The 390,000-nt window shown below is 43.2% G+C and carries 338 protein-coding genes, 1 tRNA gene and 4 pseudogenes (1 of these 343 only partly in view); 143 read left to right on the top strand and 200 right to left on the bottom strand.

Going from position 1 to position 390,000, the window contains the following annotated elements:
- Positions 1-77 precede the first annotated feature (77 nt).
- From rplQ to CWC29_RS15355, 18 genes are all read right to left on the bottom strand, one after another.
- Entirely contained in the window at positions 78-476 is a 399-nt protein-coding gene (gene rplQ / locus CWC29_RS15270; RefSeq protein ID WP_128725676.1) for a 50S ribosomal protein L17, read from the bottom strand.
- A gap of 39 nt (positions 477-515) precedes the next feature.
- The gene (locus CWC29_RS15275; RefSeq protein ID WP_010378288.1) at positions 516-1,502 is read right to left on the bottom strand and encodes a DNA-directed RNA polymerase subunit alpha; all 987 of its coding nucleotides are present in this window, start codon (positions 1,500-1,502) and stop codon (positions 516-518) included.
- A 24-nt stretch (positions 1,503-1,526) separates the two neighbouring features.
- Positions 1,527-2,147, bottom strand: a complete 621-nt coding sequence (gene rpsD / locus CWC29_RS15280) for a 30S ribosomal protein S4 (protein ID WP_017218390.1) — start codon at positions 2,145-2,147, stop codon at positions 1,527-1,529.
- 21 nt (positions 2,148-2,168) lie between these two features.
- Positions 2,169-2,555 (bottom strand): 30S ribosomal protein S11, encoded by a 387-nt coding sequence (gene rpsK, locus CWC29_RS15285; RefSeq protein ID WP_010378285.1) that lies wholly within the window; start codon positions 2,553-2,555, stop codon positions 2,169-2,171.
- A 13-nt stretch (positions 2,556-2,568) separates the two neighbouring features.
- The gene (rpsM, locus tag CWC29_RS15290) at positions 2,569-2,925 is read right to left on the bottom strand and encodes a 30S ribosomal protein S13 (RefSeq protein WP_010378282.1); all 357 of its coding nucleotides are present in this window, start codon (positions 2,923-2,925) and stop codon (positions 2,569-2,571) included.
- Positions 2,926-3,056: 131 nt separating this feature from the next.
- On the bottom strand, positions 3,057-3,170 hold the full coding sequence (gene rpmJ / locus CWC29_RS15295) for a 50S ribosomal protein L36 (protein WP_002959476.1): 114 nt from the start codon (positions 3,168-3,170) through the stop codon (positions 3,057-3,059).
- 22 nt (positions 3,171-3,192) lie between these two features.
- Complete coding sequence (gene secY / locus CWC29_RS15300; protein WP_010606805.1) at positions 3,193-4,521, bottom strand: preprotein translocase subunit SecY; 1,329 nt, start codon at positions 4,519-4,521, stop codon at positions 3,193-3,195.
- Positions 4,522-4,532: 11 nt separating this feature from the next.
- Positions 4,533-4,967, bottom strand: coding sequence for a 50S ribosomal protein L15 (gene rplO, locus CWC29_RS15305; RefSeq protein ID WP_128725677.1), 435 nt, complete (start codon positions 4,965-4,967; stop codon positions 4,533-4,535).
- 4 nt (positions 4,968-4,971) lie between these two features.
- Complete coding sequence (gene rpmD / locus CWC29_RS15310; RefSeq protein WP_010378276.1) at positions 4,972-5,151, bottom strand: 50S ribosomal protein L30; 180 nt, start codon at positions 5,149-5,151, stop codon at positions 4,972-4,974.
- A gap of 6 nt (positions 5,152-5,157) precedes the next feature.
- Positions 5,158-5,664, bottom strand: a complete 507-nt coding sequence (gene rpsE / locus CWC29_RS15315; protein ID WP_010606806.1) for a 30S ribosomal protein S5 — start codon at positions 5,662-5,664, stop codon at positions 5,158-5,160.
- A 9-nt stretch (positions 5,665-5,673) separates the two neighbouring features.
- Positions 5,674-6,024 carry a 50S ribosomal protein L18 gene (gene rplR, locus CWC29_RS15320; protein ID WP_010378271.1) on the bottom strand — a complete coding sequence of 117 codons (351 nt, stop codon included), beginning with the start codon at positions 6,022-6,024 and terminating at the stop codon, positions 5,674-5,676.
- Between the two features lie 9 nt (positions 6,025-6,033).
- Positions 6,034-6,564 (bottom strand): 50S ribosomal protein L6, encoded by a 531-nt coding sequence (gene rplF, locus CWC29_RS15325; RefSeq protein ID WP_102057674.1) that lies wholly within the window; start codon positions 6,562-6,564, stop codon positions 6,034-6,036.
- A gap of 13 nt (positions 6,565-6,577) precedes the next feature.
- The gene (gene rpsH / locus CWC29_RS15330) at positions 6,578-6,970 is read right to left on the bottom strand and encodes a 30S ribosomal protein S8 (RefSeq protein WP_010378266.1); all 393 of its coding nucleotides are present in this window, start codon (positions 6,968-6,970) and stop codon (positions 6,578-6,580) included.
- Positions 6,971-6,990: 20 nt separating this feature from the next.
- A complete protein-coding gene (gene rpsN / locus CWC29_RS15335) occupies positions 6,991-7,296 on the bottom strand; it encodes a 30S ribosomal protein S14 (RefSeq protein ID WP_095728862.1) in 306 nt (101 codons plus the stop codon).
- 10 nt (positions 7,297-7,306) lie between these two features.
- On the bottom strand, positions 7,307-7,846 hold the full coding sequence (gene rplE, locus CWC29_RS15340; protein WP_010378262.1) for a 50S ribosomal protein L5: 540 nt from the start codon (positions 7,844-7,846) through the stop codon (positions 7,307-7,309).
- Between the two features lie 15 nt (positions 7,847-7,861).
- A complete protein-coding gene (gene rplX / locus CWC29_RS15345) occupies positions 7,862-8,176 on the bottom strand; it encodes a 50S ribosomal protein L24 (protein WP_010378260.1) in 315 nt (104 codons plus the stop codon).
- Positions 8,177-8,186: 10 nt separating this feature from the next.
- Positions 8,187-8,555, bottom strand: a complete 369-nt coding sequence (gene rplN, locus CWC29_RS15350) for a 50S ribosomal protein L14 (RefSeq protein ID WP_010378257.1) — start codon at positions 8,553-8,555, stop codon at positions 8,187-8,189.
- A gap of 382 nt (positions 8,556-8,937) precedes the next feature.
- Complete coding sequence (locus tag CWC29_RS15355; protein WP_128725678.1) at positions 8,938-9,777, bottom strand: polysaccharide deacetylase family protein; 840 nt, start codon at positions 9,775-9,777, stop codon at positions 8,938-8,940.
- A gap of 167 nt (positions 9,778-9,944) precedes the next feature.
- Between CWC29_RS15355 and CWC29_RS15360 the strand changes: the two genes are divergently transcribed.
- On the top strand, positions 9,945-12,497 hold the full coding sequence (locus CWC29_RS15360; protein ID WP_138522824.1) for a protein kinase domain-containing protein: 2,553 nt from the start codon (positions 9,945-9,947) through the stop codon (positions 12,495-12,497).
- A 4-nt stretch (positions 12,498-12,501) separates the two neighbouring features.
- Here CWC29_RS15360 and CWC29_RS15365 read toward each other — a convergent pair whose 3' ends face one another.
- The gene (locus CWC29_RS15365) at positions 12,502-13,023 is read right to left on the bottom strand and encodes a hypothetical protein (protein ID WP_128725680.1); all 522 of its coding nucleotides are present in this window, start codon (positions 13,021-13,023) and stop codon (positions 12,502-12,504) included.
- Between the two features lie 252 nt (positions 13,024-13,275).
- Between CWC29_RS15365 and CWC29_RS23770 the strand changes: the two are divergent.
- Positions 13,276-13,566, top strand: a pseudogene (locus tag CWC29_RS23770) (tetratricopeptide repeat protein); the annotation flags it as partial.
- Positions 13,567-13,775: 209 nt separating this feature from the next.
- Here the strand turns inward: CWC29_RS23770 and CWC29_RS15375 are convergent.
- Together CWC29_RS15375 and CWC29_RS15380 are read right to left on the bottom strand one after the other, a co-directional pair.
- Positions 13,776-14,237 (bottom strand): hypothetical protein, encoded by a 462-nt coding sequence (locus CWC29_RS15375; RefSeq protein WP_128725681.1) that lies wholly within the window; start codon positions 14,235-14,237, stop codon positions 13,776-13,778.
- A gap of 229 nt (positions 14,238-14,466) precedes the next feature.
- Positions 14,467-16,410, bottom strand: coding sequence for an AsmA family protein (locus CWC29_RS15380; RefSeq protein ID WP_128725682.1), 1,944 nt, complete (start codon positions 16,408-16,410; stop codon positions 14,467-14,469).
- A gap of 199 nt (positions 16,411-16,609) precedes the next feature.
- Here CWC29_RS15380 and CWC29_RS15385 point away from each other — a divergent pair, with 199 nt between their 5' ends.
- Together CWC29_RS15385 and CWC29_RS15390 are read left to right on the top strand one after the other, a co-directional pair.
- A complete protein-coding gene (locus tag CWC29_RS15385) occupies positions 16,610-17,776 on the top strand; it encodes a hypothetical protein (RefSeq protein ID WP_162847780.1) in 1,167 nt (388 codons plus the stop codon).
- A 269-nt stretch (positions 17,777-18,045) separates the two neighbouring features.
- Positions 18,046-18,717, top strand: a complete 672-nt coding sequence (locus tag CWC29_RS15390; protein ID WP_128725683.1) for a TorF family putative porin — start codon at positions 18,046-18,048, stop codon at positions 18,715-18,717.
- A 140-nt stretch (positions 18,718-18,857) separates the two neighbouring features.
- Here the strand turns inward: CWC29_RS15390 and CWC29_RS15395 are convergent, their stop codons facing one another.
- The 3 genes from CWC29_RS15395 to CWC29_RS15405 form a co-directional block, all read right to left on the bottom strand.
- Positions 18,858-19,751 carry an aldo/keto reductase gene (locus CWC29_RS15395; protein WP_128725684.1) on the bottom strand — a complete coding sequence of 298 codons (894 nt, stop codon included), beginning with the start codon at positions 19,749-19,751 and terminating at the stop codon, positions 18,858-18,860.
- Positions 19,748-20,935: a formate-dependent phosphoribosylglycinamide formyltransferase gene (purT, locus tag CWC29_RS15400; RefSeq protein WP_128725685.1), complete on the bottom strand. Its 1,188-nt coding sequence runs from the start codon at positions 20,933-20,935 to the stop codon at positions 19,748-19,750. The genes CWC29_RS15395 and purT overlap by 4 nt, the downstream gene beginning before the upstream one ends.
- Positions 20,936-21,082: 147 nt before the next feature.
- Positions 21,083-21,745, bottom strand: coding sequence for a fumarylacetoacetate hydrolase family protein (locus CWC29_RS15405; RefSeq protein WP_128725686.1), 663 nt, complete (start codon positions 21,743-21,745; stop codon positions 21,083-21,085).
- Positions 21,746-21,908: 163 nt separating this feature from the next.
- On the opposite strand from CWC29_RS15405, the gene CWC29_RS15410 reads away from it, so the two are divergent.
- On the top strand, positions 21,909-22,586 hold the full coding sequence (locus CWC29_RS15410; protein ID WP_128725687.1) for a nitroreductase family protein: 678 nt from the start codon (positions 21,909-21,911) through the stop codon (positions 22,584-22,586).
- Positions 22,587-22,603: 17 nt separating this feature from the next.
- Here the strand turns inward: CWC29_RS15410 and CWC29_RS15415 are convergent, their stop codons facing one another.
- Genes CWC29_RS15415 through CWC29_RS15425 form a run of 3 tightly spaced genes read right to left on the bottom strand, consistent with a single transcriptional unit; the run spans position 22,604 to position 27,266 of the window.
- A complete protein-coding gene (locus CWC29_RS15415; RefSeq protein ID WP_128725688.1) occupies positions 22,604-23,650 on the bottom strand; it encodes an efflux RND transporter periplasmic adaptor subunit in 1,047 nt (348 codons plus the stop codon).
- Positions 23,640-26,945, bottom strand: coding sequence for an efflux RND transporter permease subunit (locus CWC29_RS15420; RefSeq protein WP_138522826.1), 3,306 nt, complete (start codon positions 26,943-26,945; stop codon positions 23,640-23,642). Before CWC29_RS15420 ends, CWC29_RS15415 begins: the two co-directional genes overlap by 11 nt.
- A 15-nt stretch (positions 26,946-26,960) precedes the next feature.
- Positions 26,961-27,266 (bottom strand): ArsR/SmtB family transcription factor, encoded by a 306-nt coding sequence (locus tag CWC29_RS15425; RefSeq protein WP_128725690.1) that lies wholly within the window; start codon positions 27,264-27,266, stop codon positions 26,961-26,963.
- A 95-nt stretch (positions 27,267-27,361) separates the two neighbouring features.
- Between CWC29_RS15425 and CWC29_RS15430 the strand changes: the two genes are divergently transcribed.
- Together CWC29_RS15430 and CWC29_RS15435 are read left to right on the top strand one after the other, a co-directional pair.
- Positions 27,362-27,553: a YgaP family membrane protein gene (locus CWC29_RS15430; RefSeq protein WP_045987806.1), complete on the top strand. Its 192-nt coding sequence runs from the start codon at positions 27,362-27,364 to the stop codon at positions 27,551-27,553.
- A 37-nt stretch (positions 27,554-27,590) separates the two neighbouring features.
- The gene (locus CWC29_RS15435; protein ID WP_128725691.1) at positions 27,591-27,935 is read left to right on the top strand and encodes a rhodanese-like domain-containing protein; all 345 of its coding nucleotides are present in this window, start codon (positions 27,591-27,593) and stop codon (positions 27,933-27,935) included.
- A 35-nt stretch (positions 27,936-27,970) separates the two neighbouring features.
- On the opposite strand, the gene CWC29_RS15440 is transcribed toward CWC29_RS15435, so the two are convergent.
- Both CWC29_RS15440 and CWC29_RS15445 read right to left on the bottom strand, forming a co-directional pair.
- Positions 27,971-28,597, bottom strand: coding sequence for an OmpA family protein (locus tag CWC29_RS15440; protein ID WP_088532029.1), 627 nt, complete (start codon positions 28,595-28,597; stop codon positions 27,971-27,973).
- 82 nt (positions 28,598-28,679) lie between these two features.
- Complete coding sequence (locus CWC29_RS15445; RefSeq protein ID WP_235956585.1) at positions 28,680-29,471, bottom strand: substrate-binding periplasmic protein; 792 nt, start codon at positions 29,469-29,471, stop codon at positions 28,680-28,682.
- 102 nt (positions 29,472-29,573) lie between these two features.
- Here CWC29_RS15445 and chrA point away from each other — a divergent pair, with 102 nt between their 5' ends.
- The gene (gene chrA / locus CWC29_RS15450) at positions 29,574-30,704 is read left to right on the top strand and encodes a chromate efflux transporter (protein WP_138522828.1); all 1,131 of its coding nucleotides are present in this window, start codon (positions 29,574-29,576) and stop codon (positions 30,702-30,704) included.
- Positions 30,705-30,728: 24 nt separating this feature from the next.
- Here chrA and CWC29_RS15455 read toward each other — a convergent pair whose 3' ends face one another.
- The 4 genes from CWC29_RS15455 to speA all read right to left on the bottom strand — a co-directional run bounded on the left by CWC29_RS15455 (position 30,729) and on the right by speA (position 35,757).
- A complete protein-coding gene (locus tag CWC29_RS15455; RefSeq protein WP_128725694.1) occupies positions 30,729-31,958 on the bottom strand; it encodes a mechanosensitive ion channel family protein in 1,230 nt (409 codons plus the stop codon).
- Positions 31,955-32,875: an acetyltransferase gene (locus tag CWC29_RS15460; RefSeq protein ID WP_138522830.1), complete on the bottom strand. Its 921-nt coding sequence runs from the start codon at positions 32,873-32,875 to the stop codon at positions 31,955-31,957. Before CWC29_RS15460 ends, CWC29_RS15455 begins: the two co-directional genes overlap by 4 nt.
- Positions 32,876-32,890: 15 nt before the next feature.
- Positions 32,891-33,766 (bottom strand): acyltransferase, encoded by an 876-nt coding sequence (locus CWC29_RS15465; protein WP_138522832.1) that lies wholly within the window; start codon positions 33,764-33,766, stop codon positions 32,891-32,893.
- A gap of 110 nt (positions 33,767-33,876) precedes the next feature.
- Positions 33,877-35,757, bottom strand: coding sequence for a biosynthetic arginine decarboxylase (gene speA / locus CWC29_RS15470; protein WP_017218363.1), 1,881 nt, complete (start codon positions 35,755-35,757; stop codon positions 33,877-33,879).
- 220 nt (positions 35,758-35,977) lie between these two features.
- Here speA and speE point away from each other — a divergent pair, with 220 nt between their 5' ends.
- The gene (gene speE / locus CWC29_RS15475) at positions 35,978-36,838 is read left to right on the top strand and encodes a polyamine aminopropyltransferase (protein WP_138522834.1); all 861 of its coding nucleotides are present in this window, start codon (positions 35,978-35,980) and stop codon (positions 36,836-36,838) included.
- Between the two features lie 301 nt (positions 36,839-37,139).
- Here the strand turns inward: speE and CWC29_RS15480 are convergent, their stop codons facing one another.
- The 10 genes and pseudogenes from CWC29_RS15480 to CWC29_RS15525 form a co-directional block, all read right to left on the bottom strand.
- The gene (locus CWC29_RS15480) at positions 37,140-37,838 is read right to left on the bottom strand and encodes a hypothetical protein (protein ID WP_138522836.1); all 699 of its coding nucleotides are present in this window, start codon (positions 37,836-37,838) and stop codon (positions 37,140-37,142) included.
- A gap of 119 nt (positions 37,839-37,957) precedes the next feature.
- Positions 37,958-38,362, bottom strand: a complete 405-nt coding sequence (locus CWC29_RS15485; protein ID WP_138522838.1) for a molecular chaperone DnaJ — start codon at positions 38,360-38,362, stop codon at positions 37,958-37,960.
- Positions 38,363-38,474: 112 nt separating this feature from the next.
- Complete coding sequence (locus CWC29_RS15490) at positions 38,475-38,846, bottom strand: hypothetical protein (RefSeq protein WP_138522840.1); 372 nt, start codon at positions 38,844-38,846, stop codon at positions 38,475-38,477.
- A 117-nt stretch (positions 38,847-38,963) separates the two neighbouring features.
- On the bottom strand, positions 38,964-39,440 hold the full coding sequence (locus CWC29_RS15495) for a YfbM family protein (protein WP_138522842.1): 477 nt from the start codon (positions 39,438-39,440) through the stop codon (positions 38,964-38,966).
- 135 nt (positions 39,441-39,575) lie between these two features.
- Positions 39,576-40,166 carry a hypothetical protein gene (locus CWC29_RS15500; protein ID WP_138522844.1) on the bottom strand — a complete coding sequence of 197 codons (591 nt, stop codon included), beginning with the start codon at positions 40,164-40,166 and terminating at the stop codon, positions 39,576-39,578.
- 321 nt (positions 40,167-40,487) lie between these two features.
- Positions 40,488-42,026, bottom strand: a pseudogene (locus tag CWC29_RS24235) (transposase).
- Positions 42,027-42,265: 239 nt separating this feature from the next.
- Entirely contained in the window at positions 42,266-42,727 is a 462-nt protein-coding gene (locus tag CWC29_RS15510; RefSeq protein WP_138522846.1) for a hypothetical protein, read from the bottom strand.
- Positions 42,724-43,149, bottom strand: coding sequence for a hypothetical protein (locus tag CWC29_RS15515; RefSeq protein ID WP_138522848.1), 426 nt, complete (start codon positions 43,147-43,149; stop codon positions 42,724-42,726). The genes CWC29_RS15510 and CWC29_RS15515 overlap by 4 nt, the downstream gene beginning before the upstream one ends.
- Before the next feature lie 152 nt (positions 43,150-43,301).
- Entirely contained in the window at positions 43,302-43,619 is a 318-nt protein-coding gene (locus CWC29_RS15520) for a HigA family addiction module antitoxin (RefSeq protein WP_138522850.1), read from the bottom strand.
- A 10-nt stretch (positions 43,620-43,629) separates the two neighbouring features.
- Positions 43,630-43,827, bottom strand: coding sequence for a type II toxin-antitoxin system RelE/ParE family toxin (locus CWC29_RS15525; RefSeq protein ID WP_235956670.1), 198 nt, complete (start codon positions 43,825-43,827; stop codon positions 43,630-43,632).
- A gap of 842 nt (positions 43,828-44,669) precedes the next feature.
- Here CWC29_RS15525 and CWC29_RS15530 point away from each other — a divergent pair.
- Positions 44,670-45,748, top strand: a protein-coding gene (locus CWC29_RS15530) for an IS3 family transposase (protein ID WP_138524894.1) whose coding sequence is annotated in 2 segments (ribosomal slippage) — positions 44,670-44,922 and positions 44,922-45,748 — 1,080 coding nt in all. Because the reading frame shifts where the segments join, the coding sequence is not laid out codon by codon here.
- A 4-nt stretch (positions 45,749-45,752) separates the two neighbouring features.
- Here the strand turns inward: CWC29_RS15530 and CWC29_RS15535 are convergent.
- Together CWC29_RS15535 and CWC29_RS15540 are read right to left on the bottom strand one after the other, a co-directional pair.
- Positions 45,753-45,995, bottom strand: a complete 243-nt coding sequence (locus CWC29_RS15535) for a hypothetical protein (RefSeq protein WP_138521485.1) — start codon at positions 45,993-45,995, stop codon at positions 45,753-45,755.
- 147 nt (positions 45,996-46,142) lie between these two features.
- The gene (locus tag CWC29_RS15540; RefSeq protein WP_138521483.1) at positions 46,143-47,186 is read right to left on the bottom strand and encodes a lysozyme inhibitor LprI family protein; all 1,044 of its coding nucleotides are present in this window, start codon (positions 47,184-47,186) and stop codon (positions 46,143-46,145) included.
- 584 nt (positions 47,187-47,770) lie between these two features.
- Between CWC29_RS15540 and CWC29_RS15545 the strand changes: the two genes are divergently transcribed.
- On the top strand, positions 47,771-48,061 hold the full coding sequence (locus CWC29_RS15545) for a phage integrase N-terminal SAM-like domain-containing protein (RefSeq protein ID WP_128725702.1): 291 nt from the start codon (positions 47,771-47,773) through the stop codon (positions 48,059-48,061).
- 271 nt (positions 48,062-48,332) lie between these two features.
- Positions 48,333-48,908 (top strand): hypothetical protein, encoded by a 576-nt coding sequence (locus CWC29_RS15550; RefSeq protein ID WP_128725703.1) that lies wholly within the window; start codon positions 48,333-48,335, stop codon positions 48,906-48,908.
- 8 nt (positions 48,909-48,916) lie between these two features.
- Here the strand turns inward: CWC29_RS15550 and CWC29_RS15555 are convergent, their stop codons facing one another.
- Positions 48,917-49,531 (bottom strand): DUF2057 family protein, encoded by a 615-nt coding sequence (locus tag CWC29_RS15555; protein ID WP_128725704.1) that lies wholly within the window; start codon positions 49,529-49,531, stop codon positions 48,917-48,919.
- Positions 49,532-49,704: 173 nt separating this feature from the next.
- Here CWC29_RS15555 and CWC29_RS15560 point away from each other — a divergent pair, with 173 nt between their 5' ends.
- The 5 genes from CWC29_RS15560 to CWC29_RS15580 all read left to right on the top strand — a co-directional run bounded on the left by CWC29_RS15560 (position 49,705) and on the right by CWC29_RS15580 (position 60,291).
- On the top strand, positions 49,705-50,076 hold the full coding sequence (locus CWC29_RS15560) for a histidine triad nucleotide-binding protein (RefSeq protein ID WP_128725705.1): 372 nt from the start codon (positions 49,705-49,707) through the stop codon (positions 50,074-50,076).
- Positions 50,077-50,303: 227 nt separating this feature from the next.
- Complete coding sequence (locus tag CWC29_RS15565) at positions 50,304-50,960, top strand: helix-turn-helix transcriptional regulator (protein WP_128725706.1); 657 nt, start codon at positions 50,304-50,306, stop codon at positions 50,958-50,960.
- A gap of 149 nt (positions 50,961-51,109) precedes the next feature.
- Complete coding sequence (locus CWC29_RS15570; protein ID WP_128725707.1) at positions 51,110-53,269, top strand: ATP-binding protein; 2,160 nt, start codon at positions 51,110-51,112, stop codon at positions 53,267-53,269.
- A 169-nt stretch (positions 53,270-53,438) separates the two neighbouring features.
- Positions 53,439-56,777, top strand: coding sequence for an amidohydrolase family protein (locus CWC29_RS15575; protein ID WP_138521481.1), 3,339 nt, complete (start codon positions 53,439-53,441; stop codon positions 56,775-56,777).
- A 211-nt stretch (positions 56,778-56,988) separates the two neighbouring features.
- Positions 56,989-60,291: a methyl-accepting chemotaxis protein gene (locus CWC29_RS15580; protein ID WP_138521479.1), complete on the top strand. Its 3,303-nt coding sequence runs from the start codon at positions 56,989-56,991 to the stop codon at positions 60,289-60,291.
- A 76-nt stretch (positions 60,292-60,367) separates the two neighbouring features.
- On the opposite strand, the gene CWC29_RS15585 is transcribed toward CWC29_RS15580, so the two are convergent.
- Entirely contained in the window at positions 60,368-61,138 is a 771-nt protein-coding gene (locus CWC29_RS15585) for an amidohydrolase (protein WP_138521477.1), read from the bottom strand.
- Positions 61,126-62,265, bottom strand: coding sequence for a methionine aminotransferase (locus CWC29_RS15590; protein WP_128725711.1), 1,140 nt, complete (start codon positions 62,263-62,265; stop codon positions 61,126-61,128). The genes CWC29_RS15585 and CWC29_RS15590 overlap by 13 nt, the downstream gene beginning before the upstream one ends.
- Before the next feature lie 102 nt (positions 62,266-62,367).
- Here CWC29_RS15590 and CWC29_RS15595 point away from each other — a divergent pair, with 102 nt between their 5' ends.
- Genes CWC29_RS15595 through CWC29_RS15605 form a run of 3 tightly spaced genes read left to right on the top strand, consistent with a single transcriptional unit; the run spans position 62,368 to position 64,204 of the window.
- The gene (locus CWC29_RS15595) at positions 62,368-62,982 is read left to right on the top strand and encodes a methylthioribulose 1-phosphate dehydratase (RefSeq protein ID WP_138521475.1); all 615 of its coding nucleotides are present in this window, start codon (positions 62,368-62,370) and stop codon (positions 62,980-62,982) included.
- Complete coding sequence (gene mtnC / locus CWC29_RS15600) at positions 62,979-63,665, top strand: acireductone synthase (protein WP_138521473.1); 687 nt, start codon at positions 62,979-62,981, stop codon at positions 63,663-63,665. Before CWC29_RS15595 ends, mtnC begins: the two co-directional genes overlap by 4 nt.
- On the top strand, positions 63,662-64,204 hold the full coding sequence (locus tag CWC29_RS15605) for a 1,2-dihydroxy-3-keto-5-methylthiopentene dioxygenase (RefSeq protein ID WP_128725713.1): 543 nt from the start codon (positions 63,662-63,664) through the stop codon (positions 64,202-64,204). Before mtnC ends, CWC29_RS15605 begins: the two co-directional genes overlap by 4 nt.
- A gap of 75 nt (positions 64,205-64,279) precedes the next feature.
- On the opposite strand, the gene mtnA is transcribed toward CWC29_RS15605, so the two are convergent.
- Entirely contained in the window at positions 64,280-65,302 is a 1,023-nt protein-coding gene (gene mtnA, locus CWC29_RS15610) for an S-methyl-5-thioribose-1-phosphate isomerase (protein WP_138521471.1), read from the bottom strand.
- Positions 65,303-65,423: 121 nt separating this feature from the next.
- Between mtnA and mtnK the strand changes: the two genes are divergently transcribed.
- Positions 65,424-66,626: an S-methyl-5-thioribose kinase gene (gene mtnK / locus CWC29_RS15615; RefSeq protein ID WP_138521469.1), complete on the top strand. Its 1,203-nt coding sequence runs from the start codon at positions 65,424-65,426 to the stop codon at positions 66,624-66,626.
- A gap of 69 nt (positions 66,627-66,695) precedes the next feature.
- Here mtnK and CWC29_RS15620 read toward each other — a convergent pair whose 3' ends face one another.
- On the bottom strand, positions 66,696-68,477 hold the full coding sequence (locus tag CWC29_RS15620; protein ID WP_128725716.1) for a DUF885 domain-containing protein: 1,782 nt from the start codon (positions 68,475-68,477) through the stop codon (positions 66,696-66,698).
- Between the two features lie 384 nt (positions 68,478-68,861).
- On the opposite strand from CWC29_RS15620, the gene CWC29_RS15625 reads away from it, so the two are divergent.
- The 11 genes from CWC29_RS15625 (at position 68,862) to hemB (ending at position 78,574) form a co-directional block, all read left to right on the top strand.
- Entirely contained in the window at positions 68,862-69,863 is a 1,002-nt protein-coding gene (locus CWC29_RS15625) for a GGDEF domain-containing protein (RefSeq protein ID WP_138521467.1), read from the top strand.
- Between the two features lie 118 nt (positions 69,864-69,981).
- Positions 69,982-70,737: a bifunctional demethylmenaquinone methyltransferase/2-methoxy-6-polyprenyl-1,4-benzoquinol methylase UbiE gene (ubiE, locus tag CWC29_RS15630; protein WP_128725718.1), complete on the top strand. Its 756-nt coding sequence runs from the start codon at positions 69,982-69,984 to the stop codon at positions 70,735-70,737.
- A gap of 8 nt (positions 70,738-70,745) precedes the next feature.
- Positions 70,746-71,360, top strand: coding sequence for a ubiquinone biosynthesis accessory factor UbiJ (locus CWC29_RS15635; RefSeq protein ID WP_128725719.1), 615 nt, complete (start codon positions 70,746-70,748; stop codon positions 71,358-71,360).
- Between the two features lies 1 nt (position 71,361).
- On the top strand, positions 71,362-72,966 hold the full coding sequence (ubiB, locus tag CWC29_RS15640) for a ubiquinone biosynthesis regulatory protein kinase UbiB (RefSeq protein ID WP_138521465.1): 1,605 nt from the start codon (positions 71,362-71,364) through the stop codon (positions 72,964-72,966).
- A 60-nt stretch (positions 72,967-73,026) separates the two neighbouring features.
- Positions 73,027-73,263 (top strand): Sec-independent protein translocase subunit TatA, encoded by a 237-nt coding sequence (gene tatA, locus CWC29_RS15645; protein ID WP_128725721.1) that lies wholly within the window; start codon positions 73,027-73,029, stop codon positions 73,261-73,263.
- A gap of 6 nt (positions 73,264-73,269) precedes the next feature.
- Positions 73,270-73,581, top strand: a complete 312-nt coding sequence (gene tatB, locus CWC29_RS15650; protein ID WP_128725722.1) for a Sec-independent protein translocase protein TatB — start codon at positions 73,270-73,272, stop codon at positions 73,579-73,581.
- A 110-nt stretch (positions 73,582-73,691) separates the two neighbouring features.
- On the top strand, positions 73,692-74,435 hold the full coding sequence (gene tatC / locus CWC29_RS15655) for a twin-arginine translocase subunit TatC (protein WP_128725723.1): 744 nt from the start codon (positions 73,692-73,694) through the stop codon (positions 74,433-74,435).
- Entirely contained in the window at positions 74,432-74,941 is a 510-nt protein-coding gene (locus CWC29_RS15660; RefSeq protein WP_138521463.1) for a hypothetical protein, read from the top strand. Before tatC ends, CWC29_RS15660 begins: the two co-directional genes overlap by 4 nt.
- Positions 74,941-75,717 (top strand): TatD family hydrolase, encoded by a 777-nt coding sequence (locus CWC29_RS15665; RefSeq protein WP_128725725.1) that lies wholly within the window; start codon positions 74,941-74,943, stop codon positions 75,715-75,717. Before CWC29_RS15660 ends, CWC29_RS15665 begins: the two co-directional genes overlap by 1 nt.
- Positions 75,718-75,723: 6 nt before the next feature.
- The gene (locus CWC29_RS15670; RefSeq protein ID WP_128725726.1) at positions 75,724-77,562 is read left to right on the top strand and encodes a sensor domain-containing diguanylate cyclase; all 1,839 of its coding nucleotides are present in this window, start codon (positions 75,724-75,726) and stop codon (positions 77,560-77,562) included.
- Between the two features lies 1 nt (position 77,563).
- Positions 77,564-78,574 (top strand): porphobilinogen synthase, encoded by a 1,011-nt coding sequence (hemB, locus tag CWC29_RS15675; RefSeq protein WP_128725727.1) that lies wholly within the window; start codon positions 77,564-77,566, stop codon positions 78,572-78,574.
- Positions 78,575-78,622: 48 nt separating this feature from the next.
- Here hemB and CWC29_RS15680 read toward each other — a convergent pair whose 3' ends face one another.
- From CWC29_RS15680 to agaR, 7 genes are all read right to left on the bottom strand, one after another.
- Entirely contained in the window at positions 78,623-79,012 is a 390-nt protein-coding gene (locus CWC29_RS15680; RefSeq protein WP_128725728.1) for a hypothetical protein, read from the bottom strand.
- A 247-nt stretch (positions 79,013-79,259) separates the two neighbouring features.
- Entirely contained in the window at positions 79,260-81,347 is a 2,088-nt protein-coding gene (fusA, locus tag CWC29_RS15685) for an elongation factor G (protein ID WP_128725729.1), read from the bottom strand.
- Positions 81,348-81,571: 224 nt separating this feature from the next.
- A complete protein-coding gene (gene nagA, locus CWC29_RS15690; RefSeq protein WP_128725730.1) occupies positions 81,572-82,723 on the bottom strand; it encodes an N-acetylglucosamine-6-phosphate deacetylase in 1,152 nt (383 codons plus the stop codon).
- Positions 82,716-83,624 carry an ROK family protein gene (locus CWC29_RS15695; protein WP_138521461.1) on the bottom strand — a complete coding sequence of 303 codons (909 nt, stop codon included), beginning with the start codon at positions 83,622-83,624 and terminating at the stop codon, positions 82,716-82,718. The genes nagA and CWC29_RS15695 overlap by 8 nt, the downstream gene beginning before the upstream one ends.
- Positions 83,621-84,739, bottom strand: a complete 1,119-nt coding sequence (locus tag CWC29_RS15700) for an SIS domain-containing protein (protein ID WP_138521459.1) — start codon at positions 84,737-84,739, stop codon at positions 83,621-83,623. The genes CWC29_RS15695 and CWC29_RS15700 overlap by 4 nt, the downstream gene beginning before the upstream one ends.
- Positions 84,736-86,022, bottom strand: a complete 1,287-nt coding sequence (locus CWC29_RS15705) for a D-tagatose-bisphosphate aldolase, class II, non-catalytic subunit (RefSeq protein ID WP_138521457.1) — start codon at positions 86,020-86,022, stop codon at positions 84,736-84,738. The genes CWC29_RS15700 and CWC29_RS15705 overlap by 4 nt, the downstream gene beginning before the upstream one ends.
- An 11-nt stretch (positions 86,023-86,033) precedes the next feature.
- On the bottom strand, positions 86,034-86,804 hold the full coding sequence (gene agaR / locus CWC29_RS15710; RefSeq protein WP_017218322.1) for a transcriptional repressor AgaR: 771 nt from the start codon (positions 86,802-86,804) through the stop codon (positions 86,034-86,036).
- 254 nt (positions 86,805-87,058) lie between these two features.
- Between agaR and CWC29_RS15715 the strand changes: the two genes are divergently transcribed.
- The 4 genes from CWC29_RS15715 to CWC29_RS15735 all read left to right on the top strand — a co-directional run bounded on the left by CWC29_RS15715 (position 87,059) and on the right by CWC29_RS15735 (position 95,377).
- On the top strand, positions 87,059-88,429 hold the full coding sequence (locus CWC29_RS15715) for a Gfo/Idh/MocA family oxidoreductase (protein ID WP_138521455.1): 1,371 nt from the start codon (positions 87,059-87,061) through the stop codon (positions 88,427-88,429).
- 103 nt (positions 88,430-88,532) lie between these two features.
- Positions 88,533-91,382 (top strand): TonB-dependent receptor, encoded by a 2,850-nt coding sequence (locus CWC29_RS15720; RefSeq protein WP_128725736.1) that lies wholly within the window; start codon positions 88,533-88,535, stop codon positions 91,380-91,382.
- A 39-nt stretch (positions 91,383-91,421) separates the two neighbouring features.
- Complete coding sequence (locus CWC29_RS15725) at positions 91,422-92,711, top strand: DUF3472 domain-containing protein (RefSeq protein WP_138521453.1); 1,290 nt, start codon at positions 91,422-91,424, stop codon at positions 92,709-92,711.
- 1,256 nt (positions 92,712-93,967) lie between these two features.
- Positions 93,968-95,377 (top strand): sensor domain-containing diguanylate cyclase, encoded by a 1,410-nt coding sequence (locus CWC29_RS15735; RefSeq protein WP_138524071.1) that lies wholly within the window; start codon positions 93,968-93,970, stop codon positions 95,375-95,377.
- On the opposite strand, the gene ylqF is transcribed toward CWC29_RS15735, so the two are convergent.
- Positions 95,374-96,318: a ribosome biogenesis GTPase YlqF gene (gene ylqF / locus CWC29_RS15740; RefSeq protein ID WP_138524073.1), complete on the bottom strand. Its 945-nt coding sequence runs from the start codon at positions 96,316-96,318 to the stop codon at positions 95,374-95,376. The genes CWC29_RS15735 and ylqF overlap by 4 nt on opposite strands.
- 1,896 nt (positions 96,319-98,214) lie before the next feature.
- On the opposite strand from ylqF, the gene CWC29_RS23785 reads away from it, so the two are divergent.
- From CWC29_RS23785 to CWC29_RS15790, 9 genes are all read left to right on the top strand, one after another.
- Positions 98,215-101,889 (top strand): polymorphic toxin type 15 domain-containing protein, encoded by a 3,675-nt coding sequence (locus tag CWC29_RS23785; RefSeq protein WP_235956588.1) that lies wholly within the window; start codon positions 98,215-98,217, stop codon positions 101,887-101,889.
- Positions 101,890-101,896: 7 nt separating this feature from the next.
- Positions 101,897-102,577 carry a GAD-like domain-containing protein gene (locus CWC29_RS15755; protein WP_128725181.1) on the top strand — a complete coding sequence of 227 codons (681 nt, stop codon included), beginning with the start codon at positions 101,897-101,899 and terminating at the stop codon, positions 102,575-102,577.
- Between the two features lie 500 nt (positions 102,578-103,077).
- Positions 103,078-103,764 carry a hypothetical protein gene (locus CWC29_RS15760; protein ID WP_235956589.1) on the top strand — a complete coding sequence of 229 codons (687 nt, stop codon included), beginning with the start codon at positions 103,078-103,080 and terminating at the stop codon, positions 103,762-103,764.
- 12 nt (positions 103,765-103,776) lie between these two features.
- Positions 103,777-104,526, top strand: a complete 750-nt coding sequence (locus CWC29_RS15765) for a PoNe immunity protein domain-containing protein (protein WP_167815441.1) — start codon at positions 103,777-103,779, stop codon at positions 104,524-104,526.
- Positions 104,527-104,535: 9 nt separating this feature from the next.
- Positions 104,536-105,327: a PoNe immunity protein domain-containing protein gene (locus CWC29_RS15770; RefSeq protein WP_128725176.1), complete on the top strand. Its 792-nt coding sequence runs from the start codon at positions 104,536-104,538 to the stop codon at positions 105,325-105,327.
- 114 nt (positions 105,328-105,441) lie between these two features.
- A complete protein-coding gene (locus tag CWC29_RS15775; RefSeq protein WP_167815442.1) occupies positions 105,442-106,128 on the top strand; it encodes a GAD-like domain-containing protein in 687 nt (228 codons plus the stop codon).
- 91 nt (positions 106,129-106,219) lie between these two features.
- Entirely contained in the window at positions 106,220-106,702 is a 483-nt protein-coding gene (locus CWC29_RS15780) for an SMI1/KNR4 family protein (RefSeq protein ID WP_128725178.1), read from the top strand.
- A 299-nt stretch (positions 106,703-107,001) separates the two neighbouring features.
- Positions 107,002-107,427: a tetratricopeptide repeat protein gene (locus CWC29_RS15785; RefSeq protein ID WP_128725179.1), complete on the top strand. Its 426-nt coding sequence runs from the start codon at positions 107,002-107,004 to the stop codon at positions 107,425-107,427.
- Complete coding sequence (locus CWC29_RS15790) at positions 107,424-107,726, top strand: tetratricopeptide repeat protein (protein WP_235956590.1); 303 nt, start codon at positions 107,424-107,426, stop codon at positions 107,724-107,726. The genes CWC29_RS15785 and CWC29_RS15790 overlap by 4 nt, the downstream gene beginning before the upstream one ends.
- A gap of 188 nt (positions 107,727-107,914) precedes the next feature.
- Here the strand turns inward: CWC29_RS15790 and CWC29_RS15795 are convergent.
- A protein-coding gene (locus CWC29_RS15795; protein ID WP_408004171.1) for an IS3 family transposase occupies positions 107,915-108,993 on the bottom strand; the annotation gives its coding sequence in 2 pieces (ribosomal slippage) (positions 107,915-108,741 and positions 108,741-108,993; 1,080 coding nt in all).
- Positions 108,994-109,277: 284 nt separating this feature from the next.
- On the opposite strand from CWC29_RS15795, the gene CWC29_RS23790 reads away from it, so the two are divergent.
- The 5 genes from CWC29_RS23790 to CWC29_RS15815 all read left to right on the top strand — a co-directional run bounded on the left by CWC29_RS23790 (position 109,278) and on the right by CWC29_RS15815 (position 111,531).
- Positions 109,278-109,478, top strand: coding sequence for a PoNe immunity protein domain-containing protein (locus CWC29_RS23790; RefSeq protein WP_235956591.1), 201 nt, complete (start codon positions 109,278-109,280; stop codon positions 109,476-109,478).
- On the top strand, positions 109,426-109,716 hold the full coding sequence (locus CWC29_RS24115) for a PoNe immunity protein domain-containing protein (RefSeq protein ID WP_239965809.1): 291 nt from the start codon (positions 109,426-109,428) through the stop codon (positions 109,714-109,716). Before CWC29_RS23790 ends, CWC29_RS24115 begins: the two co-directional genes overlap by 53 nt.
- Positions 109,717-109,852: 136 nt before the next feature.
- Complete coding sequence (locus CWC29_RS15805; protein WP_138525026.1) at positions 109,853-110,371, top strand: SMI1/KNR4 family protein; 519 nt, start codon at positions 109,853-109,855, stop codon at positions 110,369-110,371.
- A 43-nt stretch (positions 110,372-110,414) separates the two neighbouring features.
- Positions 110,415-110,735: an immunity protein YezG family protein gene (locus tag CWC29_RS15810; RefSeq protein WP_128727321.1), complete on the top strand. Its 321-nt coding sequence runs from the start codon at positions 110,415-110,417 to the stop codon at positions 110,733-110,735.
- Between the two features lie 106 nt (positions 110,736-110,841).
- The gene (locus CWC29_RS15815; RefSeq protein ID WP_128727320.1) at positions 110,842-111,531 is read left to right on the top strand and encodes a GAD-like domain-containing protein; all 690 of its coding nucleotides are present in this window, start codon (positions 110,842-110,844) and stop codon (positions 111,529-111,531) included.
- A 352-nt stretch (positions 111,532-111,883) separates the two neighbouring features.
- On the opposite strand, the gene CWC29_RS15820 is transcribed toward CWC29_RS15815, so the two are convergent.
- A complete protein-coding gene (locus tag CWC29_RS15820; protein WP_128727319.1) occupies positions 111,884-112,996 on the bottom strand; it encodes an alpha/beta hydrolase in 1,113 nt (370 codons plus the stop codon).
- A gap of 153 nt (positions 112,997-113,149) precedes the next feature.
- On the opposite strand from CWC29_RS15820, the gene CWC29_RS15825 reads away from it, so the two are divergent.
- Positions 113,150-113,845: a response regulator gene (locus CWC29_RS15825; RefSeq protein WP_128727318.1), complete on the top strand. Its 696-nt coding sequence runs from the start codon at positions 113,150-113,152 to the stop codon at positions 113,843-113,845.
- A 41-nt stretch (positions 113,846-113,886) separates the two neighbouring features.
- The gene (locus CWC29_RS15830; RefSeq protein ID WP_138522560.1) at positions 113,887-115,185 is read left to right on the top strand and encodes a sensor histidine kinase; all 1,299 of its coding nucleotides are present in this window, start codon (positions 113,887-113,889) and stop codon (positions 115,183-115,185) included.
- 221 nt (positions 115,186-115,406) lie between these two features.
- Here CWC29_RS15830 and CWC29_RS15835 read toward each other — a convergent pair whose 3' ends face one another.
- From CWC29_RS15835 to CWC29_RS15855, 5 genes are all read right to left on the bottom strand, one after another.
- A complete protein-coding gene (locus CWC29_RS15835) occupies positions 115,407-116,999 on the bottom strand; it encodes a hypothetical protein (protein ID WP_138522558.1) in 1,593 nt (530 codons plus the stop codon).
- Positions 117,000-117,145: 146 nt separating this feature from the next.
- Positions 117,146-118,372, bottom strand: coding sequence for a sensor histidine kinase (locus CWC29_RS15840; protein ID WP_167815443.1), 1,227 nt, complete (start codon positions 118,370-118,372; stop codon positions 117,146-117,148).
- On the bottom strand, positions 118,359-119,057 hold the full coding sequence (locus CWC29_RS15845; RefSeq protein ID WP_138522554.1) for a response regulator transcription factor: 699 nt from the start codon (positions 119,055-119,057) through the stop codon (positions 118,359-118,361). Before CWC29_RS15845 ends, CWC29_RS15840 begins: the two co-directional genes overlap by 14 nt.
- Complete coding sequence (locus CWC29_RS15850; RefSeq protein ID WP_138522552.1) at positions 119,036-120,436, bottom strand: ArnT family glycosyltransferase; 1,401 nt, start codon at positions 120,434-120,436, stop codon at positions 119,036-119,038. The genes CWC29_RS15845 and CWC29_RS15850 overlap by 22 nt, the downstream gene beginning before the upstream one ends.
- A complete protein-coding gene (locus tag CWC29_RS15855) occupies positions 120,426-121,457 on the bottom strand; it encodes a glycosyltransferase family 2 protein (RefSeq protein WP_235956592.1) in 1,032 nt (343 codons plus the stop codon). Before CWC29_RS15855 ends, CWC29_RS15850 begins: the two co-directional genes overlap by 11 nt.
- A 125-nt stretch (positions 121,458-121,582) precedes the next feature.
- Here CWC29_RS15855 and CWC29_RS15860 point away from each other — a divergent pair, with 125 nt between their 5' ends.
- The gene (locus CWC29_RS15860) at positions 121,583-121,948 is read left to right on the top strand and encodes a GtrA family protein (RefSeq protein ID WP_161568689.1); all 366 of its coding nucleotides are present in this window, start codon (positions 121,583-121,585) and stop codon (positions 121,946-121,948) included.
- Positions 121,949-121,960: 12 nt separating this feature from the next.
- Here the strand turns inward: CWC29_RS15860 and CWC29_RS15865 are convergent, their stop codons facing one another.
- On the bottom strand, positions 121,961-123,844 hold the full coding sequence (locus tag CWC29_RS15865; protein WP_138522550.1) for a methyl-accepting chemotaxis protein: 1,884 nt from the start codon (positions 123,842-123,844) through the stop codon (positions 121,961-121,963).
- Between the two features lie 84 nt (positions 123,845-123,928).
- Between CWC29_RS15865 and CWC29_RS15870 the strand changes: the two genes are divergently transcribed.
- Positions 123,929-125,089 carry a porin gene (locus CWC29_RS15870; RefSeq protein ID WP_138522548.1) on the top strand — a complete coding sequence of 387 codons (1,161 nt, stop codon included), beginning with the start codon at positions 123,929-123,931 and terminating at the stop codon, positions 125,087-125,089.
- A 120-nt stretch (positions 125,090-125,209) separates the two neighbouring features.
- Entirely contained in the window at positions 125,210-125,851 is a 642-nt protein-coding gene (locus tag CWC29_RS15875) for an alpha/beta fold hydrolase (RefSeq protein WP_128727308.1), read from the top strand.
- Here the strand turns inward: CWC29_RS15875 and CWC29_RS15880 are convergent.
- A complete protein-coding gene (locus tag CWC29_RS15880; RefSeq protein ID WP_128727307.1) occupies positions 125,848-126,057 on the bottom strand; it encodes a hypothetical protein in 210 nt (69 codons plus the stop codon). The genes CWC29_RS15875 and CWC29_RS15880 overlap by 4 nt on opposite strands.
- A 404-nt stretch (positions 126,058-126,461) precedes the next feature.
- Here CWC29_RS15880 and CWC29_RS15885 point away from each other — a divergent pair, with 404 nt between their 5' ends.
- Positions 126,462-126,935, top strand: coding sequence for a Dps family protein (locus tag CWC29_RS15885; protein ID WP_010376518.1), 474 nt, complete (start codon positions 126,462-126,464; stop codon positions 126,933-126,935).
- Positions 126,936-127,373: 438 nt separating this feature from the next.
- On the opposite strand, the gene CWC29_RS15890 is transcribed toward CWC29_RS15885, so the two are convergent.
- The 7 genes from CWC29_RS15890 to CWC29_RS15920 form a co-directional block, all read right to left on the bottom strand.
- On the bottom strand, positions 127,374-129,437 hold the full coding sequence (locus tag CWC29_RS15890) for a S9 family peptidase (RefSeq protein WP_138522436.1): 2,064 nt from the start codon (positions 129,435-129,437) through the stop codon (positions 127,374-127,376).
- A gap of 130 nt (positions 129,438-129,567) precedes the next feature.
- Positions 129,568-132,720 (bottom strand): efflux RND transporter permease subunit, encoded by a 3,153-nt coding sequence (locus tag CWC29_RS15895; RefSeq protein ID WP_138522438.1) that lies wholly within the window; start codon positions 132,718-132,720, stop codon positions 129,568-129,570.
- Positions 132,721-132,735: 15 nt separating this feature from the next.
- Positions 132,736-133,902: an efflux RND transporter periplasmic adaptor subunit gene (locus tag CWC29_RS15900; protein WP_128727304.1), complete on the bottom strand. Its 1,167-nt coding sequence runs from the start codon at positions 133,900-133,902 to the stop codon at positions 132,736-132,738.
- 242 nt (positions 133,903-134,144) lie between these two features.
- Positions 134,145-136,520, bottom strand: a complete 2,376-nt coding sequence (locus CWC29_RS15905) for an ABC transporter permease (protein ID WP_235956593.1) — start codon at positions 136,518-136,520, stop codon at positions 134,145-134,147.
- A 5-nt stretch (positions 136,521-136,525) separates the two neighbouring features.
- Positions 136,526-138,907, bottom strand: a complete 2,382-nt coding sequence (locus CWC29_RS15910; RefSeq protein ID WP_138522440.1) for an ABC transporter permease — start codon at positions 138,905-138,907, stop codon at positions 136,526-136,528.
- Between the two features lie 10 nt (positions 138,908-138,917).
- Positions 138,918-139,622, bottom strand: a complete 705-nt coding sequence (locus CWC29_RS15915; protein ID WP_128727302.1) for an ABC transporter ATP-binding protein — start codon at positions 139,620-139,622, stop codon at positions 138,918-138,920.
- Between the two features lie 10 nt (positions 139,623-139,632).
- Positions 139,633-140,874 carry an efflux RND transporter periplasmic adaptor subunit gene (locus tag CWC29_RS15920; protein WP_128727301.1) on the bottom strand — a complete coding sequence of 414 codons (1,242 nt, stop codon included), beginning with the start codon at positions 140,872-140,874 and terminating at the stop codon, positions 139,633-139,635.
- 319 nt (positions 140,875-141,193) lie between these two features.
- Here CWC29_RS15920 and CWC29_RS15925 point away from each other — a divergent pair.
- A pseudogene (locus CWC29_RS15925) lies at positions 141,194-141,495 on the top strand (hypothetical protein); the annotation flags it as partial.
- Between the two features lie 88 nt (positions 141,496-141,583).
- On the opposite strand, the gene CWC29_RS15930 reads toward CWC29_RS15925, so the two are convergent.
- Positions 141,584-142,198 carry a PQ-loop repeat-containing protein gene (locus CWC29_RS15930; protein WP_128727300.1) on the bottom strand — a complete coding sequence of 205 codons (615 nt, stop codon included), beginning with the start codon at positions 142,196-142,198 and terminating at the stop codon, positions 141,584-141,586.
- Positions 142,199-142,643: 445 nt separating this feature from the next.
- Between CWC29_RS15930 and CWC29_RS15935 the strand changes: the two genes are divergently transcribed.
- Positions 142,644-144,446: a PKD domain-containing protein gene (locus CWC29_RS15935; RefSeq protein WP_138522442.1), complete on the top strand. Its 1,803-nt coding sequence runs from the start codon at positions 142,644-142,646 to the stop codon at positions 144,444-144,446.
- Positions 144,447-144,524: 78 nt separating this feature from the next.
- On the opposite strand, the gene CWC29_RS15940 is transcribed toward CWC29_RS15935, so the two are convergent.
- The 6 genes from CWC29_RS15940 to CWC29_RS15965 form a co-directional block, all read right to left on the bottom strand.
- Complete coding sequence (locus CWC29_RS15940; protein WP_138522444.1) at positions 144,525-147,338, bottom strand: TolB-like translocation protein; 2,814 nt, start codon at positions 147,336-147,338, stop codon at positions 144,525-144,527.
- Positions 147,339-147,490: 152 nt separating this feature from the next.
- On the bottom strand, positions 147,491-147,727 hold the full coding sequence (locus tag CWC29_RS15945; RefSeq protein ID WP_128727297.1) for a hypothetical protein: 237 nt from the start codon (positions 147,725-147,727) through the stop codon (positions 147,491-147,493).
- A 58-nt stretch (positions 147,728-147,785) separates the two neighbouring features.
- Positions 147,786-149,057 (bottom strand): sensor histidine kinase, encoded by a 1,272-nt coding sequence (locus tag CWC29_RS15950; RefSeq protein WP_138522446.1) that lies wholly within the window; start codon positions 149,055-149,057, stop codon positions 147,786-147,788.
- Positions 149,035-150,384 (bottom strand): sigma-54-dependent transcriptional regulator, encoded by a 1,350-nt coding sequence (locus CWC29_RS15955; RefSeq protein ID WP_138522448.1) that lies wholly within the window; start codon positions 150,382-150,384, stop codon positions 149,035-149,037. The genes CWC29_RS15950 and CWC29_RS15955 overlap by 23 nt, the downstream gene beginning before the upstream one ends.
- 61 nt (positions 150,385-150,445) lie before the next feature.
- Positions 150,446-151,297, bottom strand: coding sequence for a D-hexose-6-phosphate mutarotase (locus CWC29_RS15960; protein WP_138522450.1), 852 nt, complete (start codon positions 151,295-151,297; stop codon positions 150,446-150,448).
- Between the two features lie 158 nt (positions 151,298-151,455).
- Positions 151,456-153,414, bottom strand: coding sequence for a methyl-accepting chemotaxis protein (locus CWC29_RS15965; protein ID WP_128727293.1), 1,959 nt, complete (start codon positions 153,412-153,414; stop codon positions 151,456-151,458).
- A gap of 268 nt (positions 153,415-153,682) precedes the next feature.
- On the opposite strand from CWC29_RS15965, the gene CWC29_RS15970 reads away from it, so the two are divergent.
- Complete coding sequence (locus CWC29_RS15970) at positions 153,683-154,978, top strand: porin (protein WP_138522452.1); 1,296 nt, start codon at positions 153,683-153,685, stop codon at positions 154,976-154,978.
- 101 nt (positions 154,979-155,079) lie between these two features.
- Here the strand turns inward: CWC29_RS15970 and asnB are convergent, their stop codons facing one another.
- From asnB to CWC29_RS15995, 5 genes are all read right to left on the bottom strand, one after another.
- Positions 155,080-157,095 (bottom strand): asparagine synthase (glutamine-hydrolyzing), encoded by a 2,016-nt coding sequence (asnB, locus tag CWC29_RS15975; RefSeq protein ID WP_138522454.1) that lies wholly within the window; start codon positions 157,093-157,095, stop codon positions 155,080-155,082.
- Between the two features lie 9 nt (positions 157,096-157,104).
- On the bottom strand, positions 157,105-158,175 hold the full coding sequence (locus CWC29_RS15980; RefSeq protein WP_138522456.1) for an aspartate/ornithine carbamoyltransferase family protein: 1,071 nt from the start codon (positions 158,173-158,175) through the stop codon (positions 157,105-157,107).
- Positions 158,176-158,284: 109 nt separating this feature from the next.
- The gene (locus tag CWC29_RS15985; RefSeq protein WP_138522458.1) at positions 158,285-159,706 is read right to left on the bottom strand and encodes a sodium:solute symporter family protein; all 1,422 of its coding nucleotides are present in this window, start codon (positions 159,704-159,706) and stop codon (positions 158,285-158,287) included.
- Positions 159,703-160,134 carry a hypothetical protein gene (locus CWC29_RS15990; protein ID WP_138522460.1) on the bottom strand — a complete coding sequence of 144 codons (432 nt, stop codon included), beginning with the start codon at positions 160,132-160,134 and terminating at the stop codon, positions 159,703-159,705. Before CWC29_RS15990 ends, CWC29_RS15985 begins: the two co-directional genes overlap by 4 nt.
- Before the next feature lie 142 nt (positions 160,135-160,276).
- Positions 160,277-161,524 (bottom strand): Zn-dependent hydrolase, encoded by a 1,248-nt coding sequence (locus CWC29_RS15995; RefSeq protein ID WP_128727287.1) that lies wholly within the window; start codon positions 161,522-161,524, stop codon positions 160,277-160,279.
- Between the two features lie 233 nt (positions 161,525-161,757).
- Between CWC29_RS15995 and CWC29_RS16000 the strand changes: the two genes are divergently transcribed.
- The 10 genes from CWC29_RS16000 to CWC29_RS16045 all read left to right on the top strand — a co-directional run bounded on the left by CWC29_RS16000 (position 161,758) and on the right by CWC29_RS16045 (position 173,347).
- On the top strand, positions 161,758-162,156 hold the full coding sequence (locus CWC29_RS16000; protein ID WP_128727286.1) for a YbaN family protein: 399 nt from the start codon (positions 161,758-161,760) through the stop codon (positions 162,154-162,156).
- 124 nt (positions 162,157-162,280) lie between these two features.
- Positions 162,281-164,077 carry a S8 family serine peptidase gene (locus tag CWC29_RS16005; RefSeq protein ID WP_138522462.1) on the top strand — a complete coding sequence of 599 codons (1,797 nt, stop codon included), beginning with the start codon at positions 162,281-162,283 and terminating at the stop codon, positions 164,075-164,077.
- An 11-nt stretch (positions 164,078-164,088) separates the two neighbouring features.
- Complete coding sequence (locus CWC29_RS16010; RefSeq protein ID WP_128727284.1) at positions 164,089-164,511, top strand: hypothetical protein; 423 nt, start codon at positions 164,089-164,091, stop codon at positions 164,509-164,511.
- Between the two features lie 185 nt (positions 164,512-164,696).
- Entirely contained in the window at positions 164,697-166,826 is a 2,130-nt protein-coding gene (locus CWC29_RS16015; protein ID WP_128727283.1) for a TonB-dependent siderophore receptor, read from the top strand.
- 273 nt (positions 166,827-167,099) lie between these two features.
- Positions 167,100-167,930: a nicotianamine synthase family protein gene (locus CWC29_RS16020; RefSeq protein ID WP_128727282.1), complete on the top strand. Its 831-nt coding sequence runs from the start codon at positions 167,100-167,102 to the stop codon at positions 167,928-167,930.
- Between the two features lie 5 nt (positions 167,931-167,935).
- On the top strand, positions 167,936-169,204 hold the full coding sequence (locus tag CWC29_RS16025; RefSeq protein WP_235956594.1) for an MDR family MFS transporter: 1,269 nt from the start codon (positions 167,936-167,938) through the stop codon (positions 169,202-169,204).
- Positions 169,201-169,653: a hypothetical protein gene (locus CWC29_RS16030; RefSeq protein ID WP_128727281.1), complete on the top strand. Its 453-nt coding sequence runs from the start codon at positions 169,201-169,203 to the stop codon at positions 169,651-169,653. The genes CWC29_RS16025 and CWC29_RS16030 overlap by 4 nt, the downstream gene beginning before the upstream one ends.
- Before the next feature lie 130 nt (positions 169,654-169,783).
- Complete coding sequence (locus CWC29_RS16035; RefSeq protein ID WP_128727280.1) at positions 169,784-170,506, top strand: ABC transporter ATP-binding protein; 723 nt, start codon at positions 169,784-169,786, stop codon at positions 170,504-170,506.
- A gap of 53 nt (positions 170,507-170,559) precedes the next feature.
- Positions 170,560-172,002, top strand: coding sequence for a DUF3526 domain-containing protein (locus CWC29_RS16040; protein WP_128727279.1), 1,443 nt, complete (start codon positions 170,560-170,562; stop codon positions 172,000-172,002).
- The gene (locus CWC29_RS16045) at positions 171,989-173,347 is read left to right on the top strand and encodes a DUF3526 domain-containing protein (RefSeq protein WP_138522464.1); all 1,359 of its coding nucleotides are present in this window, start codon (positions 171,989-171,991) and stop codon (positions 173,345-173,347) included. The genes CWC29_RS16040 and CWC29_RS16045 overlap by 14 nt, the downstream gene beginning before the upstream one ends.
- A gap of 106 nt (positions 173,348-173,453) precedes the next feature.
- On the opposite strand, the gene CWC29_RS16050 is transcribed toward CWC29_RS16045, so the two are convergent.
- From CWC29_RS16050 to prs, 6 genes are all read right to left on the bottom strand, one after another.
- Positions 173,454-173,993 carry a carboxymuconolactone decarboxylase family protein gene (locus tag CWC29_RS16050; RefSeq protein WP_138522466.1) on the bottom strand — a complete coding sequence of 180 codons (540 nt, stop codon included), beginning with the start codon at positions 173,991-173,993 and terminating at the stop codon, positions 173,454-173,456.
- Between the two features lie 202 nt (positions 173,994-174,195).
- Positions 174,196-175,071 (bottom strand): retropepsin-like aspartic protease, encoded by an 876-nt coding sequence (locus tag CWC29_RS16055; protein ID WP_128727276.1) that lies wholly within the window; start codon positions 175,069-175,071, stop codon positions 174,196-174,198.
- A 66-nt stretch (positions 175,072-175,137) separates the two neighbouring features.
- Positions 175,138-176,517: a sensor histidine kinase gene (locus tag CWC29_RS16060; protein ID WP_138522468.1), complete on the bottom strand. Its 1,380-nt coding sequence runs from the start codon at positions 176,515-176,517 to the stop codon at positions 175,138-175,140.
- Positions 176,514-177,209 (bottom strand): response regulator transcription factor, encoded by a 696-nt coding sequence (locus tag CWC29_RS16065; RefSeq protein ID WP_128727274.1) that lies wholly within the window; start codon positions 177,207-177,209, stop codon positions 176,514-176,516. The genes CWC29_RS16060 and CWC29_RS16065 overlap by 4 nt, the downstream gene beginning before the upstream one ends.
- A 113-nt stretch (positions 177,210-177,322) precedes the next feature.
- Positions 177,323-178,918 carry a nicotinate phosphoribosyltransferase gene (locus tag CWC29_RS16070; RefSeq protein WP_138522470.1) on the bottom strand — a complete coding sequence of 532 codons (1,596 nt, stop codon included), beginning with the start codon at positions 178,916-178,918 and terminating at the stop codon, positions 177,323-177,325.
- Between the two features lie 11 nt (positions 178,919-178,929).
- Positions 178,930-179,784, bottom strand: coding sequence for a ribose-phosphate diphosphokinase (gene prs / locus CWC29_RS16075; protein ID WP_138522472.1), 855 nt, complete (start codon positions 179,782-179,784; stop codon positions 178,930-178,932).
- Between the two features lie 178 nt (positions 179,785-179,962).
- On the opposite strand from prs, the gene CWC29_RS16080 reads away from it, so the two are divergent.
- Complete coding sequence (locus CWC29_RS16080) at positions 179,963-180,664, top strand: NUDIX hydrolase (RefSeq protein ID WP_010376576.1); 702 nt, start codon at positions 179,963-179,965, stop codon at positions 180,662-180,664.
- A gap of 21 nt (positions 180,665-180,685) precedes the next feature.
- Here CWC29_RS16080 and CWC29_RS16085 read toward each other — a convergent pair whose 3' ends face one another.
- The gene (locus CWC29_RS16085) at positions 180,686-181,543 is read right to left on the bottom strand and encodes a LysR family transcriptional regulator (RefSeq protein ID WP_138522474.1); all 858 of its coding nucleotides are present in this window, start codon (positions 181,541-181,543) and stop codon (positions 180,686-180,688) included.
- An 89-nt stretch (positions 181,544-181,632) separates the two neighbouring features.
- On the opposite strand from CWC29_RS16085, the gene CWC29_RS16090 reads away from it, so the two are divergent.
- Both CWC29_RS16090 and CWC29_RS16095 read left to right on the top strand, forming a co-directional pair.
- On the top strand, positions 181,633-181,863 hold the full coding sequence (locus CWC29_RS16090; protein WP_138522476.1) for a DUF2798 domain-containing protein: 231 nt from the start codon (positions 181,633-181,635) through the stop codon (positions 181,861-181,863).
- Entirely contained in the window at positions 181,844-182,143 is a 300-nt protein-coding gene (locus CWC29_RS16095; RefSeq protein WP_128727269.1) for a putative quinol monooxygenase, read from the top strand. Before CWC29_RS16090 ends, CWC29_RS16095 begins: the two co-directional genes overlap by 20 nt.
- Positions 182,144-182,200: 57 nt before the next feature.
- On the opposite strand, the gene rtcR is transcribed toward CWC29_RS16095, so the two are convergent.
- Positions 182,201-183,796 carry an RNA repair transcriptional activator RtcR gene (gene rtcR, locus CWC29_RS16100; protein ID WP_209319058.1) on the bottom strand — a complete coding sequence of 532 codons (1,596 nt, stop codon included), beginning with the start codon at positions 183,794-183,796 and terminating at the stop codon, positions 182,201-182,203.
- A 255-nt stretch (positions 183,797-184,051) separates the two neighbouring features.
- Here rtcR and CWC29_RS16105 point away from each other — a divergent pair.
- The 5 genes from CWC29_RS16105 (at position 184,052) to CWC29_RS16125 (ending at position 188,630) form a co-directional block, all read left to right on the top strand.
- Positions 184,052-184,122, top strand: a tRNA-Arg gene (locus CWC29_RS16105).
- 242 nt (positions 184,123-184,364) lie between these two features.
- Positions 184,365-185,519, top strand: coding sequence for a slipin family protein (locus CWC29_RS16110; protein WP_138522480.1), 1,155 nt, complete (start codon positions 184,365-184,367; stop codon positions 185,517-185,519).
- A 32-nt stretch (positions 185,520-185,551) separates the two neighbouring features.
- Complete coding sequence (locus CWC29_RS16115) at positions 185,552-186,778, top strand: RtcB family protein (protein WP_138522482.1); 1,227 nt, start codon at positions 185,552-185,554, stop codon at positions 186,776-186,778.
- Positions 186,763-187,824, top strand: a complete 1,062-nt coding sequence (gene rtcA, locus CWC29_RS16120) for an RNA 3'-terminal phosphate cyclase (protein ID WP_138522484.1) — start codon at positions 186,763-186,765, stop codon at positions 187,822-187,824. The genes CWC29_RS16115 and rtcA overlap by 16 nt, the downstream gene beginning before the upstream one ends.
- Positions 187,824-188,630 carry a nucleotidyltransferase domain-containing protein gene (locus CWC29_RS16125; RefSeq protein WP_209319059.1) on the top strand — a complete coding sequence of 269 codons (807 nt, stop codon included), beginning with the start codon at positions 187,824-187,826 and terminating at the stop codon, positions 188,628-188,630. The genes rtcA and CWC29_RS16125 overlap by 1 nt, the downstream gene beginning before the upstream one ends.
- A 160-nt stretch (positions 188,631-188,790) precedes the next feature.
- Here the strand turns inward: CWC29_RS16125 and CWC29_RS16130 are convergent, their stop codons facing one another.
- The 3 genes from CWC29_RS16130 to CWC29_RS16140 are packed head-to-tail and all read right to left on the bottom strand — an operon-like array spanning position 188,791 to position 190,923.
- Positions 188,791-189,120 carry a low molecular weight protein tyrosine phosphatase family protein gene (locus CWC29_RS16130; RefSeq protein WP_138522486.1) on the bottom strand — a complete coding sequence of 110 codons (330 nt, stop codon included), beginning with the start codon at positions 189,118-189,120 and terminating at the stop codon, positions 188,791-188,793.
- A complete protein-coding gene (gene prfH, locus CWC29_RS16135) occupies positions 189,110-189,754 on the bottom strand; it encodes a peptide chain release factor H (RefSeq protein ID WP_128727263.1) in 645 nt (214 codons plus the stop codon). Before prfH ends, CWC29_RS16130 begins: the two co-directional genes overlap by 11 nt.
- Positions 189,751-190,923, bottom strand: a complete 1,173-nt coding sequence (locus tag CWC29_RS16140; protein ID WP_128727262.1) for an RNA ligase RtcB family protein — start codon at positions 190,921-190,923, stop codon at positions 189,751-189,753. Before CWC29_RS16140 ends, prfH begins: the two co-directional genes overlap by 4 nt.
- A gap of 362 nt (positions 190,924-191,285) precedes the next feature.
- Between CWC29_RS16140 and CWC29_RS16145 the strand changes: the two genes are divergently transcribed.
- The gene (locus tag CWC29_RS16145; RefSeq protein ID WP_045989257.1) at positions 191,286-191,579 is read left to right on the top strand and encodes a PAAR domain-containing protein; all 294 of its coding nucleotides are present in this window, start codon (positions 191,286-191,288) and stop codon (positions 191,577-191,579) included.
- Positions 191,580-191,640: 61 nt separating this feature from the next.
- Here the strand turns inward: CWC29_RS16145 and CWC29_RS16150 are convergent, their stop codons facing one another.
- The 19 genes from CWC29_RS16150 to CWC29_RS16240 form a co-directional block, all read right to left on the bottom strand.
- Positions 191,641-192,876, bottom strand: a complete 1,236-nt coding sequence (locus CWC29_RS16150; protein ID WP_138522488.1) for an anthrax toxin-like adenylyl cyclase domain-containing protein — start codon at positions 192,874-192,876, stop codon at positions 191,641-191,643.
- 118 nt (positions 192,877-192,994) lie between these two features.
- Entirely contained in the window at positions 192,995-195,304 is a 2,310-nt protein-coding gene (locus tag CWC29_RS16155; RefSeq protein WP_128727260.1) for a hypothetical protein, read from the bottom strand.
- Positions 195,305-195,320: 16 nt separating this feature from the next.
- On the bottom strand, positions 195,321-195,821 hold the full coding sequence (locus CWC29_RS16160) for a DUF6931 family protein (RefSeq protein WP_128727259.1): 501 nt from the start codon (positions 195,819-195,821) through the stop codon (positions 195,321-195,323).
- A gap of 8 nt (positions 195,822-195,829) precedes the next feature.
- Positions 195,830-197,842, bottom strand: a complete 2,013-nt coding sequence (locus CWC29_RS16165; RefSeq protein WP_128727258.1) for a type VI secretion system Vgr family protein — start codon at positions 197,840-197,842, stop codon at positions 195,830-195,832.
- A 26-nt stretch (positions 197,843-197,868) separates the two neighbouring features.
- Positions 197,869-201,231: a type VI secretion protein IcmF/TssM N-terminal domain-containing protein gene (locus CWC29_RS16170; protein WP_138522490.1), complete on the bottom strand. Its 3,363-nt coding sequence runs from the start codon at positions 201,229-201,231 to the stop codon at positions 197,869-197,871.
- Positions 201,228-202,385 carry a DotU family type IV/VI secretion system protein gene (locus CWC29_RS16175; protein WP_138522493.1) on the bottom strand — a complete coding sequence of 386 codons (1,158 nt, stop codon included), beginning with the start codon at positions 202,383-202,385 and terminating at the stop codon, positions 201,228-201,230. Before CWC29_RS16175 ends, CWC29_RS16170 begins: the two co-directional genes overlap by 4 nt.
- A 2-nt stretch (positions 202,386-202,387) precedes the next feature.
- On the bottom strand, positions 202,388-203,707 hold the full coding sequence (tssK, locus tag CWC29_RS16180; RefSeq protein WP_138522495.1) for a type VI secretion system baseplate subunit TssK: 1,320 nt from the start codon (positions 203,705-203,707) through the stop codon (positions 202,388-202,390).
- Between the two features lie 2 nt (positions 203,708-203,709).
- Positions 203,710-204,222 (bottom strand): type VI secretion system lipoprotein TssJ, encoded by a 513-nt coding sequence (gene tssJ / locus CWC29_RS16185; RefSeq protein WP_045989250.1) that lies wholly within the window; start codon positions 204,220-204,222, stop codon positions 203,710-203,712.
- Positions 204,207-205,019 carry an FHA domain-containing protein gene (locus CWC29_RS16190; RefSeq protein ID WP_128727254.1) on the bottom strand — a complete coding sequence of 271 codons (813 nt, stop codon included), beginning with the start codon at positions 205,017-205,019 and terminating at the stop codon, positions 204,207-204,209. Before CWC29_RS16190 ends, tssJ begins: the two co-directional genes overlap by 16 nt.
- Positions 205,020-205,709 (bottom strand): type 2 periplasmic-binding domain-containing protein, encoded by a 690-nt coding sequence (locus CWC29_RS16195; protein ID WP_235956595.1) that lies wholly within the window; start codon positions 205,707-205,709, stop codon positions 205,020-205,022.
- Between the two features lie 37 nt (positions 205,710-205,746).
- Positions 205,747-208,317 (bottom strand): type VI secretion system ATPase TssH, encoded by a 2,571-nt coding sequence (tssH, locus tag CWC29_RS16200; RefSeq protein ID WP_138522497.1) that lies wholly within the window; start codon positions 208,315-208,317, stop codon positions 205,747-205,749.
- Between the two features lie 14 nt (positions 208,318-208,331).
- The gene (locus CWC29_RS16205; protein ID WP_138522499.1) at positions 208,332-209,252 is read right to left on the bottom strand and encodes a type VI secretion system baseplate subunit TssG; all 921 of its coding nucleotides are present in this window, start codon (positions 209,250-209,252) and stop codon (positions 208,332-208,334) included.
- Positions 209,243-211,060: a type VI secretion system baseplate subunit TssF gene (locus CWC29_RS16210; RefSeq protein ID WP_128727251.1), complete on the bottom strand. Its 1,818-nt coding sequence runs from the start codon at positions 211,058-211,060 to the stop codon at positions 209,243-209,245. The genes CWC29_RS16205 and CWC29_RS16210 overlap by 10 nt, the downstream gene beginning before the upstream one ends.
- Positions 211,053-211,496, bottom strand: coding sequence for a type VI secretion system baseplate subunit TssE (gene tssE, locus CWC29_RS16215; RefSeq protein WP_128727250.1), 444 nt, complete (start codon positions 211,494-211,496; stop codon positions 211,053-211,055). The genes CWC29_RS16210 and tssE overlap by 8 nt, the downstream gene beginning before the upstream one ends.
- The gene (locus CWC29_RS16220; protein WP_138522501.1) at positions 211,493-212,770 is read right to left on the bottom strand and encodes a type VI secretion system contractile sheath domain-containing protein; all 1,278 of its coding nucleotides are present in this window, start codon (positions 212,768-212,770) and stop codon (positions 211,493-211,495) included. Before CWC29_RS16220 ends, tssE begins: the two co-directional genes overlap by 4 nt.
- Positions 212,771-212,878: 108 nt before the next feature.
- Positions 212,879-214,351 (bottom strand): type VI secretion system contractile sheath large subunit, encoded by a 1,473-nt coding sequence (gene tssC, locus CWC29_RS16225; RefSeq protein WP_128727248.1) that lies wholly within the window; start codon positions 214,349-214,351, stop codon positions 212,879-212,881.
- Positions 214,351-214,848 carry a type VI secretion system contractile sheath small subunit gene (gene tssB / locus CWC29_RS16230; RefSeq protein WP_045989242.1) on the bottom strand — a complete coding sequence of 166 codons (498 nt, stop codon included), beginning with the start codon at positions 214,846-214,848 and terminating at the stop codon, positions 214,351-214,353. The genes tssC and tssB overlap by 1 nt, the downstream gene beginning before the upstream one ends.
- A gap of 11 nt (positions 214,849-214,859) precedes the next feature.
- Entirely contained in the window at positions 214,860-215,390 is a 531-nt protein-coding gene (locus CWC29_RS16235; RefSeq protein ID WP_045989241.1) for an Hcp family type VI secretion system effector, read from the bottom strand.
- Between the two features lie 65 nt (positions 215,391-215,455).
- Complete coding sequence (locus tag CWC29_RS16240) at positions 215,456-216,760, bottom strand: type VI secretion system protein TssA (protein WP_138522503.1); 1,305 nt, start codon at positions 216,758-216,760, stop codon at positions 215,456-215,458.
- Between the two features lie 345 nt (positions 216,761-217,105).
- On the opposite strand from CWC29_RS16240, the gene CWC29_RS16245 reads away from it, so the two are divergent.
- Complete coding sequence (locus CWC29_RS16245) at positions 217,106-218,563, top strand: hypothetical protein (protein WP_128727246.1); 1,458 nt, start codon at positions 217,106-217,108, stop codon at positions 218,561-218,563.
- A gap of 182 nt (positions 218,564-218,745) precedes the next feature.
- Here the strand turns inward: CWC29_RS16245 and CWC29_RS16250 are convergent, their stop codons facing one another.
- Positions 218,746-219,132, bottom strand: coding sequence for a hypothetical protein (locus tag CWC29_RS16250; RefSeq protein WP_128727245.1), 387 nt, complete (start codon positions 219,130-219,132; stop codon positions 218,746-218,748).
- A gap of 313 nt (positions 219,133-219,445) precedes the next feature.
- Here CWC29_RS16250 and CWC29_RS16255 point away from each other — a divergent pair, with 313 nt between their 5' ends.
- Positions 219,446-220,351 carry a hypothetical protein gene (locus CWC29_RS16255; protein WP_138522505.1) on the top strand — a complete coding sequence of 302 codons (906 nt, stop codon included), beginning with the start codon at positions 219,446-219,448 and terminating at the stop codon, positions 220,349-220,351.
- Between the two features lie 136 nt (positions 220,352-220,487).
- On the top strand, positions 220,488-221,519 hold the full coding sequence (locus tag CWC29_RS16260) for an IS110 family RNA-guided transposase (RefSeq protein ID WP_138524990.1): 1,032 nt from the start codon (positions 220,488-220,490) through the stop codon (positions 221,517-221,519).
- A gap of 485 nt (positions 221,520-222,004) precedes the next feature.
- Here the strand turns inward: CWC29_RS16260 and CWC29_RS16265 are convergent, their stop codons facing one another.
- The gene (locus CWC29_RS16265; protein ID WP_138524962.1) at positions 222,005-223,696 is read right to left on the bottom strand and encodes a serine hydrolase domain-containing protein; all 1,692 of its coding nucleotides are present in this window, start codon (positions 223,694-223,696) and stop codon (positions 222,005-222,007) included.
- A gap of 75 nt (positions 223,697-223,771) precedes the next feature.
- Here CWC29_RS16265 and CWC29_RS16270 point away from each other — a divergent pair, with 75 nt between their 5' ends.
- The gene (locus tag CWC29_RS16270) at positions 223,772-225,397 is read left to right on the top strand and encodes a LytR/AlgR family response regulator transcription factor (protein ID WP_138524964.1); all 1,626 of its coding nucleotides are present in this window, start codon (positions 223,772-223,774) and stop codon (positions 225,395-225,397) included.
- 371 nt (positions 225,398-225,768) lie between these two features.
- Here the strand turns inward: CWC29_RS16270 and CWC29_RS16275 are convergent, their stop codons facing one another.
- The 13 genes and pseudogenes from CWC29_RS16275 to CWC29_RS16330 form a co-directional block, all read right to left on the bottom strand.
- On the bottom strand, positions 225,769-226,716 hold the full coding sequence (locus CWC29_RS16275) for a phospholipase D family protein (protein ID WP_138524966.1): 948 nt from the start codon (positions 226,714-226,716) through the stop codon (positions 225,769-225,771).
- 153 nt (positions 226,717-226,869) lie between these two features.
- Positions 226,870-227,364 (bottom strand): hypothetical protein, encoded by a 495-nt coding sequence (locus tag CWC29_RS16280; protein ID WP_138524968.1) that lies wholly within the window; start codon positions 227,362-227,364, stop codon positions 226,870-226,872.
- 409 nt (positions 227,365-227,773) lie between these two features.
- Positions 227,774-228,852 (bottom strand): IS3 family transposase gene (locus CWC29_RS16285; RefSeq protein WP_408004171.1). Its coding sequence is split into 2 segments (ribosomal slippage): positions 227,774-228,600 and positions 228,600-228,852, totalling 1,080 coding nucleotides; the frame shifts between segments, so codons are not numbered across the junction.
- A gap of 415 nt (positions 228,853-229,267) precedes the next feature.
- Positions 229,268-230,863 carry an N-6 DNA methylase gene (locus tag CWC29_RS16290; RefSeq protein ID WP_138524988.1) on the bottom strand — a complete coding sequence of 532 codons (1,596 nt, stop codon included), beginning with the start codon at positions 230,861-230,863 and terminating at the stop codon, positions 229,268-229,270.
- A 156-nt stretch (positions 230,864-231,019) separates the two neighbouring features.
- Complete coding sequence (locus CWC29_RS16295; protein WP_167815444.1) at positions 231,020-231,604, bottom strand: HNH endonuclease; 585 nt, start codon at positions 231,602-231,604, stop codon at positions 231,020-231,022.
- A gap of 20 nt (positions 231,605-231,624) precedes the next feature.
- A complete protein-coding gene (locus CWC29_RS16300; protein ID WP_138524984.1) occupies positions 231,625-232,269 on the bottom strand; it encodes a hypothetical protein in 645 nt (214 codons plus the stop codon).
- A gap of 8 nt (positions 232,270-232,277) precedes the next feature.
- Positions 232,278-234,809 (bottom strand): sensor histidine kinase, encoded by a 2,532-nt coding sequence (locus tag CWC29_RS16305; protein ID WP_138524982.1) that lies wholly within the window; start codon positions 234,807-234,809, stop codon positions 232,278-232,280.
- A gap of 136 nt (positions 234,810-234,945) precedes the next feature.
- Positions 234,946-235,344 (bottom strand): annotated as a pseudogene (locus CWC29_RS23800) (Tn7-like element transposition protein TnsE); the annotation flags it as partial.
- 15 nt (positions 235,345-235,359) lie between these two features.
- Positions 235,360-236,562: a transposase gene (locus CWC29_RS16310; protein ID WP_235956597.1), complete on the bottom strand. Its 1,203-nt coding sequence runs from the start codon at positions 236,560-236,562 to the stop codon at positions 235,360-235,362.
- On the bottom strand, positions 236,549-237,115 hold the full coding sequence (locus CWC29_RS16315) for a TnsD family Tn7-like transposition protein (RefSeq protein ID WP_235956598.1): 567 nt from the start codon (positions 237,113-237,115) through the stop codon (positions 236,549-236,551). Before CWC29_RS16315 ends, CWC29_RS16310 begins: the two co-directional genes overlap by 14 nt.
- Complete coding sequence (locus CWC29_RS16320; RefSeq protein WP_235956599.1) at positions 237,084-237,233, bottom strand: hypothetical protein; 150 nt, start codon at positions 237,231-237,233, stop codon at positions 237,084-237,086. The genes CWC29_RS16315 and CWC29_RS16320 overlap by 32 nt, the downstream gene beginning before the upstream one ends.
- An 818-nt stretch (positions 237,234-238,051) precedes the next feature.
- Positions 238,052-239,872 carry a glutamine--fructose-6-phosphate transaminase (isomerizing) gene (gene glmS, locus CWC29_RS16325; RefSeq protein WP_138523899.1) on the bottom strand — a complete coding sequence of 607 codons (1,821 nt, stop codon included), beginning with the start codon at positions 239,870-239,872 and terminating at the stop codon, positions 238,052-238,054.
- Between the two features lie 12 nt (positions 239,873-239,884).
- Complete coding sequence (locus CWC29_RS16330) at positions 239,885-240,667, bottom strand: DeoR/GlpR family DNA-binding transcription regulator (RefSeq protein ID WP_128727237.1); 783 nt, start codon at positions 240,665-240,667, stop codon at positions 239,885-239,887.
- A gap of 149 nt (positions 240,668-240,816) precedes the next feature.
- On the opposite strand from CWC29_RS16330, the gene CWC29_RS16335 reads away from it, so the two are divergent.
- A complete protein-coding gene (locus CWC29_RS16335; RefSeq protein WP_138523897.1) occupies positions 240,817-242,439 on the top strand; it encodes a PKD domain-containing protein in 1,623 nt (540 codons plus the stop codon).
- Between the two features lie 364 nt (positions 242,440-242,803).
- On the opposite strand, the gene CWC29_RS16345 is transcribed toward CWC29_RS16335, so the two are convergent.
- Positions 242,804-243,103 (bottom strand): DUF6482 family protein, encoded by a 300-nt coding sequence (locus CWC29_RS16345; protein WP_128727234.1) that lies wholly within the window; start codon positions 243,101-243,103, stop codon positions 242,804-242,806.
- Between the two features lie 787 nt (positions 243,104-243,890).
- Between CWC29_RS16345 and CWC29_RS16350 the strand changes: the two genes are divergently transcribed.
- Positions 243,891-244,337, top strand: a complete 447-nt coding sequence (locus tag CWC29_RS16350; protein WP_138524509.1) for an REP-associated tyrosine transposase — start codon at positions 243,891-243,893, stop codon at positions 244,335-244,337.
- On the opposite strand, the gene CWC29_RS16355 is transcribed toward CWC29_RS16350, so the two are convergent.
- The 7 genes from CWC29_RS16355 to CWC29_RS16385 form a co-directional block, all read right to left on the bottom strand.
- Complete coding sequence (locus CWC29_RS16355) at positions 244,323-245,447, bottom strand: glycosyltransferase (protein WP_138524511.1); 1,125 nt, start codon at positions 245,445-245,447, stop codon at positions 244,323-244,325. The genes CWC29_RS16350 and CWC29_RS16355 overlap by 15 nt on opposite strands.
- Positions 245,444-246,472 carry a glycosyltransferase family 9 protein gene (locus tag CWC29_RS16360; RefSeq protein WP_138524513.1) on the bottom strand — a complete coding sequence of 343 codons (1,029 nt, stop codon included), beginning with the start codon at positions 246,470-246,472 and terminating at the stop codon, positions 245,444-245,446. Before CWC29_RS16360 ends, CWC29_RS16355 begins: the two co-directional genes overlap by 4 nt.
- Positions 246,473-246,474: 2 nt before the next feature.
- Positions 246,475-247,821, bottom strand: coding sequence for a 3-deoxy-D-manno-octulosonic acid transferase (locus tag CWC29_RS16365; RefSeq protein WP_138524515.1), 1,347 nt, complete (start codon positions 247,819-247,821; stop codon positions 246,475-246,477).
- Between the two features lie 106 nt (positions 247,822-247,927).
- The gene (locus tag CWC29_RS16370) at positions 247,928-250,315 is read right to left on the bottom strand and encodes an ABC transporter permease (RefSeq protein WP_138524517.1); all 2,388 of its coding nucleotides are present in this window, start codon (positions 250,313-250,315) and stop codon (positions 247,928-247,930) included.
- 52 nt (positions 250,316-250,367) lie between these two features.
- The gene (locus CWC29_RS16375; RefSeq protein WP_138524519.1) at positions 250,368-252,761 is read right to left on the bottom strand and encodes an ABC transporter permease; all 2,394 of its coding nucleotides are present in this window, start codon (positions 252,759-252,761) and stop codon (positions 250,368-250,370) included.
- Positions 252,761-253,468, bottom strand: coding sequence for an ABC transporter ATP-binding protein (locus CWC29_RS16380; protein ID WP_138524521.1), 708 nt, complete (start codon positions 253,466-253,468; stop codon positions 252,761-252,763). The genes CWC29_RS16375 and CWC29_RS16380 overlap by 1 nt, the downstream gene beginning before the upstream one ends.
- A gap of 10 nt (positions 253,469-253,478) precedes the next feature.
- Positions 253,479-254,732 carry an efflux RND transporter periplasmic adaptor subunit gene (locus tag CWC29_RS16385; RefSeq protein WP_138524523.1) on the bottom strand — a complete coding sequence of 418 codons (1,254 nt, stop codon included), beginning with the start codon at positions 254,730-254,732 and terminating at the stop codon, positions 253,479-253,481.
- 249 nt (positions 254,733-254,981) lie between these two features.
- Between CWC29_RS16385 and CWC29_RS16390 the strand changes: the two genes are divergently transcribed.
- The 7 genes from CWC29_RS16390 (at position 254,982) to CWC29_RS16420 (ending at position 264,070) form a co-directional block, all read left to right on the top strand.
- Positions 254,982-256,394: a sigma-54-dependent transcriptional regulator gene (locus tag CWC29_RS16390; protein ID WP_138524525.1), complete on the top strand. Its 1,413-nt coding sequence runs from the start codon at positions 254,982-254,984 to the stop codon at positions 256,392-256,394.
- A gap of 11 nt (positions 256,395-256,405) precedes the next feature.
- Positions 256,406-257,731, top strand: coding sequence for a sensor histidine kinase (locus CWC29_RS16395; RefSeq protein ID WP_138524527.1), 1,326 nt, complete (start codon positions 256,406-256,408; stop codon positions 257,729-257,731).
- 135 nt (positions 257,732-257,866) lie between these two features.
- Complete coding sequence (locus CWC29_RS24125; RefSeq protein ID WP_128727224.1) at positions 257,867-258,643, top strand: LytR/AlgR family response regulator transcription factor; 777 nt, start codon at positions 257,867-257,869, stop codon at positions 258,641-258,643.
- Positions 258,644-258,782: 139 nt separating this feature from the next.
- Entirely contained in the window at positions 258,783-260,750 is a 1,968-nt protein-coding gene (locus CWC29_RS16405; RefSeq protein ID WP_138524529.1) for a TonB-dependent receptor, read from the top strand.
- A 646-nt stretch (positions 260,751-261,396) separates the two neighbouring features.
- Positions 261,397-262,683, top strand: coding sequence for a LysM peptidoglycan-binding domain-containing protein (locus CWC29_RS16410; RefSeq protein ID WP_128727222.1), 1,287 nt, complete (start codon positions 261,397-261,399; stop codon positions 262,681-262,683).
- Between the two features lie 23 nt (positions 262,684-262,706).
- Positions 262,707-263,453, top strand: a complete 747-nt coding sequence (locus CWC29_RS16415) for a hypothetical protein (protein WP_128727221.1) — start codon at positions 262,707-262,709, stop codon at positions 263,451-263,453.
- A gap of 11 nt (positions 263,454-263,464) precedes the next feature.
- Positions 263,465-264,070 carry a lysozyme family protein gene (locus CWC29_RS16420; RefSeq protein WP_128727220.1) on the top strand — a complete coding sequence of 202 codons (606 nt, stop codon included), beginning with the start codon at positions 263,465-263,467 and terminating at the stop codon, positions 264,068-264,070.
- A 3-nt stretch (positions 264,071-264,073) separates the two neighbouring features.
- On the opposite strand, the gene thpR is transcribed toward CWC29_RS16420, so the two are convergent.
- From thpR to CWC29_RS16435, 3 genes are all read right to left on the bottom strand, one after another.
- Positions 264,074-264,592: an RNA 2',3'-cyclic phosphodiesterase gene (gene thpR, locus CWC29_RS16425; RefSeq protein WP_128727219.1), complete on the bottom strand. Its 519-nt coding sequence runs from the start codon at positions 264,590-264,592 to the stop codon at positions 264,074-264,076.
- Positions 264,593-264,621: 29 nt separating this feature from the next.
- Positions 264,622-265,344, bottom strand: a complete 723-nt coding sequence (locus CWC29_RS16430; RefSeq protein WP_138524531.1) for a helix-turn-helix domain-containing protein — start codon at positions 265,342-265,344, stop codon at positions 264,622-264,624.
- A gap of 171 nt (positions 265,345-265,515) precedes the next feature.
- Positions 265,516-266,382 (bottom strand): helix-turn-helix domain-containing protein, encoded by an 867-nt coding sequence (locus CWC29_RS16435; protein WP_128727217.1) that lies wholly within the window; start codon positions 266,380-266,382, stop codon positions 265,516-265,518.
- 284 nt (positions 266,383-266,666) lie between these two features.
- On the opposite strand from CWC29_RS16435, the gene CWC29_RS16440 reads away from it, so the two are divergent.
- The 6 genes from CWC29_RS16440 (at position 266,667) to CWC29_RS16465 (ending at position 276,038) form a co-directional block, all read left to right on the top strand.
- Positions 266,667-269,321, top strand: a complete 2,655-nt coding sequence (locus CWC29_RS16440; protein ID WP_138524533.1) for a TonB-dependent receptor — start codon at positions 266,667-266,669, stop codon at positions 269,319-269,321.
- Positions 269,322-269,361: 40 nt separating this feature from the next.
- Positions 269,362-270,849 carry a tryptophan halogenase family protein gene (locus CWC29_RS16445; RefSeq protein WP_138524535.1) on the top strand — a complete coding sequence of 496 codons (1,488 nt, stop codon included), beginning with the start codon at positions 269,362-269,364 and terminating at the stop codon, positions 270,847-270,849.
- Between the two features lie 106 nt (positions 270,850-270,955).
- Positions 270,956-272,221 (top strand): MFS transporter, encoded by a 1,266-nt coding sequence (locus CWC29_RS16450; protein ID WP_138524537.1) that lies wholly within the window; start codon positions 270,956-270,958, stop codon positions 272,219-272,221.
- Between the two features lie 6 nt (positions 272,222-272,227).
- Entirely contained in the window at positions 272,228-273,103 is an 876-nt protein-coding gene (locus CWC29_RS16455; RefSeq protein WP_138524539.1) for an ROK family protein, read from the top strand.
- Positions 273,093-275,639: a family 20 glycosylhydrolase gene (locus CWC29_RS16460; protein ID WP_138524540.1), complete on the top strand. Its 2,547-nt coding sequence runs from the start codon at positions 273,093-273,095 to the stop codon at positions 275,637-275,639. Before CWC29_RS16455 ends, CWC29_RS16460 begins: the two co-directional genes overlap by 11 nt.
- 225 nt (positions 275,640-275,864) lie before the next feature.
- Positions 275,865-276,038, top strand: coding sequence for a hypothetical protein (locus tag CWC29_RS16465; RefSeq protein WP_162847788.1), 174 nt, complete (start codon positions 275,865-275,867; stop codon positions 276,036-276,038).
- A gap of 49 nt (positions 276,039-276,087) precedes the next feature.
- Here the strand turns inward: CWC29_RS16465 and CWC29_RS16470 are convergent, their stop codons facing one another.
- The 3 genes from CWC29_RS16470 to CWC29_RS16480 form a co-directional block, all read right to left on the bottom strand.
- On the bottom strand, positions 276,088-276,603 hold the full coding sequence (locus CWC29_RS16470) for a hypothetical protein (RefSeq protein WP_128727211.1): 516 nt from the start codon (positions 276,601-276,603) through the stop codon (positions 276,088-276,090).
- 145 nt (positions 276,604-276,748) lie between these two features.
- Positions 276,749-279,877, bottom strand: a complete 3,129-nt coding sequence (locus CWC29_RS16475; protein ID WP_138524542.1) for a lantibiotic dehydratase — start codon at positions 279,875-279,877, stop codon at positions 276,749-276,751.
- 8 nt (positions 279,878-279,885) lie between these two features.
- A complete protein-coding gene (locus CWC29_RS16480) occupies positions 279,886-281,091 on the bottom strand; it encodes a lanthionine synthetase C family protein (RefSeq protein WP_128727209.1) in 1,206 nt (401 codons plus the stop codon).
- 284 nt (positions 281,092-281,375) lie between these two features.
- On the opposite strand from CWC29_RS16480, the gene CWC29_RS16485 reads away from it, so the two are divergent.
- On the top strand, positions 281,376-281,573 hold the full coding sequence (locus CWC29_RS16485; protein ID WP_128727208.1) for a hypothetical protein: 198 nt from the start codon (positions 281,376-281,378) through the stop codon (positions 281,571-281,573).
- Positions 281,574-281,779: 206 nt separating this feature from the next.
- Here the strand turns inward: CWC29_RS16485 and CWC29_RS16490 are convergent, their stop codons facing one another.
- From CWC29_RS16490 to glmU, 10 genes are all read right to left on the bottom strand, one after another.
- Entirely contained in the window at positions 281,780-282,541 is a 762-nt protein-coding gene (locus tag CWC29_RS16490) for an outer membrane lipoprotein-sorting protein (RefSeq protein WP_138524543.1), read from the bottom strand.
- On the bottom strand, positions 282,534-283,751 hold the full coding sequence (locus CWC29_RS16495) for an ABC transporter permease (protein ID WP_138524545.1): 1,218 nt from the start codon (positions 283,749-283,751) through the stop codon (positions 282,534-282,536). The genes CWC29_RS16490 and CWC29_RS16495 overlap by 8 nt, the downstream gene beginning before the upstream one ends.
- Positions 283,751-284,446: an ABC transporter ATP-binding protein gene (locus CWC29_RS16500; protein ID WP_128727205.1), complete on the bottom strand. Its 696-nt coding sequence runs from the start codon at positions 284,444-284,446 to the stop codon at positions 283,751-283,753. Before CWC29_RS16500 ends, CWC29_RS16495 begins: the two co-directional genes overlap by 1 nt.
- Before the next feature lie 16 nt (positions 284,447-284,462).
- Positions 284,463-285,047 carry a hypothetical protein gene (locus CWC29_RS16505; RefSeq protein WP_138524547.1) on the bottom strand — a complete coding sequence of 195 codons (585 nt, stop codon included), beginning with the start codon at positions 285,045-285,047 and terminating at the stop codon, positions 284,463-284,465.
- A 238-nt stretch (positions 285,048-285,285) separates the two neighbouring features.
- Complete coding sequence (locus CWC29_RS16510) at positions 285,286-286,074, bottom strand: LytR/AlgR family response regulator transcription factor (RefSeq protein WP_138524549.1); 789 nt, start codon at positions 286,072-286,074, stop codon at positions 285,286-285,288.
- Positions 286,043-287,110 (bottom strand): sensor histidine kinase, encoded by a 1,068-nt coding sequence (locus tag CWC29_RS16515; protein WP_128727202.1) that lies wholly within the window; start codon positions 287,108-287,110, stop codon positions 286,043-286,045. Before CWC29_RS16515 ends, CWC29_RS16510 begins: the two co-directional genes overlap by 32 nt.
- 1 nt (position 287,111) lies before the next feature.
- The gene (locus CWC29_RS16520; RefSeq protein ID WP_138524551.1) at positions 287,112-288,302 is read right to left on the bottom strand and encodes a hypothetical protein; all 1,191 of its coding nucleotides are present in this window, start codon (positions 288,300-288,302) and stop codon (positions 287,112-287,114) included.
- A 155-nt stretch (positions 288,303-288,457) separates the two neighbouring features.
- Entirely contained in the window at positions 288,458-290,596 is a 2,139-nt protein-coding gene (locus tag CWC29_RS16525) for a peptidase domain-containing ABC transporter (protein ID WP_128727200.1), read from the bottom strand.
- Positions 290,597-290,613: 17 nt separating this feature from the next.
- Positions 290,614-291,858, bottom strand: a complete 1,245-nt coding sequence (locus CWC29_RS16530) for an HlyD family secretion protein (RefSeq protein ID WP_128727199.1) — start codon at positions 291,856-291,858, stop codon at positions 290,614-290,616.
- A gap of 159 nt (positions 291,859-292,017) precedes the next feature.
- Positions 292,018-293,379, bottom strand: a complete 1,362-nt coding sequence (gene glmU, locus CWC29_RS16535; RefSeq protein ID WP_138524553.1) for a bifunctional UDP-N-acetylglucosamine diphosphorylase/glucosamine-1-phosphate N-acetyltransferase GlmU — start codon at positions 293,377-293,379, stop codon at positions 292,018-292,020.
- Between the two features lie 615 nt (positions 293,380-293,994).
- Here glmU and CWC29_RS16540 point away from each other — a divergent pair.
- The 5 genes from CWC29_RS16540 (at position 293,995) to CWC29_RS24140 (ending at position 298,146) form a co-directional block, all read left to right on the top strand.
- On the top strand, positions 293,995-294,156 hold the full coding sequence (locus CWC29_RS16540) for a hypothetical protein (RefSeq protein WP_161568687.1): 162 nt from the start codon (positions 293,995-293,997) through the stop codon (positions 294,154-294,156).
- Positions 294,157-294,211: 55 nt separating this feature from the next.
- Entirely contained in the window at positions 294,212-294,373 is a 162-nt protein-coding gene (locus CWC29_RS16545; protein WP_161568686.1) for a hypothetical protein, read from the top strand.
- A 273-nt stretch (positions 294,374-294,646) separates the two neighbouring features.
- Positions 294,647-295,318, top strand: a complete 672-nt coding sequence (locus CWC29_RS24135) for a helix-turn-helix transcriptional regulator (RefSeq protein ID WP_128727197.1) — start codon at positions 294,647-294,649, stop codon at positions 295,316-295,318.
- Between the two features lie 17 nt (positions 295,319-295,335).
- On the top strand, positions 295,336-296,448 hold the full coding sequence (locus tag CWC29_RS16555; protein ID WP_138524555.1) for an MBL fold metallo-hydrolase: 1,113 nt from the start codon (positions 295,336-295,338) through the stop codon (positions 296,446-296,448).
- A gap of 1,044 nt (positions 296,449-297,492) precedes the next feature.
- The gene (locus CWC29_RS24140; RefSeq protein ID WP_275660212.1) at positions 297,493-298,146 is read left to right on the top strand and encodes a helix-turn-helix transcriptional regulator; all 654 of its coding nucleotides are present in this window, start codon (positions 297,493-297,495) and stop codon (positions 298,144-298,146) included.
- Between the two features lie 256 nt (positions 298,147-298,402).
- Here the strand turns inward: CWC29_RS24140 and CWC29_RS16565 are convergent, their stop codons facing one another.
- The 11 genes from CWC29_RS16565 to CWC29_RS23590 form a co-directional block, all read right to left on the bottom strand.
- Positions 298,403-298,576, bottom strand: coding sequence for a DUF1173 domain-containing protein (locus CWC29_RS16565; RefSeq protein WP_138524557.1), 174 nt, complete (start codon positions 298,574-298,576; stop codon positions 298,403-298,405).
- 522 nt (positions 298,577-299,098) lie between these two features.
- Positions 299,099-300,688 (bottom strand): ATP-binding cassette domain-containing protein, encoded by a 1,590-nt coding sequence (locus tag CWC29_RS16570; RefSeq protein WP_138524559.1) that lies wholly within the window; start codon positions 300,686-300,688, stop codon positions 299,099-299,101.
- Positions 300,689-300,731: 43 nt separating this feature from the next.
- A complete protein-coding gene (gene lanKC, locus CWC29_RS16575) occupies positions 300,732-303,401 on the bottom strand; it encodes a class III lanthionine synthetase LanKC (RefSeq protein WP_138524561.1) in 2,670 nt (889 codons plus the stop codon).
- Positions 303,402-303,529: 128 nt separating this feature from the next.
- Positions 303,530-303,652, bottom strand: a complete 123-nt coding sequence (locus CWC29_RS23560; protein WP_193554547.1) for a class III lanthipeptide — start codon at positions 303,650-303,652, stop codon at positions 303,530-303,532.
- Between the two features lie 32 nt (positions 303,653-303,684).
- Complete coding sequence (locus tag CWC29_RS23565) at positions 303,685-303,807, bottom strand: class III lanthipeptide (RefSeq protein WP_193554547.1); 123 nt, start codon at positions 303,805-303,807, stop codon at positions 303,685-303,687.
- A gap of 12 nt (positions 303,808-303,819) precedes the next feature.
- Complete coding sequence (locus CWC29_RS16580; RefSeq protein ID WP_167815446.1) at positions 303,820-303,963, bottom strand: hypothetical protein; 144 nt, start codon at positions 303,961-303,963, stop codon at positions 303,820-303,822.
- A gap of 32 nt (positions 303,964-303,995) precedes the next feature.
- Positions 303,996-304,118 carry a class III lanthipeptide gene (locus CWC29_RS23570; RefSeq protein WP_193554547.1) on the bottom strand — a complete coding sequence of 41 codons (123 nt, stop codon included), beginning with the start codon at positions 304,116-304,118 and terminating at the stop codon, positions 303,996-303,998.
- 32 nt (positions 304,119-304,150) lie between these two features.
- Positions 304,151-304,273: a class III lanthipeptide gene (locus tag CWC29_RS23575; RefSeq protein WP_193554547.1), complete on the bottom strand. Its 123-nt coding sequence runs from the start codon at positions 304,271-304,273 to the stop codon at positions 304,151-304,153.
- A gap of 32 nt (positions 304,274-304,305) precedes the next feature.
- The gene (locus CWC29_RS23580) at positions 304,306-304,428 is read right to left on the bottom strand and encodes a class III lanthipeptide (protein WP_209319060.1); all 123 of its coding nucleotides are present in this window, start codon (positions 304,426-304,428) and stop codon (positions 304,306-304,308) included.
- A 32-nt stretch (positions 304,429-304,460) separates the two neighbouring features.
- Positions 304,461-304,583, bottom strand: a complete 123-nt coding sequence (locus tag CWC29_RS23585; protein WP_193554547.1) for a class III lanthipeptide — start codon at positions 304,581-304,583, stop codon at positions 304,461-304,463.
- Between the two features lie 33 nt (positions 304,584-304,616).
- Entirely contained in the window at positions 304,617-304,739 is a 123-nt protein-coding gene (locus CWC29_RS23590) for a class III lanthipeptide (RefSeq protein WP_193554547.1), read from the bottom strand.
- Between the two features lie 399 nt (positions 304,740-305,138).
- On the opposite strand from CWC29_RS23590, the gene CWC29_RS16585 reads away from it, so the two are divergent.
- From CWC29_RS16585 to CWC29_RS16600, 4 genes are all read left to right on the top strand, one after another.
- Entirely contained in the window at positions 305,139-307,805 is a 2,667-nt protein-coding gene (locus CWC29_RS16585; protein ID WP_138522605.1) for a M16 family metallopeptidase, read from the top strand.
- A 125-nt stretch (positions 307,806-307,930) separates the two neighbouring features.
- A complete protein-coding gene (locus CWC29_RS16590; RefSeq protein ID WP_138522607.1) occupies positions 307,931-309,184 on the top strand; it encodes an efflux RND transporter periplasmic adaptor subunit in 1,254 nt (417 codons plus the stop codon).
- A 17-nt stretch (positions 309,185-309,201) separates the two neighbouring features.
- Positions 309,202-309,900 carry an ABC transporter ATP-binding protein gene (locus CWC29_RS16595; RefSeq protein WP_128727190.1) on the top strand — a complete coding sequence of 233 codons (699 nt, stop codon included), beginning with the start codon at positions 309,202-309,204 and terminating at the stop codon, positions 309,898-309,900.
- Complete coding sequence (locus CWC29_RS16600) at positions 309,893-312,310, top strand: ABC transporter permease (RefSeq protein WP_161568685.1); 2,418 nt, start codon at positions 309,893-309,895, stop codon at positions 312,308-312,310. The genes CWC29_RS16595 and CWC29_RS16600 overlap by 8 nt, the downstream gene beginning before the upstream one ends.
- Positions 312,311-312,355: 45 nt before the next feature.
- Here the strand turns inward: CWC29_RS16600 and CWC29_RS16605 are convergent, their stop codons facing one another.
- The 16 genes from CWC29_RS16605 to CWC29_RS16680 all read right to left on the bottom strand — a co-directional run bounded on the left by CWC29_RS16605 (position 312,356) and on the right by CWC29_RS16680 (position 328,517).
- On the bottom strand, positions 312,356-314,536 hold the full coding sequence (locus CWC29_RS16605) for a winged helix-turn-helix domain-containing protein (RefSeq protein ID WP_128727188.1): 2,181 nt from the start codon (positions 314,534-314,536) through the stop codon (positions 312,356-312,358).
- Positions 314,537-314,929: 393 nt separating this feature from the next.
- Complete coding sequence (locus tag CWC29_RS16610) at positions 314,930-315,346, bottom strand: F0F1 ATP synthase subunit epsilon (protein ID WP_125253641.1); 417 nt, start codon at positions 315,344-315,346, stop codon at positions 314,930-314,932.
- A gap of 13 nt (positions 315,347-315,359) precedes the next feature.
- Positions 315,360-316,745 (bottom strand): F0F1 ATP synthase subunit beta, encoded by a 1,386-nt coding sequence (atpD, locus tag CWC29_RS16615; RefSeq protein WP_128732332.1) that lies wholly within the window; start codon positions 316,743-316,745, stop codon positions 315,360-315,362.
- 32 nt (positions 316,746-316,777) lie between these two features.
- Positions 316,778-317,638 (bottom strand): F0F1 ATP synthase subunit gamma, encoded by an 861-nt coding sequence (gene atpG / locus CWC29_RS16620; RefSeq protein WP_125253643.1) that lies wholly within the window; start codon positions 317,636-317,638, stop codon positions 316,778-316,780.
- A gap of 52 nt (positions 317,639-317,690) precedes the next feature.
- Positions 317,691-319,232 (bottom strand): F0F1 ATP synthase subunit alpha, encoded by a 1,542-nt coding sequence (gene atpA / locus CWC29_RS16625; protein WP_128727187.1) that lies wholly within the window; start codon positions 319,230-319,232, stop codon positions 317,691-317,693.
- Between the two features lie 14 nt (positions 319,233-319,246).
- Entirely contained in the window at positions 319,247-319,780 is a 534-nt protein-coding gene (atpH, locus tag CWC29_RS16630) for a F0F1 ATP synthase subunit delta (RefSeq protein ID WP_125253645.1), read from the bottom strand.
- A 15-nt stretch (positions 319,781-319,795) separates the two neighbouring features.
- Positions 319,796-320,266, bottom strand: a complete 471-nt coding sequence (atpF, locus tag CWC29_RS16635) for a F0F1 ATP synthase subunit B (RefSeq protein WP_010376882.1) — start codon at positions 320,264-320,266, stop codon at positions 319,796-319,798.
- A gap of 49 nt (positions 320,267-320,315) precedes the next feature.
- Positions 320,316-320,549 (bottom strand): F0F1 ATP synthase subunit C, encoded by a 234-nt coding sequence (atpE, locus tag CWC29_RS16640; RefSeq protein WP_010376881.1) that lies wholly within the window; start codon positions 320,547-320,549, stop codon positions 320,316-320,318.
- Between the two features lie 78 nt (positions 320,550-320,627).
- Positions 320,628-321,485: a F0F1 ATP synthase subunit A gene (atpB, locus tag CWC29_RS16645; RefSeq protein WP_010376880.1), complete on the bottom strand. Its 858-nt coding sequence runs from the start codon at positions 321,483-321,485 to the stop codon at positions 320,628-320,630.
- A 15-nt stretch (positions 321,486-321,500) separates the two neighbouring features.
- Positions 321,501-321,881: an ATP synthase subunit I gene (locus tag CWC29_RS16650; protein WP_138522609.1), complete on the bottom strand. Its 381-nt coding sequence runs from the start codon at positions 321,879-321,881 to the stop codon at positions 321,501-321,503.
- Positions 321,882-322,170: 289 nt separating this feature from the next.
- Positions 322,171-323,109, bottom strand: coding sequence for a ParB/RepB/Spo0J family partition protein (locus CWC29_RS16655; RefSeq protein ID WP_128727185.1), 939 nt, complete (start codon positions 323,107-323,109; stop codon positions 322,171-322,173).
- 15 nt (positions 323,110-323,124) lie between these two features.
- Entirely contained in the window at positions 323,125-323,910 is a 786-nt protein-coding gene (locus CWC29_RS16660) for a ParA family protein (RefSeq protein ID WP_010376876.1), read from the bottom strand.
- Positions 323,911-323,924: 14 nt separating this feature from the next.
- The gene (rsmG, locus tag CWC29_RS16665; protein WP_128727184.1) at positions 323,925-324,545 is read right to left on the bottom strand and encodes a 16S rRNA (guanine(527)-N(7))-methyltransferase RsmG; all 621 of its coding nucleotides are present in this window, start codon (positions 324,543-324,545) and stop codon (positions 323,925-323,927) included.
- A gap of 15 nt (positions 324,546-324,560) precedes the next feature.
- Positions 324,561-326,450 carry a tRNA uridine-5-carboxymethylaminomethyl(34) synthesis enzyme MnmG gene (mnmG, locus tag CWC29_RS16670; RefSeq protein ID WP_138522611.1) on the bottom strand — a complete coding sequence of 630 codons (1,890 nt, stop codon included), beginning with the start codon at positions 326,448-326,450 and terminating at the stop codon, positions 324,561-324,563.
- Positions 326,451-326,872: 422 nt separating this feature from the next.
- Positions 326,873-327,310, bottom strand: a complete 438-nt coding sequence (mioC, locus tag CWC29_RS16675) for an FMN-binding protein MioC (protein ID WP_128727182.1) — start codon at positions 327,308-327,310, stop codon at positions 326,873-326,875.
- Positions 327,311-327,719: 409 nt separating this feature from the next.
- Entirely contained in the window at positions 327,720-328,517 is a 798-nt protein-coding gene (locus tag CWC29_RS16680) for an isocitrate lyase/PEP mutase family protein (protein WP_138522613.1), read from the bottom strand.
- 441 nt (positions 328,518-328,958) lie between these two features.
- On the opposite strand from CWC29_RS16680, the gene CWC29_RS16685 reads away from it, so the two are divergent.
- The 3 genes from CWC29_RS16685 (at position 328,959) to CWC29_RS16695 (ending at position 333,345) form a co-directional block, all read left to right on the top strand.
- Positions 328,959-329,159, top strand: a complete 201-nt coding sequence (locus CWC29_RS16685; protein WP_125253654.1) for a hypothetical protein — start codon at positions 328,959-328,961, stop codon at positions 329,157-329,159.
- 166 nt (positions 329,160-329,325) lie between these two features.
- On the top strand, positions 329,326-329,631 hold the full coding sequence (locus tag CWC29_RS16690) for a hypothetical protein (RefSeq protein ID WP_128727180.1): 306 nt from the start codon (positions 329,326-329,328) through the stop codon (positions 329,629-329,631).
- Positions 329,632-329,757: 126 nt separating this feature from the next.
- On the top strand, positions 329,758-333,345 hold the full coding sequence (locus CWC29_RS16695) for a hypothetical protein (RefSeq protein WP_138522615.1): 3,588 nt from the start codon (positions 329,758-329,760) through the stop codon (positions 333,343-333,345).
- A 71-nt stretch (positions 333,346-333,416) separates the two neighbouring features.
- On the opposite strand, the gene mnmE is transcribed toward CWC29_RS16695, so the two are convergent.
- The gene (gene mnmE / locus CWC29_RS16700; RefSeq protein WP_138522617.1) at positions 333,417-334,781 is read right to left on the bottom strand and encodes a tRNA uridine-5-carboxymethylaminomethyl(34) synthesis GTPase MnmE; all 1,365 of its coding nucleotides are present in this window, start codon (positions 334,779-334,781) and stop codon (positions 333,417-333,419) included.
- Positions 334,782-335,153: 372 nt separating this feature from the next.
- Here mnmE and CWC29_RS16705 point away from each other — a divergent pair, with 372 nt between their 5' ends.
- The 12 genes from CWC29_RS16705 to CWC29_RS16760 all read left to right on the top strand — a co-directional run bounded on the left by CWC29_RS16705 (position 335,154) and on the right by CWC29_RS16760 (position 350,156).
- Complete coding sequence (locus CWC29_RS16705) at positions 335,154-337,493, top strand: winged helix-turn-helix domain-containing protein (protein ID WP_128727177.1); 2,340 nt, start codon at positions 335,154-335,156, stop codon at positions 337,491-337,493.
- A gap of 1,015 nt (positions 337,494-338,508) precedes the next feature.
- Positions 338,509-340,008 (top strand): AMP-binding protein, encoded by a 1,500-nt coding sequence (locus tag CWC29_RS16710; RefSeq protein WP_161568684.1) that lies wholly within the window; start codon positions 338,509-338,511, stop codon positions 340,006-340,008.
- Between the two features lies 1 nt (position 340,009).
- Positions 340,010-341,437: an anthranilate synthase component I family protein gene (locus tag CWC29_RS16715; RefSeq protein WP_128727175.1), complete on the top strand. Its 1,428-nt coding sequence runs from the start codon at positions 340,010-340,012 to the stop codon at positions 341,435-341,437.
- Entirely contained in the window at positions 341,431-342,054 is a 624-nt protein-coding gene (locus CWC29_RS16720; protein ID WP_128727174.1) for an anthranilate synthase component II, read from the top strand. Before CWC29_RS16715 ends, CWC29_RS16720 begins: the two co-directional genes overlap by 7 nt.
- Before the next feature lie 12 nt (positions 342,055-342,066).
- Positions 342,067-343,659 (top strand): class I adenylate-forming enzyme family protein, encoded by a 1,593-nt coding sequence (locus CWC29_RS16725; protein WP_128727173.1) that lies wholly within the window; start codon positions 342,067-342,069, stop codon positions 343,657-343,659.
- Positions 343,660-343,673: 14 nt separating this feature from the next.
- Positions 343,674-344,375 carry a glutathione S-transferase family protein gene (locus CWC29_RS16730; protein WP_128727172.1) on the top strand — a complete coding sequence of 234 codons (702 nt, stop codon included), beginning with the start codon at positions 343,674-343,676 and terminating at the stop codon, positions 344,373-344,375.
- A complete protein-coding gene (locus tag CWC29_RS16735; RefSeq protein WP_128727171.1) occupies positions 344,372-345,172 on the top strand; it encodes a hypothetical protein in 801 nt (266 codons plus the stop codon). Before CWC29_RS16730 ends, CWC29_RS16735 begins: the two co-directional genes overlap by 4 nt.
- Positions 345,173-345,181: 9 nt before the next feature.
- Complete coding sequence (locus CWC29_RS16740) at positions 345,182-346,228, top strand: 3-oxoacyl-ACP synthase III family protein (protein WP_128727170.1); 1,047 nt, start codon at positions 345,182-345,184, stop codon at positions 346,226-346,228.
- Positions 346,229-346,246: 18 nt separating this feature from the next.
- A complete protein-coding gene (locus CWC29_RS16745; protein WP_128727169.1) occupies positions 346,247-347,251 on the top strand; it encodes a 3-oxoacyl-ACP synthase III family protein in 1,005 nt (334 codons plus the stop codon).
- 11 nt (positions 347,252-347,262) lie between these two features.
- On the top strand, positions 347,263-348,189 hold the full coding sequence (locus tag CWC29_RS16750) for an MBL fold metallo-hydrolase (protein ID WP_161568683.1): 927 nt from the start codon (positions 347,263-347,265) through the stop codon (positions 348,187-348,189).
- A 17-nt stretch (positions 348,190-348,206) separates the two neighbouring features.
- Positions 348,207-348,932, top strand: coding sequence for an SDR family NAD(P)-dependent oxidoreductase (locus CWC29_RS16755; protein WP_138522619.1), 726 nt, complete (start codon positions 348,207-348,209; stop codon positions 348,930-348,932).
- A 27-nt stretch (positions 348,933-348,959) separates the two neighbouring features.
- Positions 348,960-350,156, top strand: a complete 1,197-nt coding sequence (locus CWC29_RS16760) for an iron-containing redox enzyme family protein (RefSeq protein WP_128727166.1) — start codon at positions 348,960-348,962, stop codon at positions 350,154-350,156.
- Between the two features lie 478 nt (positions 350,157-350,634).
- Here CWC29_RS16760 and CWC29_RS16765 read toward each other — a convergent pair whose 3' ends face one another.
- From CWC29_RS16765 to rpmH, 7 genes are all read right to left on the bottom strand, one after another.
- Complete coding sequence (locus tag CWC29_RS16765) at positions 350,635-351,420, bottom strand: TlpA family protein disulfide reductase (protein WP_138522621.1); 786 nt, start codon at positions 351,418-351,420, stop codon at positions 350,635-350,637.
- A 13-nt stretch (positions 351,421-351,433) separates the two neighbouring features.
- Positions 351,434-351,898, bottom strand: coding sequence for a TlpA family protein disulfide reductase (locus tag CWC29_RS16770; protein WP_138522623.1), 465 nt, complete (start codon positions 351,896-351,898; stop codon positions 351,434-351,436).
- Positions 351,899-351,915: 17 nt separating this feature from the next.
- The gene (locus CWC29_RS16775) at positions 351,916-352,599 is read right to left on the bottom strand and encodes a cytochrome c biogenesis protein CcdA (protein WP_128727163.1); all 684 of its coding nucleotides are present in this window, start codon (positions 352,597-352,599) and stop codon (positions 351,916-351,918) included.
- Between the two features lie 535 nt (positions 352,600-353,134).
- Complete coding sequence (gene yidC, locus CWC29_RS16780; RefSeq protein WP_138522625.1) at positions 353,135-354,769, bottom strand: membrane protein insertase YidC; 1,635 nt, start codon at positions 354,767-354,769, stop codon at positions 353,135-353,137.
- A gap of 8 nt (positions 354,770-354,777) precedes the next feature.
- Complete coding sequence (yidD, locus tag CWC29_RS16785; RefSeq protein WP_010604158.1) at positions 354,778-355,080, bottom strand: membrane protein insertion efficiency factor YidD; 303 nt, start codon at positions 355,078-355,080, stop codon at positions 354,778-354,780.
- A 173-nt stretch (positions 355,081-355,253) separates the two neighbouring features.
- Complete coding sequence (gene rnpA / locus CWC29_RS16790; protein WP_010376847.1) at positions 355,254-355,688, bottom strand: ribonuclease P protein component; 435 nt, start codon at positions 355,686-355,688, stop codon at positions 355,254-355,256.
- Positions 355,689-355,694: 6 nt separating this feature from the next.
- Complete coding sequence (gene rpmH, locus CWC29_RS16795) at positions 355,695-355,829, bottom strand: 50S ribosomal protein L34 (RefSeq protein ID WP_010376846.1); 135 nt, start codon at positions 355,827-355,829, stop codon at positions 355,695-355,697.
- A 608-nt stretch (positions 355,830-356,437) separates the two neighbouring features.
- On the opposite strand from rpmH, the gene dnaA reads away from it, so the two are divergent.
- The 7 genes from dnaA to CWC29_RS16830 all read left to right on the top strand — a co-directional run bounded on the left by dnaA (position 356,438) and on the right by CWC29_RS16830 (position 366,141).
- A complete protein-coding gene (gene dnaA / locus CWC29_RS16800; protein ID WP_138522627.1) occupies positions 356,438-357,838 on the top strand; it encodes a chromosomal replication initiator protein DnaA in 1,401 nt (466 codons plus the stop codon).
- A 10-nt stretch (positions 357,839-357,848) separates the two neighbouring features.
- Complete coding sequence (dnaN, locus tag CWC29_RS16805) at positions 357,849-358,952, top strand: DNA polymerase III subunit beta (protein ID WP_138522629.1); 1,104 nt, start codon at positions 357,849-357,851, stop codon at positions 358,950-358,952.
- Positions 358,953-358,956: 4 nt separating this feature from the next.
- Positions 358,957-360,045: a DNA replication/repair protein RecF gene (gene recF, locus CWC29_RS16810; protein ID WP_010604162.1), complete on the top strand. Its 1,089-nt coding sequence runs from the start codon at positions 358,957-358,959 to the stop codon at positions 360,043-360,045.
- 12 nt (positions 360,046-360,057) lie between these two features.
- Complete coding sequence (gene gyrB, locus CWC29_RS16815; protein WP_128727160.1) at positions 360,058-362,475, top strand: DNA topoisomerase (ATP-hydrolyzing) subunit B; 2,418 nt, start codon at positions 360,058-360,060, stop codon at positions 362,473-362,475.
- A gap of 176 nt (positions 362,476-362,651) precedes the next feature.
- Entirely contained in the window at positions 362,652-363,554 is a 903-nt protein-coding gene (gene glyQ / locus CWC29_RS16820; RefSeq protein WP_010376835.1) for a glycine--tRNA ligase subunit alpha, read from the top strand.
- Positions 363,554-365,623, top strand: a complete 2,070-nt coding sequence (gene glyS, locus CWC29_RS16825) for a glycine--tRNA ligase subunit beta (RefSeq protein ID WP_138522631.1) — start codon at positions 363,554-363,556, stop codon at positions 365,621-365,623. Before glyQ ends, glyS begins: the two co-directional genes overlap by 1 nt.
- Positions 365,624-365,694: 71 nt before the next feature.
- Positions 365,695-366,141, top strand: a complete 447-nt coding sequence (locus CWC29_RS16830; protein ID WP_010376831.1) for a hypothetical protein — start codon at positions 365,695-365,697, stop codon at positions 366,139-366,141.
- Between the two features lie 72 nt (positions 366,142-366,213).
- Here CWC29_RS16830 and tusA read toward each other — a convergent pair whose 3' ends face one another.
- From tusA to fadB, 3 genes are all read right to left on the bottom strand, one after another.
- Positions 366,214-366,453 carry a sulfurtransferase TusA gene (tusA, locus tag CWC29_RS16835; protein WP_010376829.1) on the bottom strand — a complete coding sequence of 80 codons (240 nt, stop codon included), beginning with the start codon at positions 366,451-366,453 and terminating at the stop codon, positions 366,214-366,216.
- A 221-nt stretch (positions 366,454-366,674) separates the two neighbouring features.
- Positions 366,675-367,844: an acetyl-CoA C-acyltransferase FadA gene (gene fadA / locus CWC29_RS16840; protein ID WP_128727158.1), complete on the bottom strand. Its 1,170-nt coding sequence runs from the start codon at positions 367,842-367,844 to the stop codon at positions 366,675-366,677.
- Between the two features lies 1 nt (position 367,845).
- Positions 367,846-370,008: a fatty acid oxidation complex subunit alpha FadB gene (gene fadB / locus CWC29_RS16845; protein ID WP_138522633.1), complete on the bottom strand. Its 2,163-nt coding sequence runs from the start codon at positions 370,006-370,008 to the stop codon at positions 367,846-367,848.
- A gap of 281 nt (positions 370,009-370,289) precedes the next feature.
- Here fadB and CWC29_RS16850 point away from each other — a divergent pair, with 281 nt between their 5' ends.
- The 6 genes from CWC29_RS16850 to CWC29_RS16875 all read left to right on the top strand — a co-directional run bounded on the left by CWC29_RS16850 (position 370,290) and on the right by CWC29_RS16875 (position 377,290).
- Positions 370,290-372,179, top strand: a complete 1,890-nt coding sequence (locus tag CWC29_RS16850) for a transglycosylase SLT domain-containing protein (protein ID WP_128727156.1) — start codon at positions 370,290-370,292, stop codon at positions 372,177-372,179.
- Between the two features lie 94 nt (positions 372,180-372,273).
- Entirely contained in the window at positions 372,274-373,596 is a 1,323-nt protein-coding gene (gene pepQ, locus CWC29_RS16855; RefSeq protein ID WP_128727155.1) for a Xaa-Pro dipeptidase, read from the top strand.
- Positions 373,597-373,663: 67 nt separating this feature from the next.
- Positions 373,664-374,281 carry a YigZ family protein gene (locus CWC29_RS16860; RefSeq protein WP_128727154.1) on the top strand — a complete coding sequence of 206 codons (618 nt, stop codon included), beginning with the start codon at positions 373,664-373,666 and terminating at the stop codon, positions 374,279-374,281.
- Between the two features lie 63 nt (positions 374,282-374,344).
- Positions 374,345-375,796 carry a TrkH family potassium uptake protein gene (locus CWC29_RS16865; RefSeq protein ID WP_128727153.1) on the top strand — a complete coding sequence of 484 codons (1,452 nt, stop codon included), beginning with the start codon at positions 374,345-374,347 and terminating at the stop codon, positions 375,794-375,796.
- Between the two features lie 147 nt (positions 375,797-375,943).
- A complete protein-coding gene (locus tag CWC29_RS16870) occupies positions 375,944-376,480 on the top strand; it encodes a hypothetical protein (RefSeq protein WP_328820793.1) in 537 nt (178 codons plus the stop codon).
- Positions 376,481-376,606: 126 nt separating this feature from the next.
- Positions 376,607-377,290 carry a flagellar brake domain-containing protein gene (locus CWC29_RS16875; protein ID WP_138522635.1) on the top strand — a complete coding sequence of 228 codons (684 nt, stop codon included), beginning with the start codon at positions 376,607-376,609 and terminating at the stop codon, positions 377,288-377,290.
- Between the two features lie 13 nt (positions 377,291-377,303).
- Here CWC29_RS16875 and trkA read toward each other — a convergent pair whose 3' ends face one another.
- The 4 genes from trkA to def are packed head-to-tail and all read right to left on the bottom strand — an operon-like array spanning position 377,304 to position 381,476.
- A complete protein-coding gene (gene trkA / locus CWC29_RS16880; RefSeq protein ID WP_010604175.1) occupies positions 377,304-378,680 on the bottom strand; it encodes a Trk system potassium transporter TrkA in 1,377 nt (458 codons plus the stop codon).
- A 22-nt stretch (positions 378,681-378,702) separates the two neighbouring features.
- Complete coding sequence (gene rsmB, locus CWC29_RS16885; RefSeq protein WP_138522637.1) at positions 378,703-379,986, bottom strand: 16S rRNA (cytosine(967)-C(5))-methyltransferase RsmB; 1,284 nt, start codon at positions 379,984-379,986, stop codon at positions 378,703-378,705.
- Positions 379,983-380,930, bottom strand: coding sequence for a methionyl-tRNA formyltransferase (fmt, locus tag CWC29_RS16890; RefSeq protein WP_138522639.1), 948 nt, complete (start codon positions 380,928-380,930; stop codon positions 379,983-379,985). The genes rsmB and fmt overlap by 4 nt, the downstream gene beginning before the upstream one ends.
- A gap of 33 nt (positions 380,931-380,963) precedes the next feature.
- Positions 380,964-381,476 (bottom strand): peptide deformylase, encoded by a 513-nt coding sequence (def, locus tag CWC29_RS16895; RefSeq protein WP_128727149.1) that lies wholly within the window; start codon positions 381,474-381,476, stop codon positions 380,964-380,966.
- 127 nt (positions 381,477-381,603) lie between these two features.
- On the opposite strand from def, the gene CWC29_RS16900 reads away from it, so the two are divergent.
- The 6 genes from CWC29_RS16900 (at position 381,604) to hemF (ending at position 386,612) form a co-directional block, all read left to right on the top strand.
- Positions 381,604-382,743 carry a LysM peptidoglycan-binding domain-containing protein gene (locus CWC29_RS16900; protein ID WP_138522641.1) on the top strand — a complete coding sequence of 380 codons (1,140 nt, stop codon included), beginning with the start codon at positions 381,604-381,606 and terminating at the stop codon, positions 382,741-382,743.
- Positions 382,744-382,790: 47 nt separating this feature from the next.
- Entirely contained in the window at positions 382,791-383,873 is a 1,083-nt protein-coding gene (gene dprA, locus CWC29_RS16905) for a DNA-processing protein DprA (protein WP_128727147.1), read from the top strand.
- Between the two features lie 4 nt (positions 383,874-383,877).
- Positions 383,878-384,351, top strand: a complete 474-nt coding sequence (locus CWC29_RS16910) for a DUF494 family protein (RefSeq protein WP_010376797.1) — start codon at positions 383,878-383,880, stop codon at positions 384,349-384,351.
- A gap of 199 nt (positions 384,352-384,550) precedes the next feature.
- Positions 384,551-385,117 carry a DNA topoisomerase family protein gene (locus CWC29_RS16915; RefSeq protein WP_138522643.1) on the top strand — a complete coding sequence of 189 codons (567 nt, stop codon included), beginning with the start codon at positions 384,551-384,553 and terminating at the stop codon, positions 385,115-385,117.
- On the top strand, positions 385,114-385,692 hold the full coding sequence (locus CWC29_RS16920; RefSeq protein ID WP_138522647.1) for an L-threonylcarbamoyladenylate synthase: 579 nt from the start codon (positions 385,114-385,116) through the stop codon (positions 385,690-385,692). The genes CWC29_RS16915 and CWC29_RS16920 overlap by 4 nt, the downstream gene beginning before the upstream one ends.
- Before the next feature lie 8 nt (positions 385,693-385,700).
- Positions 385,701-386,612, top strand: a complete 912-nt coding sequence (gene hemF, locus CWC29_RS16925; protein ID WP_128727145.1) for an oxygen-dependent coproporphyrinogen oxidase — start codon at positions 385,701-385,703, stop codon at positions 386,610-386,612.
- A gap of 48 nt (positions 386,613-386,660) precedes the next feature.
- Here hemF and CWC29_RS16930 read toward each other — a convergent pair whose 3' ends face one another.
- Together CWC29_RS16930 and CWC29_RS16935 are read right to left on the bottom strand one after the other, a co-directional pair.
- Entirely contained in the window at positions 386,661-388,268 is a 1,608-nt protein-coding gene (locus CWC29_RS16930) for a methyl-accepting chemotaxis protein (protein ID WP_128727144.1), read from the bottom strand.
- A gap of 105 nt (positions 388,269-388,373) precedes the next feature.
- Complete coding sequence (locus CWC29_RS16935) at positions 388,374-388,823, bottom strand: group II truncated hemoglobin (protein WP_010379482.1); 450 nt, start codon at positions 388,821-388,823, stop codon at positions 388,374-388,376.
- A 29-nt stretch (positions 388,824-388,852) separates the two neighbouring features.
- Here CWC29_RS16935 and aroE point away from each other — a divergent pair, with 29 nt between their 5' ends.
- On the top strand, positions 388,853-389,671 hold the full coding sequence (gene aroE, locus CWC29_RS16940; protein WP_128727143.1) for a shikimate dehydrogenase: 819 nt from the start codon (positions 388,853-388,855) through the stop codon (positions 389,669-389,671).
- The gene (locus tag CWC29_RS16945) at positions 389,668-389,901 is read left to right on the top strand and encodes a DUF1488 family protein (protein ID WP_128727142.1); all 234 of its coding nucleotides are present in this window, start codon (positions 389,668-389,670) and stop codon (positions 389,899-389,901) included. Before aroE ends, CWC29_RS16945 begins: the two co-directional genes overlap by 4 nt.
- On the opposite strand, the gene CWC29_RS16950 is transcribed toward CWC29_RS16945, so the two are convergent.
- On the bottom strand, positions 389,887-390,000 hold the 3' portion of the coding sequence (locus tag CWC29_RS16950) for a gamma carbonic anhydrase family protein (RefSeq protein ID WP_128727141.1). Its footprint extends 432 nt past the window's final position; the window shows 114 of its 546 coding nt (coding positions 433-546); its start codon lies beyond the right edge, outside the window; the stop codon is at positions 389,887-389,889. The two genes, CWC29_RS16945 and CWC29_RS16950, sit on opposite strands and share 15 nt — an antisense overlap.

Here is a 390,000-nt window from a genome sequence, read left to right on the forward strand (position 1 = left end):
GAGATTGTACTGTGCGGGTTATGAAAAAGAAAAAGCCGAGCTGTGCTCGGCTTTTTTTGTGTCTTTAATAAGACTAATTACTCTGCAGACTGTGCGTCTTCTTGAACTTCTTCAGCCGCTGGGCGATCTAGTAGTTCAATGTAAGCCATTGGTGCATTATCACCTGTACGGAAGCCACACTTAAGAATACGAGTGTAACCACCTGGACGATCCGCGAAACGTGGACCAATCTCAGTGAACAATTTACCAACTACTTCTTTATCACGCGTGCGAGCAAACGCTAAACGACGGTTTGCTACGCTGTCAGTCTTAGCCAGTGTGATTAAAGGTTCAATTACACGGCGCAGCTCTTTTGCTTTAGGCAAAGTAGTTTTGATGATTTCGTGCTTCACCAAAGAACCAGCCATGTTGCTAAACATCGCTTTGCGATGGCTGCTGTTACGGTTTAATTGACGACCACTCTTACGATGGCGCATGACCCTATCCTTCTAACTAAACTAATATAGTAACTTAGATTACTCAGCCAGACTTGCAGGTGGCCAGTTTTCCAGGCGCATGCCCAGAGAAAGACCACGTGAAGCTAGCACGTCTTTAATTTCAGTTAGAGACTTCTTACCAAGGTTTGGTGTTTTCAGAAGCTCAACTTCAGTACGCTGTACTAAGTCACCGATATATTGAATTTGCTCGGCTTTCAGACAGTTTGCAGAACGTACAGTTAGTTCTAAGTCATCAACTGGACGAAGTAGAATCGGATCGAACTCCGGCTTCTCTTCTTTCTCTTCTGGCTCAGAAACATCACGTAGGTCTACGAATGCATCTAATTGCTCAGCAAGGATTGTTGACGCACGGCGGATCGCTTCTTCAGGATCTAAAGTGCCGTTCGTTTCCATATCGATGATTAGTTTATCTAAGTCTGTACGCTGCTCAACACGAGCTGACTCAACCGAGTACGCAATACGCTCAACCGGGCTGAATGATGCATCTAGCAACAAACGGCCGATTGGGCGCTCATCGTCATCAGAGGATAAACGACTAGACGCCGGTACATAACCGCGACCACGCTCAACACGGATGCGCATGCTGATTTCGCTATTGTCAGCAGTTAAGTGACAAATAACATGCTCAGGGTTGGCGATAGTCACATCTCCGTCGTGCTGGATATCAGCCGCAGTCACAGGGCCTACACCAGACTTAGTCAGGGTAAGGAAAACTTCATCTTTACCTTCTAGAGATACCGCTAGACCTTTAAGGTTTAACAGAATTTCAATGATGTCTTCTTGTACGCCTTCTTTCGCGCTGTACTCGTGCAATACGCCGTCAATTTCAACTTCTGTCACAGCACAACCAGGCATAGATGAAAGAAGTATACGACGTAGAGCGTTACCTAGTGTGTGGCCGAAACCACGCTCTAGAGGCTCTAAAACTACTTTAGAACGCGTTGAGCTTACAGCGTCGATATCGACTAATCTTGGTTTTAGGAATTCGGTTACAGAACCCTGCATTTTATCCTCTCTTAACTCTTAACTTTACTTCGAGTAAAGTTCGACGATTAGTTGTTCGTTAATGTCCGCAGACAGATCAGAACGCTCTGGTAGACGCTTGAAAGTGCCTTCCATTTTCTTACCGTCAACTTCAATCCAAGTTGGCTTTTCACGTTGCTCAGCCAACTCTAGAGCAGCGATGATACGCGCTTGCTTTTTAGACTTCTCGCGAATTACTACTACATCTTCAGGAGTAACTACGAAAGAAGGGATATTAACAACACGACCATTAACCATAATCGCTTTGTGGCTTACTAGCTGACGCGCTTCAGCACGTGTGCTTGCAAAACCCATGCGATATACAACATTGTCTAGACGTTGCTCTAGAAGCTGTAACAAGTTTTCACCTGTGTTACCTTTAAGGCGAGCAGCTTCTTTGTAGTAGTTACGGAATTGCTTCTCTAGTACACCGTAGATACGACGAACTTTTTGCTTTTCACGTAGCTGTAAACCGTAATCAGATAGACGACCTTTACGTGCGCCGTGCTGACCAGGTGCTGTTTCTAGTTTACACTTAGAGTCAATTGCTCTTACGCCGCTTTTAAGGAACAGGTCAGTACCTTCACGACGACTCAGCTTGAGCTTAGGGCCCAAATATCTTGCCATGTTCTTTCTCCTAACCTATTGTTATACGCGACGTTTCTTCGGTGGACGACAACCATTGTGTGGAATTGGCGTCACGTCAGTGATGTTAGTGATACGGTAACCAGCAGCATTCAATGCACGAACAGCAGACTCACGGCCTGGACCTGGACCTTTGATGAATACTTCTAGGTTCTTAAGACCGTACTCTTGTGCAGCAACACCTGCACGCTCCGCAGCAACCTGTGCAGCGAATGGAGTAGACTTACGAGAACCACGGAAACCTGAACCACCTGCAGTCGCCCAAGAAAGAGCATTGCCTTGACGGTCAGTGATGGTCACAATCGTGTTGTTGAAAGATGCATGAACGTGAGCCATGCCGTCAACAACCTGCTTTTTGACCTTTTTACGACGAATTGGTGCTTTTGCCATAACTTACCCCACCTTATTTCTTGATAGGCTTGCGAGGACCCTTACGAGTACGCGCGTTAGTCTTAGTACGCTGACCACGTAGTGGTAGCGAACGACGGTGACGTAAGCCACGGAAACAACCAAGGTCCATAAGACGCTTGATGTTTAGTGTAACTTCACGACGAAGATCACCTTCAACAGTGTACTTGCCAACTTCTTCACGAAGGATGTCAAGTGTTTCGTCATTTAGCTCGCCGATTTTAGTAGTTTCAGCGATACCTGTCGCAGCTAAGATCGCCTTAGCGCGAGTTTTACCTACACCATAGATGCTTGTTAAACCGATAACAGCATGCTTATGATCAGGAACGTTAATGCCTGCGATACGGGCCACTAACATATCTCCTATAAATAAACTTGATTATCATCTTGCTGGAAAGCCCGTATAGGATACCCAACCGACATTCAAGTTTTACCAAAGAAACAGGCTAAGTAAAGTTACTCAGCCTGCACGACTTAATTTGCTTAGCCTTGCCTTTGCTTGTGCTTTGGCTCACTGCAGATCACACGTACAACACCTGCACGCTTGATTACTTTGCAGTTACGGCAAATTTTCTTAACGGAAGCACGTACTTTCATTACTCAACTCCGTAAACTGACCTTAACGGCCGTAGCCTTTAAGGTTCGCTTTTTTCAGCACAGAATCATATTGATGTGACATCATATGAGTCTGTACTTGTGCCATAAAGTCCATGATGACAACAACGATAATCAGAATCGATGTACCGCCGAAGTAGAATGGCGTTTGCCATGCCATAGTCATAAACTCGGGCACCAGACAGATAAAGGTTATATACAAAGCACCTGCCAATGTCAGGCGTGTCATCACTTTATCAATGTATTTAGATGTCTGCTCACCTGGACGAATGCCTGGAATAAAAGCGCCAGATTTTTTCAGGTTATCTGCTGTCTCACGCGGGTTAAATACCAACGCAGTATAGAAGAAGCAGAAGAAGATAATAGCCGCAGCTAATACCATCGCATACAGTGGTTGACCTGGAGTCAATACTGCTGAGATAGCTTGTAGCACATCAGCGACCGGACCTTCACCTTGGCCAAACCAGCTTGCTATTGTACCAGGGAACAAAATGATACTGCTAGCAAAGATTGGTGGAATAACACCCGCCATGTTAACTTTTAGTGGTAAGTGCGTGCTTTGAGCAGCAAATACCTGACGACCTTGTTGACGCTTCGCATAGTTTACAACGATACGACGTTGACCACGTTCGAAGAACACAACTAGGTAAGTTACAGCGAATACGATTACCGCAATCAATAACAATGCTAAAATATGCAGATCACCTTGGCGCGCCATTTCTGCTGTCGAACCAATTGCAGACGGCAGGTTAGCTACAATACCAACAAATATTAGAACTGAGATACCGTTACCGATACCACGCTCAGTGATTTGTTCGCCCAACCACATAAGGAACATCGTTCCCGTGACTAAGCTCACTACAGCTGTGAAATAGAAGCCGAAGCCTGGATTCACAACTAGGCCTTCCATCATATTAGGTAGACCAGTAGCGATACCTATCGATTGGAATGTAGCAAGCACAAGCGTACCATAACGCGTATACTGGCTGATTTTCTTACGCCCTTGCTCACCTTCTTTCTTAAGCTCTATCATCGCAGGATGTATGTGCGTTAATAGCTGCATAATAATCGAAGCCGAGATGTACGGCATAATACCTAGCGCCAATACCGATGCACGCTCAAGCGCACCACCGCTGAACATGTTGAACATCTCAACAATGGTGCCCTTTTGTTGCTCGAAGAATTCGGCAAGTACAGCGGCGTCAATCCCAGGGATTGGCACAAAAGAGCCCAGACGGTAAATAATGATAGCACCCAATACGAATAGTAATCGGCGCTTCAGTTCCGCAAGCCCACTTTGTGCACTTTGCATATCTTGACCTGGTTTAGCCATAGCGTACTTCCTTAGTCTTCTACCTTGCCTCCGGCAGCTTCGATAGCTTCGCGTGCACCTTTAGACACTTTCATGCCTTTAACAGTAACAGCGCGTGAAACTTCGCCAGATTTTACAACTTTTACGAACTGGATGTTCTTTTTAACGATACCAGCTGCCTGTAACGCGTTTAGATCTACCACATCGCCTTCAACTTTAACGATTTCGAATAGATTCACTTCTTTAGACACAAGAGACTTGCGTGAAGTGAAACCAAACTTAGGTAGACGACGTTGCATAGGCATTTGACCGCCTTCGAAACCAACGCGTACTTTACCGCCAGAGCGTGATTTTTGACCTTTGTGACCACGGCCACCAGTCTTACCAAGACCAGAACCGATACCACGGCCAACACGCTTACCAGCTGTTTTTGAACCTGCAGCAGGTGAAAGTGTATTCAAGTTCATCGAATTACCCCTCAACCTTAACCATGTAAGAAACTTGGTTGATCATACCGCGAACTGCTGGCGTATCTTCTAGCTCAACAGTGTGATTGATACGACGTAAACCAAGGCCACGTAATGTAGCTTTATGCTTCGGTAAACGACCGATTGAGCTACGTACTTGAGTTACTTTTACTGTGTTTGCCATGGTGTCTTACCCCAAGATTTCGTCAACGCTAAGACCACGCTTCGCAGCAATACCTTCTGGAGAATTCATATTCTCTAGCGCTGCGATAGTTGCGCGAACGATGTTGATCGGGTTAGTTGAACCGTATGCTTTAGATAGTACGTTCTGTACACCAGTTACTTCTAGTACTGCACGCATCGCACCACCTGCGATGATACCTGTACCTTCAGATGCTGGCTGCATGTATACTTTAGAACCCGCGTGGCGACCCTTGATTGGGTGCTGTAGCGTGTTACCTTTTAGTTCAACAGTGATCATGTTGCGACGTGCTTTTTCCATTGCTTTTTGAATAGCAGCAGGAACTTCACGTGCTTTACCATAACCAAAACCTACTTTACCAGCGCCATCACCAACTACTGTTAGTGCAGTGAAGCTAAAGATACGACCACCTTTAACCACTTTAGACACACGGTTTACCGCGATTAGCTTTTCAGCCAATTCAGGCTGTTGTGCTTTTGCTTCTACGTTAGCCATTGTCTACTCCTAGAATTGCAGACCGGCTTCGCGCGCAGCATCAGCTAGCGCCTTCACACGGCCGTGATATTTAAAGCCACTGCGATCAAAAGCGATTTTTTCAACGCCTTTGTCAGCTACGCGCTCAGCGATTGCTTTACCAACTGCTTGAGCCGCTTCGATGTTGCCTGTGCCTTTAACTGTTTCAACAATTGCTTTTTCAACAGTAGAAGCAGCAGCCAGTACATTACCCTCAGCATTGATTACTTGAGCGTAAATGTGACGTGGCGTGCGGTGGATAACAAGACGTGTTGTGCCTTGTTCGATAATATTTCTACGAGTGCGCTTAGCACGACGTAGACGAGCTGTTTTCTTATCCATCGTCTTACCTTACTTCTTCTTAGCCTCTTTACGACGCACGTGCTCATCAGCATAACGTACACCTTTACCTTTATAAGGCTCTGGTTCACGGTATGAGCGGATGTTAGCAGCTGTTTGACCAACTAACTGCTTGTCTGCGCCTTTAACAACAATTTCAGTCTGGCTTGGAGCTTCGATAGTGATACCTGTTGGGATCTCGAAGTTCACTGGGTGAGAAAAGCCAAGGGTTAAATCTAATGTATTACCCTTAACTGCCGCACGGTAACCAACACCTACTAGCTGTAGTTTCTTCTCATAACCATCGTTAACACCAACAATCATGTTGTTGATTAGCGCGCGTGCAGTACCAGCTTGAGCCCAAGCATTAGCAACTTCACGAGGAGCTGTAGTGATAACGTTGTCGTTTAGTGAAACTTCAACCGCATCGTTGATTGTGCGAGTTAATTCACCGTTCTTGCCTTTAACTTTGATGTCCTGGCCGTTAATTGTAACTTCAACACCGGCAGGAACATTGATTGGAGCCTTCGCTATACGAGACATAGTTCCCCTCCGATTAAGCTACAAAGCCAATGATTTCACCACCAACGCCAGCGGTACGCGCAGCGCGGTCTGTCATCAGGCCTTTAGAAGTTGATACGATAGCGATACCTAGACCACCCATTACCTTAGGTAATTCGTCACGTCTCTTATAGATACGTAGACCAGGGCGGCTAACACGCTGGATGTTTTCGATTACAGCTTTGCCTTCGAAGTACTTAAGTTCGATAGTCAATTCTGCTTTTACGTCACCAGATACTGCGAAGTCAGTGATATAACCTTCGTCTTTAAGTACCTTAGCTACAGCTACTTTCAGCTTTGAAGTTGGCATTGAAACAGATACCTTCTTCGCAGACTGACCGTTACGGATACGTGTGAACAAATCCGCAATTGGATCTTGCAAGCTCATGTCTTACTCCCGTGATTCTATTACCAGCTAGCCTTTTTAAGGCCAGGAATTTCACCGCGCATCGCTGCTTCGCGAACTTTGATACGGCTTAAGCCGAACTTGCGAAGATAACCATGAGGGCGGCCCGTGATGTTACAACGATTACGTTGACGTGAAGGGCTAGAATCGCGTGGTAAAGACTGTAGCTTTAACACTGCATCCCAACGCTCATCATCAGATGCATTAACATCGCTGATGATAGCTTTTAACGCAGCACGCTTTTCAGCATACTGAGCAACTAATTTAGCACGTTTTACGTCACGTGCTTTCATTGAATTCTTTGCCATAACCCTACCCTTACTTTTTGAATGGGAAGTTGAACGCTTCTAACAACGCACGGCCTTCGTCATCTGTTTTCGCAGAAGTAGTGATTGTGATATCCATACCGCGAACGCGGTCTACTTTATCATAATCAATTTCTGGGAAGATGATTTGTTCACGTACGCCCATAGAGTAGTTACCGCGACCGTCAAAAGACTTTGCGCTAACACCGCGGAAGTCACGAATACGTGGCATCGCGATAGAGACTAAACGCTCTAGGAAATCCCACATACGCTCGCCGCGTAGGGTTACTTTACAGCCAATTGGGTAACCTTCACGGATCTTAAAGCCAGCAACTGATTTGCGTGCTTTAGTCACTAGAGGCTTCTGACCAGAGATTGATTCTAGGTCTGCTACTGCGTTTTCTAGAATTTTCTTGTCAGCTAGGGCTTCGCCCACACCCATGTTAAGTGTGATCTTTTCGATCTGAGGGACTTGCATGACAGAGCTGTAACCGAACTTCTCTTGAAGCTCTTTTACCACTTTGTCTTTGTACACTTCATGCAGTTTCGCCATCGTCTACTCCAACTATTAAATAGTTTTACCGGTAGACTTGAAGAAACGGACTTTTTTACCGTCTTCAAATCTAAAACCTACACGATCCGCTTTGCCAGTTTCGGCATTGAAAATCGCTACGTTTGATACGTCGACTGACGCTTCTTTCTCAACAACACCGCCAGCTTGCTGTAGTTGTGGTACAGGCTTCTGGTGTTTCTTGATGATGTTAACGCCTTCAACAAATACTCGGCCAGTTTCAGTAACAACTGAAAGCACTTTACCGCGCTTACCTTTGTCTTTACCGGCTAGTACGATTACTTCGTCATCACGACGGATTTTTGCTGCCATGATCGACTCCTTATAGTACTTCTGGTGCTAGTGAAACGATCTTCATGAACTTTTCAGTACGAAGTTCACGAGTCACAGGGCCGAAGATACGAGTACCAATAGGCTGTAAGTTATCATTTAAGATAACAGCCGCATTGCTATCGAAACGGATTAAAGAGCCGTCTGGACGACGTACGCCTTTTTTAGTACGCACTACTACTGCGTTTTTAACATCACCTTTCTTCACTTTGCCGCGAGGAATCGCTTCTTTAACAGAAACTTTAATGATGTCGCCAACCGCTGCGTAGCGACGGTGCGAACCACCAAGGACTTTTATACACTGCACTTTGCGAGCGCCGCTGTTATCAGCAACGTCCAGCTGAGTTTGCATTTGGATCATCTTAATGACCTCCGGTGTAGTTACAACTCGCCTAGATTTCGTTCAAAATCAAGGCATTTAGGTTAAATTCCACTCAAAAAACTGTGATTATGTCTTTCAAGGGCGGGCAATTGTACCAGCAATGTCGCATCAAAGATAGTTCAATTTTTAATTAATTTAACGCGTTAACATGACGTACCAATTACAGTTTGGGGATATGGCGGCAAGTAATCGACAATTCAACCACTTGCGCATATATTGAACAAATTTAACAGCGGAAATTTTGTTTCGATTATTATTTACTCAGATGCTTTGAGTAAAAACATCTCGAATTTTATATCTGAGAAACTCAAAATTTAATCAAAAACGATATTTAAAGAAAATAGTCGAGATAAATCTCGACCTACGGCTCTCTTTTGCTTTTGATGTAATCACCCACATTGCTTACGGTGTCTAGCCAATAACCATTTTTAGGGTCCTGTAAATAAGGAATAAGCTGGTCTAACATTTTGGTATCGACGGTGTACATGCCTTTTTCACCCACTTCATGTCCAGCAAGGATGATCCAACTGTTATTTGCCCTAAGATGCTCCAGCAGCCCTTTTAGTTCTTCAAAGCTAACGCCGTCCATCCTGATTCCGGTGAGTTGCGCAAAGTCAGTATAAGTTGGGTGGTTAGCGGTTTCATCTAACCACGTACGGCCACTGTCAAAGTGCTTCGCAATCACCGGTACATAACTTTTTACTTCAGCGCCGCGACCAACAAAGGTATTACCACAAGGGTATGCAAAGCTTCTGGGGGTTACGCCCAAATGCTTTTCAATATATTTTGTGGTGCTTACTACATCGCGTTCCATGTAGGCCAAATCAACTTGTTCCAGCCCTTTGTCCTTTTCCCTTAGCCAGGCAAAGTTACCCGTACATAAGTGTTCACTGGTGTGATTACCTATTTCATGCCCCTGCTTCACCGCGGCTTGCCACAATCCGAGCTTTTCCTCCACCTGTGATGGCATAACATAAAATGTGCCTTTCACCTTATGGCGATTAAGTAACGGCACTCCCACCTCAACTTGACTTGGCCTTGCATCATCAAACGTAAGGCTTATTGCGTTACGAGCATTATTAGGATAATTAAAGGTTTGGTTGCTATCAGCCGCTATACTAGAAGTATTTACGAGCAGAGCGCTTGCCATCATGGCAGCCAAACTGAAGTGAGAAACTAAGTTAGAAGATAACTTTGCCATTTGTTTGTCCTTATTGTTATTTATCCTTATAACCTATATGAGGCTGTGAGTATGACAAAGTGTTAAATTTTCAACTTGTTATTTGCGACTAAGGCCAACGCAAATGGTACTAATTTAGTATTTTTAGCGATACACTAATCCCAATAATAAAAGAGAAAGACAGCGCTGTGTTGAAGTTAGAAGAATACTATCAGGACGTGATCTTGCTCGCCGAAGGCGGAATGAGCAAAGTGTACCTTGCTACCGACAAAAAATTAGGCCGCCGAGTAGCGGTAAAGGTGATATCACTAACTCAGCACACGCAATCAGATGCACTCAACGAAGCCCGCCTGTTAGCGCGTTTTAACCATCCAAACATAGTACAAATTTATGATGTATTTGAAAGCGCTGGCCAAATGGCTTTGGAAATGGAATATGTGCAAGGTGCAACTTTACAGCACTACACAAAAACACACGTATTAACTACCGAGCAAAAAGTCGAGCTGCTAAGTCATATAGCCGATGGGCTGGCCTCAGCTCATGGCCAGAACATTCTTCATTTAGACTTAAAACCTGGCAATATACTGGTTAATGAACAGAGCGTAGCCAAAATTGCCGACTTTGGTATTTCACAATTAGAAGACAACCAAGCCTCTCGTCCACATACCAGTTACGGTAGTCTCACAGCAATGTCACCAGAGCAGCTTCGTGATGAAACGCTAGACAGTCGCAGTGACTTATTCTCATTTGGACTAATAGCCTATCAACTGTTAGCTGGACATCATCCTTATTTCGAACAAGCTGACGATGGCAGTGACAAATCTATTGCTGAACAGATCAAGTTCCAGCCGTTAAAAGCCAGTGCTAAACGTATTTTAGATATTCCCCCTGCACTGGCACAGCTCATTGATCGCCTATTGCAATATGACAAAAGCGCTCGTCCAAGCAGCGCGAATGAAGTCAGTCAGCAGCTAAAGCAAATTTTACAAACCTTTAGCTACGATAACAGCGAAGCGACACTGTCACTTGAACAAATAGAGCTACGAGATCGAGCCAAAGAGAAAGCCAAATCACGTAAAAAGCAACTAGGTATTACAGCACTTTTCACCTTTTTAGTTTGCTTAGCCGTTGGTGGATACTGGTACTGGCAGGAAACCAAGCCAAAGATCTATATTGCAGCGCTACCGATAGAATTTATTGGACAAGGTGATATACCAAATTCACACAAGCAGATAGTAAAGCAAACAGTTGAAGACGCCATCTATCAGTTTCTCATTACAAGTAAAGACTATGAGCCAGTTTCAAAGAAAGAAGTAGAACAAACGCTTGCATCTTTAGGTCCAACCGCGAAGCCTTCAGATATTTCTCATTCTTTACAAATAGATAAGTTATTCATTCCGACAGGTGAATGTAATAACTACAGCTGTACCATCCAGCTAGAATTGATAGGTAAATCAGGGAAAGTAGTTGAGTTTTCAGAGCGGATCACTGTGATAAATACGCAAATTTCTGCAACTTTTATTTCCATCTCTCAAGCATTATCCAAAGCACTGGATATCACTGATACTTCAGAGCAATTGATGGACGACAATTTTAATAATGCATATTCAACCCTGATAGAACAATTACACCAAGAAAACACTGTCAATATCAATTTAATTAATCAACTTAGGGAATTCATTAGGACATACCCTAAGCACTTTTCCCTCTACACGACTTATACCAAAGGTAGCCTCAGGCTATATAATCGAACTTTAGAGATGAAGATCATAAACGATTTACAAGAAGTATTGGATTCAAGCCCTCGAGAATATAAAGAGACTTTGGACTACCTAGCAAATAGGACCTCGCTACTTCTGTTGCTAAACAAGAAAGACGATATTGAGAAACTGCTGAGCGGTTACAAAGGTGACAACAGTAACTCATACGAATTGCTAAACCTAAAAGGTAGCATATATCAAAAATTAGGCCGCTATGACCAAGCGAAAGCAGCATTTAATAAAGCATATCAGCTCAAACCTACCTTGGTTGTGCTAAGGAATCTAGTGAAAATACATGCAATATCTGGGAGCTTCTCTGAAGCGCTTCATTTCGCAGATAAAGCATTATCAATAACTCAAAAAGATCATCAGCTCATCAAAATTACCGCGGATATTTCACTAATCACAGGTAATCTTAATAGGTCAATTAAACTCTACGAGACGCTAGTAAAATCTGATAGTAATAACGCAAACTATTTAACAAACTTAAGCACGGCCTTGAGTTTAATAAAGGAACAAGACTTATCCCTAGATTACGCAACTAAGGCATATAAGATAAATGAGCAAAGAGCTGATATTGTACTCAACTATGCTGATGCCTTAGCTCTAGCTAACAAAAATGCAGATCTCACCTACATGAAGGTGATAGAACTTTTAGACACCCCAAATAAACCAATTGATAAGTTAATAAAAGCCCAGGCTCTAGCGCATCTCGGTTATAATATTGAGGCGCTAAAATTGATTCAACTCGTAAAATCAGAAGCTCCAGAGTTATATGAGCTGCCTTTTGTAAGCGCCCTTATCATGACCTTAATAGGGGATGAGAGTTCAGCAATTATACAAATAGAAGCTAGCTTGGATTCAGGCTGGGCAGTACAGTTTTTTAATTTGAAGTGGTTTGATCCGTTGTGCGGAATAGTTGAGTTTCAGAATCTGCTGGAGAAGCACAACTATTCAGAGCGCTGTCGCGCTCTGAATTAGAGCTTTAGTTTGGCTCTGTATCTTCGATAACAATCGTTGGATCTTGAGAGAAATAGCGCATTTGTGAATCATTCTTATGCTTTGCTATGAGTCGATAAGCAACCTTAAAGTTATTGTTAGACTGCAAAGGGATTGCAAACCCAGAGTCTAGGTGACCCGCCATTTCCTGAGCAGCACCCTCTAGAATCGTTTTAGACGATTCAATGCTACTGATACTTACAATCATACTACGACCATCGTTAGCAACAATGCTGCTCACTTGATAGTTAAAGTTGTCTTGTGCATTAACAAATAGCGTACCGTTATCACCGAATTGCCAACCGCTATCAAAGCTTCCAGAGTCAAGTTCATAATATAAGTTAACCGACTTTCCTGATAACTCAGAAATGTCTATAACAACTTCTTCTACATCCTCGTGTTGAAGGTTAGTGATTTTCCAAGGGGCAGTTTTCGCCGCCTCTTCAGAGTGTTCTACAGGTGGTAAAAAACCAGGAGTAACTATATAACTGAGCGACTGTTGTGTCATCTTTAATATCCTTCGTTTGTTTGCAGAGCTATTCGCACTTAATATAAGCACATCAGCTGCACCAATACCATTACAATAGGTTACAGCAAGCGAAGCGACTACAGTGATTCACCAAAACCGAAACCATAATCAGCAGGCTCAACTCGATGAGAAGTACTATAAAGTCATCCGCAATGCAGCCTCGCTCAATATGAAGCAAACAAACTCTACTAAGCTCTAGTTAAGCGCTCATATACAAGTACGGCTAACTCTAATAATTATGCCATTGTATTGATGCTCTTAGGTGATTTAGAACGGGCACTAGAGTTTGCTGAACGAGCCTCTCAGTTGGCGCCCAGCAATGTAGAAATCTTACTTAACTACGCAGACATTTACTCACAAATGGGTGAGAAGGTGAAAGCCAGTGAAGTGTATCAGCAAATTTTAGCCAGTGCTCCAGCAAGCCAAGTTGAAGTCGTACGCATTCAAACTTTGGCACACCTAGGTCGGAACCAAGAGGCATTAATAGCAATTGATGAATATTTGGCTGAGTATCTCGATTAAGCTGAAGCTTTTTACGTAAAATCGTTAATTCAAACACTGATAGAAGAAAAGTATTCCGCGATGGCTTCACTGAAAAAAAGCATTGATTTAGGCTGGAGCCCGACTTTTTATCGCCTGTCATGGTTCAGGACATTATGCCACTCGCCATCACTTGAATTAAGAATTGGCATAGAACATTTTACCTATCTGTGCCAAGTGCAAATTACGAATTAGGCTGGAATATCTGGGTTGTCAATTATCACCCTTGGATCTTGAGAAAAATAGCGCACGGCACCATTTGCAGAATTATTTTGAGCAACAAGTCTGAACTCAATATTTGAGCTGTTATTCCTCACTAGTGTAACAACCCTCGCGCCGGGGTTAGCTGAAAGCCCTTTGAGATCATTTTCACTTAGCGTATTCGCAACATTCAATGCCTCAATCTTCACCTCAACTGTTAACTCATCTTTTAATGTGCTTGTAAGGTTATAATTGAAGTTATCTTGCGCCTCGATAAAGTAAGTACCGTTTTCAGCAAAGCTCCAGCCAGCTTCATCGGTAACGAGCTTATAGGTTAGAACAGCGCTTTCACCCTGAGCTAATTTAAGTTTAACTGGCTTATCATCATATATCCAGTTGCCCTCAGCTTTTGGGGTCACCGTGTATTCGAGCAAATAAGTAGGTGTACTCATTATTTTATCCTTCCTTTGTTTGTAGAGCTATCCGCATCCATTTAAGCACATGAATAGCAGTAATACTATTGCTGTAGATTACAGCTTATAGGCATAAGCTCACTATAACTGCATATAGATAATTAACTCGCGATGAATATAGAACAAGGGCTACCATCGGCAAGCCCTTGTTAAGCTGAAATTGATTTAAAACAAGCAGATGAGCTGTTTATTGAAGCGTCATAAAGATCTATCCACCAAACAAACCTTTAAGTTTGTCTTTTACCTTATCCTTAACCTTGTCTTTGGCTTTGTCTTTTGCCGCTTCTTTTAGGTCTAGGCTAGTTTCAACTTTGTGGAATGGGCCTTTGATACGCACCGGAATTTTAAAACCGGTACTGTCATCGCTACTGGCTTGCCCTTCAATGGTATCAACAATTCCAGTCACCACACGGTAATCAACTAAAGTTTGTGGTAAATTAACGGTGCCCTTGCCTGTCACTCGTAGTAACGGGCTTGCCAACGAGAAGTCATCGTTTTGACCTACGCCTTTGGTAAAGACAAAGGTGCCAGTCATGGCTGAGAAGTCGGTTTTTTGATCCGGGTCGAAATTAGCATTGAGTCCTTGCGATACCGAAGAGAAATCGCCTTTGAGCATCTCTTTGCCCTTACGGATCATCTCAGCAAGGTTTGCGCCTTTTACGCCACCATCTTTGAACTCAAAACCTAATTTACCATCAAGAGCATTCACAAATTGCTTTTGACTGACACCTTGTGTGTTTAACGCCCAATTAAGACTACCTTTACCCAATACTTTGTCAAAACCAATGGCATCGGTCAGTAGTGGCTCAGCGTTAATTGCCGTTAATGCAAAGTCAGTACTGATGGCATAAGGTTTTGCTGCTGCATTTACAACGACCTTACCTTTACCCTGGCCTTCATAGGCTTGGAACTTATCTAGGCTCAGTGTCGCCTTACCTGAGTTAAGTACTAAGCTGATTTGGTTTTCGCCAAGCTTAATTTCTCTCGCACGTAGCCCTGTTGAGGTGATCTTCACATTCGCATTGAGGCTATTAAGTGCTGACAAATCAATTGCAGTGTCATCCCACACGATAGGCTGTGCTGGTGCGTCTTCTGGCTCAGGTTGCGTTTGTGGCTTTTCCACAGGCTCTGGCAAATAAGGGTTAAGATCTAACATGCCAAGGTCAACGCTCGCGGTAATATCAGGCTTACCTGAGAGGGTGACTTTACTTTGACCTTTTATTACCAATTCGTCCAAGGTTGCCTCTAAGGCATTGAGAGTAAAGACTTGCCCTTGCATCGTCATTTTAGCGTTTAGGCCAAAGTCGTTGAACGCATTTTCTTTGGCTTTTAGGTCAACACCCTGCCACTTAGCTAGCGCTTTTACCGAGTCGCCAGTCAAGGCTAATTGACCGCGAATGGTTTTACCTTGCTCTGCAATTTCACCTTTATAGTCAAGGTTGAACAGCGCTGATTTTACTTGTTGTTCAACATTAAAGGTTTCACCTTCGATCGCCTTTGCGGGGTTATCGAGTGTAGTAACTAGGTTAAAAGTTTGACCTTGAAAAGTCAGCTTACCGTCGACTTCTAATGGTTGGTACAGTGACGATAGCATCACGCTAATGTCTAAATCAGTTACCTGATATTCAGCGCCTGTCACACCATCAAGATAAGTCACCGAGCCACCATAAATCGCCACTTCGCCAAGGCTAACATCTAAGCCCTCCGGTAACTGCATATTACCTTTTGAGCTGGTTTGCGCCGTTGGCGTGTTTTCTGCACTGGTGGGTAGCAACTGCCAATTAGCATTACCTTGTTTGTCAGTTTCTAGGATAATTTTAGGATTATTGATCACAAAGCGCTCAAGCTTAGCTTCACCAGACAACGCACTTAACCACGGAATATGCACAGCAAGTTGCTCCATGGCGAACATATCTGGGCGACTGCCCGTTGCCATGTTGGCAAATCGCACTTGGTTTAGCTCAATGTGCAGCGTTGGGAAAATACCGATGTCAGAGTCGCCATCAATCGACAGTTTTCTACCTGTCACTGACTCAACCTGTGACGTGACTTGGTCAATAATTGCCTGCTTAGGGATTAAAAAAGGGGCTGCGATAACAAGAATAATAATAAGCGCGACAATGGCGCCTACGATTTTAACTAGCCGGTTCATTGCTTTTCCTTCGTAAGGCTTGGTTCTCTTTATGATAACGGCTGTAATCGAATATACCATGAATAAAGGCAAATAATTTGTACCGAGCGATTGCAACCTTTTGACTAATCGGTATGATCCTCGCCCTTGCCAGTTTTTAGCGTCATTAGCTATATTTTACTGGTTGGTTTATTAATCAAACTTGGAGTATCTAACCCGCATGAAGAAACTGCTCATATCACCGTCAAACATGGCCTTGGGCGAACAAGAAAGTCAGATTTATCAAAATATCCTCAAACAGGCCACGGAGATCAGCCTTAATCTGATGGCGGTTAAGGTGGAAAATCACCCTGAAGATTTTCTTGGTTGGTGTTATGAACTGCTTGATGTGGCGAAAAATCGTATCAATTTTGATTTACTGGATGACCATCAATTACCCACAGTGAAAAAGCTACAAGATCTGCTCATCGCAGCGATTAGCTATTTACAACTCAAGACGTTGCGCATTGCGCCTTGGCCTATGGTGACTGCATTTATTACCAGTCACAAAGAAGTGATTGCACTAGATGAGCAATTAAAACTGATTGAATACCTTAAACCAATGCGCAGCACTCCACTTAAAGACATGATCAAAGAAGATCGTCTCGCCTTTAGCGGTAAGCATGCTGCAAATTTAGATACCAGCGTGTATCAGTTTGACGTGGAGTGGTTTGCCTCCACCAAAAGTGCAAAAGGCTTTCACCAGTTATTAGACGACCTTCCGGGTGCTTTTGATGAAGCGCTAGCCGCAATCCCGGCAGAAGGTGACGTAACGCTCGAACATTACCAGTCATTTATGGTGGGGTATTTAAGTGCCTTTTCTGGCAGCGAGGAAAAGCCAACGCTTGCACCAGCCACTCGCCTATTAGCAATGCGTCGCCCAGATGTGTTCACACCAATAACCTCGAGCAAGCTTGACGCTTTATGCCAAGCGCTTGGTGTTGCTAAGCTAAACAATCGCGATTTTGAGCGTTACTGGACCGATGTCGTCAGCACCATTAAAGCAATGCCATGGTATACGATGGCTGCACCTGTTGATGAATTTGAAACACAACTTGCTGAAATTAAAGCGCTGCTACCATGCCTTTTTTATTACGCGGATAAAGACACCGCCACTAACTCCAATTACTTTAAGCTACTGCATAAGCCTAAGCGCACCGGCACCAGTGGTGGCAAAAAGACCGTACGCCGCGGTAAAGAATCTGCAGAAGTGTTAGTCGACCGAGCCCTTGCGGATGAGTCTATTCCAGAGCATATTCGCGCCAAACGTGACTCTATAGTCGCTGAAGTAGAAAAAGGCCGCAGTGTTGATGAAACCATCAGCCTAATGCGCACCATCTTTGGATAACTAACCTAAACTTCAATAACGGCTAGCGCAATCCATAGCTTGCATTAATACTGTGCAAGCTATGGTACTTTGCACCAGCCATGTGCAACATTTATGCAAATCACTCTGCCCTACTTTCGAAACACAGAAATTAAATTCCAATATTTTTAATAACATAAAATAAATTCTCCGCCATTTCCTGACATTGGCCTCCCCCTTGCACTTACTCTTTGCAAAAAATGCAATGACAACAACTGAATAATAACTCTGCGTTCAATGGGGAAAACAGAATGAAAAACAAACCTTTACTTATGCTGCTCAGCGGCCTGACTGCGTGCTTTTGTGTCTCTGTTCAGGCGGAAGTGACAGCGAATATTGCGGCAAGCTCAAATTATTACTGGCGTGGTATCACCCAGACTGATGATGGCGCAGCAGTGTCTGGCGGCTTGGATTATAGCAATGAGTCGGGGTTTTATGCGGGCACTTGGGTCTCTAACATCGACTTTGGCGACTCAGCCAGTTACGAAATGGATCTGTATGCGGGTTACGCTGGCGAAATCAAGGGCATGAGTTTTGATTTCGGTTATATCCACTACGCCTATCCCGATGCCAGTGGAGATATTGATTTTGGCGAGATTTACGCCGCGCTTGGCTGGCAATACTTTACTTTTAAACTCAGCCACCTAGCCACAGCACAAAGCGACTCAAGCACAGAAGAAGACATGCTATATGCCGAAGTGTCGGCCAGCTTCCCCATTTTTAAAGACAGTGAATTAACTCTACATATTGGTCGCTCCAGCGGAGACACAGTGCTTGAGTGGACAGGAGAAGACGACGCTTATATGGATTACGGCATGAGCTTATCTACGCAAGGCTTTACCTTTGGATTAGTAAAAACCGACCTAGACAGTAGCGACGATATAAAAGCATACGTAAGTTATGGATTAGATTTTAATCTGTGATGACCAAAGGTGAGCGGTCCTGTGACAGCCGCATCACCTTATTTTTTACTTGCTGCAACACGTAGGGCCGAAAGGCCCTTTTTTGTGGCTAAATCTGTAAGACTGTGCGTAAATTGGCTCCAATCCAAACACATACTGCTTTATGGTACGCTATGCCCAGTAGACGCCGTCCAAATGCGATACCACTGCTCGCGACTCATGCTAAGTGACTGTGAAGTAAACGCGCTGGCAACTCGGGTGATATTTCCCGTTCCAAGCACAGTGGCGGGTTTTGATGGATGCATGGCAAGCCATGCGTATACCACTTGATCAATTTCAGTGCTACCAATCTCTTCACCCACTTGCTGTAGCACCGCTCGCAGGCGTTTGGCTTTTTCGTCTTCGCTAGAGAATATTCTGCCACCCGCCAGCGGCGACCATAGCATAGGGTTCATGCCTAGTTGTTGGCACTGATCAAGCGTGCCATCGTCAAGCGCTTTCATCTCATAAGGTGAAAACTCAATTTGGTTGGTCACTAAAGCGAAATCGAGCCTCGATTGCAATAAGGCAAGCTGGCTGGGTGTAAAGTTCGAGACCCCAAAATGCAGCACATCACCGTTTTGTTTAAGGGTATTAAACGCATCGGCAACTTCATCAGCATCCATCAGATAATCTGGGCGATGGATCAACAGCACATCTAGCCTATCTGTGCCGAAATGCTTTAGTGACTGCTGCGCTTGGGCAATGATATGCGTCTTACTCGAATCATAGTGGTTCGCCTTTCCCGCTAATCCCAAGCTCGGAAATGCAGGCTTAATGCCACATTTAGTGATGATCCGAATGTGCTCTCGAATACTAGGCTCAAGCGCTAAGGCTTTACCAAACTCCGCCTCACACTGATACTCACCGTAAATATCAGCATGATCAGTATCGCGTATTCCAAGCTCAATCGCTTGCTTTAAAAAGCGTAAATTTTCTTGCGGCGTAATTTGCCAGTCTAAAAGCCGCCAAAACCCCAATACTAATGGGTCAAGCACGCGGGTGTTTGAGTTCATAACGTACTTCCTACTTTTGCAACCACTTGCATGGCTTTCTCGACAGCACTTTCAGCCGAGTCTGAGCGTGCTAACGCCACACCCATTCTGCGCTTGCCACTCACCTCTGGTTTACCAAACAAACGAATATCCGTTAGTGGCTCTGCAAGCGCTTGTGCAAGATTGTTGAACTGTAATTGTGTTGACTGACCTTCGACAAGGATCACGCTAGATGCCGATGGTCCATAGAAGTGAATGGTGGGGATAGGCAAGCCTAAAATCGCGCGTGCATGCAGTGCAAACTCACTTAAGTCTTGCGAGATAAGCGTAACCATGCCGGTATCATGCGGCCTTGGTGACACTTCGCTGAAGTACACTTCATCACCCTTAATAAAAAGTTCAACGCCAAACAGACCCCGACCACCAAGTGCTTCCGTGACTTTTTCAGCCATGGCTTTACTGCGCTCTAGTGCCAACTCAGACATCTGCTGCGGCTGCCAACTTTGCTGGTAATCACCGTCTTGTTGCACATGTCCAATTGGCTCACAAAAACTCGTGCCATCGATATGGCGTACGGTTAGCAGCGTAATTTCGTAGTCAAAATCAACAAAACCTTCCACAATCACTCTGCCCTGACCTGCACGCCCACCTTCTTGAGCATAGTGCCAAGCCGCTTCGATATCCGCGGCACTTTTAATCAAACTTTGCCCTTTACCTGACGAGCTCATAATAGGCTTAACCACACACGGCATGCCGATACGCGCAACAGCAGCATTAAAGTCTGCCAAGGTGTCAACGAATTGATAGGGTGAAGTGGCAAGCCCTAGCGTTTCAGCGGCAAGACGGCGGATCCCTTCACGGTTCATAGTCAGTTGAGTCGCTTTGGCGGTTGGCACCACTGTGTAACCTTCAGCCTCTAATTCCACCAGCTTATCCGTCGCAATGGCTTCGATTTCCGGCACGATATAATCAGGTTGTTCTTGTTCAATAATCGCTTTGAGTTTTTCACCATCCAACATAGACAAGGTATAGCTGCGATCTGCCACTTGCATCGCTGGCGCATTGTCGTAGCGATCTAAGACAATTACTTCAGCACCTAAGCGCTTAAATTCGATAACGACTTCCTTCCCTAACTCGCCACCACCGCAGAGTAATACTTTGCAAGCAGTGGCCGAAAACGGCGTGCCCAGAGGTTTGATTTTCATGATGATTCCTTGGTTGGTTTGATGCCCCATGGTAGCGACTTTTTGTCATATGCAAAAGCTGAGAAGACGGCAATTCAACTAAAAGCCCAAATCCCTTTACAAGCTTTTACCACTCAGCTCTATCAACAAACCAGTGCCTGCAGCTACTTATTTTAAGATAACCTCACTATACCAAGCAGGATGCTGATCCAATTGTAATTTCAATTTATCACCTTGAGCCAGACTGCCAACTCCTTTAGGTGTGCCTGTCAGCACAATATCTCCGGGCTGAAGCGTAAAGTAACGAGAAACTTCTTTTAGCAGCTCAGTTATTGGAAAAATCATTAGGCTAGAATCGCCATGCTGTTTCAGCTCACCATTTTGCCAAAAACGATATTCAATACTCTTAGCAAAAGTGTTTTCATCGCATGGAACAAAAGGCGTTATTGGGCAGCTATTATCATAGGCTTTGGCCCGCTCCCAAGGGTGTCCTTGGGCTTTTAGCTCACTTTGTAAATCTCGTAGCGTAAGGTCGAGTGCCAATCCAACACCTGCAATATGCATTAATGGTTCTGAGGTATCTGCATCAATTTTCGTGCCGATCAATAGCGCAAGTTCGGCCTCATAATGATGCTCACCAAGCGCAGCATTTAATGTCACTTCGTTGCCAAATGGTACCAAGCTAGTCGCAGGTTTGATAAACAACAGCGGGCTACTCGGAATGGGATTATCTAATTCTTTGGCGTGTTCTACATAGTTCCTACCAATACAAACCACTTTTCCCATTGGTAGATCGATACATTGCTCGCTTTGCCACTGATGCATATACATTATTTCCTCTGAAACTCCATAATCTGAACAACTTATAATATCAGCTGTAAAGAAAATTACCCATAGCTGCAGCGGTAACATGATATTGTCAATTGCAAATAAAACTAAACACTGAAAGACTAACTATTACAACGATAATGAACAACAGGTAAGGAATTCTAACATGCAAGATCACGCCAACCACCCACTGACGGATTTCATTGAATATCCTCATGAAGAAATGCTAAGTCGTGCGGAAGCATTCTTGGAAAACAGTAAGAGACGCCATAGCATTCGTGCTTTTAGCGACCGCCCAGTGCCGCAAAAAATCATCGAAACTTGTATCAAAGCAGCAGGCACTGCCCCTAGTGGTGCGAACCATCAGCCATGGCATTTCGTGGCGATTGGCAGCGCAGAAAAGAAAAAACAGATCCGAGCTGCAGCCGAAGACCTCGAGCGCTCGTTTTACCAAGGCCGTGCGGGAGATGAGTGGTTGGACGCGTTAAAACCTTTGGGCACAGATGCACAAAAACCCTACTTAGAACATGCACCTTGGCTTATCGCTATTTTTAGTCAGAAAAAAGGGGGGATCCACGCAGAAGACAAGAATACCAACTACTATGTCCATGAATCGGTTGGGATAGCTACAGGGTTTCTTATCCAAGCTCTGCATAATGCAGGACTTGCCACACTGACCCATACACCTAAACCTATGAGCTTTTTAACCGAGTTGTGCGGTAGAGATAAAGATAACGAACGCCCTTATATGTTACTGATTGCGGGTTATCCAAGTGATGATGCAAGTATTCCAGAGCACGCAACAGTGAAAAAGTCACTCGCCGAAATCGCTTCGTTTATTTAAAAGTTCGGATCAGCTAACTATTGCTGTACAGCTAGCTGATCGCCTTCGTTTAGGCCACTGATAACAATCGTTTTATTACCAGTCTCTTCGCCCAACCTGAGGTAGCGTTTGTGAAGCTGGCCACTTTCTATTACTTCAACCATCGCCAATTGACCATACTTGCTGATCATATTCGTTGGAATTTGGATAATCGCCTGCTCGCCAAGCACAAGCTCAACCAGCGCGTACATGCCAGGCACCACATTTTGCAGCAAAGGCATATCCAATTTAATAATAAAGCTGCGCGCTTGGCTGTCGGCAATTGGCACCATTTCCGACACACGCGCGGTTTGGCTTATGTCTAGCGCAGGTATGCGCACCTTAATCTCGCTTCCTAACTGAATATGCTTAACTTGGCTCTCGCGAATTGGCGCTTCAATCTGCAATTGTAACGGATTGAATAGCGAAATAATGGCACCACCGGGGCTAACCATACTGCCCGGCTCTTGTAAGCGCGCTACCACTTTACCCGAAATAGGGGCTGTGATTTGCGTGTAACCCAGCGCGACTTCAGCGCTACGATACGCTTCTTGTAATGCCTTATCTTGCGCTTGTAACTCGTTCACTGTGGCTTGCCACTCATCCACTTGGTTAATCGCGATAAGCCCTTTTTCATTAAGAGATTTATTGCGTACTAATTGCTTAGTCGCTTGCTCTAGTTTGGCTGAATTCGCCGCTTGCTGCGCCGCCACTCTTTGCAGCTCTGCTTTAAGCTCGGCATCATCGAGTGTTGCTATCAGCTGTCCCGCAGTGACTTTATCACCGGCTCTGACGTTAAGCGTTTTAAGCTCCGCCAATAATCGACTGGACACTAACGTATTTTCTTTTGCGACCACACTCGCAGGCACTTGTTCAATCATCGCAATCAACGACTTTTGCACGGTATAACGTGCTCCTTGATAGGCGGGAAGTTCGGACTTATTGCCCGGAGCTAGCTTATTTTGGAATCCACCAGCAAGCCATACGACCATCAATAATAGGCAAAAAATAGCAAGAACAGGAATAGCGATTTTATTACGAGACATGAGAAGACTCCTGAACTGATAAGGCATTAAGAGATTGATTAGGTGTCGATGATGATTTGAATACTAAGTAGTAAACGATAGGCACGACCAACAATGAAAATAACGTTGAAGCAATGATCCCGAAGATAATAGCAAGGGCGAGGCCACTAAAAACAGGATCTAAGATAATCACCAAGTTGCCTAATAACGTCGTGCCTGCAGTAAGTAATACCGGTCGCATTCTTACACTTCCCGCCGCAATCAATGCGTCGATAAGTGCCATACCAGCCGCGCGAGACTGATTAATAAACTCCACCAAAATCAGGGAATTTCTCACCACGATTCCGGCCAGCGCTATCATCCCTATCATCGCGGTCGCTGTAAATAACACAGGCTCTGGCGCACCTGCAACCACACGCTCACCAAATTGATTGAGTAACCAAAAGCCCGGCATAATCCCTATCATGGTGAGGGGAATTGCCGACATAATGATAAGTGATAAGCTACTAGATGCCGTTTGTATCCGCAGGATGATAAATATCGCCACCAATGCAAATGCAAATGCGATCCCCATATCTCTAAACACATCAATGGTAATACGCCACTCACCTTCACCTTTAAAGGTATAATGAGTTCCTTCTAACATTGACCAAGTGACTCCTCCGCCACTGTGTAAAAAGGTGCGAGATGCCCAATTGCTTGGTGTTATCTGTTGGTTTTCATCCGCAACCACATCGGCAATCACCTCAGCTGGGGTGCGGCCATTTAGCTCCGCAAACACATAAATCACTTCTTGTAGGTCTTTTCGAAGGATCACGGGAGCCGTAGGGATGGATGTTAATTCGCCCAGTTCACCAATCGCCACAAGGGGCCTCGCAGCCTGCTCTAAGCCATATTCTTGAGTGGTTTTAGCCAACTCCTGACGACCACGAACTTGCATCGCCAATACGTTTTGCCATTGATTACGCTGCGCGTAACTCACACCCAACTCGATGGGCACCGTTGCGACCTCACCTTGAGTATATAAAAAGCCTGCTGACATGCCGCTGCTTGCAACCACTAAAGATTGATTAATATCCTCTGTGGCCACACCTGATAACGCGGCCTTTTGTTTATCAACCACAAACCGCTTTAACCATGTTGGCGAAGCCATTGAGGTGTCAACCTCAACCACATGTGGCTCCTGCCTTAAACGATGCGCTAACCTTTGGGCTGCTTGCTCTTGCGTTTCACGAGCAACAAACGGATCTGCATAAACCTCAGCAACGAGTGTACTTAATACCGGAGGTCCCGGCGGCACTTCCACCACTTTTACTTGCGTCAAAGTTTGGTTAAAAGGCTGAAGCTTTTCACGCAGTCGCATGACGATGGCGTGAGATTGATGTTCGCGTTCACGCTTATCCACCAGTAAAACTCTAAGTTCGGCAAGATGCGTACCACTACGACGATAATAGCCTCGCACCATACCATTAAAATCCATACTGGAAGGCTTACCGACAAAAGCGGCGATGTCGGTCACTTCAGCTTCTGACCAAACGATTTGCTGTACTTGCCTCGTCATTGCGGCCGTTTGCTCAAGGCTGGTTCCCTCGGGCATATCTATCAATACTTGGATTTCACTTTTATTGTCAAACGGCAGCAATTTCAGTGGTACGGCTCTAAAAATAGGAAGGCTCACACTCGCAACAAATAACCCTAACACACCCCATAATAACCACTTGGCTTTACGTGGGTTTTGTAAAATTGGCAGCATGATTTTGCTGTAGTACGAGTCTTGAGGCGCGACTTCACTTGTTTTTGCATCCGCTTTGAGTAACTTTTTAGACAGCCAAGGCGTCACTAAAAAAGCCACTAACGTCGAGGCAATGACACTAATGGGGACGTTAAATGCCATAGGTGCCATATATGGGCCCATCATGCCAGTAATAAACGCCAATGGAATAAACGCCATGATGATAGTTAACGTTGACATCAAAAGCGCAGATTTGATCTCGACCATAGCAGCGACAATGTTGTGATCTGTGTCAGCTGCCGCGCCGCGATGAATAAAGCGGCTAATATTATCAATCCCAGTGATTGGGTCATCGACCAACAATCCCAGCGACAAAATAAGCGCAAACAAGGTGACCCGATTAATGGTGTAACCAAACGCAAAGTCCAACCCAAGTGTAATGCCATAGCAAATTGGCACTGCAAGACCAACAACGATGGCAGGCCGCCAACCTAAAAATACACCGACAAATATCACAACGGTAAATACCGCAAAGGCCAAGCTAGAGGTAAGATTATTGACTTTGTCATTGGCCGTCTCACCATAGTTTCTTAGTACTTTTACCGATACCTCAGCGGGAAGGATCTCCTGTTGTAGCTGGGTTACAAGCGCTAAACTTTGCTCTGCAACCGTTACCGCATTACTTCCCTTTTGCTTCGCCACGCCAATCGTCACTAATGGTGCATCAGCCTGACTGTCGCTGCTTGCTAACCACTGATAGCTATCGGGTTCACTAGGACCATCAATAACCTGAGCAACTTCTTTTAAAACAATGGCACGGCCATTGATTACGTTCACCGTGAGACCTTCAAGTGCCGACTTATTACGAAGGACATCACCAGACTCAAAGGCAATCGTGTTACTGCCTGCCGTCACTTGCCCGACTCGTGTCACTAGATTACTACTTTGGATAGCACCTAAAACATCCATTGGTGTTGTTTGATGTGCAGCAAGCGCAGCTAAGTTCAACTCAACCCTAAGTACTCTCGTGCGCCCGGTAATAACTGAAACCTCGCTGGTGTCTGCGATGCTCTGTAACTGGATAGCTAGCTCTTGTGCAAAGCGCGTTAGCGCGTAGTCATCATATAGTTGCGGCTTGGAACTTGTCAGTCCAAGCATCAAAATTGGAACGTCATCGACTTCTATTGGACGGATCTGCCACTGAGTGACAATTCCCGGCATAGTATGCTGATTGGCATACAGCTTAGTGTAGGTGTTGAGAATGGCTTTCTCTCTGTCTTCACCCACATGAAATCTTAAAGTAACAACCGTGCCGCCGGTTTGGGTCGTAGAATAGACGTGCTCAACGCCTGGAATTTGCAGCAGTAACTTTTCAAGTGGAGTGGTGACCAATCGTGCCACTTCTGGTGAGGCAGTATTTGGTACCGACACATGAATATCCAGCATAGGCACCACTATTTGTGGTTCTTCCTCTCGTGGTGTCATTTGCAATGCAAATAATCCAAGTACCACAGCGCACAAGAAGATAATCGTTGGCAAGCTGCCTTGTAGAGCATACCGAATGACACCATCTAACTTTTGCATCTCAGTCGTTCCTAGTTACTCTGCACTTGAGGCGCAGAACAGCTGATATAAACTCTCGAGTAGTACAGCGACTCGGCTATCTTTAACCTGATAATAAATCGTCGCCCCCTCACGCCTAGTCGCTACGATTTGTGCCTTTCTCATGCTGGCTAAATGTTGTGATAGGGCAGACTGCGCTAATGGCACCATTTCATTAAGCTGGCTAACACTGAGCTCTTGCTTTTGCAATGCACACAAAATCATCAAGCGATTTTTATTCGCCATAAGCTTTAACAAGGCTTCTGCCTGTTCGGCATTTTGCGCCATTTGCTGCAGTTCCATGTTGACTCCCAAAAAATAAATGTACTTAAAGTATAGACACAAACATTAGCAATGTCTAATATTAGAAATATCTAATATTAAAGGTGACACTCATTATGACCTTACATCCTCTACTTAGATTAATCGCTGGTGTTATGTTTGCCATTTCTTTACTGCTCACACATTTTGTCAACCCACATTGGGTTTGGTTTAGTGTGTTTATTTGTGTCAATTTAGTGCAGTCTGCTTTTACTAACTGGTGCCCTATGATCGTTATATTGAAGAAACTTGGCATTCAGGAAAGGTGAGTCATAATAAAACCGATAACCCAATAAGGAGCTATATATGCTGATATCTGCCCAAGATGTATTAAAGACAGTAAAGCCTAATCAACGCTGCATTGACGCGGTACAAGCAAAATCGGAGATTGCACAAAACAATGGTCTGGTTATCGACGTGAGAGAGCCGGCTGAACATAGTCAAAAGGCAGCCAACGGCGCGGTAAATATCCCAAGAGGATTGCTAGAATTTAAGCTTCCTGAGCTGGAAAAAGACGCAGACAGGCCAATTTATTTACACTGTGCTGCCGGTAGCCGTGCTATTTTTGCCGCAGAGCAACTAACACGTATCGGTTACACCAATGTCAGCGTAATTACCTGCAAAGCCGAAGTGGTGTGTGACACCTTATAAAAAAGGAGTGCTGTGCAGCACTCCTTGCACTTTTCTTATGCGCGGTTTGGAATAATTTTTATTTCTACTCGGCGGTTTTGTGCCTTACCTTGCTCAGTATCGTTGCTCGCGATTGGCTGAGACTCACCCATACCCTCTGCGTATAAACGCGCAGGAAGTACCTGCTGCGATAACAGGTATTGCTTTACGCTATTGGCACGTTGTTCAGATAAAGTCTGATTGAAGCTTGCTGAACCAGTAGAGTCCGTATGCCCAACAATCGTTAAAAAGGTTTTATCGTATTGCTGCATCACGCGTGCGATGCCTTGAAGTGTATTGTAAAAACTAGGACTGATGGCTGACTTACCTGTTGCGAAGGTGATGTTTGATGGTAACACTAAGCGCATTTGATCGCCTTCGCGTACAACCTCAACACCCGTTCCTGCGAGCTCTTGATTAAAAGCGGCTTCCTGCTTGTCCATATAGTTACCAATTGCGGCACCTGCAATTGCACCAACCGCAGCACCAATAGCAAGACGTTTATCTTTGTGGTTACCTGTCGCTTTACCTAACACCGCACCGGTTGCAGCACCAATCGCCGCACCTTTACCTGTGTTATTCATTTCACATCCAGACAAAGCAACCACAACAGCTGCACCAATTAACATATTTCTTGCAATCATCTTCCCACCTGAGTTCGTTTCAACTTGATTGTCTATATTGTTGCAATAAACAATTAACTCTGGCTGAAGCCTTACTGGTTTTTTAAGGATGAACAGGCACTAAGTCACTTATGTGATCTGAGACTGGTGGAAGTTTATATTTTGCAACCACAGCATCAAGTTGTTTTTTTTCAGCTAATTCTCTCATAGTTAAGCGAACTTTTTCTGCAAGCTGAGTACCGCTGAAGTCTTTACTCATCGCCATATGACCATAAATTGGCTGGGCGTGATGGTAGGAGACCTTTTTTAACTTTTCAATAGGCTGACCAAGCACTTCCATCGCTATCTCTGCGGTGTCTTCCACTGCGATAACTAGATCCACGCGTCCTTTAAGCAATAGGTCAAACGCCACTTGCTCACTAAAAACAGGGACCTTATTAAGTTGGCGATCTTCATCAAAACGAGGATAAAAAACGCCCCCGCGCATCACTGCAATTCGCTTGGTATAAAGATCCGTATATTGTTCCACCTGAATATCGCTGTCTTGCTTAGCATAGAATACAAAAGACGACGTCAGAGCCATATAGGCAGGCTCCACAAAATCGATTAATTTTTCTCGTTGAGGTGTACGGATCAAGCCACCCATGACGTCTACCTCGCCTTGCGCTAGCATCCGTATGCAGCGTGAAAAAGGACAGGGAACGGCGTTTATTTGATAATTAACACCAGCCTGAGCCTGTACCGTTGCTAATATATCTAAGATTAAGCCTTGCACTTCACCATTGTCTTCAATAATGCTATATGGTGGCGCGTGATCTACCGCAACATTTATTTGCTGAGCAAAACTAGAGAAACATGCAAACAAAAAAAGTAAACACGGCGATAAACAAGTCATTCGCATAATACTTATCCAACTGTGGTGCACCAGCACCAAAAGTCATAAATATGTCATATAAAATTGTAAAGATATGGGGTTAACAATATCACAAGGTACACTATGTTTCTGAAAATATTTTATCAGTTTTTGTTATTAGGATGTACGAGCTTTGGGGGACCCGCGGCCCACCTTGGGTTCTTTAAAAAACACTTTGTCGATAACTTAAAATGGCTGAGTAACGAGCGCTACGCCAGTATGATCAGTCTGTCACAAATACTACCAGGACCTGGCTCTAGCCAAGTTGGATTCGCGATTGGTTTAGAAAAAGCAGGTATTTTAGGAGGGATCGCCGCCTTCTTAGGATTTACACTGCCGTCATTTTTGCTCATGATCATGCTGGCATTAACGGCTGAGCAGCTCTCAGGCACTGCGTTGAATGTCATTGATGGGTTGAAGTTGTTTGCTGTAGTTATCGTTGCCGATGCGGTACTGAGCATGGCGAAAAGCTTTTGTAAAACCACGGCACTCAAATTCGTCGCATTTTTCGCCACATTCACACTGTTGATGCTACCTAACTTGAGCGCACAATTGGGTGTGCTTATGGTGCTTGTCGTTGCTGGTTACTTTTACTCATTCAGCAATGCGCCAAGTAAACCGAGTCAATCAAAAAGCCAAATCAACTGGTTTGTATTTGCGCTATTTATTGGCCTCTTTGCGTTAACCTTTGCCGCGCTACCAAATCAACTATTTGCCGAGTTTTATCAAGCAGGTGCTTTGGTTTTTGGTGGCGGTCACGTCGTGCTTCCGCTACTACAAACCAGTGTTGAGGGAGTCGCGCAAGAAACCTTCTTAACAGCTTATGCTGCCGCGCAAGCCATTCCTGGTCCGATGTTTACCATCGCAAGCTTTTTAGGCGCCGTTGTCGACAATACGCATCCCATTTTGGGCGCGGCGATTGCAACGCTCGCTATTTTCTTGCCGGGCCTACTGTTAATGTGGGCGTTTAACCAGCAGTGGCAATCACTTATTTCGTTGCCAAGGTTTGCAAGCATTAGCGCGACCTTAAATGCCGGTGTTGTGGGGATTCTAGCCGCTGCGTTTTATCAACCAATTTGGCTTTCTGCGGTGCATAGTTTGCTCGATATCACCGCGGTGATATTAGGCTTTATAGCACTAAAATGGCTAAAGCCCGCAATATGGCAGTTGCTTATTGCCTTTATGGTGTTTGGGGTTATCGCTGGAAGTGTGTAGGCCACACTTGAGTGGCCTTGATGATTATTCTGAAGTTGCATCAGGTTTGCTACCGGCGCGCACTTTCACGCGGTGTGCGCCAAAGTAATCACTCACGCTTTGGTATGGACGTAGCCCAAATGCAGGCATTACACTTAGCATATAGTCCAAAATATCGGCTTGTAAGTGCTCGTAAAACACCCAGCGTTTATCGCGACTAAAACAGTAAAACTCTAGAGGCAAGCCATGTTGCGTGGGCGCAAGTTCCCTTACCATGCATAAACAATCTTGATTGATGGCATCATGCTGCTTCAAGTAGGCCTCTGCATAGCGTCTAAATAAGCCTAAATTGGTGATATCGCTCGGTACATCGTCAAGCTTTTCCAGTAGTGGATATTGCTCGGTGAGTGACGCTCGCTTTTGCTCAGCCAACGGCTCAATGCTAGTAAAATCAATATGGATGGCGCGTTTGATGCGACGTCCTGCTGACTCTTGCATGGCACGCCAGTTTTTAAATGAATCAGAGATCAACATATAGGTTGGTATGGTGGTGACGGTGTTATCCCAGTTACGTACCCTAACGGTATTTAAACCAAGATCAATCACCTCGCCGTCGGCACCAAATGCGTCAACTTGGATCCAGTCGCCAGTGGTTACCAGTCGATTGGCTGCTATTTGAATACTCGCAACCAATCCCAAAATTGTATCTTTAAATACCAAAATAATGACTGCCGCGATAGCACCAAAACCGGAAAGAATATAAGTTGGTGATTTATCCACCAAGATACTCACCACCAATATAGAGCAAACTATAAATATCAGTAGCTTAATTACTTGAATAATCCCTTGGATCGGCACTTCTTTGGCGAACGGAAAGAGGTTATAAACGCCATTACCTAAATTGACTAAACTGCTAAATAAAAACCCTGACGCCACCACCAACATGACATACACCAGTGTCTCCATCACTACAAATACCCAAGCAGGTGCGACGAAGAGGCGCTCATGGTAGGCGGAAAAGACCAGTAAACACAATACAAAGGCAAAGCGACCGCTAAATTTACTTAACTGAGGGGCAAGGTGACCAATTTTACGCGGTGAAATATGGCGCGCGAGGTTTTCTACATTGGGTAGCACTAAACGGCGGATCACCCAATATAAAAACAATAGCCCAACAACCGCGACACCGTTGGTGAATAACGCACTGATCACAGTGCCTTGCGGTAACTCTTTTAACCACGGTTGAACGACATCATGAAGGTGATCAAACTTCATAGCTGTTTTAGCTCCTCATTGAGCGCATCACTTGGCTCAGTCGAATTCAATCGATGCGCTTCGAGTTGGCAATCTTTGCGTTGCCAGACTTCATTCATAAAAGACTGAAACTCTACACGATAAGCTTTATCAGCTTGATAGTTACCAAGAGGCACTTTTTCCATCGCAATGTAGTCTATTTTTACATCAATTGCATCCAAGCGTCCAAGCGTAAATGCACGGCAAATATGCTCACCCTCTAACTCATAAGCCAAAGTCGCATTGAGCATGCCGTCAAGTTGCTCTGATAGCACTTCTAGAGCGAACGCTACACCACCCGCCTTTGGTTTGAGCAGGTACTTGAACGGGCTATTTTGATGCGCATGTTTAGCTTTAGTATGACGAGTACCTTCCACAAAATTAATTACCGTTGTGGGGTGATCTCGAAAGTTGCGACAACTGGCTTTGGTACGTTCTACATCCATCCCTTTAAGCTTAGGGTTTTTGGCGATCTGCGCTTTACTCGCACGTTTCATAAATGGCATGCCCATTGCCCATGCACCGGTGCCAATGAAAGGCACGTATTTTAATTCATCTTTTAAGAAAAATTTAGGTGCAGGTAGTACCTCCATGGCACTAAGCACAACGATATCAAGCCAGCTAAGATGATTGGAAATTAACAAATACCACCCTTGAGCGTGTAATTCTTTTGGCAAGCTCACTTGTATTTTGTCGCACGCGATGCGCAAACCTAGATAGTTGCCTTTACACCACATACCGTAAAAGAAGTGCAGTGCTGTAGAGATAAACTTAACTGGCACAAGCAATTTTATGATGCCAAACAATAGCACCAATAAACCACATACAAAGGTATTCACCAGCAGCCACACACTGGCCGATAGCCCGAGAAACCACTTAGGTAGTATTTGTTTTAACATCACCACATCCTTCTACTACTTTTTATCGGCAAGCTCCACAAGTTGTGCGTCTTTGGCTTGCCACAAGGCGTTTAATTCGGATTGGAAACGCACTCTAAATTCGGGATCATTCATGTAGTCGCCGACCAAGTTTGCACTGACCGGCATTACTTCCACCTGAACATCTACTGACTTCACTTTACCAGCGATAAAGTCTGCGAAAGTTGGTACACCATCGGGATAATGGATGGTGACATTCACCACTTTGCTGATTTGCTCACCCATGGCTTGCATCACAAATGCGATGCCTCCCGCTTTTGGTTTAAGCAGATGCGTAAATGGGCTTTTTTGCTTACTATGCTTGGATTCGGTGTAACGCGTACCCTCAACGAAGTTTACAATACTCACTGGCATTGTTTTAAACTTTTCGCATGCTTTTCGCGTCGTTTCTATGTCTTTACCACGCAATTTAGGGTTTTTCTTTAATTGCGACTTGCTGGTTCGCGTCATAAAAGGAAAGTCGAGCGCCCACCAAGCAAGACCTAGCACAGGTACGTAAAGCAGCTCTTTTTTCAAAAAGAAATTCAAAAACGGGATTTTGCCATGAAGCACTCGCTGCAACACTAAAATATCCACCCAACTTTGGTGATTGGCGATAACCAAGTACCAGTCTTTACGTTTTAGCTCATCCAATCCGCTAACATTAAGCATATACGGCGCAATGAGGTTTTGGCTCACTGAATTACACGCGACCCATTTACTTGCGCACGCCTTAGCAATATAGCTCATGGCTTTTTGCAATGGTGGGATGGGCAGTAGCTTAATCAAGCCACAAATAAAGATCGGTATAAACCAAAATATAGTGTTAACGGCGTACAGCAAGATGCTGATCACTTTACGAATAAACGACATTCATTCCCTCATCGTGTTTTACGGCAGAGCTGTATCATACCTTGAAAATCACACACAATTAAGCCGACCAGTTGGTCGGCTATAATTTATTCCATTTCACTATCTAAAAATCAATCTTCGAAGTAAGTATAACCTTCAAGTCCAGCGTTTAACTCTTGTAAATACTGAGCTTTAATTGACTCCGGCAACGACAAGGCCGCAACCTGTTGTGCATAATTCTCAGATAGCACCGCTTTGTCATAATGAACAAAGCGCAGTACATCTTCAACACTGTCGCCCTTGATTGCATTGGTGAGTTTATAACCCTCATCACAAAGCTCAACGTGTACTGAGTCTGTGTCACCAAATAAGTTATGGAGATCACCCAATATTTCTTGATAGGCCCCTACCAAGAACATTGCAACGTGATATTGCTCTCCCGGCACATACTCAGGAATGGGTAGACTTGACTCAATACCTGCGCCCTCTACATAACTGTTGATTTGACCGTCCGAATCACAAGTAATGTCCTGAATAATCGCTCTTTGCGTCAACGGCTGATTGAGCTTGTCGATAGGCATCACCGGAAATAGCTGGTCAATACCCCAAATATCCGGCAGTGATTGGAACAACGAGAAGTTTACAAACAGTTTATCAGCTAGCTTTTCATTGAGGTCGTCTAGTACTTCTCGGTGTGCTCTCGCATTCTCATTTAAGCACTCACGCACTTTATGAAGTGTCGTGAAGTAAAGCTGTTCAAGTTGCGCCCACTCTTGCATGCTAATCAAACCATGTACGTATTGGTCGTGTGCGTCGCTGAACAAGTGCATAGCGTCGTGGTAGGTTTCTAAGGCCATGCGAGGAGTCAGTTGTGACAACGAATGCCATAACTCTTGTAATACCAGTGGACTGGTATCTTGTGGTTGCACCGGTTCGACTTGATTTGGTGCTTTTTCTACGTCGATCACATCCGTGATCAGCATCGCGTGATGGGCAGTTAATGCTCGGCCAGATTCAGTAATAATATCCGGATGCGGAATGTTATTGAGCTCCGCAATATCATGAAAAGCATGCACCACATTTTTCGCGTATTCCGCCACCGTATAATTCATTGAACATGAACTACGAGAACCTGAGCCTTCATAATCCACTCCGAGGCCACCGCCAACATCAACGATACGCAGCGGAACTCCTAGTTGATATAGCTCAGCATAGTGGCGCGCACACTCTTTAAGCGCACGTTGAATATCGCGAATATTGGCAACTTGCGAGCCGATATGGAAGTGTACCAACTGCATTAAGTGCAAACGATTATGCGACTTAAGTAACTCAACCGCTTGCAGAACTTGACTGGCAGTAAGACCAAACTTACCTTTTTCACCACCGGTATTCTGCCACTTGCCTTTACCAACAGAATTAAGACGAATACGAATACCAATCGACGGTTCAATGCCTAAATCGTCGATTTCTTGTAATAAAGTATCCAGTTCAGAGAGCTTTTCAACGACTATATTTACTTGGTGACCCATCGCTTGACCGATGCAAGCTAAGCGCAAGAACTCACTGTCTTTGTAGCCGTTACAGACAATGGTAATAGGTTGATGTGCCACACCCAAAATTGCCATCAGCTCAGGCTTAGAACCGGCTTCAAGACCAACAAGACCGCTTGGGTGAGCCAATAACTTACTGACAACCGAGCGCTGCTGATTCACTTTTATTGGATAAACACAGGTGTACTGGCCTTGGTAATCACGTTGAGTTCGTGCAGCAGTAAAGGCTTGAGTCAAGGTATCGACACGATGTTTTAAAATATCGGTAAAACGTACCAAAACTGGCAAAGTTAGCCCCTGCGCTTTAAATTGCTCAGTTAACTCTGGAAGAAGAATTGGTGGCTTAGTGCGATCACCATCAGGAAACGCCACTAACTGGCCCTGTTCATTGATATCAAAATAGCCGTCACTCCAGTGGGTAACGTTATAGATAGAACGTGCTGTTTGCAGACCCCAAGTCATTGCTGCTCTCAATTAATTCTTTATAAAGCTTCATTCTAATACGCGAGGCAAGTCAATGCGACCTAAAGTTGCGTTTTCATTAGCTTACAAACCTTATAAATAGCCCATGCTTGATTAGGGCTAATATGAGGCAAAGTACAAAATGTTGACTAAAATTGATTGAGCAAAGACGCAAGCACTGGCAAAATTGCCTCAATTTTTATCAAGTGTGAACACAATCATGGCAAACTTAGAAGCAAACCGTTGGTTTACAGAAATTAGCGACCGCGATGGCAGCGCTTTTTCACTTAGAGTCAACAAAAAATTAGACGAAATCCAATCACCATTTCAAAAAGTAGAAATGTTTGAAACAACGGATTTTGGTAACCTGATGATCATTGACGGTTGCACTATGGTGAGCACGCGTGAAAACTTTTTCTATCACGAAATGATGAGTCACCCGGCGCTATTTTCGCACCCTGCACCTAAAAATGTTGTGATCATTGGCGGCGGCGACTGTGGCACATTGCGTGAAGTATTAAAGCATCCTGGCGTTGAAAAAGTAACTCAGATTGATATCGACGAAGTTGTGACGCAAATGTCTTTGAAATACTTCCCTGAGCTTTGTGAGTCTAATAACGATCCTCGCGCAACTGTAATGTTTGATGATGGCATCAAATTTATGCGTGAAGCCGAAGCAGAGTCTATCGACGTTATCATCGTTGATGGCACCGATCCTGTTGGCCCAGGTGAAGGTTTATTCAATCACGCATTCTACAAGAGCTGTTTAGCAGCGCTTCGTACTGGTGGTATCATGATCCAGCAAAGTGAATCACCACTGATGCACATGCCGTTGCTACTAGAAATGCGCGATGCAATGTTGGAAGTGGGCTTTGTTGACCTGCAAACCCTGCCTTTCCCACAGCCAATCTACCCAAGCGGCCTGTGGTCAGCAACAATGGCACGTAAAGATCAAAAGTTTGCCGGATTCCGCGAGCAAGACGTTGATAACGCAACATTTGATACTGAGTACTACAACACAGGTATTCATAAGGGTGCATTAGCAACACCTAACTTTATGAAGCGTGCTTTCGAAAAGTAGGCCGAATCAGAACATAAACTCAATTGTTAAAGTGTAGTGACTCATATATGACTCTACAGCCTTGATGATTGGGTTAATACTTCACCTGGCCTGAAGTTATGAGCGAACAACAGATGTTCGCTCTAGCTCGTTTTTGGACAAAACGTTTTAGGTCGGCGGCTATATTCGACTAGTTTCGCATAAAAATTTCTATGGGCTAACGCCGCAAATAAACGGCGGAAAATAGCAGGCTAAACTAAGCGAAGAATGAGCGCAAGCCTGCTGTTTTGCGTCCACTGTTTAATTAATTTGTTATACCCCGTTACGGTAAATCATTTCTTTTTGAATAGCAGCAATCACCATCTAGAAGCCTAAAAACATCATCTTCAAGCTCAACATAGAGCTTCTCAGATAGTTTAGCCTTGTCAGTAATAGTGGGAGTAGCCTTATTTTTTGGTAAGTAGATTGGTCTCATTGAATTTACAGAGCTTACATGTCTAGACTGTATATGCTGTAAAGTTTGAGCATTAAGAAGATGAAGTTGAACGTTAGAGTCAAGTGCATATTCTAAATCAGAGTAACCAACTTCAACGCTTACCATACAACGTTCTAAATCATATAACCAAGGTAAGAGAATATAATCAACTTGGTTTGATTCAAGCAAGCTCTCAATATACTTGCGACCATCCTTAGTAAGAGTAATTGAATGATCCCACTCTTTACGCTCAAAATAACTTGAGATCTTATGGGCAGGTAATTTGCCTAGGGATACTGGTATATTCCCCGACTTTGTGATGCCCTTACCCACAGATGCGTTAAAACTGTTAGAAAAGTTAGGGCTAAGTTCCTCACGTGCTGACTCATTATTGAAAACTGTCACGCCTTTGTAGAGGTAGCAGAATTGATTATTGTGCGATTCAGGTGTTAACACACCAATTCTTTTAGAAGTTAATTTTTCATTTTGTGTACTTGCACATCCCGATAAAATAACAATTAGAGAAACTAATATAGTGCGTAACATCTAAACTCCTTTAGGGGTATAACGCCCGCATAAATTGCGGATAACAGTTGACTAGAATAAGCGAAGAATGAGCGCCAGCCAACCGTTAGACGTCCATTTTTATGCGATTGTTATACGCACTATTGCATAGACAGTCTGACTTTATCGTTTAGCGCTACAAATTGCTGAACTAGTTTGTCACAAACATCTTTTGTTGCTCCACATTTTGCTGTCATATTAATATGGATAGAGCCATCTTTTTCGACAATTTCTCGTTTTACAATCGATGGATAAGCTGGATGAGATTCAGGTGTAAATGAATAAATTGATTTTTCTTGTTCATTATCAACATTGATAATTGTCCAGCCATTTTGAGTTCGAAAAACAGCAGAAGGATTACTTTTTAGAGACTCTAATACCTGCAAAGCATTTGGTGATTTTGGGGATGACTTTTTATTGCCTTGGTATCCAAGCTCATCATTATTAGTATTAGAAGCGCAACCAACTAAAAACGCGATAAAAATTATAGATGTTAAATTTTTCACCGAAACTCCCTTTGTGTATAACGCTTGCCGTAAACGGCACAAAATAGCAGGCTAAAATTGGCGACGAAGGAGCACAAGCCTGCTGTTTTGTGTCCTTTGTTTGACGGTCTTGTTAGGAGCCGTAAGTTTCAAGTAATTTAATTAAGTGTGGTTTTGTATACTTTTCAATTGGGCATGTACCATCTGAATCTCCCGAATGCTGATATTCACCTGCATCAAATGCATCATAAATATCAATGGCAGGACTTGGAATAAAATTACCACTGAAATTCATAAAGATATCATCCGTCATGAAACCAAAAATATAATTCATCGCACCATCAGCCAACTCAAACTCAATTTCACTTTTCATATAAAGTTTTGCAATATTAAGTGAAAATAAATTGACTAAGTCAATCAAACCTCCCTCTTCGCTAAGACAAGCAAAGTCTTCAAATGAAATAGTATATTCATCTGCTTGTTTAATTAGCTCAAGAGTTTCCAATTTCTTAAAGGCTCCTAACGCTTGCCGTAAACGGCACAAAATAGCAGGCTAAAATTGGCGACAAAGGAGCACAAGCCTGCTGTTTTGTGTCCTTTGGTTTAGGCACTTGTTGTCTAATTAGCACATATAGCTAATTAGACAACTATCAGCTTTTGCAAGCTCAGCTAAAAACTCTTTTAAATGAATAAAGTTCTGGGTGATATACTTTCTATCTTCCTCTATGTCTTCAAAGCCTGGGTAAATTTCAGCTTCATCAACCAGATTAAGAAAATTCTCTAACAATTGATTTTCAGATATTTTCGATAATTCGGACGAAATTTCTTTAGTTTGTTCAGTCGAGAAATATCTAGCTGGGCCATAACCAACATCTTCATCAGAAATAGGTATTCCCCCTAAAAATACAGAACCGCCCAGAGAAGTAGCTTCCCAAACACTTTTATTTAGTAAGAAATGAATTGCATGCCACGCTTTATCGACGTCACACGCTTTGCCACTGTCGTCTTCATATAAATACGATACTAGCTTTGACGGCTCTGCCAATATCTCGTTAAGCCGTTCTTCACTCACGCTTTTTAATGACGCTATCATTGACATATTGTGAACTCCTTGATTAAGAAAACATAACGCTTGCCGTGAACGGCACAAAATAGCAGGCTAAAATTGGCGACAAAGGAGCGCAAGCCTGCTGTTTTGCGTCCCTTGGTTTAGGCCCTTGTTAGGCTTAAAGTTCTACTTAACCTCGAATTTCTGTGCGGAAGTCCAAAGCCCATACTTCATTGGGCTTTTATCTTCACCGACCGTTAAAATTTCATTTTTATAAGTGATATTTCCTGAGTATCTGTCACCTAATCCAATGTGACCTATTGAATGTAAGAGCACTCTTTCTCTTTTAGTAAAACCTTGAGAGTAACCATCTAAGGCATTGTCTGCTCGCAAAGATAAAAGCATCAAAGTTTTGAAGACACCTGAACCACTCCCATGATCTATACATAGAATTATATTTACTCCGGAAGGCGAAGTTCCTATGTACTGATAAAAAAAAGAACCTTCACCTTTTTCTCTGGTGTAACCGACTAATTCTTTTCCATCCACTTTCCGGTGCTCTATATCAACAAAAAACCTATTACTTTTATTTGCTGATACTAAGTCAATTGAGGACGTTGTTGCTGAGGAGTCACTAATCCAACCTAGAAGCTCTTCAATAACCCTAGGGTTTATGTATTCCTCTCTAACAAAAGAGAAATTTAAATGCTTCCAGTACTGGCCAATATTATCGCTCGTATCACCAACCTTATAAATAATTTGCTTAGGTGGCTCCATATTTTTATTAACGTAAGCCGTTCCGAGAATGCCTACTATGGTTCCTACAATTAGACAGATGCCACCAATGAGTGAACTTTGATTACCATCTTTTTCATACCATTACTGAGTCAAGATTAAACCTTATGTTTAAAGAAGCCTAACGAGCCTGTAGAATAACTCGTTTCAAATTTGTTTTTGTAATCAACAAACGATAACTGAGTTCCTATTTTGATTCAATCGTTTAGTTGGGTGTGAGTTGTTATTTTAGGGCGTTTTTTTAAGCTGGTTTGTTGTGGTTTGAGAGGCGTTTCGGAGCTGTTAGGTCAGGTTGTTCTTAGCTTACGACACCCTTTCTCGTAACTTTTCGATATTGTGAACAAGGCAGTATAGCTGCCATTGAGCATTGACTTTTACTTGGCCGCGTAATGTGAGCTTATTCGTCCCTTTATTCACCGTGATGTTGCCGAATAGTGGTTCGATACATCCAAGTCGTTCGCTGTATTGTCGTCGTCCTATTGGGCTGTCTATTTTTACTTTCATTTTGTCGATGTAACTGATTTTTTTGCGAGACTCATCACTCTTAAACTGTACTTGCCGGCCTGTTTTTATCGGTGGCTTTCGCATGCACTGCTGTTGTAGTGGGCATACTTTGCAATCTTTTAAGTAACCACAGAATCGCGTGTATTCTTGGTTGTAGCTTTTTACATTGATACCGCTTCGCCACATCTCGTTCCCTGCGGGGCAGTGGCAGGTTTGTGTTGCTTCATCATAATGGAAGTCGTCTGAGGTAAATAAGCGTGGCTTGCCTTTACTGCGTTTTAATCGGCGCTTTTCTTGCTCTGTTTCGTAGGTTTCGCTCTCTTTAAACAGTGGGTTGCGTTTTCTAAATTGGTTATCAGCTATGTAAGTATCAAAGCCACTTTGCGCCATGAATTCAAGGTTCGCTTCACTATTAAATCCACTGTCTGCGGTAAATTTAATGGCCTGTTTGTGAGAGAATTTATCACTGTTCAGTTTTTCAAGTTGTCGTTTTAATTGCTCAACGGCTGGCTGCAGTGTTTGTTGCTCGCCCACCGAGCCCCATGCCTGTGCTTGTAGTATAATTTGATGTTTCTCATCGTTTATCGCTATCCCGTTATAGCCTTGAATTGTGCCTTTTGACGTGGTCATTTTCGCGCTGTCTGGGTCGGTAATATTACTTTTAACCGGCTTACCTTTACTGCCTGTTTTCTCTTCGTGAGTAGCTAAGAACTCGGTGATTTTATCTGCACTTTTATCTAGCTTTTCTTTTTACTTTAAGTCTTGAGTGACCAGCTCTTCACTTAAGCCATCTTGCGCTTGATGGCGCTCAATTATGCGTTTGCTTGCGCGTTCTAATTTGGCTTTTTTACGGCCTAGCTCATCGAATGTACCGCTCCACTCTTTACTTGCGTTGGACTTCAATTTGCACCCATCAATGGCAAACATGTTGCGTCCTATCAAGCCTTCTTCATCACATATCATCAGCACTTGCGTAAATAGCGGTTCAATCTGTTCGTGCATTTTAGCCACAAAACCCGCTATTGATGTGTAATGCGGCTGAATATCACCCGACACACTCATAAATAAAATGTTTGTTTCACACGCTTTAGCAATTCGCCGACTACTGATTAAACCATGTGCATAGCCCAGTAAAATAACCTTTAACATCACCGCGGGCGGATACGCCGCAGCGCCTGTTTTGTCGTTGTTATACCAAGCGTCAAAGCCCAACAAGTCAAGCTTATTTTCGACAATATAACAAAGCGCATATTCAAAGGTTCCCGGCAAAATTTGCTCAGCGAAATTGATTGGAATAAATTTATTTTGGCGGGATAAGTCTGGCTTATAGTTGGCCATAACAGATTACCGTGGGTGAATAATAGCTATTAGATCACAGTAACCAACTCGATTCAAGGTTAAGAAATAGTCAATCCAAAACCAACAATCCAGTACCTGGAAAGAGTAATTCTACAGCCTCAACGCCGCGTTAAGTAGTGAGCAACGCCACCACGAAACCTAACCATACCACCGTAAACACAAAACCCAACGGTAGAATGAAAAATGCCAAGCGTTGGGAATCTGTCTTAAACGCTTTGTTATGCCTTTAGTGTGCGGTATAGCCTTTTGTATTCCGATATCACATGAGGCATATTTATTGGAGATGTAAAGGTCCCACCATGACCAATTGCATTGCGTTCTTTATAATAATCTGCAACGATATTGAAGTCGGATTGCCCTTTAGGCGTCAATAAAGCCAACCGATTTTTGAAGTTCATTTCTGCACTCGCATTTGAGGGCAAAATATCCCACGCAGCTTTGTTTTTCCATGAAATAGTCGAAGCTTTCTTTTTAACTATTTTTTTTGCTGACTCTTGGCGAACTCTGTCTTCTAAACGAGTAAACATAAACAAAAAATATGCTTGGTCATTTAGCTCACGTTTTCTAGCATATTTTTGCGCTTTTTTATTCCAACCTTTTGAAATTGCATCAAATTCGATAAAGGAGTAATCATTGTCGATTTCGAAATATTGTTTTTCAAGTTCATCAAAAATAGTCATAGTTTAGTAGCTAACTCCAAAAGAAGCTCTGGTGTAAAATTTTCACCTTGTCTTCTTTGTGTCGGTGAAAACAATTTCCATTTAGATTCCTTGTCTCCAAACTCTGAAAAGTCAACTAGAATGTATGCACCTTTTTTAGTCATTATGTCTAATCGACCATTTCCACCAATTATCCATAAACCCACTGGTTTGATTGACATTAGAAGTTTAGTTTTTCTATAAATATTCAGCTTTGGAATTGACGTAGAAGGTACATTGAACTTAACCATTAACTCTTCGTTCATCGACACACTGTCATTACTCTCTACAGAAAAATCATCTTCTGAAGCCAATCTACTTTCAACCGAATGGTAAAGTTTAGCAACCCTTTCTTTCCAGTCACTGACTCTCAACTCAATATGTTTTTGATCTATTTCAGCCATGTATACACTCCGTTTTAAACGCTATTCTAGCACCTTTGTATTGAGAGTGAACTCTGCTAGAGACATAACGCCGTGTTAAGGCGTGGAATAACGTTTGCACACTTGAGCGAAGCGAAATCGGCACACGTTATGGAATCGCTCTTAAACGCTTGTTATGTACGTAGTTCGATATCTTGCGTTGAAAACAAAGGTTTTACTTGCTTGGCTTCATCTTGATAACGATTTCGTGTATCCCACAAGTCCACAGCATGTTGAATGTTAAGCCAAAACTCAGGTGTATTCCCAAATGCAGCCGCTAACTTGATTGCAAGTGGAGCAGTCAGAGTACCACCATTAATTAAGTTACTGATGGTGTTCCTATGTACACCCATAGCTTCAGCTAATGTTTTTGATGTAATCTCCATTGGCTCCAAGAATTCAACTTTGAGCATTTCTCCTACACCAACTGGACGACGTTTAGTTATGCGCATTATCCTGACCTCAGTATTTATGAGGGTCTAAATAGGTGTCTTCTGCTACACCGTCAACCCACTTAAAAATCAAACGATACTGTTTATTCACCCGTATCGAACACCAACCTTTCAGATTACCTTCAAGATGTTCAAACCGATTACCCGGTGGAACTCTTAGATCTGATTCAGCTTTTGCTGCATCTAGGATTTCAAGCTTCCGATACAGCGCATTCTATATAATTTTAGGAATCAAGCAATGACGCTTATCTTCCTCATAAAATGCTTCAAGCCAATCATCTTTAAAATTTACTGACATATCCTCGCACTGTCTTACTGTGCATCAATAGTGAAATACTATCGCACAAAAGAGATGTGCACAAGTTGTGCAGGACAAGAAAGTACATAACGCCGCAATTAAACAGCAAAAATTAGTTGGTTAAAATTTGTGAGGCACTAACAAAGCCAACTGATTTTTGTCAGTACTTATTAATGTGCTTTGTTAGGTGCACTATTGCATACAGATAACTTGGTCTGATTGATAAGAGCCATTAGCTTGCTTAAAGTACATTTCGAACTCATGTCCGCAGACATTGTTACCAATAAACCGCTTACAGTAAAACAGGTCTCCATCTTGATTTTTATACCAAGAATCGATATCAGCTTTATATTTCGAGCTTAAAACTTTGGGAATGCTGCTTGTTTTCTCCCAGTGATTTAAGTCGAAAGTACACCCATTTATCGGTTTAGCCGAACAACCTGATAGAAGCATCAATATTATAATCACACGCCACATTCTAAATGAGCACCTAACGCCGCAAATAAACGGCAAAAATTAGTTGGCTAAACTTGTGAGGAACGAACAAAGCCAACTGGTTTTTGTCCACCCTTTTTGATTTGCCTTGTTATATGCCTATGGCCCCCAATAATCGAACTTAAAAACCACACCCTTGGGAATAACAAATCTAATGGAAGATCCACAGTGAATAATATGCTCACCATGTAACTCCCCCAAAAAATGAAACAGTTTATAAGTAGAATTTTCCATTAACTAAAATAGGAAAATTTACGATGAGAAAAAGCAAGTTCACCGAAACCCAAATTGTCAGCATGATCAAAGAAGCTGAGTCAGGTATTCCTGTACCAGAAATCTGCCGTAAACATGGCATCGGCCAAAGTACATTTTACAAATGGCGCTCAAAATATGGCGGTATGGAAGCGTCTGATATTAAACGCCTCAAAGAGCTTGAAGAAGAAAACCGTAAGCTAAAAGATATGTTTGCAACGCTTAGCCTAAAGCACTCGATGCTTGAGGATATCATCGCAAAAAAGCTGTAAAAACAAGTAGGCGCAGAGCTTGGGTAGAGCATTTAAGAGCTCAATTTAACGTCAGCGTCGCATTTGCTTGTGAAGTGGCAGGGCTAAGCCGCTCAGTTTTTTATTACAAACATAAACGGCCGTTAGATGATGAAGTTATCGACGCATTACTTGCGCTGGTAGAGCGCCATCCTAGGTGGGGGCTGCCTAAGCTATTCAAAAGGCTTCGCAATAAAGGTAAGCCGTGGAATAAAAAGCGTGTTGAACGCGTTTACAACATGCTAAAACTAAACTTGAGACGTAAGGGGAAGCGCCGTGTTCCAACAAGAACACCTGAACCATTAAGTGCACCGACACAACATAATGAATCGTGGTCAATGGACTTTATGAGTGACGCATTAAGCTATGGACATCGCTTTAGAACACTGAATGTGCTGGATGATTTCAACCGACAAGCACTGGCGATTGAGGTCGATACAAGCTTAACTTCTGAACGCGTTATTAGAACGCTACAACAAATTATTGCTTGGCGAGGAAAACCAAAGCAGATTAGAGCGGACAATGGCCCAGAATTTACTTCAACGGCACTCGAAGATTGGGCAATGAAAAATGACATCAAGTTGGAATTTATAGAGCCTGGCAGTCCTTACCAAAATGGTTTTGTTGAAAGGTTTAATCGGAGTTACCGTGAAGAAGTGCTAGATTTATACTTGTTTGAGTCACTTCAAGAAGTACGTGAAATCACTGATGAGTGGTTAGATATTTACAATTATGAGCGACCACATGATTCACTTGGCGATATGACACCAATTGGTTACCTTGAGGCTGCATAAAATTCTATGAAATAGCTGTACTAAATTGGGTGGAGTTACAACCAGACTCTATTTCTGATACTTCACCGAGAGGTAACTCCCAAGCTTTACCATCTAATAGTAACGGCCCACAATTTCCACCATTATTATCAATTACACCAAAGTATGTGTTACCGTCTTGCGATGGTTCTACTTCACCTCTAAGGTATCCATCACCCTTGCATGCAATAAGAGCAAAAATTAGTGAAACTATGAATAAATACTTCATGATTTCCTTGGCATATAACGCCGCGCGCACCGGCGCACAAGGCGTAGTTTGTTTTGTGTTAGAATAGAGCGCAGCGGAATGACACAAAACAAACGTAGCTTTTTGCGTCCTGTTGCCGCGCTTTGTTATACGCAACCTCTTATTTTATTAGTATGTTTTAGATGAGTTGCCAGCGCAAAGTCCCATGGAATAACTACCTTGTGCATATATGCAGCCATCAAATTTAAAGCCCTTATTGTTTTTAAACGCTCGATAACTCTCGGTGACAGCTTGTCTTCTTTCAAAAGGAATATCGCCACCTATACATGCTAGTTGCAACACTAATCGAGGATTGTGTGATTTTTTTGATATCAGTCGTGCTTGTTTCCAAGGGCTGTCTTCCCGAGTAAGTTTTCTCGACTCTAAGAACGATGTTGTATCAAGGTCTCCGGCCTCAGAGCACATAGCGAGCTCTTTAACTATTTCAGATTCACCGTAGAATGTTAAATCTGGGTTAGCCTTCTTACCTAGAAGGTAATATTTATATGCTAAGCTAGGCTTCTTATCTAATTTAAAATCATCATCCACACTATAATAGTGTGTGTCGATTAACCACTTAACAGCTTTAGCACTTCCATTTTCTGCTGCGAAATATACTTTATCGTTTTTGCCGATAGCATACTTATTAGCCAGTACAAAAACCGCATCCATGTCACCTTTTGATGCTTCTTCTTTAAGGACTGGAATTATGTCATTTCTTTTTTTGTGGAATAGTAACGCAAGTCCATATAGAGCTCTTTTATCATTTTTTTCTGCAGCTCTTAGAAGAAGTTCTTCACCCAGACTATAGCCTAAAGAATTTTTTAGTTTTTCAGCTGACTTATAAATATCATCTCCAGCACTGATAAAATCAAGCATGGAAACTCTTTCCTTATATACCTTCTCTAGGCATGAGGTTGTTTTACATTTATTTCTTGTGTTTTTAAGCCAATCACGTTGCCCTTGCTTAAGCGAGGTTGAAGAAAGCTTATTTGCAGCTTTATAGGCGCTGCTTAAATCTCGGTCGAGCCTAGAGATATTGTCTTCTGAACAGATCATCTTCTCTACGTGAGTTCGGGCTTTCCCGCAATCAAAGCTTGCAGAATTCACATTGAGACTGACCGCAACTAGAGAGATTGCACTTAGGTAACGAAGACTACATATTCCTTTCATGGGAAATCCTAAAATTTATTTTCATGGCATGATCTACCAAACTGCATAACAACGCCGCAAATAAACGGCAAAAATTAGTTGGCTAAAATTTGTGAGGCACGAACAAAGCCAACTGGTTTTTGTCCGCACTTTTAATTTGCTTTGTTATATGTACAGTAGCTCTAGTTCCGCATCATTGGGCCCAAATATCTCTAGCTAAATAGTGACTCCATTTTTGTCACTGCACTCGATATAAAAATCGTCACCGTAAACTTCAACGATTGTTCCTTCGTCTCCAACTTGAGGAGCCCTAGAACCAAAGCTTTGGTCCGAATGTTTAAATTCTGTATATAGAGATTTAATTTTTACAACGGAATATTGCTTCACTCAGCTTCCAAGTACATATAACAATTTATATCGACCCAATGGGTCATTATTCTCATTGTACCAGCTTTATCACAATAACTAACTTGTTGCTACAGATATATTTTTAATCATTCTAGAAACTATGAAAAGGATAAAAACGACCCAGTGAGTCGTTTTCTTGACTATAGGAGAAACACAACAATGCTGTATATAAATACAGATCATTTAGGACTAGCTCAATGAGAACTCGTTCACCATTTCTAAACCACATCGCCGAGTTTATGCTGACTAAGCAATATTCGCTCAGAACCGTTGATACATATCTTAAGTGGATTTCTTCCTATATTCATTTTCATGATAAGCGTCACCCAGCTTCAATGGGCGATAACGAGGTTGTCGAATATCTCGACTACCTTGTACTTAAACGTAATGTGTCGCCTAAAACACAAGCGACAGCGTTTAATGCATTATCTTTTCTGTATAAGCAAATAATTAAACAGGATTTGTGTCCTAATCTTGTAAATCGCTGACATCCACCACTAATTTGCAATGGAAGTGCTTTCATACTTTTTTACTTCATCTCCTCAGCTGTGGTGTTAATAGCGATAGGTATCACTTGATTTTCTTGTTTTCATCACTACAACACAAGTATTCATAAGGGGGCATTAGCGACACCTAACTTTATGAAGCGTGCTTTCGAAAAGTAACGCACTGCCGAGGAGCATATTTTGCTCCTCAGTAATTTTATTTCCTTGCTCCGCAAAGCTATATTTATCTTCTAATTTAAAAAGGAGATTTAATATGCAGATAGGACTAAGAACATTCATATTTTCGTTTGCCTTGATCACGCCAGCCGCTCACAGCAAACCTCAAGTGGAAAGCCCAGCGCCAACCAAAGAAGAGCTCATATTCAATTCAGGCCATATAACTTCAGTGGATCAGATGAGCCCTAATCACGCCAAAATCACATATAAATTAGCAAAGCAACTCATCGCCAATCCAAACATTTCTAAAACTGAGGAACTGATTAGGCTCTCTGAAAAAGTCTCATTGACTGAGAAAAAGATAGCAGAAGAATTCATCAAGATATGTCAAGACCTCATCGACTATGACATTTCCGACACGCGCGCTGCAGTTTATGCGTTTTTCTCCAAATTCGAGCGCTTAGAAGCGTTTAAAAGTCGTATGTACATCGAAGCCCTGCGAGATGAGAGCGCAGCCGTTCTTAACATGGTAGAAAGCTCCCACCACAAAGAGTTTGTTATATTAACTCCCGAAATAATCTTAGATGATTCACCCACGTCATGGTTGCTTGACCATAAGAACCTTTGCCGCAGTAAAATTATAACGATGAAACAAAACCTAACAACGCATTGATAAAGGGCTTAATTGCCCTTTATTTTTTCCAAAAACAACTGCTTTTGTTCAGGGGTTGCTTGCTGCCACCAATAGTCCAACATGCCAACCACATCTGGATGTGCTGATTTTGGCGCTGCAGGTGCTGGCGTAGTGGCTCGTGTGGTAGTGCTTGGCGTTGAATAACGAGATGCGGTGGATGTTGAAGGCTCACTTGCTATCGCTGTCGCTACTCTTGGTCTTTCTTGTGTCACCACCAATGTTGTCGCTAACGATTCGTTGGGTGCTTGCAACATAATCAACGGCTGATCTGCAAATGCCTTTGCCGCAACCACATTGTCAGGTCGGTTAAATTCAACCTGATACTCACCGTCTTGATCGATACTTATTTTTGCCCAAAATGGCTTCGACTCTATGGTTTCGTGGTCGTCATAGCCCACTTCATACAAATCGGTGTAACGCATTTTGACCGCATACTCTCCTTTTGCTAAGTCCAACTCTCGCACTTTGGAGAAGAATGAGTGCTCAATGGTTTTATCATCAACTTGCAAGGGAATAATTTCTTCAGGAAAACTTAGCAACGCAGCCTGTGAAAGCGGTGACAACAGTAAAACAGCGGTCGCAAGCGTATTTTTTAAGCGCATCTATTCACTCCTTCGTGAGTACCAAATCATTATACCTTGATGAGATTACTGCATACCTGCGTATATCTCTACCCTTTTAATTAGTGCACTTTAGAATAAGACACCAAATCTATTGAGTCTCCTTGAGAGTTAGCTATGCTAGAGCAATTCAATATGCCAAATAAGGAAGGGCCATGAGTTCAGAAACTATTTTTACCAAAATTATTAATAGAGAGATCCCAGCAGATATTGTTTACGAAGATGAACAAGCGCTCGCGTTTAGAGACATTAATCCACAAGCACCATTTCATGTCTTAGTTATTCCTAAAACAGCAATTGCGACTATCAATGACGTGACTGCAGAAAATGCTCATCTTGTCGGTCATTTATATGTTGTTGCAGCCAAATTAGCGAAAGAGCACGGCTTTGCGGAAGATGGTTATCGTGTAGTGATGAACTGTAACGATCATGGTGGTCAAACTGTCTATCACCTTCACCTACATGTATTAGCTGGAAAAGAAATGGGTTGGCCGCCTTACAGTAATACGAAAAAAGTACCAGTCTAGATTATTCTCTGTTAAGCAATGTAAATAAGTAAGTTATTAACTGAAATTGTTAAAATCTTACTTATTTCAATAAATTACATTTCAATACATATTCTGTACATAATTCCGATTTATTATTTCACTTTGTTATATAGCGGGTTTATCTATCTTGTGCTAAAAATTCTAATACAAAAGGTCTGAATCCCGTGTTAGCATTGAGAAATCGGAAAAAATAGAGTGTGTCCAAAATGAGCAGTAGTGCTTTTTTGTTATTAGATAAAGAACCAGTTAACACCATTGGTATCAATGTGTTACAACCTTTGTTGAAAACCCAAGGGTTGGATGTGACAACTGGAACTGATATCTCAGATGTGCCTGAAGGTACTCGATTACTTTTCATCGAAACCGCGGTAAATGATTCTTGGGGTAAATTAAAAGAACAACTTGTCAACCTCAAAGTAAAATGCGATATCGTGCTGTTCAACTTAGATGAAAATCCAGAGCTTGCTAATCGTGCGCTACTCAGCGGCATTCGTGGTGTATTCTACACGACAGACAATGCCGACGTGCTAATGAAAGGGATCCGCATGTTACTTGAAGATCAACTTTGGTATCGCCGTGACGTAATGTGTAACGTGTTAAATCGCATGCTGCAATTTAATAAAGATGCATTACATAAACTAACCGAAGGTGATATCGAACCTGTGAAACTCACTAAGCGAGAAAAAGCAATTATCGCGCTAATGAGTAAAGGGGCGAAAAACAAAGAGATCGCTGAAGAGCTAAACATCAGTCCACACACGGTAAAAACGCATCTATATAGTGCATTTCGCAAAACCAAATGTCGTAACCGTATCGAACTTCTTTCGTGGGCCCAACAGAATATTCCTGACGAAATTCGCTAAACTATATATTGAACCGACTGACGAAAGTCGACAGAGAAAAGGTAGCGCTGACATGATGATCTCAGCGCTTCTCTCAGTTATAAACTTTACTGCCTTAGCGAATACCTCTATGCTAAGCTTTTATCGCAACTGAAAGCAATTTTAGGTAAATGCTCGACCCAAAAACCCTCTACCTAACCAGTCTCGTCATGACTGCAATGATGGCACTTCTTACCTTTTTAACTTGGCGAGCAAATAAAAGCACACCTGGAACACTACTCTATATTTTTTACCCATTAGTTTTGCTCTGCGCGATTTCTTCTTTTGCGTTACATGGCTATTTTAACAACTGGGAAACCATTCCCATTGCTAACACCTTGTTATTCGCCGCTTCCATTATTCATTGCATGGCGATACGGCAGTTTTTAGGGATCAGAGGCCCTTCTTTTAAGCTATTTCTCGGTGTAACCGCTGGGCTTTTCATATTACTGATTTACAGCAGTATTATTGCCCCCAATCTGAGAGATCGGATGCTTATCTCTGATTTACAGCACATCGCTGAAGCTGCGCTACTCCTATATTTTTTTAGCCGCTTTGCACGAAACAAATATCCCAATGGCAGCATAGTCTATATCACTATTTTACTCATCATTCTGGTGATATTTACAGGCAGAACCTTGCTGATGGGGGATGTTACTCATTTCACGCTTTTCAAAGAAAACTGGTTTACTATCACCATTTTCTTCAATGGTGTTCTTGCTCCTATTTTTTATGCAACAGGTATGGCGCTGTTATGTAATGAGCAAAGAGAACAAAATCTGAATAAATTAGCATTAAAAGCACAGCAAGACCTAGAGCTGCGCGGTATGTTTTTATCAACGATCAGCCATGAGATCCGAACCCCACTTAATGGTATTTTAGGAAGTGCTCAACTGATACTAGGACGCACCACAGACAGTCGCAACAAAGCTTATTGTGAAGCTATCGTAAATTCAGCTGAATCGTTAAATCTACTAATTGATAAAGTACTAGACTACGCGAGTTTGGAACAAAGCGATGAAGCTTTGTACGAAGAAGACGTTGAGCTTAGAAGTTGGCTACAAAACCTTTGTTTGCTGCTAAGTCCGCTTGCAGAGCAAAAAAAGCTACACTTTGAATTGGTGTACGAGCTGCCCGATCAGGTGTGTTACTACTTTGACCAGCAGAAACTACGACAGATCCTAATTAACCTCGTTGGAAATGCCATAAAATTCACCGATAGAGGCGAGGTAAAACTCAAAGTTGAGATTTTAAAAGACCAACAAATTGAGCATAAAGTGCGCTTTAGTATCACGGACTCAGGGCCAGGTATTGATAGTGAAGACATTAATAAACTAACTGAGCCTTACGTACAAAGTAGTGCCGGTAAAGTTAAAGGTGGTACAGGTTTGGGCCTCGCCATTACTAGCCGCTTGCTCAACCGCTTGAATTCACAACTAGATATCAAAAGTGAGCTAAGTAAAGGCAGCACATTTAGTTTTGATTTACTATTAAACATTGGCGAACTGAGCTTAGTAGAGCAACGTCCGCAGCATGATAACTGTATCACGGGTCTAAAAGTGCTGTTGGTAGAGGACTTAGATCTCAACCAAAAAATCGCTATCGAGTTTATGGCAGAAGATGAGCATAAGGTTAAATTGGCAACCAATGGTAAAAGCGCCATTGAGATGCTGGTAGAACACCGTTTCGATGTCGTACTGTTAGACATGAATTTGCCCGATCTTTCCGGGCAAGAAGTATTAAAACAGCTACAAAACTGTGAGCATAAAAACAAGCGAACTCCATTTTTAGCCTTTACCGCCAGCCTCAGCCCCGATGAGGTCAAAGAGTATCTAGCACTTGGCATTCGCGATATCGTTGGTAAACCGATAAAACAAGAAAAGTTACGCCAAGCGCTGAGCGAATCACAGTCCCCGAAAAAGGCTAGTGTAAGCGTGGAATTGCCCGATACTCTTTACGATGAAACAGCCGTAAATGCTTTGAAATCAGGGTTTAGTGAGGATGAAGTTTCTTCGATTTACAACGAGTTTGTATTATCTGCACGAAATAAACTTATTCATATTCAGCAATTATTGGAACAAGACCGAGAACAATGCATCAGACAACTTCACCGCCAAGCCAGCACGGCCTTGCAACTCGGGTTTAATCGCTACGGTTCAAATTTGAAAAAAGCAGAGCGCCGATTATTGGACGGAAAATCTTGTCACGATGAACTCACAGAAGCCATGACGCTATGGCAAGACAGCCTTGCGGCCTACCTCCAGTTTGTCCGCAAAGAGGCTATAGGATAAGCGTTATGATACGCACTCGATTTAACACCCGCTCATTTTGCGGGGTTAAACGCATCTCGTTCGACATCATCATAAAATTTGTTCATGCTTAGTGCCAATTTATATTAACGCTAACTTACTTAGACGCGTTACGCGTCTGAGATAAAAACTATAAAATTAGGGAACATCTATGTCATTTTTTAAAACCCCCCTAGCGATTGCTATCGGTGCAGCTGTGATTAGTTTAGCTCAACCAGCCAGCGCTGATGATGCTGTTACAGCCGCGCAAGCAGAAGAAAAATCAACTAAAGGCTGGGATGTGCTCAACCCACCAGGCGAAAAGCAAACCATCACCATTGATACTAACGAAACCACCTGGAGTAACTTAGATGTTAGTCCTGATGGTAAGCACATCGTCTTTGATATGCTTGGCGACCTTTACATCATGCCAATTGGCGGCGGTAAAGCAACAGCACTCACAGCAGATATGGGCTGGAACATTCAACCTAAGTTTTCCCCTGACGGTAAATACATCGCGTTTATCTCTGATCGCGCAGGCGGTGACAACCTGTGGGTGATGGACGTTGACGGTCAAAATCTACGCCAGGTGTCAAAAGAAGTAAATAACCTTATTCATAACCCGGCATGGTCACCAGATGGTCAATATATTGCGGTAAAACAGGGTCAAGTAACAGGCCGTACCATCCCAGCAGGTTCAATACGCATGTATCACATCAGTGGTGGTAAAGGCGTATTAGTTCGCGAACGTCTGCATGGTACAAGCTCTCAAAAGAACGTTGCAGAACCCGCGTTTTCTCACGACGGTAAAAAAATCTATTACTCAGTTGACGCAACCTCAGGCGTACGCTGGGAGTATAATAAAAACTCGCTCGACTCTGTTTTTGAAATTCGTAGTTGGGATTTAGCTACAGGTGAAGAAGAAACCGTGATCCGTGGTGCCGGAGGTGCTATTCGCCCAACCGTTAGCCCTGACGGTAAATCAATTGCGTTTGTTAAGCGCGAAGACAACAGCAACGAAATGGTCAGCGCTTTATACATCAAAGATTTACGTTCAGGTATTGAGACTCGTGTATATTCAGGGCTTGACCGTGATTTGCAAGAAGCCAATGGTGCACATGGTAACACGCCTTCTTTTGCTTACACGCCAGATGGTAAATCCCTGGTTTTTTGGGCAAAAGGGGTATTCAACCGCGTCAATATAGAGTCAAAAGAGGTGAGCATCATCCCTACTCGTGTTGTTGCTGAAAAACAGATTACACCGGCACTGCGTTTTGCTGTGGATGTTGCACCTGATACTTTTAAAATTAAACTCGCGCGCTGGTCGCAAATTTCTCCAGATGGTGAAACTGCGCTATTCCAAGCGCTTGGCTACCTTTACATAAAAGACATTGAGTCAGGTAAAGTAAGGCGCCTCACTAAACAAACCAACCACTTTGAGTTCTACCCAAGCTACTCTCGCGATGGTAAGTCTATCGTCTACACGACGTGGAATGACAAAGACTTAGGCGCGATACGTGTTGTATCTGCAACTGGCGGTAAGGGTAAAGTGATCACCCAAGAACCAGGTCACTATATCTCCCCTAGTTTTTCACCTGATGGTAAAAACGTGCTATTTAAAAAGGTCACGGGTGGCTACTTGTTAAGTGGCGATTGGTCAATGCACCCAGGTATTTATCTGATTGATGCCAAAGGCGGCGAAGCAAAGCGCATTATTAAAAATGGTGATAATCCTCACTTTGGAGCCGACTCAGAGCGCATTTACTTCTCAACAATGAGTGACGAAACACATCGTGAGCTTAAAAGTGTTAACCTCAATGGCCAAGAAGAACGTAGCCACTTCAAAGGTGATTACGTCTTTGATTTTAAAGTCTCTCCAAACGGCCAATACGTGGCATTTATCGAGCACTTCAATACCTTTGTTGCACCTTTTACCAGTACAGGTAAAGCCCTATCAATTAACAAGGGTGAGAAAGCTTTCCCAGTTAAGCAAGTGTCAAAGTACTCTGGTGATTTCCTAAATTGGAAAGCGGATAGCAGCGCGCTAACTTGGGCATTTGGTCCCACACTTTATCAACGCAAACTGACTGACACTTTCGCTTTCGTCGATGGTGCATCTGACAACACCGACGAGCTAACCGCTGAAGGCATTGACTTAAGTTTTGAGCAAAAAGCAGATAAGCCTGAAGGTATGATTGCGCTAGTCGGCGGTAAAGTAGTGACTATGCGTAACGCTGAGAACGAACAAGAAATCATCGACAATGGTGTTATTCTGATCAAAGAGAATCGCATCGTTGCGGTCGGTAAGCAAGGTGAACTAGACGTTCCTAGCACAGCTAAAGTGATGGATATTAGCGGTAAAACCGTGATCCCAGGACTTATCGATGCCCACGCACATGGCAGCTACGGCAGCCGTAACCTGCAACCACAACAGAACTGGAATCAATACTCAAACTTGAGCTTCGGTGTGACAACTATCCATGATCCTTCCAATGACTCTGGTGAGGTGTTCTCAATGGCTGAGTTGCAAAAAGCAGGTCTCACCGTGGCCCCAAGAACCTACTCTGTCGGCCGTATCTTATATGCTGGCAATGCACCTGGCTACAAAACACCTATCAGCAACCTTGAAGACGCTGAATTCCATGTTAAACGTTTAAAAGACGCAGGCGCTATTTCGGTGAAGAGTTACAATCACCCTCGTCGTGAGACGCGTCAACAAGTGTTGGAGGCGGCAAAAAACATGGAAATCATGGTTGTACCTGAAGGTGGCTCAAAATTCCAACACAACATGAACATGATAATCGATGGTCACACAGGTGTTGAACATGCCTTACCGATTGCGAATATTTACTCTGATATCGAACAAATGTGGGGGCAAACAAACGTTGGCTTTACTCCGACTTTTGCTGTTGCCTACGGCGGTATTGCTGGTGAAGAATATTGGTATCATCACACCAATGTATGGGAAAACGAGCGCTTGATGAGCTTTGTTCCTGAATATATAGTCAAACCAAGGTCAATTCGCCCAAGCAAAGCGCCTGAACGTCACTACAACCACATTAATGTCGCTAAAACTGCGAAACAGTTGCGTGATAAAGGTGTTACTGTACACATTGGTGCTCACGGCCAACGGGAAGGTTTAGCAGCACATTGGGAGTTATGGTCAATGGCCCAAGGTGGCTTTACCCCATGGCAGGCGCTTCGTAGTGGTACTATCGATGGCGCGAGATATTTAGGGCTAGATCGCGACCTTGGCACGATTGAACAAGGGAAACTAGCTGACCTTGCCATCATTGATGGAGATGTACTTTCTAATATTCGTGAATCAGAAAAAGTTGCCTACACCGTGATCAATGGCCGTATCTATGATGCAGCGACCATGAATGAAATTGGTAACTATGATAATAAACGCCAGCCTTTCTTCTTTGAAAATGGCGTACAAACACAAATGCACCCAGCAACCGCTGAGTACATGGAAGAAAAAGCCCATACCTATCACTGGAAACATTAATACCAATTGAATTAATTCTCTAATCAATTTGAAGGGTGAAATAGATCATTTACTTAATACAACTGGTATAAAGTCTCGCTCTTGTAAAAGAGAAAGGTTAAATGTAAAAGCTCGGCCATAAAGATAGCCGAGCTTTTTTCTTTTTTGTCTAGATCTTAACCAATACTGTTCTATGCTGTTATAGGTACCTCCAGCAACAGGGAATTAGGTTATGTCCGGGTTTTCACAGTTCTTTAGCTCTCTTAATTTAACTAAAAAGCTGATTTTTGCATTTCTAATCGTCGCCCTCGTGCCACTAATAGTGATTATTTCTATTGCACTTTATACCGCATCAAATGCCATGACAGCGCAAGTATATTCACAACTTGGAGCAGTGAGTGAGATTAAAAAAAGTGCGGTTAACCGCTATTTTGAGACCGTTGAGGATAAGCTGAATGCCTTTACGGCAAATCCATTGCTTCCCGTGATCGCACAAGAGTTCATTACCAGCTTTCCAAGCGCCCAAGGCGATACAAACTATGTCAAGCTATCTCGATTTTACGATGAAGTGTTCGTACCTAAGTTTAATCAAGAAAACCCAGAGGACACCAGTACCGAAAAACTAATCAGTAATATTTCAGAGTCAGGTCTTGCACTGCAAGCACGCTACCTAGCCAGTAATCTCTACCCTGTTGGCGAGAAATATAAGTTTATTGAAACTGGGCATTTAGATAGTTATGACTTAGCTCACCGTAGCTATCATCCGTACATGTTGAACATCGCCGACATCTACGAGTTTTACGATATCTTTATTATTGACCCTCGCAACGGCAATATTGTCTATTCTGTATTTAAAGAAGTTGATTTTGCTACATCACTAGAGTCAGGTCCCTATGCCAATAGTAATTTAGCTTCTCTTTATCGAGAACTAAAAAACTCAACCGATCCAACAATCAGTACATTTGCCGATTATAAACAATACCTCCCTTCTTATAATGCGCCCGCTAGTTTTATCGCTAAACCCATAGTGGTTAATGGTCAAACCGTTGCAATTGTTGCTGCACAATTATCTATTGATGCCATCAACACTATCATGACCGAACGAGAGGGCTTGGGAGGAAGTGGTGAAACCTACTTAGTCGGTCCTGAGGGCCTAATGCGCTCTGATTCCTTCTTAGACCCACAAAACCACTCAGTGGTAAATTCATTCCGATATCCTGAGCGCGGCAAAGTAGCAACATTTGCGGTCTCTCAAGCATTGAATAATAAATCTGGACAACAAGTTATTCAGGACTATAACGGCGAAGCCGTGTTATCTGCTTATACACCGGTAGAGGTCTTTAATACCCGTTGGGCGCTACTTGCCGAGATGGACGAGTCAGAAGCATTCGCTTCCGTCACTTCACTCTCTCAATATCTGATGATTATTTTAGCCGTTACTATCGTATTAGTACTAATCGTCGCCTACTGGTTCTCAAAAACGCTCACAAAACCCGTCCACGAATTGGTGGAAACCATGAAGTTGGTTGAACAGGAAGGCAACTTTTCTTTGCGAGCCCCCATTCGAAGTCATGATGAAATAGGCAACAGTGCACAAGCATTTAATTCATTACTGGATGCGTTGCAGCTTTCTATCACAGAAGCTAACCGCGTCATGAATCAAATGGCATCGGGCAAGTTTGAAGAGCGTATAAAAGTACCTTGTCGAGGCGAACTAGAAACCCTAAAAGATGCCACTAACCACTGCGCCAATACCTTAAGTCGAGCTATTTCTGAGCTTAATGAAATTTCCATTGATATGGCAAATGGTCAGTTTGATACCAAACTCAGCGCTCCGATGTCTGGCGACTTAGACCTGCTCAAAAATAATATCAATGATTCCTTGTCTTCGATTAATTCAACCATGAACGGTATAGTTCATGTGATGGCCAATATTGAGCAAGGTAACTTTAAGGAACAAGTAACCGTACCCGCTAAAGGAAAATTAGCACAACTCAAAGATTCGGTAAATAATTCCGTACGTAGCCTTAGCAGCGCGATTGACGGTATCAGCACGATTATGTCTGCACTGCGTCAAGGCAACTTCTCTGCGCAACTTGATGCTCCACTCGCAGGCCAATTAGAGACGTTAAAACAAGATATCAACTCCAGCATGGCAAACCTAGACGGAGTGATGAAAGAGATCGGCGCTGTAATGGCCGGTGTCAGCAATGGCGACTTTAAACAACAGGTAGATGTAGTAGCAACAGGCCAACTAGCTCAACTTAAAGATGATATCAATGCTTCCGTCACCGCCGTTGATGTTGCTATCTCAGAAATCTCAACAGTGATGATGGCAATTAGTCATGGTCGATTTGATCGCACCATTCAATCTGCGATGTCTGGCCAGCTTGACAATCTTAAAGGTGATATCAACCGTTCAGTCGAGAACCTAAATCAAGTTATTGAAGAACTCGGCAGTGTAATGGGTGCAATGTCCGAAGGTAACTTTAGCCAAAAAATAGAGTTACAACTACAAGGTCAATTACAGCAACTAAAAGAAGACGTAAACGGCTCGACCTCACAAGTTTCAGATGCTATCTCAGAAGTCAGTAGTGTGTTGGCGAATGTTGCTAAGGGCGATTTAAGTAATAAAGTGGATGGTAAATATTTTGGCGTGTTTAAATCTCTTCAAGAGGACACCAATACCACAATTCAAAAGCTCACCAGTGTCATTGAAGGGATCCAAGCCGCAGCAAACTATGTTGCCCAAAGTGCTGGAGAAATAGCGGCGAGTAACACCGAAATCAGCCAACGCACAGAAGAGCAAGCAGCAAACTTAGAAGAAGCTAGTGCCAGCACTGGCAATATGCTAGATGAGCTTACTAAGGTTTCAAACCAATCAGGTGATGCCGTAGGACTGGCAACAAACGCAGAAAACATAGCCAAAGAAGGGGGCAATTTATCTGCCCAAACCGTAGCCGCTATCATTGAGGTGAACAAAGCCAGTAAAGACATTAATGAAATTGTATCCGTGATTGATGGGCTTGCGTTTCAAACCAACCTACTGGCACTTAATGCCGCCGTCGAAGCGGCACGAGCGGGAGAAAATGGCCGCGGCTTTGCCGTCGTTGCAAATGAGGTGCGGGAACTAGCAGGGCGCAGCGCCGCCTCTGCAAAGCAAATTAAAGAAATTATATCTAACAGTAATCAGAAGGTAGAGCAAGGTACTGAGCTTGCGAATAGTTCTGGTGAAAAGCTGCAACAAATCGTTGGTGCAGTGAGTGATGTAAATAACAACATCATTAAAATCAATGAATCGACCTCAATGCAGCAGCAAGCCATCAAAGAAGTGGATTTGGTGGTGCAACGACTGACGGATCTTATTCAAGAAAACTCTGCAATTACCGAAGAAACAATGGCAGCGGCAAGACAAATGGCCGAGCAAGCCCACGAAATGCGCACCCAGTTGAGCTATTTCCGTTTATCAAAAAATGATTACAGCGCCACTGGCAGAGAAGGTGAATTGCTTGTGCATCAATATAATGCATCTTAGAACCTGTTGAGTTTCGAGTTAGAGCATGCCCAACTAAGCCTTTTAGTTGGGCATGTTATGCATGTACCAATGTGTATTATGCCAGCGTAAATTTATCCGCATCGAGATGGGCTGGAAATTTAGCTTTATACTGCTGCAAGTCGCTCAGTTTTAGCTTTACGGTAATAACTTCTGCTTGGTCATCTGCTGCCGAAACAAGACTATTACCATTGAAGTCAATCGCTTTTGTACCACCATTATGCGCGGTGCCATACCCATCTTCACCTACGCGATTTACCGCAAGCACAAAGCACTGATTCTCGATTGCACGAGCAGCCAGTAGAGTATCCCAATGATTTCGGCGTGCCGCTGGCCAGTTTGCAATATTAATCATAACCTCATAATCATTCTGATTACGCTGAAATACAGGGAAACGTAAGTCATAGCAGATCTGCGGTAAGAATTTTATGCCTTTTAATTCGAACACTTCACGGTGCTCACCAGCAACCACAAAATCCCCCTCATTACCTAAACAGAATAAGTGTCTTTTGTCATAATGAAGTATCTCTCCATCCGGTTGGCACCACACCATACGGTTGGCCTTTTTATCTCCTTGCGGAACCAATATGCTGCCCGCAACAACAGCTTCAAAGCGCTGAGCACATTGCTGTAAAAACTCGATGGCTGCATCAGCATAACGCTCAACACCCAGCTCTTTTACGGCGAAGCCGGTAGCAAATGTCTCTGGTAGCAAAATTAAATCGCTTGGCTCAACATTTTCTAGCAAACGTTCAATATGGGTAAAGTTGGCCTCAGGTGAAAGCCATTGGATATCTGTTTGAACAAGAGTAACGGTTAAAGTTGACATAAGCGTTTTGCAGCCTCTTCTAATGTCTTATTTTCCTTAGCAAAGCATAATCGAATGACCTTGTCTTCAGATGCTTGTTGGTAAAAAACACTGAGTGGCACTGCCGCCACCCCAACCTCTTCCACCAGATAGCGACAAAAGGCAACATCATCAAGATCAGAAATTTCACTGTAATCCAAAAGCAAAAAATAAGTCCCTTCACTTGGCAACAAAGTAAATCGGCTTGACGCTAACGCCTTAACCAGAACATCGCGTTTTTGTTGATAAAATCCACTCAGCTCATCAACGTGCTCAGGATGTTCAGCAAGCATATCTGCCAATGCAAGTTGTGCCGGAGTGAAGCTTGAGAATGTTACATACTGATGGATCTTTCTAAACTCAACAGTCATTTGCTTTGGCGCCACACAGTAGCCCATTTTCCAGCCTGTACTATGAAAAGTTTTACCAAAGCTTGAGATCACAAACGCACGCTCAAACAATACAGGATCAGTTAATGCGCTCAAATGGGGCAAACCATCAAAGGTAATATGCTCGTATACTTCATCACTGATCAATAACAAGTCATGCTGATTTAGCAACTGTTTCAGCTGCGCTATATCTGACGGCTTCAGCGTTTTAGCCGTCGGATTATGCGGTGTATTGATGATAATAGCACGGGTATTTGGGTTGATACTCGCTGCGACTTGCTGCCAATCAATTTGGTAATGCGGTGCAGTCAACGCGATGTGCACGGCTTTCCCCCCAGCCAGTTCAATTGCTGGCTCATAAGAGTCGTAAGCTGGATCAAATACAATAACTTCGTCCCCTTCAGATACTATCGCCTGAATTGCCACGAAGAGTGCTTCCGTTGCGCCCGAGGTCACCGTGATCTGTTCTTGTCCTGAAACATTCACCTGATAACGACGTTCAATTAATGCCGCAACTTGTGCTTGCAAGCTCGGTACGCCAGCAGAAGGCGAATACTGGTTTTGACCTTCGCCAACATAGTGGCTCAGTTGTGATTTGAGGTAATCAGGCGCATCAAACTCCGGAAAGCCTTGCGATAGGTTGATCGCACCATGCTCATTCGCTAATGCCGTCATTTGGCTAAATATGCTAATTCCAACCTGAGGTAATTTACTTTTCACTGCAACACTCTCTTTCTTATGGTGCTAATCGTGAGTGGATGCTATCATTGCTTAAAATAGATGTATAGCCGTCCAAACGCATTTGATATATAGGTGTTAACTATGCACACACAAGCCGCAAAACTCGCGCTTATCGAAGCAGGAGCTTGGGTTGCTCAGCAAGGCTGGGTTCCCGCGACTGGTGGTAATTTCTCTATCAAAACAGACTCTGGCTTTGTTGTCACGGCCAGCGGCTTTGATAAAGGTAAATTAACACCAGAACAATTTCTGGAATTAGACACCACAGGCACCATCATTGCTGGTGGTGGCAAGCCTTCAGCCGAAACCGCATTACACCTAAAATTATATGAATTATGCGCGGGTGCACAGTGCATATTACACACTCATTCCGTTGCTGCGACGGTGTTATCGCGATTTATTCAAGGCGAGCAATTTCAGATCTGTGGTTATGAAATGCAAAAGTCACTGTCTGGCATTCAATCGCATGAAGAAACCTTATCCATTGCTATTTTTGATAACGATCAGGATATAGAGCGGCTAGCACAGCGCGTGGCGCAATCTCATCAAACTACACCGGTTATACACGGTGTATTGATCCGAGGTCACGGGTTATACGCAGTGGGCCGTACAGTGCAAGAAACGCGTCGTCATATTGAGGGCTTAGAGTTTTTATTTGCCTGCGAATTAGAACGCATTAAATTGGAGGGGCGCCAATGATCAAAGCCATTTTAACAGATATTGAAGGGACAATTACCCGCATCTCATTTGTTAAAGAGATACTATTCCCGTATGCTGCTGCGCATTTACCGCAATTTATTCGCGACCATCAGCATGACGCCGCCGTTACCGAGCAAATTAGTGCCGTCAGAGCAGAATTGGATAATACTAACGCTGATATTGATACCGTGATTGCCGCGCTACTTGAGTGGATCGCCGCTGATAAAAAAATCACGCCATTAAAACAGCTACAGGGTCTCGTTTGGCAGTTTGGCTATACAAACGGCGATTTTACCGGACATTTGTATGAAGATGCCTACCAGTTTTTAACACAACAAAAAGCGAATGGCCGCGACCTCTACGTATATTCGTCGGGTTCTGTGAAAGCGCAGCAGCTACTATTTGCCCACTCAGACTATGGTGATATTCGCCCGCTATTTAGTGACTACTTTGATACTAAAGTGGGTGCCAAGCAGGAAATTTCGGCGTATCAGAATATTATTGCAACCCTACCGTATGAAGCGGATCAAATCCTCTTTTTAAGCGATATCGTAGCCGAGCTAGACGCGGCAAAGGCCGCTGGCATGCAAACATTACAACTGTTTAGAGATGCACAAGCAACATCACCTGAACATCCAGTTATATCAAGCTTTGACCATTTTGATGAAGGGGCATTTTCATGAGTCAACTGACTATCTACCAGGTACAGAATCCAAGCCAAGCTTTACAGCAAGAGCAAGACGCAAACATCATCGCATCTTTACTCGCAGAGCAAGGCGTACGCTTTGAACAATGGCAGACTAGCACCGATATCACAGCTGAAATGTCACAAGACGACATTATTAATGCCTACCAGAGCGATATTGAAAGATTAAAGGCACAAGGCGGTTATCAAACTGTCGACGTGATTTCACTCGCAAAGGGCAACCCTAACGCCTCTGAGTTGAGACAGAAATTTCTTTTTGAACATACTCATAGCGAAGATGAAGTGCGTTTTTTTGTTAAAGGACAAGGGCTATTCTGCTTACACTTAAACGATAAAGTATACCAAGTTTTATGCCAGCAAGGTGACCTAATCTCAGTGCCAGAAAATACGCCTCATTGGTTTGATATGGGTAGCGAACCAGAGTTTACGGCCATTCGCCTGTTCAATAATCAAGAGGGTTGGGTTGCGAAAAGCACGGACTCTGAAATTGCAAAACAGTTTCCATTGCTTGACTAGTCCCACTCAGTTAGCTCTGGTTACAGTGGATAGCCAGAGCTACTAAGAGGGATTGCGCCATTGTTTAACAATATTTTAGTCTTTTTTGAAAGCGCCTATTAAAACATCATCACCCGTAAACAACCCCGTATCCAACACCCATCCGGTGATCAAACTCGCTGGCGTAACATCGAATGCTGGGTTGTATACCTCTGCATTGTTGGGTGCCCATTGGCAATCACCAAAACTACCACTGACACCGGTTACTTCGCTTTTGGCGCGTTGTTCAATTGGAATGGCTGCGCCATTTGGACAGCTTCTATCCAACGTTGTGATCGGGGCAACCACATAAAAAGGAATATTATGGAAATGAGCTAACACCGCGAGATTGTAAGTGCCAACTTTATTCGCAAAATCACCGTTTGCCGCAATCCTATCTGCCCCTACAAAGATTTTATCGACTTTACCCGCCGCCATTAAACTCGCAGCCATATTGTCACAGATTAGCGTGTATGGGATTTGCCATGCATCTAGTTCGAACGCAGTAAGCCGACCACCTTGTAACAGTGGCCTAGTCTCATCAACCCAAACATGAATGTCACCATGTTGTTTTGCAGCATGATGGATTACGCCAAGAGCGGTGCCTACACCTGCCGTTGCCAGCGCACCAGTATTACAGTGAGTAAGAATATTGTCTCCCGCATTCACAAGCTCTGCACCTATATTTGCCATACGCTCGCATAGCGCAGTGTCTTCTTCAAATAACTGTTCTGCGGTTGTGACCACTTGTTGTTGCCAATCATTCGCTTGTAACGCTTCACGCAATCTCGCCATGTAGTGCATTAAGTTCACCGCTGTAGGGCGTGTTGCTTCAAGTTCATCTATCGAACGGGCAATTGTGTTTTTATCTTTTCCCTGCTCGGCAAGATAACCAATTAACAAACTTGCCGCTAAACCGATAAGCGGAGCGCCGCGAACCTTAAGTGTCAGAATGAGCTCGCTCATCGTCGCAACGTCGCGGCATTCATGCCACACCTGTTGGTGTGGTAGTAAGTATTGATCCAATACCTGTACCACGCCCGATTCAAATTTAAGACTACGTGCAATTAAGGTTTTCATGACATCCCGCTTTTTCAAAGTGTAACTGGTGATATTTTACATCAAGATCTAAAGAAGTATAGACATCTAAACATTTAAAAATATAGAATGCTATTAGCAAATATCCACAAGGTGCAGAAACATGTCGAGCTACATTGAATTTGATGCAGAAAAAGTTATTGATTACATTACTAATTTAGGAAGCTTCTTTGATAAAGATGCAACCTTGTCTTGTTATGAGTTTGGTGATGGCAATCTGAATTTGGTTTTCCGCGTACAAGATACGCAGGAAAATAGCATCATCGTCAAGCAAGCTTTGCCTTACGCTCGATGTGTGGGAGAGAGCTGGCCACTGACGTTAGACAGAGCCAGAATTGAAGCTAGTGTGTTACAACGTCATGGTGAGATCTGCCCAGATACCACAGCAAAAGTGCTGCATCACAATACAGAGCTTGCGGTAACTGTGTTGGAAGATCTTGGTCATCTACGCATTTTGCGTGGTGAATTAAACCAAGCGAACACCTTTGCAAGACTCGGCAAAGACGTCGCAAAGTATCTAGCAAAAACCAGCTTTTACCACTCAAGCTTTTACTTAACACCGAGTGAAAAGAAAGCCCTAGTCACCGAATTCACTAACCCAGAACTTTGTTCGATCACTGAAGATTTGTTCTTTGACGACCCATACCGCGATGCTGAAAGAAACAACTTTCCTGCTGCATTACAATCATCTGTGGAAATACTGAGAAAAAATAAGACGTTATTAGCTGAAGTGGCAAAACTGAAAGCCCAATTTCTCAATGCACCAGAAACCTTACTTCATGGTGATGTCCATACAGGCAGTATTTTCGTCGATGCACAGCATACAAAGCTAATCGATCCAGAGTTTGGCTTTTTTGGCCCCATTGGCTTCGATTTAGGCTCATTTATCGGCAATTTACTGCTTAACTACTGTGCCCAACATGCCCGCATTAACGCTCTGCCAAAACGTCGAAATATGCAGGTTTATTTACTCGATAGTATCGCCACCACCCTATCAAGCTTCTATGTAACTTGGCTTGAACTGGCGAAAACACAAACACGCGACCTGTCGTTGCAAGCAGATGGCTACGCGGAATACTTCCTCACTAAGGTATTGCAAGACGCGGTTGGTTATTGTGGTTGTGAATTGATCCGCCGCACCATTGGTCTCGCACATGTTGCAGACATAGATGCGATTGAAGATGAAGGCGCGCGCCTAGCGGTGCAACAGCGAGCACTACACTTAGGTGAACAGCTCATTATTAATGCCAATAAATGCCGAACGACCGATGATGTGTATCAGCTAATTATTAGTTTTGTAAACTAGCTTAGGCTAGTAAAATAAAAAAGCCCAAAGTTACTACTTTGAGCTTTTTTATTTGAGGAATAATCTTGGTTACTTACGCACTTGATTCATCGTGGTTTCAATATATTTGTCGATTTGGTCTTCAAGCACAAATAATGGTACAGAGCCATGACGTAAGATTTGGTGGTGGAATTCACGGATATCAAACTGATCACCTAGCGCTTTTTCTGCTTTGCGACGTAGGCGCTTAATAGTTAGCTCACCAATTTTGTATGACAATGCCTGAGCCGGCCACGAGATATAGCGGTCAGTCTCCGTTTTCACGTTATGTAAGGACAAGGCAGTGTTGTCTTTCATAAAGTTCATCGCTCGCTCACGGCTCCAGCCAAACATATGCATGCCAGTGTCTACAACCAAACGAGCCGCTCGCCACATCTCATAAGTTAGGCGACCAAAATCACTGTAAGGATCTTGATAAAATCCAGCTTCGATACCTAAAAACTCAGAATATAACCCCCATCCTTCACCAAAAGCTGAAATATATTCGTTACGACGATATTCCGGTAGATAGTCTAGCTCAGCATTAAGGGAGATCTGTAAGTGGTGTCCAGGTACAGCTTCATGCAGAGTCAACGCTTCCAATACATAAAGCGGTCGCTTATCCAGTGCGTAGGTATTTACCCAATAATAGCCAGCGTCGGTATCGCTGCGGGCACCAGAGTAACGTCCAGTTGTATATTTAGGTGCAATGCTCGCTGGCACTGGTGCGACACCGTATGGCTTTCTTGGTAATGTATGGAATAGCTTAGGTAACTGAGCATCCATCTTTTTTGCAATATAAGCAGCTTCTTTGAGTAATTCCTTAGGCGTTTTGGCATAAAACTGTGGATCGGTTCTTAAAAACTGCACAAAGTCGGCAAAAGATCCCTTAAAGCCTACTTTTTTAATAATCTTTTCCATCTCCGCACGGATCCGAGCCACCTCTTTGAGACCAAGCTCATGGATCTCCTTAGGCGTCATATTCGTGGTGGTGTAGTATTTTGCACGATTCGCATAAAATGCCTCACCATTTGGTGTCGAAGAAATTCCAATTTCAGCTCTTGCCGCAGGACGATACTCATTAACAAAGAAATTAAGGTAATTTTGATATGCTGCGATCACATCGCCTTGAATAATCTTTTTGGCACGCTGTTGCAGTGCTTTAAATTCGGCATCAGGTAAACCCGCTTGATTTTGTGTAAACGGACCATAAAACTCGGATTTTGTCACATCATCAACGATATAAGCTTCGATAGAACTTTCATAACCTTCAAGCACAGCTTTCGGCTGGGTCAAACCAACCGCCATACCTTCCTTCATCCAGTCGATATTTTGGTTAAAATAACGAGGAACTTGCTGTAAACGTGCTAAATATAGCTCGTAACCAGCACGCTTTTTAAAGTCATGACCAGAGATCATAAAAGACAAACCAGAATGAAAACCGTATTCCGAGGTTAGCGGCATATAGTGGCTATGAAAGCGATATTCATCGACGCTATTTTGCACTTGCGCACGCAAAATAGTGAGATTGATTTGATTTTCCTCACTTAGCGCTGAAGTGTCGATATTGTCGAGCTGAGCCAAAAACTGTAGACGCTGTTGGTTTGTGGTCGCCAGCTTTTCTGCACTGAGATTTGGCAGTAGAAACTCGGCTTGTACGTCACTACGACCATAAGCATTGATATCACTTCTAAATTTCATGACATCGCTCGCTATTTGAGTAAACTCAGCGTTATTGTCACTTCCGGTGATAGCACAACCAGATAAGGCGACGGTTAGATAAACGGCGACGCTTGAACGCTTAGTCCAAAGCTTTAATTTTGGTGATAACACGCTGACTTCCTCAATACTTTGTTGTTACTCAGCTTGCGGACAATTGCCAAAAATGGCAGCTCCTCTTCGCGCTGAGCTTTTTGTTATGGTGAAATGAACTTTCTGCTAGTCAAAGTAGGAGAGTCCCGTAACAGATGCAACTTAATTCGACAAAATCACGAATATCTCAGATCGAATACAATTTACTCAACCTAGTAAAAATTGATGAGAAAATCAGCAATTCAACAAAAAAATGTAAATTTTCTATTTCAAAGACAAATTTTTTACTTTTAAATTCGGACGATACAGATTAATGTAGGTCTAGTGCAATTAGGACAAGAGTTACACCGAAGGAGATGGTGGTAGTTCATTAACGTTTGATAATTAATTGTTGTGGTAAATGAAATGATGTTCCATGATCCCATGGCTGTTGCCCAAGAAAAAATGACACAGGTGTGCCTGTTTTTAGAGCAACATCATTTGCCGCCTACACCTTTAAATTACCAAGTCGCTTATACCCATATCAGCGCCACGAACAAAGATCTCGACTGTGCCATCAACAAAGCCATCAAAGCACACACAAAAATAGACTGTGTATTCATTGAACAGCTCTACTATCAGTTTTTAGATCAAGGTCAAAAGACACAATCTGAATTACTTGAGGGTGTCGACTCTTTGGTAACTGAATTACACGAAAATGCAGAAAGCTCACAAAAGCAGGTAATTCGCTTTGCCCAGCAAGTCAGTCAATGTGTGCATAATTTAGATGAGCACAACATTCTAAAGAGTAAGCGCGCACTATCAACACTCACCAAACAAACAGAGCTATTGCTAAAACAGCACAAACAATTTAAACAAGCGTTAATAAAATCGCGTTTAGATTATGAACGTAATCAAAAGTTACTACTCGACTTGCGTAAACAACATTTGTTAGACCCACAAACGGGTCTTTATAAGCGCCACTACCTTCATCAAAAAGTGTCTCTATGGCAATCACAGCAAAAATCCGTCTGTGCCCTTTCTATTCAAGTTGATAACCTTGACGAGTTTTCAGTCCGGTTTGGTGATGTTGTGGGCGAAGTGGTGCTTAATCGCATCGCCAATAACATTAAACGCTATGTCGTTGAAAGCGGCTTACCTGGTCGTACGGGGAAAAAAGAGTTCACGGTGATCCTCGCTGACGTAGACTTAGAAACCGCCAGTGTCATCGCTGATAAAGTGCGTAAAGGTGTTGAGCGACTAAAGTTTGTCAGTGCAAAAGGAAAAATTCCATTACCTGATGTATCTCTGGCTCTTGGTATTGCGCAACTCGCGCCAGAGCAAGACTTTAATGTATTAGCAAAACGTGCAGGCTATGCCGCGCAAAAGGCACATTCTCTCGGCCAACATTGCTATATTAGTCACTGATCTGCAATCACTCTTTTTGTGTACATTTTCAACAACACAACGAGGATTAGAAATTGCGCCCACGGCTACCTATCAAGTACACTAACAACCACAGTTGCAGAGTAATGATGGAACCCTCATGAAAGAGTCACAAGACAATACTACCCACTTTGGATATAAAACGGTCGAAACAGACAAAAAAGCCTCTATGGTTGCAGACGTATTTCATTCTGTAGCAACAAAGTACGACATTATGAATGACCTGATGTCATTCGGTATCCATCGTTTGTGGAAACGCCAAACCATCGCCTGCTCTGGTGTACGTGCCGGCCATAAAGTGCTTGATCTTGCCGGTGGTACAGGTGATTTAACTGCGAAATTTAGTGAGTTAGTTGGTGGTAAAGGACAAGTCGTTTTAGGCGATATTAACAACTCAATGCTGAAAGTTGGGCGCGAAAAGTTACGTGATTTAGGGCTTGTTAGCAATATCGAGTACGTTCAAATGAATGCTGAAATGCTACCATTTGACGATAATACTTTTGATGTCATCACAATTGCTTTCGGTCTACGTAACGTCACCGATCAAAGTAAAGCACTTCGCTCGATGTACCGAGTGCTTAAACCTGGTGGACGCCTACTGGTCCTTGAATTTTCCAAAACCGACAACGAAGCTCTAGCAAAGCTGTATGATATGTACTCCTTTACACTACTTCCTGCGATGGGTAAGTTGGTAGCGAATGACAGCGAATCTTATCGCTACCTCGCAGAATCTATTCGCATGCACCCAGATCAAGAAACATTAAAATCCATGATGGATGAAGCCGGTTTTGAACAGACTGACTATCAAAATATGACCGGAGGTATTGTTGCCCTTCATCGTGGTTTTAAATTCTAGGAGTTGCTGTGTTAACTTCATTGCTTGGCGCCGTGCTTGAAACGGCTTTAAACAAAGGTCTAAAACTCTCACCTGAGCTAAAGCGTGCACTAAGTAAAGGTCAACATAAAGTACTAAGTGTTGAGGTTAGGGATCTGCATACTTGTTTAGCAATAACCTATACCGGCATAAACATTCACGTTTTGTGCCCCTTTGATGGTGAAGCCGACTGTTCAATTAGTGCCGATTTTTCTACCTTGCTTGAACTCAAAGACCCGAGTCAACTCACTGCGCTTATCCGTCAAGATAAGCTCGACCTTGAAGGCGATTTATCACTAGCACAACTATATAGCAACGCCCTAGCAGCACTTGATATTGACTGGGCGGAGCACCTAGCCAAATATCTGGGTGACGGACCAGCACAAGTTGTTATAGATACCTTACAGAATTTAGCACGCCGCGCGAAGCAAGATGGGCAAGTAGCCAAAACGACACTAACAGAACTATGTCAAGATGAATTGAAGGTTGCACCCCACCCGCTTGAGTTTCAGCAGTTTAAGCAACAAGTGAGAGCGCTAAATAATCAAGCCGAAAGCTTAAATCAGCGCCTCAATGCATTACTTCAGCAGAACAAAGGAAACTAGGTTGTCTCTACTTCGCCTGCATCAAATCACTAAAACATTTTTAACCTATGGTTTAGACGAAATCGTTCCTGCGCATAAGCAACCTTGGTACGGTAAACTTGCCCGCGCTAGCTTGTTTTGGCTACGTAATAAACATAAAGACAAACCTATAGGCACACGCTTGCGTCTAGCGTTGCAAACGTTGGGCCCCGTATGGATCAAGTTTGGTCAGATGCTTTCGACCCGTCGAGATTTGTTACCATTAGAGATTGCTGAAGAACTCGCTTTTTTGCAGGACCAAGTTCAACCATTTGACCCCGCAATGGCACAAAAGCTCATTGAGCAAGCGTTAGAAATAGACAACATTCACGAATACTTTGCTGAATTTGAATCAAAGCCATTGGCTTCAGCCTCAATAGCGCAAGTGCATGCCGCCAAGCTGCAACACAAAGATGAGTTGAAAGATGTCGTGATCAAAGTTATTCGTCCCGATATCGAAAAACAAATCCAAGCAGACCTCTCTTTAATGGAGCGCTTCGCTAGAATTGTTGTCAACTTACTTAGCGAAGGAAAGCGTTTACGGCCAGTTGAAGTCGTAAGGGAATACAAAAAAACACTACTCGACGAGTTAGATTTGATGCGAGAAGGTGCTAACGCAATTCAACTCAGACGCAATTTTGAAGACTCTGATTCACTATATATCCCTGAAGTATATAGTGATTATTCACGTAAAAACGTATTGGTGATGGAGCGCATCTACGGTATCCCAGTCTCAGACACCGAAGCCTTATTAGCGCAAGGCACCAATATGAAGCTATTGGCTGAGCGTGGGGTAGAGGTGTTCTTTACACAAGTGTTCCGTGACAGCTTTTTCCATGCAGACATGCACCCTGGCAATATTTTTGTCTCTCGCGAAAACCCTCATAATCCTAAGTATATCGGCATAGATTGCGGCATTGTCGGGACCTTAAATCGTGAAGATAAACGTTATTTAGCAGAAAACTTTATCGCCTTCTTTAATCGTGACTATCGCCAAGTTGCGCAGCTTCATGTGGATTCTGGCTGGGTTCCGGCGGATACCTGTGTAGAGGAATTTGAGTTTGCCATTCGTACCGTATGCGAACCCATTTTTAACAAACCGCTCGCTGAAATTTCGTTTGGTCATGTGCTGGTAAATTTGTTTAACACAGCAAGGCGCTTCAACATGGAAGTGCAGCCACAATTGGTATTATTGCAAAAAACTCTGTTATATGTAGAAGGCTTAGGACGTCAGCTTTACCCGCAACTAGATCTGTGGAAAACAGCTAAGCCCTTTTTAGAACATTGGGTGCAAGAACAAGTAGGTCCGCTCGCAGTGGCAAAAAAGCTATATGCAAATCTACCATTTTGGGCCGAGAAAATGCCAGAACTGCCGGATTTGATTTACCAAAATCTCAAGCGCCGTCCCCCTTCAGCTGTCACACAAAAAGCAGATACTGCTACCAAGCCTTTGTTGTTGGGTTTAGCGGCGAGTAGTTTTGCAATAATCTCGGGATTGAGCTTTATTTTTGACAAGCCTGTCGCAAGTAGCCTACTTGCAATTATTGCCGTGCTAGTATTTATTAGCGCATGGCGTAAAACAGGGTGATTTTTTGCTCGCTAGGCGTATAATCATTATTCATAAGCAGTAAGTATCAATGGAGTTATTATGGGATTCGGTGGGATCAGTATTTGGCAATTACTTATTATTTTAGCCATCATTGTTTTGTTATTTGGAACTAAAAAACTACGTGGTATTGGTAGTGATTTAGGTGGTGCAGTTAAAGGCTTTAAAAAGGCAGTATCGGATGAACAATCAGAGGCCGGAACTGAACCTGAAAAGCTTAAGAATACAACGACTGAGCAAGCTCAACCTGTATCAGAGAAAGAAAAAGATAAGGTGTAATTCAACATGGGTATGTGGGAGTTAGTGGTCGTTCTTATCGTAGGCCTAATTGTACTTGGCCCAGAGCGTCTTCCCGTTGCAATCCGCACCGTAGCTAGATGGGTAAAAACGGTAAAATCTGTTGCTAATTCAGTCAAAGCTGAAGTCAGTGAAGAGTTACGCGTTCATGAGCTACATAATAACTTAAAGAAAGCGGAACAACAGGGAATGCAAGATTTGGCCCCAGATCTCAAGCAATCCGTTCAAGAATTACAAGATGCGGCTGAATCAGTTAGACATTCTTATAAATCAACCGACAATAATAAAAACAAAGACTAATCAATCTACCAGTTAGATAATTAGAGTAAGGTCGGCTTTGGGTATTTAACGCCCAAGCAGCGCCTTTTTATCTTTTCCAACTGGCACTATATTCGTACGAGTCAAGTTACATGACAGAATCAGCCCAGAGTGGATTTATTGCTCACCTTGTTGAGTTAAGAAACCGCTTAATGAGAGCGTTAATGAGCGTTTTCGTTATCTTTGTTGCTTTGGTGTACTTCGCCAATGATATCTATGCCTTTGTTGCAGCTCCCCTTGTTGAGAGCCTGCCTAGCAACACAAACATGATTGCTACAGATGTCACAGCCCCTTTTTTCGCCCCTTTTAAGTTAACACTTTTTGTGTCGTTATTTGCCGCTGTGCCATTTATTTTGCACCAAGTGTGGGGATTTATCGCACCTGGTTTATATAAACACGAAAAGCGTATGCTTATCCCAGTATTACTATCAAGTGTACTGCTATTTTATGGCGGGATTGCATTTTGCTATTTTGTTGTGATGCCGATTATTTTGGGGTTCTTTACCAGCGTTGGGCCCGAAATGATGACTCTTTCGCCAGATATAAGCAGCTATCTTGGCTTTATCTTGAAGCTATTTTTTGCTTTCGGTATCGCCTTTGAAATTCCCGTCGCCATTATGCTTATATGCTGGAGTGGCATGACAACCCCCGCGAGCTTAAAAGAGAAGCGACCTTATGTTGTCGTTGGCGCTTTTGTCATCGCGATGTTTTTAACACCACCCGATGTTTTATCTCAAACTCTATTAGCGCTCCCTATGCTACTCTTGTTTGAGTTAGGGCTCATTCTAGCCAAGTTTTATAGCGCTAAACCACAACAACAGGAGTCAGAAGAATGAAAAAAACCATGATACTGTTCGCACTAGGATTTTCTTCTTTATGCGCCGCAGAGCCGATAAATACGCAGGCGTTACAAGCTTGTACGCTGATCGAAAATGATTTTAAGCGTCTTATGTGCTACGACAATGTGATTGCCAACAAACCTATCACCGCAAAACATGCAACAAAAAATATGACGCCTAACGACGAGCAAAGTGGTGCTGTAGCACCGGTGGCAAGCGTTACTCCAGAACTAAAAGAAGAGGGGTTTGGCCTTGAGCGTCGTGTGAAAGTCGCAAGCGAAGAAATTGAAGCGATCACCGCAGATGTAATTAAAATTACCAAAACACGCAGAGGTAAAAAGGTCTTTACGTTAGACAATGGTCAAGAATGGACTCAAGTATCAAAGGAAACCTTCTTTGCAGATGAAGGAGATACGCTCATTATTCAGCGTGCCTCTTTTGGCTCATTTTTGATGAAAAAAAAGGGCTCAAATCGCACTACACGAGTAAAACGAGTTAATTGATGAGCGCGATGATCGATGCTGGTGTTAACCTCACCAGCTCGCAATTCGCATCCGATTTGGACGATGTGATTTCTAGATCCAAAGAGGCTGGTATAGAGTCTATGCTTGCTATCGGTTGTGACTTAACGAGCAGCGAGCAGAGTATTGCGCTTGCTGAACAACATCACCTTTACTGCACAGCAGGCGTTCACCCACATGATGCCAAAAGCGCTCCAGATACCCTGTACCATGATCTCCTCACTCTTTTAAAAAGTAGCAACAGGGCGGTGGCCGTTGGTGAATGTGGTTTAGACTTTAACCGTGATTTTTCACCAAGACCGATTCAGCAGAGCGTGTGCTTAACGCAACTGCAGCTAGCAGAAACTATTGACTACCCAGTCTATTTACACGAAAGAGACGCGCATGACGCGCTAGTTGGACTGCTAAAAGAAGTTGAGGTTCGAGGTGTACTACACTGCTTTACTGGTGACCGTAATGCGTTGCGTCGTTACTTGGACTATGGGTTAATGATCGGCATAACTGGTTGGGTATGTGATGAACGTAGAGGTCAAGCATTGCAAGCGCTCATTCAATATATCCCGCTAGATCGTTTGCTATTAGAGACCGATGCCCCTTATTTATTGCCACGAACAATTAAACCTAAGCCAAAATCTCGCCGCAATGAACCAATGTACTTATCCCACGTGGCTGAACAAATTGCTCAACTAAAGCAGTGTCCAGTTACCGATGTGATCAGCGCAACCTCTGCCAATTTTACGCAATTGTTTTTGAGGTAAGTCCGTATGCGTATTCTGCTATCTCTGTGCTTGTTTTTATTTAACGCTTCGATCTTCGCCAGTGTGACTGTATCTGACCCTTTTAAGGCAGAACATCAAGTAAAGTTAAGTTACACACTCAGTAAATACGCATCACTTAACGAGTTATTGGCAGCGCCTGTCGAATGGCATAACAGTATTCAAGTACCAACTGGTCTTCGGCCTGTAGGTCAGTACCTGTGGCTGAAAATAGCATTAAACAACACCAACAGCTCGCTAACTCCGATACTAGTCAGCATAAACAACAACCTTATCGATTCGGTTACTGCTTATCATGTCAGGCCTAACCATCCTATATTTACTTTGGACATTGGTGATACATTGCCACTGATTAAGCGTCCACTTAAGTATGAATCGCTTGTTATTCCATTAGAACTACAACCTCTAACGCAAAGCCATTTATATTTACAAATTAGCGACGATGGCGCGATAACTGCTCCTCTTGCAGTCTGGGAGCCCAATGAGTACCTGCAGTTTAAAAGTAAATTTAACCTTATTTTTGGTATCTTGGCTGGCTTTGTATTGGCGTTAGCTTTAACCAATGCCACGCTGTATTACGTCACGAAAAAAAACTATTTTCTATGTGCGACTCTGCTGATTGCAATTATATGGCTATTCAACGCTCATATTTATGGCTTTGGCTATCGTTATTTTTATTCTTCTTGGCAATGGTTTCAGCAGTATGGTCAAGGCATAATGACCCTGTTACTCAGTGCACTACTGCTACCCACTCTAAGTTACTGTTCAGGTAAGACACTTCTGTCACACCCACAACTTACAGGTAAAAGAGTTACTTTGATCACGCTGGGCTTGTTCATCATCATTGCCTTATTACCGGTTTTTGAATCACTTCTGCTCGCCCTCAGTATCAGCTTTATCATTGCAATATTACTTATGTATACACTGGCACGCATTCACCACAATAGCCGGAACACCTTGATTGCTATCGCACTGTGCCACTTTATCGTGATCAGCTACCCATTTACTGTTGAGGTGGGAGTTCAGTCAGGTAGCTTTTTGAATCACTTAGGCTACTTTGGCATTTTCGTCATAGAAGCAACGCTACTCAGCTATCTATTAATACGGCTTTATATCTCCCAACGAGATGAAAAACTGGCTAAGCAACAGCAACGCCTAGCGCATACTCAAGCTGAAGATGCCCTATTAAAAGAAAAACTTAAGTTACAAGAACAAGCCCAATACGACTTAGAATCTAACATTGAAGAACGCACTTTTGAGCTTCAAGTCACGTTGCGAGAACTCGAAGATAAAAATCGCGAGCTGGAACGCATGAACATGGAAGACCCTCTCACAAAAGTGAAAAACCGTCGTTACTTCGACAAGCGCTTACAAATGGAAGTACGCCGCTCAAGACGAGAACAAACGGTATTAAGCCTTGTTATCTTTGATATTGATCACTTCAAAAAAATTAATGACAAATATGGTCACTTAGCAGGTGATCAAGCGATTTGCGAGTTTGCCAACTTAATCAAATCACACTTACGTCGACCCCATGACGAAATATTCCGTTATGGCGGTGAAGAGTTTATTTTGCTACTTCCAAACACACCTGAAGAAGGTGCGCTTGAAGTCGCTGAGCGTCTAAGAGTGGCAACAGCAGCGCTCAAAATTCAATTTAGTGAACATATCATTGAGATGACGACCAGCGCAGGCATTTATAGTGCAGTGGTTAGCGATCCACACAATCCACAGCTATACACAGATAATGCGGATAAAGCCTTGTATCAAGCAAAACAGCAAGGCCGTAATCGCATTGTCACTTTCAACCCCAATCAGGAGAATTAACGTGGCTCAATCAGGACTTGATCTTTTCCCCCTAACTCGCATGCGCAGAATGCGCCGCGATGACTTTTCAAGACGTCTAATGAGCGAAAGTACGCTAACGGTTAACGATTTAATCTATCCAGTGTTTGTATTGGATGGTGAGTCTAAGCGTGAAGCTATCCCATCTATGCCAAGTATTGAACGCCTGTCTATTGACTTATTAGTTGAAGAAGCCAAACAGCTTGTAGAGCTGGGTGTTCCAGCAATTGCGCTGTTCCCTGTGACACCTGCAGAGCACAAATCGCTACTTGCTGAAGAAGCCTATAATCCAGAAGGCATAGTACAAAGAGCGGTACGCGCTATAAAGGCTGCATGTCCTGAGCTCGGTGTGATCACCGATGTTGCATTAGACCCATTCACAGTCCATGGACAAGACGGAATCTTAGATGAAGACGGGTATGTAATGAATGAGGAAACAGTAGAAGTATTGGTCAAGCAAGCGCTTTCTCATGCTGAAGCCGGAGCTGATGTTGTCGCACCATCGGATATGATGGATGGTCGTATTGGTGCAGTACGCGAAGCACTTGAAGAATGCGGTTTTATTCATACTCGTATTATGGCCTACTCTGCTAAGTATGCATCAAGTTACTATGGACCTTTCCGTGACGCGATTGGCTCTGCGGGCAACCTTAAAGGAGCTGACAAGAAAACCTACCAGATGGATCCTGCTAATTCTGACGAAGCACTACGTGAAGTCGCCTTGGACTTACAAGAAGGTGCAGATATGGTCATGGTAAAACCGGGTATGCCATATCTAGATGTCGTCAGACGTGTTAAAGATGAGTTTGGGGTACCAACATTTGCTTACCAAGTCAGTGGTGAATATGCGATGCATAAAGCTGCGATTGATAATGGTTGGTTGGCCGAGAAGCCTGTGGTATTGGAATCTTTACTCGCATTTAAGCGTGCTGGCGCAGATGGTATTTTGACCTACTTTGCAAAGCAAGCCGCTATTTGGCTAAACGAGAAGTAAGCACCATCATTTTGAGCAGGTGAGATTCTCACCTGCATTTCTAGCAACTTATCTTATCAAGCTTTTTGCTTTTACAAGCTCATCAGCATTCATTTTCCAACTAAAGAAACGAATGACTCGGCCATCATCGAGCTGTACTTCAGGAATACTTAAAATACTCCAAGAGCGTAACCTAATTGCTTGAATGTGCTCTGCATGGAGATAGCGCGCTTTATCAAAAAAGTTATAGCTCACCCCAGCTTTGTCGATATGTAAAAAACGTTTTCCGGTTAATGATAACCCCAATGTAGCTAGGATCAATAGCAAAGGGATTAATGTAATTAATTGCAATAATAGAGAGGGAATATCTAGGATCGAAAGCAGTGTGTTGCTAAGCCAAATCAGCGCAAGTGTAAATACATAGAAAAGCCAGTTTACTTCTAACTCTAAAGTTCTCATTGAGTATCTCCTTTATTTACTCAACCACAATGAAATTCAGCCCACGACGACGCAGTAGTCCGACCCAATTTATTGAAGAAAAGCTAATGATAAAGTGCCAATGTCCCTAAAGCAAGAACTTTAGAATTAATAAAATATGAAATAAAAGTGACGACTTTTAGATACTAAATTTCAAATTTAACTTATTGAACTTTAGATACAAAAAAGGCCGCCATTGGCGACCTTTTTATGCAAAGTAAGTAATAAATTACTTAGCTGCTTTTTTCTCTTTCTCAGCTGCGATTACCGCGTCAGCAACGTTTGCTGGACATGGTGCATAGTGTGAGAACTCCATAGAGAACTGACCACGACCAGACGTGATAGTACGTAGGTGACCGATGTATCCGAACATTTCAGATAGTGGTACTTCACCCTTGATACGAACGCCCATTGCGCCAGCTTCTTGGTCTTTGATCATACCGCGACGACGGTTAAGGTCACCAATTACGTCACCTACGTTGTCTTCTGGCGTGAACACGTCAACTTTCATGATTGGCTCAAGAAGTTGTGCACCCGCTTTAGGGATAGACTGACGGAATGCGCCTTTAGCAGCGATTTCGAACGCGATTGCTGATGAGTCAACTGCGTGGAAGCCACCGTCGAATAGTTCTACTTCAACGTCTAGTACTGGGAAGCCTGCAAGCACACCCTCTTCCATCATTGACTTGAAGCCTTTCTCAACTGCTGGCCAGAATTCCTTAGGAACGTTACCACCAACAACTGTAGACTTGAACGTAAAGCCAGAACCAACTTCACCAGGCTTGATACGGTAGTCAATCTTACCGAACTGACCAGAACCACCAGACTGTTTCTTATGCGTGTAGCTATCTTCAACTTCTTGTGTGATAGTTTCACGGTAAGCAACCTGAGGCTGACCAACGATTAGGTCTACACCGTATGTACGCTTAAGGATATCTACCTTAATGTCTAGGTGAAGCTCACCCATACCTTTAAGGATAGTTTCACCTGAATCTTCATCAGTCTCAACTTGGAATGAAGGATCTTCTGCAACCATCTTACCGATCGCGATACCCATCTTCTCGTTACCACCTTTATCTTTAGGTGCAACAGCGATTGAGATTACTGGATCAGGGAAGATCATCGCTTCAAGTGTACACTCGTGCTTAGGATCACATAGCGTGTGACCTGTTTGAACGTTCTTCATACCAACAACTGCGATGATGTCACCCGCTTGTGCTTCAGTAAGTTCAGTACGCTCGTCCGCTTGCATCTCAACCATACGGCCGATACGCTCTGTTTTACCAGTTGCAGAGTTAAGGATAGTGTCACCTTTTTTCATGCGACCAGCGTAGATACGGATGAACGTAAGCGCACCGAAACGATCGTCCATGATTTTGAACGCAAGCGCTTTAAGTGGCGCATCAGCGTCAACAGTTGCTACTTCACCAGTAGGCTCACCTGTTTCAGGATCTGTTAGTGGCTGAGGCTCAACTTCTGTAGGAGAAGGTAGGTAATCTACAACAGCGTCTAGTACAAGTTGCATACCTTTGTTTTTGAACGCTGAACCACAGTAAGTTGGGAAGAACGCAAGATCACGAGTACCTTTACGGATACACGCTTTGATTTGTTCGATAGAAGGTACTTCACCTTCCATATATGCTTCCATTAGGTCGTCGTCTTGCTCAACAGCAGACTCAACTAGCATTTCATGGTATTCTTCAACTTTGTCTACCATGTCTGCAGGAACGTCTTGTACTTCGTAGTTTTCAGGAAGACCTGTGTCATCCCAAACGTATGCTTTCTTCTCAAGTACGTCTACAACACCACAGAATTGGTCTTCGATACCAATTGGAAGCGTCATCACTAGTGGGTTAGCACCAAGTACTTTCTCAACTTGATCAACTACGCGGTAGAAGTCTGCACCCATACGGTCTAGTTTGTTTACGAAGATACAACGAGCAACTTCTGATTCGTTCGCATAACGCCAGTTAGTTTCTGATTGTGGTTCAACACCACCAGAACCACAGAATACACCGATACCACCATCAAGTACTTTTAGTGAACGGTATACTTCTACTGTGAAGTCAACGTGTCCAGGAGTATCGATAACGTTTAAACGGTGGCCTTTCCACTCACAAGTTACCGCTGCTGATTGGATAGTAATACCACGCTCAGCTTCCTGCTCCATGAAGTCAGTTGTTGACTCACCGTCGTGAACTTCACCAGTTTTGTGGATTTTACCAGTAAGCTTTAGAATACGCTCAGTGGTGGTAGTTTTACCCGCATCAACGTGCGCGAAAATACCAATGTTTCTGTATTTCGATAAATCTGCCATTGTTTTACTCTATTTAAAGTAGAAAAATTATTCGGCGGGAGTATATCACCTCTTGTAGCGAACATCATCCTTGAAGTCGTCTAAAATGCAATCAATTCACGAAAAAGTTTCTAATGCGAAACTTTGCCACCCTTTTTTACCGTACCGCTTACTGCTAGGCCGCTATATTTAATAATATTCTTGCTGTTTGATGTCAATTTCAGCACGGTTTGTGAAGGTTTCTGTTAAAAGACCTGCTTCCCAAACAAGTTGGCATGATGGACTTGGAATGCATCATCTAGCAAAGAAAAATGCGCAATCTTACCTTGTTCAATACTGCCAAGTTCATTGTCCATATTTAAATAAGTTGCAGGTACGAGACTTGCCATATTGATGGCCTCAACAAGTGGAATGTCAGCTAATTTCGCTAAGTTCTGCACTGCTTTCTCAAGTGTCAGTGTACTGCCAGCCAAACTGCCGCTGTGGGTTTTCGCCACGCCATCCTTAACCACCACTGGCATCTCGCCCAATTGATATTCACCATCTTTCAGGCCACCCGCATTAATACAATCACTGATCAAAGCTACCTTATGTTGACCTTTTAGGCGGTAGATCAACTGTAAAATCGCGGGGTGTAAATGGATACCATCGGCAATCACTTCAACCAAGGCTTGGCTATTAAGTAACAACGCACCAGCACAGCCCGGTTCACGGTGATGGATGCCACGCATGCCGTTAAATACGTGGACTCCACCGCAGGCACCATGTGCCAAAGCGGCATTGGTTTGCGCAAAATCCGCATCACAATGACCTAGCATCACCCGTACCCCATGTTTACTTAGGTACTGTGTCATTGCAACACCATTGGCCTTTTCAGGCGCGAGTGCCACCGCTTTAAGCGCACCATCAGCCGCGCTAATCATTTCATCAATCAGGGCCTCGTCTAACGGCTTAAAGAAAGCTTCGTTATGGGCACCTTTGTGTTTTTCGCTGAAAAACAACCCCTCACTATACCCACCAAGCACCTGAGCCCCCGGCATCTTTAGCTTATATGCAGCTCCAATAACTTTCATCGCTGCAATGGTTTGTGGCCACGTAGTCGTCACCGTGGTAGCCAAAAAGCCAGTGACGCCATGTTTGAGCAACGAGGTGCTAATGGTTTCTATACTGGAGAGTTTGCCATCAATAACATCGCACCCCTCTCGGCCATGAATATGCAAATCAATTAACCCAGGCCACATGTCGAGCTTGGGATAAGACTCGGTATTATCAGGCGCTTCCGCCGCAGGAATAATCGTGTGAAAGCGCTCATCTTTTATTACCGCAACGTGATCTTCAAGAACACGAGTTGGGGTGTAGATACGACGGGGCCGAATATAACGAAGCTGTTCAAGCATGCACTTTGCTCCCAAGTAATGCCGCACCCAATGCACCACTTGCATCACCATGCTTGGCTCTAACAATATCTGGCACTGACACTGCGGAAAATACGTGAGGTTCAATGGCTTTTGGGAGTGCTTCTACAAGTTCATCGATAAGCGACATGCCACCACCAAGCACGATAACTTCTGGGTCATATGCTTTGATTAAATTTGCAAACGCCGAGCCCAACAGATCCATATAACAAGTAAAAGCATGGCGAGCTTCACTTTCTCCAGCCCGCATCGCTGTGATAACTTGTTCTGAGGTAAGTGTTCGCGTAGTGAAATGTTGATACAAACCGGCCAGCCCTGGCCCTGCGACATAGCGCTCTAAACACCCTTGCAGTCCACAGCCACACGCTAAAATAGGCAGGTTATACTTTTGTTGTAATACCGCAGAAAGTGGGTGATGACCATATTCGCCGGCGATCCCTTGGGCACTTTTATACAGTGCACCATCAATACAAAACCCGCCTCCGGCACCAGTGCCTATTATTGCCCCGAAGACCTTTTGGTATTGCTTACCAGCCCCAAGACTGGCCTCAGATAACGCAAAGCAACGGCAGTCATTTTCGACCGCAATGGGCCGTTCAAGTTGTGCAACGAGATCAGCCTTAACTTCTTTGCCATTGGCGCAAGGGACATTTGCAGATAGCACGCGCTGCTGCGCATTTACTATCCCAGGCATCCCAATACCCACCTGTCCTTTACAACCATATTTAGCGTCGGCTTGCTGCACCAAGGTTACGATTTGCGTCAAAAACGCCTCATAACTGTGCTTTGGTGTCGCCACACGCCAAGATTCTATACGTTGCAGTTTTTCATCGAACACCGCAATTTCAATTTTGCTCCCGCCAACATCCACCCCATAAATCATACTTCGCTCCCAAATGGATGAATGACTACGCCCTGCACAACTCTATTCACTTCCCCCGACGGGCAAGGATTGTCCGGTGAAATGCCGAGGTTCAGCGCTTTATAGAAACTTAACTGCTGTGCAAACAACATATACAGTAATCCTTGCCACACGTCTTCTAGTGGTAACACTTTAGGGCAAAGTGAATGTACCGTCATGGCTGCTCCATCACGCTGCAGCTCAGCAACTAAGTCCTGATCGTATAAATTGGTATAACCATCGCTTGAGATAAAACATACCACGACAGTTTTGCTATTGATAAGTGATTTTGGACCATGACGGAACCCAAGCGGTGACTCGCTCACGCTCATTACTTGGCCTGCCGATAGCTCAAGCATTTTTAACGCAGCTTCCTTTGCAAATCCCAACAAACAGCCAGAGCCTAGATACACCAAACGCTCAAATGGTTGTTGTGCAAATGCACGGATATTTTGTTGCTCTGTTGCAGCTAACATGCTTTGCGCTGCATTGATCAACTTATCCACGGAGCCATCATCCGCAGCAAAAAGTTGTAGCGCTGCAACCATCATTGACGAATAGCTACTCGTCATTGCAAAACTTTGGTCAAGCGTAGGTTCCGGTAACAATATACTTGTTGCATTGTTTGCCTGCTGCGCTGCTTGATGCAACTTTCCATCACGGTTGCAAGTGATAAAAAGGTGCTGACTGTTACTAACCAGCTGTGTTACCAACTCTACGGCCGCAACACTTTCAGGACTATTACCAGAGCGAGCAAAGGATACCAATAAACACGGCTTATCCGTCGCTAGATATTGCCTTGGTGCAGCAACTAAGTCAGTTGTGCTCACAGCCCGCACACTTTGGCGCATGTGTGTATTAAGATGAGTGGCGATAGCGTCACCGATATAAGCGGATGTACCCGCCCCTGTCAAAATAACCTGAGTATCAGGGTCATCTAGAAAAGGAGCTAACTCCACCAAAAGCCTAGGCTTTATGCTCGCGACTAATTGGGCGGTCTCTTGCCACATCTGTGGCTGCTGGGTGATCTCTTTTGCGGTCCAATAGGCATTTCGTGTTTTTAGTTGCGCAACTTCGTGTCCTAGCAAAGTGTTCATGACGCTTTCTCCATGGCAAAACACGCGTTTGAATAGCGAGCTACAACACGTTGAATTTTGGCAATCACCAACGCTTTGGCATCCCTTTCTATTTCACCACGGCGTACTTGTTGATATAGCTCTGGAAAATATTGGCTGATAAGCGGCAATGATAAAGTCTGCTGCGCTAGGTTTTCGAGCATGGTTGCTAACGCCTTTTGCACCGCGTCTTGATGCCAGTAATAACGGATACGGTCGCTAAAGCTAAATTGGCGCAAGAACCGGAGTTGCTGTGGTTTGCCGTGATAAAAACGCTGCCAACTCGTAGGCTCTGCCAACATGACCTCATCCACCACCTCAATAAATTGGCTATGCATGGGTAGTAATTGCTTTTCAATATGGTGAAGCGCAAATAACCCTTCGCGTAGCGCAAAGGTCAATTCAGGCCCGACTTTCAAAATGGCAAAGTGGTCAGCAACCAACGACTGATAAGCACCTGCAGTTTGATAATCTGTCGAATGCGCTTCGAAAGCGATACGGTCAACGGTACGAATAAAATCTTTTAAGGCACTCGCTTCGTTCGATTTGTAATCAAACACTTGGGTGTTATCAAACTCAACACCCGGCTGCACCACCATTGCAACCACGCGTTGCCAAGCATCCGCTAATCCCTTATTTGCAAAAAGTTCACGATGGCAAGCTAGGGTTTCTTGCGCAGCAACTTGGCTGGTCGGTTGCAGGCTGTCAATCTGTTCATCAGCGCCACCTGGAGGGGGAACTTCAGTACCAATCACATAAACAATATCACTACGACCAAACGTCGCAATCGCGGCTGCTTCCGCTGTTTGACACAATAAGGCAGCGCGATTAGCTACAATATCATCGCTTAACGCGTCAGGATCGTCAGCACAGGGCATGCTGGCATCTAAGTGGATCTTCTTAAAACCAGCCTTCACGTATTCAGCGACTAAGTCACACGCTTTGGCCATTGCGGCTTGGCTATTTTCACTCGTCCAACAGACAGGTCCCAAGTGATCACCACCAAAAATCAGTAACTGCTTATCAAAACCAAGCTCTTCAGCCATTTCTTCGACTTTGGCAATAAAATCCGCAGGACACATCCCGGTGTAACCGCCAAATTGGTTAACCTGATTGGCCGTGGCCTCAATTAATAGCAGCGTATTTTCCTGCTTGGCATATCTTATCGACGCTTCCAGCACCCAAGGGTGAGCTGAGCAAATGGCATAAATACCTGAGTTTTTCCCTGATTTATTGGCTTCGATTAGGGCTTGAAAACGCCGCATATGATCACCTCTTAAGACGTTATTAAATGTACCTCAATTCCGGCGGCAACCAATTGCTGATGAATATCAGCTGGAATACCACTGTCCGTTACCAAAACGTCAATTTCTTCGCAGGCGATAATACGGTGTACACCTTTACGATCGAACTTGCTGGAGTCCGTCACCACTATGACTTGTTTTGCAGCTTTACACATCTCGCGGTTAAGCGCGGCTTCTGGTTCAAAGTGTGTCGTTACACCAACATCGACAGAAAACCCGTCGACACCAAGCACCAAACGGTCAAAGTGATATTGCTTTAGCTGATCTTCTGCGTGACTGCCATAAAACGACAGCGACTTTTTACGCAGTGAGCCTCCGGTCATCAACACTTCAACGCCATCGGCTGCAACGAGTGCTTGCGCCACGTTAAGACCATTAGTCATCACCACCAACTGTTGATGCTCAGTCAGCTGCTTCGCAACCTCTTCTGTGGTGGTACCAGAGTCTAGAATAATAGACTCATTATTGCCTATAAGACCCGCCACTAACTTTGCAAGCTCGACTTTCACCTGGTGATGATGATCGTGCTTTTCCGTTATGGTGAGCTCTTTGGTTAACCTAGAACTCGCAACGGCACCGCCATGAGAGCGAACCAACAATCCTTTATCATGTAAGGCATTGAGATCATTTCTGATCGTCACGGTTGATACACCAAATTGTTCTGCCAGTTCAGATACTTCTACTCGTTCCGTTTGACCAACGAGTTGAACGATTTCGTGGCGTCTTTCGATGGTGTTCAGCATGACACCTCCTTTCGTTTTGGTTAAATTTAGTCTACACACCTTTCACTTTCTTTCAATTTATTTTTTTAACCTTAAACAAAAACAGACACAACCATCTGTTTTATAATGATTTAAATTTAAATGAGAAACAAATCGAAAATAAAACGAAAGAATATGAAAGATATTTTTCTTGCGTTCAAAATAAAACTGCCGTAATAATAACCAAAAATAACATTTCGTTTTTAACAACAAGAGTGAACAACTAAGAGGTTATTATGGGTGATCTAAACCGCCGGCGATTTCTTCAATCAATGGCTGCTATCGCAGCAACAAGCGCAGTGGTTGGCTGCGCAAGTAACAATAATAAGACGCCGCTTACACCAAAGCCACAAGGAAATTCAGTTCAAGGTCTAGTCGTACCGAAACTGGACGTCGTGCGAGTGGGCTTTATTGGTGTGGGTCAACGTGGTGTTGGCGCGGTAAAACACTTTTGCCATCTTGATGGTGTCGAGATCAAGGCCATTTGCGATACGCACCAAGAAGTCGTCGATAGAGCCGTTAAAATTGTTGTCGACAAGGGTTTACCCAAGCCAGCAACTTATGGCAAGAGCGATATGGACTATCGCCGCATGTTGGCGCGCGATGACATTGATATTGTGATCATCTCTACGCCTTGGAAATGGCATACGCCTATGGCGGTAGACACAATGGAGAGTGGAAAGCATGCTTTGGTTGAAGTGCCAGCTGCAGTAACCATAGAAGAAGCGTGGCAATTGGTAAATACCGCAGAGCGCACGCAAAAGAACTGCATGATGTTGGAAAACGTTTGCTATGGCCGCGACGAGCTGATGGTATTGAACATGGTTCGCCAAGGGTTATTCGGTGAGTTACTACACGGTGAAGCGGCTTATATCCATGAACTTCGTTGGCAAATGAAAGAAATTGAGCATAAAACCGGCTCATGGCGTACACACTGGCATACCAAACGCGACGGTAATCTCTACCCCACTCATGGCTTAGGCCCTGTTTCTCAATATATGAATATCAACCGTGGCGATCGCTTCGACTATATCTCGTCCATGAGTTCCCCAGCACTTGGTCGTGCAGCCTATGCCAAACGTGAGTTTCCAGCAAATCATGAACGAAACCAACTGAACTATATTGCTGGAGATATGAACACCAGCATCATTAAAACCATCAAAGGTCGTTCGATTATGGTACAGCACGATACCACTACCCCACGCCCTTACTCCCGCCATAATTTAATTCAAGGTACTAACGGCGTATTTGCAGGATTCCCCAACCGCATCGCGCTTGAAAACGGCGGGAGTAAGAGCTTTCACGAGTGGGATTACGACATGAATGATTGGTACGGCAAATACGATCATCCACTTTGGCAAAAAATGGGGGCTGAAGCTGAGCGCAACGGCGGCCATGGTGGCATGGATTTCTTAATGTTCTGGCGCATTATTTACTGCCTTCGTAATGGCGAGCCGCTAGATCAGGATGTTTACGACGCAGCTGCTTGGTCAGCGGTCTTCCCTCTTTCAATGGACTCAGTTGCAGACAGAAGTAATAGCAAGGACTTCCCGGATTTCACCAGGGGCACATGGCGCACTGCAGCACCACTAGGCATTGTCACATAACTAACCAAAGGTTAAATACGTTATCTATAGCAAGTACTAACAATGCCTGAATAAGCGCTCGTATAGCGGGCGCAATAATAACAACACTCAACAGGACAACAAGATGAAACACACTTTAAAACTGTGTGCTGTGGGATTGGCCGTGAGCTGTGCCCTGTCCCAATACGCGCATGCACAGGAAACAGAACAGAACAGCGGATCCGACGAGCAAGATAAAGCCAAGCAACAAGTCGAGAAAATTGAAGTACGTGGCGTACGTTCGAGTATCAAAGAGTCACTCTTTCTCAAAAAAAATGCCGTCGGCGTAATGGATGCCATCGTTGCCGAAGACATAGGTAAGTTCCCAGATCAAAACCTCGCTGAAGCGCTACAACGAATGACAGGTATCGCCATTACCCGTAACGCAGGTGAAGGACAAAACGTCACAGTGCGGGGTCTTGGTGGGGACTTTAACGTTACCACCATCAATGGTCGTAGAATGGCATCTGAACACACTAGCCGAGACTTTAACTTCGATTTAATTGCGCCTGAGATGGTTCAAGCATTAGAAGTGTACAAGTCACCACAAGCACAAACGCAAGAAGGGGGGATTGGTTCAGTCATCAATATAAAAACCCGCCGACCGTTAGATATGGATGGTTTTACCCTCGCCGGAAGTGCCAAAGCCATTTACGAAGAACGTACCGGCGATACCAACCCCCAAGCCTCCTTCCTCATTAGTGATACCTTTTTTGACAATACCTTTGGCGCGCTATTCACCGCCGTTTATTCAGAGCGAACACAACGCGAAGACTCCTACGAAGGACAAGGATTTTACGATCCAGAAGAAAATACCGATGTGCGAGTCCCTGTTGATAGTAACCGAAATGGTGAGCTAGATGAGGGCGAGAAAGTACACCCCTCAATGATCCCTGGATATGTACGCTACTCGAACTGGCAAGACGAACGTGAGCGCATTGGTGCAAGCCTCGCCTTACAATGGCGTCCAACGAATGATATTGATGTCACCTTTGATAGCTTATACTCAAGCTACAAAACCGACGGTGAAAAATATCAAATCTCTTTCGTCACCTATGATGAACCTTGGACGCCGGGGATCCCTGCAGTAGGTGAGTTAAAATTCAATGAAGATGGCAACGTCAACTACATTGAGTTAGTCGATGGTGCAATGGCTGAGCTACTGAACGTCTCTGAGCCTCGCAATACCGACACTTGGCAGGCCGGTCTTAACTTCAAATGGTATGCTACCAGCGATCTAACGCTTGAATTTGACGTGTCTAAGTCCCGTGCTGAGCGGATCAATGATGGCGACAACCGCTACATTGTGGCACGTGGCTTTGTTGATACTATCACCATAGATCAAACAGGCGACAACCTCCTGCCAGATGTGACCATGTCACCAGCACTTAATGCCGATCAACCCTTTGGTGCTCATTACAGCTACAACTATGGCACGGAAGTGATCAGTGATGTTGAAGAGTTAAGGCTCGAGGGAACATTTATTCCAGAATGGGAATTTGTCAAAGACATCAAGTTTGGCTTTCATTACGGAAAGCAAACTAAAGGCAGAGACGTAAGTAAATCAAATAACCCATCGATGTTTAGTAATGGTGGGGCTTATTTTAAAAACTCAGATTACGACAGCTTTGATAACTCAAGCGTAGAAAAGCTCGGTGGCCTTAACTTATTTAGACTACCCGCAGATGTACTTGTTCCCGCCAACTTTGATAACTTCCTAGATGGTGAGCCGGGCATGCACCCTGCACCGTGGGCCAGCTTCGACTACGACAAACTCTATGCTTTTTATCAATCCATTAATGCCCAAGCCGCAGATGAAAAAATTAGAGCTTCCAAGAGTCCTAAAGATTCCTACGAGCTTTCTGAGTCAACGTTTGCACTTTATTTAGAGACCAATCTAGTCGGCGAGCTGTCGGAAATGCCTTACAACTTAAACCTAGGCGTAAGAGCAATCAAAACCGAGATCACCTCTGATGGCTACGTTTTTGATTACCCAAGTCTGGTATACAACGTAGAAGAAGACGAAGATGGCGATATTATCTATCGCATAGAAGGGGATATTGCCGATTATTACTCCGATTCTTACGTAGAAGACGACTACACTGATGTACTGCCTAGCATGAACTTTAAGTTAGAAATAACAGACTCACTGTTATTTAGAACCAGCGCGGCTAAAGTTATCACCAGACCTAGCATCGATTTTCTAACCCCATATAGCTCAATTAATTTCAGTAAGTTTGAGCTTAACCTTGCCAACCCTGGGATCAAGCCACTTAGAGCAGACCAACTTGATTTGGGACTAGAGTGGTACTTCTCTGATTATGGTGCGCTCACCTTTGCAACCTATTACAAAGACATTAAATCGGTTATCGCTCAGGGACGTATCGGTACGATAAAAGTAGGTAAATTCATAAAAGACGGCGTTGAAGTTGACGGTCCGGAATTTACCCAAGTATCTCCACGTTCAGAAGCAGGAGCAGAGATCAAAGGTTTCGAAATTGCTTACCAACAGTCGTTTGAGGAATTGCTACCAGCACCATTTGATGGCCTAGGTATGCAAATCAACTACACATTTACGGATAGTAAATACGACGACCCCGAAAAAGACGAGCTACCGTTCGCTGGAATGTCTGAGCATTCTTACAATGCGGTTATCTATTATGAGAAGGATGACTACCAAGCGCGTATCGCTTACAACTGGCGAGATGATTACCTGAAGTATCCAGATGCGTGGGGCGGCCCAGAATGGGCAGCGGATTATGGTCAATTTGATTTCAGTGCCAGCTATAATCTTACTGCAAAGACACGGATTGACCTAAACGTGACCAACCTCACCAATGAGCGTCAATGGTCATACATTAAAACCCAAGAGCAAGTGAGCCACTTGAGCCGTTACGGCCGCAGTATCAGTTTAGGCATTAACACTTCTTTCTAAATCAATATGGGGCAACACGCCCCATTCAAGGAACTTAAGATGAAGAATACAATAATGACACCGATACTGCTGTGCGCCTCGCTATTTGCCTCAGCACAAGAAGCTTATATCAGCAGTTACGGTAATGCTTGGGTCAACAACGATATTGACGCCAGCAGGCAATATATAACTCAAGCCGGAATTGCCCCATGGCAAGATAAGCAGCTTAGATTTAATCACTATTTTTATGCCAATAACGTTGGCACCTATACCCTCTTTTTACACCTTGAGAAACCAAGAGCACCAAGTACATTGTTGGTAAAGCATAACAATAAACAAGTGGCGCTTAACCTCGATAGACAAAGCCCGACTAAGGTTAAAGTCGGTGACTTTGCCGTGACGCAAGTTGGCTATCAAACTGTCCAAATAGCCGGTGACACATTAGCCAAAGGGCGAAACAGTGCCTTCCCTGCCATTACCGGGCTCAGTCTCGATGGTGAGGCCATGACCCCTGCACCTAACTATGTCAAAGAAGACTTTTACTGGGGTCGTCGCGGCCCTTCAGTACACCTTTCCTATACCGTACCTGACAAAAAGGACTATAACTGGTTTTACAACGAAGTAACGGTGCCATCTGGCTACGATCCACAAGGCTCGTATTTTATGGCGAATGGTTTTGGCGAAGGTTACTTTGGTATTCAGGTCAACTCGCCCACCGAGCGTCGCGTGCTGTTTTCGGTTTGGAGCCCATACCAAACCGATGATCCAGGCACAATTCCTGACAATCTTAAAATCAAATTACTCGCTAAAGGCGAAGGCGTTTACGTCGGTGAATTTGGCAATGAAGGTTCTGGAGGACAAAGCTATTTACGTTATAACTGGCAGCCTGATACGACATATCGCTTTTTAGTCAATATTGAGCCCAGTACAATTAATGCAGGCCATACTGAGTATCGTGGCTATTTTTATGCGCCGGAAACCGGTCAATGGAAGCTGATCGCAGCCTTTAGCCGCCCTGAAACCAATACCTATGTTGCAAGACCGCATAGCTTTTTGGAAAACTTTTTACCCGAAGCTGGACAGCTTGAGCGTAAAGCATTTTATAACCGTCAGTTTTTACGTGACACCCAGGGTAACTGGGTTGAGTTAAATCAAGCTAAATTCACTTATGACGCCACCGCCAGAAAAGGGTCGCGTTTGGATTATCAAGGTGGTGAGGAGCAAAACCGGTTTTACTTACGTAATACAGGTTTCTTCACGGGACCCACGCCTTACCTCAGCGAATTTACTCGCCCAAGCAGCAATGATGCGCCGGTGATCCCATGGCAGTCATTACAGGCACACCCTTAATTTAAATGATAGCTTCTCTCTGGTCGGCCAATGCTACCGTAGCTTTGGTCGGCTTTTACTTCTTCTATACTAATTAACCAAAGTCTCGGGATAATTAAAGCTTTCCCCTTCGAAAAACAGAAATAGACATAAAACACACCAAAAACCATCACATTAATAAAACAATACACTCAATAAATTTAAATTTGGTGTAATTCCAACCACTTAGATCTAAATAAGAATTATTTTCAAAAAGACCGTTGACAGTTCTACAAATCTAACTGATAATCAATATCAACAAGACGAGAGTGACGGCTCAACTTGTTATCACAATAGTTTCTTGACCCGAAACAAGGCTGGTATCCACAACTACCAAAGGACGTTAGCAGGCACTTGCATTGCTCCTCGTATTTAGACGCTAACTCCACTTTTACTTGCTACATTGCTCATATCGGTGACGGTAGATATGAAATCAAAAAGCCCTGCTCAGGGCTTTTTTTATGTCCAAAGTTTATTTTTACTTCGGTATTTGCTAGAAAAATAGCCACCCTAATATTAATGAGAATTATTTTCAAAAAAGTATTGACTCATTGTTAGATCTAACTGATAATCACTATCAACAAGACGGCAACGTGTTGTTTCGCCAACTCAGTTAGTAAGGTTGATAGTTGTAAAGCCCTGTCTACCAGATGTACTCACTACCTTGAGATTGGCATTAGTACTCTAGTTTGTTTCTCGACCCTGAAACACGGCTGGCCAACGTTAATGGCTTGAATGAACTTAATTCAGTCGCCCCTAAACCTGACTAAGTTTATTCTCACAATTTACTTGCTACATTGCTCATATCGGTGACGGTAGATATGAACGTAAAAAGCCCTGCTCAGGGCTTTTTTTATGCCTAAAATTTATATCTACTTTCAGCGCTTACCGAAAAGCAACCACACAAATATTAATGAGAATTATTTTCAAAAAGGTATTGACCCAAGGGTAAATCTAATTGATAATCAATATCAACAAGAGGACGTGCTCTTGCTGATTCGACCCTGAATCGTGTTGTCGGTGATGTGCTACAACGCCCCTTGATGTGTATCACTGGCAACCACTTTTTACTTGCTACATTGCTCATATCGGTGACGGTAGATATGAATCAAAAAGCCCTGCTCAGGGCTTTTTTTATGCCTACATTTTCTATCAGCGTTTATTCAGCTGTAATGTCGTGTAATCGTTTTCTTTTATTAGAATTCGTATCATTCTATTTTTCCAAAAATAACAATAATATGAACGCTCGACGCTACCGTTATAACATGTTGTTAAGCCTGCTGCTGCTGGTAGGGTTTATTTTCACCAGCTGGATAAGCATCGAGCACGCTAAACAGTCGTTGTATAAAGGAGTGAGCGATGATGCTCTACCACTCACCAGCCATCTGATTGATTTAGACATCCAAAAACGGCTGCAAGCTCCAATCATTATTTCTCAGCAAATGGCAAATAACGTCTTTATTAAACGTTGGCTAACGTCTTCACAGCAAGACCCTACGCTTATTTTCAGCTACTTAGAAGGTACTCGAGCATTACATCACGCAAAAACGAGCTTTTTAGTGGATGACAAGAGCCTCACTTATTACCACTTTGATGGTAACTCCCAGCAGTTAGACATCCGTGCCAAACAAAACGATTGGTATCGAGAAAGCCTGCATAACGATACAGATTATGCGCTCAATGTTGATATAGATCCAAGAGACAACAACGAAGCTATTGTTTACGTTAATCATAAAATAAAACAAAACAACGATGTAATTGGTGTTGTTGGGGTTGGTATCTTATTGGCTGATTTACACAATTTAATTGAACAATACGAAGCCAGTTACGCGCGCAAGCTGTATTTTATTGACCACAAAGGCAGGCTATTATTTTTTAACGATCAAACTCTATCTGGCACCAGTATTCATGACCGTTTTCCAACCCAAGCAACGGCGCTGCTCAATCAATCTGAATATCAATTTCAGTTGGAAACCGACGACCATGCCGAGTTTGTTCATTCGCGCTATTTGGACTCAATAGGCTGGTACTTAATTGTTGAGCAAACAATAGATAAATCAAGTGGAATAAGCGACATCCTCACAACCAATTTATGGGTAGGGAGCCTCGTCACCCTATTAATATTGGCCGTGGCGCAGTTGACGTTTAATCATTATCAAAAACGCTTAGAAAAAATGGCGAAGTACGACAAACTCACCGATACCTTTAATCGTCAAGCCTTCGAGCCCCTGCTTCAGCACCATTTAGCGAAGGCGCGCACCCAATCAACCCCTGTAGTGATGTTGATGATGGACATTGACCACTTTAAACAAGTGAACGATCAACATGGCCATGTGGTAGGCGACAGAGTGCTGCAATGCTTCTCGAGCGTATGTAAACGCGAGATAGAAAACAACGGTTTGCTGTGCCGCTGGGGAGGCGAAGAGTTTATGGTATTGCTACCCAAAGCGACGTTAGAGCAAGGAATTGCGATTGCTGAGAAGATCCATGTTGCTCTAGAGCAGGCGGAATGTGAGGTCAAAGTGACAGTCAGTATTGGCGTTGCACAATACCATATTGATGAATCAGAAGATGGTTTTATAAAGCGCGCCGATGCCGCGCTCTATCGTGCCAAACAAGGCCGGAATCAAACCAAATTCGCCGCTTAGCGGCGATTCTTACGCGCTCTTGCGCGGCGTTGACGTTTTTCGTCTTCACGCGCAGCCTTTTTAACCTCAGCTTGTGCTCTTAGCTCAGCAACCATTTCTTCTTCCGACTCTCGCATTTCCGGCGTTTCCATCGTGATCTGCCCGATAACAGCATCGCGCAGTTCGTTGATTAAAATCTCCGACATCTTATGCGTATCGACCTGATTGCCACCCTTTACACACCCACGCTTGCGGCCAGCCATCTCGATAAATGTCCAATCACAGTCCGGTAATTCGTCGAGCTTGTAACGTGCTTTTAAAAGCTCTGGATATGCACCCAGCAGATATTCAGCGGTGTAACTCGCCACTTCTTCATAATTGATAGCCGTATCGCGAATAGCGCCCGTTGCCGCCAAACGATAGCCCGAGTTTTCGTTCTCAACCTTTGGCCACAACATACCCGGCGTATCGTAAAGCATAATGCCGTCTTCAAGCTTAATACGCTGTTGCGCTTTAGTTACCGCAGGTTCATTCCCGGTTTTTGCAACAATTCTGCCGGCAAGTGTATTGATAAGCGTCGATTTACCCACATTTGGAATACCCATGATCATGGCTTTTAGCTGCTTATCTTGACCCACTTTATGAGGTGCAAGCTTTTTGCAAAGCGCATTAATACGCTGTACTTCATTCGCCTTATCATGACCAAGCGCTAGCGCTTTTACACCGCTCTCACGTTCAAAATACTCCATCCACTGCTTGGTCAGTTCAGGATCGGCAAGGTCCGCTTTGTTCATGATTTTGATAACAGGCTTATCACCGCGTAACTGCCCTACCATCGGGTTTTCGCTACTATATGGAATACGAGCATCCAGCACTTCAATAATGACATCCATCTGCGGCATGATCTCTTTGATCTCATTGCGCGCTTTATTCATATGCCCTGGGAACCACTGTATTGCCATTATAACCACCTGTATTAATTAACTTTAAAAGCTCATATGCTGAACACCTTGCCAAACTCACACCTACCATAGCACCATTCATACGAAGCAAGAGATAAGTAAAGGATACAACATAGGGTACTAAACGCTTTTAACACAGCAGCAGTACCTCATCACTAAGTTAGCTATTCTACTATAAATTGACAGAATTGGGTTAATGGCCATGAATTCTGTTTAATTCATGTATCACGCTCAACATTCCTGTCCATATATCGCTGTTATGAGTTAAGCCAGCTCCCCCTCCTGACTGACTTCGCCCCCATAGGCTACGACTACTTTTTCTTTGACGCCTAAAGAAAAGACCCCCTCATCACTCGAAAAACATAACTGCTCGGCGGGTGAACCGCCTCCCACAAAACTATTTAGACTGTGAGCTTGGAGGCTACGCTGATAGTTTTTGTAACCCTTGCAAACGGCTTAATCGTAAAAATCGTAGACGATCTCACAAGCAACTTATTCCCCCCTCCATCACACCCGAAAAGCATAAGTCGATATGCAATGTGCCGACAGGATGTCGGCCAAGTCTTGTCTAGCACAGGGACGTGCCTTATAAGACGGTTGCACTATATCGGCTTAGGATTTGAGGATTGAGTGTGATGTTGGGGCGACGTTTTCTTGGTTCGTTCTTTTTCGTCGTTTAGAAAGAATGAACGAGGAGCGCATGGATGCGCTTTGATATTAAACATGGAGGTTTATGTTACTAACGGCTGATAACTCGAAATGTGTCGTAAAGCCAGCTCGTCCTCCTGACCGATTTCGACGCCCATCCATGGGCTACGACTACCTTTTCTTTGCTTGCCCAAAGAAAAGGTAGCAAAAGAAAAGGCACTCCCAACACCACACTGACTCCTCAAGTAAATTACCAATATGAACGTCACCGCTGTGTAAGGGCCATCCTTGGCCCTGTCACCGCTTTTCACGCATCCATGCGTTGAAATGACTCATTGGCAATTTACTTTGGGTGTGATGAGGGAGACACAAGGCGCTGATAAATTCTTGTGGTGCTTGCAAACTACTTAGCTACTTTTAAGAGAAAAACTAGAACTCGCAGTCAATACTAATCCCTTTACCGCAACCGAAAAACATACTTCTCGGCGGGTGAACCGCCTCCCACAAAACTATTTACACTGTGAGCTTGGAGGCTACGCTGATAGTTTTTGTAACCCTTGCAAACGGCTTAATCGTAAAAATCGTAGACGATCTCACAAGCAACTTATTTCCCCCTCCATCACACCCGAAAAGCATAAGTCGATATGCAATATGCCGACAGGATGTCGGCTAAGTCTTGTCTGGCATCATGGATGTGCCTTACAAGACGGTTGCACTATATCGGCTTAGGATTTGAGGATTAAGTGTGATGCTGGGGCGACGTTTTCTTGGTTCGTTCTTTTTCGTCGTTTAAAAAGAATGAACGAGGAGCGCATGGATGCGCTTTGATATTAAACATGGAGGTTTATGTTGCTAACGGCTGGTAGCTCGAAATTTACCGTAAAGTCAGCCCGTCCTCCTGACCGATTTCGACGCCCATCCATAGACTAAAACTTACTTTTCTTTGATGCCTAAAGAAGAGGCAATACTTCACTCGAAAAACATACTTCTCGGCGGGTAAACCGCCTCCCACAACGCTATATTATATATCGACTTGGATTTGAGGATTCGGTGTGATTTCGGGGAGGCGTTTTCAAAACCATCCGTTATGCCAAAAGATAACCATTCGAATGCTGAATAAAAAAATGAGTTAAAAATGCTTGCCTTTTATGTAACAATAGCGCGCAAATAAAAACCAATCGCAGCACACTAGGAAGTAGTACCGCGTATTGGTGGCACGGCTTTAACCAACAACAGTGGACATAAAAAATGCAAACAAGGATTGTGGTGTATGGTACTAACCATCCTGTACATGTCGTCGATTTTGAACTCACGACCTGTATCAATAGCGGCTTTTTACTCAAAGCGAACCTAGAATCCCAATTTGACCTGGCTGATGAGTTACTTGTCGGCAATATGCTCACGTTTGAAATTGAGTCACCAGATGCAATATCAACGTATTTCACTGGGACTTTATTTGATATCCAATCTGGTTTTGTGTCTGAGCACACCTGTGGTGCAGAGGTAATCTTAAAGCCTCGCCTTGAGTTACTTAAGCAAACAGAAAAAAGCCAAATCTTTGTACAAGCCAATGTTCAGTCTGTCCTCAATAAGTTGATACAAAAAGCGGGCTATTCACAAGACCGGATAAAATGGCGAGTCACTAAAGACTTACCCACGCTACCGCAGTGTGTACAAGCGCTAGAAAACGACTACACCTTTTTCACCCGACTCTTAGCAAAGTACGGCTTAATCTATTGGTTTGAATGCCATGATTTTATTGAGTCGATAGTGATTGCCGAGGGGAACCTTGCAAGCCCCTATATTGAGCGAGGCTTGTTGTCGGTGACAGATAAAGATGGTCTGGTTCACGAGCATAAAACCGGCTTTGTCGGGTTTACGCAGTGCCAAAGTCGCCATCGCTTTAGAATGGGTGGCTCCCAAGTGCATGTAAATGCCCATCCGCCTACCTCCGTCAGCTCGGCGCAGCGCAGCTATTTTGAACCTGCGGCACACAATCCCGCTGAGCAATTTGAGCGCACCGGCAATCTCGAGCTTGCCTATCAACAAGGTAAAAATGAAGTCACGCTGGTAGGCAACGTAGCCGAAGCCAATGCCGGTTATTCGTTTTCGTTAAATGGTAAATTGGGCACAGCGAAAGGTGGCGATTATACCTGTATTCGCAGTAAACAGGTGTATAAGCAAGGCAGTGCCAATGACCCTAAGCAAGTTGCTCATCATAGCGAGTCGGTGTGTGTACCACGAGGTGAGCCAATACGTATTACTCCCCCAGAGCATAGTCCCAAGCCAATGGTGTTTACCGCCACGGTACGTTCATTGTCGGGGTCAAAGACCAATCCTCATCTAGATACCCAAGGGCAATATGCCACGCAAGTACATTTTGATAGTCAAGTCACTGAATCAGTAAAGCGCCTCACACAATATGCCTGTCGCGGCCAAAAGCAACCGACAGGGTTACACTTTCCACTGCTGCCAGACAGTAATGTGCTCATCGGTTGTATGAACAACGACCCTGACCAAAGTTATATTTTAGGCTTTGCCCTTAACGACACCCAACCATCCGTTGTTACCAGCGCCAATAACGCCCAAAACGTGCTCTGCTCTCGCGGCCAAAACCTATTGATGTTTGATGACACTCTAAATACCCCGCATATTGTGCTGCAAACCTTAGCGAGTAATCAGTACTTAGTGTTACATGGGGATAAAAAGCAGCCTTATATTCACTGGCTTGCACAACTTGGTGCGATGAATATTTTTGCAGCCAAAGACATACAACTTGGCAGTGTTAAAAGTGCAATTCGACTGCTCACCAATAAAGCCTTTATCGCCAGCGCCAAACAACAACTGGCACTGGAGAGTAAAAAGTCAGTCATTGCCGATGCAGCAACCAACCTAGACGTCACCGCCAATCAAATTGACGTCAGCGCCGAACAAAATATCACCCTTAAGGCGGGTCGCAGCCATCGCAATGTTATCCAAAGCGATATAAACCTCAAGGCAGACAACAACCTCACCATCACCGCTCCCGCGGGAAGTCAAATCATTCAAAGCCAAGGTAATATCACGATTAAAGGCAGTGGCTCTGGCAACCTCACCCTTGCCAATGGCGGCAGTGAAATCAGTATTGACTCAAGTGGTAACGTCAACATCTTTGCAGACAAGTTACTGACCTTAAAAGGCAAAGCCATGACCGTGTTTGACGGCAGCATGGAGCAAGATATTGGCGGTAAACAAAGCGCCACGATGCCGAGTGTACCGCAAATTCAAGCACTCTCTGAGAATGCTCGACTCTCACTGGCCGCCGATGGCATTGCCACCATGATGAGCAGTACCATTGAGTTGTCTTATACCTATCAAGATGGCAGCCCAATTATGGGCGCACCTTATACCATTCGATTTGCAAACGGCACAGAGTTGACTGGCAACTTAGATGACAGCGGTAAAGCAAAAATCGAGAATGCCCCGCCCGGTCAATACACCGTGCAATATGGTGAGGACAAACGCGATTACCTACCAGAAGATAATCGCCCTAAAAACCCACTGTATGGACAAATCACCCCAGCGCGAGCGGCTGAAATGGTACGCAGCGGCAATACCGCACCACTGATAGAAGCCAATGGCATTGCAACCCAAGCAGGTGATTGGTTATGGGGCACACTACAAGGCGACTTTAATCAAAACCCCTCTACGTCACAAATCGTGGTAGGCACCTTGATTTCCATGATACCAATTATCGACCAAGTCATGGATTTACGAGATATCATTGCCAATGTCATGTTACTGACCGACGATGATGAAGCCAACGACACCGACGCTTGGCTTGCCTTTACCCTTACGGGTATTGGTTTAGTGCCGGTTGTGGGCTCAGCCGTCAAAGGCGTGGGCAAGGTTATCTTAAAAAATACCGGAGAATCCCTCTCGGCTGCGCTTGCGGTACTTCGCAAGCTAGGCAAAGGCGACCCAGTTAAATACCTAAGAGACATCAACTGGCAAGACCTAGGAAAACAATCCGCTACGGAAGTTAAAAACATCGTCAAAGGCCTGCGCGATTCACTTGATGACATGTCTACCAGTTGGCACTACGACCTACTGCTCCCAGACGCCGCCATCGAAGGCATGCAAACCACAGTAAAACGCCTAGACGAGGTCACCCCCAAAATCGACCAGCATATGCAACAAGCCGCCCAAGAAATCGGACAGCGAGTTAATAAAGCGCTGGATGAATATCAAGGCCAATCACCAATTCGAGGCGTTACCGACAAGCCCACCAAAGCCAAAGCCGATGAGTTGGAACCACCAAAAGGGAATGAGTTACCGGGGGGGAAGGGATTGCACCCTCTCAAAGCAGGCATGAAAGCATACAAGGTCCCCTGTTTTAAACCAAGTGATAACTTAAGGAAAAAACATAAGGGCGACTTACGTGCTTTAGAACAGAATTACGCAAGGCAACTTAAGTATCAAGAAGCAGGCTTAAATGATTTAACCATTGGTGAATACAGAGAAAACCGCGATCGATACAAAAATATGAAGCGTAAGGGGACTGGAACTGCTCAAAATGGTTTTAGAGATAAGTTCAGATACAAACTATATAAATCTCTCAAGAAATCATACGGTAGAAACAAATCACGTACTGAAGCAAAAAAATTAGCTGCGCAAAGAACAACAGAAATTATGAACAATTTACATGCATTACATGACCCTGATATGGGCGCTGGCGGTTATGATAATGTTACTCGTCTGGGTGATAAAAGAGTTAATGAATCTATAGGTCCGCAGTGGGCTAAAGCGCCTATAGGAAGTAAAAAAGGAAGTAAAACACGCGTTGAATTAATGGATGAGCAAGTTGAAAAAGCATTTAAAGAATATGGCCCAGATGCTAAGTTAAACATTAAACTTGAGCGCTGCCCGTTAAACAAAAAGTAGAGAACCCATGATAGAAACTAATGATGACGATTTAGCCTTTTTTTTAAGCGAATTTGGCCAACCAACAACAATTGTACCCGCGACTACCGCTGATATAGAAGCGTATCGAGGGAAGCTCCCTGATCAGCTACTTGAATACTGGCAAATACTCGGCTTCAGCGGTTTTGCCGATGGTTTATTTTGGTTGACAAACCCCGCGGATTATCAAGACATCCTTGATCGATTTTTAGAAGATACCCCGTTTGAGCAAGATGATATTTATTATGTTATTGCGCGCAATGCTTGGGGTGAACTTCAGATTTACGGCGAAAAAACAGGTGAATCCCTAGAAATCAGCCCGCACCTTAACTGGATAACAACAAGCGAAGGAAGCGAGCAAGATATTGCAGCTGGTAAGGCTAACCAAACTGCAAAAGATTTTATAGCGCTTCAAGAGCCTGAGCAACTTGATATTAAAGATAACCAAGGGAAACCACTTTTTCCTGCGACATTAAAAAAACATGGCCCACTCAATGCCGATGAAGTGTACGGCTTTGCGCCATTTTTATTTATGGGTGGCGAGAAAAAAGTCAAGAATATTGAAAAGTGCGATATTTTTGCCCATTTGAATTTAATTGCCGATATGGGTGATATGGAAATTATTGATATGGCTTCTATGGTACGTGGCGCTATTAAGCAGCACGAGTAACGCTGTATGCAAATGTGATTAGTAACGGCACACATCACTTAATGAATCATCAAGATGACCGTATCCCCGGTTACGCATGATGATTCATTAGACACGTTTTTTAATATTAACTTACCAGTTAGCTAGGGCCGGATTCCACTTTGCTCATAGATTAACAAAGAATAACTCCGTCCTAGAATCACCGTTCCAAGTTGCTCCTCTTCTCAGGGCAAACACTAGTTAACTTATCAGTATTGGTTTAGTGCCAGTAGTGGGCAAGGTTATCTTAAAAAATACCGGAGAATCCCTCTCCGCTGCGCTTGCTGTACTGCGGCTTTTTACCCAAAGAAAAGTCGACAAAGGCGACCCAGTTAAATACCTAAGAGACATCAACTGGCAAGACCTAGGAAAACAATCCGCCACGGAAGTAAAAAACATCCAAAGGCCTACGCGATTCACTCGATGAAATGTCTACCAGTTGGCACTACGACATACTACTCCCAGACGCCGCCATCGAAGGCATGCAAGCCACAGTAAAACGCCTAGACGACATCACCCCCAAAATCGACCAGCATATGCAACAAGCCGCCCAAGAAATCGGACAGCGAGTTAATAAAGCACTGGATGAATATCAAGGAGAGTTACCACAGGTTGGTGTTACCAATGTGCCGAAGAAATCTAAAGCGCCGGAGCTTTCAGCTCCAGAAGGAAACGATCTCAAAGGTGCCCCTGTTAACAAAGTTAATCCGCCATCACGTAAGACGCCTAGTGACTTTACGCAGCATAAATCACTAAACCATAGAAAAGGTGCTACTGGTGAGTACAATGCACACCAATTAATGTTGGAGAATGGCTATACACCACTAGGTAAAACCGATGGTAATTATAAACCAGGACAATCCGGTATTGACGGAATATATCTGCACCCAAATCCACCACCAGACTATGTGATTACAGAAGCCAAATATAACACCTCTCCATTAGGTAAAACTAAAAATGGTAAACAAATGAGTAATGCGTGGGTAACAGAAAAAAGATTAGAACAAGCAGGAATTGACGAAAAAACAAGACGTAAAATCCTCAAGAGCCTTCAAAAAAATAAAGACTCTGTACAAAAATTATTGATTCGAAATAAAGAAGATGGAACTTTAGTAATTAAAGCATTAGACAAAAATGCCAATATTATAGACAAGCCAGTGACCCTGTGATAGGAGCAGAAGATGTTAAGAGATACTTTAAAAAATAAAGAATATTATGATGATAGGGTTTCCTTTAGACTGGAATGTATTGAAGAAGATGTTGAAGAAATCAAATTTGATGATGATCCTGCCGATGTGAAGATGAAAGGTTCATTTAGGCTAGTTAGTGACTCATTGTATCTTCTTCATCAGAAATACTCTCGCGGCGATGATCTCTCAGAATTTAAGCCACTTTTATTAAATATGTTGACCTACCGCCAATGGCAAAAGGACTATGCTGACGCCTTGCCAGATAAAGAGCAAGTAGAACGAATTGGCTGGGAAGAACTAAGAGAAGATTACCTCGAAGATCATCTTAAATGGTTGAGTTTCGCTTACTGTTTAAATATGGATAAAGAATACTACCTAAAAGTGCTGAGTCTTATCGGTAATCAAGGTCAAGACGCACTATTTGATAAAATTGCTATAATCCTAGGTGACACTAATCGTGAAATAGCAGCGGATACTCTGTTCAAAAAACGTTTCGGTAAGCTGTACAAAGTAGTTGAAGGAAGTCCAGAGCAACGTCCAGCACTTGCAAAAGCCTATCTAGAGGCTTGGTATGTCTTGGAGGGTAGCCCTGATTATCATTTAATGGATACAGATGCATACATTGGCTATTGGTGCTGGGAAATTGCGCTTGTTGTTAAATTATTCAATATTGATGATAGCAGCTTTATTGACCACCCATACTACCCCAAAGACCTCGTACATTGGCAAGATAATCAGTAGGAGATAAAGGTGCGCGATACACGGAGAAGTAACGATTATTTCGAAGCATTCTTAGTCGACATTGAAGTTGGCATCAAAGAAACACAAGAAGCCCTCGATGCAGGTAACTTTACCACACCTAGCGAGCGAGTTAATGTTGCCCAGCGTATATATCAGCTCGCGATTATGCGAGCGGTAGCGCACTACTCATACGGTGCTCACCTTGGGGATGTTAAGCGCTATACCGAAGCGATTTTGCCGTATCGCAAACAACTGACACACTACTGTGATAAGTTACCTGCAAATCATCAAATATATCGCTATGCTTTTGAAAAGCTAGGCGGGCAAATTGATGCTGTCGGCTCCCCTAATATCAATCGTTATATCTACACTTTGTGGTGGCTGGCACTCTTACAAGCCTGTGATGTCGCTCAAGCTCATATTCAAGAAGTGCTAGACGTTATTGGCGAACGCGGCAAAGACACCTTACTTGATAATATAGCCATTGCACTTGGTGATAACGATAGACCTATTTCGCCCACACTCTACTACCCTGAAATTTATCAAAACCTTTCACTCGCTTTGACAGTACCCAGTGAACAACAGCCTGATTTACTCAACCAATTTGCACAAAATTGGTACAGTAAGTTAGAGGGCTTGGCGGACTGGCATGATAATCACAATTGTGAATGCGAATTCGAGTACACGGATTATTATATTGGTTATTGGTGCTTTGAATTAGCTTTAGTCGCTAATGTTCTAGAAATACCAAGAGAATCTTTAGAAGATAGCGGTTATGTCCCGGTTGATTTACTCAGATAACCCCCTACATACAAATATTAATGGGGCCCTTTCAGATATGAGTATTGAGGCACAAAACACATTATTTATACTTAGTCCGAGTAAGTTAAATATACACCTACATAGGTGCAAATAATGAATAAGTTTTTTGACAATTTTTATCACTTTGGTGGGTTTGGCCCAGCGATAGAAGCGATTCAACCAACAGATGAGCAAACCCAATATTACCAAGGTACTTTACCTAATAATTTACTTGAGTATTGGAAAGAATACGGCTTTTGTGGTTGGGGGAAAGGCCGTTTATGGATGGTGAATCCAAAAGATTATCAAGATATCTTGACTGAGTGGTTAAGAGGAACTCAATTCGAAAAAATGCAAAATGACGGTGTAGATAGTTTCTATGTCATTGCAATAGATGCGTTTGGAAAAATGTATATTTGGGGTAAAAAATCAGGGAGTAGTCTTTCCATAATAAGCAGCTATGGCATGATTTTTCCCACCTTCGAAAACGAAGAATATATCGCTACGGGAGAAGAAAGAAGCTTAGATTTGTTCTTCTCTGTACAAACGACAACCCAAATTGATTTAATTGATATCAATGAACAACCTCTTTTTGAGCGAACTTTGGAGAGGTTAGGCCCTCTTGAAAATGGAGAGATCTATGGCTTTGCGCCAGCTCTTGCCCTTGGTGGCGAACCTAAGCTTGAGAATCTCCAAAAGGTAAAAGCCACGGAACATTTAGCTTTCCTAGCTGATCTTGGAGAGAAGCGTGTTATGGCCGATATCGTTGCGCTATCTAACCAATTACCCCATAACCAATAGCACCTTTTTAAGTCCTTTAAATACATAGATGTTGCAAGGTCTAGCTCAATCATCCTAGCCAATATATTCCAGCAAAAGACATAGACTATATATGATCACTAAATGTAATGACTCTTATGAGTTAAATAACTCAAGCATCTTTGAATTAGAAAATTTTTGTAGAATTAAACTTCCGTATTTGTTTATCGAGTTTTTCCGCAACAATAATGGCGTTGCCTTTGAAGGACTCACTTACGCCATAGACAATAAGGAGCGGTTGATTGAGCGAACACTTCTTATTACAAACGATTCCAAGTTGTCAGACGATATTATGCAGTACGAAATAAAAGTGGTACTCGCTCAGATTGAAGAACGCCTAACCGACAATGAAGATCTAGTGGGTGTTGAGTTACTTCCTTTTGCTTATGTCTTTGGTGGAGACTTTTTATGTTTAAACTTCAAAGATAGCAATACTGAACCGTCAGTTGTACTCTGGGATCATACTGGATCAGATGAGTTAAGCCCTGTTTATGCGCTAGTTTCTGATAGCTTTGAAGAATTTATTGAAGGTCTTTGCGAGTCTGAATATGGATAAAATAAACGATTAGTTTGCTTTCTCCCTTATCAGCATGGGGTATTGGATTTCGTGTTTAAGGAAGATACGTGTCAGATAAGTAAAGCAATTTCGGCAGGAAATCGCACTCCGTTCAGATGGGTTGTTTACAGCTTGGTAAAACATCCACAGACCATAAAGTTCGATGCGTCACTAGTATATGGACCAGCATAAACAATGGAGTTCAGGGCAGAGCTTCTCTTCAGCCAATAGCCGCTCGCAAAGTATACTATCAATCTAGCCCAACGATGGGTATTTGCCCCAAAACATAAGGAAAGATAATGGAAAATTTACCTATAGACTTGCGCGATGAAATTGATGCTCTCTATATTTCTGCATACAAATTATTAGAAGCCAACGATGTTGATACTGCTCAAGAAAAAGCAGAAGAAGCATGGAGGTTATTACCTGAACCGAAATTTGATTGGGATGTCACTCTCAGTTTTGTTACCGGAATTTGTAAAATGTATCGAGAATTAAGCTTACACGAAAAAGCCCATAATATTATTAATGAGCTTTTAGACTCAGACCATTTAAATGACTATGATGATGGGCCATTATTTTTGAAAGCTACATTATATTTTGAGCAAGGAGAGTTTAAACAAGCATATGAATGGTTTGCTAAAGCCAATTCTATTTCACGAGGTAGATGCTTTGTAGAACAGCCTAAAAAATACAAAACTTTCTTTAATGAGTATAACCAATGAATGTACATGACCAGATAGAAGAGTATTGCGAGCAAGGTAATGACCTTTTTGATGAAGAAGATTTTCAAGGCGCAATGACACTCTGGAAAAAAGCTTTCGATTTACTCTCTGACCCAGATGAAGAGTGGGATCAAGCCGTTTGGCTTAAAGTATCTATTGGGGATAGTTATTATATGCTTGATGACTATCAACAATCCCTCGATTCAATGTTAGATGCATTAAACCACCCTGAAGCACTCGACAACCCATTTATTCACTTTAGAGCTGGCCAGTGTCATTATCAGTTAGGTGATAAATAGCGCAGTAAAAATGCTCTACTTAAGGCCTATATGTTAGCCGGAAAAGAAATTTTTGAAGACCACGAAGACGATGGACTGTTTTACTATGACTTTTTGAAATCCGAAATCCGGCTATAAACAGGCCAACTCTAAGGACAGCAAATACAATTGTAACTCCACCCAATTTAGTACAGCTATTTCGTAGAATTTTATGCAGCCTCAAGATAACCAATTGGTGTCATATCGCCTAGTGAATCATGAGGTCGCTCATAATTATAAATATCTAACCACTCATCAGTGATTTCACGTACTTCTTGCAGTGACTCAAACAAGTATAAATCTAGCACTTCTTCACGGTAACTCCGATTAAACCTTTCCACAAAACCATTTTGGTAAGGACTGCCTGGCTCTATAAATTCCAACTTGATGTCATTTTTCATTGCCCAATCTTCGAGTGCCGTTGAAGTAAATTCTGGGCCATTGTCCACTCTAATCTGCTTTGGTTTTCCTCGCCAAGCAATAATTTGTTGTAGCGTTCTAATAACTCGTTCAGAAGTTAAGCTTGTATCGACCTCAATCGCCAGTGCTTGTCGGTTGAAATCATCCAGCACATTCAGTGTTCTAAAACGATGTCCATAGCTTAATGCGTCACTCATAAAGTCCATTGACCACGATTCATTATGTTGTGTCGGTGCACTTAATGGTTCAGGTGTTCTTGTTGGAATACGGCGCTTCCCCTTACGTCTCAAGTTTAGTTTTAGCATGTTGTAAACGCGTTCAACACGCTTTTTATTCCACGGCTTACCCTTATTGCGAAGCCTTTTGAATAGCTTAGGCAGCCCCCACCTAGGATGGCGCTCTACCAGCGCAAGTAATGCGTCGATAACTTCATCATCTGACGGCCGTTTATGTTTGTAATAAAAAACTGAGCGGCTTAGCCCTGCCACTTCACAAGCAAATGCGACGCTGACGTTAAATTGAGCTCTTAAATGCTCTACCCAAGCTCTGCGCCTACTTGTTTTTACAGCTTTTTTGCGATGATATCCTCAAGCATCGAGTGCTTTAGGCTAAGCGTTGCAAACATATCTTTTAGCTTACGGTTTTCTTCTTCAAGCTCTTTAAGTCGCTTAACGTCTGAAGCTTCCATCCCGCCATATTTTGAGCGCCATTTATAAAACGTACTTTGGCCGATACCATGTTTGCGGCAGATTTCTGGCACAGGAATACCTGATTCAGCTTCCTTGATCATGCTGACAATTTGGGTTTCGGTGAACTTGCTTTTTCTCATCGTAAATTTTCCTATTTTAGTTAATGGAAAATTCTACTTATGAACTGTTTCATTTTTTGGGGGAGTTACACTTTGATTCAAATTTAATTGCTTTTGATTTTCGTTATAACGCAACGGATCCAGAGGTTATATTTATTATCACTTCACAACTTGAGGAGGGTGATAACGCAATAAGTCATATCTGCCCTAGCTTTAATACACTTTTCTCCATTCTATAAAAATGATAACAAATCACCATAATAACCAATGAAAAAATAAGCGAAATAGAATTTTAGGATATATAAATGCTACGAGATAAATTAAGGGATATCGAGTATTACAATGATAGGATTAACTTTAGACTAAAAAATTATCGAGAAAAAATAAAAAAGGTCCAACCTAATAGTCAGTTTGAAGTTGAAGTCAAAATGAAAGGTTTATTTAGGCTAGTCAGTGACTCTTTGTATCTTATTCATCAGAAATACTCTCGCGGCGATGATCTCTGAATTTAAACCATTTTTATTAAATATGTTAATCTATCGCCAATGGCAAAAAGACTATCTAGATGCTTGGTATGTATTGGAAGGTAGCCCAGATTATCACTTAATGGCTACAGATGCTTACATTGGCTACTGGTGCTGGGAAATTGCACTTGTTGTTACGGTATTCAACATCGATGACAGCAGTTTTATAAATCATCCATACTATCCGAAAGACCTCGTACATTGGCAAGATAATCAGTAGGAGGCAACAGTGCTCAAACTACGGACCTATAACAAACAAATTTAACAACAACCTGCCGACGACAAAGCAAACAAGGATCGTGGTATCGGCGCTACACATGCTACAAGCCCAACTGAAATATTAAGGATAGTAAACGATGATTAAAAATGTTCTGTTCTCTCTTGGTGCCACACCCTTGCATAAAAAAAGCACTAAAAAATTAAAAATCAGTGAGATAGAAAATAAATTTAACTTCAAGCTCCCAAATGAACTGAGGGAACTTTATTCACTGTTCACTTCATCCGTTATTTTTGAATCTGGCGCTAAAATTAAGCCAAACCAAGCCGCGCCATTTGCTGATAATGAAGGTTATCAGTCAATTGAAATACTTTATGGTATTGATAATGAAAATAACAATATTCTTCAGAAAAATGTCATGTACGAAGAACTTCAGCAAAAAGGCTATTTTATCTTTGGTGCTTCTTGTGGTGGCGATCAACTTTGTTTAGGAAAAAACGATCTCAAAGTTTACTGTTGGGATCACGAAAGCAGTGAAAACGAACAAGAATTTTATGAGATTTCAACCAACCTATCTTCATTTTTTAACGCGCTCAAAGCTGATGAAGATGAGCAACCAGCAAAGATAGATGATACTAACTCATTTCTATCTTTTTAGTTCACCAAACATAAATTACGATAACTCACTTGGAGTAATAACGATGGAAACAGTTCATGCGATTTACAACCAGATAGCACAAAACATAGTAAATTCAATTAGGACACCTTGGGATGAAGCGTTCATAGATTTTAGTTACTACGGAGACTCTGCTAAGTATCAAGGTAAATATCTTCATTATTCAAATAATGAATTGTGTGATTTCAAAGTGGGCTATCAATCCTATCGCCTGTTTAAGCAACTCCATGAGATCACAAGTGGTGATCCAGAAGAAAAATGGGATAGAGTTAGGTTTGTACTCAAACAAAGTGGTGAATTCAATATTGACTATGAATGGGACCAAGAGCTAAAAGATGAAGTATGACATAGATCTTAAAGCGTACTGAGTAAAACACCTCTACATTCGCCTATTTAGCCAGCAACAACAAGCTTTCCTACGAACTAACAGTGCCTCTACACAGGTGTATACAATGAACAAATTTTTTGACAACTTCTATCACTTTAAGGGATTTGGTCCAGCTATAAAATCAGTTCAACCGAAGGAAGAACAGCTACTACACTATCAAGGTATTTTACCCGATAACCTAATTGAATATTGGCAAGAATATGGTTTTTGCGGTTGGGGCGATGGACGATTTTGGCAGGTTAACCCTAAAGATTATCAAGCTATTTTGGCCAAGTGGCTAAAAGAAACCGAGTTTGAGCAAATGCAGCATAATGATCAAAACCACTTTTCGGTTATCGCTATAGACGCTTTTGGTAAAATGTACATTTGGGGAGAAAGTTCTGGTTACAGTCTAAAAATAGTGAGTAGTTATGGCATGATTTTTCCGTCTTTCAATCGTGAGCTTTATAGCCAACACAACCCCTCTAGAGCCTTAGATTTATTTTTCGCCACTCAACCTCCAAAAGCAGAATTGGATTTAAGCGATCATAATGATCAACCGCTTTTCGACCGTGCAGTTGAAAAGCTAGGCCCTCTTGAAAATGGAGAAATCTATGGCTTTGCGCCAGCTCTTGCCCTTGGTGGCGAACCTAAGCTTGAGAATCTCCAAAAGGTAAAAGCCACGGAACATTTAGCTTTCCTAGCTGATCTTGGAGAGAAACGTGTTATGGCTGATATCGTCGCGCTATCTAACCAATTACCCCATAACCAATAGCACCTTTTTAAGTCCTTTAAATACAAAGGTGTCGCTAGGCTAGGTTCAATCACCCTCCTAGCCTACATTTTTCACCAAATTTCTTCTGCTGCTTTCGTTTACATTTTTAATTAGAGAAACCACGGTATCTAACCTTTAACTACTCTACTGAGATGGTGTGCAGTGGTAAGACAAAGCCACCAATTAGAGACCCAGTTAATACCTAAGAAACATCAACAGTCAAGACCTAGGTAAACAATCCGCCGCGAAAGTAAAAAAACATCGTCAAAGGTCTGCATGACTCACTTGACAACATTTCTACCAACTAAACAAGCAAAAGTGACAGTTAAATTTATCACTCTTGCTGCCAATATCATTCAATTGTTGTGATTAACCCATACTGTTCTGACTCTGCTTTAGTGACCCAGTGCTCGCCCTCAGCTGGCGCTGACTCCAAAGTAAAAATGTAAAAACTTACTCCTTTATCACCAAGCATTTTTTTAAAGTACGTAGCTTGTCTTCTATGGCTTGCATCAGTGTATGGTATATCTAGTGCTGAGCTATCACCATTACTCCAGCTATGAACCCCAATCTGTTTGTTATCTTCAATAGCGTCAGAATCTATTGCTCTTCTTAATATTCTTGGGTTTCCAGCTGCAAATAAATCTGTTCCACCCGAGAAAACTGAGCCTGATCTCGAGACTAACGTGGTCATGTTGTGCTCTCTGATCAGCATACCTGTATACATGTTTATATCATCGTCTGCACTTCCACCGATATGGTTAGCAAAGTTTAATGTCATCTTTGTACCTTCAAACTGCGACGTGAGCTCTTTTAATTGCGTATATGTACTTAATCCAAGTGTCGATTGAACTCGTTCCTCACTGCCGTCCATTTTAAGTATTTCCGTGAAGAAGTCTTCAAAGCCGAAAGATGTTGTCACGGTCACTTGGTTATTCGAAGTACTGGCTGTTAAAACAGTTGAGCCAATGATTTCAATAAACTCTAGCACTTGGTTTGAAAATTCAACTTGAATCTCAGACGCATCTCTTTGGGAAGCGGACAGTATCACCGTCGAGTCTTCACCCACGGTACGTGTTTTATCACTGCAATCGAATAACTCCATTAGTTCACTCGGACTGTAAATAAAACATGTCCCTTCAGCACTGTTATCGAGCAACAGATCTAAATTTTTTCCGTCTGCATTTTCAAGTTTTACTATCCATTGACTATCATTTAGCTGTTCTGAAAACATTACCTTGTCGAATAATTGCCCTTGAAAATTCAACTTAACAGAAGAGCGAACCACCGCTCGTTCATCTAAAAGCTCCTTCAGTTCTGACTCAGAAAAGCGGTAATTAGCCAAAGGCAGGTCTGTTGTCTCTGCTGGTTTTGGCGTTATAGTGGTTTTTGAGTTTGAATTTGAGTTACAACCAACCACTGAAGCTAAGCAAAATACTGCAACTAATGTTTTGAGAGAGTTCATATATATTATCTCCTGATTATTTAAAACTTGGTGAAAACTTTACTGCGTAAATAAGGTAATTTCTGTGATTGCTGTGTATGGAAATGTATTTTTTAGGCTGACAAAGTTCATATATACTTGTGGACAGGAAGTTCTTTAGGATCCGGTAAACAGATGAAAACGAGCAAAATGCTAATAGTCGAAGATGACGAAAGGCTCCAAAAGATGCTTAAAGATTACTTCACGGCTCAAGGGTTTAATATCACGGTCGTTGGGGATGGCAGTAAAGCCGTGGATGCTATTTATGAACTTCTGCCCGATATTGTATTATTAGATCTGATGTTGCCTGGCGTTGATGGCCTAACAATTTGTAGACAAGCAAGAAAGAACTTTCAAGGCAAGATATTAATATTAACAGCAAGTGATGATGATTTTGATCACGTTGTTGGCTTAGAAATTGGTGCTGATGATTATGTCACTAAACCTATAAAACCTAGGGTGCTGCTTGCCCGAGTGCGCTCTTTGCTGAGACGTCCAGCGCTTCCCCAACAAACTGAGTCTGAAACACTTTACTTTGGCAAGCTAAAGCTTGAGCGGAAATACAAACACTGCGAGTTTGATAGAAAGCTGATCCACCTGACGGAAAGCGAGTTTGATCTACTCTGGCTATTAGCAACTAGAGCCGATGAAGTTGTATCGCGCGATGAACTCACCAAAGCACTTCGAGGCATTGAATATGATGGTGTAGATCGAACGATAGACAATCGCATTGTACGGGTACGTAAGCTGCTCAGTCATGTTCAAGACGTCTCGAAAGGCATTCAAACAGTTCGTGGAAAAGGTTATTTATTTGATAGCCATGCCTGGTGAATATACTTCCTTGATTTAATTCAGGTAAAAGCTGGCTCTATATGAGAAGAATTTTTGTTGAATCACTACTTGTACTGTTTATTTGCTTCATCGTAGCAGTATTCGCTTATGAGTGGCTGGTGTATGGAATAACAACAGACTACGAGTTCTTATTAGAAGATTATGAAGCAATGGCACACCAGCAATTACTCCAAAACATAGCAGATAATCAAGGTATTGAGGCAGCTAAAAGCGCGATGCAGCAATTCTCTACCCAGACGGAACAGCTATTTACAATTTACCATTCTGTAGCACAATTACCGGCTTCTGTGGCCACAGCACTTAATCAGAGTAATCCTACTCGCATATTTTTTGATGATAATCGAACCCTGTGGTTTAAGTTGACTGGCTATGCAGCATTCTTCAGCTACACACCCGACTCCCAAAGTATTATTAGGGCAAAAGTCGAACTTGAAAATAATCTTTTCTTGATATTTTTAGCTATTAGTTTTGTTATATTTGGATTGATTAATATTTTCCTTATTTATAGAAGAGTCAGGCTCTTGGAGCAAGCAACAATTCGGTTTGCTCAAGGAGATTTAGCTAGTCGTGCTGATACCTCAGGCTCTAGCTCATTAGGAACGTTAAACCGCACTTTTAATGACATGGCCAGCCGGATTATGCACTTAGTTGAAAGTAATCGCGCTTTGACGAATGCTGTGGCTCATGAAATGCGGACTCCAATATTCCGCATCCAATGGCAAGCAGAATTACTAAAAGAGACTGCTTTAAATAGTGAACAAATGTCAACCATACAAGAGGTGATTGCTGACACCGAGGAAATGGAGCAAATGATCGATGAACTATTACACTATACAAAATTAGAAAATAGTGGCCAAAGGTTAGTGATGGAGAAATTCGATCTTAGCGCTTTGATAAATCGGGCTAAGCATCGATGGCAAAAAGAAAGAAGGCACAACATAGCGCTAGATATTCGCTTCAATTCTTCAAAGGTTTTTGTAATCGCTGATAAAAAATTGCTTACGAGAGCCCTTGATAACGTCATCCGCAATGCGTTTAAGTTTGCTAAATCGAAAGTGCGAGTCGTATGTTCTGAGCAAAATAATCACATCGAGATTTTTATTCATGATGATGGCCCAGGTGTTGATAAAAAGCACAAAACACATATATTTGAGCCTTTTTATGTAGCAGATCAAGCAAGAAACAAGGGAGTGAGTGGTTATGGGTTAGGGCTATCTATCGTACAAAAGATATGTGAACAACACCGAGGCTCAATTACCGTCTCAGACAGTGAAGAATTTGGAGGTGCACTTTTTACACTCAAACTCCCAACCAGCTAAACATACTAAAGCCATAGATATATTGAATATTTAGCCAATTTAAACTGATACCAATTTCTGACTTCAACGTCTGTATTGATAGTGGTCACCATGATAGTGGTCGCCATGATAGTGGTCGCCGTATGATTGAGTTAAATAACCTGAGTTTCAGCAACAACCATACCGCTTAGCAATAAATTAAGAAAGAGCTACATAAGCAGCTCTTAGCGATACCATTTCGGCTAGCTCTGTACAATTTCAAATATAGAAATCGGTGGTACGGCCTCGTTATTTTCGTGATCCCCAATGATATAAATCTTTCCCTCACGAATTGCAAAATCACTGGGCTCTTTGACATCCGCTTCACTCAGATCAATTACTGATACAATTCCTCCAGTCATGGTCAATTTAAGTAGTTTGGTAAATCTTTGAGAGAGTACGTATATCGCTCCGTCTTTGTACACGACTCCTTGGGCATCATATTCGAAAATACTCCCGTTCGATTCTGAACCATAGGTGATCGGATAGATGTTAATTACTTTATATGTAGAATCTAAAATAATGAGCTTATCTTCTTCCTCAGCGCCGTCTTGATCAGTAACAAGATAAAACTCTCCTGTGGCTTCATTGTGTCCTAAACCAGCATATTCATACGCATCTCCTTGCTCATTGGTCGCAGCCACCACGACTTCTTCTTTTAATTGATATTCACTTCCAACTTTCACAAACAGACCAATTACTCCTGTATCTGTGATTGCATGAAAGCTATCTGAAGTACCAACAACCGCTTCTGTACAACCCTGATTACATTCAATACTGCTGAATTGAAGCGATACTTTTTCTATTATCTTAAAAGAACTATCAAGCAAAAAGACTTCAGCTTGGTCGGTGATCAATAACCACCCCCCACCTTTTACCGGCCAAATTCCTGACGGCTGAGCTATTCCTTGCTCGAGCTCAACCTGTTTTACTAGCTGTAATTCAGTATCGTGCTCAATCGGCCCAGTACCAATTAGCTCACTTTTGTCGGCTACTAAGAAAATATTATTCGCTACGGCGTTCGAGCTCACAATTATTCTCCCATCAGGCGCAAGGCTCACATCATTAAATACTTCACCGTTAAAGCCACTTAGTTTCCACGATGCTGTTAATTTGAGTGATGTCCCAGCAGTATCATATTCAGCAACGATGTAGTCTGCATTGTTGCCTGCCAGTACCAATAATTTTTCACCGCTCCACGCTAGCCCCTGAGGTTCGTACTCTCCTTTCAAGTCATAAACCAGTTCTGCTTCCGTTGCTGTATCAAAGTGTATTAATTGGCGATCAGCACGATTAAATAACCATAATTTGCTGGGCTCTTGGTCATTTACAGCTAACTCTGTAAGTTTATAGTGCGTTTTTAACTGCCATGTTGAAACCACACCATTTGGTAAGCCTGTTCGGCTCACCGTATTTGCCCCCGACACAAACCAATACGCTTGTTCTTGTACTTCTAAGTCTGTCGCTTCTTGCAATGCTAAGTCGGAATAGTCCTGTCGTTTATAGCTAAGTGAATCTGAAGCAGTATCTATATACCCAATCACACCATTACTCTGGTGAACATGAAGTAATGGTCCATACATATTAATACTGGTGATCCCCTCTAAAGAATCTACTCCGGTGGGATACTCCACATATAGTGTAATAGGAAAGTCTTGTACCAACGTTTTACTTTGATCTGGTTCAGATAAGTCGATGGTAAGATTGGTTGAGTGCTCAACCTGTTTGTTCTGTTTACTGCCACCACAAGCTACAGCACCAAGTAAGCAGCAAATTAATAGTAAAGTATTTTTCAAAGTAATCACCTTCGTTCCTCTGTTTAATCTAGCATCAGAGTATCGAGGTAAGCGTCTATAAAATGTCGCAGCAGTTGGGGCTAATTAGGGTCTGTTAATCTTTCAAATTTATTTTTTGCAGCAAAGAGCGTTCGGCCCGAATATATTTAAAATACAATTTTCGCGGTACAGCCAAATTCAGAGTTTTGCGTTAATGAAAACTGCCACTGGTACTTAGTACAAATATCCGCAACTATTTGAAGCCCGAAACCAAACCCTTCATACCCTCTCGGTTTCTCGTCTAAACCACACCCAGAATCAACTATTTCTAAGCTTGATTGTGAAAGGAATAGGCTTACCTGCCCTTCATAAGTACAATTTATAGCATTGTCTAGTAGGTTTCTAATCAAAGCTTTTAATAAAACTTCATCGCAACACACGACGCATGGCTCTAAAAGTTGTAATTTTAATTCTGTTTTATTTGCCACAGATTTACTGCTAAATGGTGCTACTATTTCATCTAGCCATTCGGCTGTGATTTCAAAACGGCAAGGTTCACCAAGACTCTCTCTAGCCAAACTTAAAAAGGTATATGTAAGATCGGTGACCTGCTCAATAGCCAGATCGATTCCTCTTAGCTGTTTACTCTCCCCTGTGTGCTTTTTTAATACCGCGACATTTCCCTTGATCACCATCATCGGCGTACGCAGCTCATGACTTACATAGCGTGTGAAGCTTTGCTCTCGATTAAGCATTTGCTTCATTCTACTGCGATAGTGGTTAACTGCTGACTCTATACTTAGTATCTCTAAGCAACTATTTTTACTACTAATTTTTGTTTCTTCATGGTCAAGACTTTGGTCACTAATATGTTCTACTAAACATTGTAGTGGCTTTGCAAGATAGGCAGCTTGAAGTCTAATAAGATAGGTGACTAGCAAAAATAACAAAGTACCAAACACAGCAAAACCAATTTCAACGACTGCCAAATCAATATCTTGCCATTCGGTCGCATTAATATCTTCGACAGCATATAAGACTTTAGAACCGCCACCTTTCATAGTCATTTTATAGGCAAGTACACAGAATTCACTATCATCATCAAATTGCAGTGTTGTCACCCCTAACCAACCAGGTTTGATGTCAGCTTGAATTGCTTTAGGGAGTACCTGATAATCTCGATATAACCTCAACAAAGGACTGACTAATTTCTCTTTTCCTTCTTGCTCTGAAAATTCTTGTAAATGATAAGGTCCTACAATACTCAACCGTTGCTCACTTGCTCGGTTTTCTGTGTACAAAATAGCGAGAGAGACAGCTAATGTATATATTGAAATAAGCCCAATAGCACCAAGCCAAGATGCTTTAAATAGCTGTTGCTTAAGTGTTTTCATCAGAAACCAACTTGTAGCCGAACTTTGGTACCGTAACCAACATCTCTGCATCAAACGCTTTATCTATGATCTTTCTTAGCTGGTACATATGACGCCTTAATAGATCTTGGTCGGGTACCTCGTCTTGCCAAAGTGCAACTTCGAGGGACTCTCTTGAAACCGGCTTTGGACTTTGCTGTGCTAACAATAAGAGTATCTTGTAGCAGCTAGGGTTGAGCCTCAATACACTTTCATTTCGCGTCACCAAACGCTGTTGTAAATCTATTTGCAATGAGCCAACGTTTATTATTTTCTTGAAGCCATCTCCGCGCACTCGCCGCACTACAGCATGTATCCTTGCTTCTAGCAAAGAGAGATCAAATGGCTTAATAATATAGTCGTCTGCTCCACCGTTAAGCCCCTGCAACATATCCTGTTGAGTATCACGCGCTGTAAGCATAATAATCGGTGTTGCTACGCCTGACTCTCTGAGCTTACTGCATATTTCAATACCATCTACCCCGGGGAGCATTACATCTAGAATGATACAGTCGTAGTCATATTGAAGAGCGAGCTGCAAACCAAGTGTTCCATTTGCAGCGTAATCCAAGTGATGCCCATCTCCCTCGAAATAGTCAAATATGGTTTCAGCTACTTGCTGCGAATCTTCCACTAGCAGTATTTTTAATGGTGTTCTCGCACACATCTGTGCAATATCCTCTGGCGGTTTTCGCTTAACACATCACATTGCAAATTTTTAGGCCATAAAAATGTACTTCTTTGCTCATGTGTTAGCACAACATAACTCGTCTTTTGAGTCTGAATTAGCTGAAAAAGTTCATTATCATCCATAACTAACTCAGCCCAGCCACAACTATAAAAACGCCCTGAAAATGGCAGTTTTTTTAAATAATACACTGGCGTGTTAGGGCAAGGTTTTGATATCGCTGATAGCGTCGTATGCTCAGAATCCTTACTGTGCCAACCAAATATCAATGCTGCTATTAATAATGCATAAAAACAAAAGCTAATAAGCCCAATTTTTATATATCCTTTAAATGGTTCAAAATATAAGGCAACTAATAATGCAAAAGCGGGCAAGCCGGGCAGAACGTAAGCTGATAGGATATTGCTAGCAAAAGTAAAAAGTAATAATGGAGCAATTGTCCAAGTAATTAGATACGTTTTTATTTCAGAACTAAATAACACCGCACGAGTATCTGGCGACTTAAAGAAGCGAATGAAAAATAATACTGACCAAGGGCATGCGACTATCAGCCACATTAGCCAAATCGTGCCTTTTGGTTCCACATGTGCGGTACCATATAGATCTCCCTGCCATCCTGGCTGCAGGAACCGCTGAATATGCTCACCAATTAAGAAGTAATTGAGAAATCCCGGCGTTTTTGACTCAGCCAACATATACCAAGGTAAAAAAGTAACCACAAAAACAGGTAAACCTAATGACCAAGGTAATGCTTTAATCACAGAGTAAAGGCGTTTTTGCCAAATTGCCCATAGCACAATGGCTATCCCTACGATAACGACCGCCACAGGCCCTTTAATCAACATGCCTAAACCACAACTGAAAAAGAATATAACGCCTGCAGCCCGGTTATTGTGTTTATAGCATAACCAAAAACTAGCCATTGCTAATGTTGAGCTTAACATCAATGCAGGGTCAGTCATCACCATTCCTGTCGCTATAAAAAACCCAATACAACTAGCAAGGATCAATATACTAGCTTGAGCAATACGCACACCTAGCGAACGCTTTGCGAAGAAATACAATATAATTAAGCTCAGCGCCCCAGTACACCAATGCGCAAAGCGCGCACTCCATGGAGAAATACCAAATGCTTCAAAACTAAGCGCAGTAATCCAAGTATGAGCTGGCGGCTTGCCCCAAAATGGCACACCTTTATCAAACCATGGCGTGATCCAATCTTGAGTCACGATCATTAGCCTTGCTATTTCTGCATATCTCGCTTCTGTAGTATCAAATAAGGGATAGCTTCCTAGTGTAAAAAGCCTCAGTAGCATCAGCCCTAAGACGACACAAAATAGAGTGTAATTATGCCTCATATTGCAACTCTTCTTTTGCTTCGGTCTTTTTAATATCCATCAGTAAATAAACTGGCCGTTGTTTAGCCTCAGTAAAAAGCCCGGCAATGTACTCACCTAAAATACCAATGGCTAATAGCTGCACGCCACCTAACGCTAACACAGTCAACATAATACTTGGATAACCAGGTACCGGCTCGCCAAACACGAGTGTTTTGACCAGCACCCAAATGGCAAAAATAAATGCATATAAGGAAATGACGCAACCTACCCAAGTAGCAAGCCTTAAAGGCTTCATGCTGAATGAAGTTATTCCCGAAAGTCCAAGCTTAACAAGCTGTAAATAGCTCCATTTAGTTTCTCCTGCTGCCCGTTCTGGACGCTTAAACTCGAGGGTCGTTTGATTAAACCCAGGCCAACTCATTAGCCCTTTCATATAGCGGTTTCGCTCAGGAAGCGTGTTGATAGCATCAACGACTTTGCGATCTAATAGCCTAAAATCACCAACGTCTTCTTCTACTGGACTATCTGATACCCAATTAAGTAATTTATAATAGCACCGAGCACTCGCTGTTTTTAACCACGACTCTCCTTCGCGGGCACTGCGTTTCATATTGACTACATCAAAACCCTTTTTCCACGCCTCAAGCATTTTTGGCAATAACTCTGGTGGATCCTGTAAATCAGCATCAATAGGGATCACCGCATCGCCTTGCGCATGTTCAAATCCAGCAGTTAACGCAGCCTCCTTACCAAAATTACGGCTCATTTGCAGGCAAACTACAGATGAAAAACTGTTATTTAACTGGCACATCATTTGCCATGACTCATCTGTACTTCCATCGTCGATGTAGATCAATTCGAATCGATACTCAGGCAGTGTAGCAATCACGGTACATAATTTATGATGTATCGTGTTAAGTACCTCTTGTTCATTAAACGCAGGGACTATTAAAGAGATAAGTGCCCTATTGGTGTAACGTATTTTGCGCTGCGTACGGGCCTTATTCGACCTATCAATGGCAACCATTAGCTTGGTCATAACTCTGTTCCAATTATTGCATTTAGCGCAGTTTAAAATTAACAATGTCGAAAAAATGTCTACATTGGGACGACTTTTTTTTGACCTGCTATTTAGCAAGCTCTGTTATTTTGAGGTGGCTTGTTATGCAGTTTTTTCGTTTTTTATGTGTTGGAGGAGCAGGCTTTGTAGTTGACTGGAGTGTTTTTAGCACGCTTTTAGCTAACTCATCTACGCCATTTTTCGCAAGGTTAATCGCATTTTGGTGTGCAGTGATGACAACATGGTTAGGTAATAGGTTTTTCACTTTTACACAAGCACAACGGGTGCGTGTTATTAGTCAGCTATCCAAACATATACTTATCAGCCATTTATTTGGCGTTGTGAACCTAGGTGTATTTTGGCTTTTTTTACCACTTACCAACGTACATGTTGCATTTGCCTTGGGTATACTCTTAGCGACGGCGGGCAATTTCCTATTAAGCAAACGGTGGGTATACAAGCCCTGTTAGTCACCGATATTTTCACAGCGTAAACTTAGACAGCAGCGCTTCTTGCTCATGGGCGCTTTTCGCGAGTTCTTCGCTGGCACTATATTGCTTGTCTGAAAAGCTGCCGACTTCAACGCTGATATCGTTGATATGTATTGTATTTTTATTGATTTCTTCAATCACCACACTTTGCTCTTCGATGGCGGTCGCAATTTGGATATTGCGATCCATAAGCTCTTTTACTGCTTCTGAGATTTCTTCTAGCATATGTGTTGCTTGTTCGGTTTGTGAAACACATTGCTGGGTTTTATCTCGGCTGCTTCCCATGGATTGCTGAACTTGAATGGACGAGGCTTGGATCTGGTCGATCATGGATTTAATTTCGGTGGTGGATTCCTGTGTTTTTGATGCTAAAGAGCGCACTTCATCTGCCACTACCGCAAAACCACGACCTTGCTCTCCGGCACGTGCGGCTTCAATTGCAGCGTTAAGTGCTAATAGATTAGTCTGTTCTGCAATACCATTGATGACTGAAAGAATATTCTCGATATTTTGGCTATATTCTGCAAGTTGCGTACTTAGCTCGTACGATGCAGTAATATCGTCAGCCAATGCATTAATTTGGCTTCGCGCTTTAAAGAATATCTCTTGCCCTTCGGAGGTCTTTTCATTTACCGAGGTGATGGAGCTTGCGGCTTGCTGCGCGTTACCCGCGATTTCGGTCGAGGTAGTGCTCATTTCATTCATCGCGGTAGCGAGGTTTTCAATCAGGCTAACTTGTTGATCAAGTTTCTGTGAAGAATGCGTCGACAACTCTTTGGCGGCATCACTGCTTATCACCACTTCGTCTGCACGTTCTTTTACATTACTTACCAACCCATGCAAAAAGCCTAAAAAGAGATTGAATTGTCGTGCAACTGTGCCGCATTCATCTTCGTTAACGATTTTTAAGCGCCGAGTTAAGTCACCACCTCCATTTGCCATACTGGTGATCGCAGATTCCAAATCCCGTAATGGTTGGAGTAAGTGAATTGCTAAAGTCCGTACGCAGAATACTCCAATAGCCACGGCTAAAATGGCAATGATCAGGGAGTTTATAGTAATTTCGGTTAGTGTTTTATAGGCTTTTGATTTATCGATTAACACTGCCAAATACCAATCCGTACCAAAGGTATTATCAAGCGAATGTAAGTAAAACAGCCTGTTGCCTTCTTTGGTATCTACTTCTTGCAACTTATCTACGCTACCTAAGCGTAATGCAGGGTATGCCTGTTTCAGTTTTTTGCCGTTAAATTCGGCATGTTGATGAGAAATGATATTACCAGACTTGTCGACCAAAAAGGCATAACCGGTATTATCAAAATTGACCTGATTGACACTATTGGCAATGGTTTTTAGGCTTAAGTCTCCCCCAATAACCCCTTTAAATTTACCATTAACTACGATGGGAGACACTACCGATAGCAACAATTCGCCTGTCGCCGCATCAGTATACGGGCTGGTATAAACCGTTTTATTTTGATTTTTACCAAGTTGATACCAAGCTCGCTCTCTAAAATCTACGCCAGGAGGATTTTTACGAGCAGGGTTGTTTGACCTGAGCCCCTCCTCATTTGCCAAAGTACCAAAAGTAAGCAGAAACTCGCTTTTAAATACTGGTGTATTCAACGCTTGCTGAAAGTTATCATCGCTAAAGTTTTGCTCTAACTGACTTTTTATCACATTAATTTGCGTTGCTTTACCGGCCAACCAATTCTCTATGCTCACAGCCAGCAATTGCGTGCTGTCGGTTACATAAGCATGGGTTTTGGTTTTCACCGAATCGCTAACAAACCAGTAAGTAGAAAGCGTCGTTGTGGTGATGATCAATAAGATCACTATGGCAGAAGTCACAGAGAACTTAGTGCGGATCTTCATATTCAACAGCCTGAATAAAAAGTGCTCGAATATCAAAAGTGTTGTCTATAATTCGATTATTGGCAACTGAGCGATGTAAAAACCATGAATTTTACTTTGAGCAACTCAACCGCACTGATTGGCCTAGCCTGTTTACTGACTTCTTCAGCAGTTTTGGCAGCCGATCGCCCTGTCACCATGGCCGACATTGAAAATCTTGAGCGACAATTGGCTGAGCTTAAAGCTCGATTTATGACGCAAAATAGCGACCTAAAGGTCGCTGCTCCAGTGGCAAAGTCAACACCACAAAGTGACCCCGTAAAACCACTGACCGAGCCCTCAACCACCCTCAAAGCCTACGCCACAATACGCCCGACATTTGGCGTAATAAACCAAGATGACGAAAGTAACTGGGATGTTCGTGACGCCTTATCCCACGCAGGGATTAAAGTGACTCATGAATTTATGCCGGGCTGGCAGGCCGAACTTCATGGTGAATGGGGCATCGATCTCGCCAATGAGGGAAATTTTGGCAAATCGCGCCGTGCTTATACTGCGCTAGGTACGCCGTATGGCCGATTTGGTATCGGCAAGCAAAGACCTGCACAGTATCTGTTTATCGCCGAATACGTTGATATTTTTAATCACGCCAGCAGTCCATTTGCTTACGATCCAGAGAGTATTTTTTTCGTTGATAATTTAGTTACTTACCGCTACGAATTGGGGCCAATGACGTTTATCGCCGCAGGCCAATTTAATGGTGATAAAGGTGATAATCAAACGGATTTATTCAACACAGGATTAAGTTACGATAACGCAGGTTTACATGCCGCAATTACTTATCAACAAAACGATGTGTACGATAACGAGCAACATATTGGTGAAAACCAACTCTGGTCTGGCGCACTGGCCTATCAATTTAACTCTCGCTTTTACGCTGCCATGGCCTATCAGGACAAAGACTATCAACGCGTGAGCGCACTTGATTCTCGACAAGGCCACACCTTTGATCTTTCTCTGGCCTATCAACTCGCAAAACATTATAAGCTCAAGACCGGATATTTTGATTTTGATGACGGGTACGGCAGTCACGATCCGCTAAATCAGAGCTTTGATGGCTACAATGTTACACTTGAGTGGTTACCAATACCGCCGCTCAGAGTGCACTTGGAATATTTGAACAAGTCCTTTGATAATCAAGTGGATATGGATTCCATTTCCATTGGCTTTAGGTACGATTACAAGCAAGAGTGGCAATTTGATTAGCCAAGATCACTGGCTCTAAGATAATAACTTTTCAATTTGACTTGATTCATACATCAAGTATTCAAGTGAGGGTGGTACACTCGCACAAGGCTTAGAAGTATTCAAGTTTAAAGAGGCGGCATGAACCACTCTCCTATTCCACTCAATATTACCGTGAGCGCCAAAATCGAAAGCATTGTAGTGCTACATGGCTTGTACATGTCTGGGTTTGTGATGCGGCCGCTTAGCGCTCGCTTAGGTAAATCGGGCTACCGTATTCTCAATTTAAGCTATAACACGTTAACGCCAAACATTGATGAGATTTGCGCCGCTATTGATACTTTTGTTGGCGACCGCCCTGCCGCACTCGTTTGCCACTCCATGGGGGGCTTAGTTGCAAGGGCGTATTTAGAGCGAGGTTCTGCAACGAGCAAGCAAGTAAAAAAAGTGGTGACCTTGGGGACACCACATAAAGGCAGTGCCATTGCCAAGCATATGCACGACAAAGGACTGGAGCTACTGTTAAAAAACAGTGTGGAATTTTTATTATCTAACAATCAAGATTGGCCTTTCGACGCCAAGCTTTACAGTATTGCCGGCGACTTACCCATTGGACTAATGCCACTACTACAAAAAGGTAGCCAGTCGGATGGTACTGTGTTGTTAGAAGAAACCAAGCTCAGTGGCATGGCCGAGCACAAAGTATTTCATCTCAGCCATACCAGCTTAATATATTCCCGTGCGGTAATGGACTATATCTGCGAGCTGTTAGAGAGGCCTTAGTGCTCTGCGCTTGCAGCCACTTTGTAAGCAATCACAGCGATCAAACCAACTACTAGCGGCACTGGTGCAGCGATATAACCAAAGGTGTCTGAGTTTGCGATACTTGCGCCAGCTAAGTGACCCACTAGCCCAACAACAAATGCTACTAGAGCGATAACAACGACGACGAGTTCCATTTTATGTTCTGATTGTGTTTTGCCTTTCATACTCATTTCCTCAAGTAGTAGACACCGCGTTTTTTGTGTCTTGATGAAATGATTATGCGCTTACAGTGCGGTGATATTTTGACCTAAATCAAGGTTTCAAACCGCCAAAATACGAACGTGATTAAACACTTGTCTTAGATCAAAAACTACGCGCTCTGGTAAGATTTTGGTAAAAGTTGGCAAGCTTTATTCCTGCCAAGTATTCATGTCACCTTGTTATTTTTGAGCGCTTTTTGGGGTTTCATCTTGTTTTTTAACGCGCTCATCCCAACGTCATCTTGTATTAATATTTGATATGTTTTGATTTTAACCATTGATTTTTCCGATTAAACGCTTTGATTTTAATCATTGGGCAATCACCTAAGGTTGCGCCATACTGACTGTGAATCAACAAGGAGCATCGCATGACAAACATTAATTCTATCGGTTTAGACAAAGCAAAGAGCCAAGCACTGGTAACGTCACTTAATACGCTACTAAGTAGCTACCAAATTCAATATATGAATGCCCGCGGTTTTCACTGGAACATCAAAGGTCGTGAGTTTTTTGAACTACACCTAAAATTTGAAGAAATTTATACGCTATTACTTGAGAAGGTAGACGAAATCGCAGAGCGTATTTTGACGATTGAAGGCAACCCATTGCATGCGTTTTCTGATTATTTGGAAACCAGCAAAATTCAAGAAGCAAAAGGGATCAGCAATGGTACGCAAGCACTAGAAACTTTGCTTGATGGTTACACAACGCTTATTTCTATGCAGCGTGAGATTCTAGCGCAGGCGGGCGAAGCCGAAGATGAAGGCACAGCTGCGCTAATGAGTGATTACATCAAAGAGCAAGAAAAGTTGGTGTGGATGCTTAAAGCGTATTTAAACTAAGATAGCTTGCCCCTACGCGGGTTTTCCGAGTAGGGGCTAGTTTACCTCGCGAGCTTTTACCACGTTGTTATCGAGCTAAAGCTCCGACCTACAAGCTGGGCCAACTCCTACCTAGGTTTCCTCTGGTAGGAGCGAGTTCACCTCGCGAGCTTTTATAACGTTGTTATCAAGCCAAAGCAGGGATGTACGAGTCGAGCTAAAGCTACGACCTACAAGCAGAGCCAGATCCTATCTAGGTTCCCTCTAGTAGGAGCGAGTTCACCTCGCGAGCTTTTATCACGTTGTTATCAAGCCAAAGCTGGGATGTGCGAGTCGAGCTAAAGCTCCGACCTACAAGCTGGGCCAACTCCTACCTAGGTTCCCTCTGGTAGGAGCGAGTTCACCTCGCGAGCTTTTATAACGTTGTTATCAAGCCAAAGCTGGGATGTACGAGTCGAGCTAAAGCTCCGACCTACCATCCAACAAGCTGATAAAGAATGCCATTTCTAGCGCTCTTTCATGCAGGCTTTTAAACCTGCCTGACGCCCCACCGTGACCCGCTTCCAAGTCGGTTTTAAAAATCAGTACGTTATCATCCGTTTTATATTCTCTAAGCTTAGCAACCCACTTCATGGGCTCCCAATACTGCACTTGCGAGTCATGCAGACCTGTGGTCACAAGAATATTTGGATAGGCTTTGGCTTCAATATTGTCATACGGTGAATATGCTAAAATAGTCTGGTAGTCCGCTTCATTATTCGGATTACCCCATTCATCATACTCGTTGGTGGTCAATGGGATTGACTCATCCAACATGGTAGTTAACACATCCAAGAAAGGCACATGGCAGCCTAACCCTAAATACAGCTCTGGAGCTTGGTTTGCAATTGCACCCATTAACAGGCCGCCTGCACTTCCACCTGATGCAAACACTTTGTCTTTATGGCCGTAGCCCTGTTCAACCAAGGCTTTGGTAACATCAATAAAATCGTTGAAGGTATTTTGCTTATGGGCTTTTTTGCCGTGCTCATACCATTCACGGCCAAGCATCTCAGAACCTCGAATATGCGCAATCGCGTATACAAATCCTCTATCTAATAGGCTTAGAATTTGACTAGAGAAGTTAGGATCGATAGTAATACCATAAGAACCATAACCATACTGCAATAATGGATTGCTACCGTCTTGGTTAAACTTATCTTTGCGATACACCAAAGATACAGGGACTTTAACGCCATCTCTTGCGGTAATATGCAGACGTTCAGAGTGATAATATTCAGGCTTAAAATCACCTAAAACTTGCTGCTGCTTTTTAAGCGTTTTCTTACCTGTAGTTAAATCACAATCGTACACTGAGCTTGGAGTTGTCATGCTCGAGTAGTGAATACGAATATTACTTGAACTTGGCTCCGGATTATTTCCTACCGTGGCAAAGTAACAAGCATCATCAAATCCAAGGTGGTAGCTTTGCCCTTGATAATCATGAACAACAAAGCGGATCTGCCCTTGTTCACGCTCTGTCAGCACAAAGTGACTATTGAAAAGCTCCAAGCCTTCTAATAGTACATGGTCGCGATGGGCAACTAACTCTTCCCACTGTTCAACATCACCAACGGTTGCCGCTGTTGCACGCATTAAACGGAAGTTTTTAGCATTCTTATTACTCAGGATGTAAAAGAACTCTCCCATTTTTTCAAGACCATATTCATGGCCAATTTCTCTTGGAATAAGGGTGCTAAACTCACCGCAAGGGTCGTTTGCATCCAGGATTAACTGATCGCTCGTTTCCGTCGCTGCAAGATAGATATAAATAGCACTTTCATCACGACTTTTACCCAATCCCATATAAAATTGGCGATCTTGCTCTTCAAACACCAAAATATCATCGCTTTGTGGCGTTCCCAATACATGGCGATACACTTGGAAGCCGAGCAACGTTTGCTCGTCTTTTTTGACATAAAATACGGTTTTATTGTCGTTCGCCCAAATTACCTGACCTTCCGTGTTATACAGCACGTCTTGTAGTAATGTATTGGTGTTTAAATCAAGAAACTTGATGGTGTAAATTCGACGCCCATCGGTATCTTCACTATAGGCAAGCAATTGCTCATCTGGGCTTACGGTAATATCACCGATGTCGTAAAACTCGTTGCCAGCGGCTAACTGATTAATGTCTAACAGTAGCTTTTTATCCGTAAAATCTTCTTGTGATGCGCGATAATACTTAGCATATTCATCATCACCACTCACTTCACTTACATACCAATAGTTGCCATCTTTTGCAGGCACCGAGCTATCGTCTTTTACAATACGACCTTTCATTTCTTCAAACAGCTGGGTTTGCAGCGCTTGGTGAGGCGCCATTTGCGCTTCACAGTAATCATTCTCTGCTTTTAGATGTGCCAATACGTCGGCATTTTTACGCTCGTCATCACGCATCCAGTAGTAGTTATCGATACGCTCATGATTATGATGCAGCAAGGATTTCGGCTGCTTTCTGGCTAGCGGTTGAGTTTTTTCCATCACCAAGTAGTCATCCTAAATTCGTTATTTTTCACCAGTGTATCATGATTCAAGTGCCACACCAGCGCGCAAAGAAAAAGGCCGAACATGATTGCGCGACCTTTGCATTGTTTAGTGTAAACGGGAGTTTCTAGGCTTCCGCTTCCTCTAATTGATTATCGTCAGACTTAGGCTTGCGTCTGATCTTCGCTTTTAAGCGTGAACCTGCCCCCTGCACATCGGTTAAGATAATGTATAGGGCTGGCACTAACACAAGCGTGATAAGCGTTGCGAATAACACGGCAAATCCAAGTGATACCGCCATCGGAATAACAAACCTTGCTTGTAGGCTTGTTTCAAAGATGATTGGCATGACACCAGCAAACGTCGTAATAGAGGTTAGCGTGATTGCCCTAAAGCGTGCACAGCCCGCTTCAATAACCGCCTCTTTAAGCTTAACGCCTTCGGCACGTGCTTGGTTGATATAGTCCGTCATTACCAAGGAGTCATTAATCACAACACCTGCTGCGGCTACTAACCCGAACATAGACATAGTACTCATATCTAAGCCAAACACTAAGTGACCCCATAGCGCACCGACTAAGCTAAATGGGATTACTGACATCACGATAAGTGGTTGCGCATAGCTCTTGAGCGGTACAGCCAATAAGATATAAACCATCAACATACCAGCTGCAAAGAATAAGATCTGCTCACTGGTTTGTGCTTGGCGCTCTTCCACACTACCACCCAGCTTAGTTTTTACGCCTGGGAACTGCTTAAGTAGTTCTGGTAAGATATTTTCTTCAATATTCTTAACCACCGCATCAGGTTCAATCAGCTCTTCATCGATGCTACCGTATACGTATACCGTTCTAAAGCCATCTTCACGACGAATATAATTGATACCCGGTTTCTCGGTAAACTCTACGACGTCGCCTAGCATCACTTCTTTGCCTTTTGGCGTAGTGATGATAGTACGCTTAAGTGAAGCCAAGGCTTTACGATCTAGTTCAGGATAACGCACCATCACTTTGATCTCTTCACCATCACGAATAACCCGCTGCGCTTCACCACCGTAGAAGCTATTACCAACCTGAATAGCAACATCAGCCAGTTGCAAACCTAGCTCATACGCCACTGGTTTGAGCGCAATCTGCATTTCTTTACTCGCAGGGTCAATACTCGAGCTGATATCAAATAACCCAGGTTGCTGTTGAAGCATAGAAATAAGCTGTCTGCCCGCCGCATTCAGAGTCTCGATATCTGAGCCTAATAAGCGATAGCCAAACTCGCCTTCACCGCCGCCCTCATTGCCAACACTGTCATACACAATGATTGACTTCACCGCAGTGATCTCTGGCATTGCTTCACGCCAACGACGCGCAAGTTCAAAAGCGGTAAACGGTCTTAAATCTTCATCAACAAGCGTTGATAATACCAAGCCCTTCGTGCGACTTTCGTTCCAAGAATATATATCCTTAATCATGCCTTGACCGAATTCTTGCATAATGTTTTTATCAACATGGTGCATCATTAACTCGATCGACTGCATTGCCGCAATGGTTTGCTCATCCGAAACATTATCGTTCATAGTAACTTCAATTCTCGGATAGTCCTCTGGCACCTTGGGGAAAGGAATAAAACGTACAAGATTAGAGGTCACCAAACTTAAGCTAAATATCAACATTGCTACAAAGCTTAAAAACACCGTCCATCGCCATTCGACACAGCGCTGAATAAAGCGTCTGTATGGTCCATTAACAAAGGCGAAGAACTTCTTGTTAAATGCAGCACGACGACTGTTTGGGCGCAGTGGTTTAATCTTAGTGTGGGCAATATGCGCTGGTAAAATCCATTTTGATTCAATCAAACTAAACACCAGACATAAGATGATAACGCCCGAAATTGACTTAAAGAATGCGCTCTCTGGACCTGATGAGAACAACATAGGTGCAAACACCGCAATGGTTGTTAATACACCAAAGGTTGCTGGCGTTGCAACACGCTTAGCGCCGATCACTACATTTTTAACACTGTGACCTTTACGTTCAATTTCGGAGTAAGCGGCTTCCCCTATGACAATGGCATCGTCTACCACGATCCCAAGCACCATGATAAAGGCGAACAGCGATACAATATTAATGCTGATTCCAAGTGCGGGCATAAACAAGAACGCGCCAAGGAAACAAACAGGCAGACCAATCATTACCCAAAGCGCGAGTTTAAAACGCAGGAAAATAGTTAGCATGATGGCAACCAGTAACGCACCTTGGATCATATTGCTCTTCATCATTTCGAGTCGAGCATTTAGGTAGTACGTCATATCAACGATTGGTTCTAATCTTAAGCCTGCTGGTAATTCAGCATTTTTCTTTTCGATATACTGATGTACCGCCTGAGCGATAGGGATCATGTTTTGGTCTTTGGTCGCTTTAACCGCTAAAAATACCGCATTTTCACCGTTCAAACGAAAATAGTATTCACCTTCAGTTAGGCCATCTTTGATTTCTGCAATGTCTTGAAGGTAAATTTTCGCGCCGTTATCGCCGACCTTAACAGGGATGTTTCTAAACTCATTACCGCGGTACATTTGGTTTTCAACACGCACGGCAATAATGCCTGATTCCGTCCTTATCTGACCTGCTGAAATGTTGGTCGAATAACGTCTAATTGCATTGCTCACATCACTAATGGTTAGGTTGTAACGTCGCAGAGCATCTGGATCTACTTCAATACCAATCTCGTAGTCAGGGGTGGAGCGGTCAACCAGTGATATCACCGGAATTTCTAGTAACTCATCCTCAATTTCTTTAGCAATTGGCTTGAGCGCATTCAACGGTAGATTACCTGCAAGCGCAATGTTCACTACGTCTTGACGAAACTCTATAAGCTGAACCTGCACAGGCTCCATGGACGCTGGGAAGGTCGCGATACTATTCACACGCGAGCGAATTTTATCTTCGACTTCCGTTAAGTCTTCATCTTTATAGATTTCAAGTTGCGCACTACCGCTGCCTCTAGCGGCACGGTAAACCCCTTTTTTGATTTCTGTAACGTCTTTTAATGCTTCTTCAATTTTGATCAAGATCCCCTCTTCAATTTCTTGAGGAGACGCGCCAGGATATACGGCTGACACCGTCACATAATTGATCTCAAAGTTTGGAAACATTTGTCTTTGGATAGTCATATAACTGATAAAACCCATTATCAGTATGAAGACCATCAACAAGTTCGCTGCTACCGTATTATTCGCAAAATAGGCGATAATACCGCGCTGCGATGTTTTTTCTATATCACTCATGGTCGCTCCTTGCTGTTACAGCTTTTCCGGCTGACTACTTGGCTTTGATGACGAGTCCGTGCCAGCAACTTTAACTTCCATGCCTTTTTGTGGATATTCAGGTGGTGTCATGACCACTTTATCGCGACTTGTGATGCCATCACCAATTAGAAAGAACTCACCCTCTTCGCGGATAACTTGCACTTTACGTGGCTCAAGCTGGTTATCTTGATTAAGCAACCAAACCGACTGATTATTCACGATATCTTGAGGTAGGCGGTAGATTTGTTTTAACGTTTTACCCGCAAAGCTAACTTGTACATACGTACCATATTTTATCGCTGGCTGACGCGTTGTGAGACCGTACGGGTCGTTAATACGTACCACTAGGTTGTTCATGCGAGTTTGTTGGTCAACAGTACCTAGGTCTCTATCAATTACCGCTTCACGAGTAAAGGCATTCACGCCACGCTGATAAACCGTGGCAGCAAGCCCTGATACTCGCTCAGGTAGAAAAACAGAATCAAAACCCGCGATAGGAATAATGACTTCTGCAGTTTCGATGTTATTGACAGTACCGACAGAGCTACCCATGGAAACAAACTGGCCAAGACCAACGTCTTTTTTCACCACCAACGCATTGTAAGGTGCAATCACTTCACAGTTTTCTAGATCTCGTTTTGCACGCTGTAATGCGGCTTTTGCAGATTTTACTGAGGCTTTGGCACTCATGACTTGCGGTTTACGCAAAAATAGGTCGGTGTGCTTTTTATTTGGAAACCTTCTTGCTTCATCAGCAGCAACGTCAGCTTGTGCTTGCTCTTCAATAAGCTGCGCTTCGGCCCTTGCAAGTTCAGCTTCCGCTTGGAGCAATGCAGCTTCGTAGTTATCTTGCTCAATGCGAAGCAGCACCTCGCCTTTTTGTACCAGCCCACCTTCGACAAAGTTAGGGTGCCAGTATTCAACCTCGCCCGAGACCTGAATAGAAAGCTGCGTGCTCTCTAGCGGTTTTACTTCGCCATAACTTTGGATCACCACTTGGTGATCTTGCGCAGTGATTGTTTCAACTTCAACAACAGGGCGAGAATCGACTTCCTGCTTCTCTGGTTCACTTTTAGCCACTGCATTGATGACCTTAAATCCAACAACACCCACTATAAGCACGGTAAAGGGTAGAATCCATTTTAGAATTTTAGCTTGCATGACAATACCTATTGATAATTTTCTGACCGTATAGTAGCAAGTTTATTGCGTTCTCGGATGTGACATTTGTAAGAATCTGTTACACCTGTAGAACATCTATTTATAGTCACGCTAAAGCATCAAAAATTATTAAGTAATTTCAAACAATTAAACATTTACGAGATTGATATATAAAGACCTTTTCAAGTATGGCTTTTGCAAGATACATAACAACTTCTTTGATTTTTTGTCACAATCATCGACTAGATCTGCTTTGCTACATGATGAAACTCAAGCGCTAAAATAAAACTCCCTATTAATACGACGGCCAGCAATAAATAGATCCCAAGCTGCCCACTCAAAATGCCAAATATACTCGCCATCACTAGAGAGAAACACACGGCAATAACAACAGCCACCGCGATAATAGATACTCGGTTTTGGCATTGCTCTATCAAAATATCAATAGTCTTAGCGCCGACTAGACGTTTGATATTAAAAATTGGCGCACTCAATATCGCAAGATAACCGAGCAAACCATACATACCTGCAACTACCTGTATTAACATCATCAGTGCGATCACCAGCCCTGCTAAAAAGCTCAGCATGGCTGCTTTATTGAGTTGCTGCATCCGCAACTTGATATCAACGAGCTTTAAGATCGATTGGCTTGGGTTTTGCTGTTTGTACAAAGCAGTAATCGTATGCAAGTCTAGTTTCTCCCCCACTTTGGCCCGCACCAAAATATTTCCACTAATAAAATTAAAAGGTAGATAAGCCAAGGCTTGTGCTTGGGAGGTATGGCTGAAGGTATTTTCAACAATGCCCACAAGGGTAATAGGGCGCTGGTTTTTGTCGTAGATGGTCATGCCGATATCTGCCGCAGTCACGCCAAGGCGCTGTGCTAAAAGCTGATTGAGCACCACTTTTTTTCCCGAACTATTGATAGCTAAGCCATCCTCAGAGAATCCGCCACCAGCAATAAATCTTTGGCCTGAAGTGCTAAAGTAACTTGGCCCACTGAGCTGTAAATAAGCGACGACTGAGTCGCTGCCATCATCAACTAGGCTCAGCGACTCCAGAAATACAAACTCATGAGGTAATACGCCAGCCAGAGCAGCACTCTCGACACTTGGGTGTTGTCTAAGCGCCGACAAATTTATCATCGCTTGATTATATCTTGCTTGAATAGCATCTGAGCTGCGTTCGTAGTTACTTTGCTGTAACTCAACAAAATAAAGGTTATTTGAGTTAAAACCACTTGATGTATTTAGCTGCCCACCAAAGTAACTCAATAGCCAAAATGCAAAGCTCATTGTGACTATACCCACACCAATTTGCAATCCGAGTAAGGCTTGACTCATTGACTTAGGTAATTGTTTGACCTGTCCTTTTCCTGAGCCACTTAATTGACTACGAATATCCTTAAACGACACCTGAGACATTGCAAGTTTTACAAACACCAGTGCACAGAGTTGAGCAAAGACAACCACCAACAAGAAGCTCCACCAAGGCAACGTTAGCCAAACTACGTGTGCTAAAGCCTCCTTTGCCCAAAACTGCATTAGCCAAACGCCAGCTTTCGCTATCCCTATGGCAACCAATGACGCAAATAAAAAAATTAAGGCAATATAACACCACTGCTCTAGTTGCAGATTGCCGCGCTTAGCACCGAGTACAATCGCCAGTGCCAGCTGGTTTTGTTTGGATTTAAAATCTAACAAGTAGAGTGAAAATGCATTCACTAAGGTAATGATAAGTAGCCCAACGCCTGCAAATGCTAACCATTGCGTCGTTGTTCTTAGCTGCCCTTTTAGTTTATCTGCAAGTGGTAACAACGAAAATTTGAGCGTCGCACGACCAGATATCGCTTGTTCTAACTGAGCTTGCTCAAATACAGCTTGAAACTGTGTTTGTAAAAGCGTTAATTGCGCCTGTACATTGCCTTGCTTTATACGACCTACAAGAAATAAGTCGCTTCTTACCGCCAAATGATCCATACCCGTAATACGGTCACCCATCATAAGGGCGAATGGCAAAAATACCTCACTCATCCGGTTAGATTGATATAATTGCGGTTCGGACTCGTCGCACGCGGCCACTCCCACCACGGTATAACGACGCTCATCAAGTTGAATGCTCTGTTCTATCATGTTTTCATCAGGAAAATGTTGCTGCACAAAGCACTCTGTCACAACAATTTCATTAGGTGCTGTACCAAGAACATCACTTTGGGAAAACCACCGCCCTTCCTTTAAAGTAATATCAAAGAGTGAAAAGAAATCATCACTGACATAAGTTGTCTCGACCCTTGGCTCAACCACTGAGCCACGCAATAAGCTATGGCTATAAAATACCGCGGAGGCTTTATCAAACAACTGTTTGTCTTGAGCTAACTGCCAAGCAACGGGTGTGGAAATCGCATTTTCCATGATCGTCTTGTCATGTTCATCTAACATATCACCCTGTAGCCAAAAGAGTTTATCGCTTTGCGGATAAGGTAGCGGCTGATAAGCCTGCCATGATAAGCCAATACTCATTAGCATCGCGGCGAAAGCGCTGCCCAATAACGCAACTAACATCAGATTTTGTCGAAGACTATGCCAAAGCCGCCCCAATAACGTACGCCATAATGTCATACTTATCACTTCTCTAACTCAGAAGGATTGATCAACGCATTGAGTGGTCTGCGCAGTATTTGTTGCAGTGAAAAGTATAAACACACACTCGACACCAACACTATCCCCGCAGCCGCAACCGAAAACTCTGCCACATTAAATGTTTGCTGAAAGTACGGCGATAATAATAAACAGCCCATCAGGGCGATAATTAACGCGATACCTATGTGCTTAAAGTGGGTGATAAGATCCTCTTGAGTTAGATCGCTGTGTTTGGCACCCATAACCATCTTTGTACCATAATGGACAACTTTAAGTGACTGGCTATATCGGAACACGCCGATTAAACCAACAACAACCAGCAGCAACGCCAGTGCAAGTATAAATAGTGCCCCGTAGGTGACCAAAGTATCAGTCAACAGGTATTGCTCACGCTGCGCTGCAAGTGATTTAAAACTAAAGATTTTCAATGCAGGATGAACCTGAGCTAGCAGCTCGGCGAAATGGGATTTAGTAACCGGCTGCTGAGTCTTTATTAACGCTGTCCTATTGCCTTGTACTGCTCGATAAACATAGGGTAATACGGGCTCACCCGGCACAGCTAAATCGGCCACAACACCAATAACTTCAAATGCCGCATCTTCGTCTGTAATGTCAAAACTCAAGCGTTTGCCTAGCGCCTTTTCCTCTCCACCTAGCTGCTCAGCAAAAGTTTTATTGATAATTAGCTGCTGATCGCCTCGACGCACTGCTTCACTATCGAAAAACTGCCCTTGTAGTAATGGCAAAGAGAAAAATTCGAGATAGCTACTATCCACTACTCGACCAACAGGGTGCACTCGTTTGAGCGTCTCAACCTCTTGCAATGACCAAGTGTCAACACTCTGTCCAATAGGTGAGCGACTTCGACTTACCGCAATTACTTCTGCAGTATTTGCCAAAACCTCACTGGCTTGACGCATTATCTCTTCGTACTCGTCTCTCGGCATTGTATCAGGAGCATAGAGCGTGACTTCGTATTTATTCTTGAGATCTACTGCATAAGCACTTTTGAGATGAGATATGGCAGAAACACCAACATTAAAGCAAAAGAATATCAAGGTAATAGAGATACTTAACTGACTCACTGCCATGATCCGTTGCACTCGCGAACTCATAACAACAGCTGTGCCCTTGCCACTTTGTTTTAGCATTTGCGTTAAGTGGCGAAAGCGTATTGCTGACATTCCACCTAGCAACAATAAACAGCTAGCCAATAAAGCGACCAGTGCTAATGCGAGCACACTTTGCCAAGTTAGTGCTATCAGCTGCGCTTGCGGCAACAGTCCAACGAGTTTTGTCTGTAGCCATTGGCAAATAACATAAGACGCGCCAATTGCAACCACGAGTGATACTGAGCAAAGTGCTAGCAATGGTAACCATTGCATCAGCGCAATATCTCTTATTTTTGCTCCCACCACCGCTTGAATTGCCAACCTGCGCTGGATCTGGCTGAGCCTTGCAAGATATAAATTACTAATATTTAATAGCGCTATACCAAGTAAGCCGAGCGATACCACAAACACCCCAAACAACAATAAGGGGGATTTACCGAGTATAATTGATTTTAACGGCACCGCGCGAATGCCAATATGCCATTTCGCAAAGTACTCACTGTCGCTCACTTTGCTACGCCAAAGTGTGTTCATTTCGTTTGAAAGTGAGAGGCTAACTTGTGCATGCTTCACACCTGTAGCCAGTTTACCCACCATCAAATTAACCGCGTAGCGGTTCCACCAGTACGGCTTTGCTTCCTCTAAAGTTAGGTTATATTGCCAAGGTAGCCAAACCGCAGTGTTGTGTGTGAGCTTTTTTAAGTTGGGCTCATAAAATTGCTCTGCTGCGACACCGACAATTGTAAACTCTCGCTCATCCAGACGCAGCGTTTTATTTAAAATATCGGGGTCACCATTGAAGTGACTTTGCCAAGCTTGATAGCTAAGCACAGCGACAGGGCTGCTCTCATTTACGGGTTCAGTAACAACCCGGCCCATCGCAAGCGGCATATCAAAAATACTAAACCACTCGGGCGAGACATAAGCCGATTCAACCTGTGGTGCATCGGCATCCGAAGTTAGCAATTGCTCAGCATAATGCACCATAGCCAACTGCTCCATTGTCACAGGTTTATGCTCGTATAAATGCATTAATGATGGGTAGTTAAAGGCTTCGCTGCTCTCGTTGCCATTTTCATCAAACATTGGGTATTCAAGCTTTACAATACGTTCTGCGTTTGAATACGGCAAAGGTGAGAAATACAAGCTATGTAACATCCCCATTGCGACAAGCATCACAACGAATACGCAGCTCAGCGTAGTCACAACACTAACATGATAGATATTTACTCGGCCTAAGTTGAACACTTGCATGACACCCTCTCTATGCGCGTAAACTAACAGGTGGAGCAGAAGCGACGGTACCTAACAGCTCGCCATCAAACAACTTCACCTGCCTTGGAGCCATATCGGCATAACGAGGATCGTGCGTCACCATACAAACGGTAGTGCCTTGCTGATGCAATTCAGCAATCAATTGCATTACCTGATCGCCACTTTTCGAATCTAAGTTACCAGTTGGTTCATCTACCAGTAAAATGCTTGGATCGGTCACCAAAGCACGAGCAATGGCGACACGTTGCTGCTGCCCGCCTGATAACTGATTAGGCTTGTGTTGAACGCGATGCGACAGCCCAACCTTTTGTAAACAAGACTCGACTCGCAGCTTTACTTCTGCCTTACTCAACTTCTCAGGACGGTACTTTAGGGGTAAAGCGACATTATCGAATACCGAAATTTCATCAATGAGATTAAAAGCCTGAAAGACAAACCCAATGTGTTCATTACGAAGCTCAGCAGCCTGATCAAGCGTCAGCGTTGTCACATCATGAGCACCAATCGTATAACTACCACTTGTTGCTTGGTCAATTAAACCAATGATGGATAATAAAGTAGATTTACCACAACCAGAGGGACCAGAGATCGAAATAAAATCGCCTTTTGCTATTTCCAGTGAAATATTTCTCAGTGCATGTGTTTGTAGCTCTTCGGTTTCGAACACTTTATTAATATTTTTAAGCACTATCATTTTGATATTCCTACTTTAATAAGATTGTCTCATCTAGACTGGCAAGGTAGGCTAGATCAGAAATGATTAATCGTCTCCCGGCTTCAACGCCAGAATTTATAACAATATATTTCCCAGTTGAAGCACCAAAGGTGATTTCCACCGGCTTTGCGGTTTCATCACTAGTCAGCGCAAAGAAAGTCTGTGTTTGATTGTCTTTAGCATTGGCGGGACGCTGTACATAAGTGGCATTGGTAAGGTGCTTAATGGCAATACTGGCGGAGATACTCAGCTGCGAGCGTGCCTGCTTTGGTAGTGTATTTGGTAAACTCACCTCAACTTCCACACTATTGTTTGTCACCACAGGGTCAACTCGGAGTACTTTACCTTTTATGATATTGGCCTGCATCTTCACCATAACGTCTTGGCCTGTTTCAACCCAACGCACTTGGGACTGCGGCACAGATAATACCGCCATCAACGACTGGTTAGAGCCGATTAATGCCATCTCATCGCCAATATTAAGTTGCTGCCCAAGCGCTAAAGGCATGCGCTCAAGGATCCCTGAGGTACTAGCCCTAACCTCTAATTGTTGCTGCTTTTCTAGTAAGTTATTGAGTTCTTGCTCACGAATATTAATTTCCTCGTTGGCAAGAGTAAGGGCCGAACCATGCAGTGCTTGCAACTGTTCAGTTTGCTGCTCTAGTAGAGTTATTTCATGTTGCAAGGTACTCAAGCTGGTTTCAGTTTGGGCAAAATTCAGTGCAGAAATAATGCCTTGTTGTGCGAGATTTTGTTCCGCGCGGTGACGCAATACTAAGGTTTTAAGCGCACCTTGTTTTTGCATCAGCTGTGTTCGCTCATTTAGCAGCTCTCTTTGCTGAGTCAGTAACAGTTGCTCTTTTATGGCCCGCGACTGTCGCAAAGCTTGTTTGGCTTGCTGAACTTGTAACGTAAGATCTGGGCTCACAAGCTCGGCGATCACGTCGCCTTTATGCACAATTGCACCCGCTTTATGGTGAATAGTTTTAACGATAGCCGCGCTTTGCGCGTTTAATAAAAACTGCTCGGCACTACGTAATTCCCCAAAGCTATCCACTGACAAAGTAAGCGGCCCTTGTTTCACCTCTGCTACCAGTATCTCTGTGCGCATCACACTAGTATGAGATGTCCATTGTTGCCACAGCAGATAAAAAACTATCACCACCATTAAACAGGCAACCACAATATAATGTGTGGTCTTTTTTGGCTTCGCTGGTTTGACTAGATCCATTTCCCCTCCTCATTGACCAAACATTAATAGCGAGATTAATGCCAACTTTAAATAACTTTAATTTTCAATTATTTAATAGATTTTAAGTTGAAAGATCTAGCTTATATTTCGAAATCGGAATACCCACTCCGGGATCGGAGAGTAACTGCGGTGAGTACAACTTATCTGTTGTTACACTCGTTTTGCCTTGAGCTTCTGACAGGTTCAGTTGTTTTGGGTACACCGAGTCAACATCATGAAAAAAATGGTATTAGGTGTCGCCCTCGCACCCACTACAAGCTTTGCTAAACAGAACAAAGAAGAAGAAAAAACCATCGCCAACGTAAGCGATGCCAACATCAGTGAAGCAGTTCTCGCCAGTATTGAAATAAAAAAGGTCGAAGATGGTAGAATTTTATTCAAAGCGGATAAGCTATTTCTAAGTGGGCCACCACACAAGTGCCTCCTTGAAAGCGTGTGGATGACAAAAAGGCAAGCAAACACGGCGATTTGGCAAAAGCCGCTGCGTTATTCCAGCTGCAGAGTATTTTGGATACAAGCACAGCTTAGGGTGCCGTTCAGGCCACTAAGCCACATAAAGCGTATATCGATCGTCTGCTCACAAAAGCGTTAGAAGCGTAACTCAACAGTTCTTGTATGATACGAGTGAAATGAATGAAAACTTTAAGGGCTAGTAATTTGCTAGCCCTTATTTTGTCTGTCTATATCGCTAAGCTAAAGCAGGCTTAGAGCGATAGTACTGAATACAACCTAACTGTGCGGCATTAGTCAGTAAAATCATCACAAACATCAGCACATGAGCTACGCTAACATGACCAAGACTCAGCTCCGCAGCCAACCCAATTCCTCCCGCTAAAAACTGTAGCGAGAAATATCTTGCGCTTAAGTTAGAAACATCACCGCTTTTAATCGTTTTATAGGTTTGTGGCATCACTCGAATTGAACTCATCACTAGTCCTAAGTAAGTTAACGCATTTAGCAACGCAGCAGCTTCGATGTCCTTAACCAATAAAAGCACAAGTGGAAGCGTCGACAAACCAAGCAAGAGTGCTAATTGATTGCGTTGCTTCGAGCTTGCGTTGTACCGAATAAAATAATATAAAATAAGTGCGCTTAAAGAACCGGTAATCGCGAAAGGCAGCACCATGAAAAAGCGTTCAAAGAAAATGTTATAGGCAATAAAATAAGAGCTTTGTGCAACACCAAAACTCATCATTAACAGTGAGACACCTGATACACTGCGATTTTTACGGATCTTCCTAATCAAAGGAACAAAGCTTAAAACCAAAACGAAAGAAGAAACGATCGGTAAATATTCGCTCAATGCCAACTCCAAATGTCTAAATTGTTGCTAAGTTAAGGTGCTGTAAACCCCTTAAAGATACATTGTAAAATAATGATTTTTAAGGTTTTTATTTTTGAAGGCGCGCATTTTAAGAGCTAAACATAAAAATACAACATAACCTATAGAATCTATTTTCCACCTCTTGGCAATGCTCAAATACAACCGTATAAAAATAAGTACACTTGAAACGCGGCAGCATGGGACGTCCCCTCCCAGCCGATATGGCATTAATTAAGTAAAACTTATGTTAAAACAATATAAATAAAACTTTACAAAAAGCATTATTGTTTCTATTTTGGTGTGTGGATGTTCAAAAAACATACTCAAATTAGTTGTGCTCTACAGTGCACCGAAACCTGAGTATTGAGCGACGCCCAACTTATTTATTTCAAGTTGGAAAACCACACACTCAAAAGGAATAACAATGAAACGACACATTCTTATCACAGCATTAGGTTTAGCATCTGGTATCGCGATGGCACAAGCGCCATTAACTGAAGCTCAAATGATGGAATATACCAGCAAAGCTAGCAAAGCAATGATTGGTAAAAGGTATGACCTCAACCTTCCACTTATTACTCAAAATAGTGCTACAAGCACTTCAACGTCTACGCAAACTATTGTGCAAACGGTTTCACACCCAGGTGCAAGCTACATCAAACTACATTTTAAAAACCTCAATCTTGCAGGCGGCGGTAAACTCGTAGTTCGCTCGGAGGATAGTGGTGAGCGCTATGAATATACCCAAGCAAATCTCAGCGCTGCAACAGTTGATCCAAATCTCGGTGATGACGGCGTTAAACAATTTTCTGCTATGTCAGTCTCTGCTGATAAAGTTATCATTGAATATACCCCAGGTCAGGGTAATCTAGGCAAAACGCCTGAAATCGATTTTTATCATCATGGTATTGAGGGGCAAGCAAGTGTTGAGAGCTTGACCGATGTGACCCCCATGTCGACCTGTGGCGCAATGGAGCGTAAAGACGTGCAGTGCTGGGCACAATCACATCCGGTCGAATTCGAGCGTTCACGTCCTGTCGCCAGACTACTTATGAACGGCAGTGGTTTATGTACGGGTTGGCGTGTAGGCGCGGATAACCGCATGTTTACCAATAATCACTGCGTAGGATCTGCATCGGAGCTGGCGAATACCGAGGTATGGTTTAACTATCAAAGTACGAGCTGTAACGGTAGCCAGCGCGAGACTGTGGTAAAGGTCACAGGTAAAGACTTCCTTAAAACAGATTACACGCTAGATTATACGTTGTTTACCATCAATGATTTCGCTAAAGCCCAGCCGTTTGGTTATTTTGGCTTAGACGTGCGAAACCCATCGCAGGGCGAGCGTATTTACATTCCTCAGCATGGTTCAGGTAACCCTAAGGAGCTGTCGATTGAGTCTGATCAAGACACCAATGGACTATGCTCTGTTAACCAAGCAACGGCGAATGGTCGAGGTACTGGTACAGATATAGGCTATTACTGCGACACTATTGGCGGCTCGTCAGGTTCACCAGTGCTCGCAGCCTCAACCAACAATGTTGTTGCGCTACACCACTTAGGTGGCTGTACCAATAAAGGCGCTAAAATTAGCTTAATTTGGCCTCAGGTTTCTAGTCACTTTGGTGGTCAAATTCCCGTTGGGGATAACGGCACTACCGATCCATTGCCCGTTGCGTTATTTACTTACAGCTGTAATGACCTAAGCTGCAGCTTCGATGGTTCAGGCTCTAGCTCACCGAATGGCTCTATTACACAACACAGCTGGCAGTTTGGTGACGGCGCATCCGCTTCAGGCGCGCAAACTTCACATAGCTTCACAAACTCTGGCAGCTATACCGTAGAACTCACCGTCACAGATAGTAATGGTGACACAGCGTCAACAACACAACAAGTTGCTGTGACGCTGCCAGGTGAAGAGCAAAAGCTTATCAAGGGAGTTGCAAAAACGGGGCTTTCTGGAGCGAGAAGCAGTGAAACCTTCTTCTATTATGATGCCCCTGCAGGCGTGAATACAGTGACATTTAACACTAGCGGTGGCACTGGTGATGCTGACATGTACGTACTAAAAGGTGCAGAACCTACAACCAGTAATTGGACTTGCCGCCCTTACCGTTATGGTAACAACGAATCTTGTACCCTAAATGAAGGAGCTGGTCGTTATTGGGTGATGATCCGCGGATATAATGCTTACTCAGGTTTGCAGATCATAGCAGATCACAACTAGCCTAAACTTCGAATAAACAAACTGAATGATTTGCGGGGGCTCCCCCCCGCTTATTTGATAGCAATCTTATGCGATTATCTACAACTCATACCAAACACTAAACCAAACACGGTTTTCATTCGTCAAATTATGCCCCTCTACGCGGCCCACTCCAGCACTAAACTGTAGATCGGTTAATCCTGCAGGAGCAAAATCAGTGGCCTTGCCTAATATCACTCGAGACAAAGGTAAGCGCATCTTAATACCGTAATTTTGTCCAATCACTTCTCCATCTAACTGATGCTGCTTATAAAATAACTTAGGTTTTCCCTGCTGCCATGAAGTTGCAAATTCATAGCCTAAATAGCGGCTTCCCGTTGCAAATAGATGTGGCAACATAGGTTCGCTAACGATGTGTAAACCATTACTAATACTAGTGCTGGTAAGCGCTCTACCACCCACAGCTAGTGGCAATTCGCTGCTGTAGCGGCTATCGACCGATGCATAGAATGGAATTTGCCATGCTTTAGCAAACAGGCTCACCTGGTAATCAAATCCATCTAATTCACCTAACCACTGAGCTGCAGAGGTTTGCAGTACTACACCATGCTGCTGCGTATCCCATAATGTACGAGCGTTAAAGCCATAACGCCCACCGCTCCATGTTTTTTCACTATGTTGCACACGAATAACACCCAATTCGGGAGCAAGGTAATTCAATGCGTCACCAAAACGATAGCTAGATGACAAGGAAAATTGCTTAAAACTACTTTCATTCGAGGTATTTGTTTGTGGCGAGTGAGACTGCTTATCCGCTTCTAGCTCTTGATATCCAGCATCAAACGTCGTTTTCCAGTTTTCATGACGATATTCAAGTTGGGCAAATGCGCCCATCAACGCGCCATTATTGATACTTTTCTCGGCTCCAAACTGCCAAGCAAGTCGGCGCAGCACATCCTGCCCTTTTAATGCCACGCCCAAACTATCAAAAGAGGCGCTATTAAATGCGCCAGATAAGGCAACAGAATAAGACTGTTCGAACACAGAATAATCAGAACTGGGCTGCGCGGTTTGATCTATCTTAGCCACAGGTAATTGGTGGGGGTGCAGCTCTTTTCGCTCCGCCTCATCCACTTGCTCCAACACGCTCACGGTGCGCCAAGCCGGAGCAATTATTTTGTTAACCTTAACACCCTCAGGGGTCGCATAGCTCACCAGTATCTGCTGTGAATAAGTAATAATTTGCTCAAGCGGTTTAGCACTCGCAGGTAAGGCCTCAAGTATTTTACTCGTCACATCATAACGCATTACCGCTAAGTGGCCTGCAACTCCAGAAATAAAGTACAGCTTGTCATCATCATGAGACCAAGTTAACCCCGAAAGGTATTGATGTGACTTGGGTAAATAAACAATTTTAGTTGTATCGTGGCTAAGATCTTTAACAACAAGTTGCCAGCGTTTGTTAGGTGCAACATGTACATAGGCTAATGTCGCGTTTTCCTTAGAGAGCACTGGAAAGTCATAGACATCCCCAAGCTTACTTGTGGTAATTACAGTTTGCTTTCCTGAGTCCAACTCTATGGTCACTAGCTGTGAGTAACCCAAACGAGACACCTCCGCAATAACGGTATTGGCATCAACAATACTAAAGCGACGAATACCCGCGCCTTTGGTTAGTTGCTTAGGTTTTCCAGTACCAACTTTCCATACAAACAAATCATTAATAAAGGTGTCGTCTGCAGTCGGCGTTTTTGCAACGAAGTAAATGTCGTCGGTATTCAGCCACTGGGGGTAATAGATACCAGCAAAATTATGTGCATCAAGCTGTGCAAGTCGCTTTTTTGGAAAGACTTCAGGTGCGATATCCACAATATCTTTAGGATCGGCATTTAGTATTGCTTCATTGCGCTTATTAAATTGCTCTATAACTTCTACATTTTCTTTGTTTTCGTAGATATTGAGTGTGACTTGGCGTTTACGGTTTTGCTCTACCACCAAAAATTGACTGCCATCCGGAGAGAACGCGATATCTCGAGCAGCATACGCGAACCGCTGCCAAAGCTCACTCTGTGTCGGAACCAAGGCTAGCTCTTGCTGCATAGCCTGATAGCTATATTCAACAATAAAGCGACGATATAACTGGCTGGCTGGCGCTCCAAAAGCCCCACTAAATGCGGTTTCAAAACTGCGAGATTCCACCGCCTGCACTCTTGTCCACACGGCATCTAACGTCTGTGCACCATAATTATCCTCAAGCCATGCTAGAAAACGTACACCGACTAAGTACGCCATGGAATTGGAAAGGTAAGACTTGTCGCCATTATCTAAAGCGCTATAGGTCGGTAATGCGCCTTGCTGCGCGTAATAACGCACAATGCTCTCACTGTAGTTATCGTATAAACGTCCCCGTCCCGTTAATCTAGACTCCAGCAAGGTGGCATAACCTTCGCTGACCCAACGCGGTAATACCGCATCGAGCAAGTCGGTAATATCGTGCCAATCTCTGAGGTGTTGTCGCCATTGACTACGGCTAGGCTGTGATAGATGAACGAGATGGATATATTCGTGTAAAATGAGCAATTGCTGCCAACTGGTGTTATTTGCGATGACGGAATCAGCTTGAGGCGGCGTCGCTTGCAGTGCCATCATTGGTTTATCTGTGCTGGGTAATGCAAAACCATTGGCCGCATTTTCAGGGTCGTAAATAATCACATCTGCACGTTCACTCAAGGCTCTGCCTTGTTGTGCCAGCACTTTATCTCGTACCACCTCCAGCTCATTTGCTGCAGAATACGCCCATTGCTGAAGCGGCTGGGGATAATGCACATTGAAGTTTTCGGTTTTGATGGTTTGCCACTTAGCCTGTAAACCAAAGCTAGTAAAAGCAACAAAAATTATCAGTAGCGCTCGCATTACCTTTCCTAAATAAATCCAGTTGCGCTAGCTTAACAAGAGATGTAAAGAAAAAGTGTGCTTTTTAGTAACAATTTCTTGCCTACGTTATACCTTAAAACGTCTATTTTGAGGCAAGCAAGATGTGCGTTGCTCTATATGCACGTAATTTTTCAGTGCTTTTGTGGCTGTGCAAGGGTGATAAACAGGCTAAGTATCGCAAGAGACACTGCAAAGACAAAAAATACCACGGTTGAGCTCAACCCCGCCTGCCATTTTGCCGTGGCGATTAAACCCGCGCTCAATAACACCGCTAGCTTTGCCTTGGTATGCGCATGTGATTTAAATGATTTGGAGTAGGTATACGCCATAAAAATAAAGCCGCTGGCCAACAGATAAGTGACTAACATGGTAGCTCCTTGCCAAGGTTTTGAAGGAGCTTTAATTATATGCTAATGATAATTATTATCAACAAGGAAAAGTGATTTTTATTAATCCTCCTGAGCCCGTGTTGTGACAACTAAGTTGCCCATCATGTAACTCCACAATGGTGCGACTAAAGGTTAAACCTATTCCCTGCCCTCCTTCTTTGGTGGAATAGAAAGGAGTAAGCATGTTCTCAAGGTTGGCAAAGCCCGGGCCATTGTCTCGTACGTCAATTACCGCTTGTTGCTGCTGATAATAAGCATGTAGCGTCAACTTGGCATTTTCACCACTGGCCTCAATAGCATTTTTAACTAAATTAATCAGCACCTGCTCTACTAAAGCTTTATCAAGATTGAGCGTATTCACAGTGCAGTTTACTTGGATGTCGGTATCCTCAAATAGCGCAGCAACAGAGGATAGTAACAGAATGATGGAAACCGACTCCCTGTCTAGCCTTGGGGTTTGCGTAACCTTGGCGTATTGGCTCACAAATTGTTGTAAATGCTGGCAACGCTGACCAATCACACTTAGCGCATGTTGCTCTTTTTCGTCCTTCGCTCTTGCCAACAAGGTTTGCGCTAGGGAGCTTACGGGCGTCAAACTATTGTGGATCTCATGGCTTATTACTCGGATTAAATGTTGCCAAGCAGCCAGCTCCTTTTTACGTAATGCCTTCGTGATATCGAGTGCAACCAGTAAAGAAAACTGCTTACCCTCTTGAAAGAATTCACTGCTTTGCAGCTGCCACCGAGATTGCTGCGCTGTATCTGCAAAATGCCAGTGATTATCTTGTTGCACCAGCCCAAACTGAGCCGCGCTTATTCCCTTACACTCTAACCAAGGGCGATGATAAAGCGACTCAAATGCACCATTGGCGTAGGCAAGTTTGAGCTTATCGTCAAACATCATAATAGGGGTATTAAGGCTGTCTATTAGCTGATAAATGATAAACTGCTGACTATGATAACGGCGCTTTTGACTGTGCAGCTGTGCACTCAATGCCAGCAAGCGCTGTTCAAATTCAGCCACCACGCCCACTGTATAATGTGGCTTAATGGTTTGCGTAAAGTCACTTTGTGCAATCGCTTCTAACTGCCAATTAGCACGCATGGCAATGCGTTTAAGGTGAGACAACAGTATTTTTTGTAACCCGCCCAATAACCCCAACACACTCACCGATACGACGGCAACCCACATCACCTCAAGCTGTAGTTGCAGAAGCAGCAAAGTCAGTACAACCGTACAGCTAATGGTTAACAGCGTACAGTAGGCCCCAAGCCGCCACTCGGCGCTAGCCAGATGTTTTAAGACCATACTTTTCCAAACGTCGATAAAGAGAAGAAGCCGTGAGCCCAAGTATTTTAGCGGCTTCTGCGACATTACCTTGAGCGCGCTGCATCGCTTGCTCCACCATTTCTTGCTCCACTTGTTGCAAAGTCTTGCTGGGCACATTACTGGTCACTTTAGATGCAGCGGTAAAGCGTAGTTGGCAATCACTGAGCTCAATTTGCAAGCCCTCCGCCATTAACACGGCACGCTCCATAACGTGACTTAACTCTCGCACATTGCCAGGCCAATTGTATTCAATCAACGCAGCTTTAACCGCTGGGCTAAGTTCACGAATTGGCTCACCATACTGCGCACAAAACTTAGCGACAAAATATTCAGCCAACGGCACGATATCGCCAAAACGCTCGGCGAGCCTCGGCACTTCAATCACAATCGTGTTGATGCGATATAACAAATCTTCTCGGAACTCACCGACTTTCACTAAGGCGTCAAGATTGGTATTGGTTGCGCAAATAAGCCGGCAATCTGCTTGTTGCGTCTGACTGCTACCCACAACTTCATAACTGCCGTTTTCCAACACCCGCAGTAATTTTACTTGTAGAGGAAGTGGAATTGTCGCAACTTCATCCAGAAATAGCGTGCCCTGTTTTGCCATTGCAAAACGACCAACACGATGCTGCTTTGCATCCGTAAACGCTCCTTTGCTGTGGCCAAACATCTCACTTTCGAATAATGACTCAGGCACCGCGCCCATATTCACCTCAACCCAAGGTCCTGCTGAACGATTAGATTGTTCGTGTAACCACTGAGCTAAATGACTTTTCCCCGCGCCACTTGGCCCAGTAAGTAGCACCCGAGCATCGGTTTTTGCTACTTTAGCAAGCTGCTTATATAAAGATTGCATCGCCTGAGAGCGCCATTGAAACGCGCCGCGCTCGCTATGTTTTGCTACGATATTCGCTTGCTTTAATGATATTTTGAGTTGTTGCTGCACGGCTTCTAGCAGCTGCTGATTGTCCCATGGTTTTTCGATAAAGTCGCTTGCACCTAGCTGCATTGCAGACACCGCCAACGCGACATTTCCCCAACCGGTAATACAGATCACAGGCACATTAAGATTGGAGTCACGTAGCCAGCGCAAAAAGTCTAGCCCTTCATTGCCTGAAGTGGTATCTCGGGAGAAGTTCATATCGAGCAAGGCTAATGACACTTGCTTAGCGGTGAGCAGAGGCTTGGCAAGCTCTAAGGTTGCCGCCTCAATTACATTGAAACCTTGATCTTCTAAAAAGAATACGGCGCTGAGGCGTACTTCGGCGTTATCATCGATAACCAGTATTGTGGGCTTTTCCATAGGGAGAATTTTTATTGTTATCGGGTTTCAGCGGAGCATAGTCTGCTCCGCGAATATAAAATTATAACCAACGGATGATTGTACTTAGGGTATGGCTTTCACCCGGTGCAAGTTGCACGGCATCATCCATTACGTTACACGCTTCTAAGCACAACATCTTGTGGTATTCATCATCATTAAAGTTGCTTAAACGCTGTGACTTTTCAATCCATGGGTTCCAAAGCACACAAGAAGTTGAGTTTTCACGTTTTACTTCAATAATACCCGCAGGCGTGTTGATGGTTTGCACTGGGCTTGCTTGGGTATATACCATATCGGTTTCGCGGGCAAAACCAACCACTTCAGTTTGCTCAAATGGACCTTCACCAAATTCGATATATTTCGCGCCTTGTAATCCATCAACCGTGGTATTGCTGACTTCCGGTGTTGGGAAATACGTATGCAGAGCTTGCGTTAGCGTAAATGGCGCATCCCCAGTATTGATATTGGTCAGTCGCACTTCGAGCTTGTCCGATAACACAAACTCGACCTCTAATTGTGACGTGTGTGACCAGTATTGTGATTCAACTAAGGTCATCGGTAGTGTGAGTTTAACGGTAATTTCATCGCTTTTTTCTTCAACACTATGCGCACGCCAAAGTAGCTTGCGAGCAACCCCATGAATTGGCCAATCCGTTTTGCTATGGACACCAAACCAAGGCCAACAGATTGGAATACCACCGCGTACTGGCTTGCCTTCAAGGTAATCTTCCGCTTCAGAAACCCAAATTAAATTGCCTTTTCCTGCAGGTGTAAACTCGGTCAGTTGCGCACCCTGTAAAAAGATCTTCGCTTGGCAAAATGCACTGTCGACCCAAATATACTCAAGCCCGGACTCAGTGCGCTCGATTGAAACTGAAGGTGATAATTCCATGGTAATTCCTACGTCAACTCAATGATATGCCTACCTTACCACTTAAATAATACGAGTAAACTGTTATCCATCCAATTTGAAACTTATTCAATTATATCAGTGCAGAAGCACCATGAGAGTCTAGCTCTCACGGTTTATGGAGCTTGAATGGACTAAAATTACACCTTAAATTTGCCCACCAGCTCTGTGAGTGTGCTCGACAATGAATGTAATCTCACGCCATTTTGATTGGTATTCACAGCGATATCACTAACGCTATCCGCGGCATTTTTAATTTCCACCACGTTACGATTGATATCTTCGGCAACATGTTGCTGCTCTTCAGCTGCGGTGGCGATTTGCGTGTTGAGGTCGCTAATATTGACAATCGCTTGAGTAATTTCACTAAATTGTTGTTGCGCTGAGTTTGTCAGCTCAACCGTTTGCTCCGTACGCGTTAGGCTGCGCTTCATTTCTCCCGACACCATTTCCGTCATTTTTCTAAGCTTATCAAGCTGAGAGGCTATTTCTTCCGTCGATTCAGACGTACGCTGTGACAACGCTCGTACTTCATCGGCCACAACAGCAAAACCACGACCATGTTCACCTGCGCGTGCCGCCTCAATTGCAGCATTTAATGCTAAAAGATTAGTTTGTTCCGCTATGCCTCGGATCACGCTGAGTATCGACATAATATTTTCGCTTTCGGTGTCGAGCTGCATGATATCCGCGGTTGCCTTATTGATCACTTCAGATAACGTTGTAACACTCTCGACAGACTCTGTGATCACCCTTTGGCCCAGCTCAGATGCTTGCTGAGTTTGCCCGGCCAACTCAGCCGCATTGGCACAGCTTGCCGCTACTTCGTTTGCGGTTGCTGCCATCTCATTAATTGCGGTGGCAGCCATTTCAAGCGCTTGTTGCTGTTGACTGGTAGCGCCCGTGAGCTGATCAGACTGCGAAGCGGTTTGTCGTGAGGTTTCGTTAACTTGCTGGGCACACTCATTGATTTGCGTCACCAACTCAGCAATGAGATTTAAAAACAGATTAAAGCTTGTCGCCAGTTTGCCCGTTTCATCCCGAGCTTTAATGTCTAAACGCTGCGTCAAATCACCACCGCCTTGAGAAATCTCAGTTAAGCCATCACTTACTTCTACAATAGGCGCTGAAATCAACTTCGAAATATAGCTTGCCAATAACAGAAATACGGTGATCAGGACAGCACTTAAAATCAATATAGTCAGCGTCATCGCATTGGCTGCTGCCATTACCTCGCCTTTTTCAACTAAACCAATAAACTTCCAGCCTAGTTTTGGTGCTGTATAGATGTTGGCAAAATAGTCTTGCCCATTAATTTCGAGCTCAAATAACCCATCTTTATTTTGAGCCAATTCTCGATAGCGGCCGTTTGCTATGTCTGCCAGCTTTTTAAATCTATGTTCGGAGAACTTGGCATCGACTAACACATTTCCGGTGTCTTCTACTAGCATCAAATAGCCGGTCTCACCCAATTTGATATTGCGGATGATTTTGGTCAGCCCTTGCAGTGACACATCCATGCCTTGGACACCCACCGTTTGGCCATTAGCAGTTATCGCTTTTACCGTCGACACAATCACCATATCATCCGGTGCCCAGTAATAGGCACTAGTGCGGATAGTCTCGCCATTTCCCGATTGTCCCGTTTGATACCAAGGACGCTGCCTAGGGTCGTAGTTTGCATTCACTTCACCTAGAGGCCATTGAATATAACCACCTTGCTGATTTCCCATGTAGATATAGGCAATACCAGGGTGTGTATTTCCAAAGTGCTCAAATAACGAATATGCTGCTTGCTCTGTTTTACTTCCTGCTTTCGAATTAAGTCGAGTGGTGCTGGTCGTATCCATATAAGTTTTCACGTCTTGCTGCGCACTCAAGACCTGTGCATGGGTTGCTAAATAGTCAACGTTTTTTGCAATTTCATCAAAAAACATCTGGATACCATTCTCAACCTGTAGCGCCTCTCGATCACTGAGCTCTGAGAAAGTCTCTATCCCCTGCTGCCTAGTTTGACTGATTATAAGCCCCGCTATGATTAACAAAGGAAGCGCGATTGCTGTTGCGAAAGACAATTTTAATTTTTGCGATATATTCATGAATAAACACCATTTCACAGATAATAAAAATATAGTGAGAGATAAGCTATTGGGCAAGAATGACATACAAATGTGATCACTTGTTCGTCTTATATTCATCTTGGGTATGGTTAAATGTTGTGTAACTTTGAGGTCAGATAGGCCGCAGTGTTACTATGGATAATTCAATCAAGGATCATAAAATTTATCTGCTTTCTGCAAGGATAGGTTTGGTGGTCTACAATTTGTAAGAGGTTTTTGCGCTCAACCATTTAACAACGGGACAAATATGTTAAAACTTTCAACCATCTCACTCGGGTTAGGTCTAGCACTTTGCTCTAATTCAGTGCTTGCCGAAAACTCAGAAATTGACGCATTAAAGCGCCAATTAGCTGAACTTCAGAAGAAGCTCACCCAGCTAGAACAAAAAGAGCAGGCACGAGCACAACAGGAAAAAATCGCTAAGGCTGAAAAAGCCGCAACCAAAGCTGAAACTAAAACTCAAGTTGCAGCTGCTGAAACAAAACCGACTATCAAAGTCGGCGGCGCGATCAGAACCAACTACAGCCATACGTCTTATGACGATGACAACAAAAATCGTGGCGGTGATTTTGACTTCGATATTTTCAGGTTGAACTTTTCTGGCAATGTCGGTGGCTTTGGCTTAAACGCCGAAATCCGCTTTTTCGACTATATGACTGCGGTAAAATACGCTTACCTAGACTATGACTTTGCTGACCATTGGCAAGCTCAGGTTGGTATGACTAAAGTGCCTTTTGGTAACTCACCTTACAATTCGCACAACTGGTTCTTTAACACTACTTATTACATTGGCCTTGAAGACGACCACGACATGGGGGTGGTATTTAAACGTAAAGTAGCGGACAACTGGCAGCTTGATCTTGGCTTTTTCAAAAATGATGAGCTAGGTGGTGTCGATGGTTACGTGGATGACCGCAGCGATCGCTACTCTTATGACGTGGTAGGTTTCCGTAAAGCGGGCGATGGCGTTTATGACGACCCAACGCAACCAATCGGCGAATACAACACCTTTGTTGGTCGTTACGCGTATCATATTGAACACAACGGTGGCACAACTGAAATTGGCGTCTCCGGCCTTGCCGGTGGCCTTCACGATGGTAATGACCGAGCAGGTGATTACAACGCGTGGGCACTACATTTAAATAGTAACATTGGCCCTTGGAACTTACAGTTACAACACGGTGAATACCAGTACGATATTGACGATGTAAACCGTATGGCGGTAGGCGCTTATGCGTTTTATGATTCCATCGCGGCAGAAGCTACCATGTCGAACTTTAATGTAGCGTACAACCTGCCAGTTGAATTCGGCCCAATTACCGATCTGCAATTTTATAACGACTTCGGTATTATTTACGACAAATCCGATAACACCGAAGACACTTGGATGAATGTTACAGGTGTGTCACTCGCCGCGGGTGCGTTCTTCACCTATGTTGATTTAGTTCACGCGAAAAACCAGCCGTTTATTGGTGGTTCAATCGCAGGCGATAGTGACGAAAGCGAGCGTCGCTTCAACATTAACTTCGGTTATTACTTTTAATCTTTGGGATTAACCTTAGGTATTAAATCAAAAAGACGATGCACTAGTTGGTGCATCGCCTTTTTATTTCCTTGTTTTCTGTAATACCAATAAGACCTACGTTAGTTTGTGGCTGCTCTCCAACCTAGGCGCTCTGCTTCAGCGGCAGCAAATTGAGGTAAATCTGCGGCGATAAATTGTTTGTGGAGTATTTGCACACCAAGCAAATGATTGATCACGGCATCTAGTTGCACTTTGAGTGAATCATCGGCGTCTGGTGAATCATGTAACTCAAATAGCGCATTTACCGCTTCAAAGTCTAATAAACCTGCGGCTTCTACAGCTTGTCTAGATAAGTACTTATCAGCCAACACGCGCATTGCAGCCCACTTTTTCTCATCTGAGTGCGCTGGTGGTGCCATAAAAGCAAACTTTTCTCGTTCATACAGTACTTCTGGCAGCAGTCCTTTCATCGCTTCGCGTAACACGTATTTTTCTTTACGATCTTTAATGCGATATTGCGGGGGAATGGTAAAGGCAAACTCTGCGAGGTGATGATCTAAAAAGGCAGGCCTTGCCTCCATCGAATTGGCCATGTCGACCCTATCACCGCCCCAAGTTAATATTTGCCCTTCAAGCATGGTTTTAATCCATACATACTGGGCTTTGTCGAGTGGATGGCGGGACTCCAACATGGCATCATCTAAAGTCTCAGCGATTGCTTTGCCTGCGTCATAACCCGTGAGTATTTCTCTGTGTTCGGCGGCAACGAGTTGATGGGCAAAGTGACTGCATGACAGCCAAGGCTGCAAACAACTTGGTGTGAAACCAACCACCTCATCTAATGCTGCACTATCGTATTGCTCACGGGAAAGCATAGCCCCCTTAAACAACTTATTGCTGTCTTCCAGCATGGTTTGCCACTGAGCTTTTTCGGTGTCATCAAGTTCATCTAAGCCATATAAAAACAGGTCTTTTCTAAATGCGGGATAACCCGCAAAAAGCTCATCGGAGCCCTCTCCGGTCATCACAACTTTATAATTAGACTCGTTAACTTGCTGGCTCATCAAGTATTTCGCAACACCAAGCGTGTTATAAATGGTTCTTTCGGTATGCCATAAAGTTCGTTCAAAATGGCCATATAGCTCGTCACCGCTCAACGACATAATATGATGATCGGCCTTAGTGGCTTGTGCCATTTGTTTTGCAATCGGCGTTTCGTCGTACTCTGCGCTATCAAAGCCTATGGTAAAGGCTTTAATAGGTGCTTGTGCTGCGGCCGAAGACAGACCCAAAATAGCACATGAGTCTATGCCACCACTTAAGTAACACCCTACCGGAACGTCCGCCGTGAGTCTCAACTGCACCGCTTCAAGCAGCTGCTTGCGCACGCCATCAATGTAATATACTTCATCTTTGCTATTTAAATACGCTTGCGCCTTCGGAAAGTTAACATCCCAATAAGGTCTATCTTCGATGCTAAAACCTTGTTCACTTCTGGTGATACTAACAACATGTCCAGGTTTGATTTGATGTACATTCGCAAATGCCGTGCTGCCGGGAACCATGACTTGGATCAGTTGATGAAAGAGACCTTCACTTGAGAATCGGCGCTTAACTTTAGGATTGGCAAACAGCACTTTCAGTTCTGAGCCAAACACAATTTCGTCTTCTGTTTGGGTGTAGTACAAAGGTTTAATACCAAAGCGGTCTCTAACTAAGTGCAACGTATCGGTTTGTTGGTCATACAATGCAAACGCAAACTCACCGCGCAGATGCGTCAGCATCTCATCAAGGCCAAGCTGCTGATATAAGTGCATGGCAATTTCTGAGTCGCTTTTACTTTGGAACCTTGCCCCTTTTGCTACCAGCTCAGCTCGGATCCGCGCGTAATCGTAAAATTCGCCATTGTGCGCCAACATTAGGCGCTTATCAGAACTTATAAAGGGCTGTCGACCTCTTTGCTCGTCAAGGTCGATTATCGACAGTCTGGCGTGACTAAATCCCACGCCAGCTATTTGTTTATAGCCAAAACCATCGGGACCACGATGATGTTGAATGGCTGCCATGTTTACCAATAATTGATTATCTATTTGTGTTTGCGCTTGCGTTGAAAAAATACCAGCAATTCCGCACATAATATCTCCCTAAATCACATCCATCACAGTACTGGCGCGCTGCACCATACAGGTCAATAAGGCTTGGCGTAAAAAGACGGCACCACGTGCCTGACTAAAATACCAATTGTGTGGCGTGGCATCTAAACTGGTACACAGCTCTTCACCTCGAGCCAGCGGATGAAGCACTATCGCATCGGGCTTGAAGGGTGAGTCCGTGCTCAATTTAAACGACTTCCCATAGGTTTCGAAGCTTTCACCTACCCATGCAATGGAATTGATATACACCACATCAAGCTCAGGTAAAACAGCGTTCATGTCATGACCGATAGACACCTTTACTCCAGCTTCTTCAAGCTGCGCCAATTGCTCACTCGATACCGCATCTTCGACACTCTCGTCATAGAGCAGGAATATTTCGTCCACAATGCGCGGAAAGTGCGTAAACATTTTCAGCAAGCTACGCACCGTACGCATTTGGCTCGGCACGCCAATCACGCCAATTTTTATAGGGCTAAAAGCTTCACTGTCAGGGAGTAATAACGACGGCCGCCATTTGAAAATAGTGTAAAGGTCGGACATAGCTTGCGTTGGATGCTCATCAATGCCATTACCAGCGTTGATAATTGGAATGCGTAGGCTGTGGATCATCTCTTCAATAGATTCCACTGAGGTGTCACGTAAGACGACACAATCACCATAATTATTGAACATCTCGGCGACATCCTGCAGCGACTCCCCTTTCGCTATGCCCGTTGAGGAGCGATCGGTGATCGACATGATGTCGCCCCCTAAGCGGTGCCATGCACTTTCAAACGACAGCCGGGTGCGGGTACTGGGTTCATAAAACGCACTGATCAAAATTTTGCCACTGAGCGGCGAGCTGAACCTTGCTGGATTACTTTCATATTTCGCGGCGAGGCGGAATAACTGGATCAGCACGTCTCGGTCAAGATGGTCGACACTGATAATGTGCTTATTCTCCAAACAATGCAACCTGTCACCGTCTTCTTGTATCGCTCTGAGTAATGCTTTGGGATGTGCATCCCCGTAAACATCCGGCTGCGCTCGATTAAACTCTACTTGCTGCGCACTTACCATAACTGCCTCTTTTTATAATCAATAAGGAACATAACGACAAGGACAACAGGACATAAACAACTGAGCACTATGGCCAGCCAAATTAAACTAGAAAATGCGCCCAATGAGATCATACATCCTCCATTTTGCTTTGCGTGCCCAACGCTTGCCAATGGAATGATTGCTGACTAAAACGCCAAGCAATCACACAAATTAATAACGACACCGCACAAGAAACTAATGCGGCGACATAAAAACCAATATAAAAATACCCAATCAATCCAGATAGCGTGCCAAGTAACATAGCCCAGCCAGCGCTATTTCCCATCATTCGCGCAAAGTACAACCCAAATACGATAGGCCAAATGGTGCTGGCGACAAAGGCACCAGCAAAATTCAACAAGGCGCCCAAAGTGGCGATTTTCGGTAAACACAATAGCCAGGTCACTACGCCGAGCAGAACAATAATCCACTTAGCACTTTTTAAGCGTTCACTATCGCTCGCCTTTGGTTTGATGTATTGCAGATAAATATCTTGATTGATGAGATCTGACGTTGCAGCAAGCAAGGAGTCCAAACTCGATGCCAGCGCGGAGAACACTACAATGAACAGAATAATCGAGCCGGTATAGCCGAGTACTTGGCTTGCAACTAGGGGTCCTACCATATCGGCGCTAGCAGGATACAAGCCTAAACTCGGCGCTGCCAGCGCAATAAATCCAGTCACGATTGGGATCGGCAGCCACAGGAATCCCGCGATAAAATACGCCTTTTTGCCCACTCCACCTTTAAATGCAAACGCCCTTGACCACCATACGTTGCTGTGAAAAATTTCTCCTAAACCAAAAAAGATATTGTTGAACAAAAACATCACAGCGGCAGGGAAAAGCAGGTCGAGTAACTTGGGGTGGTCACTACTGAGTTTTTGGTGAATGGGTTCAAGCCCAACATTCATCGCCACGACAATGGCTATTCCTACGACGCCAGCCAAAATAATTATGGCCTGTAGAAAGTCCGTGGCGATCACCGCTTTTAGACCGCCAAAGAGCGTGTAGACCACACACATCAGGAGAATTATTGACATACCAAGGTGATAATCTAAGCCACTTAGGGTGTGTAGCAAAATGCCACCCGCCATGCCTAGGCTAACGAGCCAACTCATGGCATACACGAAAGAGATCAGCAAAAAGATCCACCAAGAGAAACGCCCAAACCGCAATCGTATAAAGTCGCCACTGGTGTAGCCGTGGGGCAGTAAAGTTTTGATGCGTTGGCTTAGCGGCGCAAATAGCAGCAATCCGAATGCGGCACAGGCGTAGCCTATCATGCCCCAAATACCAAACTGATAAGTGAGCTGTGGCGCAACTAAAGTGGTGTTACTGGTGACCCAAGTTGCCATCGCAGTGGCGCAAGCAAAGGCCAATCCGACATTTCTACCGGCCAGCGCAAACTCATTATGTGACTGCACGCGCCTGCCAATCCACCAACCAAAAAATACCCATAGCAAAGCAAACGCTAGGGCAAGACCGAGCGCCAATGAAGCATTTATCATACGCTTTCCTTATCGTGCGCTTGCTTATTGCCTACCACAATCACCCCTACAAGCAGCACAAATAAGCACAAGCCCAGTACAAACAGTGCAAGCGCCAGCGTTAACTGATGATGTTTAACTGTAAATGGGACCGACGTTTGTGCCGAGTTAGTAGAGGGATCAGCTAAGGTTGCGAGATAATCACCATCAGCCAAGCCACTAATGGTTACCGCTTGTTGAGTCGGCTGAAGCGAAAGGGAGAGGGAGTAAGGTTCTGAAAGATGTTGAATGGATAGCTGTGTTGATTGCTGTAGAGGGGGACCAGTACGCTCAATGTGTAGCGTTATAAACCCAGCAGTCACGACCTCATCGCTCACCCTCAACGAGGCGGCAAACCCATTAAAGCTCGCAGCAACTAAGACTAAGGTTACGACTCGGGCGATCCACATCCTCATAATCCCTAACTGCGGTTATCCAAGTCCGAATTCGCCGCAAGTTTTGCTATCCACATTATTCTAGTAGTAACAAAGACTAGCTTAAGGATCAAATTTGTCTAGTAAACCGCCAGCCAACTTCATCCTCACTTCACATTTATTCTTTTGTTTTTATTGCTCTTTTTTGAACACATTGCAACAATAAATTACTCCCAGCTTCGACATCATGCCAATGACTCCATTCGTCTGGCGCATGGCTAACGCCATTGAGTGATGGAATAAATATCAGTCCTGTGGGACACACTTCTGAAAAAAACTGACTATCGTGACCAGCGCCACTTGGCATGACCTGATAATTCAGCGATAAAGCCTCAGCCTGTTGACTAATAAACTCCACCATCTCTGGTGTACACTTCATTGGAGACAACCAACTTACCTGCTCATATTCAAACATTAAATGATGCTTTCGAGCGATGGCTGAAAGCGCTTTACGACAGGCAATTTCAAGGTTCTCCATCACCGTTTCGTCCATATCGCGTGCGACGATGGTGAAATCCACCTCTCCAGCAATCGTATGTGCGAAACCTGGCTTTAGTTCTGCCTTACCGACAGTGATCCTCGTGGTATCCGTTCCGTCCTCAGCAATAATTCTATCTAACTGGTAAGCAAAATCAGCCAGCCCCATAAAAGCGTCGCTGCGCATCTCCATAGGTGCCGTGCCTGCGTGATCGGCCTTCCCAATTAATTTGACTATCCATTTAAATACCCCAGAAATCCCCTCCACCACGCCAATTTGAATGCCTTTTTGATCAAGTACAGGGCCTTGCTCAATATGTAATTCAAAAAAACTATTTATTTGCTCTGGTTCCAGTCTCGCATTCAGCGCATCCATAGGTTCTAAACCTTGGGCACGCATAGCATCACTGAGCATACAGCCATCCGCATCATGGCTTGTGAGTAATTGATGTGGCGTTAACTTTCCGGTGAGCGCTTGAGCCCCTATCATACCGCCAAAGCGTCCCTCTTCTTCACTGGTGCCAATAACCCAAATCGGCCTCTCTAATTGCACATTGTGCTCTTTTAATACGCGGATACACTCAAATCCCGCAATGACGCCTAGGGTTCCATCAAACATGCCACCAGCAGGTACACTATCGAGATGAGAGCCAATGATCACAGCGGGTTTTGCTGCAATATCCGGGCTGGTCATTTCAATAATCACATTGCCAGCGCCATCCATGCGACTCACGAACCCTTCACTTTGTGCGCATTCCATCAGCCATTTACGCGCTGCAAAATCCTCATTGCTAAAACCTTGGCGATAAATTCCCTTATCTTCATGGTTATAACCGAACTCCGCGAGCGCAAATAGGGTAGACTTAAGACGTTCTAAATTTACTTGCATACTTTGCCCCTCAACGTTTCAGTCGCAGCACTTCCTTGAACCTGAGATGAGATCAGATTAGCTATTTCAAACACTGACGTCCGACTGGTGATCTCTTTGCTTTAGCTTAGTTGAAAATTCGCGAATTTCAGCCACTGTGGTATGCTTTTAATTACTGGCTTCAGATTAACAAAGTAGACTCTGGTCATCTCAATGCGCTGTCACTTCAGCACTCCCGGAATATGAGGATGCCTATGCGTAAAAAAATTCCCTTATTCAATCGTTGTTTTTGGCTGCATGTTGCTGGCATCGTGTTTGTTGGTCTCGGCTTTATCGGCATGGCACTGCCTGTTATGCCTACTACCATCTTTTTCATCCTCGCCCTTGCTTGCTTTACCCGTTCATCTCCTAAGCTAGAAAATTGGCTACTCACTCATCCAAAATTTGGCCCGAGTCTGGTTGCATGGCGGCAACATCAGGTCATCCCAATAAAAGGTAAGATTGGCGCGGCGATTGGCATGAGCGTTGGCTTACTAGCTTTGAGTTATAGTAGCGCACCTATTTGGGTGGTGTGGTCTGTCGCAATAACTGAGGCTGCCGTACTCAGCTATATTCTTACACGACCATCAGCCATCCCTGCCAATTCAAAATAGAAGCACTTATAACAAACAAAATAAAAACAACAAAAATACATATATAACTCACTATTTACATCGAGTACCTTTTTGAGGTATACAGTTTGTTCTTGTAAAAGAAACAATAACAAGTTGAGATACCATGAAAATAAAAATAACTTACCTAGCCACATTGCTAGGGTTACTACACGGCGCAGCAAATGCCCAACAGGAATACCCTCTATTTCCAGGCGATCCACTGGTAAACCAGCAATGGCACTTGAAAAATACAGGGCAAAATGCGTTCTCTGAGCGTGGTGGTGTTGCAGGAGAGGATCTTAACCTTAGCCTTACTCACGCCCTTGGAATTATGGGTACCGGGGTGACGACTGTGGTAATTGACGGTGGTGTCGAACTAACCCATCCAGATCTAATTGGCAACGTCAGACCTGGCTCATGGGACTTTCTCACTAACTCTCCTGATTTAAAACCAGCCAACAGTGGGGATAGCCACGGTACAGGCGTTGCTGGCATCATCGCTGCAAGTGCCTTTAACGGTATTGGAGGTCGCGGCGTAGCGCCAAGAGCAGGCCTAATTGGTTTTAACTATCTTAAAAACGGTAACATGGAAAACTGGTTACAGTCTCACGGTATGTACTCTGACGGTTTCAACAAAGCCTCTTTTGATTTTCCTCGGGTATTTAACCAAAGCTATGGCCGTACCCTTTCATCGCCGCAGACATTCAATTATGACTTTTCTCCTTGGTTACAAACTTATGAAGAAGCTCAAGAAGAGATCACTACCACAAGTCATAGTGGCCGCGGTGCAATATTCGTAAAATCTGCAGGTAATGGCTATCGAGTTCAAAGCTTTAACGCAAACGGACTTGGTTCTGGCTATTTATGGTTTGCAAATCGCAATCATGGCTTACCGATGCAAAACGTTAACTTAGAACGTATTGATACCAGCTATTGGAACTTAGTCGTCTCAGCCTACAATGCGGATGGTAAACTCTCATCGTATTCAACAGTAGGCTCTAGTGTGTTCGCCAGTGCACCAGGTGGCGAATATGGTTCAACAACACCTGCTATTATCTCAACAGATATTAGCGGCTGTGACTGGGGCAGAAACCCTGCGAACCTTCGCAATAGTTTACATGGCGGGCACCCGCTCGATCCAACCTGTGATTATAACGCGACTATGAATGGCACCTCTTCTGCGGCACCAAACACGACAGGGGCAATTGCGCTAATCATGTCTGCAAACCCCGCGTTAACGTGGCGTGATGTTAGACATATTTTAGCTTCAACCGCTCGCAAAATTGACCCAGACCACCCAGGTGTCACACTAACCTTTAACAATGTGGCTGGTGAAGCACAGCAATATGATGCGATCCCAGCATGGCAAACTAATGCGGCAGGGTATGACTTCCACACCTTCTATGGCTTCGGTGCCATCGATGTTGATGCGGCAGTAAATATGGCCCGCTTCTATAGTGCGGATCGAGGGAATTTCACGATTACACCTTGGCAGCAAGTTAATGCCAATGTCACCATTCCTGACGGTAGCCTTGCGGGTGCCGAAAGCTCGCTACAAATTGACAACGATGTCACCGTTGAAGCGGTACAGATCCGAGTGACCGGTGAGCATACCAGTACCCGTGACGTTGCAATTGAGCTTATTTCTCCGTCAGGCACTCGCAGTGTTTTAATGACACCAAGAACAGGTACCATTACCGGACGTAACGGCTTTAACGATATGCAAATGCTATCGCACCACTTCTATGGAGAGCCAGCACAAGGTCAGTGGACCATTCGGTTAATTGATACCCAAGGTGAGGACGAAGCTTTTATCTTTGATCCACGTAACGGCGATCCGGATATTCAAGCAGTGCATAGAAATAACGCACAAGATGGTGTATTAACCTCTTGGCAAATTCGTTTTATTGGTCATAACTAAGGAGAACCACTATGAAAGCATTCGTTTTAACTGCCTTACTACTTAGTGGCCAAGCACTTGCAGCTAGCGATGGATTAATTGAGTTAACCGAGGCTCCACAAGGTGCCGAGATAAACATCAATAACCAATCTTTTGTCTCACTCGAAGGGGACGGCACAACATTAGTGGCAGGGTTACAGCTACAATCACCTGCAACTGGCGAGGTTTACACTGTCACTGGTGAAATTATCGTTGAACATCTTACGATGATTAATGCTACTACTTTCGCTAGTGATAATAACCTGATATTAAGCTATGTCCGTGGTAACCGCGCAATCTACCGCCACGCCGACGCACAAACCGATCTAACCGCTTTAAATGCACAACTACGAGCGCAAGCTGGAGTGTTAAGTACTCAGATTGGCTTGCAGCTTGAAGGGCTAGAAAGTGAGTAATATCAGCGAATGAGAGGCCTAGCCTCTCATTTCCTTTAGACCTAAATACTAGACAAGCTACACCAAACTCACTCTGCCCGCCCCGAGCTACTCTTTTCTTATCAGTCTATTCAACATAGCTTAACAGCGAATCAATACCATGCTAGAGTACCCAAAAACGTTATAACATATCAAAAGGATTAATAATGAACACTGTAAATGGGGTAAGCCGTTTAAGTTTACTCTCTCTGGCACTCGCCGCCGCTTTTTCAGCACAGGCCAATAACGACACCCATATTGAAAAAATAGAAGTCGTGGCGGAGCGTCAAGCTTATCGGGGAGACTTTATCCATTTAGAAGCGCCCGAAGCGATGTTCGAGCTCGATGCCGAGCTCATAGAAAACATGGGGATCAATAGTTTAACGCAAGTGCTAGATATGTCGGCATCTGTGAGTAGGCAAAATAGTCTTGGGGGACTGTGGGATAGCTTTGCCATTCGCGGTTTTTTTGGTGATGAGAATGTACCAAGTGGCTACTTAGTCAATGGTTTCAATGCCGGACGTGGTTTTTCTGGACCTAGAGATGTGTCGGGTATTGAGCGCGTTGAAGTGTTAAAAGGGCCAAAAGCTGCACTATTCGGGCGTGGAGAGCCAGGTGGCGCCATCAACTTAATTACCAAAAAACCCATGTTCCAAACTTTTGGTGATGTGAAACTCACTTTGGGTAATCGCCAACATCAACGCTTAGAAGCGGATTTCAACACCACCTTATCTGAAAATACGGCCGCGAGGATCATCGGCTTTTATCAGCAAGAGGACAGCTTCAGAGATACCATTGAAACTGAAAAACAAGGAATAACCACGGCTTTGGTATTCGAGCAAAGCGATAGGTCAAAATGGCAATATGAACTTGAGTATGCAGAGCAAGAAATTCCATTTGACCGAGGTATCATTGCCCCGCAAGGTAACTTCGACTTTATGCCGATTGAGCGTTTTCTTGGTGAGCCAGGTGATGGCCCAACAACCACTATGGTGCACGGCCACCAGTTACAATGGCAATATAACATCGACGCACAGTGGCAGCTAAGCTCTGCATTAGCATTTAGACAGACCGAATTAGACAGTCTGTCGAGTGATGCTGACATCTCTCCCTCACGTCAAAAGCTGTATATCGACTTTAAAACCCTGACCCGCCAACATCGACAACGGGCTTATGACACCGAGCAATATGTTGCACGTTTTGAGCTCGCTGGAGACATCACTGTGGGTGATTTCAAACATAACCTCATAATGGGCGTGGATTACGACAGGTTTGACTTTGATCGGGACTACCGAGTTGCTAGAGCACCAGCCCTGAGCACTAATCCGAGTGACGCACAGCTTTATGCCATTAACATTCACAACCCTGTTTATGGTCAATATTCCCCTCCGACCCCTACTCCTGTCATTATTCGTCAACAAAATCAATGGGCAACTGGTGTCTACATCCAAGATCAAATCACTGTTACCGATGCAGTACAGGTGCGGATCGGTGGTCGTTTTGACTGGCTTAAACAAACTATTGATAACAAAATTAGTCAGCAATATGCTGAACAGTCTGAACAACACTTCAGTCCCCAGTTGGGTGTGGTTTACCGATTGGCAGATGAATGGTCTTTGTACACAACCTACGGTGAAGGATATCGCTTAAACTTTGGTACTGACTATCAAGGTGCTGCTTTCGACCCAAATCAAAGCGAATCAATCGAGTTCGGCAGCAAATGGACATTACTCGATAGTCAACTGGATATTACCCTAGCTTACTTTGATAGCCAGCAAACCAATATCATCGTTGCCGACATTCAAAACCCGGGATTTAGTGCAGCCATCGGGGAAGCAAGTAGCCAAGGGGTTGAGCTTGATGTTATCGGTCAGTTACCAGCTGATGTCACCGTTAATTTTTCCTACATGTATCTTGATGCGCAGGTAGATAAAGACTCCATTGATACTGGTTTAGGCGTAAGCTTAAAGAAAGGGGATGACCTGCTAAACATTCCGGAAAACTCGGCTAGCTTACAGCTAAGCCAGCAATATACACTATTTAACCGCCCACTCTCTGCAGGCTTTGGTGTGCAATACATTGATAAGCGACTTGGTCAGCGCGGAAGCGAATTTTACTTACCTTCGTACGTTACCTTTAACGCATTTGCGCAATACAATGTTAATGATAACTGGATAGTCTCAGGCAAGATACAAAATGCCTTTGACCGTGAGCATTTCACTAATTCGTATAGTCAAATGTGGGTTCAGCCTGGCGAGCCACGTAAAGTATTACTCTCTATGTCTTATCAATTCTAACCACCACACTCTTAAAAAAGTAATAGCAGTATGACTTACGTACTGCTCTTACTTTCGCCTATCACTTTTCGTGTACTACCGTGATACCGGTCGATGACGTAAAAAAACAAATCATTAACAATGAAAATAAAAGAAATAAATTCAATACCATAAAACTTTTATAGTAAAGAATAAGCTATTAAAAACAAGAAAAATCAAAACAATCATTTACAAAAAACAAACATAGATAGTATGTTATAACGTAAATTAAGGATAACCATTTAAGAGTAAAAAATGAGCGCTTTAACTAACCCCCTCAATCATGCTAATTGCATCGTCAGTACTTATCAGAAGATCAGCCAATTACCGAAACTTGAAATAACACCTGAAGTTATGGAGATGCTGCACCAGTTTTTGGGTTTGTTGTCTAATGAACATGGCAGCGAATTTACTGATGCGGTATTAGCGCAACAACAAATTCAAGCGATTAAACCCCGTGTCCAAACCTTATTTAGTCAAGCTTCGAGCATTTATGAAAGACACTGGGCATATTGCATTTCTAAAAGTATCGACCCAGTTCACACCCTAGAGCATGAATATCCCTATTTTAAGCACTATCAACGAGCCACAGCACTGGAAATTAACGCCGCTCACTCGCTAGCTACTGAACAAATCAACCGGGTATTAATGGTTGGCTCCGGCGCACTCCCTCTAACAAGCTTAGCTCTGCATAACGCCGAACTAGCCGTTGATAACCTAGATATTCATCAACAAGATCTATTACTTGGAAAGGAAGTTTGTGACGCACTCGCGCCGGCTCATCGTATGAACTTTATTCATAACGATATCTGTAAACAAGACGATCTCGCGTGCTATGACGTAATTTGGCTCGCCGCTTTAGTTGGCGATGAAAAAATTAAACGAAATATATTGCACCATCTTTTCGATAGTATGGCTGCGGGTAGCCTGTTGGTCATTCGCACAGCCTATAATTTACGTACCTTACTCTATCCAAGCGTAACCGAAAGCGACCTTGCTGGTTTTCAAGTTAAGCTAAAAATTCAGACATTTGCAGATAACTTCCACTCGATTTTAATTGCTCAAAAGCCATACGCGGAGTCCTAACGCTTATGTTTACTTACTATTTCAAACTGAGCTCGGAATATCGTTGGATGCTTGTCGCTGCATTCTTCTTTAATCTGGGGTTTTATATGTTGATCCCCTTTTTGGCAGGCTACTTAAAACAAGATTTACTGCTCAGTGCAACTTTAGTTGGAGTCGTATTAGGAGTGCGCTCTTTTTGTCAGCAAGGACTATTTCTCATCGGTGGGTTACTCGCCGATCTGTTTGGCACCAAGACACTCATCATGATGGGCTGTGTGCTCCGCGCAATTGGGTTTGTGCTGTTTTTATTCGCGGATATCATACCTCTGCTATTTTTTGCGGCCTTTCTTACAGGATTTGCTGGAGCACTTTTTACCCCAGCAGCACAAGCGTATTTTGCCAAACAGGAGATCTTAAGCCGTGCACAAATGTTCTCTCTGGTGGCTGTAGCGAGAAACGGCGGAGAGCTACTAGGTCCAGTGTGTGGATTGATGTTGCTCAACGTCAACTTCGCAGCGCTATGTTTAGTCTCCGCCATCCCCTTTGTGATCTTTGCGATTATATTTGCTTTCTTATTGCCAGCCTCTCAACAACGCAAAACTCAACCAGACGCTCAAGCAAAAATGTCTCCTTCTAAAAGTATTATCAGTACCGTGTTTTCAAACCGTGAATTTTTACTTTTCTGCGCTGTAATGACTGGCTACTTCATGTTAATTAATCAGATTTCGTTTGCCATTCCGATACATATTACAAGCCAAGATGGTGAGCCAAAGGATGTCGCTTGGGTGCTCACATTGTGCGCCTTAGTCTCTATTTGTTTGCAGTTTTTTATAACGAGACTTTGCGAACGCTGGCTACATCCAAATCAATGGATCAGCATAGGAATTGCGTTGATGGGACTGGCATTTGTGACGCTAATTCCCGATTGGCCTTACAACTACGGCGTACTTTATTATCTTCCATTAAGTATGTTAGCCATTGTTTTTACCCTCGGCACTATGATCAGCTTTCCATTTATCATGAGTCAAATCTCTGAACTTGCGAATAATCACGCGGTAGCAACGCATTTCGGATTCTTCTATCTTTTTGCAGGTATTGGATTGGTCGTAGGTAGCAGTGCAATTGGAGCAGCCTTTGATTATTCCAATCAAGATAATCACTTAGCATGGTACAGCCTAACCACCATTGGGCTTTTCACCGCAGTCATAAATTCAATATTACTCCCATCGAATCGGTCTGCAGAGGAGCAACACTCTGCCAATCCATTAATTTCTAGTGTAAGGAAAAACTCATGATCCAACTTACTCAGCAACAGCAACGCGCTTATATGTCGGACTATTTGGAAAACGGTTGGCGTAAAGAAAAAATGTCATTTAGTTCTGTGGTCGTCGCACCTGGCTATATTGAAGGTAAAGTCGACGTTGAGCAATTTCAAATGCCTGGCGATGGTCGCTTTCACTTCAGTGCCCAAAGCGCCATGATCTGGATATCTCAGATAGGCATAATCTACGGTTGTTGGGATAACCAATTGAGCGAAAAAGTCGGTGAGGTCTATTTAAGAGATTTAGATATCAAATTCAAAAAAACGATCAACTCCACGCGTGCAGTTCGATTTGAAGCTTTTTTTCCTAACCACTGTAAAAAACGACTTTCAAACGACCTTGTTTACTATAAAAACGCGCAAATCTGTGTTGATGGTGGTGCATTTACGGGTTCCGCGAGCTTTTTAGTGCCAACAAACTAAAGATGTTTCTATTTATTGAACAATTGATATGTTATAACTAATCAAATTTTAAATCGAATACTGTGCAGGTGTAGTACTTCGAGAATTACGTAGATTTACACTAAGCACAGTATCTTTGAAGGATTATTTCATGCTTGAAGCCATTAATTTAGATAAATCTTTTGCAGATAAAAAAGTGCTCAACGATCTGAGCTTTGTTGTGCAATCAGGGGAAATCATGTGTTTACTTGGCGCTAACGGAGCCGGAAAAAGCACTACACTCAATGTCTTCTTAAATTTCTTACAACCAGACAGCGGCAAAGCATTGATTGACGGACTTGACGTCCATCGTGATGCAAATACCAAAGATAAATTGGTGTATTTGCCTGAGCAGGTCAATTTGTATCAAGAGTTTAACGCCATTGATAACTTAAAATACTTAGCAAGCCTATCCGGGCTGTCGGTTACCACTGAGCAGATCCACGCAGCATTAGATGAAACTGGACTTGAACAAAACGCTAGACAGCAATCGTTAAAAAGTTACTCAAAGGGCATGCGCCAGAAAGTAGGGATCGCGTTCGCAATTATTCGTGAAGCAAAAGTCTTACTTTTAGATGAGCCAACATCTGGCTTAGATCCAAGTGCGACTCTAGAGTTTATTCGCATTATTCAGCAATTAGCCGACAAAGGCGCGGCGATTTTAATGGTCACGCACGACTTTTACTGCGCGCATACCTTAGCAGACAAAATCGGCATTATGGACAAAGGCACGCTACTGACACTGATAGAAAACAAAAACTTGCCACTCGCTTCATTAGAGCAGAAATATCATGAGCTGATCTCAGGTAAGACCCCAATAAAAAAAGTCAGCTGATACAACTTTCTTATCGCTCAGGTTCACAGCGTCAATACAGGAAATATATTTGCATGATCAATAGCAAAACGATAAAAATATTCCGCCATGAGTTAGCCAGTAAACGCAAAAGCCCAGTCTTGTGGCTGCTTTTCATCATGATACAACTGTTGCTCGCCATTGCATTATTTACGGGTTACCAGCAATATCAACACAGCACTCAGACTCAACAAAATGCCCAAGCCTTGGTAGAGCAACAATGGCAAGCGCAACCCGATAGGCACCCACACCGCGTCGCCCACTTTGGGCATTTCGCCTTTCGCCCCCCAAGTGCACTGAGCTTTTTTGACCTTGGTATTAATACTTGGGTTGGCGATAGTATTTTCTTGGAGGCACATAAGCAAAACAGTGCTAACTTTACGGATGACTTAGATGGCGGCACACTGCTGCGTTTCTCAGAATTAAGCACGGCCAATATCTTGCTAACAATCTGGCCATTGCTAATTGTTGCGCTTGGATTTGCCAGTATCAGTGGCGAGAAAAACAGTGGTACGTTAAGACAACTGATGTCGATGGGCGTCTCATTTCGCGATTTAATCATCGGAAAATCTCTCAGCTATCTACTATTGTCAGTTATTTTCATCATCCCCGCTTTTGCTTTTGCCCTTGTACTAGCGTTAAGCTCGGGAGCAGATCTCACCACAGAAAGCCCTTTAAGATTAGCTTTGTTGTTTGGTATTTATTTACTGTATTGCTTATTTTGGACTGGTTTAACACTTTTTGTGTCGTCTGTGGTAAAAGCGCCAAAACAGTCGCTCGTATTACTGACTTCTATTTGGTTTATTTTAACGATTTTAATGCCTCGTGTTTTAGCTGAGTTTGCTCACAACCAGCACCCACATCAAAAACGCAATGACTTTGAGCTCGCAGTTAAACTAGATAACCGCAAAGTAGGCAACAGTCATAATCCAAATGATCCGTATTTTAATCAGTTCAGGGAGCAAACCTTAAAGCAATACGGCGTTGACAAGGTTGAAGACTTACCTATCAACTATCGTGGACTGGTGATGCAAGAGGGTGAACGCTTAAACGCCCAAATTTACCGCAAACACTACGACCAACAAATAGCCCAATTTGATGCACAACAAGCCTTCATTAGTAAATTTTATTGGTTAAATCCGTATTTATTTGTGCGCGACTTTTCTATGGCATTAACGCGAACCGATACCAAACACTTTTTAGATTTTGAACAACAAGCCGAAGCACACCGCTATGCGCGTATTCAAAAATTAAACGAGCTGCATACCCATCAGGTTAATCACCATAACGACCGAGCACAACGGATCGACAAGTCATATTGGCAGGAGTTTGAGCCATTTAGCTACAGCGCTCCCAACTTACAATGGTCGCTTCGTGATTTCAGCTGGACATGGCTGCTGCCAACCTTCGCCGTGCTGATTATTTTTCTTAGTTTAAATTCACCCCTCATGCAAAGGAGAGTTTATGCTTCAGTTTAAGCTTGAATGCAAACGGTTGTTCTCTGGCACAGTCAACAAGCTGGTACTTGCCTTGTTTCTTATCTCAGGCTTGGTTGCTATTTATCAAGGAGCACAAGGCTATAAATCACAGCGTGTCGATCAATATAAATCTACGGTGGTTTTTCAAAAGGAGCGTGAATATGTTGCCAACCGCGAGACCTTACCTGAGCCTGGCTCTATCGCCTACTATGCCAGCGCCCCCACTCAGTGGCAGCTTAGCCCGTGGGCCGCGTTATTTGTTGGCGAAAGCCAACATTCAATGGTTGCTACAAAAATCAAGGCATTGGCGCTACAGGGTCAAATTTTTAACCGCGAAATCGTCAATCCGTCGCAACAACGCACCGGTGGACTAGATTTAGGTTTCGTACTTGTCTATTTACTGCCAATCGTGATTGGAATTGTCACCGTGACACTCATCTCAGATGAGCAACATGCAGGAAGGTGGCGGTTATTAAGTGCGCTACCAATTCGCGCCTACTTTCAAGTTTATAAACAACTCGGGCTGCGCTTTGCGGTGATCTGGTTGTTGACCGCAGTGTTACTCATCAGTGCTGCAGCGCTACTATCTTTACCATTTGATGGAACGTTTTGGTTGGTGTGTGCCGCAATCACACTTTATATGCTATTTTGGTTTTCTCTTGCAGGTTTGATCATGAGTTTGGGGAAAAGTAGCGTAGTAAATAGTTTAGCGTATCTGAGTAGCTGGGTTATTTTTGCAATCCTTATTCCAGGCGCGATCCACCTTTATCTATCAAACAGCTACCAAACGAATACACCTCTTGAAATCAGCCTCAAGCAGCGCTTAATAATGAATGATGGATGGGATCAAAATCAACAAGCTGCGCTTGATGAGTTCTTAAGCCATGAACCACAATGGCAAAGCACCTCACCACTTGGTGATACATTCGATTGGAAATGGTATTTCGCTCAGCAACATTTAAGTGACATAGCAGTTGATGAGCAATGGCAAGGTTATTTGCAAAACAGAGCGCTCAGACATCAACAGCTACAGAAACTCAGCTGGCTTTCTCCAGCCTTAATGCTGCAATTTGGGCTTAACCAATTAGCTCACACCAGCTCTTATCATCAAACAGAATATTTTAAAGAAATAGCACACTACCACCAGCAGATCCGCCATTTCTTTTATGATTTCATGTTTTTTGATAAAGCGGTAACGAAAGAGGATATTCTCAACTTTCCACTTTACAAAAATCAGCCACAAACGCCAAGCCAAAGCTTTTCGTCACTCCTTTTTGCTACGCTCTTGGTGTTTGGACTAGCCATCTTCGCAGCGCGAAGACTCACTAAATTGAAGCCGATTTAAATAACCTGAGCAGTGGATTACTAATCCTTTGCTAGCAACTGGAAATATTAATATACCGAGGCGTCACAAATTGAATGATACTTCGTTTTGTGACGCTTTTTTGTACTTAGACAAACGCTTTAAATGCATCATCCAGCGGAGTATGCGCGATATGATTCACGTAATTACTCATCACTTTTTGACTTAGCGCTAAGATAATTTCCAGCAGATTTTGTTTAGTATAACCTGCGGCAAAAAACGCTTTAGTTTGTGCATCACTCAATTTGCCACGTTCACGTAACATTTCAAGTGTTGTAGCACGCAGTACTTCTAGCTTTTCATCGCCCAGTGGTGCTTGCTCACGCAGCGCTTTGACCAATTCATCACTCACTTTCATTGACTTAGCGATAGCGGAGTGAGCAGGCACACAATAGTGACATTCATGTTCTACATTAATCGCTTGCCATACCACAGTTTTTTCATCGTTATTAAACGAGCTATTTAAAAATGCTTCGTGTAACACTTGATAACCATGTAGATGCTCAGGCGACTCAGCCATCACGCCATGAAGGTTTGGAATACGGCCAAACGCTTGCTGGGACTTCTCGAGTAATGGTTTACCTTTTTGCGGTGCAGATTCTACGGTATGGATTGTAAAGTCAGTCATCAGTTGCTCCTTTTGGTGCATTTTGTATTGGTATAACCTGAGATCTAACTAACCTCAGGTTAACTACTCATTGAGTACTAGACTAACCTTACTTGAATGATCATTCAAATAATTATTCGCTATAGTAAACACAATAACTGTCTAAATTAGTATGAAATATAATTCGCTACTGACTGGTCGGGTCAAGCCAGCAGCATTGGGATCAAAAGTAAATTTTGTTCTCAGCGTAGTCGATAACTAGCTTGTCATCGTTAAAGTTACTTAAACCAAGTAGGATAAATGGCTCATCTTTGTATCCAAGCACCTCAAATACTGGCATATCTGACAAGTGGCTTTCAGTATTGATGATTTCCTTACCACCTAAGCTAAAGCGCAGTGATTCTATGGCGACCTTTTTGTTTTCTATATTATTTAGACCTCGGCCGATATCTTCTTTACCAAGCGTCAAAGATAGCTTATTTGCCAAGTGTGAGTTGATGTAATTAGTTGGCGCGCCGGTATCTAGTAACGCATCCACCCGTTCACCATTAAAACTTGCAGTGAGTTTGATAAAGTCGTCGTCTATTGTAAAGCGTGCACTTTCTAGACCTTGTGTCACACTACTTGGACAAGCCTCTTGATACAAGCTAAACGCATTATTTTTAAAATCAAACACATTACAATATTGCGACATATATCCATGCCCCAAAATGCCAGGTAAGACGCCTTCGACCTCTAAGCGGTTCATATCTTGAAATACATACGGTAGCGATTCAATCGCAAAGTGCCCGACACTCGTGTGCTCTATCTTTGTCAATTCCAGCTCTGAATTACCATTGGCTCCTTGCACTTTCATTGTGCTGATTTTATCTTCTGGCAAAGCAAGTGCGGCTTTTAAATGAGAGGGTAAAACCCCCAAGTTCGCAGCACTGTCTAAAATCATAGGATGCGTGATCTGATGATTAAGCGCTGTCATTACATAGGCATGACCTTTCTCGGTATACTTCATCGGTAAGGTTAGTGACTCAGGTTTGGTAGACGCGGTGATGCCACAGCCAACGGTAGTACATGCTAATACTGATAAAATAATTGCTCTCATAATCTTGCTCTCACACTGTTGATGTTTTTGTTGAGCTAACTATGCCGAGCAATTGTCAAGCAATTATCAAGTTAGTCGAGAAAACCTCAGCGTGAAGCTCGCTCCTTGATTTTCAGTGCTATTGGCAGTCAAGGTCGCCCCCATCAACTCAGCAAGTTGACGACAAATTGGTAAGCCGAGCCCTAAACTAGATGTGTCATGGCGTGACGCCTGCACTCGATAAAAGCGTTCAAATATTTGTGTTAATTGAGTAGGAGACATACCCTGACCGCGATCAGTCACCGTGATAACCAGTTCATTGTCTTGATAATGTAGGTGTAGCATTACAATGCCGCCATCAGCGCCGTATTTAAACGCATTATCGAGTAGATTCACCACTATCTGCCTAACTCTTCCTGCATCGAGCGTCACGATTACGCCCGCTTGAATATCTGCTGTCAACGCCACACCTTGCTCCTGTGCCTGCGCTTGATAACGCACCAAAAGCGCACTCATCAACTCAGAAACATTCACCTGTGCAGGTGACAAAGTCAGTTGCTTTGACTCGGTTAACGATAACAAGCACAAGTCATCGATGATACGGTTGACGTTGTGAAGGTCTTGGGCGATCACCGCCAGCTGAGCCTTGTCCATCGGCAAGATGCCGTCTTCCATCGCTTCTAAGCGTGAGCGAATACCGTTAAGTGGGGTCCTAAGCTCATGAGATAAGTCGGAGTTCATTTGCTTATATTGCTGGTGTAACCCTTGTAACCAAGCCGCAAGATTATTGAAGCTGCTAATGATTTCACCCACTTCATCATGGCGCTTAAGCGCTAAGCGGGTATCTAACTCGCCCGACTCTATCGCCTTAAAGCTACGTTTAAGCTGTTTAAGTGGCGACAAAAAGTACCACGAGCCCAGCCATGCAAGTAACGCAGCAATAATTGATAAAATGACCAAAGTAAGCATAAAATCGTCCAGCATAGCTTGCTGTAGCGCTTCTTTTTCAAACGACCTATTTAGCAGTACCTTGGGGAGCCAAAATAATTCTTCATTCTGCGCCAGTTCATGTTGCACTTCATTAAATTGCACCACAAAAGCTGCAACACCAGAATGATGGATAGAAAATTGATGACCGGATTTGACCTGCTCGTAATCTATAGTGAGATCGGGGTTGAGGATCTTTATATCCGCTGTTGAGTTAGCATCTCGCCAAATAAACAGTTGCTCGGGAAATGTCGATGCTAAAAACGTCAACGTCGCTTCTGGGTTTACAAAGGTTTTGTCAGCCAATGCAGCTTCCACTAAGTCATCATCAAGCAACGTATGCCCTAATATCACTGCACTTTGCTTATTGAACGCTAAAAAGGTGCGCTCGGCTGAGTTTTTAGATAGTTGATAGAAGCTCCCGAGTAGCGCAAAGGTACAAAGCGCCACAAGTAAGGTAAACTTGGTTTTTAGCTTCATGAAGACACCTTACGCGCGATAAATTGATAGCCTTGCCCGTAACGAGTGGCGATAAACTTGGGCTCAGCCTTACTGTCACCTAGTTTTTTACGAAGGTTTGCTAAGTGAGTATCGACTGCCCGATCCGTAATAGGCGCATCACTTCCCCATACTTGTTCAATTAATTGCGCCCGGCTAAATACTTGATGAGGTTGTTTGGCCATGGTGAGTAGTAACTCAAACTCTACCGCCGTCAACGCAGGAGTATGCTTTGCCACAGTGACGGATTTGCTCTCTAAGTTAATGCTCAAGCCATCAAATAGCAAAGCGGCACTTTGCTGTCCTCGGTAGCTGCGCTTACATAGCGCTTTTGCTCGGGAGATGACCTCTCTCGGGCTATAAGGCTTACACACATAGTCGTCCGCACCAAATTCAAACCCCTCAAGGCGGTCGGTTTCAGACACTTTGGCGGTCACCATAATGGTAGGAATGTTGCGCATAACGGCTTCTTTAAGTAGCTCACGGCCATCGCCTCCTGGGAGCATAACATCCAAAATCGCAAGCTCAAATGTGAGGTTTTGTAAGGCTCGATGAGCATCAGGGGCGTTATCGAAATGGACAACCTGCATATTCGCTTGTGCCAGATATAAACTTAAAATCTCGGCACTGCTAGAGTCATCTTCTACATATAAAACAGTATATTGGTCAGACATGGGAAAGTACTTTTTGTACTGATTGTAATTATTAGATGTACAATTGTGAAGCACAAAAGTCGCGATGGCTGGAACCTATCGCGACCAAAAGACGATGAGAGCAACAATGGAATCTAACTAATTTGCGCGCTGATCAAAGCTCTGATCTCACTCAAGGTGGTTTCTTTTAATAGCTGTCCATCTTCAAACACCACTTCTAACAAACCCTGCTTTTCTTCTTCCTCGGTCACATTGTCCTTGCAGATCAACTCACCATTTACGCGTTCTACTTTGAGCAGTCCCTTTGCTGAGCGCTTTTTGCTGTCGGTTTTTGGCTCTTTAAAAATTGCCACACGCTGGTTATTTTTAACCACACTAGTTGCTTTTACCGCAGAGCCATGGGTATCGCGAGTGACATATTGGTAGCTATATGAGCCAATGCCGAGCACCACTTTGGACGCAAATCCTTTATCCATCAGTCGCTGTAGAATTTGACGCTGACGTTCAAGGGTAATTGCATCGCCATATATTGCGCCAATATGCTCGTCTAGCAATTTAAAGCCCTTATCGGTCACAGTGCCACCAAAGGTATCCCAGAGACATTCTATCAGTCCTTTTACTTCACACTCCTGCAGCTGCCTTGAGTGAGGCTCAACTGCATAGTAATTTCCCTGCCAACGATACGCTTCAAAGCCATCTGTCATTGCCATTTCTTGCGCTTGCTGCTGAGAGTCAACCAACTCGCTATATTCTGATACTGGTGAGACACAATACCCAGTTAGGATTTTCACCGGATCTCCGGAGTCTGGACGGATCACCACAGTGCCATCACGCGCCATGATCTCTGCTTTTAATTCTGGTAAATACTCGGTGACTAGCTTCCAAAAATCCCAAGTATCAGAGACCACACTGAGGATCCCGGTCGGTGACTGCTCACGCATCAAATATTGGAAAAACTCGATTTCACCTTCTTGGATCCAAGAACAGGTTACAGAGTGCTCGGTTGCGTCTACTGAGCAGCCGACCAGCTCCTTGTCGACATCTGCGCCATAGTACTTTTCAGCAAATAGTACCGCAGGAATAGTATCCGTCCCCACAAGGCCAGACGCAAGGTGACCAAAACCACTCATCGCCGCAGCGTACTTACCAAACATGCCGCGAAAACTAAAATCATGACCCTGAAACGGCACGATCTCCTGAGGTAAACCGGTTTTTTGAGCAAATTCTCGGAACACTTTTAAATATGCAACTGAGGTGGTAGCGCTCGTTTGGATTGGCCAGTTTTCGCAGCTTAAGACAGTCTCAATCATATTGGTTAGCCATTCAAATCCAGGCTTGGTATTGACCACAGTGATGGGCGGCACCTGATACGGTACTAAAGTCCCTTCTGGCAGCGCTTTAATCCTCAGCGGTAAATAGCCTAAGTCGTGTAGCGCCTCGAGATAACCTACATCCACCGGGTAGCCCAACATTGCTGTCATGATCCGTCTATGATTTGCCACAGCGGTGTGCTTGTCGGCTGCGAAAAAGTCTTGCCACTCTTCTTGTAAGTAACTTTTGATAAAATACTGCAGCCCCACAAAAGCCACTTTATCGTTATTTGCAACATTACTTAATTTACCGCTGCGCGAGGTAAAGTTTGCATAAACCTCTGTCACTTCAGGATGATAGGCGCGGCTGTGAAATTCTTTATACACGTCTTTTTGCATACTTGCTGCGGTAATTGTCATGACAATATTCCTTATAATTCAATCATGTTAAATTGCACATCGTGGTGTTCAACCAAGTCGCCTTTATCACGGCACGAATTAGTCGTATAAACGGTATCGATCAGTCCACTAAAAACGCCTAATCCTTGAGAGAAAATACCGTGTGTTACGTAAAGCGCAATTGAGTTAGCGCCTTGTGCTTTTAGTACCTTAGCAAGTTCGGTGAAGGTTCTACCACCATCGCAAATATCATCAACGATCAGTAAATCTTTACCCTTTACCTCACCAAGTACCTGCGTTTGTACAATTTCACCCGTTTTAAGATTTCGTACTTTTTGTGCTTGGATAACCTCAACCTCACCACCAAAATGCTGCGCAATTTTCAGTGTTTTTTTACTCGCTCCAGCATCTGGTGAAACTAAACTGAGTGCACCGCACTGCAACTGTCGCTGTAAAGCCGGACACTGAGATATCAATGTCGTTTGCTCAACATTTTCCACTCGCTCAAGGAGTGCAGGTACAACGTCGCTATGTGCATCCCACACGGTGACTTTGTCTAGCGCCAGTTGATTGATAAGTGACGCCATCACTTTTGCACCTAGCGCTTCGCCCGTCACGCATACTCTGTCTTGGCGCGCATAGGGGAAATAGGGTAACACTAATTCTATTGGCGTCCGCGCCAAACAAAGTCGCTTCAATGCATCCACCGCCATCAGTAAACGCATGATATGAGAAGAATTGGTCACTCTGGCTGTGATTTGCACTTTTTCGCAATCACGGAAATCAAATGCTTTGAAACGAATATGCTCTTCCCCGCCTGAGAAGGTAAATGCTTCATATTGAACATCTTTTTTGTTTCCAGAGAATTCATAACTCGTGACTTTCATAACCTTTCCTTAATAATGTCCCTAAGACACAAATAAGGTATCAAACATTTTTTGATCAATCAACATCTTTATGTCTAAAAGACATTTAGTGTTTATTTTTAACATAGGGATATTCAGTATATTTGCCATACTGACTACAATTGTTTATTGTGTCTAAAAGACACAAACTAAAAATCTCATGAGCCCTGATTACGATTTAACCCAATACCAAAACCCACTGTTCACGGTAGACAGCGTGTTATTTACAATTTTGCAGGACAGCTTAAAAGTGCTGCTGGTAAAACGCGCTAACGCTCCCTTTAAAGGCCGCTGGGGATTACCTGGGGGGTTTGTTGATGTTGAGCTGGACGACAACACGGATATGAGCGCGTTGCGTAAGATCAAAGAGAAAACCAGTGTTGCCCCACAATACCTAGAGCAACTTCAGGCTTTTTCTGGGATCAACCGTGATCCGCGAGGCTTTAGTGTCACCTTGGTTTATTACGCCTTGATTTCACCTCAGCAAGTGGCAACGCAAATTGACTCAGTAGATGATGTGAGATGGGTAGATCTTAGCGAGATCCCAGATCTCGCCGTGGCTTTTGATCATAAACACATTATTGAAAAGGCCAAGGCACGGCTGCAGCAAAAGGCGTTATATTCCATGATCCCGGTTTATTGTTTGCCTGATCAATTTACCATTGGACAACTCAAAACCGCCATCGAGGCCATTATCGCCAAACCCATTCAGCGCAAGAGCTTAGTAAGACGTATCGAAGCCTCAAACATGTTTGAAGCACTAGATGAAAAGGTCAAGTCAGGCGGACGTTTAGCGCAGCTCTATAAGCTAAAGCCTGATGTCGATATCGTGCATTTTGAGCGCAATCTGAGCTTAGGATAAGATGCGATTGTACGGTGTTCATTATAGAGTTATCACTGCCCCTTGCAGATAATCAAGCTCCTGACACCGCATTTGCAGTAACTCAATAAGATCTCTGGTGTAAGTCGGTGGAGTTCGTTGATTTGGCCAAAGTGCGTAGATGCTGCGAATAAATTGGCAGTCACCGATATAGCTAAATGTGGTTTGAGATTGCGCTGCCAACGCTGCAATTTCTGTCATCGGCAAGACGCCAGCACCGTTAGCCGAGCCTACCAATTTACGCACTAAGGTAATATCACCCACATAAGAGACGTGACTAAACTGCGCCAGCAGTGCTCGCCACTCATCGGTTGCAGGCAGTTGCGATGCTTTAAAGGGCAAAAATAGGGTTTGTGTAGTCGCAATTTCCGTGGCGACCACCGCTCTTACCGCGATTTTCCCCAGCCGTTTTTGATAGACGCTAGAATCCTCCAGCTCGCCAACACGGATCGCTAAATCAAAGCGTTTTTGGCTTAACAAGGCCACACTGTTGGCAGGTTCAACATGTAATTGAATATCAGGATGTTGCGACTGAAACGATTGCAGTGCATCGTATAATGGATCAATTATTAGGTTTTGCGGGCATAGCAGGTGGAACGTCTTAGCTTCTAGTGTCGAAAGCGTTTCACTTTTTGCATGCAGCGCAAGCAGCGGATCAGCCATCTCATCGACTACAGCTTGACCATGATTCGTTAATGTAAGTCCTCTGGCGCTACGCAGTAATAGCGGATAACCAAGCTTGTCTTCTAGCGCTAACATCCGTTTAGATAGCGTCGGCGCGCCTATGCCAAGGTCTTCTGCCGCCTTGGCAAAGCTTCCTCGGCGGCTTACCTCAACAAAGAGTCTTAAGTCATCTAGCATAGTTATCTCCGCAATCTTAGCTTTCCATTTTTGCCATTCTGATCGGCTGGCAACTCCCTACAATCATACCAACAGCCAAAGGAGGAAACATGCAAAAACTCATTTTTACATTACTGCTGTCATTGTGCCTATCGTTTATGGTGTCTGGATGGGTCACGTACATCAATTTGGGATTAATGGCGGACTTTACCACGCGATGGGCACATGCCTTTGCCAATGCTTGGCCGGCCTCATTCATCGCCGCCTATGTTTTATCAGCCCCAGTTACCACCATTACTAAACGCATTATGGAGAAATACCATGGCCAACAACCACTATAACGTCAACTTTATCGCCCATATCACACCTAAAACCGAGCACTATCAAGATTGTATTAACGCAATCCAAGAGATCTTGCCAGCCACTCGAGCAGAAGTAGGATGTTTACGCTTTGAACTTTATGAAAATGAAAACCGCACCCAGCTTACCTTAGTTGAGCGCTTCGTCGATCAAGCCGCGTTCGATTTTCATCATCAGCAAGCTTACACCAAACAGGTATTTACACTGTATCAAGGATGGTTGGCAAAAGCGGTGGATATTATCGCCATCAAACCACTTTAATTTGCACTTTTAAGAAGTTAAGCGCTTCTTCACAAGCAATGATAGAAGCGCTCAGCGTTAACTATGTATTTGACGCCAACTTAAACCAAATTTAGCGAGATATTTTTGCAGTCTTGTGGAGTCATTCACCTGTGACTTTTTGGTGCGGCTCACGTTAAACAACTCTCTGCCTGCAGCCGCCATACTGGCGTGGCGAGCACAGATAGTAAGCACATAATTTAACTGGTTTATATCAAACGTATCCAACTCGGCAAGCTGTGCTTTGGATAAATACTTATCTAGGATTTTATCTCCCGAAACTTGCTCTCCTGCATACCAGTTTTGCTCAAGTCGTTGAATTTCTTCCTGTACATCGCTAACCGCTATCCGAGAAGAATCCGCCAAAGTGCACAAACGCGTGATAGCTGAACTTAAATCACGAAAGTTACCCGACCACAAGGCTCGCTCCGACTGGGCAAAACGTTCAAATAACGTTTTTGCTTCTTTATTAAAGCGCACCCTTTCACCCATTTTTTGCGCGTACAAATCTATCTCGTAATCTATATTAGCCGGAATATCTTCCCTTCGGTCTCTTAGCGCTGGTAATCGATACGTCCATAGGTTGATCCGTGCGAGCAGGTCTTCTCGAAATCGGCCTTTGCAGACCTCTTTAAACAAGTCGCGATTGGTTCCTGCGATTAACTGAAAGTCACTGGTTACGGGTTGATCGCTACCGACCGGATGAAACGACTTATTTTCTATTGCATGCAATAGCATGGCCTGCTCTTCAAGACCTAGCTCACCGATTTCATCTAAAAACAACACGCCTTGGTTCGCGGTGCGTAAATACCCGTCTCGCGCTTGTTGTGCCCCTGTAAATGCCCCCTTAGTATGACCAAACAATGCAGCCATGGCATTTTCGCCCTTGAGCGTGGCGCAGTTCACCGAAACAAATTCTCCGGCCAGCATTGCCCGTTTTTTCTTTAGTTGAAAAATACGTGTTGCCAACTGGCTTTTCCCCGCACCAGTGGGCCCAGTTAACAGCATGGGATCTTTAGCGCGTATTGCCACCTTTTCAACTTGGGTGATCAGTTGGTTGAACGCCTCATTGTTAGTTTGGATCCCACCTTTTAAAAATGCTTTACCCTCGAGGTGCTCACTGTCGAATCGAGTAGCTAGCTGGTCGTATTTGGATAGGTCTAAATCGATTATTTGAACTTGCCCAACAGATTTGTTTTTATTGCTGTTGTCAGGAGAGGTTTGCGCCAAGCGGCCAGGAAAATGACGGCTCTCAGTCAATAAAAAGCTACAAATCTGTACCACATGAGTACCAGTGGTGATATGAAACAGGTACTCACAGTTGTCAGTATCGAATGCTTGAGCTTGGCACCAGTCAAAAAGTTTGGCGTACACCTCCTCAAAGTCCCATGGGTTACTGAAGTTGAGGTTGTGCAATGTGACTGTCGACTCTGGCGACACACTTTCAATATCAACGGCCACATTGTTGGCCAGCCGTGTACTGTGATTGTCGTGTAACAAATGCAATTCATCAATGACCAGATCAGGTTGGCTACATAGGCTTACATTGGGCCGCCAACGCGCCCACCTATCCACTCGCTTACCAACAAAATCGAGCTGAGTACCAATCAAACTTACTGCTACTGTCTTTTTCAAAATTATATCCATATAGATAAACTATATATCTTAATAATTATATTTAGATACTTTTCAAATCTCCACCCATTTCATAAATCATCACCAAAATAGAAAATAAATCAGCAAATTCAAAATCTTATAAATTTATTTTTAATTAATCTTCGTTATTGGCACATAGCTTGATAACTATAGGGTGTCTGGTTATGTGGAAGTGACTCAATCCTCACTCCGGTGCGCTGAACACTGTGACTGCGTATGCCCAACCACACAATTATTTAAGTAGCTCAGTCTGGTAGAGCAACGAAACACGATTTCGTCGGTCATGGGTTCAAATCCCATCTTAAACCTTGGTAGCTCAATGGTAGAGCCGTGAACATTACTTCGCTTGTTGTGGGTTCGAATCCCACCCAAAAACTCATAAATATACGTTAATACATATCGTTAGTAAGCCGTCATGGCCGCTGACTGATAACCGCAACATGTCACCGGATTGGCATAGGCAGGACGCCACTTCCAATCACTAAACATGGCGCCGTTACCACTCAAGCCAGCGACCCTTACTAACAAAACATAAAGGAAAACTAATATGTTAAGAAAAATAATTACGGTCAAAGAGAACGAAAGAACTTTTGTATTCAAAGAGCAGCAATTAACACAGGTGTTAATACCAGGAAAACATGCTTTTTGGGATGTGAAAAATACCCTTTCGTTTCGCACTTTTGATATTAACGGCTTGTATTTTTCTGAGCCAAATGCGGATCGTTTATACCGTAATTACCCAATACTTCAGGAACACATAAGCCATTGGAAATTAAATAGTAATGAAGTCGGCCTGTTATACATTGATGATCTGCTACGCGGCATTGTGGCACCGAGTGAGCACCTGTATTTGTGGCAAGATGCTGGTGAGATACGGCTTGAGCGGATCGCTATTGATAGTCAAATAGAGCTCGATGAACGCATACTATTTTTAATCAACCGAGCGGGTGCAAACACAGCCTCAAGATTAATTAGAAGTGATCGTACCGTTGCGATGAAACCCATTGCCGATGTCAGCGTGGCCGCAGAACATGTGGGATTACTCTATGTCGATGGCCGCTTTGTTAGACGCTTAGCACCTGGACAACACGCATTTTGGCAATTTAACCACAGCATCACGTTAAAATCGTTTGATACCCGAGCACAACTACTGGAAATATCTGGCCAAGAAATTTTGAGTAAAGACCGCGTGAGTTTGCGAATAAATTTAACCGCTGGGATCAAAATTGAAGATGCCGAGCTACTCGCACAAAGCGTGGAGAAAGTCGACGAGTACATATATAAAACACTGCAATTGGCCTTGCGCGAAGCGGTAGGAACCAAATCATTGGATGATATCTTATTGGATAAGTTATATATCAATGGAACCGTGAGAGAACTTGTGACTGCGTCACTGACAGGCATTGGCGTATCTTTACAAAGCGTCGGCGTGAAAGACATTATTCTGCCTGGAGAAATTAAAGCCATTTTAAATCAAGTGGTGGAAGCGCAGAAAGCAGCTGAAGCCAATGTCATTAAAAGGCGAGAAGAAACTGCAGCGACACGGAGCCTGCATAACACCGCAAAAGTGATGGAAAACAACCCAACATTACTGCGTTTGAAGGAGCTTGAAGCATTAGAAAAGGTTGCAGACAAAATCGAAAACCTAACCGTCTACGGGGGCTTAGAAGGTTTGATGAATAACACGGTCAAAATTGTCTAACGATAAAAATAACGACAGCATAAGGAGCAAATATGTGTAGTAACTACAATACTATCCACAATGATGGAAGCGCGCCCATTAAGGCATGGACGCAAGGCGTACCTTTTGAAATAGAGGCGCAGCAACAGCTTAATAATATTGCCAGCTTGCCGTTAATCCATTCGCATATTGCGGTAATGCCTGATGTGCATATGGGCAAAGGCGCAACAATTGGTAGTGTGATCCCCTCGGTAGATGCAGTGATCCCCGCAGCGGTAGGTGTGGATATTGGCTGCGGCATGGTTGCCACCAAGACATCACTCACAGCCAAACAGCTACCAGATAATTTGGCTGGTATTCGCCATGCATTTGAAGCGGCTGTACCACATGGTCGTACCGGTGGAAAACGAGGAAAGCGTGATCGAGGAGCTTGGCATAACATCCCAGATATTGTCGTCTCTGAATGGCAAAAGCTAGTATTAAGATTTGAGAAAATTTGCGCCAAGCATCCCGCTATCAAAAAAAGTAATCATGTGAACCATCTTGGTACAATGGGAACAGGCAACCACTTTCTTGAGCTTTGCTTGGATGAGAATAACGCGGTGTGGATTATGCTGCACTCAGGCAGCCGAGGCGTTGGTAATCGAATTGGCACCTACTTTATAGAGCTGGCTAAGCAGGAAATGCAACGTCATCAAATTCACCTTCCAGATATGGACTTAGCCTATCTAAAAGAAGGAAGTGACTACTTTGATGATTACGTTGAAGCGGTTGAGTGGGCGCAGGACTTTGCCGCTAAAAATCGTGAAATCATGATGTTTAACGCGATAAAAGCTTTAAGGTCGCAGATCTCAACGCCATTTACAACCGCAGAAATGGCCGTGAACTGCCACCATAATTATATCTCTCGCGAGCACCATTTTGGTAAAGACTGCTACGTCACGCGCAAAGGCGCAGTACGTGCACAAAAAGGCGAAATGGGGATCATTCCAGGCAGCATGGGCGCACGTTCATTTATTGTAAGAGGACTTGGCAACCCCGACAGCTTTAATAGTTGTAGCCATGGCGCAGGGCGCATCATGTCGCGCACTAAAGCCAAAAAAGTATTTAACGTGAAAGATCAAATCGCTGCAACTGCAGGGGTAGAATGCCGCAAAGATGAAGCCGTTATTGACGAAATCCCTCATGCGTATAAAGACATTGAAAGGGTCATGGCGGCACAACAAGATTTAGTAGAAGTAGTACACACACTGAAACAAATTGTGTGCGTAAAAGGATAAGTATAGAACATGTCATATTTAGTTATAGATGGCGCACAAGGAGAAGGAGGCGGACAAGTCTTACGCACCGCCTTAACCTATCGATTTTAACCGATCAGCCAATTGAGCTGATAAACATTAGAGCCAATCGCAATAAACCCGGCTTACTACGCCAGCACCTTACTTGTGTACTGGCCGCACAGCAGGTCTGTAATGCAAAAATAGAAGGGGCAGCGCTTGGCTCTGCGCGCATTCGCTTCACCCCTGGTAAAATAAAAGCAGGGAACTATCGCTTTGTCATAGGTACGGCTGGTAGCACCGTATTGGTTTGCCAGACCATTTTACCCGTATTGGCAATGGCTTCTGAGCAGTCTCATGTCATCTTTGAAGGCGGGACGCACAACGGCATGTCTCCTTCTTTATGCTTTTTAACGCGCTCTTATTTACCAATCTTAAAAAAGATGGGTATTGATTGCCAAATTGAGACTGAAAAGCTTGGGTTTTATCCAGCAGGTGGAGGAAAATGGACATTGACGATACACCCAACCAAGGCACTCAACGCGCTTCCAGAACTCTCGGCGAGTAGCAGCCAGATTACCGCTGAACAATGTGCAATCACCGCTTTAGTAAGTAAGTTACCTGAACATATTGGCGAGCGAGAAGTGACTAAAGCAAAAAAGGAGCTCAATTGGTTTGGCGCAAAAACAACCGTCGCAAGCGCAGTCACACCGGGACCGGGCAACTCGCTACAGCTGATGATCAACCAAGGCTCGCACACCAGCTTGTTTGAGCAGCAAGGCGAATATGGCGTATCAGCCGAACGCGTTGCCAAACGTTGCGCAGCCGAAGTAAAGCAATTTTTAAAATCAGAAGCCGCGGTGGAAGAATACTTAGCAGATCAGTTATTGCTACCTATGGCTTTAGCGTACAGCGGCCAGTTCACCACCACCAAACCAAGCTTGCACACGCTAACCAATATTGATGTAATTCAGTTGTTTATGGACGTTAAATTTGCAGTAACTCAGCGCACAGAAACACAATGGGATATTAGCGTGGTAGGAGATTAATGATGACAAATAACAGTGAACTAGAACCAATAGCAGCCGATATCAAAGCAGAAATACTTAAACGGATCCGTGCCGCAGAACAAGAGCATGGTGTAAAGGTATTGTATGCCATTGAATCAGGCAGCCGCGCCTGGGGTTTTGCCAGCCCAAATAGTGATTACGACGTGCGGTTTATTTATACGCATCCAAAAGAGTGGTATCTCACCCTTGATGTCGAAGAAAAACGTGATGTCATTGAATACCCTATTGTTGATGAGATTGATATTAATGGCTGGGATGTAAGAAAGGCATTAAAGCTTTTTAGAAAGTCAAACCCTGCTTTTATTGAGTGGTTACAATCACCTATCGTTTATGTGGATGATGGCGTATTCTCGGCAAAAGCAAAACAGTTAATGCCTCAAATTATGTCTCCAAATAGCGGTATTTATCACTATTTACATATGGCGCAAGGTAACTATCGCGAATACTTAAAGAGAGAGACCGTACCGCTAAAAAAGTACTTTTATGTTCTTAGGCCTTTGTTAGCCATTATGTGGCTAGAAAAATATGCCACACCAGCACCTATAGAATTTGAGACATTACGCCAACTAATTGCAGATAATATGGCGCTAAATGATGCAATTGCAGACCTACTTGAACAGAAAAAAGTAAGCTTAGAGAAACAAGTCATTCCAACTGTGCCTGTAATAAACCAATTTATCGAGTCTGAACTCAACCGCCTTGCGGATTACCGAGCCAAAGAAAAACAGATGAAAGCCAATTACCGCGAGCTTAATGCACTATTTAAAAGCACCATTAGCTCATAGCTGCTCAGGCTGTCAGGCATGGGGTTCAAGCTTTACCCACGCTGCCAGCCTTTTAATAGCGACAAAACGACTTATTGTGTTCTCAATTGCTTGTTCCCGATGGAATTACATTGCTCTATCCTCTTCCTTACAATCTTATTAACACCCGAAATGGGCAGAGCTAAATCACTAAGATACTCGCGACGCTGTCTTGTAGTAGCGTCACTAGCTCGTCATCCATAAATTGATATTCGTCAGGAATATCCAATACTTGAACATTTTTATAGCGCAATAGATTGGCGTATTGTGCACGCAGCCGCGATTTATGTTTTTCTTCCATGACTAAAATAATATCGGCCCACTCAATATCACTCACCTTTACACTGCGACGTGCTCTTGGGCTTGTGCCTGCCGATCTCACGCTAATACCCGGATGATTTTTCCAGATACGCTCAGCGGTTGGACTGCGCCATTGGTTGCGACTACAGATGAATAACACATTAGTTGTCATGCAGAGCTCCTATATTAAACGGCACCCTTGGACTGAACTGGTTTCCTTTAAAAGTATTTTTAGGATTACCGCGTTGTAGCGCCTGATGCTGCTGCCACCTTGCTTTATCACGAGCCATTTCCTCAGCATCTGCCTGCGCGGCCAATTTCTGTAGTAATAACGCCTTTGCAACGCGCTTATTGGCATGCTGACTACGTTCACTCTCCACTCGCACACTCAATCCTGATGCAATATGCGTCGCTCGTACCGCTGAGTCTGTGGTATTAACATGCTGCCCACCAGCACCTGAGGCGCGACAAGTTTGATAGCGAATATCGGATGCCATTGCGACTTCATCTATCTCGGCCATGCTGCCGCTAAAGAACCAATTTTTCCGTTTATGTTTGGCACGAAATGGGCTCTGACACACCCACAACTGCGGGCCATGCCAATACTCGGCAAGCGCTTTTGCGTCCCTCGAAAGCTGTAGCAATACGGATTTCATGCAGCCTTTGTGTGCATGCATTTCTTGCGCTAACACGGTACATTCTGCGCCTATTGCTTTGGCTTGTTTATTGACTAAGTTGAGCGCCAATGCAACGGCTTTCCCGCACTCTGCTGGGCCTTGACCGGCTGAAAGTTGCAACAAGATCATGATGAACAGCTCCCGTTGGTTTTAAATGTCAGCACCGGACGCAATATTGCAACCACTTCTATCAATCCAGCGTCAACCAAATCACTAACAATGGTTTCACACTTTTTATAAGCTTGCGGCGCTTCATCGTAAAGCAACTCCTTATTGCCACAGATCACACGACTCCCCAATGCTGTGCGATAAAGATCTTCGCGTTTATATTTGTGACTCAAGCGGCTTTGGCAGTCACCTCGCTTCCACTTTCGACCAGCACCATGAGCCAAAGAATATAAACAGGCCGTTAACGCAGGCGCATTGTTTACAGGCTGAACCAAATAGCTATAGTCACCTCGTGAGCCGGGGATCACGACAGCACCTTTGTCACTTGGGGTCGCACCTTTACGGTGCAGCCAACCAGCGCGGCCATCAATAACTTTTGGGCACACGAGGTTGTGATTAACATCTAGCGTACATTCACCATCGCTACGAATGGCTGCGAGAAATCTTTTTGCAATCAAAAAGCGGTTTAACTCAGCCCAGCGCACCGCTTCATCATGGCGTGCCAAATAGCGTGCGCTTTCACTCTCCGAGCCCGCTTCAGCCACTAAGCCATCATGATTAAAACGCGCAATATGGTCGACTAAAATGGCTTGCCCAAGCCCACGCGAGCCTGAGTGAACCAGCAGCTGTAAATACTTTTTATCAAGGCCAAGCGCAGTAAACGCGGCTTCATTGTAAACACGTTCCACCGCTTGAAACTCGGCGAAGTGATTACCGCCGCCAATCGTACCCAGTGCACTTTCAAATAATCCAGCTGAAATATCACGATGTGTCATTTCAGCTTGAACAGTCTCTTGCCAACTTGCATCGAGCGGCTGCTCGATGTCTTCTAGCCGTTTAGCAAACTTATCGACATTAACTTTGGCAACCTTTGTGGTGGTTTGCCACAGCGCCATGCCACAGCCAATATCGTTTCCGACTAACGCGGGATACAGCCGGTCTAGGCTAAAAAATGCCGCGCCGATTGGATAACCACGTCCCGGGTGCAAGTCAGGCATACCTGCAACACGATGCATACTGGCTAGTTCAGCTGTTTTTGTAAGTTGTTGGATCGCAGCGCCTTCAATCCAAGTGTCTTGAGATGCAAATAGACACACGCGATCAGAAATTTGTTGGACGGATCTGCCCATAGTTACCAATACCTTTCAATGAGGTTTAAAAATAATTGTGTATTGGCAGGTCTAGAGTGGCTTAGTTATAGCAATCAAATGTTAGGTTGCATAGGCAACACAAAATCGCTAAATACAGCTTTCGCAAGCTAGGAAATATTTATTCGCGCTCGCGAATTACAGAGAAAGACCTGCAAAGGATAAAATTGTATGTGTCATGTTTTTCTCTCCTCTACAGTGAATGAATGGTTAGAATCGCGGCAAGTGTAAACAGTTTGGGAACGTAATGCAACTTCTGACAGAAATTACACCCTTTCTGAGTATTGGGAATTTTCATAAAGGCGATATACTGAGATGGAGTACAACAATAAAAGGAGAATGCCATGCCCGGATTACCAGCTGCACGGATTTCAGATATGCATGTCTGCTCTATGGTAACAGGCACCGTGCCACATGTAGGTGGACCAATATCAGGCCCCTCGGTGCCTAACGTGCTAATTGGAAATATGCCTGCTTCTGTTGTTGGCGATATCGCTGTCTGTGTTGGTCCACCAGATACCATAGTAAAAGGCAGCACCAGTGTGCTTATTAGTGGCAGACCAGCGGCGAGAATGGGTGATACCACCAGCCATGGTGGCAATATTGTGCTGGGAATGCCAACCGTACTAATTGGCTAACAGACGCCGCGTAAACGTAGCTTCAACAAGCGAATGCCTTTCAAGTGAAAGGCATGTTCAATTAGATTTTCAATGACAAGCCTTGATAGTCTTTCAATGGGAAGCCTTTCGTCGAGCCATGTCGCTGCAGCCATTCAGTTAATATTTTCATCCATTGGAAGCCAAGTTTAAAATTCCAAATTGGATTAAATAGCGGCACATAGTCCATTTGTACTAATTGTGCTCGTAGCGTTATCACATCCTGCTCGCTTTCCATAATCCAAATACGAGAATCGGGAAAATACACCACGGCCTCATAATCCAGCTCATCAACCATAGGTCGACCAGCTTCATCACTGTGGTGAACCATCCACCCACCACTGCCTTCATTCATACAGCCAGTGTTGACGCGTACCGCTATTTCTTCGATCAATAGAGAAAGATTACCAGTGTGAGGACCTTCTTGGCGGCTATATTCATCAAATGTGCGAATAAACTTATCACTGCCATCCACGTCTCGTTGCCAAAAGCCATCCTTTTTACCATTGGTGGCTGCTCGCACGACCGCTCTTTCTTCTTCACCGAAAAACTTGTCCTTCGGAAATACTCCCCACAAGTCGTAATCACCTGTTTGCACGCCTTTGTAATTTGATGGTGCTTTGGCACCATAACCTAGCGGGTTTGTTAGTCCACAAAGTTGTACATAGGTATGTCCAGATTGCAGCGTGATAGTATGTTTACGGGGATCCGGACAGGCTGCAGCAAGGGTATTACTCGCATCATAGCAAACTGCCCAGTCGCTCTGTTCTGGTCCGTAGGCACGAGACGCTGGCTGAATTTGGCTTACCTTAATCAATAAAAAAGCATGTCGCTGCCCGTCTTTAGCAGCTGCAGTCACTTTGATGATATGGTCATTCACGGTTTCTTGTGCGTAGCCTTTACTGGCTCGCTGCATTAGCCCTGCCATCGCCTGTCGACGAGCATCCGTAATATAAAGCGGAATAGACATTGCGCCATATTTATTAATTGCTTCGGCTACCTTCCCTTCTTGCCAGCCTCTCGCCTTACCCCCAGTGCCCTTTTTTCCAAGGGCAGGATCTGCTAAGACAAAACCAGCCATTGGTCCCCAATCACATGATTTAGCCTTAACATGATAGCCTTTTGTGGCGTAGCCTTGTGTGATTAGCTGGGTTGCATAAATACCAACCGCGCGAGAAGAAATAACACAGTTAGTCTCTTTTGCTACACGCGCAAACACCGCTGAATGGGCTTCAGGGATCCCAGCTAATAGCTCCGCATTTTCTATTCCGCTTTTCAACGCTATATCCTTAGTAATGATCCATTACAGTTACAATATCAACTTGATTTGAGCACGAAGCGATAACCCCAAATGGGCTATAAACCTCAAAAAACTATTTTACTCACTGCCGCAGACCCTATGCTTTGTGCCCTGCTAACACGCTATATCGTCTGTTTATTTTTTCTAACGACATCGCTAGTGCCTGCAGCGCATTTCTCTCAGATTGGCTCGAGGCATTCAGCTTAGTCATCGCAGGACGACGTGGACTCGTCCGGTGTGTCGAGTCCAGCTGTGACAACCACTTTTGCGTCGGATAAAGCACATCCCGCTGCAAAATTTCTATTCTACTTGCAATTAACGCTAAGCATTTTGGGATCTGTTCACACTTACTGGGCCTTGTAAAAGCATGTTTGCGCTGGCAAAAGAATTGGTAATATTTACCAATTCCACTATCTATCGCTTTGGTTATTTCATGACGACGACCAAACTTTACCCACGTAAGTTTTTTCCACTGCGCAATGTTAACAGGCGTACTTTCTATACTATTCAAGTCACTAGACAACGACCCTTTACCTAGCAAAGTGTGCGCTAACATCTTGTAGTCCAGCGTCTGCAATTCCATCTCCAATTTCTTTAATTGCGATAAGTAGTCCAGCTTGTTTGTACTTTGTTGCTTCAGTACTTTTTTATTGAATAACTCAACTTGGTCCAACACGCTGACGCCCTGTTTTACAACCGTGTTAGCACTACTCAATGACTTGTTATTAAACAGCTCAACCTGATCAAGCACACTGACCCCACGCTTTACCTGCGTTTTACTTGGTGCCAATTGTGACGGGTTAAAACGCGTCACTTCATCGAGTAACCCCAAACCACGCTTTTCTAGCGTCGTCACCGAGTTCAACTTTTTGTTATTAAAAAGCTCGATATCATCAAGTAGTCCATGCCCCCGTTTTTCCACGGTTACCGTTGGCTTCAAGCTAGACTTATCGAACCCTCTAACCTCGTCCAATACAGATTTAGGTTTTGATAATTCGACTTTACTGAGTAGCGATTTATCAAAATTTTGTACTTGTTGCAGAAAAGGCGCTGGACCTACTTCGCTTGCCTTTGTTTTTAAATCTTTAAGTCGAATTTTGCGTGACTCTATGTATTCCTGCGCTCGCTCTTTGAGTGACTCAAATTCAGACAAATGCTCGTTACAATAGTCTAGCCAAACAGCCATATCAGTGTTGTCTCTAACCGTTGCAAACAATGTGGAGTCGGTTGCATTAACAATAAGGTACGCAGCAACTAATGGGTCTTTAAGGAGGTTATCATCCAAATATGGATGATATTTGTTGATTTGTAATAAATATCGATTAATTTTACGCGTGTAGTAATACTCTTTTGCCAGTACTGCGATTTTCTGCACGTAAAAAGCCGTGAGCGTCAGCACTTTCGTTACATTTCCGGGCAATGTGATCCCGGAAATGACGGAAAAACTGTTATCAATTGCTTTGACCAATTGTTTACCCGCTTCGGCCATCGCCAATAAAAACTGATTGTTAGCAAACGTCGTTAATGCGGTTCTTAATTGATAAGTTTTATTCGCCAGCATCATCGTTTTACTATCTTTAAAACGCTGAGAACAAGCTTTGGCAGCCATTTTCACCGCTTCAGTGTAGTCTTTCACCGACTTCGCGGCAGATACAATGGCATTGATCCCAGGCACCAAAGCGATACAAATTTCGGCGACTAAACTGATCAACAGCTCACGAATGCTCACCCAGCATTCTTTGACGAATAACATAAAGTCTTGCGCTATGCCTTTCAAAAAGTCGATCACGGTTTGCGCAATTTCCTTTACCCAGTGGTAGCCCTGCTTAACTGCCGTTGCCATGACATTCCCACTTTTAACTTGGCTGACGATTGAGTTAGCAATTCTATGAATTTCAGAGGATTCTCGTCGTTGCTCTTCATTATAATTTGACTGTACTTGGCGGTCTTTCTCTTGCTTTTCGCGCTTTGACTGTGTGATGTCTTTCTTTGCCTGCTTGACCATGTCTTTTAAGTCATCTTTATACAGAAACTTTGCACGGCTGCCATACAAGATCCTGACACAGTCTCGCTTGGCCTCTTTGGCAAGCAACAGTGAAAAGTCATCGATATCTTGGTCTTCTTCCTTCGGGAAAAGGAAGTTATGCAAACGCTCAACAGGGAAGTTATTATCAGCCGAGTTACGTAAACTAGAACGCCAGCCATCCTGTTTTAAATATTTCTCTTCTTTACTAACCTGCCATAGAAAGTAGGCACTTTTTAGTTCTCTAAAGTTGGCTGGGGTCGCAGATTCTCGATAGGCTGCGACTTTACTATCAACTTTACGCAACAATTTCCCTCTTGGTGTCAGCCTAATACTCGTGTCATTACGCCATGTATTAAGGATATGAGTGGTGGCAAAGGGCATGTGCGCTCCAAGATTATTAATCAATCATAGATAATAATATTGCAGCATTGATAGCATGGCCAACCATATTTTCGGGTGGTAGTACCACAGGTAACTCAGGCGCAACTATTGAACCTGTTCCCGACCAAAAGACAGAGTAAGCTAACCAACCAAACGCGTTGTCTAACCCCACCCGCTCAGCGAGCTGTTGTGCACGAATACGCAAAGTTTCACTAGGTGATTGCAACCAACTCTCAACACAGCTCAATACCTTGAGTTCATCATCTGCTTTCCCCCCAGAGGCCTTCACGACTTGAAGCCCCCATCGGATCGCATTCATTACCGCTAAGCCATGCGCAACGAGTTGAATTGCATCTCGCTCAAGGTCAGCTTTTAGTAAAGCCGATACCGCCTGCCGTGGGGTTAATGTGGGTTCCAGTAACTTGCTTGCTTCTTCAGAAGCCTGATATCGACTGATAATAGTCGCAATCGATGCTTGCTTGAGTTGCCCTAGCACTTGCTCGTTAATTCTCGTCATCAATATACTCAGTTAATTTTGACCAATGCGCCGCTGATCTCAGCCATTGCCGTACCACTCAATTTGGCCATCGCCGTTGAGGTGACTTGTGCACCCGCCGTTCCCTCTAACTTAGCAATCGCGGTCGATTTTACGTTAACACCTGCCGTACCCTCTAAGTTTGCCTGCGCGGTTGCTTTAAGATCTAAATTTGCTGTCGCACTAATTTTGGTGGATGCTTGGCTTGAGGTTGTCAGATTCATGGCTGATATTTTTGTATCTTGAGACGATTTAAGCTCAATGGCAGAACCTTCTATCTTGATACCAGAACTTGAAATAGTAATTTTATTACTGCCCACTTTCAGCTCAATCTCGGTGTCCCCTTCAAGCGCAATTTTATCTGCTTTTAAGCTGTAATTTTTGGTCACCGAGACAGTTTGTGATTCTTCAACTGTCGTTGTCTGGTTTTTCTTAACCGTTAAACTATCGTCCGCGTTGATTAAACTCGTGGCATTGTTGGCAACCGTAATGGAGAGATCTTTACCTGATGTAATAGAAAGCAGCTCTTCGCCTTTTTTATCATCAAAACAAATTTCATGCGCGGTATCATCAGCCAAACCTGTTTTGATACTCGACTGTGTCGCATCTTTTTGTGGATAGAGTGGTTTAGTATTGCTGTTAAACACACTACCAATAACGATTGGCTGATCAATGTCACCGTTTATAAAATCTACGATAACCTCATCGCCTATGCGCGGAATAAATTGCATCGCCGCTTTACTGCCCGCGGTTTGCTGCATCACACGTAAATAACAACTAGTTGATTTTTCGTCTGTGGTATCCCAGTAGAAATGTACTTTGACTCGGCCATCCGTGTCTTGATTGATTTCGCCTTTGCTATCTAATGAACCACTTTCGGTTACCACCACCGCTGACGTAATACCCCGTGCCAACGGTTTTTTGGGGTAAGGTGGCGTTAGCGGAAGCGCCTCATCGCGACACTGAACCACACAGCGATAGCTCGCGCTTTGGCTTGATTGCTGCACATCAATGTGATGGTTAACCGCCAATACATTATAGTCACCCTCTAGTTGACTATTAACGTGGGTCGCCACGGTAAGCTTATTGCCCACCACCACCACGTTTGCATCCGTCTCCATCTCGATATCACCACCGCAGGCTTGCTCTGCGCTATTAAGTTGAGCCGCAAGCGTGCTGACATCACTAAAGTCATTACTATCACTATTTAACGCTACATGCTCAAAGTTATTTGAGGTTATCGTCGTCACACTCGAATTAGAAAGCTGGCTTTTGGCGGATTCTACTTTCGTTTTCGTATAGTTATAACCTGCCAATGACAGAGATTTTTTAACCAGCTTTTGCTGTGGTTCAAAGCGCTGTAGCAGCAAGTTTTTTGCCGTTTTAACCTGCGCATGATCAAATTTAGCTTGGCTATTGCTATCGAGTGGCGAACTTGCACTATGAACCTGCAAGGTGTGCTTGCCACTATCTTGAGAGAAATAAAAGATAACTCCAGATTGCGACATTAAACGCGTCACAAACTCCAAGTCGGTTTCATCATATTGAGTACAGTATTCCAATTTAGCGGTTGGCATAGTGCCAAACTGGTACATCCCTTTAAACCCTGCTGTATCGAAAATATCAGACAAAATGTCTTTTGCTGACTGAGCTTGATAGATCCGATAGGTGCGATTAAAACTAAGCAACCATAACCAAGATTTCAACGTTAGCTTAAAGCGACGAAGCGCATCGGCACGGCTATCAAGCTCATTAATTTCAACGACATAAGCCTGATATTCAAGTAAGTTATTGGGTCGTCCAGCAACATCTTGATACCAGTTTAAGGTCATAGTGTCCCCTAACGTATCTGAGATATCATCGCCGTCAGTGACTAACTCAATTTCTGCAGAGACACCTTTATCTACTGCATCACTAATATCGCAATAGTTCAGGCGATAAGCTTTGCCGCTACTTGTCTTAGCAACTAAGTAGCTAACTTCACCTGCAATATAAGTTTCCATGTTCACACCTTAATCGACGGGTAATATCACTGCAAAACGGTATCGGGTACGAATAACCGAGAGAAAAACTCTGGGTTTAGCAAACTCGCCTCATCGCCTGCGCCCTTCATGCTCAACACGACAGCTGCACCTTGTTTGTTGCTCACCTCAACCGTATCTCGCCCACTTTGTTGTTGGTAACGCTCAACCAAGCGCATGGGTGACCAGACGCCCTCCAGTGTATGCGTCATTTTTTGATTGCTCAGGTCAGTTAACACCAGCTCTAGTGATTGCTCTGTAAAATCTGTCGGCCAGCTAAACTGAGTTTCAACCAAAGGACCATGGGTATAGGTTAGTTTTCGCTCACCAACACGCAATGTAAATTCACTCAAGGCTGCAGACATTGACTTTGGCGCAATCACTATATTCAGCTTAAGGTTGCCATCTTGGCCATAAAGTTCTCGCTGAAGCTTGCCGTAAGTGGATAAAAATGTTGTGACTGCAGGTGATAATGAAAGCGCAGCCTGACGACCAAATACCGGAAATTGTAGCGTGCCATCAACCGAAACAAATTGCCCTAAGATCTGCTCCTCAAAATTACTGATTGAACTATTGGGCGCAAAAAATGCGGCCAGTGCGCTGAGTTTAAGGTCTTCGCCAGATTTATGAAATGGGTAGTAAACCGCAACATTTTTACGGTAAGGCGCTACCACGTCTTGCTGCCACTTTTCTTGTAAGTACTCTGATGTTTTGCGCTTTACATGCGTTGCAGTTTCACGCAATACCAAATCTACCAGCTCCGCCATTAAAGGCTCATCGTAACGGGTTAACCACAGCCCTGAAAAGGCCTTGAAGTTATTAGGGTCTTGTAGCTGTTGAAAATAGCTTAGCCCGGGGATCACAGTGCTATCCGCCTGTGTTTTCCAATCCTTCAGCGCTTTTAGCTGTGCCACAAACGCTTGATACTGCTTTGATAAACTTTCAGCGCTTTGCACTAGGATTGGACTATCAGAGAATGCTTGACGGATTTTACCCGCAATTTCGTTAAACTCTTTTGCCCGCTCGATTTCCAATAACTGTTGCTTATTTAAGCTCTGATTAGCTTTATCAATTAGTTGCTGCGCTTTTTGTGCTTTGGCTGCGACCTTCTTCGGGGCATTAGCGGCAATTGCATCAGCCTTTTCAAAACTCGGCACTTCCACTTGCGGCAGATAGATATAGGCTCGAAGTGTAGTATATAGCTGCAACAGAGGTGATTGCTCACTTTCGGTTAACTCAGAAAGCAATACCTCTAGCGACAGTTCTGGAGCAAGGTGGATCCCCGAGTAGTACTGTCTCCAAAAGCTGATATAGTCATTAATATAGCTAAACTTTATATAGTTACCGATGCGAGTTAGTTCGCGCTTGGATGGCGTGGTTTGAAATAACCCATGATTGTCTTGCACTAGCTTCTGCATAAACGCAGACTCCGGCAAAAACGATAGCTGTTGCAGTGCTTTAGGCGTAAACAACTCGGGAACCAAAAACTGTGTTTTAGCTCGAGTGATCCCAAATAAACTCACATGATCGCTATGTTTGGCGAGTAGTGTTGGTCTGATATCAATCAGCTTTGCAAATTCAGGAAGCTGCTTAACGCACTCATACATCAATTGGTTTGTATCTTGCAGCGCTAATTGGTTATCAACTAAAGCCAACAACTCTTCATTAATATCGATTTTGTTATAGCCGAGGAAATACAGATCATCAACGAGACTTGATACTACTTGAACTTGAGACTCATCAAGTAAAGCGCTCTGGGTGAGTGATTCCGCCAAATGTTTTTTAACCAACCTTTTATTTTCACCTAACGCAAACGACTGATAGATATCCTTTACATTGATGACATTGAGATAGTCTTCAAGCTCCAAATAAACAAACAACTCCTGCTCAAGATATTTGCTGATTGTGGGCTCTAACGTGGTAGCTAGTTGTTGCTGGTATAACGAACGATAATGCTCTTCACGGTCAATAGAGGCAAGAATTGGTAGCGCGTACCAAGGTTGGCTTTCCTTTTCCTCGGTAAATTGACTATAACCAGACTGCAGCAATGCCAATGGTTCAATCAATGAACTTAGTTCATCAAAGCTGATGGCACTTTTATTCAAAATATACTTATAGTCTTGATGTAACTTGCTAAATTCTTGGTGTAATGACTGGTTATAGACGTAAGCCTGCCAGCCTACCCAAGCTGCTCCAGCGAGTAGACCTGCACCTGTGCAAAGCATTAAAAACTGTCTAACGCTATGACGCCAAATCTTCCACCTATTTACAGGTGCTAAGTGTGCCAACGGCAAAACCTGATTTGTGAATGTCTTGGTGATCTCTGCTTTAGGTTTTAGCGTAGTTTCAGCAACAACGGGCAAAAGGGATTGATTCACTTCAATTAACGTATGTGCCGTTGCAAGGTTTACCCGCTGCTCTGCATTTTCAGATTCAACTAAGTGGAAGCTCTCAATTTTATACGGCAGTACCTGACCATTAAAGTCGGCCAGCTCGTCGATAAAGTGCGCAACGGCAAGCTTTAAATATTGCAGCTGCATCGGCCCCAGCAGCTGTTTGCGTTTGAACTCATCATCTAGCTGCAGCGAGACTTGTTGTAGATTATTGGCAAATAGCTTCTTAAATAGTAAGTCGTATGCTTCATTGAGCGCATGAGAGGATTGTAATCCCTGCTCAGAGAAGTAAATGGACAGATCAGCAAGCTCGACCCGCTCATTCAAGCTTTCAGCTATCCCATCTAACTTGTTAATTCCACATAGAAATAAGTGTGCGGGAACGGGATAGCCACTACGCAGATAAATAGATTCGAGCCGCGCTTTAAAGTCTGCAATAAACTCTTGCTTAGCCTTTTGCGAACGCTGGATAACACTAAATGCGTCGCTTAATAACAGTACCCCGTTCAACGGCTGTTTTGCGCGAATAAAGCTCAGCCAAGCTAAGAAGTGCTGCTGATCTTCAACCTTTGCTTTTACATGCCAAATCAACGCCCCTTGAACGTGATAAACCGCTATATTTGGTGGCATACCATTGAGTTTAACGCGATTAAATTGCGCGAACGAATCACTGGTATTGCCCTCTGAAATCACCAAATACCATGCGGTTTTATAAACATTGCTGCTCAGTTTCAGTTTTTTTGCGATGCGCTTGTATAGGGTAGAGTATTGCTTAAAGAAGTTTCTTCTTTGATATTTGCCGATAACAAAACGATTGATACTAGGCACATACACCACCAGCACACCAACCAGAGCCAGCAGTCCGCTCAGCCAATACCAATGTGTTGCTAACGCTAGCGAAAAAGTAAGTACTAAAAGTAGTACAGCCAATAAGACGAAGGATGCACCGATCCATAGGCGAACTAACGGAGTCTTCACTGATACTCCTTGATATAAGGTGAAATGTTACAGCTTTGCACAAAAAACTGACTAACCGCTTTGGCCTGCGTAAAACCTGTTGCAATAAAACCTACAAACTGGCTATCGCCCACTTCCTCAATAACGAGTGGATAGCGGCTATTATCACATTTTTGTTTAAGACTTTGTGCACGTGCCATATTGTTAAAAGCACCAATTTGCACCAAGTACAATGTCATAGGTTCTTCGGTGATAACCGGGGCAACTGCGGGCGCTTTAGGTTGCTCAATTGTCTGTGGTTGCGCAGTTGGTTTCGCTGTTTCTAATGCATGCATTTGCTCACTTTCGTAAAATCTTGCATTTTCAATAAACATTTTCTTCGGTTGCAACTGCTGGATATGCTGAAAAGTATCTCCCGCCATTTCTTTGTACTCTTGGTTTTGGCGCTCATAAATCTCACCGAAATACTGGTTATAAATAAATAAACCCACCACTAAAAGCACCGTAAACGCTAACCAAAAACTCAATGGTGAAATACCAGTAAATAGCCCTAGGTTACGAGATGACTTTCTGGGAGCCGTTGTTGTATTCGTATCAAGCTTCAACTTGAATGCCCCAAGCTCAGTTAATGCAAAACTGATCTCGGCGGTTAACTTTTTCAACTCAGTCACATGACCTGTGTGATATTTCCCTTTAAAGCCAAGCTGTAGAATGAGATAGCAAATCTTTAATAACGCTAAGTGCCTCTTAGGAAACTCCATCAATTGAAATACTAAGCTAAAAAAGGTGTCTCCACTGTTGCGAATACCAAATAATTGACTCACTAAGGTCTTGTTTTGCCACTGTGTCGTATCCAACTGACAACCATAGCTTATCCTTTCGTCAAAGAATGCCGCCCAAATAAAGCACAACTTATCCAGTAGCGCTGGTGATATAGCTCGCTCCCGACCTCGTTGTTTAATGCTCTTGAGCTCGGTAATGAGGTTAGCTCTGAAATTTTCCAGCGCGGCGATATCTTCCAATGAAGAAACGGACTCAACCATCGCAAGAAGCGGCAGGCTTAGTTGTAATAACGCCTCTTCCTGCCAACTAAATTCCGTTAGCAAGTCCTTTAGCGCTGCATTTTTCTCATCAACAAGTGAGAATTGGTTAACCGTATAACTGGCTGCACTCATAGTTAGCTAATCAAAAATAATTTAACGTCATCGACATGAATTCGGGCATCAATGTGCAACGCCAGCATTTCTTTGTTATCTACCATTTTCACCCACAGTGGATCTTCTAAATCAATTTGAAAATATTCCGTCGACCCTTGCTCTTTTAGCTCTGGCGGAGCGTAAGGTAATGCACTCACTCGCACACCAGGTGTGGCGTTTTTAATACAATTGATGATGCTCTTGTTACCCGCAAGCTTAAACCCTGTTGTAAATAGTTCTTTAGCGAGGCTTTGCGGACTAGTCACCGCAATAACCATACGTTTAGTCTGGCTGATATCGTGTTGCTTCACCTTTACCAATAACATTCTTCTGCTATCGAAAAGCGACTTATCCCAAGTGTATTCAATGACATTTTGCTGTTGGGTGATCGACAGCTTGTCTTTGATCCGCGCCAATACACCATGAAATTTTTCATATAAACTTTCGAACGTAAGCGGTGTCCACGGAGAGCGCACCTCAAAATCGATACTCAATAGCGCCGCCTCAAACTGTTTTAGCTCAAAGTAGAAACGGCCTAATTTATAATGTTGTGTTCGTTGGGTTGCCTCGAGCCAAGGTAGCCAGTGATAGATCACGGTAAGCAACTGCTGCTCTGTGTACCATGCGCTGTTGCTTTGTGTATCAACGACGGATTGTAATCGTGTGAGCAGCTGATTCACTTTGGCATTTGCCAAAGTGTCGAGCTCTCGCACGCGCTCTAACAAAATATCAGCCGCCCCAATGCTGAGGCAGTCTGGGATAAAAGCACGGTCGATGATCACTGCCCCATTGCCATCCACCTCCAGCACTTTACCAACCGCTAATTTGACAAAACCATCTAGGTTTTCTTGCTCTAGTTTCAACGCCACATTTAAGCGTGCAGTTTCAATTTCAAGTTCAGCAGCTTGGTTATTGGTAAAGTCAAAAACGCGATTAAACTGGGTTTTATAGCGAGAGCTAGAAGCCCCATTATCAAAGCTGTTGTTTCCAGCAAGATTGGCTGGCACAACCAGATAGACCATTTGATCTATCGTGCCTTCAGGAATGTGCAGCGCGACCTCTTGATCTAACTTGAAGTACTGACCATCGGGCAAAATGCCTTCACACGCTACCACGGAAAACTGACCCAGTTTTAGTAACCCTTCATTGATACTCAGCTGAGCAAGACCACAATGCGGTGCAAATTCACTGGTTGTCAGCGCACTATATTGCTGTGTGACGTTTTCAAGGTGTGATTCCATCTGCTGAAAATGCTGAGGATATAAAAAGGTACCTTCTCGCCAAACAATTTTATTACTCAAAACTATGCTCCCCAACCAAACAAACTATCCATCCAGCTCTGCTGTGGCATTACCGAGAACTTTATCGTCGTTCCTTGGAGCCCAAGCCAAATTACTGTACTTTCAGAAACGTCCTCAGGCACTTCCACGACGGCCTTTGTCGTCCCTTTCTGATAGTCACTAAATTCTACCAATACCGCCAAATACCTTACTCCAGGAAGCAATTTAATCGTCTTTTGCTCTTTTGTATTCGGCATCACTGGGTACAACCGCTGCTTCTCTATCAATTGCTCAGCCAATATTTGCGTATCCGATTGAAATAGCTCGATGAATTCACTTTGTGAAAATCGGTCTGATTTGGTGAGCTGATATAACCGGATAGCAACAGGATTGGCACCTTCATTGGCCCAATTGAGCTTTTCGTTGGTCTCCAGCTGCAACTGTATCGGTAACGAAAAACGCTGGAGCGGATCGGCACTTGAGCAGCCAACCGCTAAGCATATCAATAATGAGACTAAGATTACTTTTGCATACATTCGATTAATAGCGCTTTAAACTGACGCTTAAAGTGTCCTTCGTTCATTTTTCTTGTGTAGTAATTTTTATACGCCGCCCAATGCTTACCGCTCCACCTTGATGGTGAGCCAACCATGTCTTCAATCAGCTGAGGATCGAATTCTTTTAGAAATTCATCCATCACCTGATCTAACATCAACAACATCTGCTTTTGTTGCTGCCAAGGGCTACGCGACGCCTCTAATAACTTATCCAGTTTCTGCTCAATAGCAGCCTGATTTAATGTACTTTGCGTATCATGAGCGCCGATATCTGTTGCTTTATACTCTATAAATTCTTCTTGCTCAGAACGCGTTTTTTGCGTGTTTATTTGGTCAAGTTCAGTCTCTAAATCGGCAAAAATATTACTCGCATCAAACTCAACTTCATCAATCACATCAAAAAAAGTCTCTTCTTGCTTTTCAGCAGCCAAAACAGGCTCGCCGATTTCCGACTGCATGGAAAGCAATAGGGTGTAGCCAAAAAGTACAATGATATCACCATCAGAAAGCACGGAGGATGAGTGTGTGATCTGTGGCCGACCATTTAAACTTACCCCCTCAACTTCTGTATATAACCGCAGTTGATTGGCATCTTTATCTTGTTCGATGCGAGCATATACATCATGTTGCTGCGTTTCTTGCTCAGCATGCGGCAAAATCAAATCACATTCAATTGACGCTCCGAGCACCACGCCGGATTGAGAAACCGTCGCCATTCTCGACAACAATCGAACATCTTCAGGGCACTCAGTGACTTGCAACATCGCAGCATTCATCTATAACTTCCTATCATCGGCAACAATACAGTTCGAGGCAGCAGTATTAAATGCCTCTAGAAAGGTTGGACGCTTCTTTAAAAAGGCTTTTGAAAACAATATACCTAACTCTATGGTGCCATATTCACGTCGAGAAAAGTTGGTGTTTTGTAGCTTGAACTTAGCCAATTCATGTTCAAACTCATGTTCATCTATTAAAATAGCATCGACTTCATGGCCTAATAATAACTTTAAAAGTGCACTACCACTGCGTGGCTTCATTTGCACGTTATAACCTTTACGCTTGATATCAAACCACTCGTCAGAGCCAAATTCAGCGGCGACTCTATATTTTTTATATAACGGATTGTCATCACTGATATTCATTTCAGCACCAGAGAAATACCAGTACAAGTGTTTTCTCGCCATCGGAATAGACAGCGTTCCATAACGCATACGAGCATCACTTTGGGCAACCGCAAAAATGGCATCGAGTTTACCAGTACGCAACTTGAGCTCTGCTTCTACCCAACTATCAAACTCAGCGCGATACGGGGCTTCCATCCGACTAAAAGCGCACTGAACTTGCCTGATAACACTCCCCTTCACGAGTTCATTTTCAACATAGTGATAGGGGTAAGCGTCATGCGTCGCCAGCTGTACGACCTCTTTGCCTGTCGTATGCATGGTAAATAATGTAAGGCCTAACATAAGGCCTCGTATTAATCTGGTTTTTAGCATCATTTCATCAATTTATAGCTAACTCAAAGCCCGAGGCATCCGCTGAACCTGAGATCACCACTTCACGGATAGGTTCGCCTAAGCTGATCCGCTCGATACAGCTTTCAGCCAATTGCGGCATCAGGTTTCGATTGATTATTTGCTCAATGGCACGACCACCTATGGTTGGTTCATTTCCTTTGGCAACCACATAATCCACAAAGGCTTGATCATAATTTAATGTTGCCCCATAGGTTTCTTGTAGTTTTTGCGCAACACGTTTTAGCGATATCCCCGTGATCTCAGCTAACTCCGCAGTATTTAAAGGATAATATGGGATGATATTACAACGACCTAAAAAGGCTGGCTTGAAAAAGCTCTGTAGCGCAGGTCGTACGTTGTCCACTAACTCTACTAAATCAGGGCGAGATTCACTGACATTACAAAAATCGACAATTTCACTGTCAGCAGCGTTAGAGGTCATGATGATCAAAGTATTTTTAAAATCGATATTACGACCTTCACTATCTTGAATACAGCCCTTATCAAAAATTTGATAGAAAATATCATGGACGCTTGGGTGCGCTTTTTCCATTTCGTCAAGTAACAGTACACAATAAGGGTTACGACGAATCGCTTCGGTTAGCACACCACCTTTACCATAACCAACATAACCTGCTGGCGATCCAAGTAACATAGATACCTTATGCGCTTCTTTAAACTCGGTCATATTGATGACCGTCATGTCTTGCTCGCCACCAAAAAGCTGATCCGCAAGTGCAAGCGCAGTTTCTGACTTACCTACACCACTAGGGCCACACATCAAAAATACGCCAACTGGCTTACGTTTATCAGTCAGACCGGCACGCGAAACCCGAATACTCTTAGACAACTCATGTAGCGCATGCTTTTGACCAATAATACGCTGATGTAAAGCTGTTTCTAATGTCAGTAGTTTCGCCACTTCATCTTTAACTAAATTACCAATCGGGATGCCAGTCCAAGCGCCAATTACCTCCGCAATAGTTTGCTCATCGACAATGGCATGAACCATAGGCTGTTCGCCTTGCAACGACTTGAGTTCAGCCAATTTCGCCGTGAAATCTCCCGCTTGCTCACCCGCTTGGATTTGTGCCAGTTCAGATACAAGCGCTTTTTCTTTTTCCCATTGCGTATTCAATGTAACCAGTTGCGCTTCTAGTTCAGTCTTTTTCTGTTCTTTTGCGGCTATGGCTGCAGCTTGGTTCGCCAACATGTCGTTTTCTTTTGTCAGCGATGTTAACTCTTTGTCCAAGTAGCGAATTCCCTGCTCTGTTGCTTCGATACTCGCAGGCTTTGCGTTTTGCGTTAAGGCAATACGAGCACACGATGTGTCTAGCACACTGATGGCTTTATCTGGGAGCTTTCGACTAGGTAAATAACGAATAGACAGATCAACGGCAGCTTGTAGCGCCGCCTCTGTGATAAACACATTGTGGTGACTCTTTAGCGACTCTGCGACACCACGCAGCATTTGCAACGCATCTTCTGCGTTCGGCTCGTCGACTTTGACCACTTGGAAACGGCGTGTCAGTGCAGGGTCTTTTTCAAAGTATTTTTTATACTCTTCCCAAGTCGTTGCCGCGATGGTTCTAAACTCGCCTCGCGCTAGTGCTGGTTTTAACAAATTAGCGGCATCATTTTGCCCTTCCGCACCACCTGCGCCAATCAAAGTATGTGCCTCATCAATAAAAACAATAATGGGCACTTCTGAGGTTTTTACTTCGTTAATTACATCTTTTAAGCGATTTTCAAACTCCCCTTTAACGCTCGCACCCGCTTGCAGTAAACCAAGATCCAGTGAATGAATTTGCACACCAGACAAAACCGGAGGTACTTCATCCGCTGCAATTTTTTGCGCTAACCCTTCCACCACGGCGGTCTTACCCACCCCAGGTTCGCCAACAAAAATAGGGTTGTTTTGTCGTTTTCTACACAAGATATCAATGGCTTGCCTAACTTCATCTGCACGCCCAGAGACAATATCTAGCTCACCTGCCTGAGCAGCCTGAGTAAGATTAACGGTATATTTTTCTAACGCCCCCGTTACCACACTCTGCGGTGCACTTGTCGCGCCCTTTGCTGGTGTTTTAGCCGAAATAGATAGCGTTTTAATATGCTCTTTTAAGCTCTCAACAGAGACATTCTTAAGTGCAGTAAACTCTTTTTGCTTAAACGACAATGGATCGGGCTGCAAGATGCAAAGTAACAGATGTAGCCCCGCAACGGCACTGTGAGAAAACTCAACCGACGCAACCAACCACGCAGACTTCACTAAGTCTATCAACTCAGGGCTGATGGTAGGCTGTCCTGAATGACTCGGTGCCAACTGACCTAGTTTTTGCTCTAGCTCTTGCACAAACTGTGCAATATTAACCTGTTGCGACTCAAGAAACTGTTGCAACTTAGGATCACGTCCTTTCAGTAACGAAATGAACCAATGCTCAATTTCAATGGCGCCAGCTTGGCTGTTCATGGCATCTGCAGCGGCATACTCCAGCGCATTTTTTAAGTTACTGTCTAAATAAGAAATTAGTTTTGAAATAGATACTTGAGACATACTTATCCCTAACTCTACAGAGCCCTTACCGTTCGTTTCTGGTCGTCATTGCGCCTTGCTAAGTTGGCGTTTACCCCAAGCACAATGCCCTTATAATTATTCGTGAGTACCAAAGTAGAAGGTACTGTTCCGATGTATTCAGCTTCAACTTCCACCGCCACCTCGTGATTGACGTAGTGGCAGCAAAGTGACTTGATGGCACTTAACAACGCCACCTGTTCTGCTTCCTGTTTCTCTAACTTTGAAAAAACCATCGCATCATCAAAGCTAACCGTTACCGTTAAGGTTCTACCTAACTGGGCAAATTGTTTACCCAGCACAGCCCCTCTACCAAGCTGACAAGCGCTTAAACAACTTCTTGCGGCTGGGGGAATTTCCTTCACCTCGATGTCACTCATCGCTAACCGAATAGGATGAGGGAAATAATGCTTAAGCAAGCGCTGAAGATTACTCAAAGAGTAATGCTCAGCCCTCGTAATCAAAGTCGCCGGGATCATCGATAGTGTTTCGTAGTTTTCGGTTAGCGAGCTGAAGTAACTTTGCAATAATTGACGCTGTTGCTGCTCTGTTGTCGTGGCCTCGGCGCGAAACACCTTAGATGCAAATGCTTTGAGTTCTAAAGATTGATGAACAAAAGTGTTGTCGAAAATGGCCAAAAACCTGAGGTACGCGCGATTATTACGTAAGTAAGCCTCTTTCAACCAATCCAGGATGAAATGAGGTAACCCGCCTCGCTCACCAAATAACGTTGCCTCATTGCTATCGACCACAAAGTGCTGATCAGCCAGTTCTTGGTAGTCGATTTTTCGCTTACCATACGTGTCTGAAAACAAGTGCTGTTTAAAGCTGATTTTTTTTGCCCCAGCGACTCTCAGTAAGCGCGTAAAATGAAGTACCGACGATACTTTGCTAAATAAGCGTTTCGTTAACTGCATACGCGCGCTCCTAACTGTGCTTCAAAGCGCTTTGCTGGCCAGTTGTAACTGGTGTACTCCACGGTTAGCTGACTGCAGCGATCAAATGGTGTTTGCGCCGCTAAAAAGTCATTGAGTAGCTCAGCAAACAACGAAAAATCCGCGTTTAACTCTGAGTTATCTAATGTCAATGTCAGCGACATCCCCGGGACAAAGATCATGCGATTTTCAACCAAAAACGGGGCATTCATTTTTTTTGCCGTAACATCATAAATTGAATTGAGCTCTTGATGTGTGGCATTAGCATTAACAAACAATTTTAAGAAGCCAATCAAGGTAGCCTTCGCGTCTTGTGCCTGTAACAGCTGAGATAAATTAAAGGACATCAGCTTGAGCAAACTCCAATAATTTTTCTCGTCCGTCACCATGCTACTGGGTTGAATCGTCACGCCACCGACTTCAAACTCCCCAGCTAGCGCTTCTTCTGTATTTACAACGATTTGATTACCAACATGGATTTTGTTGGCTAACTGCGCATCGTAACAGCTGATCTCTGCAAATGCGGTGAACCCATTGGGGTAAGCCTTGGTTGCCTTATTGATTGGCAACACCAAGTGCTTCACCTCATCCAAAGAAGTGGCCTTATCTGCTGCTTCAATATGGCCTAATTTGTTGCTCTGTGACCAATATAGTTGCGATTGAAAATCAACAGTTTGCGTGCCGACCACAGGTGGAATTTCCTTTTGACCGGCCGAAGTTACGACGTAAACCTTATCGATTGAATAAATCTGAATATGACGCTGACTGGCGTCTGCAATAACAGGATACGATAGCTCTTGATAGTTGACTCTCACCGGTTCCGAAGATTGATGAAATAAGTTACTAAAGAGTGTCTTATTTATTTTGACCGAGAGGTTTTTCTCTTCAAGTAACACTGCGCCCAACTCATTTAAATAAAAGTCGATGTAAACACTTTTGCCATGCGCGACATTTATCTTATGAGGGTTTTTCAAGATGAAAAACTGCCGTTTAGCAGGGATTGAGAAATACTCTTTGAGCTTAAAATAAACCGGAATTTCATTGCTTTTGATTGGTGAGATAAGAAAATCATTATCCGCGAGCAAAGGGTGAAAATTGTGTTCACCGATATCATAGGCAAACTCATCATCCGCCACGCTAATAGCCACTTTCTTCACCGCTTGGTTGATAATGTCGGCAACGTTTCGGCCTATCGACTCATTACTAAAATGCAGCTGGATTGGTTGCGTCAGCGCCTGCTGAACATCAACATCACCACTTAGCGGTGATAGTTCGACGCGCAGACAATAAGGTGCCTCTTTGCTATCAAAGTTTTCAGGGATAGCATGTTGAAACGGCGTTTGCTCCAACTTAAAACGAGAAACGGTCATCGGCGTAAAGGTGACGGGCAGAGAATTACACAACTTCACGGTTGTGTTGTCATCGCCTTTATTAATGACATCAAGCTCAACCTCTACCTGTTTATCCAAAAACACAGGCTTATTAAAGTCATCCGCATTAGGTTGAAAATGCGCTTGCACCACCATAGGCAGTGATTTGAATAAATTTGGGGAGACAATATCAGCAAACTCTTCCACATGACGTGTACGTAGGGCATCTATTTCCATCGCATTTTTCGCTGCCACCCATGCGAAACTGTCGATGAGGCGGGTTACGTTCGGGTCTTCTTGCCCCTTGTCATTGAGGTTAATATGCTCAGCTTCTCTACGAAAACGCTTACGGAACCCCTCAAGGCCATAACGAATGCTCGCTAATTCATCTTCAAAGTGCTTTAACATGCGGCTAATCATATTGGCTCTCGTTTTCTATCAACACAGTGAGGCGGGTTAAGTCGATGTCCGTATCAAACTGCAATAACTCTTCTTTTCCCTCAAACGACAACATCGCGGAAACCTCGAAACGCATCGTATTAGTGATATGCTTTTCTTCATCTTGCGCTAAATAATTGACCTCAACACTGTGTAACCTTGGCTCAAATTGGCTAATTTTATTTTTGATCCGCATCGCTATTTGCTCACCGCTATTGAGCCGACTAAATAGCGCGATATCTTCGAGGCCAAAGCAGATACTCGATTGGTTCACCAGCTCACTCTCATTGTCGTGTAAAAATGCCGCCTCGGTTTTTAAAATAAGGCCAATATTGTGGTGGATGGACTGCACCACTTCGTTACCTTGATCGACCGATACGTCTTCTCTATCCATGTAAAACGCACTAAAAAAGCTCATCGCTCCACCGTCGTTGATAAACTTACTGTACTTGCCACTCTGTCGAATTGATATTGCGGCACAAGGTCAACATGACAGCCATAACGTTTAAATTCGCCGGGCTCTTCAACAACGCTGACTTTCGCAGATTTGAGTGGCATTTTCGCTAGCGTCATTTCATCAGAAACAATTGAGTTCGAGCAGTATTGTTCAAGCCAATGGGTAAGCCTATTTTCACAATCATGCGCTTCCATTGACGAGCCAATCATCTCCCTAAGTTGTACTTTGAGATAATGTGCTATTCGGCTGACCATCAATGTGGTTTGGAGCAGGTAGCGATTTTCGGTGTCATTTTCCACTTTGATTGAGCTATTCGATTGAAAAAAGTATCTTTCATTTAAAGGGTTATGAAAAATAGGGATCAAACCAAGCTGAGAAATAAAGGCAGCATTACTCGCTGAGATACGAGTTTTAAAAACCACCGGCAGGTCATCTTTCTTTGCGCCATAGTAGCTAATAGCACTGCCACCAGAGCCGTCTAGCTTGCGAGATTTCAAAAAGCCAAACCAGCGCACGCGATTGAACTCAATCATCACGTTTTTCAAAAAGGTTGTGGCTGTGTTTCCCCAGCGAAAATTGTCATCGGCTTCTTCGTCGAACACAAACCCCGCAGGATGAAATCGGTAAATACGGCGATAACCTATTTTATTGAAAACGAGACCAATAAAGTGACTATTGTCTTTAGCCCGCAAGCGATGCCAGCTCTCAAAATCGTGCGCCGCCAACACCCGCTTGATCTTCGCGGTATCACATAAAAAAGACTCTCCTATCGCCCCGAGGAAAGCTTCATCAGCATCCAAGACGATAGGACAGAGGCTTTTCTCTCCCAATTCAGCAAGTAACTCTAACGTGTAAATATCGTCAAATTCATTGGCATAATCGATATCAAGGCTAATGTTGTGATCTATCACAACCAATCCATAAGGCTCTCCCCCCATCGTATTGAACTCTCGATTCGCAATGAGGTTGTATAATTTAGCCTGTTTGACTGATGGAGAAATATTGAGATCTTGGGAAATTTCTGACCAAGCAATATTTAAGATTTTTACTCGGACGGTTTTATAGTTGACCGGTAAATTAACTAATTCATGTAATGCCCGCCAGCGCGCCTCTAATGCCGTAAATTTGCGGTGGGCCATAACCAAAGACAACTGCTCACTGATCAAACGGTCAATATCAGCAATTAGGTGCTTTACCAGCGCAACATTGTTTGAATGGTGTTCAGTCCTAGACATGAGGAATAGTGTTCCAGCGATCAGTCGGTTAATACGCAGAAGTGAAACGAGGTATCGCATACCTCGCTTCACTGAGTGTTTTTAACGCTTGAATTAGGCGTTGTAAACTTAGCCCGGTAGGCTTGCAACCATACGCACAGAAGTTGTTAGTTCTTCCATTTGTAGCCAAGGACGTAAATGCGCAACTGCCGAGTAAGCACCAGGACGGCCTGGTTGCTCAATCACTGAGATTTGTGCTTCAGCAAGTGGGGTTTTTGCACGCTCTGCATTACCCATCGCACCTGAGTTTGTGTACATTGCAATCCACTCACTCATTTCCTTCTGGATATCAGCCGCTTCCATATTAGAACCAATATTGTCACGACCCATTACTTTGAGATAATGCGCAATGCGACTACTCGCCATGATATACGGCAAACGCGCTGAGATTGCAGCATTCGCTGTCGCATCCGGATCGGTATACTCTTTAGGTTTTTGCGTTGTTTGCCCGCCTAAGAACACAGCATAATCGGTGTTCTTATAGTGAACTAACGGAAGGAAACCTAAATCACTCAGTTCTTTCTCGCGCTCATCCGTTAAGTTAACTTCAGTCGGACACTGCTGCGTGATATCACCAGAATCAGTTAGATAAGTTAGGTTAGGCAAAGCTTCTACTTTACCGCCATTGTCCATACCACGGATCGCAGTACACCAACCGTATGCTTCAAAAGCTTGGTTCATTTTCAGCGCCATTTCATACGCAGCATTAGACCAAACGATCTCGTCATTGCTCGCTGGTTTTGGATTGCCTGCGGTATCTGTCGCTAGCTCTTCAAACTCAAATGATTTGATTTTTTTGCCTTTACCGCCGTACGGTAAACGCGCCATCGTACGAGGCATAGTTAATGCCACATAACGTGCATCATCGCTTTCTCTAAATGAGTTCCAAGACGCATAGCTTGGCGAGTCAAATGCCGGCGCGATTGGCTTTCCTTCACTAAATGTTGAGAAGCTACTTAATTCGAACATTTCAGGCGCTGCTGCTGCGATAAATGGTGCATGACTGGCTGCAGCCACTTCACCCATGTAACGCAAAAGCGCAACGTCTTCATCTTTTTGAGAAAACTCGTAATCACCTAAAATTAGGCCGTAAGGTTCACCGCCTGCAGTGCCATATTCATGCTGATATAGCGTATTGAATAGCGGACTGCGGTCGACTGCCGGTGCGTCTTCAAACTGCTCAAGTAACTCATCTTTTGTGATATTGAGTAACTTCACCTTTTGAGATGTACCCAGTGCACTGTTGCGGATAAGTTTTTGCAAACCTAACCACGAACCTTCTAACTCTTGAAAGCTATCTTGTTGCATAATTGCTGAAAGCTGTTGGGACATTTTCTTATCAATTTCAGCCACCGCATTCGCGATGGTATCTGTTAAGTTTTTATCCCAAGTCACTGTGCCTGACATCGCTTCTTTGGTTAAAGAAGTAAGTAGCTCTTTGGTTCTGTCTGGCGCAGTTTGACTTGTCGCACTGATTGCACGGTCTAAAAACGAACCGCTTTCACCAGCTGCACCACCATCTTGCTGTAATTCTTCAGACATTATTCCTCTCCTTTAACGCCAAGTTCATCAGACAGCGCGCTCAAAGAGTCTGCGCTTTGTAGAATGTCTTTTAGTAACTTTTCAAAGTCACGAGAGCGATCTGCTTTGCTCAGCAATTCATTCAGCTGATTACGCGTTTCAAGTAGCTTTTTCAAAGGCTCAATACGTTGAACCAACGCATCGGGCTCAAAGTCTTTCATTGAGTCAAAATCTAAATTAACTTCAAACTGACTGTCATCAGCTTCAATCACATTGTCGACTTTTAATGTCAATGAAGGTTGGATACGGCCCAGTACGTCATCAAAGTTGTCTTGATCTACTTGAATAAATTCACGATCTTCAACTTCTTTTGGGTCTTCTCTGTCTCCAGAGAAATTACCGAGTACCGCTGATACAAACGGCAGCTCTTTTTTCTCAGTTGCGCCATTAGTTTCAACATCGTAGGTAATACTTACGCGGTTTTTACTAACGCGCTTATGTTGCGAATTAAGTGCCATAGTGATTTACCTTACTTAAGATCTGCAGCAGAAGTAAGCTGGTTAGTCGTTGCATCATATTTAACAGATGCTGCTTTCTCTAGCTTACCGCCCTCATCCTCAACGAAGAAGATTTGCTCAATTTTAGTATAAGTAAGCGAGAATGACTCAGATGGCTGACCACCATCACTGCCAGAGATACTAAAGTTCGCCATACGTGCTTCTTCTAGAGAAATAACGTAGTAAGGTACAATTCCTTTACCATCACGAGATGGCTTAGTCATTACTAGCTCAACGGTTTTACCGTCTGCACCTGGCTGGAATAAATAGGTAAGTAGGTACGGTGTTGCACCGTCATAGCTCTTTGAGATACTGATCTCGCCAAGTGCTACCATACCGTTATCTTGGTTGTTTGCATTACCAATATCTACAGAAACGCCACGCATAGCGCCCCAAGATAGGCTATCTACCGCAAACCAACCTTTTTTGCTGTTTAAATCGGCAACTGTTGCAGCCCCTTTGATGCTGTCATTGCCGTCGATTCTCATGAAAATTGACGCCATTTGTATTCTCCATAGCTATGTTATTTTTCCCTACAAAGTGTAGGCATAAATTTAATCTTTATTAATTACCAGAGTGGCCCTGACGAGGAACTATCTTTGGTTACAGGCTTAACTTCTGGTACTGGCTCTGCGTCTGTTTGAATCGGTTGCACTACTTCGGGCACTACCGTTTCTACAACCGCGGGGTTCGGACTAGATACTGCTACACTCTCTTCCGACAACAACTCGCCTAAGTCATTGTCAACGCCTGTTAACTTGCTTATCTCGGCAAGCGCAGGTGAATCTTTTGCAATCAATTCTCCCATCAAATCAGAGAATGACATGTTGCCCCAACGTATGGCTCTGGCGAGCAAATAGGGAATGGGGCTATGCGGCTCCGTCTTCTTAAAGAAAACCGCAATTTTATTTAAGTCTTCCAGTGCATGCTCACGGGTATACGCCGCTTTGGCAATCACAGGCTGGGTGATGGTCGCTTCTGCGACAGCTGCACTTACCGTGGCTTGTGGTTGTGGCGCGGGCTCTTTACTTGCTTCAACAACCACTTGATTCTCTTCCTTTTGTACCAAAACTTCAGTTGCTTCTTGTTGTTTTACAACATCGGGAAAGAAGTGTTGGTACATCAGCTTAATTTGCTTTATCGCATCGCGAACAAAACGAAAACCGAGCAATGCAAGTCCGTGCTTATTGCGGTATCCGTTAACGAATAAATCAATCTCTTTAAGCTTGTTTTCAATCTCACTCAAGATATCAAAGCGTGAGACCAGCTCTGTTTTTCTGGATTGTAAAACCGCGGAAAACTCAGCTTTTTTGGCTTCGAGACTACCGTCTTTCTGAGCCGAAACATAATCACTGAAGGTGTAGTCATCAATAAACGGATAGCGCATTAGTGGCACATTTAACAGCCCTGAACTTGGGCTATCGCCCGTCAATTGTTCAAGCGGTTTGGTTTGATTATCACAGTGTTTTTGCGCAGCTTCAGCGTCATCAAGTTTCGCTACTTTTTTTTCAGGTAGTTTAGGATGAATTGACTCACCGAGCTGTTTTAACGCAAACAAAAAGTCGTCTAACCCTGCATTAAATAAGGATAGATCTTCTTTTTTGTATGCTAGCGAGGATAACCACCACACAAAGACTTCAATATCTCGTGAGTCATTTTTTAACGTATCACCAGTCGACTGTTGCAGTTGATACCAATCCTCGGCGTTTTGGCGCTGAAGTTCTTGGTCTTGCGCTGACGATGGTGTTTCTAGCAGCTTACGTAGGCTAGATTGCGCAATATTGAGTAAATTACGTAGTTCCCGAAACTTTGTTCGCTCTTCTTTAAGGAATATACCGGCATCAAGCTCAGCATTTGGAGAAAAAAGTAACATAGGCGGCTAATTTAAACCCTATACGCATTATTATTTATTCTTCATTCCATTGTGGAGCAGAATGATCCAAAGTCAAGATATTAATACCTTGTTAAATTATAGGGTTAGATCAAAAAACCGTTAATCCACACAGGAAAAACCGTTATTTTTGCTACAAGCACCAATGTGAACAGCCCTAAATAACGAGAAAATATCAAGAAACTATGGACAAAAAATGAATTTAGTCAGAGTTTTTGCCATTTTTCAAAAAAAGTAAAAAACACTTTAATTATAGTTTTTTAACTTTGATTCAACTTTTACATTCCACTATAGTTGCGCCAATTGGCGTCATACAAAGAGGTTTAAATGAAAGACAATTTCATCAGGGATGGCATTAGAGGCAACTTAGTTGTTAAAGACTTTGTGCCTGCCACAAAAATCGGCAAGTTTGATCTCAAAGTAGAACCACACAAAAAGAAAATCACCGTAATTGTTAAAATCTTTTATCGATTTATCGACAACACCGAAGATCAACTCTCGTGGTCAATGCATGAAAAAAATGAGTTTAAACGTAATGCAAGACGCGTAATTTTAGAAAAGTGGAAAAACAATTATAAGATCCGCTGTACCAAGCAGAACTGGGAAGAATTTGTGATGGACATTAACTTTGTCATTGCAGAGGTGAACAACTCAGCGTACTGTCGTTATGTCGTAGAAGTAAAAAAGCTTGCGCGGTATAAGTCTAGCGGCGGCATCAATCATGGCGTGGTTCCACATGTCTGCGATGTCAACAATTTTGCCAATGAAATTGACATCACCAAAAACCAAGAGCGGATCTTCAATTACAAAGAGGGTTTGCTGCGCTCAGGATTGAGGGGGTTGCTACCTGCGGGCGATGGCGACTATATTACTTTTTCATCGGATCAACGTATTCTAACCAGCGACATGAAGAGCTACTTAGACCGTTTTTTAACGATTGTAAGAGCACGCAGAACGCCCGATGTACTTGGTATTAAAGCTTATATTATTGGTCTCAAAGGTAAAAATGACAGCACCTTTACGTACAATTTAGAATCACGCCGAGCAAACTCTGTCGCTAATTACATTAACCAGCGCATTGTCGGCGACAACTTTGCTATTGTTGCCGACACATCACAGCAATGGGCCAAAGACGCGGTAGCCTTCTTAAAAACTCGCACTCGTAACCACACAGTTTCCGGCCAAGATGGGGGTGTACTTATTGTTATTCGCACACCCCATAATGTTGATCGCACCGTACCGCATAAATATATCGTGATGACTCATGAGTTTGGACACATGCTAGGGCTGCCTGACGAATATTTTGGTGTACACAGCAACTCCACCATGGCGAAGCTAAGGCTAGATAACGTTTGGCCAAGCACAATACGCTCACAAAGGGTAGCGACAGGGAACAAACGCCTCAGAGAGATGCAAGACGGCTTTACGCAAATGGCCACACAAGCCAATGTGTCTTTACCTAACTTGATTTTAAAGACCACCATAGTCAAACGGCCTGAGGCTGAACAAACGTATCAAGAAATACAAGACAAAAATGACCAAATCACTCGACGTAAGCAACAGTTAAAAGATACCTTTGGTCAAAATAGTTGGGCCTATAAGAAGTATAAAGACTCACATCCCAGACTTTATGCGCCCCCAAGCACAGAAGCAATTTCTAACAGCATCATGCACAGTGGCAGCGATATTCAAAAAGTGCATTTTGTGACGATTTGGTCGGCCCTGTGCAAAGCAACTGAAACGCACCTTGATGTCACTGATTGGGAGATTGTCCCTGCAGAATAAGGAAATATCAATCCTGAAGTTTGAACAAGAAAGAGGTAAGCAACTAGAACATATGCTAATTCCAATATGGGGCTTAACGGCTGTTGCTATTTAGATGTTGTGTTTGCTCACGGCAATTGAATTGCAGCTGAGTACCTAAAGCAATGGAAGGTGCGCACACTTTCCATTGCAAATAGCAAAGCTTAGAAGCTTAGCATTTTTTTAACATGACAAACTTGAGGTATTACATTTTTTTGCACCTCAAATTGTACTCTGTCGCCTTCAGAGATTGTCGCTGCGATGTTCGTTACTCTTTCAAGAATAGTAGGATCGCTGTAGCTTACAGCACCATTCATTACACAGCGGAACTTACGTCCATTAGAGTCTTGAGCATTTACAGTTAAATGGTTTTCGCTCACATTCATAGAGAAAGTGCCTGCTTGGCTGTGGTTTAACACAACTTCAGCAGTTTGGATGACCACGCTACCATAATCTACTTCTGTGATTTTTACTTCAGCAGCAGAAGCCGAACCAGCAGATACACCTAGCGCTAAAACTGTCGCACCCAAAACTTTGTTTAATACTTTCATTGTATATTAGTCCTTTATACATTTATTAAATTGAAAAGCCCTTGAAATTTAAGGCATTGCAAAACTAGCACATAACAATTTTAAATAAAACAAAACAAGTTAAAATAATTTTTAACATGTATACACAGTAAGTTTAAACTTGAATTTATATGCCCCTCGTTGAGGATAAAATCGTTTCAATATGCTCTCTATCTTCTCTACCAAAAAATCATGTGAGCAATATTTAGTGAACAATAAGACAAGCTAAATCATTGAATACAAATGACTTGCTAAGCGATAATAACCGTGTCGTACAAATTAAAAGGAAACATTTATGACCATTAGGGGTATCGCTGATATACAAACTTACTTTGCGCAAGGTAATTTTGAGTACTTAAAAGACCATCATGCGAGTCATTGGTTTGGTTGCGACAATTTTGAAGAACACCATGAAATGATAATACGCCTAAGAGCCGAAGGGGTAATAACCGATAGTGATATTTATCTAAACTTTATAAAGATACAGGATGCACCAGAGTTAGATGAACAGCCTAACGGTGGCAAACTAGGCAAAGTATTTACGCTGCTAAATCAATTTCCGCGTGATGGCAGCCTCGTCATTGAAAACAGCGAACATATTTGGCGTTTAGCCAACGACTATTCTCTACCATTAATCGCTGCATTTATAGAGTCTGGCGTTCAGCTAGATCACAACGCCTTATTAGCCACAACCTTTGCAGGCGAACACGATACTGAATTTAAGTTGTTTACTCTGCTGATTTCACAATTCCCTGACTTTTCACAACAAGCACTCAGTGCTACTTGCGCAACTGTGCTGTATTGCCTTCAACATAACCCTGAAGAAACCCAATACATAGCAGTGATCCAAACTCTTCTTGAGCGCGGTGCCAACCTCAACACATGCTTCAACAACGACACTAATTGGTCATCTTGGCACACCGATTATCGCAGCCTGTTTGGTGCTTTTTTACAATGTAATCCAGCGCTTTTATTAGCCTTACCAGAGATCGCTAAAGACTATATTCCCACCCCAGAACTCCTTCGCGCGATCGATTGGAACTTCTTAGTCTGTGAAGGGGAGTTTGAACAAGCACATGCAGACACTATTACCGCATTAATAGCCCGCGGCGCTGTATTTCCCGTTGCCGATATAATCGAAGCACTAGAAGAAAACGGCTACCACCGATATGTGGCTGAGCTGAATGCTTATGAGAAATAATCAATAGGTGAGTGAGAACTCACCATTAGTTTAATAGAAGCGAATAAATAACAGTGGGTGATGAGATGGACGCTCCCAAATCGGCGTCAATGCGCCAAACTGATAGTTGCAAACACAGTTATTAGGAGAGTCCATCATGAATAACGTTAGCACGCTTTCAATTGATCTAGCAAAAAATGTATTCCAACTTTTATCGTTTGATAAGCAAGGTAATAAATGTTTTTCCAGAAGGTTAGATAGAGCAAAGCTCTTGCAAACATTGACCCAATTACCTGCTTGTAATGTTGTTATGGAATCATGCTCAACGTCTCATTATTGGGGGCGCTGCTGCTTACAAGCTGGGCACCAAGTTCAGCTTATCCCTGCGCAACATGTTACCCCTTTTGTCCGTGGCAATAAAAACGATAAAAATGATTGTATGGCGATTTATGAAGCGAGCCTTCGACCTAACATTCGCTTTGTTCCTGTAAAAACAGAGCATCAACAAGCAATCCTAGCACTACATCGTTATCGGGAACGGCTCATACATAATCGAACTGCCTGCATCAACCAAACATGTGGTTTGTTACTTGAATTTGGCATCGTCATCAAGAAGAGCTTAAAGTCTTTTCGTGCAACCATTGCTGATCTGCTCAACCGTAATTTACATGGAGCTTTAAATCTACTCCTCAGAGACGTTTATGAAGAAATGCAAAAGTTAGACGCCAATATTAAAAATGTAGAGGCACAATTTAAGCAGTTTAATGAACAGAGCCAAGCTGCTCAAATTATCCAATCCATCCCCGGAATTGGGATTATCAACGCATCGGCATTGAGTGCCACAATAGATAAAGGGCAAGCATTTTCTAATAAAAAGGAGTTGGCTGTGTGGCTTGGGATCACACCACGTCAATATGCTTCGGGTGAAACCAAGAAGATGGGAGGGATCACCAAACGAGGTGATCGTTATCTAAGAAAACAACTCATTCATGGTGCCCGTACAGTGGTCAATCATGCGCACAAAAAGCAGGATGATTTAAACAAATGGATCAACGCATTGGTAGAACGTCGCGGTAAAAATAAAGCGGTGGTGGCCACGGCCCACCGATTGGCTCGCTTAATGTGGATATTGCTACAAAGAAATGAACCTTATAAAGCCCAATATACACAAAGTGAGGCGCAATCATGACTCAAATTATGGCTATTAAGGAGCCCGGTCGTGACAAGGGCCTCGAGCCCGAGTGGGTGTTTATGAGCCCTTGATAGCCATATTCTCATTGCTGTAAACATAACGATGAACAAAAGGTCAAACCTACCTAGTTAAACCCGTTATAGGCAAGGCATTCAATGCCGCGTGGGTGTATTCTACTTTTTGGGTGGCTAGGTTCGAAACTCATTAGGGGCGCTGAAAGTCAGTTAAGCCCGAATATATGTCAGAGCAGCACCTTATTTAGGGTGACTCAAAGTGACTGTTTATCAATACATACAAATAGTAAATGAGAGATAAATAAAAGAAGCAACAAGGCTGTTAAAACAACCTTGTTGGATGAGTATTACTTGACAGCAGCAGAGCGTCCATATATGTCTGTGTAAGTAACATGTGTAAGTAACAAGGCTGTTAAAACAACCTTGTTGGATGAGTATTACTTGACAGCAGCAGAACGTCCATATAAATCAGTGTTGTTTTTTCACTTTCAGTTCGCTCAACCCTGCTTGGAAAGTCTCGTTATCAGGGTTGAAGTGTAAACCTAACTGATAAAACGTTATCGCTTCTTGTTTTCGCCCTTCGTCTCGGGCATGGGTAGCAAGCCTTTCAAACGTCGCTGCTCGCGTTAATAGCGTATTCGGGTATGCTGCGACCCAGCTTTTATATGCATTTAAGCCTACTTTATATCCGCCGTTCCTAGCATGCACAAAAGGAGGTTGGATGTCCTTGGTAATACGTGTGAGCGCAGTTTCAGGTTGGTCAGCATCTTTGTGAAAAAATGCGATATTGCCTTTGTATAAGCCAATCTCGGCACTAACAAACTGATCTATTCGATAACGGCCATTCTCTGTTGGTAAGAGCTCGTATGGCATTCTAGTACCAAATGAGTTATCTAAAAGTAACCTTCCACTTTTTACAAAGACGGTAACTGTTTCATTAAACGGCGAAAAAAAGCCTCTATTGATATTGTAATAATGCCCCACCATATCCGAATGCTGAGATTTATTTGACGCAATTTTAGCGCCATTGATTTCTCGTCTCCAGTTGCGCTCACTAATTATGGAGCTAATTACGGATTCAATAACAGGGATACGGCTTTTGTGTGCTCCGTTGCCAAAAATGATAATTGCTTGCCCTCCCTCCATCGTCGCCATCACTTGTCCGCCAAACCCCGACCCGTAGCCTGAATGAGAAAACCACTCGAGGTTTCCGTCAGCCATATACCTCATCCAACCCAATCCCCATCCACCGGCCTTTTTTAGTGTCTGAATTTTAGTTGTTTCTCTTGCAACTTTTGATGAAATTACTGTTCCAGACTCGTGCCGTAAAGCACGTTGAAAATCAATTATCAGTTTTGCCATATCTGTCGGAGTCGTCCACATCCCCGCAGCAGCCACTTGCGGATAGATAGGAAGCCCTGTCCCACCGGCAAGTGTACCGTCAAAATTGTGCGCTTTTGCGACATTCTTTGGGAAATTTGGACTACCGTATTGCTGCAAGGTGCTATTGGTCATTCCAATTGGCTCAAAAATCATATCCTGCGCTATCTGAGCTATGGGTTGCCCTACCACATCCTCAATAACCATCTGCGCAATAACAAAACCGCCTCCGCTATAGCTAAAGCGGCTTCCAGGAGGGGATTGAACAGTAATAGGGTCCGCAGGTTTCTTTAATTTTTTACCGTTTAAACTTTCAACCAGAGTAGGTATATCATCTCCCGTAAAATAAGCAGAATACCCGCTTTGATTCACCCCACCGCTATGGCTGAGCAAGTGGCGTAACGTAACGGGTTGTTCGGTTGTATATTTGTTTTCAGGGAGTTTCCACCTCCGCAGATAATTGTTTACAGGCACATCTAAATTCAGTCTGTTTTGTTCCGATAATTGAGTTGCAATAATGGCAGTTATCACTTTAGAAATAGAAGCTGCGCCAAAAGCGGTATGCTGATTTATGTCCGCTTCAGCACCATATTCCTTTTTCCCATACGAGCCAATAAATGCCACTTCGTAATTCTCCACTACCGCAACACTTAGCCCGGGCAAATTGTGCTGCTTGAGTAATGCTTCGAAGTCCGCGTTCGCGAAATTAACAGGTTGCTTTGCTGATGCCGCAACTGAAAACAAAGCAAACAATAAAAATAAACACCTTAAAAGCTTCATAAAACTGCTTTTCCTCTTAATAAATGTGCAGACCGCAGTGGTTGTGCTGTCATGTGTCTGAAAGTTATATAGAATGTGCGTTTGAATATATCTACGAAATTCCTTTTTGCTCGCTTTTTTATGCTAACGGTCGGTTTTTTTATGCTAACGGTAGGGTTTTTTCAGGGTGTCACCTGTCTTTTTTCCAGACATGCTTCAATTTGTGCTGGCCACGTTTTACGCTTTTGTGTGCTGATAAGTCTCTTTTATTCAATAATGGTAAACGCCACCTCTACCGTTCATATCTCATCAGTATCTGTTTGTCAGGATGTATCTAAAAATACACAGGGAACACTGACAAAAGTCGAAAACTGTAGATCGGTGTCAATCAATCAGGTCAACCCAAAGCAATCATTAGTTTGGATACAAGTTCATTTCGATGTGGCAAACGCAGGGCAACCTAGGGGGCGCCCTCTTGGACTGGTTTTGTCAGCCGAAGCATCTACGACGGTTTATCTTAATGGAGTAAAGATCGGCCGCAATGGCTCGCCAGCTGAGGAAGCAAAAAATGAAGTTGCCGGCCGCATAGATAAAAGCTTCTATTTACCCGACAGCCTCCTGATAAAACAACATAATACTTTAGTCATCGAACTATCTTCACATAACAGGCTATTGCAGATTGATCCACCTATACAAAGGTTGCTTATCACCGATTATCAAACGCCCAAGGACTACCTTGCAAACCACTACCTACCTGTATTTATCCCGCTTGGTATTTTAATTATCGGTTTTACCTATTCATCTGTATTAGCCTTGCAAAGTAATAACACCAAGCAAAATCTATTCATCCCTGTTGCATCGCTTTTCGCAGTTATCCAATTAATTGCTGAAGTATCACGCGGATTGTTTGATTATAGTTACCCATACAATGGGATCAGGATGCTAACTATTCTTTGCTCAAGCTTAATAGTTTCATTCTTTTTATTGAGTTATGTATGTAAACGCTTTTTAACAAAAAGGAGAAAAACAGCCTTAACCGTTGCTTGTATAACAACCCTCATATTTGTCTTGTTACTGGATCATTTTGAATCAAAAACGCTTGCATCAGTACTGCTCCCTATGGGAATAGGCACATTAATTACCGGGTATGCTGCGATACAGAAAGCCCGCAACGCGCTGTCACATAGCGTTGCACTGTTTGCGTTTGTTCTATTGACTGCAAGTAGCCCAAACCAGTTTTTAGATATTTATTACTACTATTGCATTGCTTTGCTTTTCGTCTTCTTTTTTGCTCAACATGCTACCGATTATAAGAAAGAGCAGGAAAAAAAGCGGTTTGAGCAAGATCGGGCAGATCGATTACAGCGCATATTGGACGAACATAAAGAACGGGAGCAACCAACTAAAATAAAAATCAACCATGCTGGAAAAACAGACTTTATATCTTGCGAAGAAATTTGTTTTTGTAAGGGGGCGAGAGATTATGTTGAGCTGGTTATAAATAATAGGGGAAGTGTATTGCACCACAACAGCTTGTCTGAACTCGAAAGTACACTTCCTGCCACTTTTTTACGGGTTCATCGCTCGTATATAGTGAATACTCAGTTCATAACATCCTTATCCAGAAGCGCATCAGGAACTGGCATTTTACATTTATCGACAGGTGACGAAGTCCCTGTTAGTCGCAGGATCATGCCCAAAGTTCGCGACGCATTAGGTTAGACGGCTATCCAAATTAGACACTATTAGGCAAAAAAGCCGTTGCAATTAGTGTGTGACTTAGGAATATAGCTTCATCTAAGTCACAAAAAAATGTAGGAGATGAATAAAGTTTTATACTAATTGCTACTATCAAGTCCGAATCAAGCTACAACTGAGTATTAAAGTATCATACTCGTTGTGGGACAAAAACGAGCTAGGTCGTCAGCTGTATTAGATGAATTTCATATAAAAATTTCTATGTGCTACTAATGATCAATTAAGGGGGAGCAACGCTTCCAACCAAACCTAAAGCATTGTGCCATAAACACTAAATTTGAAGTAGAAACAAAAATGCCGAGCGTTGTGAATCCCTCTTAAATTGCTTGTTAGTATTATTTTCCCAAGGCCTTCTCAATGTTTTCTCTGTATAAAACTGTCTGATCATTTTCATAAAGCTCATTTGCAATTAGTTTTAAACCAGAGGCTATCTCAGTGATATCGAAAGGGGCATTTTTTCTCTTACCCTTAAACGAATACAGATAATGAATACCATCTTTGTAAAGAATCCTGTCAAACCTTTCAAAGTTTGCATAAGAACCTTTTTCATTCATTGTAATGACTAGGCTACCTTCCAAATATGGAAGTTCGTTTGCCTTACATTTATATGTAGATAGTCGATAACTTTCTTTTGACTCAACTTCTGGTTCTTTGCCTTCAATGAGTATAAATGCTTGTTCATATGTCTCAGGTTCTATATCACTGTCCCAGATAAACAAAGGAATTGCTTGATTATGATCGTCTGCAAGCCATGTTTGAAGGTTAGATTTTATATTACCTGCTTGGTTGGCCGATTGAGACTCTATAAATGACTGCCTATACAGATTGAATTTTTGGTTAAATTCTTTTGATTCACTATTTAAAACTAAAGGTTCCGACTTTAAGTTTTCCACTTTCGATATGTACTCAAGATATAGCTCTTCTGAGTCGATCCGGACAAGAGTATCTCGCTTCAAACTAACACCTAATGATGTGAAGTTAGCACTTCCGATGAGAACTATATTTGGTTCAATTAGGTATAGCTTCCAATGTGTACTCATTCCATAGCGGAAATCCATATACAGACTCAAATTTTCAGTTTTCGATTCGATAAGGTTCTCTATGTATTTCGGGGATGAGAACGAGTTAATTGTTCCAATAATTAGTTCTACTTTGTTTGTAGTTGCTAGATTTATTATTATTGACTCTGTACCGCTAGCAAAGGCTGAAACGATGGTTATTTTTGAGTTGTTAACACTATCAAAAAGCTGTTCTAAATCACTAAAGTTATCAAAAATTTTCACTATTACCCTGAACTATAGATAATGCTAACGCCGCCATAAACGGCAGAAAATAGCTGGCTAAAATTAGCGAGTGATGCACTTCGGAGTTGAATTCGCGCGTAGGAGCACAATCCAGCTGTTTTATATTCTTCGTTTTATGGCCTTATTATATGCCTATTTTCCTAAGCTTTTAAAATTAGATATTTCATAAAGTTTAACGCCTAACTTAACAAAATTCTGTAAGTTTCTTTCCTGGGTCGAAGCTCTAGGTTCCCACAGGCATGTTTTAGAATACCCAGGACCATTTTTAGGCTTAAAACACCAAGTTGAGCCATCCAACCCTCTTGTATTGTCTTCCTTTAAGGTAGCTTGAACTATTCGATACAAGTCTTTCAAGTAGATGGCTGTATCGGAATCTAACTTTGCCATTGATTCATGCTTTACTGTTGTTTTCAATGGCCAGTTGGTTGAAACAGGTTCAATGTATTCTGACAATAAATAACTCACTTCACCCGAGCAGAATTTGAAGTAATGACTCCCATGAAAAGAAGTGGTAATTTCAAACTCAAATAACTTGCCTCCAAGCACGTCGGTTTCTGAACAATTAGGAAGATCGTTAGAAAATGCATTGAAGCTAAATACTATTAATAAAGCTAAGGTCTTGTTCATAACTTAAAAGGCATATAACACTTTAGTATTTATGCGACACGCAGCTTGTGTTGCATAATCGCTTGTTGGACTGAGCCGCTACCTGCTCGGTGTTACAGAGTTGGTGTTGTTTATGCTATAGCTTACTTAGAAAAAATAGGCTTTTTGGAGAGTCTCTCCTAGCTAGTGTAATCAGTTTAGCTAGTGTTACGTAAGCTTTCCCTGCATTGCTCAGCGCTTATTATGTATTCATTACACCTAAATTTGCCTTAATAAGCAATTATATTTTTTACGCGCACAGAGGCCGCTAGCCTGAACAATCAAGCTGGTTAACCAATTGATTTTACGCAGCTATCTAGCTGTTAACTCGTTCTACTTTGGTCATTGTTGTGTAACTCCACCCAATTTAGTACAGCTATTTCGTAGAATTTTATGCAGCCTCAAGATAACCAATTGGTGTCATATCGCCTAGTGAATCATGAGGTCGCTCATAATTATAAATATCTAACCACTCATCAGTGATTTCACGTACTTCTTGCAGTGACTCAAACAAGTATAAATCTAGCACTTCTTCACGGTAACTCCGATTAAACCTTTCCACAAAACCATTTTGGTAAGGACTGCCTGGCTCTATAAATTCCAACTTGATGTCATTTTTCATTGCCCAATCTTCGAGTGCCGTTGAAGTAAATTCTGGGCCATTGTCCACTCTAATCTGCTTTGGTTTTCCTCGCCAAGCAATAATTTGTTGTAGCGTTCTAATAACTCGTTCAGAAGTTAAGCTTGTATCGACCTCAATCGCCAGTGCTTGTCGGTTGAAATCATCCAGCACATTCAGTGTTCTAAAACGATGTCCATAGCTTAATGCGTCACTCATAAAGTCCATTGACCACGATTCATTATGTTGTGTCGGTGCACTTAATGGTTCAGGTGTTCTTGTTGGAATACGGCGCTTCCCCTTACGTCTCAAGTTTAGTTTTAGCATGTTGTAAACGCGTTCAACACGCTTTTTATTCCACGGCTTACCCTTATTGCGAAGCCTTTTGAATAGCTTAGGCAGCCCCCACCTAGGATGGCGCTCTACCAGCGCAAGTAATGCGTCGATAACTTCATCATCTGACGGCCGTTTATGTTTGTAATAAAAAACTGAGCGGCTTAGCCCTGCCACTTCACAAGCAAATGCGACGCTGACGTTAAATTGAGCTCTTAAATGCTCTACCCAAGCTCTGCGCCTACTTGTTTTTACAGCTTTTTTGCGATGATATCCTCAAGCATCGAGTGCTTTAGGCTAAGCGTTGCAAACATATCTTTTAGCTTACGGTTTTCTTCTTCAAGCTCTTTAAGTCGCTTAACGTCTGAAGCTTCCATCCCGCCATATTTTGAGCGCCATTTATAAAACGTACTTTGGCCGATACCATGTTTGCGGCAGATTTCTGGCACAGGAATACCTGATTCAGCTTCCTTGATCATGCTGACAATTTGGGTTTCGGTGAACTTGCTTTTTCTCATCGTAAATTTTCCTATTTTAGTTAATGGAAAATTCTACTTATGAACTGTTTCATTTTTTGGGGGAGTTACACTTGGGATGAATCTTTATTCTTAAGTCACAACAAATGTGGGACAGTAATAAAGTTTCATACTAAGCGGGGCTGTAGGGCCAGTATTTTGGTTTGAAAAATTGTGAATGGGAAAATATAGTTTCATACTAGATCAGATAAGCATCTCAGATGCTAACTAAACACAAACAATAAAGTTTCATCTAATAGTCAATTAATATTCTCATTAACAATGACAATTTCTCTACTTAACGATCGCTTATCAAAAAACAAACAAAGCTTCCACCTAAATATCAGTTACTTAGCCCACAAAATATGGGGATTACTTACTCTTTACTAGCCTCATATTAATATAAAAGTTCTTTCTATTACGTAAATTGACTTTTACTTATATTCAACCTTCTTTGAAGTAAGGTATTTCTAACCTGTTTAAATGACATTATTTCAGAAAGTGGCATATTCAAACCATCCTTAAGCAATATTTCATCATTAAACTTTAATATATCCTCTATTGACTTTTTATTGTGAAATTGGATTACAAACTCATCAAATAACTCATCTGTAATTTCAATATAGGGGATAGGTAAAGACTTAAACTCTGACGGAGTCAATTCTAAGACCCCCCCGCCATAGTACCTACCTTGAATTTCAGCAAATGCTAAGGTCATTGAGTTATAAAAGGAAAAAATCAATGACTTTATATCAAACCCTTCTTTCATTTTAATTCTGTAAGATGCATCTGTAACCAAAGCTGACGCTTCGTTATAGATTAATTTGGGGTAATCGTGGCATCTTTTAAAGAAAAACCCTTCTGCAATCCATGCCCCCGGTACCTCATACCAGTTTTCTCTCAAGGTGCATTTATAACGTTCTGGAATTTTCTGTTCAACTCCTGACTTAAGATACTCATTATGTTTTGGGTTGCTTGGATCTGATTTAGATAAATCTAAGAAGAATGCAGGTTTCCCATCTTCTATGAGCTTCCCCATTTTACTCTTGGAAAGCTTTACGCAGCCATTCACATAAATACCTTTCTGAACAATAGGTTGGCTTAACAACGTCAAATCATATTCATCAACGGTAGATTGCGAAGCTATAAAGTAGCTATTTGCTGCGGTAACAATACCAGGAATAGTTTCACAATAATCTATTATTTGAGGTATTAATTTCTTTACCTTATGGGCATGTGTGATCTGATACTCTAATAATGGATATGCGCTCCACTTTAATTTTTGTTTTTCCAACGAGCGCTTACGCTTTAATTTAAACTTCCTATTGATTAGGCATGAAGATGAGCTAATAGTGGTGAAATACAAACCTTCTGACTCATGAGCTTTATATAAAAATAAAATAATCGTATCTTGCTCAATATTTGGAAAAACATTCGAAGAGAAAGTAAATATTTCAATCCGTTCAAAGTAATTCAGCAGAGTTTTCTGAATACGTTCTCCAAATTTCACTTTCAATATTTCTGCTGGTAGGACAAATGCAATTATTCCCTTCTCAGCTACTCTATAAATCGCATCACTTAAAAACGAAGTCCATATATTATTTACCTCACTACCAAAGCCTTGTGTCTTATCATGAGCTTTACGACAACTTTCTTTCTGCTTCTGAGACAGCAGTTTTTTAGAAATATAAGGTGGATTACCAATAATAAGATCATAACACTTATCACTTTTTATGCTCCATTCAAGATAATCTGCATGAAATATATTGTAATCGTTAGGCAAGTTTAGAGCGTGTGCCTTTTCAACAGCAGCCAAGTCTAAGTCTATTGCATCAACCTTATAAAAAAGTTCAGACAACTCCTCATGTATGGCACTTAAAAAGACACCATCACCGCAACTAGGCTCAAGAATATCAAGACGCTTTTTCGAAGAATACAAGTCTCCTGATAAATATTGAACCATAAAAGTAGCTAAACTTCTTGGGGTGTAGTAGGAACCACTTTTTTTACTCACTTTTTAGCGTTCCTTGCACTGAAGGTATAAGCACTTTTCACCATGACATCAATCGAAACTATCTCTATATAGTACATCAATAAAGAACTTCTTGTCTGCAGGTAAAAAATTTAATTTAAGTAAAAGGAATTTGATTGTTCGTAGAACAACTTATGCTTACTTATCTCCGTACTCGCAAATATAGGCTATTAGACTCCTATATTCAGAAGATAATAATTGGTATGTTGTTAGCTGCTCTTCAGATAATCGGTCTCTTTGGCGATCCATTTTATTTAAATTCTCCTCGATACGATGGAGTTTCCACAAAACACTATGTCGCGTTAATCCAAGTTTTAATAGCCTATGTATGAAGCCACCTAATTTAGTCAAAGGATAAATATAACCTTTATCATTCCTAGCTAAATGCTTATCGTATTCAGAATCACATGGATCAATTATTCCCTCTTCATCAATCACTGAAGTTAGATGGCACTCGGAAGGCCAGTAATCTGATTTAGCTCCATTGCAAAATCGGCAAGAGTAAATAAGGTTTTTATAGTCAGTTTTCAGTTCATCAAACTTCTTTTGTGGTGCGAAATGATCAACATGAAACGCTACTGCTGCCCCTAAAAATTTATCATCGGCATCACAATAACCACAACGTTTATTAAAGTCTTCTCTAAGAAATCGCTTATAACTTCTATATGTAGCGTATTGCTTGATCTCACTTCGTCTTTGGGGAACTAATCTTCGTAAAGACATAGGGAATCCTTTCATTTCTTCTAATTTTTATCAATTTCTTCTAATAGCCTATCTGAAAGGCTGATCAAGGAATCTAACTTAGCTAAGCCATCATAGGACTTTATTTCTTTAGGAATTTTAATATCGTTAAATATAAACATCTCAATTTCATTACTTAACTCCACTAATTCCCTTTCTTCTATTTCCGTTAGGTCCCTTTGCTGTAATATCGTGAATAACCCTTGTTTCTTGCTAAGTAATCTTTCTAATATTCCACGATTAACATGAATTTGTTGAATAACTTTTTGGCTAAAAACAGGTCTATCATTCTCATCTTCATGAATCTCTTCCTTATCGTGAATCCAGTTCACATCCAAAGCGACATTAATTGCTTCTCCTTCATAGCTTGTTAAAACGAAGCAAGGAAGTTTAGATTTAATTTCTTTAATCTTTTTAATGAGATCAACGCCATCATATGTTACTTGAGGCTCTTTGTCTTTCAATCGAAAATCGGTTACTACAGCTTCAGGAGACTCAGCAATAATAAACTCGACCATATCATCAAGTTCAAACTCAGGATGGACGATTATAAGGTCACAACTTTCTTTATTTACAAAATTAAGCTTAAAATCTGTTCTGGCTTCGGGATCTTCGTCAACATAAATTACTTTAAACTTGGAGCTCATTTTCTTCCTTATAAATTCTTTGGTATTTGAATCTCTAATCCAAAACCACTTTTATCTAACAGTAGCTTTGTATTACCCCTGTATTCATTAATAGTACTTTTAACCATCCACATTCCAATTCCAGTCCCCTCATCTTCACCACTATGCTCATTAACCTTTGTGGTGAAGAAACACTGAAAAATTCGTTGTGGATTTACTATATCCTTCGACAAACCAGGGCCAGAGTCCGAATAAATAATTATAACATCTGTCTCATTACTGTGGATTTCTATATTAATTTTTCTTAATGAAGGTGCATCCTTCTGGGAAAAAGCTTCAACACTATTCACTACTAAATTATTAAAAATACAATCCAAATCAATTTCAAAGCACTTTAGAGCAATATCTTTAGGAATAACGTCTACATCGAAATCAATACTTCTATCATCTAGCTTTTTTTCCCATATTTTTTTCAACTGCTTTAAATACTGATCTAAATAGACTTTTCGTCTTCTTCTTTTGTCCTTCTTAACACCAAGAAGTGAAAAATTAATCCAATCTTTCATGGAGTTATCTTGATTTTTAAATATTTTAATACGCTCTATTGAGTCTAGCAAGTCTTCAGTAAAATCAAGATTATTATTGATAGAATACTCATGATTAGCCTCAAGAGTTCTCTGAACAGGTATAAACCTTTTTACTAACTTTCCATGTAAAAGTTTTAGATCGTGACTAAATGAAGAGCTAATAGTACCTATTGTTGCCAGACTTCTTAAAATCTTTTGCTCTTCCCTTAATTCTTCAATTTGTTCTTTTTTCTTTTCATACTGAGAAGCTAATAACTTTAAATTTTTCTGCTCAGGAGATACCTCTTCCTCATTATTACCTTCCTTGTTTTTTGAACCTTCTAACACTTGCTTAGATATTGTATTTGCCTGCTCTTCCTTTTGGGACTCTGCATTTTTTTGATCGTAAATAGCTTTCAATTCAGCGCCAATCTCAGCTCGATCATTTTCAAAGATTTCTAGTATTTTTAATATTACTGACTTAAATTGTGCAAACTCATCATTTTCTTGGATCCCTTCTCGGCTTGACTTATCTGCTAATCTAGGGTTATTCACACGAGAAATACTCACAACTCCAGAAATTTGGTTAGGCCTTACCCTCCAGCCACCATCAGGATTACCTATACCGGCGGGGCTACTAGCTGCTCTATCCCCTAAACCAAGCCAATCTTTCGCAGCACCGGGTTCACCATAAGGCCGAACTCGAAAATTATCTCTAAAAATCCTAATGCCACCAAAAGTATCAGCCCAACTTTTTCTTGTAGATAAGTCAAAAGACTTATATAAAAACTTTTCACGATCTTCCTTACCTGGACTGCCTAATTTGGAAAAGTAGAAACTAAGCGAAAAGTTACCGATAGAATCAAACTCATCAAGTTTGGGGAAGAGGTTTTTAAGGGTCAAACAATGCCTTTGTCTACCTTTCTTAAAATCATCAATTGAAGAGCCTAAATTTTTAAACCTTTCTGATTCATAAAACTCTTCTGGAAACTCTGAAACTTCAAATTCATTTCGATCTATATCAATAACAACTGAATTATCATCACCTAATTGGGCACTTACCTTGTAGTCAAAATTTGTATTGACGGCGGACGATATCTTTTTATTAAGCTCACTATATTTATTTGAAACAAAAAATAATGAGAAATTATCTTTTTCATTCGGTGGTATTAAAGTTTCTAAGCTATCGCAAAGCCTTTTTTGTCTTTCTTTGTGCCAGTTTTCTTTGTTGTAATCACAACAAATAACTACACCATGGTTTTTAAACTTAAAACCCAAATCATTATCAAAAATATCTTCAGGTAAGTACTTTGTATGAAATAAATTATCCAGTGCACCATAATCTAACTGCGCTTTAACGCTATCTAGAGTCTTACCTTCTGCAAGAAAATTCTCCCACCAATTGTACCACTCTAGACATGAATTATTTTTATCTAGTTGATAGTACTCTTTGTCAGGATAGACATAAACGCTTGATAAAGCTCCTAATTTATCAAGTGCAAATCTACCTAATCCTTTTGCCCCAGATTTAATCCGAATGAATTTTTTTGTGGTTGGTGACTTTTCCTTGTTATTAGTCCCAATAGTCATCCAGTTGTTTTCTATGGTCTTTTCATTCATTCCGTGACCATCATCAACAATCCAAACTCGACATAAATTGGTCAACCAGCTGACTAATAATTCATATGATGTACTCTCTTTTAAACTTTCATCAGAAGACGATATTCCAATTTTATAGCAATCATCTGACAGCCTTTTAAAAAAGCTTGAAAATTTATCAAAAGACGGTGAAGCGCTGAGATATTCGAACTCTTGATGAGTAAAGCTAGAGGGAATTTCATCGAAAATATGTTCAAAGTAAACTAAACAAGTTTCAGCATCAGCATCATATGAATTTTTAATGAGCTCAATAACTGCACTCTCTGCATTGGCAATATTTTCCGCACCAATTAAACGAGCAGCACGAGCAGAGACTTTAAAAGGGATTTCTTTCATTTTTAATCATTAACTCCTTTCAATTTATCAGAGGTAATTTGTAAGCAGCATTTCATGTAAAAGAATAGCATCTATGTCTCTGCCTATTTACCAAAAATTATAATTCACTTTATTTATTAAAAACAATAATTTTTATTTATTTCAACACTATTAGCATCCGTTCAGCCCACCTTTCTACTTTTTCTTCTGTAAGCTTTCCGATATTTTTTGAAGGTTGATGCGACACACTTTTGTGATTGCCTTCACCAACCAGTGCATCAAAGTATTTCTTTGGCCAGCTGAATTGGTTGCTAAGCAGCCCTTGTTCTATCTCCAATATAAAGTCTCGTAACTTGCCTTTTGGCGCTAATGCTTGAGCCGAAATGATTTTGGTGGCGATGGATGCTCTACCATCTGAAGTATCCACTTCTAACAGGAAATAGCCTTTGTTTTTATATTCAACTCGTACTACAGCCATACACCTCGCAGACCAACCATTCATCAAATGGCTTCTACTTCGGCCAACAGCAGGCAGCTTACGAATGACAGGATTATTTTGCTTAACACCATGCTATTTTTCTAATATCTTCAGCATTTTGAAGAAGCTATCGAACTTATTTAGATATAAGTGGGCGTTGTCGGTTTGGTCATCAAGACCATCAACTACAGCCCGAGGCTTATCACCACGTGAATTTGAATCATCGGTGCTTACCTCGGGTGGTAGGGTGCTGGGTTTGTCCTCGTCCTCTTTGCCCCCTAAGCTATTCCGAGCTTTGGCGTAAACTTTACGAGTGCGAGGAACTCTGTTGTATATCCGCTGTGTTGCATCACAGAATATCAATGCAGACTCGTTATCTTCGCTTCCATCGCTTTCTTCGTCGATTTCTCGCTGCGAAGGCAACTGTGGGTAGGTGCCACCTTTTCCTTTACCCGAACTAGGTTTGATTTCGGTTGAGTTTGGGTGCGAATAACCAATATCCGAAATATCAGGGAAGAACAAACCATCTAACAATTCTATGCGATTGATAAACCAGGTGCTTTCATCAAGTGACTTCCAACCTCTTGCCGCCACTTTTACACCCTTGAGCTGAGGTGGATCGAATCGAAACGTCCAACGTTCTACGTTAGGTGCCCTAACTCGCTCTTGCGAAAAATACTGATAGATACTGTTAAACGCGTTTTTAATGTCACTGTTTAGTAATATCCAAGCGATTTGATGTCTAAATCCTTCATCATCAAACAGTACTTTTGGGCATAGTGTTGTTGGTAAGGCGTTGATCACGAGATCCAAAGGAAACTCTCTATCATCGTCGTTTGGGTCTTGGTCAACGTAAAACTCTAAGTCGAGCGCACTATTAATTAATGCGGCGTTTGCCAGATAGTTGTTTGTAAAAAATAAGCCTCTGGCCAGCTCCAACTGTGGTAAATAAATTGTTTTGCCTGCACTTTCAAACACAAAGCATTTTTGCGATTGTTCTTCGCTCAGCTTATACGTCACTAAACCGCTGTCGCCCACCGTGGCGGTTTGCCAAAATGCACGGTCGGGTAAAGTAAATTCAATCGGGAAACCTAGGGGCAAGGCATCAACTGTTTGGTTTAGTACGACTTGTCGGCTTAAATAGGGTAGCTGGCTAAACTTAAGGGCTTTGCGCGTAGATTGCTTAAAACGAACACCAATATCCCAAGTTTTGCGGTTATTGTATTTAAACAGATTACCTATCGCCTGTATTCTGGCGTTGTCTGGTAGCGTTTTAAATCTATCAACTTGGTTCATACTTTACTGCAAATCCTAGCAATTGCGACGCGAGTGGCCGGGTCCTTTTTTCGTTTAGTCCTGCCATACGTTCAATTCGCCAAGCTTTGAGTATTTGATGTTTTGCAATACAACGAATACATGCCACAGCGATACGACGGCATTGGTATTCCTCTATAGTTTCACAATATTTATTAAAAAACAATTTACATAAAGGTAACTTATGTGTTTTTTTGATCTGAGACAATGGAATGTTTGCGTGAGTTGCGAACCAAGTGATTGTATATCGCGCAGTATCTAATTGATTTTCAAATTTATTCATTAAATTAATTAGTTGCCTAACAAATTCCTTATCTCTTTTCGGCCAATCAACCCTACTTGGTTCTGCAACATTTGGTCGCATCGATCCTTGATTAAATTGCATGAGCCACTGTTTGTCATGCCGATATAGCCATGTGTAAAGGTGAGCAAAACCGGTTTGCCTTGCGCCTTTAACGCCAAACTTGGCCACAGCGCTTTGCCACTTTGTGCGACGAGTTTGGTCAACTACCACAGGCTCGGTGTATACGACCATCGGATGGCGCATCATAAACCGTTAACCACGGCTTGTAATCCTGATACTCGCCAGTACCACGCCCCTCTTTTATCCAGCTAAGATATTGCGTCTCAGTATGTCCAATCTTCCTAGACATAATATACCGCTATAACTGATTGAAATTTCACCATAGCTAGAGTGAAAGTGTGATGCAAATTTATTAATTCATGAAGTCACTGTGAGCGCTCAAATCCAGTGAAAACGTCAACTAACTCTGGCCAGAGTTAAAAAATTAGTGTTACTTTACAGCATCTTCATAGCCACACCTCTAAAATGGAGTTGGCCAAAAGGCACACCGCAGCAATCAGTAGAGAAAACCCGCGGCATGTAGATTCAAAGCACTGCCCCTTGGCAATTAATCTACAAGCCTCATCAGCTCCTTTTTTACTCATAACACCTTTTACCTCTATCTTGCCCTTATCTCGTAGTTTCATATTGAATACCTCTTTAAAGTACAATTATTTGGATACAAAACAATCTAGCAGAGTCGGAAAGATGGATTTGAGGTACAGCAAAATAGCCGAGACCGTACACCAAAGGCATGTCTTGAAGGTAAGTATCTCGGAGACATAACCTACCAACTCTTAGCTTGATGACGTCATTATTCGTAATTGCGGCTGGAATGTATTTTAAACTGGATTAATAAATAGAGTGGAACCAATTCGAGTAGTGCTATCAGTGAATTGTTAGTTGAAACAAAAATGGCGGCTACTCCACATCTTAACTTTTGTATAAGTTATGGCACCGGACAGAACCGCATAATCAGTATGAAACTTTATTGTTTGGGATGAAACTTTATTGTTTGGGATGAAACTTTATTGTTTGGGATGAAACTTTATTGTTTGGGATGATACTTTATTGTATGGGGTGAAACTTTATTGTTCACCCACATCTGAGGCGCTTGCGCGCCTTTTCTTATTCTACCGTTACACTCTTTGCGAGGTTTCTCGGTTGGTCAACATCGGTGCCTTTGATCACGGCTACATAGTATGAAAGTAGCTGTAGTGGGATGGTGTAAACCACTGGGGCGATGATGTTTTCTACGTGGTTGACGTTCATTACTCGCATGGTGTCGTCTGAGGCAAAGTTTGAGTCTTTGTCTGCAAATACATAGATGATACCGCCGCGTGCGCGTACTTCTTCAACGTTTGATTTGAGCTTTTCAAGCAGTTCGTTGTTTGGTGCAACGACGATGATTGGCATATCCGCGTCGATAAGCGCGAGCGGGCCGTGCTTTAGCTCGCCTGCTGCATAGGCTTCGGCGTGGATGTAGGAGATCTCTTTAAGCTTAAGCGCGCCTTCCATTGCGATTGGGTATTGTGAGCCACGACCTAAGAACAATGAATGATGTTTGTCGGCGAATTCTTCTGCAAGAAGTTCAATACCATCCGCCATTGTTAGGGTTTCTTCAAGCTTGGTTGGCAGGGTTTTGATGGCGTTGACGATTGCACTTTGGTCACGGCCTTTTTCCTGCGCGATCGATGCCGTTAGCATCAATAAGCCAACTAATTGGGTCGTAAAGGCTTTTGTTGATGCCACACCGATTTCTGCGCCTGCTTTGGTCATAAAGGCAAGATCTGACTCACGTACAAGTGATGAGCCTGGTACGTTACAGATGGTCATCGATGCCATATAGCCTTGCTCTTTGGCAAGACGCAGTGCCGCAAGCGTGTCTGCGGTTTCACCCGATTGTGAAATGGTTACCAATAGGCTGTTTTCGTGAACGAATGAGTCGCGGTAGCGAAACTCTGAGGCAATTTCAACGTTACAACTTACGCCTGCAAATTGCTCTAGCCAGTAGCGCGCCACCATGCCTGAGTGGTAAGACGTACCACATGCGATGATCTGAACGTGTTTTACATCTTTAAAGATTTCATTAGCGTTGTCGCCAAATGCGTCGATACTGACGCGATCGTTGTCTAAACGGCCTTCAAGTGTGTTACGTACGGCCATTGGCTGCTCGTAGATTTCTTTTAGCATGTAGTGGCGATATTCACCTTTGCCCGACGCATCTTGCGTGATGTTAGACTCAACCACTTCGCGTTCTACAGGATTGCCGTTTATGTCGAAGATTTCTACCGTTTCGCGAGTAATGCGTGCTACATCGCCTTCTTCTAAAAAGATAAAGCTGCGGGTTACTGGTAATAGCGCGAGCTGATCAGAGGCGATAAAGTTTTCGCCAAGGCCAAGACCGATCACCAGTGGGCTGCCTGAGCGTGCCACGATGATTTCATCTTGGTTTGCTTTATCAAATAATACCGTACCGTATGCACCTTCAAGCTGTTTTACCGCGGCTTGCACAGCAGCAAGTAATGTAGTGTGCTGTTGTCTGAGTTGATGGATCAGGTGCACCATTACTTCGGTGTCGGTGTCAGATAAAAACTCATAGCCGTCTTCTTTGAGTGCACTGCGCAAACCTTCATGGTTTTCAATAATGCCGTTGTGTACTAGCGCAATTTCGCTGTTAGAAATATGCGGGTGCGCGTTAGCCTCTGTTACGCCGCCGTGTGTTGCCCAGCGCGTATGCGCGATACCGGTAGTACCTTTTACTTCTGCATTTTCAAGCGCAGATTCTAGGTTTACCACTTTACCTACGGCTTTCACACTGTTGAGTGCGCCGCCTTCGCAAAGTGCTACACCCGCAGAGTCATAACCACGGTATTCAAGGCGTTTTAGGCCTTCGATAAGAATTTTGTTTACTGGACGCTCAGCAACAGCGCCTACGATTCCACACATAATCTCTCCATTTTATTTGCACGTTGTGTGTAATTCAGCACAGATAAGCTGTATGCCACGTGCTTTGATCGCTTGGCGAAGGTCATCTGCCAAGTTGTTGTCGGTGATCAAAGTGGTGATCTGTGCCCAAGGTATTTCTAAATTCGGAATTTTACGGCCAATCTTGTCGGATTCGACCATCACAATCACTTCACGGGCTGACTTTGCCATCACACGGCTCAGCCCAATTAATTCGTTGAATGTGGTTGTGCCACGTTCTACATCAATGCCATCGGCTCCAATAAAAAGCTGATCAAAGTCGTAGGATTGTAGTACTTGTTCTGCTACTTGCCCTTGAAATGATTCAGAATGTGGATCCCACGTCCCGCCGGTCATCAATAACGTTGGCTCATTTTCAAGCGATAACAAGCGGTTGGCAATATTCATCGCATTCGTCATGACGACTAAGCCACGCTTTTGCGCAAGCTCTGGGATTAAGGTTTCGGTGGTTCTGCCACTATCAATAATAATGCGATTGTGATCTTTAATAAGCGCTGCGGCGGCTTTCGCGATGGCTGTTTTACGTGCTGAATCTTGCTCGTCTTTACCCGACGCCGTGATCTCTTTAGGGAGGGCAATAGCACCGCCATAGCGGCGCAGTAATAAGCCACTTTTTTCTAATGCCGTTAAATCTTTACGAATCGTAACTTCTGATGTTTCAAACTCAGCCGCGAGTGATTCTACGCTGACTTCACCGTATTCATTTACCCATGCAAGGATGGTGTGTCTGCGCTGTTGAGTGTTTCGTTTTGTCATCAAATAAGTTTCGTTTCGAAATTTAAGGCGATTATAGTCGAAACTTTTATATTTGGACAAGCTAATTTTTGTGCAGAGCAAATTTTAACTAGATTAAATATTTTAAAGCGGGTATTTTGTCTAACTGGATATAATAAAGGGACAATTAAATGAACAGACGATTAATATTATTGGCTTTATTCCTTGGCGCGACATTAACAGCATGTGGCGGCTCAGGAGGGTCAAGCGCTACCGATAACAACAATAACAGTAGTGATAGCAATAATAATACTGGCACGGATAACTCCGGCACAGATAACACCCAACTTGAGGCAAAAATAAGCCCAATTCAATCGGTTTATACAGGTGCAACAGTCAGACTTGTAGGAACTAGCAGCGTAGTTTCTGCTAACGCCAAAGTGACATGGTCACTCACCACAAAACCAGAAAATAGTAAGGCGCAAATAGCCGATAAGAGCAGCTTGTTGAGTGAGTTTATTGCGGATGTAGCGGGTAATTATGAGGCTCAGCTAACCATTAAATCTGATTCACAAGAATCAATTGCCAAAGTGTCAGTAAAAGTCACAGATAAACCCGTTGAACCCACCAATAGCGCCCCCACGGCGGTAATTACCCCTTTTAAAGAACGAGCGGTAAAAAGTGAGCAAATAACACTAAGCGCGAAAGACAGCTCAGATCCCGACGGCGACCGCCTTAATTATAAGTGGCAAGTGACCAGTGCTAATAATGCGTTAGACTTCCATCTTATCAATCCAGAAGGGGAATATGCCGTTTTTGTAGGGAGAGACTATGGCATATTCACGATTAGTTTAACGGTACATGATGGCAAAACCTATTCTGATACAGTCACCCAACAGATAGAAGTGTATGACGACAGACCAGAGCTTAAAGCATTGTTGGATGCACCTGACACCGCCAAAGTGAACGATCTTGTTACCCTAAATGCTAGAGACAGCATGCAATACAATTTTGCGACTCCGATGTTTAGCTTCGACAGTATTCCTGCTGGCAGTCAGGCAAAACTGGCCCATACTATGGCATATCTCTCCTTCTTCACCCCTGATATCGCTGGAGAATACAAAGTTCGCTTTACGCTCAAAGATAGAAATAGCGACCGAACAGAGTCAGTAGTAAAAATGATTACGGTCTCAGAGAAACAGGCAAAAACAGGTCAAATTTCGACTTCATTTAACCGTGACCGAAATGCACCTCCGGTACTGAATATAACGCCGGGCCCACTGCTCAACACATTTACCCTAACAGAGCAAGAATTCATCGCCGAAGTCCAAGATCCAGAAGACGCACAAGTAGAGCTACACTGGAAGTGGCTAAATAAACCTGCCGCTAGCCAAGCAACCATTGTTACTGAAGCCAATAATCGCGCTAGCACCCGCTTTGATGTCGCAGGGCTATATGTTGTACAAGCTGATGCATCTGATGGGGAACATACCACCAGTCGACTTGTCGCCATAAAGGTCGAAGATCCGGCAAACTATGCGCCAATCGTTACCGACATAGAAGTAGATGGGAACAAAATCAAAGGTAGCCGTTTAACCCTTAAAGCGAACGCTTATGACAAAGAAGCCAACCCCATTACCTTCACTTGGCTGGTGATATTGCCAAATGGTACGGTCGCCCCCATCGGAACTGAAACAAGTAACACTGCCACATTGCCTTTAACTACCGCAGGCACCTATCAGGTACTTGTTTACGCTAGGGATAACATATCCCCTTACTCAGGACATCAACGCATTACATTTGTCGTCAAGTAAGGTTCGAGGCGGCGCTTAGCTCGCGCCGCCTCTTTGTTTGCCATATATACTAGGGCCTGTTGATCTTTCAAGTTTGTTTTTGCAGCAGTTTGATTGGTATTTATACAAGGCAGAGCCAGCGTGGCATAGTCATTCTATGTAAGTCTGGCGATAAAGACTTTGTGCTCCTGCAAAGTCACCTTACCCCACATCCTTGTGGGGCAACACAGAATAAATGCTAATCAAGCGCTGCCCTTTGGGTTCATCTGAGTGCGCTTTGTTCATTGTTGCTCAACTTTTGCCTAGATTACTAGGCGGCAAGTCGAGCGTCGCGACCAAAACACACTCAGAAGAACAAAAATCAAACAGCAAAGGTCAACAGGCCCTAGAGATTTCTTATTTCCATTGTATCCACACCATTGCTTTGTGAATTAGTAGGACCGCACTCGTCATAGGCTGACTCAACCCTAAAGAAGGCTTGTGTTGCGCCGAGCTCAGACAGCTTTTTCTCGGCTTCTCGCAACGAGTTAAATGGTGTGAGTTTACCCTCTGCATGCATCAAGATGTGTAAGTTTCCATCACTATCTTGACCACCCGCAAGGTAGTGATTTGAATCCGCGTAGCTAAGCACGATGGCATGGAGTTCTTTATTAGCGATTTTTTCTTTGAGTGTGGCAGCAAGCATAGTGCTCTCCTCGATTAACCGACTAATTATTAAACGGCCCATGTGCGTGTTTGGTTCACCTTGATTGTCGTGAATGTTTTGTCGCGAACCTGTTGTCGTGCTAAATCACGACCTACCATCCATTCGTAGGTCGAGGTTTACCTCGACGGGATAATCATTTTATCCATTCGGAACCTAATGTCGCGCTAAATCACGACCTACCATCCAACCGTAGGTCGAGGTTTACCTCGACGGGATAATCATTTATCCATTCGCAAACCTGTCGTGATAAATCACGACCTACCACCCAACCGTAGGTCGAGGTTTACCTCGACGGGATAATCATTTATCCATTCGCAAACCTGTCGTGATAAATCACGACCTACCACCCAAACGTTGGTCGAGGTTTACCTCGGTAGGATAATCATTTACCCATTCGCAAACCTGTCGTGATAAATCACGACCTACCACCCAAACGTTGGTCGAGGTTTACCTCGGTAGGATAATCATTTATCCATTCGGAACCTAATGTCGTGCCAAATCACGACCTGCCATCCAACCGTAGGTCGAGGTTTACCTCGACGGGATAATCATTTATCCACCGCAAACCTGTTGTCGTGATAAATCACGACCTACCATCCATTCGTAGGTCGAGGTTTACCTCGACGGGATAATCATTTTATCCATTCGGAACCTAATGTCGTGCTAAATCACGACCTACCACCCAACCGTAGGTCGAGGTTTACCTCGACAGATTTAATCAAAGGGATTATCTTTAAAATTCATCTCTCAATTGCAAGGAATGCACATGAGCTGGAATGACCTGAGAAAAGGCAGGATATCAATCCCGTACGCGGAATACTTCATTACGTTTAACTGCCATAAACGCACGCCCTATTTTACGGATTATCGGCTGGCACGATTGTTTTGCCAATCTATCTCACATAATGAACAAAAGTTTGAGTGCCGCTGGCAAACATGGGTGTTAATGCCAGATCACTTTCATGGCTTACTGACACTTGGAAATACGCAACTTGGTAAGGTTGTTGGAGAGTTAAAAGGCAGAACCGCTTACCTGCTAAATAAACAATTGGATTCAAAATACAGAATTTGGCAAAGCGCGTATTACGATCATCAGCTCAGGATCACAGAAGATAGGCATACCATTGCCCGGTATATTGCCGCAAACCCACTAAGAACCAAGCTAGTAAGCCACATTGGTGAGTATCCTTATTGGAACTCACACTTTCTGTGATTGACTGGTTAAAGGCTTTCTTCCCAACTCAGTTAACACGCTTCTATACACTGACAAGTTACCTTCTGCCATCACCTCAATGGCAAATTCACTGCACATTTTAGCGCGGCCTTTACGGCCCATTTGCTCTCGTAAAATCGAGTCCTTAAGAAAGCGATTAAGATCTTGGGTAAACTGAGCTTGATCACCAACCGGAGCGAGTAATCCGGTTTCATTGTGCGCAACTGCTTCGGGAATACCACCGGCAGCAAAGCCTACAACAGGCACACCAGATGCGCTACTTTGTAATAATGCGACACCTAACCCTTCCATCGATGCTGGATGTGCAACAATATCAACCGCTGGTAAAATACGTGCTACGTCTTGTCGAAACCCCACCAGCTGAACAATTTTTTGCAGCCCCAGCTCATCTATACGCGCTTGATACTGTTGCAGCTTTGGCCCTCGGCCAAACAGTAATACACGTAAATTAGGATGCTCAGCAATGAGTTGCTTGGCTGCACGCATGATCACATCCTGCCCTTTGCGCTCTATCAGCTGCGCAAAATTAGCCACGACCAAGGCATTTTGTGGCAGCTCAAACTCATCAAGCAACCATTGCCGCTCCGCGCTACTTGGTGTAAAGCGCTGGGTATCGACTGCACTGTGGACTAACTTTACTTGCTCAGGAGCAATACCTTGCGAGAGTAATACTTGGCGGATCCCTTCTGAAATAGCGATAACTTTATCGTAGGCTGGGTATTTTAATTTTGACCACCAGCGCGGCTCGGTGTTATCGACTCGTCTCGATAAAATAACAGGAACATTAAGCGACTTCGCGGCCAGTAAGCCCCACGTATCAACCCCTCGACGACTGTGAATATGAACACAATCAGGCCGATGATGGGCTATAGCCCTTCGTAAACGCAACCATTGCATGACATCGAGATCCCCTGCCATTTTCACGGGTTCCACAACAACTTGCTTATCAACGGCTGCTATTATTTCACTATTAGGCGGGCAAACCAGCACGTTCTCAATGCCCTTTTGCTGTAACGCTTGGGTTAAATACACCACTTGTTGTGCGCCGCCATATAAGTGACGACCCGCTTCAATATGCAGAACTTTCATAGCACTTCTCCTAGTGCGTTCGAGACTCTTTGTGGCGTGAGCCCCACCATACAATCAAAACGAGCCTCACAGGTTGGCCGACGTTTGCATGGTGAGCAAGCAAGTTTATCACTCAGCACACGACCATTTGGATTGAAGGTGTTTTCATACGGTAAGGTTGAGCCAAACAATGCGATAACCGGGGTATGATGCGCCATCGCCATGTGAGTTAGCCCAGTATCAACACCTATCACACCTTTTGCCCCCCGAATGATCTCACTGCACTCAAGCAATGTCGTTTTCCCAGTTAGATTAATGATCCCCGGCATCTGTTTTTCTAAGCGCTCGCTATGAGTAATATCGCTTGGTCCACCCAACATAATAATATGCGCACAAATAGACTGCTTTACTTGTTTATACAACTCACGCCAATGCCCATCTACCCAATGTTTCTGTGCTCTCGTTGTAAACGGACAAAACACCACATAAGGTTGACCTTGAGTATGCTCAAATAACAGTGCTTCTGCGTGTTGTTGTGTCTCTTTTGAGGCAATGAGCGAGTATTGAAACGCCATTTCAGGCGCACCAAAAAATTTCGCTGCAGCTCTGTATTCCGAGCTGATATCAGCAGACCAAGGCGAGGTCACTACCTTATTCATAAGCCACTGACTGCCTTCGCGACTATTGATCCCAACCTTGTATTGAGCACCACTAAGCCAAGCTAGCACGCCACTTTTAAGGAGTCCTTGGGCGTCGAGCACTAGGTCAAATTGTCGACTAGCCAACTGCTTTTTAAAGCTATTAACGTGCTTCAGTAGCGCTATGATCCCCTGTGCTTTTCGCACTTTTTGCCACTCATTGCGAGGCCACAGGATCACCTCATCTAGCAATGGATTTTGTTGTAGCAAGGTCGCGCCAGCTGGCTCTGCTAACCAGCTCAGTTTTGCTTCTGAATAACGTGCCTTTAGTGCAGAAATAAGACCTGACGCCATCACGATGTCACCAATAGCACTGAGTCGGACAATAAGGATATTGTTGTATTGCATTGTTATCTGATCACCATTGGATGTAATCGGGTACTATGGACTGGCCGTTGCGCTTGTTTTAACTGATATAAAACTTGCGATGTGGTTTTGTGTAGTGCGCCATTATGCTCTGCGATAGCGGCTTGCCCAACCTGTATTTGTTGTGCTGTTGCTGCACTATTTTGCCAAAAGCCGATGACTTCTCTAGCTATTTGCTGTGGCTCGTTACCCTCAACAAGTGCGCCAGCTTGACTCAGCGGCGCACATATATCTTCACAATTTCGTCGACTACTTCCCATTACGACGGCAGCCCCTTGGACAATGGCTTCGGCAGGATTATGACCACCAAGCTTAACTAACGAGCCACCGATAAAGGCAACATGGGCATCACGATAAAATGCAAATAGTTTACCCATCGTATCGAGCAGGTACACTTGCGTATTTGCAGTTAGTGTTGGCGCATGCGAGTAACGCTGACAACTCAGCCCACTTGCTTGCAGCAGCTGCCATACCTCATCAAATCTTTCAGGATGACGCGGTGCGATAATTAGCTGAGCTGCAGGGTTTTGCTGTAACAACTGTTTGTGCGCTGCAACCACCGCTATTTCTTCGGTGTCATGCGTGCTCCCCGCAATCCATGTCAGCTGAGAGGGTTTTTGCGTTGGGTCGGCATATTTCAGTTCTGGCCAATCGTATTTGATATTACCGCACATCATCAGTTTTTCAGGTGGTACACCTAACTCGCGAAAAGCTTGATAACTTAGCTCACTTTGCGGCAGGATTTTATGCACCTTGGAAACCATAAAGGTAAAAAGACCTAACATTTTGGCATAACGATTCTTTGATCTGTCGGTCATGCGGGCATTCACCAGCATCACTCGACTGCCTTGGTTGCGCGACTGACGGATAAGGTTCGGCCACCACTCCATCTCAACCGACATGGTCAATAGCGGATTAAAATGCGCCAAAAACGCACCAACCGTCAATTGAAAGTCCAGTGGCAAATAGGTGTGAATGACTTGTTCCCCCCAGTTGCGCTCAATATAGTCGGAACCTGCAACCGTGGTGCAAGTAAAAACAATGGGTAAATGAGGATGCTGTTTACGCAGCTCAGGAATAAGTTTAGCAATAGCGGCGCATTCGCCGACAGAAACGCCGTGTAAATGAATGCAGGCGGGTAACCGCTTACAATCGTAGACACCCAAGCGCTGTAAAAAGTGCTTTTTATAACCCGGCTTACGTAGCCATTTTTTTAATAAGATCAGCGCAATCAAAGGTAAACATAACAATAGGATACTGTTATAAACACCAATCCAAAGTGAATTAGCTGATCTTCTACGAAGACGAGAGGTTGTCTTAACCTTAGCCATAGTTACACCTTGTTATTCAAGCCTGAATTAGCCCCAGTGTAACTATGGTTTTTGACACTAAATTGACAGTAACTCCATGCTGACGGTTTTCATCAGCGGCTCTTTTCTACTCATATCGTAGTATCAATGCTGGTCGCATGCCTGCAGCTCTAAGGGCTAGAGCTGCCACTGTAAGCCAAGTGTTCCCAACAACTATCAGTGCAGCAATGCCATATATCCACATCGCTTGATCGATTCGGTCATTGAAGTTCGCAAGCCACTCACCAACAAGCCAATAGGCAAGTGGGTACGCAATGGTCATGCTCACAGCAACTAAAGTCAGAAAGTCTCTTGCTAACATATTGACGATGCTCAGGCTTGATGCTCCTAGCACTTTACGCACAGCTACCTCTTTTTGCTTCTTTAACACAGTAAAAGACGTGAGACCAACCACACCTAATATCGCAAGACACAATGTGAGTAAGCTGAATGTTTGCACAATCTGAATAAAACGAACATCTTCGTTAAAGTTTGCGCTAAAATTCGCCCCTAAATCCTCAATATCAGGCTCATAAATACCCAACCTTGAAGCGAGCAGCTGGGTAAGCTGTTGCGTCACATGTTGTTGCTTTGATTTATCGACTTCTATCAAAATAGCGGCGGTTGGCACTAGGCTGTACCCTGGTAACAGCATCGCCACAGAGTTATTGCGCTTAGCATCGCCAATTTGTATATCTTTCACCACTCCCACCACCGTCATATTTAACTTTCCACGACGCATGGTTTCTCCTACGATGTGCTGAGGTGAAGTGAAACCTGCTAACTTAGTAACAGATTCAGTGACGATAATACTAATAAAGCGCTCATTTCCTCGTTGTGTATACCAATCTGATGCGTACTTTGGTGCAAAATCCCGTCCTGCGATCAACTCCAAGCCGAGTTGCGATACGGCATTAAAACCAACACCTATACCCGCAATAGCCTCTGCTGACTCTTCACCATTTGGTAATATGGGGTTGAAACTGTATTGAATATCATGGGTTAAATCCGTATCAAGAGGGCCTGCCTGTTTCACTCCGTCAATATTTCGCACTGCATCTAGAAAAGGTGAGTGTGGACCAGCCAAGATAGCTTCTTTCGGTAGCTCTCTTATGTATAAACGATTTTCCACGTTGTAACCTGGTGATAAGGTTTGTAAAAAGCTGAGTTGCCGAGGTAGTGTTATTGCACCAATGATTAACGCGATGGCGACAATAAACTGAGACATAAGCAATATCTTTCGCAGCCATATTGCACCGCCAGATAACGAAGATTGGCCCGACAACATTAATTTCGGATTTAATTTTGAGAGATAGAGGGCAGGATAAATTCCAGCTAGCAAACTGACAATTAGTGATAACACCACCAGAAGTCCTCCTTGCCAACTGAAAAAAGTAAAATGAAGCGTTCTATCAACCAGATGATTAAAATTAGGTAAGCTCAACTCAATCATTGCTGCACTAACAATGAGTGTTACTAAAGCAACTACCAAAAATTCGCAAATAAATTGCCAGAATAACTGTGCTCTTGAAGCACCAAGTGACTTGCGGATCCCTACTTCTTTAATACGACAACCACTTTGCGCAATGCTCAAGTTAATAAAGTTGATGGCAGCGACGCTCAATAAAGCAAAACTGAGTATTACACTCACAGTGATGGCTTGAACATTTCCGCCAGCGCGCATCTCAGATAGCTCATCATGATATAGGTGCAGATCCACAAGGGGCGTTAAATTAATCGATAACACATCTTTTTCATCCCCTAGCACAAATAAATCCGTAACAGTCTGCTCCAGCTCTGGAATATTACTGGTGTTATTGAGACGTAAGTACACATAATGCATGTGCATATATAAGTTTTCGCTGGTCTTGTTGGTGTAAATCAGACTATCGAATGCAAAATGAGTATTAGGGGGCAGATCTTCAAAAACTGCAGCAACTGTGTATACACCCCCTTTATAATCTAAACGTTGTCCGACTACATCAAGGTGCCCAAACAAACGCATGGCTTCGGAGCGACTCAATACCAGTTGCTCCGGTGTACTCAACGCCTGTTCAATATTGCCCTCCAAGACGTCGAGGTCTATGAAACTCATGATATTACTTGAAGCAACATATAAATTATTTAACTGAAAAGACGTTTCACCAAAGCGGACATACCCTAGCGCAGGGTCATAATTTTTTGCACGAAATAACGCAAACACGTCGTCTACTTGTGCAAGGCCTTTCGCTTTTAGTAAACGGGGATAGTTAACGGTTGGAATAGTGCCAAGGCCTAGTGGTGAAAAGTCTACCCCGGCGCGATATACGCGTTCAGCACTTGGCTGAAATCGATCGAAGGATAGCTCATGCAAGGTGTAAAGTAATATCAAAAATGCAGCGGACACGCCCAATGAGAAACCCAAAACATTGAGGGCAAAGTGGAGTTTTTGTTTCTTCGCTACTCGTAACGCAGTACTTAAGTTGACAATCAACATTCTTCTTCCTTAAACGCAAGAAGCGGCCTCACTAGGCCGCGCAAAAGGTGTACTATTCATATCGTAGAATTAGTGACGGACGCGTACTCGCCGCTTTAAAAGCAAGGGTAGCGACGGTTAACCAAGTGATCCCAGCAACGACTAAAGCTGCAATACCGTATATCCACATCGCCTGCTCTATCCTATCGTTAAAGTTTGCGAGCCAGTCACCCACTAACCAATAGGTTACTGGGTACGCAATCGCGATACTGACTGCCACTAATGAAAGAAACTCTTTCGCTAGGATATTCACAATGCTCAAGCGTGATGCGCCCAAGACTTTGCGCACAGCCACTTCCTTTTGGCGGCGAGCAGTCGCAAAGGATGCCAGTCCAAAGGTTCCTAAACACGTCAGGAATACCGCAAGACCAGTAAAAATCAATACAACTAGAGAAACTCGCTCATCATCACGCAAAATCGCTTTATAATTATCTGACATGAGGCTGATATTCGGCTCATAAAGGTTGGCGCTCTTAGCAAGAATCTCTATCACTTGATCTTGCACATAGGCTATGTTTTGAGCGCTTACCGTCATGATGATTTCACCCACCGTACTTTGACTAAATCCGCACAGAAAAATGATATTAGAGCTTGCGTCCTGGGCGTTCCCCACTTTTACATCAGCCACAACGCCCACAACTCGCATATTCAAACCGCGACCTTTGTCCAAAATAGTCTGGCCTATAATATCTTGGTAGTTTGAGAAACCAGCTTGCTTTGCAACCGTTTCAGTTATGATCGCCCCAACGTTAGTACCGTTACCATCTTGAGATGCCCAATCTGCAGCGTATGTACGGCTAAAGTCACGCCCTGCGAGTAATGTCAGCCCTAATCCTTCAACCAAATTAAAACCAGCGCCAATAGTCGGCGTGATCCCCTCTGATTGTTCTCCATTTGGCCACGTTGGTGAAACACTGCTATTGATTGATACAGTCAGTTTCGTATCGATGAAATTCAATGCTTCAACACCATCGATTGCTGTAAGTCTATTCATTAACACAGTGGGTTCTTTCGAAAAAATAGACTGTTTCGGTAAATCTGAGACCACAACGCGTTGCGCTGTTTCGTATCCCAGCGGTAAACCTTGCAGGTGTTTTAGCTGCTGTTGTAGCGTTACAGAGGCGATGATCAAAGCAATTGATAATGCAGCCTGAAAGGTCAGTAGACTTTTACGCACAAAGATTGCCGTATTTCCTCTTTGCAAATCACCACTGAGTACACGCTTTGCACTGAAAGATGAAATAAATAGTGCTGGATATAGCCCTGCACCAACACCAACAGCAATCGCCACAGCAATGACTGCAACGCTCAACATTGACATGTAATCGACAACTAATGCGCGATCCACAAGTTGATTAAAGCTCGGTAAACATAGCTCAACTAGAACGCATGCAATAATCATTGACAATAATGACACCAACACAGACTCAGCCAAAAACTGAATAACCAGTTGCAACTTGCTTGCACCGAGTGCCTTGCGCACACCAACTTCTTTAGCACGCTTTGCAGACTGCGCAATGGTCATATTAATAAAGTTAAAACCTGCGATAAGAATAAGAAGTACGCTCAACCCTGCACAGATAACGACAACCTGCTCAGTTCCTCCTGATTTCATCTCGAATGGTGATTTAGCAGTGAGGTGAAGATCACGTAATGGGTGTAGCTCAATAGCAAGCTTGCCTTTCATCGGGCCATCAAAGTATCTATCGGTAAATATTTGCGCAAGCTCAGGTACGTCTGTATTTTCGGTGAGCTTAAGATATACATAACTTGAGTTGATATCTAAATTAGATAAGTCGTGCTCAATATAAACTAAGCTTTTGAAGGAAAAGTGCGTATTTTCAGGCAAATCCTTAAATACAGCCCTCACGGTGTATTGGCCGTCTTTGAATTCAAGTGTTTCCCCTTCAATATTAATCGTACCGAAAATTCGCAACGCTTCAGACTCATTTAACGCAATACTATTTGGCACACTCAAAGCGTTGCTTAAGTCACCAGTTAATATATCAACCTCAATAAAGTCTTGGATATTTGGGGTAGCCCCTAACACTTCTGTTAGCTTGTAGCCTTGGCCATTATGCTGAACATCGGTTTCAGCTTGATTTGTCCAGTCAACTTTTGTGAGTGCAAAAACAGACTCGATCTGACTATATTGCTCCATCTCTTTAGCGCGGGGGAAGTTAGAAATCGGTATTACAGCCAGCCCCAGCTTTGAATAGTCCTGTCCGATACGGTAAATACGCTCAGCATGAGGTTGCTGGCTATCGTAAGATAGTTCATTTTTTGCAAACAGTGCGACCAAAATTGCCGCAGCTAAGCCCACACTAAGCCCAACGACATTTAAAATAAAATGCTGTTTTTGCTGCTTAAATGTACGCAATGCCGTGATTAGGTAATTCGTTATCATTATGCTACCTCTACTTTTGGCGGTTGCCTCACTGAATTGGCTTTATCGAGCATTACTTGGCCATCGAGAAGGCGTACAAGCCTATCCGCGTATGACCCTTCTTTTTCTGAGTGCGTTACCATGATCACGGTTGTACCTTCGCGGTTTAGCTCGCGTAACATCGCCATGACTTCTTCGCCGTTTTTGGAGTCCAAGTTACCCGTTGGCTCATCCGCTAAGATAAGTTTAGGGTTAATAACCAGCGCTCTTGCAACCGCCACACGCTGCTGCTGACCACCAGAAAGCTGCTGTGGTAGATGATCGGCGCGATGATCGATGGCAACGCGCTTTAAAATCTGCTCTACACGCTGCTTACGTTCACTTTTTGAGATATTTTGGTATTGCAGCGGTAGCTCAACATTTTCAAACACCGTTAGCTCATCAATCAGGTTAAAACTTTGAAATACAAAACCAATAGACGCTTTACGTAGCTGTGAGAGCTGTTTTTCGCTATAGCCCGCAATGTCCGTGCCCGCAAACTCAAACTGCCCAGATGACGGTGAATCCAACATCCCTAAGATGGATAATAAAGTAGACTTACCACACCCAGACGGGCCCATGATGGCGACAAACTCGCCTTCATTAACGGTTAGGTTAATATCGTTTAGCGCAGTAGTTTCAACGTCTTGAGTACGAAATACACGGTTTAGGTTAGTTAGTTTTATCATTGTTATATCCTTAGAAATTGAGTTGTTGCGCTTTGTCGAAGTTACTGTAGCTTGAGGTGATCACTTGCTCACCTTGCGATAGCCCATCTAACACTTCGTAATAATCTTGACTCTTCTTGCCTAAGCGAATGTCACGGCGCTCAGCGGTTTTGCCATCACTTGCCAACACGTATACCCAATTACCGCCAGAGCTTGTAAAAAAGGCACCTCGCTTTAGCAGTAAGGCATTTTCTTTGTTACCACCAAGCATCAGTTCTACATCTAGGCTTTGGCCGCGTTTGATGTCGCTAAGACCGCTTGGTAGCGCCACTTCTACCTGAAATTGAGATTGTGTTACACGGCTATCAATTTTGCTCACCTTGGCACTGACTAAGCCGCTGTCTAACATCACATTCACTGCCATATCCGGTTGTACTTGATTTAAATAAAACTCATCAAGGCGCACGACCAACTTGTATTCATTCGGAATGTCAATTTGGCCTAACCGCGCTCCTTTACTCTTTGACTCACCAATTTCAACATCCAACTCACTCAAATAACCCGATACCGGCGCTTTGATCAGTAGGTTTTCAAGGTTTTTACGGGCAAATTGCAAGTTTTTCTGTAGCATCTCAGCACTGTCTTCTAGCTGTTCGACTTGCACTTTACGAATAGAGTTTTCCTGCGTTTGGCGCTCTAACGTCAGCTCCTTTCGGGCCTTGTAATACTGTAAATCGTCCTCAATTTCAGATAGTCTGTCGGTTGCCAGTACGCCTTTCTCAACGAGTGGTTTAGATTGCTTATAACGGCGTTCCAAATGGCTAATTTGTAGGTCAATCTCCAGCAAGTCACGGCGTAGATTAAGCCGACTGGTTTCCATCGTCATTTGGGTGTTTCTCAGGAAGTTAAGTTGCTCTGTTACTTGTGCCTCACGGCTCATCACGTCTAACTGTAAACTGGTGTTACTCAATCTCACTAATGGCTGACCTGCCTCAACAAACTCACCCTGCTCCACCAAACGCTCTTCTACTTGGCCACCCGCGATGGTATCTAAGTAAATAGTGGTTTTTGGTACGACTTGACCACGCAAGCTTAGTGCGTCCACAAACGCTCCCTTGCTTACAGTACTCACCGTTAGGCTACTCAGCACGAGATTTTGACTACGACCTGAAGAGGCAGTGTTATTGAATGCCAATGCCGCTGCAGCAATGCTCAGTAGTACACCACCTGCCACCGCTTTTTTAAGATGTTTTTGTAATCCTGAACGCTCTATTTTCTTATCCATAATCACGCCTCTTGTTCTTAGTCAGTTAAATCGTTTTATCGAATATGCGTAACTAATATCAAGCACCGTGCCAAGATTTGTTTTTCATTAAAATACAATAAGTTAAATATAAAATCTTATATTTCAAGAATAGTCAGTGTCCGGAAATAGAACACATCAAAAATCACAAAGTGTCCATAAATGAACACTTTTCGTAGACGAAGTGTAAACGATTGCGGTACGCTAAAAGAAAAATAAAGCGATCAGGATATGAAGCAGGAAGGCACCATATTAATTGTCGACGACAACAGCGATATATTAATTGCAGCAAAGCTTTTGCTAAAAAAGCATTATCAAACCATCATCACCACAGATAACCCCTTTGATATAGAAGCGCAGATTACATCGCAGCAAATAGATGTGATCTTGCTCGACATGAACTTTAGCCAAGATGCCATTAGTGGCAAAGAAGGCTTTTATTGGTTAAAGAAAATTGTCGAACAAGACCCAAGTATCGTGGTGCTGTTAATGACCGCTTATGGCGATATTCAACTTGCTGTCGATGCGATAAAAGCAGGCGCCGCCGACTTTATCGCTAAGCCGTGGCAAAATGACCAACTACTCGGTGCGGTTGCCGCCGCATTTGCCCATGCCAAAGACAAGCAGCAAGTTGGTAAGCTCACTCGTCAGGCACAAGGGTTAAATCAGGCACTCAATCAATCTAGTGGTAGCCATCAATTTGCCTTTCTAGGCCAAAGCCAGGTAATGCAAAAGGTGTTTAGTACTATAGAACGCGCAGCACTCACTGATGCCAACATTTTGATCACTGGCGAAAGTGGCACGGGCAAAGAGCTTGCAGCCCACGCCATTCATCAGGCGAGTATGCGCCACGACAAGACCTTTATCAGCTTAGACATGGGCGCTATCTCCGAAAGTTTGTTTGAAAGCGAACTATTTGGTCATAAAAAAGGGGCGTTTACCGATGCGAAAAGCGATAAGGTCGGTCGCTTTGAGCTTGCACACGAAGGGAGTTTGTTTTTGGACGAATTGGGCAACCTACCAATGAACCAACAAACAACGCTACTTGCAGCGCTACAAAATCGACAAGTCACTCCTGTGGGCGGCAATAAGCCCATTTCAGTGGACATACGACTTATCTGTGCCACCAACGACAATCTGCAACAAGCGGTTGATGAAGGTCGTTTTAGGCAAGATTTATTATATCGGATCAATACCATAGAGATCCGTCTGCCACCGCTTCGCGAACGTGCCGACGATATTCCACTGCTCGTAAACTACTACCTAGAGCACTTTTGCCACAAGTATAAAAGGCAGCTTGAGGTAAATAGCAGCGACATGCAGTGTTTACAAACCTATCCGTGGCCGGGTAATGTCAGAGAGCTCGCACATGCTATCGAGCGTGCGGTGATCTTAAGTGAAACCGAGTTTTTAGATATCAGTACTGTAATTGGTACTAACCACTCGGCGGCGCAAGCCGGTAAGGAGGATACCTCGGACCCCAATGCACTCACTTTTGAGGGTACTTTCAACCTTGAAGAGATTGAGCAACGTACGGTGCGTGCAGCGCTCAAGCATTATCAAGGCAATGTCTCAAACGCAGCCAAAGCGCTCGGGTTAACCCGAGGGGCAATGTATCGTCGCTTAGAAAAGTACGATTTGTAGGAAGGAAAGAAATGACCCGCCTCGCTCACCACCCCACCCTTATTTTTTTCTTTACTATCATTGGCCTAGTAATTTCCAGTAGCCTCTCGCTATATTTGTATATACAAGGTGGATTTTCGGCAACTTGGCTGCTGATCACCCTTATTACCATCGCGTTTATTTCAACCTTATACTTCCAATTTAACAAGCAAAACAAGCATATGGGTTTTGTACTTAAGTCTTTAGCCAATGGCGATAGCTCCTTAGGATTAAGCCAACATCACCCCATGCGGCAGCACTTAGAAGAGATAAAAACGCGGATCCAAAGCGCACGTTTGAGCGCCGAGCAGCAGGCTCACTTTTTACAAACCTTGTTAGTGCATATCGACTTAGCGGTTTTGGTGCTCGACAGCGAGGGGAAGGTTATAGAGTCAAATCCAGCGGTAACCCGGCTACTCGGTAAACCCATTAATCACAGCGAAGATTTAGAAGATATCGCACCACTGGTTAATGAATGCGATAACAGTTTGAAAACGATAGCAAATTGGCAGTATGGCGAACAACAAGATAACTTGTCTATACAAATAACTTCAGCACAGATCCAAGGGCAAATTCGTAAAATTGTCACCTTACAATCTATTCGAGATGCTTTACAAAACAAAGAGCAGCAAGCCTATAAACGCCTCACCAAAGTGCTTACGCACGAAGTCGCTAACTCTATTACACCTCTGTCATCCATTGCACAAACCTGTGAGGGACTCTTGCCCGACACATTGAGTTTTGACGATGAAGAAGATAAACAAGACCTCGCATTAGCGTTGCAAACACTGGCAAAACGCACTGAGTATCTGGGCGCTTTTATCGCCCGTTTTAGAACGGTGAGTAATTTACCCAGCCCAGCGCTGCAACCTGCCCAGCTTGCGCCGCTTGTAGAGGGTATTTATCAGTTACATCAACAAAGCTGTCATCAAGCAAACATAGACTTACAGCTTGATATTAGCCACTCTCAACTGGTGATGTTAGATACAGCTCAGATTGAGCAAGTGCTTATTAACTTAACCAAAAATGCCATTGAGGCGGTCCGGCAAAACAATGACTCAAGTCAGCAAAACGCGCGCCAAGTGGTGTTGAAAACTGGAGCAAATAACGCAGGCCAGCACTATATAGAAATAAGCGATAATGGCCCTGGCATTGCCGAGCATGTCGTCGACATGATTTTCGTACCGTTTTTTACCACTAAACAGCAAGGCTCTGGGATCGGTTTAAGCCTCTCGAGACAAATCATGATTAATCATGGCGGCGACTTAATTTACCTTCAGCGCGAGCAAGGCGCCTGCTTTAGATGTGTATTTGGTTAACTAACCTGAGCCATGGGTAAGGCACAGCTTACCTTTAGTTCAAGGTAAATAAGACGACAGGCCAAATCATCCTTGAGGATTTGTGAACTTATAAAAAGTCGGTAAACTAACAGTATCTAATTTAGGGAAAAGTTCGTGCACACCGTATATAAACCTATTCTTACTATTACTGGAGTTGGCTGGACCGCCGTCATCATATTTTTAACCGCAATCGACTTACTGCACGATTGGGTTGAGATAGAAAGTGAGCGGCTGAATAACCCGATCTGGTGGGCCTTGCAGGAATGGGGGCTTTGGTATATTTACACGCCAATTCTCTTCTTATGGCTAAATAAACTCAGCCAACAGAATAAGGTATATTGGCGCAATTACCTTGTTTGCTGCTCGGTTTTATTCGTACTGAGCATGTCTATACAAGCTGGGTTCGACTATCTCGTTTATCGCGATGATATTCCCTATACCTTGTATTATTTTGCGCCATTACATCCGCTGGTGATCTACGTCTGCTTTATGATTTGGCACAAGTTTATCCGTATTGAAAGCAACGAAGAAAACAATAGCATCGCGATAAATCAACGTTTGCTTGTGGATTTAGGCGGCGATAAGTCATTTGTACAGATCAAAGACATAGTGCACATAGTGGCTGCTAAAAACTATGTTGAAATTCATACCGAGTCACACCAATACCTCAAACGAGCAACCCTATCTCAGTTTGAAGCCATGCTGCCCACCGATCTATTTGTGCGCACCCACCGCTCTTATTTAGTTAATCTGGCCTATGTTGAGCGTATCATCACCAAAGCGTCAGGTAATGCCATCATCAAGTTATCAACGGGCGCGCAAATTAGCTTGAGTAAAGGCTATAAGAAGGCTTTGAAGTCACGCTTTGATACGCTTTCTCAGGCTGCATAACACCAGCGAGCGACGTGAACCCGCTTACGGTGTCCCGTCGATCCGTCCCATAGAACCACCTTACGTACCTAATAATTTGTTTTATCTGCTTTTTTATTTTTAATAGCGCAATGGAGAGCTTTTTATTCACAGAGGAACAATGACACGATTTCATCCCTCCACGGCAGCCTATTACGCTTTAATGAGCGTCATAAGTAGCAGCGTTTACGCCAATATGGATAACTTAAAACCGAGTGTTTACACTGGAAATTCTTTGCAACAATTTGCTGCACAAGATGTACTTGCAGTCATAGAGCGCTTACCGTCATTCACACTCTTAGAGCAAAATGGTGAGCGCGGTCTCGGTGGTAGTTCAGCCAATATTTTATTAAATGGTATGGAGATCCGCGTAAAGTCCGGGTCGGTCTCGGAGTATCTAAAACAACTTCCCGTTGATCAAATTACTGCGCTAGAAGTTTATCTAAGCCACCACCCATTCCCTTCACTTAAGCAATATAATCAAGTTGTTAACGTCATTCGTGATGAAAAAACCAATGCCTATAATTGGCAACTAGGTAGCACACTCAACGCCAGCTCCTCGATTGGCATCACGGCAATGGCAGGGTTTATCTTACCTAAAGGGCAGTGGACGCATAGTGGCCATATTCAAGCTCAGGATGAGCCATTTAAAAGTACCAATAAAGGTCAACTGTTTGCGTCTAGTAATACTCTCGAGGAAAAGAGCGAAGAAACATTTAGAGAGCAAAGTGAGCGAATAACACTCTCACTTACCAGCCACAAAACCATGCAGGATGGCGCCCTAACGCTCAATGTTCAGGCTGTAAAAGACAACTTGCAGTCGCAATACGAATGGCTGTACCGCACACCAACTTCATCCAGCGATATTGAATCTGCGTTTTCGCAAGAGCGCGATAAAGCAGACACAACCGAAATGTCTATCGATAGACAGTGGCAAGGTCAGCGCTGGAGCACACAGCTTACAGGCTACTACTCAAAACAAAAGAATGAGTTACACATGCTTGATGGTCTCTCTGCGCAACTTTCAACACCGAGCTTTACACAGTATAAGCGTACTGACGAGCGAGTAATTCGCCTGATGGTAAACGACACTGTCTCGGAGTATGGTCTTGAGGCCAGTATTAATCGAGTAAATGCCAACACACTATTACCCAAGGAGCAGTTACACAGCACGATAAAAGAGCTAAGTCTTGAGCCCTTTGCTGCTTTTACTTGGTCGCTTTCACCCAAATGGCGGTTATACAGCAAACTGGCAGCCGAGCAGGCTACACTTTCGACCAATAGCAGTAAGAGTGAAGATATTCAGCACCTCATCACCAAGCCGCTGGTGCGATTAAATTATGACGCGACAAAAAGCACTCAGTTTACAACCACCTTAAAGCATGAGGTGGAACAGCTCGATTTTTCACTTTTTTTACCTGAGCTCAACGCAGGATTTGGCCGCTTACAGTTTGGCAACCTTGAAATAAAGCCTATGCAGTACACTGAACTTGCGCTGCAAATTGATATTGAAGAAGGTGAAATATGGCGTTTTAACGTTAAACCTTTTTATCAGTGGCAAAAAGATGTGCATGAATATCAGCAAGATAATCGAGGTGAAAGCATAATTGCAAATGCCGGGGATGCCACACTTTGGGGGCTAGATGGTGCAGTTAATCTAGACTTATCAAGCTGGATCAACAACAGCCAGATCAATCTTGATTATAGTTATCGAGACGCATCATACCGTGACATACTCACAGGCAAGCGTGCGATTAACGGAACTGTTCCACATAGGGCTAGCATGCTATTTCGACAAGGTTTTAGCCGTTTTTCTTGGAGCGTAGAGATTTCCAGTGGGGATAGTTATCGCGAATATTACCCAGACGAACAATTTATTGAGTCAGGCTCATTGCAATTGGCTTTGCAAGCGCAACTTCAAGTAAGCCAGCGAGTTAAGCTCAACCTAGAAGCTTCGCCACTAACGTCTAGATACGAATATCGACGCCTGTATCACAACGCCTCACGGGCGGGCAGCGTAAGCGCCGTGGAAATGATTCGTGAACGTGTACCACCGGAGTTTGCGTTTACGCTCAGTGGTAGTTGGTAGGCCGATACTAATCGCGCCTATTAGCCCCACTTTTATTGCCTCACTGTTATTTTGTTTTGGCCGTGTTAGCAGCATGGTGTTATTACGTGAAACGATTTATTTTAGTTTGCAACTAGATTACAACTTTCATCTTTCTTGGTTTGAACTTATCTATTAATATCAAAAAGATGCTTGGAGCTTGGTGTTCTTTATTGCCGTTATAACTGGTTATCGATTTAGTATTTCTCATATACTTGGCGAAGCACGCCCAATAACACCACTAAGCAATGAAGATGAAATACCATTAATGTCTCTAAGGTTGTGAGTATTACGCCGCTCGCCAGTGGTGACAGTGAAATCGCATTGCAAAGTGGGAAAGTATTAACACTCTCGAGAACCTATAAAACACGATTTAAGCAACAACTACGCCTTGAGTAAGTGAGCAGACGCAATTACCAAGTAACCGAGTGTTATTGCGTTAATTCCATTAATCAATGCTAAATGCTGTAACGCTAAAGTTCATTTTGTATCCATTTCATCGCTCTACACTACACAGCCGCAACAGGTAAGGTGCCTATTTTTGCATTTGCACCGAATTTATATACAATCTTATGCGGTTCAGATGCCTCATTGGACTGTATAATAAAAGGATAATAAAAAAGGCTCTATGAAAAACCTCATCACTCCATTACTTGCAGCAATTTTGCTTCTAAATGGCTGTAGCCAAATACAGCAACCTCAACAGGATGAACCTACGCCAGATAACTCCGTGCGACCTGTCGTAAACAAACCAAAAAATACAGTCAAAGACGAAGCTGAAACCGTAGTTAAAGCATCGTATGATCCACTCGCTACAGATGATTTGTGGCTACGTATTAAAGATCAGCTCAGCTTTGCCGACTCCAACGATAAGCGTGTAAAACAACGGATTGATTGGTATCTCAAGCATCCAAATTATATGGATACCATCAGTGAACGAGCAGCGCCGCTACTTTATTACTTAGTGGAAGAAGTCGAAAAGCGTGATATGCCAATTGAACTTGCGTTGATGCCACTAATTGAAAGCGATTTTAATACCCACGCCTACTCTCACAAGCACGCTTCAGGCTTGTGGCAACTAACGCCGCTAATTGCTAAGCATTATGGCGCCAAGATCAACGCTTGGTATGATGGTCGCCAAGATATCGTAGACTCGACTCGCGTCGCATTGGACTTTTTGCAATATCTCCACAAACGTTTTGATGGCGATTGGTATCATGCCATTGCCGCTTACAACACGGGTGAAGGTAGAGTGCTTGCGGCTATTGAACGTAATAAAAAAGCAGGTAAACCAACTGACTTTTTTCATTTGAAGTTACCGCGCCAAACAAGCCACTACGTACCAAAGCTACTTGCGGCATCACAGCTGCTAAAGCATGACTTGATGAAGTTTCCTAAGATCCCTAATCGCTCGCTAATCAGCGTTATTAAACTCGAACAGCAAGCCATTTTATCTGATCTTAAAGGCTGGAAAGAGGTCGAAGTATTGAACCCAGGCTATGCACGTTTTCCTGCATTACTCGGTGGTCCTGAGCATATTGTCGTCCCCACCGCGCGCGTATCAGAGTGGCAAACCATGCTCACAGACTTACCAAAAATGCCCGCAGATACATGGCAACATTATACAATTCGCCGCGGAGACTCTCTCAGCACTATTGCAAAGCGCTACTCGCTAACCGTCGCCGAGTTAAAAGCCTTTAATCAATTAAAGAGTGACCGTATTCGTGCAGGGAAAAAGCTAATTTTGCCCATACTAGCTGACAAACAACTAGACTATAAGATAAAACACGGCGATAGTTTATGGCGCATTGCGAAACAATTTAATGTCAGCGTCACAAAGCTAAAGCAATGGAATCAGCTATCGACAGATAGATTGAAAATTGGAGATACGTTACTGGTATTTCTGTCGCCTTAAAGCGTAATATCATTTGGATAAATATGTCAGACCATAATAATAACTCTCACTCTGAAGATGTTACCGAAGAGAGACTCACGGAGCGAGTGCGCCCGCCAGCACCGAGCTCAAGACAAGCGAGAGGTAGTTTTAAACTCTCTCGCTCTAAAATGAACACCATTTTAGCCTTATGCGCTATGTTTATCTCAGCAGCGTCGTTTTATGCCACTTATCTGCAAGCCAAGGCTGCTCAAGAGCAGGTTTCCGCGGCCGAAAAGCAGCTAAAAACTGAAACCTGGCCTTGGCTACAGTTTAGCTATAGCAACTTTGATCTAGACTCCACTCAAGCAACGATTAGAGTAGACATCCGTAACTCGGGGACCGGGCCTGCCATAATCCACTACATTAAGTACGAGTTTGATGGCGAAAATTACTTTGATGTAACCGAGCTTATGGACGCTTGCTGCAACCTTAACGCCTATCAAGCAGCGCTTAGAGATGCCCAAGACGAAGAATCAAATATCAATTATCTAAAAAAGTTTGGTTGGTATGTTTCCAGTGCACCACAAAAAATCTTGCTAGCAGATGGTGACACTTTCAACATCTTCACTATGCCAAAAAGTAATTTTAACCGTGGCTTATGGGATAAAATAGATGCCCATAAAATGAATTTTAAGGCAGAGGCCTGCTACTGTTCTATACTAAAACAGTGCTATACCACAAATGAAAAAGCAGTGATCACTGAGGTACCTAGTTGTTCAATGACACCGATAAATTCTATCAGCGAGTAATCACGCACCTCATGCAGTTTGAAGGTGAAGTGCTACATTTGTACCTAGATGTGAATGCCAATCCAACGATTGGTGTTGGCTTTCACATGCAAAGTGTTGAGCAATTCTGCCAATTACCAATGCGAGATAGGCGCTCCAAACGCTCTGCAACACTACAACAAAAGCGCGATGAATATCGCAATATAAAGTACAAGCCAAGCGGCTACAAAGCTTCTTGGTATGCTCAACATACCGAGCTAACGTTGTCGCCCAAGGCCTCTAAAAAGTACCTCATAGAGCAGATTAAAGAATTTGAGCGGCACTTAATCCATTTTTTTGCCAAGCAAGATGCTGGCAGCATTCCTTATCAACTATTACCGACGCCCGCTAAGATTGCGTTGCTGGATATGGCTTATAACCTTGGTACCAGTAAGTTATTTTTGGCCTTTCCTAATTTGATTAAAGCCGTCAGCGCACAAGATTGGCACAGCGCAAGTAAAGAGTGTAGCCGTCTACATATTAGCCCAGCACGAAACGAAGCCACCAAAAAGCTATTCCTCAAGTGCGATAAATACAAACGCTATCAACTGACTTGGTTCGAAACTTTGGTTAAAAGGCTAAAGCGTTGGTTATCTTAAAGGTCAGTTCAGAAAAAAGGACTCAATAGGGTCGTAAATCAAGCCATGCTCATTGCGGTGAGAGTGATAGAGGTGAAATTTTTTTACCGTCAGCGAAAAGGGCTCTATTGGCTTTGCCACAGTCGGCTCTGGCTTACAATTTCTAAATAGCGTGATATGTGGAGAGAACGGATGCGGGTTATGATAGAGGTCGCATTTTTCTCCAAAAGCCCGTAATGGATTGGCGAGATCAAGCAAAGCTTGTGGTTTTTGTTCGGGCTTAAAGTAAAAAATGCCATTGTGTTGCCAGTAGCCATAGTCACTAAAGGTGAGTGCAAATTTAGGCACAGATAAACTACTGGCAAAATCACAAAGCTCAGCAACTTTTGATTCCTCCACCATGGCAAGAAACGCCAGTGTAAGATGCCAATTACTTGGTTGTGTATTGGCTTTACTGGCACTCACGCTATCCACCAGCCACTGACCGATATGTGCTCGAGTGTCGTCATCCATGCCAATACCAAAAAATAATCGCTTTTGCATCTTACACCTTTACCTTAAGGCTTAATAAACTAAGGCTTAACTAACCGTTTCCCTACTAAAGTTAGCATAACCCCAGCAGAGAAGCATAATAAGCCAACAAATTGCAACCAGGCGTTTTCTACACGCTCACTAAATTTAGGGCCTTGAAAACGATAGTGCCTTCTACCATCGGTTACCGATTCGGTATAAGCGCCCCCTTTATAGTCTGAGAAAAATACCGTTTTTTTGTCTAAACGTTTCGCCATGGCAAGCTGAACTTGCTCAAAAAACTCACGGTCACCATTCTTACTATGAGGAACGAGATATGCGTGCCATTTGTTGTATAACTCAACGGGCTCGCCAGCTTGCAATACACCCTGAGATTCATACTCAAACAGTTTTTCACTAAAAAATATCTGTTTGTAGCCACTCCAAAATAACCCGACACCAAGAGACACTAGCAAAATAGCTAATACCGCAAGTTGCTTATATTGCTTTTGTTTTGATTGTTGGTGTTGCTTATACCAATATTCGATGTCTGGTATTTGACTTAGTTCTTCACGCTTTCCTTGTGTTGAAAGGGTTTGCATACACTCGTCTAAAGATAAATTCAGCGCCGTTAGTAACTTTCTAAATACCTCGTTAGAAGGCACAGACTTGTCGTTTTCTAGTTTAGATAAATAGCTTTGCTCAACACACATTTGCTCCGCTAACTGGGGTTGGCTCAAGCCTTTTTGTGTCCGGATCTGTTTTATAAAGTGTCCTAGTGTCATCACGGTCATCCTCGTTTATTGTTGTTGTGACCCGGCACATTCTTGGCAATTCCTTGATAAATACCAAGTTGAATATTCAGGAATAAGCATGAATATCATAGCATTACGAAATATTCATGGTTTGAATTGGAGTTTTGATTAAAACGTATAATAAACAAGCCCACGTTCAGATCAATACAATGCCTTTTGGTGCAGCCGTGCGCGAAACTCACTAGGCGTGCACGCCTTCAACGCTTGAAAACGACGATTAAAGTTAGAAATATTATTAAAACCACATTGATCCGATATCACACTAATGGGAGAAGCTGAGCTAATTAATAGTTTACAGGCCTTGGCAATACGCAGCTGATTGATAAATTCCGTCACAGTACGCTCCGTGCGCTTTTTAAAGAAACGATGAAAGTGATTGGTGCTCATGTGCACTTGCTGTGCAAGCTCATCGGCGCTTAATTTGTCGGTGTAATTGTCATAGATATAGGCAATGACCCGGTCGAACTTGTCTTTCGCAGGATCATGGCGGGCGTCAAAGCGAAAGCCGCTACTGGCTAAATGTTGATAGTTCGATGTCGTCATCCGCGTTAGCATTTCGAGCAAAAGCACAAAGCGCATTAACGGCTCGGCATCCGCGATTTGCTCGAACCACTTTTTCGCTTGTCTTGCGACTTCCACAGGAAATTTGACGCCACGGCGCGCAGCATTTAACAATTCAGATAAGCCTTGTAATTCAGGGTGCTGAGCCACTAAAGACTCCAACCAGTGCGCAGGTATTTGTGCAACATGGACAACATGAGCGGAGTGATCGGGATTCGGTTTTGACTGCCAAGTATGTGGTAAGTCAGGCCCTAGGATAACCAAATCTAAGTCTTCGTAAGGGGCAATATGATCACCCACATGACATACACCGACACTGTTGAGCGTCAAACAAATCTCATATTCTGGATGATAGTGCCAATTAAAGGGAATTTCGGGCAATTGATACAGACAATAACGCCATGAGCATCCAGGGGATGGCAATACTTTCTCGTACATCGCGCGCATAGCAATTTCCTTTTACATTAATAAACTTATTTAAATCGGTATGTTATAAGTTTTTATGACCACCGTTCATTACACCTAATTGCACATCATGCAAATTCAATCACTCAACAATACTAATCTATCGAAATATAGCGATTGCCTAGAGTACAGTGAAGTATTTTTGTCAAATTACGCTCATTTAAGCGTGAAAAGTATCACTAGTAGATAGAAATATACCGCTTAAAAAACACTCAAGGCGATACTCTAGCTTCTGCCAACAACAAATAGGAACAATGGGCAGAACAATGAAAACAACTAAGTTGAAGCAATTTAAATTGAATAAACTTGCCGCCATCGTGACAGCAAGTACCTTCTCACCCCTGTTACTCACCGCTGCACCATCAGCATTAGCCGAAGAACAAAGCGCAACAGAAAAAGTCGAAGTGATTGAAGTAAGAGGCATTCGCCGCTCGCTTGAAGCTTCAATGAACACCAAGCGCTTTGCAGACGGTATTGTTGATGCTATCACCTCGGAAGATATTGGTAAGTTTCCCGACAAAAACATTGGTGATGCGCTACAACGTATTTCAGGGGTCACGGTAGACCGCCAATATGGCGAAGTCAGCGGTGTTACCATTCGTGGTACCGCACCAGAGCAGTCGCGCATTTTGTTAAATGGCCAATCCGTTGCCAGTACCGACTGGTATGATTTGGGGCCATCCACACGTACTTTTAACATGGAGTTGTTGTCTGCAGAACAAGTTTCGGCAGTGAACGTCTACAAAACACCTGAAGCAAACATTGAAGAAGGTGCGCTGGGTGGCACGGTAAACCTCGTCACACGTAAACCACTGGACCTAGATGCACACACTTACATGGTGTCGGCAGAAATGGGCCGCTCTACCTTGTATGATGAAAATGATTTAAGCGGATCGTTTTTAGGTAGTTGGAAGAGTGATGATGAAAAGTTTGGTGTTTTGGCCGCTTACTCACTTGAGCGGTTAACGTCTGGTCGCCATGTAATAGAATCTATCGGTTCATATACTAAGCAGTTTGAAGCTAACCCTGATACCAATCAAGTCGATCATATTTCTGCATGGGCCATTGGTTCACAAGCATTTAGAGCTGAGCGAGAGCGCACCAGCGCACAGCTCACCGCACAATTTGCGCCAAGTGATAACATCGAATTTGCGGTAGATTATTTCAACTTTGAATTCGACAACCCACATGTTAACCATAACTTTCTTACCGTTACTGGTCGTGGCGCAGGGACGACTGATGTGGCAACCAATGATGCAGGCGGCGCTCAGCGTGCCAGAGTATTACCTGCTTACGCATCAATTATCTATAACCCTACTATTCGTAACGCCGTAAATATGGAAGTCGATGTCTTAAACTTCAGTGGTAAATACGTCGGCGATACTTTCGAGGTAAGCGGTGTTATTGGTCGATCTACATCTGATGGTGGTACGCAGTTTGGCTCCTCAAGTTGGTGGATCCCAGCAACCGATGAAGGAGACAAAATTGGCGATCCAGCTTTCCCTAATGGTCAAAATAGTACCGATGGTGGCTTTACTTATGATGCCACAGGCCCTTATCAAATTTGGTTTGACTCGTTAGATCCGAGCGATGCCTCCCAGCTCAAATTTGCTCATGAATCAAACTTCCAAACGACAGTTCAAGAGCATGAAGTAAGTTATGCACAAGCCGATATCAAGTGGATGTTAGAACACGATTACTTCAAGAACATCAAAGCGGGTGTGAAAGTAAACAAAAACGAATTTTCACGTATCGCACTCCAAAGAAATCCAGCAGATGTAATTGGTTTTGTTCCTGATGGTAACAGCTTAGCTAATTGGAGTGATGGTATTTTTACCAATCTTCATTCGCAAACAGGCGGACATATCCTTAACTCATACGCCAAGATCGATGAAGACAAATGGTGGGATTTTATCACTGGCAAATATGAGGCGGGTGAATTAATCGAGCAACAAGACCTTGGTAAGACTTACAATGTTGAAGAAGATATGCTCGCTATTTATGTGCAAAGTGATTTCAGTGGTGAAAACTTCCGCGGTAATATCGGCTTGCGATATGTGGATACAGAGCAACAGTCCACAGGTTATGTCGATAACACAGTATTCGATGAAACGGTTGACTACGACAACTGGCTACCGAGCATCAACTTCGCTTATGACTACAGCGACGATATTATCATCCGTGCGGCCGCCTCTAGCGTGATGTCTCGAGTTAACTACAACGACTTAAAGCCAGGTCTAGCGATTGATGCCAACTTTGGTTCTGCCACCGGTGGTAACCCGAATCTTAAACCATATGAAGCAGACCAAGCGGATATTGGCGTCGAATATTACTTTACCGAAGCTTCCTTGTTCTCAGCAGCCATTTTTGTGAAGAAAATTGACAACGTTGTCTTTTCTACCGAAGCGATCGAATATGTAGACGGATGCGGTACCGACCCTTCTAAATATGATCAATGCCGAGTCACACGCCCACGTAGTAACGGAGACGGTGACGTAACAGGGATAGAACTGCAGCTTCAACATAGCTTTGATAATGGCTTTGGCTTTATTACTAACTACACCTACGTGGATAGTGAAACCACCACACCAGATAATGCAAAAGAAATGGTGCCAGGTGTATCTGAAAACTCATTTAACGGCTCACTATTTTTCGAAAACGAGCAATTTAGTGCACGTCTTGCCTACAACTGGCGTAGTGAGTGGGTTGGCCTAGGTGCAGCACAAGCCGTACGCAACGACAGCTACCAACAATGGGATGCATCTTTGGTGTGGCATGCGATGGAAAATCTGGATGTCAGCTTAGAGGGTGTTAACCTGACCAATGAGGTTATTCAATCTTACGACACCAAATATAACTTAACGCAAAACACCATCGAATTTGGTACGCGCTATTACCTTGGCGTCAGCTATAAGTTCTAACCTCGGAGCCCCAGTCCCTTGCGACTGGGGTCATGTGCCTATGAAAACAATACAGTCACTCACCATCCTTGGTGGTGGTACAGCCGGTTGGATGTGCGCAGCCTACCTTGCAAAGCATCAACCCAATTTATCAATTACGGTGATTGAGTCATCAAAGATTGGCAGAATTGGCGTTGGCGAGGGCTCAACGCCGCATTTGCAGCTTTTTATGCAAAGTCTTGGTGTGAAAGAACGCGATTGGATGCCCGCATGCCAAGCCAGCTATAAAACCGGGATCTACTTTGATAATTGGAATGGCGACAATGGTAGCTACTTCCATCCTTTCTTCTCTGAAATGGATGCCAAAACAGCGGAAGTCTACTTTGTCAACGCCAACGCCAGACGTCGTGGTAACGAATATATAGATAAGCCCGAACATTACTTTTTAGCCGCAGTACTGGCCGGGAAGCAACAAGCACCACTGCCACAGCGCCCATTACCAAGGGCGCTTGAGTACGGCTATCACTTTGATGCGCAAAAACTCGCAGATTGGTTAAGAGCATTTAGCCTAGCGCGAGGCGTAAAACATATTCAAAGTACGGTGAGTAGCGTACAGCATCATGCACGGGAAATTATGGCACTGACACTTGAGTCGGGTGAGCAGGTGAAAAGCGATTTTTACGTCGATGCCTCAGGGTTTAACGCCCTACTGATAGAGAAAACGCTCGAAGTACCCTTTATTTCCTTCGCCGATCAGTTACTCAATGATTCAGCGGTCGCGATTGCTGGCGCTAAAACAAACCCGCTACCTTCAAGCACTTCTGCTATCGCGATGCCGTGCGGCTGGCGCTGGCAGATCCCGCTACAAGGCAGAACCGGACATGGTTACGTATACAGCAGCGCTCATACCACCCCCGAAGAGGCTGAGGCTCAACTGCGTCAAGCCGCGCAACTCGATAAAGGACAAGCCAAGCATCTCACCATGAAAGTGGGCATGATGGCTCGCTGTGTTGAAGGCAATGTGTTTGCTATTGGCCTCGCGCAGAGCTTCATTGAGCCACTCGAAGCCACCGCGCTGATGGTCACAGGTTATAGCATTGAGTTATTGAGTAGGCTGCTTTCGCAACAGCTTGAGGCACAAGCCATCAATCAACAACTGTCAGAACTGGTGCTCGGTATTAAAGAGTATGTACTGGCACATTACGCCACCAGCAAGCGCGCAGATTCACCGTATTGGCAAGATGCGAAAGTCGCAGCATTGAGCTTAAACGAGCTTGATGAGCTGCTCACACACTGGCGTAGCGGTGCTGATTTTGATGCTTGGCTCAACCAACACAAGAAGCACTCTCCCTATATTCGTCCCAGTTGGTATTGCTTACTTGGCGGCATGGATCATCGCGATAGCACCTGCCAAATGCCCTTTGATCAAGCGCCACAGCATATTGAACAGGCGGCTAAGGCCTACCTTACAAAGCTTAGTGATGAGCATTTTACTGCCCATACAACTGCACTGGAACAATTACAGCGAGCACAAGCATTCCGTGCATAACCCAATTGCGGGTGGTGGAGAGATTCCCCTTGATCTTTTTGTTTGTCTGCCCACAAGCGAGATCGCCACGCCATCACCCGCTCTCTAATGAAGGTGGAAATACAACATGAAAAAAAGCTACCTGGTGATTGCCTTAGTATTGGCAACCTTTTTTACGGTGTCCTTTATCACCAATATTTTAGGCGCGATTTTTCCAGCATTAATAGAAAGTTACAGCATAGGTCTAACGCTCGCGGGGTTTTTCCCGTTCGCCTTTTTTATCGCTTACGGTGTGATGTCTATTCCAGCGGGACTGCTAGTTCAGCGTTTTGGAGAAAAAACCGTTATGCAGCTTGCATTTACCCTTGCTGCAATTGGCGCAACGACCTTTGTGCTAATGCCAACGTTTGCCATTGCCATGGTTGCGTTGTTTATGCTCGGCTGTGCCATGGCATTGCTGCAAGTGGCTATCAATCCACTATTACGCGCTAGCGGTGGTTCAGAACACTTTGCCGTACTTTCAGTGTTTGCGCAGTTGATGTTTGGTGCTGCCGCGACACTCGCGCCTCTGATGTATAGCAAACTACAGTCTCAAGTCACCACCGCAGAGGGATTTGGCGGAGCGCTGTCTGGTGTTATCCCAGCAGATAAAACTTGGCTAAGTATCTATGCGGTATTCGCTACCCTGAGCATCGTGATGCTATTGCTGTCGCAATTTACACCATTTAGCGCGGTACCCGAGCAGAAAAAGCAGCAGCTGAGCTGGTCACAAAGTATCGGCTTTTTTAAAGATAAAACCGTACTGAAATTTTTTGCCGCCATCGCCGCTTATGTCGCGCTAGAACAAGGTGTAGCTAACCTGATTTCCGTCTTTTTGCAGCAGTATCATGGCCTAGATCCAACCACCGAAGGCGCAAAAGTGGTGAGCGAATTCTGGTTATGCCTAACCTTAGGTTGTTTACTTGGGCTGGCACTACTTAAACTCATTGATGCACAAAAGCTTTTGATTTTATTCAGCTCTGGCGCCGCTATCGCACTGTTAAGTGCGTTATTCGGTAACACTACCGTGGCGCTTATTGCTTTTCCAGTTGTGGGATTCTTTCTCTCCATTATGTGGTCGGTCATCTTTGCTCTGGCATTAAATTCATTCAAAACCGGCCATGGCGCAATCACGGGGATTTTATGTACCGGGATCATTGGCGGTGCATTTATGTCTCCCATCATAGGTTTTGCGGCTGAATTGAGTAACAACTTACAGCTTGCTGCCCTGCTACTCCTACTGCCACTTAGCTATATTCTGAGTGTTGGTGTATGGGCTAATCCTTTGATTAAAAATAAGACTTTTGGCAATAGCCGAAAGACGCTGTCTCAACCTCTAAATGAAAATAGTTAAATTACGATGAATCACTCTTTGTTATGTATTGACTTGGGTGGCACCAAAGCGCTTGTGGCTTCGGTTGCACACACTCAGGTCGAGCAGGTACGCCAATATGCGGTGCCTAGTCAGGCCAACTTGAACCAAGTTAATGCCTTTGTTATTCGTTTAATCGAAGAAAACCTAACGGCCGAAGCAACCGGTATTGCGATTGGCGTACCAAGCACACTGGATGTATACAGCGGCACGGTGCTGACAACACAAAATATTCCAAATTGGCAAAATGTGCCTCTGAAGGGATTGTTAGAACAGCGCTTTTCATTGCCAGTTGTCGTCCATAATGACGCAAACTGCTTTGCATTTGGTGAATACTTATATGGTGAGCACCATGCCAACAACCTAATTGGCGTATGCCTTGGCACAGGCATTGGTGCCGGTTTTGTGCTTAACGGTAGTTTATATACGGGTAACCATAGTGCTGCTGGAGAGCTGGGCAACTTAAGCTATCTTGATGGAATTATTGAAGATTATGCTTCAGGACAGTTCTTTGGGCGACAAGGAGTTGAAGGGAGGTGGTTGGCCGAACAAGCACGTAGTGGCGACCCATTTGCACTACAACAATTTGAGACTTTTGGCAGTCACGTTGGTCATGCACTCGCGCAAGTAGTCATGGTGCTGAATCCAGATGTCATTGTACTTGGCGGCTCCGTGACGCATTCATATGACTATTTTAACGCTGCACTTGAAGCCAAGATGCAGCAGTTGCTTGGCAATGCTTTATATCAATCCGTTCGTGTCATTCCAAGCACCTTAAATCACGCGCCACTTTTAGGGGCATACGGATTGTTTCAACACAATAAAATTAACCATGATAACAAGGAACTAGCCAATGAAGTTTAATCGGCTTATGGCCCTACTTTTTGGGGTGTCGTCACCCCTTTATGCGCTCGACCAAACCGCAGTAAACTGGTTAGGCCAAAATCTTGATGTAAAGTACACCTTACTTGATAGCAAGCCAAGCACCTGCCCCAAGGCACAACAAAAGTGTTATTACTCGGCGCTGAGTTTTAGCGTAGCTAAAGAAAATACCAAGGCAAATAATGACTTTGCTATCTTTTTTAGCCAACTGATGCCGATTTACCATGTTGAGGGCGATAACTTTGCCATCACCCATATCAATGGTGATATTCACAAAATCACGCCTGCGGCGGGGTTTAGTGGGTTTTCAAGTACTCCCACTACCGTGCGCTTTTATACCAAGGATTCTCAGGTTACGCGCTCGGAATTTATGCCAAACTATGTTGTAACGGACGCGCAGCTTAAGCTCACCCCACAAGTGATCAAAAGCACGCAAACCCAGCGCGATAACGACACAGGACTTGAGCTACAACCTTATCTGGCGCCATTTGATACGCTCAATCAGCTGCAAACCAGCAGTAAAGATGACACGCCGTGGATGGGCAGTGAATACTTATATCAACATCAAGTGAAGCCAACGCTTGATGCTGCAATTGGGCTGATACCAAAGCCCAAACAACTGACGATGCTGTCCGATAGACGCCTCAATCTAGCGGCCGGTATTAATCTGCAACTTTCAGGCGTTTCAGCAGATGCTATCGCCATGGCACAACAGCGACTCAATACTCTCGGGGTAAAAAGCACCAAGGACGGACTTGTAGTTAATGTCGCTGTAAAGCCAAATCAGCAATCAAGCCCACATTATCAACTGACGGTCGCCGAAAATAATATCTCAATCCAAGCCAATAACAGCGCTGCTGCATTTTATGCGCTACAAAGCCTTGCGGGACTGTTGGATATTAATGATTTAAGTATTCCCATGGTGGATATTATTGATACACCAAGGTATGACTTTCGTGGTTTACACGTCGATGTTGCCCGCAACTTCCGCTCCAAAGCCTTTATTTTACAAACCATTGAACAGATGGCGGCGTATAAGCTAAATAAACTGCACCTTCATTTAGCGGATGATGAAGGCTGGCGCTTAGCCATCGACGGTCTTGATGAACTCACCTCTGTCGGCGCTTATCGCTGTTTTGATTTGACCGAAACTCGCTGCCTATTGCCGCAATTAGGCGCAGGAAATGATAAAAACGCGCAAGTGAATGGCTTTTACTCTGCTGAGGATTATATTGAGATCCTGCGCTATGCCAAGGCGCATCATATTGAGGTGTTACCCTCATTAGATATGCCTGGTCACTCACGCGCTGCAATCATCGCCATGGAGGCGCGATATAAAAAGTTGATGGCACAAGGCAAACCAGAGAATGCACAGCAGTATCGATTAGTCGAAGCTGCTGATAAAACGCGTTACAGCTCCATTCAACATTACAACGACAACACGCTAAACGTCTGTATTTCAAACACTTACACTTTTATCGACAAAGTATTAAGCGAAGTAAAAGTGCTGCATGACCGTGCGGGTGTACCACTCAATACATACCATATAGGTGCCGATGAAACCGCAGGTGCTTGGCTAGAGTCACCGGCTTGTAAAAAATTGCGCTCAAGCGTGAAAGATTTTACCAACTTTAACGGTTACTTCATTGAACGGATCGCAAAGTTACTAGATAAAAAAGGAATACAGGTTGCAGGGTGGAGCGACGGTTTAGGTGATGTACGTGCTGCAAATATGCCAGCAAACGTACAGAGCAATGCTTGGGCGACATTAAGCGAAAACGGGCACGCGGTCGCGCATCGCTTCGCCAATCAGGGCTGGCAGGTTGTCTTGTCTAGCCCTGATGTAACCTACTTTGACTTTCCATATCAATCTCACCCAGAAGAGCGTGGTAATCACTGGGCAAGCCGCGCTATTGAAAGTAAGAAGATGTTTGAATTTATGCCAGACAACCTTCCTGCACATGCTGAATTCTGGAAAAATACCAATCACCACGCCTACATAGCCAACGACAGCGACTCATCACTAAACAAAGGGGTTAAGTTTGCCGGGCTCCAAGGACACTTATGGAGTGAAATGCTGCGCAGTGATGCACAAGCCGAATACATGCTTTATCCACGGCTATTAGCCCTTGCAGAGCGTGCATGGCACCATGCCGAGTGGGAATTACCCTACCAAGCTGGCCGAATATACAGCCAATCTAGTGGATATTTTACTGCTAAGTTAAAAGCGCAGCGAGAAGCTGATTGGCAAAGATTCGTGGCTATTTTAGGCTATCAAGAACTACCTAAATTAGCACAAGCCGGAATTGAATTTCGCATCCCTGTCGTCGCTGCAAAACAGCAATCTGGAGCAAAGCTCGACGCTTTTACCGCCATTCCAGGTTTTGTTATCGAAGCACAACTTGAAAACGGAAACTGGGTGCCCTTCAATGCCTCACTTAATCAAGTACAGGCGCTTAGAGCGGTGCACCCAAGCTCAGGTCGCAAAGGGCGAGCTTTGAGTTTAAAGAATAAATAACGAATTAGATCGATATGTGATGCTAAGCCCTACTTAGTTCTTAGCACCTTTATCAAGCACCAAAAGGCGTTGATAAAATGTAATTAATAGCAAAATGTTGAAAAAGTAACAAATATGTTTTAGCTTGGTTACTGTGTTACTCTTTTGTTCTATTAGAATAAAAAGACGACATAAACACAATATAATGAGCTCAAAATGAGCCTATGATTTAGAAGGAATACTGAAATGAAATTATCGTTAAATAAAAAGAAAATCAAAGCCCTATCAGCTGATAAACAAACTGTACCAGCAGTAATGACCCCACAGGTTGCAGGTGGTGGTTTTCGATTCAGCCAAGACAGACTGACGCATTGTGTTGCCAATACATGTGGTCGTCATACTTGCCCTGATGTTTACTAATCGAGAGTAAATAACACGGTTCAGTGCCTCATTGGAGGCACTTTAAGGCTTACTTAAATTTAACTTTTTTGTCGCTTTTCGTATAAATGCGCGACTCTGGTTGAGTCCACTCACCGTTTTTAAAGTATTGCGTCGACACCGTAAATTGACCATCCTCAAACTTACTGGTTGATTTCACCTTTGTAATGCCATCTTTGTTATTGACGACCTCTTCGTAAGCCACAAACTCACTTTGGCTCTGGGCTTTCATCGTACCTTGGGTGTAAAACCCTGCAGTCGTAAAATAGTAAAAAACTAAACTCTCTTTACTTTTATCCCAGAAAATTAATGACTCCCCTCCATACACCCCGTCATTGATTGAGTGTAACGTACGAATAGCGGTACCGTTTAGAGCACGCTCCCAATGACTAACATCTCGCATTGCTGGCTGCCCTTTAGGCACTTCAAAACGAGACTCCCAAGTGCCAAGATAAGGCGAAAAGACCTCAAGCTCTTCGTTTAAGGGCTGATTAGCCCAAGCATAAGTGTTAACAATAAGCAAAGTGGTAAGGATAAGTTTGTTCATTATACTGTGAGTTCCTGTCAACTGACGCGCACAAAGTATAAGTGATGATGAGGGTATTTGCGTAATTGATTATACAAAGGAAGCCATTTACTAAAAATAAACAGGTTGGCTAGTGCAGTGCGCCAACCTGTTACAGGGTCGTCCTTTAAAAAACTTTAGACTCCGAAAAGTACTTTCGTCTCAACATATCATGAATAACAAGCTCTTGTTCTCGGCCATAAGCTTTAAACATGCGGTTATTATGCATGTGCAGAAGCGAGCTAAGCAGGGATTGTATGCTCAAATTTAATGCACCCTCATGATCTAAGCTCAAAATGTCTTTCACCACTGGCTCAGCCTGTTTCTGCCACGTTTCTAGCAAGGCTAAAATAGCCTGTTGAGCTTCGTCACACTGGGTCACACTCGACACGTTGAGCTTTGCAAAGTCATCATCAAGTTGTGCTTGGTGATCACGATAGCGATTACCCAACTGCTTTCTCAACACACTACTTTCATTAAATTCTTTACCAAATCCGGCGCGCAATGAAGAAATCAACTCGATCTTTTGTTCAGCATCATAACTAAACAGCGTTAACAGTCTATCAGTACAAGCCAATGCAACGCGCCAACGAATATCTTCGCCAAACTCTTCTACCAGCTGACAGCTTTTAGCAATAAGTACACTGTCAAACATAAACAAGCTTTCTACCAACGTCATTGACTTTGGACCGCCATAACGTTCGACTTCTCGCTCATAAGTCATGAGTTCCACTTTATGTAATTGAGTGCTTTCTATCATTGGGGCTAGTAATTGATTGAGTTTTGGCAGTAACTCACCACAAAGCACCTGTGGTTCTCCATGGAAACGCAAGCGTAAGTGCCAATCAGGATCACCATAGCGAATAAAAAACCATTTATCGTATAAAGTGCTGTTTTGTTCAATTAACGGCAGTAATTGTTCGTAGAGCAGCTGTTCTACGATAGTGTTACCTGAGTATATTTTTAAGCTTAGCCACTCAGAGCCCGCACTAAAACGCCTCGCTATCGGTTGCGCGGTAATATTCTCTAATGGTTTTTCATTAAAATGACTCAGCGGCGCAGCGCTTTCATTAAGTAGAGGCACAATGATTTCATTGGCATAGTGCATGCCCTGTTGATCGGTTACTCGTGAAGTAAGTTGAAATGTCAGTACTTCAGTAAGTTCGACGGTATTTCGGCCTTTAGTTTCCATCAGTAGAATTTCTAACATCGCACTTTGGCTTAAATTCAGCGTGAGAATATTATCTCCCGCCGCAAAACTTACCCACTCGTCCAACAAGTATTTTTCTTTAAGCTGGCTCAATTTATCCTGATCTACACTTTGATTAACCAGCAAGGCTTCCAGTTCTTTGCGCTCTACACGCCAAGTCCTCTCATTTAAGATGAGATTGTCCAGCATAATACGGGGTACATAGGCCGCGTTATTCAGACTGGCAGGCAATGAAAACCTTGGCGTTTCAACTTCTTGGTGCTGCAACATACAAAGGAACTTATAGGCGCTCAAACTCCTTGCTGAAAAATTGTGTGCACTAGATAGGCGTGGAATAACGCGTTTATCCAAACGCTTGCTCCAGAGTTTTACTTGTCTATTCTCCACCCACACGTAGAGATCGCTGAGCGGGATCTGGTACTCAGGGTCTAGTGCGCTGTCAGCCATAAATACAATTTCATACTGACGTAAATGAGGTCTCGCAATGACATTTCCCGGCCGTCCTTCAGGCATATGCACAATCTCAGCAAAAATAACATGCTCACTATGATTATGCTCTTGCTCTAAATGTTGAATCACCGAATCTTTTAAAGCGTCATCTAGATGACAAAAACGCCCCAACAAGTTCGCCGCAGATGGTCCATAACAACCATTAAACTTCATGATTGGATTAGCTTTATCATCCTCAAATAAACTCAGCATCACAGCCATCGAGCGCGGAAAATTAAGCTCGACCTTACTTTTAATTCTCTGTTTAAGCTCATTACTCTTAAGTACTATACTGCTTTTACCCAAGTTACTCGGGAGAGAAACCGCTTGATCTATAATGTAATCAAGTTCGCTATATTCAGGTGTATTTGTTTGTCCTCCACCAGCATTACCTAATTGCAACCCACCAACTAAGGGGGCGTCATAACCCGTTTCGGTGGAAACACTAATCCCAGATTCATCATCCAAGATCATATCTAGTGGTACAAACTGACCTTCAAACCGGGTATTAAATTTGTTAATGAAGCTTTCCAATGGATTATGCTTGCTTCGCTGGCTTAAGCTCGCCACGATTTGCAGTTGTTTGTTGACTCTTAAGAGTTCCTGTTGCGAAAGCTCACAGGCAGAAAAAGCGCGGTAAGTATCTGATTGAAAGAGTTTGTTTTCCTGCACTTTAACCGGAAGCTCAGACAGATGAGTAAAAATACTTTGATATTGCTCAGGTGTGGCACTTCCTGCTTTATCCATCACAGCAAGATCATTAACCGCCCGCTCCAACTTCGCCGAAATCTCTGGTGGTGCAAATGTCTTCAGCGACTTAATTAACGCCACATCAGGACTCTCTCCCGTCAGTGGTAAAGGAATATCGGGGACCAAAATGCCCTCATTGATCAATTCTTCCAGATATCCACTCACCTCATCATACTCAGCTTCACTGTAATGCTTACAGAACTGCTCTATTAATTGAGAATGACTCAGCCCTTGCTTTGCTAAGTTCAGCATCGTCGTGAAATACTCATCGCTATCCACGGCGCTAAGACGGTATTGCATGGTGTCATCCGAGAGATAAGTTTCAATATAGCGACATTGATCTGCAATAAAGTAGTGAGATGGATTTGGCATATATGTCAGTTTATCTGACTTCGCTTCAGTTTCAGCAAGATGTGAGCGGATCGCCGATAATAAAAACATATCTAAGCGTGTTTTACGGGAATCATGCTCTGCACTCTCGCTCACAAGTCGAGTATCAGCTCCTATTTTCCCCATATGAATGCCAGAGAACAAACCAAATGGCGTAGCGCGAGAAGACATTCGAATGAGATATCGCAGTAGTGCCAACGCGACTTTTTTTCCTTGCTTAGAATGGGGTTTTTCACGCCACTGATCCAAGCGTTCGAGTAAAGACGGGCTAGCGACATAAAGCGCTTCAATAACACCCGGTGTTGCAAGCCATGTACTCAGCATGACATTCGTATCTTGCTGGTTGAACAGAGTTTCAACTGGCAGCTTTGGCGCTCTTAAAACAAAAAAAGAGTCTGTTATTATTTTTGCTGACATAGTATTCCTTAACTCATCAATAAGCAGTCGGTCCAATCGAGGTCATCATCTAGCACACCAATTAGCGCAAGACCAATACCAGCGAAGCCCATCAAGAAACTAAAGTCTTCTTGGTGGGCTTTATCAAGACCATTGTAAGAGTACAGAGCAGCGATGCCACTTTGTTGGTATTTCTGCAAACCGTAATCAAGCCAGCGTAACGCAGCTTGCTCAAGTTTAGGGTGTGGCATAACCTGATTTAGTAGCTGATAAATAGTGACGAGCCCGAAGAAGCCGTGACACAGCCCCGCGTCATTAATATGTCCTTGATGCTCATCTCTATCAACGTTGAAAAGGGCTATTTCTAATGCTCGGTCGACGTAACTTGGTTTATCTAGCGCGTGCCCTACCCTGGCAAGTGTTAATGCGATTGTAAGGTCGCCATAACACCAACCCAGTCGGGAGTGAGAATCATCTCCAGCGCAAGATCCAAAGCAAGCCTTTTTATCAGTTGCATGACTCTGTTGTTCAAGCAGCCAATCACAACCAGAAACCACGAGCTTTTGCGCCCGCTCTTTTACTTCATCATCGTAAAGTGCAGGGATCAATGCCGCAATAATACCAGGTACACCATGTGCCAATCCAAGATTAAACTCATGTTGTTCAAGGTTTTCTTTATCAAAACGATAAACCGACTGTTTTGGCTGAGACCAAGCTATTTGTTTTTCATCAATCGTAATAGCAACTGACTCATATCCAGTTACAAGCCTATTAAATAGCGTGCTTTGCTTGGTTTTTCTAGCTCGGCGAGCAATATAGGGTGAATAGCCTGCAAGTCCCAGCACCATTTCTATCTCTCCAGTCCACGGAGAAAAGTCGAGTGCAGAGGTAAAAAAGCTATCTATTTCATCTAATAGTTCAGGGTCGTAGTCTTCATCATTGTATTGGTTTAAATACTCCAACACCCAAGCTTGACCCGCCAGCCCGGAGCTTAATTCAGGTGTTTGCTCCGCTAGCTCGTTTTGTAATTTTTCTAATGCTTGATGAAATTTTTCTTCGTCAACCCAGCTATCATCGTAATTTGAAGCGCGATATAAAAATAATAAATGTCCAGCTAAACCACTGAGTAAACCATTAGTTATAACCGCATCGAGATCTGATTCAACTCGCTTAACCAAGCTTGAGACTATCGACTGTATTTGTTGTTTTTTTTCTATATTTAGTGAGCTAAGCATACTTTTCCTTGTTAAAACTCTATCGTCTTAATTTTTGTCTTCGCTGTAGCTAAGTTACCCTTTTGTGTAAATAAATTCAAACGTTGGCTTTAACTATAAAACCACATAATTGCACACAAACAAAAACAAATATAAAACACAAAAAAAAACATTTATCATAAATATTGACAAAACCTATAACAGGAACTAGGTTAGTTTTTGACCGCTCTATTTTTCTGAGCGTCCGGAAAAGGATATTTACAAAGGGAACTTTTTAACTATTTAATTTTGGTAAGGAAAAACACATGAAATTACAGCTAAACAAAAAGAACATTAAAGCGCTTTCAAATGACGGAAAGTCAGTACCTGTTGAAATGACCCCACAAGTAGTAGGTGGTGATATGCAAGCACTTTCACCAGCAGGTAGTAACCGTTGCACTTATATTGAATGTTGGACTGGTAAAGCACGCTCATGCTATGAGCATACATGCCAAATGCCATAACCAATATTGAGCGAGTGGAGGAGCTCTCTACTCGCTTTACATTTAAACTATGCTGGATAGTAGTTATAGGTCCACACTCCAAGCGATTTAAGCAATCATTACCTTTAACCTAAAACGCATTAAGGAATTATCACTTCGAAATAGGCTGACAGTGGTCTGCCATATATCAATTTGTTTTTCATTAATGGCGGCTCCACATCCTGCTCTTACTCGGTAAGTAACTGGTCTAAATCACTACGGATCAGTATCTGTGGATTAAATAATTTATCCGGCACTTCAATCTGTTGCACTGCGTCATAAGCAATTACGGTTTTTTGTCCTTTTTGCACTTTGTCTTGTAAAGTCATTGCTACCACTTTGACTTTGTCATCGCGGTTCCCGCGTTCAAAAAATGCCGTTTTTGCATGTTTACCTGAGCGCAAATAAAGCTCAGCTTTTTTTGGGAAATAATCTTTTTGATCAATTTCCAGTAGGATACGCTGATAACTTAATTTGGTTGAATTAGCTTTTAATTCAAGTTGAATAACCCCCTTAACTTGAGCAACATTTTTAACGTGATACTCTTCACTCCAACTCAAAGTTGCAATGTCACCTAACGATGCTTCACCAAGCAGCTTTTGCATCGGAGTAATTCGAATTGGACGACGACTTTTGGGCATAAACATCCAGTAATCGCTTCCTTTCATCAGTACCTTTTGACCCTTTTCAGAGTCAGATTTAAAAATCACTAGAGCGCGTTTTGATGACGATGAATACACATCATATTGTTTTGTATGCTTAAGAATGTCGTCATCAAAAGCTTTCACTGTGGCTGATACCTTCACTGAAGCTGACTCATTTCTAAATGCATCGACTTTTGATAACACGGTTTGTGCATCTATTTTGATAAGCTGTGAAGCATAAACACTAGATGAGGCAACCGCTAATATTGCTAAAGTTAGTAAAGTTTTGGTCAGTTTATTAAACATGGCTTAATGCCTCCGTTATTGGCTTCGTGCTACCTTTGTATGCCGCCTTAAATGCCGCTAATACACAAACTAAAATCATTATTAACATTACACTCAACGCAATTTCCCATGAAAACGTAATAGTAAGTGGATACCCTTGATTACTGCCTGGAGGTGGTGGCATTTCTAACCCCAAATAAACGAGACCCCAAGCAACGAGGGCCGAAATAGCAATGCCAATTGTTGCGCCCAAGAAACCAATGATGCTGGACTCAAGAATGAAGTTTCTGATGATTTCCCATTGATAAGATCCCATTGCTGCTACCGTCCCGATTTCCCTAGTGCGCTCAGTCACCGTCATCGCCATTGTGTTTGAGATAGAAAAGAACACCAGTAACACCATTATTCCACCCAATAGGCCAAAGATACGGTTATATAAATCTTTAACTGATTGATAGTAAAATGCTCTTTCCCACCAAGGGACAAAGGCCAAAGCCGGAACTCTTGGCTCGTATTGCGCGATCGCGCTTTGAGTATTATTCAAGTCAAATAAGTAGACAGAAAGCGAGCTAACCTTATCAGTGTAGAGTAAAGATTGGGCGTCACTCAGTTTAATGTATAGCTGGCGCTTATCTAAGTCCGGCACACCTGTTGTATAAATCCCTCGAACTTCAAAATCTAAGGCATTTAGCGCACCATCCGTGGTCGTCGACATTAGCGTCACATAATCACCAACAGCCACTTTTAAACTCCGAGCTAAGTCCTTACCTAGCACAATTTGTGACTCGGCTTCAGAGTCACTAAAATCCGATAATGCCTGACCAGATAGCATTGTTAAGAACGGCCCTTTCACCATAAACTCTTCTGGCTCAACTCCTAACCCAATGAAAATAGAACTTTTTTCACCATTTGAAACGAGTCCATTAAAGTTGATTCGAGGTAAAACGCTCTTTACCCTTTCATCTTCTAATAATTGATTTTTTAGCAGTTCAGTATCTGCCAAACCGTACTGCAACGGCATATCTTCTTCTTGCTCTAGCTGTTTTTTATGGGTAATTATAAAGTTACCTTCATCTCTTGCTGCTTTCTCAGCTAAAGATTGGTAGGTAAACAGTGCAAATCCACTAGTCGTTAAAATAGCCGCCACCGCTACCGCGGCAACCAAAATTGTGAACAGTGAACGTCGTCCGTTTCTCAGTACGTTAAAAAATGCAAATACAACCCAACGCATTATCCTGCTCTCCTGTTATCTGCTTGTTGTAACTGTTCTGTGATGTGCCCGTCAGCAAGATTTAATACTCGATGGCAGCGATCCGTCATCCGGTGATCATGAGTAGCAATAATAAATGTTGTACCCATGTCATTACCTAGATCACGCATTAGATCCATCACCATGTTCGCTGTGGGTGTATCCAAGTTTGCTGTGGGCTCATCTGCGATAACTAATTCAGGTTTCTTTACTAATGCTCGAGCTATCGCGACACGTTGTTGTTGACCACCAGAAAGCTGGTCAGGACGTTTAGATATATGATCTTTCAAGCCAACTTTATGAACAATTTCGACAACTCTATCCATTCTTTGCTGTTTATTAAGGTTTAACATTAACAACGGATATTCGATGTTCTCAAACACCGACATCACAGGAATTAAGTTGTAGCGTTGAAATATGAACCCCAGTTTTTCTCTTCGAATTTGGGTCAATGCGCTTTTCTGCTTTGGAATTGGCCGATCATTAATCCAAATCTCTCCTTGATACCGCTCATCAAGTAATCCACATATATTGAGTAGCGTTGATTTGCCACTACCCGATGGCCCGCACAGAGAAACGGTTTCACCAGCGTGAATATGCGCAGCAACCCCCTTAAGTGCATCGACAGTTACGTCACCTGTCGTATAAGATTTTCGAATATTTTCAAAACGAAGCATATAAGCATCCTTGTGGTTATTTAGTACTAACTAACTGGAGCTTTTGTGCCAGCTCCACCATCGATTTTGCTTGCTCAGCATCATCTAATTTTTCAGCAGCTGCTGCCGCACAACGGTACGCACTAACCTGTAAAGCAGGCTCTAACTGTTTAAACTGCTCACTTTCACTGATTACTTTGTTCAGCAAGTAACTTCCATGCTCTGCGCGATTCATCATTTTTGGAACCTGAGCAAAAGTACAACCGGCAGTTACATTAACTCGTGCTCGCAATGAATAAGGTAAAGACTTAGCCTGCTTGATTGCTCTAGACAACTTCGCAATCCCTTTTTCTGCGTATTGCATTTTTTGCCATGGTTTATTGGTATAACGAGCTTGTGTCGTCTCTGTGCTACCTAACATCGCCAGAGCAACTGGATTTGGTGCTTTTTCGTTAATTTCTTTCAGTGCATTAAAAGCGAATTGATTTTTTTCTTGCGAGCCTTGTAGCCCCGCTTGGTAGGCTTCGATTACCTGCTCAGGAATAGCATTTGAGGCTTCGACGTTTAAGCTTAAGAAGCCCATTGCTGTTATTGCACTTGCTATGATTAATTGGTTTGTCATCACTATTACCCTGTGTTTTTCTGTTGATATGAACATCATAAGAAAAGAAAACCGATAACAGTAAATAAGGTGATAACCTGCGCTTAGGTGGGATAAATGGTATATATTAAAGATAAAGTGAAGTGCAGTTTAAAAATTGAAATAATCTAAGGCCGGGTCCGCCGTTATCCATGATTCAATTCGCGGAATATCTAGATTTGAGATGCTAAAGATCACACTTTTAGCATCTGAAAGGATATTACATCTGCTTAAAAAGCGATTGATATTTTCGACTTACCGCCAATCTATCACTGCTATCTTTTAAGTCTATGTAAACATGACCAAGCTCATCTTTAGTAACACGTTGAATTTTTTCAACTTTGACGATGCAATTACGATGGATACGCCAAAACACTTCTGGATCTAACTCACTTTCCAGTGCTGTAACTGCTGTTTTTATCAAATAAGTATCTGTCGCAGTATGCACTTCAGTGTATTTATTATCAGCAATGAAATACTCAATATCTGAGGTGTTAACGACGTGAAGCTCATTATTTTTGCTAGCCTTGATCCATTTCAGGTGGCTGCTTGTTGCGGCTGCCTGAGTGGTTCCGATCAATTCTTCAAACATCTCACTGAGTTGAGCTTTTTGGTTTAAGTCGGGAGATTGTTGGAGTACTAGCTTTTGCAGACGTTCAACAGTTCGCTCTAAACGAGATTCTTCGATGGGCTTTAATAGATAATCAATCGCTTGATTCTCAAAAGCCACCACTGCATGCGCATCATAAGCCGTGATAAAAACAACATAAGGCGGCTGTGCGTGTTCACACAGTTGCCGCGATACTTCTAACCCATCTATGCCAGGCATGCTAATGTCCAAAAACACAACTTGAGGTGAAAAAGCCTCAACGAGCATTAATGCTTCTTCACCATCCGCAGCTTGACCAACAATATCCAGCTCTGGCCAGACGGCTTCCAGCATCATTTTTAAATGTGCTCTTAAAATAGGCTCATCGTCAGCGATTACCGCTTTTATCCGTTGAGACATTAATGGGTACCTCCAAAGTTACGCGAACCTGTCCCACTTGGCTATCGTCATAAACCAGCTTAGCTTGATCCCCATAAAGCTGTTCCATTCGCTGTTGCACGTTTTTCAGGCCGACATTCGTGCCCTTTCGTTTACTGCCCCCGATATTACAATCGTTCGACACAACAATAATCACATTCTGCTCAGTGCGCTGTATTATTAGCTTCAGCATACCACCGGATTTAATCTGCTCAATACCATGAGTTACCGCATTTTCTATGATCGGTTGCAGCAACATTGGCGGAAACAAAATATCATCTGTGACTTTATCGGTGACATCGTACTCAATATGCAGACGTTCGCCTAGTCTAATTTTTTGTATGTCCAAGTAAGCCTGATTAAATCTGAGTTCATGACCAAGTGTCAGCCACTGTGTATGTGTCCGGTCTAGGCTATGTCTCAACAAAGCAGTTAATGCTGACAGCATTTTACTCGCTTGTTTCGCGTCAATCGTAATTAACGCTTGGATATTCGCCAGTGTGTTAAAAAGAAAATGCGGCTCAATCTGAGATTGAAGTAGCCTCAGCTGGGTTTCTAGTAATAACTTATCTTTTTGCACTTGGTCTAGCTCGAACTGATAAAGAGCGCGTCTTAATTGTGCGGTTTGCTCATTGCGGTAATAAATAAAGCTAACCACAATCATGAAAAAACCACCAACAACAAACACCCCTAAGTACTGCTGTAAGTCATCAACATAACCACCTGAGTTCTTTATTACATTTAAAAGGATAGGTGTTACACCCCAAACTAAAAATGATAAAACCAATGCGACCGAATATTGTGTAGCCAACTTCATGTTAGGGTAATTTGTCGCCAGCCAAATTCGTGATAATCGAATGGTAAAACCAATCCCGAGCGATATTAGCACCGAAATTATCGGATATTTAGCCCAGCCTATGGCGTAAATCGCAAACCCGATGAGTGTACATATCAATGCCAATCGAACATTTTTTTTCCAATGGTTACCACTAATCGGTGCCCCTTCAGTCTGACTCATATTAAAATTTTAGTTCCGTAGAAAAGTACCATGTCCTGCCAAAGCTAAGCTGCTTATAGATAGCTTCATTATCACCGGCATACTGCCGAATACCGCCACACAGTGAGTTATGTTTAAAGCCACTGTAGCATAGCTTCCCATCAATCAACATACTGTTATCATTAGGGTTTACAACCCAAGTCAACGCAGGCTGCCACACTGTCGATGAGGTAGTTCTCAGGTGCAGCATCAGATTATTCCTAAACAAATTTTGGGTTGCAAAATGCCCGCGCATTACCCGTAATTGATGACTTTCTATATTACCATCTGCAGCCGCAATCAAGTTGCGCCACTGCCCATTACCCGGTGCTCGGCCATCGTACCAATACTCAGCAATTAACGTCACCCCAAAACGCAAACTGTAATTGATACCCATTAAGGCTTGAAGACTACCACGCCGCCATTGCGTTTGAACTGAAGGAAGAAAGCTGTCTGATTGCAAAGTGTGGGGGTCAAAAACTGGCATCCTGTGCCTTTGCTGCCAAAGTAATGAGCCATGAATTTCCATGCTATCACCGATAACAGTAACAGCACTACCGCCTACTCTTGCGCCTAATTTCTCGTCATAGTGCGCAACGGCCTGAGCTTCAAAATTTTCAAAGTATCGATAATAACGACCACCACAGCCAAAGCTTGCTGCCACTTTCGCCCCTTTTTCTAAATAATCAGGGACAGTTTCGTTACACAATAGGCTGACACTACCTGTTTCGGTGAAATAGTCTCCCACCGCCATCCAAGTGCCAGGCGGCACTGCGGTATAGACCGCAAGGGAATCGGTAGGAGAAAACATATCGAGAGGTCGAAAACCATAACCAACATCCCAATCCAGTTTTTTCTTGCCGACTGACGCAAACCAATCGCCCAACATCAAATCGTAATAAGCCTCCGAAACGTCTACATCGAGTTCAGACACTCCAGCCATTGTCATCCAGTTTGCAGTGGCCGCAACTCTAATCCCATTAAACTCAGTACTAACATCGAGAGCAGTAAACCAGAACGTCGTGTCTTTTTCATCAAAGATTCGGCTGTTACTGGCATTGAGCTCTTGTACGTTCATGCGCCAAGCAGTATCAAACTCAACGGTTGCATTTGCTGAGTAACTTAACAAAGTGAGAATGGCTGATAGTAAATAGTAGTTGATTAGTTTTTGCATTATGCCCTCCAAATGTGAGTAGCATACGACTTGCTACCAACAATTGGGGGCCAAACGATAAAAAGTAGAATGTTAAGATAAATGGTGAATTAGCGTGATAAACGGTTTAAGAACACTAAACGGGAGCAAGCTTGGGACCAGCTCGCTCCCACAGCCTATTCAGACGCAGACGTTTCCATTTCCGCGTCTATTTTTTCTGGCTTTTTGAGCTTAATTTCCCGATCTGCCGAGGCGATGGTTTCTTTACGGTGTGCAATGATCACGCGGGTAATTTTCAACCGTGATACGGCTTCATTGATATCCTCTTCCAAACCAGTATCAAGGTGGCTTGTCGCTTCATCCATAAACAGAATCTTAGGGTCTTTATACAGGGCACGTGCCAAGATGATCCGCTGCTTCTGGCCCCCAGATAAGCTCGAGCCCATGTCCCCAATCAAACTATCATAGCCCATAGGCATTTCGCTAATATCGTCATGAATGGCTGCAAGCTGGGCACAGTGCACCACTTTTTCCATATTAATCGGAGTATCAAAAAAGGCGATATTATCAGCCACTGTACCTGATAATAACTCATCGTCTTGCATTACCGCGGCGATTTGCTGACGGTATTGTCTCGCCCCAATTTGGCTAAGCGGCACACCATCCACAAATATATCTCCACTAGAGGGCTTATTCAGACCTAACATTAGTTTGAGCAACGTCGACTTACCACAACCAGAGGGCCCAGTAATTGCAACGGATTCACCCGCATTGATTGTCAAGTTAAGCTTGTCTATGACATTGGGGGTCGCATCTGAGTATGCAAAAGAGATGTTTTTCACCTCAATCTTGCCTTCAATATTCAGCTTGCGGTATTGATCTGGTTGCAACTCTTCTTTATCTGTCAAAGCGATATCGGCGATACGGTCAAAGTGCAAACCAAGCATCTTAAATTCAATCAGCTTTTCTATTAGGTTTGCAGTCTTATCCATAAACTGACGCTTATACGACATAAAAGCAAATAGCATACCGGTACTAAATCCACCAGCAATTACCAAATGTGCCGCCAAATAAACCACAATAATATTCTCGATACCGAATAACGCGCGGTTAATCGCATCATAGCCGATTTTAAAATTGCCCAAGCGGATATTGTGGTTAATTGCGCTAGCATAGCGATTTTGCCATTGTCCTTCCCGCTTTACCTCAGAGCCGAATAATTTAATCGTTTGGATCCCGCGCACTGTTTCCATAAAGTTAGAGTTTTCTTCTGCGCGAGCCATAATTTCCTGCTCACTGATATTGCGAAATGGCTTATACATAGCGATACGAATAATAGCGTAAGCGATAACGGCTACCAACACGACAGCCGATAGCATGGGGCTGTAAAAAAAGATCATCGCCAAGGTGATAATCGCCATTAAGCCATCAATAATCGCTTCAATGACACCAGTTGTAAGGAGCTGCTTTACCTGTTGTAGCGAACTGAAGCGAGAAACAACATCTCCCATGTGGCGCTTTTCAAAATAAGCGATGGGTAAACGCACTAAGTGATGAAATAAATTTGCACCTAATTGGATATTCATCTGATTACCAAAATGCAGCAAGGTGAAGCCTCGCAGTGCATTGGTGGCAATTTCAAACAATAGGACTAAAAAGAAACCAACTGCAAGCACGGTTAATAATGAGGTATCCCCTGTAAGTATGACATCATCTATAACGAGTTGGATATAATAAGGCGCTGCAAGCGTAAATACTTGTAGCAAAATGGAAAGCATAAAAATAAGTAGCAATGAACGTTTTAAGCCAGTAATACGACTCCAAAAATCGGAGAACTTCAAACTGGCCTTTCGCTCTTTCTTCTCAAACTCTTTGGTTGGCGTTAACTCAAGCGCCACTCCAGTAAAGTGCTTAGAAGCTTCTTCCATCGTAAAGGTCTTTTCGCCACCAGCTGGGTCGTGGATCACTATGCGCTTTTCGTTGGCCTTTTTAAGCACCACAAAATGATTCATGTCCCAATGCAAAATTGCCGGTGTTTGCAGCGCATCTAAATCCTCAAGTTCAATTCGCAGCGGTCTTGAGGTTAAGTGCAGCTTTTCAGCAAAGTGCATTATGTCGAGTAGCGTACAACCTTCAATTGAAATACTAAAACGCTGTCTTAAGCGTGTTAAGTCAGTATGGTAACCATGATATCCCGCAACCATGGCAAGGCTTGCAAGACCACACTCAGCTGCCTCTGATTGAATGATCACTGGTAAAGATTTCCGCGACCAAAACTCTAACTTATTGGCTGCGCCTTCGTGTTCCATTTCCATATCAACCCTTTTACTTCTTATAATTGGCCTTTGATGCTAAATACTGGGTCAAACAACCAGCGCAATAATGAGCGTTCTTCTACCACAATATCGGCATCAAGTGTCATTCCTGCTCTCAATGCGGTATCTTTACCGTATGCCTTAACCGCTTGCTCATCAAGTGCAACAACCACGCGATACGCAGGCTCCTTAATAATACCCGGCATATTAGTTTCCTCAGGTAAAATCACACTGTTACTGAGCTCTACAATTTTTCCTTTGTAAATGCCAAACTTTTCATAAGGAAAAGCGTGATAACGCAGTTTTGTCTCTTGTCCTTCTTTGATAAAACCAAAGGCCGAGGTTGGGATATAAACTATCGCTTGCATATCACTATGCTCGGGGATCAGGGTAAGTAAATGTTGACCCATAGAAACATTTTTACCTAACTTTGCCAGTAATCCTGTCACTACCCCTGACTGAGTCGCACGAACTTCACCAAGTCGCTCCTGCTCAATGGATGAGATTTGGATAAGCAGGTCAGCTTGTTGCGATTGCAGCTGAGAAATTCGGTTTTGGTGTTCTATGGGCAGTTTAGCCAATTGATTTTTGATGTTTTTAAGTTGCGATTCCAGTGCAATGCGTTCCGATCGGATGGAAGACGATTGCTGCTTTAGCGACAGCAAAGTATCTTTCTGGCGCTGCAACTCAAGCTCAGAGATGTATCCGGTGCCTTTTAGTGTTGCAATTTGCGATACTAAATCTTGATTAAGTAGTAGCCGCTCTTGGAACGTAGTGGCTTGACTCTCAAGTTCACTTAACTTTTCTTTTGCAGTGCTTTCTTGCTGCTGCAACTCCTCAATATCAAGTTGATATTGACCTCGCAATTGCTCTATTTGTTGTAATAGATTTTTTTGTTGGAACCGGTACTGATTAAGTAAAGCTTGATTTAATTCGGTGGCTTCGGTGCTATGTTTTGCAGATGCAATACGCAGCAACGGCTGCCCCGCAATCACCTCTTCACCTTCTTTAACCAACACCTCAGACACAACACCTTGTTGCATCGCTGCAACGCGCAGCAATCCGCCACTGGGTTCGATGACGCCAGATACTCTTTCCTTTCTGGTATAGCTACCACTAGATAGAAACACGATGCTTAAAACCACAACCACTAGAATAAGTAACCCTAACGTTTTAAATACAGGCGGTTGGATCAAGCTAATTGTGCCCTCTAAGCGGTGCTGCTTATGCTCTAACACCTCACGGCGAAATAAATTTTCCATAGCACTTATTGGGTAATATTATTGTTAATATTTTTTTATTGAAAATACAATGTACCACGGGTAGTAACAGAAAGGAATGAAATAAGGCAAGTCATACTTGCCTTATTTCTATTCTAAGAAGTGTTATACTATCTCTATGATAATAAATATAAAATCAGCTTATTGCTTTTTAATTGGACGCTGCCAACCATCTAAATTTCGCTGCTTTCCACGCGCAACTGCTAGTTGTTCATCTTTAACACTTGAAGTAATCACAGAGCCTGCACCAACCGTTGCTGTGCTACCAATTTCAACTGGTGCAACTAGCGAAGAATTTGAGCCAATAAACGCGTTATCGCCAATAATAGTTTTAGACTTATTCACCCCATCGTAGTTACAAGTAATAGTCCCTGCACCAATATTCACTTTTTCACCAATTTCAGCATCCCCAAGATAGGTTAAGTGATTAGCTTTAGAACCTTTACCAAGGCGAGATTTCTTCATCTCGACAAAGTTACCAATATGAGAGTCTTCTTCCATGATCGCACCAGGGCGCAAACGAGCAAAAGGGCCTAAAGTACATTTATCAGCGACTGACGCATCCTCAATAAGAGTATTGGCTTTAATCACTACACCATTACCGATTTTACAATTTTTGAGTACACAGTTAGGACCAATGACGACATCATCGCCAATTTCAACATGACCTTCAAATATCACGTTAACATCAATCTGAACATCTTCGCCGGTTGTTACCTGTCCACGCACATCAATACGAGCAGGGTCAGCTAGACTTGCACCGTTAATCATCAGGGCTTCTGCTTGCCAAGCCTGATAAGCACGCTCTAAGGCAGCAAGTTGTACGCGGTTATTCGCACCTTCAACTTCCATCTTATCGTCTGGTTGTGCTGAGGTAATTTCTATTCCCTCATCGTGTGCCATTGCAACGATGTCAGTGAGGTAATATTCGCCCTGTGCATTCTCGTTTGATAGCTGCCCCAACCACTTTTTCAAAAGCTTACCATTAGCAGCCATAATGCCGGTGTTGATTTCAGTAATGGCGAGCTGTTCATCAGAAGCATCTTTTTGTTCGACGATGCCCACTAATTTACCATTTTCCCGTAGCATACGGCCGTAACCCGCTGGGTTTGCTAAATCAACAGTGAGTACAGCAAGGCCGTCATCTGGCGTCACATCCAGCAAACGCTGTAACGTACTCTTTTTTGTCAGTGGTACATCACCATAGAGGACTAACACTTTATCATCGTCGCCGATATGCTCTTTCGCAACCGCTACCGCGTGACCTGTACCTAACTGCTCTGCTTGATGAACCCAGTTTACTTCATTATGTGCCAAGGCAGCTTGTAGTTGCTGCGCTCCATGTCCGAATACTAAATTGGTCGATTGCGCCCCAAGAGACACAGCATTATCGATGACATGTTGAACCATCGGCTTTCCAGCAATAAGATGAAGTACCTTTGGTAGTTTAGAGCGCATGCGCGTGCCTTTACCCGCAGCTAAAATAATTGTATTTAATGGCATCTATGATGAATCCTTTTTTATTTGCTATCCCCTACACATATCACACACTTTAAGACTGCCACTCCATGTGCCCAGCCAAACTTACTCGCAGTGTATAATTTGCTTCAGAAATGATTGCGAATATTTTAACTAAATTTACCTCAATTGATAGTCATAAGCTGAATGTTCACCAAAAGCGGCTGCTCGCACATAAGAAATTACTAAAGTGATATAACTAAGGTACCGTTACTTATCACAATGACGCTTAGTGCACCGTTAGCTCTTACTGCAATATCTCTAGCTCAATACGCTATTTTCTCCTAACGCCTCAACTAACTTCTTTACATTCAAGACTTCACTTTGACAGTTGTACGAGAGCAATAAAAAGCAAAAATACAGCGAAAAACTCACTGGAAAGTTCTAATTAAACTCTTTTGTAAGATAACAAAGCTTATAAAACAAAAGCTTATACCAGAACCTTATATACAAATCATAACTTTCTAATAATCAATTTTTGAAAAAACCTTGCTAACTTAAGAATCAAGTTACGGGGTACAGCAACTCCTCACTTAACAAGCTAAGAAATAAAAATTTATAAGCTCTACACAACAATAAATAATTAACAAGGATAAGAAAATGAAACTTACGGTTACTAAAAAAAATATCAAAAACCTAAGCCAAGACAGCAAACGTCTTCCTGTGAATATGACTAAATTAATCAACGGCGGCACCATAACAAAGTTACCAGGCGATAGCTCAGACACTACCGTTACATTGCAATCAGCTCAAATACGCTAACGATAAACTCAATAACAACATTCAATAAAAACAACAAAATACATAGGACACGACCATGAAACTAGCAATCACAAAGAAACGCATCAAAAACTTAAGCCAAGACAACAAGTGCCTTCCTGTCAATATGACTAAGTTAATCAACGGCGGCACCATAACAAAATTGCCAGGCGATAGCTCAGATACAACGGTTACGTTGCCATCAGCTCAAATTCACTAATGTAGGACATTGACAGAGCAAACCTATCACTTAAGTGCTAGGGGTACTCGTTGTAGAGAATACAACCATAAAACAGGCGTTAATTAACAGCACAAAGGCCAAAGCCTAAACAACAAACGTTTACCAGCTGGTATGACTCGACTCATTAATAGTGGTGTAACGTCAATACATTTTTTGAAAACAACGCTTTCGAGGCGCGATAACTCACAGCAGCCAGTGATCCGCACCATCAAGCGTAAACACAATATATTTTCAAATAGCGGAGCATCACGCATGAGTTTAGTAAGCATGACACCGGCAACAGCAGGGATTTACAATCAGACCGTGTTTAATGAGATGATTAACGAGATAAACAACGTAAAAAATGAAGTTGAATTTCGCAGTCTAGTCACAAAGCTACAAGCGATGTCAGCACCTAGCTTTTTAGCATTCATCGCTTTTGAGCACACAACACCAACATCTGTTGAATGCAAACTATATGGCAATCCGCCCAGTGCAATAAACCAACTACTGCTCAGCGAAGAGATACATGAATACTGTCACAATGAGTCCTCTCCCATTTCACTGAGTCAGTTTGGCAGCTTATATCCTCAGCATTTATATCTATTACCTGTACATGCTGGACACAATGAACACGGTGCATTTCTTTTACAAATTCAAGACCCTCATGACGTTGAGCACCTTTGCTGGTATTGGTCGTCCATTGCTACATATCTCATACACGCTTATATCAAGCTAGCTAAACAACGCCTTGTTGCTATCACCAAACGCGAGCGAGACTGTTTACTTTGGGCCTGTGAAGGAAAGACTTCATGGGAAATTAGTCAAATATTGGGAGTCTCTGAACGTACCGTAAATTTCCATCTATCCAATTGTATTGAAAAGACTAATAGCTCAAACCGACTTCAAGCTATCGCGAAGTGCGTCGTGACAAACATCATTTAAATTTTAAAGGAAATAAAATGCGATCTCTCAAATATCTAAAATTGTTTGCGGCCACTTTAGCGCTGACAGCGTGTAATACAAACCAAAAGCCGCTACCTGTTGTAAAAGTGAATAAAACACTACACGCGGAGTCAATGGAGTCTTATCAAAACCTGTATGCTTCGCCTTTCAAAGATCTGGGACCTTATCATGAGATTGATACGATAGATTTTAAGACTCCTGAAGAAAAGAAGCCTGTAGAGGACAGCATATTCAAATTATCTTATTCTGGGTTTGATAAAACTCAAGGTTACAATTATCAAGACCACTTATATCCGACCGCTTTAAACAGCCAATCACGTAATACGATTACTTGGTTAGGCCATGCAAGCTTTTTAATCCAAGACGGAAGTGGTAATAGCTTTTTGACTGACCCTGTATTTGGTGAGTTTGATGGCATGGTGGGCACTGTTGGAACCATGCTTTTTGACGAATTAAAGCGTTTAGGGCCACCGCCAGTAGAGCCAAAAGCACTTTCTTTTGTTGATAGTGTATTGATCTCTCACGACCATTACGACCATTTCTCCAATGAAACTCTGTCAGAGTTAGGAAGTGACTTAGATATATTTTTACCTATCGGTATGCAGCATGAGCTTGATGGCACATTTAACAGCGTATTCGCGCTTGATTGGTATACCGAGGTTGAATATAAGAAAAACAAAATCCAATTTGTGCCAGCACACCACTACTCCAACCGAAGTATATTCGACCAAAATGAAAGCTTATGGGGTGGCTGGATCATCAATACAGGCCAGTTAAAAATTTACTTTGCGGGTGATACAGGCTACAGCCCAATATTCAAAGATATACATAGTAAACATGGTGACATTGATATATGTATGATGCCGATAACAGCCTATGGTAAACACTTTAGAAGCGTGCACCTATCACCAGAAGATGCATTAAAAGCAGCGCTAGATCTGCATTGTAAAATATTTATTCCTTGGGGATATGGGACATGGCAGCTTGGCTTTGAACATGTTAATGAGCCACTGCGAAGACTTGCCTATGCAGCTAAGGAGTTAAAGCCAAACTTTAAAGTACGTGTGCTAGGTATTGGAGAGTCTTTTAAGTTCACAGAATTACTTTAACCTTTTTCCTAACTTGTTGTTAAGCGCTCTACAAGCAGCACCCGTGTCCGCTGCTTGCTCAAGAGCGCTTTTTTATATTTTGGCATAGCTAAACCTCTTCAATTTTCTCTATATGAACTCACATTGAGTCCGCAAATGGCATCCATATCGCCAAACAAAAGGACTGAATAATGCTGTGCATAAGTAACTATCACACATGAAGTATTGAACAACCTAAGCTTCTGATAATTAAAACCTTGTAGCAGTCCTTAATCATGCTTGGTGAACGTGCTCACACACCAATAATCAGCTCCTGACAATTAATGCTTCAAATTAGTGAGGATGTTGGCACATTGAAAGTCACATAACGCTTGAATGAAGCTTATCTAGACATAGGTTATGTAAAGTCACAGATATACATTAGCCAATTCGAAAGCTATATCTCATAAAAGAGTTTAAAAATACGCTAAAAATCCTTCATAGCAGACGTGGTGATTAAAATCAATTACAGCCAAAATAATACTCTTTTCTTTTTATTATCGGTATTGAATACCAACGCCAAACTCATTCTGCTTGAGATAGTGAACCGCATCAATAAGTAGGTGGCGCTATAGATATTCATGTTTCAGATGCTCGCTCTTGAAGCTCAAGCACTTTTGTAGAGAAGTATACGTATTCACCTTCCTTTCGCAGCACAGTAGCAATATAGCGCTCAACCAAAACCAAGGCGGGCAAGTTTTTAGTATTTACCCTTTGTACTTAAGAGCTTATAACTTTACTGCTTATTCTACTATCATGTGGAATCGCGTCACTCAGACAACACAACTACGCAAGCCAAACACATACTGCTCCCCGGAAACATAAACCTCAAAAAGCGACAGACCTTAACAAATCATAGCCTCCACTAACATACTTATGAAAAATCCATTTCACAACCATTTCCACGATAATAAACAAGGCTAATCCATTGTTTTTATTGCTTATTAAATTAAATTCAGGAATTTGCAATGTTGCTTGTTTAGCGCCACTATACTTCCATCAATGCTCATTAATTGCGGAAATAACATGACTAATAACAACATAGAAAATACGTTTGCAGATATTTTGAGTTTTAAACCCCTGATAGATAAAGCTGGAAACTTACACTCACCCGCTAAAATCGAAGAGTGGCTGATGGAGATAGGAACGACTATTCGGTGTGATTCAATTCATTTAATTGGCTTTAAGCCACTCTCACCAACGGCTTATCAACATCATGTGATTGGACCGAACCACCTCATTATGGAAGATACCCTTAATTTAGATGCTGCTTATGAAAATTGTAAAGAGAGCCACACCCCCTACGCGATGAAAGTGAAAGGCAGTGAGTATGGCTTGATGGTCCCGCTTCGCGGAGTCAGCGGTATTGTAGGGTGTGTGCTTATCACCAGCGATAGTTACATAGACTCACGCCAACAAGAGTGGCATTGGAGTATTTTGGGGCTTCACTTATTACAAGCTTTAAAGCGCAGCTTCTCCAAAGACAAAATAAAGATCACCAAACGTGAACGCGATTGTATTCTTTGGGCATCAGAAGGAAAAACATCGTGGGAGATTAGCCAAATACTCGGGATTTCGGAACGTACTGTCAATTTTCACCTAAATAACTGCATTGAAAAAACCAATAGTGCAAATCGACAGCAAGCCATCGTAAAGTACCTGTTCAATCACACCCTGTAATCCATTATATGATTTTATATCCTATACAAAGCCACAAATCGACCCCAAACATGTGAGCAATAAACCTAGTTCACATGTCTAAGGTCGAGCTATAATTCTTAAGTTCACAAATCTAACAAAATACCCTTCCTCAAATTCAGCACTTAGTCATATGTAATATTAGAGTAGTTTGTCTTGTAACGCTTGAACGGGCTTTAGAAATAGAAGAAGAGCCTACAGGCTCTTACTTAAGAAAGGAGGGGGGCTGCAGAATGTTTTAGCGGATATTAATTGGACAGTCACTGATATGTGACGTCACCACTGTCCAGCTGTAGTCGGATGCAACCTGCTCTTTTATACCACCTGCAACAAGCATTGTTTGCTGTGCTTTGATCCCAGAACTAGAAGCAGAAAGTGTTTTCATTTCACGTTTTTTTAGTTTAATTTTCATTATGTTACCCTGTTGTTATGTTGTGTGTGAGTTAAATATAAACAACTAATTCACCGTCAACAAGCTGCTAGATCTGGCAGGGTAAGAACGAATATTAATAAGGTTGGCATCCCTGCCAAGAACGAAAAAATAAATCGATATGTACACGTCATTGTGTACTTTCATTAGGCATTTTATCTGCCTAGATTTTGCCTCCGAGCAACCCTTAGCGTTTGAGTAAGGTTGGCATCCCTGCCAAGAACGAAAAAATAAATCGGTATGTACACGTCAGTGTGTACTTTCATTAGGCATCTTATCTGCCAAGTCCTCGCCTCCAAGCGATCCTTACTGTTTGAGTAAGGCTGGCATCCCTGCCAGAGAACGAAAAATAAATATCATCATGCTGTTCATTTCTTAAACAACAGCAAAATTGCATAGAAAGCGGTTCAAAATATGACTTCCTTGTCATTACTAACTTTCACTCTGTATTATTTTTACTGTTAGTGAGCCAAACTTAGTATCCATCCGATAGCCCTAGCAGACTTAACTTACTGCGACTTTACCGTCTCCTTTCAAGTCAATAAATCGCGTAAACTTGTCTTTAAAGGTGTTGCCCTCGTGCATAATCATAAGCACAGCTGCATTTTTGGTGTATTGCTCTATGAGCCCCAAAATACTTTCTTTGCTCTGATCATCAATGTTAGCCAGCGGTTCATCTAATACATAGATATTTGCAGGTTTTAGTAAGCAAGCGGCAATTTGGCATTTCTTCTTTTGACCTTCAGACAGGTCGTCATAATTAATATCCAAACACTCTTGCAGTCCCAACTCCTTGATTAGCGCCTCCGCACGTATTGAGCTATTCCATTTCAAGCTTAGGGTATTGAAGTTTTCCTTCACCGTGCCTGGCAAAAATTGGAACGGGTAAAGCGCGGAACTCATTTCTTTGTTTTGTGCGAGGGTGATCCGACCTTGCTGTGGTTGATAAAAGCCCGCCAACAAATTCAAAAACGTGCTTTTTCCTACCCCATTACCGCCAGATATCAAGATCTTATCTTCATGATTCACATTAAAAGATACGTCTTTAAGGATCTGTTTATCACCATAACTAAATCCAACATTGTGTAGCTCAAGCTCATTGTGCTCTGCAGTACCAGTGGAGACTTGGGGCAGCTCAACCGTCTGAGTAAATACACGATAACGCTCAAGGAGCCCGTTTAACGCTGCTATTTGAGGGATCACTGCTGACAGTTGCTGTACCGCACCAACGATCATGCCGAATGCTCGAGTTAGCGCGAACAAGGAACCTATCGTAAACACACCTAATATCACTTGAATACCTGCCGCAATCAAAACAGACAGCTCGGCATAACTTAAAAACACGCTGCTGATAGATTGATACATGGCAGCTATTTTGGTGTTTTTATATCTTGCATCCAAAGGCTCTGCGATACCCTCTTCAATACGGTGCTGCGCTTGATTGATTAGACTATGAGTTTTTACATACTTAAAGCTATCAATGGCTTTATTTAAAATGGATTTGAATTGCGCTTCCGTCTCATGCAAACGCTCTGTACAGTTTGAAATCCTGCCACTAAAACGGTGTGCTAAAAAGTATAAGAACGGTACTATCACAACTAGCGCCAGGGTAATTTCCCAGCTCAACCAAATCGCGACACTTAATCCAATAACACTAACTAAAGCCCCTGATATCAAGCCTGTACACACATCAACGACTCCGCTCAGCTGACGTGCCTCATCATGCAAACGAGAAGTAAAGTACCCACGACCTTTCTCAGCAATTTCTGCATACGGTTTATTGTAGATAGACTCAGCCATTTCAACAGTAAGATATTGATGTACATCATTTTTTATTTTTTGTGAGGTTAGCGCAGTATAATAGATTAGCGCTCTACCAAACGTCGCAATGAATGTCACACCTACAGCCAAATAAATAAATGTTTGTACATCACCCTCACTAAGCGCATCTATTAAGAATTTCATTGCCAATGGGTCTACCGCTGAAAACATTACTGCTTGAATAGCAGTTAAGAAAAACAGTAAACCAAGTTTCTTGCGATGTGGCTTCAAGATATCTTTAGCTGTGCTAAGGTTTTCTTTTGAAATAATCATAACAATCAATTCCTTAGTGAGGCGGCCTAAGCCGCCAACCTCATTAGATATCAAACAATGGGCGAGATTTATTATTTAACACTCGGTCAAAGACAATCCCAACGCCCGAAGAACCCATAGCAAGATCAGTCGACAGCCTAATCAAGGTGCGCCCTGGGAATAACTCTCCTTCATCGCGTGAAATTGAAAACAGTGCCGAACGCGCTAATATATGAAATGCACTTTCCTTATACTGCAGCTCTTGGGTAACCTGATACATATCGAATAAAAAGTCAGCGATCCCCACCGAACCAGAGAATAATCCCTGCTGAGCTGCATAAAGCGAGTATGAGCTCAATGCAATTTTACGGGCAATATTCAAATAGTATTCGTCTTCAGTTGCTTGATATAAGCGCAGTACCACCGAACCAATACCCGAGGATCCATTTTCGATGTACGGCAGTACCATTTGACTACTCTCGGAGTCGCCCCATTGATAATGTCCCTCAGGTTTTAGCCCCACATTCAGGTCGAATTGCAGCGCCAATCTAGCTTCTTCTAAATAGCTCTCTTGATCCGTCACGTTAAACAGTTGGATTAAAAACAACGCGATACCTGTGCTACCGTACATGAAGCCAACGCCATCACTGTCCTCTACACTTGACGCATACTTATATCCACCACGCTCAAAAGTTCTTCTATTTCTTAGTAACTGCGCCGCTTCAATAGCCTGCTGTAAGTCGCTTGCTCGCTGTGTATTCTGATACAACTTAATAAAGCCATGCCCTATTCCTGCCAAACCGTGGGCAAAGTTACTCGCTTGTAATTCATGCGGTACAGCCATGGATTTAGTCAGTAATTCACGTGCAACATCGTAGTTACCCAACTCTAGTTGGGTCAGTGCCATACCGGCATATCCAACCAATAGACCAGGAGATGCTTCCTGCTCGTTAAAACCCTGCTCTAACTCTGCTGCAAGACCTGTTGGAATACTATGTTCGGAACGGGCGAGTAATAGCGCAGGTCCTGAATAACCGTAGGCGAGTGAACTCATATGAGTATCAAATGCTTGGAAATCCACTGGTAGATAAAAATTATGACCTTTTCGCTCGATACCACTTCTCAGTAGTCGGGTTATGTTATTCAGTGAGCGCTGTAGTGTATTTTCAATTTCACTAAAGTCTGCCGATATCTTAGGAAGCGCTTCTATTCTTTCTATTTTCTCTGCTACTTCGTCTGATAATGTAATGTTGTCCAACTCATGTAAAAGCACCTTAGCTTCATCAACTAAGCCCTTAGATAGACGGTCTACAATCTCAATCACATGCTTAGGTAATCCGCTATCTTGTACCAACCTCTCTAGCAGCGACCATTTGAACTCAGCATTCATTTCAAAGGCTTGCTGAATAGGAAGCAACATACTGTACAACACCATGGATAAACCATACCAGTCCCCCTTAAAAGTTGCGCCTTCTTTAATCAAGTTCGATTGCTCGGTAAAACCGGGGGTTGCTAAAATCGGAATGCTGTCTCTATGTTCATTCGCTGTATCTAATTTAAACGAACCTTCAAAGTCGATAAATTTGATGCGTTTATTGTCACTATCAACAATGATGTTGTTTGGTGAAATATCTGCCAATACAATACCTTGGCTATGAGCATATGAAATGGCTTCAATGCACGCCTTGGTGATCCAAGTAAACTGTTGTTTAAACTTTTCTGCCGTCGCCAAGTTGCCTGTAAATGGGATCAAAGTGACTTCTTCTTTTGCCCTAAATGAGCGTATTGCTTCTCCTTGTACAAACTCTTCAACTAAGAAGGAGTGTTCCCATTCGGTGAAACAATCGACGGGTTTAGGGAAGTAGTCACTACCTTGCAACGCCTCAAGTATTTTAAATTCATTGTTTAATACCGTGTCAGCATATATCGACTTTGCATTGAGCGAGGAGAATTGCACATAAGGACGTGCCTCTTTAACTACTACAGTTTCGCCCGTTGCTAAATCTGTCGCTTTATACACACCACCACTGTTCGAGAAGGAAAAAGCTTCTGATATTTGATATCTACCAGCCAACGGCTTAATTTCAGAATCATCCTCGCTGAGGGCTTCATCGTTGAACGGCTCATCAATCCAGCTAGGCAATGAGTAAAACGCTTCTCGCTCATCTTTCACCAAAGTACCGTCCGGTTGGATCAAGCACGCATCCGCAGTTCCATCGGGCTTAGGCCTTGGGATCAACTTGTAACCACCATAACGATAGTGCACGACTTTGCTATCTTTATATCGCTTGTCAGAGAGAATGTATGGGCCGTTGTTGTCTTTCGTCGCCAGATACAGGTCATGGATCATGGCCTTAAACGAATCGAAGTTCACGGGGTAAATTGTGATCAGCTTGCCAGAGCCGCTGCGACCGGTTGATTTAGATGCCATTTGGTTGGCTAAGTCTTTACGACAAATAACTTTGAATGCGGCTTTATAATCCATGCATACCTGTACGGTTTTACGGATCACTTCAATGGCTTCTTCCTCCGTGGCCGATACATGAATTTTGAACCCTTGCAGCGGAATTTCCACGTCAAGTGGTGCAGCGGCCAGCCAGATATTGTGCCTTTTTACTGTCCAATCTTTCGAAAGCAAACTAGTTATAACTTCACTGTATTCCTTATCAGCACCTAACTCTGACGGTAGCGAGAAGAAGTCCTTATCGCCAAAGGTGTACAAATTATCCAACATATTTTCGTTCTCATTTTTTTAATTTGTTTTAGAAAAAGTTGCCAAGGACGACGCGACAAATCATTTGGCGCGTCGCTGGCTCTCAGGAGATATACTGCGGCTTATAGCGCAGCCCTCCTGAGCAAACATTACGGCTGAACGTTTGCAGCTTGTGCAGCTAGCGTGCGGCAAATACCACTTAGCGTTGACCAGCTTTGAACGTCTGCTTCAGATGTCGATGTCATTTCTTGTAGTTTTAATACGTTGTTCATGTTTTTATCCTGTTAACTGTGTGTCGTGTCGATTACGGCTGAACGTTTGCAGCTTGTGCAGCTAGCGTGCGGCAAATACCACTTAGCGTTGACCAGCTTTGAACGTCTGCTTCAGATGTCGATGTCATTTCTTGTAGTTTTAATACGTTATTCATGTTTTTATCCTGTTAACTGTGAGTCGTGTCGATTACGGCTGAACGTTTGCAGCTTGTGCAGCTAGCGTGCGGCAAATACCACTTAGCGTTGACCAGCTTTGAACGTCTGCTTCCAGAAGTCGATGTCATTTCTTGTAGTTTTAATACGTTATTCATGTTTTTATCCTGTTAGCTGTGATGCGTGTCGATTACGGCTGAACGTTTGCAGCTTGTGCAGCTAGCGTGCGGCAAATACCACTTAGCGTTGACCAGCTTTGAACGTCTGCTTCAGATGTCGATGTCATTTCTTGTAGTTTTAGTACGTTGTTCATGTTTTTATCCTGTTAACTGTGATGCGTGTCGATTACGGCTGAACGTTTGCAGCTTGTGCAGCTAGCGTGCGGCAAATACCACTTAGCGTTGACCAGCTTTGAACGTCTGCTTCAGAAGTCGATGTCATTTCTTGTAGTTTTAATACGTTATTCATGTTTTTATCCTGTTAACTGTGAGTCGTGTCGATTACGGCTGAACGTTTGCAGCTTGTGCAGCTAGCGTGCGGCAAATGCCACTTAGCGTTGACCAGCTTTGAACGTCTGCTCCAGAAGTCGATGTCATTTCTTGTAGTTTTAGTACGTTGTTCATGTTTTTATCCTGTTAACTGTGAGTCGTGTCGATTACGGCTGAACGTTTGCAGCTTGTGCAGCTAGCGTGCGGCAAATACCACTTAGCGTTGACCAGCTTTGAACGTCTGCTTCAGAAGTCGATGTCATTTCTTGTAGTTTTAATACGTTATTCATGTTTTTTATCCTGTTAACTGTGAGTCGTGTCGATTACGGCTGAACGTTTGCAGCTTGTGCAGCTAGCGTGCGGCAAATGCCACTTAGCGTTGACCAGCTTTGAACGTCTGCTTCAGAAGTCGATGTCATTTCTTGTAGTTTTAATACGTTATTCATGTTTTTCTCCAAAGTATTGAATGTTTAGTTAAGTTACTGTTTGGCAAATTACGCTGTGAATACTCCAAAGGTTATCTTCTGGCTTATTGCTTTGCGGTAATTGCTGTAATTTCAAAATATTGTTCATTTTCGTTCTCTATATTCCATTTTAGTTTTTTCGTTTGTTGCTAAACATGATGACAAAACCTAATTTTTATTAAACTGTAAGAATTGACATGTTTTGTTTTTAAACGTCTTTCTTACCACCTGTGCTTAGCGAGCAAAATCATATTATTAAAAAACCAAAAATCGAGTAACTGTTATTTCTTACAGAGAAAATAAAAAAATAAAAAACCTGTCAAAAACAACAGGAAGATATATAAAAACATTAAAATAGAATAAACAAAAAAGGAGAATGAAATGAAAAAACATATAAAAGCAATATTAATATTGGCAATAACTTTATCTGGATGTTCAAACACATCAAATATAAGAAGTAATGAATTAAATAAATACAAACCTGAATTTATTAAAAAAGAGTTAAGTAACGGGTTAACGGTAATAGCGCACCAAGATAGCCGAGCGCCATTGGTAACCGTAAATCTTTGGTACAAGGTGGGTGCAAAAGATGAGCAAGCAAAACAGAGTGGTTTTGCCCACTTGTTTGAACATTTAATGTTTACGGGATCTAAGCATGCTCCAGATAATCACTTCACCGCTATGCAAAGTTTAGGAGCGCAAGAAGTGAATGGCACAACCAATCACGATCGCACTCGTTATTTTCAGACTATCCCAAAAGGTGCTTTAGATTACACGTTATGGCTAGAAGCCCATAGGATGCAGCACTTAACTCAAGCACTCGACAACACAAAGCTCGAGGCTGAAAAGCAAGTCGTGCAAAAAGAGTATCAGCAACGATATAGCAATCCTTTTAATGTCATGATGCAAACAATGGCACAAGCAGCGTACCCAAGTTCACATCCTTATCATTTACCACCCATCGGTAATATCGACGATGTTAAAACCGCTTCGTTGGATACAGTAACTCAATGGTTTAAGCAATATTATAAGCCCAATAACGCAGTGCTTGTGTTGTCCGGAGATCTCGATCCTATCCATGCCATCGAAAAGGTTGAGGCACATTTTAGCGCCATCTCAGCTGGACCTATCCCTATTAGCTACCAGCAATTGGCCGTTCCAAGTGTTGCTAAAAAACACCTTGTAACCACACATACACTGGATACACGCCAGCTACTTTTTTCTTGGCATGTGCCAGGCCGGAATACGCGTTATAACGAAACGTTTAACTTACTGGCAAAAGTGTTAAATAATCCAGATAGTAGCTACCTTCACCAAAAGCTTGTAGAAGAGCTTAAGCTTGCTCATTCTATTTCGTTTATGCACACCGAGCGCCAACTCTCAAGCCAGTTTGTCATAGCTGCAGAGTTGGCACCAAATATCACGACACAGCAATTAGAAAAAGCGCTGTTTGAAGCGCTCACAGCGTTGCAAAGTGAGCAAGATATGGCTGACGCATTAGCGAGAGCGGCTGAAGAATATGCCATTGAAGTTGCCAAACAGAGCGATATGATAAGCGGACAGTCTGGCAGAGCACACTTACTTGCTGCGGGTGAAGTTTACTATAACGATCCGCATTACTATTTTACTCGACAGCAAAAGCATCAAAATCTGACATGGCATGATCTCGTTGACGCAACACAAACTTGGTTGCAGCCGTCAAAAGCACTCACGATTTCTTACCTACCTGAACAATTAACGATACCAACCACCGAGTTGATAACAACTCCACCAGCAATTATCGAAACACCAGCACCAGCGCTACAATCGTTACACTCAAAAAATATTGGTGACAAGCAACTTGTGCACCTTGAACAGCCAAGCGATACAGAGTTTGCTCTAACTCTATCATCGAATATTGGATTTCTAAACGAGCCAACTCAGTTGCAGGGTATAACCGCGATATTAGCCAAAGCACTAAAAGCAAATGCGCTAACACAAGGCATAAACTTGAATACAAATCGCCATGCCCACACTACACATTTCAGTGTTGTTGCTCCCAATCAGCATAAAAATAAAGTGATGCAGTACCTTTTAAATCTCAAAAGTGGCAAGGTCCAGCTCTCCAACTCTCAATTTAATGAAGCCAAACAACACGTGCTAAATTATCTCGCACGTCTACAAGGAGATATGGAGAGCACGGCACTCAATGAAATATCGAACGTATTGCTTTTTGATGCTACCTTAGCACCGCTATCCGGCTTCGGACGCGTAGAGGCGGTCAAAGAACTACAACTGAGCGATGCCAATAACTACCTTCGCTTACTTTTCAATGAGAGCTTATCCACGTATACCTCTGTGGGTAATGAGAACATCGATCAACAATTAGATTATATTGCACCACTTCATCAGCATAGAGCTGACACCAAGCAGTCTTTCATTACGCGTTTACTGACGGATCATCAGCACCCACACCCTGATATACATATCATCGATAGACCAGAGATGAAACAAACCCTTATTGTCGCGGCACATGTGTTAAGTAATGGCGTCAATCAAAAAGCGAGAACGGCAAACGCACTGCTTGGCAGTGGTCCAACATCACGATTAAACCAGCTGATTAGGAGCGAAAAGCAATGGTCTTATGGAGGAGTAACCAAGCTTACACCTCTCACAACCCAACACACCCTATTTACCTTGATGGCACCCGTTACACCTAATGCTATGGGCGCAGCGTTGACTGAACTAAAAGCGCTTCTACAATCCCCCCTCAGTAGCGAACTTACTCCAAACGAATTGGCTCAAAGCAAACGCCAGAGTAAGGTTAGATTCACTAACTTACTGAGCAATAAAGCTAATTTAAGTTCATTTTTAGCCCTATCTGCTGAGCTTAATACTTTAAATGAGTTGGTTGATTTTGATTCTACACTACGGGCTATCTCATTGCAGAGCACCTCTGAAGCGATGAAAACCTTAACCAATGCCACCAATACACAGTGGATACTGATCGGTGACCGAACCAAAATAGAGACTCAGCTAGCCGCAAACTTTGTAAATTCAAAAATATAATCTTTTGTTTTATAAGGCTCTTTTTAGAGCCTTATAAAATGCTGTCATTTCTACCAGTTATATACCCTAAGCACAAAAAGTAATCTTGTATCTCAGTTCATCATCATATGACATTGAAGGTAAATATGGATACCAAGATCGAAAAACCAAAGTCAAAGAAAAGATTGAAAGTCGCTATGGGCCTGTTCGGGACATCCACCGCGATGATAGCCCTGTACTCTATGCAAGCACTTTCAATCCCAAGTAGCACGCAATCAGTTCCCTTCAACAGTATCTCAATTAGTACCGTGAAACAGGGCTCATTTACCAATAACTTGCCGCTTAGAGGTCAAGTAGAGCCGCGTAAAACAATCTATCTTGATGTTAAATCTGGCGGTGTGATTGAAGAGGTTTTTGTTGAGCCAGGCACATCCGTAGAAGCGGGAACACCTATCGCGAGACTATCCAATACAGATCTACAGCTTCAGGTGATCAGTCGAGAAGCACAAGTTACTGAGCAATTGAATTTTTTGCGTAATACAGAAATGGAGATGGAAACAAGCCGTCTGAACATTAAACGCGACATTATCGAGCTGGAGTTTCAGGTAACGCAGTTGCAACGCAAACTGGCTCATACTGAAAAATTAGCAAAAAAAGGCCTAGTCTCTCGAGAAGAACTTACCGAGCGTCAAGATGAGTTAGTGTATTACAAAAAGCAATTAGCACTGTCTTTGGAGCGCCAAAAAGCTGATGAAAAAATTCGCTCCGTTCAGCGAGAGCAACTAGAGAGCGGCAAACAGATGCTTGAACGCAATTTAGAGTACGCCAGACTAAATTTAGAAAACTTAGTTATCAAATCCCCCACTTCGGGATATCTGAGTCAACTTGATGCCGAGATCGGAGAATCAAAAGTGTCAGGCTCTCGACTTGGGCAAATCGATTTACCCAATGACAATATCCTTTCAGTTCGAGTAGACGAATATTACTTAAACATCATCCAAAAAGGCATGCAAGCTAACATTGATGTGGCAGGTAAAAAGTACACAACACAGGTATCTAAAATAGATAGCCAAGTTGATAACTCCCAATTTTATATTGAAGTAGATATTCCCACTGGCGTTGAGAATATAAAACGAGGACAAACTTTGGACGTTGAGTTAGTGATTGGTGATGAAAATAAAAATGCGATGCTATTAAAAAGAGGCGCGTTTTTTTCTGACACTGGTGGAAATTGGGTTTTTGTTTTAAATGATGACAACACCGCAGAACGAAGAAAAATAAAAATATCAGGGAAAGATAAAAGCAACTTCCAGATTAAAGACGGATTAAGAAATGGTGAAAAAGTCATCACATCGAGTTATGCACATTTCAACAGCGCAGAAAAGTTAATATTAAAATAACAAATGGAATAAAGAGAATGATTAAATTAAAAAATCTTGTAAAAAGCTATATAACCGAAGATATAAAAACAACTGCTATTAATGATATAAATTTGGAAATAAACAGCGGTGACTTTGTATCAATTATGGGCCCTTCAGGCTGTGGTAAGTCAACTCTCCTGTCGATACTGGGCATGCTAGATAGCCCATGCCAGGGAGAATATCTATTTAATGATAAGAACTTGGCCAACTTAAAAGAAAGTCAGCTAAGCGATATTCGCAAAGCGAATCTAGGCTTTGTCTTCCAAAGCTTCAACCTGATTGATGAACTTACGGTGTTTGAGAACGTTGCACTGCCTTTGATGTATAACAACGCAGATAAAGCCCTGCAAAAAGAACGCGTCAATGCCTTGCTTGAACGCTTTGATATCGCCCACAGAGCAAATCATTTACCGCAGCAACTGTCAGGAGGTCAGCAGCAGCGCGTTGCTATCGCTCGTGCTCTGGCAACAAACCCAAAGCTAATTTTAGCTGATGAACCTACCGGTAACCTAGATTCAAAAAATGGTGCTGAGGTAATGAAGCTACTCAGTGAACTGAATAGAGAAGGAACGACCATTATAATGGTGACGCACTCGGAACAAGACGCGCAGTATGGTAATAAAATCATCAAACTACTCGATGGTAAGATTCACCATAATCGCCCTATTGAGGTGCTGGAGGTGGAGTGTGCTTAAGCTACAATTCATCACGGCTGTTCGACTACTAAACAAGTACCGCCAACATTCTATTTTAAACATTATAGGTCTCGCTTTTGGCTTAGCTGCAGCAATTTTAGTCTTTTTATATGCTTCCTATGAAACGAGTTACGACAAATTTCATCCAGCCCCAGAGCACACATACCGTGTAGCGCAAAACTGGCCTTCTCTGGGACTAAACGCTCCGGTAAGCAGTTCCGCAATGAACCCACACTTCTCGGCTGTAGAAGGCGTTACGGATATCTTAAACCTTATCCACATGAGCCCAGTGATTAACAATGAAATTAAAATCAATGATAGTCCTCTCAAATTAGAGAACTTGTATGCAACCACGGCAAATTTTGCTGAGTTCTTTACACTCGAAGTGGTAGCAGGTGATCTCGATAAAACCCTTACTACCCCAAATTATATAGCATTATCCCAATCGCAAGCTTTGCGCCTTTTTGGTGAAACGTCAGTATTGGGTAAAACACTTGATAATGAGCAAGTTACATGGACCGTAGGTGCTATATTCAAAGATTTGCCAGAAAACACTCATTTGAAAATAGACTTTTTGACAAGCATACAAGTACAGCTGCTAGGTGAGCCAAATCCACTTGGCAACGACAGTTTCACCTATGTCAAAGTTGAACAACAGCAGTACGTTGCAAACATTGCCGCACAGTACACGCAGCTATACAACGATGTAGTTTATCGTGGCGAAAATATGGTTGAAGTTTCACTCCAACGCTTGAGTGATATTTACCTATCGGCGAACTCTCGATTTGAGATGAAAGTTCATGGTTCTCAGTTTATCGTTGATGTCTGCATTGGCCTGACATTTTTACTCATCGCTATCGCCTCTATTAACTTTATCAATATGAGCACTGCTCAGGCGGTATTGAGAGCCAAAGAAGTGGGTGTAAAAAAGGCAATGGGGGCCTCTAAACAGAGCCTGATCACACAGTTTTTATGTGAGTCTTTGGTGATCTCAACCATCGCAACCATACTTGCAGCCATTGTGGCCATTACATTATTACCTTGGTTTAATGCAGTGATTGAAAAGGAACTTAGCTTTGATATCACGCCAGTAAGCATTTTATTCTTATTAGGGATTGATTTGGTGGTCGGCTTAATCGCGGGTTTATACCCAGCCTTCTTCTTAACGGCATTTGATGCCAAACGTGTTTTAAGTGGTGATCTCACTCGTGGAACCACTGCTGTAAGGATCAGAAAAGCACTTATGATATTACAGGCGTCTTTATCCATTGCACTAATTATTGGCGCATTTATCTTACATCAGCAATTAAATTATATGACTACCATAGAGACGGGTTATCAAAAAGAAAATCGTCTAGAAATCTCTGGTATCAATCGCGCTGTTCTTTTCGATAACCCGGACAGCAACCTGGCACGTGCATTTTCGCAATTACCATTTGTCGACTCAGCGACAATTTCTGACACCTCTTTGACTAAATCAATAAACACCTCTGCCAGACTTCTTTGGCCTGGTGCAGATCAGGATGTGCCTATTCTACCTTTTATTGGTACAGGTTTTGATCCAGTGAAAACACAAGGCTTAACCTTACTTCATGGCCGAGACTTCAGTGCGACCTACACATCTGATTGGCATGCCGTTGATACACAAGGAAATGAGACAGCAAGCATTATTATCAGTGAATCTGTCGCACGTATGGCTGGCGGCAGTGATCTGGCAAGCTTAGTGGGTGAAACTTGGACATTTACCACTGGCGAGGAATCTGATCTGATGATCCGTGTAAAGGTTGTCGGTATCGTCTCAGATTTGACAATTGGTTCCGCAAAGCATGGAGCATCCCCTAGTTTCTTCATCTGTGGTTATAGCTGGATGAATGAAGGGAATGTTGTCCTGAATTTTAACACCCCTATCACTCCAATCCATAAAAGCGAAGTAACGGAATTCGCTCAGACGAGATTCAATTTGTTTAACCTGCCAATGAATGAGGTTCATTACAACTATGAAAATCTGTACAAATCAGATCGTAAAACGGCCCATATTGTCGCAGTATTCTCCGTCTTAGTTGTGATACTGACTTGTGTTGGTATCTTTGGTCTATGTTCATTCTCAGCAAATCGTCGTCAAAAGGAAATTGCAGTACGTAAGGTATTAGGTGCTTCTAAATTATCGTTAATGAACTTACTTGCAAAAGAATTCGTTGTGCTGACCGTGATCAGTGCAGCAATTGCATTCCCTCTCACCTATATGGTCACATCGGATTGGTTAGCTGGGTTTAATATCAGGATTGAGCAACCTTGGTTTATCTATATCACTGCACTGATGCTAGTCAGTACAATAGTTTGGCTTACGGTTGCAAGTATCGCTTATAAAACAGCATCAACAAGGCCTGCAAACAGCCTACGCTACGAATAGCGACCTCGCGAGCTCTACTCAGTCTGGAGCTCGCTCACTTTCAGGTTATTTCGCTACTGAAACATTTAATAGATGATTATTTTGCAGTCGCTTTGCGTAAACGTAGACCTGCCCCTTCACTGCACCAGTAAAAATACCAAAAAAAGAATCCGTTTTGCGCTCAACATCCAATAACTTTGTCACCGTTAAGCTTCTCAAATCCATCTTGCTAATACTATTCCCCGAGCTGAAGTAAACAAACTCATTCGTCATAGACCAGCTTAGATGCGTGATATCAGACAAGTCTAACAACACCTGCTCACTACCATTTTCAAGTTCTCGTTTTATTAGTCTGTAACTTTTATCAAAGTAGTACAAATAGTCTTCATCTATCATTCGAGCAGAATGAATACCTTTTTTGGTTAGACGCACAAACTTTTGCTCTTTTAGGCTATAGCTCCATGCATCACTAGTATCTTTAATCAACGTCATCAGGATATTGTCATTGAGCCCCCAACTTGCATCTGCGATGGTGTCATTCACTGTGATGCTCTCTACAATATTAAGATTATCCATTGAGATTATTTCTAATTGATTTTGATAGGCAACTAGAAGCTGACTGTCATCTGGTGACAAAACAATGTCCACTATCTCAGTCGTTGGTAGTGAAAGCAATTTGGTACGCGCCCCATCAATCATTTTCCAAAGCGACTGATTTCTTGCGCCCCTTGTTAGGAAGATACCGCCATTTGCACGGTTAAATGGTGCCACCAAGGACTCTGTTACATCTGACACTGAGAAAGGGGTGAGCAACGGCGTTGAGGTACTTTCGTCAACCTGATAAATATTACCATCCAGTAATTTTGTCGAAAATATTAACTGCTCAGCTGACACCACCATAGCGCTATGCATTTCCTTTTCGAGTGGAAAATACACACTAGATACTATTTTACTGGCAAGCTCATATGTCATGAGCTTGTTTTCATTGTCATCAAACCACATGACTTTTGCATCATCATCAGACCAGTCGACAGAGCGCAGTCTGTAGTTTAATCGCACTAATATTTCTTGATCACTGCCATCTGCATTAGCCTTAAAAATAGCCGTGCCATTTTTGATAGAGCGTAAAAATAAGATTTCGTTCTTACTATTAGATAACTTAACGTAAAAGTCTCCGCTAAAGCGAATATTCGGTGAGGTAACTTGAAATTCTGTCCCACTGACTAGGTCTTTACTAAAGATAGCTGAAATATACGGTCGATCACGATAGTCATACTTTGTGTATAACAGTGTATTTTCTACACTGGTCACACTCATTCTGCGCTCTGCATGGCAATCCCAAACTTTAGTATGCTCCGCATCTGTTGAGTCAGGCATGAATGTGGCAGACCACAGCTCACATACCTTATTCTCACCTATCCTACTGATCTGATAGTACAAACGTAAACTGTCTGCCGCCCATCCTGTCGGCATCACATTAGCGCCCTCTCGCTCTACCAGTTTGATGTTCTGTAGGGATTTCATATCTTTCACGTATAAGGCTGAATTACGATCGCCTTCAGCTAGAAATGAATAAGCTAAAAACCTTCCACCCAAAGATAAGTCTTGAAACGCGACCGAGCCTTTGCTCCACGTTAGTATCTCTTTATCTAATTGCGTGATGTACTCTTTGTTTTTAACAAGCTCAGAGGAAGGATCAATTTCTTCTGTTATTAGAGGTAATTGATCTTTGAGCATGACGCCTGCGACCACACAGATGGCTATAGCCACTCCTCCCCAGATGTACTTAGTAATGGGCGTGCGTGACGGCGATAAATTTGCAGAGCTAGGAGCTGGCTTGTGAGTGATAGTTGGCGCTATGGGTTCTGGCCTAGTATTACTAGCGTCAGTCTGCGTACCTTTATAGATAACCTCAGCATCTAGCACAAAGCTGTAACCAGTACGGTAGTGAGTTTTTAATGTCTGACCACGTTGCTTTTCTGATTTAAGTGCTTTTCTCAATTCTGAAATTGCGCGGTTTATCGCATTATCATCCACATACGGCTGTTGCCATACCTCGTCCGATAACTCTTGGCGCGTGACAATACGATTGCTGTTTTCAATAAAGTATAACAGCATCCTAAATAGTAACGGTTCTAACTCCCTTTCTATTTTATCGTTGTCAGTAAGTAAGTGTCTATCTGGATATATCGTCCAAGATTCCAGTTTTATTTTTTCTATATTTTTACAAAACGCAACAATATTCATATTATTTTTGAGGATACAGGAATAAAAGCAGAGTAAGTATGTAAAAGCGCCTCAACAGCGACTAGAGCTGGTGCTTTAATACAATACATCCAAGTTATGCACGCCACGATATTTAGTCAATCAAAAGGCCTTTAAACTATACTATTTTAAATAGCTCTCAATGTGAACAACTCTTCTCTTATAATTGACGAATACATACCAACAAAATAACAATAAGTTTCAAACAAACCCATTAAATTGCTAATTTTTACCTAAAAGCAACAGTGTTTTGAGCTTAATTGCAAAAGTGAGGAAATAATATAGGGTTATGTTGGGGATAGCTAAGAGTGGATTGAATAACAAACAAAAAACCCACGCAATGCGTGGGTTTTTGATAACCAGATAGGCGGCTGCTTATTTGCGCAGCTGGCGTAGAAGGCGTAGTTGAGCAAGAGCTTCTTCAAGCTGCAATGCCGCACGCTGATAATCCAGCTCGCTTGCAGTGCCAGAAGCTAATTGCGCCTGCGCTTCACGTTTAGCTTCTTCAGCAGCTTGCTCATCAATTTCATCCGCACGAATAGCTACGTCCGCAAGGACGGTAACTGTTTTCGGTTGAACTTCAAGCGTACCGCCGGCAACGTAGATAACTTCTTCTGAGCTATCTGCTTTAACCAAACGTACCATACCAGGTTTTAGGCCAGTCAGTAGTGGCGCGTGGCCAGGGTGAATACCAAGTTCACCTTCACTACCTGTCACTTGAATCGTAGCCACTTCGCCAGAGAATAAACTCTGCTCTGCACTTACTACGTCAAGGTGTACTGTCATTGCCATAACAACCTCCTAATTACATGTTTTTAGCTTTATCAACTGCTTCGTCGATTGAGCCAACCATGTAGAATGCCTGCTCAGGCATATCATCGTAATCACCGTTTAGGATGCCCTTAAAGCCAGAGATTGTGTCTTTAAGAGATACGTATTTACCAGGTGCACCTGTAAATACCTCAGCAACGAAGAATGGCTGAGATAGGAAACGCTGGATCTTACGTGCACGAGATACTACTTGCTTATCTTCGTCAGATAGCTCGTCCATACCTAGAATTGCGATGATGTCTTTCAGCTCTTTATAACGCTGAAGAACTGTCTGAACGCCACGTGCTGTGTCGTAGTGCTCTTGACCGATAACTTGTGGGTCAAGCTGACGTGAAGTTGAATCTAGAGGGTCTACCGCAGGGTAAATACCTAGAGACGCGATATCACGAGAAAGTACTACTGTCGCATCTAAGTGAGCAAACGTCGTTGCTGGAGATGGGTCAGTCAAGTCATCCGCAGGTACGTATACCGCTTGGATTGAAGTGATTGAACCTGTCTTAGTTGATGCGATACGCTCCTGTAGAACACCCATTTCTTCAGCTAGTGTAGGCTGGTAACCTACTGCTGAAGGCATACGACCTAGAAGTGCTGATACTTCAGTACCTGCTAGTGTATAACGGTAGATGTTATCTACGAAGAATAGTACGTCACGACCTTCGTCACGGAACTTCTCAGCCATTGTAAGACCAGTTAGTGCAACACGTAGACGGTTACCCGGTGGCTCGTTCATCTGACCATATACTAGCGATACTTTGTCTAGTACGTTTGAGTCGTTCATCTCATGGTAGAAGTCATTACCCTCACGAGTACGCTCACCAACACCTGCGAATACTGAGTAACCGCTGTGCTCGATTGCGATGTTACGGATAAGTTCCATCATGTTTACGGTTTTACCTACACCCGCACCACCGAATAGACCAACTTTACCACCTTTAGCGAATGGACATACAAGGTCGATAACCTTGATACCAGTCTCTAGAAGTTCAACTGAGTTGCTCTGATCTTCGTATGATGGTGCTGCACGGTGAATAGACCAACGCTCTTCTTCACCAATAGGGCCCGCTTCATCAATTGCATCACCAAGTACGTTCATGATACGACCTAGTGTTGCTGTACCAACTGGAACCTTAATTGGCTCAGCTGTACCTTGTACTGGAGTACCACGACGTAGACCGTCAGTACTACCTAGTGCGATACCACGTACCACACCGCCACCTAGCTGCTGTTGCACTTCTAGTGTCAAACCAGCTAAGTCGCCTTCTGTAACTTTTAGTGCGTCATATACGGCTGGCACGTTGTCTTGTGGAAACTCGATGTCCACAACGGCGCCGATAATTTGGACGACCTTACCTAAACTCATGTCTATTCCTCTTATTAAACTTTGCCGAAGCGTTATACGGCAGCCGAACCGCTCACAATCTCACTAATTTCTTGTGTGATTGCGGCCTGACGTGCCTTGTTGTATACCAGCTGTAGCTCATCAATCAGGCCACCTGCATTATCTGTTGCGGCTTTCATCGCAACCATACGGGCAGCTTGTTCAGAGGCAGCATTCTCAACTACACCTTGGTAGACCTGAGACTCAATAAAGCGCACTAATAGTGTCTCTAAAATCGCCTCTGGGCTTGGCTCATATAGATAATCCCAAGCGTGAGCTGATACATCTTCTTCAGCTTTTGGCAAAGGTAATAACTGATCGATAACAGGCTCTTGTTTCATTGTGTTGACAAACTGGTTGTACACAACAAATAAGCGGTCAATTTTGCCTTCTTCAAATGCTTTAAGCATTACTTTTACAGGACCAATAATATCCTGAACTGAAGGCGTATCTCCTAACCCGGTCTTCTTGGCTTCTAGCTCACCGCCAAAACGCTTAAAGAAACCAGCAGCTTTGCTGCCTAGAGCTGCGAACGTTGCCTCAACCCCTTTGTCTTTCCACGCTTTTGCGTCTCTTACTACTTTTTTGAACTCGTTTGAGTTCAAACCACCACATAGACCACGGTCAGTAGAGATAACAATATAACCAACTCGCTTCACTTCGCGTTCTTGTAAGAACGGGTGAGTGAAGTCAAGATTAGCCTGAGCAACACGACCGATCACTTTGCGTAAGTTTTCAGCGTATGGACGACTAGACGCTACGCGTTCTTGTGCCTTCTTCATTTTAGAAGCGGCAACCATCTCCATTGCGCTGGTGATCTTTTGAGTATTCTTGATACTCCCGATCTTGCTTTTTATCTCTTTTCCGCTGGCCATGACTCTCTCTCCGAATCTCGGTGAGTAGTTCCCTACTCACCTTAATAACACATTACCAAGTTTGCGTAGATTTGAACTTCTCTAGAAGTTCTTTCAGCTGCGCTTCGATCTCGGCGTTGTAGTTACCAGTTTCATTGATTTGAGCCATTAGCTCTGCGTACTCGCTCTTAGCAAATGCGATTAGGCTTGCTTCAAAATCAAGAATCTTGTTGATTTCGATGCCTTTTAAGAAGCCTTTCTCTACTGCAAATAGCGATAATGACATATCAGCAACAGACATTGGTGCGTACTGTTTCTGCTTCATTAGCTCTGTTACACGCTCACCGTGTTCAAGCTGTGCACGCGTTGCATCGTCAAGGTCAGAAGCGAACTGAGAGAACGCTGCTAGTTCACGGTACTGAGCTAGCGCTAGACGGATACCACCACCTAGTTTCTTAACGATTTTAGTTTGCGCTGCACCACCTACACGAGATACCGAGATACCAGCGTTAACCGCTGGACGGATACCTGCGTTGAACAAGTCAGTTTCCAAGAAGATCTGACCGTCAGTGATTGAGATAACGTTGGTAGGTACGAATGCAGAAACGTCACCACCTTGAGTTTCAATGATTGGCAATGCCGTCAATGAACCTGTTTTACCTTTAACTTCACCATTTGTGAACTTCTCAACGTAGTCAGCGTTTACACGTGACGCACGCTCTAGAAGACGTGAGTGAAGGTAGAATACGTCACCTGGGTATGCTTCACGACCTGGTGGACGCTTAAGTAGTAGTGAGATTTGACGGTAAGCAACAGCTTGCTTAGACAGATCATCATATACGATTAGTGCATCTTCACCGCGGTCACGGAAGTATTCACCCATAGTACAACCAGAGAACGGCGCTAGGAATTGTAGTGCTGCAGATTCTGATGCAGAAGCAACTACTACGATAGTGTTTGCAAGTGCACCGTGCTCTTCTAGTTTACGTACTACGTTAGCAATTGTTGACGCTTTTTGACCAACCGCTACGTACACACACTTAACGCCTGTGTCTTTTTGGTTGATGATAGCATCGATTGCTAGTGCTGTTTTACCAGTCTGGCGGTCACCGATCACAAGCTCACGCTGACCACGACCAACTGGGATCATCGCATCGATAGACTTATAACCAGTTTGTACTGGCTCATCTACTGATTGACGCTCGATTACGCCAGGTGCGATTTTTTCAACTGGTTCAAAACCATCGTTATCAACAGCGCCTTTACCGTCGATTGGCTCACCAAGTGTGTTAACAACACGACCTAGTAGGCCACGGCCTACTGGTACTTCAAGGATACGACCAGTTGATTTAACTTTTACGCCTTCTTTAAGGTCAGCGTATGGACCCATTACTACAGCACCTACTGAGTCACGCTCAAGGTTTAGTGCGATAGCATAACGGTTGCCAGGAAGCTCGATCATCTCACCCTGCATACAGTCAGCAAGACCGTGGATGCGGATGATACCGTCGGTAACAGATACGATAGTACCTTCGTTACGCGCTTCACTTACAACTTCAAACTGCTCAATGCGTTGCTTGATCAGTGCAGAAATTTCTGTGGAATTAAGTTGCATGCTCTTTTTCCCAATTACGATTGTAGCGACGTCGCAAGACGATCTAATTTGCCGCGAACAGAACCGTCAATTACGGTGTCACCGGCTTTAATCACAAGGCCACTTACAATGGCTTCGTCGATGCTACAATTCAGCTTAACTTTGCGTGCGAAACGTTTCTCAAGTGCCGCGACCAATTTTGCTTGCGCATCATCCGCAAGCGCTGTTGCCGAAACCACATCTACTTCGATTTCTTTGTCATAGTCTGCTTTAAATTCAGCAAACAACTCTGCAACAGCTGGAATGGCAGCTAAACGCTCATTTTCGGCCATCAGCTTGATAAGGTTTTGACCTTGTTCGTTGAGTTGCTCAGCACATAACTTGATAATGATTTCAGACTGCTGTGTTTCAGTAGCAATGCTACCAAGTAGCGCCTGAACCTGTTCGTCGCTGGTAACTTGACCAGCGAAGAACAGCATTTCATTCCAAGCTTCAACTGTGCCTTTTTCAACGGCAAGTTCAAAAGCCGCTTTAGCGTATGGGCGAGCGATAGTAGTCAATTCAGACATGCTCATACCCCCTGCTTAAAGCTCAGCGACAAGTTTTTCAACGATGTCACTGTGTGTGGCTTGATTGATTTCACGCTCTAAAATCTTCTCAGCACCTGCGATAGAAAGTGCAGCGACTTGTGAACGCAGCTCTTCTTTCACACGGTTGCGCTCAGACTCAATTTCAGAGTGTCCCTGAGCAATGATTTTTTCACGCTCTTGCTGACCACGAGTTGTCTCTTCGTCAACAATTAGCGCAGCACGCTTCTTAGCTTGTTCGATGATTTCAGCCGCTTGTGCTTTCGCTTCTTTCAGCTGTTCAGCGCCTTGTGCACGTACGCGCTCAAGTTCTTTTTCAGCTTCATCAGATGCTGCTAAACCATCTTCAATTTTCTTTTGGCGAGCTTCAATCGCACCATTTAGTGGTGGCCATACGAACTTCATACAGAACCATACGAAGACCACAAATGCGATTAATTCACCTATTAGAGTGGCGTTTAAGTTCACGACCGCTCCTCCTTACTTGACAGTTGTTCGTTTCAGGTATTTTGCAATATTAAAGAGCGAACAACATGTACATAGCGATACCTACACCGATCATTGCAACGGCATCGATAAGACCAGCTAGGATGAACATTTTAACTTGTAGTGAAGGCGCAAGCTCAGGCTGACGAGCACATGCTTCTAGGAACTTACCACCCATGTTACCGAAGCCTAGTGCAGTACCGATAGCACCAAAACCGATTAGTAGTGCAACAGCGATAAGTTTAATAGCAACTGCGATTTCCATTTTTATCTCCAAAGTTTTAATAGTAAATTAAAGTTTAAGTTTAAATTTAAGTTGTAAAAATCTTTATTATTCAGCTGATTAGTGACTTTCTGTACTAGCCATGCTGAGGTAAACGATAGTCAGCATCATAAATACGAATGCTTGCAGCACGATTACCATAATGTGGAATACTGCCCACACGAAGTGCAGTGGTAACTGCATCAAACCAATTGCACCGATAAGGATGAAGATCATCTCACCTGCGTATAAGTTACCGAACAAACGTAGTGCTAGCGAGAATGGCTTAGCAACCAATGCGATTGTTTCAAGTAGTAAGTTAAACGGGATCAACACTGCCATCATTAGTTTGTTTTTAGAGCTAAATGGGTGCAATGTTAATTCTGCAATAAAGCCACCGATGCCTTTGATTTTAATTGAATAACCGATCATCAGAATAAACACACCTAGCGCCAGTGCTGCGGTCATGTTTAAATCTGTTGTAGGTACAATCTTCATGTACACATCGTGTGAATCCATACCAAATGCTTGTTCACCAACAAAGCCAGCAAATGCAGGTAGGAAGTCAACTGGAACTAAGTCCATCAAGTTCATTAAGAATACCCAAACGAAAATCGTTAGGGCTAGAGGTGCAACTAACTTGCTGTTACCGTGATATGTGTCACGAACGTTGGCACCAACGAACTCAACAACCATTTCGATAAAGCACTGGAATTTACCAGGAACACCTATAGTGGATTTTTTAGCGGCACTTCGGAAGATCCATAAAAATATTAGACCTAAACCGATTGACCATGCGAGGGTATCTACATGCCATGTCCAGAAACCACTATCCGCACATGCTTTGTTGAAGGCAAGACCGGCATCGGTCGAGCACATCTTGGCATTGGTCAAGTGGTGCTGAATATGGCTTGATAGAGTAACTTCTTCTGCAGCCATGTTTTATCCCAAAAGTTAATGATTAAAAAAAATCAGGACCAACCATTGTGTCAGCATCACGAGCATATAAGCGCCAAAAAAAGGCAGCATCATTACTGAAAAATGCTTAAAAATCAGTGCAAAGAGCACAACAGTTAGCAAAAATTTTAATCCATTTCCTCGTTTTATCGAGGAATATACTTGATTTGCTTTGCTCGCACCCATAAATCGAAAGGCGTAAGCAGCAAATACAAAATTAGGGAGTACCAACACAGCACCGCCAGCTAACGCTGAAACTCCGGCTTGTACTCCCCAACTTATAAAAACGATTACTGCAGCGACTAATGCTACGATACCCTGAATCAAAACACCTTTTAATGCGGCTCGCCGATATGGGCGGGCTAACGAATGAGTCACTTTATATTAACCTTAATGACGTTAAATTTTATCAGGGTATGAAAACTGGCGAAATTATACTTGTTTCTGCTTAATTTGCAACTTGACGAGACGAAATGTGACGCTTTTTGGACGCCAAATAGGTCAAAATTTGGTAGGGAAGAAAGCTTAAATTAAAGCCTATACAAGAGTGGCTATTTTTCCATCAAAGTTATTAGTATTCTCGCTATTTCACAGCATATCGGTACGGAAATAGCGGCGCAAAAGCAAGCACCGCATTCACGTATTAGTCAATTAGTTAAGTTTACAATTAGTCAGCTTCATTCATTTCAGGGTTAATACGCCCCAAAATACCATCAAGTTCATCCAAACTAGCATAGGAAATAACCAGTTTACCTTTGCCTTTCTGGTTGTAGTTGATCTCTACTTTAGCACCTAAGTTTTCCTGTAATTGCTGCTCAAGCAGCTTCACATCAGGATCCTTTTGCTTCGCTTCTTTTTTCTCGACAGGCTCTAAAATGGTACGAACCAGTTTTTCGGTTTCTCTTACAGTTAATCCTTTAGCCACAGCAGTTCTCGCCGCTTCAGATTGCGCTTCACCAGTTAGGGCAAGTAGACAGCGAGCATGGCCCATTTCTATGTCGCCATGTTCCAACAAGATTTTTACATCATCATTGAGATTGTTGAGACGAAGTAAATTGGTGACCGTCGTACGCGATTTGCCAACCGCATCGGCAACTTGCTGATGCGTGAGTTCAAATTCATTAAGCAAGCGATCTAGCGCAATTGCTTCTTCCATTGCATTGAGGTCTTCACGCTGAATGTTTTCAATAAGCGCAATAGCAACAGCCGCTTCATCCGGCACATCTTTGATTAAACAAGGAACGGTATCTTGCTTAGCCAACTGTGCCGCACGCCAGCGTCTTTCACCGGCAATAATTTCAAAGCTTTGCGTGGCAACTTTACGCACCACAATTGGCTGTAAAATCCCCTGCGAACGGATCGAACTAGCCAGTTCCTCAAGTGCCTGCTCTGACATATCTTTGCGCGGCTGATACTTACCCGGCGTTAGCCACTCAATAGGTAATCGTTGTAACTCTTGTTCAACCGCCGATTCAGCAGGCGCTTCACTGACTGTCGCAACGGCTTCTTGTTGATTAGGTACAGGTGCTGCAGTACTTGGATTAGGTTTAGCTGAGCTGAGTAGGGCATCCAACCCTCGGCCTAAACCACGTTTTTTAACCGACATGTTCTTTTTATCCTCTTAGGCAACCGCAGCTGCTTGCTTTTCTTTGCGTCTTAGCATTTCACCCGCTAGCGCTAGATAAGCTTTCGCACCGCTTGATGCTCTATCATAATACATCGCAGGCGCTCCAAAACTTGGCGCCTCCGCTAATCGCACATTACGAGGGATCACAGTCCGGTACACTTTATCGCCAAAGTGTTGTTTTAACTGCTCAGATACGTCGTTAGCTAGACGATTACGCGGGTCATACATAGTGCGTAAAATGCCTTCAATTTGCAATCCTGGATTCACCAACTTACCGAGTTGGGTAATGGTGTCCATTAAAGCAGTTAATCCCTCCAGTGCATAATATTCACACTGCATCGGAACTAAAACTGCATCGGCGGCAGCCATGGCATTTACCGTTAGCATATTTAATGAAGGTGGACAGTCGATGAATATATATTCATATTTATCTTTTATCGTCTCAAGGGCGTTGCGTAGTCTCACTTCGCGCGCAAACAACTCCATTAGCTTGACTTCTGCCGCGGTTACATCGCCATTCGCTGCGATCAAATGATACTCGCCGCTGGTTTCTGTGGTGATCACTTGATCCATTGGCGCTTCTTCGATCAACAAATCATAAACCGTTGCGACATCGGCGTATTTATCAACGCCACTGCCCATGGTTGCATTGCCTTGAGGATCGAGATCGATCAACAGAACTTTACGTTTAGTCGCCGCCATGGACGCGGCTAAATTCACCGCCGTGGTTGTTTTACCAACACCACCTTTTTGGTTTGCTATTGCAATGACTCTTGCCACATTGTCCTCGACAATTAATCTTTAGAAAGAATGATTAAATGGCGCTCACCTTCAAGCTTGGGCACCACTAAACTAATATCTTGCGATAAACTCACGCCGTTTGGTAGGTGTTCTAGCTCATCCGCTGGGTATTGCCCCTTAAGTGCTAAGAATACACCTTGGTTATCGATTAAATGTGAACACCACTGGATCATATCTTGTAGTGATGCAAAAGCACGGCTGAGTACACCGTCTAATTTAACACTTGGCTGATATTCTTCAACTCGAGACTGCACAGGGGTAACATTCTCAATACCAAGCCCATGTTTTACCTGCATTAAAAATCGAATTCTTTTACCAAGGCTATCAAGAAGAACAAAATTGATGTCCGGTCTAGCTATCGCTAATACCATACCCGGTAAACCCGGTCCGGTGCCTACATCAATATAATGACTGCCCGTTAGGTGTGGCGCAACAACCAAAGAGTCCATGATATGTTTTACCATCATTTCTTTTGGGTCGCGAACGGATGTGAGGTTGTAGGCTTTGTTCCATTTATCCAGCAGCTGGACATATTCGACCAACTGCTGCTTTTGTTGTTCGCTGAGCTCGATTGAGGTATCAGCGAGTAATTCATTCAATTGTTCTAATAACACAGTGTTCCACTGCTATTACGCCGACTTACGTAATAGCCCTTGCTTTTTCAGATACACTAATAATAGCGAAATAGCAGCAGGGGTGATACCAGAAATACGTGAAGCTTGGCCAATCGTTTGTGGACGAGCATCAGTTAGCTTTGCCACAACCTCATTTGACAGACCGCTTACCAGAGCATAATCAAACTCAGCAGGCAGTAATGTCTCTTCATGACGAAGCTGTTTATTAATCTCATCTTGTTGACGCGCAATATAACCGGCGTACTTAGTTTGGATCTCTACCTGTTCAAGGGCTGGAATATTATCAAACTCAGATCCTAATCCTTCAATAGCCATTAGGTCATGATAATTAACCTCTGGACGGCGGATCAGATCTTCAAGACTGGCTTCGCGTACTAGTGGCTTTTTCAGCAGTTCGTTTACCGCATCAAGTGCTGGATGATCTTTATGGATCCAAGTATTGCGCAGACGCTGTGCTTCTTGTTCCATGATTTCAAGTTTATCGTTGTATGCAGCCCAGCGTTCATCGTCAACTAAACCTAATTCGCGACCTTTTTCTGTTAGACGTAAATCCGCATTGTCTTCACGCAGTAACAAACGGTATTCAGCACGAGAGGTAAACATACGATAAGGTTCTTTTGTACCAAGCGTGGCTAAATCATCGATCAACACGCCTGCATAAGCTTCATCACGGCGCGGTGTCCATGCTTCACGGCCTTGAACTTGAAGTGCTGCGTTCATACCCGCAATCAAACCTTGTGCACCGGCTTCTTCATAACCGGTTGTACCATTGATTTGACCTGCGAAGAATAAGCCATTGATAAACTTTGTTTCCAATGACTGCTTAAGGTCACGCGGATCAAAGAAGTCATACTCAATTGCATAGCCAGGACGACAAATATGCGCATTCTCAAAGCCTTTAATAGAACGCACGATCTCCAGTTGGATATCAAATGGTAAGCTGGTGGAGATGCCATTCGGATATAGCTCGTATGATGTTAAGCCTTCAGGTTCTACGAAGATCTGATGCTTTTCTTTATCAGCAAAACGCACAATTTTATCTTCAATTGAAGGGCAGTAACGTGGACCAATCCCCTCAATCACGCCTGCATACATAGGCGAACGATGTAAGTTATTGCGGATCACATCATGGGTTTTTTCATTGGTATAGGTGATATAACAAGGGATCTGTTTTGGATGATCAGACACTTTACCCATAAACGAGAAAACCGGAGTCGGGGTATCGCCAGGTTGTTCTTGCATCACTGAAAAATCAACCGTTCTTGCATCGATACGTGGCGGTGTACCTGTTTTTAGACGATCAACTCGAAAAGGCATTTCACGTAAACGCTCAGCCAAAGCAATAGAAGGTGGATCGCCAGCACGGCCGCCTTTAAAGTTTTCTAAACCAATATGGATCTGACCACCTAAGAAAGTACCAACGGTTAGCACTACTGACGAAGCGCTAAAACGCAAACCCATTTGGGTCACGACACCTTTTACCTGATCGCCTTCAACAATAAGATCATCACAAGACTGTTGGAAGATCTTTAAGTTTTCTTGATGTTGCAAAATGTCTTGGATCGCAGCTTTATACAATGCGCGATCTGCCTGAGCGCGAGTCGCTCGTACTGCTGGGCCTTTCGATGAATTAAGCGTTCTGAATTGGATCCCACCTTTGTCGATTGCTTTGGCCATTGCACCACCAAGTGCATCAATCTCTTTAACCAAATGACCTTTACCAATCCCACCAATAGCTGGGTTACACGACATTTGGCCTAAGGTATCCATATTGTGTGTTAACAATAAGGTATTCATACCCATACGAGCAGCTGCAAGTGCAGCTTCAGTGCCTGCGTGTCCACCACCAACAACGATGACATCAAAATGTTCATGATAAATCATTTACGGGATCCTACTTAAAACAACCGAGCAAATTTAGAAAGGATGCGTATTCTACCTAGAATTAACCAGAAGTGAAATGGTTAAACTTTGCACAACGCAAAAAAGAGATCACTTAAAATATATAAGGATCTTTTTAAAGATCTTTATTGATCTTACTATTACTGATCCTTTGATCTGTGAATAGTTTTGTATTCCTGTTGAGATCCAATTGCTTAACTAAGATCAATTGATGTGAATTAGATCGGATCAACAGGCCTAAAACCTTTGATCAATTTGCCACTTTATTCACAGGGCTAGATCTGAATTTTTTTATCCAATGGATAAGTAAGCATAGATCAGCAGTTAGATCATAGGTTATCCACAATGCGATCTAAAATAGACTGAATTTGTGAATAACTTCTGTGTATTTCAATGTCGCAGCGTTAAGCGACACATTCAACAAACTTAGGTAACCAAGCAATAGCGGTATCTTCTGGTAGATCTGGGTGTAAAACATCGATCTTTTCTATGTCTAACAGCTGTGTTGCACCTTTTTCTTTAAGTAAATCAGCAAGATTAATAGCTGCGTGGTTAAAGGTGTCGTAACTTGAATCACCAATTCCCACTACTGCAAAGCGTAGCTGACTCAGATCCGAACTCGCTTTTAACGCTGATATAAAAGGTAGTAAGTTTTCTGGGTAGTCACCGGCTCCATAGGTTGATGTCACCACCAGCCACAGTGCTTGCTGACAAGCTTCAAGCTCAGGTTGTTCATGCAAATTTACGGTATAGCCTTGAGATTCAAGCGATTCCATTAGCTGTTCAGCAACGTATTCTGCTGATCCCATTTGGCTGCCTACAATAAGATCTAAAGTTTGCATTATTACCCTTACCTAAGTCGTGTTGCGCGTCATCTTAGCGTTTAACATGAATATGTAAAGAGGGCTTTGAAGTTATTGGATAAAAATATTTGCACAAATAATGTGTGATTTTTATTTTCTTTATTTATCTATATGAAAGGAAAGAGAAAAATAAAATATTCCTGAGCTTAACTTGGTGATCTATTTGTGGATAATCTATGGGATAGCTGCGCTTAAAAGTGCTTTTATAACGCTGGAACTACGATTGAAGAAGTAAGAACTTCGCTGTTTTTGAATGGATTTTGAGGTTGTGGATGAAGAGTTGTGGATAACGATCTAAAAGCCCGAAGTCGATCCAGACTTTTAGATCTATTTAGTTAGATCCATATAATAAAAGAGTCTAAAAAACCGGTCAGATTTCGGGATTAATTTAGCTTGACAGCCTAGTTGTGAGAACTGGTTGCTCAAATAAGAACTCAACCGTATGCTCTTCGAGCAGTTTTTTAGTGGCTGACTCTTGCTGTGCTATCACATGATCGCTGAGTGCATTACCTGATGAGATACGTTTGACTCCTAACTCAGCTAACACCTGTTTATCACTAAATCCGGGCAACAACATCACATTGACTGGAATTGAAAGCAGGGCTGTTAGGCGTTTTATCATCGCGGTGTCGGTTAAACCAGGAATAAAAAAGCCATCGCAACCTGCTGTTTGGTAAGCGAGCGCACGCTCATGAAGCGTCGCTTCCGTCCAATGTGGTTGTAAGCAAAGATCGCAACGTGCATTGATAAAGAAGTGTTTGAAACCGCGATGATGTAATGCTTGTTTGATTGCCTGCAATAGCGCTTGGTGTGATGCTATATCGCGTAAGCTGCTCTGGTGACTGGGCTTGTCTTCAATATTGATACCTGCAACGCCAAGGTCGGCCAATTGGATAATATGTTTGATGATCTGATTTTGATCCGCGCTGTAGCCTGCCTCAATATCAACACTTAATGGAATAGTGATCATCTTAAGAATGGCACTTACTGTTTGTAGTACATGATCAAATGTGAGTTGTTCTCCATCTTTATAGCCCTGATGATTTGACATACCCCAACTTGTTGTCGCAACAGCTTTGCCACCAGCCTGCTCAATAATAAGTGCCGATAAAGGATCCCAGCAATTAGCGATAAAGAGCGGGCTAGTGTTTTGATGAAGGGCTTTAAAAGTTGTACGTTGATCCATTTTATTTCTCCTAAGTTGACACACTTAGGGTACGCAGTTTATCGATGTTGGACTGGCCAAATTTGGCACTCAACATTTTGATACACATTTTCACGAAAAAGTAAGGTGAAAATGTTATTTAAAAAAATATGTATTATTTTTATGCAGTTAGAGTTAGTTTTTGCAATATGAGTATTTTTATTATTTATTCATGTTATTGATATTTATAGTTTTTATTTTTTTTCCTCATTACTTGTTATGTCATTCGCTTTGATGTTAATACTGATGGTGAATTGAACAACACGGCAAGGATTGCTCTGGTAATAGTATCTATTTCCACCTCAAAACTGGATTTGGGTTGAACAATGAAGTGTTTATGGCTTACTTCTCGTACTTGAGAGAGCCATATAAACAAAGTGCTTACTAATAGCTGTTACATAACCGCAAAATTAAGGAAAAAAGATGAAAAAATTAATTGAAAAAAGTGCGCTATCTAGTATTTCTGGTGGTAGTGGTGTTTTGGATCCATTAGATCCAGCGTCGTCTGTTTTACACCCTGTTAGACCTGAATCTTCAGTACTGCACCCAGTTAGACCTGAGTCTTCAGTATTGCATCCTGTTAGACCTGAATCTTCGGTACTACACCCTGTTAAACCCATCTAATACATTGAATTGATATGCGTTGGTATATGTGTTGTTGCCAACGATATTACCTTACATTTTACTTTTTATTAATATAATTCAAAGACTTAATTTATCTGTTGTATTGACCTCATCATTAAGATTGGAAATAATAGCTTCGACTTTAAGGAACTATAAAAGGTAAAGCATGGATAAGGAACTGCACATTAGTGCTGCTGAAGATTGGTATTCATTTCGTATTAGCGCTTCTGGAGAGCTGGAATTTAAACGTGTTGCACTATGGGCCGCTGATGAACAGGGTTCTGTGAGGGGGTTAGTCTCAGGTAGTGGCAACAAGAAATTCGCTAACTATTTATACAATGCACCACACGCGCACGGTGGTTATATTCATTGGAATGATATGACACCCGATCAACAGAAAAAGGCAAAGCAGGACTGCCAAATAGATATCGATAGGTTAAAAGAGCTGCAAGCTGACGATACTAGCTCGTAATCGACACCCGCTGATTTTAAATATTTACTTGAAATTACCGCAGTTTACAGAGCTGTGCTTCATTATTTTTCTACTCTATAGTCCGATTAGTGCGGCTATACGTTAAATTCAATTAGAAATAACGACATGAATCAATTCGATAAAAACCAGATTATCACGCTGGATATTCAAGACCCGCAACAAATCAAACTAGCATTAACACAATATAAAGCTTTATTAGATGAGGATAGGGCTTTTAGCGATAGTCAATTTGATGTTGAGTTTAAGCAACTGGGAAAAGACGGTAAACGCCGCCTACAACCACAAGATAGCGGCAACAACCTTAAGTTGCTGCAGTCTGCGTTAAACTTAGGCCAAGAAGGCGGATCGCACCACTATAACCATCCTATAGATGATGATACTGAAACTTATATTTCTGAAGTCATTCTGTTTGCAGCAGCTCTGCAATATCCTGAAATTAAAGAGGTTGTTGTAGAAACCGCCCAAGCCATCGTTGCTTATAGTCGACGCCAAAACGACACAGACGAAATGTGGCTTGATGATATGCGGGTATTTGGCGTAGAAGCATTATATATGCTTGCAAAGACGGATATACGGTACACCTTCTTGCTTGCACAGTTTTTTGTGCCTTACTGGGATGATGAGCATGCCTGCGGTTACGAAAGCTATTTAAGTTCGTTGCTTCATGAGCATGGCTGGCATAAAGAAATAATCAAAGCATTTATATGGTGTGACAACGAGAGCTTTAGATCTGGCATGTTCCAAAATGATCGATATAGTGACGATTGTAGCTACCAGCCATTGGGGGAATATTTATGCCAGCACCCCGAGCACTACGAACAATTTAAAGCATTAGTCGTTGCACGTTTCCAAGCAGAGCCTGTATTACTTGAGCGTGTCGATACTATGTGCGATGAGGATGAAGAAGAAGACTTAAGTACTTATCAACCCGTCGTGTCTCTATACCAATCGCTATTCCCTCATACTTGTTTTTATGACGATGAAGAAGCCAAAGATAGCTTTATGGCAATGCCATTTTTTGGCAGCACGCTCGAAAATGAAGCGTATGATTTACAGCAAAAAGTCCAATCACAGGTTGTAGGGCCGCTCGTTAAAATAGCACAGAGTGCCATTACTGCGCGTGCAAACTATCGCGCCTATCTCGCCAGAGACGAGAGAAAATATGAGCTTAACTATGGTAGCAATTTATTGAAGCCCTTAGTGCTAGCTATGCCCCAAGGTGAATCATTGTGGCGCTATATTGAAAGTGGTGAGCCACACACCGTGTTAGAAACACTCTGTGAAGTTGATGTACTTGAATTAGCGAAACTGCATGCCAGTGACATGGCTGAGCATCTTATTGAGCAATTGAGTAGTTTCGAGCGCAATAACCAAGGTATAGCCGACGAATTGGAGTCGGTGCTCAGTCTTGTACGGGGCGATTTACTGACTGATCACTTCAGTGAAGAAGTTGAATATACACAACCAAATGGCATGGTGCTGACGCTTACGGTACGCAAAGATACAGAAACGAGCTTACTACAAGCTCGCGCTCAGCAATACTTGCGCGTGATTGACGTATTTTACTATGCTCTAGGCAAACGTGAGTTTAGTAAATATATGATGGCATCACTTACCGAAGGTGATGAGGCGCTACTTTCTAGAGAAGCCTATTATCAGCGCTACACTCAACTCTCCTTATCTGATATTGAGAGCGCAGCAGAAAGTGCCAAAGCCAAAAACATCCAATCGATATTTCATCACTTCACCAACCAAGATGAATTACTGTGCCGCAAGCATCTTAAGTTGGTTGATGAGCATTTTCGCTCATCCCGTGCGCGGTGCCATCCAGAGCAGTGGCCACAATCGGATATGGGCTTAATGACACTGGCCAGCTATCACCTTCATTGTGATTACAATCAGCGTATTGGCGACGATATTACAGAGGCACTGGTAACTTATCTTAACGACAATCATATTTGGCAACTCGCTGCCCAGCACATAATTCAAAAATGTCATAAAAAGTCAGACCATTATAACCCTGAAAATCTAGGGTTATCTGAGGAACAAATAGCGCGGATCTGTGACCACTTTACTGCAGACACGCCGCGAGATGATTTGGTCAGTATATTGGCACTAGTACAGCCACACTTGTATCGAGATGAGTGCTGTCGCGGCGATCTTTACTTAAATAAATTTAGTGAGCAGCAACCCAGTTATCAGCTTTTTAAAGATCATGATGATGACTTTCAGCGCTTTACCTTAGCCGCATTTTTGTTGCGGCAATTACCTTTACCCTTACAAAATAAAGCAGATCGTTTGTGGCAATTTATTATTGCATTGGCGCCAGTTAGGGTTGCACGCAATGTGCTTCGTGCTTATTCAGATGATCATTGGGATATAGAGTTTAATAATATACTCGATGGGATTGATGTCTATGAGCACTTAAGTAAAGCTGGAATAGATAGCGGTATTCTGAATGCCTATGAAATGAGTTATCAACGTTATGACTTCGGGCGTTACGTAAATTGGATAGAGATTTACAGCGAAATAGTCAGTGATGATACCAGTATGTTTGGCAGCATGGGGCGTAAAAAAGCCAAAGCCATGGAGCGGGGGCTTGCGTATATTAATGAGCGCACGAAAGTTGAGTTTTTACATCATGTTTCGCTCAAACATCCTGAAGTTGCAGTCGACTTTGATCATGACTTGCGCCGTGCGATAGATATTTTTGCGCAATTAAATCTGCACTCTTGGGAGCATGCGTTGGCACACGAGTCAGGTAAGGATTGTCTGTATTTCGGTGAAGGTGAAAAGTTACCAAAGAAGCTGCATAAAGCCATTGTGGCAGATAGCCTTTCAATACATGATAAACCTTGTCATGTTGATGGTCGAAGTTGGGAAGCCTGCACTGTGTTGCAGCAGCAAGGAGACAATTATGTGATTGTGATAGCCGATCATGAGGTGCCGCTTGCTTGGTATGAAGACAGACTGCCATCGGGACCCTTATTGGTATTCTCAGAGCAGGTTGAACGTGCTGCTATTGTAAAGCGCGTTGCTGAACTTCAAGTGCAGTCCAATCGTATTAACGGGATTGTTGAACAAACGATGGCTTATCTAGATAACGAAATAGAGTTTGACGCCATGGCTGCGCTTTTCAAAGAGCAAATATCCACCGAGTTTATGCGTATCGATGCCGATGAATACCACATGTATAGTCTGCGTCAATTTGTGTGGATGCTAGATGTTAAGCGTCGCAACAAACTGGTACGTCTGCTTCTTAATCATGACTATCGCGGCTTTAAATTAATTGAAGCGCAAATGGAGCAACCTTGGTTGTTACACCAACTGGCACACAATGAAATTGATTTTGAGACTTATCTATCAAACAGCGATGAGTATGAAGGTGAAGCATCCGAGGCCGGTATGGCATTTTTACTCGCCTGGTTATTTGATATCGGCGTTAAATCCGAACACCTGATGCTGTTTTGTATTAAGCGCAGCCATTTTGACGTGTGTCGTGAGTTTATTGTGGCACATGCCCGTGGCCAATATGGCAGTTTTAAACAGAGTTTGAGCTACCTACACGCGGGTCGCCGCGCTGAACTTCCTGAAATATTAAGCCAAGAAGCAGATGCTGAAGTATTGCTAGCTCCATTGAAAAAAGACAAATCTCGTAAGGTAAAAGAAGCAGTAAGCCATTACTGTAGTTAGTGTATAGTCATACGCCCGAACATCGGGCGTATGACAACTCAAATATTTGGATTATTTATCCGAAGCTCAGGTTATTTACCAATACAGAATGAGCTAAAGATTTTGCCTAGCAAATCATCTGAGGTGAATTCGCCGGTGATCTCATTGAGGTATTGCTGGGTTAGGCGCAGCTCTTCTGCCAGAATTTCACCGGCAATGTGCATCTCTAGCTGAGTTTGGCCTATTTCTAGGTGCTCAGCAGCGCGTTCTAGGGCGTCTAAATGACGACGACGAGCCATAAAGCCACCCTCAGTTGCACCTGTGAATCCAATACAGGCTTTCAGGTGTTCTCTCAATAAATCAATGCCTTGAATATCTTTGGCACTCAGGCGAATAAGAGTATGGCCATCACTCGTTGTTGTGCCAATGGCTTCACCGCTCAAATCGACTTTATTGCGGATCACCGTAATCTCCATACCTTGCGGTAGTTGCTCAATAAAATCAGGCCAGATCTTCGCAGGATCGGTTTCGTGGGTTTCTGTGCCATCTACCATAAACAGTACATGATCGGCACCACGGATTTCTTCCCAAGCACGCTCTATGCCTATCTGTTCTACTTTATCTGGACTATCACGAAGTCCTGCAGTGTCGATAATATGAAGCGGCATACCATCGATATGAATGTGCTCACGCAGTACATCCCGTGTGGTACCTGCAATGTCTGTAACAATCGCGGCTTCACGGCCAGCTAAGGCATTGAGTAGCGATGATTTACCTGCGTTAGGACGACCTGCAATCACCACGCGCATACCTTCACGCATAATACTGCCTTGCTTGGCTTGTTTACGCACTTCAGCGAGTTGCTGAATAATGCTCTCAAGATCCCCTGCGACTTTACCATCTGACAGAAAATCAATTTCTTCATCGGGGAAATCAATTGCAGCTTCAACATACATACGAAGGTGAATTACTTTTTCGACCAATGCGTTGATATGTTTAGAGAAGTCACCTTGCAGTGAATGTAGTGCACTTTTTGCAGCTTGCTCGCTGGTGGCGTTGATCAAGTCTGCGATAGCTTCTGCTTGCGTTAAGTCTAGCTTGTCGTTCATAAAAGCACGTTCTGAGAACTCACCAGGCTTTGCCAAGCGCACTTGCTCGATTTGGCTTATCTCCTTTAGCAGCATATCAAGGACAACCGGACCACCGTGGCCTTGTAGCTCAAGCACATCTTCTCCTGTGAATGAGTTTGGTCCTTGAAAGAACAGCGCAATGCCTTGGTCAAGCTGTTCACCTGCTAGGGTGTTGAATGGCAGGTATTCGGCATAGCGAGTTTTAGGGCATTTACCTAAGATTTGCTCGGCGACCTCTTTGGCTTTACTACCAGATACTCGAATAATGCCAACGCCACCGCGACCCGGAGCGGTAGCCTGTGCTGCTATGGTGTCTTGTGCAATCATGATTTACTAATTCTAATGGAAATACGAGGTGATAAATGAATTGTACAGCAAAGCAACAGACTCAGCCATGCTGGGGCGTGTTTGCTGTTATAAACTGTAGCAAAAATGGATATGTAGTGAAGCATGAAGACTTGTACTGGATCAAGACAACGGCAAAAAAATGGTCGTTTATCTCATTTTTAATAAAAAAGACTTTATTTGTTCGTTTAATAGATAGTTAAATAGTATTAACTTCATTGAAGCAGGCATATAATGCTAGCTGAATGTCTTACTTTAAATACAGTGTGTTTTTGTTAAAATTGTGTGTCATGTTGGACGTCGTTTTGTAACCCAAAGCCAAGTTGGCTAGATGAATAATGTTAAGGAATTACGTTGTATAAATTCAAGGGCTATACTTTTGATTCGGTGCTTGGCGCGTTGTACCACCAAGAAGGCTCTATTCAATTACGCCCTAAACTTGCTCAGTTACTCGAATATTTTCTTATTAATGCGGGCCGTGTAATCACCAGAGAAGAATTGTTATCCGAAATCTGGATCAATGGTGAATATAGAGAAAGTTCACTTACTCAGAGTATTCGGGAGCTACGCAAACAGCTAAACGACAACGTTCATGACCCCGTATTCATTAAAACGTACCCTCAGCGTGGTTATATCTGGCTAACGGAAGTTGAATTAGAGCAAGAAGAAACGCAGCCCGAACCGGTCAATCAAAAAACATCTAATTTAGGACATAAAAATCCCTATATTCTTTTTATGGTCGTGGGTATTTTTGCTTTGGTTGTATCGGCTGGATTACTTTATCAATCAAACACAAACTCGATTATAAATTCTACCGCACAAACCCAGCAAAACCATATTCGTCGAATATTAATCGCGCCATTTATTAATGAAACTGGCGAAACAAAACTTGATTGGTTGAATTATAGTCTCAGGCATATGCTGATCGAAGGGTTAAAGGAATTACCAAATTATAATGTTGTCCCTGATAATACCGCTTTACAGTTGCTTGCGGCAGAAAGCCCCAAATTTAGTAATCAGGAACAAGCCTTAGATAGTATTGTGGTAAGTGGTCGAGCTGATCAGTGGATGTTAGCATCAGTTTCTCAAGAGTTTGGCCGATTTGTGTTTAGGTACCAGCTATCGCAGCCAAATGGGGAGCGGAAAGAAGGAGTGATTTATAGTGAGGGGCTAGACTTATCACTTCCTGATTTGGCAAATAGCTTTATCAAACAATTTAACAAAGGAACCAATAAATTAAGTACTTTTAAGGTGTCTGATAATCAATTCTCAACCAAAGATTACTTAGAAGGGCTGCACGCACTAGAGACTCATGGTGTTGGTTTAGCTATTCGATATTTTGAAGCATCTAGCTTGCATGATCCAAGTAACACCCATGCATTGATAGAGTTGGCTCGTTCATACTGGCGAACAGGGCAGGTTGAGAAAGCACAAGCACTTTTTGCAAAGCTAGAAGAAGATACAGAACTGCAGGCTCAGTCTAATTTACGTGTACGGTTGTTGTTTTATTGGGGGGAATTGGAACAAGTATTAGGGAATTACGAAGAGTCCGAAAGACTGCTCAAGTTGGCGTTGGCAAATAGTGAAGAGCTCTCAAATGAAGTGATCCGCTCACGTATTTATTTGGTACTTTCAGATGTTGCGTCAAAACAGCAAAAATGGGAACTGTACAAAGATTACGTCAATCTGTCGAAAGTCGGTATTAACTTACAAAATGATGTCAGCACAGAAGCGACGCGGCTTTACTACATTGGTAGTCCACCAGCTGCGAGGCCTGAGCAGGTCACCGATGTTAATTTAAACGAAAGCTTAGAAAGCTTGCACCGCTCTCTTAGTTATTATCAAAAAAATAATAACTTGAGTTTATTAATGCAAACGTATTTTGCGATTGGTCAGAACTTTGTTGCTGATATTAACAGCCGAGCGAAGGCCTTAAAAAAGGCGTTGGAGCTAGCAATAGAGCAAGAAGAAATCATTTATAAGATTAAGATCGCAAATTATCTTGGCTTCTTTTACATTCAGCTTCACGACGGGCAGCGAGCATTAAAGTATCTGCAAATTGCGCAAAGTGAGTTTAATACTGGACTAGAAAACTCGCCGCTTTACTATCGCAATCGCCTGCTTGAAGCTATGGGGAAAATGGATCTGGGGATTAGTTTAGTCGATCCTGATTTACTTGATGCTGCCGACGGTATCTTTACTGAAATGGAATCATCCAATGTCAGAGATTATCCTCACATACAGGCTGATGCACACTTATTACATGGGTGGACATTATTGATCAAGCAGGAGTATCAAAAAGCATTACCTAAATTAACGAGAGCACAGATTAAATACCAATCTTTAGGATTAAATGACTCTAAGGCGTATGCGGATTATTCTTTAATGTACGCTTATTTGCAGCTAGGTAATTACAGCAAGGCTATTGAACTGTTTGATGATAGCAAGAATAAAAAGTTATTATTTGATTATGCGGCGATCGCGCACTTACAGCTGGAGCAGTTTGATGAGGCAGAAAAGCTGTTGCTGCAAAGTAAATCGAGCTTTTCTGGGTTGTGGAGAGAGCAAGATGAGCGCTTATTAGGCTTTGCAACGCGTGTCATGCCGATCCAAAATGACAACTCAATAAGTACCTTGATAGATCAGTGGCAAAAACCTTACTCCGTTTACTGTGAATCAGAGTGGGGAATGTAATCCCCACTTGGTTTTTAGTGATGCCTCTAGAAGCATAAGCTTTGGATAAGGGGGCGTTTGACGATAAATTTATAGGCCCGCTTTACCTACAGAATAGGTATGAGCTGGTAACAAGAAGCGAGTGCTATCGAGCGCTTTCTTCTTGAGGTCTAGATATCGTGAAAACACGCATTTATTGCTCCGCACTTTCACCTATAAAACTAAAAACACACATAAAGTCAAAGTGTTATTGTCTTTGTGTTTTATCCTCTCAGCTCTATTTTTAGGCTTGGAATTTAGTTCTACATAAGACATTTTTTAATGTGCCTAGTACCGGGTTTACTCTCTCAATTGACCAGAAACTTAATCGACTTGGTACGCTAAACCTTGTTCTTTCTTCGTAAACTAGCCTTCCTTGCTCTGTGTCATTTTTTAACTCGAGTAGCCTATTTGGCATTTCAATTTCTCATTCCTAAATTTTTAGACATTTACTATCCAGTCAATCGTTACCTTATCAATGTTTTGTTTTTGTTAATTCGTTTTGTGTTTTGTTAATTGTCATCTCTTGCGTAAATTTATATAAAAAAGCGTATTGGTGAGTTCCCCTTAGAATTAATCAGCGCTTCATTAGGCTGTCTTTTTAGATTTTTAATAAAACTTAGCTACAAAAAAGAAAAACAAATAAAAGCTTTTTAATCATGCGTTTATTAGTTTTTAACTAATCATGGTTATGGGCTTTTTATCTATTTTAGATATCTTTGATGTCTTTTTTGTCGCTATGGGTGTTCATTCTCCGCTACTTTATGTGCGCACTTTACATGGCCTGGGAATGAGGGTGTTTAGTAATAAACAACAGGTTGTGTTGTAAATTTTGTGTGTTGAAGGTTTCTATTGTTTATTTTTTGTGTCTTTTGGCGCGGTGGTCAATAGAAGCGGAAACTTTAAAGGACGGGGAAATGATTACATTAAATGGCAACAACAGGGTGGTTAAGACAGTAATAAGAACCTTCTTTGACAACTCGAAGGAATGGTTAAGATGAGTAATACAATTAACTTAGCCGAGCGTTGGCTGCACCATTGTGAAGTACCAGAGAAAATAGCAATTGCTCATCAGGACTGCGAAATTACGTATGAGCAATTAAAAAGTTCGATGGCTAAGTTGGCGAGTGCCTTTGAACAAATCGGTCTACAAAAAGACAGCCGTGTCGTTATCGGATTAAATGACAGTCCAATACTACACACTTGTTTTCTAGCTAGTTTGGCGTTTGGCGCGATCCCTATCGTGATCAACCCGAAGCTGAGTGAGTCTGCGCTTACTTACATTATTGGCGACAGCGATGCGAGTATTTATGTATCTGAGGAAAATGGCAGAACCACTTTCCAGTTTTTTCATCAAGGCAATAAAACCAACAAAGTTACTTACCAAACCATGCTTAGTTATGGGGATGTAGCTTGGAATAACTATTTTTTCCGTGATCCCAGTGATGTTGCGTTTATGCAATATACTTCAGGCACGACAGGCAATCCAAAAGGTGTGATGCACTCTAGCGAAAATGCACTGTACATTGCACAGTATTTTGCCAAAAACACTCTGGGTGCAACCCAACAAGATGTTTTCTATTCGCTTGCTAAGTCATTCTTTGGTTATGGCTTGGGCAATAGTTTGATTTTTCCATTAGAGCTTCAAGCGACAGTCGTGCTCGATAGTGAGTGGCCAACAATAGAACGTGTAGCGGCAAACTTGAGTCGCTATCAGCCTACTTTATTCTTTGGTGTTCCCGCTATATATCACGGCTTAGCCTCACTTCATAATAGCCATGCTATCGTTAGCTCCGTGCGATTAGCTATTTCAGCGGGCTCAGCATTGCCTTCTGGTATTTTCAATAGTTGGGATCAGCAGTTTGGGCTTCGGATCGTTGACGGTCTGGGTTCAACGGAGTTGTGCCACATATTTTGCTCACATACGCCACAAACAGCGAGTTGTAATAGCCTAGGTAAGCCGCTATCAGGATATGAAGTGTCTATCCGAGATGCAAATCAGCAGCCCGTTGCGCAGGGGAAAACAGGGAACTTATGGGTGAAAGGGCCCAGTATGGCATTGGGTTATTGGAAAAATTCGGCCGCCACTCAGAACAAGTTCGTTGATGGTTGGTATAACTCTGGTGATTTAGCTGCCATTGACGAAAATGGAGAACTGCATTTCAAAGGCCGTTCGGACGATCTCTTTAAAGTAAATGGCCGTTGGGTTGTGCCTTCTGAAATAGAAGTTAAGTTAGCGCATAACTTTCCTACCATTCTTGAACTCGCCATGGTTCCTTATGAAGCAGACGATGGTTTCATTAAACCAAGCCTTTGGGTGGTGCCTCGCCAGGGGGTCGATAGCCACTCTTTGAAGCGCGAAGTTAATCACTGGTGTTCACAAAACCTATCAAGCTATCAACGTCCAAACCTGATCACGATGATTGATGCGTTACCAAGAAATGATAATGGCAAAGTGGTTCGCAAACGCCTCATGCATTTAGAGGAAGTGGCATAACATGACTGAGTTGCAGAAAATTTATAGCCAAGTCGATACACTTGATTATGGTGACGGTGATGTAATGCGCTTTTATCGTCGCTTTGCAGCGGATAGCTACTCGTTTGTATATGAGTTTAATAACGCCGCAACCAAAGCTATTCCGCCTCGGTACAGCTTGGTAGGTCTATCCTCTTTGGCAAAAATTGTACTTAAAAATAACAAGTTAATGTATTGCTGTGGCAATGATGTCATTTTCGAACAGCAGTTTGATTGTGTAACACAGGCTTGGACCAAATTAGAGGAATTAACTGCAAATACAGAGTTTGTACTTAACCCAGAGATTGAGCTGTTTGAGTTTGGCTGGTTAGGTATTTGGGGTTATGAAAGCATCCGTTACTTTGAGCCACATAAGTTACCTGATCCAGAGTTGCCAGACTTAACACAATCTTCGGATGTTGAGTTAATGCTTCCACAGCAGATGGCGATTTTTGACCATAAGGAAAAGCAGGCCAAGCTTGTCACTTTTTCATCTGTCCCACAACACAGTAATACTGGCTTAATTGAGCGGTTACACTCTTGGCCTCAAGATTCGGTTGATGGCCCAGTACAGTTTAATTTCAAGCAAGACGAATTTAAGCAAACAGTAGATAAGCTCAAACAAAACATAAAAGACGGCGAAATCATGCAGGCCGTCTTATCACAGCGAATGCAGATCCCTGTGTCTGGATGTGGGCTGGATTTTTTTACACAGCTTAGAAGAGTAAGCCCTTCTCCTTATCAATTCTATATTCGTTTAAATGCTGGGTGTTTGTTTGGCGCATCGCCAGAGACGCTTGTGCGTAATGATAATGGCGAGCTTGTTTCTTTTCCAATGGCGGGCACTCGCCACAGACAAGCCTGTGAGGTCGAGAATGCGCGGCTAGAGCAGGAACTATTGCAAGACGAAAAAGAGCTTGCTGAGCACTTGATGCTGATTGATTTAGCCAGAAATGACCTCGGTCGAGTGTCTGATCCTGCTACTGTCAGTGTTCCTCGCAAAATGACTGTGGAGCACTTTTCTCATGTGATGCATATCACATCACAGGTGAGTGCATCACTAAACAAACAGCATAGTAATTTTGATTTGATTAAAGCCACATTGCCAGCAGGTACATTAAGTGGTGCACCAAAGATACGTGCGATGCAGCTGTTGGATAAATACGAGCAAGTCAGGCGTGGGTTTTATGGTGGCGGGGTTGGCATATTGAATAACCAGCTACTTGATCTGGCAATTATTATTCGCTCCGCGTACATCAAAAATGGCTATCTCAACATTCAGGCGGGGGCTGGCATTGTGACCGACTCAAACCCTGAAAGTGAATGGCAAGAAACTATGAATAAAAGTCGGGCAATGCTGGTTGCACTGGGCATTGCCGAATCTCAGGATAAGGAAGCTGCCACATGTTAGTCATGATAGATAACTATGATTCATTTACTTATAACCTTGTGCACTATTTCTTCGCGTTAGGCCAAACGGTTAAAGTGGTGAGAAATGATGAAATCACGATAGATGAATTGGCAGCGTTAAAGCCAAGTGGTTTGATTATTTCACCAGGGCCCTTCGGCCCTGAGCAAGCTGGCATTTCATGCGAAGCCATCGAATACTTTTCAAGAAAAATCCCAATACTAGGGATTTGTTTGGGGCATCAAGCCATCGCCCATGTTTTCGGCGCGGTAGTGTGTCATGCACAGGCTCCAATGCATGGCAAAGTGAAGCAAATTACACACGACAATTCAGGGCTATTTTCTGGGTTACCTTCTCCGTTAGACATCGTGCGTTACCACAGCTTATGTGTATCTAGCATATTACCTGAATGCTTAAAAGTCACGGCTTTGTCGGTGGCAACGCCTTCGGGTCAAGCTGAAGTTATGGCATTACAACACAAGTATTTACCAATATTCGGGTTACAGTTTCATCCAGAGTCCATCGCAACTGAAAGAGGGCTGGATATGCTGCGCAATTGGTTGGTAGAAAGTGGGCTAGTATCACCAGAGCTTGATACTGCTAATGAAGTCGCTGCATAAGGAGAAAAAGCAATGTTTTCCACTCAAGTTGTCAAGGCTATTCAACAACATCCCAAAATTGGTGCAGGTAACTTTCTTACTGTTTTAAACGAGATAGTGCCAGATACACATCAGGACTTGATAAAGGTTGAACAGCCGATCAGTGAATATTGTACTCAACGTCATTTTACCATTGCAGATCTTCTGTATTTGAGCGAACTCATCGCGGGAAAATATTGTGCGATGGGGGTGTGTGCCAAAGAAACGGTAGGTTTGTATCTTAACGATGATCTAAGCTACTTCATTCACTACCTTGCGTTAAACAGAATTGGCGCTATTCCAGTATGTATTAATGACAAGCTAGACCCTGAAATTGTCATTGCTTTTTGCCGTAATGCTGCCGTGGAGCGACTTGTTTACTCGGATAATAAAGCACAGTGCTTTATCAATTTATCGTTAAAAACAATAAAGCTATTTACGGTAACGCAGTTACTCTCTTTGGCTAATACTGAATTGCCAGCAATGCCCGAGTTTGCTGCAGATGATGTGATTTTACTAGCACATACTTCGGGCACTACGGGTGTGCCCAAAGCAGTAACTTTTACCCACCATAGTTTCTTTTTTGGTGTGCAAAATCAATTATTAAAACAAAGAGGTGAGCGAGTGTTATGCGCTTTGCCACACTCTCACAGTTCTGCTATCTCCGTCATGATGTCGAGCTTATTGCGAGGCGCGAGCACCTATATTTTATCTGATAAGTCTGCGCAAAACTTAGCAAAAAAAGTCGAGCAAGAACGCTCTGAACTCATCGTTGCTTTCCCTAAAACCTATGTCGACTTGTGTCGTGAAACCTTAGATGAACGTCAGTTTTCCTCAGTGGGTTATTGGATTGCTACAGGTGATGCAAATCATGAGTCGCATATCAGAAAGTTGATTGCGCTTGGCAAACATTATGCTGATGGTAAGCGTAAATCAGGCTCTATATTCATTGACAACTTGGGGTCATCAGAGTTTGGGTTCGCCATATTCAGAAATATTCATAGCTTGGAGCAGCACCAATTTGACCGCTGTATCGGTCGCGCGTTTGAGTGGGTAGATGCAGCAGTATTGAACGATAAAGGAGAGCAGCTTGGCCCCAATCGAGTGGGGTTACTGGGCGTTAAATCAGAATCTGTGACGGCAGGATATTGGAATGCTCCCCAACTAACTGAGGATGCAAAGCTCAGTGGTTATTGGTTAACAGGCGACTTAGTCTATTTTGATGAAACGGGTAAATTTTTCCACGTCGATCGTACGACTGATCCTGTTTATACCAAAGATGGTGTGCTTTACAGCTGCTTGGCTGAAGAAGTCATTCTGAAGTATTTACCTGAAATTTTTGAATGCAGTGTTTTTGCTAAGCCTGACCCTCAAAACCCAGAATTTTATCTACCACATGTTTGTGTGGAATTATCACGGTCTGCATCTGAAATAGCGGCCGATTGTTTGCTCGATAAAGTTAACACCGTTTTGCAACAGCATGATTTGATAAAAGTTGTCTCTCTCACCTTTCAGTCCGGTCATGAATATACCGGAGTAACAGGAAAAAAATTAAAGCGTCAATTACGTGAGCTAAAAGCTGCATAAGTAAGGATCACACTATGTCACCAAAACTACATTTGTATGGGTATGACATTTGCCCATTTTCTATTCGGATCAGAATGTTACTTGAGGTCTTGCATTTAGACTACAGTTATACCAACGTTGAGGTTTATACTCAAAAACCGGCTGCTTTATTAAAGCATTCACCTATGGGTAAAGTTCCTACTTTGTTAGTCGATATTGAGTCGCTATCAGAGTCTAGCGTTATTGCTCGCTGGTTAGCCGAGGTATACCAAGAGCAGCAATTGTTATCTCGTAATGCCTGGCAAAAAGCAAAGCAACAAGAGCTTATGGAATTAATAGAACAAGCTCATGGTGCTGTTTCTACAATCATTCGCAGTGAAAGCGAGCAAAGTTTCCAGACTGGGATCAATGAGCTCAGCACTATTTTACCCGTTTTACATCAAGAACTGCGTGAAGAAGTTACGCACGTATCGACACTCGTTGATGTGTGGAAGCTGGTGTTATGTAGTGTTATCCGTAACCTTGATTGCGCACTAAACAAAGCACTCAGCAGTGCGATACCACAGATCAGAAATTATCCAAATTATCAAAAAAGTAGTGTTGCAGTCGCAAAGCTCGTAGCTAAAGTTTTGCCGCATCATTACGAGTTGCAGTTACGTGAATTACTAATAAATCGCGCTGGCTACTGTGCAAACTTAATCGCTTCCGAGCATAAAGTGGAGCAGTTAAGCGCATGATTAAAAAGATAAACTCTAAATTACAACTACAAGCAATGTCGGTCTACTTGCGCAGTTTTGATGAGCCGCGCCTTAGTTGCATTGACTGGCTAAGAGATTCGACTGGCACGTTATTTTCCGATCAGCAAGTTGATGCACAAGCATTAGATTTGATTATTACGCTCTCAACCAGTATCGACCGTATTATTGAACGTAACGAGCAGCAGACACCAAGAGTTGGGTATGCACTACAAGAGCATCTACAAGCAGACAATGCATTTGTAATTGATTTACAAGACACAACTTGGGCGCAGGCACTAGAAGTTGCGAATGGCTATTTTGTCGCTGCCGGGATGAAAAATATTTTAATTGCCGAAGCAAATTCACATGATGTGAAGCAGTTTCCAACTTTGGAAGCTGGCGCACGAAGTGTTCTGTTAAGCGCTTCAGATGCAGTGTCTCAGTGTCAAATAGTACAACAAGAGATCGCTGGATATCAGCCAAATACTTTATCTCTATCTACTGAGGGCAAGCTTGAGTTGTCTGTTCAGCTCCCTGCGAAACATGCGCTAACCGACCATTTGGTAAGTCAAATAGTACAACTTTGTGAAGCATTACAAGGTGATGGGCAAGCCGTAATGATTGATGCACCGCACTATCTTGAGGCGCAACTTATCAGAGCATTGCAATTCAATGCCCCCCAATTACGTTGGTCAAGTTGGAATGACACCCAAGCTCAGCTCAAAGAGGCATTGCCTCAAATTTGGCTAAGTGTTTGTCCATTTAGGGCAAAAATAGTAGCGCGAACAATGTTTTAGGAGAATGGGATGAATATGTGTGGTGTAGAGATTAAGGCTGTGGCAGCCAAAGTGCCAACATTAGCAGTAAAAAATGAAGATCCACAGTGGTTCTCAAAGATTAGTAGTACAGATAGAGAAGAGTGGGAACAAAAGTGGGGAATCAAGCAGCGTTATTACACAGACTTAAGTGTTTCGATGCCAATGGATATTTCGGTATCTGTGGCACAAGAAGCGTTGCAGTTGGCTGAATTAGACAGCGATGATATCGATCTTTTTATCACTTCTTCGTCATTGGCTGTGCAAATTCCGGAGCGTCAATTTTATCCTCGGATCAGTCATACGTTGAAGCAAAGACTGCAATTAAAGAATGCGACAGCCGAGTTCGATATCCAAAATGAATGTTCAAGTATGATGGACGGGCTGCAATTAGCGGCCAACGCAATTATGACTGGTCAAGCTGAGCATGTGTTAATTCTTACGCAAGAAATTAGTAGTGCCATCATGGATAGAAGCTGTGTAAACGGAATGAATTTTGGTGATGGCTACGCTGCGATGATTGTGTCTAAATCATCAGATCCAACTCTCGGTATTGTTTCGCAGCATTATCAAAGTTTTCCTAAGCACCACAAGTTAGCAACTATCTGTTGGAACGACAAAGTAGATACCTATTTTGGTCTGTGTTTCGATATGCCCGAGCAAGGGGCTAGAGTGATGGGGCAGTTTGTACCAAAGTCCTTACCAAAACTGGTAAATGCAGCCATGAAAAAAGTAGAGCTCGACTCAAACGACATCGACTTCTTTGTTTTTCATCAACCTGCAAGAAAGTTAATTGATGCATGGTGCGCCTTATTGCGTATTCCTGAGCATAAGGTGTTAAAAATTATGGAAGAGTTTGGTTGCGCCGTCGCGGCAGCAATGCCTCTTGCTTTTAATATCGCGCTACAGCAACAAGCCATCGCCGATAATAGCAAAATTGTGATTGCTAGCCCTTCAATCGGCTGGGGATTTGGGGCACAGATTTGGCAACTTGGTAAAGTGCCAAAATTTTCATCCAATGTTCACTATCAAATTTAATCGTAAGGACCAACCCTAATGAAGGACACATATATTCTTGGCACTGGTTATCACTTGCCAAAACGGAAAGTTGATAATCACATGATCTCTGAAGTCATTAACACCTCGGATGAATTTATTCGTGCACGTATCGGTGTTGAAACGAGATTTCATGCACAAAGCACTGAAGCGACTAGCGATCTCATGCTTATGGCTGCACAGCAGGCTGTAGCAGACGCTGGGATCACTTTAGAGCAGGTCGATATGCTAATAGTGAATACGCTAAGTCCTGATATTCATGACCCATCACAGGCTTGTGTGTTGGCAAGCAAACTAGGTCTAGCCGAGCTACCTGTTTTTGATATTAGAGCTCAATGTAGTGGCCTTATTTATGGGGTTAATATCGCGAAAAACTTCGTGGCAATGGGAGAAGCTAAATACGTTTTAGTGGTAGCAGGAGAGCTATTATCTAAGCGTATGGACACCAGTGATGCAGGGCGAAACCTTGCGGTGATGCTTGGAGATGGGTGTGGGGCTGCCGTGGTTGGACAACAGCATTCAGACGCTCGGGCAAGTGCAAAGATCGAAGACATTCAGTTATGTGGTGATGGTCGTCAGTGGGAAAGCTTAGTTACACGTGCGCCAGGTACTGCACAACGTCAATTTCATGTACCAGACGATGGTGACTTAGGACATTTTTATATGCGCATGAATGGTCCTAACGTATTCCAGCATGGCGTCAGTAAATTTTGTGAAGTTGCGACTCAGATATTATCAAGAAACAATCTGAAGGTTGCTGATATAGATAAATTTATTGTGCATCAGCCAAATCTAAGAATGCTTGAGGAAATCCAGGCTAGGTTAGATATTGACCCTGCGAAAGTACCAATCAATGTGACGCGTTACGGCAATATGGCATCCGCATCAACAGCGGTTACGTTAGCCGAAAACTGCCACAACAAAACGATTAAGGCCGGCGACAGAGTATTGATGCTTTCTTATGGTGCCGGTGCGACATGGGCTGGTGCCCTATTACAGTTTTAGGAGTCGGGGCGATGACTTGGTCACAAAAAATGGGCATGCAGCAAGATGGTTTACACTTATTGGGTACCATTGATATACCTATGTTCTTGATAAAACATGATGCCGGATGGGCCTTGGTAGATGCGAGCGTGGAGCCTCTCGCGCCGCGAATTTTACAGCAGCTAGAGGCGATATGTGGTGATCTAACCACGATTACCCATTGGTTTATAACGCACTCTCACTATGACCATATTGGCACTTTAGCGCTGCTTTATCCGTGGTTACCGGCGGTCAAAGTATACGCCTCTGCGGCAACGAGTAACACGCTGAAAAACCCCAAAGCGCATGCAGTGACTGCTAAATTAACTAGCAGTCTATATAACATCTTACCTGAAGCCGAGCATGCTCCTGCTGCAATGGAAGCAAAGAAAGTAGATTTTGCTGATATCCCTATCATTAGCTTAGCTGATGGAGATAAGGTGACGCTGAGCGCAGGACATCAAGTGGTCGCTGTTGCCACACCTGGACATGCAAAATGTTTACTGAGCTTTTATGAGCCGAAATTCAAGCGCCTGTATGTCTCAGATACTTTGGGGGAAATGGTATCACCGACACAGTGGGAACCACTTGTCTTCCAAGATTATCAAGCCTATCAAGATTCTTTACGAAAGTTGCAAGCATTAGATGTGAATTGTCTCGTATTAGGACATCACGGTGTTTTGTATGGTGAACCAGCAAATGTTGCTGCGGCCAGTGCGTTACAGGGGTTAACTCAATTCAAATCTCGAGCTGCGCGATTGCTTAGTGAAAATGAGGGAGACTTGAACGCGACAGCACAAGTTGTTTCGGATATCACACGTCAATCAACAGAAAAATTTATTACTAAAAAACTCCACTATAACGGCACATTACTAATGATGCAGTTAATGGGGTTTGCTGGACAACCTGAACTTAGTTAGAAAGGAATGAGCAAACAATGAGCTTAAATAAAGTAGCAGTGATCACAGGTGGTGCTAAGGGGTTAGGGTTAGAAGCTGCGAAGCTTTTGGCGAGAGACCATCAAGTTGTACTAACAGCTAGGTCCGAGAAAGCTGGCCAACAAGCCCAGCTGGCTTTGGCTGAAAGCGGTACCGAAGTTGACTTTTTACCATTGGATATTTCCTCGGACGAGAGTGTTGATCTGTTTATGAAAGCGCTAATGGCGCGTTATGGTCGGTGTGATGTGCTGATCAATAACGCTGCAATTTTCTTTGATTGGGAAAACAGTGCATCGCAAATCGACTTGAGTGAATTGAGTGCGACGTTTGAGACAAATGTGATTGGATCTGCTCGAATTTCCAAAGCACTCATGCCGCTGTTACTCGCCTCTGATAATGGCAAAGTGATTTTCCTTAGTAGTGATTTAGGTTCGCTGAATTATGCGGCAGATCCTGAGCATGAATATTTTCCTATCAACGGGTTAGCATACCGTATTTCTAAATCAGCGTTGAATATGTATGCCTTAGCATTAGCGAAAGAGTGTGATGATACTCAGATAGCGGTGACGGTTGTTTCTCCAGGCTGGTGTAAAACAGATATGGGTACAGACAAAGCACCTCGCTCTGCGATTGAGGGTGCACAGAGTATCTATATGGCAGTTAAGGGCGATGGAAAACAGTTTCATCGCAAATTTATTCTTGATGGTAATGAACTCGCTTGGTAACCACAACAAAGGTAAGGAACACAACTAATGAACACATCAACTAGCTCTGTTTTATCAATGGAAAATCGCATTGGTGCGCGCTTTGAAGACTTTGTCCAACAACACCGTATCTGGCAAAACCCTTTGCTTAAAGCATGTGAAAATAATCAATTAACCATCTCTGAGTTTGGCTTTGTAATTGCCCAACATTTTTATTATTCGCGTGGCTTTACCCGATTACTCTCTGCACTAATGATGCAGTGTGAAAACGATCTGCACCGTGTCGCTTTATCCCATAACTTGTGGGAAGAAGCGGGCGAAGAAGAGCAACAAGAATGCCATTCGAACTTGCTACGTAATATGCTTGGTAATGTGTTTGGAGTGACTGCCCCAGATGAAACTCGATTTAGAGACTACACGGTACAGTACTTTAACGATTGTCTTAATTACTTAAAGCATTCTGATATTGTCAGAGCGGCGGCATTCTTAGGTTGGGGCACCGAAGGGGTTGTGCCTAAGATTTACAGTTATCTTTTTAATGGATTGGTAAACCAAGGAGTGGCCGAATCGGACTTACTCTATTTAAGCCTGCATATGGAGTGTGATGATGAACACTCTGAGGTAATTGAAAAAATTGCGCTAGATGCATGTGACGGCGATACTGAACAGCATTGGCTGGCGATCGAAGAGGCAATTGACACCTCTCTATCACTTCGAGATGCATATTTCACGAAATTGTATGAAGAGCTCAAAATGGCCAAAGCAAAATCGTTAATTGATTTGGTGACTTCAGATAAACCTTATGCAGATTTAGAGGCTTCTGGCGCATTACATGCAAATGTACTAGAAAAACAAGGGATAACCTTATACCAGCGAGAAGACGAAGCTGGTGGAGTAAACTTTGAAGTAACTCGTTTTAAAGTTGCCAGTGAAGTGATTGATCCTAGACTTTTAGAGATCCCAGTAGGCAAGCGCAATGAAAAACATAATCACGCCCATGAGTCGGTATTTTATATTCTCAGCGGCCAGGGCCGTGTACACATTGATGAAAAGGCCATTGATGTTGTCGCCGGAGAGTTGGCATACGTGCCTCGTTGGTATGATCACTATACCGTTAATACTGGCTCTGAGCCTTTGAGAATTCTAGCGTTAACGGACTATGGCTTTACTCGCTGTTTCCCTAAAAATAGTGAAAGCTCTTATCGCAATAAGCCCGAAAACTTAGGTCATCAAGTTATCGGTTAATTGTTGATACAGATCCATAACTCTATAGCTACTAAAGACCAGTGATTGTTTCTACATCACTGGTTTTTTATTTCTAACGGTTTCATTTATTGCTCATATCACATAGTAATTCGATTTGGGTCTGTGGAGCTATGCCGCAAAAATAAACGCTAATTAAGTGAGCTATTTTGAGGTTAGAAAATCTAGTCAATAACACCGCTACCACTTCTTGCTATAAGCGGTGAGATTCCGATATTCACGTTCGCTGTGAGGTCATAGTTACTGCTTTGACTTGAGCTAGTGAAAGTGAGAACGGTATCACACCTGTCCATGCTTAAGAAGGTAACTTGTGGGGTGGAGGAAACCAAATCACAGGCTTTGAGGAGCATGTTGCTGCACGGTTAGTGGGTAGCTTGGATTAATGAGTTGTGGAGTAAACTAATTCTGAGGACAGAGGGTTAAGTAGAGGTACTGCTCACTGCTACTTAACCCACTAAGGTTAGAAAAAAGTAGGGGGTTTTTCACCACGATATGTTGGGTTGCCTTTTTCATTAATAACAAGCCAATAAGGGAGACTTGTGATCTCGAACTTCTGAAACAGGCTATTAGTTGAGTCCATAAAGATAGGATGATTCACGTGGAACCTTTGTTGATAAGATTTGACTTCATGGTTAGTAATATAAAAAGGCTTTACTATTGTGGTGACTGGAAGTGTTGTTTTCTCTATCAACCCATTGTTTTGTTTTATCTTTTCTTCGCAATTAGGTAAGTGTTGAAAAGGACATAATGCATCACTGAAAAACAGCACCTGCTTTTTACCATTAAGAGTTATACTCGCTGTCGAACCATCAGGCTTTGTCAAAGCGAAGGTATCGCTCTTTTTTGCTACTTTGTTGATAATATTCTCATGACTCACTTTTGCGTCAGAATGGGGCCGTAGCGGCGTGATACTTTCTACTTTTCCATTGTTTAAAAGTACTCGCGTTGGTGTTTGCCAGATCTTGTATCTTAATGCTAAGGATTGCTGAGTATCTATTTCGAGGCCTTCAAACTGGGGGTAGTAGCCTACAAAGTCGTCGATGGCACCAGCGTTGACATTAAAATCGGGCTGCAATAATACGCGTTTAATATTATCTTTTGGTTTTGGTAATTTAATAGGCTCTGCATATTCGTCCCACAGGTTTATAAAGATAAGCTCAGCCTTACCCTGTTGAGGGATGTCTACAGCCCAAGTGGCGCAGCTATTTACCAATAATGCCAATGTAGTGAGTGTTAGCGTTCTCATTTAACTTTCCTTCTTATTGTAATCGCTTTAGTTTTTCCTTGAGCTCATCGGTTAACAAGGCGCTGCGAAACACTTCGTTTCCTTGAGCGTCTAGTAAAATGTGTGTTGGAGTGCCCACAATTTTAAACTTTTCAACCATTTGTCCTCGTTGGTCAAAAATGGTCGGGATCGTGTAGTTGTGCCTATCCAAAAAACGTCGAACTAAAGGCTCATTTTGGTTAAATCCGACATTGACCGAGATCACCTCTAACTTTTCATTTGTTTTTTCATACGTTTCCTGCAAGTGCGGCATTTCTTCTAGGCAATAGCTACACCAAGTTGCCCAAAATTTTAGGTAAATTGGTTTATCACCAACAGGTAGAGATTCACCATTCATGCCTGTTGCTTCAAATGAAACGGGAGATGGTGAGTTAGCGTAAACGGGTGCGGTACATGCCATTGTGGTGCATAAGAGCACGGTGTGGATTGGATATTTCATTTCACTTCCTCGTATTATTAAAAGTAAATCAGTTGCCCTGCTTTGATTAGGTAGTATTGGGCCATAAATAGGAGTAATAGGAACATCAGCCACTGAATGGTTGACATCCACTTGCCTGACCTTGGTAACTTAGAGAGATACCCACTAAATATGCCCGCAACAAAAAGCAGCAAACACATTCCTAAAGAAAAGCAAAATAAAAGAGAGGTACCCCAGAGTGGACTTTGTTGCTCAGCTACAAAAAGTAAAATTGCTGCTAAAACGGGCGAGCTACATGGTGCAGCAACGAGAGCGCTCAGTGCTCCCATGGTGAAAGCTGAGTTACTAGATTGGCCACTGAATGATTGCAATCTAGTTGGAACTGGGATCCACCCTTTTAAAATAAAGGCGAATAGTAATAGTAGGTTGGCAAATGTAATCATCACAATTGGATTGCTTGCTATCGCGCCAAACATTTGGCCGGTAAGTGCTGCAATAGCGCCCAAAGCGGAATAGACCACGGCAAAGCCAACACAATATAAAACGGTTCTTACTTTTACTGAGTACTTTGATTGTTGCCCTAGCGTAGCAACCGTAATGGGGATTATTGGGTAAACGCAGGGTGTTAAGCTCGTCAAAATACCCAACAAAAAGGCACTTAACAACCAAATGATATTGGGGGATTCATATTGTAGTGCGGATAAAAAAAGCTGTTCTTCCATTACATTTTTGAGCTTATGTTCTAGTGGTTAAGAACAAAGTAGCGCAATGGTGATATTAAGCTATCAAGAGCCGCTTAAATATAATCAAAAAAGATATAAAATTAATAAAACTATAATAATCATTTGGTTACCTTTATTTTTTGGTTTTACAACTGAACAAAATCCAATCACTTTACTATGGTTTATACAAATGTAGGTAAGTTTAAGTGATATCAATAAGTGAATTAGTGGGTTTGAATAGAGTTCTTAGACCTTTTCTATTCCTATGTGTGAATAGCTCTGAGAGAAGTGCTTTAGTGTATTTTACTGTTTCTAATCCAATTGAAACTAATTTCTAATCTGTTTGAAGGACGAATTGGACAAACTTTTGCTTCGTGAGTAAAAAAAATGTTCTAGCCTCTGAATAGATCAATCAATTGGGAAAATTGGTATTACTTAATTCAATTGGTATAAGTGAGTAGTATCAATAGTGAGAGCGGCAAGATCAAAAAACGGCTCAGAGGAGAGCCGTTTTTCTTAGTATATTACGTCAGAATTAACCGCGTACTTTCATGCCTTTTTTCTCCATGCCACGGTAGATGATAAGCATCTGAGCGATAGAGATAAGGTTTGAAACCAACCAGTAAAGTACCAGACCAGATGGGAACCAAATAAAGAAGATTGAGAACACGACTGGCATGTAAGTCATCATCTTTTGTTGCATTGGGTCTGTAACCGTCATTGGCTGTAGTTTTTGTGTTAGGAACATACTTGCACCAAAAAGCACAGGTAGTACGTAATACGGGTCCATAGCTGAAAGATCCGTTAGCCACAACATAAACTCAGCATGACGTAGTTCTGTTGATTCAAGGAATACGTAGAACAAGGCTAGGAAGATTGGCATTTGTAGTAATAGTGGGAAACAGCCACCCATTGGGTTCACTTTTTCCTTACGGTACATTTCCATCATCGCTTGGCCGAACTTCTGGCGGTCATCGCCATAACGCTCTTTTAGTGCCTGCATCTTAGGCTGTAGCATGCGCATCTTAGCCATTGAGGTGTATTGCGCTTTAGTTAGTGGGTATAGCGCCGTTTTCACAATCAAAGTGATAGCAATAATTGCCAGACCCCAGTTACCTAAAATACCGTAAAGGAACTTAAGCAATGTCAGTAGCGGTTGTGAAATAAACCATAACCAGCCGTAGTCTACAGTGAGATCTAGATCTTCTTGAATTGCCTCAAGCGCTTCTGTGTCTTTAGGACCCATATAGTACACCGCATGGATAGTTGCCGTGCTATTTGCTTGAACATTAGTTGGCTCGCTCTTCATACCAACAATACCATTACCATTTCTAAGCGCGGTATAAATCGTATTATTGGTTTGCTGATCTGGCACCCATGCACTGACGAAGTAGTGCTGTAAGAAAGCAACATAGCCGCCTTGGGTATTTTTATTTAGGTTTGCATCCGCCATATCAGAGAAGCTGTATTTCTCATAAGGTTCTTCAGCGGTACCATAGGCTGCGCCTAAGTAGGTCTGATCAACCATGCTGCCTTTATCTTGGCGTGTACGTTTGATTTGTGTGTACAGTTGTACTTGAACAGGTGATGAGGTGGTGTTGTTAACCTGATATTCTAAGTCAACGTCATATTTGCCTGCTTTAAATATATAGGTCTTTGTGTACTGTACGCCTTTCTCATCAGTAAAAGTTAGTGGTACACGTAATGTATCGCCATTAAGCTCATATTGCTGTTGTGCAGACTCGTATACTGGGCGACCAGCTTTGTTTGCATCTGGGCCGTTTAAACCAATTAAACCACTCTGTGAAACATACTGTTTGCCTTCAAATTCACCAAGTAACATGAAAGGCGTGTCGCTGCCATGGGTTTCTGCGTGTTGTAGTAAGTTGGCTTCAACGATGTCACCGCCCTTGGTATCAATCTTTACCGCAAATACATCGGTAGTGATACTAATGACAGAACGTGTTGCCTGAGTTGCTACAACTGGGACATCGGATTGGCTTGATGCTGGTACATCAGCTTGCTCTTCTGTTGGGGTTGAGTTCGCCACTTGTTGTGTGACGGCACTGGTATCAGCTTGTGGTTGGTTTTGTTCTTGTGTCCACTCTTGGAACAGTAGGAACGAAACCAGCAACAAACCGATAAATAAAAACGTGCGTTGCGATTCCATAACAGCTCTTATTTCTCGTGTTGTTTAACTTTAGTCGACTTCACAGGTACAGGATCATCTCCACCTGCGCTCAAAGGGTGACATTTTAATATGCGTTTAACCGCTAACCAACTCCCTTTTGCAATTCCATGTAAATTAATTGCTTGAATTGCATAACTAGAACAGGTCGGGTTAAAGCGACAATGAGGCCCTAGTAGGGGGCTAATCCATTGTTGATAACCGCGGATCAGCAATATAAGCAGGTGCTTGGGAAGCGAACAAACTGCTTTGAACTGATTTCTGATCTTGCTACGCCCTGAAGTTGAATTCATGGCTTTGTAGATATCAATTTCCTCAATTTACTGCTTCAACCCAGGTAGGCAAAAACAGACTATTTTTCCATTGATATAGCTGATTAAAAGGTGAGCTAACCTTACCTTAATTGGCGTAAAATTACTATGCTAGCAAGGGTAAATGCGTCGTAAAAAGGAAAGGCTAAAGCAGATTATTGTTTTTTCGCGTTAGCTTGAGGATTTTTTGAACGTTTGTGCTGAGGCTTTGGCTTAAAAGGTGGTTTAGGTGCACCAGGCTTACAACGTTCATTTATTTTGCGCCACATTTTAGTGAGCTGTTTAGTTAGCTCTTCATTAGATTGCTCGTCAACACCAGTTTTGACCATCAGCACAATATCGATATTATCAAGTTTATGGCGATTTAATCGAAAGCTTTCTCGGGCAAGTCGTTTGATACGGTTTCGTTGACATGCTTTTTTGCAGCGTTTTTTAGCTACAGTTAAACCGAGTCTTGGATGACCAACATCATTTGGTTTTGCAAGTAGAGTAAAATAAGGCGTAGCAGCGCGAGCTGGCTCTTGAAATATGCGGGAGTAATGCGAGGGAGTTAACAGACGTAACTCCCTGCTAAAGCTAAAGTCTTCCACTAAATATTAAGCAGAAAGTACTTTACGGCCTTTAGCACGACGACGTGCTAATACTTTACGACCGTTCTTAGTCGCCATGCGAGCACGGAAACCGTGAGTGCGCTTGCGCTTAAGTACGCTAGGTTGAAAAGTTCTTTTCATAACAATTCCATCCGATCGGTTAAAAGTTAAAACATCCTATGCAGGTCGCGATCCTGGCACAGGTGCCATTGCGAGCGCGAGATATTAAAGCTGAGCGCGTCTAAAGTCAATCAAAATCTGTTCTCGGTGACTAAATAATCCACAGCGAGAGGTTCTATATCCTTTATATAGACAAAACTTGGCAAAGCTATCGAGCAAACATAGACGATCTACATAAAGTAGGATCAATACGAAATCGATCTGCATAGATCTGATCCGATGGGCGGCATTATAGCATTTAGTAAGAATAGGAAAAGCTCTGGAAAACTAAATTTGATCTTAATTTTGGGGTGAGATCGGGAGAGTTTTTTGCTATGATCTTACTTGTGGGTAAAAAATAAAAACCTTTAAATTTCATGTGTTTATTTTTTTACTAGGGTGAGATCTTGCTTTTTCTAAATGTCAATATTGAACTTGTGGATAAGATCACTTCATAATACCCCGCTTCCACCAGTGATTTTGTAATAAAAACTAAGCATTTCCGGCGATCCTTTCATTTAGATCTGACTATTCTAGATCTGAATGCTCTATTTTTTATTCCCGGGAATCAAAACCTATTGGAGTTCAGAGTGTATCTGTCGGTTTGGCAAAGTTGTTTATATGTTTTGCAAGATGAATTGCCATCTCAGCAATTTAGCATGTGGGTTAGACCACTACAGGCAGAAAGTACTGATGATACGCTAACTATCTATGCGCCAAATCGTTTCGTATTAGATTGGGTACGGGAAAAGTATCTCCACCGCATCAATGAACTACTGATTGAGATCTGTGGTGATGAAGCGCCAGAACTACGCTTTGATGTAGGTAGCAAACCTGTGTTGGCTGCACAACCCAGTGTATCCAGCGAAAAGGCTGCAAGTGTAGGTCATGCAGCGGATAACGTGTCTATGCTGCAAGGCACTCAGCCAAAAATGGCAGAAAAAGTTGAGCCGGCTCCTAAATCTTCGCACAAGTCTAATATCAAAGAGAATTATACCTTTGATAACTTTGTAGAAGGTAAATCTAACCAGCTGGCTAAAGCTGCTGCAACACAAGTTGCTGATAATCCAGGTTCTGCATTCAACCCCGTATTTATTTATGGTGGTACAGGTTTGGGTAAGACGCACCTGTTACACGCCGTAGGTAATGGCATCATTGAACAAAAACCGGATGCAAAAATTGTTTATATGCATTCAGAGCGTTTTGTTCAGGACATGGTTAAAGCACTACAAAATAATGCCATTGAAGAATTTAAGCGTTACTACCGCAGCGTTGATGCATTGATGATTGATGATATCCAATTCTTTGCAAACAAAGAGCGTTCGCAAGAAGAATTCTTCCATACTTTTAATGCGCTGCTTGAAGGCAACCAACAAATTATTCTAACTTCTGACCGTTACCCTAAAGAAATAGAAGGGGTTGAGGACCGACTGAAGTCGCGCTTTGGTTGGGGGTTAACTATTGCTATTGAGCCACCAGAATTAGAGACTCGCGTTGCTATTTTAATGAAGAAAGCGCAGCAAAGTAATATTAACTTGCCACACGAAGTTGCCTTTTTTATCGCTAAGAAATTACGCTCAAATGTGCGAGAGTTAGAAGGTGCGTTAAACCGCGTGATAGCTAATGCCAACTTCACTGGTCGTCCAATTTCTATCGACTTTGTTAAAGAGGCGCTACGTGACTTACTAGCGCTACAGGACAAACTCGTTACCATCGATAATATCCAGCGCACCGTAGCGGAATATTATCGAATTCGTGTTTCTGACTTATTGTCAAAACGTCGTAGCCGTTCAGTTGCAAGACCAAGACAAGTTGCCATGGCATTGTCTAAAGAACTGACAAACCACAGCTTACCAGAAATAGGTGATGCATTTGGTGGCCGCGACCATACCACCGTGTTACACGCGTGTAGAAAAGTAAAAGCACTTCGTGATGAAAGTCATGAGGTAAAAGAAGATTATCAAAACTTAATTAGAACGCTGTCTTCTTAAGGGTTAAATGATGCAAATAACGATTCCAAGAGAACTATTTTTAAAGCCACTGGTACAGGTGTCGGGTGCCATTGAGCGCAAACATACACTACCTATTTTGTCTAATGTATTGCTAGAAGTGAAAAATGGCGCATTACATATGACAGGTACAGATTTAGAGATAGAGCTTGTTGCATCTGTTGCCCTTGAAACAAATGTGCCAGACGCCAAGATCACTTTGCCGGCGAAAAAGCTTCTAGATATTTGTAAGAGCTTGCCTGATAACTCTGATTTAGTGCTGAGTAGTCAGGAGCATCAACTTTTACTGACTAGCGGTCAAAGTCGCTTTTCATTGACAACCTTAGCAGCCGAAGATTTCCCTAATCTTGAAGAGTGGGACGGTGAGGTTGAGTTTGCCATAACGCGTTTAGAGCTGAGAAAATTACTAGAAGCAACGCATTTCTCTATGGCTAACCAAGACGTACGTTACTATTTAAATGGTATGTCGTTCGAAGTAGATAATAATGAAATTAAAACGGTAGCCACTGATGGTCACCGTTTGGCAATTGCGCAGCAAAAATTACCTGAGTCATTGCAAACGCAGCGTCAATTGATCATTCCTCGTAAGGGCGTGCAAGAGATCATGCGCTTACTGCCTGCGGATGATGAAACTATCACCATTCAATTTGGCGCTAATCATGTGCGTATCATCGACAGCGAATTTACTTTTACGAGTAAGCTGGTGGATGGTCGATTCCCTGATTATCGTCGCGTATTACCTCGTGGCGGGGACAAGTTGGTTACCGCAAACCGCGATTGGCTACGTAGTGCATTTCAGCGCGTATCTATTCTTTCTAACGAGAAGTTTCGTGGCGTGCGATTGAATCTGAGTAGTGGGCAATTGAAAATTAGTGCCAATAACCCAGAGCAGGAGCAAGCAGAAGAAATTGTTGAGGTAGGTTATCAAGGCGATGATCTTGAAGTAGGTTTTAACGTTTCTTACTTATTAGATGTGTTAAATACAATAAAGTCTGAAGATGTGCAATTTACGCTTTCTGATGCAAACAGCAGTGCGCTTATTGAAGCCGCTGGTGACGAACATGCAATGTATGTAGTTATGCCGATGCGTTTATAGATTTATGAGTTTAACTCACCTTAGCCTCAATGCGTTTCGAAACATTGAGGCGATGGCGCTTTCACCTAGTAATGCCGTTAATGTCATTCTCGGTGAAAATGGTAGCGGTAAAACCAGTCTGCTTGAAGCCATTTACTTTCTCTCCAGTGGTAAATCTTTCCGTACCAATCTGCAAAAATTAATGATCAAGCATGAAGCTTCTCATTGCGTTGTTCATGCTAAAAAACAACTACATAACTTGTCTATACCGCTTGGTATTAGTAAATATACCAGTGGTGAAACTAAGCTTCGAATTCAGGGGCAGGCAAGTCGGAAAGTGGCAGAATTGGCACAGGTTTTACCTGTTCAAGTTATTACACCAGAAAGCTATGAGCTGTTTTTTGGTGGTCCAAAAGAGCGTCGTAAGTTTCTTGATTTAGGTGTGTTCCACGTGGAACATCAGTTCTATTCCACATGGAAAATGTTCAATCAGGTGCTCAAGCAACGTAATGCTTTATTGAAATCTAAACCGAGAGATCTCCAATCCCAGCTAAGTTATTGGGATAAGGAGTTTGTACGCCTTGCTGAGCAAATAAATATGTTTAGAGAGGCTTATATAGGTAGGTTTCAGACGCATTTTTTTGATAAGATAGGGGATATAAGCCCTATATTTAAAGGCCTTGAAATTCGCTTTCAAGCGGGCTGGAAGGGGGAACTAGCTGAGGTATTAACGAATCAGTTAGAGCGAGATGTAAAACTTGGCTATACAAGTAAAGGGCCGCATAAGGCTGACTTTAACTTTTATACTCAAGGAAACAGCGTAGAACATATTTTTTCTCGTGGCCAACTCAAGTTATTACTGTATGCACTTAAAGTAATGCAAAACAGTTTGATTGACCAAGAGAGTAATAAGCAGTCAATTCTGCTTATTGACGATTTACCTTCGGAGCTTAGTGAAGATACTAAGGTGGCGGTATCGCGTCTGTTGGCGCAATGTCAGTCACAGCTGTTTATCACTGCTATCACTCCAGAAAGTATTGCCGCCGTTATTGAACCAATGGAACGTGAAATTAAAATGTTCCACGTGGAACATGGCAGCTTAATAACAAAATAATTGGAAGAAACCATGTCGGAAAATTACGATTCGTCGAGTATTAAAGTACTTAAAGGATTGGATGCTGTAAGAAAGCGTCCGGGAATGTATATCGGTGACACAGACGATGGTACTGGTTTACATCACATGGTGTTTGAGGTCGTTGATAACTCAATCGACGAAGCACTAGCAGGATATTGTGACGATATTTTCGTAACAATTCATACCGATGGCTCTGTATCTGTTCGAGATAATGGTCGTGGTATCCCAACTTCAATTCACGAAGAAGAAGGGGTTTCTGCGGCGGAAGTTATCATGACTGTACTACATGCCGGTGGTAAATTTGATGATAACTCATATAAAGTATCTGGCGGTTTGCACGGTGTAGGTGTTTCTGTTGTAAATGCACTTTCTGAAAAACTACAATTAACAATCCGCCGTGATGGCAAAGTGCATCAGCAAAAATACACTATGGGTGTTCCAGATGCGCCGCTAGGTGTTATCGGTGAAGCTGAATCTACTGGTACTGAATTAAGATTCTGGCCAAGTGCTGAAACTTTCTCAGATACAAATTTCCACTACGATATTCTAGCCAAGCGCCTACGTGAACTATCTTTCCTTAACTCTGGTGTGAGCATCATTTTGAGTGATGAGCGCGAAGAGAATAAACAAGATCACTTCAAATACGAAGGCGGTATTCAAGCATTCGTTGCGTATCTAAATCGTAAGAAGACACCAGTTCATCAAAATGTTTTCCACTTTTCGACGGAACGTGACGATGGCATTAGCGTAGAAGTCTCTATGCAATGGAATGATGGATTCCAAGAAAACATCTACTGTTTTACGAATAACATCCCTCAACGCGATGGTGGTACTCACTTAGCAGGTTTCCGTGCAGCGCTTACACGTACGCTTAACACCTACATGGAAAAAGAAGGCTTTAATAAAAAGTATAAAACCAGTGCTACGGGTGACGATGCCCGTGAAGGTTTGACCGCTGTTGTTAGTGTTAAAGTTCCTGACCCTAAGTTCTCTTCACAGACAAAAGACAAGCTCGTCTCTAGCGAAGTGAAAGGGGCTGTTGAGCAAATGATGGCTGAAAAGCTAACTGAATTTTTGCTTGAAAACCCAGGCGATGCGAAAACCGTTGTAAATAAAATCGTTGATGCGGCGCGCGCGCGTGAAGCTGCACGTAAAGCACGTGAAATGACTCGTCGTAAAGGGGTCATGGATTTAGCCGGTCTACCGGGTAAACTCGCTGACTGCCAGGAACGAGATCCTGCACTTTCTGAACTATATATAGTGGAGGGTGACTCGGCGGGTGGTTCTGCTAAGCAAGGTCGTAATCGTAAGAACCAAGCTATCTTGCCTCTTAAAGGTAAAATCCTGAACGTAGAAAAAGCACGCTTTGATAAGATGCTTTCTTCTCAGGAAGTGGCAACACTAATTACTGCATTAGGCTGTGGTATTGGCCGTGATGAATATAACCCTGAAAAGCTAAGATATCACCGCATCATCATCATGACCGATGCGGACGTGGATGGCTCACACATCCGTACGCTGCTACTGACTTTCTTCTATCGTCAAATGCCAGAAATCATCGAACGCGGTTATGTCTATATTGCTCAGCCACCACTATACAAAGTGAAGAAAGGTAAGCAAGAGCGCTATATTAAAGATGATAATGCACTAACTTCATACCTAACAACATTGGCACTTAACGATGCTGCGTTATACCCAGCAGAAGGTGCTGAGCCAATTTCTGGTAACAAGTTAGAAAACTTAGTGCATGATTATCAAAATACGATAGATATCATTGAACGTTTAAAGCGTAAGTACCCGTCTTCAATCATGAACCGTTTGCTTTATCAGCCTGAGCTGACAGAGGCTGATTTATCTGATGAAGCAAAAGTAACAGCATGGACAGAAAGCCTTGTAGCTGATCTTGTGAAGAAAGACGAAGATGCTACTATCTTTAACGCGGAAGTGGCATTTGATGAAGAGCGCCACATGTATTATCCAGTGATCAATATTCGTCAGCACGGTGTTGATAAAGCGCATACTTTGAACTTCGACTTTATTACATCTAAAGATTATGTCCGCATTGCGAACACTGGTCGTCAAATTGGTAGTTTGATCAGCGAAGGCGGTTACGTACAGCGTGGTGAGAAGACTCAAGCAATCGAATACTTTGAGACTGGTCTTGAATGGCTTATCTCAGAGTCTAAGCGCGGCTTGTATACACAACGCTATAAAGGATTGGGTGAGATGAACCCTGACCAACTTTGGGAAACAACGATGGATCCAGATGCTCGTCGTATGCTACGTGTGACCATTGAAGATGCCATTGCTGCAGACCAATTGTTTGCAACCTTGATGGGGGACCAAGTTGAACCTCGTCGAGAGTTTATCGAAACAAATGCACTGAGAGTTGTTAACTTAGACGTGTAAACTCAAACATCTAGTAAAAAGGAGGGATTTTCCCTCCTTTTTTTATGCTTTAAAGCTTAAAACCCTTCTGCGCTCGCGGTATACTGAGCATAATTTTCAATCATTGAATCTAGCGTGGGCGCCAAATTACTGAAGGCGTTTACATACGATAAGTACCAGATAAAAATAAGCCAACTATGCAAAAATACGATATCAAAACCTTCCAAGGTTTGATCCTGGCTTTACAGGATTACTGGGCGCAGCAAGGCTGTGTTGTAGCTCAACCTTTAGATATGGAAGTTGGTGCGGGTACATTCCACCCGATGACCTTCCTTAAGTCCATTGGTCCTGAGCCAATGTCGAGCGCATACGTACAACCTTGTCGCCGCCCGACAGATGGTCGCTATGGTGAAAACCCTAACCGTCTTCAGCATTACTACCAATTCCAAGTTGTATTGAAGCCATCGCCTGAGAATATTCAGGAACTCTACCTCGGCTCTCTAGAAGCGCTGGGCATTGATACATTGACGCACGAAGTACGTTTTGTTGAAGACAACTGGGAATCACCAACGCTAGGTGCTTGGGGATTAGGTTGGGAAGTATGGTTGAATGGCATGGAAGTGACTCAGTTTACCTACTTCCAGCAAGTTGGCGGTATTGAATGTTCACCGGTAACGGGTGAAATTACTTATGGTTTAGAGCGCCTTGCAATGTATATACAAGGTGTAGATAGCATTTATGATCTCGTTTGGACAGATGGTCCAATGGGACGCGTAACTTATGGTGACGTGTTCATGCAAAACGAGATAGAACAGTCGACATATAACTTTGAATATGCGGATGTAGAGGCATTGTTCAAGCAGTTTGACCAGTGTGAAAAAGAAAGCGAAAAGCTAATCGAAGCAGGGCTTCCTCTACCAGCTTATGAGCAGGTAATGAAGGCATCTCATGCATTTAACCTGTTAGACGCACGTCACGCTATCTCAGTAACTGAGCGTCAGCGCTATATATTAAGAGTTCGTGCTTTATCAAAAGCCTGTGCACAGGCTTACTATGATGCACGTGAAGCACTTGGCTTCCCGCTTTGTAAGGATAAATAATGTCGACTGAAAACTTACTCGTAGAAATTGGTACTGAAGAGCTACCACCAAAGGCGTTACGCAACCTTGCTGAGTCATTCGCAGAAAATACTAGGCAAGAACTTGAAGCATTAGAGCTTAATCATGAAGGCGTGAGCTGGTATGCATCACCTCGTCGCTTAGGTATTCAAGTTAAAGCATTACAAACGCAACAGGCCGACAAAGTAGTCGAAAAACGTGGTCCAGCTATTCAGGCAGCATTTGACGCCGATGGTAACGCGACTAAAGCGGCGCTAGGTTGGGCTCGTGGTTGTGGTATTGATATTAATGATGCTGAGCGTTTAGAAACTGATAAAGGCACTTGGCTGCTACACAAAGCGAAAGTAGAGGGGCAACAGACCTTAGCGTTACTAAGCGATGTGATCAATAAAGCACTGGCTAAGTTACCTATTCCAAAGCCGATGCGCTGGGGTGCGAACAAGACGCAATTTATCCGTCCAGTACATACCGTGGCTGCACTACTTGGTAGTCAACAAGTTGAAGGTGAAGTGCTAGGTAAAGCTATCAGCAATGAGCTGCAGGGACATCGATTCCATCACCCTGAGCGTGTTCGTGTTGAACATGCGGATGATAGTCATGTAGTGCTAAAAGGTGCATACGTTATTGCGGATTACGAAGCACGTAAAGCGTTAATTCGAGGCCAAATTGAAGCTGAAGCTGAAAAGCTCGGCGCGCAAGTCGCGATGGATGAAGACCTTCTTGAAGAAGTTACATCGCTAGTCGAGTGGCCAGTCACTTTAGTTGCTTCTTTTGAAGAAGCCTTCTTGCAAGTGCCAGATGAAGCACTTATCTACACCATGAAAGACGACCAAAAGTACTTTCCACTGTTAGATAAGCAAGGCAACTTGATCAACAAGTTCTTGTTTGTTTCTAACATTGAAAGTAAAGATCCGAGCGTGGTGATCTCGGGTAACGAGAAAGTGGTTCGCCCGCGTCTGGCAGATGCTCAGTTCTTCTTTGAAACGGATAAGAAGAAAACGCTGGAAAGCCGTCTTGAGTCACTTGATTCAGTGTTATTTCAGAAGCAGCTTGGCACACTAAAAGACAAGTCAGAGCGTATTTCGGCACTCGCAGGTTTTATTGCGGAGCTGCTTGGTGCTGATAAGGCGCTAGCAGAGCGTGCAGGTTTGCTAAGTAAAACGGATCTTATGACTGAAATGGTCATGGAGTTTACTGACGTTCAGGGCGTGATGGGTATGCATTACGCGCGTATTGATGGTGAAGCGGAAGAAGTTGCACTAGCACAAAATGAGCAATATATGCCGCGTTTTGCGGGTGATAATTTACCGTCTAACCCAATCAGTTTTGCTGTGGCGCTTGCGGATAAGTTTGATACTCTGGTTGGCATTTTTGGTATCGGCCAGACACCAAAAGGCGATAAAGACCCGTTTGCACTTCGCCGTGCTGCCATCGGCGCATTGCGTATTATGGTAGAAAAAGAACTGCCATTAGACATTCAGGATATCGTTGCCAAAGCAATGACGTTATTCGGTAATAAGCTAAGCAATGCAAATGTTGCCGATGAAGTGGTTGAGTTTATGTTAGGTCGTTTCCGTGCCTGGTACCAAGATGAAGGTATCAGCGTAGATGTGATCCAAGCAGTACTTGCAAGACGTCCAACGAGCCCAGTTGATTTTGATCGCCGAGTAAAAGCGGTTAGTCACTTTAGAACGTTGACGGAAGCTGAGGCGTTAGCCGCTGCCAATAAGCGTGTAAACAACATTCTAGCGAAGAATAACGTCGCCTCAGAAGCTGCGGTGGAGAGCTCACTCCTGCAAGAAGAAGCTGAGCAAACATTGGCTGCACAAGTTGCTGCGTTAACTGCTGAGCTTGCACCTGTTTATGCTGAAGGTGATTATCAAACTGCACTGACGCGTTTAGCGAGTCTACGTGAAGCAGTAGATAACTTCTTTGATAACGTTATGGTAATGGCGGACGATGAAGCGGTTAAAGCCAATCGTTTAGCACTACTTAGTCAGTTGAGTAAGCTATTCCTTAATACTGCAGATATTTCAGTGTTACAAAATTAATTGCTGATACAAAAGCCAGCAACTGCTGGCTTTTTGCTGATTGGTAAAAGCAAGTAAAAGGCTGTCTAGCTATGATTAAAAAACAAGGGGCAATGGCGATTGCGCTATTAGCACTTACCGCTTGTAGTAGTAACTTCCAATTGCCAACAACGTCAACTTCACCGGTTGTTGCAGGCGAGTTGGATAAGACAATGTATTTACGCGGTGACTTCACTCTGTGGGATGCCGAACCTCAGTATCGCCTTGAAGAAACACAACCGGGGATCTACGCAACAAAAGCAAGATTCATGAGCCCAGGTAAGGTGTATGAATTTAAAATTGCTGATGAGCAGTGGAGTGAAGGCTACAACTGTGGCTATAAGAGTGAAGGGCAGTTAACGCTAGGACAACCGCTGGTCGCGGATTGTAACACGGTGTATAACTACTTTAGTTTCAAGCCAAGTAAAAAAGGTTGGTACGAAATCCGCTTAGATTATCGTAATCCTCGCTCACCAAAGGTGGTGATTGTAAAATCTTAAAAAAGCGGCAGATGCCGCTTTTTTATTGTCTATGACTCATGAGTTCAAATACAAATAGTGTTAAAGAGGAGATCACTGACCTTTCTTAATCACATATTTGTAGGGAGATTCAGCCACTGCTTTGGCTACCAAAGTGTGATCCATAAATTCACAGAAGCTCGGAATGTCTCTTGTCGTTGAGGGATCATCTGCGATAACTAACAACGTCTCACCTAAGTTCATCCTTCTCACCATGCCTCTAATCATCATTACCGGTTCCGGACAACGTAAGCCTACTGCATCTAAGGTATGGTCGGTATTATCAAAACTCATTGTGGGTGGCCTTGTTCGTTACGTTGTTAGTTAGGAAAACTGCTATTTTAACCGTATGTTGTAAGTAAGCTCAAGTTTGGATAACTCAAGTCTTAGCCAACCGAGGTGAGGTAAATGCAGGTAATAAAAAAGGCAAAACAGCTGTGCCGTTTTGCCTTGGTCACCAAGTTGAAGTTGTGCGCTGGTATTGTCTTAAAGAGCCCAGTACCAGCTGGTTGGAATTAGTTATCTACGCGCTCGAATACGGTAGCGATGCCTTGGCCTAAACCAATACACATAGTTGCAAGGCCGTACTTCGCGCCTTTCTCTTCCATTAAGTTGATAAGCGTTGTGCTAATACGTGAACCTGAGCAACCAAGTGGGTGGCCGAGTGCAATTGCACCACCGTTGAGGTTTACTTTCTCATCTACCTTGTCTAGTAGACCAAGGTCTTTTAGCACTGGTAGTGATTGTGCTGCAAAGGCTTCGTTTAGTTCAGCAACATCAATATCATCAATAGTAATGCCCGCTTGCTTCAAAGCTTTTTGTGATGCTGGGACTGGACCGTAACCCATGATGGAAGGATCGCAACCTGCGACTGCCATTGATTTAACACGAGCACGAATTGGAAGACCGAGTTCTCTTGCTTTAGACTCGCTCATGACCAACATAGCAGAAGCACCGTCAGACAGCGCTGAAGAGGTACCAGCAGTTACCGTACCCGATGCTGGGTTAAATACAGGACGTAGCTGTCCTAGACCTTCTAGGCTTGTCTCTGGACGGATAACTTCGTCATGCTCGACAAGCACTGGCGTGCCATCGGCATCATGACCTTCCATTGGTAGGATTTCTTTTGCAAAACGCCCTTCAAGGGTTGCGGCATGTGCACGCTGGTGTGAACGTACGGCAAATTCATCTTGCTGCTCACGACTGATACCGTGCATTAACGCTAGGTACTCAGCCGTTAACCCCATCACACCAGCAGCTTGTGCAACTGATGTCGCAAGGCCTGGGTGAAAGTCATTACCATGTGTCATTGGTACGTGACCCATGTGCTCAACACCACCGATAAGGTAAGTGTCACCAGCACCTGTCATGATAGCGCGAGCTGCGTCATGTAATGCTTGCATTGATGAACCGCATAGACGGTTAACCGTTACCGCAGGTACAGTATGAGGGATACCTGCCAATAGTGCAGCGTTACGGCCAACGTTAAAGCCTTGCTCTAACGTTTGCTGTACACAGCCCCAGTAAATGTCGTCAATTGAGTCTGGTGCTACTTGAGGGTTACGCTCAAGTAGGCCCTTCATCAAGTGTGCGCTGAGGTCTTCGGCACGTTTATGCTTAAATACACCGCCTTTTGAACGGCCCATTGGGGTACGAATACAATCTACGATTACCGCGTTTTCCATGTTACTGGCCCTCCACTTGATAGAACACTTTACCTTCATCTGCCCACTGTCTAGTTTGCTCAGAAACTTGATAAATTTCACCAAGGTGAGCGTACTTGTCAGCCATTGCTACAAAGTTTGCAAGGCCAATTTGGTCTAGATAGCGGAATGCACCACCTCTGAATGGAGGGAAGCCAATACCGTAGATCAGTGCCATGTCTGCTTCTTGCGGTGAAGCAACAATGTTTTCTTGTAGACACAGTAATACTTCATTGATCATTGGCACCATACAACGCTCAATAATCGTTTGTTTATCAAATTCAGTGGGTGCGTCACAAATGCTGCTCAGCAACTCAAGCGCGCTGTCGTCTTTGCTCTTCTTCAGACGACCTTTGCGATCTGGTGCGTATTGGTAGAAGCCTTTTTGGTTTTTCTGACCAAAGCGTTCGGCAGCCGCAAGTACAGCGACAGGATCTTTGTCTTTACGTGCCATACGAGTAGGGAAGCCATCAGCCATTACGCCAGTACAATGGTTTGCCGTATCAATACCCACTACGTCTAGTAGGTACGCAGGGCCCATTGGCCAGCCGAAGACATTTTCCATCACCTTATCTACTTTTGCGAAGTCAGCACCTTCTACAACAAGTTGGCTGAAGCCTGCAAAGTAAGGGAATAGAACACGGTTCACGAAGAAACCTGGGCAATCGTTAACAACGATAGGAGACTTGCCAAGCTTTAAGGCATAATCTACCACTGCGGCAACGGTTTCATCCGATGTTTGTTCGCCGCGAATGATTTCTACCAATGGCATTTTTGGCACTGGGTTAAAGAAGTGCATACCACAGAAGTTTTCTGGCTTCTCAAGTGCGGTTGCTAACTCATCAATACGAATAGTCGATGTGTTTGATGTTAGAATTGTGCCCTCAGGCAGTTGCGATTCAAGACTCGCCAAGACCGATTTTTTGATCTTTGGATTCTCAACAACGGCTTCAACAATAATATCTGAGCCTTGTAAATCTTGGTCGTTAAGCGTTGGTTTGATTTTACCTAAAGTGGCAATCATTTTATCCATCGACATGTGGCCGCGCTGTACTTTCTTACCAAGTAGTTTTGCAGCCTCACCCATACCAAGGTCTAGGGCACCTTGCTGGATGTCTTTCATGACGATTGGTGTGCCTTTGTAGGCTGATTGGTAAGCGATACCGCCACCCATAATTCCAGCACCTAGCACAGCCGCTTGCTTAATCTCGGTGTTGCTTTGCTTCGCTTGCTTCTTGGCAACCGTTTTGATGTATTGATCCGCTAAGAAAATACCAGTTTGTGCTGCGGCTTCTGCCGTTTTGGCAAGCTTAGCAAAGTTTTGATTTTCGAGTGCCATCGCTTCGCTGCGACTAAGGTTAGCTGCTGCTTTAAGCGTTTGTACCGCCATCATTGGTGCTGGGTAATGGCCCTTGGTTTTTGCCATTACCATGCCTTCTGCCATACCAAAGCTCATGCCTTGCTCAACACGGTTCATTTTCAATGGGTCAAGCTTAACTTGGCGTTTTGCGCGCCAATCCAATTTACCTGCAATAGCTTGCTCTAAGGTACGAATAGCGGCAACCATGAGTTTGTCAGCAGGCACTACACCGTCAACCGCACCCACTTTTAGCGCATCATTCGCTCGGTTTTCTTGGCCTGTGGTGATCCACGTCATTGCGTTGTCAGCGCCGATTAAGCGAGGAAGTCTTACGGTACCACCAAAGCCTGGCATAATGCCAAGCTTAACTTCTGGTAGGCCAATTTTTGCGTTGTCAGTTGCTATACGGTAGTCCGTGGCGAGCAACCACTCGCAGCCACCGCCAAGCGCAAGGCCATTTACTGCAGATAGTGTAGGGAAAGGTAAATCTTCTATTGCGTCGAAGACATCGGTTGCGCTTTTAATCCAACCAACAAGTTCTTCTTCTGGGCGTTGGAAAGTCGGAAGGAATTCGAAAATATCAGCGCCAACAATAAAGTGGTCTTTGTCACTGGTAAAAATTAAGCCTTCGATGTCATCGCGCTGGCTCAATTCGATAAGCGCTTCGTGGCTTTCCTTAAGTACTTGCTGAGATAGTTTATTTACTGAGCCTGGTAGGCAAAACTTAAACTCAGCGATATTGCCTTTGCAAAAATCAACTACAAAGGACTCGCGTTTGATTAACATACATGTTCTCCCGTGCTTTACACTGGTACGATGAGTTGTAATTTCAATCAGTGTGGATCCTTTGGCGGCAAATTGCAATGAAAAATTTACCGCACATTTACTGAAATACCTGAGTCGGTTTGCTATGGTGGCTTAACACACCTCGCATTTAGTGTCATTTATGAGCGTGCTCGCGAGTGACAGGCCGAGCTTTTGGTCTTCAGCGCCATCTTTAGATAAGCATAATTTGGCTGTATTTCAATTTAGGTGTGTATTCTTTTGGCAAATAAAAAAGGGTTTGCATGACATATTGGTTACGCCGCTTAGCTGCGGGCAGCTTGTGTATGGTGAGCTGGCTCTGTGCAGCCGACAGCACTCTCGACGAATTTAAAGAGGCTGAGCGTATCGCTTGGTCTGGTAATTATAGTAATTTTAAAGCTGCGGTAGCGCAGCTCGATCACCCACTTAAGCCATATGTTGAAATGGCGTTTTACAAGCGTCATCCTAAGCTCAAGTACCAGCAGGAAATTCAGCATTTTTTAACGGTATACGAGCACACTCCATTAGAATGGCCTGTACGCTCAGCTTGGCTCGATTATTTAAAGCGGTATAAAAAGAAAGCACGATTCATTGAGTTTTATCGTGAAACCAGTGATGTTGAACTCAAGTGTACGTATTTGGCGTATCAGCTGGATTTGGGCGCCCCCAAAAAAGCGATTCTTGATCAGGTGACAGATATTTGGACGGTGGGAAAGTCTCAGCCCAGAGCTTGTGATGGTCTTTTTAAACAATGGCAAAAAGCAGGGTATAGGACGCCCGAGCGTGTCTGGCAGCGAATTACTAATGCCGCGCAATCCGGTCAAGCGTCATTGCTAGATTATCTTGAGAAGCTATTACCAAAAAATGAAGCTTATCTTGCCGAGCTTTATAAAAAGGTTCGCCAAGATCCGAGTGCGGCTGCTGGGCTTTATCGCTTTAGTAAACGCACCGAAAAAGAAGCCGAAATAGCGGTATATGGCGTAAGGCGCCTGATTTGGCGTGACCCCGATTTAGCGCTGCGTGCATGGCAGAAGATGCTGGACATGTTTACCTTTACTCAGCAGCAAAAGGATAGCGTTGCTTATCGCTTTGCTCTGGCGCTTGCGTCTAAAGGCCATGAAGACGCACGATTTTGGCTCAATAAAGTGCCTAAATCGTTGCAGGACAAAAAGCTATTACAGTGGCTGATGAGTAACATGCTGAAAGAGCAAGATTGGGAAGGGATTTCGGCCTTATTCGTGGGTCACGAGCAGCTTAGTAATGGTCAACAATACTGGCTTGCATATAGCCTCGCGAAGCGTGGCGAGTTGGCCAAAGCTAATGAGATTTGGCAGCAATTAGCACAAGAGCGTGATTACTACGGCTTTTTGGCTGCTGCACGTTTAGGATTACCAGTCTCACTGAATGAAGCGCCGTTAAATGTTGAACCTAGCATTGTAGAACGGGTATCCCATGCGCCAGGCTTCAAGCGGGCAAAGGCTTTATACGAGCTGGAAAGATATACTCAAGCACGCCGAGAGTGGAACTACCTTACTAACACCTCAAGCAAAGAAGAAAAGCTTGCTGCATCCATATTGGCTGCAGAGTTTGATTGGTATGACAGCACTATTTTTACCCTTGCACAGATCAAAGCATGGGACTATGTTGATTTGCGTTTCCCGATGGCGTTTAAAGATCTGTTCACTAAATATAGTGAGCGTAATCGAGTCGATGTCGCATGGAGTATCGCGGTTGCTCGCCGAGAAAGCTCTTTCGCACCAGATGCACGCTCGAGTGCGAATGCCCACGGTTTAATGCAGCTGCTGCCAAGCACCGCCAAATATGTCAACAACCGCAAACGGGTGGCAAAAAATCGCCTCTATCATCCGGCCACAAACATTCGCTTGGGGACTAGTTATTTAGAATACTTGAAGCGTAAGAATGCCGGAAATGAGATTTTGGCGACAGCGTCGTACAACGCGGGCTATCATAGAATTAAGCGTTGGCTGCCTTCAGAGGCCATGCCTGCTGAGCTTTGGATTGAGCTGATCCCGTACAGAGAAACACGAGACTACGTGAAAAATGTGATGGCATATCGACAGGTTTACCATACTCGCCTTGGTCGTGATGGTAATATATTGGCAAGCATCTTGGATATGAAAATTGTGAAATGACCGCACATGGCTGGTGCTTAGACTCAGTTCGTCGTTTTTAGGTAACAGCTATGATAGACTCGAAAGTATGTGAATTTTTGAAAATGGGTACACCATGGATAAGTTAGCAAATTTATACGCAGAGCATATTGCCACGTTGCAACAGCGTACAAGAACGATAGTAGATAGAGAAGGGCTGGATGGACTTGTGATCCACTCGGGGCAAGCAAAGCGCCAATTCCTTGATGATATGTACTATCCGTTTAAAGTTAACCCGCAATTTAAAGCTTGGTTGCCTGTTATCGATAACCCGCACTGCTGGATTGTGGTCAATGGTAGTGACAAGCCGAAACTCATTTTTTATCGCCCGGTTGATTTTTGGCATAAAGTGCCTGACGAGCCAAGAGATTTTTGGGCAGAATATTTTGATATTCAACTGCTGGTTAAGCCAGATCAGGTTGAACAGTTACTACCGTACGACAAAGCAAACTATGCCTATATCGGTGAATATTTAGAAGTTGCACAAGCACTTGGCTTTACTCAAGTGAATCCAGAGCCGGTGATGAACTTCTTGCATTATCATCGTGCATATAAAACTCAGTATGAAATGGCATGTTTACGTGAAGCAAGCCGTCTAGGTGTGCTTGGTCACACGGCGGCGCGCGATGCCTTTTTTGCTGGTGGCTCCGAGTTTGAAATTCAACAAGCTTATCTAAATGCGACTCAGCATATGGAAAACGATACGCCATACGGCAATATTGTTGCCCTGAATGAAAATTGTGCGATTTTGCACTATACCCATTTTGAGCGTAAAGCGCCTAGCAAGCACTTATCATTTTTAATTGATGCTGGTGCAAACTTTAACGGTTATGCGTCAGATATTACCCGTACTTATGATTTCGCTAAGCAAGGTGAGTTTGCCGAATTGGTGAAAGTCATGAACGATCACCAAATAGAGTTAGGCAAAGCATTGCAACCGGGCAAACTGTACGGGGAGCTGCATATCGATTGTCACAATCGCGTGGCGCAAGTGCTGAGTGACTTTGGTATTGTTAAGCTTAATGCTCAGGCTATCGTCGAGAAGGGGATTACTTCCACTTTCTTCCCTCATGGTCTTGGCCATCATATTGGCCTGCAGGTACACGATATGGGCGGATTTATGGCTGATGAAGCTGGTACGCACCAAGCACCACCAGAAGGCCACCCGTTTTTGCGCTGTACTCGTAAGATAGAGGCTAATCAGGTGTTCACTATTGAGCCTGGGTTATATTTCATTGATTCATTGCTAGAAGACTTGGCGCAAACAGATAACAAGCAGTATATCAATTGGGATAAGATTGATGCACTGAAGCCTTACGGTGGTATCCGTATTGAAGATAATATCATTGTGCATGAAGATAGATTAGAAAACATGACGCGAGACTTCGGTCTCGAGTAAGCTAATTTCTAGCGCTGAAAACAAGTATATTTGGGGGCCGATTGGCTCCCTTTTAGTTTGGAACATTATGTCTGAATACTTCATTCCGAGTGAGTCTATAAGCCATCACGAGGAAATTAAGAAAAGTACGTTTATCGTACATTTGGCCCATACGCCAACCATCGAAGATGCAAAAGCGTTCATAAAACAGATTAATGATGCGTATCCTGATGCAAGACACAATTGCTGGGCACATATTGCTGGAGCTCCAGGTGGCAGTCATGTATTAGGGTTTTCTGATGATGGTGAGCCCAATGGCACAGCGGGTAAGCCTATGCTAAATGTACTGATGGGATCTGGAATTGGTGAGATCACAGCGGTGACGACGCGTTATTTTGGCGGTATAAAACTTGGCACTGGGGGGTTAGTCAGAGCCTATGGGGGCACGCTTAACAACGCGCTAGCACAGCTAAGTACGACTAAAAAAGTACCGGCTTCTATCATTGTTGGTCAGAGTGATTACCATCTTCAGGGTGTGATAGAGCAGCTATTACAAAGTCAGTTTACAGTGCTAAATTTAGATAAAGAATACGCTGCTAATATTACTTGGCAAATAGCAGTAGATAGTCGTGAAACACAACAAATCATTGATGCTATTTATGAATTAACTAATGGTGTTGTATTATTTAAGGAACTCAAGGAGTAGGCTCTACTTCTTTACATTCACTCATTAACCTCTGGTTAAATAACAAAAAGCGCAGCGTACAAAATGCAATTTCGTACCATAATAAAAATACTCGGGCAGTTAGTCGCTCTATTTAGTATCACTATGGTGCCACCAGCCATTGTATCTTTGATATACAAAGATGGTGGTGGTGTACCTTTTGTTTTAGCTTTCATCTTTAGTGTGCTAATGGGTCTGTTTGCGTACTACCCAAATCGCAAGGAAAACGGTGATCTTAAAGCCAGAGAGGGGTTCTTAATCGTTGTCTTATTCTGGCTGGTACTGGGGTCGTTTGCATCATTGCCGCTCATTTTCCTAGATAAGCCGAATCTATCCCTCGCAGATGCCGTTTTTGAAGCTTTTTCTGGGCTGACAACGACAGGGGCTACGGTATTGACGGGTATAGAACACTTACCCAAAGCGGTATTGTTCTATCGCCAACAGTTGCAGTGGCTCGGTGGTATGGGGATCATCGTCTTGGCTGTAGCCGTTCTCCCAATGCTTGGGGTTGGTGGTATGCAGTTATATCGTGCTGAGACACCAGGTCCCGTTAAAGATTCGAAGATGACACCGCGCATTGCTGATACCGCCAAGCACCTTTGGTATATCTATGTGTCGCTAACGGCGGCTTGTACAGTGGCTTACTGGATAGCGGGAATGAATTGGTTTGATGCTATTTGCCATGCGTTTGCCACGATAGCCATCGGTGGCTTCTCGACTTATGATGCTTCTATGGGCTACTTTGATAATCCACTTATCAATGTCATTTGTGTCGTCTTTTTATTGATTGCTGCCATTAACTTTTCGCTACATTATGCTGCGGTATCGAGCCGTAATATTAAAGCTTATTTGCGAGATCCTGAGTTTAAAGTCTTTCTGTTTATCCAACTAGCGTTGGTGGTAATTTGTTTTGCGGTACTGTCTTCAAACAATGTTTATGAAACGGGTGATGAGACCTTAGATCAAGCGATGTTTCAGGCTGTTTCAATTAGCACTACAGCAGGTTTTGCCACCGATAGCTTCTCAACGTGGCCATTGTTTTTACCTATTCTCTTGATTTTCTCAAGTTTCATTGGTGGCTGTGCTGGCTCTACAGGTGGGGGGATGAAGGTTGTACGCGTATTTTTGCTCTATTTACAGGGGATCCGTGAGCTGAATCGTTTAGTGCACCCACGCGCTATTTACTCGATAAAGCTGGGCCGGAAGGCACTACCAGACAAAGTAGTCGAAGCGGTGTGGGGGTTTTTCTCAGCCTATGCACTAGTATTTGTGATTATTATGATTGCATTACTGGGGACTGGGCTTGATAACATTACTGCATTTTCAGCAACTGCGGCTTGCCTAAATAACTTAGGTCCCGGATTAGGAGATGTTGCGGCGCACTATGGCGATATTAGCGATGCTGCAAAGTGGATCCTTACTTTGGCTATGGTCTTTGGTCGTTTAGAAATCTTCACATTGTTAGTGCTATTTACTCCTACCTTCTGGCGTGGTTAACCACGCCAAATCGAGTGGGCTTACGTTGCTGAAAGCCCATGCGCAAAGCCCTCTTCTCTGAGTGTGACGAATTGTCATCTTATTTTTGAACTTCGCAAAGAAAAAGTTAATAAAAATTTCAAAAACTCGGATTTTCGGGGTTTTCAAGTGTCAGTATTTTTACAACGATTTAACTTGGAGGTGACTACCTTGCTTGCCACACGCTTTTCAGATAAAGGGTTTAAAGTGATTAAAGGATTTGCTGCTAGCCATGAGCTGGGCTTCGGCGCGCAGCTTATAGAGCAAAGCGTAATGCAGCTGAACAGCTTGATCGAAGAAGTTGGGTATTTGCGAGTCAATCAACCAACCATAGATAGTGGTGCACAATCCTATGACTTGTTTCATCACATTGGCTGTGAAAGCGGTGCGCGATTTATTGTGAAGGTGATCTCAGAAAATGAGCTATGGCAAAAGCGCCAAATACCGGCAATTGTTGATTGCCTAGAAGCTGAAGGTACTGGTTGCTTATTTAAACATGATGTCTCGGGTATATTGTTTGTTGCTAAGCGAAACAGCGAACCTATGATGTTGTTTATTGAGGGTGAAGAGCTTGCCATGGCGCAGAGCTCACTTGAAATACAGAGTAGAATGATGACGTTAAGAGACGGTGCAATAATGTTAAGAAGTCATTTTTTAATAAAATGATGATCACTTTTTAGCATTACTGAGAGGCGCAGAGTTGTAATTAACCTTAATTCAGTTTTAAATGGCCTTCCACCAAAACTGCTACAATAAAAAAGTAGTAGAGTGCACTCAGGAAGGGTTGGAGCCATGTTAAAAACTCAGGAGGTTGGGCAAGAAGCTTTGCTCACCGCAATCAGCGCAGGAAGTATTGTTGATTTGGAAATTTGCTTACCGGCAAATAGCAAAAGAATAAAAACAGAATATGTCGGTATGCTCCAAGGGGCGTTTTTAATTCTTAACCATCCCAACCCTAAGCGATTAGGCGCGGCGCTGGACTATGTGATGGAAGGGACGTCGGTTATTGTTCGAGCTTTGCTCGAAAATAGTGATGGCCAAGTTATTGCATTCAAATCGCAAATCAAAGCGGTTTCAGTCCATCCCGCGCGGCTTATTTTTCTTTATCTACCCGAAAAAGTACAAACCTATAAACTCCGTTCGCAAAATAGGATACCAACCTTAATCCCCGCAAAGTTTCACTGCCACGGCAGCAAAGATGTTGGTGTGATAAAAGACATTTCACTTGCTGGGTTACAGTTAGATTTAACGTCTATTGATGCCGAGTATATGGAAGAGGGGCTAAAATGTGAGGTTTTCATTGAAGGCAAAGAAGGGAATCAGATCGCGCTTAAAGGGGATATTCGACGCATAAAAAGCCATGATCAAATCGTCTCTTTAGGTATTCACTTAACTTCAGCTCCAGACATAATCCGTGGTGTATTAAAAGATTACCTAATCGATTTGTCTATTTTTCAAGATCAACAAGAGACTTAGTGAATATGGCGCTTTAAACAAATAAAGCGCTTACTTGGAAGAGTTTTTCCACAACACCGATTTGCTTTTTATCGATCAGGAACATAATCACATGGTCGCCTGAGAGAATAATGGTATCGTCATGTGCGATCAGTACATCTTCATCACGGACAATGGCACCAATGGTCGCGCCTGGTGGTAATTTAATATCTCGAATTGCACGGCCGACAACCTTAGAGGTGTTCTCATCACCATGTGCGACAGCTTCAATGGCTTCTGCTGCCCCTTTACGCAATGAATATACGTTAACGATATCACCACGGCGAACGTGGGTGAGTAGTGCTGAGATAGTCGCTTGTTGTGGTGAGATAGCAATATCAATGTCGCCACCTTGCACGAGGTCAACGTAGGCACCACGTTGAATAAGCGCCATGGTCTTTTGAACGCCCATACGCTTTGCAAGCATCGCAGCCATAATGTTGGCTTCGTCGTCGTTCGTCACTGCGATGAACACGTCTACTTGCTCTATATGTTCTTCTGATAACAGCTCTTGGTCTGAGGCATCGCCACAAAAAACCACCGTATTATCGAGCGTTTCAGACAACTGTGTGGCACGAGCTTGATTGCGTTCAATAAGCTTAACGCTATGGTTCTTGTCTAATGAACTGGCGAGTCCCGCACCTATGTTACCGCCACCGGCAATCATAATTTTCTTGTAAGAGCGTTCAAGCTTTTGTAGCTCGTTCATGACCGCTCGAATATGCTTAGTCGCAGCGATAAAGAAAACTTCATCGTCAGCTTCAATTACGGTGGTGCCGAGTGGCTTGATGGCTTTGCCCTGACGATAAATAGCGGCAACGCGGGTATCGACGTTTGGAATATGCTCTTTTAATGCAGAAAGTGCATAGCCAACGAGTAAACCGCCGTAATAAGCTTTAACCGCCACGAGTGACAACATGCCCTCGGCAAATTGCAGCACCTGCAAAGCGCCTGGGTAATCTATTAGCCTGCGAATATATTGCGTTACTAGCTGCTCCGGTGCGATGTAATGGTCGACAGGTAGGTCGTCATTGTGAAACAGCTTTTCTTTGTACTTTAAGTATTGCTCAGAGCGGATCCGCGCAATTTTGGTCGGCGTATTGAAAATACTATAGGCGACCTGACACGCAACCATATTCACTTCATCTGAGCTGGTTACGGCGATTATCATGTCGGCATCTTCGGCACCAGCTTGACGCAAGATCTCAGGGTGAGCACTGTGACCAGTGACTCCCTGTAGATCGTATTTGTCTTGCAGCTCTCTTAAGCGCTCGCCATCGATGTCGACAACGGTAATTTCATTTTCTTCACCGACGAGATTTTCTGCTAGTGTCCCGCCGACTTGGCCGGCGCCTAAGATGATGATTTTCATATTGGTTACGGTCGATTTTCTATTATTGTTTTGTCAACTTTGCGTAGTAAAACCCATCACTTAATCCGGGTAATAGCTGCAAGCCTGGTTGTGTTTGTGTGTCTGCATCATGTAAAGGAACAAGGGCCGCATCAGGAGTCACTGAAAGAAAACGTCTGATCTGTTGCTGGTTCTCTTGTGGCAGTACTGAACAGGTAGCATAAACTAGTGTGCCACCGGGCTTGAGTAATGGCCAGATTTTATCAATAATTTGTGCCTGTAACGTCACCAAGTTATCAATATCTGAAGCTCGTCTCAGCCACTTGATATCAGGGTGTCGTCTAATAACACCTGTTGCAGAGCAAGGAACATCCAACAAGATACGATCATATAGCTCGCCATCCCACCATGCTTCGGGGTCACTTGCATCGCCCTCGAGACATTTGGCCGACAATCCGATCCGTTCAAGGTTTTGCTCCACACGCTGTAAGCGCGCCCCATCAGCATCTACTGCAGTCACTTTAGCGTCTGCTAACTCCAAAATATGGCAAGTCTTACCACCAGGAGCGGCACAAGCATCAAGAATATTTTCACTTGATTGTGGTGCTAATAATCTTGCGGCTTTTTGGGCGGCTGCATCTTGCACTGAGCAAGCACCTGCGGCAAATTGTGGAAGCGCATAAACGTCAATTGGGCTATCAAGCAAGATCCCGTCTGGATACTCATTATGAAGCTGATAGGCTATCCCTTCTTGATCTAACATTGCTGCATAATCGACAGTAGAGAATTGCGATTGGTTTACACGTAGCCACATTGGTGCCTGCTGTTGATTCGCTTCTAAAATAGCTTGCCACTGCGTTGGGTAAGCTGCTTTTAGTTGATTAATAAACCAGCCAGGGTGGTTGTATAAGCAAGCTGGGATCTCGGTAGCACTGGTTTCTAGCTCGACTTGATGGCGCTGGAAGTTACGTAAAATCGCATTAACCAAGCCTTTCATGCCGGGCGCTCTAAGAGGCGTCAATGCGTTTACGGTCTCGGCAACCGCGGCGTGAGCAGGGACACGCATATGCTGAAGTTGGTAAATACCCACATACAACAAAAACTGGAAAACACGTCGCTTACCTTTTAAGGGCTGATCTAGCAGTTGTTGGCAGTAATGCTCTAAAGACGGTAAATATCTCAATACGCCATAGCAAATCTGCTGTAGCAAAGCTCTGTCTTTACCGTCTAACTGGCTGGTGGCAAGTGGTAATTGAGCACTTAACGACGCGCCTTTATCGACGACTTGAAATAGGGTTTGGGCAGCGAGTGCGCGAACATTACTCACGCTTCACCAACCTTAGCGCCAATTGCTACCCAGTCGGCCCGACCATTTAAAAAGTCTTGTGCAGACATCGGCTTTTTCCCTTGAGGTTGCAGAGTGTGGATCTCTAATGCCTGTGTGCCACAGGCAATAACGATACCGTGCTTATCTGCGCGAAGTACGTGTCCTGCATCACCTTGTTCGTCCACTACCTTGGCTTGCCAAATCTTGACGCTGTTACCCGCCATATTGGTAAAGCAAACCGGCCATGGATTAAATGCGCGGATGTTACGTTCAATTTGCGCAGCCTCCATTTGCCAGTCAATATTGGCTTCTTCTTTGCTCAACTTCTTAGCATAATTCGCTAGCGTATCGTCTTGCTTTTCTGGTGTGATCTCACCAGCAGACAAGCGTGCTAGTGTCTCGATAAGCGCATCGGGGCCGAGCAGCGCAAGTTTGTTGTATAAATCCGCACTCGTATCTGTTGCGGTTATAGGGCAGCGAGCAATATGTAACATATCGCCAGTATCTAGACCTTCGTCCATTTGCATTATCGTCACACCGGTTTCACTGTCTCCAGCCCAAACGGCGCGTTGGATTGGAGCGGCTCCTCGCCATCTTGGTAAGATCGAACCATGTACATTTAGACAACCTAGCCGAGGCGTATCTAAAATGGCTTTCGGGAGAAGTACACCATAAGCAACAACAATCATGACATCGGCTTCAAGCGCTGCAAGCTCTGCTTGTGCTTCTGGTGTTTTGAGAGATTGTGGCTGCAATACAGGAAGATCATGCTCTTGTGCTAGTACTTTTACTTCACATGCTTTAAGTTTTTTCCCGCGTCCTGCAGGGCGGTCTGGCGGGCAGTATACTGCCACGACGTCATGTTGTGATTGTATAAGAGCGTCAAGGTGGCGCGCTGCAAAATCAGGCGTGCCTGCGAAAACGATACGCAAAGGATTACTCACGAAATATCCTAAAGTCAGTTAGTTAGACATTGGTTAAGCTTGCTTTGCAGCGAGCTTAGCTTCTTTTTCAAGCTTCTTACGAATACGATTACGCTTTAGTGGCGATAGATAATCGATAAATAGCTTGCCAACTAAGTGGTCTAGTTCGTGTTGAATACAAACGGCAAGTAGACCATCAGCATCTAACTCATATGTTTCACCATGTTCGTTTGTTGCCTTCACTGTGACTGTTTCAGCGCGATCAACTTTTGCATATGAATATGGTACAGATAAGCAGCCCTCTTCGCTCACCGTAGAACCATCACGCTTAGTTATTTCTGGGTTGATTAAGACGCGCGGTTCGTTGCGCTCTTCAGAAACGTCAATAACAACAATGCGCTGATGAATATCAACTTGCGTAGCCGCAAGACCGATACCATTTTCATCATACATAGTTTCCAGCATGTCCTTAACTATTTGACGTACTTCGTCATTAATCTCTGCTACAGGCTGTGCAACAGTGCGTAAACGCTCATCTGGAAACTTTAAAACTTCTAATATGGCCATGATTACCCTAAATCAATTTATCGTGTAAGCTGTTGTAAGCTAGTGTATGGTCTTATTTTAGCCATTCAAGTTCCCCTTTAACAGGTTTTGGTGGATAATAACCAAAAATAACCACAAGGAAGCCATCATGAAATATTCGATTGCTGCATTAATACTCGCTAGCTGCTCTGTTTTCTCTGTGAAAGCGGACACTTTGGCTGTAAAAGCAGATGCACCCCAGCGCTATGTGGTGAAAAAAGGCGATACCTTGTGGGATATTTCAAAAATGTACTTACGTTCTTCATGGAAGTGGAAGCAGTTGTGGCAGTGGAATCCGAACATACAAAACCCAGATCTGATTTATCCTGGGGACAGTCTTAAGTTACTTTACGATGAAAATGGTAATCCAATATTGGTGCTGGATAAAGGGGTGAAGAAGCTTTCACCACATACACGTATTGTTAACCAAAAAGCGGCTGCCATTCCGACCTTGCCGCTACCCATCATGGAACCTTTTTTGCGGTTCGAGCAAGCACTTTCTGAATCTAAGTTTTCTGAGAGCCCAATTGTGCTGGGGGCTAATCGTAATATTAAAAATGCGACTCCAGGTCACCTTCTTTATATCAAAGGTGATTTAGTTAAAGGCGGGCACTATGCTATTTATCGTCGTGGTGAAACCTATCGTACCTTAGACAGTCAACAACAGCTTGGCTTGGAAGCCGTGTTAGTTGGGTCAGGCCATGTGGTCGAGCAAGGTGATCTAGCAGCAGGACGTCCGGCAAAGCTACAGTTAGAAGTTGCCAAACAAGAAGTTAGAGCTGGTGATATTGTCCTTCCCATCTCCACGGGACAAAGCTATCCAGCACAGTTTTCAATAACACGGCCAAAGCAGCAAACTTCGGGACGTATTATTGCTAGCGATAATAAACTCAGAGAGTTTAGTACCATGAGTGTTGTAGTGCTTGATGTAGGCAGTAAAGCTCAGTTAAAAGAGGGGCATGTCCTTGATATTATAAGGCAGTCGCCTACAGTTATAGAAAGCCAACACGGTCCGCGCTATATTGAAGACGCATCTCGACTCGACAAGATGATCACCGAAATGGGATCTTGGTTTGGTGAGGAAAACGATGACGATAGTGTGGTATGGCATATGCCAAAGGAAAAAGTCGGTGAAGTAATGGTCTTTAAAGTATACGGAGACTTGAGCTATGCAATGGTTGTAGAAACTTCAGAGCCGATCCGCGTAGGTGATTATGTACAAGCATTCAAGGAAACCGCCAGTAACTAGGTGGTAGTATATCTCCTTGAGTGAGTCAGTGAACTCAAGGAGAGAGTATGAAACAAACTGAACAAGCTCAAGCTCTTGCATTAACCCTATGCCAGGGGCTGGGTATCAAAACTATCACCGCATTACTTAATCAAGTCCCCCTTGCGCAATTATTCGCATTAAGTCAGGTTGAGCTTTGTAAGCTTGGGCTACAAGAAAATGTTGCAGCCAACTTAGCGTGTACAGATTGGTCTCGTATCGAGCACATATTGACTTACTGTCAACGTCAGCAAATTCATGTTGTATCTTTGTTTTCTCCCGAATACCCTGAGCAATTAAAAGAGATCTGTAACCCTCCCTTAGTGCTATTTTGCAGAGGGAATATTGCGTTATTAAAGCAACCACAAATTGCAGTTGTCGGTAGTCGTAGTTCAACGAGAACCGGCCTTGGGCTTGCACATGAATTTGCACAGGGCCTAAGTCGCTCGGGACTGGTAGTAACGTCGGGTATGGCAAGAGGGGTTGATGGTGCAGCGCACCAAGGTGCACTTGATGTTCAAGGAGCAACTATTGCTGTGCTAGGGACTGGTGTTGATGTTGTTTACCCCAAACGCCATCAACGACTTTATGAAGACATCGTACAGCATGGCTTGGTAGTCAGTGAGTTCTTACCAAACACTCAAGCAAATAGTAATCACTTTCCACGGCGTAATCGCATAATCTCGGGTTTATCTTTGGGTGTTTTGTTGGTTGAAGCCGAAATAAAAAGTGGCTCGCTGATTACCGCACGCTATGCACTGGAGCAAAACAAAGAAGTGTTTGCGATCCCAGGCTCAATTAAAAATCGATTAAGTAGCGGTTGTCATTACCTGATTAAGCAAGGAGCAAAACTCACCGAAAATATTGAGGATATTTTGGAAGAAGTGAGCTTTTTTTGTGAAAACAGTCTATATAGTATAGAAATAGGGGAGCAAAAAGAGGAGCAATGTCCTGTATTAGAAAACCTTGGCTTTGAGGTGACGACTGTAGACACTTTAACGCAAAGGACCCAGTGGCCAGTAGAGCAGGTGATTGCCAGACTATTGGACCTAGAACTCGAAGATAAAGTAGAGCGTGTACTCGACGGCTACATAAAACTCGCGAGGGGTTAAGAAGATGTTTGATATTCTAATGTATTTATTTGAGAACTATATTCACAGTGAGGCAGAAATCTTTGTCGAACAAAACGAACTCACCGATGAACTCCTTCGCGCCGGCTTTAATCAAGGCGAAATATACAAAGCGCTTGATTGGCTTGAGCAACTTGCAGATTTACAGCACAGTGACGAAAACCCCTATTTAAATGCTAAACCGGACCATGCAACGCGGATTTACACCGATAGCGAATGCAATATGCTAGATGTTGAGAGCCGTGGTTTTTTAATGTTTGTGGAACAAGTCGGAGTGATTGACAGTACCACCAGAGAAATGGTGATGGATCGCTTATTCGCCTTGGATAAAACCTATATTAGCCTTGATGATTTAAAGTGGGTGATACTAATGGTGCTATTTAATGTACCGGGTAAAGAGCATGCTTATGCGCAGATGGAAGATCTGATTTTTACCGAGCCTGCATCTGTAGTTCATTAGCTCTGCTCTAGCACGATAAGTTTCTCTCGGTAAGTTGAGGTCAAAACTTCAACTTACCGCCTTTCAAATAACGCTTCTTACTTCGTTAAAAATGCGGATATCAAGTATTCGCAGGGGGGAATTTCCATCATTTCCTTGACCCTAAAAACAAGGCGATTATATTAGGCGCATACTTGCACAAGGGGGCGGTGGTAAAGCGATGAGTAAAATAGACCATGCATTATTTAATGCAGACAAACATGCATTAGAAAAAGAGTATGAAGTATGCCCAGAATGTGGCTCTGAGCTGGTAATCAAAAACAGTAAAAATGGTCCATTTATTGGCTGCGCTAGCTACCCTACTTGTGCTTATATTCGCCCACTCGCACATCATGATAGTCATGTAATTAAAGTACTAGAAGATGTGGCTTGTCCTGAATGTGGCAAAGATCTAGTGATAAAAAATGGCCGCTATGGCATGTTTATCGGCTGTACGGGGTATCCTGATTGCCACTATATAGGTCATGAAGATGCACCACCTTCGGTGGCTTTACCCGCGTGTCCAAAATGTCAAAAAGGTAATCTAATTCAGCGTAAAAATAAGTTTGGTAAACACTTTTATAGTTGTGACACGTATCCAAGTTGTAAGTATACCTTGAACGCCACGCCTGTAGAGCAGGCTTGCCCTGAGTGTCATTGGCCCGTGCTAGTGGAGAAAACCCGAGCGGGTAAAGCTGTGCTACAATGCCCGCAGAAATCATGTCAAAAGATAGTGGAAATACCGTGAGTAATGACAATAAAGCGGATGCCGTGGCAATAGAAACGCCCGAGTCAGCACTTCAAGCCGGCGAAGTGATCTGTTATCCGACGGAAGCCATTTATGGTTTAGGTTGTGATCCTGATAACCAAGATGCGGTCACTAAGTTACTAACAATCAAATCTAGACCCATAGAAAAAGGGTTAATCTTAATCGCCGACAATTATGGTCAATGTTTACCCTACGTGGATGACAATATAATCCCGATGGATAAGCGCGCTGATATTTTTTCATCATGGCCAGGTGCCATTACTTGGTTATTGCCGGCGAAAGCCAGTACGCCGCATTGGTTAACAGGGGGGCACGACACTATCGCTATTCGTGTTACTAGCCACCCAATTGTAAAGCAGTTGTGTCAACGCTTTGGTAAGCCGATTGTATCTACCAGTGCCAATGTAACAGGTCAAACTCCGGTTGTTTCGTTGTTGGAAGCGCGTCGCCAGTTTGGCTCACAAGTCGGCTATTATGTTGAAGGTGAGTTAGGCGGTAATGCGACCCCAAGCGTCATTAAAAATGCAATGACTGGTCAAGTGATCCGAGGATAAAAAGTACCATGAGTAAAATAAACCTAGATACCGTAAAAGCTTTTTTATTACAACTACAAGATAATATCTGCCAAGGCTTAGAGGCTGCCGATGGTAACGCTCAGTTTGTTGAGGATGCTTGGGAACGTGCTGAAGGTGGCGGCGGTCGCACTCGCGTGATCCGTAATGGCGATGTTATTGAGCAAGGCGGGGTAAACTATTCACATGTTTTTGGCGCTTCTATGCCAGCCTCAGCGACGGCGCACCGTCCAGAGTTAGCAGGAAGAAGTTTCCATGCCTGTGGCGTGTCTTTAGTGATCCACCCGAAGAATCCCAATATTCCAACTAGCCACGCCAATGTGCGTTTTTTCATCGCTGAGAAAGAAGGTGAAGAGCCGATTTGGTGGTTTGGTGGTGGTTTTGATTTAACCCCATTTTATCCAGTTCTTGAGGATGTGAAGCACTGGCACCAAGTTGCAAAGGATTTGTGCGCACCATTTGGTGACGCAGTATACGGTGACTACAAAAAGTGGTGTGATGAATATTTCTATTTAAAGCACCGAGATGAGACTCGGGGTGTGGGTGGGTTATTCTTTGATGACTTAAACCAATGGGGCTTTGAGAAGAGCTTTGCGTTTATGCAAGCTGTAGGCAATGGCTTCCTTGATGCTTATCTGCCTATTATTGAAAAACGCAAAGATACGCCGTATAGCGAACAGGAGCGTCAATTCCAGCTATATCGCCGAGGCCGTTACGTTGAATTTAATCTGGTCTGGGATAGAGGTACGTTGTTTGGTCTACAAACGGGTGGACGTACCGAGTCTATTTTAATGTCGATGCCACCATTGGCACGCTGGGAGTATGACTTCCAGCCCGAACCGGGGTCGAAAGAAGCTGAGCTGTATAATTATCTTACCCCAAAGAATTGGCTGGCGATGTAATAGAGTTAAAAAGGAGCCTCGGCTCCTTTTTTGCTTTTAGCGGTTCACTTAGTTTAATTTAAATCCGCGTACTTGCTCATCTAAATCGCGTGCAAGGGTGAGCAACTCTTCACTGATCTGTTTAGAGCCATGGGCATCAACTAACGAGCGCTCAGCATTATCGCTAATCGCCACTACGCTACGATTGATTTCTTCAGCGGCCAAGTTTTGTTGCTCAGTGGCATCGGCAATTTGCAGGTTTAAGGCATTAATTTCGTGCATCTGCGTCGAGATGTCTTTAAGCGCTTGGGCTACTTTCTTGACCTGCTGTGCACGATCATCTGCTTCTTCGCAAGAAGCACTCATTGCTGCCACGGTTTGCTGTGCCTCGGACTGTAGCTTATCGATAGTACGTTTGATTTCATCGGTTGAGTCGTGGGTACGTGTAGCAAGTGTTCTGACTTCGTCGGCAACAACTGCAAACCCTCTACCTGCTTCCCCTGCGCGTGCGGCTTCTATTGCTGCATTAAGCGCTAAGAGATTGGTTTGCTCCGCGATACTACTGATCACTTCGAGTACTTTACCCACTTCAAGAGTTTGTGCTTGAAGCTGAGAAACTTGTTCTGCAGCCTGCCTTACATCTTGTGCTAATTGGTTGATACTTTGCTCAGTATGATTAGCAACAGCCATGCTTTCCTCTGCGAGGTGATTGCTGCTGTCCGACTTTTCTGATGCAAAGTGGGTGGTATTTTTTACTTCACTTGAAGAGCTTTCAAGCTCATTAATTGCGGCTGCAACAGAGTCCGTCCCTTGTTTTTGCTCTTGAATGGCCAGCTCGGTAGTTTCCGCTGAAGCATATATAGATTCTGCTGAGTGAATAAGTATTTTCGAAGAGTTGGATAACTGCGCAATATTGTCTTTAAAGCTATCCATCATTTTATTGAAGTTAATCGCCAAGCGTCCAAGCTCGTCATCGACTTGGTCGTCTATTCGTAATGATAGGTCCTTATTCGTCGTTGCGAGACGCATGGTTCGGCCTAGTGTTTTTAGTCGTACAATAAATAGTTTCCTAAAAAGTACGCCTAAAATCACAAATGTGGTTATAAAAATGGCGGAGAGGAGTGCTGTACTAAACCAAGTATTGTTGTGTACAGTATTATCAATGCCAGCAAGAGAGTAGCTGATCCGCACAACACCGAGCACATCTCCTTCCTGTGCCTGATGACAACCCAAGCAGTTGGTTCCTTTATAGTCCTCCTTGGCTATCATTGGCTTTAAGTAAGTCATGATACGACTACCATCGCGCTGTTCTATAACTAAGGTTTCTTTCCCATTCAATGCATCAAACTCAGCTTCAGAGTTAGGTGCTTGATTTGCATTACCAGGACCGTAAAGCTTATTAACTTGCTCGGAGCGGATAATGTGAGCATCTTCGATATTAGGGTGATTACGAATTTTGTCACTCAAAATTTCACGGTTTGCCATGGTGCCTGTCAGCATCATAGTATTGATAGAGTCAAAGTAATTATCTGCTAGTAACCTAATGTTACTTTCAACTGTTTCTTCAGCAAGAGTCTTTTGTTGACTGCTACTACTGAGGATACTGGCAATCAAAACGAGGACACCCGTCACTGCCAGTAACGCATAAATTTTATGTTGAATAGATTTCACACGCATCGCACCTGTTCATAATTAGAACAGTAATTATGCATCTCTACTCAAGAACGGGGTTTGACCTAGCGCAAAATAGCCGTGTAATTTTAATCAACTAATACTTTAGTTTTATTCTTGATTAATCATATGTGTCGCAAGTTGAGCGAGGGACTGCCTTAATCCTTCTCTTAATAATGGATTTCCTACCTCTAAGTCTAATGCTTTATTCATACAGTGCATCCATTGATCCCGTAAATCTTGGTCGATAGGAAAGGGCATATGGCGCATTCTTAAACGTGGGTGGCCATATTTCTCTGCAAAAAGATCTGGGCCACCTAACCAACCAGAAAGAAATTCAAAAAATACCTGTCTGATCCTGTCTAATGGTTGTGGATGCATATCGTAAAGCGGCTTTGCATAGGGATCAGTTGCCATAATATCGTAAAAGCGGTTGGCAAGATCGCGGGCGCCTTGTTCTCCACCAATGATTTCATAAGGTGTTTTTTCTGGAGTGGGGGCACTATTTGTTTGTTCTACGGTTGCATCTTTATTAAAGATACGTTTAATTAACTGCTTCATAATGACTCTTTCAAGGCGCTCTTATAACGATGGACAAATACGCGGTATTCGGTAATCCGATAAAACATTCTAAATCGCCAGCAATCCATACGCAATTCGCACAGCAATGCCAGCAGCAATTAGAATACGAGGCTATTTTGGCACCAGAAGATGCCTTTATTCAAACTGCATCGACATTTTTTGCCCAAGGTGGTTGTGGTGCGAATGTGACTTTACCTTTTAAAGAGCAGGCATTTGCCTTTGCAGATACCCTCACCGAACGAGCTAGGCTCGCTGGTGCCGTCAATACCCTAATCAAACAGCAAGATGGCAGTATTACAGGCGACAATACTGATGGTGCAGGTCTTGTACGAGATCTCGTGAAACACCAAACTAAACTTGAGGGGGCTACCGTACTATTGATTGGTGCAGGTGGTGCAGCCAAAGGCTGTATCTATCCGCTCCTTCAGGCCGGAGCAAAACGGATCGTCGTGACCAACCGTACTGAGTCAAAGGCATTGCAACTAGCAAAGCAATTTGCCTCGTATGGAGAGGTTACAGGGTGTGGCTTAAACAATACCCCCGACATCGGTTTCGATATTGTGATTAACTCCACCTCATCGAGCATCACAGGGCAAGTACCAGACGTTAGCCCTACTGTTATTACATCCTGCTTAGTTGCCTACGATATGTTCTACAGCGACCAGCAAACAAGTTTCTTAGACTGGGTGGCGCAACACAATCAACAAACGCAATTGATAGATGGCATAGGTATGTTAGTTGAGCAGGCCGCAGAAGCGTTTTACCAATGGCGAGGGGTGAGGCCTGATACGTCCGAAACATTTAGGCTTATTAGAGGGGAAATATGAACCAGGCAATACTGTTTAATGATGACATCAGTTATCAACAGGGAGAATTAACGTTTACGGCGATGGCCAGTGGTCAGCTGATCCGCTGTAAAATTGCAACCGAGCTTGAGCAGGAAGCCGCAATAGCGCACTTTGCTCAGCACCAATTCGATTATGAAATGCAGGCTGAGCAATTAATAGAGGATGACTCATTTAATGAGGCGGGAGAGATAAGCTTAGCTTTCCTCTAAATATTCATTTTTCAGTTCCACGTAATTTTGGGCGGACACTTTTAAAAATTGTAGCTCTTGTTCGGTGAGGGGTCTGGCTTGTTTTACCGGACTACCGAC

The organism is Pseudoalteromonas galatheae (genome assembly GCF_005886105.2).
In the GTDB taxonomy this organism is placed as follows: domain Bacteria; phylum Pseudomonadota; class Gammaproteobacteria; order Enterobacterales; family Alteromonadaceae; genus Pseudoalteromonas; species Pseudoalteromonas galatheae.

Excerpts from the sequence above, each read along its gene's own strand:
- rplO (WP_128725677.1), bottom strand. The coding sequence starts at position 4,967 with ATGAACTTGAATACACTTTCACCTGCTGCAGGTTCAAAAACAGCTGGT.
- CWC29_RS16450 (WP_138524537.1), top strand. The coding sequence starts at position 270,956 with ATGAAAAAAAGCTACCTGGTGATTGCCTTAGTATTGGCAACCTTTTTT.
- CWC29_RS16445 (WP_138524535.1), top strand. The coding sequence starts at position 269,362 with ATGAAAACAATACAGTCACTCACCATCCTTGGTGGTGGTACAGCCGGT.
- CWC29_RS15990 (WP_138522460.1), bottom strand. The coding sequence starts at position 160,134 with ATGTGGATCGCCCGAGTCGTAACCTTAGTCTTAGTTGCTGCGAGCTTT.
- CWC29_RS15775 (WP_167815442.1), top strand. The coding sequence starts at position 105,442 with ATGAATAAGTTTTTTGACAATTTTTATCACTTTGGTGGGTTTGGCCCA.
- fadA (WP_128727158.1), bottom strand. The coding sequence starts at position 367,844 with ATGGAAAACGCGGTAATCGTAGATTGTATTCGTACCCCAATGGGCCGT.
- CWC29_RS16715 (WP_128727175.1), top strand. The coding sequence starts at position 340,010 with ATGACTGAGTTGCAGAAAATTTATAGCCAAGTCGATACACTTGATTAT.
- CWC29_RS16610 (WP_125253641.1), bottom strand. The coding sequence starts at position 315,346 with ATGGCAATGACAGTACACCTTGACGTAGTAAGTGCAGAGCAGAGTTTA.
- mtnC (WP_138521473.1), top strand. The coding sequence starts at position 62,979 with ATGATCAAAGCCATTTTAACAGATATTGAAGGGACAATTACCCGCATC.
- CWC29_RS16555 (WP_138524555.1), top strand. The coding sequence starts at position 295,336 with ATGCGATCTCTCAAATATCTAAAATTGTTTGCGGCCACTTTAGCGCTG.
- CWC29_RS16085 (WP_138522474.1), bottom strand. The coding sequence starts at position 181,543 with ATGCTAGATGACTTAAGACTCTTTGTTGAGGTAAGCCGCCGAGGAAGC.
- CWC29_RS15420 (WP_138522826.1), bottom strand. The coding sequence starts at position 26,945 with ATGCAAAAGTTAGATGGTGTCATTCGGTATGCTCTACAAGGCAGCTTG.
- CWC29_RS16390 (WP_138524525.1), top strand. The coding sequence starts at position 254,982 with ATGAAGCAGGAAGGCACCATATTAATTGTCGACGACAACAGCGATATA.
- CWC29_RS15665 (WP_128725725.1), top strand. The coding sequence starts at position 74,941 with ATGAGCGCGATGATCGATGCTGGTGTTAACCTCACCAGCTCGCAATTC.
- CWC29_RS15890 (WP_138522436.1), bottom strand. The coding sequence starts at position 129,437 with ATGGAAAAAACTCAACCGCTAGCCAGAAAGCAGCCGAAATCCTTGCTG.
- CWC29_RS16055 (WP_128727276.1), bottom strand. The coding sequence starts at position 175,071 with ATGAGAGCAATTATTTTATCAGTATTAGCATGTACTACCGTTGGCTGT.
- CWC29_RS16310 (WP_235956597.1), bottom strand. The coding sequence starts at position 236,562 with ATGAACCAAGTTGATAGATTTAAAACGCTACCAGACAACGCCAGAATA.
- CWC29_RS15515 (WP_138522848.1), bottom strand. The coding sequence starts at position 43,149 with ATGGCTGAAATAGATCAAAAACATATTGAGTTGAGAGTCAGTGACTGG.
- CWC29_RS15765 (WP_167815441.1), top strand. The coding sequence starts at position 103,777 with ATGTTAAGAGATACTTTAAAAAATAAAGAATATTATGATGATAGGGTT.
- rplE (WP_010378262.1), bottom strand. The coding sequence starts at position 7,846 with ATGGCGAAACTGCATGAAGTGTACAAAGACAAAGTGGTAAAAGAGCTT.
- CWC29_RS16350 (WP_138524509.1), top strand. The coding sequence starts at position 243,891 with ATGAGCTGGAATGACCTGAGAAAAGGCAGGATATCAATCCCGTACGCG.
- CWC29_RS15720 (WP_128725736.1), top strand. The coding sequence starts at position 88,533 with ATGAAACACACTTTAAAACTGTGTGCTGTGGGATTGGCCGTGAGCTGT.
- CWC29_RS16770 (WP_138522623.1), bottom strand. The coding sequence starts at position 351,898 with ATGAAATATCCAATCCACACCGTGCTCTTATGCACCACAATGGCATGT.
- CWC29_RS15405 (WP_128725686.1), bottom strand. The coding sequence starts at position 21,745 with ATGTATATGCATCAGTGGCAAAGCGAGCAATGTATCGATCTACCAATG.
- pepQ (WP_128727155.1), top strand. The coding sequence starts at position 372,274 with ATGGATAAGTTAGCAAATTTATACGCAGAGCATATTGCCACGTTGCAA.
- CWC29_RS16070 (WP_138522470.1), bottom strand. The coding sequence starts at position 178,918 with ATGACAATTACCGCAGCAAGTATGCAAAAAGACGTGTATAAAGAATTT.
- tssE (WP_128727250.1), bottom strand. The coding sequence starts at position 211,496 with ATGAGCTTTTTTAGTGCGTTTTACATGGATAGAGAAGACGTATCGGTC.
- CWC29_RS15805 (WP_138525026.1), top strand. The coding sequence starts at position 109,853 with ATGATTAAAAATGTTCTGTTCTCTCTTGGTGCCACACCCTTGCATAAA.
- CWC29_RS16580 (WP_167815446.1), bottom strand. The coding sequence starts at position 303,963 with ATGAATAACGTATTAAAACTACAAGAAATGACATCGACTTCTGGAAGC.
- CWC29_RS16475 (WP_138524542.1), bottom strand. The coding sequence starts at position 279,877 with ATGTCAGCAAAAATAATAACAGACTCTTTTTTTGTTTTAAGAGCGCCA.
- mnmG (WP_138522611.1), bottom strand. The coding sequence starts at position 326,450 with ATGATTTATCATGAACATTTTGATGTCATCGTTGTTGGTGGTGGACAC.
- glmU (WP_138524553.1), bottom strand. The coding sequence starts at position 293,379 with ATGCCATTAAATACAATTATTTTAGCTGCGGGTAAAGGCACGCGCATG.
- CWC29_RS16745 (WP_128727169.1), top strand. The coding sequence starts at position 346,247 with ATGAAGGACACATATATTCTTGGCACTGGTTATCACTTGCCAAAACGG.
- asnB (WP_138522454.1), bottom strand. The coding sequence starts at position 157,095 with ATGTGCGGAATTGCTGGTATTTTTTCAACGCAAGCGCAAACACAAATA.
- tatC (WP_128725723.1), top strand. The coding sequence starts at position 73,692 with ATGACAGAATCAGCCCAGAGTGGATTTATTGCTCACCTTGTTGAGTTA.
- CWC29_RS16240 (WP_138522503.1), bottom strand. The coding sequence starts at position 216,760 with ATGTTACTTTTTTCTCCAAATGCTGAGCTTGATGCCGGTATATTCCTT.
- CWC29_RS16220 (WP_138522501.1), bottom strand. The coding sequence starts at position 212,770 with ATGTCTAGGACTGAACACCATTCAAACAATGTTGCGCTGGTAAAGCAC.
- CWC29_RS24140 (WP_275660212.1), top strand. The coding sequence starts at position 297,493 with ATGACTAATAACAACATAGAAAATACGTTTGCAGATATTTTGAGTTTT.
- CWC29_RS16360 (WP_138524513.1), bottom strand. The coding sequence starts at position 246,472 with ATGCAATACAACAATATCCTTATTGTCCGACTCAGTGCTATTGGTGAC.
- purT (WP_128725685.1), bottom strand. The coding sequence starts at position 20,935 with ATGAAAATCAAACCTCTGGGCACGCCGTTTTCGGCCACTGCTTGCAAA.
- atpD (WP_128732332.1), bottom strand. The coding sequence starts at position 316,745 with ATGAGTTTAGGTAAGGTCGTCCAAATTATCGGCGCCGTTGTGGACATC.
- atpA (WP_128727187.1), bottom strand. The coding sequence starts at position 319,232 with ATGCAACTTAATTCCACAGAAATTTCTGCACTGATCAAGCAACGCATT.
- CWC29_RS15915 (WP_128727302.1), bottom strand. The coding sequence starts at position 139,622 with ATGATAGTGCTTAAAAATATTAATAAAGTGTTCGAAACCGAAGAGCTA.
- CWC29_RS16300 (WP_138524984.1), bottom strand. The coding sequence starts at position 232,269 with ATGAGCTCCAAGTTTAAAGTAATTTATGTTGACGAAGATCCCGAAGCC.
- CWC29_RS16035 (WP_128727280.1), top strand. The coding sequence starts at position 169,784 with ATGCTTGAAGCCATTAATTTAGATAAATCTTTTGCAGATAAAAAAGTG.
- CWC29_RS15670 (WP_128725726.1), top strand. The coding sequence starts at position 75,724 with ATGCGTATTCTGCTATCTCTGTGCTTGTTTTTATTTAACGCTTCGATC.
- CWC29_RS15855 (WP_235956592.1), bottom strand. The coding sequence starts at position 121,457 with ATGACCAAGCTAATGGTTGCCATTGATAGGTCGAATAAGGCCCGTACG.
- CWC29_RS15625 (WP_138521467.1), top strand. The coding sequence starts at position 68,862 with ATGATGTTCCATGATCCCATGGCTGTTGCCCAAGAAAAAATGACACAG.
- CWC29_RS15940 (WP_138522444.1), bottom strand. The coding sequence starts at position 147,338 with ATGCGAGCGCTACTGATAATTTTTGTTGCTTTTACTAGCTTTGGTTTA.
- CWC29_RS15555 (WP_128725704.1), bottom strand. The coding sequence starts at position 49,531 with ATGCGCTTAAAAAATACGCTTGCGACCGCTGTTTTACTGTTGTCACCG.
- CWC29_RS15575 (WP_138521481.1), top strand. The coding sequence starts at position 53,439 with ATGTCATTTTTTAAAACCCCCCTAGCGATTGCTATCGGTGCAGCTGTG.
- aroE (WP_128727143.1), top strand. The coding sequence starts at position 388,853 with ATGGACAAATACGCGGTATTCGGTAATCCGATAAAACATTCTAAATCG.
- rpsK (WP_010378285.1), bottom strand. The coding sequence starts at position 2,555 with ATGGCAAAAGCACCAATTCGTCGTAAAAAGGTCAAAAAGCAGGTTGTT.
- CWC29_RS16690 (WP_128727180.1), top strand. The coding sequence starts at position 329,326 with ATGGATAAGGAACTGCACATTAGTGCTGCTGAAGATTGGTATTCATTT.
- def (WP_128727149.1), bottom strand. The coding sequence starts at position 381,476 with ATGGCCATATTAGAAGTTTTAAAGTTTCCAGATGAGCGTTTACGCACT.
- dnaN (WP_138522629.1), top strand. The coding sequence starts at position 357,849 with ATGCAAATAACGATTCCAAGAGAACTATTTTTAAAGCCACTGGTACAG.
- CWC29_RS16140 (WP_128727262.1), bottom strand. The coding sequence starts at position 190,923 with ATGGGCAGATCCGTCCAACAAATTTCTGATCGCGTGTGTCTATTTGCA.
- CWC29_RS23790 (WP_235956591.1), top strand. The coding sequence starts at position 109,278 with ATGCTACGAGATAAATTAAGGGATATCGAGTATTACAATGATAGGATT.
- rpsE (WP_010606806.1), bottom strand. The coding sequence starts at position 5,664 with ATGGCTAACGTAGAAGCAAAAGCACAACAGCCTGAATTGGCTGAAAAG.
- CWC29_RS16165 (WP_128727258.1), bottom strand. The coding sequence starts at position 197,842 with ATGGAAACTTATATTGCAGGTGAAGTTAGCTACTTAGTTGCTAAGACA.
- CWC29_RS16335 (WP_138523897.1), top strand. The coding sequence starts at position 240,817 with ATGAACAGACGATTAATATTATTGGCTTTATTCCTTGGCGCGACATTA.
- CWC29_RS16460 (WP_138524540.1), top strand. The coding sequence starts at position 273,093 with ATGAAGTTTAATCGGCTTATGGCCCTACTTTTTGGGGTGTCGTCACCC.
- CWC29_RS15545 (WP_128725702.1), top strand. The coding sequence starts at position 47,771 with ATGAGAACTCGTTCACCATTTCTAAACCACATCGCCGAGTTTATGCTG.
- CWC29_RS16915 (WP_138522643.1), top strand. The coding sequence starts at position 384,551 with ATGAGTAAAATAGACCATGCATTATTTAATGCAGACAAACATGCATTA.
- CWC29_RS15700 (WP_138521459.1), bottom strand. The coding sequence starts at position 84,739 with ATGAACACTTTGCTAGGACACGAAGTTGCGCAACTAAAAACACGAAAT.
- CWC29_RS16015 (WP_128727283.1), top strand. The coding sequence starts at position 164,697 with ATGAACACTGTAAATGGGGTAAGCCGTTTAAGTTTACTCTCTCTGGCA.
- CWC29_RS16860 (WP_128727154.1), top strand. The coding sequence starts at position 373,664 with ATGTCTGAATACTTCATTCCGAGTGAGTCTATAAGCCATCACGAGGAA.
- CWC29_RS15380 (WP_128725682.1), bottom strand. The coding sequence starts at position 16,410 with ATGAACCGGCTAGTTAAAATCGTAGGCGCCATTGTCGCGCTTATTATT.
- CWC29_RS16760 (WP_128727166.1), top strand. The coding sequence starts at position 348,960 with ATGAACACATCAACTAGCTCTGTTTTATCAATGGAAAATCGCATTGGT.
- CWC29_RS16295 (WP_167815444.1), bottom strand. The coding sequence starts at position 231,604 with ATGTCTTTACGAAGATTAGTTCCCCAAAGACGAAGTGAGATCAAGCAA.
- CWC29_RS15785 (WP_128725179.1), top strand. The coding sequence starts at position 107,002 with ATGGAAAATTTACCTATAGACTTGCGCGATGAAATTGATGCTCTCTAT.
- CWC29_RS15850 (WP_138522552.1), bottom strand. The coding sequence starts at position 120,436 with ATGAGGCATAATTACACTCTATTTTGTGTCGTCTTAGGGCTGATGCTA.
- CWC29_RS15540 (WP_138521483.1), bottom strand. The coding sequence starts at position 47,186 with ATGAAAGGAATATGTAGTCTTCGTTACCTAAGTGCAATCTCTCTAGTT.
- CWC29_RS15830 (WP_138522560.1), top strand. The coding sequence starts at position 113,887 with ATGAGAAGAATTTTTGTTGAATCACTACTTGTACTGTTTATTTGCTTC.
- thpR (WP_128727219.1), bottom strand. The coding sequence starts at position 264,592 with ATGCAAAAGCGATTATTTTTTGGTATTGGCATGGATGACGACACTCGA.
- CWC29_RS16570 (WP_138524559.1), bottom strand. The coding sequence starts at position 300,688 with ATGATTATTTCAAAAGAAAACCTTAGCACAGCTAAAGATATCTTGAAG.
- mnmE (WP_138522617.1), bottom strand. The coding sequence starts at position 334,781 with ATGATTGCACAAGACACCATAGCAGCACAGGCTACCGCTCCGGGTCGC.
- CWC29_RS15365 (WP_128725680.1), bottom strand. The coding sequence starts at position 13,023 with ATGACACAACAGTCGCTCAGTTATATAGTTACTCCTGGTTTTTTACCA.
- CWC29_RS16235 (WP_045989241.1), bottom strand. The coding sequence starts at position 215,390 with ATGGCGTCAATTTTCATGAGAATCGACGGCAATGACAGCATCAAAGGG.
- CWC29_RS16190 (WP_128727254.1), bottom strand. The coding sequence starts at position 205,019 with ATGAATGCTGCGATGTTGCAAGTCACTGAGTGCCCTGAAGATGTTCGA.
- CWC29_RS16865 (WP_128727153.1), top strand. The coding sequence starts at position 374,345 with ATGCAATTTCGTACCATAATAAAAATACTCGGGCAGTTAGTCGCTCTA.
- CWC29_RS16005 (WP_138522462.1), top strand. The coding sequence starts at position 162,281 with ATGAAAATAAAAATAACTTACCTAGCCACATTGCTAGGGTTACTACAC.
- CWC29_RS15910 (WP_138522440.1), bottom strand. The coding sequence starts at position 138,907 with ATGCAAGTGTTCAACTTAGGCCGAGTAAATATCTATCATGTTAGTGTT.
- mioC (WP_128727182.1), bottom strand. The coding sequence starts at position 327,310 with ATGCAAACTTTAGATCTTATTGTAGGCAGCCAAATGGGATCAGCAGAA.
- CWC29_RS15715 (WP_138521455.1), top strand. The coding sequence starts at position 87,059 with ATGGGTGATCTAAACCGCCGGCGATTTCTTCAATCAATGGCTGCTATC.
- CWC29_RS16380 (WP_138524521.1), bottom strand. The coding sequence starts at position 253,468 with ATGATAAAACTAACTAACCTAAACCGTGTATTTCGTACTCAAGACGTT.
- CWC29_RS24135 (WP_128727197.1), top strand. The coding sequence starts at position 294,647 with ATGAGTTTAGTAAGCATGACACCGGCAACAGCAGGGATTTACAATCAG.
- CWC29_RS15560 (WP_128725705.1), top strand. The coding sequence starts at position 49,705 with ATGAGTTCAGAAACTATTTTTACCAAAATTATTAATAGAGAGATCCCA.
- CWC29_RS16485 (WP_128727208.1), top strand. The coding sequence starts at position 281,376 with ATGAAATTACAGCTAAACAAAAAGAACATTAAAGCGCTTTCAAATGAC.
- rpsN (WP_095728862.1), bottom strand. The coding sequence starts at position 7,296 with ATGGCAAAGAATTCAATGAAAGCACGTGACGTAAAACGTGCTAAATTA.
- CWC29_RS16250 (WP_128727245.1), bottom strand. The coding sequence starts at position 219,132 with ATGAAAGTATTAAACAAAGTTTTGGGTGCGACAGTTTTAGCGCTAGGT.
- CWC29_RS16315 (WP_235956598.1), bottom strand. The coding sequence starts at position 237,115 with ATGGTCGTATACACCGAGCCTGTGGTAGTTGACCAAACTCGTCGCACA.
- hemF (WP_128727145.1), top strand. The coding sequence starts at position 385,701 with ATGAGTAAAATAAACCTAGATACCGTAAAAGCTTTTTTATTACAACTA.
- CWC29_RS15660 (WP_138521463.1), top strand. The coding sequence starts at position 74,432 with ATGAAAAAAACCATGATACTGTTCGCACTAGGATTTTCTTCTTTATGC.
- CWC29_RS16130 (WP_138522486.1), bottom strand. The coding sequence starts at position 189,120 with ATGACAACTAATGTGTTATTCATCTGTAGTCGCAACCAATGGCGCAGT.
- CWC29_RS16430 (WP_138524531.1), bottom strand. The coding sequence starts at position 265,344 with ATGACACTAGGACACTTTATAAAACAGATCCGGACACAAAAAGGCTTG.
- CWC29_RS16330 (WP_128727237.1), bottom strand. The coding sequence starts at position 240,667 with ATGACAAAACGAAACACTCAACAGCGCAGACACACCATCCTTGCATGG.
- CWC29_RS16725 (WP_128727173.1), top strand. The coding sequence starts at position 342,067 with ATGTTTTCCACTCAAGTTGTCAAGGCTATTCAACAACATCCCAAAATT.
- CWC29_RS23575 (WP_193554547.1), bottom strand. The coding sequence starts at position 304,273 with ATGAATAACGTATTAAAACTACAAGAAATGACATCGACTTCTGAAGCA.
- CWC29_RS16750 (WP_161568683.1), top strand. The coding sequence starts at position 347,263 with ATGACTTGGTCACAAAAAATGGGCATGCAGCAAGATGGTTTACACTTA.
- CWC29_RS16455 (WP_138524539.1), top strand. The coding sequence starts at position 272,228 with ATGAATCACTCTTTGTTATGTATTGACTTGGGTGGCACCAAAGCGCTT.
- CWC29_RS16735 (WP_128727171.1), top strand. The coding sequence starts at position 344,372 with ATGATTAAAAAGATAAACTCTAAATTACAACTACAAGCAATGTCGGTC.
- CWC29_RS16065 (WP_128727274.1), bottom strand. The coding sequence starts at position 177,209 with ATGTCTGACCAATATACTGTTTTATATGTAGAAGATGACTCTAGCAGT.
- rpsH (WP_010378266.1), bottom strand. The coding sequence starts at position 6,970 with ATGAGCTTGCAAGATCCAATTGCGGATTTGTTCACACGTATCCGTAAC.
- CWC29_RS16530 (WP_128727199.1), bottom strand. The coding sequence starts at position 291,858 with ATGGAAAATTTATTTCGCCGTGAGGTGTTAGAGCATAAGCAGCACCGC.
- CWC29_RS16590 (WP_138522607.1), top strand. The coding sequence starts at position 307,931 with ATGGATACCAAGATCGAAAAACCAAAGTCAAAGAAAAGATTGAAAGTC.
- CWC29_RS15465 (WP_138522832.1), bottom strand. The coding sequence starts at position 33,766 with ATGTCGTTTATTCGTAAAGTGATCAGCATCTTGCTGTACGCCGTTAAC.
- speA (WP_017218363.1), bottom strand. The coding sequence starts at position 35,757 with ATGACTTGGGGTCTGCAAACAGCACGTTCTATCTATAACGTTACCCAC.
- CWC29_RS15920 (WP_128727301.1), bottom strand. The coding sequence starts at position 140,874 with ATGGATCTAGTCAAACCAGCGAAGCCAAAAAAGACCACACATTATATT.
- yidD (WP_010604158.1), bottom strand. The coding sequence starts at position 355,080 with ATGAATTCAACTTCAGGGCGTAGCAAGATCAGAAATCAGTTCAAAGCA.
- atpB (WP_010376880.1), bottom strand. The coding sequence starts at position 321,485 with ATGGCTGCAGAAGAAGTTACTCTATCAAGCCATATTCAGCACCACTTG.
- CWC29_RS15520 (WP_138522850.1), bottom strand. The coding sequence starts at position 43,619 with ATGCGCATAACTAAACGTCGTCCAGTTGGTGTAGGAGAAATGCTCAAA.
- CWC29_RS15440 (WP_088532029.1), bottom strand. The coding sequence starts at position 28,597 with ATGATTGCAAGAAATATGTTAATTGGTGCAGCTGTTGTGGTTGCTTTG.
- CWC29_RS15535 (WP_138521485.1), bottom strand. The coding sequence starts at position 45,995 with ATGAAGTATTTATTCATAGTTTCACTAATTTTTGCTCTTATTGCATGC.
- CWC29_RS16685 (WP_125253654.1), top strand. The coding sequence starts at position 328,959 with ATGAAAAAATTAATTGAAAAAAGTGCGCTATCTAGTATTTCTGGTGGT.
- CWC29_RS15905 (WP_235956593.1), bottom strand. The coding sequence starts at position 136,520 with ATGACATTATGGCGTACGTTATTGGGGCGGCTTTGGCATAGTCTTCGA.
- CWC29_RS16740 (WP_128727170.1), top strand. The coding sequence starts at position 345,182 with ATGAATATGTGTGGTGTAGAGATTAAGGCTGTGGCAGCCAAAGTGCCA.
- CWC29_RS15935 (WP_138522442.1), top strand. The coding sequence starts at position 142,644 with ATGAAACGACACATTCTTATCACAGCATTAGGTTTAGCATCTGGTATC.
- recF (WP_010604162.1), top strand. The coding sequence starts at position 358,957 with ATGAGTTTAACTCACCTTAGCCTCAATGCGTTTCGAAACATTGAGGCG.
- CWC29_RS16720 (WP_128727174.1), top strand. The coding sequence starts at position 341,431 with ATGTTAGTCATGATAGATAACTATGATTCATTTACTTATAACCTTGTG.
- CWC29_RS15395 (WP_128725684.1), bottom strand. The coding sequence starts at position 19,751 with ATGAACTCAAACACCCGCGTGCTTGACCCATTAGTATTGGGGTTTTGG.
- rpsD (WP_017218390.1), bottom strand. The coding sequence starts at position 2,147 with ATGGCAAGATATTTGGGCCCTAAGCTCAAGCTGAGTCGTCGTGAAGGT.
- ylqF (WP_138524073.1), bottom strand. The coding sequence starts at position 96,318 with ATGGCAATACAGTGGTTCCCAGGGCATATGAATAAAGCGCGCAATGAG.
- CWC29_RS15860 (WP_161568689.1), top strand. The coding sequence starts at position 121,583 with ATGCAGTTTTTTCGTTTTTTATGTGTTGGAGGAGCAGGCTTTGTAGTT.
- CWC29_RS15735 (WP_138524071.1), top strand. The coding sequence starts at position 93,968 with ATGAACGCTCGACGCTACCGTTATAACATGTTGTTAAGCCTGCTGCTG.
- CWC29_RS16370 (WP_138524517.1), bottom strand. The coding sequence starts at position 250,315 with ATGTTGATTGTCAACTTAAGTACTGCGTTACGAGTAGCGAAGAAACAA.
- CWC29_RS16385 (WP_138524523.1), bottom strand. The coding sequence starts at position 254,732 with ATGGATAAGAAAATAGAGCGTTCAGGATTACAAAAACATCTTAAAAAA.
- CWC29_RS16515 (WP_128727202.1), bottom strand. The coding sequence starts at position 287,110 with ATGAGTCAGACTGAAGGGGCACCGATTAGTGGTAACCATTGGAAAAAA.
- CWC29_RS15355 (WP_128725678.1), bottom strand. The coding sequence starts at position 9,777 with ATGGCAAAGTTATCTTCTAACTTAGTTTCTCACTTCAGTTTGGCTGCC.
- mtnK (WP_138521469.1), top strand. The coding sequence starts at position 65,424 with ATGTCGAGCTACATTGAATTTGATGCAGAAAAAGTTATTGATTACATT.
- CWC29_RS16585 (WP_138522605.1), top strand. The coding sequence starts at position 305,139 with ATGAAAAAACATATAAAAGCAATATTAATATTGGCAATAACTTTATCT.
- CWC29_RS16565 (WP_138524557.1), bottom strand. The coding sequence starts at position 298,576 with ATGAAAATTAAACTAAAAAAACGTGAAATGAAAACACTTTCTGCTTCT.
- CWC29_RS15995 (WP_128727287.1), bottom strand. The coding sequence starts at position 161,524 with ATGCAAGTAAATTTAGAACGTCTTAAGTCTACCCTATTTGCGCTCGCG.
- CWC29_RS15760 (WP_235956589.1), top strand. The coding sequence starts at position 103,078 with ATGCAAGCCACAGTAAAACGCCTAGACGACATCACCCCCAAAATCGAC.
- CWC29_RS16095 (WP_128727269.1), top strand. The coding sequence starts at position 181,844 with ATGGCCAACAACCACTATAACGTCAACTTTATCGCCCATATCACACCT.
- lanKC (WP_138524561.1), bottom strand. The coding sequence starts at position 303,401 with ATGTTGGATAATTTGTACACCTTTGGCGATAAGGACTTCTTCTCGCTA.
- rplQ (WP_128725676.1), bottom strand. The coding sequence starts at position 476 with ATGCGCCATCGTAAGAGTGGTCGTCAATTAAACCGTAACAGCAGCCAT.
- CWC29_RS23560 (WP_193554547.1), bottom strand. The coding sequence starts at position 303,652 with ATGAACAACGTATTAAAACTACAAGAAATGACATCGACATCTGAAGCA.
- rplR (WP_010378271.1), bottom strand. The coding sequence starts at position 6,024 with ATGGATAAGAAAACAGCTCGTCTACGTCGTGCTAAGCGCACTCGTAGA.
- glyS (WP_138522631.1), top strand. The coding sequence starts at position 363,554 with ATGTCGACTGAAAACTTACTCGTAGAAATTGGTACTGAAGAGCTACCA.
- atpG (WP_125253643.1), bottom strand. The coding sequence starts at position 317,638 with ATGGCCAGCGGAAAAGAGATAAAAAGCAAGATCGGGAGTATCAAGAAT.
- CWC29_RS15390 (WP_128725683.1), top strand. The coding sequence starts at position 18,046 with ATGAAAAACAAACCTTTACTTATGCTGCTCAGCGGCCTGACTGCGTGC.
- atpH (WP_125253645.1), bottom strand. The coding sequence starts at position 319,780 with ATGTCTGAATTGACTACTATCGCTCGCCCATACGCTAAAGCGGCTTTT.
- gyrB (WP_128727160.1), top strand. The coding sequence starts at position 360,058 with ATGTCGGAAAATTACGATTCGTCGAGTATTAAAGTACTTAAAGGATTG.
- ubiE (WP_128725718.1), top strand. The coding sequence starts at position 69,982 with ATGAAAGAGTCACAAGACAATACTACCCACTTTGGATATAAAACGGTC.
- CWC29_RS15375 (WP_128725681.1), bottom strand. The coding sequence starts at position 14,237 with ATGAGTACACCTACTTATTTGCTCGAATACACGGTGACCCCAAAAGCT.
- CWC29_RS16375 (WP_138524519.1), bottom strand. The coding sequence starts at position 252,761 with ATGATAACGAATTACCTAATCACGGCATTGCGTACATTTAAGCAGCAA.
- CWC29_RS15870 (WP_138522548.1), top strand. The coding sequence starts at position 123,929 with ATGAATTTTACTTTGAGCAACTCAACCGCACTGATTGGCCTAGCCTGT.
- CWC29_RS15445 (WP_235956585.1), bottom strand. The coding sequence starts at position 29,471 with ATGACTTGTTTATCGCCGTGTTTACTTTTTTTGTTTGCATGTTTCTCT.
- CWC29_RS16520 (WP_138524551.1), bottom strand. The coding sequence starts at position 288,302 with ATGCAAAAACTAATCAACTACTATTTACTATCAGCCATTCTCACTTTG.
- CWC29_RS15550 (WP_128725703.1), top strand. The coding sequence starts at position 48,333 with ATGCAGATAGGACTAAGAACATTCATATTTTCGTTTGCCTTGATCACG.
- rpmH (WP_010376846.1), bottom strand. The coding sequence starts at position 355,829 with ATGAAAAGAACTTTTCAACCTAGCGTACTTAAGCGCAAGCGCACTCAC.
- rpmD (WP_010378276.1), bottom strand. The coding sequence starts at position 5,151 with ATGGCAAACACAGTAAAAGTAACTCAAGTACGTAGCTCAATCGGTCGT.
- CWC29_RS16030 (WP_128727281.1), top strand. The coding sequence starts at position 169,201 with ATGATCCAACTTACTCAGCAACAGCAACGCGCTTATATGTCGGACTAT.
- secY (WP_010606805.1), bottom strand. The coding sequence starts at position 4,521 with ATGGCTAAACCAGGTCAAGATATGCAAAGTGCACAAAGTGGGCTTGCG.
- CWC29_RS16205 (WP_138522499.1), bottom strand. The coding sequence starts at position 209,252 with ATGCAGTTAACGAAACGCTTATTTAGCAAAGTATCGTCGGTACTTCAT.
- atpE (WP_010376881.1), bottom strand. The coding sequence starts at position 320,549 with ATGGAAATCGCAGTTGCTATTAAACTTATCGCTGTTGCACTACTAATC.
- CWC29_RS15495 (WP_138522842.1), bottom strand. The coding sequence starts at position 39,440 with ATGTCAATGATAGCGTCATTAAAAAGCGTGAGTGAAGAACGGCTTAAC.
- CWC29_RS16465 (WP_162847788.1), top strand. The coding sequence starts at position 275,865 with ATGAAATTATCGTTAAATAAAAAGAAAATCAAAGCCCTATCAGCTGAT.
- CWC29_RS15570 (WP_128725707.1), top strand. The coding sequence starts at position 51,110 with ATGCTCGACCCAAAAACCCTCTACCTAACCAGTCTCGTCATGACTGCA.
- CWC29_RS15680 (WP_128725728.1), bottom strand. The coding sequence starts at position 79,012 with ATGAGAACTTTAGAGTTAGAAGTAAACTGGCTTTTCTATGTATTTACA.
- CWC29_RS16155 (WP_128727260.1), bottom strand. The coding sequence starts at position 195,304 with ATGCCCTTTGCCACCACTCATATCCTTAATACATGGCGTAATGACACG.
- CWC29_RS16245 (WP_128727246.1), top strand. The coding sequence starts at position 217,106 with ATGAAAGACAATTTCATCAGGGATGGCATTAGAGGCAACTTAGTTGTT.
- CWC29_RS16435 (WP_128727217.1), bottom strand. The coding sequence starts at position 266,382 with ATGCGCGCGATGTACGAGAAAGTATTGCCATCCCCTGGATGCTCATGG.
- CWC29_RS16440 (WP_138524533.1), top strand. The coding sequence starts at position 266,667 with ATGAAAACAACTAAGTTGAAGCAATTTAAATTGAATAAACTTGCCGCC.
- CWC29_RS15945 (WP_128727297.1), bottom strand. The coding sequence starts at position 147,727 with ATGTTAGTCACTTATCTGTTGGCCAGCGGCTTTATTTTTATGGCGTAT.
- CWC29_RS15500 (WP_138522844.1), bottom strand. The coding sequence starts at position 40,166 with ATGGAGCCACCTAAGCAAATTATTTATAAGGTTGGTGATACGAGCGAT.
- CWC29_RS16510 (WP_138524549.1), bottom strand. The coding sequence starts at position 286,074 with ATGTCTCAACGGATAAAAGCGGTAATCGCTGACGATGAGCCTATTTTA.
- CWC29_RS15705 (WP_138521457.1), bottom strand. The coding sequence starts at position 86,022 with ATGCGGCGTTTTCAAGCCCTAATCGAAGCCAATAAATCAGGGAAAAAC.
- rplX (WP_010378260.1), bottom strand. The coding sequence starts at position 8,176 with ATGGCAGCAAAAATCCGTCGTGATGACGAAGTAATCGTACTAGCCGGT.
- fadB (WP_138522633.1), bottom strand. The coding sequence starts at position 370,008 with ATGTTAATCAAACGCGAGTCCTTTGTAGTTGATTTTTGCAAAGGCAAT.
- CWC29_RS16900 (WP_138522641.1), top strand. The coding sequence starts at position 381,604 with ATGAAATATTCGATTGCTGCATTAATACTCGCTAGCTGCTCTGTTTTC.
- CWC29_RS23570 (WP_193554547.1), bottom strand. The coding sequence starts at position 304,118 with ATGAACAACGTACTAAAACTACAAGAAATGACATCGACATCTGAAGCA.
- CWC29_RS15430 (WP_045987806.1), top strand. The coding sequence starts at position 27,362 with ATGACCTTACATCCTCTACTTAGATTAATCGCTGGTGTTATGTTTGCC.
- CWC29_RS23785 (WP_235956588.1), top strand. The coding sequence starts at position 98,215 with ATGCAAACAAGGATTGTGGTGTATGGTACTAACCATCCTGTACATGTC.
- CWC29_RS16280 (WP_138524968.1), bottom strand. The coding sequence starts at position 227,364 with ATGAACAAGACCTTAGCTTTATTAATAGTATTTAGCTTCAATGCATTT.
- CWC29_RS16110 (WP_138522480.1), top strand. The coding sequence starts at position 184,365 with ATGTTAAGAAAAATAATTACGGTCAAAGAGAACGAAAGAACTTTTGTA.
- CWC29_RS15385 (WP_162847780.1), top strand. The coding sequence starts at position 16,610 with ATGAAGAAACTGCTCATATCACCGTCAAACATGGCCTTGGGCGAACAA.
- CWC29_RS16345 (WP_128727234.1), bottom strand. The coding sequence starts at position 243,103 with ATGCTTGCTGCCACACTCAAAGAAAAAATCGCTAATAAAGAACTCCAT.
- CWC29_RS15865 (WP_138522550.1), bottom strand. The coding sequence starts at position 123,844 with ATGAAGATCCGCACTAAGTTCTCTGTGACTTCTGCCATAGTGATCTTA.
- CWC29_RS16495 (WP_138524545.1), bottom strand. The coding sequence starts at position 283,751 with ATGCGTTGGGTTGTATTTGCATTTTTTAACGTACTGAGAAACGGACGA.
- CWC29_RS16540 (WP_161568687.1), top strand. The coding sequence starts at position 293,995 with ATGAAACTTACGGTTACTAAAAAAAATATCAAAAACCTAAGCCAAGAC.
- prs (WP_138522472.1), bottom strand. The coding sequence starts at position 179,784 with ATGAAAGTCACGAGTTATGAATTCTCTGGAAACAAAAAAGATGTTCAA.
- CWC29_RS15845 (WP_138522554.1), bottom strand. The coding sequence starts at position 119,057 with ATGTGTGCGAGAACACCATTAAAAATACTGCTAGTGGAAGATTCGCAG.
- CWC29_RS15875 (WP_128727308.1), top strand. The coding sequence starts at position 125,210 with ATGAACCACTCTCCTATTCCACTCAATATTACCGTGAGCGCCAAAATC.
- CWC29_RS16850 (WP_128727156.1), top strand. The coding sequence starts at position 370,290 with ATGACATATTGGTTACGCCGCTTAGCTGCGGGCAGCTTGTGTATGGTG.
- rplN (WP_010378257.1), bottom strand. The coding sequence starts at position 8,555 with ATGATCCAAATGCAAACTCAGCTGGACGTTGCTGATAACAGCGGCGCT.
- CWC29_RS16145 (WP_045989257.1), top strand. The coding sequence starts at position 191,286 with ATGCCCGGATTACCAGCTGCACGGATTTCAGATATGCATGTCTGCTCT.
- CWC29_RS16755 (WP_138522619.1), top strand. The coding sequence starts at position 348,207 with ATGAGCTTAAATAAAGTAGCAGTGATCACAGGTGGTGCTAAGGGGTTA.
- CWC29_RS15510 (WP_138522846.1), bottom strand. The coding sequence starts at position 42,727 with ATGACTATTTTTGATGAACTTGAAAAACAATATTTCGAAATCGACAAT.
- fusA (WP_128725729.1), bottom strand. The coding sequence starts at position 81,347 with ATGGCAGATTTATCGAAATACAGAAACATTGGTATTTTCGCGCACGTT.
- CWC29_RS16045 (WP_138522464.1), top strand. The coding sequence starts at position 171,989 with ATGCTTCAGTTTAAGCTTGAATGCAAACGGTTGTTCTCTGGCACAGTC.
- CWC29_RS16025 (WP_235956594.1), top strand. The coding sequence starts at position 167,936 with ATGTTTACTTACTATTTCAAACTGAGCTCGGAATATCGTTGGATGCTT.
- glmS (WP_138523899.1), bottom strand. The coding sequence starts at position 239,872 with ATGTGTGGAATCGTAGGCGCTGTTGCTGAGCGTCCAGTAAACAAAATT.
- CWC29_RS16060 (WP_138522468.1), bottom strand. The coding sequence starts at position 176,517 with ATGAAGCTAAAAACCAAGTTTACCTTACTTGTGGCGCTTTGTACCTTT.
- CWC29_RS15980 (WP_138522456.1), bottom strand. The coding sequence starts at position 158,175 with ATGGTAAGTGCGCAGCAAGTAGAGTTTAATCGAGCGCAGCCGGATGTT.
- CWC29_RS15965 (WP_128727293.1), bottom strand. The coding sequence starts at position 153,414 with ATGAATATATCGCAAAAATTAAAATTGTCTTTCGCAACAGCAATCGCG.
- CWC29_RS16115 (WP_138522482.1), top strand. The coding sequence starts at position 185,552 with ATGTGTAGTAACTACAATACTATCCACAATGATGGAAGCGCGCCCATT.
- CWC29_RS15695 (WP_138521461.1), bottom strand. The coding sequence starts at position 83,624 with ATGATTTATGGGGTGGATGTTGGCGGGAGCAAAATTGAAATTGCGGTG.
- CWC29_RS15820 (WP_128727319.1), bottom strand. The coding sequence starts at position 112,996 with ATGAACTCTCTCAAAACATTAGTTGCAGTATTTTGCTTAGCTTCAGTG.
- CWC29_RS15985 (WP_138522458.1), bottom strand. The coding sequence starts at position 159,706 with ATGATAAATGCTTCATTGGCGCTCGGTCTTGCCCTAGCGTTTGCTTTG.
- CWC29_RS15425 (WP_128725690.1), bottom strand. The coding sequence starts at position 27,266 with ATGGAACTGCAGCAAATGGCGCAAAATGCCGAACAGGCAGAAGCCTTG.
- CWC29_RS15480 (WP_138522836.1), bottom strand. The coding sequence starts at position 37,838 with ATGTTACGCACTATATTAGTTTCTCTAATTGTTATTTTATCGGGATGT.
- CWC29_RS15455 (WP_128725694.1), bottom strand. The coding sequence starts at position 31,958 with ATGAAGTTTGATCACCTTCATGATGTCGTTCAACCGTGGTTAAAAGAG.
- tssC (WP_128727248.1), bottom strand. The coding sequence starts at position 214,351 with ATGTCTGAAGAATTACAGCAAGATGGTGGTGCAGCTGGTGAAAGCGGT.
- CWC29_RS15955 (WP_138522448.1), bottom strand. The coding sequence starts at position 150,384 with ATGGAAAAGCCCACAATACTGGTTATCGATGATAACGCCGAAGTACGC.
- CWC29_RS16875 (WP_138522635.1), top strand. The coding sequence starts at position 376,607 with ATGTTAAAAACTCAGGAGGTTGGGCAAGAAGCTTTGCTCACCGCAATC.
- CWC29_RS15565 (WP_128725706.1), top strand. The coding sequence starts at position 50,304 with ATGAGCAGTAGTGCTTTTTTGTTATTAGATAAAGAACCAGTTAACACC.
- CWC29_RS16125 (WP_209319059.1), top strand. The coding sequence starts at position 187,824 with ATGATGACAAATAACAGTGAACTAGAACCAATAGCAGCCGATATCAAA.
- CWC29_RS15755 (WP_128725181.1), top strand. The coding sequence starts at position 101,897 with ATGATAGAAACTAATGATGACGATTTAGCCTTTTTTTTAAGCGAATTT.
- CWC29_RS23590 (WP_193554547.1), bottom strand. The coding sequence starts at position 304,739 with ATGAATAACGTATTAAAACTACAAGAAATGACATCGACTTCTGAAGCA.
- CWC29_RS16470 (WP_128727211.1), bottom strand. The coding sequence starts at position 276,603 with ATGAACAAACTTATCCTTACCACTTTGCTTATTGTTAACACTTATGCT.
- CWC29_RS15885 (WP_010376518.1), top strand. The coding sequence starts at position 126,462 with ATGACAAACATTAATTCTATCGGTTTAGACAAAGCAAAGAGCCAAGCA.
- prfH (WP_128727263.1), bottom strand. The coding sequence starts at position 189,754 with ATGATCTTGTTGCAACTTTCAGCCGGTCAAGGCCCAGCAGAGTGCGGG.
- CWC29_RS16830 (WP_010376831.1), top strand. The coding sequence starts at position 365,695 with ATGATTAAAAAACAAGGGGCAATGGCGATTGCGCTATTAGCACTTACC.
- CWC29_RS15960 (WP_138522450.1), bottom strand. The coding sequence starts at position 151,297 with ATGGAATTATCACCTTCAGTTTCAATCGAGCGCACTGAGTCCGGGCTT.
- CWC29_RS16500 (WP_128727205.1), bottom strand. The coding sequence starts at position 284,446 with ATGCTTCGTTTTGAAAATATTCGAAAATCTTATACGACAGGTGACGTA.
- CWC29_RS16655 (WP_128727185.1), bottom strand. The coding sequence starts at position 323,109 with ATGTCGGTTAAAAAACGTGGTTTAGGCCGAGGGTTGGATGCCCTACTC.
- CWC29_RS15790 (WP_235956590.1), top strand. The coding sequence starts at position 107,424 with ATGAATGTACATGACCAGATAGAAGAGTATTGCGAGCAAGGTAATGAC.
- CWC29_RS15595 (WP_138521475.1), top strand. The coding sequence starts at position 62,368 with ATGCACACACAAGCCGCAAAACTCGCGCTTATCGAAGCAGGAGCTTGG.
- CWC29_RS15880 (WP_128727307.1), bottom strand. The coding sequence starts at position 126,057 with ATGAAAGGCAAAACACAATCAGAACATAAAATGGAACTCGTCGTCGTT.
- glyQ (WP_010376835.1), top strand. The coding sequence starts at position 362,652 with ATGCAAAAATACGATATCAAAACCTTCCAAGGTTTGATCCTGGCTTTA.
- CWC29_RS15950 (WP_138522446.1), bottom strand. The coding sequence starts at position 149,057 with ATGGTCTTAAAACATCTGGCTAGCGCCGAGTGGCGGCTTGGGGCCTAC.
- CWC29_RS16210 (WP_128727251.1), bottom strand. The coding sequence starts at position 211,060 with ATGATTAGCCGCATGTTAAAGCACTTTGAAGATGAATTAGCGAGCATT.
- CWC29_RS16775 (WP_128727163.1), bottom strand. The coding sequence starts at position 352,599 with ATGGAAGAACAGCTTTTTTTATCCGCACTACAATATGAATCCCCCAAT.
- tssH (WP_138522497.1), bottom strand. The coding sequence starts at position 208,317 with ATGTCTCAAGTATCTATTTCAAAACTAATTTCTTATTTAGACAGTAAC.
- CWC29_RS16255 (WP_138522505.1), top strand. The coding sequence starts at position 219,446 with ATGACCATTAGGGGTATCGCTGATATACAAACTTACTTTGCGCAAGGT.
- CWC29_RS15840 (WP_167815443.1), bottom strand. The coding sequence starts at position 118,372 with ATGAAAACACTTAAGCAACAGCTATTTAAAGCATCTTGGCTTGGTGCT.
- tssJ (WP_045989250.1), bottom strand. The coding sequence starts at position 204,222 with ATGTATGCAAAAGTAATCTTAGTCTCATTATTGATATGCTTAGCGGTT.
- chrA (WP_138522828.1), top strand. The coding sequence starts at position 29,574 with ATGTTTCTGAAAATATTTTATCAGTTTTTGTTATTAGGATGTACGAGC.
- CWC29_RS16265 (WP_138524962.1), bottom strand. The coding sequence starts at position 223,696 with ATGAAGCTTTTAAGGTGTTTATTTTTATTGTTTGCTTTGTTTTCAGTT.
- CWC29_RS16605 (WP_128727188.1), bottom strand. The coding sequence starts at position 314,536 with ATGAATATTGTTGCGTTTTGTAAAAATATAGAAAAAATAAAACTGGAA.
- speE (WP_138522834.1), top strand. The coding sequence starts at position 35,978 with ATGGCAAACTTAGAAGCAAACCGTTGGTTTACAGAAATTAGCGACCGC.
- trkA (WP_010604175.1), bottom strand. The coding sequence starts at position 378,680 with ATGAAAATCATCATCTTAGGCGCCGGCCAAGTCGGCGGGACACTAGCA.
- dprA (WP_128727147.1), top strand. The coding sequence starts at position 382,791 with ATGAAACAAACTGAACAAGCTCAAGCTCTTGCATTAACCCTATGCCAG.
- CWC29_RS15605 (WP_128725713.1), top strand. The coding sequence starts at position 63,662 with ATGAGTCAACTGACTATCTACCAGGTACAGAATCCAAGCCAAGCTTTA.
- CWC29_RS16010 (WP_128727284.1), top strand. The coding sequence starts at position 164,089 with ATGAAAGCATTCGTTTTAACTGCCTTACTACTTAGTGGCCAAGCACTT.
- tusA (WP_010376829.1), bottom strand. The coding sequence starts at position 366,453 with ATGAGTTTTGATAATACCGACCATACCTTAGATGCAGTAGGCTTACGT.
- CWC29_RS16910 (WP_010376797.1), top strand. The coding sequence starts at position 383,878 with ATGTTTGATATTCTAATGTATTTATTTGAGAACTATATTCACAGTGAG.
- CWC29_RS16765 (WP_138522621.1), bottom strand. The coding sequence starts at position 351,420 with ATGAGAACGCTAACACTCACTACATTGGCATTATTGGTAAATAGCTGC.
- CWC29_RS15900 (WP_128727304.1), bottom strand. The coding sequence starts at position 133,902 with ATGCAAGCTAAAATTCTAAAATGGATTCTACCCTTTACCGTGCTTATA.
- CWC29_RS16595 (WP_128727190.1), top strand. The coding sequence starts at position 309,202 with ATGATTAAATTAAAAAATCTTGTAAAAAGCTATATAACCGAAGATATA.
- yidC (WP_138522625.1), bottom strand. The coding sequence starts at position 354,769 with ATGGAATCGCAACGCACGTTTTTATTTATCGGTTTGTTGCTGGTTTCG.
- CWC29_RS16680 (WP_138522613.1), bottom strand. The coding sequence starts at position 328,517 with ATGGATCAACGTACAACTTTTAAAGCCCTTCATCAAAACACTAGCCCG.
- CWC29_RS15585 (WP_138521477.1), bottom strand. The coding sequence starts at position 61,138 with ATGTCAACTTTAACCGTTACTCTTGTTCAAACAGATATCCAATGGCTT.
- CWC29_RS15970 (WP_138522452.1), top strand. The coding sequence starts at position 153,683 with ATGTTAAAACTTTCAACCATCTCACTCGGGTTAGGTCTAGCACTTTGC.
- CWC29_RS16420 (WP_128727220.1), top strand. The coding sequence starts at position 263,465 with ATGCAGTTTGAAGGTGAAGTGCTACATTTGTACCTAGATGTGAATGCC.
- CWC29_RS16415 (WP_128727221.1), top strand. The coding sequence starts at position 262,707 with ATGTCAGACCATAATAATAACTCTCACTCTGAAGATGTTACCGAAGAG.
- CWC29_RS15435 (WP_128725691.1), top strand. The coding sequence starts at position 27,591 with ATGCTGATATCTGCCCAAGATGTATTAAAGACAGTAAAGCCTAATCAA.
- tatB (WP_128725722.1), top strand. The coding sequence starts at position 73,270 with ATGGGTATGTGGGAGTTAGTGGTCGTTCTTATCGTAGGCCTAATTGTA.
- CWC29_RS16195 (WP_235956595.1), bottom strand. The coding sequence starts at position 205,709 with ATGTTAGGCCTTACATTATTTACCATGCATACGACAGGCAAAGAGGTC.
- CWC29_RS15825 (WP_128727318.1), top strand. The coding sequence starts at position 113,150 with ATGAAAACGAGCAAAATGCTAATAGTCGAAGATGACGAAAGGCTCCAA.
- tatA (WP_128725721.1), top strand. The coding sequence starts at position 73,027 with ATGGGATTCGGTGGGATCAGTATTTGGCAATTACTTATTATTTTAGCC.
- agaR (WP_017218322.1), bottom strand. The coding sequence starts at position 86,804 with ATGCTGAACACCATCGAAAGACGCCACGAAATCGTTCAACTCGTTGGT.
- tssB (WP_045989242.1), bottom strand. The coding sequence starts at position 214,848 with ATGGCACTTAATTCGCAACATAAGCGCGTTAGTAAAAACCGCGTAAGT.
- CWC29_RS15460 (WP_138522830.1), bottom strand. The coding sequence starts at position 32,875 with ATGTTAAAACAAATACTACCTAAGTGGTTTCTCGGGCTATCGGCCAGT.
- CWC29_RS15810 (WP_128727321.1), top strand. The coding sequence starts at position 110,415 with ATGGAAACAGTTCATGCGATTTACAACCAGATAGCACAAAACATAGTA.
- CWC29_RS16525 (WP_128727200.1), bottom strand. The coding sequence starts at position 290,596 with ATGGAAATGGAACACGAAGGCGCAGCCAATAAGTTAGAGTTTTGGTCG.
- CWC29_RS16945 (WP_128727142.1), top strand. The coding sequence starts at position 389,668 with ATGAACCAGGCAATACTGTTTAATGATGACATCAGTTATCAACAGGGA.
- CWC29_RS16405 (WP_138524529.1), top strand. The coding sequence starts at position 258,783 with ATGACACGATTTCATCCCTCCACGGCAGCCTATTACGCTTTAATGAGC.
- CWC29_RS16365 (WP_138524515.1), bottom strand. The coding sequence starts at position 247,821 with ATGGCTAAGGTTAAGACAACCTCTCGTCTTCGTAGAAGATCAGCTAAT.
- CWC29_RS16480 (WP_128727209.1), bottom strand. The coding sequence starts at position 281,091 with ATGCTTAGCTCACTAAATATAGAAAAAAAACAACAAATACAGTCGATA.
- CWC29_RS16050 (WP_138522466.1), bottom strand. The coding sequence starts at position 173,993 with ATGACTGACTTTACAATCCATACCGTAGAATCTGCACCGCAAAAAGGT.
- CWC29_RS16930 (WP_128727144.1), bottom strand. The coding sequence starts at position 388,268 with ATGCGTGTGAAATCTATTCAACATAAAATTTATGCGTTACTGGCAGTG.
- CWC29_RS16090 (WP_138522476.1), top strand. The coding sequence starts at position 181,633 with ATGCAAAAACTCATTTTTACATTACTGCTGTCATTGTGCCTATCGTTT.
- CWC29_RS23565 (WP_193554547.1), bottom strand. The coding sequence starts at position 303,807 with ATGAATAACGTATTAAAACTACAAGAAATGACATCGACATCTGAAGCA.
- mtnA (WP_138521471.1), bottom strand. The coding sequence starts at position 65,302 with ATGAAAACCTTAATTGCACGTAGTCTTAAATTTGAATCGGGCGTGGTA.
- CWC29_RS15410 (WP_128725687.1), top strand. The coding sequence starts at position 21,909 with ATGCAAGATCACGCCAACCACCCACTGACGGATTTCATTGAATATCCT.
- rplF (WP_102057674.1), bottom strand. The coding sequence starts at position 6,564 with ATGTCTCGTATAGCGAAGGCTCCAATCAATGTTCCTGCCGGTGTTGAA.
- CWC29_RS16320 (WP_235956599.1), bottom strand. The coding sequence starts at position 237,233 with ATGTCTAGGAAGATTGGACATACTGAGACGCAATATCTTAGCTGGATA.
- CWC29_RS15725 (WP_138521453.1), top strand. The coding sequence starts at position 91,422 with ATGAAGAATACAATAATGACACCGATACTGCTGTGCGCCTCGCTATTT.
- CWC29_RS15895 (WP_138522438.1), bottom strand. The coding sequence starts at position 132,720 with ATGAGTGATATAGAAAAAACATCGCAGCGCGGTATTATCGCCTATTTT.
- CWC29_RS16395 (WP_138524527.1), top strand. The coding sequence starts at position 256,406 with ATGACCCGCCTCGCTCACCACCCCACCCTTATTTTTTTCTTTACTATC.
- CWC29_RS16040 (WP_128727279.1), top strand. The coding sequence starts at position 170,560 with ATGATCAATAGCAAAACGATAAAAATATTCCGCCATGAGTTAGCCAGT.
- CWC29_RS15780 (WP_128725178.1), top strand. The coding sequence starts at position 106,220 with ATGATCACTAAATGTAATGACTCTTATGAGTTAAATAACTCAAGCATC.
- CWC29_RS16160 (WP_128727259.1), bottom strand. The coding sequence starts at position 195,821 with ATGACGAGAATTAACGAGCAAGTGCTAGGGCAACTCAAGCAAGCATCG.
- CWC29_RS16410 (WP_128727222.1), top strand. The coding sequence starts at position 261,397 with ATGAAAAACCTCATCACTCCATTACTTGCAGCAATTTTGCTTCTAAAT.
- rpmJ (WP_002959476.1), bottom strand. The coding sequence starts at position 3,170 with ATGAAAGTACGTGCTTCCGTTAAGAAAATTTGCCGTAACTGCAAAGTA.
- CWC29_RS16305 (WP_138524982.1), bottom strand. The coding sequence starts at position 234,809 with ATGAAAGAAATCCCTTTTAAAGTCTCTGCTCGTGCTGCTCGTTTAATT.
- CWC29_RS16000 (WP_128727286.1), top strand. The coding sequence starts at position 161,758 with ATGCGTAAAAAAATTCCCTTATTCAATCGTTGTTTTTGGCTGCATGTT.
- CWC29_RS16695 (WP_138522615.1), top strand. The coding sequence starts at position 329,758 with ATGAATCAATTCGATAAAAACCAGATTATCACGCTGGATATTCAAGAC.
- CWC29_RS15580 (WP_138521479.1), top strand. The coding sequence starts at position 56,989 with ATGTCCGGGTTTTCACAGTTCTTTAGCTCTCTTAATTTAACTAAAAAG.
- CWC29_RS16175 (WP_138522493.1), bottom strand. The coding sequence starts at position 202,385 with ATGAGTGCAGCCAGTTATACGGTTAACCAATTCTCACTTGTTGATGAG.
- CWC29_RS16490 (WP_138524543.1), bottom strand. The coding sequence starts at position 282,541 with ATGTTTAATAAACTGACCAAAACTTTACTAACTTTAGCAATATTAGCG.
- CWC29_RS16260 (WP_138524990.1), top strand. The coding sequence starts at position 220,488 with ATGAATAACGTTAGCACGCTTTCAATTGATCTAGCAAAAAATGTATTC.
- CWC29_RS16710 (WP_161568684.1), top strand. The coding sequence starts at position 338,509 with ATGAGTAATACAATTAACTTAGCCGAGCGTTGGCTGCACCATTGTGAA.
- CWC29_RS16545 (WP_161568686.1), top strand. The coding sequence starts at position 294,212 with ATGAAACTAGCAATCACAAAGAAACGCATCAAAAACTTAAGCCAAGAC.
- CWC29_RS16080 (WP_010376576.1), top strand. The coding sequence starts at position 179,963 with ATGAGCCCTGATTACGATTTAACCCAATACCAAAACCCACTGTTCACG.
- CWC29_RS15415 (WP_128725688.1), bottom strand. The coding sequence starts at position 23,650 with ATGTCTCGTAATAAAATCGCTATTCCTGTTCTTGCTATTTTTTGCCTA.
- CWC29_RS16730 (WP_128727172.1), top strand. The coding sequence starts at position 343,674 with ATGTCACCAAAACTACATTTGTATGGGTATGACATTTGCCCATTTTCT.
- CWC29_RS16355 (WP_138524511.1), bottom strand. The coding sequence starts at position 245,447 with ATGAAAGTTCTGCATATTGAAGCGGGTCGTCACTTATATGGCGGCGCA.
- CWC29_RS23585 (WP_193554547.1), bottom strand. The coding sequence starts at position 304,583 with ATGAATAACGTATTAAAACTACAAGAAATGACATCGACTTCTGAAGCA.
- CWC29_RS16935 (WP_010379482.1), bottom strand. The coding sequence starts at position 388,823 with ATGAAGCAGTTAATTAAACGTATCTTTAATAAAGATGCAACCGTAGAA.
- CWC29_RS15275 (WP_010378288.1), bottom strand. The coding sequence starts at position 1,502 with ATGCAGGGTTCTGTAACCGAATTCCTAAAACCAAGATTAGTCGATATC.
- CWC29_RS23580 (WP_209319060.1), bottom strand. The coding sequence starts at position 304,428 with ATGAACAACGTACTAAAACTACAAGAAATGACATCGACTTCTGGAGCA.
- CWC29_RS16020 (WP_128727282.1), top strand. The coding sequence starts at position 167,100 with ATGAGCGCTTTAACTAACCCCCTCAATCATGCTAATTGCATCGTCAGT.
- CWC29_RS15815 (WP_128727320.1), top strand. The coding sequence starts at position 110,842 with ATGAACAAATTTTTTGACAACTTCTATCACTTTAAGGGATTTGGTCCA.
- CWC29_RS16505 (WP_138524547.1), bottom strand. The coding sequence starts at position 285,047 with ATGACAAACCAATTAATCATAGCAAGTGCAATAACAGCAATGGGCTTC.
- nagA (WP_128725730.1), bottom strand. The coding sequence starts at position 82,723 with ATGCTTGAACAGCTTCGTTATATTCGGCCCCGTCGTATCTACACCCCA.